The 452133-nt window shown below is 64.9% G+C and carries 423 protein-coding genes, 4 tRNA genes, 2 other RNA genes, 7 pseudogenes and 1 riboswitch (2 of these 437 running past the window's edge); of the genes and pseudogenes, 237 read left to right on the top strand and 199 right to left on the bottom strand.

Annotation, left to right across the window (positions count from 1 at the left end):
• Window positions 1–172: the beginning of a homoserine kinase gene (gene thrB, locus AB4Z44_RS06400; protein WP_404713229.1), read on the bottom strand. Its footprint begins 785 nt before the window's first position; 172 of the gene's 957 nt are visible here — the first part of the coding sequence; the start codon lies at window positions 170–172; its stop codon lies off the left edge, out of view.
• Window positions 173–188: 16 nt separating this feature from the next.
• The gene (gene ispH, locus AB4Z44_RS06405) at window positions 189–1154 is read right to left on the bottom strand and encodes a 4-hydroxy-3-methylbut-2-enyl diphosphate reductase (protein WP_404713230.1); all 966 of its coding nucleotides are present in this window, start codon (window positions 1152–1154) and stop codon (window positions 189–191) included.
• 75 nt (window positions 1155–1229) lie between these two features.
• On the opposite strand from ispH, the gene AB4Z44_RS06410 reads away from it, so the two are divergent.
• Window positions 1230–1877, top strand: coding sequence for a hypothetical protein (locus AB4Z44_RS06410; protein ID WP_404714365.1), 648 nt, complete (start codon window positions 1230–1232; stop codon window positions 1875–1877).
• Between the two features lie 39 nt (window positions 1878–1916).
• Here the strand turns inward: AB4Z44_RS06410 and AB4Z44_RS06415 are convergent, their stop codons facing one another.
• The 3 genes from AB4Z44_RS06415 to AB4Z44_RS06425 form a co-directional block, all read right to left on the bottom strand.
• On the bottom strand, window positions 1917–3203 hold the full coding sequence (locus tag AB4Z44_RS06415) for a dicarboxylate/amino acid:cation symporter (protein WP_404713231.1): 1287 nt from the start codon (window positions 3201–3203) through the stop codon (window positions 1917–1919).
• Between the two features lie 124 nt (window positions 3204–3327).
• Window positions 3328–3801, bottom strand: coding sequence for a hypothetical protein (locus AB4Z44_RS06420; protein WP_404713232.1), 474 nt, complete (start codon window positions 3799–3801; stop codon window positions 3328–3330).
• Between the two features lie 62 nt (window positions 3802–3863).
• Complete coding sequence (locus tag AB4Z44_RS06425; protein ID WP_404713233.1) at window positions 3864–4505, bottom strand: carbonic anhydrase; 642 nt, start codon at window positions 4503–4505, stop codon at window positions 3864–3866.
• Window positions 4506–4613: 108 nt separating this feature from the next.
• Here AB4Z44_RS06425 and lipA point away from each other — a divergent pair, with 108 nt between their 5' ends.
• Window positions 4614–5537, top strand: coding sequence for a lipoyl synthase (gene lipA, locus AB4Z44_RS06430; protein ID WP_404713234.1), 924 nt, complete (start codon window positions 4614–4616; stop codon window positions 5535–5537).
• Between the two features lie 4 nt (window positions 5538–5541).
• The gene (locus AB4Z44_RS06435; protein WP_404713235.1) at window positions 5542–6033 is read left to right on the top strand and encodes a type II toxin-antitoxin system RatA family toxin; all 492 of its coding nucleotides are present in this window, start codon (window positions 5542–5544) and stop codon (window positions 6031–6033) included.
• Here AB4Z44_RS06435 and AB4Z44_RS06440 read toward each other — a convergent pair.
• From AB4Z44_RS06440 to AB4Z44_RS06460, 5 genes are all read right to left on the bottom strand, one after another.
• Window positions 5964–6497, bottom strand: coding sequence for a CinA family protein (locus tag AB4Z44_RS06440; RefSeq protein ID WP_404713236.1), 534 nt, complete (start codon window positions 6495–6497; stop codon window positions 5964–5966). The genes AB4Z44_RS06435 and AB4Z44_RS06440 overlap by 70 nt on opposite strands.
• Entirely contained in the window at window positions 6494–7033 is a 540-nt protein-coding gene (locus AB4Z44_RS06445; RefSeq protein ID WP_404713237.1) for a hypothetical protein, read from the bottom strand. Before AB4Z44_RS06445 ends, AB4Z44_RS06440 begins: the two co-directional genes overlap by 4 nt.
• Complete coding sequence (locus tag AB4Z44_RS06450; protein WP_404713238.1) at window positions 7030–8184, bottom strand: bifunctional 2-C-methyl-D-erythritol 4-phosphate cytidylyltransferase/2-C-methyl-D-erythritol 2,4-cyclodiphosphate synthase; 1155 nt, start codon at window positions 8182–8184, stop codon at window positions 7030–7032. Before AB4Z44_RS06450 ends, AB4Z44_RS06445 begins: the two co-directional genes overlap by 4 nt.
• A gap of 207 nt (window positions 8185–8391) precedes the next feature.
• Complete coding sequence (locus AB4Z44_RS06455; protein WP_404713239.1) at window positions 8392–9303, bottom strand: hydrogen peroxide-inducible genes activator; 912 nt, start codon at window positions 9301–9303, stop codon at window positions 8392–8394.
• Window positions 9304–9497: 194 nt separating this feature from the next.
• A complete protein-coding gene (locus AB4Z44_RS06460; RefSeq protein ID WP_404713240.1) occupies window positions 9498–11255 on the bottom strand; it encodes a cation:proton antiporter in 1758 nt (585 codons plus the stop codon).
• A gap of 69 nt (window positions 11256–11324) precedes the next feature.
• On the opposite strand from AB4Z44_RS06460, the gene AB4Z44_RS06465 reads away from it, so the two are divergent.
• Window positions 11325–12215 (top strand): FAD-dependent monooxygenase, encoded by an 891-nt coding sequence (locus AB4Z44_RS06465; protein WP_404713241.1) that lies wholly within the window; start codon window positions 11325–11327, stop codon window positions 12213–12215.
• On the opposite strand, the gene AB4Z44_RS06470 is transcribed toward AB4Z44_RS06465, so the two are convergent.
• Together AB4Z44_RS06470 and AB4Z44_RS06475 are read right to left on the bottom strand one after the other, a co-directional pair.
• A complete protein-coding gene (locus tag AB4Z44_RS06470; RefSeq protein WP_404713242.1) occupies window positions 12100–12498 on the bottom strand; it encodes a hypothetical protein in 399 nt (132 codons plus the stop codon). The genes AB4Z44_RS06465 and AB4Z44_RS06470 overlap by 116 nt on opposite strands.
• Window positions 12499–12579: 81 nt before the next feature.
• Window positions 12580–13803 (bottom strand): NADP-dependent isocitrate dehydrogenase, encoded by a 1224-nt coding sequence (locus AB4Z44_RS06475; protein ID WP_404713243.1) that lies wholly within the window; start codon window positions 13801–13803, stop codon window positions 12580–12582.
• A 144-nt stretch (window positions 13804–13947) separates the two neighbouring features.
• On the opposite strand from AB4Z44_RS06475, the gene AB4Z44_RS06480 reads away from it, so the two are divergent.
• From AB4Z44_RS06480 to fabZ, 13 genes are all read left to right on the top strand, one after another.
• Window positions 13948–14682 (top strand): phosphatidylserine decarboxylase, encoded by a 735-nt coding sequence (locus AB4Z44_RS06480; protein WP_404713244.1) that lies wholly within the window; start codon window positions 13948–13950, stop codon window positions 14680–14682.
• Window positions 14682–15455: a CDP-alcohol phosphatidyltransferase family protein gene (locus AB4Z44_RS06485; protein ID WP_404713245.1), complete on the top strand. Its 774-nt coding sequence runs from the start codon at window positions 14682–14684 to the stop codon at window positions 15453–15455. Before AB4Z44_RS06480 ends, AB4Z44_RS06485 begins: the two co-directional genes overlap by 1 nt.
• Window positions 15456–15986: 531 nt before the next feature.
• Window positions 15987–16739 (top strand): 30S ribosomal protein S2, encoded by a 753-nt coding sequence (gene rpsB, locus AB4Z44_RS06490; RefSeq protein WP_404713246.1) that lies wholly within the window; start codon window positions 15987–15989, stop codon window positions 16737–16739.
• Between the two features lie 135 nt (window positions 16740–16874).
• Window positions 16875–17813, top strand: a complete 939-nt coding sequence (gene tsf / locus AB4Z44_RS06495) for a translation elongation factor Ts (protein ID WP_404713247.1) — start codon at window positions 16875–16877, stop codon at window positions 17811–17813.
• 124 nt (window positions 17814–17937) lie between these two features.
• Window positions 17938–18663: a UMP kinase gene (gene pyrH / locus AB4Z44_RS06500; RefSeq protein WP_404713248.1), complete on the top strand. Its 726-nt coding sequence runs from the start codon at window positions 17938–17940 to the stop codon at window positions 18661–18663.
• 3 nt (window positions 18664–18666) lie between these two features.
• On the top strand, window positions 18667–19227 hold the full coding sequence (gene frr, locus AB4Z44_RS06505; RefSeq protein WP_404713249.1) for a ribosome recycling factor: 561 nt from the start codon (window positions 18667–18669) through the stop codon (window positions 19225–19227).
• Window positions 19228–19289: 62 nt separating this feature from the next.
• Window positions 19290–19958, top strand: coding sequence for an isoprenyl transferase (locus tag AB4Z44_RS06510; RefSeq protein WP_404714366.1), 669 nt, complete (start codon window positions 19290–19292; stop codon window positions 19956–19958).
• Window positions 19945–20733 carry a phosphatidate cytidylyltransferase gene (locus tag AB4Z44_RS06515; protein WP_404713250.1) on the top strand — a complete coding sequence of 263 codons (789 nt, stop codon included), beginning with the start codon at window positions 19945–19947 and terminating at the stop codon, window positions 20731–20733. Before AB4Z44_RS06510 ends, AB4Z44_RS06515 begins: the two co-directional genes overlap by 14 nt.
• Window positions 20734–20738: 5 nt before the next feature.
• A complete protein-coding gene (locus AB4Z44_RS06520; protein WP_404713251.1) occupies window positions 20739–21899 on the top strand; it encodes a 1-deoxy-D-xylulose-5-phosphate reductoisomerase in 1161 nt (386 codons plus the stop codon).
• Window positions 21896–23029 (top strand): RIP metalloprotease RseP, encoded by a 1134-nt coding sequence (gene rseP, locus AB4Z44_RS06525; protein WP_404713252.1) that lies wholly within the window; start codon window positions 21896–21898, stop codon window positions 23027–23029. Before AB4Z44_RS06520 ends, rseP begins: the two co-directional genes overlap by 4 nt.
• Window positions 23030–23144: 115 nt before the next feature.
• Window positions 23145–25829, top strand: coding sequence for an outer membrane protein assembly factor BamA (gene bamA / locus AB4Z44_RS06530; RefSeq protein WP_404714367.1), 2685 nt, complete (start codon window positions 23145–23147; stop codon window positions 25827–25829).
• Complete coding sequence (locus AB4Z44_RS06535) at window positions 25826–26446, top strand: OmpH family outer membrane protein (protein ID WP_404713253.1); 621 nt, start codon at window positions 25826–25828, stop codon at window positions 26444–26446. Before bamA ends, AB4Z44_RS06535 begins: the two co-directional genes overlap by 4 nt.
• A gap of 58 nt (window positions 26447–26504) precedes the next feature.
• On the top strand, window positions 26505–26927 hold the full coding sequence (gene fabZ / locus AB4Z44_RS06540) for a 3-hydroxyacyl-ACP dehydratase FabZ (RefSeq protein WP_404714368.1): 423 nt from the start codon (window positions 26505–26507) through the stop codon (window positions 26925–26927).
• On the opposite strand, the gene AB4Z44_RS06545 is transcribed toward fabZ, so the two are convergent.
• Window positions 26919–27593 carry a molybdenum cofactor guanylyltransferase gene (locus tag AB4Z44_RS06545; RefSeq protein ID WP_404713254.1) on the bottom strand — a complete coding sequence of 225 codons (675 nt, stop codon included), beginning with the start codon at window positions 27591–27593 and terminating at the stop codon, window positions 26919–26921. The two genes, fabZ and AB4Z44_RS06545, sit on opposite strands and share 9 nt — an antisense overlap.
• On the opposite strand from AB4Z44_RS06545, the gene rpmE reads away from it, so the two are divergent.
• The 3 genes from rpmE (at window position 27576) to AB4Z44_RS06560 (ending at window position 28733) form a co-directional block, all read left to right on the top strand.
• Entirely contained in the window at window positions 27576–27806 is a 231-nt protein-coding gene (gene rpmE / locus AB4Z44_RS06550; protein WP_404713255.1) for a 50S ribosomal protein L31, read from the top strand. The two genes, AB4Z44_RS06545 and rpmE, sit on opposite strands and share 18 nt — an antisense overlap.
• A 69-nt stretch (window positions 27807–27875) precedes the next feature.
• Window positions 27876–28265, top strand: a complete 390-nt coding sequence (locus tag AB4Z44_RS06555) for a teicoplanin resistance protein VanZ (RefSeq protein WP_404713256.1) — start codon at window positions 27876–27878, stop codon at window positions 28263–28265.
• Between the two features lie 270 nt (window positions 28266–28535).
• Window positions 28536–28733, top strand: coding sequence for a hypothetical protein (locus AB4Z44_RS06560; protein WP_404713257.1), 198 nt, complete (start codon window positions 28536–28538; stop codon window positions 28731–28733).
• A 103-nt stretch (window positions 28734–28836) separates the two neighbouring features.
• Here AB4Z44_RS06560 and AB4Z44_RS06565 read toward each other — a convergent pair.
• The 3 genes from AB4Z44_RS06565 to AB4Z44_RS06575 form a co-directional block, all read right to left on the bottom strand.
• A protein-coding gene (locus tag AB4Z44_RS06565) for an IS3 family transposase (protein ID WP_404714235.1) occupies window positions 28837–30067 on the bottom strand; the annotation gives its coding sequence in 2 pieces (ribosomal slippage) (window positions 28837–29733 and window positions 29735–30067; 1230 coding nt in all).
• A gap of 66 nt (window positions 30068–30133) precedes the next feature.
• Entirely contained in the window at window positions 30134–31507 is a 1374-nt protein-coding gene (locus AB4Z44_RS06570; RefSeq protein WP_404713258.1) for a DUF4435 domain-containing protein, read from the bottom strand.
• 241 nt (window positions 31508–31748) lie between these two features.
• Window positions 31749–31838 (bottom strand) — tRNA-Ser (locus AB4Z44_RS06575).
• Window positions 31839–32105: 267 nt separating this feature from the next.
• On the opposite strand from AB4Z44_RS06575, the gene AB4Z44_RS06580 reads away from it, so the two are divergent.
• The 11 genes and pseudogenes from AB4Z44_RS06580 (at window position 32106) to AB4Z44_RS06630 (ending at window position 42400) form a co-directional block, all read left to right on the top strand.
• A complete protein-coding gene (locus AB4Z44_RS06580) occupies window positions 32106–33227 on the top strand; it encodes a lytic transglycosylase domain-containing protein (RefSeq protein WP_404713259.1) in 1122 nt (373 codons plus the stop codon).
• Window positions 33228–33319: 92 nt separating this feature from the next.
• The gene (locus AB4Z44_RS06585; protein ID WP_404714369.1) at window positions 33320–34495 is read left to right on the top strand and encodes a D-alanyl-D-alanine carboxypeptidase family protein; all 1176 of its coding nucleotides are present in this window, start codon (window positions 33320–33322) and stop codon (window positions 34493–34495) included.
• A 2-nt stretch (window positions 34496–34497) separates the two neighbouring features.
• Window positions 34498–35118 carry a dTMP kinase gene (tmk, locus tag AB4Z44_RS06590; protein ID WP_404713260.1) on the top strand — a complete coding sequence of 207 codons (621 nt, stop codon included), beginning with the start codon at window positions 34498–34500 and terminating at the stop codon, window positions 35116–35118.
• Window positions 35115–36086, top strand: coding sequence for a DNA polymerase III subunit delta' (locus AB4Z44_RS06595; RefSeq protein WP_404713261.1), 972 nt, complete (start codon window positions 35115–35117; stop codon window positions 36084–36086). The genes tmk and AB4Z44_RS06595 overlap by 4 nt, the downstream gene beginning before the upstream one ends.
• Window positions 36087–36127: 41 nt before the next feature.
• Window positions 36128–37644 (top strand): annotated as a pseudogene (gene metG / locus AB4Z44_RS06600) (methionine--tRNA ligase).
• Window positions 37644–38420 (top strand): TatD family hydrolase, encoded by a 777-nt coding sequence (locus AB4Z44_RS06605; protein ID WP_404713262.1) that lies wholly within the window; start codon window positions 37644–37646, stop codon window positions 38418–38420. Before metG ends, AB4Z44_RS06605 begins: the two are co-directional and overlap by 1 nt.
• Window positions 38417–39184 carry an MBL fold metallo-hydrolase gene (locus tag AB4Z44_RS06610; protein WP_404713263.1) on the top strand — a complete coding sequence of 256 codons (768 nt, stop codon included), beginning with the start codon at window positions 38417–38419 and terminating at the stop codon, window positions 39182–39184. The genes AB4Z44_RS06605 and AB4Z44_RS06610 overlap by 4 nt, the downstream gene beginning before the upstream one ends.
• Window positions 39185–39285: 101 nt before the next feature.
• The gene (locus tag AB4Z44_RS06615; protein ID WP_404713264.1) at window positions 39286–39789 is read left to right on the top strand and encodes a TIGR02281 family clan AA aspartic protease; all 504 of its coding nucleotides are present in this window, start codon (window positions 39286–39288) and stop codon (window positions 39787–39789) included.
• A 165-nt stretch (window positions 39790–39954) separates the two neighbouring features.
• Window positions 39955–40740, top strand: coding sequence for a nucleoside triphosphate pyrophosphohydrolase (mazG, locus tag AB4Z44_RS06620; protein ID WP_404713265.1), 786 nt, complete (start codon window positions 39955–39957; stop codon window positions 40738–40740).
• Complete coding sequence (locus AB4Z44_RS06625; protein ID WP_404713266.1) at window positions 40737–41147, top strand: DOPA 4,5-dioxygenase family protein; 411 nt, start codon at window positions 40737–40739, stop codon at window positions 41145–41147. The genes mazG and AB4Z44_RS06625 overlap by 4 nt, the downstream gene beginning before the upstream one ends.
• A 104-nt stretch (window positions 41148–41251) precedes the next feature.
• Window positions 41252–42400 (top strand): LLM class flavin-dependent oxidoreductase, encoded by a 1149-nt coding sequence (locus AB4Z44_RS06630; RefSeq protein ID WP_404713267.1) that lies wholly within the window; start codon window positions 41252–41254, stop codon window positions 42398–42400.
• Window positions 42401–42436: 36 nt separating this feature from the next.
• On the opposite strand, the gene hflX is transcribed toward AB4Z44_RS06630, so the two are convergent.
• The 13 genes from hflX to AB4Z44_RS06695 form a co-directional block, all read right to left on the bottom strand.
• On the bottom strand, window positions 42437–43744 hold the full coding sequence (gene hflX, locus AB4Z44_RS06635; protein WP_404713268.1) for a GTPase HflX: 1308 nt from the start codon (window positions 43742–43744) through the stop codon (window positions 42437–42439).
• 73 nt (window positions 43745–43817) lie between these two features.
• Window positions 43818–44306, bottom strand: a complete 489-nt coding sequence (gene hfq, locus AB4Z44_RS06640) for an RNA chaperone Hfq (RefSeq protein WP_404713269.1) — start codon at window positions 44304–44306, stop codon at window positions 43818–43820.
• Window positions 44307–44473: 167 nt separating this feature from the next.
• A complete protein-coding gene (locus tag AB4Z44_RS06645; RefSeq protein WP_404713270.1) occupies window positions 44474–45859 on the bottom strand; it encodes a sigma-54-dependent transcriptional regulator in 1386 nt (461 codons plus the stop codon).
• Between the two features lie 4 nt (window positions 45860–45863).
• Window positions 45864–48035, bottom strand: coding sequence for an ATP-binding protein (locus AB4Z44_RS06650; protein ID WP_404713271.1), 2172 nt, complete (start codon window positions 48033–48035; stop codon window positions 45864–45866).
• Window positions 48036–48195: 160 nt separating this feature from the next.
• Window positions 48196–49638 (bottom strand): nitrogen regulation protein NR(I), encoded by a 1443-nt coding sequence (ntrC, locus tag AB4Z44_RS06655; protein WP_404713272.1) that lies wholly within the window; start codon window positions 49636–49638, stop codon window positions 48196–48198.
• Window positions 49638–50741, bottom strand: coding sequence for a nitrogen regulation protein NR(II) (locus AB4Z44_RS06660; RefSeq protein WP_404713273.1), 1104 nt, complete (start codon window positions 50739–50741; stop codon window positions 49638–49640). The genes ntrC and AB4Z44_RS06660 overlap by 1 nt, the downstream gene beginning before the upstream one ends.
• Window positions 50717–51715, bottom strand: coding sequence for a tRNA dihydrouridine synthase DusB (gene dusB, locus AB4Z44_RS06665; RefSeq protein WP_404713274.1), 999 nt, complete (start codon window positions 51713–51715; stop codon window positions 50717–50719). The genes AB4Z44_RS06660 and dusB overlap by 25 nt, the downstream gene beginning before the upstream one ends.
• 77 nt (window positions 51716–51792) lie before the next feature.
• Entirely contained in the window at window positions 51793–52509 is a 717-nt protein-coding gene (locus AB4Z44_RS06670) for an anti-sigma factor domain-containing protein (protein ID WP_404713275.1), read from the bottom strand.
• The gene (locus AB4Z44_RS06675; protein WP_404713276.1) at window positions 52502–53050 is read right to left on the bottom strand and encodes a sigma-70 family RNA polymerase sigma factor; all 549 of its coding nucleotides are present in this window, start codon (window positions 53048–53050) and stop codon (window positions 52502–52504) included. The genes AB4Z44_RS06670 and AB4Z44_RS06675 overlap by 8 nt, the downstream gene beginning before the upstream one ends.
• A 15-nt stretch (window positions 53051–53065) precedes the next feature.
• Window positions 53066–53518 (bottom strand): molybdenum cofactor biosynthesis protein MoaE, encoded by a 453-nt coding sequence (locus AB4Z44_RS06680; RefSeq protein WP_404713277.1) that lies wholly within the window; start codon window positions 53516–53518, stop codon window positions 53066–53068.
• Window positions 53515–53772 (bottom strand): molybdopterin converting factor subunit 1, encoded by a 258-nt coding sequence (moaD, locus tag AB4Z44_RS06685; RefSeq protein WP_404713278.1) that lies wholly within the window; start codon window positions 53770–53772, stop codon window positions 53515–53517. The genes AB4Z44_RS06680 and moaD overlap by 4 nt, the downstream gene beginning before the upstream one ends.
• Window positions 53773–53776: 4 nt before the next feature.
• The gene (gene pgsA, locus AB4Z44_RS06690; RefSeq protein ID WP_404713279.1) at window positions 53777–54325 is read right to left on the bottom strand and encodes a CDP-diacylglycerol--glycerol-3-phosphate 3-phosphatidyltransferase; all 549 of its coding nucleotides are present in this window, start codon (window positions 54323–54325) and stop codon (window positions 53777–53779) included.
• Between the two features lie 76 nt (window positions 54326–54401).
• Window positions 54402–54845 (bottom strand): GNAT family N-acetyltransferase, encoded by a 444-nt coding sequence (locus AB4Z44_RS06695; protein ID WP_404713280.1) that lies wholly within the window; start codon window positions 54843–54845, stop codon window positions 54402–54404.
• Window positions 54846–55037: 192 nt separating this feature from the next.
• Here AB4Z44_RS06695 and AB4Z44_RS06700 point away from each other — a divergent pair, with 192 nt between their 5' ends.
• On the top strand, window positions 55038–56321 hold the full coding sequence (locus AB4Z44_RS06700; protein WP_404713281.1) for an MFS transporter: 1284 nt from the start codon (window positions 55038–55040) through the stop codon (window positions 56319–56321).
• A 106-nt stretch (window positions 56322–56427) separates the two neighbouring features.
• Here the strand turns inward: AB4Z44_RS06700 and AB4Z44_RS06705 are convergent, their stop codons facing one another.
• On the bottom strand, window positions 56428–56838 hold the full coding sequence (locus AB4Z44_RS06705; protein ID WP_404713282.1) for a hypothetical protein: 411 nt from the start codon (window positions 56836–56838) through the stop codon (window positions 56428–56430).
• A 132-nt stretch (window positions 56839–56970) separates the two neighbouring features.
• Between AB4Z44_RS06705 and AB4Z44_RS06710 the strand changes: the two genes are divergently transcribed.
• Together AB4Z44_RS06710 and AB4Z44_RS06715 are read left to right on the top strand one after the other, a co-directional pair.
• Complete coding sequence (locus AB4Z44_RS06710; protein WP_404713283.1) at window positions 56971–60624, top strand: TonB-dependent siderophore receptor; 3654 nt, start codon at window positions 56971–56973, stop codon at window positions 60622–60624.
• Between the two features lies 1 nt (window position 60625).
• On the top strand, window positions 60626–62077 hold the full coding sequence (locus AB4Z44_RS06715; RefSeq protein WP_404713284.1) for a PepSY domain-containing protein: 1452 nt from the start codon (window positions 60626–60628) through the stop codon (window positions 62075–62077).
• Window positions 62078–62086: 9 nt separating this feature from the next.
• Here the strand turns inward: AB4Z44_RS06715 and AB4Z44_RS06720 are convergent, their stop codons facing one another.
• The 3 genes from AB4Z44_RS06720 to AB4Z44_RS06730 all read right to left on the bottom strand — a co-directional run bounded on the left by AB4Z44_RS06720 (window position 62087) and on the right by AB4Z44_RS06730 (window position 63471).
• Window positions 62087–62317, bottom strand: coding sequence for a hypothetical protein (locus tag AB4Z44_RS06720; protein ID WP_404713285.1), 231 nt, complete (start codon window positions 62315–62317; stop codon window positions 62087–62089).
• A gap of 21 nt (window positions 62318–62338) precedes the next feature.
• The gene (locus AB4Z44_RS06725; protein ID WP_404713286.1) at window positions 62339–62491 is read right to left on the bottom strand and encodes a hypothetical protein; all 153 of its coding nucleotides are present in this window, start codon (window positions 62489–62491) and stop codon (window positions 62339–62341) included.
• 83 nt (window positions 62492–62574) lie between these two features.
• Window positions 62575–63471 (bottom strand): LysR family transcriptional regulator, encoded by an 897-nt coding sequence (locus AB4Z44_RS06730; protein ID WP_404713287.1) that lies wholly within the window; start codon window positions 63469–63471, stop codon window positions 62575–62577.
• Window positions 63472–63637: 166 nt separating this feature from the next.
• Between AB4Z44_RS06730 and AB4Z44_RS06735 the strand changes: the two genes are divergently transcribed.
• From AB4Z44_RS06735 to leuD, 4 genes are read left to right on the top strand one after another with little or no spacing between them, the layout of a single operon-like run.
• Window positions 63638–65974, top strand: coding sequence for a TonB-dependent receptor (locus AB4Z44_RS06735; protein WP_404713288.1), 2337 nt, complete (start codon window positions 63638–63640; stop codon window positions 65972–65974).
• A 2-nt stretch (window positions 65975–65976) separates the two neighbouring features.
• A complete protein-coding gene (locus AB4Z44_RS06740) occupies window positions 65977–67341 on the top strand; it encodes an MFS transporter (protein WP_404713289.1) in 1365 nt (454 codons plus the stop codon).
• A 17-nt stretch (window positions 67342–67358) separates the two neighbouring features.
• On the top strand, window positions 67359–68759 hold the full coding sequence (gene leuC / locus AB4Z44_RS06745) for a 3-isopropylmalate dehydratase large subunit (protein WP_404713290.1): 1401 nt from the start codon (window positions 67359–67361) through the stop codon (window positions 68757–68759).
• Window positions 68756–69379 carry a 3-isopropylmalate dehydratase small subunit gene (leuD, locus tag AB4Z44_RS06750; RefSeq protein WP_404713291.1) on the top strand — a complete coding sequence of 208 codons (624 nt, stop codon included), beginning with the start codon at window positions 68756–68758 and terminating at the stop codon, window positions 69377–69379. Before leuC ends, leuD begins: the two co-directional genes overlap by 4 nt.
• On the opposite strand, the gene AB4Z44_RS06755 is transcribed toward leuD, so the two are convergent.
• Together AB4Z44_RS06755 and AB4Z44_RS06760 are read right to left on the bottom strand one after the other, a co-directional pair.
• Window positions 69380–69700 (bottom strand): hypothetical protein, encoded by a 321-nt coding sequence (locus AB4Z44_RS06755; RefSeq protein WP_404713292.1) that lies wholly within the window; start codon window positions 69698–69700, stop codon window positions 69380–69382.
• 180 nt (window positions 69701–69880) lie between these two features.
• On the bottom strand, window positions 69881–70387 hold the full coding sequence (locus tag AB4Z44_RS06760; protein ID WP_404713293.1) for an outer membrane protein: 507 nt from the start codon (window positions 70385–70387) through the stop codon (window positions 69881–69883).
• A gap of 453 nt (window positions 70388–70840) precedes the next feature.
• On the opposite strand from AB4Z44_RS06760, the gene AB4Z44_RS06765 reads away from it, so the two are divergent.
• The 3 genes from AB4Z44_RS06765 to AB4Z44_RS06775 all read left to right on the top strand — a co-directional run bounded on the left by AB4Z44_RS06765 (window position 70841) and on the right by AB4Z44_RS06775 (window position 72502).
• Window positions 70841–71245 (top strand): hypothetical protein, encoded by a 405-nt coding sequence (locus AB4Z44_RS06765; RefSeq protein WP_404713294.1) that lies wholly within the window; start codon window positions 70841–70843, stop codon window positions 71243–71245.
• Between the two features lie 116 nt (window positions 71246–71361).
• Window positions 71362–71760: a DUF6152 family protein gene (locus AB4Z44_RS06770; protein WP_404713295.1), complete on the top strand. Its 399-nt coding sequence runs from the start codon at window positions 71362–71364 to the stop codon at window positions 71758–71760.
• A gap of 13 nt (window positions 71761–71773) precedes the next feature.
• Complete coding sequence (locus AB4Z44_RS06775; RefSeq protein ID WP_404713296.1) at window positions 71774–72502, top strand: hypothetical protein; 729 nt, start codon at window positions 71774–71776, stop codon at window positions 72500–72502.
• A gap of 182 nt (window positions 72503–72684) precedes the next feature.
• Here AB4Z44_RS06775 and AB4Z44_RS06780 read toward each other — a convergent pair.
• A tRNA-Ala gene (locus tag AB4Z44_RS06780) sits at window positions 72685–72760 on the bottom strand.
• A 133-nt stretch (window positions 72761–72893) separates the two neighbouring features.
• Entirely contained in the window at window positions 72894–73208 is a 315-nt protein-coding gene (locus AB4Z44_RS06785) for a TIGR02300 family protein (protein WP_404713297.1), read from the bottom strand.
• Between the two features lie 112 nt (window positions 73209–73320).
• On the opposite strand from AB4Z44_RS06785, the gene aroA reads away from it, so the two are divergent.
• The 8 genes from aroA to AB4Z44_RS06825 all read left to right on the top strand — a co-directional run bounded on the left by aroA (window position 73321) and on the right by AB4Z44_RS06825 (window position 79503).
• Window positions 73321–74661 (top strand): 3-phosphoshikimate 1-carboxyvinyltransferase, encoded by a 1341-nt coding sequence (aroA, locus tag AB4Z44_RS06790; protein ID WP_404713298.1) that lies wholly within the window; start codon window positions 73321–73323, stop codon window positions 74659–74661.
• Window positions 74658–74909 carry a hypothetical protein gene (locus tag AB4Z44_RS06795; RefSeq protein WP_404713299.1) on the top strand — a complete coding sequence of 84 codons (252 nt, stop codon included), beginning with the start codon at window positions 74658–74660 and terminating at the stop codon, window positions 74907–74909. Before aroA ends, AB4Z44_RS06795 begins: the two co-directional genes overlap by 4 nt.
• A complete protein-coding gene (gene cmk, locus AB4Z44_RS06800) occupies window positions 74906–75550 on the top strand; it encodes a (d)CMP kinase (protein WP_404713300.1) in 645 nt (214 codons plus the stop codon). Before AB4Z44_RS06795 ends, cmk begins: the two co-directional genes overlap by 4 nt.
• Before the next feature lie 6 nt (window positions 75551–75556).
• On the top strand, window positions 75557–76147 hold the full coding sequence (locus AB4Z44_RS06805; RefSeq protein ID WP_404713301.1) for a peptidylprolyl isomerase: 591 nt from the start codon (window positions 75557–75559) through the stop codon (window positions 76145–76147).
• A gap of 75 nt (window positions 76148–76222) precedes the next feature.
• Window positions 76223–76639 carry a hypothetical protein gene (locus AB4Z44_RS06810; RefSeq protein ID WP_404713302.1) on the top strand — a complete coding sequence of 139 codons (417 nt, stop codon included), beginning with the start codon at window positions 76223–76225 and terminating at the stop codon, window positions 76637–76639.
• Window positions 76640–76953: 314 nt separating this feature from the next.
• On the top strand, window positions 76954–78666 hold the full coding sequence (gene rpsA, locus AB4Z44_RS06815) for a 30S ribosomal protein S1 (RefSeq protein WP_404713303.1): 1713 nt from the start codon (window positions 76954–76956) through the stop codon (window positions 78664–78666).
• Window positions 78667–78845: 179 nt separating this feature from the next.
• On the top strand, window positions 78846–79124 hold the full coding sequence (locus AB4Z44_RS06820; RefSeq protein WP_404713304.1) for an integration host factor subunit beta: 279 nt from the start codon (window positions 78846–78848) through the stop codon (window positions 79122–79124).
• A 28-nt stretch (window positions 79125–79152) separates the two neighbouring features.
• Window positions 79153–79503, top strand: coding sequence for a VOC family protein (locus AB4Z44_RS06825; RefSeq protein ID WP_404713305.1), 351 nt, complete (start codon window positions 79153–79155; stop codon window positions 79501–79503).
• A gap of 44 nt (window positions 79504–79547) precedes the next feature.
• Here the strand turns inward: AB4Z44_RS06825 and AB4Z44_RS06830 are convergent, their stop codons facing one another.
• Together AB4Z44_RS06830 and AB4Z44_RS06835 are read right to left on the bottom strand one after the other, a co-directional pair.
• On the bottom strand, window positions 79548–80534 hold the full coding sequence (locus AB4Z44_RS06830; protein WP_404713306.1) for a zinc-dependent alcohol dehydrogenase family protein: 987 nt from the start codon (window positions 80532–80534) through the stop codon (window positions 79548–79550).
• 63 nt (window positions 80535–80597) lie between these two features.
• Window positions 80598–81098, bottom strand: a complete 501-nt coding sequence (locus AB4Z44_RS06835) for a hypothetical protein (protein WP_404713307.1) — start codon at window positions 81096–81098, stop codon at window positions 80598–80600.
• A gap of 136 nt (window positions 81099–81234) precedes the next feature.
• Here AB4Z44_RS06835 and AB4Z44_RS06840 point away from each other — a divergent pair, with 136 nt between their 5' ends.
• The gene (locus AB4Z44_RS06840) at window positions 81235–82110 is read left to right on the top strand and encodes an SDR family oxidoreductase (protein ID WP_404713308.1); all 876 of its coding nucleotides are present in this window, start codon (window positions 81235–81237) and stop codon (window positions 82108–82110) included.
• 253 nt (window positions 82111–82363) lie between these two features.
• Complete coding sequence (locus AB4Z44_RS06845; RefSeq protein ID WP_404713309.1) at window positions 82364–82531, top strand: hypothetical protein; 168 nt, start codon at window positions 82364–82366, stop codon at window positions 82529–82531.
• 24 nt (window positions 82532–82555) lie between these two features.
• On the opposite strand, the gene AB4Z44_RS06850 is transcribed toward AB4Z44_RS06845, so the two are convergent.
• From AB4Z44_RS06850 to glmU, 9 genes are all read right to left on the bottom strand, one after another.
• Window positions 82556–83212, bottom strand: a complete 657-nt coding sequence (locus AB4Z44_RS06850; protein ID WP_404713310.1) for a trimeric intracellular cation channel family protein — start codon at window positions 83210–83212, stop codon at window positions 82556–82558.
• A 307-nt stretch (window positions 83213–83519) separates the two neighbouring features.
• Window positions 83520–85148 (bottom strand): alpha-glucosidase family protein, encoded by a 1629-nt coding sequence (locus AB4Z44_RS06855; RefSeq protein ID WP_404713311.1) that lies wholly within the window; start codon window positions 85146–85148, stop codon window positions 83520–83522.
• Window positions 85145–87001 carry a glycogen debranching protein GlgX gene (glgX, locus tag AB4Z44_RS06860; protein WP_404713312.1) on the bottom strand — a complete coding sequence of 619 codons (1857 nt, stop codon included), beginning with the start codon at window positions 86999–87001 and terminating at the stop codon, window positions 85145–85147. The genes AB4Z44_RS06855 and glgX overlap by 4 nt, the downstream gene beginning before the upstream one ends.
• Window positions 86998–88434, bottom strand: coding sequence for a glycogen synthase GlgA (gene glgA, locus AB4Z44_RS06865; RefSeq protein WP_404713313.1), 1437 nt, complete (start codon window positions 88432–88434; stop codon window positions 86998–87000). The genes glgX and glgA overlap by 4 nt, the downstream gene beginning before the upstream one ends.
• A 4-nt stretch (window positions 88435–88438) precedes the next feature.
• Complete coding sequence (gene glgC, locus AB4Z44_RS06870) at window positions 88439–89701, bottom strand: glucose-1-phosphate adenylyltransferase (protein ID WP_404713314.1); 1263 nt, start codon at window positions 89699–89701, stop codon at window positions 88439–88441.
• A gap of 16 nt (window positions 89702–89717) precedes the next feature.
• Window positions 89718–91871: a 1,4-alpha-glucan branching protein GlgB gene (gene glgB, locus AB4Z44_RS06875; RefSeq protein WP_404713315.1), complete on the bottom strand. Its 2154-nt coding sequence runs from the start codon at window positions 91869–91871 to the stop codon at window positions 89718–89720.
• A gap of 28 nt (window positions 91872–91899) precedes the next feature.
• Complete coding sequence (locus tag AB4Z44_RS06880) at window positions 91900–94365, bottom strand: glycogen/starch/alpha-glucan phosphorylase (protein ID WP_404713316.1); 2466 nt, start codon at window positions 94363–94365, stop codon at window positions 91900–91902.
• Window positions 94366–94469: 104 nt separating this feature from the next.
• Window positions 94470–96293 (bottom strand): glutamine--fructose-6-phosphate transaminase (isomerizing), encoded by a 1824-nt coding sequence (gene glmS, locus AB4Z44_RS06885; RefSeq protein WP_404713317.1) that lies wholly within the window; start codon window positions 96291–96293, stop codon window positions 94470–94472.
• Between the two features lie 112 nt (window positions 96294–96405).
• Window positions 96406–97755, bottom strand: a complete 1350-nt coding sequence (gene glmU, locus AB4Z44_RS06890; protein WP_404713318.1) for a bifunctional UDP-N-acetylglucosamine diphosphorylase/glucosamine-1-phosphate N-acetyltransferase GlmU — start codon at window positions 97753–97755, stop codon at window positions 96406–96408.
• A 104-nt stretch (window positions 97756–97859) separates the two neighbouring features.
• On the opposite strand from glmU, the gene AB4Z44_RS06895 reads away from it, so the two are divergent.
• The 29 genes from AB4Z44_RS06895 (at window position 97860) to AB4Z44_RS07035 (ending at window position 131245) form a co-directional block, all read left to right on the top strand.
• The gene (locus AB4Z44_RS06895) at window positions 97860–98528 is read left to right on the top strand and encodes an HAD family hydrolase (protein ID WP_404713319.1); all 669 of its coding nucleotides are present in this window, start codon (window positions 97860–97862) and stop codon (window positions 98526–98528) included.
• Between the two features lie 3 nt (window positions 98529–98531).
• Window positions 98532–99599, top strand: coding sequence for a sensor histidine kinase (locus AB4Z44_RS06900; RefSeq protein WP_404713320.1), 1068 nt, complete (start codon window positions 98532–98534; stop codon window positions 99597–99599).
• Between the two features lie 48 nt (window positions 99600–99647).
• A complete protein-coding gene (phoU, locus tag AB4Z44_RS06905) occupies window positions 99648–100349 on the top strand; it encodes a phosphate signaling complex protein PhoU (protein ID WP_404713321.1) in 702 nt (233 codons plus the stop codon).
• Between the two features lie 4 nt (window positions 100350–100353).
• Window positions 100354–101052, top strand: a complete 699-nt coding sequence (phoB, locus tag AB4Z44_RS06910; RefSeq protein ID WP_404713322.1) for a phosphate regulon transcriptional regulator PhoB — start codon at window positions 100354–100356, stop codon at window positions 101050–101052.
• Between the two features lie 164 nt (window positions 101053–101216).
• Window positions 101217–101381, top strand: coding sequence for a hypothetical protein (locus AB4Z44_RS06915; protein WP_404713323.1), 165 nt, complete (start codon window positions 101217–101219; stop codon window positions 101379–101381).
• Entirely contained in the window at window positions 101378–102685 is a 1308-nt protein-coding gene (locus AB4Z44_RS06920) for an AtzE family amidohydrolase (protein WP_404713324.1), read from the top strand. The genes AB4Z44_RS06915 and AB4Z44_RS06920 overlap by 4 nt, the downstream gene beginning before the upstream one ends.
• A gap of 37 nt (window positions 102686–102722) precedes the next feature.
• Window positions 102723–104063, top strand: a complete 1341-nt coding sequence (locus tag AB4Z44_RS06925; protein WP_404713325.1) for an NCS2 family permease — start codon at window positions 102723–102725, stop codon at window positions 104061–104063.
• Window positions 104045–105643, top strand: coding sequence for a gamma-glutamyltransferase family protein (locus AB4Z44_RS06930; RefSeq protein ID WP_404713326.1), 1599 nt, complete (start codon window positions 104045–104047; stop codon window positions 105641–105643). The genes AB4Z44_RS06925 and AB4Z44_RS06930 overlap by 19 nt, the downstream gene beginning before the upstream one ends.
• Window positions 105637–106965: a Zn-dependent hydrolase gene (locus tag AB4Z44_RS06935; protein ID WP_404713327.1), complete on the top strand. Its 1329-nt coding sequence runs from the start codon at window positions 105637–105639 to the stop codon at window positions 106963–106965. The genes AB4Z44_RS06930 and AB4Z44_RS06935 overlap by 7 nt, the downstream gene beginning before the upstream one ends.
• Window positions 106966–107014: 49 nt before the next feature.
• Window positions 107015–108196 (top strand): pyridoxal-phosphate-dependent aminotransferase family protein, encoded by a 1182-nt coding sequence (locus tag AB4Z44_RS06940; RefSeq protein ID WP_404714370.1) that lies wholly within the window; start codon window positions 107015–107017, stop codon window positions 108194–108196.
• 115 nt (window positions 108197–108311) lie between these two features.
• Window positions 108312–109190 (top strand): allantoinase PuuE, encoded by an 879-nt coding sequence (gene puuE / locus AB4Z44_RS06945; protein WP_404713328.1) that lies wholly within the window; start codon window positions 108312–108314, stop codon window positions 109188–109190.
• Window positions 109187–109567 carry an oxalurate catabolism protein HpxZ gene (gene hpxZ, locus AB4Z44_RS06950; protein ID WP_404713329.1) on the top strand — a complete coding sequence of 127 codons (381 nt, stop codon included), beginning with the start codon at window positions 109187–109189 and terminating at the stop codon, window positions 109565–109567. Before puuE ends, hpxZ begins: the two co-directional genes overlap by 4 nt.
• Complete coding sequence (gene uraD / locus AB4Z44_RS06955; protein ID WP_404713330.1) at window positions 109564–110031, top strand: 2-oxo-4-hydroxy-4-carboxy-5-ureidoimidazoline decarboxylase; 468 nt, start codon at window positions 109564–109566, stop codon at window positions 110029–110031. Before hpxZ ends, uraD begins: the two co-directional genes overlap by 4 nt.
• Window positions 110028–111449 carry an NAD(P)-binding domain-containing protein gene (locus AB4Z44_RS06960; protein WP_404713331.1) on the top strand — a complete coding sequence of 474 codons (1422 nt, stop codon included), beginning with the start codon at window positions 110028–110030 and terminating at the stop codon, window positions 111447–111449. Before uraD ends, AB4Z44_RS06960 begins: the two co-directional genes overlap by 4 nt.
• A complete protein-coding gene (gene uraH / locus AB4Z44_RS06965) occupies window positions 111446–111784 on the top strand; it encodes a hydroxyisourate hydrolase (RefSeq protein ID WP_404713332.1) in 339 nt (112 codons plus the stop codon). Before AB4Z44_RS06960 ends, uraH begins: the two co-directional genes overlap by 4 nt.
• A 1-nt stretch (window position 111785) precedes the next feature.
• Window positions 111786–113189: a xanthine dehydrogenase small subunit gene (gene xdhA, locus AB4Z44_RS06970; protein WP_404713333.1), complete on the top strand. Its 1404-nt coding sequence runs from the start codon at window positions 111786–111788 to the stop codon at window positions 113187–113189.
• On the top strand, window positions 113182–115497 hold the full coding sequence (gene xdhB, locus AB4Z44_RS06975) for a xanthine dehydrogenase molybdopterin binding subunit (protein ID WP_404713334.1): 2316 nt from the start codon (window positions 113182–113184) through the stop codon (window positions 115495–115497). The genes xdhA and xdhB overlap by 8 nt, the downstream gene beginning before the upstream one ends.
• The gene (gene xdhC / locus AB4Z44_RS06980; protein WP_404713335.1) at window positions 115490–116422 is read left to right on the top strand and encodes a xanthine dehydrogenase accessory protein XdhC; all 933 of its coding nucleotides are present in this window, start codon (window positions 115490–115492) and stop codon (window positions 116420–116422) included. The genes xdhB and xdhC overlap by 8 nt, the downstream gene beginning before the upstream one ends.
• On the top strand, window positions 116419–117705 hold the full coding sequence (guaD, locus tag AB4Z44_RS06985; RefSeq protein WP_404713336.1) for a guanine deaminase: 1287 nt from the start codon (window positions 116419–116421) through the stop codon (window positions 117703–117705). Before xdhC ends, guaD begins: the two co-directional genes overlap by 4 nt.
• An 11-nt stretch (window positions 117706–117716) precedes the next feature.
• Window positions 117717–119030, top strand: coding sequence for an amidohydrolase family protein (locus AB4Z44_RS06990; protein WP_404713337.1), 1314 nt, complete (start codon window positions 117717–117719; stop codon window positions 119028–119030).
• A 357-nt stretch (window positions 119031–119387) separates the two neighbouring features.
• Window positions 119388–120617, top strand: a complete 1230-nt coding sequence (locus AB4Z44_RS06995) for a hypothetical protein (protein ID WP_404713338.1) — start codon at window positions 119388–119390, stop codon at window positions 120615–120617.
• A gap of 53 nt (window positions 120618–120670) precedes the next feature.
• Window positions 120671–121876: a methionine adenosyltransferase gene (gene metK / locus AB4Z44_RS07000; RefSeq protein ID WP_404713339.1), complete on the top strand. Its 1206-nt coding sequence runs from the start codon at window positions 120671–120673 to the stop codon at window positions 121874–121876.
• A 26-nt stretch (window positions 121877–121902) separates the two neighbouring features.
• Window positions 121903–123312: an adenosylhomocysteinase gene (gene ahcY, locus AB4Z44_RS07005; RefSeq protein WP_404713340.1), complete on the top strand. Its 1410-nt coding sequence runs from the start codon at window positions 121903–121905 to the stop codon at window positions 123310–123312.
• A gap of 64 nt (window positions 123313–123376) precedes the next feature.
• Window positions 123377–124354, top strand: a complete 978-nt coding sequence (locus AB4Z44_RS07010; protein ID WP_404713341.1) for an adenosine kinase — start codon at window positions 123377–123379, stop codon at window positions 124352–124354.
• An 18-nt stretch (window positions 124355–124372) separates the two neighbouring features.
• Entirely contained in the window at window positions 124373–125794 is a 1422-nt protein-coding gene (locus tag AB4Z44_RS07015) for an MFS transporter (protein ID WP_404713342.1), read from the top strand.
• 51 nt (window positions 125795–125845) lie between these two features.
• On the top strand, window positions 125846–126901 hold the full coding sequence (locus AB4Z44_RS07020) for a mandelate racemase/muconate lactonizing enzyme family protein (protein ID WP_404713343.1): 1056 nt from the start codon (window positions 125846–125848) through the stop codon (window positions 126899–126901).
• A 31-nt stretch (window positions 126902–126932) separates the two neighbouring features.
• A complete protein-coding gene (locus AB4Z44_RS07025) occupies window positions 126933–127328 on the top strand; it encodes a hypothetical protein (protein WP_404713344.1) in 396 nt (131 codons plus the stop codon).
• A 239-nt stretch (window positions 127329–127567) separates the two neighbouring features.
• Window positions 127568–130462 (top strand): TonB-dependent receptor domain-containing protein, encoded by a 2895-nt coding sequence (locus tag AB4Z44_RS07030; protein ID WP_404713345.1) that lies wholly within the window; start codon window positions 127568–127570, stop codon window positions 130460–130462.
• A 189-nt stretch (window positions 130463–130651) separates the two neighbouring features.
• Window positions 130652–131245 (top strand): hypothetical protein, encoded by a 594-nt coding sequence (locus AB4Z44_RS07035; protein ID WP_404713346.1) that lies wholly within the window; start codon window positions 130652–130654, stop codon window positions 131243–131245.
• A 76-nt stretch (window positions 131246–131321) separates the two neighbouring features.
• Here AB4Z44_RS07035 and AB4Z44_RS07040 read toward each other — a convergent pair whose 3' ends face one another.
• The 8 genes from AB4Z44_RS07040 to AB4Z44_RS07075 all read right to left on the bottom strand — a co-directional run bounded on the left by AB4Z44_RS07040 (window position 131322) and on the right by AB4Z44_RS07075 (window position 138369).
• Complete coding sequence (locus AB4Z44_RS07040; protein ID WP_404713347.1) at window positions 131322–132035, bottom strand: ThuA domain-containing protein; 714 nt, start codon at window positions 132033–132035, stop codon at window positions 131322–131324.
• 91 nt (window positions 132036–132126) lie between these two features.
• Window positions 132127–133149, bottom strand: a complete 1023-nt coding sequence (locus tag AB4Z44_RS07045) for a 6-bladed beta-propeller (RefSeq protein ID WP_404713348.1) — start codon at window positions 133147–133149, stop codon at window positions 132127–132129.
• Between the two features lie 113 nt (window positions 133150–133262).
• Window positions 133263–133562 (bottom strand): antibiotic biosynthesis monooxygenase family protein, encoded by a 300-nt coding sequence (locus AB4Z44_RS07050; RefSeq protein ID WP_404713349.1) that lies wholly within the window; start codon window positions 133560–133562, stop codon window positions 133263–133265.
• Between the two features lie 177 nt (window positions 133563–133739).
• Entirely contained in the window at window positions 133740–134768 is a 1029-nt protein-coding gene (locus tag AB4Z44_RS07055) for a helix-turn-helix domain-containing protein (RefSeq protein ID WP_404713350.1), read from the bottom strand.
• Window positions 134769–134946: 178 nt separating this feature from the next.
• The gene (locus tag AB4Z44_RS07060) at window positions 134947–135636 is read right to left on the bottom strand and encodes a GntR family transcriptional regulator (protein WP_404713351.1); all 690 of its coding nucleotides are present in this window, start codon (window positions 135634–135636) and stop codon (window positions 134947–134949) included.
• Between the two features lie 140 nt (window positions 135637–135776).
• Window positions 135777–136772 (bottom strand): SRPBCC family protein, encoded by a 996-nt coding sequence (locus AB4Z44_RS07065; protein ID WP_404713352.1) that lies wholly within the window; start codon window positions 136770–136772, stop codon window positions 135777–135779.
• A 1-nt stretch (window position 136773) separates the two neighbouring features.
• Complete coding sequence (locus tag AB4Z44_RS07070) at window positions 136774–137079, bottom strand: ArsR/SmtB family transcription factor (RefSeq protein ID WP_404713353.1); 306 nt, start codon at window positions 137077–137079, stop codon at window positions 136774–136776.
• A gap of 63 nt (window positions 137080–137142) precedes the next feature.
• Window positions 137143–138369, bottom strand: coding sequence for a flavin monoamine oxidase family protein (locus AB4Z44_RS07075; RefSeq protein ID WP_404713354.1), 1227 nt, complete (start codon window positions 138367–138369; stop codon window positions 137143–137145).
• Window positions 138370–138493: 124 nt separating this feature from the next.
• On the opposite strand from AB4Z44_RS07075, the gene AB4Z44_RS07080 reads away from it, so the two are divergent.
• The 9 genes and pseudogenes from AB4Z44_RS07080 (at window position 138494) to AB4Z44_RS07120 (ending at window position 150250) form a co-directional block, all read left to right on the top strand.
• Window positions 138494–139978 (top strand): acyl-CoA carboxylase subunit beta, encoded by a 1485-nt coding sequence (locus AB4Z44_RS07080; RefSeq protein WP_404714371.1) that lies wholly within the window; start codon window positions 138494–138496, stop codon window positions 139976–139978.
• Window positions 139979–140080: 102 nt separating this feature from the next.
• A complete protein-coding gene (gene mce, locus AB4Z44_RS07085) occupies window positions 140081–140497 on the top strand; it encodes a methylmalonyl-CoA epimerase (RefSeq protein ID WP_404713355.1) in 417 nt (138 codons plus the stop codon).
• 126 nt (window positions 140498–140623) lie between these two features.
• Window positions 140624–142336 (top strand): methylmalonyl-CoA mutase, encoded by a 1713-nt coding sequence (scpA, locus tag AB4Z44_RS07090; RefSeq protein WP_404713356.1) that lies wholly within the window; start codon window positions 140624–140626, stop codon window positions 142334–142336.
• Window positions 142335–142964, top strand: a pseudogene (locus AB4Z44_RS07095) (cobalamin-dependent protein); the annotation flags it as partial. The gene scpA and the pseudogene AB4Z44_RS07095, both read left to right, overlap by 2 nt.
• Before the next feature lie 137 nt (window positions 142965–143101).
• On the top strand, window positions 143102–144016 hold the full coding sequence (gene bioB, locus AB4Z44_RS07100; RefSeq protein ID WP_404713357.1) for a biotin synthase BioB: 915 nt from the start codon (window positions 143102–143104) through the stop codon (window positions 144014–144016).
• A 110-nt stretch (window positions 144017–144126) separates the two neighbouring features.
• Window positions 144127–146196: a biotin carboxylase N-terminal domain-containing protein gene (locus AB4Z44_RS07105; RefSeq protein ID WP_404713358.1), complete on the top strand. Its 2070-nt coding sequence runs from the start codon at window positions 144127–144129 to the stop codon at window positions 146194–146196.
• 114 nt (window positions 146197–146310) lie between these two features.
• On the top strand, window positions 146311–147465 hold the full coding sequence (locus tag AB4Z44_RS07110; protein WP_404713359.1) for an isovaleryl-CoA dehydrogenase: 1155 nt from the start codon (window positions 146311–146313) through the stop codon (window positions 147463–147465).
• A 112-nt stretch (window positions 147466–147577) separates the two neighbouring features.
• Window positions 147578–149077, top strand: coding sequence for a catalase (locus AB4Z44_RS07115; RefSeq protein ID WP_404713360.1), 1500 nt, complete (start codon window positions 147578–147580; stop codon window positions 149075–149077).
• A gap of 126 nt (window positions 149078–149203) precedes the next feature.
• A complete protein-coding gene (locus AB4Z44_RS07120) occupies window positions 149204–150250 on the top strand; it encodes an alpha/beta hydrolase (RefSeq protein WP_404713361.1) in 1047 nt (348 codons plus the stop codon).
• A 12-nt stretch (window positions 150251–150262) separates the two neighbouring features.
• Here the strand turns inward: AB4Z44_RS07120 and AB4Z44_RS07125 are convergent, their stop codons facing one another.
• Window positions 150263–153502, bottom strand: a complete 3240-nt coding sequence (locus AB4Z44_RS07125; RefSeq protein ID WP_404713362.1) for a DUF3857 domain-containing protein — start codon at window positions 153500–153502, stop codon at window positions 150263–150265.
• 166 nt (window positions 153503–153668) lie between these two features.
• Between AB4Z44_RS07125 and AB4Z44_RS07130 the strand changes: the two are divergent.
• From AB4Z44_RS07130 to AB4Z44_RS07155, 6 genes and pseudogenes are all read left to right on the top strand, one after another.
• A pseudogene (locus tag AB4Z44_RS07130) lies at window positions 153669–155263 on the top strand (carboxyl transferase domain-containing protein).
• Window positions 155264–155394: 131 nt separating this feature from the next.
• On the top strand, window positions 155395–155754 hold the full coding sequence (locus AB4Z44_RS07135; protein ID WP_404713363.1) for an endonuclease domain-containing protein: 360 nt from the start codon (window positions 155395–155397) through the stop codon (window positions 155752–155754).
• Window positions 155755–157623: an acetyl/propionyl/methylcrotonyl-CoA carboxylase subunit alpha gene (locus tag AB4Z44_RS07140; protein ID WP_404713364.1), complete on the top strand. Its 1869-nt coding sequence runs from the start codon at window positions 155755–155757 to the stop codon at window positions 157621–157623.
• The gene (locus AB4Z44_RS07145) at window positions 157620–158084 is read left to right on the top strand and encodes a GNAT family N-acetyltransferase (protein ID WP_404713365.1); all 465 of its coding nucleotides are present in this window, start codon (window positions 157620–157622) and stop codon (window positions 158082–158084) included. The genes AB4Z44_RS07140 and AB4Z44_RS07145 overlap by 4 nt, the downstream gene beginning before the upstream one ends.
• A gap of 10 nt (window positions 158085–158094) precedes the next feature.
• Window positions 158095–158550, top strand: a complete 456-nt coding sequence (locus AB4Z44_RS07150; protein WP_404713366.1) for a MaoC family dehydratase — start codon at window positions 158095–158097, stop codon at window positions 158548–158550.
• 20 nt (window positions 158551–158570) lie between these two features.
• Window positions 158571–159395, top strand: coding sequence for an HpcH/HpaI aldolase/citrate lyase family protein (locus AB4Z44_RS07155; protein ID WP_404714372.1), 825 nt, complete (start codon window positions 158571–158573; stop codon window positions 159393–159395).
• 97 nt (window positions 159396–159492) lie between these two features.
• On the opposite strand, the gene recR is transcribed toward AB4Z44_RS07155, so the two are convergent.
• Entirely contained in the window at window positions 159493–160089 is a 597-nt protein-coding gene (gene recR, locus AB4Z44_RS07160; protein ID WP_404713367.1) for a recombination mediator RecR, read from the bottom strand.
• A gap of 80 nt (window positions 160090–160169) precedes the next feature.
• Here recR and fmt point away from each other — a divergent pair, with 80 nt between their 5' ends.
• The 3 genes from fmt to AB4Z44_RS07175 are packed head-to-tail and all read left to right on the top strand — an operon-like array spanning window position 160170 to window position 162405.
• Window positions 160170–161087, top strand: a complete 918-nt coding sequence (fmt, locus tag AB4Z44_RS07165; RefSeq protein ID WP_404713368.1) for a methionyl-tRNA formyltransferase — start codon at window positions 160170–160172, stop codon at window positions 161085–161087.
• Window positions 161084–161821 (top strand): tRNA pseudouridine(38-40) synthase TruA, encoded by a 738-nt coding sequence (truA, locus tag AB4Z44_RS07170; RefSeq protein WP_404713369.1) that lies wholly within the window; start codon window positions 161084–161086, stop codon window positions 161819–161821. Before fmt ends, truA begins: the two co-directional genes overlap by 4 nt.
• Window positions 161821–162405 (top strand): phosphatase PAP2 family protein, encoded by a 585-nt coding sequence (locus AB4Z44_RS07175; protein ID WP_404713370.1) that lies wholly within the window; start codon window positions 161821–161823, stop codon window positions 162403–162405. Before truA ends, AB4Z44_RS07175 begins: the two co-directional genes overlap by 1 nt.
• Window positions 162406–162407: 2 nt before the next feature.
• On the opposite strand, the gene trxB is transcribed toward AB4Z44_RS07175, so the two are convergent.
• The 5 genes and pseudogenes from trxB to AB4Z44_RS07200 form a co-directional block, all read right to left on the bottom strand.
• Window positions 162408–163391, bottom strand: coding sequence for a thioredoxin-disulfide reductase (gene trxB / locus AB4Z44_RS07180; protein ID WP_404714373.1), 984 nt, complete (start codon window positions 163389–163391; stop codon window positions 162408–162410).
• A gap of 61 nt (window positions 163392–163452) precedes the next feature.
• Window positions 163453–163869 (bottom strand): annotated as a pseudogene (locus AB4Z44_RS07185) (low affinity iron permease family protein).
• A gap of 75 nt (window positions 163870–163944) precedes the next feature.
• On the bottom strand, window positions 163945–164727 hold the full coding sequence (locus AB4Z44_RS07190; protein ID WP_404713371.1) for a 3-hydroxybutyrate dehydrogenase: 783 nt from the start codon (window positions 164725–164727) through the stop codon (window positions 163945–163947).
• Window positions 164724–165938, bottom strand: coding sequence for a patatin-like phospholipase family protein (locus AB4Z44_RS07195; protein WP_404713372.1), 1215 nt, complete (start codon window positions 165936–165938; stop codon window positions 164724–164726). The genes AB4Z44_RS07190 and AB4Z44_RS07195 overlap by 4 nt, the downstream gene beginning before the upstream one ends.
• On the bottom strand, window positions 165931–166497 hold the full coding sequence (locus AB4Z44_RS07200) for a carboxymuconolactone decarboxylase family protein (RefSeq protein WP_404713373.1): 567 nt from the start codon (window positions 166495–166497) through the stop codon (window positions 165931–165933). Before AB4Z44_RS07200 ends, AB4Z44_RS07195 begins: the two co-directional genes overlap by 8 nt.
• 251 nt (window positions 166498–166748) lie before the next feature.
• Between AB4Z44_RS07200 and AB4Z44_RS07205 the strand changes: the two genes are divergently transcribed.
• Entirely contained in the window at window positions 166749–167423 is a 675-nt protein-coding gene (locus AB4Z44_RS07205; RefSeq protein WP_404713374.1) for a glycoside hydrolase family 19 protein, read from the top strand.
• A 58-nt stretch (window positions 167424–167481) separates the two neighbouring features.
• On the opposite strand, the gene AB4Z44_RS07210 is transcribed toward AB4Z44_RS07205, so the two are convergent.
• Window positions 167482–167558 (bottom strand) — tRNA-Met (locus AB4Z44_RS07210).
• 137 nt (window positions 167559–167695) lie between these two features.
• Here AB4Z44_RS07210 and AB4Z44_RS07215 point away from each other — a divergent pair.
• Both AB4Z44_RS07215 and AB4Z44_RS07220 read left to right on the top strand, forming a co-directional pair.
• The gene (locus tag AB4Z44_RS07215; RefSeq protein WP_404713375.1) at window positions 167696–168103 is read left to right on the top strand and encodes a DUF3775 domain-containing protein; all 408 of its coding nucleotides are present in this window, start codon (window positions 167696–167698) and stop codon (window positions 168101–168103) included.
• Window positions 168104–168202: 99 nt separating this feature from the next.
• Window positions 168203–169582 (top strand): diguanylate cyclase domain-containing protein, encoded by a 1380-nt coding sequence (locus tag AB4Z44_RS07220; RefSeq protein WP_404713376.1) that lies wholly within the window; start codon window positions 168203–168205, stop codon window positions 169580–169582.
• A gap of 19 nt (window positions 169583–169601) precedes the next feature.
• Here AB4Z44_RS07220 and AB4Z44_RS07225 read toward each other — a convergent pair whose 3' ends face one another.
• The 3 genes from AB4Z44_RS07225 to AB4Z44_RS07235 all read right to left on the bottom strand — a co-directional run bounded on the left by AB4Z44_RS07225 (window position 169602) and on the right by AB4Z44_RS07235 (window position 172827).
• On the bottom strand, window positions 169602–170108 hold the full coding sequence (locus tag AB4Z44_RS07225) for a 2'-5' RNA ligase family protein (RefSeq protein ID WP_404713377.1): 507 nt from the start codon (window positions 170106–170108) through the stop codon (window positions 169602–169604).
• The gene (locus tag AB4Z44_RS07230; RefSeq protein WP_404713378.1) at window positions 170098–170688 is read right to left on the bottom strand and encodes a PRC-barrel domain-containing protein; all 591 of its coding nucleotides are present in this window, start codon (window positions 170686–170688) and stop codon (window positions 170098–170100) included. Before AB4Z44_RS07230 ends, AB4Z44_RS07225 begins: the two co-directional genes overlap by 11 nt.
• A gap of 180 nt (window positions 170689–170868) precedes the next feature.
• Window positions 170869–172827, bottom strand: coding sequence for a potassium transporter Kup (locus AB4Z44_RS07235; RefSeq protein ID WP_404713379.1), 1959 nt, complete (start codon window positions 172825–172827; stop codon window positions 170869–170871).
• 168 nt (window positions 172828–172995) lie between these two features.
• Here AB4Z44_RS07235 and ald point away from each other — a divergent pair, with 168 nt between their 5' ends.
• Complete coding sequence (gene ald / locus AB4Z44_RS07240) at window positions 172996–174090, top strand: alanine dehydrogenase (protein WP_404713380.1); 1095 nt, start codon at window positions 172996–172998, stop codon at window positions 174088–174090.
• A gap of 166 nt (window positions 174091–174256) precedes the next feature.
• Window positions 174257–175657 (top strand): MATE family efflux transporter, encoded by a 1401-nt coding sequence (locus AB4Z44_RS07245; protein WP_404713381.1) that lies wholly within the window; start codon window positions 174257–174259, stop codon window positions 175655–175657.
• A gap of 47 nt (window positions 175658–175704) precedes the next feature.
• On the opposite strand, the gene AB4Z44_RS07250 is transcribed toward AB4Z44_RS07245, so the two are convergent.
• Entirely contained in the window at window positions 175705–177186 is a 1482-nt protein-coding gene (locus AB4Z44_RS07250) for a carotenoid oxygenase family protein (RefSeq protein ID WP_404713382.1), read from the bottom strand.
• A 210-nt stretch (window positions 177187–177396) separates the two neighbouring features.
• Between AB4Z44_RS07250 and AB4Z44_RS07255 the strand changes: the two genes are divergently transcribed.
• The 9 genes from AB4Z44_RS07255 to AB4Z44_RS07295 all read left to right on the top strand — a co-directional run bounded on the left by AB4Z44_RS07255 (window position 177397) and on the right by AB4Z44_RS07295 (window position 183920).
• Entirely contained in the window at window positions 177397–177894 is a 498-nt protein-coding gene (locus tag AB4Z44_RS07255) for a MarR family winged helix-turn-helix transcriptional regulator (RefSeq protein WP_404713383.1), read from the top strand.
• Between the two features lie 227 nt (window positions 177895–178121).
• A complete protein-coding gene (locus AB4Z44_RS07260) occupies window positions 178122–178511 on the top strand; it encodes a nuclear transport factor 2 family protein (RefSeq protein WP_404713384.1) in 390 nt (129 codons plus the stop codon).
• 10 nt (window positions 178512–178521) lie between these two features.
• A complete protein-coding gene (locus AB4Z44_RS07265; RefSeq protein WP_404713385.1) occupies window positions 178522–179265 on the top strand; it encodes an SDR family oxidoreductase in 744 nt (247 codons plus the stop codon).
• A 31-nt stretch (window positions 179266–179296) separates the two neighbouring features.
• Entirely contained in the window at window positions 179297–179800 is a 504-nt protein-coding gene (locus tag AB4Z44_RS07270; RefSeq protein WP_404713386.1) for a DUF3237 domain-containing protein, read from the top strand.
• A 228-nt stretch (window positions 179801–180028) separates the two neighbouring features.
• The gene (cobA, locus tag AB4Z44_RS07275; RefSeq protein WP_404713387.1) at window positions 180029–180817 is read left to right on the top strand and encodes a uroporphyrinogen-III C-methyltransferase; all 789 of its coding nucleotides are present in this window, start codon (window positions 180029–180031) and stop codon (window positions 180815–180817) included.
• Window positions 180814–181110, top strand: coding sequence for a DUF2849 domain-containing protein (locus tag AB4Z44_RS07280; protein WP_404713388.1), 297 nt, complete (start codon window positions 180814–180816; stop codon window positions 181108–181110). The genes cobA and AB4Z44_RS07280 overlap by 4 nt, the downstream gene beginning before the upstream one ends.
• Window positions 181110–182744 (top strand): nitrite/sulfite reductase, encoded by a 1635-nt coding sequence (locus AB4Z44_RS07285; RefSeq protein ID WP_404713389.1) that lies wholly within the window; start codon window positions 181110–181112, stop codon window positions 182742–182744. Before AB4Z44_RS07280 ends, AB4Z44_RS07285 begins: the two co-directional genes overlap by 1 nt.
• Complete coding sequence (locus AB4Z44_RS07290; RefSeq protein ID WP_404713390.1) at window positions 182741–183163, top strand: DUF934 domain-containing protein; 423 nt, start codon at window positions 182741–182743, stop codon at window positions 183161–183163. Before AB4Z44_RS07285 ends, AB4Z44_RS07290 begins: the two co-directional genes overlap by 4 nt.
• A complete protein-coding gene (locus AB4Z44_RS07295) occupies window positions 183156–183920 on the top strand; it encodes a phosphoadenylyl-sulfate reductase (protein ID WP_404713391.1) in 765 nt (254 codons plus the stop codon). The genes AB4Z44_RS07290 and AB4Z44_RS07295 overlap by 8 nt, the downstream gene beginning before the upstream one ends.
• A 74-nt stretch (window positions 183921–183994) precedes the next feature.
• Here the strand turns inward: AB4Z44_RS07295 and AB4Z44_RS07300 are convergent, their stop codons facing one another.
• Both AB4Z44_RS07300 and AB4Z44_RS07305 read right to left on the bottom strand, forming a co-directional pair.
• The gene (locus AB4Z44_RS07300) at window positions 183995–186916 is read right to left on the bottom strand and encodes a TonB-dependent receptor (RefSeq protein WP_404713392.1); all 2922 of its coding nucleotides are present in this window, start codon (window positions 186914–186916) and stop codon (window positions 183995–183997) included.
• Between the two features lie 197 nt (window positions 186917–187113).
• Window positions 187114–188613 (bottom strand): replicative DNA helicase, encoded by a 1500-nt coding sequence (locus AB4Z44_RS07305; RefSeq protein WP_404713393.1) that lies wholly within the window; start codon window positions 188611–188613, stop codon window positions 187114–187116.
• Between the two features lie 126 nt (window positions 188614–188739).
• Between AB4Z44_RS07305 and AB4Z44_RS07310 the strand changes: the two genes are divergently transcribed.
• From AB4Z44_RS07310 to AB4Z44_RS07335, 6 genes are all read left to right on the top strand, one after another.
• Window positions 188740–189225, top strand: a complete 486-nt coding sequence (locus AB4Z44_RS07310) for a UPF0262 family protein (RefSeq protein ID WP_404714374.1) — start codon at window positions 188740–188742, stop codon at window positions 189223–189225.
• The gene (locus AB4Z44_RS07315; protein WP_404713394.1) at window positions 189218–189682 is read left to right on the top strand and encodes a cytidine deaminase; all 465 of its coding nucleotides are present in this window, start codon (window positions 189218–189220) and stop codon (window positions 189680–189682) included. Before AB4Z44_RS07310 ends, AB4Z44_RS07315 begins: the two co-directional genes overlap by 8 nt.
• Before the next feature lie 301 nt (window positions 189683–189983).
• Window positions 189984–190538 carry a dCTP deaminase gene (gene dcd / locus AB4Z44_RS07320; RefSeq protein ID WP_404713395.1) on the top strand — a complete coding sequence of 185 codons (555 nt, stop codon included), beginning with the start codon at window positions 189984–189986 and terminating at the stop codon, window positions 190536–190538.
• 105 nt (window positions 190539–190643) lie between these two features.
• Complete coding sequence (locus AB4Z44_RS07325; protein WP_404713396.1) at window positions 190644–191426, top strand: phosphatase PAP2 family protein; 783 nt, start codon at window positions 190644–190646, stop codon at window positions 191424–191426.
• A gap of 120 nt (window positions 191427–191546) precedes the next feature.
• Window positions 191547–192164 carry a hypothetical protein gene (locus AB4Z44_RS07330; protein WP_404713397.1) on the top strand — a complete coding sequence of 206 codons (618 nt, stop codon included), beginning with the start codon at window positions 191547–191549 and terminating at the stop codon, window positions 192162–192164.
• Entirely contained in the window at window positions 192161–192745 is a 585-nt protein-coding gene (locus AB4Z44_RS07335; protein ID WP_404713398.1) for a hypothetical protein, read from the top strand. The genes AB4Z44_RS07330 and AB4Z44_RS07335 overlap by 4 nt, the downstream gene beginning before the upstream one ends.
• Window positions 192746–192760: 15 nt before the next feature.
• On the opposite strand, the gene rnr is transcribed toward AB4Z44_RS07335, so the two are convergent.
• The gene (gene rnr / locus AB4Z44_RS07340; RefSeq protein WP_404713399.1) at window positions 192761–195016 is read right to left on the bottom strand and encodes a ribonuclease R; all 2256 of its coding nucleotides are present in this window, start codon (window positions 195014–195016) and stop codon (window positions 192761–192763) included.
• A gap of 117 nt (window positions 195017–195133) precedes the next feature.
• Between rnr and AB4Z44_RS07345 the strand changes: the two genes are divergently transcribed.
• From AB4Z44_RS07345 to AB4Z44_RS07355, 3 genes are read left to right on the top strand one after another with little or no spacing between them, the layout of a single operon-like run.
• Window positions 195134–196804, top strand: coding sequence for a CocE/NonD family hydrolase (locus AB4Z44_RS07345; RefSeq protein WP_404713400.1), 1671 nt, complete (start codon window positions 195134–195136; stop codon window positions 196802–196804).
• Entirely contained in the window at window positions 196801–197622 is an 822-nt protein-coding gene (locus tag AB4Z44_RS07350; RefSeq protein WP_404713401.1) for a nuclear transport factor 2 family protein, read from the top strand. Before AB4Z44_RS07345 ends, AB4Z44_RS07350 begins: the two co-directional genes overlap by 4 nt.
• A 24-nt stretch (window positions 197623–197646) precedes the next feature.
• Entirely contained in the window at window positions 197647–198132 is a 486-nt protein-coding gene (locus AB4Z44_RS07355) for a DUF3237 family protein (RefSeq protein WP_404713402.1), read from the top strand.
• A gap of 32 nt (window positions 198133–198164) precedes the next feature.
• Here the strand turns inward: AB4Z44_RS07355 and AB4Z44_RS07360 are convergent, their stop codons facing one another.
• The 9 genes from AB4Z44_RS07360 to AB4Z44_RS07400 all read right to left on the bottom strand — a co-directional run bounded on the left by AB4Z44_RS07360 (window position 198165) and on the right by AB4Z44_RS07400 (window position 211873).
• Window positions 198165–199538, bottom strand: coding sequence for a spinster family MFS transporter (locus AB4Z44_RS07360; protein ID WP_404713403.1), 1374 nt, complete (start codon window positions 199536–199538; stop codon window positions 198165–198167).
• A gap of 162 nt (window positions 199539–199700) precedes the next feature.
• The gene (locus tag AB4Z44_RS07365; protein ID WP_404713404.1) at window positions 199701–201197 is read right to left on the bottom strand and encodes an aldehyde dehydrogenase family protein; all 1497 of its coding nucleotides are present in this window, start codon (window positions 201195–201197) and stop codon (window positions 199701–199703) included.
• A gap of 16 nt (window positions 201198–201213) precedes the next feature.
• Window positions 201214–201615: a nuclear transport factor 2 family protein gene (locus AB4Z44_RS07370; protein ID WP_404713405.1), complete on the bottom strand. Its 402-nt coding sequence runs from the start codon at window positions 201613–201615 to the stop codon at window positions 201214–201216.
• Between the two features lie 22 nt (window positions 201616–201637).
• A complete protein-coding gene (locus tag AB4Z44_RS07375) occupies window positions 201638–203266 on the bottom strand; it encodes a GMC family oxidoreductase (protein ID WP_404713406.1) in 1629 nt (542 codons plus the stop codon).
• A gap of 144 nt (window positions 203267–203410) precedes the next feature.
• Window positions 203411–204463, bottom strand: coding sequence for an amidohydrolase family protein (locus AB4Z44_RS07380; RefSeq protein ID WP_404713407.1), 1053 nt, complete (start codon window positions 204461–204463; stop codon window positions 203411–203413).
• A 10-nt stretch (window positions 204464–204473) separates the two neighbouring features.
• Window positions 204474–205919, bottom strand: coding sequence for an NAD-dependent succinate-semialdehyde dehydrogenase (locus tag AB4Z44_RS07385; RefSeq protein ID WP_404713408.1), 1446 nt, complete (start codon window positions 205917–205919; stop codon window positions 204474–204476).
• A gap of 18 nt (window positions 205920–205937) precedes the next feature.
• Window positions 205938–207404, bottom strand: coding sequence for a carotenoid oxygenase family protein (locus AB4Z44_RS07390; RefSeq protein ID WP_404713409.1), 1467 nt, complete (start codon window positions 207402–207404; stop codon window positions 205938–205940).
• Window positions 207401–208750, bottom strand: a complete 1350-nt coding sequence (locus AB4Z44_RS07395; RefSeq protein ID WP_404713410.1) for a spinster family MFS transporter — start codon at window positions 208748–208750, stop codon at window positions 207401–207403. The genes AB4Z44_RS07390 and AB4Z44_RS07395 overlap by 4 nt, the downstream gene beginning before the upstream one ends.
• A 204-nt stretch (window positions 208751–208954) precedes the next feature.
• Window positions 208955–211873, bottom strand: coding sequence for a TonB-dependent receptor plug domain-containing protein (locus AB4Z44_RS07400; RefSeq protein WP_404713411.1), 2919 nt, complete (start codon window positions 211871–211873; stop codon window positions 208955–208957).
• A gap of 222 nt (window positions 211874–212095) precedes the next feature.
• On the opposite strand from AB4Z44_RS07400, the gene AB4Z44_RS07405 reads away from it, so the two are divergent.
• From AB4Z44_RS07405 to AB4Z44_RS07435, 7 genes are all read left to right on the top strand, one after another.
• Window positions 212096–212611 carry a MarR family winged helix-turn-helix transcriptional regulator gene (locus tag AB4Z44_RS07405; RefSeq protein ID WP_404713412.1) on the top strand — a complete coding sequence of 172 codons (516 nt, stop codon included), beginning with the start codon at window positions 212096–212098 and terminating at the stop codon, window positions 212609–212611.
• A gap of 75 nt (window positions 212612–212686) precedes the next feature.
• Complete coding sequence (locus AB4Z44_RS07410; protein ID WP_404713413.1) at window positions 212687–213241, top strand: nuclear transport factor 2 family protein; 555 nt, start codon at window positions 212687–212689, stop codon at window positions 213239–213241.
• Complete coding sequence (locus AB4Z44_RS07415; protein WP_404713414.1) at window positions 213238–214338, top strand: NAD(P)-dependent alcohol dehydrogenase; 1101 nt, start codon at window positions 213238–213240, stop codon at window positions 214336–214338. The genes AB4Z44_RS07410 and AB4Z44_RS07415 overlap by 4 nt, the downstream gene beginning before the upstream one ends.
• Window positions 214335–215201 (top strand): alpha/beta hydrolase, encoded by an 867-nt coding sequence (locus AB4Z44_RS07420; RefSeq protein ID WP_404713415.1) that lies wholly within the window; start codon window positions 214335–214337, stop codon window positions 215199–215201. The genes AB4Z44_RS07415 and AB4Z44_RS07420 overlap by 4 nt, the downstream gene beginning before the upstream one ends.
• Before the next feature lie 114 nt (window positions 215202–215315).
• Window positions 215316–216446, top strand: coding sequence for a hypothetical protein (locus AB4Z44_RS07425; RefSeq protein WP_404713416.1), 1131 nt, complete (start codon window positions 215316–215318; stop codon window positions 216444–216446).
• Window positions 216447–216617: 171 nt separating this feature from the next.
• The gene (locus AB4Z44_RS07430) at window positions 216618–217544 is read left to right on the top strand and encodes a S1/P1 nuclease (protein ID WP_404713417.1); all 927 of its coding nucleotides are present in this window, start codon (window positions 216618–216620) and stop codon (window positions 217542–217544) included.
• 154 nt (window positions 217545–217698) lie between these two features.
• Window positions 217699–218151, top strand: coding sequence for a hypothetical protein (locus AB4Z44_RS07435; RefSeq protein ID WP_404713418.1), 453 nt, complete (start codon window positions 217699–217701; stop codon window positions 218149–218151).
• Window positions 218152–218187: 36 nt separating this feature from the next.
• On the opposite strand, the gene pal is transcribed toward AB4Z44_RS07435, so the two are convergent.
• The 7 genes and pseudogenes from pal to clpB form a co-directional block, all read right to left on the bottom strand.
• Window positions 218188–218712, bottom strand: a complete 525-nt coding sequence (gene pal, locus AB4Z44_RS07440; RefSeq protein ID WP_404713419.1) for a peptidoglycan-associated lipoprotein Pal — start codon at window positions 218710–218712, stop codon at window positions 218188–218190.
• Between the two features lie 23 nt (window positions 218713–218735).
• Window positions 218736–220133, bottom strand: coding sequence for a Tol-Pal system beta propeller repeat protein TolB (gene tolB / locus AB4Z44_RS07445; RefSeq protein ID WP_404713420.1), 1398 nt, complete (start codon window positions 220131–220133; stop codon window positions 218736–218738).
• Window positions 220130–221029, bottom strand: a complete 900-nt coding sequence (locus AB4Z44_RS07450) for a hypothetical protein (protein WP_404713421.1) — start codon at window positions 221027–221029, stop codon at window positions 220130–220132. Before AB4Z44_RS07450 ends, tolB begins: the two co-directional genes overlap by 4 nt.
• Before the next feature lie 29 nt (window positions 221030–221058).
• Window positions 221059–221499: a protein TolR gene (tolR, locus tag AB4Z44_RS07455; protein WP_404713422.1), complete on the bottom strand. Its 441-nt coding sequence runs from the start codon at window positions 221497–221499 to the stop codon at window positions 221059–221061.
• A gap of 3 nt (window positions 221500–221502) precedes the next feature.
• Window positions 221503–222198 (bottom strand): protein TolQ, encoded by a 696-nt coding sequence (tolQ, locus tag AB4Z44_RS07460; protein ID WP_404713423.1) that lies wholly within the window; start codon window positions 222196–222198, stop codon window positions 221503–221505.
• An 8-nt stretch (window positions 222199–222206) separates the two neighbouring features.
• A complete protein-coding gene (locus AB4Z44_RS07465; RefSeq protein WP_404713424.1) occupies window positions 222207–222662 on the bottom strand; it encodes a YbgC/FadM family acyl-CoA thioesterase in 456 nt (151 codons plus the stop codon).
• Between the two features lie 112 nt (window positions 222663–222774).
• Window positions 222775–225355 (bottom strand): annotated as a pseudogene (gene clpB, locus AB4Z44_RS07470) (ATP-dependent chaperone ClpB).
• 119 nt (window positions 225356–225474) lie between these two features.
• Between clpB and AB4Z44_RS07475 the strand changes: the two are divergent.
• On the top strand, window positions 225475–225777 hold the full coding sequence (locus tag AB4Z44_RS07475) for a hypothetical protein (RefSeq protein WP_404713425.1): 303 nt from the start codon (window positions 225475–225477) through the stop codon (window positions 225775–225777).
• A 106-nt stretch (window positions 225778–225883) separates the two neighbouring features.
• Here the strand turns inward: AB4Z44_RS07475 and purQ are convergent, their stop codons facing one another.
• The 3 genes from purQ to AB4Z44_RS07490 form a co-directional block, all read right to left on the bottom strand.
• Window positions 225884–226549: a phosphoribosylformylglycinamidine synthase subunit PurQ gene (purQ, locus tag AB4Z44_RS07480; RefSeq protein ID WP_404713426.1), complete on the bottom strand. Its 666-nt coding sequence runs from the start codon at window positions 226547–226549 to the stop codon at window positions 225884–225886.
• 33 nt (window positions 226550–226582) lie between these two features.
• A complete protein-coding gene (gene purS / locus AB4Z44_RS07485) occupies window positions 226583–226813 on the bottom strand; it encodes a phosphoribosylformylglycinamidine synthase subunit PurS (RefSeq protein WP_404713427.1) in 231 nt (76 codons plus the stop codon).
• Window positions 226814–226894: 81 nt separating this feature from the next.
• Window positions 226895–229129 carry a transferrin receptor-like dimerization domain-containing protein gene (locus tag AB4Z44_RS07490; RefSeq protein ID WP_404713428.1) on the bottom strand — a complete coding sequence of 745 codons (2235 nt, stop codon included), beginning with the start codon at window positions 229127–229129 and terminating at the stop codon, window positions 226895–226897.
• Between the two features lie 216 nt (window positions 229130–229345).
• Here AB4Z44_RS07490 and gpmA point away from each other — a divergent pair, with 216 nt between their 5' ends.
• From gpmA to AB4Z44_RS07525, 7 genes are read left to right on the top strand one after another with little or no spacing between them, the layout of a single operon-like run.
• Complete coding sequence (gene gpmA / locus AB4Z44_RS07495; RefSeq protein WP_404713429.1) at window positions 229346–230032, top strand: 2,3-diphosphoglycerate-dependent phosphoglycerate mutase; 687 nt, start codon at window positions 229346–229348, stop codon at window positions 230030–230032.
• 11 nt (window positions 230033–230043) lie between these two features.
• On the top strand, window positions 230044–230526 hold the full coding sequence (gene purE, locus AB4Z44_RS07500) for a 5-(carboxyamino)imidazole ribonucleotide mutase (protein ID WP_404713430.1): 483 nt from the start codon (window positions 230044–230046) through the stop codon (window positions 230524–230526).
• Window positions 230523–231578 (top strand): 5-(carboxyamino)imidazole ribonucleotide synthase, encoded by a 1056-nt coding sequence (locus tag AB4Z44_RS07505; RefSeq protein WP_404713431.1) that lies wholly within the window; start codon window positions 230523–230525, stop codon window positions 231576–231578. The genes purE and AB4Z44_RS07505 overlap by 4 nt, the downstream gene beginning before the upstream one ends.
• A gap of 33 nt (window positions 231579–231611) precedes the next feature.
• Window positions 231612–232535, top strand: a complete 924-nt coding sequence (locus AB4Z44_RS07510) for an arginase family protein (RefSeq protein WP_404713432.1) — start codon at window positions 231612–231614, stop codon at window positions 232533–232535.
• Window positions 232536–232552: 17 nt separating this feature from the next.
• Complete coding sequence (gene bla, locus AB4Z44_RS07515) at window positions 232553–233407, top strand: subclass B3 metallo-beta-lactamase (protein WP_404713433.1); 855 nt, start codon at window positions 232553–232555, stop codon at window positions 233405–233407.
• A 45-nt stretch (window positions 233408–233452) separates the two neighbouring features.
• Window positions 233453–233881, top strand: coding sequence for a YidH family protein (locus tag AB4Z44_RS07520; protein ID WP_404713434.1), 429 nt, complete (start codon window positions 233453–233455; stop codon window positions 233879–233881).
• Window positions 233878–235653, top strand: coding sequence for an SLC13 family permease (locus tag AB4Z44_RS07525; RefSeq protein WP_404713435.1), 1776 nt, complete (start codon window positions 233878–233880; stop codon window positions 235651–235653). The genes AB4Z44_RS07520 and AB4Z44_RS07525 overlap by 4 nt, the downstream gene beginning before the upstream one ends.
• A 33-nt stretch (window positions 235654–235686) precedes the next feature.
• Here the strand turns inward: AB4Z44_RS07525 and AB4Z44_RS07530 are convergent, their stop codons facing one another.
• A complete protein-coding gene (locus AB4Z44_RS07530) occupies window positions 235687–235980 on the bottom strand; it encodes a hypothetical protein (RefSeq protein WP_404713436.1) in 294 nt (97 codons plus the stop codon).
• Window positions 235977–238550, bottom strand: a complete 2574-nt coding sequence (gene mutS / locus AB4Z44_RS07535) for a DNA mismatch repair protein MutS (RefSeq protein ID WP_404714375.1) — start codon at window positions 238548–238550, stop codon at window positions 235977–235979. Before mutS ends, AB4Z44_RS07530 begins: the two co-directional genes overlap by 4 nt.
• Before the next feature lie 116 nt (window positions 238551–238666).
• On the opposite strand from mutS, the gene AB4Z44_RS07540 reads away from it, so the two are divergent.
• Window positions 238667–238867 carry a hypothetical protein gene (locus AB4Z44_RS07540; protein WP_404713437.1) on the top strand — a complete coding sequence of 67 codons (201 nt, stop codon included), beginning with the start codon at window positions 238667–238669 and terminating at the stop codon, window positions 238865–238867.
• 30 nt (window positions 238868–238897) lie between these two features.
• On the opposite strand, the gene AB4Z44_RS07545 is transcribed toward AB4Z44_RS07540, so the two are convergent.
• Genes AB4Z44_RS07545 through petA form a run of 6 tightly spaced genes read right to left on the bottom strand, consistent with a single transcriptional unit; the run spans window position 238898 to window position 242995 of the window.
• A complete protein-coding gene (locus AB4Z44_RS07545; RefSeq protein ID WP_404713438.1) occupies window positions 238898–239650 on the bottom strand; it encodes a tyrosine-protein phosphatase in 753 nt (250 codons plus the stop codon).
• 52 nt (window positions 239651–239702) lie between these two features.
• Window positions 239703–239990, bottom strand: coding sequence for a DUF1244 domain-containing protein (locus AB4Z44_RS07550; protein WP_404713439.1), 288 nt, complete (start codon window positions 239988–239990; stop codon window positions 239703–239705).
• A 59-nt stretch (window positions 239991–240049) separates the two neighbouring features.
• A complete protein-coding gene (locus tag AB4Z44_RS07555) occupies window positions 240050–240220 on the bottom strand; it encodes a hypothetical protein (RefSeq protein ID WP_404713440.1) in 171 nt (56 codons plus the stop codon).
• A gap of 52 nt (window positions 240221–240272) precedes the next feature.
• A complete protein-coding gene (locus AB4Z44_RS07560; RefSeq protein ID WP_404713441.1) occupies window positions 240273–241115 on the bottom strand; it encodes a cytochrome c1 in 843 nt (280 codons plus the stop codon).
• Window positions 241116–241139: 24 nt separating this feature from the next.
• Window positions 241140–242414, bottom strand: coding sequence for a cytochrome bc complex cytochrome b subunit (locus AB4Z44_RS07565; protein WP_404713442.1), 1275 nt, complete (start codon window positions 242412–242414; stop codon window positions 241140–241142).
• Between the two features lie 11 nt (window positions 242415–242425).
• Window positions 242426–242995 carry a ubiquinol-cytochrome c reductase iron-sulfur subunit gene (petA, locus tag AB4Z44_RS07570; RefSeq protein ID WP_404713443.1) on the bottom strand — a complete coding sequence of 190 codons (570 nt, stop codon included), beginning with the start codon at window positions 242993–242995 and terminating at the stop codon, window positions 242426–242428.
• A 209-nt stretch (window positions 242996–243204) separates the two neighbouring features.
• On the opposite strand from petA, the pseudogene hemF reads away from it, so the two are divergent.
• Window positions 243205–244048: pseudogene (hemF, locus tag AB4Z44_RS07575) on the top strand (oxygen-dependent coproporphyrinogen oxidase).
• Between the two features lie 57 nt (window positions 244049–244105).
• On the top strand, window positions 244106–244642 hold the full coding sequence (locus tag AB4Z44_RS07580) for a GNAT family N-acetyltransferase (RefSeq protein WP_404714376.1): 537 nt from the start codon (window positions 244106–244108) through the stop codon (window positions 244640–244642).
• On the opposite strand, the gene AB4Z44_RS07585 is transcribed toward AB4Z44_RS07580, so the two are convergent.
• On the bottom strand, window positions 244612–245424 hold the full coding sequence (locus AB4Z44_RS07585) for a hypothetical protein (protein WP_404713444.1): 813 nt from the start codon (window positions 245422–245424) through the stop codon (window positions 244612–244614). The genes AB4Z44_RS07580 and AB4Z44_RS07585 overlap by 31 nt on opposite strands.
• A gap of 104 nt (window positions 245425–245528) precedes the next feature.
• Here AB4Z44_RS07585 and lipB point away from each other — a divergent pair, with 104 nt between their 5' ends.
• The gene (gene lipB / locus AB4Z44_RS07590) at window positions 245529–246197 is read left to right on the top strand and encodes a lipoyl(octanoyl) transferase LipB (protein ID WP_404713445.1); all 669 of its coding nucleotides are present in this window, start codon (window positions 245529–245531) and stop codon (window positions 246195–246197) included.
• Window positions 246198–246281: 84 nt separating this feature from the next.
• Window positions 246282–246473 carry a hypothetical protein gene (locus tag AB4Z44_RS07595; protein ID WP_404713446.1) on the top strand — a complete coding sequence of 64 codons (192 nt, stop codon included), beginning with the start codon at window positions 246282–246284 and terminating at the stop codon, window positions 246471–246473.
• 91 nt (window positions 246474–246564) lie between these two features.
• On the opposite strand, the gene AB4Z44_RS07600 is transcribed toward AB4Z44_RS07595, so the two are convergent.
• From AB4Z44_RS07600 to AB4Z44_RS07650, 11 genes are all read right to left on the bottom strand, one after another.
• A complete protein-coding gene (locus AB4Z44_RS07600) occupies window positions 246565–247800 on the bottom strand; it encodes a L,D-transpeptidase family protein (protein WP_404713447.1) in 1236 nt (411 codons plus the stop codon).
• A gap of 148 nt (window positions 247801–247948) precedes the next feature.
• Entirely contained in the window at window positions 247949–248269 is a 321-nt protein-coding gene (gene trxA / locus AB4Z44_RS07605; RefSeq protein ID WP_404713448.1) for a thioredoxin, read from the bottom strand.
• Between the two features lie 52 nt (window positions 248270–248321).
• A complete protein-coding gene (gene addA, locus AB4Z44_RS07610) occupies window positions 248322–251768 on the bottom strand; it encodes a double-strand break repair helicase AddA (protein WP_404713449.1) in 3447 nt (1148 codons plus the stop codon).
• The gene (addB, locus tag AB4Z44_RS07615; protein ID WP_404713450.1) at window positions 251765–254695 is read right to left on the bottom strand and encodes a double-strand break repair protein AddB; all 2931 of its coding nucleotides are present in this window, start codon (window positions 254693–254695) and stop codon (window positions 251765–251767) included. Before addB ends, addA begins: the two co-directional genes overlap by 4 nt.
• Window positions 254696–254743: 48 nt before the next feature.
• A complete protein-coding gene (locus AB4Z44_RS07620; protein ID WP_404713451.1) occupies window positions 254744–255502 on the bottom strand; it encodes a nucleotidyltransferase family protein in 759 nt (252 codons plus the stop codon).
• Entirely contained in the window at window positions 255499–256446 is a 948-nt protein-coding gene (locus tag AB4Z44_RS07625; RefSeq protein ID WP_404714377.1) for an aminoglycoside phosphotransferase family protein, read from the bottom strand. Before AB4Z44_RS07625 ends, AB4Z44_RS07620 begins: the two co-directional genes overlap by 4 nt.
• Complete coding sequence (gene tsaE / locus AB4Z44_RS07630) at window positions 256443–256907, bottom strand: tRNA (adenosine(37)-N6)-threonylcarbamoyltransferase complex ATPase subunit type 1 TsaE (protein ID WP_404713452.1); 465 nt, start codon at window positions 256905–256907, stop codon at window positions 256443–256445. The genes AB4Z44_RS07625 and tsaE overlap by 4 nt, the downstream gene beginning before the upstream one ends.
• Complete coding sequence (locus AB4Z44_RS07635) at window positions 256904–259285, bottom strand: ATP-binding protein (RefSeq protein ID WP_404713453.1); 2382 nt, start codon at window positions 259283–259285, stop codon at window positions 256904–256906. The genes tsaE and AB4Z44_RS07635 overlap by 4 nt, the downstream gene beginning before the upstream one ends.
• Before the next feature lie 144 nt (window positions 259286–259429).
• The gene (gene ahcY, locus AB4Z44_RS07640) at window positions 259430–260839 is read right to left on the bottom strand and encodes an adenosylhomocysteinase (RefSeq protein WP_404713454.1); all 1410 of its coding nucleotides are present in this window, start codon (window positions 260837–260839) and stop codon (window positions 259430–259432) included.
• A gap of 99 nt (window positions 260840–260938) precedes the next feature.
• The gene (locus tag AB4Z44_RS07645) at window positions 260939–261460 is read right to left on the bottom strand and encodes a hypothetical protein (protein WP_404713455.1); all 522 of its coding nucleotides are present in this window, start codon (window positions 261458–261460) and stop codon (window positions 260939–260941) included.
• Window positions 261461–261675: 215 nt separating this feature from the next.
• Window positions 261676–262107, bottom strand: coding sequence for a DUF488 family protein (locus AB4Z44_RS07650; RefSeq protein WP_404713456.1), 432 nt, complete (start codon window positions 262105–262107; stop codon window positions 261676–261678).
• Between the two features lie 80 nt (window positions 262108–262187).
• Between AB4Z44_RS07650 and trmFO the strand changes: the two genes are divergently transcribed.
• On the top strand, window positions 262188–263495 hold the full coding sequence (gene trmFO, locus AB4Z44_RS07655; protein WP_404713457.1) for a methylenetetrahydrofolate--tRNA-(uracil(54)-C(5))-methyltransferase (FADH(2)-oxidizing) TrmFO: 1308 nt from the start codon (window positions 262188–262190) through the stop codon (window positions 263493–263495).
• On the top strand, window positions 263483–264340 hold the full coding sequence (locus AB4Z44_RS07660; protein ID WP_404713458.1) for a phosphotransferase: 858 nt from the start codon (window positions 263483–263485) through the stop codon (window positions 264338–264340). The genes trmFO and AB4Z44_RS07660 overlap by 13 nt, the downstream gene beginning before the upstream one ends.
• 40 nt (window positions 264341–264380) lie before the next feature.
• Here AB4Z44_RS07660 and AB4Z44_RS07665 read toward each other — a convergent pair whose 3' ends face one another.
• From AB4Z44_RS07665 to ndhC, 18 genes are all read right to left on the bottom strand, one after another.
• Window positions 264381–265619 carry a PQQ-dependent sugar dehydrogenase gene (locus AB4Z44_RS07665; protein ID WP_404714378.1) on the bottom strand — a complete coding sequence of 413 codons (1239 nt, stop codon included), beginning with the start codon at window positions 265617–265619 and terminating at the stop codon, window positions 264381–264383.
• A gap of 105 nt (window positions 265620–265724) precedes the next feature.
• Window positions 265725–266417 carry a biotin--[acetyl-CoA-carboxylase] ligase gene (locus tag AB4Z44_RS07670; RefSeq protein ID WP_404713459.1) on the bottom strand — a complete coding sequence of 231 codons (693 nt, stop codon included), beginning with the start codon at window positions 266415–266417 and terminating at the stop codon, window positions 265725–265727.
• Between the two features lie 137 nt (window positions 266418–266554).
• Window positions 266555–268000, bottom strand: a complete 1446-nt coding sequence (gene nuoN, locus AB4Z44_RS07675; protein WP_404713460.1) for an NADH-quinone oxidoreductase subunit NuoN — start codon at window positions 267998–268000, stop codon at window positions 266555–266557.
• On the bottom strand, window positions 268000–269526 hold the full coding sequence (locus AB4Z44_RS07680; RefSeq protein WP_404713461.1) for an NADH-quinone oxidoreductase subunit M: 1527 nt from the start codon (window positions 269524–269526) through the stop codon (window positions 268000–268002). Before AB4Z44_RS07680 ends, nuoN begins: the two co-directional genes overlap by 1 nt.
• Window position 269527: 1 nt before the next feature.
• Window positions 269528–271618, bottom strand: coding sequence for an NADH-quinone oxidoreductase subunit L (nuoL, locus tag AB4Z44_RS07685; protein ID WP_404713462.1), 2091 nt, complete (start codon window positions 271616–271618; stop codon window positions 269528–269530).
• Window positions 271619–271625: 7 nt separating this feature from the next.
• Window positions 271626–271931, bottom strand: a complete 306-nt coding sequence (gene nuoK, locus AB4Z44_RS07690) for an NADH-quinone oxidoreductase subunit NuoK (protein WP_404713463.1) — start codon at window positions 271929–271931, stop codon at window positions 271626–271628.
• Window positions 271928–272536 carry an NADH-quinone oxidoreductase subunit J gene (locus AB4Z44_RS07695; protein ID WP_404713464.1) on the bottom strand — a complete coding sequence of 203 codons (609 nt, stop codon included), beginning with the start codon at window positions 272534–272536 and terminating at the stop codon, window positions 271928–271930. The genes nuoK and AB4Z44_RS07695 overlap by 4 nt, the downstream gene beginning before the upstream one ends.
• A gap of 65 nt (window positions 272537–272601) precedes the next feature.
• Window positions 272602–273087 (bottom strand): NADH-quinone oxidoreductase subunit NuoI, encoded by a 486-nt coding sequence (gene nuoI / locus AB4Z44_RS07700; RefSeq protein ID WP_404713465.1) that lies wholly within the window; start codon window positions 273085–273087, stop codon window positions 272602–272604.
• The gene (nuoH, locus tag AB4Z44_RS07705) at window positions 273084–274133 is read right to left on the bottom strand and encodes an NADH-quinone oxidoreductase subunit NuoH (protein WP_404713466.1); all 1050 of its coding nucleotides are present in this window, start codon (window positions 274131–274133) and stop codon (window positions 273084–273086) included. Before nuoH ends, nuoI begins: the two co-directional genes overlap by 4 nt.
• Window positions 274130–276133, bottom strand: a complete 2004-nt coding sequence (gene nuoG / locus AB4Z44_RS07710) for an NADH-quinone oxidoreductase subunit NuoG (protein WP_404713467.1) — start codon at window positions 276131–276133, stop codon at window positions 274130–274132. The genes nuoH and nuoG overlap by 4 nt, the downstream gene beginning before the upstream one ends.
• Before the next feature lie 5 nt (window positions 276134–276138).
• Window positions 276139–277434, bottom strand: a complete 1296-nt coding sequence (gene nuoF / locus AB4Z44_RS07715) for an NADH-quinone oxidoreductase subunit NuoF (RefSeq protein ID WP_404713468.1) — start codon at window positions 277432–277434, stop codon at window positions 276139–276141.
• Between the two features lies 1 nt (window position 277435).
• Entirely contained in the window at window positions 277436–277585 is a 150-nt protein-coding gene (locus AB4Z44_RS07720; RefSeq protein WP_404713469.1) for a hypothetical protein, read from the bottom strand.
• Window positions 277585–278223, bottom strand: a complete 639-nt coding sequence (locus AB4Z44_RS07725; RefSeq protein ID WP_404713470.1) for a complex I 24 kDa subunit family protein — start codon at window positions 278221–278223, stop codon at window positions 277585–277587. Before AB4Z44_RS07725 ends, AB4Z44_RS07720 begins: the two co-directional genes overlap by 1 nt.
• Window positions 278223–278561, bottom strand: coding sequence for an SgcJ/EcaC family oxidoreductase (locus tag AB4Z44_RS07730; protein ID WP_404713471.1), 339 nt, complete (start codon window positions 278559–278561; stop codon window positions 278223–278225). Before AB4Z44_RS07730 ends, AB4Z44_RS07725 begins: the two co-directional genes overlap by 1 nt.
• Entirely contained in the window at window positions 278558–279781 is a 1224-nt protein-coding gene (locus AB4Z44_RS07735) for an NADH-quinone oxidoreductase subunit D (protein WP_404713472.1), read from the bottom strand. Before AB4Z44_RS07735 ends, AB4Z44_RS07730 begins: the two co-directional genes overlap by 4 nt.
• Window positions 279778–280443: an NADH-quinone oxidoreductase subunit C gene (locus tag AB4Z44_RS07740; RefSeq protein WP_404713473.1), complete on the bottom strand. Its 666-nt coding sequence runs from the start codon at window positions 280441–280443 to the stop codon at window positions 279778–279780. The genes AB4Z44_RS07735 and AB4Z44_RS07740 overlap by 4 nt, the downstream gene beginning before the upstream one ends.
• Window positions 280443–280994 carry a NuoB/complex I 20 kDa subunit family protein gene (locus AB4Z44_RS07745; RefSeq protein ID WP_404713474.1) on the bottom strand — a complete coding sequence of 184 codons (552 nt, stop codon included), beginning with the start codon at window positions 280992–280994 and terminating at the stop codon, window positions 280443–280445. Before AB4Z44_RS07745 ends, AB4Z44_RS07740 begins: the two co-directional genes overlap by 1 nt.
• Window positions 280985–281362 carry an NADH-quinone oxidoreductase subunit A gene (ndhC, locus tag AB4Z44_RS07750; protein ID WP_404713475.1) on the bottom strand — a complete coding sequence of 126 codons (378 nt, stop codon included), beginning with the start codon at window positions 281360–281362 and terminating at the stop codon, window positions 280985–280987. The genes AB4Z44_RS07745 and ndhC overlap by 10 nt, the downstream gene beginning before the upstream one ends.
• Before the next feature lie 467 nt (window positions 281363–281829).
• Between ndhC and AB4Z44_RS07755 the strand changes: the two genes are divergently transcribed.
• Window positions 281830–282876, top strand: a complete 1047-nt coding sequence (locus AB4Z44_RS07755; protein WP_404713476.1) for an acyltransferase family protein — start codon at window positions 281830–281832, stop codon at window positions 282874–282876.
• Between the two features lie 96 nt (window positions 282877–282972).
• Here AB4Z44_RS07755 and AB4Z44_RS07760 read toward each other — a convergent pair whose 3' ends face one another.
• The 4 genes from AB4Z44_RS07760 to AB4Z44_RS07775 form a co-directional block, all read right to left on the bottom strand.
• Window positions 282973–283797 (bottom strand): inositol monophosphatase family protein, encoded by an 825-nt coding sequence (locus AB4Z44_RS07760; protein WP_404713477.1) that lies wholly within the window; start codon window positions 283795–283797, stop codon window positions 282973–282975.
• A 49-nt stretch (window positions 283798–283846) separates the two neighbouring features.
• Window positions 283847–284410: an elongation factor P gene (efp, locus tag AB4Z44_RS07765; RefSeq protein WP_404713478.1), complete on the bottom strand. Its 564-nt coding sequence runs from the start codon at window positions 284408–284410 to the stop codon at window positions 283847–283849.
• Between the two features lie 69 nt (window positions 284411–284479).
• The gene (locus AB4Z44_RS07770) at window positions 284480–285064 is read right to left on the bottom strand and encodes a M23 family metallopeptidase (protein WP_404713479.1); all 585 of its coding nucleotides are present in this window, start codon (window positions 285062–285064) and stop codon (window positions 284480–284482) included.
• Window positions 285061–286053 carry a L,D-transpeptidase gene (locus AB4Z44_RS07775; RefSeq protein ID WP_404713480.1) on the bottom strand — a complete coding sequence of 331 codons (993 nt, stop codon included), beginning with the start codon at window positions 286051–286053 and terminating at the stop codon, window positions 285061–285063. The genes AB4Z44_RS07770 and AB4Z44_RS07775 overlap by 4 nt, the downstream gene beginning before the upstream one ends.
• An 82-nt stretch (window positions 286054–286135) precedes the next feature.
• Here AB4Z44_RS07775 and AB4Z44_RS07780 point away from each other — a divergent pair, with 82 nt between their 5' ends.
• The gene (locus tag AB4Z44_RS07780) at window positions 286136–286696 is read left to right on the top strand and encodes a YcbK family protein (protein WP_404713481.1); all 561 of its coding nucleotides are present in this window, start codon (window positions 286136–286138) and stop codon (window positions 286694–286696) included.
• A gap of 190 nt (window positions 286697–286886) precedes the next feature.
• Window positions 286887–287969 (top strand): potassium channel family protein, encoded by a 1083-nt coding sequence (locus AB4Z44_RS07785; RefSeq protein WP_404713482.1) that lies wholly within the window; start codon window positions 286887–286889, stop codon window positions 287967–287969.
• A gap of 10 nt (window positions 287970–287979) precedes the next feature.
• Here AB4Z44_RS07785 and thiE read toward each other — a convergent pair whose 3' ends face one another.
• The 6 genes from thiE to gap form a co-directional block, all read right to left on the bottom strand.
• Window positions 287980–288699 (bottom strand): thiamine phosphate synthase, encoded by a 720-nt coding sequence (gene thiE, locus AB4Z44_RS07790; RefSeq protein WP_404713483.1) that lies wholly within the window; start codon window positions 288697–288699, stop codon window positions 287980–287982.
• 11 nt (window positions 288700–288710) lie between these two features.
• Complete coding sequence (locus tag AB4Z44_RS07795) at window positions 288711–289184, bottom strand: hypothetical protein (RefSeq protein ID WP_404713484.1); 474 nt, start codon at window positions 289182–289184, stop codon at window positions 288711–288713.
• A gap of 12 nt (window positions 289185–289196) precedes the next feature.
• A complete protein-coding gene (locus AB4Z44_RS07800; RefSeq protein WP_404713485.1) occupies window positions 289197–290093 on the bottom strand; it encodes a fructose bisphosphate aldolase in 897 nt (298 codons plus the stop codon).
• 403 nt (window positions 290094–290496) lie between these two features.
• On the bottom strand, window positions 290497–290709 hold the full coding sequence (locus AB4Z44_RS07805; protein ID WP_404713486.1) for a hypothetical protein: 213 nt from the start codon (window positions 290707–290709) through the stop codon (window positions 290497–290499).
• A 239-nt stretch (window positions 290710–290948) separates the two neighbouring features.
• Entirely contained in the window at window positions 290949–292118 is a 1170-nt protein-coding gene (locus tag AB4Z44_RS07810; RefSeq protein ID WP_404714379.1) for a phosphoglycerate kinase, read from the bottom strand.
• A gap of 203 nt (window positions 292119–292321) precedes the next feature.
• Window positions 292322–293332: a type I glyceraldehyde-3-phosphate dehydrogenase gene (gene gap, locus AB4Z44_RS07815; protein ID WP_404713487.1), complete on the bottom strand. Its 1011-nt coding sequence runs from the start codon at window positions 293330–293332 to the stop codon at window positions 292322–292324.
• A gap of 144 nt (window positions 293333–293476) precedes the next feature.
• On the opposite strand from gap, the gene AB4Z44_RS07820 reads away from it, so the two are divergent.
• From AB4Z44_RS07820 to AB4Z44_RS07835, 4 genes are all read left to right on the top strand, one after another.
• A complete protein-coding gene (locus AB4Z44_RS07820) occupies window positions 293477–293686 on the top strand; it encodes a hypothetical protein (protein WP_404713488.1) in 210 nt (69 codons plus the stop codon).
• A 1-nt stretch (window position 293687) separates the two neighbouring features.
• Window positions 293688–293999: a cell division protein ZapA gene (locus AB4Z44_RS07825; RefSeq protein WP_404713489.1), complete on the top strand. Its 312-nt coding sequence runs from the start codon at window positions 293688–293690 to the stop codon at window positions 293997–293999.
• Window positions 294000–294154: 155 nt separating this feature from the next.
• The gene (locus AB4Z44_RS07830; protein ID WP_404713490.1) at window positions 294155–294766 is read left to right on the top strand and encodes a 5-formyltetrahydrofolate cyclo-ligase; all 612 of its coding nucleotides are present in this window, start codon (window positions 294155–294157) and stop codon (window positions 294764–294766) included.
• The gene (locus AB4Z44_RS07835; protein ID WP_404713491.1) at window positions 294763–294975 is read left to right on the top strand and encodes a DUF2842 domain-containing protein; all 213 of its coding nucleotides are present in this window, start codon (window positions 294763–294765) and stop codon (window positions 294973–294975) included. Before AB4Z44_RS07830 ends, AB4Z44_RS07835 begins: the two co-directional genes overlap by 4 nt.
• Before the next feature lie 55 nt (window positions 294976–295030).
• On the opposite strand, the gene AB4Z44_RS07840 is transcribed toward AB4Z44_RS07835, so the two are convergent.
• From AB4Z44_RS07840 to AB4Z44_RS07850, 3 genes are all read right to left on the bottom strand, one after another.
• Window positions 295031–295939, bottom strand: a complete 909-nt coding sequence (locus tag AB4Z44_RS07840) for a S1/P1 nuclease (protein ID WP_404713492.1) — start codon at window positions 295937–295939, stop codon at window positions 295031–295033.
• Between the two features lie 19 nt (window positions 295940–295958).
• Window positions 295959–296035 (bottom strand) — tRNA-Asp (locus AB4Z44_RS07845).
• A gap of 52 nt (window positions 296036–296087) precedes the next feature.
• Window positions 296088–297248, bottom strand: a complete 1161-nt coding sequence (locus AB4Z44_RS07850; RefSeq protein ID WP_404714380.1) for an AI-2E family transporter — start codon at window positions 297246–297248, stop codon at window positions 296088–296090.
• 384 nt (window positions 297249–297632) lie between these two features.
• Between AB4Z44_RS07850 and AB4Z44_RS07855 the strand changes: the two genes are divergently transcribed.
• Window positions 297633–298244 (top strand): cell wall hydrolase, encoded by a 612-nt coding sequence (locus AB4Z44_RS07855; RefSeq protein WP_404713493.1) that lies wholly within the window; start codon window positions 297633–297635, stop codon window positions 298242–298244.
• Here the strand turns inward: AB4Z44_RS07855 and AB4Z44_RS07860 are convergent.
• The 5 genes from AB4Z44_RS07860 to AB4Z44_RS07880 form a co-directional block, all read right to left on the bottom strand.
• Complete coding sequence (locus AB4Z44_RS07860) at window positions 298241–298591, bottom strand: hypothetical protein (protein ID WP_404713494.1); 351 nt, start codon at window positions 298589–298591, stop codon at window positions 298241–298243. The two genes, AB4Z44_RS07855 and AB4Z44_RS07860, sit on opposite strands and share 4 nt — an antisense overlap.
• Window positions 298592–298602: 11 nt before the next feature.
• A complete protein-coding gene (locus AB4Z44_RS07865) occupies window positions 298603–300015 on the bottom strand; it encodes an MBOAT family O-acyltransferase (protein WP_404713495.1) in 1413 nt (470 codons plus the stop codon).
• Window positions 300016–300047: 32 nt separating this feature from the next.
• On the bottom strand, window positions 300048–301439 hold the full coding sequence (locus AB4Z44_RS07870; protein WP_404713496.1) for an SGNH/GDSL hydrolase family protein: 1392 nt from the start codon (window positions 301437–301439) through the stop codon (window positions 300048–300050).
• Entirely contained in the window at window positions 301436–302410 is a 975-nt protein-coding gene (locus AB4Z44_RS07875) for a DUF459 domain-containing protein (RefSeq protein ID WP_404713497.1), read from the bottom strand. The genes AB4Z44_RS07870 and AB4Z44_RS07875 overlap by 4 nt, the downstream gene beginning before the upstream one ends.
• Window positions 302411–302529: 119 nt before the next feature.
• A complete protein-coding gene (locus AB4Z44_RS07880) occupies window positions 302530–303417 on the bottom strand; it encodes a prephenate dehydratase (protein WP_404713498.1) in 888 nt (295 codons plus the stop codon).
• A gap of 145 nt (window positions 303418–303562) precedes the next feature.
• Between AB4Z44_RS07880 and AB4Z44_RS07885 the strand changes: the two genes are divergently transcribed.
• Window positions 303563–304216 (top strand): c-type cytochrome, encoded by a 654-nt coding sequence (locus AB4Z44_RS07885; RefSeq protein WP_404713499.1) that lies wholly within the window; start codon window positions 303563–303565, stop codon window positions 304214–304216.
• A gap of 139 nt (window positions 304217–304355) precedes the next feature.
• Complete coding sequence (locus AB4Z44_RS07890) at window positions 304356–305036, top strand: tRNA (guanine(46)-N(7))-methyltransferase TrmB (protein WP_404713500.1); 681 nt, start codon at window positions 304356–304358, stop codon at window positions 305034–305036.
• A 17-nt stretch (window positions 305037–305053) separates the two neighbouring features.
• Here AB4Z44_RS07890 and ftsH read toward each other — a convergent pair whose 3' ends face one another.
• On the bottom strand, window positions 305054–306916 hold the full coding sequence (ftsH, locus tag AB4Z44_RS07895) for an ATP-dependent zinc metalloprotease FtsH (RefSeq protein WP_404713501.1): 1863 nt from the start codon (window positions 306914–306916) through the stop codon (window positions 305054–305056).
• Window positions 306917–307275: 359 nt separating this feature from the next.
• Between ftsH and AB4Z44_RS07900 the strand changes: the two genes are divergently transcribed.
• The 5 genes from AB4Z44_RS07900 to AB4Z44_RS07920 all read left to right on the top strand — a co-directional run bounded on the left by AB4Z44_RS07900 (window position 307276) and on the right by AB4Z44_RS07920 (window position 312911).
• Complete coding sequence (locus tag AB4Z44_RS07900; protein WP_404713502.1) at window positions 307276–307965, top strand: Bax inhibitor-1/YccA family protein; 690 nt, start codon at window positions 307276–307278, stop codon at window positions 307963–307965.
• A gap of 186 nt (window positions 307966–308151) precedes the next feature.
• Window positions 308152–308322 carry a hypothetical protein gene (locus AB4Z44_RS07905; protein ID WP_404713503.1) on the top strand — a complete coding sequence of 57 codons (171 nt, stop codon included), beginning with the start codon at window positions 308152–308154 and terminating at the stop codon, window positions 308320–308322.
• 462 nt (window positions 308323–308784) lie between these two features.
• Window positions 308785–309879 (top strand): alcohol dehydrogenase AdhP, encoded by a 1095-nt coding sequence (gene adhP / locus AB4Z44_RS07910; protein ID WP_404714381.1) that lies wholly within the window; start codon window positions 308785–308787, stop codon window positions 309877–309879.
• Window positions 309880–309906: 27 nt separating this feature from the next.
• Window positions 309907–311418 (top strand): phytoene desaturase family protein, encoded by a 1512-nt coding sequence (locus tag AB4Z44_RS07915; RefSeq protein WP_404713504.1) that lies wholly within the window; start codon window positions 309907–309909, stop codon window positions 311416–311418.
• Window positions 311419–311873: 455 nt separating this feature from the next.
• Entirely contained in the window at window positions 311874–312911 is a 1038-nt protein-coding gene (locus AB4Z44_RS07920; protein WP_404713505.1) for an acyl-CoA desaturase, read from the top strand.
• 193 nt (window positions 312912–313104) lie between these two features.
• On the opposite strand, the gene AB4Z44_RS07925 is transcribed toward AB4Z44_RS07920, so the two are convergent.
• Window positions 313105–313542: a host attachment protein gene (locus AB4Z44_RS07925; RefSeq protein ID WP_404713506.1), complete on the bottom strand. Its 438-nt coding sequence runs from the start codon at window positions 313540–313542 to the stop codon at window positions 313105–313107.
• Between the two features lie 275 nt (window positions 313543–313817).
• Here AB4Z44_RS07925 and AB4Z44_RS07930 point away from each other — a divergent pair, with 275 nt between their 5' ends.
• The 5 genes from AB4Z44_RS07930 (at window position 313818) to AB4Z44_RS07950 (ending at window position 318193) form a co-directional block, all read left to right on the top strand.
• Complete coding sequence (locus AB4Z44_RS07930) at window positions 313818–314471, top strand: BON domain-containing protein (protein WP_404713507.1); 654 nt, start codon at window positions 313818–313820, stop codon at window positions 314469–314471.
• Between the two features lie 60 nt (window positions 314472–314531).
• Complete coding sequence (locus tag AB4Z44_RS07935) at window positions 314532–315101, top strand: nitroreductase family protein (RefSeq protein ID WP_404713508.1); 570 nt, start codon at window positions 314532–314534, stop codon at window positions 315099–315101.
• Window positions 315102–315518: 417 nt separating this feature from the next.
• On the top strand, window positions 315519–316817 hold the full coding sequence (locus tag AB4Z44_RS07940; protein ID WP_404713509.1) for a glycosyltransferase family 4 protein: 1299 nt from the start codon (window positions 315519–315521) through the stop codon (window positions 316815–316817).
• Between the two features lie 46 nt (window positions 316818–316863).
• Window positions 316864–317346, top strand: a complete 483-nt coding sequence (locus AB4Z44_RS07945; protein WP_404713510.1) for an Hsp20/alpha crystallin family protein — start codon at window positions 316864–316866, stop codon at window positions 317344–317346.
• A 166-nt stretch (window positions 317347–317512) separates the two neighbouring features.
• Window positions 317513–318193 carry a substrate-binding domain-containing protein gene (locus tag AB4Z44_RS07950; protein ID WP_404713511.1) on the top strand — a complete coding sequence of 227 codons (681 nt, stop codon included), beginning with the start codon at window positions 317513–317515 and terminating at the stop codon, window positions 318191–318193.
• Window positions 318194–318204: 11 nt separating this feature from the next.
• On the opposite strand, the gene AB4Z44_RS07955 is transcribed toward AB4Z44_RS07950, so the two are convergent.
• From AB4Z44_RS07955 to AB4Z44_RS07965, 3 genes are all read right to left on the bottom strand, one after another.
• Window positions 318205–319512 carry an ATP-binding protein gene (locus AB4Z44_RS07955; RefSeq protein ID WP_404714382.1) on the bottom strand — a complete coding sequence of 436 codons (1308 nt, stop codon included), beginning with the start codon at window positions 319510–319512 and terminating at the stop codon, window positions 318205–318207.
• A gap of 160 nt (window positions 319513–319672) precedes the next feature.
• Entirely contained in the window at window positions 319673–320335 is a 663-nt protein-coding gene (locus AB4Z44_RS07960; protein WP_404713512.1) for a response regulator transcription factor, read from the bottom strand.
• A gap of 84 nt (window positions 320336–320419) precedes the next feature.
• Entirely contained in the window at window positions 320420–320716 is a 297-nt protein-coding gene (locus tag AB4Z44_RS07965) for a hypothetical protein (RefSeq protein WP_404713513.1), read from the bottom strand.
• Window positions 320717–320819: 103 nt separating this feature from the next.
• Here AB4Z44_RS07965 and AB4Z44_RS07970 point away from each other — a divergent pair, with 103 nt between their 5' ends.
• On the top strand, window positions 320820–322598 hold the full coding sequence (locus tag AB4Z44_RS07970) for an ABC-F family ATP-binding cassette domain-containing protein (protein WP_404713514.1): 1779 nt from the start codon (window positions 320820–320822) through the stop codon (window positions 322596–322598).
• Between the two features lie 136 nt (window positions 322599–322734).
• Here the strand turns inward: AB4Z44_RS07970 and AB4Z44_RS07975 are convergent, their stop codons facing one another.
• Window positions 322735–323850, bottom strand: a complete 1116-nt coding sequence (locus tag AB4Z44_RS07975) for a dipeptidase (protein ID WP_404713515.1) — start codon at window positions 323848–323850, stop codon at window positions 322735–322737.
• Complete coding sequence (locus AB4Z44_RS07980) at window positions 323847–325133, bottom strand: amidohydrolase family protein (protein WP_404713516.1); 1287 nt, start codon at window positions 325131–325133, stop codon at window positions 323847–323849. Before AB4Z44_RS07980 ends, AB4Z44_RS07975 begins: the two co-directional genes overlap by 4 nt.
• A gap of 137 nt (window positions 325134–325270) precedes the next feature.
• Here AB4Z44_RS07980 and AB4Z44_RS07985 point away from each other — a divergent pair, with 137 nt between their 5' ends.
• The 7 genes from AB4Z44_RS07985 to AB4Z44_RS08015 all read left to right on the top strand — a co-directional run bounded on the left by AB4Z44_RS07985 (window position 325271) and on the right by AB4Z44_RS08015 (window position 333437).
• Window positions 325271–327256: a dihydroxy-acid dehydratase gene (locus AB4Z44_RS07985; protein ID WP_404713517.1), complete on the top strand. Its 1986-nt coding sequence runs from the start codon at window positions 325271–325273 to the stop codon at window positions 327254–327256.
• On the top strand, window positions 327253–327864 hold the full coding sequence (gene eda / locus AB4Z44_RS07990; protein ID WP_404713518.1) for a bifunctional 4-hydroxy-2-oxoglutarate aldolase/2-dehydro-3-deoxy-phosphogluconate aldolase: 612 nt from the start codon (window positions 327253–327255) through the stop codon (window positions 327862–327864). The genes AB4Z44_RS07985 and eda overlap by 4 nt, the downstream gene beginning before the upstream one ends.
• A 121-nt stretch (window positions 327865–327985) precedes the next feature.
• Window positions 327986–328137, top strand: a riboswitch (yybP-ykoY riboswitch).
• 26 nt (window positions 328138–328163) lie between these two features.
• Window positions 328164–329228, top strand: coding sequence for a sodium:calcium antiporter (locus AB4Z44_RS07995; RefSeq protein ID WP_404713519.1), 1065 nt, complete (start codon window positions 328164–328166; stop codon window positions 329226–329228).
• Between the two features lie 9 nt (window positions 329229–329237).
• Window positions 329238–330482 (top strand): putative DNA modification/repair radical SAM protein, encoded by a 1245-nt coding sequence (locus tag AB4Z44_RS08000; RefSeq protein ID WP_404713520.1) that lies wholly within the window; start codon window positions 329238–329240, stop codon window positions 330480–330482.
• Window positions 330483–330602: 120 nt separating this feature from the next.
• Window positions 330603–330743, top strand: a complete 141-nt coding sequence (locus tag AB4Z44_RS08005; protein WP_404713521.1) for a hypothetical protein — start codon at window positions 330603–330605, stop codon at window positions 330741–330743.
• A 118-nt stretch (window positions 330744–330861) separates the two neighbouring features.
• Window positions 330862–332034 carry an aspartyl/asparaginyl beta-hydroxylase domain-containing protein gene (locus AB4Z44_RS08010; RefSeq protein WP_404713522.1) on the top strand — a complete coding sequence of 391 codons (1173 nt, stop codon included), beginning with the start codon at window positions 330862–330864 and terminating at the stop codon, window positions 332032–332034.
• A gap of 5 nt (window positions 332035–332039) precedes the next feature.
• The gene (locus AB4Z44_RS08015; RefSeq protein WP_404713523.1) at window positions 332040–333437 is read left to right on the top strand and encodes a UdgX family uracil-DNA binding protein; all 1398 of its coding nucleotides are present in this window, start codon (window positions 332040–332042) and stop codon (window positions 333435–333437) included.
• A 165-nt stretch (window positions 333438–333602) separates the two neighbouring features.
• On the opposite strand, the gene AB4Z44_RS08020 is transcribed toward AB4Z44_RS08015, so the two are convergent.
• Window positions 333603–334430 carry an SDR family NAD(P)-dependent oxidoreductase gene (locus AB4Z44_RS08020; RefSeq protein WP_404713524.1) on the bottom strand — a complete coding sequence of 276 codons (828 nt, stop codon included), beginning with the start codon at window positions 334428–334430 and terminating at the stop codon, window positions 333603–333605.
• A 231-nt stretch (window positions 334431–334661) separates the two neighbouring features.
• Between AB4Z44_RS08020 and infA the strand changes: the two genes are divergently transcribed.
• Both infA and AB4Z44_RS08030 read left to right on the top strand, forming a co-directional pair.
• Window positions 334662–334919: a translation initiation factor IF-1 gene (gene infA / locus AB4Z44_RS08025; RefSeq protein ID WP_404713525.1), complete on the top strand. Its 258-nt coding sequence runs from the start codon at window positions 334662–334664 to the stop codon at window positions 334917–334919.
• Between the two features lie 287 nt (window positions 334920–335206).
• The gene (locus AB4Z44_RS08030; protein WP_404713526.1) at window positions 335207–335458 is read left to right on the top strand and encodes an antitoxin Xre/MbcA/ParS toxin-binding domain-containing protein; all 252 of its coding nucleotides are present in this window, start codon (window positions 335207–335209) and stop codon (window positions 335456–335458) included.
• Here AB4Z44_RS08030 and AB4Z44_RS08035 read toward each other — a convergent pair whose 3' ends face one another.
• The gene (locus AB4Z44_RS08035) at window positions 335459–335815 is read right to left on the bottom strand and encodes a hypothetical protein (protein WP_404713527.1); all 357 of its coding nucleotides are present in this window, start codon (window positions 335813–335815) and stop codon (window positions 335459–335461) included. It lies immediately after the preceding gene.
• Window positions 335816–335974: 159 nt separating this feature from the next.
• Here AB4Z44_RS08035 and AB4Z44_RS08040 point away from each other — a divergent pair, with 159 nt between their 5' ends.
• Window positions 335975–337909, top strand: a complete 1935-nt coding sequence (locus AB4Z44_RS08040; protein ID WP_404713528.1) for an OPT family oligopeptide transporter — start codon at window positions 335975–335977, stop codon at window positions 337907–337909.
• 148 nt (window positions 337910–338057) lie between these two features.
• Here AB4Z44_RS08040 and AB4Z44_RS08045 read toward each other — a convergent pair whose 3' ends face one another.
• The 6 genes from AB4Z44_RS08045 to AB4Z44_RS08070 form a co-directional block, all read right to left on the bottom strand.
• Window positions 338058–338213 (bottom strand): hypothetical protein, encoded by a 156-nt coding sequence (locus tag AB4Z44_RS08045; protein ID WP_404713529.1) that lies wholly within the window; start codon window positions 338211–338213, stop codon window positions 338058–338060.
• A complete protein-coding gene (locus AB4Z44_RS08050; protein ID WP_404713530.1) occupies window positions 338213–338446 on the bottom strand; it encodes a hypothetical protein in 234 nt (77 codons plus the stop codon). The genes AB4Z44_RS08045 and AB4Z44_RS08050 overlap by 1 nt, the downstream gene beginning before the upstream one ends.
• Before the next feature lie 4 nt (window positions 338447–338450).
• Entirely contained in the window at window positions 338451–341852 is a 3402-nt protein-coding gene (locus AB4Z44_RS08055; protein WP_404713531.1) for a chromosome segregation SMC family protein, read from the bottom strand.
• A gap of 154 nt (window positions 341853–342006) precedes the next feature.
• Window positions 342007–342750 (bottom strand): thioredoxin domain-containing protein, encoded by a 744-nt coding sequence (locus tag AB4Z44_RS08060; protein WP_404713532.1) that lies wholly within the window; start codon window positions 342748–342750, stop codon window positions 342007–342009.
• Entirely contained in the window at window positions 342747–343484 is a 738-nt protein-coding gene (locus tag AB4Z44_RS08065; RefSeq protein WP_404713533.1) for a thioredoxin domain-containing protein, read from the bottom strand. The genes AB4Z44_RS08060 and AB4Z44_RS08065 overlap by 4 nt, the downstream gene beginning before the upstream one ends.
• Window positions 343485–343489: 5 nt before the next feature.
• Window positions 343490–344035: a DUF721 domain-containing protein gene (locus tag AB4Z44_RS08070; protein ID WP_404713534.1), complete on the bottom strand. Its 546-nt coding sequence runs from the start codon at window positions 344033–344035 to the stop codon at window positions 343490–343492.
• 14 nt (window positions 344036–344049) lie between these two features.
• Between AB4Z44_RS08070 and mutY the strand changes: the two genes are divergently transcribed.
• Entirely contained in the window at window positions 344050–345087 is a 1038-nt protein-coding gene (gene mutY / locus AB4Z44_RS08075) for an A/G-specific adenine glycosylase (protein WP_404713535.1), read from the top strand.
• Window positions 345084–346052: an NAD(+) diphosphatase gene (gene nudC, locus AB4Z44_RS08080; protein ID WP_404713536.1), complete on the top strand. Its 969-nt coding sequence runs from the start codon at window positions 345084–345086 to the stop codon at window positions 346050–346052. The genes mutY and nudC overlap by 4 nt, the downstream gene beginning before the upstream one ends.
• On the opposite strand, the gene AB4Z44_RS08085 is transcribed toward nudC, so the two are convergent.
• Complete coding sequence (locus tag AB4Z44_RS08085; RefSeq protein WP_404713537.1) at window positions 345991–346806, bottom strand: ferredoxin--NADP reductase; 816 nt, start codon at window positions 346804–346806, stop codon at window positions 345991–345993. The genes nudC and AB4Z44_RS08085 overlap by 62 nt on opposite strands.
• A gap of 221 nt (window positions 346807–347027) precedes the next feature.
• On the opposite strand from AB4Z44_RS08085, the gene AB4Z44_RS08090 reads away from it, so the two are divergent.
• Complete coding sequence (locus AB4Z44_RS08090; RefSeq protein ID WP_404713538.1) at window positions 347028–349796, top strand: TonB-dependent receptor; 2769 nt, start codon at window positions 347028–347030, stop codon at window positions 349794–349796.
• 39 nt (window positions 349797–349835) lie between these two features.
• Window positions 349836–351137 carry a spinster family MFS transporter gene (locus tag AB4Z44_RS08095; RefSeq protein WP_404713539.1) on the top strand — a complete coding sequence of 434 codons (1302 nt, stop codon included), beginning with the start codon at window positions 349836–349838 and terminating at the stop codon, window positions 351135–351137.
• Window positions 351138–351200: 63 nt separating this feature from the next.
• Here AB4Z44_RS08095 and AB4Z44_RS08100 read toward each other — a convergent pair whose 3' ends face one another.
• Window positions 351201–351893, bottom strand: coding sequence for a glutamine amidotransferase (locus AB4Z44_RS08100; RefSeq protein WP_404713540.1), 693 nt, complete (start codon window positions 351891–351893; stop codon window positions 351201–351203).
• 68 nt (window positions 351894–351961) lie between these two features.
• Window positions 351962–353365 carry an NAD(P)H-dependent flavin oxidoreductase gene (locus AB4Z44_RS08105; protein WP_404713541.1) on the bottom strand — a complete coding sequence of 468 codons (1404 nt, stop codon included), beginning with the start codon at window positions 353363–353365 and terminating at the stop codon, window positions 351962–351964.
• Window positions 353366–353620: 255 nt separating this feature from the next.
• Between AB4Z44_RS08105 and AB4Z44_RS08110 the strand changes: the two genes are divergently transcribed.
• From AB4Z44_RS08110 to AB4Z44_RS08135, 6 genes are all read left to right on the top strand, one after another.
• Entirely contained in the window at window positions 353621–355555 is a 1935-nt protein-coding gene (locus AB4Z44_RS08110) for a PQQ-binding-like beta-propeller repeat protein (RefSeq protein ID WP_404713542.1), read from the top strand.
• Window positions 355556–355574: 19 nt separating this feature from the next.
• A complete protein-coding gene (locus AB4Z44_RS08115; RefSeq protein WP_404713543.1) occupies window positions 355575–356525 on the top strand; it encodes a VOC family protein in 951 nt (316 codons plus the stop codon).
• Between the two features lie 161 nt (window positions 356526–356686).
• A complete protein-coding gene (locus AB4Z44_RS08120) occupies window positions 356687–357508 on the top strand; it encodes a class I SAM-dependent methyltransferase (protein ID WP_404713544.1) in 822 nt (273 codons plus the stop codon).
• A gap of 63 nt (window positions 357509–357571) precedes the next feature.
• The gene (locus AB4Z44_RS08125; protein WP_404713545.1) at window positions 357572–358939 is read left to right on the top strand and encodes a protein adenylyltransferase SelO family protein; all 1368 of its coding nucleotides are present in this window, start codon (window positions 357572–357574) and stop codon (window positions 358937–358939) included.
• A complete protein-coding gene (gene astD, locus AB4Z44_RS08130) occupies window positions 358936–360342 on the top strand; it encodes a succinylglutamate-semialdehyde dehydrogenase (protein ID WP_404713546.1) in 1407 nt (468 codons plus the stop codon). The genes AB4Z44_RS08125 and astD overlap by 4 nt, the downstream gene beginning before the upstream one ends.
• Before the next feature lie 16 nt (window positions 360343–360358).
• Entirely contained in the window at window positions 360359–360949 is a 591-nt protein-coding gene (locus tag AB4Z44_RS08135; RefSeq protein WP_404713547.1) for a glutathione S-transferase family protein, read from the top strand.
• On the opposite strand, the gene AB4Z44_RS08140 is transcribed toward AB4Z44_RS08135, so the two are convergent.
• A complete protein-coding gene (locus AB4Z44_RS08140) occupies window positions 360950–362413 on the bottom strand; it encodes an MATE family efflux transporter (RefSeq protein WP_404713548.1) in 1464 nt (487 codons plus the stop codon).
• 193 nt (window positions 362414–362606) lie between these two features.
• On the opposite strand from AB4Z44_RS08140, the gene AB4Z44_RS08145 reads away from it, so the two are divergent.
• Together AB4Z44_RS08145 and AB4Z44_RS08150 are read left to right on the top strand one after the other, a co-directional pair.
• Entirely contained in the window at window positions 362607–364010 is a 1404-nt protein-coding gene (locus AB4Z44_RS08145; RefSeq protein ID WP_404713549.1) for an amino acid permease, read from the top strand.
• 36 nt (window positions 364011–364046) lie between these two features.
• Window positions 364047–365477 (top strand): amidase, encoded by a 1431-nt coding sequence (locus tag AB4Z44_RS08150; protein WP_404713550.1) that lies wholly within the window; start codon window positions 364047–364049, stop codon window positions 365475–365477.
• 61 nt (window positions 365478–365538) lie between these two features.
• Here AB4Z44_RS08150 and AB4Z44_RS08155 read toward each other — a convergent pair whose 3' ends face one another.
• Window positions 365539–367275, bottom strand: coding sequence for a diguanylate cyclase domain-containing protein (locus tag AB4Z44_RS08155; protein ID WP_404713551.1), 1737 nt, complete (start codon window positions 367273–367275; stop codon window positions 365539–365541).
• Window positions 367276–367482: 207 nt separating this feature from the next.
• Here AB4Z44_RS08155 and AB4Z44_RS08160 point away from each other — a divergent pair, with 207 nt between their 5' ends.
• Genes AB4Z44_RS08160 through AB4Z44_RS08170 form a run of 3 tightly spaced genes read left to right on the top strand, consistent with a single transcriptional unit; the run spans window position 367483 to window position 370554 of the window.
• Window positions 367483–368259, top strand: a complete 777-nt coding sequence (locus tag AB4Z44_RS08160) for a hypothetical protein (RefSeq protein WP_404713552.1) — start codon at window positions 367483–367485, stop codon at window positions 368257–368259.
• Window positions 368256–369797 carry an alkaline phosphatase D family protein gene (locus AB4Z44_RS08165; RefSeq protein WP_404713553.1) on the top strand — a complete coding sequence of 514 codons (1542 nt, stop codon included), beginning with the start codon at window positions 368256–368258 and terminating at the stop codon, window positions 369795–369797. Before AB4Z44_RS08160 ends, AB4Z44_RS08165 begins: the two co-directional genes overlap by 4 nt.
• A gap of 25 nt (window positions 369798–369822) precedes the next feature.
• Complete coding sequence (locus tag AB4Z44_RS08170) at window positions 369823–370554, top strand: ParA family protein (protein WP_404713554.1); 732 nt, start codon at window positions 369823–369825, stop codon at window positions 370552–370554.
• Between the two features lie 52 nt (window positions 370555–370606).
• On the opposite strand, the gene AB4Z44_RS08175 is transcribed toward AB4Z44_RS08170, so the two are convergent.
• Window positions 370607–370780 carry a hypothetical protein gene (locus tag AB4Z44_RS08175; RefSeq protein ID WP_404713555.1) on the bottom strand — a complete coding sequence of 58 codons (174 nt, stop codon included), beginning with the start codon at window positions 370778–370780 and terminating at the stop codon, window positions 370607–370609.
• Window positions 370781–370906: 126 nt separating this feature from the next.
• Between AB4Z44_RS08175 and AB4Z44_RS08180 the strand changes: the two genes are divergently transcribed.
• Entirely contained in the window at window positions 370907–371089 is a 183-nt protein-coding gene (locus AB4Z44_RS08180; RefSeq protein WP_404713556.1) for a hypothetical protein, read from the top strand.
• A gap of 250 nt (window positions 371090–371339) precedes the next feature.
• On the opposite strand, the gene AB4Z44_RS08185 is transcribed toward AB4Z44_RS08180, so the two are convergent.
• Both AB4Z44_RS08185 and AB4Z44_RS08190 read right to left on the bottom strand, forming a co-directional pair.
• Window positions 371340–372989, bottom strand: a complete 1650-nt coding sequence (locus AB4Z44_RS08185) for an alkaline phosphatase family protein (protein WP_404713557.1) — start codon at window positions 372987–372989, stop codon at window positions 371340–371342.
• Between the two features lie 165 nt (window positions 372990–373154).
• A complete protein-coding gene (locus tag AB4Z44_RS08190; protein WP_404713558.1) occupies window positions 373155–373298 on the bottom strand; it encodes a lmo0937 family membrane protein in 144 nt (47 codons plus the stop codon).
• A 248-nt stretch (window positions 373299–373546) separates the two neighbouring features.
• Between AB4Z44_RS08190 and ffh the strand changes: the two are divergent.
• From ffh to rplS, 9 genes and pseudogenes are all read left to right on the top strand, one after another.
• Window positions 373547–375051 (top strand): annotated as a pseudogene (gene ffh, locus AB4Z44_RS08195) (signal recognition particle protein).
• Between the two features lie 29 nt (window positions 375052–375080).
• A complete protein-coding gene (rpsP, locus tag AB4Z44_RS08200; protein WP_404713559.1) occupies window positions 375081–375488 on the top strand; it encodes a 30S ribosomal protein S16 in 408 nt (135 codons plus the stop codon).
• Window positions 375489–375563: 75 nt separating this feature from the next.
• Entirely contained in the window at window positions 375564–375716 is a 153-nt protein-coding gene (locus tag AB4Z44_RS08205; RefSeq protein WP_404713560.1) for a hypothetical protein, read from the top strand.
• A gap of 28 nt (window positions 375717–375744) precedes the next feature.
• Window positions 375745–376191: a ribosome maturation factor RimM gene (rimM, locus tag AB4Z44_RS08210; RefSeq protein WP_404713561.1), complete on the top strand. Its 447-nt coding sequence runs from the start codon at window positions 375745–375747 to the stop codon at window positions 376189–376191.
• A 30-nt stretch (window positions 376192–376221) separates the two neighbouring features.
• On the top strand, window positions 376222–376512 hold the full coding sequence (locus AB4Z44_RS08215; RefSeq protein ID WP_404713562.1) for an AbrB/MazE/SpoVT family DNA-binding domain-containing protein: 291 nt from the start codon (window positions 376222–376224) through the stop codon (window positions 376510–376512).
• Window positions 376513–376517: 5 nt separating this feature from the next.
• Window positions 376518–376886, top strand: coding sequence for a type II toxin-antitoxin system VapC family toxin (locus AB4Z44_RS08220; protein ID WP_404714191.1), 369 nt, complete (start codon window positions 376518–376520; stop codon window positions 376884–376886).
• Complete coding sequence (locus AB4Z44_RS08225) at window positions 376883–377164, top strand: hypothetical protein (RefSeq protein ID WP_404713563.1); 282 nt, start codon at window positions 376883–376885, stop codon at window positions 377162–377164. Before AB4Z44_RS08220 ends, AB4Z44_RS08225 begins: the two co-directional genes overlap by 4 nt.
• Window positions 377161–377889 (top strand): tRNA (guanosine(37)-N1)-methyltransferase TrmD, encoded by a 729-nt coding sequence (gene trmD / locus AB4Z44_RS08230; RefSeq protein ID WP_404713564.1) that lies wholly within the window; start codon window positions 377161–377163, stop codon window positions 377887–377889. Before AB4Z44_RS08225 ends, trmD begins: the two co-directional genes overlap by 4 nt.
• Before the next feature lies 1 nt (window position 377890).
• Window positions 377891–378271 carry a 50S ribosomal protein L19 gene (gene rplS, locus AB4Z44_RS08235; RefSeq protein WP_404713565.1) on the top strand — a complete coding sequence of 127 codons (381 nt, stop codon included), beginning with the start codon at window positions 377891–377893 and terminating at the stop codon, window positions 378269–378271.
• Window positions 378272–378463: 192 nt separating this feature from the next.
• Here the strand turns inward: rplS and AB4Z44_RS08240 are convergent, their stop codons facing one another.
• Entirely contained in the window at window positions 378464–380098 is a 1635-nt protein-coding gene (locus tag AB4Z44_RS08240) for a M28 family metallopeptidase (RefSeq protein ID WP_404713566.1), read from the bottom strand.
• A 218-nt stretch (window positions 380099–380316) separates the two neighbouring features.
• Here AB4Z44_RS08240 and AB4Z44_RS08245 point away from each other — a divergent pair, with 218 nt between their 5' ends.
• The 8 genes from AB4Z44_RS08245 (at window position 380317) to AB4Z44_RS08280 (ending at window position 391423) form a co-directional block, all read left to right on the top strand.
• A complete protein-coding gene (locus tag AB4Z44_RS08245) occupies window positions 380317–382509 on the top strand; it encodes a DPP IV N-terminal domain-containing protein (RefSeq protein ID WP_404713567.1) in 2193 nt (730 codons plus the stop codon).
• 176 nt (window positions 382510–382685) lie between these two features.
• On the top strand, window positions 382686–383018 hold the full coding sequence (locus AB4Z44_RS08250) for an ArsR/SmtB family transcription factor (protein ID WP_404713568.1): 333 nt from the start codon (window positions 382686–382688) through the stop codon (window positions 383016–383018).
• 1 nt (window position 383019) lies between these two features.
• A complete protein-coding gene (locus AB4Z44_RS08255; protein WP_404713569.1) occupies window positions 383020–383481 on the top strand; it encodes an SRPBCC domain-containing protein in 462 nt (153 codons plus the stop codon).
• Between the two features lie 53 nt (window positions 383482–383534).
• Entirely contained in the window at window positions 383535–383696 is a 162-nt protein-coding gene (locus tag AB4Z44_RS08260) for a hypothetical protein (RefSeq protein ID WP_404713570.1), read from the top strand.
• A 27-nt stretch (window positions 383697–383723) separates the two neighbouring features.
• Entirely contained in the window at window positions 383724–386450 is a 2727-nt protein-coding gene (locus AB4Z44_RS08265) for a valine--tRNA ligase (protein WP_404713571.1), read from the top strand.
• A 111-nt stretch (window positions 386451–386561) separates the two neighbouring features.
• Window positions 386562–388856 carry a GH92 family glycosyl hydrolase gene (locus tag AB4Z44_RS08270; RefSeq protein ID WP_404713572.1) on the top strand — a complete coding sequence of 765 codons (2295 nt, stop codon included), beginning with the start codon at window positions 386562–386564 and terminating at the stop codon, window positions 388854–388856.
• A gap of 68 nt (window positions 388857–388924) precedes the next feature.
• On the top strand, window positions 388925–389374 hold the full coding sequence (locus tag AB4Z44_RS08275; protein ID WP_404713573.1) for a hypothetical protein: 450 nt from the start codon (window positions 388925–388927) through the stop codon (window positions 389372–389374).
• 24 nt (window positions 389375–389398) lie between these two features.
• On the top strand, window positions 389399–391423 hold the full coding sequence (locus tag AB4Z44_RS08280; protein WP_404713574.1) for an amidohydrolase family protein: 2025 nt from the start codon (window positions 389399–389401) through the stop codon (window positions 391421–391423).
• A 109-nt stretch (window positions 391424–391532) separates the two neighbouring features.
• On the opposite strand, the gene AB4Z44_RS08285 is transcribed toward AB4Z44_RS08280, so the two are convergent.
• From AB4Z44_RS08285 to AB4Z44_RS08335, 11 genes are all read right to left on the bottom strand, one after another.
• Window positions 391533–392060 carry a J domain-containing protein gene (locus tag AB4Z44_RS08285; protein ID WP_404713575.1) on the bottom strand — a complete coding sequence of 176 codons (528 nt, stop codon included), beginning with the start codon at window positions 392058–392060 and terminating at the stop codon, window positions 391533–391535.
• Between the two features lie 40 nt (window positions 392061–392100).
• A complete protein-coding gene (locus AB4Z44_RS08290) occupies window positions 392101–394092 on the bottom strand; it encodes a hypothetical protein (RefSeq protein ID WP_404713576.1) in 1992 nt (663 codons plus the stop codon).
• Window positions 394093–394147: 55 nt separating this feature from the next.
• Window positions 394148–394539: RNase P RNA component class A (gene rnpB / locus AB4Z44_RS08295), an RNA gene on the bottom strand.
• Between the two features lie 61 nt (window positions 394540–394600).
• A complete protein-coding gene (locus AB4Z44_RS08300; protein WP_404713577.1) occupies window positions 394601–395320 on the bottom strand; it encodes an N-acetylmuramoyl-L-alanine amidase in 720 nt (239 codons plus the stop codon).
• A 45-nt stretch (window positions 395321–395365) separates the two neighbouring features.
• Window positions 395366–396187: a CheR family methyltransferase gene (locus AB4Z44_RS08305; protein WP_404713578.1), complete on the bottom strand. Its 822-nt coding sequence runs from the start codon at window positions 396185–396187 to the stop codon at window positions 395366–395368.
• Window positions 396178–397263, bottom strand: a complete 1086-nt coding sequence (gene cheB, locus AB4Z44_RS08310) for a chemotaxis-specific protein-glutamate methyltransferase CheB (RefSeq protein ID WP_404713579.1) — start codon at window positions 397261–397263, stop codon at window positions 396178–396180. The genes AB4Z44_RS08305 and cheB overlap by 10 nt, the downstream gene beginning before the upstream one ends.
• A 9-nt stretch (window positions 397264–397272) precedes the next feature.
• Window positions 397273–397638 carry a PleD family two-component system response regulator gene (locus AB4Z44_RS08315; RefSeq protein WP_404713580.1) on the bottom strand — a complete coding sequence of 122 codons (366 nt, stop codon included), beginning with the start codon at window positions 397636–397638 and terminating at the stop codon, window positions 397273–397275.
• A 79-nt stretch (window positions 397639–397717) separates the two neighbouring features.
• Window positions 397718–398146 (bottom strand): chemotaxis protein CheW, encoded by a 429-nt coding sequence (locus tag AB4Z44_RS08320; protein ID WP_404713581.1) that lies wholly within the window; start codon window positions 398144–398146, stop codon window positions 397718–397720.
• Window positions 398143–400452 carry a chemotaxis protein CheA gene (locus AB4Z44_RS08325; RefSeq protein WP_404713582.1) on the bottom strand — a complete coding sequence of 770 codons (2310 nt, stop codon included), beginning with the start codon at window positions 400450–400452 and terminating at the stop codon, window positions 398143–398145. Before AB4Z44_RS08325 ends, AB4Z44_RS08320 begins: the two co-directional genes overlap by 4 nt.
• An 82-nt stretch (window positions 400453–400534) precedes the next feature.
• A complete protein-coding gene (locus AB4Z44_RS08330) occupies window positions 400535–401164 on the bottom strand; it encodes a histidine phosphotransferase family protein (RefSeq protein WP_404713583.1) in 630 nt (209 codons plus the stop codon).
• A 63-nt stretch (window positions 401165–401227) separates the two neighbouring features.
• Window positions 401228–401617 (bottom strand): M67 family metallopeptidase, encoded by a 390-nt coding sequence (locus AB4Z44_RS08335; protein WP_404713584.1) that lies wholly within the window; start codon window positions 401615–401617, stop codon window positions 401228–401230.
• Window positions 401618–401785: 168 nt separating this feature from the next.
• On the opposite strand from AB4Z44_RS08335, the gene AB4Z44_RS08340 reads away from it, so the two are divergent.
• From AB4Z44_RS08340 to AB4Z44_RS08355, 4 genes are all read left to right on the top strand, one after another.
• A complete protein-coding gene (locus tag AB4Z44_RS08340) occupies window positions 401786–402409 on the top strand; it encodes a PEPxxWA-CTERM sorting domain-containing protein (protein ID WP_404713585.1) in 624 nt (207 codons plus the stop codon).
• Between the two features lie 39 nt (window positions 402410–402448).
• The gene (locus AB4Z44_RS08345; RefSeq protein ID WP_404713586.1) at window positions 402449–403402 is read left to right on the top strand and encodes an RluA family pseudouridine synthase; all 954 of its coding nucleotides are present in this window, start codon (window positions 402449–402451) and stop codon (window positions 403400–403402) included.
• A gap of 70 nt (window positions 403403–403472) precedes the next feature.
• Window positions 403473–404381 carry an RNA polymerase sigma factor RpoH gene (gene rpoH / locus AB4Z44_RS08350; RefSeq protein ID WP_404713587.1) on the top strand — a complete coding sequence of 303 codons (909 nt, stop codon included), beginning with the start codon at window positions 403473–403475 and terminating at the stop codon, window positions 404379–404381.
• 254 nt (window positions 404382–404635) lie between these two features.
• The gene (locus AB4Z44_RS08355; RefSeq protein ID WP_404713588.1) at window positions 404636–405406 is read left to right on the top strand and encodes a glycine zipper 2TM domain-containing protein; all 771 of its coding nucleotides are present in this window, start codon (window positions 404636–404638) and stop codon (window positions 405404–405406) included.
• Between the two features lie 84 nt (window positions 405407–405490).
• Here AB4Z44_RS08355 and AB4Z44_RS08360 read toward each other — a convergent pair whose 3' ends face one another.
• Window positions 405491–406639: a citrate synthase gene (locus AB4Z44_RS08360; RefSeq protein ID WP_404713589.1), complete on the bottom strand. Its 1149-nt coding sequence runs from the start codon at window positions 406637–406639 to the stop codon at window positions 405491–405493.
• An 81-nt stretch (window positions 406640–406720) separates the two neighbouring features.
• On the opposite strand from AB4Z44_RS08360, the gene AB4Z44_RS08365 reads away from it, so the two are divergent.
• Window positions 406721–407794 carry a citrate synthase/methylcitrate synthase gene (locus tag AB4Z44_RS08365; RefSeq protein ID WP_404713590.1) on the top strand — a complete coding sequence of 358 codons (1074 nt, stop codon included), beginning with the start codon at window positions 406721–406723 and terminating at the stop codon, window positions 407792–407794.
• Here AB4Z44_RS08365 and AB4Z44_RS08370 read toward each other — a convergent pair whose 3' ends face one another.
• On the bottom strand, window positions 407795–408595 hold the full coding sequence (locus AB4Z44_RS08370; RefSeq protein WP_404713591.1) for a transporter: 801 nt from the start codon (window positions 408593–408595) through the stop codon (window positions 407795–407797).
• 87 nt (window positions 408596–408682) lie between these two features.
• Between AB4Z44_RS08370 and mtgA the strand changes: the two genes are divergently transcribed.
• Complete coding sequence (gene mtgA / locus AB4Z44_RS08375; RefSeq protein ID WP_404713592.1) at window positions 408683–409402, top strand: monofunctional biosynthetic peptidoglycan transglycosylase; 720 nt, start codon at window positions 408683–408685, stop codon at window positions 409400–409402.
• Between the two features lie 48 nt (window positions 409403–409450).
• Here the strand turns inward: mtgA and AB4Z44_RS08380 are convergent, their stop codons facing one another.
• The 11 genes from AB4Z44_RS08380 to lptF form a co-directional block, all read right to left on the bottom strand.
• Window positions 409451–410167, bottom strand: coding sequence for a PEPxxWA-CTERM sorting domain-containing protein (locus tag AB4Z44_RS08380; RefSeq protein WP_404713593.1), 717 nt, complete (start codon window positions 410165–410167; stop codon window positions 409451–409453).
• Window positions 410168–410580: 413 nt separating this feature from the next.
• A complete protein-coding gene (locus AB4Z44_RS08385) occupies window positions 410581–410916 on the bottom strand; it encodes a YbaB/EbfC family nucleoid-associated protein (protein ID WP_404713594.1) in 336 nt (111 codons plus the stop codon).
• Complete coding sequence (locus AB4Z44_RS08390) at window positions 410913–412562, bottom strand: DNA polymerase III subunit gamma/tau (RefSeq protein ID WP_404713595.1); 1650 nt, start codon at window positions 412560–412562, stop codon at window positions 410913–410915. Before AB4Z44_RS08390 ends, AB4Z44_RS08385 begins: the two co-directional genes overlap by 4 nt.
• Before the next feature lie 55 nt (window positions 412563–412617).
• Window positions 412618–413475, bottom strand: coding sequence for a sigma-70 family RNA polymerase sigma factor (locus AB4Z44_RS08395; RefSeq protein WP_404713596.1), 858 nt, complete (start codon window positions 413473–413475; stop codon window positions 412618–412620).
• Window positions 413472–413936: a carboxymuconolactone decarboxylase family protein gene (locus AB4Z44_RS08400; protein ID WP_404713597.1), complete on the bottom strand. Its 465-nt coding sequence runs from the start codon at window positions 413934–413936 to the stop codon at window positions 413472–413474. Before AB4Z44_RS08400 ends, AB4Z44_RS08395 begins: the two co-directional genes overlap by 4 nt.
• Before the next feature lie 219 nt (window positions 413937–414155).
• On the bottom strand, window positions 414156–414563 hold the full coding sequence (locus tag AB4Z44_RS08405) for a nuclear transport factor 2 family protein (RefSeq protein ID WP_404713598.1): 408 nt from the start codon (window positions 414561–414563) through the stop codon (window positions 414156–414158).
• 248 nt (window positions 414564–414811) lie between these two features.
• An RNA gene (gene ffs / locus AB4Z44_RS08410) (signal recognition particle sRNA small type) lies at window positions 414812–414909 on the bottom strand.
• A 47-nt stretch (window positions 414910–414956) separates the two neighbouring features.
• Window positions 414957–415466, bottom strand: a complete 510-nt coding sequence (infC, locus tag AB4Z44_RS08415; RefSeq protein ID WP_404714192.1) for a translation initiation factor IF-3 — start codon at window positions 415464–415466, stop codon at window positions 414957–414959.
• A gap of 130 nt (window positions 415467–415596) precedes the next feature.
• A complete protein-coding gene (locus tag AB4Z44_RS08420; protein WP_404713599.1) occupies window positions 415597–417123 on the bottom strand; it encodes a lipopolysaccharide biosynthesis protein in 1527 nt (508 codons plus the stop codon).
• On the bottom strand, window positions 417120–418214 hold the full coding sequence (gene lptG / locus AB4Z44_RS08425) for an LPS export ABC transporter permease LptG (protein ID WP_404714193.1): 1095 nt from the start codon (window positions 418212–418214) through the stop codon (window positions 417120–417122). Before lptG ends, AB4Z44_RS08420 begins: the two co-directional genes overlap by 4 nt.
• 16 nt (window positions 418215–418230) lie before the next feature.
• Window positions 418231–419442, bottom strand: a complete 1212-nt coding sequence (gene lptF / locus AB4Z44_RS08430; protein ID WP_404713600.1) for an LPS export ABC transporter permease LptF — start codon at window positions 419440–419442, stop codon at window positions 418231–418233.
• 118 nt (window positions 419443–419560) lie between these two features.
• On the opposite strand from lptF, the gene AB4Z44_RS08435 reads away from it, so the two are divergent.
• The 3 genes from AB4Z44_RS08435 (at window position 419561) to AB4Z44_RS08445 (ending at window position 422115) form a co-directional block, all read left to right on the top strand.
• Window positions 419561–420088 carry a DUF2141 domain-containing protein gene (locus AB4Z44_RS08435; RefSeq protein ID WP_404713601.1) on the top strand — a complete coding sequence of 176 codons (528 nt, stop codon included), beginning with the start codon at window positions 419561–419563 and terminating at the stop codon, window positions 420086–420088.
• A gap of 13 nt (window positions 420089–420101) precedes the next feature.
• Window positions 420102–421085, top strand: coding sequence for a diacylglycerol/lipid kinase family protein (locus AB4Z44_RS08440; protein WP_404713602.1), 984 nt, complete (start codon window positions 420102–420104; stop codon window positions 421083–421085).
• A gap of 103 nt (window positions 421086–421188) precedes the next feature.
• Window positions 421189–422115 (top strand): hypothetical protein, encoded by a 927-nt coding sequence (locus AB4Z44_RS08445; RefSeq protein WP_404713603.1) that lies wholly within the window; start codon window positions 421189–421191, stop codon window positions 422113–422115.
• Between the two features lie 39 nt (window positions 422116–422154).
• Here AB4Z44_RS08445 and AB4Z44_RS08450 read toward each other — a convergent pair whose 3' ends face one another.
• Window positions 422155–424281, bottom strand: a complete 2127-nt coding sequence (locus AB4Z44_RS08450; RefSeq protein WP_404713604.1) for a S9 family peptidase — start codon at window positions 424279–424281, stop codon at window positions 422155–422157.
• Window positions 424282–424385: 104 nt separating this feature from the next.
• On the opposite strand from AB4Z44_RS08450, the gene AB4Z44_RS08455 reads away from it, so the two are divergent.
• On the top strand, window positions 424386–426557 hold the full coding sequence (locus AB4Z44_RS08455; protein ID WP_404713605.1) for a primosomal protein N': 2172 nt from the start codon (window positions 424386–424388) through the stop codon (window positions 426555–426557).
• Window positions 426558–426886: 329 nt separating this feature from the next.
• Complete coding sequence (locus tag AB4Z44_RS08460) at window positions 426887–427402, top strand: cupin domain-containing protein (protein ID WP_404713606.1); 516 nt, start codon at window positions 426887–426889, stop codon at window positions 427400–427402.
• On the opposite strand, the gene AB4Z44_RS08465 is transcribed toward AB4Z44_RS08460, so the two are convergent.
• Entirely contained in the window at window positions 427350–428576 is a 1227-nt protein-coding gene (locus AB4Z44_RS08465; protein ID WP_404713607.1) for a hypothetical protein, read from the bottom strand. The two genes, AB4Z44_RS08460 and AB4Z44_RS08465, sit on opposite strands and share 53 nt — an antisense overlap.
• A 115-nt stretch (window positions 428577–428691) precedes the next feature.
• Window positions 428692–429726, bottom strand: a complete 1035-nt coding sequence (ada, locus tag AB4Z44_RS08470; RefSeq protein ID WP_404713608.1) for a bifunctional DNA-binding transcriptional regulator/O6-methylguanine-DNA methyltransferase Ada — start codon at window positions 429724–429726, stop codon at window positions 428692–428694.
• Between the two features lie 298 nt (window positions 429727–430024).
• Here ada and AB4Z44_RS08475 point away from each other — a divergent pair, with 298 nt between their 5' ends.
• The 8 genes from AB4Z44_RS08475 (at window position 430025) to AB4Z44_RS08510 (ending at window position 439810) form a co-directional block, all read left to right on the top strand.
• A complete protein-coding gene (locus AB4Z44_RS08475; RefSeq protein ID WP_404713609.1) occupies window positions 430025–430579 on the top strand; it encodes a F0F1 ATP synthase subunit delta in 555 nt (184 codons plus the stop codon).
• A gap of 2 nt (window positions 430580–430581) precedes the next feature.
• Entirely contained in the window at window positions 430582–432111 is a 1530-nt protein-coding gene (atpA, locus tag AB4Z44_RS08480; protein WP_404713610.1) for a F0F1 ATP synthase subunit alpha, read from the top strand.
• Window positions 432112–432271: 160 nt separating this feature from the next.
• The gene (locus AB4Z44_RS08485; protein WP_404713611.1) at window positions 432272–433153 is read left to right on the top strand and encodes a F0F1 ATP synthase subunit gamma; all 882 of its coding nucleotides are present in this window, start codon (window positions 432272–432274) and stop codon (window positions 433151–433153) included.
• 26 nt (window positions 433154–433179) lie between these two features.
• The gene (atpD, locus tag AB4Z44_RS08490) at window positions 433180–434643 is read left to right on the top strand and encodes a F0F1 ATP synthase subunit beta (RefSeq protein WP_404713612.1); all 1464 of its coding nucleotides are present in this window, start codon (window positions 433180–433182) and stop codon (window positions 434641–434643) included.
• Between the two features lie 122 nt (window positions 434644–434765).
• Window positions 434766–435029: an ATP synthase F1 subunit epsilon gene (locus tag AB4Z44_RS08495; RefSeq protein WP_404713613.1), complete on the top strand. Its 264-nt coding sequence runs from the start codon at window positions 434766–434768 to the stop codon at window positions 435027–435029.
• A 201-nt stretch (window positions 435030–435230) separates the two neighbouring features.
• Window positions 435231–436724 carry a CpaF family protein gene (locus tag AB4Z44_RS08500; RefSeq protein WP_404713614.1) on the top strand — a complete coding sequence of 498 codons (1494 nt, stop codon included), beginning with the start codon at window positions 435231–435233 and terminating at the stop codon, window positions 436722–436724.
• An 8-nt stretch (window positions 436725–436732) separates the two neighbouring features.
• Window positions 436733–438244, top strand: coding sequence for a hypothetical protein (locus AB4Z44_RS08505; protein ID WP_404713615.1), 1512 nt, complete (start codon window positions 436733–436735; stop codon window positions 438242–438244).
• Entirely contained in the window at window positions 438245–439810 is a 1566-nt protein-coding gene (locus AB4Z44_RS08510; RefSeq protein WP_404713616.1) for a hypothetical protein, read from the top strand.
• A 55-nt stretch (window positions 439811–439865) separates the two neighbouring features.
• Here the strand turns inward: AB4Z44_RS08510 and phaR are convergent, their stop codons facing one another.
• The gene (gene phaR, locus AB4Z44_RS08515; RefSeq protein ID WP_404713617.1) at window positions 439866–440429 is read right to left on the bottom strand and encodes a polyhydroxyalkanoate synthesis repressor PhaR; all 564 of its coding nucleotides are present in this window, start codon (window positions 440427–440429) and stop codon (window positions 439866–439868) included.
• 90 nt (window positions 440430–440519) lie between these two features.
• Between phaR and AB4Z44_RS08520 the strand changes: the two genes are divergently transcribed.
• The 6 genes from AB4Z44_RS08520 (at window position 440520) to AB4Z44_RS08545 (ending at window position 447130) form a co-directional block, all read left to right on the top strand.
• On the top strand, window positions 440520–441512 hold the full coding sequence (locus AB4Z44_RS08520) for an alpha/beta hydrolase (protein WP_404713618.1): 993 nt from the start codon (window positions 440520–440522) through the stop codon (window positions 441510–441512).
• Window positions 441513–441685: 173 nt separating this feature from the next.
• Complete coding sequence (locus AB4Z44_RS08525; protein ID WP_404713619.1) at window positions 441686–442861, top strand: acetyl-CoA C-acetyltransferase; 1176 nt, start codon at window positions 441686–441688, stop codon at window positions 442859–442861.
• Window positions 442862–442953: 92 nt separating this feature from the next.
• Window positions 442954–443202, top strand: coding sequence for a type II toxin-antitoxin system VapB family antitoxin (locus AB4Z44_RS08530; protein WP_404713620.1), 249 nt, complete (start codon window positions 442954–442956; stop codon window positions 443200–443202).
• Window positions 443203–443345: 143 nt separating this feature from the next.
• A complete protein-coding gene (locus AB4Z44_RS08535) occupies window positions 443346–443747 on the top strand; it encodes a very short patch repair endonuclease (RefSeq protein WP_404713621.1) in 402 nt (133 codons plus the stop codon).
• 75 nt (window positions 443748–443822) lie between these two features.
• A complete protein-coding gene (locus AB4Z44_RS08540) occupies window positions 443823–445808 on the top strand; it encodes an ATP-binding protein (protein ID WP_404713622.1) in 1986 nt (661 codons plus the stop codon).
• 26 nt (window positions 445809–445834) lie between these two features.
• On the top strand, window positions 445835–447130 hold the full coding sequence (locus AB4Z44_RS08545) for a hypothetical protein (RefSeq protein WP_404713623.1): 1296 nt from the start codon (window positions 445835–445837) through the stop codon (window positions 447128–447130).
• Here AB4Z44_RS08545 and AB4Z44_RS08550 read toward each other — a convergent pair.
• Window positions 447047–448123 (bottom strand): DNA cytosine methyltransferase, encoded by a 1077-nt coding sequence (locus AB4Z44_RS08550; protein ID WP_404713624.1) that lies wholly within the window; start codon window positions 448121–448123, stop codon window positions 447047–447049. The genes AB4Z44_RS08545 and AB4Z44_RS08550 overlap by 84 nt on opposite strands.
• Before the next feature lie 64 nt (window positions 448124–448187).
• On the opposite strand from AB4Z44_RS08550, the gene AB4Z44_RS08555 reads away from it, so the two are divergent.
• From AB4Z44_RS08555 to mdoH, 5 genes are all read left to right on the top strand, one after another.
• Window positions 448188–448448 (top strand): hypothetical protein, encoded by a 261-nt coding sequence (locus AB4Z44_RS08555; RefSeq protein WP_404713625.1) that lies wholly within the window; start codon window positions 448188–448190, stop codon window positions 448446–448448.
• A gap of 5 nt (window positions 448449–448453) precedes the next feature.
• Window positions 448454–448678 carry a type II toxin-antitoxin system ParD family antitoxin gene (locus tag AB4Z44_RS08560; RefSeq protein WP_404713626.1) on the top strand — a complete coding sequence of 75 codons (225 nt, stop codon included), beginning with the start codon at window positions 448454–448456 and terminating at the stop codon, window positions 448676–448678.
• Window positions 448675–449004, top strand: a complete 330-nt coding sequence (locus AB4Z44_RS08565; protein WP_404713627.1) for a type II toxin-antitoxin system RelE/ParE family toxin — start codon at window positions 448675–448677, stop codon at window positions 449002–449004. Before AB4Z44_RS08560 ends, AB4Z44_RS08565 begins: the two co-directional genes overlap by 4 nt.
• 835 nt (window positions 449005–449839) lie before the next feature.
• A complete protein-coding gene (locus AB4Z44_RS08570) occupies window positions 449840–451324 on the top strand; it encodes a glucan biosynthesis protein (RefSeq protein ID WP_404714194.1) in 1485 nt (494 codons plus the stop codon).
• A gap of 122 nt (window positions 451325–451446) precedes the next feature.
• A protein-coding gene (gene mdoH / locus AB4Z44_RS08575) for a glucans biosynthesis glucosyltransferase MdoH (RefSeq protein WP_404713628.1) crosses the window boundary here: on the top strand, window positions 451447–452133 show its 5' portion. 1170 nt of this gene lie beyond the right edge of the window; the window shows 687 of its 1857 coding nt (coding positions 1–687); its start codon is at window positions 451447–451449; its stop codon lies beyond the right edge, outside the window.

A 452133-nucleotide genomic window follows, 5' to 3' on the forward strand; every position in this document is an offset into this window, starting at 1 on the left:
CAACGCGCTTCTCGTACAGCGTCAGGATGAAGCGACCGGTAGTCGTATCGACGAGATAATTGCTGTTCTCGACGCCCTCGGCGATGCCCTTGGCGGACACCAGAGCGCCCGCGTCGTAGCGGGTCAGCAGATCTGCCAGCTCCTCGGCGGAGACATGAGTGTAGACGGCCATGGTCCGATCCGCTCGCTCAGGCGGCTTCCAGCGAGCGCGGTAGCTTGAAGACCATCGTCTCGATGATGCCGGCAATCTCGCGCTCACGCACTTCGAAGCGTGTGGCAAGCCGTTCGACCAGGCCACGCACAAGAATTTCGGGCGCCGAAGCCCCTGCCGTGAGACCGAGGGCCTTCACCCCTTCGAGCCAGTTCCAGTCGAGCGCGTCGGCGCACGGGATCAGCCGCGCGCGCGTTCCGTTACGCTCGGCCACCTCGACGAGGCGGACCGAGTTGGATGAATTGGGTGCACCGATCACCAGCATCGCATCGCACTGGCCGGCAATCTCCTTGACCGCGGCCTGGCGATTCGAGGTAGCGTAACAGATGTCCTCGCCGCGCGGCCCCTGGATATCGGGGAAACGGCGCTGGAGCGTGGCGACGATTTCGGCCGTATCGTCGACCGAAAGCGTGGTCTGGGTGAGGAAGCCGAGGCGCGCCGTATCTGCCGGCTGAATCGTCTCTGCATCTTTCAGCGTCTCGACCAGGGTCATCGCACCTTCGGGCACCTGGCCAAGCGTGCCGATCACCTCGGGATGGCCGGCATGGCCGATGAACAGGATATGCTTGTCGGCTTCCACCAGCCGCTCGGCCTGGCGATGGACCTTGGAGACGAGCGGGCAGGTGGCGTCGAGGAAATCGAGCCCGCGCTCCGCCGCCTTGTGGGGCACGCTCTTGGGTACGCCGTGGGCGGAGAAGACCACGGGCACGCCATCGGGCACCTCGTCCAGTTCCTCGACGAAGATCGCACCCTTGGCCTTCAGCGCGTCGACGACGTGGGCATTATGGACGATCTCGTGGCGGACAAAGACCGGCGAGCCATATTTGCGAAGCGCCAGCTCGACGATGCGGATTGCACGATCGACGCCGGCGCAAAAGCCGCGTGGCGCCGCGATCAATATATCGAGCGGCGGCTTGGTGAGGAGGAGAGTGGCTCGGGCCATCGCATCGGCTCTACGCGATTGCTTGCCCCGGCGGAAGGCGCTTCCTATGAGACCTGCGGCCTTTCGCCCAAGGATATGCTGACCGTGAACCGTAGACTGCTTGCCTCCGCCGCTCTTATCAGCCTGCTCGGCGGCTGCAGAAGCTCCCATGATCTCGACGAGACCGGCGGTCTCAAGATCGTGCGTTCGACCTGTCCGGCGGTCGCGGTGCCGGCCTATACCGGTGATATCAGCTTGTTCAGCCCCGAACAAAGCCAGGACGCACGCGCGCTCGACGTGACCGCGACGATCACCAACCTGCGGACGACCTGCGACGAGACCGGGCCGGTGGTGAAGGCGGTGGTGACGTTCGACGTCACGGCGCGTCGCGCCAGCCCGTCGGGCGATCGCGATCTGGTCCTGCCTTATTTCTCGACGGTGCTGCGTGCCGGCACCAAGATCATGTCCAAGCAGGAGAGCCGCGTGCTTGTCCACTTCACCAATGGGCAGACCCTTGGCGTGGGCCACGCGCAGGCGGGCGCGGAGATCGACAAATCGCTGGCGACCTTGCCGCAGGTTGCGGCCGAGCGGCTGAATTGCAAGCGCAAGGCGACCGACGCCGACGCCTCGCTCGATCCGATGAACGATCCGCGGATCCGCGCCGCGGTGAACCAGGCAAATTTCGAGCTGCTGGTCGGGTTTCAGCTGACCGAGGCGCAGCTGGCGTACAACGCGACGCGTTGACCGGAGCCGTCGCCCCAGCGCAGGCTGGGATGACGATGATCAGGCGATACCGGACAGCGCCGTTGCCAGCTTCTCCCGATCGAGCGACTTCTCCCACGCCGCCACCACGATCGTCGCGACCGCATTGCCGATGAAATTCGTAAGACTGCGACATTCGCTCATGAAGCGATCGACGCCGAGAATCAGCGCCATCCCGGCCACCGGCACCGAGGGGATGATCGACAGCGTCGCGGCCAGCGTGATGAAGCCCGCACCGGTGACCCCGGCGGCGCCCTTGGACGAGAGCATGGCGACCGACAGGAGCAGCGCCTGCTGCCCCAGCGTCAGATCGATCCCGCACGCCTGTGCGATGAAGAGCGAGGCGAGCGTCATATAGATATTGGTGCCGTCGAGATTGAAGCTGTAGCCGGTCGGCACCACCAGCCCGACGACATGGGTTGCGCAGCCGGCATGCTCCATCTTGCGGATCAGGCTCGGCAAGGCGGCTTCGGATGACGAAGTACCGAGCACGAGCAGCAATTCCGGCGTGAGATAGCGAATCAGCCGGAAAATCGAGAAACCGGCGGCCGGCGCGATCAGCCCCAGCACGATCACCACGAACAGGATCGAGGTGAGGTAGAAGGTGGCGACCAGCCCCGCGAGGTTGACCAGCACGCCGACGCCATATTTGCCGATCGTGAAGGCCATCGCCCCGAAGGCACCGACGGGCGCGGCTTTCATCAGGATTGCCACGAGCCGGAACATCACATGCTCGGCGGAGTCGACCAATGCGATCAGCGGCGCCGCCCGATCACTGACGAGGGCGAGTGAAATACCCGCGAGGATCGCGACCAGCAGGACCTGCAGGATTTCGCCGTCCGCAAGCGCCCCGAAAAGGGTGGTGGGGATGATCGCCATCAGGAAGCCGGTGACGGTCGTATCATGTGCCTTGGCGGCATAATCGGCGACCTTGGTGGCATCCAGGGTCGCCGGGTCGATGTGCATGCTGGCACCTGGCCGAATGACATTCGCCACGATCAGCCCGACGATCAGCGCCAGGGTAGACACCGCGATGAAATAGCCGAATGCCTTGGCGGCGATCCTTCCGACGGCGCTAAGCTCGCTTAGTCGGGCAATTCCGCCAACGATGGTGAGGAAGATCAGTGGCGCGATCACCATCCGCACCAGTTTGACGAAGCCATCGCCGAGTGGCTTCAACGCTGCGCCGATGTCGGGCCAAAATTCGCCGACGACGATGCCGAGGATGATCGCGACGATCACCTGAAGGTAGAGATGCTGCCACCAGCGCGCGGGCAGCGCTGGCGTAGTCGGAACGGCCTCGATCATGAAACAGCGACCGAGCAGTTCATCGGCGATACCCCTTGGCAGCCGATATCCGGCCTATTCAGGGGAGCTTATCGTTGCGGCCGGCTAGCGTCCAGCGAGGACGCCAGCCGGCCGATCGTAATGGTCAGTAGAAGCGCGACGGATCCGGCGGCGGCATATCGCAGGCGCGCTGGTGACCGTGCTTGCAGGCATAGACCTGACGGCGCCAGGCGTACATCGCATCGGCATAAGCGCGCTGCTGGCGAACATAGCGCGCATCGCTGCGGTTCACCGCACGATCGTGCTGCACCAATGCCGCCATATAGGCTTCGCGATCGGCCTGATATTGCGCCTGCGCCTCGGCGCTCATCGCGTCGGCCGCGGCTTGGTTGCTGGACTGCGCCGCTGCGTCGGCCGCGGCGACTTGGTTGTTGAGCGAAGCGGTGCCGGCCTGACCGCCGGCATTGATCGCGGCCTGATTGGGCATCGGCGGATTGGCGTAGCCGCGCGCAACCTCCTGGGCCGATCCTTCGGGTCCAGGCGGCGGGGCGGTTTGCGCGAGGACGGGCGCCAGCGCGGTGGCGGCAAGCAGCACGCCGAAAAGTGGCTTGAGGGGCATTATCGCTCTCCATCGAACATGATGGCGCCCTAACGCGGGGCGGGCGACGGCGTTCCGGCCGATCAGGCGGGTGCGAAGGTGCCGGTGCTTTCGTCGAGCAGGTGAAGCACGCCGTCCGCGATCGCGAAATAGGCGCCACGCAAGGCCAGGGTGCCCGCGGCTTCGCGCTCCGGGACGAACGGAAAGCTGCGCAGATTGGCAAGGCTGACCTTGACGCATTCCAGCTCGAGCGCGCGGATCGCGTCCGGGCCCTTGCCGAGTTCCGCGGCAATGCGATCGCGGGGTTCTTCGATCAGCGACATCCAATCGGCGATGAAGCCGCCATGCCCCGGTGCCTCGCCGGCGAAGGCATGATCCAGCGACGCGCGCACGCCACCGCAGGCGCCGTGGCCGAGCACGACCACGTCGGATACGTTGAGCTGGGTCACCGCGAATTCCAGCGCGGCCGACACGCCGTGATGCCCTTGGGTCGTCTCGAACGGCGGCACCAGATTGGCGACGTTGCGCACGACGAAAATCTCGCCGGGCGATACGTCGAAGATCTGCGAAGGATCGACCCGGCTGTCGGAGCAGGCGATGACCATGATGCGGGGCGCCTGGCCCTGTGCCAGCTGCGCCCAGCGGGCGCGCTGGCGCTGCCAGTCGCCATCGCGAAAGCGGTGATAGCCCTCGATCAGGCCGTCGAAATCGGTCGGTTCAGCCATAATGGACCGCGCCGTAGTCGTTCAGGCCGGCCGGATGCAAGCCGTGCATCACGCATTGCAATCGGGTGGGGGTGGCAAGGCAGGCGATAGATCGCTATCTCGCGCGCCATGAACGAGCCGCTGCCGATCCGCCCGATGCGCGAACGCAAGCCCGACTGGATTCGGGTCAAGGCCCCGACCAGCCATGGCTTCCAGCAAACCCGCGATCTGATGCGCCGCCTCAACCTTGCCACCGTATGCGAGGAGGCGGCCTGTCCCAATATCGGCGAATGCTGGACCAAGAAGCACGCGACGGTGATGATCCTGGGCGATGTGTGCACGCGCGCCTGCGCCTTCTGCAACGTCAAGACCGGCATGCCGCGCATGGTCGACGCGAGCGAGCCGCAGCATGTGGCCGACGCGGCGGCCGAACTGGGCCTGGAGCATATCGTCGTCACCTCGGTCGATCGCGACGATCTGAAGGATGGCGGCGCCTCGCAATTCGTGAAGGTGATCGAAGCGCTGCGCCGGACGACGCCTAAGACCACGATCGAAATCCTGACGCCCGATTTCCGCAACAAGGCCGACAGTGCGATCGAGGCGATCGTCGCAGCGCGGCCCGACGTCTACAATCACAATCTCGAAACCGTGCCGAGGCTCTATCCGACGATCCGCCCGGGCGCGCGTTATTATGCCTCGCTGCGGTTGCTGGAGCAGGTGAAGAAGATCGATCCGTCGATCTTCACGAAATCCGGCGTGATGGTCGGCCTCGGTGAGGAGCGGCTCGAGGTGCATCAGGTCATGGACGACATGCGATCCGCCAACATCGACTTCCTGACGATGGGCCAATATCTCCAGCCGACGCCCAAGCACGCGAAGGTCGCCGAGTTCGTCACCCCGCAGGCGTTTGCCGCTTATGGTGCGATCGCCCGCGCCAAAGGTTTCCTGCAGGTCGCGGCGACCCCCCTGACGCGCTCCAGCTATCACGCCGGCGACGATTTCCAGAAGATGCGCGCCGCGCGGGAGGCGCAGCTCGGCCGGCTCAAGGTCTGATCCGATGCCGCGCCACTCCGAAACCCGGCATCTGCCTTATTCGCCCGAGCAGATGTTCGATCTGGTCGCCGACGTTGCGCGCTATGGCGAATTCCTGCCGTGGGTCGCGGCAGTGCGCGTGCGGTCGAACAGCGAGACCGAGATGGTCGCGGACCTCGTCGTCGGCTTCAAGGCGCTGCGCGAGAAGTTCACCTCGCGCGTGATCAAGCAGCGGCCCGACAGCATCCATGTCGACTATCTCGAAGGGCCGCTCAGCCACCTGACCAACGACTGGAAATTCCGGCCGGATGGGGAGGGGGGCTGCCTGGTCGATTTCACGGTCGATTTCGCCTTTCGCAACCGCATATTCGAGGCGTTGGCGGGGCAGGTGTTCGATCGGGCGCTCCGGCGGATGATCGGTGCGTTCGAGGAACGTGCCGTCAAGCTTTACGGGGCGGGCGACACGATGTCGTCGGCCGATGGCAGCAGCAATTCGAGCGCGCACAAGGCGGCCTGAAGGCGGATCCCGCCGCGGCCGAGGTCGCCGAAATTCCGCTGATCGGTGACCGCATGATCATCGTCATCGCCGGCCCTGGCGCGGGCGAACACGACAGTGCCGACCGGCTTTTTCTCGCTGCCGCCGCCGGGTCCGGCGACGCCCGTAATGGCGACGGCGACATCGACCCCAGCCTTCAAGACCGCACCGCGCGCCATCGCCCAGGCAACCGCAAGGCTGACCGCACCGAACGTTTCGATCACATCCTGCGCCACGCCGAGCAAAGCGGTCTTGGCTTCGTTCGAGTAGGTCACGAAGCCCGCATCGAACACGTCGGACGAGCCCGGTATTTCCGTGAGCGCGGCGCTGACCAGGCCGCCGGTGCAGCTTTCGGCAACTGCGATCCGCCGGCCGGCGGCGCGGTTCTCCTCGATCACGCGCTGCGCGAGATCGACCAGCAGCGGGGGCAGCACGGTATCGGTCAATGGTCTTCTCCCGCTTTGCAGACCTTGAGCACGCCCGCGATGCCCTGCCCCTTGCGATCGGCGATCGTGACGGCCAGCGCCGCGAGCCGCCCGACAGCGCGGCCTGAGAGCGACGCCAGATCGGCGATGGCAGTGTCGGCCGTCGCGCAGTCCTGGCGGTGGATCTGCTTGGCGAGCAGGTTCGCCAGCATCGGCTCGGCAAGTGTGCGCACCATCTCAGAGTTCATTTCGGCAGGCATAGGCTGGCCCAGCACCTGCGAGAAGATCTGCGCGATTGCACGCCGGGCTGTTGGCCATGCCGCAGCGGAATCGGGAGCGTAACGATCGGCCATCGCGCCAGCGTTGGCTTCCAGATAGGAATTGGGTGGCAATTGATCGCTGCAACGGTCAGCGAGCTTGGTTACCATGACCGGCAATGCGAAGGTGACGAGTGCTGCCGCCTGGGGCTGGGGCATGCAGCCCGGCAACACCGGGCTCTGAGCCATAGCCATTGCCGGCATCGTCGCCAGCGCTACGAGGAAAGCGGAATATTTCATGTGCGGGACTCCGGCAGGCGGATGGTGGCGACGGCCTGCGCGGCGATGCCTTCTCGGCGGCCGGTGAAACCCAATCGCTCAGTGGTGGTTGCCTTTACGCTTACCTTGGCCTCATCGATCCCGATAATGTTCGCGATCGACGTCCGGATCGCCCCGCGATGCGGCCCGACCTTGGGCTCCTCGCAGATAATGGTCAGATCGACATGATCGATCCGCCCGCCGGCATCGACGACACGGTCACGCGCATAAGCGAGAAACCGGTGCGAGGCCGCGCCGCGCCATTGCGGATCGGAAGGGGGGAAATGGCTGCCGATATCGCCGTCGCCGATCGTGCCGAACAGGGCATCGGTTATGGCGTGGAGTGCCACATCGGCATCCGAATGGCCGGCGAGCGAGCGCGTGTGCGGGATCAATACTCCGCCCAGCCAGACCCCATCGCCCTCGGCGAAGGCATGGACGTCGAAGCCGAGCGCGGTGCGTGAAACCAATGTCGGCGCAAGGCGGCGCTCGGCCGCCTCGAAATCGGAAGGCACGGTGAGCTTGTCGAGCAAGGCGGATCCTTCGACGGTGAGCACGTCCAGCCCGGCCGCGCGCGCGATCTGGGCGTCGTCGGTGGCTTCGGCCGCCTTATCCCACGACGCGTGGGCCGCGCGGATCGCGGCGAGATGAAAAGCCTGCGGCGTCTGCACCCGGGCGAGCCGATCGCGGGCGACGACCGGGCCAAGCAGGGCGCCGGCTTCAGCCAGCGTGTCCGCGACGGGCAGGGTGGGGACCGCGCCGGGCGCGCGCTTGAGCGCATCGAGCAGGCGATCGGTGACGTCCGCCGGCAGGAACGGGCGGGCGGCATCGTGGATCAGGACATAATCGCCCTCGATCGCCGCGAGACCATTGGCGACCAATTCTCGCCGGGTTACGCCACCAATCACGGGCGGCGGCAGCGCGCGGTCGGCGATCGCGTGGCGGTAGAGATCCTCTTGCCCGGCACCAATCACAACCTGCACGGCATCGATGGCCGGATGGCCCGCAAGCGCGTCGATCGCGTGCGCCAGCACCGCCTGCCCGGCGACGGGAAGATATTGCTTGGGCAAAGTAGCGCCGACGCGGGTACCCTGGCCGGCAGCGACGATCAATGCGGTGGTACGGAGAGTCATCGCTTGCCACTAGCGCGCGCGGATGGCGATGAACAATCGGGATCGTGGCGGCAAGAACACGATCGAACGCAAAGCCGTCAGGAAATCGCGAGTAACGCGGTAAGCTGGGCCACCCTGGTAGGCTGTTTCGTGGACTCACTGGTCTCGTCTTGCCGTCCGCCCGATTTAAGAATGGGCGACGGGCCAGCCGTGAGCAGCTCGAAAACACTACTCGGGTGGCTCGTGCGCAGCCCGCAGGGCATCGGCAAGCATGCGGAATTCCTTGTCGCGCGGGCTGCCCGACCGCCAGACCAACGCGATCCGGCGCGACGGATGTTCGGCTTCGAGCGGCCGTGCGACGACATTCGTATGATCGAGGATGCCGGCATCGATCGCCATTTCGGGCAGCATGGTCACGCCCAGGCCGTTATCGACCATCTGCACGAGTGTGTGGAGCGACGTGCCCATCATCGTCGCCTCGGCGCGCAGTTCGGGCCGGTTGCACGCGGCGAGCGCATGATCCTTGAGGCAATGGCCATCCTCGAGCAGCAACAAGCGGCTCGCATCGATACCCTCCGATGCAATCCGCGCGGGGAGGTTCTTGGCATCGGCCGCCGACAAGGCGACATAGAGCTTGTCGTCGAACAGATCTGCATGTTCGATGTCGCCGCACGCATAAGGCAGCGCCAGCAGCACGCAATCGACATGCCCGCGATGGAGCGATTCGCATGCCGCGCCCGACGTTTCCTCGCGCAGATAGAGCTTCAATTCGGGCCATTGCCGGCGCAGCGGCCCGAGCATGCGCGGCAGCAGGAAGGGAGCGATCGTAGGGATCACGCCCATGCGCAGATCGCCCGACAGCGGCTTGCCCGACGCTTTTGCAAGCGCCGCGAGTTCTTCGGCCTCCCGCAAGACCCGTGCGCCTTTGTCGGCGATCTTGAGACCGAGCGGCGTGAACCGCACGACCCGGCGGGTTCGCTCGACCAAGACGATGCCCAACAGGGATTCGAGCTCACGCAGGCCGGCCGACAAGGTCGATTGCGTTACGAAACATGCATCGGCAGCCCGCCCGAAATGTTCCGTCTCCCGCAGGGCCACAAGATATTGAAGTTGCTTGAGAGTGGGAAGATAGACCGCCATTCATTGCCTCTATGGATCAATATTGGAGGAATGACCTGTTTGCTCGGCCCACGGCCACGGGAGCATAGTCATCCGACGTTCCGCGGCGAACGACAATCTCCCTTGGCCCACCCCCAGCCGCGGGAATTTCGCTCTCGACGGTGAAAGGCGATGGCCTTCGTCATCGCCAGGCCTAAGCGGCCCTCGTTGCTGCTTCATGTCCGCCTGCGGTGCATCGGCGGTTCGCGATCGATCGCGGCCATCTCCATGATCTTTGCACGCAATTGGGCGCGTTTGTCGTGGATCGATGCGATCACGGGGCCCATCGCCATGCCGAGATCGACGAGCACGGCTTCGGACAATTGCAGCGACGATTCGATCGTCTCGGGCACCGCATCGGTCGCGCCGGCTCGGTAGAGATCGGCCGCATGGTTCGGATCGCGCGCCCGCGCGACGATCGTGAGATCGGCAAAGCGCTTCCGAAGCGAACGGGCGAGGCGAACCACCTGTACTGGATCGTCCATCGTCAAAACCACGGCGCTGGCCCGCTCGAGCTCCAGTTTGTCGATCATGCCGGGACGGCCGATATCGCCGAACGTGACCGAATAGCCCCGCGCGCGCGCACGGGCGACCGTATCGGCATCGGCATCGATCGCGAGATAGGGCAGATGATGCGCCTCCATCATCTGCGCCACCAGCCGACCGACTCGTCCGAAGCCGATGATCAGGGCCCGCTTGCCCTCCTTCAAGTCGGGAATCGCATCGGGCATGTCCTCACGCTTCTTCAGCAGGCCAGCCAGGCTGCGACCGGTCAGGGCCAGGAGTGGCGTGATCGTCAGTCCGATAGCGGTAACGATCTCCCAGAAAGAGGCTGCGGCTGGGGCGATCAGACCGGCCGTCGTGGCGGTGCCGAGCACGATCAGGGTAGTCTCAGCCGGCGCGGCCATCATCAGTGCGATTTCGAGGCTGACGCTACGCTTCGCCCCCTGCACGCGCAGCAGGAGCGCCGTCACGATCGCCTTGACCGCTACCACGCCGATCACCGCCAGCGCGAGTTGGCGCCATTCGGCCAGGATCACGTCGAGGTTGAGCGACATGCCGACGGTGATGAGGAATACGCCGAGCGCGAGCCCCTTGAACGGCGCGGTGATCAGTTCGACCTCGCCGTGATAATCGGTTTCGGCAATCAGCACGCCCGCGATCAGGGCCCCAACGATCGGCGACAGGCCGGCAGCCGAGGTGGCGAGGCTCGCAAGAATCACGACCAGCAGGCTCGCCGCGAGAAACAACTCCGGACTTTTCGTCCGTGCCGCCTGGGCGAACAAGCGAGGAAGGCCGAATTGGCCCAGTACGAGCATGCCCGCCACGGTGACGCCGCCGATCAGCAAGGTGCGGCCAAGCCCGGCCCAGCCTTCGCCGCCGGTCGGCGCCAGCGCGCCGAGCGCAAAGATGATCGGCACCAGCGCCAGATCCTCGAACAGCAGCATTGCGAACGCGCGCTGCCCGATCGGCCCGCTCGTGCCCGCCATCGGCAAAACCAGAGCGGTCGAGGACAAGGCCAGCGCGGCACCGAGCCCGAATGAGGCCGGCACGCTCGCCCCGGTCATCCAAAGGCCGCCGCCGAGCAGGATAGCGCACCCGATCAGTTCGGCGGCACCGAGCCCGAACACCTGCCGCCGCATCGCCCATAGACGCGCGAAGGACAATTCCAGCCCGATCGAAAAGAGCAGCAGAATGATGCCGAATTCGGCGAAGGGTTCAATCGCATGCGGATCGCTGATCGTAACATAATAGAGCCAGTGTGCCTGCGGGACGAAGCGGCCAAGCCCGGCCGGTCCGGCGATCAGGCCGACGAGAATGAAGCCGATGACGGGATTGATCCGGAACCGCGCGAAGGCGGGAATGACGACACCCGCCGCGCCAAGGATCACGAGCGCATCGCTGAAGCCGGTCGAAGTTGGAGAAAGCGCCATGCCGGTACCTTTGCCCGGATGGGCGCGAAAGGCTAGTACAAGCCGCCGATCGGGCATGGGGGATAGCGTATGGCGGCCAACGATCCTGATGTGTTGATCGTAGGCGGCGGTCCCGCCGGCATGATGGCTGGATTTCTATTCGCGCGGGCCGGCGTGCGCACGTGCGTGCTGGAGAAGCATCGGGATTTCCTGCGCGATTTTCGCGGCGATACCGTCCACCCCTCGACGCTCGACCTGTTCGATGAGTTGGGGCTGCTCGATCGCCTCCTCGAACTGCCGCATGACAAGGTGAGGGATGTCGAGGCGGTCGTCGGCGGCGAGCGCTTCCGTGTCGCCGATTTCAGCCACCTTCCTGGGCGGGGAAAATTCATCGCCATGATGCCGCAGTGGCACTTCCTCGATTTCATCGCATCGGAAGCGCGCAAGCTTCCCGCCTTCGCCCTGCGGATGGAATGCGCAGCAACTGGGGTGGTCGAAGAAAAGGGCCGGATCGCCGGTGTCACCACCGCCGATGGCAAGACATTGCGCGCACGCCTGATCATTGCCGCCGATGGGCGCCGCTCGGTGCTGCGCGAGGCAGGGGCATTGCCGCTGCAGGATCTCGGTGCTCGGGCCCGCATTGCGCAACCAGCGCATCGAAGCGCCGGGCTTCCTGAAATTGTTGTCGGCGGTACCGTTGCTACAGCGATTGCCGGCGCGGATCTTGGGACTCGGCGTGCGCCGCGAACATATACGATCGCCTCAGGCCTGAACTTCGCTGCTTTTGCGAGGGCAGGAGCCCATGCCTCTCACAATCAAGGGAACTTTGATCGTGAGAGCGATGAGCTCCTGTCCGTCGACAACGTTATCTCGACGCGGGCGCCGGAGCCGGCTTACCCGGTGCGGGCGTGGCGGCCGCTGGCGGCGCGATCGATTTACCGATCGCCTGCAGGGCAAGCTCGCGTGACTGGAAGCGTTTGACGCAATCGTTCATGATCGGCGGAAGATCGGTCGGCTTGATGCCGCGCTGCGCGGCGAGGAGCTGTGCCTTGATCTGGGGAGCGGCAAGCCGCCCGTCGATGCGGCCGAAGAAGAACAGGCCGGACACCACCGCCAGCTGCTTGCGGCCGGGATCCTTCTCGTTGCGTGCGAAGACGTCGGACGCGAGCATGCATTTGATGTCGGCATCGATCGCCTGCGCGCCGACCGGCGCCGCCGCCAGAACAAGGCCGAGCCCCGCGATAAGGGTGGAGGTACGCGTCATGAGCTTGCCTTTCCTGGCCGGCTTAATCGGAACAGGTCAGGCGCCCGCCGGCGGGACGCCTGACAAAAGCAATCGCCGGGTTCAGCCCCAGGTCGCCATCTCGGTCTCGAGATTGACGCGGACCTGCTCGAAAAACTGCTCGGTCGTCATCCATGCCTGATCGGGGCCGATCAGGATGGCGAGATCCTTGGTCATGTGACCATCCTCGACCGTCTTGATGCAGATCCGCTCGAGCGTCTCGGCGAAGCGCACGACATCCGGCGTGTCGTCGAACTTGCCGCGGAACTTGAGGCCGCCGGTCCAGGCGAAGATCGACGCGATCGGGTTGGTCGAGGTCGCCTTGCCCTGCTGGTGCTGGCGATAGTGGCGAGTGACCGTGCCATGCGCCGCTTCCGCCTCGATCGTCTTGCCATCGGGGCTCATCAGGACCGAGGTCATCAGGCCGAGCGAACCGAAGCCCTGCGCTACCTGGTCCGACTGGACGTCGCCGTCATAATTCTTGCAAGCCCAGACGAACTTGCCGCTCCACTTGAGCGCGCTCGCGACCATGTCGTCGATCAGGCGATGCTGATATTCGATCCCGGCGTCGGCGAACTTCTCCTTGAAGCCCTCGGTGTCGAACACCTCCTGGAACAGGTCCATGAAGCGGCCGTCATATTGCTTGAGGATGGTGTTCTTGGTCGAAAGATAAAGCGGCCATTTGCGCTCGAGCGCATAGTTCATGCTGGCGCGCGCGAAATCCCGGATCGAATTGTCCAGATTGTACATCGCCAAAGCAACGCCGGGCGCCTTGTAATGATAGACTTCGCGGTCGATCACTTCGCCATTGTCGCCTTCCCACACCAGGCGCAGCTTGCCGGGGCCGGGTACCTTGTAATCGGTGGCGCGATACTGATCGCCGAAGGCGTGACGGCCGACCACGATCGGATCGGTCCAGCCCGGAATCAGGCGCGGGACGTTCTTGATGACGATCGGCTCGCGGAAGATCGTGCCGCCCAGGATGTTGCGGATCGTGCCGTTGGGCGACTTCCACATCTCCTTGAGCTTGAACTCCTCGACGCGGCCCTTGTCGGGGGTGATCGTGGCGCACTTCACGCCGACGCCGTACTGCTTGATCGCGTTGGCGCTATCGATCGTGATCTGGTCGTCGGTCTCGTCGCGCTTCTCGACCGAGAGATCGTAGTAGACGAGGTCGATGTCGAGATAGGGAAGGATCAGGCGTTCGCGGATCCATTGCCAGATGATCCGCGTCATCTCGTCGCCATCGATTTCGACGACGGGGGTTTTCACCTTGATCTTTGCCATGCGTGGCCTCTCGAAGCAGGAGGGATTTGAGCGCGCGATAGGGCAGGGGCTCCGGTCGATCAACCGGCCCCGTCAGTCTCTTCGATCGGCGAAGCGCTCGGCATAGATTGTCAGCATGCCCTCCGATCCGTAGAACAGCGCGCTATGACATCGCTCGAAACCGCTGAGCACGGCACCCCCAGCGCCAAATGGCGCTGGCCCTCCATCCATCCCGAAGGCCGCAAGTTCGCCGTCATCGCCGGCGCGATCGCGCTCGGCTGCTGGCTGCTGATCGGGCATTGGCTCGGCTGGCTCATGCTGGGCGTGACCATCTGGGTCTGCGCCTTCTTTCGCGATCCGATCCGATCGGTGCCGCAAGGCAGGGATCTGATCATCTCGCCCGCCGACGGGCTGGTGACGATGATCCAGCAGGTGATGCCGCCGCGCGAGCTGGTGGGCGAGGGTGCGCTCGGGCCGGATCCGCTGATCCGCGTCTCGATCTTCATGAGCGTGTTCGACGTTCACATCAATCGCGCACCGATCGCGGGCACGATCGCCCGCGTCGCCTACATTGCCGGCAAGTTCGTCAACGCCAGCCTCGACAAGGCAAGCGAGGAGAATGAGCGTCAGCATATCCTGGTAACCGCGCCCGACGGCACGATGGTGGGTTTCACCCAGATCGCCGGCCTGGTCGCGCGGCGAATCATGCCCTTCATCAAGACCGGCGACATGGTCGCCGCGGGGCAGCGGGTCGGCCTGATCCGCTTCGGCAGCCGCGTCGATGTCTACCTGCCGGCCGGCGCCGCGCCCAAAGTGGCGCTCGGCCAGCGTGCCATTGCTGGTGAAACAGTGCTGGCCCGGCTCGGTGACAATGCCAGCGTTTCGGGCCTGCCACTCTGATGATTCCTGCCCCGAGGCGGCGCGGCATTCCCTTGCGTGGCATCGTCCCCAATGCGGTGACGACGCTTGCTTTGTGTTTCGGCCTGACCGGCGTGCGCTTCGCCATCGGCGGAGAATGGGAGAAAGCGGTCGCCTGCATCTTCGTGGCGGGGGTGCTCGATGGGATGGACGGGCGGATCGCGCGTCTGCTGCGCGCCGAAAGCCGTTTTGGTGCCGAACTCGATTCGCTCTCGGACGTCATCGCGTTCGGCGTGTCGCCGGCGGTCGTGCTGTTCCTGTGGTCGCTATCCTATGTGCCGCGCTATGGCTGGGTGATCGCTTTGTCCCACGCCGCCTGCTGCGCGCTTCGGCTCGCGCGCTACAATGCCATGATCGACGCCGATGACCAACCGCTCAAGAAAGCCGGCTTCTTCACCGGAGTGCCTGCGCCTGCGGGAGCGGCGATGGCATTGTTCCCTTTGCTCCTGTGGCTGGCGACCGGCCTCGAGATATTCCGCGCCACTTATGTCGTAGCGCCATGGACGATCCTCGTGGCGTTCCTGATGATTTCCGGCCTCGCCACCTATGGCTGGACATCGTTCCGGTTGCGCCGCGAATTCCGTTTGCCCGCCTTGCTGCTGGTCTGCCTCGTCGGCGCGGCGCTGGTCAACGATCCCTGGACGACGCTGGCCGTCATCGTTGCCCTGTACGTCATCTCCATTCCGTTCGGAATGCGCAGCTATGCCAAGGTCAAGCGGCAACGCGCAGCGGCGACGCTTCCGCCGGCATCCTGACGATCCGCGCCCGGCGGGCGGGCGTGATCTGACGGGTGCGTGGGGGAAGCTGTGGCGTAGCGGACGATGCCCGGAACCCAAGCGCGTGCGTGAACGCATCCCAGTCGTCGGCAAGACTGAACCCGATCACGAGCAGTGCCGAAGCACCCAGCAAAAGCGATATTAATGTCGCAACTATCTGAACCATCGAGCAAACTCCGCTTGGTTCCGGTGTCCAACAGGGACCGAACCGTAACCGGCTAACGGTACGCCGGTTCCATATGTTCATGGTTTGTTCCAATGTCAAGCCGATGATTTCGGGAGCGGTGCGCCCGGAGGGACGATTGTGGCGGCCAGGCGAGGAACGGCTTACACCATGCGAGGGGCGTGGCAGGTTACGTGGCCGCGCCGTGGGTTGCGTTTTTCCCGGATCACCACTAAGTGCGCCGCCATTCCACATGTGGAGCGACCATACCGGTGCCGCGCTTCGGGCTTCGAGCCCTTTGTAAGGTTCCTGCTCTGCAGAGGTTCAACCGGGACAGGAGAATTATCATGGCGGTTCCTACCGTCTCCATGCAGGCGTTGCTCGACGCCGGCGCGCACTTCGGACACCAGACCCACCGCTGGAACCCGAAGATGAAGCCTTACATCTTCGGCGATCGCAACGGCGTCCACATCATCGATCTTTCGCAGACCGTGCCGCTGATGGCGCGCGCGCTCGATTTCATCGGCTCGACCGTTGCCGCCGGCGGCAAGGTGCTGTTCGTCGGCACCAAGCGTCAGGCGCAGGAGCCGATCGCCGAGGCCGCCCGCGCTTCGGGCCAGCATTTCGTCAACCATCGCTGGCTGGGCGGCATGCTCACCAACTGGAAGACCATTTCGGGTTCGATCAAGCGCTTCAAGGCGCTCGAGGAGCAGCTGGCTGGCGATACGCATGGCCTGACCAAGAAGGAAGTCCTTCAGCTCACCCGTGAGCGCGACAAGCTCGAACTCAGCCTCGGCGGCATCAAGGACATGGGCGGCATCCCCGACGTCATGTTCGTGATTGACGCCAACAAGGAAGAGCTGGCGATCAAGGAAGCCAACACGCTTGGTATCCCGGTCGTCGCGATTCTCGATTCGAACGTCAGCCCGGATGGCATCGCCTTCCCGGTTCCGGCGAACGACGACGCCAGCCGCGCGATCCGCCTCTATTGCGATGCGGTTGCCGCTGCTGCCACCCGTGGCAACAATGACGGCCGCCGCATGTCGGGCGAGGATTTCGGCGCCGCCGAGACCCCGCCGGTCGAAGAAGCGCTGGCGTAAGCCGCAACGGCCGTTCGTCCTGCGCGAAATCGTGGGACGAACGCGCTGTCATCATCGTGTCTCGACTTCGCTCGACACGAACGGCGTGGGAGGGGTGCGCTTCTCCCCGCCGAGAGCATTTGAAAGGATAGCAATATGGCGGATATTACCGCTGCGGCCGTGAAGGACCTGCGCGAGCGCTCGGGCGCCGGCATGATGGATTGCAAGAAGGCGCTGACCGAGAACGGCGGCGACATGGAAGCCGCCGTCGATTGGCTCCGCGCCAAGGGCTTGGCCACGGCTGCCAAGAAGTCCGGCCGCGTTGCGGCCGAGGGGCTCGTCGGCGTCGCCGTCGAAGGCAAGACGGGTGCGGCTGTCGAGGTCAATTCGGAAACCGATTTCGTCGCCAAGAACGATCAGTTCCAGGACTTCGTTCGCACCGTTTCGCAGCTTGCGCTGAAGACCGGCGGCGATGTGGCTGCGCTCGCCGCAGCTGCCTATCCGGGCGGCGGCACCGTCCAGGAGAAGCTGACCGCGAACGTCGCGACGATCGGCGAGAACCAGCAGTTGCGCCGCACGCGCGTCGTGTCGGTGAACGAGGGCGCGGTCGTGCCTTACGTCCACAACGCCGCCGGTGCCGGCATCGGCAAGATCGGCGTGCTCGTGGCGCTCGAGGGTTCGGCCCCGGTCGATAAGATCACCGCGCTCGGCAAGCAGCTTGCGATGCACATCGCCGCCGCGAGCCCGCTCGCGCTCAACGAAGAGGGCCTCGACGAGGCGCTCATCGATCGTGAGCGCGCGATCGCGATGGAAAAGGCCGCCACTTCGGGCAAGCCGCAGAACATCATCGAGAAGATGGTCGAGGGCGCGATCGCCAAGTTCCGCAAGGAGAATGCGCTCCACTCGCAGATCTTCGTGATGGACAACAAGACCAAGATTGCCGACGTCATCGCCGCCGAGGCGAAGGCTGCGGGCGGATCGATCGCGCTCGTCGATTATGTCCGTTTCCAGCTTGGCGAAGGCATCGAGAAGCAGACCAGCGACTTCGCGGCTGAAGTTGCGGCTGCCGCCGGGACTGCCAAGCCGGCCGCCTGAAGCGCGCAAACCTGCCCCGTCATCCCTGCTTTTGCGGGGATGACGGGCGTCGGGAAAGGGGTTCTCACAGCGCCAAGGGGCCACTAAGGTGTACCCGCCCCAACAGGATCGGATCATACAAGGCATGTCTCAGCCGCCCTTCAAACGCATCCTGCTCAAACTTTCGGGTGAGGTGCTGATGGGCGAGGGCGCATTGTCCATCGATCCTGCCACCACCGCCCGCGTAGCGCAGGAGATCGCCGATGCGCGGACCGCCGGTTTCGAACTGTGCGTCGTCGTCGGTGGCGGTAACATCTTCCGCGGCATCGCCGGCGCAGCACGGGGAATGGAACGTGCGACCGGCGACTATATGGGCATGCTCGCGACCGTGATGAACGCCTTGGCGGTTCAGAATGCGCTCGAGCAGATCGGGGTCGAAACCCGCGTCCAGTCCGCCATTCCGATGGCCACCGTCTGCGAACCGTTCATCCGCCGCCGCGCCGAACGGCATATCGAAAAGGGCCGCATCGTCATTTTTGCCGCCGGCGTCGGCTCGCCCTTCTTCACGACCGATACCGGTGCTGCGCTCCGTGCTGCGGAGATGAAGTGCGATGCTTTGTTCAAGGGAACCTCGGTCGACGGTGTCTATGATGCCGACCCCAAGAAGGTCTCTACCGCAAAGCGTTATGAAACAGTAAGTTTCAGCCGCGTCCTGTCCGATGATCTCAAGGTCATGGATGCCAGCGCCGTTGCACTTTGCCGCGACAACGATATTCCGATCGTCGTTTTCAACATTCGCGAGCGCGGCAACCTGGCCAAGGTGCTGGCGGGTGAAGGTGTCGCCACGATCGTCCAGAACGAAGGGGAGTGAGCCATGGCCGCTCAATATAACAAAGCCGACCTCGAACGCCGCATGGCTGGCGCGATCGATGCCCTGAAGCATGATCTCCAGGGGCTGCGCACAGGGCGTGCGTCGATCAGCCTGCTCGATACGGTCACGGTCGAGGTTTATGGCAGTCATATGCCGCTCAACCAGGCCGGCACCGTGACTACCCCCGAATTGCGGATGCTGGCGGTTCAGGTATGGGATAAGTCCAATGTCGGTCCGGTCGATAAAGCGATCCGCTCGGCCGGGCTCGGGCTCAATCCGATCGTCGACGGGCAGACGTTGCGTATTCCGATCCCCGATCTGACCGAGGAACGCCGCAAGGAACTGGCCAAGCTGGCCGGCCAATATGCCGAAAAGGCGCGCATTGCCGCGCGCAACGTGCGGCGCGACGGCATGGACGCGCTCAAGACCGACGAGAAGAAGGGCGCGATCAGCGAGGACGAGCGCAAGCGCCTCGAGACCGAGGTCCAGAAGCTGACCGACAGCACGATCGCAGATATCGATGCAGCCGCCACCGCCAAGGAAAAGGAAATCCTCGGCAAGTGAGTTCGGCGTTGCCTTCGGCCGCGATCGGCGGCGGCGCGCTTCCTCGCCATGTTGCAATCATCATGGATGGCAACGGGCGCTGGGCCAAGAAGCGCCTGCTGCCGCGCATTGCCGGGCATCGCGCCGGCGCCGAGGCCGTGCGTCGCACGATCCGCGCGGCGGGCGAGCTCGGTATCCAGGCGCTGACCCTCTATGCTTTCTCTTCGGAAAATTGGCGGCGCCCGGCGAGCGAGATCGCCGATCTCATGGGTCTGCTGCGGCTCTATCTGCGCAACGAGATGGCGGAACTCGAGCGCGAGGGCGCTCGCCTGCACTTCATCGGCAACTGGCGCGAATTCGATGCCGATATCGTTGCTCTGCTCGAAGAGGCGGCGGCACGCACCGCCAGCAATGGCCGCATCGATGTCGCGATCGCGCTCAATTATGGCGCGCAGGACGAACTCGTCCGTGCGGTGCGCCAGCTTGCCGGCGAAGCGCGTGACGGGCTGGTCGACCCCGCCGCGATCGACCCGGCGATGATCGAGGCGCGGCTCGACACGCATGCACTGCCTCCGCTCGATCTGATGATCCGCACCTCGGGCGAGGAACGGCTGTCCAACTTCCTGCTGTGGCAGGCGGCTTATGCCGAATTGTTGTTCGTCGACACGCTCTGGCCCGATTTCGATCGCGATGCACTGGCGGCTGCGGTGGCGGCGTTCGGCCGGCGCGAGCGTCGTTATGGCGGACGCTGAGCACGTGGCTGGCCAATCCGAACTGGCGACGCGGGTCATCGTCGGCCTGGCACTGGTCGTGGTCGCGGTCGGCGCGCTGTGGTTCGGTGGTTTTGCGCTTTGGGCGCTGGCTTCGGCGCTGGCGCTGATATCGATCCGCGAATGGGGCGGGCTGGTCGGTGCCGATCGCCTGCGCGTCACGGTCGCGCTGGCGATCGCCGCGGCCGTGATGATCTGCGCCGCGCCTGCTTATTGGGATACCGATCGCTCGACGGTGGCGTTGTTGCTGATCACATGCCTGCTGCTGACCCTGGTGCCGCAATGCGGGGGACTTGCGCTGGGGTTGGCCTATACCGGCACGGCATCGATCGCGCTGCTGTTCCTGCGCGAGCAGCCGCACGGCTTCGGCTTGGCCTTGTGGGCGCTCGGGCTCGTGTGGGCGACCGATATCGGAGCCTATTTTATCGGACGCTCGATCGGCGGCCCCAAGCTGGCGCCCACGATCAGCCCGAACAAGACCTGGGCGGGTTTGATCGGCGGTATGTTTGCGGCGATCGTGGCGGGCGGGGTCGTGGCTTATCTGGCGCAGTTCCCTGCAATCGCATTCGTCCTTGCCGCACCTTTGGCTGTCATCGCGCAAGGCGGCGACCTCTTGGAAAGCTGGATGAAACGGCGTGCGGGCGTTAAGGATTCGGGACGCCTGCTGCCGGGGCATGGCGGTGCCCTGGATCGGCTCGACGGCGCACTGCCGGTATTGATCATCGTCGCGGCGCTGATCGCCAATGGGAATTTCTAACGGCCATGCGCAGCATCACCATCCTTGGCGCGACCGGATCGATCGGCACCTCGACCCTTGATCTGATCGAACGCAATCCTGATGCCTATCGGGTCGAGGCGCTGACGGCCAATTGCGACTTCGCCAAGCTCGCGGCCGCCGCGATCCGCACCCACGCCAAGCTTGCGGTCGTGGCCGACGAGGCCTGCCTGGCCGATCTTCGCGCAGCGCTCGCCGGCACCGGCATCGAAGCCGCCGGTGGCGAGGAAGCGATCATCGAGGCGGCAGCGCGTCCGGTCGACTGGACGATGGGTGCGATCGTCGGCTGCGCCGGGCTCAAGCCGACGATGGCCGCGATCGAGGCGGGCGGCACGATAGTGCTCGCCAACAAGGAACCGCTGGTGGCGGCGGGCGATGTCATCCTTGCCGCGGCGAAGGCGAGCGGGGCGACGTTGCTGCCCGCCGATTCCGAACATAACGCCATCTTCCAGTGTTTCGATTTCGCGCGGCCCGAGCGCGTGCGGCGGATCATCCTGACTGCCAGCGGTGGGCCGTTCCGGGATCGCCCGATCGAGGCGATGCGCAACGTCACGCGCGAGCAAGCGGTGGCGCATCCCAATTGGTCGATGGGGGCGAAGATCTCGATCAATTCCGCAACGATGATGAACAAGGGGCTCGAACTTATCGAGGCAGCACGCCTGTTCCCGGTTCGCCACGACCAGATCGAGATCGTCGTCCATCGCCAGTCGATCATCCATTCGATGGTCGATTATGTCGATGGATCGATCCTCGCCCAATTGGGTCCGTCGGACATGCGCACTCCGATCGCGCATACGCTCGCCTGGCCCGATCGGATGGAAACGCCGATGCAGCCGCTCGATCTGGTCGCGATCGGCCGGCTCGATTTCGAGGCGCCCGATGCGGCGCGTTTCCCCGCACTGAGGCTCGCGAAAGAGGCGCTGGATGCGGGGGGCGCTTCTCCCGCGGTGCTCAACGCGGCCAATGAAATTGCGGTCGCGGCTTTTCTCGCCGGAAAAATCGGCTTTCTGGACATAGTGTTGACGGTCGAGCAAGCCCTCGATCGCTATAACGGCCCACCGGCGCCCTCGACGATCGACGAGGTCCTGATGGTAGATGATATGGCTCGCCAACTCGCCCGGGCGACCACGGAGCGCAAGGCGGCATGACGGCAATTCCCGGTTTCCTATTGGCGATAATCGGGTTCCTGGTCGTGATCGGTCCGCTCGTGTTCGTGCATGAGCTCGGCCACTATCTGGCCGGCAGGCTGTTCGGCGTGAAGGCCGAAAGCTTCTCGATCGGCATGGGCCGCGAAATCGCCGGCTGGACCGACAAGCGCGGCACGCGTTGGAAAGTCTCGGCGTTGCCGATCGGCGGCTATGTCAAATTTGCGGGCGATATGGGGCCGGCGAGCGAACCCGATCCCGCCTGGCTGCGCCTGCCGCCAGAAGAGAGAGCGCAGACGCTTCAGGGGCGACCGGTCTGGCAGCGTTTCCTCGTCGTTGCGGCAGGGCCAGTAACCAATTTCATCGTCGCGATCCTGATCTTCGCCGGCTTCTTCGCGGTCTTCGGCGTGCCGCAGACACCGACCCTGGTAAAGAGCGTCGCCGCGGGATCGGCCGCAGAGCGTGCCGGCATCCATGCGGGTGACCGCATCGTCAGCGTTGCCGGCCGATCGGTCGAGCGGTTCGAAGACCTGGCGGAAATGATCTTCCTGCGTCCAGGCCAGCGATTGGAGATCGGAATCGATCGCGGTGGCCATCGCATCGATCTCGTCGCCGTGCCGCAGACGGTGACCGAACAGGATGCATCGGGCAACAAAACCGAACGTGGTTTGCTCGGCGTTTTGCCGGGGCGCCCGGTGAGCGTCCACCAAGGGCCGATCGGCGTGTTGCAAGCCGCGGTCGGCGCGACCTGGGGCACGGTGCGGATGATGGTCGACGTGATCGGCCAGATTCTGGGCGGGCAGCGATCGGCCCGCGAGCTGGGTGGTCCTCTGAAGATCGCGCAATATTCAGGTCAGACGGTTTCGCTGGGCATATTGCCGATCATCCATTTCATGGCTCTCATTTCGATTAATCTGGGATTCATCAACCTGTTGCCAATTCCTCTCCTCGATGGCGGCCATTTATTCTTTTACCTCGTGGAGGGAATTCGTCGTCGGCCCATTCCTGCGCAGGCGCAGGAATGGGCGTTTCGTTCAGGTCTCGCACTGCTGCTTGGCTTCATGCTATTCGTGACGGTCAACGACTTGGCGTCTTTCGGCCTTTGGCGGAAGCTTGCCGGCTTGATTGGCTGATCGCTATGGGGCAGGGGAGGTGGCCGGTCCAAGCCCCCGGCTCCAAACAATTGTGCAATTCTTGAGGCGGGGACGCGTGACGGATCTGTTTGAGTGTAGCGGGCAACGCGCCCGGATGCGGTTCGCCCCCGCTTTGATGATGGGAACGATGCTGGCTGGGATGCCGGCAGTCGCCTTCGCGCAGGCGACGCCTCCAGCTCAGGCAACGCCGGCGCCTGCCGCGCCACAACATGGAACGGGCATCATCAAATCGATCACCGTTACCGGCGCCCAACGCCTCGAAGCGGATACGGTTCGATCCTATATCAAGTTGAAGCCGGGCGACGCCTATACCCCTGAGTTGCTCGATCAGGCGATCAAGGATCTGTACGCGGCTGAGTTGTTTGCCGACGTATCGATTGCCGGTATCGATACCGGCAACCTCGTCCTCCAAGTGCGCGAAAATCCGGTGATCAACCGGATCGTGCTGGAAGGCAACAAGCGCATCAAGGAAGACAAGATCCGGCCCGAGATCAAGCTCGCGCCGCGCCAGATCTTCACCCGCTCCAAGGCGCGCGCCGACGTCGCACGCATCATCGAGCTCTATCGTCGCCAGGGCCGCTACGCCGCGACGGTCGAGCCCAAGATGGTCCAGCTCGACCAGAACCGCGTCGATATCGTGTTCGAGATTCACGAGGGCCCCAAAAGCCGCGTGCTGCGCATCAACATCATCGGCAACAAGCATTTCAAGGCCGGCCGCCTGAAGCAGGAGATGGCGACCAAGACGTCGGGCATCACCCACATCTTCTCGGGCGGCACCAGCTACGATCCCGATCGCCTGGCCTATGACCAGCAGAAATTGCGCCAGTTCTATCTGACCGAGGGCTATGCCGACTTCCACGTCGTCTCGGCCGTGGCCGAACTGACGCCGGACAAGCGCGACTTCATCATCACTTATGTGGTCGACGAAGGCGATCGCTACCATTTCGGCGACGTGAACGTCGAAAGCGAAATCCGCGACCTGAAGGCGGACGAGGTCAAGTATCTGATCCGCGCCAAGAAGGGCGATTGGTACAACGCCAAGCTGGTCGAGGATCAGGTCGACTCGTTGACCGAAACCGCCGGCCTGCTCGGTTACGCCTTCGCCGATGTACGTCCCAATTTCGATCGGGACAAAGACAAGAAGACGATGAGCGTGACGTTCCGCATCGCGAACGCGCCGCGCGTCTATGTCGAGCGGGTCGATATCAACGGTAATACGGTCACGCGTGACAAGGTGATCCGCCGCGAAATGCGCCTGGCCGAGGGCGATGCCTTCAACGGCTTCCGCGTCAAGCGTTCGCGCGATCGTATCCAGAGCCTCGGCTATTTCCAGGACAAGCTCGAGATCGACCAGAAGCAGGGCACCAACCCCGATCAGGTGATCCTGTCGGCCAATGTCGAGGAGAAGCCAACCGGCCAGCTTCAGGTTTCGGCCGGCTATTCGAGCCTCGAGAAATTCCTCGTCAGCCTGTCGATCAGCCAGTCCAACTTCATGGGCAAGGGCCAGGAGGTCCGCGCCAGCGTCGACTGGTCGGTCTATTCGAAATCGGCGAGCGTCGGCTTCACCGAACCTTATCTGTTCGACCACAACATCGCGGTCGGCGGCGACATCTTCCGGCGTGATTACAACTCGTTCAACTATGTTGGTGACAGCCGCAACACGACCTACGACCAGACCACGACCGGTTTCCAGATCCGCGCCGGCGTGCCTTTGACCGAATTCTGGAGCCTGGCGTTGCGCTACGGTCTCAGCCAGGACAATGTGTCGCTCAACAAGAACAGCTTCTATTCGGCCTATTTACCGAATGGCTCGATCGATCCTACCGGCACACTGCGTTGCGACCCGTTGCTGGCGGGCCGTTATCTGTGCGACGCGATCGGCAATCGGACGACGTCGTCGGTCGGCTACAGCTTGGTGTACGATAACCTGAACGATCGTATCCGCCCGACCCGCGGTCAGCGCTTGGTATTCAGCCAGGATTTTGCTGGGCTGGGCGGCAGCGTCAAATATCTGCGCACGAAGGGTGAGGGGCACAAATATTGGGGATTGCCCAAAGGGTTTGTCCTATCCGCCAATATCGAAGGCGGTTATATCAAGAGTCTTGAGAATGATCGAGGCGCCGGCGTCGACAAGGTGCGCCTGACCGATCGCTTCTTCCAAGGTGAGCCCGATTTCGCCGGTTTCGATATCCGCGGCGTTGGCCCGCGTGTGCTACGCCGCCCCTATCTGTATAACAGCGACGGCTCCGTTCAGACCGACGCCAACGGCAATCCGGTCGTCGATCCCAATCGCAAGAATGCGAGCGACGATGCGCTTGGCGGTCGCGCTTATTATTTCGGCAAGCTTGAACTGCAGATTCCGCTTGGCAACGGCGCGCGCGAACTGGGTATTCGGCCGTCAATATTTGCTGATGTCGGATCGGTCTTCGGGGTCAAGGCGCCTATCACGCAGACTGTTCCCCCGGCCGGCCAGTTCCGCGAAGTTTTGAATTCTAGCGGGCAGCGGCTTTGTCTCGACTCGACCGGGAATGTCGCACAGACTATCACCGATTTGTCGATAAAATGCCCCACTGGTCTGACGACGAACGGCACCACGATCCCCGGTTTCACAGAAGAATTCCTGGGCAATACCTGGAGGCCACGCGTTACCGTCGGCATCGGCATCAACTGGCAATCGCCGTTCGGTCCGTTCCGGATCGACATCGCGAAGGCTCTTGTGAAATATCCTGGCGACGATCCAAAACTCTTCACTTTCAACGTAGGAACATCATTCCAATGAGGACTATCCTGAAGCTCATGACGGCCGCGGCCATCGCGGCACCGATGGCCATCGCCGCACCGGCCTCGGCACAGGTGGCTGTTGCCGATCTCAACGGCGCGGTCGAGCAGTCGGCCGCGATGCAGGCCGCTGCTACCCAGATCCGGACGACCTACAAGACGCAGATGGATGCGTTCAACGCGCGCCAGCAGGCGCTGCAGGCGCAGCTCGCTCCGCTCGCGCAGGAACTGCAGACCCTGCAGGCCAATTCTGCGACCCCGCAGGCGACCCTGCAGACCAAGGCACTGGCATTCCAGCAGCGCCGCGATGCCGCGCAGAAGGAACTGGCCGGTCTTTCGACCCCGTTCCAGCGCCCGTTCGCTTATGCGCAGGAGCAGGTTGCCGACAAGCTCGACGCCGCGGTCAAGGCGGCGATGGCGGCCAAGAACGTCACCATCCTGATCAAGCCTGACGCCGTGATGGCTGCGTCGCCGGCGGGTGACCTCACCCCGGACATCGTCGCGCAACTCAACAACACGGTGAAGACGGTCTCGACGACGCCGCCGGCCGGCTGGCAGCCCGGTCAGCAGCAGGCCGCGCCGGCTCGCCCGACGCCGACCGGCAACCAGGGTCGCTAACGCCTTGAACGACGGGGAAAGCCCGGCCGCGCTCGGCCCGTTCGACATACGCTGCATCATGGCGGCGCTGCCGCATCGTTATCCGATGTTGCTGGTCGACCGGGTCGAATCGCTGGTGATCGATCAGTCGATCACCGCGATCAAGGCGGTGACGATCAACGAGGGCTTCTTCCAGGGGCATTTTCCGGGGCGCCCGATCATGCCGGGCGTCCTGATCGTCGAGGCGCTGGCGCAGGCCGCCGGCGTGCTCGCGGTCGAAAGCCTCGGTCTCGCCGGATCGGGCAAGCTGGTCTACTTCATGGCGATCGACGAGGCGAAGTTCCGCAGCCCGGTCGAGCCGGGCGTGCTGCTGACGCTGCAGGTCGACTTCGTCCAGAAGCGTTCAAGCGTGTGCAAGTTCGCGGGCAAGGCGTTCGTCGGCGACAAGCTGGCGGCGCAGGCGAACTTCACGGCGATGATCGCCGATCCACCGTCAAGCTGACGATCCTCTGGCGGCCAGATACGCCGCCAGTTCTTCCGGCGTATTGATATTCGCGAGCGGCCGATCGTGGGCGATGGGTCGCGCGCCTGCGCGTGCGATCCAGCTACGCATGGCGCGGTCGCCATCCCGCTCAAGATAGTCCCTCAAATCCGCTGCCAGAGCGGCGGGCCACAGCCCGAGCAACGGCTGTCCTGCAATTACGGACGGCCCGGGGGCTAGACGTTGGGCAAGATCCGACGGTAAATCAGGAAGATCGCACCCGCTGCTGAGGACGTCCGTGAACCCGTTCCGGTGCGCGAAGGCGAGGGCGCCGGCGAGTGCGCCGAGTGGCCCCAGACCGGGAGCGGGCAGATCGACGATCTTTTCCAGCCCGGGCCAGTCGCGTCCGACCACGACCAGTCGATCGACCTGGGGCCGAAGCTGGCGGGCAACGCGATCGATCAGCGCGACGCCGTCGATCTCGACAGCCGCTTTGTCGCTGCCGAACCGGCGCGCCTGGCCGCCGGCAAAGATGGCGCCTAGCCGCATGATGTATCCCTTGCCCAAAAGCGGCTGTATTGCTTGCTTGTTTGGCGATCCGCCGCTATGCGCGCCGCTCCGCTTCCCAGGCTGGTCGGAAACCAGCCGTTTATCCGGAAACCATAGATCATGAAGAAGAATATCCACCCCGATTATCACAGCATCAAGGTCCAGATGACCGACGGTACCGTGTTCGAGACCCGCTCCACCTGGGGCAAGGAAGGCGACACGATCCAGCTCGACATCGATCCGACGGTGCATCCGGCCTGGACCGGCGGCCGCAACCAGTTGCTCGACACGGGTGGCCAGGTCGCGCGCTTCAACAAGCGCTTCGGTGGCCTTTCGCTCGGCAAAAAGTAAATGGATAGCGGCGTCGGCACATGTCGACGCCGCCTTTACCTCGCGAGCGCGAGCGGGCATGCGCGCCTGATGTCGCTGCTTCGCCGTCTCTTCATCCTCGCTTTCTGGCTCTGCATCGCGATCGCTTATGTCGCCGCGATCGTCCCCGGCCGGGACGCGCCGACCGGCCTTGGCTGGGACAAGGCCAATCACATGCTGGCCTTCTTCACCGTCACATTCCTGTGCAGGCTGGCCTATCCGCGCCTGCCAGTGCCGCTGATCGCGCTTGCGATGGCAGCGTTCGGCGCCGCGATCGAGCTTACTCAAGCCTTGCCCTTCATCCATCGCGACGCCGAATGGGATGACTGGTTTGCGGATTGTGCGGCCGCTTTGGCCGGATTGCTGATCGTCTGGCCCGTGGCGTCGTGGGTCGACCGGCGCCGCGTCCAATTGGGGCTGCGCGCCCCTCGCCAAAAATAATCGCAAGTTCAGCGACTCGTTTCCATGCCGGGTTTGGCCGTAGTTCAGCGACTCGTTTCCATGCCGGGTTTGGCCGTTGGCCACCGGCTCAGCTGACATTTGCAGCGGTTCGGCGCTCGACTAATCCGGCTTAGGCGCGCGCTTAACTGTGTTATTTACGGGGCAGGTTGCCCCGGTCGCATTCAGTTCCAAAAAAATGCCATGAACAGGAGATGTCCAGTCGAGCAAGCTTTATTATTAACGACTGGGTCGATACCGGGGGATCGAACCATGACTGTCTATACTTTCAAACCAAACGGCACCAAGCATTCTGTAAATTGGCGTGACACGGCCACATGGACCACAGGTTTAATTCCAAACGGGGGTCACGTCAAAGCGGGCAAACTGGCAGCAGAGTTCCTGCTGATCCTCGACCATCTCCGGAAGTGGGAAGAAGACGGTATTTGGCAGCTGGCCCATGTGCGCTGATGCCGACGTCCGGTAACCGGGATAGTGGCATATGCAAGTGCAGCCACTCAGATTTAAGGATGCGCTGTAACAGCAGGCAAACTATCCCTGATGTTGTTGCCCCCTAAAGGCCTGACGGATTCTCGCGGTTGGAGATTGCGATAAATTCGCGGGGTGATCTGTAGCCGAGCGCGCGGTGCGGATGCACCTCATTATAGTGATCGAGCCAGATCGGGAGCTGGTCGATCACGGACTGCGCATCGGGCTTGGCGCTGACGCGTGCATAATCGCGCTTGAGGGTTCGGACGAAGGCTTCCGCCATGCCGTTGCTTTGCGGGCTCTCGACAGGCGTGGTGCGCGGGACGAGGCCGATGTCTCGCGCGAAACGCCGGGTGTCGTGTGCGGTGTAGCAGCTGCCGTTGTCAGTCAGCCATTCGATGGCGTGGGGCAGCCTGTTGATGCTTCCGAAGCGATGCTCGACAGTGGCGACCATGAGGTCGCGGACATCGCCGGCGGAAATTCCGCCCGTGGTCGCGACGAACCCCATGGCTTCCCGGTCGCAGCAATCGAGAGCGAAGGCGACGCGGACTTTTTCGCCATTGTCGCAAGCGATCTCAAGCCCATCGGAGCACCAACGGCTGTTGCGGGTATCGACCGCAACCCTGCCATCGTGCCGACGTTCCTCGCCACATCCGCTGTGTCGCTGCAGCAGCAGGCCATGGAGCTTCATGACTCGGTAGATCCGCTTGGCATTCGGCGGTTGTCGTCCATGCCGTTCGGCCTGGCGACGAAGCAGCGCATGAACGCGACGATAGCCGTAGGTCGGCAGATCGACGATCAGCGCACGAATATCGGCGACGAGATCACCGTCGGGAAGCGGCGGTCGCCCCCGGCGGCGTACTGGTCCGCGATGGCGCATGGTGGAGAGATGAGGTCGCGAGATACGGACCGCCTCCGCCACCGCGCTCACTGGCCACCCTTCGGCAACGAGGTCGAGCGCAACAGAAGTTTTTTGGGCCTGCGGCCTGGGAGACGGCTTCCCGGAGGATCTCGTTCTCCATGGTTTTCTTGCCGAGCAGACGCTGAAGCTCGGCCACCTGCGCCTCCAGCGCGCGATAGTCGGAGGCTGGCACGACTTCCTCGCCGGCGGTCGCGGCTGTCAGCGCTCCCTGGCTCATCAGGCGTCGCCAGGTGAATAGCTGATTGGCGCCGACACCATGCTGGCGGGCCACGAGCGAGACGCTCATCCCCGGCAGATAGGTCTCCTCGACCATTCGAATCTTCTCTTCCGGTGTCCAGCGCCTCCGGCGCTGGACACCGGACAGAACCTCCACGCGCTCGTAGCGCCTAGGCATATCGTCGGTCATACGGCTCACTCTTATCTAAGAGCGAGGACCTGTCAGGCGATTTCGGGGGCTACCTCACCTGAGCACCACATGTAGCGTTGAATCTTTATCCGAGCGCAAGGTCCGCCCCACTAATTCCTCTAGGGCTCGTTGCTGATAGCCAAGCTGCTTCGCAACCTCGCTGAGAAGGACTTTGTTATCGTAAGCTAGTAGAACCTTCTCAAATTCCTGATTATCCAGCGCGGTGGTTAGTGCGTCCTTCGCGCCTGCAAAAATGGCGGCGGGGTCTATAGTGGCCGACGCCTGACGAAAATCAGCGTCAAGGGCTGCGATGTCGGATCCAGAAAGGCCGATCTTCTTCATCTGCGCGTCGACCCGACGCTTAGTATAGCGGAGGCAAATCTCATTGATTTGCCGAGACGCTTGCTCAAAAACTATATCTTTAAGCGCCGCTAAGCGCGATCGCGCTTCGTCCGGCGTGAAGCTGAGAGACTCTGCAAGAGCCAGGAATACGCCCGGAAGGAGCAATACATTTTCAACCTCAGACACGGGAAGTCTGTAAACGCCCTTTGACGCGAGGTGCGTAGCCTCCGCATCGGTTCTACCATCTGCATCCACGAGCCCGGCGCACCCAACGCGATGGAGCTCTGGTCTGGCCGCGAACGCCGAGACCGTGTGGATCACCTGTTCACAGGAGCCGACTGGAACAACGGTAAAGTCGTCATACACCCGACGGTAGAGCGCGGAATCTAAGCTACCGCCATCTCCCTCTACAAAGAGAACGGGTCGGCGACTACCTACTATAGTTGCAACGATGTCGTCTGGAAGTTCGCTCCTCTCTGGAACTCGCTCAATGTCCCAAGCGTCGTGCGGCACCCGCCGAAACGCGCGCAAAGCATATTTAGTCGCTGCATGGCGGGAGCTAGCAAATTCAACGTCATGAGTGATGTAAAGGAAACAACAGTCTGGTCTGGCACTTTCTATCTCATCCCACAATTTTGCTAGGATAGACCGATTTATATGAAGCTCTGGCTCATCAAATATGAGGAGCGTGTCGGGCTTTGCTAGCAATGCTTGCGCAATTAGGTAGAGCGTGACTCTCTCCCCGTCGCTCATATCTGACGCGGAGTATTCATCGCCTGCTGGCGGCTTCGTTTTCAAATTGCCCCCGAGAACAATTAGCTCGCGGTGCGGCAACAGCTTTTCCCAAATCTCCTTCAGTCTGTCGACCTTCGCAGGGGCAGGGGTTACACACTCGTTTGGCTTGCTAATTGCGTCATGACGGTATTTTATAGATACATCGTTGTTTTCGGCATAAAGTGCTGCAAGCACGTGATCGAAATCAGAAAGCAGAGCGGTTTCTGGTTTGTTCTGATATCGACGACCATACTTGTGATTGAAGTCGCCGTGATCGTCGCCGTAAAAAAAGCCGATTTGTCGCGATCTCAAGGCTAGGAGGTACTACAGAGGGATTCAAGGTCAATGACCTATGGGCTGCTATACGATGCACTTCGACGCCGCTTACGGACAAATTGGCGTCGAGGTATACACCTAGCCTTGTCTTGCCAGCGCCGTTTGCGCCCACAAAGACGATGCTCGAACTCGCGCTTACCTCGATCCGTACAGGGCCGCCGAAGCTGGGAACCTCTATCTGTCCTGTAAGCGCCACCAATGCCCCCTTATAAGAAATTGGCGGAAGAGGTGGGATTCGAACCCACGGAACGGTTGCCCGCTCGCCGGTTTTCAAGACCGGTTCCTTAAACCACTCGGACACTCTTCCACGCCGTTTTGGGGCTAACAGCCTACGACAGGCTTATGGCTAAACCCACTCCCCAAATCAGACTCTTGCTAACCCATTGTAACCACACTCTAAATTCTCAACGCAGGTTGCAAGCTACAGTAGCTTTCAAGACCGCTGCCTTAAACCACTCGGCCACCTGTCCGTTGCATTGCCCTTATCGGCGGGTGGCCGGTGCGTGCAAGTGTGGCGGGGATACGGTCAAAAGGTTTTTGGATCGGCCAGCACTGTGGCAGGGAAGGGGTGACCATGCCGAACCGCTCCTTCCTCCCGCTCGCGCTGCTGATCGCGCTGACCCCGCCGGCTTTCGCGCAGGAGCAGGCTTCGCCCTCCGATCCCCAGGCGCCCGCCGGGGCTGCGCCCGAGGTGCCGAACGCCGACGCCTTGTTCACGGCCTTCGTCCAGAGCCTGCGCCCGCGCGCGCTGGCCGAGGGGATCAAGCCCGCGACGTTCGATCGCGAGACCGCGGGGCTCACTTTCAATCCGCGCGTGATCCGCGCCGACCGCGGCCAGCCGGGCGGGCCAGCCACCGCCGCACAGGGCCCGCTCGATTTCGCACCTTATCGCAGAAGCCATGTCGATCAGGCGCACATCGTGAAGGGGCGCCGCCTCTACAACTCGCTCGCCGATAATCTCGCCCGGTTCGAACGCGAGACCGGCGTGCCCGGCAAAGTGGCGTTGTCGATCTTCGGTGAGGAGACCGGCTACGGCAGCTTCACCGGCAGCTACGATCTGCTGCGCTCGTTCGCGACGCTCGCTTATGACGGGCGCCGGCGCGAATTGTTCACCGCTGAATTCATCGCGACGCTCAAGCTGATCGACAAGGGCTTCACCCGCGACGAGCTCAAGGGAAGTTGGGCGGGGGCGACCGGCTATCCGCAATTCCTGCCGAGCACCTATCTGCGCCTTGCGATCGATGGCGACGGTGACGGGAAGGCAGACATCTGGACCAGTACGGCCGACGCGCTCGCTTCGATCGCGGCTTACCTGCGCGAGGCGGGGTGGAAACCGGGCACGCCGTGGGGTGTGGCAGCGACCGTGCCGAACGATTTCAACCGCGACAGCGTCAAGAGCCCGCTCGTTTCGCCGCGCTGCCCGCGCGTCCACGCCCGGCTCAGCCGCTGGCTCACGATCGCCGAATGGAAAGCCAAGGGGATCATGGTTGCCGGCTTCCCCGGGCCGGCCGATGGCGAACTGGCCAGCCTGATCGAGCCCGACGGCCCCGGGCAGACCGCCTATCTGCTGACGAGCAACTACCGGGTGATCCTCGACTACAATTGCTCGAATTTCTATGCGCTTTCGATCGGCGTGCTGGCGGACGAGGTGGCGCGTCAAACACAGGCAATGCCTGCGGCAGATGCCGCCAACTGAGCGCAGTGGATAAGTTCAGCATGACGGCTCGGGACCGGCGCGGTATCACCGTCCCAATCACCAGCCGCAACGATCACGGGAAATTGCCAGTCATGACGCGTAACCGCTCCATAGCTCTGCTGCTCGCCGCCAGCATGCTGACCGCGCTTCCGGGCGAGGCAGCAGCCCCGCCGTTCGATACGCCGGCGACGGTGGCCTATATCAAGGATCTCTCGTCAGGCGCGGTGCTCTATGCCAAGAATGCCGACCAGCGCATTCCACCGGCGTCGATGGCCAAGATCATGACGGTCTATGTCGCCTTCGATCTGATCAAGAAGGGCCAGCTCAAGCTCAGCGATATGGCGACGGTGCGCCCCGAGACGTGGAAGCAGTGGCATGGGCCGGCAGCGGGATCGACCATGTTTCTCTCCCCCGGCGAGCAAGTGTCGGTCGCCAATCTTTTGTTCGGCATCATCACCTTGTCGGGCAACGACGCTTGCGTCGTGCTGGCCGAGCATATTGCCGGCACGGAGCCCGCCTTCACCAATCTGATGAACCAGCGCGCCAAGGAACTGGGCCTCACCAACAGCCACTTCGGCACATCGAACGGCTGGCCCGACAACGGCGTGACCTATGTCTCGGCCCGCGATCTCGCCACGCTCGCGCAGGCAACGATCGAGAATTTCCCCGATCTCTACAAGACCTTCTACAGCCGCCTGAACTTCACCTGGGGCAAGACGATGGGGTCAGGCCAGGACATCACCCAGGCCAATCGCGATCCTCTGCTCGGCCGCGTCCCCGGGGCCGACGGTCTCAAGACCGGCCACACCGAGGAATCGGGCTTCAGTTTCACGGGCTCGGCGCAACAGAATGGCCGGCGGCTGGTGCTGGTCATGTCCGGGCTGACCTCGTTCAACCAGCGGATCGAGGAATTGGTCAAGTTCATGAACTGGGGTCTCCATGCCTGGACCTCGAAGCAGCTCTTCGCCAAGGGCACACAGATCGGCACGGCCAAGGTCCAGTTGGGCAGCGCGCGTGAGGTCGCATTGGTGGCGCCCGCGAACATGGCAGTAACGATGCCCGCGGGCATGGGATCGGACGTCAAGGTGTCCTACGCCTATACGGGGCCGCTCAAGGCGCCGATCAAGGCAGGCACCCATGTCGCCGATCTGATCGTGCGCACGCCCGATGGGCCGCCGCAGGTGATGCCGCTGGTCGCGGGTGGCGACGTCGGTAAAGCGGGCTTCTTCGGGCACATCGCCAACGGTATTCATCGTATTATCGGCTGATAATGCCCGCTCGTTTCATCAGTCTCGAGGGCGGGGAGGGGGTCGGTAAATCCACCCAGGCCAAGGCACTTGCCGCCGCGCTGCGAGAGCAGGGCCTCGATGTCGTCCTTACCCGCGAACCCGGCGGCAGCCCGGGTGCCGAAGCGATCCGCGCCTTGCTCCTAGGCGGCGAGCAGGATCGCTGGGGGCCGCGTGCCGAAACCCTCCTGTTCGCCGCCGCGCGATCGGACCATCTCGACAAGACCATCCGCCCGGCGCTCGCGCGCGGCGCGTGGGTGGTGTGCGATCGCTTCGTCGATAGCTCGATCGCCTATCAGGGCGCCGACGGGCTGGGCGAGGACGCGATCCGCGCGCTCCATCAGGTCGGCAGTGAGGGCATGCTGCCCGATCGCACCTTCTTGCTCGCGCTCGAGACGGCGACTGCAACGGCACGCGAGGACGAGCGCGATGCCGGACAGGTCGATCGCTTCGGCATGCGTGACCTGACCTATCGCGCCCATGTCGCCGCGAATTTCGAAAAGTTGGCGATCGCCGATCCTGTGCGCTGGCGGATCATCGATGCGAGCGGCGCGCCGGCCGATGTCACCGCGCGATTGATGGCGGCGCTGGCGGATTATCTGTGACGCTGCGGGGTCATCATGACGCTGTCGCCGCGCTGCGCGATGCGGCCTCGTCCGATCGCTTGCACCACGCTTGGTTGCTTGCGGGTCCGCAGGGGATCGGCAAGGCGACCTTTGCCGACGCAGCCGCCCAATGGCTCCTCGCCACGGCTGCCGGGCCCGGTTTTGCCGGGGAGGGGTTCGAGGTTCCGCCCGATCACCGTATCGCTTCGCTGATCGCGGCCGGGTCGCACCCCGATCTGCGTCGTCTCGCACGGCTGACGCGCGACAAATCGGAGGATCTGGCCCGCTCGATCACGGTCGATCAGGTGCGCAGCCTCCAGTCGCTGTTCGCGACTACGCCGAGCCTCTCGTCACGCCGCGTGATCGTGATCGACGCGATCGACGATATGGAGCGCAACGCGGCCAACGCATTGCTCAAGAATCTGGAAGAGCCGCCGGCGGCCACCGTCTTCCTGCTCGTCAGCCACGCACCGGGAAGGCTGTTGCCGACGATCCGCTCGCGCTGCCGGCTGCTGCGCCTCGGCCCGCTCGATGAAGTCGATACGCGCGCGGTGCTGCGCGAGACGCTTCCCGATGCCGATCGCGAGGAGATCGATGTGCTCACTCGCATCGCCGAAGGCGCCCCCGGCCATGCGCTCCGCTTTGCCGGGCTCGATATCGCCGGGCTGGATGCGGCGATCGAACGGTTGGCGGTGCATGGTGATCCCACCAACGCGTTGCGCGTCGCGCTCGGCAAGATGCTCGGTCTCAAGGCCGCCCAGCCGCGCTATGAGGCGTTTCTCGAACGGGCGCCGTCGCGTATCGCCGCGGCTGCGCGCGGCCGTCCCCCACAGGCTTTGGGCGACACGGTCGCCCTCTGGCGGCAGGCGCGCGATATCGCGGATCGCGCGGTCCACCAGTCGCTCGATCCGCAGACTACCGTGTTCGAGATAGCCGGCCTCGTCGCGAAACTCGCGCCAGTCGCCTGAAACCCTCGACTAAGCGGCGCGACAAAGGATAAGGCGCGCGCATGGCCGAACCTTTCTACATCACCACCGCGATCGTCTATCCCAACGGCCGCCCGCATATTGGCTTCGCCTATGAGGTGATCTGCGCCGACGCGATCGCGCGTTTCCAGCGGCTATCCGGGCGCGAGGTCTTCTTCCTGACCGGCACCGATGAGCATGGCCTCAAGATGGCGCAGAAAGCGCGCGATCTGGGGACCACGCCGATCGAACTGACCAATGAAATGTCGGCCGCGTACAAGGAGATGGATGCGCTTCTCAACATCTCGTACGATCGTTTCATCCGCACCACCGAGCCGGCTCACTACGAGGCGAGCCAGGCCATCTGGCGCGCGATGGAGGCCAATGGCGACATCTATCTCGGCCGCTACGAAGGCTGGTATTCGGTGCGCGACGAGGCCTTCTACGATGAAAAGGAACTGATCGAGGGGGAAGGGGGCAGAAGCTCTCGCCGCAAGGCACTCCGGTCGAGTGGAATGTCGAGGAGAGCTGGTTTTTCCGCCTCTCGGCCTTCGCCGATCGCCTGCTCGCCTTGTATGAGGCGCAGCCCGATTTCATCCGCCCCGAAACGCGCCGCAACGAGATTGTGAGCTTCGTCAAAGGCGGGCTGTCCGATCTGTCGATTTCGCGCACCAGCTTCGATTGGGGCGTGCCCGTGCCGGGCAGTGACGGCCATGTCATGTATGTGTGGGTGGACGCGCTCACCAATTATCTTACCGGCCTTGGATATCCCGAAAAGACAGAGCTTTACGATAAGTTCTGGCCAGCCGATCTCCACATCATCGGTAAGGATATCGTGCGCTTCCACACGGTCTACTGGCCGGCCTTCCTGATGTCCGCGCAACTGCCCTTGCCCAAACGCGTGTTCGGCCACGGCTTCCTGCTCAATCGCGGGGAGAAGATTTCCAAGTCGGTCGGCAACGTGATCGATCCGATCGAGCTGGCGAAGACCTATGGCACCGATCAGTTGCGTTATTTCCTGTTGCGTGAGGTCAGCTTCGGACAGGATGGCAGCTACAGCAGCGAGGCGATCATTACCCGCTGCAATGCCGATCTGGCCAACGGCCTCGGAAATCTCGCGCAACGTTGCCTCAGCATCATCGCCAAGAATTGCAGCGGCGTCGTGCCCGAGCCAGGCAACGCCCCGAACGAACTCGATCTCGCGCAGCTTCTGCCGCGCGTGAACGATGCGATGGCCGATCTGGCGCTCAATCGTGCGCTGGAGATCGTCTGGGACGGCGTCGCACTCGCGAACCGCTATTTTGCCGACATGGCGCCGTGGTCGCTGCGCAAGGAAGATCCGGCGTTGGCGGATGGCGTGCTCTATCGGACGGCCGAAGCGGTGCGGGTTTTGGCAATCCTCGCGCGCTGGGCGATCCCGGCAAGCGCCGACAAATTGCTCGATCTGCTCGGACAGGATGCCGACGCGCGCGATTTCGCGGCTTTGGCAATGCCCCTCGCGCCCGGCACGGTGCTGCCGGTGCCGCAGGGCGTGTTCCCGCGCTATGTCGAGCCAGCTTGATGCTGATCGATAGCCACTGCCACCTCAACTATAAGGGGCTGATCGAGGACCAAGGCGCGGTGCTCGATCGTGCGCGCGCGCGTGGCGTGACCGGCATGCTCAACATCTCGACGCGCGAGCGCGAATGGGATGCGATCGTTGCCACCGCCGAACGCGAGCCCGACGTTTGGGCGTCGGTCGGCATCCATCCGCACGAGGCCGACGCCCATCCCGATGTCGACGCCGCCAAGCTGATCGCCGCGGCGCAGCACCCCAGGGTGATCGCGATCGGCGAGACCGGGCTCGATTATTTCTACGATCATTCTGATCGCGACCGCCAGCGCGCCAGCTTCCTGTCGCACATCCAGGCGTCGCGCGAGACCGGGCTGCCCTTGATCATCCACACCCGCGATGCGGAAGAGGATACGGCCGCGATCATGGAGGCGGAGATGGGGAAGGGGGCCTTCCCCGCCTTGATCCACTGCTTCACCGCGAGCCAGGCCTTCGCCGATCGCATGCTCGCGATCGGCCTGTTCATCTCGATCTCGGGTATCGTGACCTTCAAGAACGCCAAGGCGTTGCAGGAGACGGTGACGACGATCCCGGCCGGCCGGTTGCTGGTCGAAACCGATGCGCCTTTCCTCGCGCCGGTGCCGCATCGGGGCAAGGTCGGCGAACCGGCGTTCGTGGCCGATACCGCCGCCTTCATCGCCAATCTGCGCGGTGAGGAGACGTCGGATCTGATGGACTATACCGCGCGCAATTTCTTCACATTGTTCCGGAAAGCTGCTGCGTGAAGCTCATCGTCCTCGGGTGCGGCACCTCATCGGGCGTGCCGCGGATCGGGGGCGATTGGGGGGCGTGCGATCCCGATGATCCGCGCAACCGGCGCACCCGTGCCTCGATCCTGGTCCAGAGCGGGACGACCACGATCCTGGTGGATAGCGGCCCCGACATGCGCGCCCAACTTCTGGCGGCGGGCATCGGCGCGCTCGATGCAGTGATCTGGACGCACGAGCATGCCGATCACACGCATGGCATCGACGATCTCCGCCAGCTTTTCCACGTCCGTCGCGCGCCGGTGCCTGGCTATGCGCGGCGCGAGACGATCGATCTGCTCGAACAGCGCTTCGGCTACGTCTTCAGCGGGCGCTACGGATATCCGTCTACAGCGGAAAAGATGTTACTCGAGGACGAGACCGTTATCGGCGACATCATAGTGCGCGTGGTCGATCAGCCGCACGGGGAGATCACCTCAGCCGGCCTGCGCTTCGAACATGGTGGGCGCTCGATCGGATATGCTACGGATTTCAGTGCGATCACGCCCGAGATGGAGAGATTGTTCGAGGACGTGGACGTCTGGGTGGTCGATGCGCTGCGTCGCAAACCGCATCCGACGCATCCGCATCTGGCGATGACGCTCGACGCGATCGCGCGGCTCAAGCCAGGTGAGGCAATCCTGACGCATATGGACCAATCGATGGATTATGCGTCCTTGCTCGTCGAACTGCCGGGGGGCGTCGTGCCGGGCTATGATGGGCTGGAGCGCGTGCTGGCATGAACGGCGATCAGGGCGCCAATGTTCTTTACATAATGTTGGCGCTCATATTGCCGCTGTCCGCGTTGCTGTCTCGCCGCGTTCCGTTGCGAAAGATAGCCCCGATGGCCCTGGCATGGTTCGGGATTTTCATCATCGTGATGCTGGCGATCGGGCTCAGCCGCGAGAATGGATTGCAGGCCGGTTGGGCCAAAGTCCGGAGCCTGCTGGGTGATGACGAACAGCGTATCAGCGGCGGCATGGTGCGGATCCGCAAGTCCGCGGATGGCCATTTCTGGGCGACGGCACGCATCGACGGGATCGAACGCCGTTTGCTGATCGACAGCGGCGCGACGACGACATCGTTGAGTCTTGCGACCGCGCACGCCGCGTCGCTCGATCTCGATCAGAATCCGTTTCCGACAACCTTGTCGACCGCGAACGGGATGGTGTTCGCACGCACGTCGAGCGTGCACCGGCTCGAACTCGGTCCGATCGTCGCAAGCGATCTGCGCGTGGTCGTCGCGCCGGAATTCGGCGATACCGACGTGCTTGGCATGAATTTCCTGTCGCGGCTCAAAGCGTGGCGGGTCGAGGGCGATATGCTCGTGCTGGAGCCGAAAGCCTGAAGCGTTCCTTAGGACCTAACACCAATCTATATTTTACATAATATATATTATCAGACTAAGAGATCGAAGAAGGTCCCGATCCGGCGCGCCCTCCGCTGACCTTTCGGTTGTCGGGGTGCGACAATATTCTATGCACCATCCATCCCTTGATTTGCAGGAATGACGATGATCCCTCGCGACGGTTTTTCGGCGGATCTTTTTGCCAACCCGATCGAGCGGCTGGTCGCGATCATGGCGCGGCTGCGCGATCCGGAGCTTGGCTGCCCGTGGGATGTGAAACAGGACTTCGCCTCGATCGCGCCTTACACGATCGAGGAAGCCTATGAGGTCGCCGAGGCTTGCCAGGCCAACGATCTGCCCGCGTTGCGCGACGAACTCGGCGACCTGCTGCTGCAGGTCGTATTCCACGCGCGCATGGCCGAGGAGATCGGCGCTTTCGCGTTACCCGATGTGGCTGCAGCGATCTCCGATAAGATGATCCGGCGCCATCCGCACGTCTTCGGCGACGACCCGCGCGAGGCCGGCCATGCCCAGTGGGAGGTTATCAAGGCCGCCGAGCGCGCCGCCAAGCCTGAGGATCCGAGCGCGCTGGCGGGCGTAGCGATCGCCCTGCCCGCGCTGATGCGCGCCGAAAAACTGCAGAAGCGCGCAGCACGCACGGGCTTCGACTGGCCCGATCCCGCCGGCGCGCGTGACAAGATCGTCGAGGAACTGGCCGAAGTCGATGCGGCAGCCAGTGACGAAGAGCGCGCCGAGGAGATTGGCGACTTGCTGTTCGCGGTGGTCAATTGGGCGCGCAAGCATGGCGTCGATCCCGAAGCCGCTTTGCGCAATGCCAATGCCAAGTTCGAGGGCCGTTTCCGTATGATGGAAGAGATTGCAGGCGATGCCTTCGCCGGCCTGCCGCTGGATCAGAAGGAAGAGCTCTGGCATGAGGCGAAGCGGCGATGAGCTATCGCACACTTGACGAGATCGTGAGCTATCACGCGCACATCTATTTCGATCCCGTCACCACCCGCCGTGTCGCCGAGCATCTCCGCGCTGGGGTCGATGCGCGCTTCGCGGTGCGGCTCGGGCGTTGGCATGAGGTGCTGGTCGGCCCGCACGATCGCGCGATGTTCCAGATCGCGTTCGAGAATCACCTGTTCGCGACGCTCGTGCCGTGGCTGATCCTCAATCATGGTGGGTTGCCGATCCTGATCCACCCCAACACCACCAACCCGTGCCGCGATCACATGCAGGATGGCCTATGGATTGGCCAGAAGCTCTTCATCCACCAGGATAAATTGCCGACCTGGCAGGAAAGACCGAACGAGGCCGAAGAACCCAACAGCAACCCGTATCTCACCGATTTCTGACAAGAGGTTGTTATCGTCCCGATTGTGAGACAGTCGGCGCTCTAGCCTCTTGCCAAGTCGCCGCCCGCCGTCTCTTGTCGGGAAAATAAGGTGAGAGGTATGCAATGACGAAGGCCGAGCTGCGTTACGGAATCTTCCTGCCCCCCTTCCACGCGCTGGACGAGGATCCGACGCTCTGTCTGCAACGCGATTTCGAGCTGATCGAGTTTCTTGATCGGCTTGGCTATGACGAGGCCTGGATCGGCGAGCATCATTCGGGTGGGTTCGAGATCATCGCCTCGCCCGAACTGTTCATTGCCGCCGCGGCCGAGCGCACCACCCGTATCAAGCTCGGCACGGGCGTGATGTCGGCCCCCTATCACCATCCCTTCATGACCGCCGGCCGCATGGCGCAGCTCGATCATCAGACCAAGGGTCGCGCGATGTTCGGCATCGGGCCGGGCCTGCTCAATTCGGACGCGCAGATGCTCGGTATCCGCGCCGAGACTCAGCGCGATCGCATGGGCGAGGCGGTCGATGTGATCACGCGTCTGCTCGACGGCGAGATCATCACCGCCAAGACCGAATGGTTCGAGATGCATAATGCGCGCATGCAGCTGGGGCCCTATAAGGGCCGCCGCCCACATATCGCCTGCACCAGCACGGTGACGCCCAACGGCGCGGTGTTGGCGGGCAAATATGGGCTGGGCATGGTCTGTGTGGCCGCGGCCAGCCTGGCTGGCTATTCTGCGCTCGATACCAATTGGGCGATTGCTTGTGCCGAGGGTGAAAAAGCCGGCAAGCCGATGGACCGTGCCGGCCTGCGGCTCATGGCCCCCTTCCATGTTGCGGAGACCCGCGAGCAGGCGATTGCCGAAGTGTCGTGGGGTTTCGATAAATGGTCCGACTACGCCTATCAGATCAGCCCTCAGGGCCCGGCCTCAATCGGGCTAGGACCGGTCAAGGATATGATCGAGAACCAGGCAGCGGTGATCGGTACGGTCGATGACGCGGTTGCACAGCTCGAACGCTATTGGGACAAGACCGGCGGTTTCGGCTGCATGCTGATCCTGGCGCAGAATTGGGCGACTCCGGAGAATACGAAGAAGTCGTTCGATCTGATCGCCCGTCAGGTGATGCCGAAATTTGCGGCGCGCAATGCTCGGCGGATCGAGTCATACAACTGGATGGGCGATAATCGGGTCGAGTTTGCGAATGCGACACGGACGGCGTCGCAACTCGCGATCGAGAAGCACGCGGCGAAGGGGGCGTAGCACCATAAAGGCCCTCCCCCGTCGGGGAGAGGGCCTTTATCGACGAGTTTGAAAGCGGCTCCACTCGTCGGGCGATAGCCGCACGTCGAGACGCAACTTCTCACCGTCGAGCGCGGATTCGATCACCTCGCCATGTTGGTGCAGCCACGCCACCATCTCGCCGTCGGTCACCGGCACGATGATCTCATGCACAACCGCGCCAGCCAATAGACGGTCGGCAACCTCGCGCTGGAGTGCCGACACCCCCTCCCCGGTCAGCGCCGACACCGGCACGACATCGGGCGTGCGCGCAGCCTCGGCCAGCACGCGGGCATGCTCTTCCGGATCGAGTGCATCGAGCTTGTTCCAGACCTCGAGGATCGGGGTCGCGACGCCCTCCTCGCTTTCAGGCCCGATCCCGATCTCGGCCAGCACCGCCAGCACGTCGGCGCGCTGCGCTTCCGTATCGGGATGCGCGATATCGCGGACATGGAGGATCAGGTCGGCGGCGGTGACCTCCTCCAGCGTCGCGCGGAAGGCGGCGACCAATTGCGTCGGCAGATCGGAGACGAACCCCACCGTGTCGGACAGGATCGCCTTGTCGATCCCCGGCAGCGCGATCTGGCGCATCGTCGGATCGAGCGTCGCGAACAGCAGATTCTCCGCCATCACGTCGGCACCGGTGAGCCGGTTGAACAGGGTCGATTTGCCCGCATTGGTATAGCCGACCAGCGCCACCACCGGCCACGGCGCGCGTTCGCGCCGCGCGCGGTGGAGGCCGCGCGTCTTGCGGACCTGCTCCAGTTCGCGCCGGATCTTGGCCATGCGATCACGAATCAAGCGACGGTCGGCCTCGATCTGGGTCTCGCCGGGGCCGCCGAGGAAGCCAAAGCCGCCGCGCTGGCGTTCGAGGTGGGTCCACGATCGCACCAACCGACCCGCCTGATAATCGAGGTGCGCGAGTTCAACCTGAAGTCGCCCTTCGGCGGTGGCCGCGCGCTCGCCGAAGATTTCGAGGATCAATCCGGTGCGGTCGATCACCTTGGCCTTGGTCGCCTTCTCCAGATTCTGCTGCTGGACCGGGGTCAGCGCCGCGTCGACCACCACCAGTTCGGCCTCGTGCATGCGCGCCGCCAGCGCGATCTGCTCGACCTGGCCCGAGCCGAACAAGGTCGCCGGTTTGGGCTGGCGCAGGCGGAAAGCCATGCGATCGACCACGTCGAGCCCGATCGCGGCGGCAAGCCCGCTCGCCTCATCCAAACGCGCCTCGCTGTCGCGCAGGCTGTCGCCGCGTTCGGGCATGGCGATCACCGCCCGTGCGCCGCGCCTTACTTCGTCCGTTTCTTCCCGGGTAAATCCACTCATCCCGACGATATAGGGATGGAGTGCCCCAGCGTCACCCGCCGATCGCGACGGCGGCGTGACGCATGGCTCGGGGCTATTCCTCCTCGTCGCCTTCGTCTTCGCCGCTCATGAGGTTGAGTGGGCGCATCGGCTGGACGGTCGAGATGGCATGCTTGTAGACAAGCTGGCTCATCCCGTCGCGGCGGAGCAGCATGCAGAACAGGTCGTAAGCGGCAATCTCACCCTGAAGCATGACACCGTTGACCAGGAACATCGTCACCGGCTCGCCGGATTTGCGCACTGCGGCGAGGAAGATTTCCTGCAGCAGCTGCGACTTCTTGTCGTCGAAACCCTTCTCGATCTCCGACAGGTCGAGCGGATGCGCCGGCATCACCGTCGAGATGGCGTGCTTGTAGATAAGCTGGCTCTGCCCGTCGCGACGCAGCAGCACCGAGAAATTGTCGAACCAGGTGATGATACCCTGGAGCTTGACGCCCTTGACGAGGAACATCGTCACCGGGGTCTTGGACTTCCTCAGCGTGTTGAGGAAGATATCCTGGAGGTTGTTGACCTTGTCCGCCATCGTAAGTGGCCTTCTCTTTTGGCGGGTCGTAGCCCGCTGGCGCCGTTCACGGCATCGTGCGCCCCGCCGGTTGCGGGAGCGTTATAACGATAGGATTTGTTGCGTCGCAACACAAGGTTGCGAGCACCCATTAACGATTAATTGTGCGAATGCCCGTCTGCGCGGCATCATTCATCCTCCCCGCGCGGATCGGCGAGGCCGAGGCTCTTGAGCTTGCGGTGCAAGGCCGAGCGCTCCATCCCGATGAAGGTCGCGGTGCGGCTGATATTACCCGAGAAGCGGCGGATCTGGACGCGCAGATATTCGCGTTCGAACGTCTCGCGCGCCTCGCGCAACGGCGTACCCATGATCGATCGCGCGCCGTTGCCAGGTACGATCTCGGCCTGACCCGACACGATTTCCGGCGGCAGCATATCGGCGTCGATCCGGCCGATCCGGTCGAGCGGCGCGAGGATGATCGTGCGCTCGATCATGTTGCGCAACTGGCGGACATTGCCCGGCCAGTCATAAGCCTGGAGGGCCGCGATCGCCTCGGCCGAAACGTCGGGGGTCGGCACGCGGCGCTCGGCGGCGTAGCGTGCGGCGAAATGCGCAGCGAGCGCAGGCACGTCCTCGCGCCGTTGTTCGAGCGGCGGCATTTGCACTGGCACGACGTTGAGCCGGTAATAGAGGTCTTCGCGGAAGCGTCGCGCCTCGATTTCGGCCGCCAGATCACGTGCTGTCGCCGATACGACGCGGACGTCGACCTTCACGACCCGCGTGCCGCCGACCCGCGTGAAGCTTTGATCGGTCAACACGCGCAGGATCTTGCCCTGCGTCGACATCGGCATATCCGCGATCTCGTCGAGGAAGAGCGTGCCGCCATGCGCCTGCTCGAACAGGCCGGGGCGGGCGAACTGGCCGCCCTCCTCCACGCCGAACAATTCCTCTTCGACCCGCTCGGGCGTCATCCGCGCCGCCGAAACGACCACGAAGGGCGCCTTTTCGCGCGGGCTCCAATTGTGGAGCAGGCGCGCCGCCACTTCCTTGCCGGCGCCGGCGGGCCCCGAGATAAGGACGCGACTGCCGGTGCCGGCGACGCGCTTCAGGGTTGCGCGGACATGATTGATCGCCTGGCTGGTGCCCGTCAGCTCGTCGTCCTGCCCGACCTGCGCCTTGAGGTCCGCATTTTCGCGCCGCAGCCGATCGGTCTCGGTCGCGCGCGCGACGAGGTGAAGCAGGCGCGAGCTTTCGAACGGCTTCTCGATGAAATCGAAGGCGCCCTCGCGTACCGCCGCCACGGCGGTGTCGATCGTGCCGTGGCCCGAGAAGACGATCACTGGCAGGCTCGGATCGCGGCGCTTGATCTCGGCCAGCAGCGCCAGCCCGTCGAGCTTCGATCCTTGCAGCCAGACGTCGAGCAGCACCAAGCTCGGGCGACGCTCGCTCAGCGCCGCCAGGGCCGTATCGGAACAGGCGGCGCTACGCGCCTGATATCCTTCGTCTTCCAACACGCCGGCGACAAGCTCGCGAATATCGGCCTCGTCGTCGACTACCAAGATATCGAGGGCCATGGTCTTAAGCACTCCTGACGCGGATTGGTTGTTGTTCTGTGGCGGACTCGTCTTCGGCAACGCCCTCGACCAGACGGTCGAGTGCTAGCCGATCGCACTCGATCCGCACGATGGTGCCGCCCCCCGGGCGATCGAGGAAGGTGATCGTGCCTTGATGTTCCTCGACGATGCGGTGCACGATCGCCAGGCCGAGCCCGGTGCCGCGCGCGCGCGTCGTCATATAGGGCTCGGTCAGCCGCTCGCGCTCGGCCGGCAGCCCGACGCCATCGTCGGCAACCTCGATGCACAGCCGCTCGTCCGATGCGCGGATGGTCATGGCGACATGACCTTCGCCGCCCTCGCCGACCCGCGCTTCGACAGCTTCGACGGCATTCTTGATGATGTTGGTGAAGGCCTGGCCGATCTGGCGGCGATCGCACACCATGGATGGCGGTGGATCGGGCGCGTCGAGCGAGAAGTGCACCGCCGGATGCGCGACCTCGTGCAGGAACAGCGCCTGCTTGGCGATATCGATCAAATTCTCCCGCAGGAATTGCGGCTTCGGCATGCGCGCGAACGACGAGAATTCGTCGATCATGCGACGGATGTTGCCGACCTGCCGTACGATCGTCGAGACGAGCCGGTCGAACGTGCCGCTCTCTTCCACGATCTGCCGTCCATAACGTCGCTGGAGACGTTCGGCGGCGAGCTGGATCGGGGTCAGCGGGTTCTTGATCTCGTGCGCGATGCGGCGTGCGACATCGGCCCAGGCGGCGCGGCGCTGATCGGCGAGCCGCTGGGTGATGTCGTCGAACGTGAGCACGTGCCCCTGCCCCGCCCCGACGACGGTGACGGCGAGCGTGCGCACGTCGCCGTCGACCTCGATCAGCACCACCGCCTCGCGCTCCCCCGCATCGAGCAGATCATCGAGCGCGGGCGCAACATGTTCGAGTTGGCGTCCGATCAGGCTGGTTTCGCCGGATCGCAGCAAGGCCTGCGCCGAAAGGTTGGTGAGCGTGATCTGGCGATCGCGGTTGATCGATATGACGCCCGCCGACACCCCCGACAGCACGGCTTCGGTCAGCGCACGGCGGCTTTCGAGCGCGCCGGTCTGCTCGCTCAGGCGCCGGGTCATACGGTTGAAGGCGAAGGCCAAAGTGCCGACCTCGTCATGCTGGTTAGGCGCGGCGACCCGGGCGGTGAGATCGCCGCCGGCCACCCTTCGCGCCGCGCCCACCAGCTCGCCGATCGGACGAACGAGCCGATCCGCGACGGTCAGGGCTACCCAGATCGCCACTGCGACGATCAGCAGCGAAATCAGAAAAAGCGCCAGGATGAAGCGCAATTGCAGCGAGCGCGATCGATCGATCAACGAGCTGTAATCGCCGAGCGCGATATTGGCGCGGCCGACCTGCGCCAGCACGAGTGGATCGGCCTTGCGTTGGATCCAGAGATAGGTGTGGCTCCGGACATCGAACTGCATTGCCGATTCCATGTGATCGCTCAGAACGCGCACATGCGGCTTGCCGTCAGCCAGCAATGTCAGCGAAGGCAGGCGCCTATCGAGCGGCCGCCGATCGAGACTGGCGCCCCAGACGAGATGCTTGCTGCCGTCCGGCGCGACCTGGATCATCGCCGCCTGATCGAGCTTGCGGTAGAAGAACTGGCTCGCGAAATAATCGCCCCAATGCGGATCGTCGGGCGGCGCCGTGGCGAGCGCATGCTGGATGTCGCCGGCCATCGCGACATTCTCGGCGCCGAGATCACGCATATGCTCCTCGACATAGGTTTGCGCGACGCGATCGGCATTGCCGAGCACGGCGCGCACCTTATCGGAGAACCAGAATTGGACGCCGATCTGGAAGAGCAGCGACGCGAAGATCACGACCAGCAGGGTCGGCAGTGCGGCGAGGACGGAGAAGAGCGCCACCAATCGGACGTGCAACCCGCCGCGCCCGCCGAGCGGCGACCGTTCGGATCGCCCGCGCGCGATCCGCCTGGCGACCAGCACCATCAGCCCCATTGCCGGCACGAGGTTGGCGACCAGCAGTAAGGCAGTGACGATCGGGCTTAGCGCACTCTGTGGCGCGGAAGGCGAGGTATCGTGGCGCACCGACTCCCAGGTCAGCGCGATCACGCCGATCCACACCGCCAGCAGCGCGAGTTCGGCGCCGGCCATGGCGCGCCGCGGCCGCATGCGCAGTAGCGTCAGCCGCCGCCGCCAGCGGGGCCCGCGTGTCTTTTTCGTCTCGAACGACGATGTCATAGTGGCTGCGCTACCACAGCATTGTGGCGGAGGAAACACAGTGTGCGATGAGCGGTTGGTCGCATCCGCCACACCCGATCGGCGAACTTATTCAGATATCGGTTTTTCTTACCGCCGGCCCGACACCCAGATCGGTGAGCTTCTTGCGCAGCGTGTTGCGATTGATCCCCAGCATCCGCGCTGCCTTGAGCTGGTTGCCGCGCACGGCGGCGAGTGTCAGCCGCAGTAGCGGCCGCTCCAGTTCGGCCAGCACGCGATCGTACAGCCCATCGGGCGGCAAAGAATGGCCGTAGCTCGCAAAGTGACGGGCCAGATGCTGTTCGATCGCCTCGCTGAGCCCTGCCGCGTCGGGGACCGCATGCGGTGCGGCCTGCCCGCCTTGCGTCAACTGCTGCTCGATCAAAGCCGGTGTGATCACCGCGTCGCGTGTCAAAGCGGCGAGGCGGCGCATCAGATTTTCGAGCTCGCGGATATTACCCGGCCAGCTATGCCGCTCGAGCCGGGCGACCGCCGCCGGCTCGAGCAACTTGCGCGGCAGGCCATCGGCGGCGGCGCGATCGAGGAAATGGCGGGCCAATTCTCCTATATCCGATCCACGCTCGCGCAGCGGCGGCAGGCGGACGGGCACGACGTTCAATCGGTAATAAAGGTCTTCGCGGAACTGCCCCTCGCCGATCAGGCGCGGCAGATCCTGATGGGTCGCGGCGATAATGCGGACATCGGCCTTGATCGCGCGTGCCCCGCCGACGGGCGAGAATTCGCCCGACTGGAGCACGCGCAGCAGCCGTGTCTGCGCTTCCATCGGCATGTCCCCAATCTCGTCGAGGAAGAGCGTGCCGCCCTGCGCCTGTTCGAACCGGCCGGCGGTGCGCGCCTGCGCACCGGTGAAGGCGCCTCGCTCATGCCCGAACAATTCGCTTTCGATCAGCTCGCGCGGGATCGCCGCCATGTTGACCGCGACGAACGGCGCGCCCTTGCGCGGGCCGAAATCATGAACCGCCTTGGCGACCAGTTCCTTGCCGGTGCCGGACTCGCCCAGCACCAGCACGGTCAAATCGTTCGAGACGACCCGGGCTATCGTGCGGTAGACGTCCTGCATCGGCGGCGACCGGCCGATCAGCGGCAGATCCTCGCCCGCGCCTCCCCCTTCGGGCTCGGGATGCGCGGCGCTGCTCGCCAGCGCCTCTTCCACGGCGCGGGTGAGTTCGGACAAATCGAACGGTTTGGGCAGATAGTCGAACGCGCCCTGTTCGGTGGCGCGCAACGCGGTGGTGAAAGTGTTCTGCGCCGACAGCACGATCACCGGCATCGCCGGATATTCCGCGATCAGCGCCGGCACCGCATCGAGGCCGTTGCCGTCGGGCAGGACGACATCGGTCACCAGCACCTGCGGCCGAAATGTGCGGAGCGCGCGGCGCAGATCGGCGAGGCTGCCAGCGGTTTCGACGATATGCCCGGCACGGCGCAATGCCTCGCGCACCACGGTGCGGATGGCGGCATCGTCATCGGTGACGAGAACGCGTCCTCCAGCCATCACTTCTTGCTCGCGCGTGGCAGGAGGAGGCGGAAAACCGTGCGTTCGGGCGAGCCTTCGCGCGCATATTCGACCATGCCGCCTTGATCGGCGATCATTTTCTCGACCAGCGCCAATCCGAGCCCGCGGCCGGCGCGCTTCGAACTGACGAAAGGATCGAACAGATGTTCCGCAATTTCAGGCGGCGCGCCGGGGCCGTCATCGATCACGCAAACTTCGATAGGCAATGACCGCCGCCCATCGCCCGATCCCGTGACCACCCGCACGCCGTGGCGGTAAGCCGTGGTCAGCGTGACGGTACCGCCCTTGTCGCCTATCGCCTCGGATGCATTCTTCAGCAGGTTGATCAGCACCTGGACCAGCGAGTCCCGATGTCCGAGAATTGCCGGCAAAGATGGGTCATAACTCTCTCTAAAAACGATATTGTCACCGAACCCGCGTATCGCGACTGCCTTGGCATGTTCCAGGATCGCGTGGATGTTCTGTGGCCCGATTTCGAGCGGCCGCGTATCCGTGAAACCCTCCATCCGGTCGATCAGGGCTGTCACGCGGTCGACCTCGTCCCGGATCAGGCGCGTCAGCGACTGGGCCTCGGCATCGACATTGGCCTCGAGCAATTGCGCCGCGCCGCGAATGCCGGACATCGGGTTCTTGATCTCATGCGCCAGCAATGCAGCCGCGCCCGCCGCCGTCAGCGCGCCGCCGGCCTGCACGCCACGTCGCGCGATCGGTGCCGCCGAAGGATGGGCGTGGATCGTTACCACGCGCCAGCCGCGCCATTCGGGCAAAGGTGCCGACATGATGTCGGCGCGCTGGTTGCGGTGGCCCGGCAGCGTGATTTCCTGGTCATAGGCCACGAACGGGGTGTCGCTGGGGACCGAGGTCAGGCTATGCCCGATCGCGTCCTCTACCATCATACCGATGACGGCCGTACGCGACAGGTTGAGCAAGGTTTCTGCCGCGACATTGGCGTCGAGGATCACGCCTTCATGGTCGATCAGCAGCATTGGCGTCGGCAGGGCGGCCAGCAAGGCCTCCGCCGGCGCCGGGCGCGCATCTGCGCGCGCGCGCAGACGGATCAGGCGGCCTTGCGGTTGATCCACGGTGCGTAAAATTCCTGGAGCATCGCCAGCACGCGCTTCGCGTCCGGTTCCTGGTTGACGGTGTTGCGGAACTCGGCCGATCCGGGCAGCCCCTTGGTGTACCAGCCGATATGCTTGCGCGCCATGTTCACGCCCACATCGCTGCCATAAAGACTGAGCATATGCTCGTAATGGCTGACGATCGTGCGATATTGTTCGTCGAGTAAAGGGTCGGCGCGCCGTTCGCCATTCTGGAGCCAGCGCATCACCTGCCCCAGCAGCCACGGCCGGCCATAGGCGCCGCGCCCGATCATCACGCCGTCGGCGCCCGACTGGTCGAGTGCGATTTCGGCATCCTCGGGCGAGCAGATGTCGCCATTGACGATCACCGGCACCGACACCGCCTCCTTGACGCGACGCACGAACGCCCAGTCCGCCGATCCCTTATACATCTGGCAGCGGGTGCGGCCGTGGACCGTGATCATCTTGATCCCAATGTCCTCGGCGATACGGGCAAGCTCGGGCGCATTGAGGCTGTGATGATCCCATCCCATCCGCATCTTGAGCGTGACCGGCACCTTCACCGCCTTCACGGTCGCCTCGATCAAGGCGGCGGCGAGCTTGGGTTTGGCCATCAAGGCCGATCCTGCGTCGCCATTGACGACCTTGCGGACCGGGCAGCCCATATTGATGTCGACGATCGCAGCGCCCTTGTCCTCGGCGAGCCGGGCCGCCTCGCCCATCTGTTCGGGCTCGCACCCGACAAGCTGCATCGACACTGGATCCTCGCTCGGATCCCACAGGGCCTTCTGGAGCGACTGTCGCGTCTCGCGGATCGCGGCCTGGCTGGCGATCATCTCGGTGACGTTGAGCCCCGATCCGTAAGAACGGACAAGCCGCCGAAACGGGAGGTCGGAGACGCCCGTCATCGGCGCCAGGATCACCGGCGTCTCGATGCGGACATTGCCGATGAGGATGGGGTTCAAACGCGACACGATTACTCTGCTTAAAAATCAGGCAGTGCGATAGCGGTTAGCTACCGCTTCCGCAACCTGCCCACCAAGGGAATGCGTCAGCTCTTCGGCAGTGCCACCAATTTGCCGGTATAAAGCACCGGGCCGGTAGGGAGGCCGGTTGGCGAACCGCCGACAGGCTCGCGTGACACAGCTAGGGTCACGCCCTCATCCTCGGTCATGCGTTGCAACGTCGCAGGCTTCCTGGGATCGATCAGTCCCATAGGTTTGGGTGCGGCGCTCCCCCTGATGGCCCACAATTCGAAGCTGTGGAGCGTATCGTCGGGCATGTTGACGCTGATTACCTTGAGCTGCCCGGTGCGACGGTCGTGCGTCACGATCAAAGCGGGTGTGCTCCCGGCCGACGTCAGCGCCGCGACGCCGCTGGTGAGCGCGACCGGCTGGACCACCACTTGCGGCGACGGCACGACCGGTGTCTGGCCGGGCCGCAGCGCCACGCCAGCGGCGATCAGCGCGACCAGACCGGCCGCGACCGACGCGAACTGCCAACGCTGGACCCGATTGTCGTTGGCAACCGCCGGCCGCACGGCGCTACCCGTGATCGTGCCCTCGATCCGTGCGAGCAAATGAAGCGGCGGCTCCATCGGCGGCAAGGCGAGAGCGAGCGGCGCCAGTCGTTGCTGCCAATCCTTGAGTGCCTCGACGGCAAGCGGATCGCGCGACAGCAATCGCATGAAGGCCATCCGCTCCGAAGCGTCGAGCGTGCCCAGCGCATATTCGCCGGCGAGGGCGAAGATATCATCCTCTTCAGCCATCGAGGCAGGCCTTCAGCGCCGCAAGGCTCCGATGGAGCCAGGACTTGATCGTGCCGACCGGACGTGCGGTGCGCTCGGCGAGTTCTTCGCGGCTGTCGCCGTTGAGATAGGCCGCTACGACGAGTTGGCGCTGTTCGGGATCGAGCCGCCCAAGGCAGACCTGCAACGCCGCGAGCTGTTCGCTCGAAATCGCATCCTCGCGATCGGCGATGTCGTCCAATTCAACCTCGGCGAAACGCCCTGCCCCGCGCGCCATCTCACGCCGCCGGACATCTATCGCGACATTGCGCGCCATGGTCGCCAGCCAAGTGATCGGCCGGCCGCGGCTGGCGTCATAACTTCCTGCGCTACGCCAAACTCTTACATACACGTCGTGCACAGCATCGTCCGTCCTTGAGGCTTCCCCCAAGATACGGAACACGACGGCATAGAGTTTCGCCGACGTGCGACGATAAAGTTCGGCGAAGGCATTACGATCTTCGACGGCCACCGCCGCCAGCAGATCCTCAACCTCCCACCCGTCGAATCGTGCCCCCGTCATAGCCCCTTCCCTGGCCTATTCGGCCCTGTCGTGCCAGCGCGCGGCGGCGCGATCGTCTGCCGCTTGCCGTTCTACCCAATGGGCGGCACCGTCGGCAAATGTTTCACGCTTCCAGAACGGCACGTCCGTCTTGAGTTGGTCGATGAGAAAGGCGCAGGCCTCCAGGGCGGCCGCACGATGTGCCGACGCGGTGCCGACGAACACGATCGGATCACCGGGGCGGAGTGTCCCGACGCGATGGATCAAGATCGCGCCCAAGAGGGGCCAACGCTGCGTCGCGGCTTCCGCAATCGCCTGCATCGCAGGCTGGGTCATACCGGGATGATGTTCGAGGAAGAATTCGGTGAGGCCGCCATCGCCGCGGACGAGCCCGGTAAAGCTCGCCACCCCACCCCCGCCGAGCGTGTCCAGGCGGATCAGTTCGGCGCCCGCATCGAACGGCGCCTCCTGAACCCGGGCCTCGATCATCCGCCGGTGACCGGCGGGAAGATCGCAATCTCGCGGGCGCCGACGATCGATGCATCGAGACCGACGAAGGCCTGGTCGACGGCGGCGCGCAAGCGGCCGATATCGGCGAAGGCGCGCGCATGCCCTTCGCTCCGGGCGGCCAGCCATCCGATCAATCCGGTCACGTCGACCACATTGGCCGGCGGCTCGACCCGTTCGGACGGCACGCCGACGCTTTCGCGCACCCATGCGAAATAGAGGATATCGAGCGCCATCGGCTCAATCCATGTGCTTCAGGCCGACGCGCAGATAGTCCCAGCCGGTGATCAGGGTCAGGCCGGCGGCGGTCCACAGGCTGACATAGCCGACGAGGCCGATCCAAAGCACCGCTGGCAACGCGCCCGCCAGGATGATCGCGCCAAGCGCCACCAGCTGGAAGGTGGTCTTCCATTTCGCCAGCTGGCTGACCGGCACCGATACGGAAAGCTGCGCCAGGAATTCGCGCAACCCCGATACGGCGATCTCGCGGACCAGGATGATCACGGCTGCGACCACCGCCGGCCCATCGATCGCGCGGGTGAACACCAGCATCACGATCACGGTCGCGACCATGATCTTGTCCGCGATCGGATCGAGAAAGATGCCGAGCTTCGATACGGCGCCCTGCGCACGGGCGAGGTAACCGTCGAAATAGTCGGTTATCGCCACCAGAACGTAGAGCACGAAAGCCAGCGCATAATCGCTCGGGCTCGGCCGCCATAGCAGCAGCACCATCACCGGCATGGCGACGATGCGTGACAAGGTGAGCAGATTGGGCAGGGTCAGCATGATGAGCAGACTGCCTATAGCCTGATGGCGGCGGGTGGAAGCGTTCCGCGCGCGTCGATGCACGAAATCGACAAGATTATCGCGATAGGCGTTCGTGCAGGATCACGTCATGATCGTGATAGATGCGCCGGTCATAGGGCCTGAAACCAAGCTTTTCCGCCACGCGCAGAGAAGGCATATTCTGCGGCGCGATGATGCAGACCTGGCGCGTGCAGCCGATGCTGCGCTCATGCCATTCAATGGCCGCGCGAATCGCCTCGGTCGCGAAGCCCTTGCCCGTCGCCCAGCGATCGAGAATCCAGCCTGCTTCGGGCACGCCGTCGAAATCCTTGCCCAATCCGCGACCGAAATCGGAGAGGCCCACCTCGCCCACGAAACGCCCTGTCGCTTTTTCTTCCACGACGAAGAGGCCCCAGCCGAGCAAAGCCCAATGCCCCGCGTAGCGCATCAGGCGCGCCCAATTGTCCTCCCGGCTTTGCGTATTGGGGAAGAAGCGCATCACATACGCGTCTCCTGTCATGGCCGTGCGCGCATCGAGATCGGAAAGGCGATGGGGGCGCAATCGCAATCGCGCCGTTTCGATCGCCGGGCCGAGAGGCCATGCGTTTGCATTCATGTTCATATGATCGACAGTCACTCTTGGAGTTCGGATATCGGATCGGCTATGGCGCGCAGCCGTGACCAAAGCCAGCGACGCGATTCCGCGCCCATCATGACTCCATCCATAAGCCTTTTGACGCGGCGGCAATTCCTGCCGCTGTTCGCCACGCAATTCTTGGGCGCCTTCAACGACAATCTGTTCAAGCAGGCGATGGTCCTGTTCGCGACCTATTCGATCTATTCGAATGCGCGCTACGAGGCGAGCTTCAACGCTATCGCCACCGGGCTGTTCATCCTGCCCTTCTTCCTCCTTTCCGCGCTCTCGGGCCAGCTCGCGGATCGGCTCGACAAGGCGCTGATCGTCCGGGTCATCAAATCCGCCGAGATCGGCATCATGATGTTGGGCGCGACCGGCCTCGTCACCTCGTCGGTGCCGCTGATGCTGGGTGCGGTGCTGGCGATGGGGATCCATTCGACCTTCTTCGGCCCGATCAAATATGCGATCCTGCCGCAGCATCTCACCAAGGAAGAGGTGCTTGGCGGCACCGGGTTGGTCGAGGCCGGCACATATATCGCGATTCTGGCCGGCACCATTCTCGCGGGCGTCATCGATGCCCGGCTGACCGCGGCGATCGTACTGGTCGTGGCGGGCTTCGGCTGGCTCACCGCGCGGAGCGTTCCCGATGCACCACCGCCAGGCGAACGCCCGCCGCTCGATTTCCATGTGGTGCGCGCCTCGATCCGTTTGGTAGCGGGCACGATGCACATCCGGCGTCTCTTCCTCGCCATCTGCGCGATCAGCTTCTTCTGGATGATCGGATCGGTATTGATCATCGAATTCCCGCCGCTGGTGAAGAACGTCTTCACCGCCGACAAACGGGTCGCGAGCCTGTTTCTCGCGATCTTCTCGGTCGGCGTCGCGATCGGGTCGATCCTGGTCAATCGCCTGCTATGTGGCCGCGTCTCGGCACGCTACGCGCCGCCTTCGGTGATCGCGATGGCCGGGTTCATATGGCTGATGGCGTTCGCGGCGAAGGGCTGGGAAGCCGCACCGGCCTACGATCTCTACACGGTCCGCGAATTCCTGGCGCAGCATGATTCGTGGATGGTGGTGACCGCCTTGCTCGGCGTTTCGATCACCGGCGGCATGTTCGTAGTGCCGCTCTACGCATTCCTCACCACGACGGTCGAGCGCGACCATACCGCACGCACGGTGGCGGCTAACAACATCGTCAATTCGGGTGCGATGGTGGTCGGCGCGATCGGCGCGACCGCGCTGGCGGCGATAGGCGTTTCGGTGGTCCACGCTTTGTCGAGCGTGGCATTGCTCTGCTTTGGAGCGGCCGCGCTCTCGTGGAAGCTCCACCGCGCTTGCGACGGTCCTGTCTGCGCCTGAGGCGCCAAGCAACGAAGTCGTCCCAGCAAGGGCTGGGATCTCGCGAGATACAAGGGAACCTCGTCTCTGGCGAGACCCCAGTCTTCGCTAGGGTGACCAGCAAGGGTTAGTCTGCCGACGTTTTCGGTCCGCTTTCGCCAGCCCTGCCCGTGACCGCTTCGAGCGCATCGGTCGAAGCTTCGACGATCTTCTTGCGCCCGTAGATCGCGGCGACACCGGCCGCGACGCCGGCCAGCGCAGCGACGCCGATCACTACCTTCTTACGCGACGATCCGGCCTCGGCAACCTCGGTCACCGCGGCCTTGGCTGCCCTGGCGGCGCGCGCCGGGGTCGATGCGGTGGTCTTGCTTCGTGGCGATGCGCGCTTGGCAGCCGGTTTGGCTGCGGGCGCGGCCTTGGCGCGCGGCTTGCCTACTTTGGCCGGCGCCGCGGGTGCAGCCGCAGCAACGGCACGCGGCTTACGCGCGCGCTTCGGCGCGGTCTTTGGGGTTTCGCTGTCGGTTTCAGTATCGGCCATCGATTATCTCCTGGGGACTTGGCGCATTCAACCGCCGCCACCGCTAACGGTTCCGAAACGATCCGCCTCGTCATTCGGGTGTTTTCGGAGAATCCCGCTTCGTTCTGCGTTACAACCTGTTACACATGCCCCATGGCGCAGGTTGTAGAGGATCAGGGCGAGCGATTGACGGCGCTTGCTGCACGTCTGCGCGCCAGCGGTAGTCTTGGCCGTTCCGATCTGATGAATCGCCTGTTCGATTTCCTGCTGATGCAGAGCCTCGCCGGGCGATCACCCAAGGAGTTCGAGGTCGCCCAAGAGGTATTCGGCAAGGATGTCGAATTCGATATGGCGCAGGATGCCTCGGTCCGCGTCTATATTCACCGCCTGCGCAAGAAGCTCGACGAGATCTATGCGGCCAGCCCCGACGAGCGGCTGGTCATTCCGCGCGGCGAATACCGCCTCGCGGTCGAAACGCCGGCGGGCGAGAGCGATCCGAGCCCGGTGGATGCTCCGGTCGAGCCAATCGAGCCCCTCGCCTCCGCCCGCTACCGGCTGCCCGCTTGGATAATCGGCGCGATCGGCGTGGCGTTCATGGCTGGCCTTCTGGTCGGCGCTTCGGCCTGGCTGATCACCAGTCGATCGGGGCCGGCGAGCGCGCTCGCCAAGACGGCCCTGTGGAGCCCGCTCGTCGCCAGCAACCACCAGACGATGGTCGTGGTCGGCGATTATTACATCTTCGGCGAGGCGCCCGACGGACTTCAGGTGACGAGGCTGGTGCGCGAATTCTCGATCAATTCGCGCGATGATCTCGATCAGTATGTCATGGATTATCCGGCGGCCATGGGCCGCTACGTTGACATGGACCTCCATTATCTGCCGATCAGCGCGGGCCCGGCGCTAAGCGACGTGCTGCCGCTGACCAATTCTTTCACCACGTCCGCCGGGCTGGGCAGGCCGCGGGTTATCAGCATGTCGCGACTGACGCCCGAATTCCTGAAGCGTGGCAACGTCATCTTCGTCGGCTTCCTGAGCAGCCTCGGTCTGCTGCGCGATCCGGTATTCAAGGCCTCGGGCTTCGCCGTCGGGTCGAGTTATGACGAGCTGATCGATCGAGGCACCGGCAAGCATTATGTATCCGACGTGGATACTGTCGGCAGCCACGCCCCCCGGCGCGACTATGCCTATATCGCGAGCTTCCCGGGGCCTTCGGGCAACCGCATCATCGTCATCGCCGGCACGCGCGATCCGGCAGTGATGCAGGCGGCCGAAGTCGCCGCCGACAAGGCACAGCTCGATCAGATCGATAAGAAAACCGGCAACGCCACCGCGTTCGAGGCCCTGTACGAGGTGTGGACGCTCGGCACGCTCAATACCGGCAGCAACCTGCTCGTCGCGCGTCCGCTCAAAGTCGATCGGCTATGGCAACCGGGCGGGGAGGCCGAGACCTTCCCGATCAATTGCCCACCCCGGCGCCCAGCCCGCCGCTGCCGGCGACGCCCAAGTAATTTCTGCAAAGTAACCCCATTTGTTACCCGTGCCCAACCGTACGTAACGCGAAACCGCCCGAAGGCCTCTCTACCGCCCGTCCTCGGCTTGGGCGGAAGCGACACGAAGCGCACCGCCCCTGAACGCGAACAGGGGACCAGAATGACCAAATCGACGATTGCCACCTTGGTGGCGTGTTCGGGGCTTGCCGGCAGCATGGCGGCGCCCGCCTTCGCCCAGAGTGCCGCCACCGATGAGCATCAGGTCGAGATCCTCGTCGTCGGCCAGACGCACAACGCGCTGACCCAGCCGACCGAGACTGGCAGCCGGCTCGGTCTCACGCTGCTCGAAACCCCTGCCAGCGTTGCCTCACTGGATGGCGACGAGATTCGCGCGCGCGGCGACCTGACAGTGGTCGATGCCGTCACCCGCGCGCCCGGCATCACCAGCTCGGCCAACCCCGGTAATGGCGGCACCGCTCTGACCGCGCGCGGATTCTCGGGCCAGGGATCGGTATTGCAGCTGGTCGATGGCGTGCGTCTGTTTCCGGTCGCTGGCACGATCACCTTCCCGACCGATCCATGGACGGTCGGCCGGATCGAGGTGCTGAGCGGTCCCGCCTCTGTGCTCTACGGCCAGGGCGCGCTCGGCGGTGCAGTCAATATCGTCACCAAGCAGCCGAGCCTGACCCGCACCACGATCGATGCCGAGGCGAGCTACGGATCGCAGGCGACCAAACATATCGCCGCCGGCGCCGGCGGCCCGATCGGCGAGATGTTCGGCTATCGGATCGATGCGAGCTGGCGCGATTCTGACGGCTATGTCGATCGCGGCCATTCGCGCAGCTATGCGCTGTCCGCGGCACTGCGCTTCCAGCCCTCGAGCAACTTCTCGATCACAGCGCGCGATGACTACGGCAATAACAAGCCGATGCGCTATTTCGGCACGCCGCTGATCGATCACCGGCTCGTCGATGCCAACCAGCGCCGCAACTACAATGTAGCCGATGCCAGCCTATATTATCGCGACAACGGCACGACGCTGACCGCCGAATGGCAGCCGAACGAGATGATTACGATCTCCAACACCGCATACCGCCTCACCAGCAAGCGGCTGTTCAAGGATCTGGAAAGCTACTTCTATAACGATACGACCAAATTGATCGACCGCTTCGACAATCTCGGCATCGTCCACGACCAGACCCAATACGGCGATCAAGGCAACGTCCATCTTGCCACCCCGCTCGGCGGAGAGATGCGCAACGATCTGGTCGTCGGGTTCGACGTCAATTCGATAAAACTCACCTATTCCAATGACTTTGGATCGGATTCGCAGGAGGATTCGGTCGATCCGGTTAATTTCGCCCCCGGCCTGTTCTACGACACGCAGGGAATCGCGCCGCGCTACCGTACGCGCACCAACGAATATGCCATCTATGCCGAGGATCGCTTCCGCCTGACCGACCAGCTCTCCGTGGTCGGCGGCGTCCGTTACGAGCATGACAAGATCACTCGGCGCAACATCGTCTACAATGCGCAAGGGCAGGAGACCGGGACCACCAATGCCTTCCCGATCGATGCCGCGCGGCTCCACAACACGACCTACCGGATCGGCGCGGTCTACCAGCCGACGAAAGCCATCTCGCTCTACGGTCAATATTCGACCGGCGTCGATCCACTCGGCACGCTTACGACTTTCTCGCCGACCCAGACCCAGTTCAAGAACACGACCGGCGATCAGGTTGAGGTCGGTGCGAAGGCGAGCTTCCTCGATGGGCATGGCACCGCGACGTTTGCCGCCTACCGGATCGTCAAGAAGAACCTGCTGATCCGCAACCCGGCCAATCTCAAGGACACGACCCCGCTTCAGGTGGGTCAGCGTTCGTCGAAGGGCATCGAGGCGTCGCTCTCGCTCGATCTCGCTTATGGCGTTGGCATCGATGCCAACGGTACGGTGCTGCAGGCGAAGTACGATAATTTCAACGCTGGCGGCGTCTCCTACACCGGCAACCGGCCGGCCAATATCCCCGAAACCTCGGCCAACCTTGCGCTCCGCTGGGATGCGATGCGCAAGCTGCAGGCGCGGGCCGAACTGCGCTATGTCGGCAAGACCTATTCGGACGATGCCAACACCTTCCGCATTCCGGCCTATGCGGTGGTCGATGCCGGCGTCAGTTATGCGCTGACCCCGCGGGTCGCGATCGACCTGCGCGTCTACAACCTTTTCGACAAGGATTACGCGGTCACCAGCTACAATGACGAGCAGTGGATCCTCGGCCGGCCCCGTTCGGTCGATGTCGCAGTCCGCGCGCGTTTCTGAGATGACCGCCGCCACCATCAGACCGACCGCGAAGCGCCCGCGGCGTCATTGGAAGTGGTGGCTGTTCATCGTCCATCGCTGGATCGGGATCGTCACCTGCCTGCTGTTTGCGATCTGGTTCGTCTCGGGACTGGTGATGATCTACGTGCCGTTCCCCTCGCTGACGCGCAATGAAGCCCTTGCCCACCTGCCCCCGATCGACTGGGGGCAGGTTCGCACCCCCCCGCCGATGGAGGGCACCGAGCGCGCCTCACTCGAGATGGCGGGCGATCACCCGGTCTGGCGGGTCAGCAGGTGGGACGGCAAGGAGCAAACGCTATCCGCCACCAATAGTACAGCGCTGGGCCCGGCCGACGCCGCCGAGGCCCAGCACACCGCCGAACGCTTCGCCCGCGCTCCCGTCACCGCGATCGAGACGGTCGAGCGCGATCAATGGACCGTCGCCGGCGGCTTCAACCGCCACCGGCCGCTATGGAAGGCCACTATCGCTGGCCCGGGCGGCCGCATCCTCTACGTCTCGTCCCATACCGGCGCGGTGGTGCTCGACACGAGCGCGCGCGAGCGCCTCTGGAACTGGCTCGGATCGGTGCCCCACTGGATATATCTCACCGTGCTACGCCAGGACAATGCCGCGTGGCGGCAGGTGGTGATGTGGGTTTCGGGCCTGTGCATCATTGGTGCTGTAACAGGCATGTGGATCGGGATCCTGCGCACCCGGCTCGGCCGCCGTCGCTTCAGCCAGGGGCGGACTACGCCCTATCATGGCTGGATGGAGTGGCATCATTGGACCGGCTTGATCGGCGGGCTGTTCCTGCTCGCCTGGATATTTTCGGGCTGGCTCTCGGTCGATCCGTTCCGCTTGTTTGCGAGCCACGGCATCGGCGATGCCGAGCGGATCGCTTATAGCGGAACCGCTCCCTTCCCGCCGTTAGCCCTGCCCAGCCTCGCCGCTGGCGAGCCTGAAGCAAGACGCGTCACCCTCTATCGTGCCGCCGGTCGGCCGCTGGCGCTGGTCGAGCGGCAGGACGGCAGCTCCAGCGTGCTCGATGCTGCCACCCTAAGCCCCGCCAACCTCGACGGAACCGCCCTCGTTACCGCCGCTCGGCGCCTCATGCCCGGCGCCCCAATCGTCGCGGTCGATCGTCTGACCGGACCCGACACTTACTGGTACGAGGTTGGCGCGCTACCCGTCCTGCCCGTCCTGCGCGTCCGCTATGGTGATCCTGCCGCTACCTGGGCGCACATCGATCCCGCGAACGGCCGTCTGCTCGGCGATCTCGACCGCCGCCGTCGCCTCTACCGCTGGGCGTTCGACCTGCTCCACAAATGGGATCTCAACGGTCTGACCCTGCATCGCCCGGCGTGGGACGCGCTGCTCTGGCTTGCCTCGCTCGTCGGCCTCGCCACCTCCGTGACGGGCATCTGGATCGGCTTCCGGCGCCTACGGCATTGAAACCGAAGCTCAACTCTTCGGCTTAACCTTCGAGTAAGGCACGAAATCGTTCAGTACGACGAAGCCGTGCTCAAACCCGGCCGTGCGATCGAGCAACCGCACGGTGTCCGATCGGCAGAGCTGATCGGTGAAGGTCCGCGTGACGAGGATATCGTCTCCGCCGAGCGTCCCCGCCCCCGATGGCCGGTTCACGTAGAGTGTGCGGCCAACCTTGTAGACGATCGCCGTCCCGCGGATCACTTGGCTCGACTGAAGCTCGCGCTAGGGCAGGCACGAGACCGGTTTGCCGGCGACGCGGTCGCCAATCTGCTTGGCCAGCTCCGCCTCCCCGGCCGCATTGGAGCGGTCGGCGGCGAGCGACGGAGCGGCAATCCCGATAAGGGCCGCCGCGACAAGGAACGAACCAATACGCATGACATCGACCTTTACAAAGATTTGCGTATGTTTGGACGATCCGGCCTGAACGCAAGCTGATGGGCTGGCCCGCCACCGCCCGCTCAGGCGCTTTGCGCGGGCAGCACCGCCTCCAGCCGTTGGCGGACGAGCGACAGCAGCGCCGTCACGCTCGGCTGCTCCGCCTTGCTCTTCGGCACCAGCGCTTTCATCCACAGGCCCAGCGGCGGATAATCCTCCAGCAGAGAGACGAAGCGCCCCGTCTCGATATCCTTCTTGACCATGAAGTTCGGCAGGATCGCGATACCCAGATCGTGCCGCACCGCCTCGCGTACCGAAATGCTCGAATTGACGGTGAAGCGCGGCCGCACCTCGACTGCGATCTCGCCGGCGTCGCTGTTGAAGCGCCAAGTCGTCCCCGATTTGGGCGAGAGGATGCAATCGTGGCCGGCCAGTTCGCGCGGATGATCGAGCGGGCCGTTCTGGGCGAGATAGGCCGGCGTCGCACACAGGACGCGTGGATAAGGCGCGAGCGGAACGTCCAGTACATCCGAATAGGAGACGGTGCGCGTGCCGATTGCGATGTCGAGCCCGTCCTCGAGTGGATTGGTCAATTGCTCGGTCCACAGCACGTTGAGTTCGAGATGCGGATGGGCCGCCATGAAATCGCAGAAGATCGGCGTGAACAGCCGCGCCGAAGCCGGGCCGGCGGCGCCGACCTGGAGACGCCCGCGCATCCCACCCGCACCGAACCGCGCGCCGCTGAGGTCGTCGAAATCGGCGGCCAGCCGCAGGCAGCGGGGCAGCAGGCGTGCGCCGTCCTCTGTGAGCGTCAATTTGCGGGTCGAGCGGTGAAACAGGGTTACGCCGAACTGATGCTCGAGCTGACCGACCCGTTTCATGATCACCGACGGCGCCGTCCGCACCTCCCGCGCCGCCGCCGCGAAGCTGCCGAGACTGGCGGCGCGGGTGAAGGCGCGCAAATTCTGAATCGAGTCCATTCATCGCGTTCCGGCAAAGGTCCTGCCGCATCTCCTGGTCTTCTCAAGAGCGGCCGGCAAGGCGAATGACATGATCGAGCCGCCGATCGCGCGTGTTTCGCAAACGATGCCGACTGATCAGAGGGCGCCTGCCGCCCCGCTTCCGGCCGACTTGAGGGGATGACAGATGGCCGCAGATTTTGTTCACCGCCGCACCGGAACGTACTTCGCGCAGGCGCTCCTGCTGGGTGCATCGACCCTGGCCGCCGCGCCGGTCCTGGCGCAAGCCGTACCGGCGCCAACCGCCGCGGTGCCGCCGCCCGCGACCGACAATGGCGAGATCGTCGTCACAGCGCAGAAAAGATCGCAGAACCTTCAGCAGGTCAGCGCCGCAGTGACCGCCGTGAGCAACGATCGCCTCACCTCGGCGCACGTCGCCAACCTCGAAGGACTGCAGGTCGTGGTGCCGAACGTGAGCTTCGGCAATGATTTCAACGTCGCCAAGATCTTCATTCGCGGAATCGGCATGAACGTGTCGACCAACGGCACCGATCCGGCTGTCGCCGTCTATGTCGACGGCGCCGTCATCTCGCGGCCCGAGGCCCAGTTCGCTTCGCTCTTCGATCTGGAGCGGGTCGAGGTCCTGCGCGGCCCGCAGGGAACCCTGTTCGGGCGCAATGCGGTCGGCGGTGCGATCAATCTTATCACCGCCAAGCCGACGCACGATCTCAGCGGCTATGCGCGCTTCACCGTGGGCAATTACAATGCTTATTCGGGCGAGGGCGCGTTGAGCGGGCCGATCGCAGACGGCATCTATGTCCGCGGCGCGGTGCGGGTCGATACGCGCGGCGGCTATGGCAAGAACGAATTCACCGGCAACGATATCGACGATCTCAATCGCAAGATGGCCCGGGTCGAGCTGCAGTTCGACAAAGGCGGTCCGTTCAGCGCGCTGATCAGCGGTGAATATTTCAACGAGAACGATCATGCCAACGCCGTCAAATATGGCAGCGCGACCTTCCCAGGCATCCCGAGCTTGGCACCGGTCGGGCTCGGCGGTTTCGCGACCAAGCCGCGCGACCTGTCGAGCGAGATCGATCCGCTCAACCGGCTGAAGACATGGTCGGTCACCGGCACGCTCGATTACAAGGCCGCCGACTGGCTGACGCTGCGCAGCATCAGCAATTACCGCAAGGTCAACCAGCAGCTTATCCAGGATCTTGACGCGTCGTCGGTGGTGAACAGCCTTGCCACCAACGGCCAGGCGCCGACGATCCAGAACCGCAACCCGTTCAGCCGCCAGTGGAGCGAGGAACTTCAGGGCGTGATCAAGACGCGCCGGCTGGAGGGCGTGCTCGGCGCTTTCTATTTCCACGAGAATCTCGGCAGCCTGCCCAACACGCAGGGTGTCGCGCCGAACGGCGTGGGCGAGCCGCTCGACATTCCGGCGCTCACCGCCGCCGGCATCCCGATCACCACGCCGATCCCGCCCCGTTTCGCCTTCTTTAACGATCTGGAGACGTCGCGCGCCTGGGCCCTGTTTGCCGACCTGACCTATCACCTGACCGATACTTTGTGGCTCAAGGCGGGCGGCCGCTACAGTCATGAGCGGCGCACGCTCGACAATCATGGCTATGTCATCGCCAATAACGGCAAGGGCCCGGTCGTCCGCACCGATTTCGACGATGCCAATACGTTCGGCAATTTCTCGCCCAAGGCGGGCATCGAATATCATCCGAACAATGATCTGATGCTCTATTATACGTTCTCGCGCGGCTTCAAGAGCGGCACCGGCGAGATATCGCTATCGAAGAACCCGATCACCGATCCCGAAACGATCAGCGCGCACGAAGTGGGGCTGAAGTCACAATTGTTCGATCGCCGGCTGACCTTCAACGTGGCGGCTTTCTACAACCGCCTGCACGGTCTCCAGCTCGAACGCACGGTGTTCAACCAGCTGCTGAGCTTCACCACAGTATTCGAAAATGCCACCGAGACCGAAGCCTATGGCGTCGAGCTGGACACGAGCTGGCGGATCGCCGACGGACTGCGGCTGGATTTCGCCGGCACCTATCTCCACTCGGTCTTCAAGAACTACTTCGCCAGCAACCCGAACGATCCGCGCAACATCACCGGATCGCCGGTATTCGCGCCCTTCCTGTCCGATCTCGACGGCAATGCGACCCGCTATTCGCCCAAATGGACGTTCGACATCCATCCGCAATATGACTGGCGGATCGCCAATGGCGGCATGGTCACCTTTGCCGGCGACGTGAGCTACAAGAGCAAGCAATATCACACCGAGTTCAACGACGACGCGATGTCGCAGCCGGCCTATGTCTTCGCCAATGCCAATATCCGCTACACGGCGCCAGGTGGGCATGTGACCGTGGAAGCGTTCGTCCAGAACATGTTCAACAAGCTGGAGCGTGCCGGATCCTTCTCGCTGTCGAGCTCGCGTGAGATCGGCGTGACCTATCTGCCGCCACGTACCTTCGGCGGCACGGTCGGCTACCGGTTCTGATCGTGGCGAGCGCTCCCCGCACCTTCGACGTTGCTGCATTTCTCGACGGGCGGGGGCTGTCCGCGTTCAATTATCGCGTCATCATGCTCTCCTGGTTCATCACCCTGTTCGACGGGCTGGACCTGATGATGATTTCGTTCACCGCGCCCTATCTCAAGGACAGTCTGGCACTGACCAAGCCAATGCTCGGCAATCTGTTCGCCGCGGGCACGGCCGGACAGATATTGGGCGGCTTCCTGTTCTGCTACATCGCCGATCGCATCGGGCGTCGCCCGACGGTGATCGGCACCTCCTTCCTGTTCGGCGTGCTGACGATCGCGACCGCTTTTGCGCATAATTACCCGCAATTGATGGTGTTGCGCTTCGTCGACGGGCTCGCGATCGGGGGCATGTTGCCGATCGCCTGGGCGCTCAACATCGAATTCGTGCCGCGCCGGATGCGGGCAACGATCGTGACCGTGATCATGCTCGGCTACAGCATCGGTAGTTCGGGCGCGGGTCCGGTGACCAACTGGATCGCGCCGCACCATGGCTGGCAGGGCGTCTATATTGCGGGCGGCATCGGCACCCTCATTTGCGCGATCCTGCTGCTGATCGGCCTGCCCGAATCCATCCGCTTCCTCACCAGCAAGGGCCGGGCGGCGCAGGTCGCTACGAGCTTGCGCAAGCTCGAGCCGGATATCGTGCTTACGGGTGACGAACATTTCATCCTCGGCGACGAGGCCAAGGTCGATCGCGGCTTCCATGTGCGGGAGCTTTTCCGGGGCGATCTCGGCATCATCACCCCTCTGCTCTGGGTCGGCTATATGGCGAGCGCGCTCGCTATCTTCGGCAACAGTTCCTGGGGACCTTCTTTGCTCGAGGAACTCGCCGTCCCGCGCCATACCGCCGCGCTCATTTCGTCGACCGGCGGACTGCTGGGCGCGATCGCCGGGCTGGTGCTGATGCGCCTGACCGAACGGCGCGGACCGCGCTGGATCGCTTTCTATCCCGCACTCGCGGTGCCGGTGCTGCTCATCCTCGGGCTCGGGCTCGCACCGGTTGGGGGCTTCCTGCCTTTCGTCGTCGTCGGTAACGCGCTGCTGGGTGGCGGCCATGCCGCGATCATCTCGATCGCAGGCGTTTATTATCCGAGCGCGATCCGCGCCAATGGCGGTGGCTGGGCCACCTCGATCGCCAAGTTCGGCGGCGTGATCGGTCCGATCATCGGCGGGTGGATGCTGGCGAGCGGCATGCCGGTGCTGCGCGCTTATGCTTTCCTCGCCATCTGCCCCGCCATCCTTTGTCTGGCGGTGCTCGGCATCGCCGCCACGCTTCATCGCCGCCGCGTCTTCCAGCCCGACGCGACGGTCGCCCCTGCACTTTGATCCGGAGTTTCGCGTCGATGGCCGCGCGCACGATGTTCGCCAAAATCTGGGACGCGCACGTCGTCTCCGACGAGGGTGATGGTTTCGCCCTCCTTCACGTCGATCGACACATCGTCGTCGATCTGAACGGCCGTTCCTTTCCCGCGCTGGTCAAGCGCGGGCTCAAGGTGCGCAACCCCGAACTCACCTTTGCCACGCCTGATCATTCGATCAGCACCGATCCCGCCGCATCGGATCGGTGCGGCGCGGACAATCCGGTGCTGCAGGAATTGCGCGAGGGCACCGCGCGCGAGGGCGTCCGCCTGTTCGACATCGGCGAGCCAGGTCATGGCATCGTCCACGTCACCGGTCCCGAAATGGGACTCGTCCTGCCGGGCATGACCGTGACCGTCGGCGACAGCCATACCTGCACCAATGGCGCGCTGGGCGCGGTCGCCTGGGGGGTCGGTCAGGGTGAGATCATCCATATCCTCGCGACCCAGACGACGCGGCAGAAACGGCCACGCACCATGCGGGTGCGGATCGACGGCGCGATCCCGCACGGTGTCGTCGCCAAGGATCTGATCCTGTATCTCGCCGGCAAGGTCGGCGTTGCGGCGGGCTCGGGCTTCGCGGTCGAATATGCCGGTACAGCGATCGAAGCCTTGCCGATGGAGGGGCGGCTCACGCTCTGCAACATGTCGGTCGAATGGGGTGCGCGGTTCGGCTTCATCGCTCCCGACGAGACAACTTACGCCTGGCTCGAGGGCCGCCCGCATGCCCCGAAGGGTGCCCTGTGGGCGCAGGCGCTCGACTATTGGCGCACGCTGCCGAGCGATCCCGATGCAGAGTTCGATCGCGAGATCGCCGTCTCGATCGCCGACATCGCGCCGCAGGTCACGTGGGGCAACAGCATCGACGCCGTCCTGCCGATCGATGGCTGTATCCCCGATCCCGCCGCCGAGCCCGATGCCGCCCGCCGCGCCGATATGGCGCAATGGCTGGCCTATATGGACCTCGCACCCGGCCAGCGGATCGACTCGCTGCCGATCGACCGCGTATTCATCGGCTCCTGCACCAATAGCCGGATCAGCGATCTGCGCGCGGCCGCGCAATTGGTCGAAGGGCGCAGCGTAGCGCCGGGCGTGGCCGCCTGGGTCGTACCGGGATCGGCGCTGGTGCGCGCGCAGGCCGAGGCCGAGGGGCTCGACGTGATCTTCACCCGTGCCGGCTTCCAGTGGCGCCAGCCGGGCTGTTCGATGTGCCTGGGATTTAATGGTGACATGGCGCTGCCGGGCGAGCGTGTGGTCTCGACGTCCAACCGCAATTTCGCCGGACGCCAGGGTCCCGGCAGTCGTACCCATCTCGCCAGTCCGCTCGTCGCCGCCGCATCGGCGATCGCGGGCCACATCGCCGATCCGCGAAAGCTCGCCGCATGAGCGCGCCCCTCGTCCGGATCGCCGGCCCGGCGGCAGCGCTCGTCCGGCCCAACATCAACACAGACATCATCGCCCCGCCCGGCCGCGCCAACAAGCCGGACGCTTTCGGTCAGCCCGAAGATGGCGCGGCGCGCGTGTTCGGCCCGTGGCGCTATGACGCGCAGGGCGCCGAAAAGCCGGATTTCGTGCTCAATCGCCCGCCCTTCCGCGCCGCTCGCTTCCTGCTTGCCGGCCCCAATTTCGCCTGCGGCAGTTCGCGCGAGTCGGCGCCGCACTGGCTCTACGCCTTCGGGCTGCGCTGCATCCTTGCCCCGAGCTTCGGCGGCATCTTCTACGATAATTGTTTCCGCAACGGCCTGCTGCCGGTGGTGGTCGACGAAGCGACGATTGCGCGTCTGGCCATTGTTGCCGAGACCGGCTTCGCCTTCACGCTGGACATGGTCGCGCGACGGATCGACGCGCCCGATGGCACCGTCCTGCCGATCGACCTCCCGTCCTTCCGCTACCACCAGTTGCTGACGGGGCAGGACGAACTCACCATCACGCTCCAGCACACCGCGGATATCGACCGCTATCAGGCTCGGTCGCGCATCGAGCAGCCATGGTTGTGGCAGGGCTGATCAGTTGCCGTCCGCATCGACCATGAACACCATGGGCTTGCCGCGCGATGCTGGCTCCCATCCCGCCACCAAAGCTGCGCGAATACCGCGCGTAACGACTGCGTCGGCGATCTGGAGGCGGCCACGTTGCAAGCCCTTCATCATGCGCTTGGGCGGCGGAAATTCCAGCAATGCGCCGCGCGGGGAATCCTTCTGCATCAGCGACACGGTCATGCCCTTCCAGCCGTCCAGATCGGTCAATTGCGGCTCGCTCCGAACTTCCCACTCATAATCGAACCCATCGACGGTGACGGTGCCGGAAAGCCTGTGTGTCTGTAGCATGGTATCCGACCTAGCATGGTTATGCCGCCGGACCATCAATCTCGACTGGTAGTGTAAGCCACCCCCGATTTTTAGCGCGTGTCGACGTGGCTTGGAGAGAATGCCGCCGGCGTCATTGCCGGCGGCATTCCTATTGGCCGCCCCATCGACGGCGCGAGCCGTCAGTGGCGCTGCTCGGGCTCAGAAGCGGAAGCCGACGCCGACGATGCCGGCGTCGCGGCCGCCGAAATGATCCTCATATTCGGTGCGGCGATATTCCGCCGAAATATAGGTCTTCGGCGTCACCGCATATTCCAGACCGCCACCGAAGCGGACGCCCTCGAGATTGGTATGGCCGTTGCCATTGGTCTCGAAGCGGGTGGTGTCATAGCCGACCTTGGCGAAGCCGAGGATCTTCGGCGTCAGTACGTAGCCGATACGGGCCGAGACCGCGGCATCGCGCGATGCATTAACGCCACCGAATTTGGTGGTCGAATCCTCGAGCGTCGCCTCCGCGCCCAGCGTGATCCTGGGGGTGAGGCCATAATCGTATCCGAACGCACCGCCATAGGTGACGCCGTCGCTGCCATGGACCTTGTCATAGCCGACGGTCGCCCCGATCCGCGCACCGGTGAACGGCGCGGCACTCTGCGCGAACGCGGGGGCTGCCACGGCAAGAGCCGCGGAGGCGATGATGAAAATGCGCATAAAACACTCCTTGAAGCCGCACCCGATCGAAATTGGGGGGTACCGAGATGCGGGGCGGCGCCTCTGGGCGCGGCCGGATGAACGCAAAATAAACGTCACAGATACTGTTGCTGCGATGCAACGTAGACGCCTGTTTGCCCGTCAAGTTCTTGAAATCGGGAACGTCGACGTTAGGCCTGACCGCTCGAGCGCATTTTCGTACAAAACGGTATGATATGGCCGTCGATATGCGACGGGCCGTGCTGAATGCCGCGTACGCGTGGCATAAAAGGACGTGCTTTTCGAAAGCGCGAATTTGCTCGGGCAAGCGAACGGCGATGTTGCACAGCCGCGCCGAGTTGCTGGAGCGTGTTCGCACCGCTGCCCCGTGGCTCTTTACCCAGCCGAGTGCGGCGGAGCGGACTGCGTGCGTCGACGCGATCACCGCCAAGATTGGCAAGCCGAAATCGTCAGGTGCCGGCCGAACGCAATGCTAAGAAGAGGTGGCGCGCTGGCTTCGGCGCTCCCGATGCGCTGTCGGTCGTGATACCGGCGGTGTCTTCACCTCATTCAGCCGGCGGCAATCCCGCTACCCGCACCCTCGCCATCGTGAAACAAATCGCGGCACTCTTGCTCCTGTCCATCGCTACTGAGGTTTCGGCTCAGCCGGTGGATGAAGACGTCGCGCATCGCGCCGATCGTCAGCAGACCGAAGCGTTGAACCGCCGCGTCGCCGACGACATCGCCCGGCGAAACCGGGCGAATGCCAATGGCCAGGACAGCTACGAGGCCGCTACCGCCCGCTATGCGCGCCAGCTTCAGGAATGGCGGAGGAGAGTGGAGGCCTGTCGCGCGGGCTATTACGATGCGTGCGAATGAAAGCCGATTTTCCGCCAAGATAGAGCGCACCATTTTTCCTTGATCCGTCAACGATCGCGCATTGCGGCGTTCGTGCAAAAAGCTACAATGACGGCAGAAAATAACGGGAGAGAAAGATGGGCTTTGAAAAAGGGCCGCTCGGCCTGGTTGGGTTGACGCTCGCGTTGCTGGCATCGCCAGCATCGGCGCATCACTCATTTGCACAGTTCGACAATTCGCGGTCGCTCACGCTCAGCGGTACGGTGACGTCGTTCCAGTGGACCAATCCGCACGGCTATCTCGAGATCGATACCGCGGACGCCAGACACTACGTCTTCGAACTGACCAGCCCCAACATGATGTCGCGCGGCGGCTGGACCTCGCGCACGATCAAGCCGGGCGACGTGGTGACCGCGATCGAGGCCCCGTTGCGTGATGGCAAGCCGGGCGGACTGCTGCTGGAGGTGATCCTGCCCAACGGCAAGCATATGCTGCCCGGCGTACCCAATGCCGAACGCTACAAGCGGACCTCGTGAGGAGCGCGCGGCCATGACGATCGCATCCTTCCGCATCACGCTCGGCGCCTTGCTCGCCACGACTGCCCTGCCCGCCCTCGCCCACTCCGATTTCACCGGCATGTGGGAGCGTTACCCGGTGCCGGGCCAGAAGCAGGTCGATCAGCGCTACGCGCCGAGCACCATCCCGCCCCCGCCGCTCAAGCCGGAGTTCAAGGGACCGTACGAGATTCAGCAGAAGAAACTCGCGGCCCGAATCGCTGAGGGACAGCCCGCAGGCGACAATTATGTCCACTGTATTCCCGATGGCATGCCCGCGATGATGATGGGCATGTTCCCGATGGAGATCGTGCAGCGACCCGAGCAGGTCAACATCACCCAGGAGGCGTTCAACCAGACGCGGCGAATCTACATGAACCAGCCGCTGCCCAAGTGGGACGAGATCGATCCCAGCTTCTTCGGCCGATCGGTCGGGCATTGGCAGGGCGATACGCTGGTGGTCGAGACGACGGGGGTGAAGAGCTACGTCACTTTCCGCTGGGCGCCACATTCCGAATCGATGAAGATTACCGAACGCATCCACTTGATCGCGCCGGACTATCTGAAGGACGAGGTCACCGTCGAGGACGATCATCTCGAGAAGCCGTGGGTATGGGCTTGGACCTTCCACCGAATGAAGGATTACAAGATCCAGGAATATGTCTGCGAGGACAATCGCGAATATGTCGACGAGCAGGGCAATACGCGGCTGCGGGTGAAGTGATCTGAATATCCCTTCCGGCACGGGAGGGAACATCGCATGGTGATGGTCGAGGGTGAGAGCGCCCTCGACGGCATCGTTGGCCGGGGCTCCTGCGCCACGCTGCTACGCAATGTTTACTTCCCATTCCGAGGGAATGGTTCTCAGGACGGACAATCCGTCCAGCGCCTTTAGGTTGAAGAGGGTGGTGGAGCCGTGGGGGATCGAACCCCAGACCTTCGCAATGCCATCGCGACGCTCTCCCAGCTGAGCTACGGCCCCTCGCCCTGACGCCCCGCAAAGGGAGCGTTTCTGACGTTTTCGCCGGCCTGGGTGGGTGCCGGCGAAGAGTGAGGGCGCGCCTTAGATCGGGCGCGCCCGCTTTGCAAGCGGGTCAAAACGACCCGCTCACAAATTAATGATCTTCTTCCTGCTCGCCCGTATCGACGCCGATATCGTCGTCACCGCCGAGATCGACATCGTCGTCGGCGTTGGGCTCCTCGTCTTCATCCACGTCCAGCTCGGCCGCCAGATCGGTATCCTCGACCTCCTTGTTGGAGGCAGGCTTCGGCGCATCGAACGGCAGCGGCTGCTTGGACTTCAGGACCGGCTCCGGCTCCCACAAGGTGCCGCATTCGACACAGCTGACCGGCTCGTCCTTGCCGAGATCGTAGAAGCGGGTGCCGCACTTGGGGCAGGTGCGCTTGGTGCCCCATTCAGGTTTCACCACAGTTGTTCAAGCTCCGAATAAAAATGAAAATGGACGCCGCGCGCTAGCGCGAACCGGCCCAGTGGTCGGGCGCCTTGCCACGCGCCGGGTCGGCTGGCAAGGACCAGCGCTCATGCATCAGATGGCCCCCTCCCCCGCTGCCTTCAAGGCCGCGCGTCCGCTCACCGGGCGCGTGCGTGTTCCAGGCGACAAATCGATCTCGCATCGCGCGCTCATGTTCAGCGCCCTCGCCATCGGCGAAAGCCGCATCGAAGGGCTGCTCGAAGGCGAGGACGTCCATGCCACTGCCGGCGCGCTCCGCGCGATGGGGGCGGATATCGTCCGGGAGGCCGACGGTACCTGGATCGTCCATGGCGTCGGCGTCGGTGGGCTGCTCCAGCCGGCCAATGCGCTCGACATGGGCAATTCGGGTACCTCGACCCGATTGCTGATGGGGCTGGTCGCGAGCCACGCCATCACCGCTGCCTTCATCGGCGACGCCTCGCTGTCGCGCCGACCGATGGGGCGAGTGACCGATCCGCTGTCGCGCATGGGCGCCGATTTCACCGTGTCGCCCGGCGGCCGCCTGCCTTTGATGATGCGTGGCGCCTGCCCGGCGGTGCCGATCGAATATCGGCTGCCGGTGGCGTCGGCGCAGGTCAAATCGGCGGTCTTGCTGGCCGGGCTCAACACGCCGGGCATCACCCGCGTGATCGAGCCGATTGCGACGCGCGATCATAGCGAGCGGATGCTGCGCGGCTTCGGCGCCGAGCTGACGGTCGAGGAGGATGCGGATGGCGCGCGGATCATCTCGATCCGCGGCGAGGCTGAGCTTCGGCCGCAGCATATCGTCGTACCCGGCGATCCCTCGTCGGCAGGCTTCCCGGTCGTCGCCGCCTTGCTGGTGCCGGGGTCGGACGTGACGGTCGAGAATGTCGGGCTCAACCCCACCCGTGCCGGCCTCTATGAAGTGCTACGCGCGATGGGGGCCGATCTGACCTTCGAGAATGAGCGCATCGTTGGTGGCGAACCGGTCGCCGATATCCGCGTGCGCCATTCGCGGCTGACGGGTGTAGAGGTTCCGCCCGAAATCGCACCCAGCATGATCGACGAATTCCCCATCCTCTTCGTTGCCGCCGCGATGGCAAATGGCCGCACCGTGACACGCGGGCTGGAGGAACTGCGCGTCAAGGAGAGCGATCGACTGGCTTTGATGGCGAACGGGCTTGCCCGGCTAGGGGCGCATGTCGAGGAGCGTGAGGACGGGCTGGTCATCGACGGCACCGACGGCACGCCGCTCGCAGCCAACGGGCCTGTCGCGATCGCGGCCGAGCTCGATCACCGCATCGCCATGAGCTTCGCGGTTGCCGGGCTGGCCTCCGCCAACCGGGTCGAGGTCGATGACATGGCGCCGGTTGCGACCAGCTTCCCCGGCTTCGCCGCCATGTTGCGCAGTCTCGGAGCGGAGGCATGAGCAGCCTGGCCGCCGATATCGTCGGGCTGATCGGCAGCACGCTGATGGTCATCGCCTACGCCTACAGCAATATCGCGAAGGCGATGAACTTCGTCCTGTTCAATCTGCTGAATCTGGTCGGATCGGCGTTGCTGATCGCGTCGCTGGCGGTGCATTTCAACCTTGCGTCGATGGCGCTGGAAATCGTGTGGGCGTTCATCGCCCTGTTGGGGCTGATCAAGGCTTTGGGCAAAAGGCGGGCAGCATGATCATTGCAGTGGATGGCCCGGCAGCGTCGGGCAAAGGGACGATCGCCAAGGCATTGGCGCGCCATTACGGCCTGTCGCATCTGGATACGGGACTGCTCTATCGCGCGGTCGGCATGGGGGTGTTGCGCTCGGGTGGCGATCCCTCGTCGCCGGAGGAGGCGCTCGAGGCCTGCCGCTTCAGCGCCAACCTTCTGGAAGATCAGGCGTTGAAGTCCGAGGCTGCCGGCAAGGCCGCCTCATTGGTCTCGGCGCACCCGGGCGTGCGCGCGGCCCTGTTCGATCGACAGCGCCATTTCGCCCAGCAGATCGGCGGCGCGGTGCTCGACGGACGCGATATCGGCACCGTCATCGCTCCTGAGGCCGATGCGAAGCTGTTCGTCACCGCCCGGCCCGAGGTGCGTGCCGAGCGCCGCCATGCCGAATTGCTGCGCGCCGGGATCGAGGTGCATTTCGAGTCGGTTCTCCACGATATCCGCGCCCGCGACGAACGCGATTCAGGGCGGAGCGCTGCGCCGTTGCGGATGGCCGAGGATGCGGTTCTGCTCGACACGAGCGATCTCGGCATCGCCGAGGCGATCGCCGCGGCGATCGCGCTGGTGGAGCGCGGGGGCCATCGTCCCGCCAACGACGCGGAAGCCTGAACCTCGATGCGGCCACGGTTCGTCGCGTCCCTGCTGCTTGCTCTCGCCACCACGGCCGAGGCAGCGCCGCGCCCGGCGCCTCTGCCGCGCGTCGCGATCAACACCAGCGAGGGGACGATCGTCGTCGAGCTCGAGGCGAAGCGCGCGCCGATCAGCAGCGCCAACTTCCTCAAATATGTCGATGCGCATCGTTTCGACGGCACTTACTTCTACCGGGCCGCGCGCGCGAAGAGCGATCCGCATCGCGGCCTGATCCAGGGCGGGATCGATCACGACATGCCCAAGACCTTCTTCCCGATCAAACATGAGCCGACCAGTGTCACTGGCCTCAAACATGTCGACGGCACGCTATCGATGGCGCGTAACGATCCCGGGACGGCGATGGGCGATTTCTTCATCACGATCGGGCCCGCCGCCGGGCTGGATGCCGCGCCGGGGTATCCCGGCTATGCCGCGTTCGGGCATGTCGTGAAGGGGATGGACGTGGCGAAGCGCATCCTCGCCAAACCGACCTACCCCGGCGGCTATTCATTCGACACGATGGGGCAGACGATCCGCGATCGAGTGAAGATCATCACGGCGGTGCGCATCCGATAAAGGCGCCACAAAAGCCTTGGCCCGGTGCTTGCACGCGCCTAGGGAAGCGCCGCTCTCCCAATCACGCGAAGTATCATGACGAAATCGGCCACAGACCTGATGCAGGAAATCCTGTTCGCATCGCTGATCGATGCGGTCGGCGCGTTGCGCGCGTCGTCGAAGGGTGTGCCCAACGCAATGCTGCGCGATCTTAACGCGATCGGGCCGAACACCGGCTTCGCCGATCTGCCGAAGGAATTGCAGGCGAGCCTGACCGCATCGGTGCGCGAGGCGTTCAACCGGCTGCTCAAGGAGGGCTATAGCGTCTCCCCCGGCCGGCCGACTCCGCCGCCGCCGTCGCGCCCGGTGCCCAGCTTCACCCGCCCCTCCTCGCGGCCGGGCGGCGATCGCCCGCGTCCGGGTGGTGGCGACCGGCCCAACAACCGCCGGCCGCGGCCGGGTGGTGGTGGTCAGGGCGGCGGCGGCCAGGGTGGGAACCAGGGCGGCAAGTGACGCTTGTTCAATCAAGTGACGCTTGTTCAATAAGGCCGTTCGCTCAGCAGCGCGTACCCGCCTCCTTGCCCGCTTGCTGAACCAGCTTCTCCACGTTATATAAACTCTATCCTGCGAGCGATGCTCGCGGAGGATGGCGCGGGGAGGTCGGCTAAGCCGCACCTTTGACGCGCCCTTTTCGCATTTCGCGCTAAGCCCTCCGCTCGCCTTTGCCCTTGGGTGCTGCCCGGGTATTCGGCCCGTGTGGCTCTTCGGCTGAAGACCTCCGGAGACAACCGGACGGCCGGAACACGACTGAAGGACTAACCTATTTTATGGCCACTACGGCATTTCCCACGCGCGACGATTTCGCGGCACTTCTGAACGACACGCTTGGCGGCGAAGACCAGGGCTTTGAGGGCCGCGTGGTCAAGGGCACCGTCACCGCCATCGAAAACGACATGGTCGTGATCGACGTTGGCTTGAAGTCCGAAGGCCGTGTGCCGCTCCGGGAATTCGCCCCCGCCCCCGGCCAGAAGGCCGAGCTCAATGTCGGCGATGAAGTCGAAGTGTTCGTCGACCGCGTCGAGAACAGCCACGGCGAAGCGATGCTGTCGCGCGACCGCGCCCGCCGCGAAGCCGCATGGGACAAGCTCGAGGAAGAGTTCGCAGCCGGCAACCGCGTCGACGGCGTGATCTTCGGCCGCGTCAAGGGCGGCTTCACCGTCGACCTCAACGGCGCCGTGGCGTTCCTGCCGGGCAGCCAGGTCGATATCCGTCCGGTGCGCGACGTGCAGCCGCTGATGGACATTCCGCAGCCCTTCCAGATCCTCAAGATGGACCGCCGCCGCGGCAACATCGTCGTGTCGCGTCGCGCCGTTCTCGAAGAGACCCGCGCCGAGCAGCGCACCGGCCTGATCCAGAGCCTCGCCGAGGGTCAGATCGTCGACGGCGTCGTCAAGAACATCACCGATTATGGTGCGTTCGTCGATCTGGGCGGCATCGATGGCCTGCTGCATGTCACCGACATCAGCTACAAGCGCGTCAACCATCCTTCGGAAGTGATCGCGATCGGCGACACGGTGAAGGTGCAGATCATCCGCATCAACCGCGACACCCAGCGCATCAGCCTCGGCATGAAGCAGCTCGAGAGCGATCCGTGGGAGGGTGCGGCTGCCAAGTACCCGATCGGCGGCAAGTTCACCGGCCGCGTCACGAACATCACCGAATATGGTGCGTTCGTCGAGCTGGAGGCCGGCATCGAGGGCCTGGTCCACGTCTCCGAGATGAGCTGGACCAAGAAGAACGTTCACCCGGGCAAGATCGTTTCGACGAGCCAGGAAGTCGACGTCATCATCCTCGAGGTCGACGAGGACAAGCGCCGCATCAGCCTCGGCCTCAAGCAGGCCCAGGCCAATCCTTGGGAGCGCTTCGCCGAGCTTCACCCGGTCGGCTCGACGGTCGAAGGCGAAGTCAAGAACGCGACTGAATTCGGCCTGTTCATCGGCCTCGACAACGACATCGACGGCATGGTCCACATGTCCGATATCGCCTGGGGCGTGTCGGGCGAGGAAGCGCTGGCGCTTCATCACAAGGGTGAGACCGTCAAGGCGCAGGTGCTCGATATCGACGCCGAGAAGGAGCGCATCAGCCTCGGCATCAAGCAGCTCGAGCGCGGCGGTGTTTCCACCGGTGTCGCTTCGAGTGGCGGCGGCGTCAACAAGGGCGCGATCGTCACGGTCACCGTGCTTGCGGTTACCGACGGCGGCCTCGACGTTCAGGTCGGCGACGACGGTGTGACCGGCTTCATCAAGCGCAGCGACCTCGGTCGCGACCGCGACGAGCAGCGTCCGGAGCGCCATCAGGTCGGGCAGAAGCTCGACGCGATGGTCACCGGCTTCGATCGTTCGAAGAAGCCGACCTTCTCGGTCAAGGCTATGCAGATGGCCGAAGAGAAGCAGGCCGTTCAGCAATATGGTTCGTCCGATTCGGGTGCATCGCTGGGCGACATTCTCGGCGCCGCACTCAAGGCGCGCGACGAAGCGTAAGCTTCACGTCAAACCGAGTGTTTTTTGGGGCGGCCTCGTGCCGCCCCATTTGTTTCGGGGGCGACTCATACGTTGCCATTGATCCAGTTTAATCGCATAGTGTCGCCATCGAGTACGGGGTGCCATTCGTGGGGGAATGGCCACGCTTTCCGGGTACTGCATGCAGGGGGGAATTTGCGGTGATCAGATCTGAGCTCATAGCGCAGCTCGAAAAGGATCAGCCTGACCTTTCGCCACGCGAGGTCGAGCAGATCGTCGCTTTCATCTTCGACAGCATTTCGGAGCAATTGGCGTCGGGCGGCCGGGTCGAACTCCGCGGCTTCGGTACCTTCACCACGCGCGCGCGCGACGGCCGGGTCGGTCGCAATCCGCGCACCGGCGAGGCGGTCGAGGTCCAGCCCAAGCGAGTTCCATATTTCAAGCCGGGCAAGGAAATGCGGCACCGCCTCAACGTCTGAGGCTTGGCGACGTTCGCGGAGGTCGCTGATGTCCTCTCCTGTCGTTCACTTCGAAATCGGTAGCGCCGACGCGGCTGCGGCCGCTTCTTTCTACACATCCGTATTCGGCTGGAGCTTCGCCGATGTCGGCCCGGCGAAATTGATCGTCGGCGGGGCCGAAGGCGGCCCGTCCGGCATGCTCAACGCACTCGGTCATCCACCCGAAAACTATGTGATGGTCTATATCCAGGTCGACGATGTCGAGGCCTCGCTGGAGTTGATCGCCAAGTGCGGTGGCGCCTGCATGGTCCCGCCGCAACCGTTGCCCGACGGACGGCGCTTCGCCTGGATCAAGGATCCCGCCGGCAATCTGATCGGCCTGTTGACGCCTTTGCCCTGAAGACTGGAGCCCTCGCTGATCCGGCGGAGGGCTCCTGTCCGGGGTCAGAGCGTCACCACGACCTTGCCCACCTGCTGGTTCGACTCGAGATAGCGATGCGCTTCGACCAGATCGTCGAAGGCGAAGGTCTTGGCGATCACCGGCTTGAGATGGCCATCGGCGAGCCCGCTCAGGATCGCCTCGCGCGCCCGATCGAAACGGTGCGGGTAGCGCGTGATCTCGGTGCACACCCAGCCGCGGATCGAGAGCCCCTTCATTGCCGCCGACCAATGCGGATAGGGGGTCGGCTGTTCGGAAAGCCCGCCATAAATGAAAAGGATACCGCGCTCGGCCATCGCCTCGGCCAGCTTCATCACATCGGGGCCGCCGACCGGATCGAACACCAGGCGCGCGCCCTTGCCGCCGCTAATCCGCATGGTCTCGGCGACGAGATCGACTTCGTCGGTGGCGATAATATGCTTCGCCCCGTGGGACTTGAGCGCCTCGGCCTTGGCGCTGCTACGCGTCGCCGCGATCGAAGTGGCGCCGGCCCAGTTCGCCAACTGGATCGCTGCCAAGCCGACGCTGCTCGATGCGGCGCGGATCATGACGAAATCGCCGAGCCCGGCCTCGCCCACCTCGATGATCGCGAAAGCGGTGAGATATTGCATCCAGATCGCCGCTGCCTCGACCACCGACAAACCCGGCGGTGCCGGCAACAGGGCGAAAGCCGGCACGATCGCCTGCTCGCCGGCGATGCCGTAGGTGCCGAGCCGGAACAGCGGCAGTACGCAGACGCGATCGCCTTCCTTGTAGCCGGTCACATCCTCGCCCACCGCCTCGACGATGCCGACGCCTTCGTAATGGATCAGGCTGGGCAGGGTCGCAGGTACCGGATAGCGGCCGGCACGGAACATGGCCTCCGATCGATTGAGTCCGATCGCCTCGACCTTGATCCGGACTTCGCCCGGGCCGGGATCGCCCACGATCATCTCTTCGAACGTCAGGACTTCGGGCGGGCCCTGCTCATGGATCCGAACGACCTTGGCCATCACATCTCTCCCATTTGATTCTCGTCGTGCTCATAGCGCGACCGGCTTTGTCCGCGTGATCCTTTATCGCTGCGGCGACATATGTGCATCGGCGGCGTCGGACGCGCCTTCGCGATCGACCAGCGCGCGAACCAACCGGACGCCTGCCACCGCCGCACCGATGAGGTCCACACCGCTCCCGCACCGTGTGCCCGGATCCTGGCTGGCACAGGAGGCCATACCCGGCGGCGGCGACATGTCCGGCCGAATCTCACCGACCGCGAGGCGGGGGTGATCCGGTGGGCCGCGCTCCTCGGGCAAGGGTAGCCGGTCGGGTGATCCGCCGCGCCCACCGATCCCGCACACCACCACCTCATTGTCCTTGGGGCGCTGGCAAGGCGCCGGCAGCGGTACTGGGCCGAAATTGCGCTTGTAATCGACCATCGCCTGCTGCGCCGGCGAGCTTTTGGCCCCAACCGGCGCGGGCGGGCCTGCCAGTTCGGCGGCTAGCGGCGCGGTGATCGCCATCGCAAGCGCGAGCACCGCCAGCTTGCACGCCCCGCGCAGCTGATGTCCGCTGCTCATCCCGTCCGCTTTACAGGAGAATTGCCAACCATTTTTTCAATCTCGTTCCTGGCCACGCCGCATTGGTATAGCGTCCTTGCAGCGACAGGAATTATCAAGCAGCCAGTCAGGCGTATTATCCGTGGGAGAGAGCAAAGTGACCGAGATACCCACCCTTGCCGTCACCGGTGCCACCGGCCAGCTGGGCCGCATCGTCGTGCGTCTGCTCCGTGAGCGGCATCCGGACATCAAGGTCATCGCACTCGTTCGCGACGTCGCCAAAGCGGGGGACCTGGCCGCGCTGGGCGCCGAGCTTCGCCTATTCGACTATGACCAGCCCGAGAGCCTACAGGGCGCGCTCGAAGGCGTGGACAAGCTGCTGCTCATCTCCGGCAACGCGGTGGGCGAACGCGAACGACAACATCGCGCGGTGATCGACGCTGCCAAGGCCGCCAATGTCGGGCTGATCGCTTATACCAGCGTGTTGCGCGCATCGGAGACCAGCCTCCCGATCGCGGCCGAACACAAGGCGACCGAGTTGATCCTGCGCGGGGTTGGGGTACCGCATGTGTTGCTCCGCCACGGCTGGTACCTGGAAAATTACCTGTTTCGGGTACAGGCCGCCGCGAAAGACGGCAAGCTGGTCCATTGCGCGGGCGATGGACGGATTTCGGCCGCCGCACGCGCGGATTATGCCGAGGCCGCCGTCGCCATCCTGACATCGCCCGAGAGCCAAGCGGGGAAGATTTACGAACTGGCCGGCAGCGACAGCTTTACCTTCGCCGACATGGCAGCGGAAACTACGCGCCAAAGTGGCAGGTCGGTGGTCGCAGTCGATCTGCCCAAGCCTGAATTCGAAGCCGCCATCGTCGCCATCGGCCTGCCCGCGTTCGTGGCGGCGTTGATTGCCAAGTCGGATTATGGCGCCCGCGAGGGCGGTTTGTTCGATGATAGCCGCACACTGGAGCGGGTGATCGGGCGCGAGCCGACGCCATTGCACCAAATGATCACTTCGGCTCTGTCCGGCATTTGATCGGGCGCCGATATTTCGGTCAGGCGGTCAGTGCCCGCTGGCGCGGCGCGTGCCGTCGTTCTGCAGGATCAGGTCGTGGCAGTCGTCAACGCGACGCGCGAACATGGTCGGCTTTCGGCGCGCGATCACCGTTGAAAGCAACCTCGCGAAGCCCAGGACCTACGTCCAGCAATTTGATCCACGCCGGTCGGCGGCGCCCAGTGGCAGTTGATCAGCGTCGATGGGCACGCGCCGTCGGCCAAGGAAGCGCAGGATGCGCGCCTCGCTGCAGAGCATGACCTTCACGATGCGCTATCCGCAGCTGCCCGACGGCTCGATCGTACCCGCCGATGCAATCAGCGACATCACCGGATCCGCCATGGGCAAAGCGGGCCAGATGCGCACGACCACGACGTTTTCGGACTTCCAGATGATGCAGTGAGGCTTTGGCTGAGGGCGAAGCAGCTTACCGCAGATGCGGGAGGCGCCATGCACCTAGCAACGCAGCGGTGCGCAAGGCGAAAATCATGATACCGGCGATAACACCCGCAGCGTCTTTGCGGAACTTGAACTGCCGCATCAACACGACCATCAGCGCTGCGCCCGCAAGCGCGGCGGTAGCATAGAAATCCTCATGCAGGACGCGCGGGACTTGCGCGCAAAGTACGTCGCGGAGAATGCCGCCACCGCATCCGTTCACGGTGGCGATGATCGTGATACTGGCACCGTTCAGTTTGTAGTCGATGCTTTTGCGTGCGCCTGCAACGGCAGCGAGTGAGAGGCCGACCGCCTCAAATATATCGACTGCCAGCGGTGGGGTAAAATCACCAACCCTGCCCAAAGCGAGAGAAGCGGCGACCACCGCGACCGTCGCTGCCAGTGCGAGTGCCGCATAGCGCCAATCTCGAAATGGGGCGGGTGGGTGCTCGCCGAGCAAGATGTCACGGATAACAGCGCCGCCAACCGAACCGACAAAGGCCAGAACGAGGATGCCGAACAGATCAAAATCGGCCCGAACCCCAGCCAGCGCGCATTCTGTTGCCAGAACGAAAGTCGCCGCGAGATCTACGGCGGTGAGTACGCCGTCGCGAATGCGGCTGCCAGACGGCCCGGAGCCCGTCATCGCCGTATCATCTCGTCGGCAATCACGTCGCCTTGATCCAGTTGATCAGTGTCATCACTGCCCTGCCGATCAAATTTCAAACCCGGCCATAGCCTTAAGTGACAAGCCTCAAAAAAGCGAAGTCAATGTCAGCTTTCATGTTAAGCCGGGCCATGAGCAAAGCCTCTTACCCCATTTGCTGCTCGTCCATATCGCTGCAAACGAACGCGGTAAGGAAATGTTGGACGCGTATATAGCGTGGCGAGCGCTCCTTGGCTTTTGGATCGCGAGGAAGGTCCGCCATTGAAGCGGTTGCCGACCGTCCGCCTTATGCGTCTACGGCCTGGACCCGCGATACGCCATCGAGCGGGATCAGCAATTGGCCCCATCCAAGCAGGACCAGATCCTCGCCGGCGAAGGCCTGCCCGAGCTGTCCGGCTACATCAGCGCCAGACCATGGCACCGGCTCGGGCGAAAGGTTGAAGACGCAAAGGAGAGTCTCCTCCGCGCTCTCGCGCACCACCGCCAGCAGATCGACCGGCGCCTCCAGGAATTGGATCGATCCCACGCTGAGCGCCGGATGCGCTTTGCGCAGCCTTAGCGTGCGGCGATAGGCGCCAAGCAGCGAGTCCGGGTCGCCCTCCTGCACGTCCACCGCCGCCTCCCGATGCACCTCTGGAATTGGCAACCACGGCGTACCGCTGGTAAAGCCCGCCTGCGCCACCTCCGCTTCCCACACCATCGGCGTGCGACAGCCGTCGCGCCCCTTGAAGGAGGGCCAGAAGCGGATGCCATAGGGATCGCGCAGATCCTCGAAGCGCAATTCGGCTTCGGTCAGGCCGAGTTCCTCACCCTGGTAGAGGCAGATCGCCCCGCGCAGCGCCACCAGCAGGCCGATCGCCAGCTTCGCTATCTGGCGCGGATCCTCGCCCGGCGGCGTCCAGCGCGTGGCATGGCGGACGACATCGTGGTTGGAGAGCGCCCAGCAGACCCAACCCTGCTTCGCCGCGCGCTCGAAACTGTCGACCACCTTGCGGAAATAGACCGGGGTGAATTCGGTGCCGAACAGATCGAACGTGTAGCAGAGGTGCAGCCGATCCTTGCCCATCGTGTAGAGGCCGACCGTCTGGGGCGATCGTACGCCATCGCCGACTTCGCCCATCGCCACCCGATCGGGATATTCGTCCAGCCCGGCGCGCAGCCGTTCGAGGAAGGCGATATTCTCGGGCTGGGTCTTGTCGTAGCGATGCTCCTGGAAGCCGTAAGGGTTCGTGTCCTGCACGTCAAATCCACCGCCCCGCACAGCCGGCGGATTGTCGCGCAATTTAGCATCGTGGAAATAATGGTTGCACGCATCGAGGCGGAAACCATCGACCCCACGATCCAGCCAGAAGCGCGCGGTATCGAGCAACTCCTGCTGCACCGCCGCGCTATGGAAATTGAGATCGGGCTGGCTCGCGAGGAAGCTGTGCATGTAATATTGCATGCGCACCCCATCCCATTCCCAGGCCGGCCCCCCGAAGACCGAGAGCCAGTTGTTGGGGGCGGTGCCGTCCGGCTTGGCGTCGGCCCAGACATACCAATCGGCGTAGTCGTTATCCTTGCTGGCACGGCTCGCCTTGAACCATGCGTGCTGGTCCGACGTGTGCGAATAGACCTGATCGATGATGATCCTGAGCCCGAGGGCATGCGCCTGCGCGATCAATTCGTCGAAATCGGCAAGCGTGCCGAACAACGGATCGACGTCGCGGAAATCCGATACGTCATAGCCCATGTCCGCCATCGGCGATGTGAAGAAGGGCGCGATCCAGACCGCATCGACGCCGAGTGCCGCAATATAAGGCAGCCGTCGGGTAATGCCCTTGAGGTCCCCCACCCCGTCGCCATCGCTATCCTGAAAAGAGCGCGGATAGACTTCGTAGATGACGGCGCCACGCCACCATTCGGGCATGCTCATGCGACGAACACCACGCTACGGGGGCCGACCTCGGTAGGGGGATCGGCAAAATGGACGGTCTCGGGCGATCGGTTGATCAGCACGGTGATGCCGGGCAGCCGCATGCCGATCGCGAAAGTGTTTGGATCATGCCAATCCTTATCCTCGAAGCGCCGGCCATCGGGTGCCAGCCACATGACGTCGGCATCGGACAGCAATTGCGGATCGGCCAGATGCGGCGCGCCCGCGCGGATCCTGGCGAGCCCCGCGACATAATCCTCCAATTCGGCATCGCGCCCGGCCCAGTCGAGCCACGTGATCGCATTGTCCTGGCAATAGGCATTGTTGTTGCCGTGCTGCGTCCGCCCGAACTCGTCGCCTGCCGTAAGCATGATCGTACCGCGCGAGGCATACAAAGTGGCGAGCAGCGCCTTCAGGTCGCGCCGTCGCGCCGCCCGGATATCGGGATCGGCGGTCGGACCCTCGATCCCATTGTTCCACGAGATATTCTCGTCGTGGCCGTCGCGATTATGCTCGCCATTGGCCTCATTGTGCTTGGCTTTGTAGGCGACGCAATCGGCGAGGCTGAAACCGTCATGCGCTGCGATGAAATTCACGCTGCGCGACTTCTGCCCGGAGAAGATATCCGATGAACCTGCGATGCGCGTGACCAGGTCCCCCATCCTGGTTGGATCGCCGCGCCAGAAGTGACGGACATCGTCGCGATAGCGGTTGTTCCACTCCAGGAAACGAGCCGGGAAATTGCCAAGCTGATAGCCGCCCAGCCCGACGTCCCACGGCTCGGCGATCATCACGCGATCGGCGAGCAGCGGATCCGCCGCCATGTCGGCGAACAAGGCCGCCTGGGAATCGAAGCCGTGGTCGTTACGCCCGAGCACGGGGGCCAGATCGAAGCGGAAGCCGTCAATGCCGGCGTTGCGGACGAAATGGCGTAGCGTATCGAGGATCAGGCGCTGCACCGGCGCGCGATCGCAGGCAAGCGTGTTGCCGGTGCCGCTATCATTGGCGAGCTGAGCCCCGTGCATCCGGAAGTAACTGACTCCGTCGATCCCGCGCAACGACAGGGTCGGGCCGAGCGCATCGCTCTCGCCGGTATGGTTGAACACGACGTCCAGGATCACCCCGATCCCGGCCGCATGGAGCTTCGCGACCGCATCGCGCAATTCGGTGATTCCGCCGGGCGCGAGCCGCGGATCAAGCGCCATGAAGGTAACCGTATTATAGCCCCAGCCGTTGGTCAGCCCGAGCGGAGCCAGATGGCGCTCGTCGGTCCAGGCCGCGATCGGCATCAGCTCGACCGCCGAGACGCCGATCTTCTTGAGGTGCGCGATCACCGCCGGATGGCCGAGCGCCGCGATCGTACCGCGCTGATGCTCGGGCACGTCCGGGTGCAGTATCGTAAAGGCGCGCACCGATAATTCGTAGATCAGTCCCCCGGGCGCGAAGCGCGGCGGTTCGAGGAAGCCGGGCTCGTCGAGCGTGGTGACGATCGCCTTCGGCACCAGCGCCGCCGTGTCGAAGCCGTGGAGGGACAGGCAGGGATCGTGGCTGAAGGGCCGATCGATCGCGATGGCCCATGGATCGACCAGCAATTTGCTGTGGTCGAACCAATGGCCCGTGGTCGGGCTGAAAAGGCCGTCGGCGCGGTAGCCGTACCGCGTGCCGGGCCGCACCGCCTCGACGAAAGCGTGATGCCAGCCGGCCTGTTCGGCGCGCAGCCGGGTGGTTGCGATCTCGGCATCGTCCGCGTCGAACAGCACGAGGTCGATCGTCTCGGCATGCGCTGACCAGATGGTGAAATCGGTGCCGTCCTCGGTGGCGCGCGCACCCGGAGGCGTTTCGGGTTCGATCACGCCTCCTCCGCCCGTTCCACCAGCGCGCGATATAGCGCCGCATAGCAGCCGGCGCTGCGTCCCCATGAGAAATCGGCCTTCATGCCGGCGCGCTGCATCGCCAGCCACGGTTCGCCCTGTCGGAAGAGCGTGACCGCGCGCTGGAGCGCGCGGCGCAGGGCGAGCCCGCTATTCGCATCATGCACGATCCCCGTGGCGACGCCCGCCGCGATAGCCGCTTCGTTGGCATCGATCACCGTATCGCCGAGCCCGCCGGTACGTGCGACGACGGGTACGCAGCCGTAACGCAGCGCATAAAGCTGGGTCAGCCCGCACGGCTCGAACCGCGACGGCACGAGGATCGCATCCGCGCCCGCCTGGAGCAGGTGCGACACGCCCTCGTCATAGGCGGTGAGGATGCCGACCTTGCCAGGATAGCGTCCGGCGACAGCCAGCAGCGCATTCTCGATCGCCCGATCGCCCGATCCGAGCAAAGCGAGCCGTCCGCCCATGGCCACCAGATCGGGGATGGCGTCGGCGAGAATATCCATTCCCTTCTGCCAGGTCAGCCGGCTCACCACCGCGAAGATCGGCCCTGCTTCGCGCGCCAGCCCGAACTTCCTCTCGACCGCGGCCCGATTCCGCCGCCGCCCGATCAAGCCACGCGCGTTGTAATGGACCGGGATCAGCGGATCGACGGCGGGATTCCACTCATGCGTGTCGATACCATTGAGGATGCCATGCAGCCGATTGCCGCGCGCATTGAGGAGCCCCTCCAGCCCCATGCCCTGCGCGGGGGTCAATATCTCGGCGGCATAAGCCGGACTGACCGTGGTGATCGCGTCGGCATATTGCAACCCGGCCTTCAGATAGCCGACCCCGCCATAATATTCGACGCCGTCGACCGCGAACGCGGACGGCGGCAACCCCAATATCGGGAAGATGCCGGCGTCGAAGCGGCCCTGGAAAGCGATATTGTGGATCGTGATGACACCGGGAATTTTGTGCGCATGGCCGTGGCGCATGTAAGCCAGGGTCATTGCCGCCTGCCAGTCATGGACATGGACCAGAGCCGGCCGATAATCCTTGATCGCCCCGCCCGCGATATCGGCCGCGACCGACGACAGAGCCGCAAAGCGCCGCCAATTGTCCGGCCAGTCATTGCCGCCCGGATCGCCATAAGCGCCGCCGTCGCGCACGAAATGATGCGGCGCGTCGAGCACGAGCAGAGATTTGACCCGCAGCACGCGCGCCGGGCCACCGAACAGATCGTCGTAGCGTGCGACCACCTTGCCCTTGCCGACAGCGCGCAGCACCGCCGGATAGCCGGGAATCAGGGTCGTGACCGATATACCCAGCGGCGCGAGCGCAGCCGGCAGCGCGCCGACCACGTCGGCCAGCCCGCCGGTCTTGATCAGCGGATACATTTCGGAAGCGACGGCGAGCACGTCCATCGTATCAGTCTTCCAGGCGATCGATCATCGGCTGGGTGATCAGGACGATGCCCTTGTCCGAACGGCGGAAGCGTCGGGCATCCTCGTCCGGAAAATCCCCGACGATCAGGCCCGGCGGGATCTTGACCCCGGCATCCACCACCACTTTGTGCAGCCGCGCACCGCGCCCGATCTCACAATAGGGCATGATGACCGCGTCGGTGATCGACGAGTAGCTGTGCGCGCGCACGCCGGTGAAGATCAGGCTGCGGTGGAGCGACGAACCCGAGATGATACATCCGCCCGCGACCAGCGACGATGTCGCCGACCCACGGCGATCCTCATAATCGTGGACGAACTTGGCCGGGGGCGTAACCTCGGAATGGGTCCAGATCGGCCAGTCGCGGTCATAGATGTCGAGATGCGGCATCACGTCGGTCAGATCGATGTTGGCTTCCCAATAAGCATCGATCGTCCCCACGTCGCGCCAATAGGTCTCCTGCTCGAATTTCGAGCGGACACAGCTTGCCGAGAAGCGGTGCGCCACCGCCTTGCCGGTGTTGACGACGTACGGGATCAGATCGCCGCCGAAATCATGACTCGACGTCGTGTCGGCGGCATCCTGACGAAGCAGTTCGGCCAGGAATTTGGTCCGGAAGACGTAGATGCCCATCGAGGCGAGCGCGAGATCGGGGCTGCCGGGAATGGCGGGCGGATCCTTGGGCTTCTCGACGAAGGCGACGATGCGATCGTCCGCATCGACATGCATCACGCCGAACCCGCTCGCCTCGCGCCGCGCCACTTCGAGGCAGCCGATCGTCACATCGGCGCCTGAATCGACATGCTGGCGGAGCATCAACTCATAATCCATCTTGTAGACGTGATCGCCGGCCAGGATGACGATATATTCGGTGCCATGGCTCTCGATGATGTCAAGATTCTGGAACACCGCATCGGCCGTGCCCATATACCATTGCGATTCCGAGACACGCTGGCTGGCGGGCAGGATATCGAACGATTCGTTGCGCTCGGTGCGGAAGAAATTCCAGCCGCGCTGGAGGTGACGGATCAGCGAATGCGCCTTGTACTGGGTCGCGACGCCGATGCGGCGAATGCCCGAATTGACCGCATTCGATAGCGCGAAATCGATGATCCGCGTCTTGCCCCCGAAATAGACCGCCGGCTTGGCGCGCACATCGGTCAGCTCGAACAGCCGGCTGCCACGTCCCCCCGCCAGCACATAGGCCATCGCATCGCGCGCGATCGGTGAGGTGCGTTTTTCAAGCATGGCCCGGCCCTTCTCCCTATCTTTCGTGCTCGAGCATGATGGTCGCAAGCGGCGGAATGGTGACAGACGCCATCCCGTCCTTCCCTGCCTCGACCAGCCCGGCATTGCCGACGCCCGAACCGCCATAATCGGCGGCGTCCGAATTGAGAATTTCGCGCCAGTTCCCCTCGTGCGGCAGCGGCAGGCGATAGCCGTGCAGGACATTGGGCGTGAAGTTCGAGATGATGGCGACCGGCGCGGCCCCCGGGGCCTTGCGCACCCAGGCGAAGACCGAATTGGCCTGGTCGTCGACGACGCACCATTCGAATCCGTCGCCCTCGCAATCGCGCGCATGGAGCGCCGGGCGGCTGCGATAGAGGCTGTTGAGATCGCGGACGAGGCGCGCCACGCCGTCGTGGCTGGCGCCCCCCAAAAGCCCCCAATCCAGTTCGCGCTCCTCGCTCCATTCGCGGCGCTGGGCGAACTCCTGCCCCATGAAGAGCAGTTTCTTGCCGGGATACCCCCACATGAAGCCGTAATAGGCCCGCAAGGTTGCGAACTTCTGCCAGTCGTCGCCCGACATCTTGCCAAGCAACGTGCCCTTGCCGTGGACGACCTCGTCATGGCTCAGCGGCAGCACGAAATTCTCGGCGAAGGCATAGGTCAGGCCGAAGGTGATCTCGTCATGATGGTAATGGCGATGGATCGGATCGCGCGCCATGTAGCTCAAAGTGTCGTGCATGAAGCCCATGTTCCACTTGAAGCCGAAGCCGAGCCCGCCTTTGTAGACCGGCTGCGTCACCTTCGGCCACGAGGTGGATTCCTCGGCGATCGTCATCACGCCCGGCTGCGCGCCGTAGACGGCGGCATTCATGTCCTGGAGGAACTTCACCGCCTCCAGATTCTCGCGTCCACCGCGCTCATTGGGGACCCATTCGCCCGCCTTGCGCGAATAATCGAGGTACAGCATCGACGCGACCGCATCGACCCGCAGCCCGTCGAGATGATATTTCCCGGTCCAGTAGAGCGCGTTGTTGACGAGGAAGGCGGAGACCTCGCGCCGGCCGAAATTGTAGATCGCGGTCTTCCAATCGGGGTGGAAGCCCTTGCGCGGATCGGCATGCTCGTAGAGCGCGGTGCCGTCGAAATGCTCGAGCCCGAAGGCGTCGACGGGGAAATGCGCCGGCACCCAATCAAGGATCACGCCGATTCCGACGCGGTGCGCGCCATCGACGAAGCGGGCGAACCCCTCACCGTCGCCGAAGCGTGCGGTCGGGGCGTAGAGGCCGGTCGTCTGATAGCCCCAGCTCGGATCGTAGGGATGCTCGGTGATCGGAAGCAGTTCGATATGGGTGAAGCCCATATCGACGACGTATGGAAAGAGTTGCGCGGCGAGTTCGTCCCACGTGAGAAAGCCACCGTCCCCTGCCCGCCGCCACGATCCGGCATGGACCTCGTAGATCGAGACGGGCTGGCGACGCGCGTCGGCGTGACTCCAGAATTCACGGTGCGCAGCATCGCCCCATTCATGCGCGAGCGGGGCGGCGACGATCGAAGCGGTCGCCGGGCGCAGTTCGGCCTGGAAGGCGAATGGGTCCGCCTTGAGCGGAACCGGCTTGCCATCCTGCGCGACGATCTCGAATTTATAGGGCTCGCCCTGTCCGACGTTGGGGACGAAAATCTCCCAGATGCCGGTGTCCCGCCGATGGCGCATGACATGACAGCGGCCGTCCCAGCCGTTGAAGCGCCCGACGACCGAGACGCGTCGCGCATTGGGCGCCCACACCGCGAAATGCGTGCCTTGCGAGCCCTCATGGTGGATCAGATGCGCGCCGAGCTTGTCGAACAGGCGCAGATGCGAGCCTTCGGCGATATAATAATCGTCCATCGGGCCAAGCACAGGCCCGTAGGAATAAGGATCATCGACCCACCAGTCGCCGCCCGCGTTGCGGGCATGATAGCGCAATGGCTGCGCCTTGCGGATGCGGAGCTTGCCCGCGAAGATGCCATCGCTCCCGATCGGTGAGAGCTTGCCCGCCGCCTTGCCGTCCAGCGTGAACGCCTCGACCGCCTCGGCACCAGGAATGAAGCAGCGCGCGACAAGGCCTTTGCCCTCGTCATGGACACCCAGCACCGCGAACGGATCGCCGTGGGTCGCCGCAACGATCGCGTCCGCCTCGCCGGGGTTCACCGGAAACTCCTGTCAGGCGGAACGATGCCTACGGCAGGACGCCCCAGATCTCCCGGGCATATTGACGGATCGTGCGATCGGAAGAGAACCATCCAACACGTGCCGTATTGCGGATCGTCTTCGAATACCATGCGCTTTCGTCGGCCCAGATCGTATCGATCCGCCGCTGGGCGGCATGGTAGGAGTCGAAATCGGCCGCGACCATGAACCAATCATGGTCGTAGAGGCCGCCGATCAGATCGGCATAGCGATCCTTGTCGTCGGGCGAGAATACTCCGGACGAGATCGCCGACAGCGCCTGCGCAAGCTCGCGCGATCCTTCGATCACCTCGCGCGGCGTGTAACCGTTGGCGCGGCGCTCCGCGACCTCCTCGGCGGTCAGGCCGAAGATCACGATATTGTCGTCGCCGACATGGTCCTTGATCTCGATATTGGCGCCGTCGAGCGTACCGATCGTCAGCGCGCCGTTGAGCGCGAACTTCATGTTCCCGGTGCCCGACGCTTCCATGCCCGCGGTCGAGATCTGTTCGGACAGATCGGCCGCCGGCATCATCACCTCTGCCACGCTCACATTGTAATTGGGCACGAACACGATCTTGAGCAGGCCCTGCACCGCCGGATCATGGTTGATCACGCGCGCCACATCGTTCGCGAGTTTGATGATCAATTTGGCATTGTGATAGCTCGGTGCCGCCTTGCCGCCGAACAGTTTTACGCGTGGCTGCCAATCGAGTTCGGGGCGCGAGCGGATCTGATCGTAGAGCGCGACCGCCTCGATGATGTTGAGCAGCTGGCGCTTATATTCGTGGATGCGCTTGATCTGGATGTCGAACAAGGCGGTCGGATCGACGCGCACCCCCATCCGCTCGCGCAACATGTTGGATAAAGCGTCCTTCTTGGCGACCTTCACCGCCTTGAACTTTTCCTGGAACGCCGCATCGTCGGCGAATGCGTCGAGCGCGGTCAAAGCCTCGGTATCGTCGAGGAAGGCGTCGCCGATCGCCTCGCGGATGAGCGACGTCAGCTCGGGATTGCATTGCTGGAGCCAGCGGCGCGGGGTGACCCCGTTGGTCTTGTTGTTGATCCGATCGGGGAACATCCGATGGAGATCGGCGAACACCGTCTTCTTCATCAGATCGGTGTGCAGCGCCGCCACGCCGTTGACGCTGTGCGATCCGGCGAAGGCGAGGTTGGCCATGCGCACGCGACGCTCGCCATGCTCGTCGATCAGCGAGATTGCCGCGACCGCGGCATCGTCGAGCTTCATTTCGCGCCGTGCCTTGATCAGAAGCTTGGCGTTGATCGCATAGACGATCTGCATGTGGCGCGGCAGCAGCCGTTCGAACAGCGGCACCGGCCATGTCTCGAGCGCCTCGGGCAGCAAGGTATGGTTGGTATAGCCGAAGGTCGGCTGGGTCACCGCCCACGCCTCGTCGAACGGTAGATCATGCTCGTCCATCAGCAGCCGCATCATCTCGGCGATCGAGACCGCCGGATGGGTATCGTTGAGCTGGATCGCCGCCTTTTCGGGCAGAGTGCGAACATCGCCGAAATATTGGACGTGGCGGCGCAATATGTCCTGCAGCGAGGCCGAGGAGAAGAAATATTCCTGCCGCAGCCGTAGTTCTTGCCCGGCCAGGTTGGAATCGGCGGGGTAGAGCACGCGCGCGAGGCTGTCGGCCTTGTTGCTCTCGCGCAGCGCGCCGATGTGATCGCCGGCGTTGAACGCGTCGAGCAGGATCGGATCGATCGGCAAGGCGGTCCACAACCGCAACGTGTTGACCCGCTCGCCGCGCCAGCCGACCACCGGCGTGTCGAACGCGGTCGCGATCACGCGCTCGCCCGCCTTCCACACCCGCGCATCGTCGCCGCTTCCGTCGGCCGCCGCCGGTTCGACCGAACCGCCGAAGCCGATCTCGTAGCTCGCCTCGCGCCGTTCGAACTCCCACGGATTGCCGTGCGCCAGCCAGGTTTCGGGCAGCTCGACCTGCCAGCCGTCATGGATCTCCTGGCGGAACATGCCGTTCACATAGCGGATGCCGTAGCCGTAAGCAGGGACATCGACCGTCGCCATCGACTCCATGAAGCAGGCCGCGAGCCGCCCCAAGCCGCCATTGCCGAGCGCTGCGTCCGGCTCGAGCTCGCGGATCAGATCGATCTCGACGCCCAGCGAGGCGAGCGCCTCGCGCATCGAATCCATCAGCCCCATGTTCGACACGGCGTCGCGCATCAGCCGCCCGATCAGGAATTCGAGGCTGAGGTAATAGACCCGCTTGCCCTGCTCCTCGTAGGTCTTGTTGGTGGATGCGATCCAGCGATCGATCACGCGTTCGCGGATGACATTGATGACGGCCGCCAGCCAATCGTGCGGCTTGGCGGCGGCGGCATTCTTGCCGATGCCATAGGTCAGGCGCTCGACGATTTCGGCAGCGAGGATCCCCGGATCCGTCGCACGGGGTGCCGGCTTCGGCAGCGAAGATATGCGCTCGATCATTCATTACCCCCAAAGGCCGGCAATACCGTGGCACGCCTAGGCCTGGAGCGTAACGATTCTATTGCACCTGCGACACCGAAAATCCTGCCCATGTCGGGCAGAATCTATTCCACCGTCACCGATTTGGCGAGGTTGCGTGGCTGATCGACGTCCGTCCCCTTCGCAACTGCAACATGATAGGCCAGCAACTGCACCGGAACGGCATATACCAAAGGCGCGATCAGTGGATGCACCTTGGGCATCGTGATCGTGGCGATGCAATTATCGCCCGCAGCCTGGATGCCGTCATAGTCCGAAATCAGGATCACCTTGCCGCCGCGCGCCTGCACCTCCTGCATGTTCGACACGGTCTTTTCGAACAGCGGACCCGATGGTGCTATCACGATCACCGGCACGGAATTGTCGATGAGTGCGATCGGACCATGCTTCATTTCGCCGGCGGCATAACCCTCGGCATGGATGTAGCTGATCTCCTTGAGCTTGAGCGCCCCTTCCAACGCGAGCGGATAATCGGGGCCGCGGCCCAGATAGAGTACGTCGCGTGCGGCAGCGACGAGCGGGGCGAGCTCCTGGATCGACTCGTCATAAGCGAGCGCGCCGTTGATCGCCGCCGGCGCCTCGGACAGATGCCGCACCAAAGTACGTTCGTCGTCGCGGCTCAGCCGCCCCTTGGCGCGTGCGAGATTGGCGGCGAAGGCCGCGAGCACGGCGAGCTGGCAGGTGAAGGCCTTGGTCGATGCCACGCCGATCTCCGGACCGGCATGCGTCGCCAGCACGAGATCGGCCTCGCGCGCCATCGTGCTGGTCGGCACGTTGACCACGGTCGCGATACGCTGGCCTTCGTTGCGCGCGTGGCGGAGTGCGGCCAGCGTGTCGGCGGTCTCGCCCGACTGACTGATGAAGAGCGCCAGGCCGCCCGGCTCCATCACCGGCTCGCGATAGCGGAACTCGCTCGCGAAATCGATGTCGACCGGCACGCGCGCAAACTGCTCGAACCAATATTTGGCGACCATGCCGGCATAATAAGAGGTGCCGCACGCGACGATCGTGACGCGCTTGATCGCGCCGAGATCGAAGCCCTCGGTCGGCATCGCCAGTTCGCCTTCGAAGCGGCGCACGTAGGAGCGCAGGGTCTGCGCCACCACGATCGGCTGCTCGTAAATCTCCTTGAGCATGAAGTGGCGGTGATTGCCCTTGGAGATAGCAAGATCGGTCGCGCCAGAGATCACGATCGGCCGTTCGACCGGATTGTCGTCGCGATCGTAGATCTGTGCGCCGCCGCGCGTGATGACGACCCAGTCGCCCTCTTCCAGATAGCAGATGCGCTGGGTCAGCGGTGCGAGCGCAAGCGCGTCGGAGCCGAGATAGGTCTCGCCCTCGCCATAGCCCACCACCAACGGCGAGCCGAGCCGGGCACCGATCAGCAGATCGGGATATTGGCGGAACAGGATGGCGAGCGCGAACGCGCCGTGAAGCCGCTTGAGCACCGCCGACACCGCCTGCTCGGGCGTTTCGCCCGCCTCGATCTTTTCGGAGACGAGGTGGGCCACGACCTCGGTATCGGTCTGACTGGTGAAGGTGCGGCCGCGCGCGATCAGCTCGTCACGCAGGGATTTGAAATTCTCGATGATGCCGTTGTGGACGAGTGCGACCTCGTTGGTCGCATGCGGGTGGGCATTGTCCTCGGTCGGCGCGCCATGCGTTGCCCAGCGGGTATGGGCAATGCCGGTATGGCCGGGTAGCGGGCTTTCCTTGAGCACGGCCGCCAGATTGTCGAGTTTGCCCGGTGCACGCCGCCGATCGATCATGCCGTCATGGTCGGTGGCGATGCCCGCCGAATTGTAGCCGCGATATTCGAGCCGCCGCAACCCCGCGAGCAACCGCCCGCACACATCTTCCTTACCGACGATACCGATGATGCCGCACATTCCCGCCCGCTCCCGATGACCCCACGCCGGCCCAAAACGCCTCTTCCGCTTGATGGCTGCTGAACGGCGCTTTTTCTAACTATTCCCCCCTTTAAAGGGAGGGGAATTACGATCACTTCCTCTTCATCGCCCGGAACCTTGCCGCCCAGCCCGTCTTCGTTTCCTGCCGTGCGCGAGACACCGCCAGCGCATCGTCCTCTACATCGCGCGTCACGACCGATCCCGCCGCGACGATCGCGCCGGCACCGATCGAAACCGGTGCCACGAGAGCGCTGTTCGATCCGATGAAAGCCCCTGCCCCAATCCTGGTCACATATTTGCCGAAGCCGTCATAATTGCAGGTGATCGTGCCCGCGCCGATATTGGTGCCCGGCCCGATCTCAGCATCGCCGAGATAGGTCAGGTGATTGGCCTTGGCGCCCTTGCCGAGCTTGGTTTTCTTCAGTTCGACGAAATTGCCGACATGCGCATCCTCGCCGACCTCGGCGCCGGGGCGCAGCCGCGCATAGGGGCCGATGATCGCGCCGCTGGCGACGCTGGCGCCCTCGATATGGCTGAAGGCGTGGATCGTGACCGCATCGGCGATCGCGACCCCGGGGCCGAACACGACGTTGGGCGCGACCGTCACGTCGCGGCCGATCTGCGTGTCCCACGCGAACCACACCGTCTCGGGTGCGGTAAGGGTCGCGCCATCGGCCATTGCCTGCGCGCGGCGACGCGCCTGCCACAATGCTTCGAGCGTCGCGAGTTCGGCGCGGCTGTTGACGCCGGCCACCTCCATCGGATCGGTTTCGATCACCGCCGAAAGGCGCCCGTCGGCGGCGGCAAGCATCACGATATCGGGCAGATAATATTCGCCCGCCGCATTGGCGTTGCCGACCCGCGCGAGCAGCGGCCACAGATCGGCCGCGCGCACCGCCATCAGGCCCGAATTGCACAAGGTACAGGCGCGTTCGTCGGCGCTCGCATCCTTGTGCTCGACCATCTTCTCGATCCGGCCATCGGGTGCGGCAATGATGCGGCCATATGTCAGCGTATCGGGCGGGCGGAAGCCGAGCACGACCACCGCAGGCGCATCGGCCTCGTGCAGCCGCGCGACCATCCGCGCCATCGTCTCGGTCGACACCAAAGGCACATCGCCATAGAGAATCAGAACATCGCCCTCGACCCCGGCCAGCGCCCCCTCCGCCTGCCGCACCGCATGCGCGGTGCCGAGTTGATCGACCTGTTCAGCCACCTCCAGCCCGAGCGGTTTGGCGAAGGCCGCAACTTGCTCGGCTTGCGCGCCGACCACGACGACGCGATTCGCCGCGCCCAGCCGATCGACCGCGTCGATCAGATGGCCAAGCATCGGCCGCGCCGCGATCGGGTGGAGCACCTTGTGGAGCGACGATTTCATCCGCGTGCCCTTGCCTGCGGCCAGGATCACGGCGGCGAGCGGGGATGAGGGGTTCACTGTCATGGCGGCACGCATTGCCACCTTGGCGCGGCGGTAGCCAGAGTGGATGAGCCCTTACAAAGCTGTGACATAAATCTTGCACGGACCTGGGCCATGCCTAATGGGGCATGACTTCTTTCCCCTTCGACATCGTCGGATTCGATCTCGACGGCACGCTCGCCGACACCGCGCCCGACCTTACCGCCGCACTCAACCACACGCTGCACGCCCTCGGACGTGAGCCAGTACCCGCGCCCTCGGTCCGCGCAATGGTGGGCCATGGCGTACGCGCTTTGCTTGCCCGTGGGCTCGCCGCGACCGGTGAATTCCACGAGGGGCTGGTCGACCGGGGTTTCCCGATCTTCATGGACTATTACAAGGCGCATATCGCCGATCACAGCCGGCCGTTCGACGGTGTCGTCGAGGCGCTGGACATGCTCGCCGCGCGAGGCGTGAGGCTGGCGATCTGTACCAACAAGCTCGAACGGCTCGCGCGGCAGTTCGTCAGCGAGATCGGCTGGGACGGCCGCTTCGTGGCGATCGTCGGGGGCGACACCACCCCTACCTCCAAGCCGAACCCCGAGCCTTTGTTGGCGATGGTCGAGCAGGCCGGCGGCGGACGGGCCGCGTTCGTCGGCGATTCGAGCAGCGATACCGGCGCTGCCCTCGCCGCGAACATTCCCTGTGTGGCACTCACCTTCGGCTTCCACGATCGGCCGCCCGCCGAACTGGGTGCCGACGCGCTGATCGACCATTTCGATCAACTGCTCTCCACGCTGGAGCGCCTCGGCGGCTGAGCCATGGCCCTCCGCTCTTTCTTCTCACGGCCTGCGGAGGGCCCGATTCCCCCGGCACGGACGCCGGCGCCCGATCCGATTCCCGCGATCATCGAGGCGGTGTCCGATCCGCTGATCGTACTCGACGGCTTCCACATCGCAGAAGCCAATACCGCAGCACGGCGGTTGCTCGGCGAGCATATCGTCGGCGATTATGTGCGCCTGGCGCTGCGCCATCCCGGAGCCGCCGGCGTCCTTGGCGGCGAGGACGACGGGCCGGTCATGCTGACCGGGCTCGGCGGGCATGACCGTTTGTGGGAACTGTCCGCCGGCACGATCGGCCCCGGCCGCCGGCTGCTGCGCCTCACCGACCGCAGCGCGCAGCGCGCCGCCGAGAAAATGCGCGTCGATTTCGTCGCCAATGCCAGCCATGAGTTGCGCACGCCGCTTGCCGCGCTGATCGGCTTCATCGAGACGCTGGAGGATGCCAATACGCCGGCGGACGCCGAGATCCGCCTGCGCTTCCTCAAGATCATGGCCGACGAGGCGCGCCGGATGCAGCGGCTGATCGACGATCTCATGTCACTTTCGCGAATCGAGGCGGATCGCTATTCGCTGCCAGGCGAGGTGGTCGACCTGGCGGCTTTGCTGAGCGAGGTCGCCAACGACATCCGTTCAGCCCGGAAAGACGGCGACCGCGTCGAAACCTCGAGCAATGTCGATCGCGCGATCGTCGCCGGGGATCGCGGGCAGCTTTCGCAATTGCTGCACAACATCATCGGCAACGCACTCAAATATGGTCGCGAGGGTACGCCGGTGCGCGCGACCCTCATCGTCAAGGGCGATCGGCTGCGGCTGTCGGTCGCCGATCGCGGCGACGGCATCGCCCCCGAGCACATCCCGCGGCTGACCGAGCAATTCTACCGGGTCGATCCTGGCCGCAGCCGCGCGGTCGGCGGCACCGGGCTGGGCCTCGCCATCGTCAAGCATATTGTCGAGCGGCACCGTGGGCAGCTGGAAATCGCCAGCATCGTCGGCCATGGAACGACCGTAACGGTGGAACTTCCGCTCGCGCCGCACCAATTGTCATAAAAGTGACGCCGACCCACGACATGGGCAAGGTCCAAGGAGCAAGGCGCGATGGCAACGGGGCATACGGTTAAGGCATTCGACGACGATCTGGGCGAATTGCGCGCCCTGGTCGCCGAAATGGGCGGGCTCGCCGAAGCAGCGATCGACGGTTCGATCGAGGCGCTGATGCGCCGCGACCTGGAGGCCGCCGCACGCATCGTCGAAGCTGATTCGCGCATCGACGCGCTGGAGGCCGAACTCGAGCGCCGCGTCCTGCGGTTGTTCGCACTGCGCGCGCCGCTGGCGGACGATCTGCGCGAAGTACTCGCCGCCCTGAAGATTTCGGGCGTGATCGAGCGGATCGGCGATTATGCCAAGAATATCGCCAAGCGCGTGCCCTTGCTGCAAGACGCCCGTGAGATCGAGCCGGTAGCGATCCTGCCCGCAATGGCGAGCGCGGTGTCCGAGATGGTGCATGAGGTGCTCAACGCCTTCGCCGCGCGCGATGCGCAGGCTGCGGTCGACGTGTCGCGCCGCGACACCAAGGTCGACGATCTCTACAACAGCCTTTTCCGCGCATTGCTCACCTACATGATGGAAAATCCGAGCAATATCGGCGCATCGACGCATCTTCTGTTCATCGCCAAGAACCTGGAGCGGATCGGCGATCATGCCACCAACGCCGCCGAGATGATCTATTTCGCCGCCACCGGCGAGCAGATGACCGAACGCGTGCGCGGCGCCGACGCGCTGGCGCCGTCCGACGTCTAAGCCAATGTCCAACGCCCGCGTCCTGCTGGTCGAGGACGATGCCGCTCTTGCCGAGCTGCTCGTCTGGCATTTGACCCGCGAAGGCTACACCGTCGAGCGCACCGCCGATGGCGAGGAAGCCCTGCTGCTCGCTGCCGAAGCGGCGCCCGATATCGTCCTGCTCGACTGGATGATCGAAGGGCTGTCCGGCATCGAAGTGTGCCGCCGCCTGCGCCGCGCCGCCGAGACTGCCAATGTGCCGATCATCATGCTCACGGCACGCGGCGAGGAAGAGGACCGTATCCGCGGCTTGCAGACCGGTGCCGACGATTATGTGACCAAGCCCTTCTCCCCGCGCGAGCTGGTTGCCCGCGTCGGTGCGGTGCTGCGCCGCGTGCGCCCGGCGCTGGCCGGTGAAAGGCTAGCCTATTCGGGTATCGAGATGGACATTGCCGACCACAAGGTGCGCCGCGACGGCGTGTCGCTTGCGCTCGGCCCGACCGAATTCCGCCTGCTGCGCCACTTTCTCGAACATCCCGGCCGCGTCTTCTCGCGGGAGCGCCTGCTTGACAGCGTCTGGGGCCGCGACAGCGATATCGAGCCGCGTACGGTCGACGTCCACATCCGCCGGCTGCGCAAGGCGATCAACCTCGACGACCGGCCGGATCTGATTCGCACGGTGCGTTCGGCGGGTTATGCGCTCGATGCGGACGGGGTGGCGTAAGCGCAACCGCCCCTTGTAGTCATCGCTGCGAAGGCGAAGCCTGGTGTCTCGTCGGAGACGAGATGCGCTCATAACCTCCGGAAACCCCAGTTTTCGCGGGGGTGATATTAGCAGGGAGCCTCATGGGGCTTGCGTCACCGCCCACATGACGCCAGCCTTGGGCGATGCCGTCTGCCCTGCCCCCCGAGCCCTTGTCCGAAGCCGCCGTTGCCGATCTGGTCCGTGCCGAACTCGGATTCGATCCTCCGCCTGAGTGCCTGCCCGGGATAAGCGCCAACCTTGCTTTGCTGGCCGAGCATCTGCGCCGGCTGGAAGGAACCGGCCAATGAGCGCTATCGAGATCGCCGCGCGGGTTCGTAGCGGCGAGATTTCCGCAGTGGCGGTCGCACGCGAGGCGATCGCGACGATCCGGGCCAAGAACGATGCCATCAATGCGGTGACGCGAATCCTCGAGGACCGGGCGCTGGCCGAGGCGCGCGCGGTTGACGACATCGTCGCAGCCGGCCGCGATCCGGGCCCCTTGGCGGGCGTGCCTTATGGGGTGAAGGATCTGTTCGATGTGGCGGGGCTGCCGACCACCGCCGGCGCGGGGATGCGGCGCAATGCAGCGCCCGCGGTCGCCGATGCAGAGGCCATTTCGCGACTAAGGGCTGCCGGCGCGGTGCTGGTTGCGACGCTCAACATGGACGAATTCGCTTATGGGTTCGTCACGGTCAACGCAGCGTTCGGAACCACGCGCAACCCCCGCGACGTCAGCCGGCTGGCGGGCGGATCGTCGGGCGGGTCGGCGGCCGCGGTGGCGGCGGGAATGCTGCCGCTGGCGCTCGGGTCCGACACCAACGGGTCGATTCGCGTGCCGGCCGCCTTGTGCGGCATCTACGGCCTGCGGCCGACCCAGGATGCGCTGCCGACGCAGGGGACCTTCCCGTTCGTCGAAAGCTTCGACACGATCGGCCCGTTCGCGACGTCGATCGCCGATCTCGATGCGGCGTGGCGCGCACTGGGCGGGGTCGGGCAGCCGCACGGCAGCCCGCGCGTGGCGCGGCTTTCGGGCTGGTTCGATCGCACGCTGAGCCATGACGCAGCCCGGCTGCTCGACAGCCAGTTCGCGGGGCTGGAGCGGGTAGAATGGGCGGATGTCGAGCGCGCGCGTTCGGCTGCCTTCCTGATGACCGCACGCGAAGGCGGGCTGCGCCATCTGCCCGAGTTGCGCACCCGCGCGCTGGAATTCGATCCAGCGACGCGGGACCGGCTGATCGCAGGCGCGCTGCTGCCCGAAACGGCCTACCGCGCTGCACAAGCGTTCCGGGCGGAGTTTCGCGCCTGCATATTGCCACTGTTCGACCGTCAGGACGTGCTGGTCGCACCGTGCATCGGCGAAGGCGCGCCCCTGATCGACGATCCGTTCCTGACGTTCGGCGGCGAGCGGGTGCCGGCGCGCGCGAATCTCGGGCTCCTCGCTCAGCCGATCAGCTTTATCGGGCTGCCCGTGATCGCGGCACCCTTGCGCCATGCAGGCCCGCTCCCCCTGGGGATCCAGCTGATCGGTCGTCCCGGCGGCGAGGCGGACCTGTTCACTTATGCCACCGGGCTCGAAGCGCAGGGAATTATCGGCTGCGCAACTGCAGCATAGGTCTTTCGCAGTTGCGAAGGACATGTATGTTCGTTTCATGACCGAACCAGCCTCCGCCGGCGCGCTCGACCGCCGCTTCGCCCTTTCGGCCCGCGGCACGACCGCGCGCACCGAGGTGTTGGCGGGGGTCACGACCTTCCTGACCATGGCCTATATCGTGCTGGTCAACCCTTCGATCCTGGGTCAGGCGGGGATGCCGGTCGCCTCGGTCGCGGCGGCGACCTGCCTCGCCGCGGCCTTCGCCAGCATCCTGATGGGCTTCGTCGCCAATGTGCCGCTGGCGCTCGCGCCCGGCATGGGGCTCAACGCCTATTTCAGCTTCACGGTGGTGCAGGGCATGGGCGTGCCCTGGCCGGTGGCGCTCGGCTGCGTACTGATCTCGGGCATCGTCTTCCTGATCCTGACCTTGGTCGGAATCCGACAGATGATCGTGGCTGCAATCCCCGCTTACCTGTTCGCGGCGGTGGCGGGCGGGATCGGGCTGTTCATCGGCTTTATCGGTCTCAAGAACGCCGGCATCGTCGTCGGCAGCCCGGCGACGGTTGTCGCACTCGGCAATCTCCACCAGCCGGGGCCGTTGCTCGCTTTGTTCGGGCTGCTGCTGATTGCCGTGCTGAGCGCATGGCGGGTCAAAGGCGCCATGCTGATCGGGATCGTCGCGACCACGCTGGTGGCGTGGCTGTTCGGGCAGGTGAAGGCCGGCAGCGATCCGTATAGCATCACCGCGATCGCCGGCACCGCGTTCAAGCTCGATCTGGGCGGCGTGCTCGGCTTCGGTGGGAGCAAGGGGCTCGGCCTGTTCGAGATATTGTTCGTTTTCCTGTTCGTCGATCTGTTCGACAATATCGGCACCTTGGTGGCAGTGACCAAGCGCGCCGGGCTGATGGATCCCGACGGCAATATCCCCGGCCTCAAGCGCATCCTGATCACCGATGCGGTCTCAACCATGTTCGGTGCCTTCTGCGGGACCAGCACCGTAACCTCCTATGTCGAAAGCGCGGCGGGCGTTCAGGCGGGCGGGCGCACCGGACTGACCGCGGTCGTTACCGGCCTGCTGTTCCTCGCGACGATGCTGGTGGCGCCTTACGCCCAGCTCGTTCCGCTCGCCGCGACGGCGCCTGCCCTCATCCTTGTCGGTGGTCTGATGATGGCGCCGCTGGTGGAGGTCGCGTGGGAGGATCCCGATGTCGCGATCCCCGCTTTCCTGACGGTGGCGATGATCCCGCTGACTTTCTCGATCGCCAACGGCCTCGCCTTCGGCATTACCGCGCATGCCTTGCTCAAACTGCTGCGTGGCAAGGCGGTCAAGAGCGACTGGCTCCTGATGATCCTGGCGGCGATGTTCGTGGCGCGCTTCGCATGGCTGGCGTCCGCCTGATGCTCAACACGCCCCGCAGCCTGCGCGGGATGGTCACCGCGCCGCACCATCTGGCCGCGCAGGCCGGGCTCGATATCCTCAAGGATGGCGGCAATGCGGTCGAGGCAGCGGTCGCGGTCGCGGCGACGCTGGCGGTCGTTTACCCGCACATGACCGGGATCGGTGGCGACGGCTTCTGGCTGGTGCATGAGCCCGACGGGTCCGTCTGGGCAATCGACGCCTGCGGCGGCGCGGCGCACGCAGCCGATCTGTCACTGTATGACGGGCTGGAGGCAATCCCGTGGCGCGGGTCGCTCGCGGCGAACACGGTTGCGGGGACGGTCTCCGGCTGGCAGCTCGCGCTGCAGAAGAGTGGTGGCACCTTGCCGCTCGGTCGTCTGCTCCGGGACGCGATCGGCCATGCCGAGCGCGGAATGGTGGTTTCGCGCGGCGGCGCGGAAATCGCAGCGAGCAAGGGCGCCGAGCTTCGCGCGCAGCCCGGCGGCTATGCGGCCAACTTCGAGCCCGATGCCCGGCCGCTGCGCGAGGGGGAAGTGCTGCGTCAGCCTTTGCTGGGCGCCACGCTCACCGCACTGGCCGAACAGGGGCTGGAAAGCTTCTACACCGGCCCGTTGGGCGCGCGGATCGCGGCTGATCTTGCCGCGGTGGGAAGCCCGGTCACGGCGTCGGACTTCGTTTCGCATAAAGCTACATTGGTCGAGCCGCTGTCGGTCGGAATAAGGGGCGCGAAACTCTACAATCTGACTCCGCCGACCCAGGGTCTTGCCGCCTTGCTGATCCTCGCCCTGTTCGATCGGCTGGAGGCGGGCGAGGCCGAAAGCTTTACGCATATCCATGGTCTGGTCGAGGCGACCAAGCAGGCTTTCCGCGTCCGCGACCGGCACGTCGGCGATCCCGCTTACATGGAGATCGATCCGCAGGCCCTGCTCGACGATACCGCCGCGCTCGATGGCATGGCGGCGCAGATCGATCCGACGAGGGCCGCGCCTTGGCCGCATCCCCCGGCGCTGGGCGACACAACCTGGTTCGCCGCCGCCGATGCCGAAGGCCGCGTCGTGAGCTGCATCCAGTCGACCTATTTCGAGTTCGGATCGGGCATCGTGCTCCCCGAAACCGGGATCGTCTGGCAGAATCGCGGATCGAGTTTCCGCCTTGCCCCCGATGGCTGGAACGCGCTCAAGCCCGGCCGCAAGCCGTTCCACACGCTCAACCCCGCACTCGCCCGCTTCGATGACGGGCGGGTGATGGCCTACGGCACGATGGGCGGCGAGGGCCAGCCGCAGACGCAGGCGGCGATCTTCTCGCGCTATGCCCGCTATGGCGTGCCGCTGCAGGAGGCGGTGACACGGCCGCGCTGGCTGCTGGGACGTACCTGGGGCGAAACTTCGACCAGCCTGAAGATCGAGGATAGGTTCTCGCCCGAGGCGATCCGGGCGCTGCGCAATGCCGGTCACGATGTCGAGATGATGGCGCCCTTCACCGCGACGATGGGCCATGCCGGCGCGATCGTCCGCCATACCGACGGCGTGCTCGAAGGCGCGACCGATCCGCGCAGCGACGGGATGGTGGCGTCATGGTAGCTTCGGGTGCCCGCGCGGTGGCCCGGTGCGATGCGTTGGGGCGGCCGCCTTACAGCGCCGAACCGGACATGCTGTTCCGCGCCTATCTCACGCCGGCGCATGCTGCGGCGCAGGAGGCGATCGCGGGCTGGATGATCGAAGCGGGCATGCAGGCCCGGCTCGATCCCGCGGCCAATCTGATCGGGAGGTACGAGGGCAGTGATCCCGCCGCGCCGGCGTTGATCATCGGTAGTCATATCGACAGCGTGCGTGATGGCGGTTTCTACGACGGGCCGCTGGGGGTGATGCTGGGGATCGAATGCGTGGCGGCGCTTTGCAAAGCAGGCAAGCGGCTACCCTTCCCGATCGAGGTGGTCGGGTTCGGCGACGAAGAGGGATCGCGCTTTCCGTCGTCGATGCTGACCAGCCGGGCGGTGGCCGGGACGCTGGATGCGGCGGAACTGGACATATCGGATCGGGAAGGCGTGAAGCTGTCAGACGCCCTCTCCTCCTTCCCCCGTCATGCCAGCGAAGGCTGGCATCTCAGGAGGCAAGAGAGCACCCTAACGCCTGAGACCCCAGCCTTCGCTGGGGTGACGAGCGAGGAGGATAGGGTGCCGCGCTATCTCGAAGCGCGGCACGCCCCCGCTCTCGCCTACCTCGAAGCCCATATCGAACAGGGCCCTGTCCTCGAAGCCGAAGGCCTATCGGTCGGCGTCGTCACCGGCATCGCCTCGCAGCTCCGCTACCAGATCACCGTCACCGGCATGGCTGGCCACGCCGGCACCACGACGATGCCGCTCCGCCGCGACGCGCTCACCGCCGCAGCCGAGATGGTGCTCGCCGCCGAGCGGATAGCCCGCGCCGAAGCATCGGATGTCGTCGCCACGGTCGGCCGGATGATCGTCGGACCGGGCGCGCCGAACGTCATTCCCGGGCGCGTCGATTTCACCCTCGACGTCCGCTCGCTCGACGTCGGGCGGCGTGATCGGGTGGCCGCCGCTATCCTCACCGAATTCGAGACGATCGCCTCGGCGCGCGAGGCCGGGCTGGTGTTCGAGCAGGTCAACGATCTCCCCGCCTCCCCTTGCAATCCCGCACTGATGGAATTGCTCGCCCAATCGGTCACCGCCATCGGCCAGCCCGATTTTCGCCTGCCCTCGGGCGCGGGACATGATGCGATGGTGATGGCAGCGCTTTGCCCCACGGCGATGTTGTTCATTCGCTGCGAAAAGGGCATCAGCCATAATCCCGCCGAGCATGTCGATCCGGCCGATGTCGAGATCGCGCTCCAGGCCATGCTTGGCTTCATCGATCGCTTGGGAGACTCGTTTGCCGCCTGAATTGCCTGCCGACCTCTTCGGCGAGATCGATCCGCCCCAGCGGCTGCTGATGGGCCCCGGCCCGGTCAACGCGCATCCGCGCGTGCTGCGCGCCATGTCGGCCGACATGCTCGGGCAGTTCGATCCTGAGATGACCGGCTATATGGAGCAGGTCATGGCGCTCTACCGGCCGATCTTCGGCACGGACAATCGCTGGACGATGCTGATCGACGGCACCGCGCGCGCGGGGATCGAGGCGGCGCTGGTCAGCCTGGTCCAGCCGGGCGATCGCATGCTGGTGATCGACTTCGGCCGTTTCGGGCTGCTGCTGCGCGAGATCGGCGAACGGATCGGCGCCGAGATCGAGATGCTGTCGGTGTCGTGGGGCGAGGTCGTGCCGCTCGACATGATCGCCGCCGCGATCGAACGGACCGGGCCGAAGGTGGTCGCGTGCGTTCATGGCGACACCTCTACGACGATGGCGCAGCCGCTCGACGGGCTCGGCGCGCTCTGCCGCGCGGCGGGCGTGCTGTCTTACGTCGATGCCACCGCGACGATCGGCGGCATGGAGATCGCCGCCGATCGCTGGGGCGTCGATGTGATCACGGGCGGCCTGCAGAAATGCCTCGGCGGGCCGGCGGGCTCGTCGCCGATCACGATTTCGGATCGCGCGGCCGAGCACATCTTCTCGCGCCGCCATGTCGAGCGCGGGATTGCACGCGACGATATCGTCAATTCCAACGGCCCGCGCATCCGGTCGAACTATTTCGATCTGGCTATGGTGATGGATTATTGGTCCGAGAAGCGGCTAAATCACCATACCGAGGCGACGACGATGCTGTACGGCGCGCGCGAATGCGCCCGTGTGGCGCTTAGCGAGGGGCTGGAGGCGCGCTATGCGCGGCATGCGGCCGCCGGGCGCGCGGTGGTTGCGGGCGTCAAGGCGATGGGGCTGACCGTCTTCGGCGACGATGCGCATCGCATGACCAACGTCACCGCGCTTCACATCCCCTCGGGTGTGGATGGCGAGGCGATCCGCCGGCGCATGCGCGAGGATTTCGAGATCGAGATCGGCACCGCCTTCGGCCCGCTTGCCGGCAAGGTCTGGCGGATCGGGGCGATGGGCTACAACGCAATGAAGCATAAGGTGCTGATCACGCTCGGCGCGCTCGAAGCGTGCCTGTGGGCGGAGGGCTTCGCGGTTCAGCCGGGGGCCGGAGTTGAAGCAGCGCTAAAGGCATGGAACGAATGAACCACCACCGTCGCCCCTGCGGAGGCAGGGGCCCATCTCTCTCACTGCCCAAGGTGTCTCTCGGCTCGATAGACATGGGCCCCTGCCTTCGCAGGGGCGACGGAGTTTTTTCACGATGAGAGACCTTGTCGGCTACGGCCCCACCCCACCCGATCCGAAATGGCCAAACGGCGCGCGGATAGCCGTCCAGTTCGTGATCAACTACGAGGAAGGGGCCGAAAACAATGTCCTGAATGGCGACGAGGGCTCCGAGACCTTTCTGTCCGAGATGGTCGGCGCCGGGAAGCATCCCGCGCGGGCGATGGCGATGGAGAGCCTCTACGAATATGGCAGCCGCGCCGGTTTCTGGCGGCTGTTCCGCCTGTTCGCCTCACGCCAGGTGCCGGTGACCGTGTTCGGCGTCGCCAAGGCGATGGAGATGAACCCGCAGGCGGTGCAGGCGATGCTCAAGGCCGATTGGGAGATCGCTTCGCACGGCTATCGCTGGATTGATTATCAATATGTGCCCGAAGACGTGGAACGCGAGCATATCGCCGAGGCTATCGCGCTGCACACCAGGCTGACCGGATCGCGCCCGCGCGGCTGGTATCAGGGCCGCACCTCACCCAACACCGCGCGGCTCGTCGCCGAGGAAGGCGGTTTCGTCTACGATGCCGACAGCTATGCCGACGATCTGCCTTATTACGATCGCCAGCACGGCCGGCCGCAGCTGATCGTGCCCTATACGCTCGACGTCAACGACATGAAGTTCGTTGCGCTCAATGGCTTCACCGATGGCACGCAGTTCTTCCGCTATCTCGTCGATACGTTCGAGCAACTGCGCGAAGAGGGCGGCAAGATGATGTCGATCGGCCTCCATGCCCGCGTCGCCGGCAAGGCCGGGCGCAGCATCGCGGTCGCGCAATTCCTCGATCATGTCATCGCCAGCGGGGATGCCTGGATCGCGCGCCGGATCGACATCGCGCGCCACTGGCTGGAGACCCATCCGGCATGATGATCAACGATCCCGATACCGTGGCCGAAGTCGAGCAGGCCTTCTACGAGTACGAACGCGCACTGATGAGCGACGACGTCCCCGCGATGGACGCCTTGTTTCATGATGCGCCGACCACAGTGCGGTACGGCGTCGGCGAGGTGCTGTACGGCGCCGACGAGATACGCGAATTCCGCAGGGGTCGCGGCGGTTCGCCCCAGCGCCGGCTCGGCCGGCTCGCCATCGCCACCTATGGGCCCGATCTCGCCACAGCCAACGTCGAATTCTTCCGCGACGGCTCGGACCGGCGTGGGCGGCAAAGCCAGACCTGGGTGCGCTTTCCCGATGGATGGAAGGTGGTTTCCGCGCACGTTTCGATCGAAGGCAGTTCCTCGTGACGCGCGCTGACTTCATCGCCCGCTACGGCGAATTGTTCGAACATAGCCCATGGGTGGTCGAGCGCGCAGCCGATCGCCAGCCGTTCGACGATCTCTATGCCGGGCTGGTCGCGGTCGTCGTCGACGCAACGCCGGACGAACAACTCGCGCTGATACGCGCCCACCCCGAGCTCGCCGGGAAGGCGGCAATCGACAAGACTTTGACCGACGCCTCTACGGCCGAGCAGGCTTCGGCCGGGCTCGATCGGCTGACGCAGGACGAATATGATCGCTTCCACGCGCTCAACAAGGCCTACCGCGAGCGGTTCGGCTTCCCCTTCATCATCTGCGTGCGCAAGACCAACAAAGCCGGCATAATCAACGCCATGGAAGGCCGTCTTGCCAATGATCGTGAAACCGAACTGGCGACCGCGCTGCACGAGATCGGCGAGATCGTGCGACTGCGACTGGAGGCGATGGCATGAGCCTGACTGAGCTCGAAGCGCGGGTCGCGCATGACCTCGCCACGTTGAACTTCGGGGCGCCCGATTGGCTCAAACCGCACAGCCATTCCGACGGCCACGTCTATGATGTCGTCGTAGTAGGCGGCGGCCAAAGCGGGCTCGGTGCCGCTTTCGGCCTGAAGCGCGAGCGTATCTCTAATATTCTGGTTATCGACGAGAGCCGCGAAGGCTATGAGGGGCCGTGGGAGACCTATGCGCGGATGCGCACGCTCCGCACGCCCAAGGAGCTCACCGGCATCGATTTCGGCATGCCCTCGCTCACCTTCCGCAGTTGGTGGGAGGCTCAGCATGGCGCGGAAGGCTGGGCCGCGATCGGCAAGATTCCGCGGCAGGATTGGATGGCCTATCTGCGCTGGTACCGGCGCGTGCTGGCGCTGCCGGTGCGCAACGATACGAAGCTCGCGCTGCTCGAGCCGTTGCCCGATCAACAGCTGCACAAGCTTCACCTACAAGACGGTGACACATTGCTAGCCCGCAAGGTGATCCTCGCCACCGGCATCCAGGGCGGGGGCGAATGGCATGTGCCGGGCTTCGTCAAGCGCGCTTTGCCCGCCAGCCGCTATGCGCATACTTCGGAATTCGTCGACTACGAAGCGATGCAGGGCAAGCGCATCGCCATCCTCGGCGGTGGCGCCTCGGCGTTCGACAATGCCGCGACCGCACTCGATGCGGGCGTCGCCCAGGCGCATGTCTTCATCCGCCGGCCCGAACTGCCCCGCATCAACCCGATCCGCTTCATGGAGCGGGTGGCGTTGATGCCGCGCTATCCCGCGCTCGACGACGCCACCAAATATGCGGTGATGGCGAGCTTCTTCGTCCACAATCAGCCGCCCACCAGCGATATGTTCGATCGTGCCGCCGCGTTCGAGGGCTTCGCGCTCCACGCCGGCAGCCCATGGGAGAGGGTCGAAGAGGTCGACGGCGCCGTCCGCATCACGACGCCGAAAGGCGCGTTCGACTATGACTTTCTCGTCCTCTCGACCGGGCTGATCACCGATCCGGCACTGCGCCCCGAGCTGGCCGGCGTGGCGGACAAGATTGCGCGCTGGTGGGATCGTTATGCGCCGCCGGCCGCGTTGACCAATGCGGTGCTGAATGCGCACCCCTATCTCGGCAACGCCTTCCAATATCTGGCGCGCGAGCCTGCCGATGCGGCGCTGCTCCATGGACTGTTCGCGTTCAATTATTCCGCGTTGATCAGCCTTGGCCTGTCGGCATCGGCTTTGTCGGGGCTCAAGCATGCACTGCCGCGGCTGGTCGCGGGCGTCGCGGACCAGCTCTTCCTCGACGACGGCCAAACGATGCTCGCCGATTACTATGCTTATGACGAGGTCGAATTCGTCTCCGAATGGCCGCCTGTACGCGAGGCAGCGGCATGAGCGGGCTCACCACCCATGTGCTCGACACGGCGCACGGCCGTCCGGCGGCGGGGCTGATCATCCGCCTGTTCTGCGAGGGTCGGTTGATCTTCACCGGCGAGACCAATCAGGACGGGCGCTGCCCCGGCCTGCTCGGCGAGGATAAACTCGCGCCGGCACGCTATCGGCTCGAATTCGCGGTAGCGGACTATTTCCGCGGCGCCGGTGTTCCTTTGCCCGAACCGCCCTTCCTCGATGTCGTCGCGATCGATTTCGGGGTGGCCGATCCCGGCAGCCACTATCACGTGCCGCTGCTCGTCTCGCCCTACGCTTACTCGACCTACCGGGGGAGCTGAGATGGTCCGCTTCCTGCTCGACGGCGAGGTGATCGAGATCGACGCGGCCGACGGCCAGGCGACCGCGCTCGATCTGATCCGCTACAAGCTGCGCCGCACCGGCACCAAGGAAGGGTGCGCCGAGGGCGATTGCGGCGCCTGCACTGTCCTCCTGGGCGAACTCGACGGCGATCGCGTGGCATGGCGCGCGGTCAATAGCTGCATCCTGTTCACGCCGATGCTCGACGGCAAGGCGCTGATGACGGTCGAGAGCCTGTCGCGGGACGGCGCGCTCCATCCGATCCAGCAGGAGATGGTGGCGCGACACGGCTCCCAATGCGGCTTCTGCACGCCGGGCTTCATCATGTCGCTCTATGGCCGCAGCATCGGCGCGCTCGGGACGGAGAGGACGCCTGTGGCCGACGTGATCGGCGGCAATCTATGCCGTTGCACCGGCTATGGCCAGATACTCGCTTCGGGCGAGGCGGTATCGCCGACGGTGCCTGACGACGGCGAGATCGTCACCGCCCTGAAGGCGTTACGGCGCGATGGCAGCGGCAAAAACTGGTTCGCGCCGAAAACCGCCGACGAACTGGCTGCGCTGCTGCTCGATCATCCGAACGCACGGATCGTCGCGGGCGCGACCGATGTTGGGCTGTGGGTGACCAAGCAGCATCGTGATCTCGGGACGATGGTCTTCATCTCCGATGTCAGCAACCTCAAGCAAATCATTGAAACTGATGACGGACTGACGATCGGCGCCGTCGTGCGCTATTCGGAGGCGCGCGATGCGCTCACGCGCCTCCATCCCGATCTCGGCGAACTGGTACGCCGGATTGCCGGGTTGCAAGTGCGCAATGCCGGGACGATCGGCGGCAATATCGCTAACGGTTCGCCGATCGGCGACATGCCACCGGCGCTGATCGCGCTCGGCGCGACCGTCACGTTGCGCCGGGGCGATGCGCGCCGAACCGTGCCGCTCGAAAGCTATTTCATCCGCTACGGCGTGCAGGATCGCCAGCCCGGCGAGTTCGTCGAGAGCCTTCATATTCCCCGCCCCGCACACGACACGTTGATCCGCATCACCAAGCTGTCGAAGCGGTTCGACAGCGATATTTCAGCAGTTTGTGGGGCGTTCCTGCTGCGGATCGAGAACGATATCGTCACCGAGGCGCGGATCGCGTTCGGTGGCATGGCTGGCGTCCCTGCTCGTGCTCCGCTGGCGGAAGCCGCTCTCATTGGCCAGCCATGGAACGAAGCGACTGCCGAGGCAGCAGCCGAAGCGCTCAGCCGCGATTATGCGCCGCTCAACGATCTGCGCGGATCGGCAGCTTACCGGGTCACTGTTGCGGCCAATCTGATGCGCCGACTGTGGATCGAGCAATCGGGCGAAGCCGTCAGCGTATTGGAACTGGCCGATGGCTGAGGCCGATCTCCGCCCGCCGAGCGCGGTCCATTCCTCGATGCCGCATGACAGCGCAGTTGGCCATGTTTCGGGCCGTGCCGTCTATATCGACGACACGCCCGAGCCGCCGGGCCTGCTCCACCTCGCCTTCGGGCTCGCGCCCGATGGTCGCGCCAAGCTGAAAGGCGTTGATCTTACGGCCGTTCGTGCCGCACCCGGCGTCGTTGCCGTGTTCACGGCGGCGGATATTCCAGGCGAGAATAATGTCGGCCCGGTCGTCCATGACGAGCCTTTGCTCGCGACCGATGAGATCCTGTTTCCCGGCCAGGCAGTATTCCTCGTCGCGGCCACCGATGTCGAAGCCGCCCGCCGTGCCGCGCGCAAGGCGGTGTTCGATCTCGAGCCGCTGCCGGCGCTGGTCAGCATCGCTGACGCCGAGGCCGCCGACGAACTGATCGAGCCCACCCAGCGCATGGCGCGCGGCGATGCCGCCGCCGGGCTCGCGGCCGCCCCGCATCGGCTGACCGGCATGCTCGAAATCGGCGGGCAAGAGCATTTCTATCTTGAGGGCCAGGTCGCGATGGCGACGCCGGGCGAGGATGGGCAGGTCCACGTCCTGTCCTCGACCCAGCATCCGAGCGAGGGCCAGCATCTCATCGCCAATCTACTCGGGGTCGACCATGCCCATGTGACGATCGAGGTACGGCGCATGGGTGGCGCGTTCGGGGGCAAGGAGACGCAGGCGGCCTCGTCGGCGGCGGCCTGCGCGCTGGTCGCGGCCAAGACCGGCCGACCGGCGAAGATGCGGCTCGATCGCGACGCCGATATGGCGATGACCGGCAAGCGTCATGATTTCACGGCGGCCTATGATGTCGGCTTCGATGACGAGGGACGGATAGCGGCAATCCGCTTCGATCTCGCCGCGCGTTGTGGCGCGACCTTCGATCTGTCACCGGCAATCTGCGATCGGGCGATGTTCCATGCCGACAATTGCTATTATCTTCCCGCGGCAGAAATTGTCAGCAAGCGCCTGAGAACGCACACGGTTTCCAATACCGCCTTCCGCGGCTTCGGTGGCCCGCAGGGGATGATCGCAATCGAACGGGTGATGGACGCGATCGCCGCGAAGCTAGGGCTCGATCCGCTCGCGGTCCGGCAGATCAATCTTTACGGGCCGGGGCGCGACATCACGCCCTACCATATGACGGTCGAGGACAATGTCGCGCCCGCCGTCATCTCCGAACTGGCCGAACGCGCCGGTTATGCCGGGCGGCGTGCGGCGGTGGCGGCATTCAATGCCAGCCACACCATCCTCAAGAAGGGGCTCGCGCTGACGCCGGTCAAATTCGGCATCAGCTTCACCACCACCCACCTCAATCAGGCGGGTGCCCTGGTCCACGTCTATTCGGACGGATCGATCCAGCTCAACCATGGCGGGACTGAGATGGGTCAGGGGCTGATGGTGAAAGTGGCGCAGGTCGTTGCCGACGTCTTCGCCGTGCCGATCGACAAGGTGAGGGTGACCTCGACCCGGACCGACAAGGTGCCCAACACCTCGGCCACCGCCGCCTCGTCTGGCGCCGACCTCAATGGTATGGCCGCGTTCAACGCCGCGAGCGCGATCCGCCAGCGGCTCGTCGCCTTGGCTGCCGCCAAATTCGGCTGCTCCGAAGGCGAGGTTCGCTTCACCCGCGACGGGGTGGTCGCAGGCGACGAATTGGTCCCTTTCGCGGCATTCTGCCGGATGGCGCATATGGGCCGTATCTCCCTGTCTTCGACGGGGTATTACGCGACGCCGAAGATCGATTACGATCGCGCCAACCATCGCGGCCGGCCCTTCCTCTATTTCGCCTATGGTGCGGCGCTGGCAGAGGTCGTCATCGATACGCTGACCGGCGAGCACAAGGTGCTGGCGGTCGATATCCTTCACGATGTCGGGCGCTCGCTCAACCCGGCGATCGATCTCGGCCAGATCGAGGGTGGCTTCATCCAGGGCATGGGTTGGCTGACGACCGAGGAGCTGGTCTATGACGATCGCGGCCGGCTGCTGACCCACGCGCCATCGACGTACAAGATCCCGACCGCGTCCGATCGGCCCAAGCGGATGGACATTCGCATTTGGGAGCGCGGCCGCAATGTCGAGCCGACGATCCACCGTTCGAAGGCGGTCGGCGAGCCACCCTTCATGCTCGCCATATCCGTCTTCTCGGCGCTGACCGAAGCGGTGGCCGCTGCCGCGCCGGGCAAGGGTCTGCCCAAGCTCGATGCCCCCGCCACGCCCGAGCGGATCCTCGCCGCGCTCGCTGAACTGAAACGCCGCGATGGCTGAGTGGGCAGCAGCCGCGCGCGCGGCTCTCGCTGTCGGACCGGCTGCGCTCGTGACGATCCTGGCAACCGAGGGATCGGCCCCGCGCGGGCCGGGCACGCGCATGCTCGTCACGCGCGAGCGTTTCGACGGCACAATCGGCGGCGGCGCGCTCGAGCATCGCGCGATCGAGCAGGGCCGCGCCATCCTCGATCATCCGGCCGGATCCTGGCGCGTGCAGGATTACCCGTTAGGCCCCTTGCTTGGCCAATGCTGCGGCGGCCGCGTGCGCCTGCTGATCGAACGTCTCGGCGAAGCCAACTGGCTCGACGCGATCGACAAAGGCGATCCGGTCGAAGCGCGGCTTCAGGACGACCACATCGATCGCGCCCCTGCCCCGCCGAGCGCCGCGATCCGCCCGCCACATTGGGCGCCTGCCTCCGCCGGACCCGGCACCATCGCTGCGCGCGGCCCGTTGCTCAAGAGCGGCGACAGCTTTGTCGAGCCGCTCGATCGTCCGCGCCGCCGTCTCACCATGTTCGGCGCGGGCCATGTCGGCCGGGCGATCGCGCGGGTCATGCCGGGCCTGCCGTTCCAGCTCGCCTGGTATGACAGCCGCCCCGAAGCAGGTGAGCAGCCCGGGGTGGTTCTCGCCAGCGAGGACGATCTGGTTGCCTGCGCGGGCGAAGCAAGCGAAGCCACGGCTGTGCTGATCCTCACCCACGACCACGCGCTCGATTATCGCCTGACGGCCGCGGCCTTGCGCTCGGGCGCAAGCTTCGTCGGGCTGATCGGTTCGCGCACCAAGCGCGCGCGCTTCCTCTCGCGGCTGACCGCGGACCGCATCGACACCGCCCGCCTCACCTGCCCGATCGGCCTGCCCGGGATCGAAGGCAAGGAGCCCGAGGTGATAGCGATCGCCGCGATGGCGCAGTTGCTCGCTCTATGACCGTCATCCGCCACCGCGCCGAATTGCTGAGCGTACCACAAGATCCGGCCACAGCCGGCCCGTCGGCCATCCTGCATCATCCCGATGGCCTGCTCGCGATTGAGGACGGCCACGTCCTCGCATTTGGCGCGTGGGACGATCTCGCCGCCCGTTTCGCCGAAGCCGAGATCGTCGACCACAAAGGCAAGTTGATCGTCCCCGGCTTCGTCGACGCGCACGTTCACTTCCCCCAGACCGATCGCATCGCCGCACATGGCGAGCAATTGCTCGAATGGCTCGAACGCCATATCTTCCCGGCCGAAGCCGCCTTCGCCGAGAAAGCGCATTGCGACGAGGTCGCCGCTTTCTTCCTCGACGAACTGCTCCGCAACGGCACGACGACGGCTTTGGTGTTCGGGACGGTCCATGCCGCTTCGGTCGATGCCCTGTTCGAAGCGGCGCTGGCGCGGGACATGCGCCTGATCGCCGGCAAGGTATTGATGGACCTCGGCCCTGAGGATCTGCGCGACAGCGTCGCCGAGGGGCGCGCCGATACCGAGGATCTGATCGCGCGCTGGCATGGCAAGGGCCGGCTTGGCTATGCGGTGACGCCGCGTTTCGCCCTCACCTCCTCCGACGCGCAGCTCGCCGATGCCGGGGCGTTGCTGGCCGAGCATCCGGGCGTGTTGCTGCACACCCATCTTTCCGAAAATCTCGGCGAGATCGCTGCCGTCGCCGAGCGCTTCACCGATGAGAGCGATTATCTCGCGGTCTACGAGCGCTTCGGGCTGGTCGGGCCGCGATCGGTGTTCGCCCATGGCGTCCATCTTGACGACGATGCGCTGGTGAGGATGGGCCAAGCCGGCGCAGGGATAGCCTTTTGTCCGACGTCGAACCTGTTTCTGGGATCGGGGCTGTTCGATCTCGCCCGGGCCGATGCCCACCACGTCCGCACCGGGATCGGCACCGATGTCGGCGCGGGCACCAGCTTCTCGATCCTCTCGACACTCGGCGAGGCGTACAAGGTCTGCCGGATGCGCGGACGCGCGCTCGATCCGTTCCGCGCGCTTTATCTCGCAACCGCGGGTGGCGCGGCGATGCTCGGGCTCGGCGAGCGGATCGGCGGGCTCCAGCCGGGGCAAGAGGCCGATTTCGTCGTGCTCGACAGCGCCGCTACGCCCCTGCTCGCGCGCCGAACCGCCGGCCAGTCGCTTCACGACCGGCTGTTCGCGCTGCAGATGCTGGGCGACGATCGGGTTGTGGCGCATAGCTATGTCGCGGGCCGATGCGTCCATTCGCGTTAAAGGGGGAGGATATGAAGATCAGGTCCAAGCTGACCGCCGCTCTGGTGTTGATGCTGGCGGCGACTGCGGCGCCGGCCAAGGACCTGGTGATCCATGCCGGTCGCCTGATCGACGGCACCGGCGCGCCTGCGCGCAAACAGGTTACGATCGTGATCCATGACGATCGGATCACGTCGATCCAGTCCGGCTTCGTCACGCCCTCCGGAGCGGAAGTGATCGATCTGTCGGGCCAGACGGTGCTGCCCGGCCTGATCGACACGCACGTCCATATCCTCCAGAGCTTCCACCCCGGCGATCCGATCCGGAACGCGATGACCCGCGGTACATACCAGCAGCTCATCGACGGCGTGATCAATGCGCGCAACACGTTGCTTGCGGGCTTCACGACGGTGCGATCGGTCGGCGACACGACCGGGGCGGTGGTCGCGCTGAAGCGCGATATCGTCGAGGGTACGATTCCGGGTCCGCGCATGTGGGTGGCGGGCGATCCGCTGGGGCCGAGCGGCGGTCACGGCGATCCCGCCAATGGCTTGCTACCCGAACTGGCTGAGCTCCCGCATTGGCACGATGCATTGATCGACAGCCCCGAACAGGCGCGTGCGACCGTGCGGCGGATGTGGCGCGAGGGCGTCGACCTGATCAAGATCATGCCGTCGGGCGGAGTCATGTCGATCGGCGACGATCCGCGGCTCCAGCTCATGGCGGACGACGAAATCAAGGCAGTGATCGACACCGCCCATTCACTCGGCATGAAGGTCGCGGCGCACGCGCATGGCAAGACGGCGATCGACCACACGATCGCGCTCGGCGTCGATTCGATCGAGCATGGCTCCTATGCCGATGCCGAAAGCTACAAGGCATTCAAGGCGCACGGCACCTATCTGGTGCCGACGATGCTGGTGGGCGAGCGCGTCTACGAACGCGCAATGAAGCATCCCGAGGACCTCAACCCCTCGACCGCGGCCAAGGCGCTCGTGATCGCGCCGTTGCTGCGCAGAAATCTGCACGATGCCCATGCCGCCGGCGTCAAGATCGCGTTCGGCACCGATACGTTCGGGCTTTCGGCGCATGGCGAGAATGCGCAGGAATTCGCTCTACTCGTCGGCGCAGGCCTGAGTCCGATGGAAGCGATCGAGACCGCGACGCGCAATGCCGCCGATCTGATCGGGGACAGCACGGATATCGGCACCGTCCAGCCGGGCCGCTATGCCGATCTGGTCGCGGTGACCGCCGATCCGCTCGCGGACGTCCGTGTGCTGGAGCATGTCGATTTCGTCATGAAGGGCGGCAGCGTGATCAAGGCAGGCGGCAAACCCACCATTTAGGCCGCAATCCCCGCATTTGTGATGTGGGGCAATCCTGTCGCGGCGGCGTCATCCCGATAGGGGGAAATGATGCTGCACACATTGTCCGATCGCGCCTTGTTCATATTGGCCCTTCTGTTCGCGGGCATCTTCGCCGCGGCGATCGATCTCGTGCTGGTCGTGCTCAACGGCATGTAGCGTGTCGCGGCCGTTCGTCAGGGCGATAAACGGACCTGGCTGCCGTATAAATCATCCCACGCTTCCGCCCGGTTGGGCCGCGTCCCACCAAAATGCCGTGGGACCTTATGTGGTTTACCCGGCCGCAGCCGTGACCGACAAACCCGCCAACGTCGCCGCCGCATAACGCGGAAGAGCGATATGGGTATGAAGGATTGGGTGGCGAGCATGGCGGCCATGAGCGAAGCTGAAGCGAAGAAAGCGGCGGTTCCCGCGCAGGCCTCGGCGGCCGAAGAAGCGCCGGCCGAGCCCAATTTCCGCTTCTACGACAATCGTCAGAAATATCTGATGTTCGTCAACACCTGCTCGGAGAAATGGATCGTCGCCGAGCGCGTCGCCAAGGAGATCGAGGCGCTTCAGCCGGCGCCGCCCGCGGTGCGCTTCTTCGATGCCGGCATCGGCGATGGCACCGTGCTGGCGCGGGTACTGCGCTCGCTCCACCGCAAGTTCGAACGCTTTCCTTTCTATATTGCGGGCAAGGAGATCAGCCTCGAGGACGTGCGTCTCGCGCTCGACAAGATGCCCGATCGCTTCCTCGAGCATCCCGAAATGGTGCTGGCGATCACCAACATCTCCTATGCCGAGGCGCCTTGGCTGACCCCATCCAATCCGGAAGCCGCCAAAAGAATGGTGTGGAAGGAGGTTGCGCTCGAAGGATCGAACACTGCCGATTTCGAGCGCCAGATCCTCGATTTGCAGCCCTTCCTCGCCGAAAACTGGCGCACGCAGGTGAGCGAGAAGACCGGGAGCATGATTCCGGAAACGCCGACCGTGCTGATCCTCTATCGCGCGGACTGCCGCTTCCTGCTCGACCGGGTCATTCCTCGCAAGGACACGCCGACCGCCGATTTCGATCTCGTCCTCGCCAGCCAGCCGTTCCGCCTGCGGGCACCGGTCGAGTTCAAGGCCAAGCGCGTGCTGGCGCCGCTGGCACGATCGCTGCGCCCCGGAGGACGGCTGCTCGGCATCCATTCGGCCGGTAATGATCCGGGGCTGGAGATCGTTCAGAAGGTCTGGCCGCAAGAAGACCCCTTCACAACCTCACGCCGCACATTGATCGAAGCGACGCGTGCCGCGATGGGATCTGCGGCAGAGGCCTTTCGCTTCGACCCCTTGCCCAACGCCCAGGCTCTGTTCCGCTACGAGATGCACACCTTGCCCGACGAGATCGACAGTGAGAGCGCCTCGATAGGCACCTCAACCTTGCTCGCCGCATGGAATGCCGCCACCTACGTGGCGCAGATCGACGACGAACGCCTCGCCAAAGCGATGAGCAATTCAGCCTATCTCGATGCAACCAAAGCCGTTCTGCGCAAGAATGGCGAGCTGTGGTTCAACGACGAAAGCTATCTGATCACGCGAAACCATTGATCGTTCGCGCACACATCATTACCGGCTCCCCCGATTTCCCAGAAAGGTCACCCATGCGATCTGACTATCTCTTCACGTCTGAATCCGTGTCCGAAGGCCATCCCGACAAGGTCGCGGACCAGATTTCGGATGCGGTGGTGGATCTGTTCCTGGGCAAGGATCCCGAGGCGCGGATCGCATGCGAGACGCTGACGACCACGCAACTGGTCGTTCTGGCCGGCGAGATCCGCTGCAAGGGCGTGTATGAGGACGGCGCCTGGGCAGCCGGCGCCCAGGACGAGATCGAGGCGGCGGTGCGCGCAACGGTCAAGCGCATCGGCTACGAGCAGGAAGGCTTCCACTGGGAGAGCTTCCGCTTCGAGAACAACCTCCATGCCCAGTCGGCGCATATCGCGCAGGGCGTCGATGCCAGCGGCAATAAGGACGAAGGCGCCGGCGACCAGGGCATCATGTTCGGCTTCGCCTGCGACGAGACGCCGGGCCTGATGCCGGCGACCCTCTATTACAGCCACAAGATCCTCGAGCGCATGGCCGACGATCGCCATTCGGGCGCCGCCCCGTTCCTCGAGCCCGACGCCAAGAGCCAGGTGACCTTGCGCTTCCACAACGGCAAGCCGGTCGCGGCGACCGCGATCGTGGTCTCGACACAGCATGGCAAGGGCTATGACGAGGGCGAGAAGGAAGCCGAGCTTCACGCTTATGTGAAGCGGGTCGTGGCCGATATCCTGCCCGCCGAACTGCTCAGCGACGCGACCGAGTATCACATCAACCCGACCGGCAGCTTCGAGATCGGCGGTCCCGACGGCGACGCCGGCCTCACCGGCCGCAAGATCATCGTCGACACCTATGGCGGTGCCGCTCCGCATGGCGGCGGCGCTTTCTCGGGGAAGGATCCGACCAAGGTCGATCGCTCGGCGGCTTACATTGCCCGCTACCTCGCCAAGAACATCGTCGCCGCCGGCCTCGCCAAGCGCTGCACGATCCAGCTCGCTTATGCGATCGGCGTGTCCAAGCCGCTGTCGCTCTATGTCGATACGCACGGCACCGGCACGGTCGGCGACGATGCGATCGAAACGGCGATCATGAAGATCGACAAATTGGGTGGGCTTACCCCGCGCAGCATCCGCACCCATCTCGGCCTCAACAAGCCGATCTACCAGAAGACCGCCGCCTACGGGCACTTCGGCCGCACCGCAGAGGGCGATTACTTCCCGTGGGAACGCACCGATCTCGCCGAAGATCTGAAAGCCGCTCTCTAATTTTTCCCTTTTTGCAGGAGCCGAACATGGCCACCGCGTTGGTTACCGAAGCGAACGACTATCTTGTGCACGACATTTCTCTGGCGGGTTGGGGCCGTGCGGAGATTCGGATTGCCGAGACCGAGATGCCAGGCCTGATGGCGTTGCGCGAGGAATATGGTGCGTCGCAGCCGCTGAAGGGCGCGCGCATCACCGGATCGCTCCACATGACAATCCAGACCGCGGTGCTGATCGAGACGCTCGTGGCGCTTGGGGCCGAGGTGCGCTGGGCGTCGTGCAACATCTTCTCGACCCAGGATCATGCTGCCGCCGCGATTGCGGCAGCGGGCATTCCGGTGTTCGCGGTCAAGGGCGAGACGCTCGCCGAATATTGGGACTATGTCGCGAAGATCTTCGATTGGGGCGACACGCCCTGCAACATGATCCTCGACGATGGTGGCGATGCGACGATGTTCGCGCTGCTCGGCGCCAAGCTCGAGGCCGGCGGCACGCTGGCCGAGCCCGAGAATGACGAAGAGGTCGAGTTCCAGCGCGTGCTGAAGGCGTTCGTGGCAGCCCGTCCGGGCTACCTCACCGAGACGGTCAAGACGATCAAGGGCGTCAGCGAAGAGACCACCACCGGCGTCCACCGCCTGTACGAGATCGCCAAGCGCGGCGAGCTGCCCTTCCCGGCGATCAACGTCAACGACAGCGTCACCAAGAGCAAGTTCGACAACCTCTACGGCTGCAAGGAGAGCCTGGTCGATGCGATCCGTCGCGCGACCGACGTGATGCTCGCCGGCAAGGTGGCGGCGGTCGCGGGCTTCGGCGATGTCGGCAAGGGCTCGGCCCAGTCGCTGCGCAACGGCGGTGCGCGCGTGCTGGTGACCGAGATCGATCCGATCTGCGCGCTGCAGGCGGCGATGGAGGGGTTCGAGGTCGTGACGATGGACGAGGCGGTGACCCGCGCCGACATCTTCGTGACCGCCACCGGCAATGCCGACGTCATCACCGCCGATCACATGGCCAAGATGAAGCCGATGAGCATCGTGTGCAACATCGGCCACTTCGACAGCGAGATCCAGATCTCGGCGCTGTCCAACTACAAGTGGACCGAGATCAAGCCGCAGGTCGACCTGGTCGAGTTCCCCGACGGCAAGCAGATCATCATCCTCGCCAAGGGCCGCCTGGTGAACCTCGGCTGCGCCACCGGCCATCCGAGCTTCGTGATGTCGGCCAGCTTCACCAACCAGACGCTGGCCCAGATCGAACTGTTCACCAACCCCGGCCAGTACGAGAACAAGGTCTACGTCCTCCCCAAGGCCCTCGACGAGAAGGTCGCACGCCTCCACCTCGACAAGCTCGGCGTGAAGCTCTCCACCCTCTCCGAAAAACAGGCCGCCTATATCGGCGTCTCCACCCAAGGGCCCTTCAAGCCCGACCACTACCGGTATTGAGCTGAAAGCCCTCTCCCCTTGGGGGAGAGGGAGCCCCGGCATCTCCCCAAGAACAGGAATCTCCATGTCTGACGCCGCCATCGAAGTGCTCGGGATCGGCAATGCCATCGTCGATGTGATCGCCAATACCGACGAGGCGTTCCTCGCGGCGCACGGCATGAGCAAGGGCGGCATGGCGCTGATCGACGAAGCGCAGGCTTCAACGATTTACGATGCTATGGGCCCCGGCATCGAGGCTTCGGGCGGTTCAGCGGGCAACACTATCGCGGGCGTCGCCTCCTTCGGTGGCAAGGCGGCCTTCATCGGCAAGGTCCGCGACGATATACTCGGCGAGATCTACAGGCACGACCTGCGCTCGATCGGGGTCAAATTCGATACGCCGGTGGCAACCTCCGGGGCATCGACCGCGCGGTGTCTCGTGCTCGTCACCGACGACGCCCAGCGCACGATGAACACCTTTCTCGGCGCGTGCGTCGAACTGACCCCGGACGATATCGACGAGGCCTTGGTCGCGTCGGCCGGAATCACCTATCTCGAAGGCTATCTGTTCGATCCGCCGCTCGCCAAGGAAGCCTTCCGCAAGGCTGCCAAGATCGCGCGTGGCGCCGGCCGCAAGGTGGCGCTATCGCTGTCCGACAGCTTCTGCGTCCACCGCTACAAAGACGAGTTCCTCGAGCTGATCGCCGAACATATCGACATCCTGTTTGCCAACGAGGCGGAGATCGCGGCGCTCTACGGCGTCGATGACGTCGCCGCCGCGGCGGACACACTTGCCCGACAGGTCGACGTCGCCGCAATCACGCTCGGCGCAGCGGGCTCGCTGCTGATCAAGGGCAACGAGCGGGTTACCGTTCCGGCAGCGCCGGTCGCGCAGGTGATCGACACGACCGGCGCGGGTGATCTCTATGCTTCGGGCGTGCTGTTCGGGCTCAGCCGTGGTCTGCCGCTGGCCGAATGCGGCCGGCTTGGCAGCATCGCCGCGGGCGAAATCATCAGTCATTATGGCGCGCGCCCGCAGACGGAACTTGCAAGCCTCGCCTGAGGCCCGAATGAGGGCGTCGTGAGCGCCCCCGATCCCGCAATCCGCCAGGCCCGCCTGATCGCGCTCGTGACGGCGGGGGTGATGTTCATGACCGGGCTCGACGGCACGGTGATCGTCACCGCGCTGCCGCAGATGGCGCGGGATTTCGGCGTGCGTCCGACCGCGCTCAGCTCGAGCATCATCATCTATATCTTGGTGTCGGCGGCGATGCTGCCGGTCAGCAGCTGGATCGCGGAGCGCTACGGCACGCGGCGCGTGCTGATGATCGCGATCGCGGGTTTCACGTTATCCTCGATCCTGTGCGGGCTGGTCGGGAGCCTGACTCCATTCCTGGCGGCGCGCGCCTTGCAGGCGGGATTCGCCAGCCTGATGGTGCCGGTCGGTAATCTGGTCCTGCTGCGCGTCACGCCCAAGCGCTTCCTGGTCCAGGCGCTGGCGATCAGCACGACACCCGGCCTGATCGCGCCGGTAGTCGGCCCGCCGCTCGGCGGCCTGATCACCAGCTTTCTGTCCTGGCCATGGGTCTTTTTCATCAATGTCCCGCTCGGCCTGTTCGGGCTCGTCGCCGCCTATCGGCTCATCCCGCAGCTCTACGCCGAAAAAAAAGCCCCGTTCGATGTGGCGAGCTTCGTTTTGACCGCCGGAGCCCTGTGCGCTTTGATCTTCGGGCTCGATCGGCTGTCGGCGATCGATAGCGATCGTCGGCTGGCGGGAATCATCGTCCTGCTCGGGCTGGCGCTGGCCGCGTACGCATGGCGGCATGCGCGTACCGCCGAGCATAGCCTGATGCCGCTCGACGCGCTGCGCCACGAATCCTTTTTTACAGCGACCATCACCGCCGGCAATTTCATGCGCGTGCCGTTCAATGCGCAGGGCTTCGTACTGCCGCTGATGCTCCAGATCGGCCTCGGCCTCTCGCCCTTCCAGGCCGGGATGCTGCTGCTCGCCCAGAATGCCGGAGACGTGGTACTCAAACCCGTGGCGAGCAAGGCATTGCATCGCATGGGCTTTCGCATGGCGCTCACCAGCGGCTCCGTGACGATGGGGCTCTCGCTCGCAGCCTGCGCCTTGCTCGACACGCACACGCCGTTCGTGATCCTGCTCCTCATCCTGTTCGTCGTGGGGATGGCGCGATCGATTCCGTTCACCGCGATGATGTCGATCAGCTTCGCCGATCTGACCGAGACGGAGATGGGGGGCGCCAACGTGCTCAACAATCTTGCGAATGCGCTCGCTTCGGCCGTCGGCATCTCGCTCTCGGCGCTGATTCTCAATCTTCTGTCGAGCGGCGCCGCGCATCCCGACCTCGGGGCATTCCGCATCGCAATGCTGGTACTCGGCGCGATCGCGCTTGGCGGCGCACCTTTGTGGGCGCGGCTTTCGGATCAGGCTGGCGCCGAAGTCACGCGACGTGCCCTGCCACACGCCGACATGGTTTGACCCCGTCATAATCCTATAGGATATCGGAATCCTCAAAAAGGGAGAGGGCCGATGAGGATCGAGAGCTGCGAAGCGATCGCCGCGCATGTCAATTTCGAAGGCGTCATGCCGGCCACACATATCGTGCTGCGCCTGCGGACCGACCAGGGCATCGAGGGAATCTCGTATGTCAGCCGGGTCGGGCCGGCGAACATGAAGCCGCTCAAGCTGCTGATCGAGGCAATGGCGGGCAGTCTCAAGGGGCAGGACCCGACCGATGTCGAGGCGATCTATAACCGCCTCTTCAAGGGCATGCTCGGCGCACCCGTCTCGGGACTCGATCTGCGCGCGGCGAGCGCGATCGATGTCGCCTGCTGGGATATCAAGGGTAAGGTCCTGGGCCGGCCGGTCTATCGATTGATGGGAGGCTTTCGCGATCGGCTGCCTATCTCGGCCAACTGGCGGCTGATGCCGGGCGGCAAGCCCGACGAGTTGGCAGCGCACATCGAAAACCTGCTCAAGCGCGGTTTCCGCGCGATAAAATGCCCGGTCGGCTTCGCCCCGCTCGACGCCGCCATCGCCCACGTCAAATTCGCACGCGAATGCGCCGGGCCGGGCATCAAGATCATCGTCGATGGCAATTTCCAGTGGACCGTCAAACAGGCGCTCCGCTTCGCGCGCGAGACCGAGGAAGCCGACCTCTACTGGATCGAGGACCCGGTGCCGCACCACGACTATCCCGGCATGCGCGAGGTCACCGAAAAGGCAAAGCAGAACATTTGCGCAGGTGAGGTCTATCAGCATCCGCACCAGTTCCGCTGGCTGCTCGAAGGGCGCTGCTGCGACAATGTCATGATCGATCAGGATCTGGGACTGACCGGCTTCCTCAAAGTGGCACATATGGCCGAGATTTACGGCTGCCCGGTGGTGAACCACCTCGCGCCCGAAGTGCTGAGCCAGGCGATCGCTGCGGTACCGAACGGACTGATCGTCGGGCTCGTCCCCTGGGGCCAACCGCTCTTCACCGAGCCGATGAGAGTTGAGGATGGCGATCTGATCATGCCGACCGCGCCCGGGCTCGGCTTGACGCTGGATGAGGATGTGCTGAAGTCCTGCCGGCTCGACTGATCCGCGAGGGGTTGGCGCGCGGGAGGATGGAATGAAGATCGCCTATACGATCGCACGCCTGGTGTTCGGCGCCTGGTTTCTGTTTTCAGGTATCGAATATTTCCTGCCGCTGGGGCTGCAGCCCTTGGGCAAGACCCCGCTGGCGCAGGAATTCACGCTGGCGATGATCCACAGCGGGCTGTTCGCGTGGATCAAGGTGATCGAGATAATCGTCGGTATCCTCACACTGATCAATCGGGGGGTCCTGCCGGCGGCACTCGCCTGTGCGCCGCTGACGGTCGTGATCGCCTATTGGAACTTCGTCCTCGATCCCGGCGTGGTGGAATACAGCTTCGGCATCGCGACGATCGTTTGCAACGCAATCCTGATCTGGGCCTTCCGCGAGCGTTTGTGGCCACTGTTGCTGTGGAAAGACGACCGGCCCTGACAGTCTTCGTCGCTCGCGCGGGGCTGGTCCTTGATGAGAGGCGAGCGATTATATGCTTCCGAACGCCCAGCCCGACGGCAGTCCGCGCCGGCCACATTGTGGCGCGAGAGTCTCACCCACGTGTCAATGTTGCGAAAAGGTAGTGTCCTTCCAATTCTTGTAGTGCCCTAAAATTTAGCAAGGTAAACGCCGCGCCCACATAAGAGTCGCGCCCAGCGACCCAACGCAGGGAGGATTGTATGGCCCGGATTTCGGCATCGCTTTATCATGGCGTGAGCGCGGCGGCGCTCTGTCTGCTCTTCACACCGGCAGCATGGGGGCAAGCCGCCCCTGCCCCGCAGGCCGCTCCGGCAGCTGACGAGGCGCCACCGCCGCAAGAAATCGTCGTCACCGGCACTCGCATCACTGGCGGTTTCCAGACCCCGACCCCGGTCACGACACTGACCAACGAGCGGTCCAGGGCGCTGGTCGTCTCCAACATCGGCGACGCGCTGAACATGCTGCCCGCATTCCGCCCCTCGGCCGGTCCGGCGACGCAGGCCAATATCGGTGGTAATGTCGGCTCCCGCCTGCTCGATCTGCGCGGGCTCGAGCCCAAGCGCACGCTCGTGCTGGTCGACGGGCAACGCTTCGTGCCGACCATCTCGACCGGCACCAGTGCCAATATCGGCGCGGTCGACGTCAACCTTATCCCGTCGGCGTTGATCGACCATACGGATATCGTCACCGGCGGCGCGTCGGCGGCTTATGGATCCGACGCGGTCGCAGGCGTCGTGAACTTCGTGCTCAACCACAAGCTCGAAGGCCTCAATGCCGAGATGCAGGGCGGCATTTCGCAACGTGGCGACAATGGCGAGCTTTTCCTGAGCATCGCCGGCGGTACGCATATCGGCGATCGCATCCACATCATCGGCGGCTTCGAATATGACGAGAATAAGGGGCTGGGCGACTGCAACACCCGCTCCTGGTGCGAAAACGTCAATTCGATCGTCGCTAACACGTCGGCTGCCACGAATGGCCTGCCTGCCAACCTGATCCTGTCGGGCGTCCGCACCGCAACGTCCTCGCCGGCGGGCGTCATCAACTCGTCGCTGAACGCTGCCGGCAAGGCGATGTACACGACCGCGACCGATCCGCTGCGCGGCCTGACCTTCAACCCAGATGGCACGACCCGGCCGTTCCAGTACGGTACCTTCGTCGGCCCGCTGTTCATGGAAAATGGCGAGGGTGCGGGCAAGAATGCCTTCATCGAACCGCAGCTGCTCAAGGTGCCGGTCAAACGCTATGTCGGCTATACCAGCGCGCAGGCCGATCTGTCCGACACGATCCAGGCGCAGGTCGATCTGTCCTACGGCCGGGTCGAGGGGCATATCGTCTCGAGCGTGTTCCGCGATTTCAACGGATCGGTGCTCGGCTTCATCAAGAGCGGCAATCCGTACATCCCCGCCAATGTCCAGCAGGTGATGACCGCCAACAATATCGCCCAGCTCAATGTCGGCCGCACCGGCTTCGATATTGGGCCGGCCGAAGCGAACGCCGTGACGCAGACCTATCGCGCGCTGGCGGCGCTTAAGGGTTCGCTCGGCTCGCGCTGGAAGTGGGACGTCTCGTACGAGTACGGCAAGACCAAATTCCGGCAGGACATGTACAATCTGTTCAACCTGCAGAATGCGCCCAAGGCGGTTGATGCAGTCCTGAACGGGGCCGGCCAGATCGTCTGCCGCATCAACCAGGTGACCGTCACCGATCCGGCCTGCGCGCCGATCAACCTGTTCGGCGAGGGCCGTTTCTCGTCGGCGGCCAAGGCCTATGTCACCGGCCGCGGTTTCCAGACGACCAACAACGATCAGCATCATGTCGCCGCCAACGTGAATGGCAGCCTGTTCGATCTGCCGGCGGGCCCGCTCTCGGTCGCGGTCGGTACCGAATATCGCCGGGAATCGATCTCGGGCGATGCTGATGCGATCTCGCAGCAGAATGGCTGGTTCGCGTTGAACGGATCGGCGGTCAAAGCCAGCCACGTCAACGTGAAGGAAGCCTATGGCGAGCTCGAAGCGCCGATCCTCAAGGAATTGACGCTCGGCTATGCGCTGAACCTCAATGGCGCGATCCGCCGCACCGATTATTCGACCAGCGGCGCGGTCACCACGTGGAAGTTCGGCGGCGTCTACCAGCCGATCCGCGCGATCCGCCTGCGCGCGACCAAATCGCGCGACATCCGCGCGCCCAATCTGTTCGAGCTCAACGGCCCGCTGGTGAAGACCCTGATCGGCGCAACCGATCCGCGCCCCGGCGTCGGCGGGCAGATCAACCCGACCGTGCTGACCGGATCTAACCCGAACCTAACGCCCGAGAAAGCCGACAGCTTCACCGCCGGCGTCGTGCTGGCGCCGACCGGCGGCTTTGCCCGGCGCATGCGGCTGTCGGTCGATTATTACGACATCAAGGTGAAGAACGTCATCGGCCCGCTCGGCGCGCAGGGCGTGATCAACGCCTGTTTCGTCCAGAACATCCAGGCCGAATGCAACCTCATCACGCTCGATTCGAACAACAAGATCGCGACCGTGATGGACCTCAACCAGAATTCGGCGCGGCTGCGCACGCGCGGCTTCGATCTGGAATTCCAGGTGCGGCAGTCGATCGGTTCACTGGGTGATCTGGCCTTTCAGGGCCTGGCGAACATCACGCAGGAGCTAACCACCGCCGACGGCTTCGACCGTGCCGGCCAGACCGGTCACCGCACCGGCACGATCCCGGGCGTGCCCGATTACACGGTCGACGGGCTGCTGACATGGAGCAAGGGCAACCTCTCGGTCTCGACCCACGCCCATTATATCCCGCACGGCATCTTCTGGGTGAACTTCACCGATCCGAGCCAGCCAGGCTACGTCAACACCGCCAGCTCGGCCGTGAACAACAATCAGGTGCCGGCGCGGATCTATTTCGATCTGTCGGCCACCCTGAAGATTCCGACGCACAATGGCCGGTCGATGGAGATCTTCGGCTCGATCACCAACCTGCTCGACAAGGACCCGCCGGGCATCCCCGATCCGACCGTCGGCACCAACCAGATCCTGTTCGATCCCGTCGGCCGCGCGTTCAAGATCGGCGCCCGCGTCCACTTCGGCGGCTGACCCTTTCCCTACCGGTCCCCGGTGGGGACCGGACTGTCAGGGGAGCCGCGAGGTTCCCCTTTTCTTAGCTATTATGTAGTTTCCAAGTACGACGTGGATAGGCCAATCTGATCCAATCGAATCGGAGAAGATTTAGTGTCAGTTCCTGCGCACTGCCCGAATTGCGGCTATAGCTTTACGTCGCGCGCAATGCGGATCGAGAACTCGACGAACGTAACGATCACAAATGTTTCAGAGACCTGCCCACGTTGCGGTGGTCGAGCAAAACTTCAAGACGGAACTTACGATTTCATCGGCGCCGTTCTGGCTGCAGTACGCGCCCCCGGCGTTATGCGCCAAGACATCTTGGAGTTCCAAGCTGTAGCTAAAGCCGTCCAGGCGGGAGAGATCTCCTCCGAAGAAGCGGTGCTGAGGTTTGAAAAATTAAACGACAATCTCTCCAAGCTATGGAGCTGGATAAACGAGAATGGAGCCGCCCTTGCTATTCTATTAGCAATAATTACGATCTATCTAACTATCTGGGCAAAAGACGCAGCCGATGCCGGGTCGGCTCAGGCCCACGCAGATGCTCAGCAGCAGTGGCAAGCGACGCAGACCCAGACGCAATTACAGCAAAAGATTTACGAAGTTCTCCAACGGCAGACTGCTTCCTCTGCGCCGGGGGAACAACGTTCCCTGCAAGTAACAATTCCATACCACCAAGCGCAAACACCAACATTAAACGCACCGCAAAACCGGAAGGCCCGCCGAGCCGCTGCCTCACGGAAGCGTCATCAATTGTGATTGTGGCCCGATCCAAAAGAGGGCCGAGCAACAAATTCAAGCAGATGCGCGAAAAGGTTTCAACAAGAACCGATGATCAGAACGGCCGCCTCTTAGCCGCCCAATCAACACCGCGTTTGATCAGTTCCCTGTAAACCGGAAGCTCCCATGGTCCGCGATAATCGGGCTGATCGGGCATTTCGGGGAAAGGTTTGTCGTAGGGCCGGTTGGCATGGCCAAGCGCCATATAGAGCACCCCACCCTCGCCCACCGCGCGGCGGTACATGAGCGGGCGGTCGTCGACCTCGAATTCGTGGCCGCCGAACGCCTTGCCGCCCCAGCGCGTTTTCAGCAGCACCTCGATATCGTTGGTGACATTCTCGATGACGTACAGCTCGTCCTCGATTTCGAACGGCGCGATGCCTTCGAGCAAGGGATCGTCGGGCTTCGCGATCTCGACGGGGAAGGCCTGATAGGGCGGATGGGTGATGAAGCGCGTGCCGAGGATCTTCGGCATCACCGGATTTTGCAGCACCGAATTGCTGGCATGGAGTGCAAACCAGCGCCCGCCTTTCTCCAGATAGCGCCGGATCGCCGCGCTCGCTTTCTCCGAGATCGAGACCTGCGAGGTGTAGGTGACGAGCAGATCGCCGCCGAGGATCGCGGTGCTGTCCTCATAGTCCTGGAAGCAATCGACCTTGATATCGTACGCATCGTACAGAGCCTGCGCGAGGCGGATACGCGCGAAATCGAAATCGTGATTGCGGTGCGGGCTGCCGCAGATCAGGTTGGCGATGAGCGGCTTTGGCATGAGGCCCTTTCCTTGAAACCGTTCGTCCCGAGCGAAGTCGAGACACGTTGCGCAGCGTCCCTCGACTTCGCTCGGGACGAACGGCGGTGGGTTAGGCCACTCGCCGGAACTTCTGGATCTGGTGGTTCAGGCAATCTTCCATCGGCATGCGCTTGAAGCCCCCGCCGAACGAAACCGACACCTCCGCCACATAGAGACTGCCCTTGGAATCGAGCGCCAGCCCATGCGGCGCGATGAAATTGCCTGGGGCCGCACGGTTCTCGCTATCGGCACCCCAGCGCGCCACGACCTGCCCTTCCGGATTGAAGACCGAGACGCGGCCCGGCAGATCATGATCGGCGAAACCGTGGACGAACGAGCCCTGCCCCGCCTCCACCGGGCGCCAAAGCTCGGAAACGTAGATCAGCCCGTCCGGGCCGACCGTGACGTCGGTCGGGCGCAGCACGTCGGTCCACATCGTCAGGTAGTTGCCGGCGCGATCGAAGAATTGGAGGCGGTCATTCTCGCGATCGCAGACGATCACATTCTCCTGCGCGTCCAAAGCGATGCCGTGCGGCAGATGGAACTCGCCCGGCCCGGTGCCGACATCGCCCCAGCTGTTGAGCAGATTGCCCTTGCCGTCGAAATGATGGATGCGCGCATTGCCGTAACCGTCGGCAACGAAGAGGTCGTCATTCTTTGCGACGCAAACGTTGCAGCAGCAGTTGAACGGACCGGCCGCGCGCTCGACGAACTCGTTGTGGTGGATATCGGGCTTGCGCTTGAAGCTATAGCCGGTGTCGGTGACCTTTCCCGGTTCGCCCAGCATCCAGATGAAATTGCCGTCGAGATCGAAGACGCGGATCACACTGTCCTGATCGTCGGTGCAATAGACGATGTCGTTGTGGATGGCGATGCCGTGCGCGCGGTGGAACACGCCGTCGCCCCACTTCTTGATGAAATTGCCGTTCTCGTCATAGACCATGACGCGCTCACCCTTGCGGGTGTGCAGATAGACCCGATCCTGCGAATTGCAGGCGACGGCGGCGACGTCGTTATGCGCATATTCGTCACCGGATGGGCATTTCTCCCAATTGGGCACCAGTTCGAACCGCGCCGATTTAATCGCCATCATTTCTCTCCTCGTGGCCGCGATTTCGACCTTGCGGGACACGCTATGGCCGCATGCGGTCGGGCGGGCTTAGCCGGTGCGGAAGAGGCTGCTGCCCCTTCCGGCAAGCAGTGGCCTCAGAAAAATTTGCCGACCAGCATACTATGCTCCACCGTCGGCGTGCCGAGGAAGAACGAGCCGACGAACGCGCGCCAGTCCTTGAAGGCCGGGGACTCACGGAAGGTTACCATATGGTGCTCGACCGAATCCCATTCGACCCGCAGCAGATATTTGCCGGGGGTCTCGATCACGCGTTCCACCATCATGCTGTGGCTGCCTTCCGCGGCGCGGATCACTGCAGAAGCCTTGGCGATCGCGGCCTCGAAATCTTCGGCGCGCGCGGGATCGATCGTGATCGTCGCTATCTCGGTAATCATCGGAATTCCCCCTGAAGTGGTTCGGCATGAAGCGCCGCGCGGTTGCCCCCATTCGTCACCCTAGCGAGGGTCCAGCACGGTATTACTTTGCTGGCACCCGAAGGCTGGGATCTCGTGAGAGACGAAGTGAGCTCAAATCCTCCCGAGATCCCAGCCTTCGCTGGGATGACGGGTAATCTAGGCGGCCACAGCCGCGAACACCGTGCCGGCGCCATCGCACCTTTTGGCGCGAATGGAGAGCGACGCCGCCAGATCGGCCTCCTCCAGTTTCTGCTGCCGGTAATGACGCGGCGAAACATCGAAGCGGTCGCGGAAGCTGCGTGTGAAGTGCGGCGCGCTGTTGAAGCCCCAGCCGAACGCGATCTCGGTGATCGAATGGCCGCGCCAGCGCGGATCGCCGAGGCGGCTCGCACACTCCTCCAGCCGGCGGCGCAAGATATAGGCTGACGGCGTCTCCGCATTGGCGGCGAAGATCATGCGCAGATAGCGCGACGATATCTTGAGCCGCTCGGCGACGAGCGAGGGGGTGAGTTCGGGATCGCGCAGATGCTGCTCGATGAACAATTTCACCTTCCAGTGCCGCCCCGCCATGATCGATGAGGTGCTGATCGACGCATCATAGGCGGCGACGTAGGAGCCGGCGATCATCGCCATCATGTGCCGCGCGGCGCGATCGCGACATTCGGGCGAAAGCCCCTCGCCCAACTGCCGTACCAGGGTGACGAGCATCGCGGCGGCGGTCGAGGCAAGGCTCTGATCGGCGCCGAGCCGGCGACCGCAGAAGAAATCGGGCATCGGCAGATGCTCCTTCACCACTGACACCGGTCCGCGCAGCATGATCAGTTCGGAGCCTTCGCGGAGCGTCAGCCGGTAGGGTGCTGCATTGTCGTAAGCGGTGAAGTCGCCCGGTTGCAGCACGATCTGATGGCCATAATGGTTGAAGCTGGCCTGCCCGCGCACCAGCAGGATGAAGGTGTAGGCACGCTCGGCGACATAGCCGATGTCCCGTTCGGTCCGCTTGATCATGGTCTCACCGCACCGCAGCGTCACCACGCGCAGCGCCCCAAGATGATCGACCGCGATCTGAGCATCGGCCTGACCGGGAACGACCGTCATCACCTGCGCCCGTTCGACCTGCGCCGCGTAGAGCCCGGCCCATGCCGCCGGACGCTCGCTGACCGTCGGCATCGTCGCTCCTTGCCTCATGCGCCCTCTCCCATGCCGTCCGACTCCAGTCACCGGACAATGTCATTTCCTATATGATATTGGAAATAGGATTGCGTCAATGGGCGTGGGAGATCCTTCGCGACTTTTGGAAGAGGGAAACGGCAGCTTCTCCACCGGCCTGCGGCTGATCCCTCGCCGAGAAATCGCCGCGAGGAGTTTAGGAAGAGGCGAACGCCATCAGACGATTGTACGATTTCTCGATATGCGCCCGCATCGCCGCCTCGGCGGCAGCGGGGTCGCGAGCAGCGAGCGCTATGACCAATTCCGCATGCTCGGAGAATGCTTCGCGCGTGACCTCGCTGTGGAAACGCAGGCGGAAGATGTGCAGGTGCACGTGAAGCCGAGCCAGTGATTCCTCGACGATGCCGTTGCCGCTGCCATGGGCGATCAGATTGTGGAGTTCGGCGTCCTGATCGGCGAAGCGATCGTAGGAATGTCGTGTATCGCCCGGCTCCATGCTGTCGGCCAGCGCGCGCACCCGGGCGAGGTCGGCATCGTTCATCCGCTCGGCCGCACAGCGCGCGGCGAACGGCTCCATCAACAGCCGCATCTCATAAAGTTCGTCGAGCTGGCGGCGATTGAGCTGCGGCGCGCTGCAATAACCCGCATAATGCCGCTTGGTGACCAGCCCGATCGCCTCGAGCATGCTCAGCGCCTCGCGGATCGGTGTCTGCGATACGCCGAGCTCGCGCGCGAGACTGTCGATCGAGATGCGCGTATCGGGCGGGATACGCAACGACATGATATCGGTGCGGATGATATCGAACACCTCTTCGGCGAAGCCCGGCGCGCGCTGGAGCCGCCGCACCTGCCCGACCTCACGCTCAGAAGTGGGCGCGGCGCACATGATCGGAACTGATGGGCGGATAAAGCATGACGTGCGGCGCTATAGCGAAGCGTGCGGCCGATCGTCATCCAGCGACAGCGGTGTACAACAGGCTGTGCCGCTTCAGGCAAATCCGGAAATTGCTGTTTGGACCGGCTTCATCACTTGGCCGTCATGGCCAGCGTGACGGCATACATCTTGTCGAGCACGCGCCAGCGCCCCGCATTCCATGGCGTTGCCAGCCCCTCCGCAGCGTCGTCGAGCCCGTCGAGATGCCAATGCCAGCCCGACGCATATTGGCCCACCTTCACGCCCTCCGCGAAATCGTGGGTGAGGCGCAGGCGGCAGCCGGCGGGATCGTCGAACAGTTCGAACCGCACGACGCTATCGCCCGCCGTCTCCCCCTCGTCCCAGGTGAAGGCGAAAACGCGCGGCGGATCCCAGTCGACGATCTCGCCGGTCATCGTGTGCGGGCCATCCTGAAAGAGGAAATGGATGCGCCCGCCGGCCTTCGGTTCCAGCTCGACCCGCGATTGCATCCAACGCGCCAGCCCTTCGGAGGTGGTCAGCGCCGACCAAACCGCCTGCGGCTTATGATGGAGGATGCGATCGAAGGTCAGGATCTGGCGCCCGTTGGTACGCGCCAGCCGGGCGTCGCGCGTCGCCTCGGGCCCGAAGGCACGGGCATAATCGTCGCGATAAACCCACCAGGGCTTGGGCGGCGCGAACGGGACGCCGTCGAGCGACGCGGCCAGCGCCTCCATGAGGGTCGTCCAACCCGCCCCGGTGCGCGGGGCATCCTCGCCGATCGGGAACAGGTGGGTCAGGGTCAGGCGGGTACCGTTCCCCCGCTCTTCCAGCGCCCAGCGCACGGTCGCGGCGGGCGGCTCATTCTCGAACCAGCTATGCTCGAGCAGATGCGGCGGATCGAAGCGCAGCACGTGGGCGTGGCTCGGCAGATCGGTGTTGCCGAAATGATAATCGAAGCGCGCGCCTTCGTGCAGGGGCGCGCTCTCGTCGCCAATCCAGGTGACGCCCATCCAGGCGGCGATGCGCGCGGGCGTCGAGATTGCCGCCCAGACTTTAGCGATTGGATGCGGATAATCGCGGGTCAGGCTCAAGGTGCGGCTGTCGGTGGCATATGTCGCGTGGACCATGTCATTGCTCCCGATCGAGATGGTGGCCGAGCGCATCGAGCCGCTCGTCCCAGAAGGCACGGTAGGGGTCGAGCCATCGCGCCAGCTCGGCCAGCGGCGCCGCCTCGAGCCGATAGATGCGCCGCTGCCCCTCCCCACGCATCGAGACCAGCCCTGCCTCGCGCAGCAGGCGCAGATGCTTGGACACGCCGGGCTGGCCGATCGGCAGCGCTGCGACGATGTCGCCCGCTGGCCGCTCGCCGGCACGCAGGAGATCGAGGATCCGGCGACGGCCGGGATCGGACAAAGCATCGAGAAGAGCCTGCATGCGGATATATTGCTATTAAGACATATATCCGTCAAGCAATATAATTAGTGTCTTCTAGCCGGTTCAGGATTTTTGGATGAGCATTTCCGCCGCGGCGACACCACTCTGCCACGCACCGTGGGCGGTGGAATAATCGTTGGTCGAGCAAGCCTCGCCCGCGAACAGCAGCCGCTGGCTAACCGGGCGCGCCAAGATCGAACGCTGCCCGGACTCGCCCGGCAGAGCATGACTGTAGGCACCGCCGATCGTCGGCTCCTTATGCCACCATGTCCCGATCACCGGGTGCAATCCGCGCGCGAAATCATCGCCCAGTAGCGTGCCGAGTTCACGCACTGCGAAATCGATCCGCGCCGCCTCCCCTTCTTCCTCCAAGCGGCGCGCGATGATGCCGCCGAAGAAGCATTCGATCACCGGCCGGCCGAATGGCCGCATGTAATAGCTGCCGGTCTCGGCGGTGTGCGGGTTGCCGATCAGATGGGTTTCGGGCGGGATCGCTTCGGGATCGGCGAGCGCGAGAAACAATTTGTCGACTCGGCCGAGTGGCAGGCAGGCCGCGGCATGAAGATGATCCGCCAATCCCGGCGTGAAGGCGATGTCGCCGCGCGCGAGAATGTCGGTCGGCAGCGCGAGGATCACCGCATCGGCCATGATCCGGCCCTTGTCGGTCTCGATCGCCACGCGCGCGCCGCCATGATCGATCGCTGACACCTTCGTACCGAAGGCAATGGGTAGCTTCTCGGCGAGCTCCGCGATCAGAGTTCCGTAGCCACCGGGCAGCCGCCAGTTCCGCTCGGACGCATGTTCGTCGTAGGCGAGCAGATCCGTGGCCGAGACGCGATTGAGTTCGGCGCCGTTCAGTGCGCCGCTCACCATATCGAGATAGCCGCGCCACGGATGATCGCGCGCCACGCCATCGCCTGCCACGTCGCTGCCCGGCGGACTGCGGTGTAGCCCCTCTTCCAGATCGGTGAACGCCTGCTCGGCGGCGCGCTGATCGGCGACGTCGAAGCCGAGGTTGCGCAGCTGCTTGCGCCATGCCGCAGGTGATCGATCGATCACAGCCCCCGCCGCCTCGGCCAAAGCCGCCAGCGGGTTACGCTCGGCCGAATGCAGCCACCCGCAGCCCAGGTCGAGGGTAAGCCCGTCGACCCGTACGCTATGCGCCCGCCCGCCGGCGCGATCCATCGCCTCGATCAGCAGAACCCGCCGCCCATGATCGTGCAATCGCCGGGCCGCCGCGATCCCGGCCGCGCCCGCGCCGATGATCGCTACCTCGATATCCTGGTCCATTCCCCCTTCCTAACCGGCTTGACGCCATTGGAAACTGGTTTCAGGCGTTACCTTCGCTTTGCGGAGAGGATGAACATTGCTGGCGATCCTGCAGAAGCTCGAGGAAAAGCGCGCAGCGGCCAAGATGGGTGGTGGGCTGGCGCGGATCGAAGCGCAGCATGCCAAGGGCCGCCTGACCGCGCGAGAGCGACTCGACGTGCTGCTCGATCCGGGCTCGTTCGAAGAGCTCGATATGTATGTCGAGCATAATTGCGTCGATTTCGGCATGCAGGCGCAGGTGATTCCGGGCGATGGCGTGGTCACCGGCTCGGGCACGATCAACGGCCGGCTGGTGTTCGTGTTCAGCCAGGATTTCACCGTCTTCGGAGGCTCTCTATCCGAACGGCACGCGCAGAAGATCTGCAAGATCATGGACATGGCGCTGAAGATCGGCGCGCCGGTGATCGGGCTCAACGATAGCGGCGGCGCGCGTATCCAGGAGGGCGTCGCCAGCCTCGCCGGCTATGCCGAGGTGTTCCAGCGCAACGTGCTCGCCTCGGGGGTGGTGCCGCAGATCAGCGTCATCATGGGCCCGTGCGCGGGTGGCGCCGTCTATTCGCCGGCCATGACCGACTTCATCTTCATGGTGAAGGACAGCTCCTACATGTTCGTCACCGGGCCTGAGGTGGTGAAGACCGTCACCAACGAGGTCGTGACGCAGGAGGAACTGGGCGGCGCCGTCACCCATACCGCCAAATCGGGCGTGGCCGACGTGGCGTTCGAGAACGATATCGAAGCGCTGCTGGCGACACGCGACTTCTTCGATTTCCTGCCGCTCTCGAACCGCCACGACCGGCCGTACCGGCCGACCGAAGATCCATGGGATCGCGCCGACATGAGCCTCGACACGCTCATCCCCGACAGTGCGAACAAGCCCTACGACATGAAGGAACTGATCAACAAGATCGTCGACGAAGGCGATTTCTTCGAAGTCCAGCCGACCCACGCCGCCAACATCCTGTGCGGCTTCGGCCGTATTGAAGGCCGCCCGATCGGCATCGTCGCCAACCAGCCGATGGTGCTGGCGGGCGTGCTCGACATCAATTCGTCGAAGAAGGCCGCGCGGTTCGTCCGCTTCTGCGACGCGTTCGATATCCCGATCCTGACCCTGGTCGACGTCCCCGGCTTCCTACCCGGCGTCGCGCAGGAGCATAACGGCATCATCAAGCATGGCGCCAAGCTGCTCTTCGCTTATGGCGAGGCCACCGTGCCCAAGATCACGGTGATCACGCGCAAGGCCTATGGCGGCGCCTATGACGTGATGGCGTCGAAGCATCTGCGCGGCGATCTGAACTATGCGTGGCCGACCGCCGAGATCGCGGTGATGGGTGCCAAGGGCGCGGTCGAGATCATCTTCCGCAAGGAAGCCGGCGACCCCGAGAAACTGGCCGAGCGCACCGCCGAATATGAAGCGCGCTTCGCCAATCCGTTCGTGGCGGCGAGCAAGGGCTTCATCGACGAGGTGATCATGCCGCATTCGACCCGGCGGCGGATCGCGCTGGGGTTACGCAAGCTCAAGGACAAGCAGCTCGAGAATCCGTGGAAGAAGCATGACAATATTCCATTGTGATCCCGTCGCCCCTGCGCAGGCAGGGGCCCATGTCTGCTACAACGAGGGCAGCGTCCGGGGAGCGAGAGATAGGCCCCTGCCTGCGCAGGGGCGACGGGGATAATGATGCTTGGCCCGCTCAACCATGTCGGCATTGCCACTCCGTCGATCGAGGCAGCGGTCGCGCGCTATCGCGATCTGCTCGGCGCGACGATGATCCGCGAACCGTTCGACCTGCCGGCGCAGGGCGTGCGGGTGTGTTTCATCGATACGCCGACCAGCCAGATCGAACTGCTCGAACCGCTCGGCGAGAATTCGCCGATCACGCGGTTCCTCGCCAAGAACCCGGCGGGTGGCCAGCACCATGTCTGCTTCGAGGTGCCCGACCTCCACGCCGCCAAGGCCGAGCTGGAGGCCAAAGGTGCGACCATCCTGGGCGAGCCCCGGATCGGGGCGCATGGCACGCTGGTGATCTTCGTACACCCCAAGGATATGGGCGGCGTGTTGACAGAGCTGATGGAGACCCCGCGTGGGCATTGAGGCCGTATCACTCCCTCTCCCGCTTTCGCGGGAGAGGGCTGGGGTGAGGGTCTTCTTCTTCGACCGGGCAAGGCACAAGAAGAAGACCCTCACCCAACCCTCTCCCATGAAGATGGGAGAGGGCTAATGTCGGACAAACCCACCCCCGCCGATTGGGCTGCTCTCGCCGCGAAGGAGGTGAAGGACCGCGACCTCACCTGGCACACGCCCGAGGGCATCCCGGTCAAGCCGCTCTACACCGCCGACGACACCGCCGACATCGACCCCGGCCTGCCCGGTTTCGCCCCCTTCACCCGCGGCGTGCGCGCCTCGATGTATGCCGGGCGGCCGTGGACGATCCGTCAATATGCCGGCTTCTCGACGGCCGAGGAATCGAACGCTTTCTACCGCCGCAACCTCGCCGGCGGGCAAAAGGGCCTGTCGGTCGCGTTCGATCTCGCCACCCATCGCGGCTATGACAGCGATCACCCGCGCGTCGTCGGCGATGTCGGCAAGGCGGGCGTCGCGATCGACACCGTCGAGGATATGAAGATCCTGTTCGATGGCATCCCGTTGGACAAGATGTCTGTCAGCATGACGATGAACGGCGCGGTAATCCCCATACTCGCTTTCTTCATCGTCGCGGGCGAGGAGCAGGGCGTGCCGCTCGCGCAGCTCGACGGGACCATCCAGAACGACATCCTCAAGGAGTTCATGGTCCGCAACACCTATATCTATCCGCCTGCCCCCAGCATGCGGATCGTGTCGGACATCATCGCCTTCACCTCGGCGCATATGCCGAAGTTCAATAGCATCTCCATCTCCGGCTATCATATGCAGGAGGCCGGGGCGACGGCGGTGCAGGAACTCGCCTTCACCATCGCCGACGGCAAGGAATATGCGAAGGCGGCTTGTGCCGCGGGGCTCGATATCGATGCCTTCGCCGGGCGCCTCTCCTTCTTCTTCGCGATCGGCATGAACTTCTTCATGGAGGTGGCGAAACTGCGCGCGGCGCGCAAATTGTGGCACGGGGTGATGACCGGGCTCGGCGCGAAGGACGAGCGCTCGAAGATGCTGCGCACGCATTGCCAGACATCGGGCGTGTCGCTGACCGAGCAGGATCCGTACAACAATGTCATCCGCACCACGATCGAGGCGATGGCGGCGACGCTCGGCGGCACGCAGAGCCTCCACACCAATGCGCTCGACGAGGCGATCGCGCTGCCGACCGATTTCTCCGCCCGCATCGCGCGCAATACGCAACTGGTGCTGCAGGAGGAGACGGGCATTACCCATGTCGTCGATCCCTTGGGCGGCTCTTATTATATCGAGGCGTTGACGCAGGAATTGCACGACCGCGCGCTGGAGATCATCGAGCGCGCCGATCGCGAGGGCGGCATGGCCAATGCGGTGGCGGCAGGCTGGCCCAAGGCGATGATCGAGGAAGCGTCGGCCGCACGCGCCGCGCGGATCGATCGGCACGAGGATGTGATCGTCGGGGTCAACAAATATACGCTGCCGACGCAGGACGAGCTTTCGATCCTCGACGTGGACAATCACGCGGTCCGTGCAGGCCAGATTGCGCGGATCCGGCGGGTGAAGGCGACGCGCGACGAGGCGGCGTGTCAGGCGGCGCTGGATGCGTTGAAGAGCGCCGCGAAAGATCCTCCCGGCACGGGGAGGGGGACCATGCGCAGCATGGTGGAGGAGGCCCGCCACCAGCGAATCCCTCGCCGGGGGGCCCCTCCACCACGCCTTCGGCCGACGGCTCGCTTCGCGAGCCGACTTCGCGGCTGCGACATGCCCCCGGCATGTCGCTGTCCGCCGCTACGTCCCCCTCCCCGTTCCGGGAGGATCTGAAACCAACCTCCTCGCGCTCGCGGTGGAGTGCGCCCGCGCGCGTGCCACGCTTGGCGAGATCAGCCTCGCGCTGGAGGATGTCTTCGGCCGCTATGGCACCACCCCTACCCCCGTCTCGGGCGTCTACGGCGGCGCCTATGAAGACGACGCCCGCTGGCAGATGCTGGAGGATGGGGTCGAAGCGATCGCACGCCGCACCGGCCGTCGCCCGCGCATGCTCGTCGCCAAGATGGGGCAGGATGGGCATGATCGGGGCGCCAACCTCGTCTCGTCGGCGTTCGCCGATCTCGGGTTCGACATCATCCCCGGGCCCCTGTTTCAGACGCCCGCGGAAGCGGCGGCGCTGGCGCTTGATAAGGATGTCGACGTCGTCGGCGCCTCAAGCCTCGCGGCAGGGCACAAGACGCTCATCCCTGAACTGATCCAGATCCTCCGCGATGCCGGTTGGCCCGATATCAAGGTGATCGTCGGCGGCGTCATCCCCGCGCAGGATTATGCGTTCCTGCGCGAGGCAGGCGTACAGGCGATCTTCGGGCCGGGGACCAATCTGGTCGAGGCGGCGGCGGAAGTGCTGCGATTGCTGGGGCATAATTTGCCGCCCCAAGGTGTGGAAGAGGTTGCAGAATGAGCGACATCACTTTCCCCTCGCGCTTGCCGGAAGGGTCAGGGGAGGGCCTAACAACGGACGCTCCGCGTGGAGGTACGCCCCTCCCCCAACCCTTCCGGCAAGCGGGAGGGGAGATTTCACGCGCGCATGTCGCGGCGTTGTTCGACCTTCCCTTTACCGAATTGCTGTTCCGCGCGGCCGAAATCCATCGCGCCCACCACGATCCCGCCCAGGTCGAGCTTGCCACCCTTCTCTCGATCAAGACCGGCGGCTGCGCCGAGGATTGCGGTTATTGCTCGCAGTCGGTTCATGCCGAAAGCGGGCTCAAGGCATCGAAGCTGATGGATGTCGACGCGGTGCTCGCTGCCGCACGCGAGGCCAAGGCGGCGGGATCGCAGCGTTTCTGCATGGGCGCGGCCTGGCGCGAGCCCAAGGATCGCGACATGGATGCGCTGTGCGCGATGGTCGAAGGCGTGAATGCACTGGGTCTCGAAAGCTGCATGACGCTCGGCATGTTGAGCGACTTGCAAGCGGAACGGTTGGGCACGGCGGGCCTCCATTATTACAATCATAATCTGGATACCTCGCCCGAAAACTACGGCGCGGTCATTACCACCCGCACCTGGCAGGACCGCCTCGACACGCTCGATCGTGTGCGCGACGCCGGCATCGCCGTCTGTTGCGGCGGCATCGTGGGCATGGGCGAGACACGCGAGGACCGGATCGGCTTTCTCCATGCGCTGGCGACCCTGCCCGAACCGCCCGAAAGCGTGCCGATCAACGCGCTGGTGCCGGTGCCGGGCACCGTTCTCGGCGACATGCTGAAGGACGTGCCGACCGCGCGCATCGACGATATCGAATTCGTCCGCACCGTCGCGGTCGCGCGTATCCTGATGCCGCGATCGGTCGTACGCCTGTCGGCCGGGCGCGAGAGCATGTCGGATTCGACCCAAGCCTTGTGCTTCCTCGCGGGCGCGAACTCGATCTTCACCGGGGATAGATTGCTGACGACGGGCAATGCGGGCGGCGATCGCGATGCGGCTTTGTTCGCCAAATTGGGACTGAACTTATGAAACCCACTCGTCATGCTGAACTTGTTTCAGCATCCACCGGGCCACAGGGCGCGGACAGTGCGAATGGCATGGTGGACCCTGAAACAAGTTCAGGGTGACGGGAAAAGCTGATGTTTGACAAAATCCTGATTGCCAATCGCGGCGAGATCGCCTGCCGCGTCATCCGCACTGCCAAAAGGATGGGGATCAAGACGGTCGCGGTCTATTCGGACGCCGATGCGCGCGCGCCGCATGTCGAGATGGCAGACCAGAAGGTCAGGCTCGGGCCACCGCCGGCGAGCGAGAGCTATCTGCTGGCCGAAGCGATCCTGCTCGCCTGTAAGGAGACCGGCGCGCAGGCGGTCCATCCCGGCTACGGCTTCCTGTCCGAGCGCGAGAGTTTCGCGCGGCTGCTCGGCGATAACGACATCGCCTTCATCGGCCCGCCGCCGGGCGCGATCGCGGCGATGGGCGACAAGATCGAATCCAAGAAGCTCGCGCTCGCCGCGGGCGTATCGGTCGTGCCGGGTTTCATCGGCGAGATCCGCGATACCGATCATGCGGTCGAGATCGCCGGCGGCATCGGCTATCCGGTGATGATGAAGGCCTCAGCCGGCGGCGGCGGCAAGGGCATGCGGCTCGCTTATTCCGAGACCGACGTGCGCGAAACGTTCGACAGCGTGCGGCGCGAAGGACTCGCCAGCTTCGGCGACGATCGCATCTTCATCGAGAAGTTCGTCGAGAATCCGCGCCATATCGAGATCCAGCTGCTCGGCGACCAGCATGGTACTATCCTCTATCTCGGCGAGCGCGAATGTTCGGTGCAGCGCCGGCACCAGAAGGTGGTCGAGGAGGCCCCCTCCCCGTTCGTCACGCCCGATATGCGCAAGCTTATGGGCGAGCAGGCGGTGCAGCTTGCGCGCGCGGTCGGCTATTACAGCGCCGGTACGGTCGAGTTCATCGCGGGCGCGGATCGCAGCTTCTACTTCCTCGAGATGAACACCCGACTGCAGGTCGAGCATCCGGTGACGGAGTGCGTCACCGGGCTCGATCTGGTCGAGCAGATGATCCGGGTAGCGAATGGCGAACGGCTGGCGTTCGGGCAGGCGGATGTGACGCTCGACGGCTGGGCGATCGAGAACCGGGTTTATGCGGAAGATCCGTATCGAGGGTTCCTGCCGAGTACAGGGCGGTTGGTGCGGTATCGACCTCCTGCACAGACCAACCATCCGTTCGTGTCGAGCGAAGTCGAGACACGTTGGCTCCCGGAACGTCCCTCGACTTCGCTCGGGACGAACGGTGAAGGTGTGGCCCAGATCGAGACGAAGGTCCGCGTCGACGATGGGGTGGTCGAAGGCTCCGACATCTCGATGTTCTACGATCCGATGATCGCCAAGCTCATCACCTGGGCGCCCACCCGCGAGGCCGCGATCGATGCGCAGATCGCCGCGCTCGACCGGTTCGAGATCGATGGGATCGGCCACAATGTGGATTTCCTCTCCGCGCTGATGCAGCACCCCCGCTTCCGCGCCGGCGCGCTCACCACCGGCTTCATCGCCGAGGAATATCCTGAAGGCTTCCACGGCGCGCCGGTGCCCGATGCGCTGACCACCAAACTCGCCGCCGTCGCCGGCATCGTCGCCTGCGCGCAGGCGACGCGCGCCAACGCGATCGACGGGCAGCTCAATGGCCCCGCCGCGAACCCCTGCGAATGGGTGGTGTCGATGGACGGCGCCGAGCATCGCGTCTCGGTCGTCGAAGGCGGGGTCATCGTCGATGGCGTGGCGCTCACGGTCGAGGTGCCATTCAGCCCGGGTCAGCGCCTGATCGAGGCGGTGATCGACGGCGAACCACTCGCGCTGCGTCTGTCACGCACCCGCGCCGGCTGGCGACTCACCACGCGCGGGCGGAGCCACGATCTGCGCCTGCTCCCGCCGCATATCGCCGAGCTCTCGCACCACATGATCGAGAAGGTGCCGCCCGATCTATCCCGCTTCCTGCTCTGCCCGATGCCGGGCCTGCTGACCGCGCTCAACGTCAAGGCGGGCGACAAGGTCGAGGCCGGGCAACCGCTGGCCGTCGTCGAGGCGATGAAGATGGAGAATATCCTGCGCGCCGAGAAAGCCGGGACGGTGAAGGCCGTCGAGGCCAAGCCGGGGGATAGCCTGGCGGTGGATGCGGTGATCCTGGAGTTCGAGTAGAAAGAAAAATGCCCGTTCGTGTCGAGCGAAGTCGAGCGCGACGAGAAGGAGCGTTGGTGCGAACGTCCCTCGACCTCGCCCGGGACGAACGGAAAAAAGATAGAGAGGATTCCAATGCCCGAACCGCTCGATTTCGCGCTGGGCGAGACCGCGGACATGATCCGCGAAACGACGCAGCGCTTTGCCGCCGACAGGATCGCCCCGCTGGCGGCGAAGGTCGATGCCGAAGACTGGTTCCCGCGTGACCTGTGGCCGCAAATGGGCGAACTCGGCCTGCACGGCATCACCGTCGCGGAAGAGTATGGCGGGCTCGGGCTCGGCTATCTCGATCACGTGATCGCGTGCGAGGAAGTGAGCCGCGCCTCCGCCTCGATCGGGCTTTCCTACGGCGCGCATTCGAACCTGTGCGTCAACCAGATCCACCGCTGGGGCAATCCGGAGCAGAAGGCGAAATATCTGCCCAAGCTGGTCTCGGGCGAGCATGTCGGCAGTCTCGCCATGTCCGAGGCCGGTGCCGGATCCGACGTCGTCTCGATGAAGCTGCGCGCCGATGCGGTCGAGGGCGGCTTTCGGCTCAACGGCACCAAATTCTGGATCACCAATGCGGCTTATGCCGATACGTTGGTGGTCTATGCCAAAACCCGGCCCGATGCCGGATCGAAGGGCATCACCGCCTTCCTGATCGAGAAAGGCATGCCGGGCTTCGCGATCGGGCAGAAGATCGACAAGATGGGCATGCGCGGTTCACCGACAGCCGAGCTGGTCTTCAACGATTGCTTCGTGCCGGCCGAAAACGTGATGGGCCCGCTCGACGGCGGCGTGAAGGTGCTGATGTCGGGGCTCGATTATGAGCGCGTGGTGCTGTCGGGCATTCAGCTTGGCATCATGCAGGCCTGTATCGACGTGGTCGTGCCCTATCTCCAAGAGCGCAAGCAGTTCGGCCAGCCGATCGGGTCGTTCCAGCTGATGCAGGCCAAGGTGGCGGACATGTATGTCGCGCTCAATTCGGCACGCGCTTATTCCTATGCGGTCGCCCGTGCCTGCGACGCCGGCAAGACCACGCGCTTCGACGCGGCAGGCGCGATCCTGCTGGCGAGCGAAAATGCGGTGAAGGTCGCCAACGAGGCGATCCAGGCGCTAGGCGGCGCCGGCTACACCAAGGACTGGCCGGTCGAACGCTATCTGCGCGACGCCAAACTGCTCGATATCGGCGCCGGCACCAATGAGATCAGACGGATGCTGATCGGGCGTGAGCTCCTGGCAGGCTGAACCGGACCGGGTCCGTTATAAAGTGGTTCACTCGATCAATAAGAATGAATGTATCGGTTTTTACGATTACCAGAAGAGGTGTAGCCCGCTCTCATAGCAACGGAGACAAGACATGGCTGACCGTCCCACGATGACCACCAGCGCCGGCGCGCCGATCGCCGACAACCAGAATTCGCTGAGCGCGGGCCCGCGCGGGCCGCTGCTGCTGCAGGATTATCAGCTGATCGAGAAGCTCGCCCACCAGAATCGCGAGCGCATCCCCGAGCGTGTCGTCCACGCCAAGGGCTGGGGGGCGCATGGCACGCTGACGATCACGGGCGATATCTCGGCCTACACCAAGGCGAAGGTACTCCAGCCGGGCACCCAAACCCCGCTGATCCTGCGCTTCTCGACCGTCGCGGGCGAACTCGGCGCCGCCGATGCCGAGCGTGACGTGCGCGGCTTCGCGCTCAAATTTTACACGCCCGAGGGCAATTGGGATCTGGTCGGCAACAACACGCCGGTCTTCTTCGTGCGCGATCCGCTCAAATTCCCCGACTTCATCCACACACAGAAGCGCCATCCCCGCACCAATCTGCGCTCGCCGACCGCGATGTGGGATTTTTGGTCGCTCAGCCCCGAAAGCCTGCACCAGGTGACGATCCTGATGTCCGATCGGGGCCTGCCGACCGACGTGCGCCACATCAACGGCTATGGCAGCCATACCTACAGCCTGATCAACGAGGCGGGCGAGCGTTTCTGGGTCAAGTTCCACTTCAAGACGCTGCAGGGCCACAAGCACTGGACCAACGAGCAGGCGGCCGAAGTCGTCGGCCGCACGCGCGAATCCACCCAGGAGGATCTGTTCGAGGCGATCGAGAAAGGCGAATTCCCGCGCTGGAAGGTGCAGGTCCAGATCATGCCCGAACTGGATGCCGAGAAGACCAGCTACAATCCGTTCGACCTCACCAAGGTGTGGCCGCACAGCGACTATCCGCCGATCGACATCGGCGTGCTCGAGCTCAATCGCAACGCCGACAATTATTTCGCCGAGATCGAGCAGGCAGCGTTCAGCCCGTCGAACATCATTCCCGGCATCGGCTTCTCGCCCGACAAGATGCTGCAGGCGCGGATCTTCTCCTACGCCGACGCGCATCGCTACCGCCTCGGCACGCATTATGAGGCGCTGCCGATCAACGCGCCCAAATGCCCCGTCCACCATTATCACAAGGACGGCGCGATGCGCTTCTTCGAGAACAATCCCAATCCGGCGGCCTATTACGAGCCGAATAGCTTCGGCGGGCCCGTCCAGAACGAGGCATTCCGCGAGCCGCCGCTGAAAATCAGCGGTGATGCCGATCGGTGGAATCACCGCGACGGCAATGACGATTTCGGCCAGCCGCGCGCCTTGTTCAACCTGTTCGACGAGGGCCAGAAAGCGCGGCTGTTTGCGAATATCGCCGCGGCGATGGGCGATATTCCGGACGAAATCGAGGAGCGCCAGTGCAAGCTCTTCGATCAGGTTCACCCGGACTATGGTGGGGGCGTCCGCGCGGCGCGGGTGACGTTCAAGGGCCGTAATCCCTCGATCTCGGCCCCGACCGACCAGTTGCTCGCCGACGCCTCGCTGTGATTTCGCCGATCCCCCTGCCCGCGCGGCAGGGGGATCGATGTTTGACACGTTGACAATGTCCATCTCCGGCATGGCGGCAGAGCCTCACATCCGCTAACCTCGCCCAAACATTGGGGAGGTTTTTCCATGACTCATCGGATCGTTTCGGCGCTCGCCGGCCTGTCGGCGCTGGCGCTCGTCGCCGCGCCGGTCGCGGCGCAGCGGCTCATCACCGCCCCGCCACCGCCGATCCCGGCCGGCATCACGGTCGACAGGGTCAAGGTCCACAGCGCGGCCCTGGTCGGCAATCTGGAGGGCAACAGCGCCGATCGAGACGTCCTCGTCGTGCTGCCGCCGAGCTATGGCAAGTCGAAGTCGAAACATTATCCGGTGGTGTATTTCCTCCACGGCTTCGCGCTCGATGGGGAGAATTTCTTCAACTATCTGCACGTGCCCGAAGCGGTCGCGCATGAGGCGGCACGCGGCACCGAATTCATCGTCGTCGTGCCCGATACGCTCACCAAGATGGGCGGCAGCATGTATTCGAGCTCGGTCACGACCGGCGATTTCCAGCAGTTCATCGCCAAGGACGTGGTTGCCTATGTCGATGCGCATTACCGCACGATCGCGAAGCGCGAGGGCCGCGGGCTGGCCGGCCATTCGATGGGCGGTTACGGCACCTGGACGATCGGGATGAAATATCCGGGACCGTGGAGCAGCATCTATGCGATGAGCGCCTGCTGCGTGTCGCCGCGCACCGAGACGGTCGAATCCGCACAGAAATTGTCGAGCGTTCCGTTCGATGGCGTGGCCAAGGCCGATTTCGGCACGCTCGCCGGACTCGCCTCGACCGTCGCCTGGTCGCCTGCGCCCGACAAACCGCCCTATTTCGCCGATTTTCCTTTCAAGGACGGCGCGGTCGACAAACAGGTCATCGCCGAATGGGCGGCCAATTCGCCGCTGGCGATGGTCCCGCAATATGTGTGGGCGCTAAAGAGCTACAAGGCGATCGGCGCCGATGTCGGCGACAAGGATACGCTGCTCGGCGACGACACCGCGATCCACAACGCGCTGACCCGCTTCGGCATCGCGCACGATTGGGCGGTCTATCCGGGCACCCACGTCAGCGCGATCGCGGCGCGGTTCGATACAGTGGTGCTGCCCTTCTTCGCGAAGAACCTGGCTACGAAATAGGGAGCGTGCGGGTTATGGCTTCAGGCCGTAACCCGCAAACTCCGCATCGATCTTCGAGTTTATCTTGCGCGCCGCGGCCAGATCCGCGTTGCCATCCTTGGCACTGCCTAACCGAATTTTGGCGAGCCCCCGGCCATACAGGCTCGTCGGCAATTGCGGCATGGCCGCGAGCGCTGCGTCATAATCGACGACCGCCGCCGACATTTCGCCTCGCTGAAGGTGGACGAGGCCGCGACTATCGAGAATGCCCGGCCCTTTTTGAAGCGCTATTCCTTCGTCGCATCGTGCAAGCGCCTTATCGAGTTCGATATGATGCGTCGCCCGCGCCCAGCAGGATTGGTTCAACAGGCCGGCATTTTTCGGATTGGCCGCAATTTCCTTGTCGAGATCGATCAGCACCTTGTCCATATGCCCGAATGCCTCGTCGATCGCGCGCCGTGCCGCGCGGATCATTGCGTCGTCCGGATGATCCTTCTGCGCCTTGTCATAGGCGGTCATCAGGTTTGCATAAGCAGTCTGATCGCTCGCGAACTTTGAAAGGACAGCGGCCGGTATGACGCGCTGCGGCTGGTCGGCGATCACTCCCATCGCATAGGCGAGCGCGGTTTTTTCGTCGGTCGCAAAGTTGTGATCCAGCAATGCCAGATATGCATTGGCATTGGGGCGAATCGCGATGGATTGCCGCATCTCGGTCAACGCCTGCTCCTTCTTGCCGGAGAAGAAGAGCATCTCCCCATAGAGGGCATGGGCGTGATCATTGCCCGGCATGGCTTTCACGAACGCTTCGGCCTGTGCCAAAGCCTCCGGGAGGCGATCGAGCCTCCAAAGCATGCTGACGACGGCCACTCGGGCATCCGGAAAATCCGGCCGCTTGTCGACCGCGAGCAACATGTCTGCAAGCGCCGCTTCATTCCGCCCCAGCATCATTCGCGCGTTTCCGCGGGCATAATACGTCATGCCATTGTCAGGCTGAATCAGGATCGACCGGTCATAGAGAATGAGCGAATCCTCATATCGGCCTCGCATGATGAGCAAACCCGCTTTGGTGTCCAGTGCGGCGATATTGGTGCGATCAGCCGCAAGCGCAGCATCGAGGGAGGCATCGGCTTCGTCCAACTTGCGCTGGGCAATGAAGATACCCGCCTTCATTAGCAGCAGCATGATATTTTTGGGATTATTCTTCAAGCCGGCGTCAACTTCCTTCAACGCTGCAGCATAATCGTGCTTACGGGCGAGTTCGCCAATCGCCACCAGTTGCACCGCGTCGGAATCGCCAGACGGGACGGCACCTCGCTCCACCGTTTCCCGTGATGTGGCCAGATATGAGGCGGGCAAATGGACATAGAGATTCTTGTTGAAGAGCTCGGTCGCCTTCTTGTCGGCAGCTTTTGCAGCGGCCAGCGTGACCTCGCCCGCCTTGCTGCGCGTGCTCGCGGTCATTTCGAACTTACCATCATGAACCGAGGCGGTCCGGACATAATGGATGCCCGCTTCGGTCCGGTCGATCGCCTCGCCATCGACATAGAAGCCCTTGCCCGCATTGGGCAGCAAGATGGTCTGGTGCGTCACCGAATAACGCTCGTCGACCTTGACCGGCACGTCCGGATCGGAAGAATCGCGATTGGGCGTGACGACCTGGCCGAGGAAGGCCTTGTTGGCCTGATACCGATAGCTCGCATCGCTGCCCGTCAGGTTCCAGTCCATCTTGCCGGTGCCGGCGAAACCGATCCGGACCTCGCCATTCTTCTCGTCGACCGTGTAGGTGACATCCTTGATCTCGACCCAGTCGTGGCGCTGCGCCCAGACCTTGCGCAGCAATTCCTCGCGCTGCGGCTGCGACAGGAAGGTCATCGAAGTGCGGAACGCGCTCGCACCGTCGCCGCGCAGGATGCCGATGCCGGTCGCCTTCGCCGGGAGCGAGACGCCGTCGCGTGCGTCGAGATCGAGCGTCCATTCCTCGGTCGGCAGCGCCGGCTCTGTCGCGATCAGCCGCACGAGGCCGCTGCCGGGCTGCGTCAGCGGCAATGCCCACTGGAAACCCGGCACCGCGATCTGATCGAGATCGCGATCGCCCAGTCGCGTGCCATCGAGCCAATAGACCTTGCCGTCGATTGTCGCGCGCACGATCACATGATCGAACCGCCCCGCCAACGGTAGCGACGCATCGACCCCGTCACTCTGCTGGACCGACACGACCGCTGCCTGCGCATCGACGCCGAGCCCGCGCAATAGCGTCAGCAACAGCACCGTCTTGCCCTTGCAATCGCCAAGCCGTTCCTTCCACACGGCGTCCGCGCTGGCGGGCTTGTAACCGCCGAGCCCATCGACCCGGGCGAGATAGCGGACTTGCGACTGGACGAGCTGGAGCGCTGCCAGAGCCTGCGCCTTCGGATCGGACGAGGCCGCCGCGATCTTCGCGATCTCGGCCTTGAGCGGCGAATCCGGCGCGGGCCTCGCCGCGCCGTCGAACAAGGGCGCGAACATCGCGGACAGGCTCTGCCAATCGCCGAAGTCGCTTGTCTGCAGTCGATTGGCGTCAATGAAACGGCCGGGCGATTGCGCGGGAACGGCGGGCGCGAGGAAGGCCGCCTGATCGATCGTCAGCACGGTTTCGGCGTGGGCACTTTTGCTCAGCACCGGCTTGGGCAAACCCGCCCCCGCGCGCCAGCGGACCGAGCCGCCGGCCGGCCATGAATTGCGGATGTAAAGTCGGTCGATCGGTACCGATCGCGCGAAAAATTGATCGGATTCGCGATGGCTCCCGAGCACCGGATTGAAGCTATCGATCGTATAGGCGAACTCGACCTCGTCACCCACGCGCAGATCGGGCACCGGCATCGTCGCGGTAAGCTTGCCGTCGATCATCGCGGATTCGAGGCCGGCTTCGCGCCGGATAACCTGGAGCCCCGATCCGTCCTTGAGCACGTCGATATCCTGATCGCCGCGATGGATCACGACGCGATGGAAGGTGATCTTATCGGTGCCGGGCTGCCACACTGCTCCGAAAGAGCCGACCGCCTGCAGCGCCTGCGGCTGGAGCACACGCATCACCTGATGGATATATTGGTGCATGCCCGCGGCGTCGAAGTGGATCTGCAGATCGGCCAGGCGCGCATCGATCGCACCATCGTCATGCGTCGCGGGCGGCGGTTCGACCGCTTGAACCCAGGCTGCCGGCGGCCCGACGGTGAAATCCGCCGCATGCGCCGCTGAAGGTACGGCGAGTAGCAACGTAAAACCAATTCCCCGCATTCGGCGATATCCCCCGGAACTCTCCCGTAATCAGCCTATCCGCTAGCGTGGGAAAGACAATCAACCTCACGAACGATACCTCAGGAACGGGTAAAGCTTGTCCGCCTTCCCTTCCGGCGGCGACGGGGCTACCGCTGACACGCGAGAGGACAGGAGCGACGATAGATTGAGCTTTCCAACGCTCGACAGCCGGCTCGACAAGGATAGCGAGGCATTCCACGCCAATGCAGCGCATAACCGCGCGCTCGCGGCCGATCTGCGCGTGCGGGTCGCGCAGGCGGCGCTGGGCGGGCCCGAACGCGCGCGCGATCGCCATGTCGCGCGCGGCAAATTACTGCCGCGCGATCGCGTCATCCGCCTGCTCGATCCCGGATCGCCCTTTCTCGAGATCGGCCAGCTCACCGGCAATGGCCTTTATGAAGATGAGGTCCCGGGCGCGGGCATCATCGCCGGGATCGGGCGCGTGTCCGGGCACCCGGTGATGATCTGCGCCAACGACAGCACGGTGAAGGGCGGCACTTATTATCCGCTGACCGTGAAGAAGCATCTGCGCGCGCAGGAGATCGCGCTCGAGAACCGCCTGCCTTGCCTATACCTGGTCGATTCGGGCGGTGCCAACCTCCCGCATCAGGCCGAAGTCTTTCCCGATCGCGATCATTTCGGCCGCATCTTCTACAATCAGGCGCAGATGTCGGCCGCCGGCATTCCCCAGATCGCCTGCGTGATGGGAAGCTGCACGGCCGGCGGCGCTTACGTGCCCGCCATGTCCGACGAGAGCGTGATCGTGCGCGGCCAGGGTACGATCTTCCTCGCTGGCCCGCCTCTGGTGAAGGCCGCGACGGGCGAAGTGATCTCGGCCGAGGAACTGGGCGGGGCCGATACGCATGGGCGCAAATCGGGCGTGGTCGATCATGTCGCGGAGAATGACGAGCACGCATTGCAGATCGTGCGGGATATCGTCAGCACACTTCCACCCCCTCCATTCACCCTGAATGGCGATGTGCAGCCGCCCCGCCACGCTGCCGAGGACCTGTACGGTATCATCCCGACCGATGTTCGCGCACCTTATGATGTGCATGAGGTGATCGCCCGCCTCGTCGACGGCTCCGAATTCCACGAGTTCAAGGCGGCCTACGGCACGACGCTCGTCTGCGGCTTCGCACGGATCTGGGGGATGCCGGTCGCAATCCTCGCCAACAATGGCGTGCTCTTCTCCGAGAGCGCACAGAAAGGTGCGCATTTCATCGAACTCGCCTGCCAGCGGCGCACACCCCTGCTCTTCCTCCAGAATATCTCCGGCTTCATGGTCGGCGGCAAATATGAGGCGGAGGGGATCGCCAAGCATGGCGCGAAGCTCGTGACCGCGGTCGCGACCGCATCGGTGCCCAAGATCACCGTCCTGATCGGGGGAGCTTCGGTGCGGGCAATTACGGCATGGCCGGCCGCGCCTATCAGCCGCGGTTCCTGTTCACCTGGCCGAATGCGCGGATCAGCGTGATGGGCGGCGAGCAGGCGGCCTCGGTGCTGGCGACCGTGCATCGCGACGCGGACAGCTGGACGCCCGAACAGGCCGAAGCCTTCAAGGCCCCGATCCGCCGAAAATATGAGGACGAGGGCAACCCTTACTACGCTACCGCGCGCCTGTGGGACGACGGCATTATCGATCCCGTCCAGACGCGCGATGTGTTGGGCCTCGCTTTCGCGACCACCCTGAACGCGCCGATCCCCGATCGTGCGCAGTTCGGGGTGTTCAGGATGTGAGGAGGATGTTCACGCCGCAAGATCCTCCCCGGAACGGGGAGGGGGACCATGCGCAGCGTGGTGGAGGGGGCCCACCCGTCCTCCGCGCCCCGATCAAGACGGTAAAACGCGCCCGCTCGCTCCGGAAGGAAATGTCCCTGCCCGAGGTGCTGCTGTGGCGTGCACTTCGGCTGCGCCCGGGTGGTTTCAAATTCCGACGCCAATGCCCGATCGATAAATACATCATCGACTTTGCCTGCATCGAGACGCGGCTGGTCATCGAGGTCGATGGCGAAGCACATAATCGCGGCAATCGCCCGCAAAGGGATGAGGTACGGGACGCCGATTTGCAAAGGCTGGGCTTTCGCATCCTTCGCGTCGCGGCTGCCGATGTTCTTTCCGGACCAAACAATGTCGTGGAGGGCATCGTTATCACTTGTCGTAAGCTGGGCCCCCTCCACCACCCGGCTGCGCCGGGCGGTCCCCCTCCCCGTTCCGGGGAGGATTTTTAGATGCTCTCCTCCCTCCTCATCGCCAATCGGGGCGAGATTGCGCGGCGGGTCGTCCGCACCGCCAAGAAGATGGGCATTCGCACCATCGCCGTGCATTCGGATGTCGACGCAAGCATGCCGTTCGTGCGTGAGGCAGATGAGGCCGTGGAGATCGGCCCGGCGCCGGCGCGCGAGAGCTATCTCGATCAGGACAAGATCCTCGCCGGCGCCAAAGCGACCGGCGCCGAGGCGATCCATCCCGGCTACGGCTTCCTCTCCGAGAATGCGGAATTCGCCGAAAGGGTCATCGCGGCGGGCCTTGTCTGGGTGGGCGCGCCGCCAGCGGCGATCCGCGCGATGGGGCTCAAGGACGCTGCCAAAGCGTTGATGACCGAAGCGGGCGTACCGGTGACTCCCGGCTATCTCGGCGAGGATCAGTCGCCCGACCGGCTGCAGTTGGAGGCTGATGCGATCGGCTACCCCGTCCTGATCAAGGCGGTGGCGGGCGGCGGCGGCAAGGGCATGCGCCGGGTCGATGCAGCGGCCGACTTCCTCGACGCGCTCGCTTCGTGCCGGCGCGAGGCAGCGGCGGCATTCGGCGATGATCGCGTGCTGATCGAGAAATATGTGCTGAACCCGCGCCATATCGAAGTGCAGGTGTTCGGCGACACGCATGGCAATGTCGTCCATCTGTTCGAGCGCGATTGCTCGCTCCAGCGCCGCCACCAGAAGGTGATCGAGGAGGCCCCCGCCCCGGGCATGGACGAAGCCACCCGCGCGGCGATCTGCGCGGCGGCGGTCAAGGCGGCGAAGGCGGTTGACTATGTCGGCGCGGGCACGATCGAGTTCATTGCCGACGCCTCCCACGGCCTGCGCGCCGACCGCATCTGGTTCATGGAAATGAACACGCGGCTGCAGGTCGAGCATCCGGTGACCGAGGCGATCACCGGGCAGGATCTGGTCGAATGGCAGCTGCGCGTGGCGAGCGGCGAGGCTTTGCCCAAAAGGCAGGACGAACTCGCGATCGAAGGCTGGGCGATCGAGGCGCGGCTTTATGCCGAAAATCCGACGGGCGGCTTCCTGCCCTCGATCGGCCCACTGCGTCGGCTGCGCTTCCCCAAAGGGCTGCGTATCGACAGCGGAGTCGAAGAGGGCGGCGCGGTCACGCCCTTCTACGATCCGATGGTCGCCAAGGTGATCGCGCATGCGAAGACTCGCGTCGGTGCCGCTCGCTGGCTGGCTGCGGGGCTACGACAGATCGAGGTCTGGCCGGTGCGCACCAACGCGGCTTTTCTCGCGCGCGCGGCGGCAGACGAGGATTTCCGCGCGGGGCGGATCGATACCGGTTTCATCGAGCGGCATGCCGACCGGCTGGTCCCGGACGGAACTCCCCCGGAACGGGTCGTGCAAGATGCTGCCGCGACACTCCTGCCCGAGCGCGGTGCTTCGCCCTGGACCGCCTTGACCGGCTTCCGCGCCAATCGCGATCCGCAGCCCGAGATCAGCGTCGCGATCGATGGCGAGGTCTACACGATCCTGTTGGCCGATCCGCCCCGAAAGGCGCGGACGGTGCGGATCGATGGCGGGACGATTCTGTTCGATGCCGGGGAAGGCTGGGCAATTTCCGATCGCATGAGCGCGGGCGGTACCGGCACGACCGCCGCCGACGGGTCGATCCTCGCCCCGATGCCAGGCCGGATCGTATCGGTCGACGTGACCGAGGGGGCCACCGTTACCGCCGGGCAGAAATTGCTGGTGCTGGAGGCGATGAAGATGGAACAGGCGCTCCTCGCCCCGTTCGACGGCGTTGTCGCCGAACTCATGGCGACCACCGGGGGGCAGGTGACCGAGGGCACCATCCTCGCCCGTATCGAGAAGGTGTCGAATTGAGCGACCTGGTGATGCGTGACGCGACCGAAGCCGATCTGCCGACGGTGATCGAGATGCTGGTCGACGACGATCGCGGCCGCCTGCGCGAAGACAGTTCGTTGCCGCTCGATCCGGGCTATCTTGCCGCCTTCGAGGCGATCACGCGCGATCCCAACCAGCAATTGATCGTCGCCGAACTGGACGGCACGCTGGTCGGCACGCTGCAGCTCTCCTTCCTGCCTGGCTTGTCCTACAAGGGCGCGTGGCGCGGACAGATCGAGGCGGTCCGGATCGCCAGCCATCTTCGGGGGCAAGGCCTCGGCGCGCAAATGATCGAATGGGCGGTCGAACGGTGTCGTGCGCGTGGGTGCCGCATCGCACAGCTGACATCCAATGCCGAACGCACGCGGGCGCACGCTTTCTATGAGCGGCTCGGCTTCGTCGGCAGCCACCTCGGCATGAAACGCCAACTTTCGCACTAGGGAGGAACATATGCCGGGCCGCTGGTTCGACGAATGGCAAATCGGCGATCGGATCGAGCATCCGATCCGCCGCACGGTCACCGAAACCGACAATCTCCTCTTTTCGACGATGACCCACAATCCGCAGCCGCTCCACCTCGATGTCGAGGCGGCGAAGGCGAGCGAGTTCGGCCGAATCCTCGTCAACGGCACCTTCACCTTCAGCCTGATGATCGGCATCACGGTGGCGGAGACGACGCTGGGCGTTTTGGTCGCCAATCTGGGCTACGACAAATTGGTGATGCCGAAGCCGGTGTTCATCGGCGATACGCTGCGGATCGAGAGCGAGGTAGTGGAGCTGAAGCCGAGCAAATCGCGGCCGGGATCAGGCGTGGTGACATTCGCGCATCGGGCGATCAATCAGCGGGATGAGGTGGTGTGCACCTGCCTCAGGATGGCGTTGATCAAGGGTAGTCCGACGGCATGAGCGAGCGGGCTCAGGCAGCGATGAAACTCCGCTCGCTCCTGTTCGTCCCCGGCGATCGACCCGATCGGATGAAAAAGGCGCTGCGGTCGGGCGCCGACGCGCTGATCCTCGATCTGGAGGACGCAGTCGCGCCGTCGCGCAAGGCCGAAGCCCGCGATGCGATAGCGGGATTCCTCGCCGACACGGATCGCGTCATTCCGCTGCTGGTCCGCATCAACCCGCTCAATGGCGGCCTCGCCGAGGCCGATCTTGAAGCAATCCTACCCGCCCGTCCCAACGGCATCATGCTGCCCAAGGCCGAAGGCGCCGCCTCGATCCGTGCATTGGCGCATCGAACCGACATCCCGATCCTGCCCATCGCCACCGAAACCCCCGCAGCAATCTTCGCGCTCGGCTCCTACGCCGAAGTGAAAGACCATCTGGTCGGCCTGACCTGGGGCGCAGAAGACCTCCCCGCCGCGATCGGCGCGACCGCGGCGCGCGAGGCGGACGGCCGCTACACAGCGCCGATCGAGATGGCCCGCAGCCTCGCTTTATTTGCCGCGCATGCCGCGGGTGTACCAGCGATCGAGACTGTCTATCCGGCCTTCCGCGATCTTGAGGGTCTGGGGGCCTATGCCGCGCGCGGGCGACGCGATGGCTTCTCAGGGATGATGGCGATCCACCCCGAACAGGTGGCGGTGATCAACGCGGCTTTCACACCGAGCGAGGCGGAGATCGTCAGGGCACGCGCGATCGTAGACGCGTTTGCGGTCGAGCCCGGCGCGGGCGTATTGGTGGTGGAAGGGCAGATGGTGGATGCTCCGCATCTGGCGCAGGCCAAGCGACTGCTCTCGTCCTTTTAACTGTTTGTCCCGAGCGCAGTCGAGATGTGTTTGTGGGTATCGAACGAACAGACGCGCCTCGACTTCGCTCAGGACCGTCGGAATTTAGGGAACGTATCTAACCCACCGGCCGCCGCGCCCGCAACGCCTGCGCCAGCGTCCCCTCGTCGAGATAATCGAGCTCGCCGCCGACCGGCAGCCCGTGCGCCAATTGCGTCACCCGCACCGGAAAGCGCTCGATCCGCTCGGCGATATAATGCGCGGTCGTCTGTCCCTCGAGCGTGGCGTTCATCGCCAGCACGACCTCGTCGATGCCGCCGCGCTCGATCCGGCCGACGAGCTGATCGATCGTGAGGTCCTCGGGCCGCACGCCTTCCAGGGCCGCCAGCCGCCCGCCGAGTACATGGAATCGCCCCGGGAACAGCCGCGTGCGGTCGAGGGCCCACAGGTCCGCCACCTCTTCGACCACGCACAGCATGCGGGCATCGCGGCGCGGATCGGCGCAGACCCCGCACGGGTCGGACGTATCGACATTGCCGCAGGTCGTACAGGTCGAGAGCTTCTCGCTGACCGCCTCGAGCGCGCGCTGGAGCGGGCCGAGCGCGGACTCGCGCTTCTTGAGCAGGTGGAGAACCGCGCGCCGGGCGGATCGGGGGCCGAGCCCGGGCAAGCGGGCGAGGGCCTGGGTCAACGCTTCGATTTCGGGGGACGCCATGCGGAACAGATAGGGACGAAAAGGGGCGCGTCACCTGTTCCGGCATGACGCGGCGTCGCATTTGTGGTTGAGGGCATGCCATGCGGATCATCTTCATGGGCACACCGGATTTCGCGGTGCCGACACTCGACGCGCTGCATGGCGCAGGTCATGAGATCGTGGCGGTCTATACCCAGCCGCCACGTCCTGCCAATCGCGGCAAGGCGCCGACCCCCTCCCCCGTCCAGAAGCGTGCCGAGATACTGGGGCTCGAGGTGCGCACTCCGGCTTCGCTCAAGGGAGCGGACGAGCAGGCGGCATTCGCGGCGCTCGATCCCGATGTGGCGGTGGTCGCGGCCTATGGCCTGATCCTGCCGCAGGAGATCCTCGACGCGCCGATCTGGGATTGCCTCAACGTCCATGCCTCCCTGCTGCCGCGCTGGCGTGGTGCCGCGCCGGTGCAGCGCGCGATCCTGGCCGGCGATGTCGAGACCGGCGTCACGATCATGGCGATGGAGGCGGGCCTCGATACCGGCGACATGCTCGCGGTGGCGCGTACCCCGATTGCGGGCAAGGATGCCGGGGCGTTGACGCACGAATTGAGCGGGCTCGGTGCGCGCCTGCTGCTCGATGTGCTCGCCGATCCGGGCGAATTCCCGCCCGAGCCACAGCCGGAAACCGGCGTCACCTACGCCGCCAAGATCGACAAGGCCGAGGCCCGGCTTGATTTCGCGCAGCCGGCGGTGGCGGTCGAGCGGCAGATCCGGGCGTTCGCACCGGTGCCGGGGGCGTGGTTCGAGTTTCAGGGCGAACGGGTGCGCGTGCTTCAGGCAGTGCTGTGCGATGAAACGGGCGTGCCGGGGACGACGCTCGACGATCGCCTGACCATTGCGTGTGGTGACGGCGCGATCCGGCCGCTCAAGGTCCAGCGCGCTGGACGCGGGGTCATGACGACCGAGGAATTGCTGCGCGGATTCGCCATCCCCGCGGGAGCCATGCTGGGGAGAGGGAGCGTTTGAGCCGCTTCCGCTTCACGGTGGAATTCGACGGCCGCCCGTTCATGGGCTGGCAGCGACAGGCCCACGGCCCCAGCGTCCAGCAGGCGATCGAAAAAGCGATCGCAACCGTGACCGGCGAGGCCGCGACGCTCTACGCCGCCGGGCGCACCGACGCCGGGGTTCACGGGCTCGCGATGGTGGCGCATGCCGACATCGCCAAACCGATCGCGCCCTTTCGCCTGATGGAAGCCCTGAACGCAGTCGTCAGGCCCGCTCCCATCGCGATCCTCGACTGTGCGATCGCGCCGGACGATTGGCACGCCCGGTTCTCCTGTATCGGGCGAACCTATCTCTACCGCATCGTCAACCGCCGCGCGCCGCTGACGCTGGATCTCGGCCATGCCTGGCGCATCGCCAAACCGCTCGATGCCGCGGCGATGCACGATGCCGCGCAGATGCTCGTCGGCCTGCACGACTTCACCACCTTCCGCTCGGTCCATTGCCAGGCGCAGAGCCCGCTCAAGACACTCGACCGGCTCGATGTGCGTCGGGAGGGCGACGAGGTTCTGGTCGATGCGGCGGCGCGCTCCTTCCTCCACCATCAGGTGCGATCGATGGTCGGCTGTCTGGCAATGGTGGGTCAGGGGCAATGGCAGGCCGACGATCTCAAGGCGGCGCTCGATTCCCGCGACCGTGCCGCGCTCGGTCACAATGCGCCACCCGACGGGTTGTACTTCGTGGCGGCTCGCTATTGATGGCTGCCCGATCGGGCATCGTCATCGGCGCGCTGCTGATCGCGGCCGGCCTCGTCGCATGGGCGACTGGCTTCGATTGCCGTCTTCACGGTCTGCTGCGCGTGGCGCCGACCTCGCCCCTGCGCGTGGCAGCGCTGGCGCTGACGAAGCTGGGCGGGTTCGCCATCATGGGGCCGTTTGGTCTCGCAGCCGTGCTGATCCTGCTGCTGCGCAAGCGATGGCAGGCGGCCTTATGGCTGTTCCTGACGGTCGGATCGGGGCGGCTGATCGTCGAGGGGATCAAGGTCCTCGTCACCCGCCCACGCCCGCCGCGCATCGACTGGCTCGATCCGGTCGCGTCGTGGAGCTTTCCGAGTTCGCATAGCGCCGGGGCAATGATGACGTGCGTGGCGCTGGCGATGCTGGTGCCGGGCCGGCTCGCTCTCGGGGCGGCGATTATCTTCGCCGTTTCGGTCGGCTGGAGCCGGATCGCGCTGGGGGTTCACTGGCCGGGCGATGTGCTGGCCGGTTGGGGCTTCGGGCTGTTGTGGACCGGTTTGGCAGCCCATTTGCGGCCCGCTCAGGATCGCCCCCGTTCGTCCTGAGCCTACTCCGCCGCGACCTTCTCCGCATCCTCGGGCACCGGATAGTCCTGCTCCTGCAGGAAGCGCTCGGCATCGAGCGCCGCCATGCAACCGGTGCCGGCAGCGGTGATCGCCTGGCGGTAGATCTTGTCCATGACGTCGCCACAGGCGAACACGCCGGGAACGTTGGTCAGGCTCGTGCCCGGGGTCACCTTCATATAGCCGTCACGATCGAGATCGATCTTCCCGACGAACAATTCGGTCGCCGGATGATGGCCGATCGCGACGAAGCCGCCCTCGACGTCGAGCCGGCTCGTCTCACCGGTTTTGACGTTGCGCAGATCGAGCGCGATCAGGCCCTCGTTGCCCTCTCCCGCGACGAATTCGGCGACCTCGGTGTCCCAGATCACCTTGATGCCGTGATGCTTGAACAGGCGCTCCTGCAGGATCTTCTCGGCGCGGAAGCTGTCGCGGCGGTGGATGATCGTCACGTCATGGCTGTGATTGGTGAGGTAGAGCGCCTCCTCGACCGCGGTGTTGCCGCCGCCGATCACCGCTACCTTCTTGCCACGGAAGAAGAAGCCATCGCAGGTCGCACAGGCCGAAACCCCCTGCCCGCGCAATTTCTGTTCGCTCTCCAGCCCAAGCCATTTGGCCTGCGCGCCGGTCGCGATCACCAAGGTATCGCACATGTAGATCGCGCCGCCGTCGCCGGTGAGCTTGAACGGACGCTGCGACAGATCGACGTCGACGATCGTGTCCCACATCATCTGCGCGCCGACATGCTCGGCCTGCGCCTGCATTTCCTCCATCAGCCAGGGGCCCTGGATGACGTGGCGGAAGCCCGGATAATTCTCGACATCGGTGGTGGTGGTGAGCTGCCCGCCCGGCTGGATGCCCTGGACGACGATCGGCGCCAACCCGGCGCGCGCGCCATAGATTGCGGCGGAAAGCCCGGCGGGCCCCGAACCAAGGATCAGCATGCGGGTGGAATGGACAGCGGTCATCATCGTCTCTCAGAATGTGTCTTCGGCGGCGGGATATCCCGCCCGGGCCGGGCGAGCAATCTCACCGTCGCCGTATCAGCCGCTCCAGATAGGTATCGCTGGTCGGTTTGCCATTGGCCCGATCCTCGGCGGCGCACTCCTTTTCCAACGCGGTGCGGATCTCCTGGATTTCCTTATCGGTGCGATGCTCGATCCCGATGAACTGGCCGCGCGCCTCCTCCAGCGCGCGGATGAGCTCGTCGAGCTTGGCTTGCATCGCGGCCGCGTCGCGATTTTGCGAATTCTGAATCAGGAATACCATCAGGAAGGTGACGATGGTCGTGCCGGTATTGATGATGAGCTACCACGTATCCGAATAATGAAAGACCGGCCCGGTAACGCCCCAGACGATCACCACTGCCAGCGCGATGATGAACGCGATCGGATCGCCGACGAAGCGGGCAATCTTGTTGGCGATCAAGGTAAAAAAGCGATCCATGGCAGCCCTCTCGTTTCGAGGGAGCGTATCAGGGCCGGTCTTTAAAATCCTCCCCGTTCCAGGGAGGATTCTCGGTTACTGCATGAACCAGCCGTGGCTCACCACGATCGACTGGCCGGTGAGCGCATTGGTCGGGAAAGCCGCGAGAAATACCGCGGTGCGCGCGACATCGTCCACGGTGGTGAATTCGCCGTCGACCGTATCCTTGAGCATCACCTTGTGGACCACATCGTCCTCGCTGATCCCCAGCTCCTTGGCCTGCTCGGGAATCTGCTTGTCCACCAGAGGCGTGCGCACGAACCCTGGGCAGATTACGTTGGAACGCACGCCATGCTTCGCGCCCTCCTTGGCGACGACCTTCGCGAGCCCGATCAGCCCATGCTTGGCGGTGACGTAGGGCGCCTTTAGCACCGAGGCCTCCTTTGAGTGGACCGACCCCATGTAGATCACGCTGCCGCCCTTGCCCTGCGCATACATATGCCTGAGCGCGGCGCGGGTGGTGAGGAAGGCGCCGTCGAGATGGATCGCGAGCAATTTCTTCCAATCGTCGAACTTGAACTCCTCGATCGGCGCGACGATCTGGATGCCGGCGTTCGACACCAGCACGTCGATCGATCCGAACTTGGCCGCGACCGCGTCGATCCCGGCATCGACCTGCGCCTCGTCGACGACGTTCATCGCCACGCCCATCGCTCGCTCGCCGCTCGGATCGAATTCGAGCGCGGTGGCATTCGCCGCGTCGATATTGAGATCGGCGATCGCGACCTTGGCGCCATTGGCGAGGAACTCGCGCGCAATCTCCTTGCCGATGCCGCTCGCCGCACCGGTGACGACCGCAACCTTGTCCTGCAGGCTCATAGATTGTCCTTTTCGGATTTGGCCGGGACCTGGTGCTCGGCCGCTTCATGGGTGAAATCGTAGACGCCGACGCCCGAAGGCTCGGCCGGGAGGGTCAGCACCTCGGGCTGGGCGAGGGTATGCCTCGCATTGTCATACCCGGTACGCCAATGATCCTCCATCGTCTGGCGCGAGAATTCATAATCCTTCGACTCGCCCTCGTAGGTGGGCGAATGATAGATGAGCTGGACAATATTGTAGACCGCCGGGTCGGACGCGGCGGCAAGCAATTTCGCCTCTTCGGTCGCGGCCAGATCGGCCGGCAATTGCGAGAGCAGTTTCTGGAACGCCGCGCGCAGCTTCTGGCGTTCACGGAACTCGTCGGTCGCGGCCCGGGTACGGCTGGAATATTGGACCTCCTTCATCCGCACGCCGACGCCAGCCATATCGCGCGGCAGCACGCCGTGCGCGCTCCACAGATCGACCTGGAAGATTAGGGTATCGAGGTCCGATCGCGCCGACAACACCCAGTCGAGCGGGGTGTTCGAGACCATGCCCCCATCCCAGAAATATTCACCGTCGACCTCGACCGGGGGAAAGGCCGGCGGCAGCGCCCCGCTCGCCATGATATGTTCGGGACGGATCGTGTCGGTGGCATTGTCGAAGTACGCGAAATTGCCGGTGCGCACATTCACCGCGCCGACGCTGAAGCGCATCGTGCGATCGTTGATCCGGTCGAAATCGACCAGCCGCTCGAGCGTGGGCTTGAGCGCGCTCGTATCGTACCAGCTGATCGCATCGGGGGTACCGTTGGGCTGGAGCGGCGGCGGTGGGAAGCGCGGACTGAAGAAGCCCGGCACACCGTTCATCAGCACCCCGCCGGCGGCAAGCTGGTTGATCACCCCGCGCACCATACCGGTGTGGAGCAGGCTCGGCAGCCAGCCGCTCCAATGTGCGGTCGGCGCGCTCGCCATCTCCCAGAAGTCGCGCAATCTGGCGACGCGCCGTTCGGGCGGGTTGCCGGCGATGATCGCGCTGTTGATCGCGCCGATCGAGATCCCCGCGATCCAGGTCGGCTCGATACCGTGCTCGTGCAGCGCCTCGTAGACGCCCGCCTGATAGGCGCCGAGCGCTCCGCCGCCCTGCAGGAGGAGTGCAATGCTTTCGAACGGCGTGGCGGTCGGCTCGGCAGCGGCGGCCGGCGCGCGCGACCGTCGGCGCGGCTCACTCACGCTCGGGCACCGGGACGTTGAAGCCGTTGAGCGTGGTCGAGACAAGGCTGTAGAGCCCGACCAGATAGATGAGTTCATTGGCGCCATGCTGGCCGAACGTGTCGACCGCCAGCCGGTAGATCGGCTCGGGCAAGGTTCCGCCGCGCACGAGCGCGTAGGACAAATCGAAGGCGACGCTTTCGTCCGGCGCGAGGTCGACCGGCTTCAGATCGGCCGCCAAAGTCGCCAGCCGCTCGGGCTTCATCCCCTCGCGCTCGGCGACCGCAATATGGGCATAGATCTCGTAGGCGGCGTCGAAGCGGGCGCCGACGACGAGGATCGCAATCTGGCGGACATTATCGGGCAACGAAGCCTCGGCGGTCATCGCGAGGGTCAGATCCCAGATCGCCTTGCCGATCCGTGGCTCGTGCAGCCACGGGTTCCATGGCCCCATCAGCGCCCCATCCTCGCGCTCGACCTTGAAGGCGTTGAAGTTGCTGGCGATGCCCTTGCGCATGTCTTCGTAGAGAGACCTCTGCTCGGGCGTCAGGTCGGCGGGGGCAATCAGGGGCAGGCGCATCGGCGGTCCTTCCGGAACGATAGCTTCGAAGTCCATTCTGAGCGATGTTTCAGTGACCAGGAAATGACAATTCGCAACTGCAGCATACAGAAAACGCAAGGCGTGCCGTTTTTGCGGTGGCCGTCGATTGCCACCGAATTGGATGGGCCGCACAAATCCCGCTTGCATCCGGGCCCGCCGATCCGAAACTGGCTCGCAAAGATGTGGCCATCACCTCATCCCACATCTTCCGGCGGCACAGGAGGACATCCATGGCGGGCTTGGGCGCAATCGATTGGCCGACTGTCCAGACGCGCATCGGCGCTTCGCCTGATGGCTATCCGGGTCCGATTACCTATGGCCTCCTCGTCGATATCGTCGGATCGAAATGCGATGCGGTTGCCAAGTGCCTGACCGAACATGCCGGCGCGTACGGCATGACCACGCCGGGCCGCCTCGCAGAATTCCTCGCGCAGATCGCCAATGAAACCGGCGGGTTCGTGCGCTGGGACGAGAATCTGAATTACAGCGTGACCGGCATGGTCAAAACCTGGCCGACGCACTTCACGCAAACGAAGGCGCTCGAATGCTACGGCCATCCCGATCTGATCGCCGAATGCGCTTATGGCGGCCGCATGGGCAACGGCCCCGAGGGCTCGGGCGACGGCTGGAAATATCGCGGTCGTGGTGCACTGCAACTGACCGGCAAGGCCGCCTATACGAAGTTCGGCCAGATACTCGGTCTCAATCTCGTCGCAGATCCCGATCTGGCCGCCGACCCGTTCGACTCAACTTTGATCGCGCTCGAATATTTCAAGGAATTGAAGGTCAACGACGCGGTCGACCAGGGCGATTTCACCAAAGCGCGGCAATTGACCAATGGCGGCACGATCGGGCTCGAGAATGTCGCGTTGCTGCGGCAGAAATTGTTGGCCGTGCTGACATGAGGGAGCCTCTCCTCCGTAAGGAGGGGAAGATGCGCTAACGAAAAACGATGCTTCGCGCTGGTAGCGGAGGAGGGACTTGAACCCCCGACACGCGGATTATGATTCCGCTGCTCTAACCAGCTGAGCTACTCCGCCCCACCAAAGAGGCGCTGCTCCAGCGCGAGACGCGGGCCTATAGGCAGGGCTTTTCCGCGGGTCAACCGATCTGCATTGGCGATTGACGGAACTCCCGCGGCGCCGCCACGTTGCGGCCACAACCGGAGGGAAATACCATGGACCTGATCACACCGCTCGAGACGATCTGCCGCCTGATCATACGCGCCCGCGAGAACGAGGCCCAGGTGCCTGCGATCGAGGCCGACGACGAGGCCGACCCCACCGATTCGGACGACGAGTTCGCGGTGCTGGAGGACGAATCGAACGAGGCGATCGAGGAGGAGATGATGGCTCTTCTCGACGATCTCGGCGAGGATCAGGTGCAGGAGATACTGGCGCTCGCCTGGGTCGGCCGCGGCACCTACGACGTCAGTGAGTGGGAAGATGCGCTGGAGGAAGCCGCCGATCGCGATGCCGAGGATCCGGTCGACCAGCTCATGGATATGCCGACGCTGGCAGCCTATCTCGATGCGGGCCTCGCTGCGTTCGATCTCACCTGCGACGGCATCGGCCAGATCGACTGATAGACCAGCGGCATGTGACGTCTTTATGGCCGCTTGGGATTGAACAAAAATTTACCCGCCCTGGCGCATAGGCTGAGGCTGCCCTGGGGGAGTCGTATAGTGGATCGCTGGCAGGCGGCATCGCACCAGCTGCGCGCACTTCAGTCTGAAATCGACGAGGCGCGTGGCGGGCTTGATGCAGCAATGCAGATGGTGGTGGAAGGCGCTCTCGGCGCTATTCCTCAGGCCGCCGGCGCAATCGTCGAAATGCGCGACCAGGATGCGCTCGTCTATCGCGCGGGGAGCGGCATTGCCGCCACCAGCATGGGATTGCGGCTCGACCTGGATAACAGCCTGTCGGGCGACTGCATCCGCACGGGCGAGCCGCGCACATGGTCCGAAGGTCAGAAAGAATTGCGGGTCGATGCCGAGGCAGGGCGTCGGGTCGGCGCGCGATCGTTCGTGGCGGTGCCGCTCGCTTTCAACGGCGACAATATCGGTGTGCTCAAGATTTTCTCGGCCGATCGCGATGCTTTCGAGGAGCACGATCTGGTGCTGGCGCAATTCCTGGCCAATGCCATCATCCTCGCGCTGGCGTCTGCCGAACGGACCCGGTTGGTCGCCGAGCATGACGCGCTCGCGCGCCGCTTCGTGGCGACCTTCGATCAGGCGGCGGTCGGCATCGCGCACGTCGCGCCCGATGGCCATTTCCTGCTGGTGAACCAACGGTTCACCGAGATTACCGGCTGGGGATCGGACGAACTTGCCCGGGGCGGTTTCCAGCAGATCACCCATCCCGACGATCTGGAAGCCGATCTTGCCAATCTGACGGCGCTGGTGGCCGGCGAGATACCGCGTTATTCGATGGAGAAACGCTATATCCGGCACGATGGCACGCTGGTGTGGGTCAACCTGACCGTTTCCCTGGTGCGCACGGCCGATGGCCAGCCTGATTTCTTCGTTTCGGTGATCGAGGATATTTCGGCGCGCAAGGCGGCCGAGGTGCTGGCCTCGCACGATATGCTGACCGGGCTGCCGAACCGGCGGCTGGTCCTCGATCAGCTCGCGTACCAGCTGGCCTTTCCGACAGGCGGGCGACCGCTCGCCGTCGCCTATCTCGACGTCGACCGGTTCAAGAGCGTGAATGACCGCTTCGGCCATGCCGAAGGCGATCGCTGCCTCGTCGCGATCAGCGGTGCGCTCAAGGGCTCGCTTCGTGAGGGCGATCTGCTGGGGCGGATGGCAGGCGACGAATTCGTGCTGATCCTGCCGGACGCCGATGCAGTCGCCGCCGAAGCCTTGCTCGCACGTCTATGCGATGCGGTCGATCGCCTCCCCGATCGGCCGCGCTGGAATGTCCATATCAGCGCCGGCGCCATCATCGTCAGCCCCGGCAGCGGGGCCGAACCCGATCGCGTGCTTCATGCTGCGGATCAGCTTATGTATCGGGTGAAGCACGATCATAGCGGCGGATCGAAGGTTGAGCATCTGGCGACCTAGGCATCGGGCGAGCGAGAGCCTAGCCGAACAGATGGCGCGAAACCGGCTCCCAGGGACCGCCGCGATAGCGCCATAAGCCGAGGCCGGTGATCACGATCCGGCGTGGGCGGAAATCCACGCCGGCTTGATCCAGCAGTGCCCGAACTTCCCCGCGCTTCACCTTGTTCTGGATGGTCACGTGCGGACGCCAGCCGGCCGCATCCTGCGGCGTGAGCAACCCGGCAAAGGCATCGGCCAGATCGTCCCGGATCGCCGCGAGCGCCGGCGTGACGATGCGGATCGCGACTCCGCTGCCGAGGTCCATCACGCCCGCCGCCTCCGCGAATGGCGCCGGACCGCGCACCGCTTCGCGCAGCCTTTGCCCGAGCTCGCCTTCGATCGACGGCGGCAGGTGGTGGAACAAGGTCAGATGAGCGGGCAGCTGGTTGCGCTCGGGCGGGAAATGGGCACGGCGCAGCGCATCGAGCCAGGCGAGATCGGTTGGCGCGAACAAGGCCGCGACGATCAAAGGCGCATTATCGGGCAATGCCTGCCCGTTCGATCGTTGCCGGCCAGTTCTCGGGATCGAGCGCAGGACGGCGCGCAAGCTCGTCGGGGCGGAGCGCGGCCCGAATCTCGTCGCCGCCCAGCACGATCTCGTGCCATCCCAGCGCGTGGAGCTTCTCCCCCAGCCCGCCGACACCGCCGCGACGGACCACCAGATAGGAAATCGCCCCATGGTCGCACGCCGCCATGGCATCGACGATCTCGCCGATCTTGCTGCCGTCAGACGCGTGCACCGCGCGCCCGGCGAGCGAACCCAGCGCGAACAATGTCGGCGCCCTTTCGCTCGCGCTCGCCTCTACAGCGGCACCGGCGCCGGTCTCGTAGCGTGCCTGTCGTCCGAGCCAGCGCCAGATGCCGATCAGATCCACCAGCAGCAGGAAGGCGTTGCTCCATAGCAGATTCTGCTGCCCGCTCCCGATCGCGACGGTCACCCACGCGATCGCACCGACCGAAAAGAGGACGAAGCCCCAACCGGTAACGCGCGTGCCGAGATTGGCTGCGGTCATCATCGCCGCGATCATCGTTGCCGCCGGCGCGACCCAGCCTGCCAGTTCGATCATCCAGTCTCCTTTCCCGGGATAGGGCTGGGATGAGGACGAACGACGCCGCATATTGTGCCGGGTCGCCCCAAACCGATCGCGAAAGGCGGATCATCGCGCGAAGTCGAGGCAGATCGTATGCCAGAAGCAGCGTCGTGCAGCGTGTCCTTGCCCGACACGAACGGGATTAATACGCGAGCCTTAGATCTCGACCTGGCTACCCAACTCCACCACGCGATTGGTCGGCAAGCGGAAGAATTCCATCGCGCTTTCGGCGTTGCGCAGCATCCAGGCGAACAGTTTCTCGCGCCAGATCGCCATTCCCGGCCGGCTCGAGGCGATCAGGGTTTGCCGCGCGAGGAAGAAGCTCGTGTCCATCATCTTGAACGTCGGGCCGCAGCCGGTCGCGAACTTGAGCGCTGCCGGAACGTCCGGATCCTCCATGAAGCCGTAGCGGATCACCAGCCGGTAGAAGCCCTGCCCGATATCCTCATACCAGACGCGTTTGCCAGTCTGGACATAGGGTACGTCCTCGATCTTGACCGTCAGCAATACGACGCGCTCGTGCAGCACCTTGTTGTGCTTGAGGTTGTGTAGAAGCGCGTGGGGCACGCCGTCGGGCGTCGAGGTCATGAACACCGCGGTGCCCGGCACGCGCGTCGCCGAATTGACCGCCGAGCGGACGAACACCTGGATCGGCATCGCTGCCTCGCGCATCCGCTCGATCATCAACCCGCGCCCGCGCGCCCAGGTGGTGAGCAACGTGAAGATGATGAAGCCCATCAGCAACGGGAACCAGCCGCCGTCGGGCACCTTGGTGAGGTTCGCGCTGAAATAGGCGACGTCCATCGTGCCGATCAGCGCGAGCAGAAGCCCCGCCACCAGCTTGTTCCATTTCCATAGCTGGAATAGCACGACCGATACGAGGCAGGTGTCGATCAGCATCGCCCCGGTGACCGCGATGCCATAGGCCGCCGCCAGGTTCGAGGACGAGCGGAAGAACATCACCAGCAGGCAGACCATGATCATCAGCCCCCAGTTGATGGCCGGGATGTAGATCTGCCCGGCCGAGCTGGCACTGGTATGCTCGATGCGCAGGCGCGGCATGAAGCCGAGCTGGATCGCCTGCTGGGTGACCGAGAAGGCGCCCGAAATCACCGCTTGCGACGCGATCACCGTCGCCATCGTCGCGAGGATGACGAGCGGGAGGCGCAGGCTGTCGGGCGCGAGCAGGAAGAACGGATTGTGGATGATGCGGAGCGCCTCGTGCGGCGACGCCGCGAGGATCATCGCCCCCTGCCCCAGATAATTGAGCATCAGGGCGGGCAGCACGAAGAACAGCCACGAGACGCGGATCGGATTGCGCCCGAAATGCCCCATGTCGGCGTAAAGCGCTTCGGCCCCCGTCACCGCCAGCACGACCGAGCCCATCGCCAGGAAGGCGCGGAGACCGTCGTCGACGAAGAACCGGACTGCATGCCATGGGTTGAGCGCGGCAAAGACGCTTGGGGTCGCCAGAATATTGGTGATGCCGAGCACCGCCAGCACGAGGAAATAGACCACCATCACCGGGCCGAACATCATGCCGACCTTGCCGACGCCGCGCTGCTGGATCGCAAACAGGCCGATCAGGATGCCGATCGCGATCGGCAGAACGAACGGGCCGAAGCCAGGGCTGACGACAGTGAGGCCCTCGACCGCGGTCAGCACCGAGATCGCCGGGGTGATCATCGAGTCGCCGTAGAAAAGCGCGGTCGCGAACACGCCGAGCAGGATCAGGCCGCGCGTCCAGCGGCGGGCCTTGGTGTTTGTCGATCGCGAGATCAAGGCCAGCAAGGCGAGGCTGCCGCCCTCCCCCTTATTGTCGGCGCGCATGATGATAGCGACATATTTGACCGTCACGACCAGCATCATCGACCAGAAGATCAGGCTGAGCACGCCCAACACGTTGGCAGAATTGGGCTCGAGCGTGTGATGCCCCGCGAAAGTCTCGCGAAAGGCGTAAAGCGGGCTGGTGCCGATGTCGCCGAAGACGACTCCGACCGCACCCAAGGCAAGCGGAAGTAATCCCTGCTTGCCGTGCACATGGCCATGGATATCGCCATCGACTGGCAACGCAGGCGACTCGGCAATCTGGGAAACGGCAACGCCCGACGTCATTTAGGATGAAACCCTGAACTGCGGCTGGTTCCGCAATTTGTGTGCGGCGCCCGGCCCCACTCCGGCAGCTGCGGCGCGCCGATAGCACTTGGCGTACCCACCCGCAACAGGAGTAGAGGGACGCAATGCGCGGTCAAACGTTACCGCCAACGAAGCAGGAGAAATCGCATGCGCATCGGCGTGCCGAAAGAAATCAAGAATCATGAATACCGGGTCGGCCTCACGCCGCCATCGGTCGCCGAGTTGGTGGCGTCCGGCCATGATGTGGTGGTGGAGACCGGCGCCGGCAAGGGCATCGACTTCGAGGATGCCGACTATGTCGAGGCGGGCGCCACCATATTGCCGAATGCGGATGCCGTGTTCGACGCGGCCGAGATGATCGTGAAGGTGAAGGAACCGCAGCCAATCGAGATCGCCCGATTGAAGCAGCATCATCTGCTCTTCACCTACCTCCATCTTGCCGCCGACAAGCCGCAGGCGGAGGGGCTCATGAAATCGGGCGCGACCTGCATCGCCTATGAGACGGTCACCGCGCGCGACGGTTCCCTCCCCCTGCTCAAGCCGATGTCGGAAGTGGCGGGACGGATGTCGATCCAGGTCGGGGCGCATTATCTGGAGAAGGAGCAAGGCGGGCGCGGCGTGCTGCTCGGCGGCGTGCCCGGCGTGGCGCCGGCGCGGGTCGCGATCCTGGGCGGCGGGGTCGCGGGCGTGAATGCGGCGCAGATGGCGGTCGGCATGCGCGCCGACGTCACGATCTACGACATCAACAATGCCCGGCTCGCCGAGCTCGACATGTTCTTCTCGAACCAGATCAAGACCGCCTATGCTTCGAAGGCGGCGATCGCGGCGGCGGTGGCGCGCGCACATCTCGTGATCGGCGCGGTGCTGATTCCGGGTGCGGCGGCCCCGAAGCTGGTGACGCGCGAGATGTTGAAGACGATGAAGCGCGGCAGCGTATTGGTCGACATCGCGATCGATCAGGGCGGCTGTTTCGAAACCAGCCATGCGACGACGCATGACGATCCGGTGTTCGAAGTCGACGGCATCACCCATTATTGCGTCGCCAACATGCCGGGCGCAGTTGCGCGCACATCGGCGTTTGCGCTCAATAATGCGACCCTGCCGTTCGCGCTGCGACTGGCGAATCTGGGCGCCGACGTCGCGCTGGCGTCGGATCACAATCTGGCGAACGGGCTGAACGTGTCGGGTGGCAAGATTCGGCATAAAGCCGTAGCCGAAGCGCTGAACTTACCGTTGAACTGACGCTCCTTCCCGGCACGCGGAGGGGGACCGCGACGCGAAGCGGCGTGTGGAGGGGGCTCCGGACAGGGCGCAGCACTCGCCGCACGCCCGCTCCACCGTCGCTGTGCGATGATCCCCCCTCCTGTGCCGGAAGGATTTTCGCGCAGCGCATTCACAGGCTCGGACCATGACGACGCACATCCAAACGATAAGCGCGTCCCGCGCCAGCCCAAGCTGGGCAACCGAACTGAGCGCCCAGATCGCCCTCGCGCTGCCGTTGGTGCTGGGCAACATCGCCTGGTCCGGCGTCGCCGCATCCGATCTGTTCCTGCTCGGCAAGATCGGCGCCGACGCGGTTGCGGCAGGCGCGCTGGCGCTCAACATCTATAATGCGTTCTTGGTCGCCGGTATGGGCATTGTCGGCGCCGCTTCCCCGCTGATCGCCAGCGAGCGCGGGCGGCGTCGCCACTCGGTGCGCGATATCCGCCGCACGGTGCGGCAGGCGATCTGGGCGGCGATCGCGTTCGCGCTGCCGGCGTGGCTGATCCTCTGGCACGGCGAGGCGATCCTGCTGCGGCTCGGGCAAGACCCTGCCCTTTCGCGCGACGCGGGCACGCTCATGCACAGCCTGCAATGGGCTTTGCTACCCTATCTCGTGTTGACCACGCTCAGGCAGTTCCTCTCCGCACTGGAACGCCCGATCTGGACCTTCGTCGTGATCGCCGTGTCGTTGCCGGTGAACCTGTTGCTCGGCTGGAGCCTGATCTTCGGCCATTTCGGCATGCCCGCGCTGGGGCTGTTCGGCGCGGGGTTGGCAAGCACGCTCACCGCGGCCTTCATGGCGCTGGGCCTGAGCGCTGTGATCCTGATCGATCGCCGTTTTCGCCGCTATCGCCTGTTCGGCCGCTGGTGGGTGGCGGACTGGGCGCGCTTCCGCGACATCTGGCAGATCGGCACCCCGATCGCGATCACGATCGCGCTGGAAGTGACGGTATTCAACGCGTCGGTATTCCTGATGGGCCTGATCGATCGTGCCTCGCTCGCCGCACATGCCGTCGCGATCCAGATCGCCTCGGTCGCTTTCATGATGCCGATGGGGATCGGGCAGGCCGCGACCGTCCGGGTCGGGCTGGCTTATGGCGCACGGGACCGTGCCGGCGTGGGGCGGGCGGGATGGGTGTCGCTCGGTCTGGGATGCGCGTGCGCGACCGTCTCGGCAGCGATCCTGCTGCTGTGGCCGCGCCCGTTCATGGCGATCTTCATCGATGTGACCAATCCGGCCAACGCCGAGGTGGTGCGCCTCTGCATCTCGTTTCTGGCGGTGGCCGCCTTCTTCCAATTGTTCGATTGCGCCCAGGCGATCGGAGCGGGCGCATTGCGCGGCCTGCACGATACGCGTGTGCCAATGCTGTTCGCCGCGGTCGGCTATTGGGTGTTCGGGATAGGGACCTCGGTCCTGCTCGGCTTCCCGTTGGGTATGCGCGGCTTGGGCGTCTGGATCGGCCTTGCCACCGGGCTGGGGCTGGTCGCGGTGTTGCTCGTGTGGCGCTGGGCCAATCGAGAAAGGTTGGGCTTGGTCGGCAATTGAGCCCCCTCCCGCCTTTCGCGGGAGAGGGTCGGGTAAGGGAGGGCTGTCTAAGCCGCTTCTTTCAGGCTCGCTGCCTGCGCCAGCTGATCCTTCGGCACCCACCAGCCATGGACTTGCGGACGCAAGCGCACCGGCACCTTGATCTTCGCCACCGGCGGCGCAGCGACGTTGCCCCCGTCGACGATCCAGACCTCCGACGCGAAATCGCTCTCGCCGACCTGCTGGTCGACGACGAACATCAGCCAGCCTTCATGATCGGGATCGCGCGAGGGGATATGGATTGGCTCGTTGATCGCGAAGCCCGGCGGCAGGCCCATCGCATCGATCCGGCCATTGCCCGGCTCGATCCGCAGCAGGCAGTTGAACGCCGTCCCGACCGGCCCACCCGCCAGCGGCGGCCCGCCCTGCGGGTTGATGCTGAGATACCAGCCGTGCCGATACGGGCGCCCCTGCAGCGCGTCGGGGATGCGCGGCATGTCGCCCGGAGGGCCGAGATCGCGCACCTCGAACGTCTCGCCGGGCTTGGTCATGTCGAAGGTCCAGCGCTGCAGGCTGCCGCCGATCTCCCACTGGTTGCGCTCGATGCCGCCCGCCTTGCGCATGAAGGGAAAAGCGTTGGTGTCCGAGATGTGCATGTCGATCGACGCCTGGCCCTCGCCGTCGTCGAACGCGTTCATGATGTGGAACACCGACATGCCCGGGGGCCCGCGGAACCAGCGCATCTCCTCGACCTTGCCGTAGCGCGGCATCACGCCCATCCAGCTTTCCTGATCCTGGCGGTGCGCCCAATGTTCGCCGCCGGCCCTGAGCCGCTCGATATCGGTGGTGGTCGGGAAGATCGGAAAGAAGGCGTAATTCTTCGAGATCGCGAAATCGTGCATCATCGCCGCGTAAGGCGCCCGGAACCATTGTTCGGACACCAGATTGCCGTCCTTGTCGGCATAGGCATAAGCAATGTCTTCCGAGCAGAGCCCGCCTGCCTCGTAGCCGAAGAAGAACATCTCGCCGGTTTCGGGATCGATCCGGGCATGCGCGGTCATCGTCTGCGATTTGAGGGCGCCATGGTAATCCCAACTGCCGATCGTTTCGAGCGTGTTGGGATCGACCTCATAGGCGCGGCCGTCCTCCTTGGTCATGAACAGCCGGCCGGCGTGCCAGATCGGGGTGGTGTTGGCGACGGTACGGTCGACGTCCTTGACCGAAGGGTCGTCGGTGAAGGGATTGCGATAGCGCCCGAACAATGCCTTGCGCGCCTTCTTCTCGGCCAGATAGCGCGCGGTGTGGACATATTTGATCGAGAAATCGACGTGTCCGTCCTCGAACAGGAAGCGCGAGATCATGCCGTCCCCCGACAGCGCGGTATCGTCATCGAACATCGGGCGGTGCGCCGGATCGGGCACGGCGCGGAAGAACGCGCCCTCGATCTCGGGCGGGATCGTCCCCTCCACTTCCAGATTCTGGATCTCCACCTCCAGCCGGACCGGCAGGTTGAGCCCGCTATAATCAACCGTATCCGGAAAAGACGTCATACCCGCTCCCACTCCCTATCTGCGACATTTCCTACCGTGTACGGCGCGCCGCGTCATCCGGTTCAACTATAACATTTGATAAGATCGAGCAAGCGTGCACAGTCCCGAGCTTGACTTGGCCACGCTCGACTGGCCACTTTGCGCGATGATGACGGGACACGAACCAGAGTGAGCCACACGCGGCACAAGAGCGATTCCGCACCAAGTCCGTTGACTGAGTCCGGGCTCGATCGCATCACGGCGATGAACCATCTGCTCAAGCTGACCAACCGGCTGATGGCGCCGTTCTCCATCCATCTGGAGAAACGCTACAAGATCAGCCTCAACGAATTCCGCGTGCTGATGGTGATCGGGCAGCGAGGTATCTCCGCCAGCCACGAACTGGCGCAGATATTGGGCGTCAACACGATGGCGGTAAGCCGCGCGGTCGCCGCCCTCAACCGCCATGGCCGCATCACCGTCGCGACCGATCCATTGAGCCGGCGCCGCAAGACATTGCAGCTCACCGCCGAGGGCGAGCGGCTGTGGCGCGAGATGATGCCGGCATCGGTGAAGGTCGCCGACTACCTGTTCGAGGCGCTCTGCCCCGAACAGGTGCTCGCCTTCGATTCCTACGTGCAGACGTTGACCGATCGGCTCGAGGCGCAGGACCCACGCGGCCGCTCGGTGTTCCTCGAACGGACACGGCCGGGCGAAGAGCCGGCTTGATGCCGAGGTTCGGGCGGGCAATGCTGGCGGTTGTCCTGGTTTTGCTGGGCCTTCTTGCGAGTGTGATTCTTTACGCGCTGGGCTATTGGCCCAACCAATGTTGGCCCGGCTGCAACCCATTTTGATCGGTTGGCCGGGAAGCCTCCTCTCCCACTGCTTGACAGCACGAAACAATAACGGATGATACAATCACTGTGGCGCTCAAAAGCCACCGGGGAGGAATCATTATGGCGCGATCCGAAACGGAGCAGCGCAATCACGATCTGGTGATGGGGCTGTTCGCCGAAGTGCTGAATCCGCTCGATTCCTCGGCGGTCGATCGCTTCATCGCGCCTGACTATATCCAGCACAGCCAGTTGGCCGAGCCGGGACGCGAAGCGCTCAAGGCCTTCCTCGATTTCGCGAAATCGCAGAGCCCCGATGCGGTCCACGACATCAAGCGCAGCTTCGTCGAAGGCGATCATGTCATCGTCCACTATCATGTCCGCCGCACGCCCGACGATCCGGGCCTCGCAGTGATGGACATCTTCCGGGTCGAGAACGGCCTGGTCGCCGAACATTGGGACGTGTTGCAGGATGTCCCGACCCAGAGCCCCAACCCCAATTCGATGTTCTGAAGGGACAGACATGCGTTTCAAGGACAAGATCGCGCTGGTGATCGGCGGCAATAGCGGCATCGGCCTCGCCGCCGCCGAGGGGCTGGCTGCGGAGGGCGCCATCGTCTTCATTACCGGCCGCAGCGAGAAGACCCTCGCCGAGGCCGAGGCGAATATTCCCGGCGCGGCGGCCTTCCGCTGCGACATTGCCGATCCCGATACGCTCGGTCCCGTGCTGGACGCGATCCGCGAACGGCATGGCCGGCTCGATGTACTGATGGTCAATGCCGGGGTCGGCGCCTTCTCGCCGATCCGCGCGGTGACGCCCGAAATGTGGGACGAGGTCCACGACGTGAACCTCAGGGGCGCTTTCTTCGCGGTGCAGAAGGCGCTGCCGCTGATGGGCAAGGGCGGCAGCATCGTCGTCACCGGATCGATCGGCTCGATCCTCGGCATCCCCGGCAACGCGGTCTATGCTGCCGCCAAGGCCGGGCTGCGCGCCATCGTGCGGATCCTGGCGGTCGAGCTGGTCGGCGAAGGCATCCGCGTCAACATGGTCAGCCCCGGCCCGACCGAGACCCCGATCATCTACCGCAGCGGCCTCGACGAAGCCGGCATCGCCGGCCTGCGCGCCGCGATGAACGAGGCGGTGCCGATGAAGCGGATGGGCACGCCCGAGGAAATCGCCCGGCCGATGCTCTTCCTGGCATCCGACGAGGCGAGCTTCGTCACCGGCATCGATATGTATGTCGACGGCGGCAGCGTGGAACTTTGACCTTTTCAGCCGAATCTGAGGTAATCGCGAAATGACCGAACTCTACTCCACCATGGACAATCCCCGCCTCGAATTCGCGATGGAGATCCGCCTCGCCTTCCCGCGCGTGCAGATGATCCCGAATACGCCAAGCGGAGGCAGCCGATCGGCAGTCTATGTCAACGAGGGCACGTTCGAGGGCCCCACTCTCAAGGGCAAGGCAGTACCGGGCTCGGGCGGAGACTATGCCTATTTTCGCCCCGACGACGTCGCCGTGTTCGATGCGCGCTACATGCTGGAGGAGGATGACGGCACGCTCATCCTCCTCAACAACAAGGGCTTCCTGTGGGGACGCAAGCCCGACACGATGGCGAAGCTGCGCGACTGGGCGTTCAACAACGGCGCGCCGGTGGCGCATGAGGAATATTATCTGCGCGGCAACCCAACCTTCGAGACCAGCATCGGCAAGCATGACTGGCTGACCAAGCATGTCTTCGTGGGCGTCGGTGAGCGGCGGCCAGACGGGAATTGTTTGCGGTACTACGCTTTGGTTTAGGCAGAAGCCCGGTTGAGGGCGCTCGCTCGTCTCCTCCACCCGTCACCCTGAACTCGTTTCAGGGTCCACCAGGCGTGCCGCACCGTCCGCGCAAGTTGCCTGGTGGATGCTGAAACAAGTTCAGCATGACGGGGAAATGAGCCCACCGCTGCAACGCAAAAGTATCTCTAACCACCGGACAAGCATCGCTCGGTTGCCGCAGGCGCCGCCCGACGCCATTTGCCCACCATGGGTAGTCTGCTCGATCCCGATGCGCGTGGGCGCGTCATTCTTGTCGGTGCGGGCCCGGGCGATCCGGGGCTGCTGACGGTACGCGCGGTCGAGGCGCTCAAAGCGGCCGATGTCGTCGTCCATGACGGGCTGATCGATCCGGCCGTTCTGGATTATGCGCCGGCGCATGCGCAGCGCATCTCGGTCGCCAAGCAGCGCGCGCGCCACACGCTGCCGCAGGAGGCGATCAACGCGCTGATCGTCGCGCATGTGAAGGCGGGATCGATCGTCGTGCGGCTGAAGGGCGGCGATCCGTTCGTGTTCGGGCGCGGCGGCGAGGAGGTCGAGGCGGTGCGCGCCGCGGGGCTCCGGGTGGAGGTCGTGCCAGGCGTGTCGGCGGCGCTCGGTTGCGCGGCGGAGGCGATGCTCCCCCTCACCCACCGCGACTGGTCGAGCGCGGTCAGCTTCGTGGCGGGTCAATGCAAGGGGCTGAGCGATCAGGATTGGTCGGGACTAGCCGGCAAGGGCCGCACGCTCGTCATCTATATGGGTGTCGCCAGCGGCAGCATGATCGCGGACAAGCTGATGGCCGATGGCCTCACCCCCGATCTGCCGGTGGCGGTGCTGGAGCGCGGCACCCTCAAGGGTTCGCGCGCGATCCGCACCGTGCTCGCCGATCTCGGCGGGATGATCGAGCGCGAGAAGGTTTTGAGCCCGGCGATCATCGTCGTGGGCGAAGTGGTGTTGCTGTCGGATGCGGAAAACCGTCTGCTCGGCTTCGCCCGTCAGGCAGAGGCGTTGGCATGAATCTGATCACGGGGAATGATCTCGTTACCGGCGACGTGGTGTGGTGGACCGGTGAAGGCTGGTCGCGCCATGTCGCGGACGCGGTCGACGTCGGCGACAAAGGCGAGGCGATCGCCAAGCGCGAGGAAGCCGAATTGCGCGTCAACGTGCCCTACGTGACCGATGCCACGCTGGGCCCGAACGGCCCGGTACCCGCGCATATCAAGGATCGCATCCGGGCGTTCGGCCCGACCGTGCGGCCCGATCTGGCGATTGCGCCGGCAGACAAATCGGCGGGGAGCTATGTGATCTAATGTACCGTTACGATGAATATGATCAGGCGATCGTCGATACCCGCGTGGAGGAATTCCGCGATCAGGTGAACCGGCGCCTTTCGGGCGAGATGTCCGAAGACCAGTTCAAGCCGCTGCGGCTGATGAACGGGCTCTATCTGCAGCTCCACGCCTATATGCTGCGCGTTGCCATTCCCTATGGCACGCTCAATGCGCGCCAGATGCGGATGCTGGCGCATATCGCGCGCAAATATGACCGCGATTACGGCCATTTCACCACGCGCCAGAACCTCCAGTTCAACTGGATCAAGCTGGAAGACACGCCCGACATCCTGGCCGAGCTGGCGACGGTCGAGATGCATGCGATCCAGACCAGCGGCAATTGCATCCGCAACATCTCGTCGGATCAATATGCCGGTGCCGCGGCCGACGAAGTGGACGATCCGCGCCCTTATGCGGAGCTGCTCCGCCAATGGTCGACCTTCCACCCCGAATTCACGTACCTGCCGCGTAAGTTCAAATTTGCGGTGATCGCGGCGCAGGACGATCGCGCGGCGATGCGGCTGCACGATATCGGCCTGCTGCTGAAGCGCAACGAGGCGGGTGAGCTGGGCTTCGCGGTCTATGTCGGCGGCGGCCAGGGGCGCACCCCGATGGTCGCGCCGCTGATCCGCGATTTCGTCTCGACTAGCGAGTTCGTGAGCTATCTGGAAGCGTGCCTGCGCGTCTACAATCGCTACGGCCGGCGCGACAATATCTACAAGGCGCGGATCAAGATCCTCGTCCACGAGATCGGCGCCGACGAATATCGCCGCCAGGTGGAGGAGGAATTTCTCCATGTGAAGACGCTCGGTCTCGATCCGCCTGCGGCCGAACTGGCGCGGATCGCGGCGATGTTCGCCCCGCCAGCCTTCGATGCTGCGCCCGCGGTCGAGCCGGATCGCTCGGACCCCGATTTCGCTCTGTGGCTCGATCAGCAGGTCGCGGCGCACAAGCATCCCAACCATGCGATCGTCACGATCAGCCTGAAGCCGATCGGCGGCATTCCCGGCGACGCGACCTCGGCGCAGATCGATCTGATGGCGGATCTGGCCGAACGATATTCGCATGACGAACTGCGCATCACCCACGCGCAGAATGTGGTTCTCCCGCATGTCGCGAAGGCCGATCTGTATGCGATCTGGCAAGCGCTCGACGCCGCCGGGCTCGCCACCCCCAACCTCGACCTGATCAGCGATATCATCGCGTGCCCGGGCCTCGATTATTGCAGCCTCGCCAATGCGCGTTCGATTCCCGTGGCGCAGAAGATCACCGAGCGTTTCGCCAGCCTCGATCGCCAGCGCGATCTGGGCGAGGTGAAGCTCAAGATTTCGGGCTGCATCAACGCCTGCGGCCACCATCATGCCGGCCATATCGGCATCCTGGGCGTCGATAAGAAAGGCGAGGAGAATTACCAGCTCTCCTTCGGCGGTTCGGGCGCGGAGGATGCGAGCCTTGCCCGCATCGTCGGCCCCGGCTTCAGCGAGGATGGCGTGGTCGATGCGGTCGAAAAGGCGCTGGAGACCTATCGCGGGCTTCGCCACGAGGGCGAACGCTTCCTCGATACCTACCGGCGCGTCGGCCTGGAACCCTTCAAGACGGCTATTTACGCATGACACTGATCCGCTTCCGCGATGACGAGGCCCACGAAGAGCCAGCCGTCACGCTCGATTCCTTCCTTGGGCAGTCCAACGCCACCGCCGTCCGGCTCGAAACCGGCGAGGATGCGCGTGCCTTGCTGCCGCATCTCGATCGGCTCGCGCTGATCGAGGTCGCCTTCCCGACGTTTCGTGACGGGCGTGGCTATTCGGCGGCGCGAATCCTGCGCGAGGCAGGCTATAAGGGCGAGTTGCGCGCGGCCGGCAACGTGCTGATCGATCAGGTGTCGCATATGCGCCGCTGCGGCTTCGATGCGCTGGCGAGCGACAGCCCGCTCGATCCGGATGCCGTCAATGCCGCGATCGCGCGCTACGAGCATGTCTATCAGAAGGCGGCCGACGGGCGGCAGCCGGTCTGGGCGCTGCGTCATGGCTGAGCCAGCACGCAAGCTCGACCTGATGGACGTGCGGCCGGCTTTCACGCAGGCCGATGCCGACGCGCTCAACGCGCGTTTCGCCGGCGTCGATACGCTTCCCATGCTGCGCACCCTGTTCGACGAAAATTTGCTCGGCGAGACCGCGGTGGTGTCGTCATTCGGCACCGAAAGCGCCGTGCTGCTCGACCTGATCTCGCGCGCCGCACCGGATACGCCGGTGATCTTCGTCGACACACTCAAGATGTTTCCGGAGACCGAAACCTATCGGGTCGAGCTTCTAGACCGGCTCGGCATGCATAACCGCCGGGTCATCACCCCCGATCCGGCGATGCTGGAGAAGAAGGACGCCACCGGGCTGCGCTGGTCGTACGATCCCGACGGCTGCTGCGAAATTCGCAAGGTGGAGCCGCTGGCACGCGCCAAGCACGGGCTCGACAGCTGGTTTTCGGGCCGCAAGGCGTTCCAGTCGCAGACGCGCGCGAACCTGCCGCGCTTCGAGATCGAGGACGGCCGGCTCAAGGTGAACCCGCTCGGCGACTGGACCAAGGACGATCTGGAAGCGTACTTCACCGAACGCGATCTGCCGCGCCATCCGCTCGAGGCGCAGGGCTATCTCTCGATCGGCTGCTCGCCCTGCACCAGCCGCGTCATGCCGGGCGAAGACCCGCGCGCCGGCCGCTGGCGTGGGTGGGACAAGGTGGAATGCGGGATCCACGTCTCGACCATCGCGCCGTCAGCGGACGATCCGATCTTTTGACCCCGTCGCCCCTGCGCAGGCAGGGGCCCATGTCTCGGCCGACGAAGGGCCCTGCCTGCGCAGGGGCTGCCGAGTTACAGCCACAATTTCCGGATCGTGATCCCCACCGTCCGCCCGAGCGGATCGAGATAGGCCGGCTGATAACGCAGCGGCGTGCCACCATTCGCATCGCGCACCTTCTGCCGCTCGTTGGTAATGTTGCTGAGCGTGAACGTGGCACGCAGCCCGCGGGCCCAGCCCTTGCCGATGAACATCGGGATCTGGCCGAAATCGGCGAACACGCGCAGGGTCGCGGTGGCGAGCGGCGAGAAATCGAGATCGCCGGTCGTGCTGCCGGGGCCCGCCTTCACCGTCGTCCCGCTCTGCCAGTTGCCCGACAGGCGCACGCCGAGGCCGTTGTTCGAATAACCGAGCTGGACCTCGACCTTATGCTCGGGCGTGCCGCCATTGCCGGTGATCGAGCCGCCATGGAGCAGATCGATGAGCGGCACGCCGGGACGGATCTGGACCGTGTCCTTGAGCGTCCACTGATCGTAGACCGCGATTTGCAGCCGGCCCGCACTATTGCGCGCGAAGCCGCCGCCACCCCGGAATCCACCCGGCCCGCCGGGACCACCGAAGCCGCCGCCTCCGCCACCCTCACCAGGGCCGCCAAACCCACCGCCTGGCCCGCCGCCGCCAGGACCGCCCGCACCACCGCCGAACCCACCGGGCGGCGGAGGCGGCGGTGCGCCATCAGCGTCCGGCGGCGGTGGCGGCGGGTTGTTCCCGGCCTGGCGGTTGCCCTGCCCGCCATTGCCGTTGTTGAGGCCGGCGCGTTCGCGCATCTGTTCGAAGCGCTTGCGCTGGGCCTCGGTCAGCTGGGGCAGCTTGATCGGGAATGGCACGTTCTTACCCGCGCGGCGATCGGCGATATATTGCTCGAACTTGCGCTGCAGGATCGACTTCAGGGGGACCGAGAAGTTGAAGCCCATGCGGATCGAATCTTCGGTCTGGTTGTCGAAATTGACCGCGCGCACGTCGACGCTGACGAGCTGGCCGGAAGCATCGCGCACGAAGCGGTTGGGGAAGGCCGCCTCGATACTTGCGGTCGGCGAGGGCAAGGACGCGATCTGGTTCTCGGTCTTGGTGTGGACGTAGTTGGCGATGATGGTCAGGTCGCTCTTGGCGAGCGGCTTGAGCGTCAGCCCGATCTTGAGCGTGTGGCGTTCGTCGGCGGCGAGCGAACGATTGCCGCCGTCGATCTGCGTGACATCGACGGTGGTGCCCTTCTGATAATCGAACACGCGCACCTGCGGCGTCAGGATCGTCGGATTGCCCAGTTGCTGAATGGTCGGCGCGTCCTGCGCGATCGTCTGCGACACGATCAGGTTGACCTTGGCATCGGGCTGCCAGAACAGGCCGTAGCCGATCGTATGCAGGGTACCAAAATCGGAGAGGTTGCTCACGGCCGCGTTGAAATTGGCCGAGAGCGAGCCGAGGAAGGGCAGGAAATTCTCGCGCCGGCTGGCGAGCGGGACGTCGAGGTTGATCTGCCCGTTGCCATTGCGCCGCGACAGGCTGCTCGACTGGGTGAGTGCCGATGCCGCGATCGAACTGCCATACCGCAACGACGAGGCGTCAAAACCGGTTTCCTCCAGTCCGACCTTGATGTTGGTCGCGATCGAACCCGCCGGCCCATGGAGCAATGGACCGCCGACCACCGCCTGTAGGTTGCCCGTGTTGGACGTGCTGGTCGCGCGGTTGGTCAGCATCCCGCCCACCAACGTCGAAGGCAGCGCGGCATAAGGATCGAGCGTGGGGCTGAGCGCATCGACCTGCACTTGCGCCGCGGTCAGGTCGAGCCCGGTCTGCGTGTGCGTCCTGACCTGATTGTAATCGTAATTGCCCGTCAGCGACCAGCGCCAATGTCCGCGATCGCCATTGAGGCTGACGCCGAAATGCCCGGTCAGGGTGGCGGCCCGCTGATGGAGCGGATCATCGCTAAGATAATGATAGACCGACGAATCCCTGGTCGAGGTCGCGAACGGGTCGGCGGCCGGCACATCGAGCGTTCCGCCGATCAGCCCATTGAGAGCATCGGTGTGGGTATAGCTGAGGCTGCCGTTGAGGGTCAGCGTCGCCCGTGCGAACACGGGATGGGCGTATACCACATTGGTGCTGAACTGCTGCGACGAGGCGCGCAGCGTGCGATCGTCGGACGCGTCGGGCACCGCGGCCGGGTTGGTGCCGAAATCGGTGACCGTCGGCAGGAACGAAGTGGTGAGCGGGGTGAGATCGCGTTCGCTCTCCTTGATCGCGGCGCTATATTGATAGCGCAGGTTGATCGAGAGGCGCTTGTCGTGATCGATCCGGATCAGGTTGGCCTCGGGATTGGTGCTGGCCCCACCACCTGCCGTGGCGATGGTGCCGCCGCCCTGCCCCACCTTCGCACGAAAGCGCGGACGCAGCACGATGTTCACGACGCGCTGATCGGCCGAATAGCCATATTTCAGGCTGACCTCCTCGGGCAGGATCTCTGTCCGCAATATCGCCTCGGTCGGCAGATCGCGGATCTCGGCGAAGCTCGATATGCGGCGGCCGTTGAGCAGCACCACCGGCGCGCCGCTGCCGCGGCCGCTGCCGGTCTGCGCCGTCAACTGATCGAGCAGGTCCGAGATATTGTTGACGCCATAAGCACGGATATCGGCCGGGGTGAGCGTAACCTCGGGCGGAATATCGCCGATGACGGAGCCGACCGGGCGCTGGCCGGTCACGACGATCTCCTGCTGGGCCTCGTCCTCCGCGTCCATCTGCTGCTGGCGCCCGGCAGCCGTGACGGGCGGCTTCGTGGCGGCAGCGGGCGTCACGGCAGCAACCGTCGGTTTCGGCGTGACTGGGGTAGTCTCGGGTGCGAGTGACGAGGTCGGGCCTGCTGGGGCCGCCGTCTGCGCAAGCGCCACGGCGGGGATCAGGGAGAGCGGAAGGCTGAGGATCAGCGAGGATGGTGAGCGCATGCCGGCGCGTTAGCGGGGATGTGTTGAACGCATGATTGCAGCGCAGCAATCTATGTACCGGGACTGTATCAGTCGGCGTCAACCACTGTTCGTCACTCCAGCGCAGGCTGGGGTCTCATGAGAGTAGAGGTTTGCTCTTATCCTCCTGAGATCCCAGCCTTCGCTGGGATGACGATTGTGGGCGAGGGCTCCGCCCCCTACCCGACGTAATCGTCCGCAAGATCGCTAAATCGCGTGATCCGGCTTTCGAATTTCAGCTTCACCTTGCCGGTGGCGCCATGACGCTGCTTGGCGATGATCAGTTCGGAGATGCCGAAGGCACGCTCCATATCGCGCATCCATTGATCGTGCGCCTCGAAGGTCTTCGCGTCGTCGCCCTCGCCCGGCCGCTTGGGTTCGCGCGACGCGACATAATATTCGTCGCGATAGATGAACATGACGATGTCGGCGTCCTGCTCGATCGATCCCGATTCGCGCAGATCTGAGAGCTGGGGACGCTTGTCTTCGCGCTGCTCGACCGCGCGGCTGAGCTGCGACAGCGCGATGACCGGCACATGCAGCTCCTTCGCGAGCTGCTTGAGACCGCGGCTGATGTCCGAGATTTCCTGCACGCGGTTCTGATCCCCGCCGCGCCCGCCACCCTGCAGCAGCTGGAGATAATCGACCACGACCATCCCGATCCCGCGCTGGCGCTTGAGCCGGCGCGCACGGGTGCGCAACGCCGCGATGGTGAGCGCGGGCGTGTCATCGATATAGAGCGGCAGCGTCTCCAGCTCGGCCGCGGCGCGCGCCAGGTTGCGGAAATCGGCCTGGCTGATCTTGCCCATGCGCAGATTTTCCGAGCTGATTCCCGATGCCTCGGCCAGGATACGCGTCGCGAGCTGATCGGACGACATTTCGAGGTTGAAGATCGCCACCGGGCAGCCGACCGATTTGGCGTCCTCGATCCCATCCTCGCGATCGCGCACGAGCCGCTTGGCGGCATTGTACGCCATGTTCATCGCGAGCGAGGACTTTCCCATGCCCGGGCGCCCGGCGAGGATGATGAGATCGGACGGGTGAAGACCGCCGATCTTGGCGTTGACGCTGTCGAGTCCGGTGGTGATGCCCGAGACATGGCCGCCCGAATTGAGCGCGCGTTCGGCCTGTTCGATCGCGAGCTTGGTCGCCTGCGCGAAGGTCTTCACGCCGCCTTGCTCGCCGCCCTCCTCCGCCACCGCGTAGAGCGCCATTTCGGCCTGCTCGATCTGCCCCTTCGGATCGACGCTTTCGGAGGTATCGACCGCTTTCTCGACCATGCCGCGCCCGACGCCGACGAGGGCGCGCAACAGCGCCAGATCGTATACCTGCGCCGCGAAATCACGGGCGCCGATCAAAGCCGCGCCCGATCCGGTGAGCTGGGCGAGATAGGATGGGCCGCCCAGTTCCTTGAGCTCGACATCGCCATCGAACATCGGACGCAACGTCACGGGGTTGGCGACCATATTCTTGTCGGCGAGCCTCAGGATCGCATCATAGATGCGGCCATGGACGGGCTCGTAAAAATGCTCGGCGCGCAGCTTGAGCTGGACGTCCTCGACCAGCCGGTTGTCGATCATCATCGCACCCAGCAGCGCGGCTTCCGCCTCGATATTGTGCGGGAGCGCAGTGGTGGCGCCCTCTGCGGATGGGGGAATCATTCGGATCGGTTCGGCCATGCCCGGCTTATCCGCTTGTGCGCGGGCGGGCTCAACCCATCGGCAAAATTCAGGCGGGCATGGTTCTGTGGATAAGCCATGACGCCGGAGGGTTCCCATCACGTGTCCCCTTCGATAGATCAGGGCATGGCCGATCCGCGCATCATCGCCATCGATCTGGATGGAGAAACGCTTTCGCCGCGTGCGCCGGAGGCGGCGCGCGAACGCGAGGTGGCGATCCAGGATCTGCTCGCGGGCAACCGGTTCGAGCCGGCACGGCCGACGAAGAAGGGTTTCGGGGGACCGTATCGCGTCAAGCTGCGCGTCGAAGAAGGGCGGCTGGCGATCGATATCTCGGATGCGGACGGGCAACCGCTGGAAACGATCGTCCTCGGCCTCCATCGCTTCCGCCGGCCGATCAAGGATTATTTCGCGATCCTCGACAGTTACTTCAAGGCGCTGGGCGAACAGGCACAGCCGGCGCAGATCGAGACGATCGATATGGCACGACGCGGCATCCATAACGGCGCGGCCGAATTGCTGACCGAATGCCTGGAGGGAAAGGTCGCGATGGATTTCGATACAGCACGGCGGCTGTTCACCCTGATCACGGCGCTGCACATCCGTGGCTGAGGTCGCGCTGGAGGATGTCGCCGGCCGGGTCCTGGTCGAGCACGCGTTGGAGGCGGCGCGCAACGCGCACGCGCCCTATTCCAAGTTCGGGGTCGGCGCGGCTTTGCTGCTGACCGACGGCAGCATCATTCCCGGCACCAATTTCGAGAATGCGAGCTATGGCCTGTCGCTCTGCGCCGAGACTGTCGCGCTCGCGACCGCCAATGCGGCGGGGCGGCTGCGCGACGTGGTGGCGGTCGGGATCGTCGGCGGGTCGATCGGTCCGGCAGGGCTGATCGATCAGGGCCCGATCTATCCGTGCGGGCGCTGCCGGCAGGTACTCAACGAGGCCGCGCAGATGGGCGACCGCGACCTCGTCATCTACTGCGCTTCGGCCGATGGCAGCGTGATGCGGCGGCACACTTTATCCGAGTTGCTGCCGCACGCCTTCGGACCGGGCGATCTGGGGATCGGCTAATCCACCCCCGATCGTCACCCAGCGAATGGCCCTCAAACGTGCGCCAAAAGCGTACACGACCCGAAGCCGACCACGGCCAGCACTGCCAGGTTCGATGCCAGCAATGCCGCTTTCTCAGCCAAGCCGATTTTCACGCGTCCCATATGCAATCTCCTTATCGCTAATGTGTCGCAATATGATATCAGCTTCAAGGCCATACCATCGCTGACGCTGATAGCCTCGTTCGATCACCGCCAAGACTTGCCCTTTGCCGCCCACCCAGCGAAAGCTGACCGACTAAGTAAAAGGGGTGTCGAGATCGATGTCAGTGATGTCCGACCGCTGGATCCGCGAACAGGCGACGACCAGCGCGATGATCGAGCCGTTCGTCGAGGCGCAGCGCCGCGAGGGCTGCATCAGCTACGGCCTCTCCTCCTACGGCTATGACGCACGCGTGGCGGACGAGTTCAAGATCTTCACCAATGTTGATTCGGCGACGGTCGATCCCAAGGATTTCGCCGCCAACAGCTTCGTCGATCGCAAGACCGATTGCTGCATCATCCCGCCCAACAGCTTCGCGCTTGCCCGCACGGTCGAATATTTCCGCATCCCGCGCGACGTGCTGGTGATCTGCCTCGGCAAATCGACCTATGCCCGCTGCGGCATCATCGTGAACGTCACCCCGCTCGAGCCTGGCTGGGAGGGGCATGTAACGCTCGAATTCTCGAATACCACGCCACTGCCTGCCAAGATCTACGCCAATGAGGGCGCGTGCCAGTTCCTGTTCCTCCAGGGCAACGAGCCGTGCGAGGTGAGCTATGCCGACCGCGCGGGCAAATATATGGCGCAGCGCGGTGTGACGCTTCCACGCCTGTAATATCCTTCCCATGCAAAGCCGCTTCCCTGCTTTGGCCGGACAGCATTTTATGACGGCACGCGCTCTCAACCCCGCTATGCTGCCCGCAAGACTCAAGGGGCTCTCATGATCCGCACCATCAGCGTCATCGCCATCGTCGCCGCTGCAACGCTCACGATCGCGGCCGATACACCGCCCGGTTATCTCCCCGCCAATACGGTCGACATCACCAAGGTCATCCCGCCCGCACCGCAGCCCGGCGAAATACGCTACGAGACCGATCGCAAGGTATTCAAGGCGACCCGGTCCGCACAGGGCAGCGCGCGCTGGCAGCTGGCGATCGACGACGTACCTTCGTCGATCGGCGCGATGATGAAGGATTTCAGCTGCGCGGCCGGCGTGACCCTATCGGCGACCGCGACACCGGCCACCTACAGGCTGCTATCGAACGCCAGCGCCGACACAGGGAGTGCGACCAACACCGCCAAGGATTACTGGAAGCGCCAGCGTCCCTTCCTGATCGATAAGGGCCCGGTGTGCGACGATAAGGACACGCTCGCCAAGAGCTACGACTATCCCTCGGGCCACGCCACGCGCGGATGGACCTTCGGCCTGATCCTGTCGGACCTGATCCCCAACCGCGCCACCCCGATCCTGACGCGCGCGCGTGCTTATGGCGAAAGCCGCATCATCTGCGGCGCGCACAATATGAGCGCGATCGAGGCCGGACGGCTCAGCGCGAGCGTGACGATGCAGTTCGTGCACGCGTCTGCGGCGTATCAGAAAGATCTGGCGGCAGCGCGAGCCGAGTTGGCGGCGGCGCGGGCGAGCAATACCGGGCCCGATGCGGGGTCGTGCTCGACCGAGGTGATCCTGACCGAAAAGTCGATCCTAGAGGAGTTGCGGTAACGCCGTTCCTCCCGGTCCGACGTGAGCCAGTTCGGAGTTTTTCCTGTCTGGACGGCTTTCGGACAGTCCTTTAGCAGCCCCTCCGGGAGGCGAGCAATCGTCAAAAACCGGGGGATATCAATGAAGCGTGTCGCACTATTCGCGTTGATGATTTTGGCTGCCGCGACCGCCAACGCACGCGCGGTAAAGGTCATCCAGCCCTTGCCGGAGACCGTCGCCGGCGCCGATCATGTTACGAAAGTCGAGGTTACGGTCAGCGACAGCGCACGCAAGAATTTCGACGCGCTCGAGCAGAAGGCCGCTGAAAAGCGGACCGCGGCCAAGCTGCCGCCGGCCGATAAGCCGGATCTCCCGCGCCCCAAAGCGGATGAGTATGCAACGCTGCCATTCGCCCGTATGCTGCCGCTCGTCATCGAGGATGCAACCACCGATTGGGGCCTCAAGGATGGCCGCGCGCTCAAGCTGACGGTCCAGGTCGATACTTTGCGCACGCTCGACGCCGGAATGGCGCTCCTGCTGGGGAGCACCGACCAGCTCGCCGGACTGATATCGGTCGAAGATGCCGCCAGCGGCGAGAAGCTCGGCGAGTTCTATGTCGACGTGCTCAACGCGCGCGCCGGCCTGCTCGGCATGGCGATGCGCGGATCAGGCGTACGCGAAAAGCTGGCAGAGGAATTCGCCAAGCATGTCTGCGAGGTGCTGAGCGGGCGCAAGAGCAAGACGGCGAAGAAGGGATGAGGGCTTCCCTCCTCTGGGCCGTTGCGGCGCTCGTCATCGCGGCGCCGGTTTCCGCTGCACGCATCGTCGCCTACCCGATCGATGATGCGACCGTGCTCAAGGACGGCGGGGAACAAGGCCTGACGCCGAGCCGCACGCCCGCAAAGGGCACGAAGCAGATTGCGCTTCAGCTCGCACCCGACCTCGATCATGAAGTCATGCGCGTCGGCATCGCGTGCAGCGCGTGGAAGGTTCAAAATCCGATCGGCGCGCTGATCCGCGACATGCTAGCCGCGCATGATCCGGACGGTCGCATCGATAATGGCAGCCCGGCGACGGCGATCAGCGTTGCGGTGAAGCATGCCGGTACGCTGAGCCGATGCGTCACCAGCGGCGATCTGAGCGGAACCTGCATTACCCGTGTCTCGATCGATGCCAGCCTGAGTGACGGCGCCGGCGCCAATCCGCGTCCGATCCATGTCGAGGTCGAGCAGAGCACGCGCTCGATCGGCGTATGCGCCGGATTGACACGGGGTATCGGCCTGATCAGCCGCGAAGCCGTGATCAAGCTGATCACGGCGATCGATGCGCCCACCCCTTGACCGGTGGGCGCGCGATCAGCGGCGCCCGCGGTGACGGATATTGGCAGGGCGCCCGCGCTTCCCGGGGACACGGCGATCCCGAGTCCCAGCCGGTTGACTATTACGTCTTGTCGCATGGCCTTCGGCGTTGGGCAGCTCGAACCGTAGCGCGCCGCCGATCGGATCGGCCTCGGCCAGTCGGAGCTTGAGCAACATGCCCGGCGTAAAGCGCGTCCCGGTTTCCTCGCCCTCCAGCACCTGCGCCGCTTCGTCATAGCGGAAATATTCGGTGCCCAACGTGGAGACCGGCACCAGCCCGTCCCCGCCCAGCCCGACCACCGTAGCGAAGAAGCCGAACGCCTTCACGCCGGTGATGCGCGTATCGACGAGCTCGCCCACATGGCCGGAAAGATAGGCAGCGACATAGCGGTCGATCGTCTCCCGCTCGGCCTCCATCGCGCGGCGTTCGGCCTTGGAGATCGCCTCGCCGACCCCGCTCAGATCGGCCGCATCGTTGTTCGAAAGCGACGTCGTTTGGGCAGCCGGATCGAGATGATAGGCCCCGACCAGCGCACGGTGGACGAGCAAATCGGCATAACGCCGGATCGGGCTGGTGAAATGCGCGTAGGAGCCCAGCGCGAGGCCGAAATGGCCCTGATTGACCGGGGCATAATAAGCCTGCGTCTGCGTGCGCAGGATCTGCTCCATCACCTGCGGGCGTGCATCGGACTCGCCGACGCGTTCGAGCAGATGGTTGAAGGTGCCCGGACGAACGACCTGACCGAGTGCGAATTCGATATCGAAGGTCTTGAGATAGTCCTTCAGCGCGACCAGCTTCTCGCGGCTCGGCGGTTCATGCACCCGATACATCACCGGGGCCTTCTTCGCCTCGAGCGCCTTGGCCGCGGCAACGTTGGCGGCGATCATATAATCTTCGATCAGCCGATGCGCGTCGAGCCGCTCGCGCGCCGCGACCGAAAGGATTCGGCCTTTCTCGTCGAGCACGACACGGCGTTCGGGCAGATCGAGATCGAGCGGGGAGCGTTTGTCGCGCGCTTTCACCAGCGCCGCCCAGCAGGCCCACAGCGGTTTGAGCGCGGTCTCGAGCAGTTCGGGCGGAACCTCGTTGGCCGGCGGCTGACCATCGATGAGCGCCTGGGCATCTTCATAGGCGATATTGGCGGCAAGCCTGACCACGGCCCGGCTGAACCGCCAGCTCTTGAGCGTGCCATCGGCGGCAATGACCATATGGCATGCCATGGCGGCGCGATCCGCGCCCGCCTTGAGCGAGCAGATATCGGCCGACAATGTCTCGGGCAGCATCGGTACGACCCGATCGGGGAAATAGACGCTGTTGCCGCGTCGGCGCGCGTCACGATCGACGTCGGACGTCGGGCGGACGTAGAAACACACATCGGCGATCGCGACGATCGCCTTGAAACCGCCGGGATTCGACGGATCGTCGTCGGGCGTCGCCCACACCGCATCGTCATGATCGCGCGCGTCGACCGGATCGATCGCGACGATCGGCAGATCGCGCAGATCCTCGCGTCCCTCGCCCAAGGGCTGTTTCGCCACCCGCTCGGCCTCGGCGATCGTCTCTTCGGAGAAGCGATCGGGAATGCCGAATTTGTGGATCGCGATCAGGCTGAAGCTGCGCGGGGCGAAGGGTTCGCCCAGCCGCTCGGTCACGCGCGCGGTGATGCGCGGCGGGCGTCCGGCCTTCTCGCACAGCACCAGATCGCCCACTTCGGCATCGCCCGCGTCGGAAACCATCAATTCACGCCGCTCGCGCTTGTCGACCGGCTTCAGCCAGAGGCGATCGCCCTCCTTGTGGAGCACGCCGAGAATCAGCTCCTCCCCGCGCGCCAGTTTCTTCATCGGATGCGCGACATGGCCCGTGCCCGCCTCTTCGGTGCGTGCGAGGAAGCGATCGCCGATCGTCAGCGCGCTACGCTTGCCGCGCTCGACGACGCGCAGTCGCGGCGGCGGCGTATCGGCATGCCAGCTTTCGGGCACCGCGAATGTCTGGCCGCCATCCGACACATCGACGATGCGCAGCACGGTCACCTTGGGCACCCCCCCCATCTTGTGGAAGGCGCGTCCGGGAGCGCTGTCGATCAGACCCTCGTCGGCCATGTCCTTGAGCAGGGCCTTGAGTGCGATCTTGTCCGCACCGTGCAGACCGAACGCGCGTGAAATCTCGCGTTTGCCCGCGGGCGTATCGCTGTTCGCGATGAAATCGAGAATCTGCTGGCGAGTGGGGAGGCCTGGAGCGGCGCGACGGGGCATTCCTGAGAGATAGGGCAGTAATGGGATCGCGTCACCCTCGACCGGGGAATCGGTTGCATTGTTGATTCATCATCGTATCAACCCACCCAACCGCGCGAAAAGCGGAAGGAGAGCGGAATGGCGGACGCAGGATTCACGCTGATCATGCAGGAGGGCACCGATCCCTTCGCTTGCCCGACCAAGCCACCTTTACCCACCAAAGATTACGCCCGGATCGAGGAAGATGGGCTTGTTCTCGATCGCAATGTGCCGGTCACGATGCGGGACGGCATCACGATCTATGTCGACATCTTCCGCCCCGCCGGCGCGCTCGGCGAGCAGGATCTCGGCGTGCTGCTCGCCTGGAGCCCTTACGGCAAGCATGGCAAGTCCGCGAACCTGTGGGCACCGGCAGGAATTGAGGATGGCTGGAATTCGCGCCATACCGGGTTCGAGGCGCCCGATCCGGCCTTCTGGTGCCCGCTCGGCTATGCAGTCTGCTATCCCGATCCGCGCGGCAGCTGGCTGTCCGAGGGCGAACTGCGCCACAACGGCGTGGGCGAAGGGGAGGATTGCTACGATCTGATCGAGTGGCTGGGGGTACAGCCCTGGTCCAACGGCAAGGTCGGCATGACCGGCGTCTCCTACCTCGCCGCGATCCAGTGGCTGGTCGCGCCGATGCACCCGCCACATCTCGCCGCGCTCAATCCATGGGAGGGCTTTTCGGACTGGTATCGCGAATTCGCCTACCATGGCGGCATCCGCGAGACGAACTTCATCGAGCGCGCTGCCAAGAATCTGAGCTGGTCGCTCAACCGGACCGAGGACAGCGCCGCCAACGCCCGCGCCCATCCGCTCCACGACGCTTATTGGGAAAGCAAGGAGACCGATTTCGCCGGCATCACCCAGCCCTTGTTCGCGGTGGCGAGTTGGAGCGACCACGGCCTGCACACGCGCGGCACCTTGGAAGCCTATAAGGGCGCGTCATCGGCGCAGAAGTGGTTGCTCGTCCACGGACAGAAGAAGTGGCAGCATTATTACCGGCCCGAAAATCGCGCGTTGCAGCGCCAATTCTTCGACCATTTCCTCAAGGGCACGGATGATCGGGTGCTCGATTGGCCGAAGGTCCGCATCCAGGTCCGGACCGAGGTGAACGAAGGGCCAATCCGTGCCGAGACGGAATGGCCGCTATCACGCGCCGTATATCGCACGCTCTGGCTGGACGCCGCTGACGGCACCATGAAGACCCACAGGCCGGAAACAGCGGCCGAGGTTCGCTACGATCCGCTCGCCAAGGACGGCCGCGCGACATTCGATATCCGTTTCGACGACGCCACCGAAATTACCGGCCATAGCAAGCTCAAGCTGTGGATCGAGGCCGACGGCGCGACCGACATGGATCTGTTCGTCGCGCTCCAGAAGCTCGACCGAGACGGCAAGGAAGTCCCCTTCACCTTCTACGCCATGTTCGACGACGGCCCGCTCGCGCTCGGCTGGCTGCGTGCCTCGCACCGTGCGCTCGACGCGGCGAAATCGACCCCGCAACAGCCGGTGCACACCCATGTGCGCGAGGATTGGCTCGAACCGGGCACGCCGGTGCCGGTCGAGATCGAGATCTGGCCGACATCGGTCAGCTTCGCCGCCGGCGAAGGGCTGCGCGTCATCGTCCAGGGGCAGGACGTCTATCAGGACAACAAATGGGGCCTCGCCTTCGCGCGGCATGAGGAATTGCGGAACGCCGGCACGCATATCCTGCGCACAGGCGGCCGCTATGACGCACATCTGCTGGTGCCGGAGATCACGCCATGATCGGCTTCGACTACGACGCGTATATTCGCGACTTCAACACCGGCGAGGATGCCGAGCTGGTCGAGCGCTGGTTCGATCCGGACGTCGTCTTCATCGGCACGACCCGCAAATATGAGGGCCGCGACGCGCTGCTCGGTTTCCTGCGGTGGGCGCATGACGGTGTACGCGAGATCATCCGGCCGATCACGGTTCTTGAAAAGGACGACCGGCTGTTCGCTGAAGTCGATATGGATTTCGTCGCCACCAAGCCACGCGATGATTTTCCCTTCGCCAAGCTCCGTCCCGGCGACCTTGTCACGGTCAAGTTCTTCGTCCTCTACCGCATCCGCAACGGCCGCGTGGTCGAGCTGAAATCGATGACGTGGCCGACCGATTATGAGGTCACCAAAGCGCCGCGCCTCGGCGGTCATCCCGGCCAGCGCGCCTCGTTCCTCGCCTACACCACCGCATTCAGCGCGGGCGACGGCGATCGCTTCGGCCAATATTATACCGACGACGTCGTGCTCGAACTGCCGAGCACACCGCGGATGGAGGGCCGGCAGGCGATCGTCGATTTCTACAAGACGATGTTCCTGCGCGTGCGCGAGGGACTGACGGTCAACCATCTGGTGATGGACGATCAGGGCATCGCCGCCGACGTCATCAGCACGTTCGTCGCGCACGAGGATGCGCCCGATTTCCAGGTTCGCCCGCTGAAGAAGGGCGAGAGCATCGCGGTGCGGGTGTTCGTCTATTACCGGCTGCGCGAGGGGCGGATCTACCACATCCGCGTCGCGCGCGCGGGCGAGCCCGAGTTTCGCCCTGCCCCCTCAGTTTAAGCAAATTCTCAACAAGGAAGCCCCATGACCGACACCCCGCACCCCTTCGCCCCCAAATTCGAATTCGCCTTCACCGTCGGCATCACCCTGTCGAAGCCCAAGATCGTCCGCCCCACCAGCATGGGCGCCGAGCGCTGGGGCGTGTGGGCAGCGGATGGCTGGGTCGAGGGACCGGACGTGAAGGGCAAGGTCGTGCCGATGTCGGGCGGTGACTTTCCCTTGCTGCGCCCCAACGGCGTGATCGATTTCGACGCGCGTTACTTCTTCGAAATGGACGACGGATCGGTCATCTACCTCCAGAGCCGCGGCTATCGCTGGCCCAAGACACCCGAGATCGGCGAAAAGATGGGCCGCAACGAGGATGTCGGGCCGGACGATTATTATATGCGCGTCAGCCCCAAGTTCGACGCGCCCGAAGGCAAGTACGAATGGATGGGGAAGTACGTCTTCGTCGGCGTGGCGGAGAAGATTCCCGGCGCGAACCGGATCCATTATTTCAAGGTTTTGTGACCTATAATTCCTCCCCGTTCCGGGGAGGAACTTTACGCGCGCCCCGCCGCCAGCGCCCGCGAAATCGTCCGCGCGCCGAGCAGGAAATGGAGCGCGCCCCATAGCATCAGCACCGCGCCCGTGATCATCGCCGCGCGCATGCCCGAGGCCGAAGCCGCCTGGCAGGCGTGATCGATCGCCCCGCCCGGCTGCAATGCCCGTCCGCCTGGGCAGAGCGCGGCCAGATTGCCAAGCGCGAACTGCCGCCGTGCGACGAAGGTGCTGACGATCCCGGTAATCGTCGGCCCCAGCCCCGAACCCAACAGCCCGAGAAACACGCCATAGATCGCCACCGCAGACGCGCGCTGGCGCACGCCCGCGATCAGCTGCACCAGCGCATAGCAGGGCGCGTAATGGAGGAAGAGCAGAATGCCGCCGACGATGATCAACGGCACACCGATGGCGAGGCTCACCTGATAGAAACCGAGCACGAAGAAGCCCGATCCGACCGCAGCACCGATTGCTGGCGTCCACAGATACCAGCGCTCGTCGAGACGCTGGATGCGGTCGACGACATTGCCACCGATCAGCATGCCGGGCGCGAGACTGAAGAAGCTGATCAACCCCGATGTCATCGCCGCCATCGCGATCGGCAGGTGATGGACGCGCGCGAAGAAGGACACCTGGAACTGGCCGATCGCATTCGAACCGCAGGTGCACAGCACCGCGCCGATCAGCATCTGGCGGAAGGCCGGTTGTGCGAAGAGATGGCGCAACACTGCACCGAACGGCGGTGTCGCGACCGCCGGGCGGGTATGTCCGCCCTCGGCCAACCCGCGCGGCGGTTCTTTCAGGCCGAAAAGCAGGAGCGCCGCGACAATCAAGCCCGGCACCGACATGACCATGAAGCCCATCCGCCAGCCATGATGCTGGACGACCTGCCCGCCGACGATCGAGCCGATCAGGAAGCCGCACGGCATGCCGCACAGGATCACCGCCAGCGCCGAGGCACGGCGGGCGGGCGGGAAGTGATCGGCGACCAGGCTGGTCGCCGGCGCCATGAAGCCGCCCTCGCCCACGCCGACCATCATCCGCAGCAGGAAAAGCTGGAGGAAGCTCGACGCGAAGCCGCACAGGCCGGTCGCGGCCGAGAACACGATGATCGCGACGCCGATGATCCACGGCCGGTTGCGCCGCTCCGCCAGCCGGCCGATCGGAATGCCGATCAGCGCATAGATGAAGGCAAAGGCGAGCCCCTGCAGAATGCCGATCTGCGCATCGCTCAAACCGAGATCGTGCCGCATCGGCTCGACCACCACCGACATGATCGCACGGTCGACGAAGCTCAGCGTGTTGGTGAGCATGAGGAGGAGCAGCAGCCGCCAGCGATAGGCTGAGCGGAGCAGAGGATGCACGGCGTCGTTCAAATTGTCCCCCTAAAGTTCCTCCCCGAGATTTCTCGGGGAGGGGGACCATTTCGCAGAAATGGTGGAGGGGCGGCGGCCGCAGACCGCCGTCTTCGACGGCGGCCCCTCCACCAGCCTCCGGCTGGTCCCCCTCCCCTGCAAATGCAGGGGAGGGTCCAAAAATTACAGCGCTACCGTCACGCTCTTGATCTCGGTGTAGGCCTCGACCCCGGCCTTGCCGTTCTCGCGGCCCCAGCCGCTCTGCTTGTAGCCACCCAATGGCATCGCCGGATCGACACCGGCACCTCCGTTGATCATCACGCCGCCCGCCTTCAGTCGCTTGGCCAGCTTGAGCGCGGTCGAGATGTCGCGGGTCCAGATGCGCGAGGACAGGCCATATTCGGTGGCGTTGGCGCGCGCGGCGATCACGTCGATCTCCTCGTCGCCGAACTTCATCACGCTGAGCACGGGGCCGAAAATCTCTTCCTCGACCACCTTCATGCCAGCGGCGGTGCCGGTCAGCACGGTCGGCTGGACGAAATAGCCCTCGCCCTCGATGCGGCTGCCACCCACGCTGACGGTCGCGCCCTCGCCCGCCCCGCTCTCGACATAGCCGAGCACGCGGGTGAGCTGCTCGGCGCTGACCAGCGGGCCCATCTGCGTGTCGGGCGACAGACCCGGGCCCACCTTGAGTGCCTTGGCCATGCCCTGCACGCCCTCCACGACTTGATCATAGACCTTCTCGTGGACGAACAGGCGCGAACCCGCAGCGCAGACCTGGCCCGCATTGCCGAAGATGCCCATCGCGGCCGCCGGGATCGCCTTGGCGAGATCGGCATCGGCGAAGATCATCACCGGCGATTTGCCGCCGAGTTCGAGGCTGACGCGCTTCAGATTGCCGGTCGAATTCTTGACGATCAACTTGCCGACCGAGGTCGAACCGGTGAAGCTGACCTTGTCGACTCCCATATGATCGACGATCGCGGCACCCGCAGTCTCACCCATGCCGGTGACGATGTTGACGACGCCCTCGGGGAAACCGGCTTCCGCAATCAGCTTGCCGAGATAAGCGGCGCTGAGCGGGGTCTGCTCGGCGGGCTTGAGGACGACGGTGCAGCCGGCGGCAAGTGCTGGGGCGATCTTGGCCACCGCCATCACGAACGGGAAGTTCCACGGCACGATCGCGCCGACCACGCCGACCGGCTCGCGCAGGGTGAAACAATGCCACTCGCCCGGCGATGACGGCTCGATCGTCTCGCCCGCGATCTTGGTTGCCCAGCCGGCATTGTAGCGGAGCTGTTCGGACGCGCCGAACACGCCGGCAAACTTCGCCATCATGAAGGGCATGCCGTTGTCGAGGCTCTCGGTGAGCGCGATCCGCTCGCCATCGCGCTCGATCAGATCGGCCAGCCTGGTGAGCAGGCGCGCACGCTGGGCGGGGTTGGTCTTGGCCCATGCGCCTTCGAGCGCGCGGCGCGCGGCCTTGACCGCAGCGTCGATGTCGGCCGCGTCGCCGGCGGCAGCGTGGGCGAAGACCTGACCTGTGGCTGGATCTTCGACCTCGAACGACTTCCCCGATGCAGCGGGGACGAACTTGCCGTCGATGAAGAGATCGGTCGGCGCAGAAGCATATTCGGCGCGGAGCTGTTCGAGCGCGGTGGCGGCGAAGGGTGCGTTCATGATGTCCTCGTGAGGCTTAGAAAGTGGAAGGTCCGGTCGCCACGCCGCCGACGCGCATCGCGTCGATCGCCGCGAACTTGCCGTCCCGCAACGCGTAGAAGATGCGGCTGGTGATGAAAATGGATTCGCCCGGAACGAGCGGGCCGGCGATGAAATCGGGATCGTCGACCAGCGCCTTGAACTCGGTCTTCACCTCGATCGCCACGCCCTCGTCATCGACGACGAGATGGGTGATATCGAGTTTCTCGCGGCAGACCTTGGCCACGCCCGCATAGAAATCGAGGATCTGCTGACGGCTGGTGAGCGTGCGCTTCCCGCTCAAAGAGAGCTTAACGTCATCGGCATAATATTTGCCGAAGCCGTCGAAATCGAGCCGGTTGAACGAGGCGATATAGTCGCGGACGTCATCCTTGGTCATTTGGCTATCCTCTTCCTTCCGCTCATCCCCGCGGATCCTCGGGCGGCAGCGGCGCCCTGCCCAGGATCATGTCCGCCGCTTTCTCCGCCACCATGATGGTCGGCGCATTGGTGTTGCCGCCCGGCACGGTCGGCATGATCGACGCGTCGACCACGCGCAGCCCCTCGATCCCGTGCACCCGCAGCTGCGGATCGACCACGCTCATGCTGCCTGTACCCATCGTGCAGGTGCCGACCGGATGCTGTGTAACGCCGGCCCACTGTCGGATATGCGCATCGAGCTCGTCGTCGCTCTGCTTGTCGATGCCGGGGAGCAATTCGCTACCCGTTATCTCAGCCTGCGGCGCGGTCGCATAGATGTCGCGCGCGATGCGGATACCGTCACGCGCGGTACGAAAATCAGCGGCTTCGGCGAAATTGTTGAGCGTGATCGCGGGATAATCCTTGGGGTCGGCCGATTTGAGGCCGAGCCAGCCGCGGCTCTGCGGGTGGAGCAGGATCACGTCGGCGGTGATCTGGTCCTCCTGCCGCTTGCGGTAACCGGGGAACCAGATCTGCGCATCCATCCGGATCGGGTTGCACCACAGCTGGATGTCGGGCTGCGCCAGATCGGGCCGGGTCTTGAGGATCGGGTTGGCGCTGTTGACCTGGTTCGAGAAAGTGCCCTTCCCCGTCAGCCACCATTGCGCGACCGAGAAAGCGACCTTGTCGGCGCGGAGCTGGTTCAAAAAGCTGACCGGCTTCTTGAGCGTGAAGTGGACCGGTACGCGCGGATGTTCGGAGAGGTTGCGGCCGACACCTGGGAGATCGTGCAGTACGGGAATAGCGTGCTTCGTCAGTTCGTCGGCCGGGCCGATGCCCGACAGCATCAGCAATTGCGGCGAATTGTACGAGCCCCCCGACAGGATCACCTCGCGCACCGCACGCGCGGTAACGACCTGTCCCTCATGCTCATATTCCACGCCGACCGCGCGCTTGCCCTCCAGCACCACGCGCCGCGTCAAAGCCTCGGTCAGAACGGTAAGGTTAGGCCGCGCCATAGCGGGCTGAAGGTAAGCGCGCGCGGTACTGGCGCGGCGGCCCTTGGGATCGATGGTCAGCTCGCCGCGCGAAAAGCCTTCCTCCTGCGCGCCGTTGATATCGTCGGTGACGGGCCAGCCCGCATTGCGCCCGGTCTCCATCAGCATTTCGTGCATGCGGTGGCGCGTATCGACCGGCACGACATGGAGCGGCCCCTTGTCGCCGTGGAAGGCGTTGGCACCGCGCCAGCTCGTCTCCATCCGCCTGAAGTAAGGCAGGACGTCGGCATAACTCCAGCCGTCGCAGCCCATCTGCCGCCACGTATCGAAATCGAGGCTGTGGCCGCGCATGTAGAACATGCCGTTGATCGACGACGATCCGCCCAGCACCCGCCCGCGCGGCAGCGGGAGCTTGCGGCCGTTGAGATGCGGCTCGGGCTCGGACCAGAAGCCCCAGGTGAAGCGCGACTGGAACAGAGCGCGCATGAAGCCGAGCGGCATGGTGAGGAGGAAGTGGCGGTGGTGGCCGCCGGCCTCGATCAGCAGGACCTTGTTGGCGGGGTCGGCGGAGAGACGGTTGGCGAGCACGCAGCCTGCGGAACCTGCGCCGACGATGATGTAGTCGTATTCCATTAAAATCCTCCCCGGCACGGGGAGGGGGACCGCCGGCGCAGCCGGTGGTGGAGGGGGCCCACGGCAAGGGACTCGCTCGTGGCGGCCCCCCTCCACCATTTCTTCGAAATGGTCCCCCTCCCCGTTCCGGGAGGATCTGCGCGCTCACAGCTTGAACACGCGCTCGGCGTTGGTCTGGAAGAAGGCCTTCTTGTCGTCCAGGCTCATGTCCATGTTGTCGAGCGCCTCCACCTCATAGGCCGGGCACTGATACGGATAGTCCATCGCATACATCACCCGGTCCTTGCCGATCACGTCCTGGGTAAACTTGATCGCCGGCTCCCACGCCACGCCCGAATTGGTGATGATGAAATTCTCCTTGAGGTAGTTCGAGACGAACTCCTTCTTGAGCGGCCCCGACGAGGCGTAGCGCCCTGCCCGCACCCCGGCCTGGTGCATGAAATCGAGGCGGTACATCCAGAAGGGCAAGGCCTCGCCCATATGGCCGATAATCACCTGCAGCTTGGGGAATTTGTCGAGCGTACCCGACACGATCACGCGCAGCGCATGCATCCCGGTCTCGACCCCGAAGCCGAAGATCGCACCGTCGATGCCGGCGGCGATCAGCGGCTCGACCTGCCCGCGCGGCAGCGTGTTCGGGTGGATATAGATCGGCACGTCGAGCGCCTCGGCCGCCTCGAGGATGGGCGCGAATTGCGGCTCGTCGAGATAATGGCCGTGGGTGTGGCTGTTGATGATCACCGCCTTCATGCCGAGCTTGGTGACGGCACGCTCGATTTCCTTGGCGGCACCCTCCGGATCCTGCGGCGCGCAGGCGGCCATGCCGATGAGGCGATCGGGATGATCCTTGCAGGCCTGATGCAGTTCGTCGTTGGAGTTGCGCGCAAGCGCCACCGCTTTATCCTTGGAGAGGATCTGCGTACCGGGCGAGGTGAGCGCGAGCACGGCTTTGTCGATGCCGCGATCGTCCATATCCTTGATGCGGCCGGCGCCGAGCCCCAACAGGGCATCGCGGATGAATTTCGGGCGCTCAGCCTCCGAACGCAGATAGAAGCCCCACAGGCTCTTGAAACCCGGATCGGGATCGGGGCCGTCGAGGATCTCGCCATACATGTCGAGCGCCTCCTGCGTGACGAAAGCCTCTTCGGTCGCGATGCGAAGATACCCCTGGGCGCCGCCGGTCTTCAGTTCGGTCATTCGTAAACCCTCAATGCTGATGGATTGTCTTGGTGACGAGGCAGGCGGCGAGACCCTCGGGGCCGTCCTCCGAGCCATGGCCGCTTTCCTTGACCCCGCCGAACGGAGCATCCGGGGCGGCAAGCAAAACCGTGTTGATACCGACCATGCCCGCCTCGATCGCATCGCCGATCAGGTTGGCGCGACGGGCATTCTCGGTGAAGGCGAAGGCGGCAAGGCCGTAAGGCAGCCGGTTGGCCTGCTCGACGACCTCGTCGAACGTCCTGAACGGCGCGGTCACGACGACCGGGCCGAACGGCTCCTCATTCATGATCCGCGCTTCGACCGGCACGTCGCTCAACACAGTCGGGCGCCAAAAGAAGCCGTCGCCCTCGATCGCCTCGCCGCCGGTGCGCAGGCGCGCGCCCTTGGCGATCGCGTCGGCGACAAACTGCTCCATCGCGGCGGGGCGGCGCGGATTGGCCATCGGGCCCATGTTGGATGTCGCATCGAGGCCGTTGCCCACCTGGGTCTTGCCGATCCGTGCGGCAAATGCCTCGACGAAGCGGTCGTGGATCGCCTCCTGCACGTAGAAGCGCGTCGGCGAGACGCAGACCTGTCCGGCATTGCGAATCTTGCCGGCAGCAAGCGTCTCGACCGTCTTCTCCAGATCGCAATCATCGAAGATGATCACCGGCGCGTGTCCGCCCAGCTCCATCGTCGTGCGCTTGCATGTCTCGGCGGCAAGCTTGAGCAGATGCTTGCCGACGACGGTCGATCCGGTGAAGCTCAGTTTGCGGATGATCGGCGAGGCCAGCAGATGGCGCGACACCTCATCGGGCACGCCGAAGACGAGTTGACAGACGCCGCGCGGCAGGCCCGCGTCGAGCAACGCCTGTACCACCGCGATGGCGGAGGCCGGCGCTTCCTCGGCGGGCTTCATGATCACCGAGCAACCCGCGGCAATCGGCGCGCCGAGCTTGCGCGCGGGATTGTTGATCGGGAAATTCCACGGCGCGAACGCGGCGACCGGGCCGACCGGCTCGTGCATCACCAGGCTGCGCTGGCCGGCGGGGCGGACCAGCACGCGGCCGTACACCCGGCGCGCTTCCTCGGCATAGAAATCGAACAGGTTTGCAGACCCCATCACCTCGATGCGGGTCTCGGCGATGGTCTTGCCTTCCTCGCGCGTCGCGTTGCGGGCGATCATATCGGCGCGGTCGCGCAGCAATTGCGCTGCTTTGCGCAGCACCGCGCCGCGTTCCAGCGGGGTCGTCGCGCGCCACAACGGATAGGCGCGCTTCGCCGCGTCCAGGGCGCGATCGAGATCGGCGGCATCCGCCAGCGGCAGATCGCCGAGTACCGCGCCAGTGGCAGGATCGACCACTTGATGGATGCGGCGACCCTCGGCGCCGATCCACTCTCCATCGATGTGCATGCCGAGCTTGGGGTAAGGCTCGGCCTCGTAATCGGCCATCAGACCAGCATCCTCACATCAGGCCGCGAGTGCGGTTTCGGGGGTCCAGTTGCCGTGCAGGCCGGAGCGGATACGGAACGGCAGCTGGATCGTCGCGATCGGGCCTTGCGCCAGGTTCATTGCCGCAAACAAGAGCAGGCGCGATCCCATTTCGGCGAGCCGGTTCTCCAGCATGACGATATAGCCGTCGCCCTCTTCGGTCGAACCGGGCCGCGGGATGAAGCAGGGCTCCTGCATCGACGACACCGAGCCGACCCACCAGCTATCGCTCTCGCCGGTTTCGAGATCGATCCGCGCGATCGTATTCATCATCATGCCCGCGGCCGAGCGCCCGCCGGGCAGGTCGACCGGTTTCGTCATATCCTGCGACAGCAGCCAGCCATAACGGTTCTTGAAGCCGGCAAAACGATCGTCGATGCGCGGGAATTCGCCAACCAGTTCGGTCTTGCGCTCCATCTTTATCTCGTCGCTGTTGCCGAGCATATCCACCGTCCAGCGCGTGATGCGCGACTGCGCCTTCAACGGCTCGAACGGCGCGCCCTCATAATCGGGGAAGAAGGGGAACATGTTCCCCTCGGCCATCGGCGTATCGAAATGCACCGTCGTGCCGACATTGTGCGCGTTCATGACGTGGCTGGCAAAGCAGTTCGGCGCCGAGAACCAGCGGATATCCTCCGCCGTCGCATTGCCGGTGCGCGGCAGCACGCCGAGATGGATCGGCTTGCGCTTGTCGAAGCCGAAATGCGGCAGGCGCTTCTCCAGCCGCTCCCAGTCCGATGTGCTCGGCACGACATGGAACACCGCATAATCCTCGGTGATGCCCCAATCGTGCATCATGCAATAATAAGGGATCTGGAATTCGATCGCCTTGATGATCTCATGCTCCGGCGTGATCTCGTAGAAGACCATGTCGCGCGTCAGCAGGCCCTTCGCGGCATAGGAGAAAGCCAGCATGTTGCCGGTCTTCGGATCGATCTTGGGGTGGGCCGTGAAGGTCTCGCTGATCAGCTGGCCGTTGAAGGTATAGACCGCTTCGATCGTCTCCAGCGTGTCGGGATCCATCAGGACCGGTGGGCTATCCTCCTTGAGCGCGAGCAATTTGCCGCCGAACGCGATCACGTTGGTGTTGGCGGTGCCGCGGATCTCGCCCTTCACCTCCTCGCTGTCGGTCAGCGGGTTGCGATAGGCGCCGAACAGGGCATGGCCGACGGCACGCTCCATGTTGAACTTCGGCGTGCGCACCCATTTCTGCTGGAGGCGGACATTGCCGTCCCTGAAGCTGAAGCGGCTGACCATGCCGTCGCCGTTGAACCAGATGTCGTCGCCGTAAAGCGGCGGGAACTGCGGATCGGGATGGACGCGGTAGAAGGAGCCGGCGAGATCGGCCGGCACTTCGCCCTGGACCACGGGCAAATGCTTGACGTCGGCCTCTACGCCCGAAGGGGCGAAGAAACCGGTGAAGCTTGGCGTGTTCGGGAATTTCATATCCGGTCCTTTCCGATAGCACGTGCGGCGAGCCAGTAATGGATCGCGCCCCACACAAAGAAGAGGCAGCTCGTGATCAGGGCCATGCGCAGCCCATAGGCCGATGCCATCGCACAGGTGCCGCTTAATGGCGGCTTGCCACAATGGGCAGCGAAGGCCCCGCCGAGCGCCGACGAGGCAAACAGATCACTGATCTTGCCGATAATGACTGGCCCAATGCCGACCCCGACAAGGGTAGACACGAAGAAATAAAGGAAGGCAGCCGTCGCGCGCATGTTGACCGCGACCATGTTCTGCATCGCCACCAGCGTCGGCACCGCATGGAAGAACATGAAGGTGCCACCCACCAGCATGCACATCATCGCCACGAACGGCGGGGCCGAGGCGTAAGCGTAGAAGTAGAGCGGCGTGGTCACGATCAGCCCGATGCACGGCACGAGCGCGTACCAGCGCATGCCGCGCTTCGCGATCAGATCGACGCCGAAGCCCGACAGGCTCATCCCGATCAAAGACGAGATCGTGCTGATCGAACCGAGATAGGCGCCCGCCGTCTGCAGCGAGAGACCGTGCACACGCATATAGAATGGCACGGCGAAGCTGCCGGCCGAATAAAGGCCCATGGAGGTGACGCTGAGCCCGAACAGCAGATGGCGATAGGCGCGATCGGCGAACAAGGTGCGGAAGGCGAGCGCCATCGGGGGCGGGGTCGCGGCGGCGCGGCGCTGATCGATCGGGTCCATCATCCCCCGCGGCGGCTCGCGCAGCAGCAGGCGGAACAACAAGGCGACGACCAGTCCGGGCACCGACACGGCCACGATCGCCGCGCGCCAGCCATAATGCATGCCGATCCATGCGCCGACGAACGTGCCGAATGCCGATCCTGCGGGCGCACCCAACCGCATCAAAGTGAGGGCCATGCCGCGACGATGCGGCGCGAAATGATCGCCGATCAGCGAGGTGCCGGGCGCCGACACGCCGGCTTCGCCGATGCCCACCCCGACACGAAACAGGAACAGCATCCCGAAACCCGTGGCGATGCCGCATAGGCCGGAAAAGAGCGAGAAGAGCGCGACCGAGACCGAGATGATGGTCACCCGGCTCTTCGTTTCCGCCAGCCGCGCGAGCGGCAAGCCGAGCGTCGAATAAAAGACAGCGAAGCTCAGGCCGCCGAGCAGGCCTAGCTGGACGTCGGAGAGATTGAGATCCTCCTTGATCGACTGGCCGAGCGTCTGGACGACAGTACGGTCGACATAAGCGAAGGCCGACACCAGCATGATCAGGATGAGCAGCATCACCTGATAGCCGGTGCCGAAGCGGCGCGCGCTCAAGGGTACCGTATTGGCCATATCCGTCATCATCCCCGCCTTTGCACTTTCAAGCGCTCAACCGCGCGGGAACGTAATTGCCCATCGCCATTTCGCCGTCATTCCCGCGAAGGAGGGAATCCATATTCTCAAAGGTTCGGAGGTTACGGATTCCCGCCTTCGCGGGAATGACGGCGCATCGCGGTCGCAGGCGGCCACATATTCGATACATGGCCGCCGGTCTCATCAATAGGTGAAGCGCACACCGACGCGATAGGTGCGCCCGATCACGTCATAGAGCACATTGTTGGTCGGGCCGAAGCTGGACGGCGCAACCGGCGGATCCTTGTCGAACAGATTGTTGATCGCACCGAACAGCTGCACCGAACGACTGCCGCTCTTGATGATGTCATACTGGGCATTGATGTTGAAATACCAGTAGGCGTTGATGTGATTGTTGTTGGTGCTGTTGGCGAGCGTCGTGCTGTAACCGGCCTGATCGGGCCCGATCAAAGTCACGTCGCGGACTCCCGGCGAAATGTAACGCGCCTGGAATTGCGCGCCGAGCCGGTTCCCTTGGTAGGTCAGGTAGCCGCTCATCTGCCAGCTCGGCACGCCGGAGACGCTCGACACCGGCGATCCATTCTGGCCTGCACGATTGGTCGCCACGCCCGACGGCGTCACCGTCGTCAGCTTATTGATGTGCGTCGCCAGGACGCGCGCCGACAGGCTGCCATCCCAGCCACCGACGACATCGGCCAGCGGCAGAACGTAGGAGGCTTCCATGTTCCAGCCCTGGGTGATCAGGCTGTTGAGGTTGAGCAGCGGGTTCTGCACCGAGACCAGATTCCCGGTCGTGGCGTCGCGCGTGATGAGGCTGCACACCGACGATTGGGGATTGGCCGCGCACTGCGAGACGATCACCGGCGCGGTCAGCGCCGCGATCGCGCCCTTCAGCTTGATGTCATAATAATCGACCGACACGCGCAACCGGCTGAGCCCCCAGAAATCGGGCTGGAGGACGATGCCGGCAACCCACGTTTCGGCCTTTTCAGGCGTCAGTGCCGAGCTGCCGCGGTTGATCGTCTGGGTCAGGAAATTGACGTTGCCCTTGGTGGGATCGGCGATCAGCTGGAACGAGCTCTGGTTCGGGCCATAAAGCTCGAACACGTTGGGTGCGCGGATGTCGCGCGAGCGCGTGACACGGAAGGTGACCTGGCGGACCGGCTTCCAGGTACCCCCGACCTTCCAGCTCGTGACCCCGCCGCTCACCGAATAATCGGTATAGCGGATCGCGCCATTGAGATCGAGCGCCTGGGCGAAGGGCAGGTCGCGTGCCAGCGGCACGCCGACTTCAAGGAAGCCTTCCTTGACGTTGATCTTGCCGCTGATCCCGGCACCCGGGCTGGTGTAGAAATCGTTCGCGGTCGAGATGGCGTCCGCGGTTCCCTGCGCCGAATCCCGGCGATATTCGCCACCGAACGCGACCGAAACCGGCCCCGCCCAGGTGTTGAAGACATTGCCGTTGAGCTGGGCCGAAAACACATCCTGGGTCAGATGGGTTTCCTGCGTGGCGGTGCCATAAGCATAGGCCTTGCCCGCCGCCGAGAAGTTGTTCTGGCCGAAGATGTTGAGCGGCTGACAGGCCGGATCGTCGTTGGTGGTGCTGACGTCCGCATTCACGCGGCACACGATCTGGTTGCCCACTTTGACTGCATCGACCGCCTTGGTGAAGCGCGAACCGATACGATCGTTGGTTTGGGTCTGATCGTAATTGGTGCGGCCATGCTGGTAATAAGCGTTCCATTTCCAGCTGCCGCCGAGATCGCCCTTGAGGCCGGCGACCACGCGCCACGTCTCACGATGCACCTCGCCGACGCCCGGCCCGAGATCGTCGCCGATACGGCCGACCGAGATACGGCTTGCGCCGGCAGCGTCCATCAACGCGCCGACCGAGGCCGGGAGGAAGGCATTGTCACGCTGAATGCTGATGCTGCCGAGATCGCGGATCTGCGCCCCGAGCGTGCGCGCATGGACGCGCGCGTAGCTGCCCTCCAGCGTCGCCGTGATCGAATTGGTCAGATCGTAATTGGCATGCGCGAAGGTCGAGATACGCGTCATCGGCGACGAAATCGGGAAATTCTCATAGAAAGGCTGGACGCCGTCGCCACCGCCCGACTGGAAGAGCGGAGCGCCGTAATAGGTGCCGTAATCGTGCTTGAAGGTGCTTCCGTTCGACGCGAACTCGAGCCCGGTCAGGGTCGAGGCGAACAGCGCCGGGTTGGCCGCGGCAAAGCCCGCGGGAGTACCGGTAATGATGCCGTTGCGGGTTGCGGTCGAGGTCGTCGTATTGGGCAAGACGAGCTGCGAAGGCAGACCATTCGTCCGATTGGGGTTTGACACGGTGTTGTACGCCTGCGCGCACCAATCGCGCGAATAGCAGTCGCCCGTACCCCTGTTCTTCTCCCACTCGCCGCCGACGATGAAGTGGCCGCGGTCTCCGAGCCGCGTCCCGAACGCGAGCGTCCCGAGATAGTCCTTATTGTCGCCGGCATCGGCCTGCCCGTACTGGACGCTGCCCTGAAGCCCTTCGAGCTTCGTCTTGAGGACGAGGTTGACGACGCCCGCGACGGCATCCGAACCGTAAGCCGCCGACGCGCCGCCGGTCACGACCTCGGATCGCTCGATCAACGAGGTCGGGATGAGATTGAGATCGACCGCGTTGGCGGGCGTCAGCGACCCTCCGCCGGTGGTCGATGCGACGACACGGCGACCGTCGATCAGCACGAGCGTGCGGTTGGCGCCGAGGCCGTAGAGGTCGGCAGTCGAAGCGCCGATATTGCTGATGAAGATCGCGGTCGTGGCGGGCGTGTTCTGCGGGCGGAAGGCCGGGACCTGGTTCAGCACCTCGGAAATGTTCGGTGCGGCCTGGCGGGCGATGTCCTGCGCGCCGATCACCGTGACCGGGGTCGGCGCGTTGAACCCGCTATTGGCGAGACGCGATCCGGTGACGACGATCTCGGCCTCGGGCGCCGTCTTCGCCACGCCGCTTGCGGCGGCCGGCGACGATTCGGTAGATTGCGCCAAAACGGGCGTTGTTGTCGCAGCGGCCAGAACAACCAGGCTCGCGCCCGACAAGCGATTGATGAACCGTGAAAATACCATGATGGGTGCTTCCTCTTCCCTGTGATACCGCCTCTTGCGGGCAGCGATCGATCGTTGATCACTCAATGCTGTGTTGATAGTTCAATGAAATCGGCGAGACAAGTTGGCTTCTCCCCCAGACACGATTTGAAACGTTTGTGGCAGGAGGGCGACAATCGCCCAAAGCACCCCTAAGATGGGGGCAGACTGGCAGGGGGTGACGTGGCGGCTCGACCGAAGATCATGCGTTCCAGCAGGACCGAGCAGGCTGCACGCGCGAACGACGTATTCCTGAACGGCTGGCGGCTGGAGGATCTGGATTACCCCACCTTCCGGCTTTCGCTGGTGGCCAAGGTGATGGACCGGCTGACGCTGCGCCATCTGGCCGAGACGGGCACCTACACTTTCGCCGAATGGCGCGTGTTGAGCCGGCTCGCGACCCTCCCTGATGGTGGCACGGTCGGCCAGATCGCCGATCTCGCCTGGGTCGATCGCGCCGAGGTCAGCCGAGCCGCCGCGTCGCTCGAGGAAAAGGGCCTGACCGCGCGGCGCGAAAATGCGGAGGATCGCCGCAAGCCGATCCTGTACCTGACCGAGAAGGGTCGCAAACAGCATCGCCCGATGGCAGCCGACCGTAGCGCCTTCCATGCAGGCCTGGTCGCCGACCTCTCGCCCGACGAGCGCGAAGAACTCGATCGGCTGCTGGCGAAGATCGCCCAACGGCTGGTCAAGGCGCTCCAGAATGACGGCGGTGGTTGACACGGCGCGGACCTCGTTGAAGAATCAACAACGACATCGGACGAATCATAATTGCCGATGAAGGAGGGGATGGCAATGGCCGAAATCTGCTGGCCGGACGGGGTACCCAGGACGATGCCCGCGCAGGATCGCGGCGATATCGAGGAGCTTTACGCCCGCTATGCCTGGGGCATCGATCTGGGCGACGAGGAGCAGGCGCTCTCCGCCTTCGCCGAGGATGGCGAGTTCGATCACCTTTGGCAGGGCAAGGCACAAGGGCATGATGCGATCCGTGCGCACCTGCGGGGCCTTTGGCACGATCGCCAGCATTGGTGGTATGGCCGCCAGCACCTGTTCAGCCACTTCATCATGGAGCCCCGGCCCGAGGGCGCGCGGGTGCGCTGTTTCTTCCAGATCATCCAGTTCAATGTCGATTACGGCACCAATTTCGTCTTCGGGATCGGCACGCGCGACGACCGGCTGGTGAAGCGCGACGGCGATTGGAAATTCTTCAGATTGTTCGTCAACGCGTGGACGGCGGCCGATCAGATCCCCTGGAAGACCGATCGTTCGATGGTACCGCGCCCGCGCCATCAGGCCGAGCCTGCCGACACCCGCCCCTTCTCCGTCTCCGCAAAGGATCCCTGGTGAAAATCGCCGCTGCCGTCTCGCGCGAGGGCGCGCCCGCGCCCGTTATCGAGGATGTCGATCTGGAAGCGCCGCGCGCCGACGAGGTGCGCGTGCGTATCGTCGCGACGGGCATCTGCCACACCGATCTCAACTGCCATTCGGGGCGCGGCATGCCCGTGCCCAAGCCGATCGTGCTGGGGCATGAAGGTGCCGGCATCGTCGAGGAGGTGGGCGCCGGGGTCGCCGGTCTCGCGGTGGGCGATCATGTCGTGCTGTCGGGCGGATCGTGCGGCATCTGCCCGAGCTGCCGTTCGGCGCGGCCCACCTATTGCCGCGATGCGATGCGCCTCGCGTTCGGCGGCCAGCGGGTCGACGGCAGTTCGCCGCTCAGCCAGAACGGCCAGCGCCTCGCCGGATCCTTCTTTGCGCAGAGCAGTTTCGCCACCCATGCGGTGGTGCCCGGGCGCAGTGCGGTGAAGGTCGACAAGGATGTGCCGCTTCATCTGCTCGGCCCGCTGGGCTGCGGGATCATCACCGGCGCAGGGTCGGTGATCGAGGCGTTCAAGCTCCATCCGGGCCAGTCGATCACGATCTTCGGCGTCGGCAGCGTCGGGCTGGCCGCCGTGATGGCGGCGCGGCTGGCGGGTGCGAAGCGCATCGTCGCAGTCGATCTCGACCAGCGCCGGCTCGATCTGGCGAAGGAGATGGGCGCGACCGACGTGGTCGTGTCGAGCGAGGGTATCGACGGCGCGCTGCGCGAGATCCAGCCCGATGGCTACGACTTCAGCTTCAACACGACGATGGCGCCGGCGATGTTCGAGGCGGCCAACAACTGCCTCGGCATGGAAGGGACGGCCGGCTACGTTACGAGGCCCGCGGGCGAATGGGTGCCCAATGTCGCCCGTTTGCTCGCCGGCGGCCGAAAGATGCAGGGTATCCTCGGCGGATCGGCTGCCCCGCAGCTCTTCATCCCGCTGATGATCGATTATTGGCGGCAGGGCCGCTTTCCGTTCGATCGGCTCGTCCAGACCTTCCCGTTCGACGAGATCGGCACGGCGTGGGCGGAATGCCATGCCGGCCACGCGATCAAACCCGTATTGATGATGGAGCCGGCATGACCATTTACGACAAGATCCGGGCACTCGGCCTCGCCTTCACGCCCGAGCAGATCCAGGGCTCGATCGGCCTGTTCGCACCTTTGCTGCCTCAGATCGACGAGACGAGCGTCACGCGCGACATCCAATATGGCCCCGATGCGCGCCACCGGCTCGATCTGTTCGGGTCGGGCACCGGCAGCGGGCGTCCGATCGTCGTGTTCATCCATGGCGGCGGCTTCATCATGGGCGACAAGGGCAATGCCGGGCAGCCTTTCTACAACAATTTCGGCGATTGGGCCGCACGGCAGGGTTGGCTCGGCTGCACAGCCACCTATCGCCTTGCGCCTGCCAATCCGTGGCCGGCCGGAAGCGAAGATCTCGCTGCGGTCGTGAAGTGGCTGCGCGAGAATGCGGCGGAGCATGGAGGCGATCCGGAGAAGATCATCCTCGTCGGCCAGTCGGCGGGCGCAGCGCATGTCGCCTCCTACGTCGCCGGCTGCGGCGGCTTCTCGGATGCCGAAGCGCCGATGATCGCCGGCGCGATCATGATGTCGGGCGTCTACGATCTCGCCAATTCGGACCACAGCCCGTTCGAGGCGGCCTATTACGGCACCGACGCGAGCCGCTTCCCCGAACAATCGAGTGTCGCCGGGCTTGCCCGCACTCCCCTGCCCTGCCTCTTCACGCTGGCGGAGAATGACCCGGAGAATTTCCAGCGTCAGGCGGCCCTGATGATCGGCCCCTGGGTCGCGGCGAAGGGGAAATGGCCCGATTTCGTGATCCTGAAGGCACATAACCACATCACTCCGGTCCATATGTTGGGTGGTTCGGCAGACGAAGTTGGGCCGATTTTGAAGGAATTCGTCGACAAGACAGTGGGTTGACGCTTCAAGCGTCGCATCGACTCACCGCAGGCCGCCCCCAGCCAGGACGGGCCCCTCTTCTCTCCGTCGCCGCCGAGGCGTAAGAGGCGGTCTTTCTGTATGCGTGGAGACAGAATGGCGGACAATCTCAGCGATGCGCCGCTCGCGCCGAGCGGAGCTGCATCAGGCGCCGAAGCCGAGGCTCCGGCCAAGCCCAATTTCGTCGGGACGATCGACAAGCTCGCTTATGGCCGGCTGAGCGGCTGGGGCGTCAATATGCAGGGCGAGCCCTGCGAGGTCACGATCCGGCTGAACGGGAAAGATGTCGCGACCGTCCTGAGCGATCAGGAGCGCGGCGACCTTGCCGCGAAGAGATATTCGCGCGGTCTGGGCGGATGGTATGTCGACGTCGGCCCGCTGCTCGTGCGCGGCAAGAATATCATCGAAGCACGGTTTGCCGATGGCGCCGCACTGGCGCACAGCCCGTTCGAATATGACCCCGAGGCTGCCAAGGAGGATTTCGCGCCCGCCCCGCCGAGCGGCCCGATAACCTATCATGGCGCGATCGATACCCCGCAGGCCAATGTCATCGCCGGCTGGTCGATCTCGTCCGATTTCCGCGCCGCATCGGTCGTCATCCAGGTCAATGACCGCGAACCGGTGACGATCGAGGCGACCAACGATCGGCCCGATTTGATCCAGCAGCAGTTGATCCGATCGGGTGGCGGCTGGAGCTTCGATGTCGGGCCGCTGCTGGTGCAGGGCTTCAACCTGATCAGTGTCCGCTATCCGGACGGCAAGCATCTCCCGGGCAGCCCGATCGAGCGGCAGAATGGCGAAAATCCGCCGGGCTTCGTCAAACCCACGCGACCGCCGGCGCCTGCGCCCGATCCTGTCGCGGCTGCGCCTCAGCCGGTCCCGGCCCCGGCCCCGGCCGCTTCCAAACCGACTCCCGCACAGACCATCGAGGTCGTGATGAGCCCGTTTACGCGCAAGCCCGTCGTTGCCGACGCAGCGCCTGCGCTGTCGAACGTCACGCCGTTCCCGGATCGGCTGGCGGCACGCAACGGCATGCCGTCGCTGAGCGAACTCGACGAATTGTCGCTCGACGATTTGAGCCTCGCCATCGCCGCCGGGATGATCAATGTGGGCCCGGCCGTGGCCCATGAGCCCGTGCCCGATCCCGAACCCACCGAGGCCGAGATAATGCACGCCGAACTGGCCCGCCGCCCCGGTTTCTTCGCGCGCCTGTTCGGTCGCGGCTGAGCATACAGATAATCCGTTCGCCCCGAGCGACGTCGAGGAACCGCGAATATCGGGCGAAGTCGAGATGCGCTTGTTTGACGGCAAAGTCCGAACAAGATGCGCCTCGACGGCGCTCGACGCCGCGAGGCCCGTCGACTTCGCACGGAACGAACGGGTTTTAAGGGAGTGCAGATGATCCGTCCGGTTCGTGTTCTGTTGTCGCTGTTGGCGTTGCTCGCTCTGCCTTCACCCGCTTTCGCCTGGTGGGAATATGGGCATGAGACCGTCGCCGAGATCGCGATGAAGACGGTCAAGCCGACGACACGCGCCTCGATCCTGTGGCTGCTCGGGCGCCAGAAGGTCCTCGAAACCCCCACCTGCCCCGCCCGCACGATCGAGGAAGCATCGGTCTGGCCCGATTGCATCAAGACCCTCGGCGACCGCTTCAGCTATGCCTATAGCTGGCACTTCCAGGATACCGACATCTGCCAGCCGTTCGATCTCAAGCCCTGGTGCAAGGACGGCAATTGCGTCTCGTCACAGATCGCGCGCGCGCAGCGGATGGTGGCGGATCGCAAGCTGCCGCCGCGCGACCGGCTGATGGCGCTTGCCTTCCTCGTCCACTTCGTAGGCGATCTGCACCAGCCGCTCCACGCCGCCGAGCATGACGGCGATCAGGGCGGCAACAAGGTCAAGATGAGCTATGGCGCATTGCCCCGCACCAATCTCCATTCTGTCTGGGACGGCCTGCTCGCCGAGCGATCGATTTCTACGCCGCTGAGCGGCTCGGCCGGCATTTTGGCCGAGGTCCCGCCCGCAGAGCGGGCGCGGCTGGCGAGCGGCACGATCGAGGATTGGAGCCGCGATAGCTGGGAAATGGCGAAGAGCCAGGTTTATGGCAGCGTGATCCCGAACATATGCACGGCCAAGCCGGGCACCGTCGCGATGGACGAGGCGACGATCGAGAAACTGATACCGGTCGTGCGGCTGCAGGTGGCGAAAGGCGGCCTGCGCCTTGCGCGGTTGCTGGACGAGGCGCTCGACGGCGATCATCCCGAGGTGGCACACCCGCCGCGGCCGAAGCGTGTGCCGGCTCCGGCACCTGCTTCCGCGGGTTAGAGCGAAATGATTTCGACTTAATCGTCATTACCGCGAAGGCGGGAATCCATATTCTCTAGCGTTTCGAACCGTGCGCGAGCTTCAGAGTATATGGATTCCCGCCTTCGCGGGAATGACGGCAATGATATAACCACGTCCTCCGGGCTCCGAACCAATGCGCTATTTTCTCGACTGCGAATTCAACGGCTTCGGCGGTGCGCTGATGAGCCTCGCACTCGCGCCAGAGGATGGGAGCGAGGATTATTACGTCGTCATCCCGCTCGAGGAGGCGCCCGAGCCCTGGGTCGAACGCCACGTCGTGCCTTATTTGCGCAGCGTGCCGGACATGCTGTTCAACCAGCTCGATCGGGTCGCAGCCGCGCACGACATCGCGCGCTATCTCTCGACCGATCCGGATCCCGAGATCGTCGCCGACTGGCCCGAGGATATCGCTTTATTCTGCCGGCTGCTGCTGACCGCCGAGACCGAGATCGTGGACATATCCTCGCTGCGCTTCCACTTCCTGCGCACGCCGGGCTTTTCGACCGCGCGCAACAGCGCGGTACCGCATAATGCGCTGCACGACGCGCGGTCGCTGCGGGATCATATCATCGAAATCGAGCAGTAAAGACCCTCCCGAGGCTTCTCGGGGAGGGTCCAGATCTTACTGCGGCACGACGCTGACGGCGCGGCGGTTCTGGGCCCAGGCGCTTTCGTCCGATCCCGCCGCGACCGGGCGTTCCTTGCCGTAGCTGATCGTAGTGATCCGCGACGCGGAAATGCCCGCGTTGACCAGGAACGCCTTGGCGGCATTGGCACGGCGATCGCCGAGCGCGAGGTTATATTCGCGCGTGCCGCGTTCGTCGCAATGGCCCTCGACCGTCACGTTGACGCGCGGAAACTTCTGCAACCACGCCGCCTGCCTCGTCAGGATGCCCTGCGCCTCGGCATCGACATCGGAGCTGTCGGTGGCGAAGTGAACCGTATCGCTGCCTGCCTGCGCGACGAAATCGGCGCGCGAGCCGGGCACGACGCCGTTGCCCGTATCGGATGTCGGGGGCGGCGGCGGGGTCGGCGCGGTTGTGGTGGTCGGCGGCGGGGGCGGTAGCGTCGCCGGCGGTTTCTTGGAGCAGCCCGCAACGGCGATCAGTCCCGCCGTCATGAGCAACGTCATGCTCGTCTTTCTCATCGTTCTACTCCTTGCTGCAGGTTTCACGGAAGCAATGGGCCCCAGGCGGGGTCCGACCCATCGAGCGGCGTGGGGATGCGTCGTTCGTTCACACCGGTGAGATCGACCGACCACAGATCGGCGCGACCCGATCCTTGCGCGGTGCGGAAGAACATCAGGACGCGGCCGTTGGGCGCCCAGGTCGGGCCCTCATCCTGCCAGCCGTTGGTCAGATCGTGCGGGTTGGAACCATCCGCGCCCATCACCCCGACCGCGAACTTGCCGCCCATATGGGTGTAAGCGATCAGATCGCCGCGCGGGCTCCACACCGGGGTCGCGTAGCGGCCGCCGCCATAGCTGATGCGCCGCTGATTCGATCCATCAGCGTTCATGACGTAGACCTGTTGAGTTCCCGATCGGTCGCTTTCGAACACGATCTTCGATCCGTCGGGCGAATACGATCCGCCGACATCAATTCCGGGCGAAGTGGTCAGCCGGGTCGCCTGCCCGCCGCTCGCGGACACGCGATAGATGTTGCAATTGCCGGCGACGATCATCGAGAACAGAATGTAGCGCCCATCGGGCGAGAAACGCGGTGCGAATGTCGTGTAGGGCTGGTTCACCACCAGCCGCTTGCGCCCCGATCCAACGTCATAGACGTAGACGCGTGGCTGATCGTTCTCGAACGACATGAACACGATCGTCTGGCGCCCGGGCGCGAAACGCGGGGTGAGGACGAGGCTCTGGCCGTTGGTGATGAACCGGTGGTTGGCACCATCCTGATCCATGATCGCCAGCCGCTTGGTGCGGTTCTTCTTCGGGCCCGTCTCCGAGACGTAGATCACCTGGCTGTTGAAATAAGGGCCCTCGCCGGTGAGCCGGTGATAGACCGTGTCGGCGCATTTGTGCGCGGCCTGGCGCCATTCGCCCGGCTTGACGATATAGCCCTCGCGCGTGAGCTCGCTCTTGGCGAAGACGTCGTAGAGATAGCAGCCGACCGTCAGCGTGCCGTCACTGTTGGCCTGGACGTAGCCTTGCACCAGAGCCTGCGCGCCGGTGCCGAGCCAGGTCGGATAATCGGGCGCCTGGACCTGCGGGAAGGCGACCGGGCGGAGTTGGCCCGCCGCAAGCGGGGTGAACAGCCCGCTGTTGCGCAGATCGTTGGTGATGACATCGGACACCTGCTTGCCGAGCGCGGCAGTGCCGCCGGCAGGCGTGTCGATCGCGGCGGGAGTTGGCATCACGGGAACCGCGATCGGCATCGGCTGCGAAATGCCGCCGGTGATGTCGACCCGGAGCGGGGCCGAGGTCGTCGCGGGCTGGTCGGTCGGCGCCGGAGCGGGTGCCTGCGCGTGGCAGGCGGCGCCCGCCAGCAGCAAGCTCGCCGCGAACAATCCGCGCCGGCTGGCCGCGAAGGAAAAAAGCCGTTGGCGCGCGATCATTGCATTTGCCCCGGAATGAAGCCCATCGTGAAATTCTCCCATCCGCCGGCATAGAGTTCGGCCGGCAGTTTGAGCGGTGAACAGCGTAGCACAGCGCGCCGGCTGACCTCAGCCATTTGCTGCGCGTAGGATCGGTTGGCAGCGTTGACGCCCTGCTGCTCGATCAACTGCGGAGCCCCCGCCAACGATCCATCGATGTTGAAATGCAGCTGGAGCACCGTCACGATCTGCATCGCCGGCGTGCCGCCGAGCGCGCCGAGATCGTAGCAGGGCTGGACCTGCCGCTTGATCGCGGCGGCCAGGCCGTTGGCCTGCGCGCCGGTCACGCTCGCGCGCGCGGTATCGGCCTTGCCCTTCGAGGCATTGAGCACGCCCTTGAGGAAATCCGGACCGATCTTCGCGCCGGCCGCACGCTCGGCTTTGGCAGCGGCTTCGCTCTTCGCGCTCTCGCTTTTCGCGACCGATCGGACATCCTTAAGAATGTCGGGCAGCAGACGCGACGGCTGCGGCTTGGCCGGCGCGGGTTTGGCCGGCGGCGCCGGTGTCTTGGCGATCGGCTCGGGCGGCTTGGGCGGAGCCGGTTTGGGCGGCGTCGGCGCAGGCGGAGTTGGTTTGGGCGGGACCGGCTTGGGCGGCTCGGGCACCGCGGCCGGCGGTGGCGGCACGGCATCCTTGGGCGGCCCGACATCGGGCGCCTCCATCTGGCGCGGCGCCTCGGTCGCCGGCGTGGGCGCGGCCGATTTCAGCCCGATCGAATCGACCAGTTGGACATCCATGACCTCCTGCACGGGCTTCACCGGCATGATACGATGCGCAATCCCGACAGACAGGATTCCGAGCAGTAGCAGGTGGCCGGCAGCGGCAACGCCCAGCCCGGCGCGTTCGGCGCGCTCCATCGCTCAGCGCCTCCGGAAGCGGCGCGTCATCACCGCTTTTCCTCGGCACCGTTGGTGATCAGCGAAACCTTGGTAAGACCGGCATGGCTGAGCTCACCCATCACCGTCATGACGCGGCCGTAATCGAGCGCGCGATCGGCGCGCAGATAGATTTGCGGCGGCTCCTTGCCCGCGCCCGATGCGATTCCGGCCAATCGATCGGGCAAGGTCGCGGCAGCGACTTCGGCCTCGTCGATATAGGTCTTGCCGTCAGCCGACAGGCTGATCTGGACCGGCTTTTGCGGCTGATCGAGCGACTTGGCCCGGCTGTCGGGCAGATTCACCGGCACGCCTGCCACCATCAACGGCGCCGTCACCATGAAGATGATCAGCAGCACCAGCATCACGTCGACCAGAGGCGTGACGTTGATCTCCGCCATGGGCGCACGCTTGCGGCCATGGCCGCGGCGCGGGACGGGGCCCATCGCCACCTTTTATTCCTCCCCGTCCAGTTCGCGGCTCAGGGTCGCGTGGAAGCTGTCGGCGAACCGGTGAAGGTGCGCCTCGATCCGGTCGAGCCGGTGGCTCATGCGGTTATAGGCGACCACCGCGGGAATGGCGGTGAACAGGCCGAGCGCGGTCGCGAACAAAGCTTCGGCGATGCCCGGCGCGACCGCGCCGAAGCTGGTATTCTGCGATGCCGCGATATCCGAGAAGCTGCGCATGATCCCCCAGACGGTGCCGAACAGGCCCACGAAGGGAGAGATGCTGCCGATCGTGGCGATCAGGTTGAGCCGCTCGGACAGGCGATCGACCTCCCCTGCCGTGGCGGTGGCCATCACTTGCGACAGGCGGAAGCGGGTCGCTTCCTTGTCGAGCTTCTTGGCCGAGGTCGATCGGCGCCATTCGATCATGCCGGCCGTGAAGATCCTGGCGGCCGGCACGTCGCTCTTTGCGTGATCGTTATAGAAGCGGTCCATGTCGGCTGCCTTGGCGAAATCGCTCTCGAACGCCGCGTCGGCGCGCGCGGCGTTGCGCAGGATCAGGCCGCGCCCGATGATGATGCTCCAGGTCAGCAGGCTTGCCAGAAGCAGCCCGATCATGACCGCCTTCACGACGATATCGGCGTGCAGGAACAATGCGATGGGAGAAAGCGAAGGATCGCCGGCGGTGATGGTAAGGCCATTCATCGGCGGTCTCATTCTCCCTTGTGTACGGCCCTGAAGGCCTCGATCCATGATGCCGGCTGGCGGCGCGGGCGGCCATCGACGCCGACGAAGGCGACGACGATCCGTCCTTCGACGATCACCTGCCCATTTCGCATGACTCTCTGCTGAACAACGCATGTTGCACTGCGGAGTTCAGCCAATCGGCTGATCACGATCAGCGCATCGCCGAGTTTGGCCGGCAGCCGGTATTTGATGTGCGCATCGGCCACGACATAGCCGCCCTCTCCGATACTTAGCGCATGCGCGAGATCGGCGCCGAGCAGCGCCAGCATGTCGGTGCGCGCACGTTCGAAGAAGCGCAGATAATTTGCGTGGTAGACCACGCCGCCCGCGTCGGTATCCTCATAATAGACCCGCACCGCGAAGCGATGCTCACCATTCTCGAAGCGGCCACTATACGGCCGGTCGGGTGCGTCGCCGGGCATGGATCGGGGTTACGGAAGCCGGGCGGGGGAGGCAACCCTCCCCCGCCCGCAACCGGGTCCCATGTGGTCGTTTCGCCTGCGCCCCTTCCGCGAAGCGGAAGAGGGAACAAGATTACGCGACCTTCAGCACCAGCTTGCCGTCCCCATCGTCGACGGTAACCATCGATCCATCGGGCACCTCGCCGCGCAGGATCGCCTCGGCGAGCGGATCCTGCAGATATTTCTGCACCGCCCGCTTGAGCGGCCGCGCGCCGTAGACCGGATCGTAGCCGACCCGCCCCAGCCACTCGCGCGCACCATCGGTGAGGCTGAGTGCCACCTTGCGGTCCTTGAGCAGCCGCTGGACCCGGCCGACCTGGATGTCGACGATCGGGCCCATATGCTTCTGGCCCAGGCGATGGAACAGGATGATCTCGTCCAGCCGGTTGAGAAATTCTGGCCGGAAATGCCCGCGCACGACCTCCATCACCGCCGGCTCGATGCTCTCCACCGGCGCATCCTCGGGCAGGTTGGCGATGAACTGACTGCCGAGGTTGGACGTCAGGATGATCAGCGTATTGGTGAAATCCACCGTGCGCCCCTGTCCATCGGTCAGCCGCCCGTCGTCGAGCACCTGCAACAGGATGTTGAACACATCCGGATGCGCTTTCTCGACCTCGTCGAACAAGACGACCTGATAGGGCCGGCGCCGCACGGCTTCGGTCAGGACACCGCCTTCCTCATAGCCGACATAGCCCGGAGGCGCACCGATCAGGCGGGCGACGCTGTGCTTTTCCATGAATTCGGACATGTCGATGCGGACCATCGAGCTGTCGTCGTCGAACAGGAAGCCCGCGAGCGCCTTGGTCAGTTCGGTCTTGCCGACGCCGGTCGGCCCCAGGAACAGGAACGATCCCATCGGCCGGTTCGGATCCTGCAGCCCGGCGCGCGACCGTCGCACGGCACGCGCCACCGCGGCCACGGCATCGGACTGGCCGATCACACGCTTGCCGATCGCCTCTTCCATGCGGATGAGCTTGTCGCGCTCGCCTTGCAGCATCTTCTCGACCGGAACTCCGGTCCAGCGGCTGACGACTGCGGCGATATCCTCGGCGGTCACCTCCTCGCGCACCATTGCGCCTTTGGCTGCACCCTGGGCGTCGGCGAGTTGCTTTTCGAGCGCGGGGATCGTGCCGTAGGAAAGCTCGCCCGCCTTGGCGAGATCGCCAGCGCGCTGCGCCTGATCGAGTGCCGTACGCGCGGCATCGAGCTGTTCCTTGATCTTCGCCTCGGCGTTGATCTTTTCCTTCTCGCCCTGCCAGCGCGTGGTCAGCTCGGCCGACTGCTGCTCCAGCTGCGCAAGATCATATTCCAGCGTACCGAGCCGGTCCCGGGAGGCCTGGTCGGTCTCCTTGGACAGCGCCTCGCGCTCGATTTTCAGGCGGATGATACGCCGGTCGAGGCTCTCGATCTCCTCGGGCTTGCTTTCGACCTCCATGCGCAGCCGCGACGCGGCCTCGTCCATCAGGTCGATCGCCTTGTCGGGCAGGAAGCGATCGGTGATGTAGCGGTTGGACAGCGTCGCCGCGGACACCAGCGCGCTATCGGTGATGCGCACGCCATGGTGCAGCTCATATTTGTCCTTGAGCCCGCGCAGGATCGAGATGGTGTCCTCGACCGTGGGTTCGCCGACGAACACCGGCTGGAAGCGCCGCTGGAGCGCAGGGTCCTTCTCGACATATTTGCGATATTCGTTCGAGCGTGGTCGCGCCGATGCAATGCAGTTCGCCGCGCGCGAGCGCGGGCTTGAGCAGATTGCCCGCGTCCATCGCGCCTTCGGATTTGCCCGCGCCGACGAGCGTGTGCATCTCGTCGATGAACAGGATGATATGGCCCTCGGCCGCCTTCACCTCGTCGAGCACGCCCTTCAGCCGCTCTTCGAACTCGCCGCGATATTTGGCGCCAGCAATCAGGCTGCCCATGTCGAGCGCCATCAATTTGCGGTCCTTGAGGCCGTCGGGCACGTCGCCATTGGCGATGCGCAGCGCAAGCCCTTCCGCGATCGCGGTTTTGCCGGTGCCGGGCTCGCCGATCAGGACGGGATTGTTCTTGGTGCGCCGCGCCAGGATCTGGATCGTGCGCCGGATTTCCTCGTCGCGCCCGATGACCGGATCGAGCTTCCCGTCGCGCGCCGCCTGGGTGAGGTCGCGCGCGAACTTCTTGAGCGCGTCATAGCGATCCTCGGCAGTGCCGGTGTCGGCGGTGCGACCGCCACGCAACTCGTTGATCGCCGCATTCAACGCCTCCGGCTTGAGCCCGGCTTCGGCGAGCGCCTTGCCGGCGGCGGTGGTGGTGGCGAGCGTCAGCGCGAGCAGCATCCGCTCGACGGTGACGTAACTGTCGCCAGCTTTCTGGGCCACCTGTTCGGCCTGGTCGAGGACCCGCACGGCATCGTTGTTGAGACCGGGCGTCTGCTGCGCGCCGCCGCCCGAAACCTGCGGCACCTTGGCAAGCGCCGCGTCGGTTGCGCGCAGAGCGGTGGCGGGATCGCCGCCGGAGGCGCGGATCAGCCCTGAGGCCATGCCCTGCTCGTCTTCCAGCAGCGCCTTGAGCAGATGTTCGGATCCGATCTGCTGATGGCTCATGCGGATCGCGACCGTTTGCGCAGCCTGAAGGAAGCCCTTGGCGCGATCGGTGAATTTCTCGAGGTTCAACTTACTCTCCCTATTCCTGGCTGGTAAGTAATGTTGTATTTATGCAACACAACCCTTCGGCTTGATCTTTTCCGTCACACCCGCAAAAGGCCGCGCGGCTTACACTTCAGGAAGATGGAATGGCGAACGTCGACGGCAAGTGGGACTGCTCGGTTTCGAGCCCGATGGGCGATCAGGATTTCGTCCTGACGGTGGTGAGCGCGGGCGATCGGTTCTCCGGGACGGCTTCGGGCGGCATCGGCGCGAAGGACATCCCCGACGGTACTGTGGATGGCGATACGCTCGCCTGGTCCATGTCGGTCTCGAAGCCCATGCCGATCACGCTGACCTGCCGCGCGACCGTCACGGGCGACGTGCTGGAAGGTTCGGTGAAAGCGGGGATTTTCGGGAGCTTCCCGGTGACGGGAAAACGGGCGGGCTAGCTAACCAGCCCACTATCCCGTTCGTGTCGAGCGAAGTCGAGATACTTCACGCTGCGCGGCGTCCCTCGACTTCGCTCGGGACGAACTGACTTGGTGCGTGTGGGATCTAACCCACCGCTTCGAGCAAACCCTCGAACAACCGCCGCCCATCACTACCCCCATGCTCGGGTCCAATCATCCGCTCGGGATGCGGCATCAGGCCCAGCACGTTGCCGCCGGCATTGACGATGCCGGCGATATTGCGTGCCGATCCGTTCACGCTCTCTGCATAACGGAAGGCCACCCTGCCCTCATCTTCCAGACGATCGAGCGTCTCGGCATCGGCGAAATAATTGCCATCATGGTGCGCGACCGGGATGCTGATTTCCTCGCCCGCATCATAACGATTGGTGAAAATCGACTGATTATTCTCGACCGTCAGCGCCACGGGCCTGCAGACGAAGGCCAGGCCGGCGTTCCGCATGAGCGCTCCCGGCAATAGCCCGGTCTCGGTCAACACCTGGAAGCCGTTGCATACACCCAATACCGGCACGCCGCGGCCCGCCGCCACGGCCACCGCCTGCATGACCGGCGATCGCGCCGCCATCGCGCCCGAGCGCAGATAGTCCCCGTAGGAAAAGCCGCCGGGGATCGCGACCAGATCGATGCCATCCGGCAGCTCGGTCTCGCGGTGCCACAGCATGGTGGGCGCCGAGCCGGTGATCTCTTCGATCGCGACGGCCAGATCGCGGTCGCAATTCGAGCCCGGGAAGACGATTACGGCGGACTTCATCGGGCGGGCTCCTTCAGCTTGGACGGACGCAGTTCAGCCGCGCTCGATCCGGTAATTTTCGATGACGGTGTTGGCGAGCAGCTTGCGGCACATCGCATCGAGATCGGCATCGCTCACATCGTCGGCATGCTCGATTTCGATCAACTTGCCCTGACGCACGCTCTCGACGCCACCAAAGCCCAGACCCTCCAGCGCATGGTGGATCGCCTTGCCTTGGGGGTCGAGCACGCCGTTCTTCAGCGTGACATAGATACGCGTCTTCATGGGTGCCGCTCCGGTTGGCGGTCCCTATGGCGAGGGAAGAAACGAAGGGCAACCCAAAGATCCTCCCTCACCCGGGAGGATCTATCTGCTTTCCACCGCAGCTTTCGCCTTTTCCAGCCGGTCGGCATAGGCGTCGATCGCCTTCGCCGTCCGCACCGCATAGGTGTTGGCGTCGTCGAAGCGCCGCTCCTCGATCGCCTCGCGCACGCCCGGAAGCGTCTTCGCGCCATACCCCGTGAAGCGGCCCGGCGCGTAGATCATGTTCTTGAACCAGGGCCGCCCGGGCAGACCGCGTTCATCGAGCAGGAGTTGGTCGATGTCGCGCAACAAGGCGTTGAGCGTCGCCCGGCGCGTCGGATCCAGTGCCGCGCCGCGATCGGCATACGCCTTGTCGAAGCCCGCCGCGGCACGCTTCAGATGATCGACCGCATCCTCGAGCGGGCTCAGATCGACATAAGGCGTCCGCGCTTCGGGAGTCGCGGCAGCAACCGGCCGCAGCGGATCGCTCGCCAGCCGGAAACTGTCGTCCGCCAGCAGCTTGTTGAGCGCACGGTCGGCAGTACGGCGGTCCTCGGCCAGCTTGCGCACCTCGTCGAGATACATGCCGACCGTATCGGCGAAATCACCGAAGCGCGCCGGCGGCGTATCCGAATCCGCCATGCGCAGCACGATGCGGCCGGCCACCTTCGACAAGGCCGCGCCATATTTCAGGCCGGGATCGTCGAAGGTCGTGAAGTGGTGGAAGCTGTCATACAGCGAGTGATAGACGCCGCCCGATTCATTCTCGCCGCCGAAGCCCAGATCCAGCGAGGGAATGCCGAGATGCTGGAGATAGGCGGTGTAATCCGATCCCGATCCCAGCGGCCCCATCGGCATGTCGCCGCCCTTCTCGGCCGCGGCGAGATCGGCCGCGCCCGGCTTGCCGCCATCATAGGCCCGGACGCGAATGCTGGCGCGCTTGCGGGCGAGCAGGTTCACGCCCGTCTGCGGATCGGTCACGTCGGCCGCTGCCTGGTTCGTCATATGCTGGAAGCTGTGGCTGCCCTCGGCACTGAAGAAGCCACGGCCGTTGCCGTCCGAATTGATGTAGATGACCGCCTTCTTCTTGAGTTCGGCGGCATGTTCCTCGGCCCATTCGGTCGAGCCTAGCAAGGCAGGCTCCTCGCCATCCCAGCTCGCATAGACGATCGTGCGCTCGGGCCGCCAGCCCTGGCGCATGAGCGCACCCATCGCCTTCATCTCGGACATCATCGCGACATTGCCGGAGAGCGGATCGGCAGCGCCCATCACCCAGCCGTCATGGTGGTTGCCGCGGATCACCCATTCATCGGGCCTGGTCTTGCCCTTGATCATCGCGATCACGTCATAGATCGGCTTGAGCGACCAGTCCGACTTCACCGCCAGATGCAACTTCACTCCATTATTGCCGCCGGTGTGATAGGTGAAAGGCAAGGCGCCCTGCCAGCCATCGGGCACGGTCCAGCCGCTCAGCCGCGACAAGATCTGGGTAGCGTCCTTGTACGACATCGGCAGGACGGGAATCTTGAGGATCGTCTTGGCCTCTTCGCGTGTCAGCCGCTTGGCATTCGCGGTCGCGCCGATCCCCGGCGTGAGCGGATCGCCGGGGTAGATCGGCATATCCATCACCGATCCGCGCTGCACCGCCTCGGGCGGACGCTGCCCTCCCTTGGGATAGACGTCGTTCTTGGCGTAGCCATCCTGCGCCGGATCCGAATAGATGATGCAGCCGACCGCGCCATGATCCTGCGCGAGCTTGGGCTTGAGCCCGCGCCAACCGACGCCGTAGCGCGCGATCGCGATCTTGCCCTTCACGCTGACGCCGCGCCGTTCGAGCGCCTTATAGTCCTCGGGCATGCCGTAATTGACGTAGACGACGTCCGCAGTGACATCGCCGTCGCCCTGATAGGCGACATAGGGGGGCAGCGCGTCGGGCGCGTTCGACGTGTCGTCGCCGGCCACCGGCGGCTCTTGTCCGCCGAGCTTGATCGTATCGGGCGCGACCAACTCGACGGTGGTCGAAATCGGGGTCGGATAAAGGACCTGAAAGATCTCGATCCGGGCATCCCAGCCCCAGGACTTGAACAGGCCCAGCATATATTCCGCATTGGCCTTATCGTGCGGCGAACCGACATGGTTGGGCGCGGACGCCATCGTCTTGAGCCATTCGATCTGATCGGCCGAGCTGATGTTCGCATCGAAGGTCGCCTCGACCCCCTTCTGCCCCATCGGCTGTTGCGCCAGCGCATTGGCGGTCAGCGCCAGGGCGCATACGCCACCCAGCATCGTCTTGATCATGCTCGAACCCCTTATCTTTGGATGACGCGAGCGTGCGGCAGAGTCCGGCGGCTTGCAACCCGTTGATATGACCGGCCGGAACCCGATTGTGATGGCCACGACACGCCCGGTCGATTGGTTAACGGCGACAAGCCGGACGGCTGCAATTGCGGGTGACGCGTCGGGGATCGATCGCTACAGGGGTGCGCTTCATCCGCCGGGGGAATACCGAACTTCATGCCGACGCTTGTCCTGATCCGCCATGGCCAGTCCGCCTGGAACCTCGAGAATCGCTTCACCGGCTGGTGGGACGTGAACTTGACCGACAAGGGCATTGCCGAAGCCACAGCGGCGGGCGAGCTGATGGCTGCCAAGGGCCTCGATTTCGACATCTGCTTCACCAGCCTGCAGACCCGCGCGATCAAGACGCTCAACCTCGCACTGGAGGCAATGGGCCGGTTGTGGCTGCCGGTGGAGAAGGATTGGCGGCTGAACGAGCGGCATTATGGCGGGCTGACCGGGCTCGACAAGGCCGAGACCGCCGCGAAGCATGGCGACGAGCAGGTCAAGATCTGGCGCCGTTCGTTCGACATCCCACCGCCGGTGCAGGAAGCGGGCGGCCCCTACGATCTCGCCGCCGATCGCCGTTATGCCGGCATCGCCATCCCGAACACCGAAAGCCTGAAAGACACGATCGCCCGCGTCCTGCCTTATTGGGACGGCCGGATCGCGCCCGAGCTCAAGGCCGGCAAACGCGTCGTCATCTCGGCGCACGGCAATTCGCTGCGTGCCCTGGTCAAGCATCTCTCCGGAATTCCCGACGACGAGATCACCGGGCTTGAAATCCCGACCGGCCAGCCGATCGTCTACGAATTGGACGAGGCGCTCGCCCCGACCGATCGTTATTACCTTAGCGAGCGTTGAGAACGCGGGACATGACGCACCCTCTGGTCGGCATCATCATGGGTTCGCGCTCGGACTGGGCGACGATGGGCCATGCCGCCGAGACGCTGCACGCGCTCGGGGTGCCGCACGAGACCAAGGTCGTTTCCGCGCACCGCACGCCCGACCGGCTCTACGATTATGCCAAGAGCGCGGCCGGGCGCGGCCTTCAGGTGATCATCGCCGGCGCCGGCGGCGCGGCGCATCTGCCGGGCATGACCGCCGCCATGACGCGATTGCCCGTGCTCGGCGTGCCCGTACAGTCGAGCACGATGTCGGGGCTCGATAGCTTGCTCTCGATCGTCCAGATGCCGGGAGGCGTGCCCGTAGGCACGCTTGCGATCGGCAAGGCCGGCGCGATCAATGCCGGCCTGCTTGCGGCGCAGATCCTGGCGCTGCAGGATGCGGAACTGGCCGAGAGGGTCGACGCCTGGCGCAAGGCGCAGACCGACGCGATCGACGAATCCCCCGAATGAGCGTTCCCCCAGGATCGACCATCGGCATTTTGGGCGGCGGCCAGCTCGGCCGCATGCTCGCCATCGCCGCCGCCAATCTCGGCTATCGCACCCATGTCTATGCCCCGGGCACGAGCGGCCCGGCGAGCGAGGTGGCGGCGCGCTGGACGCATGGCGCGTTCGAGGATGCCGCCGCGCTGGCAGCGTTCGCCGCGCAGGTCGACGTCATCACCTACGAATTCGAGAATGTCGATGTCGAGGCGATCCGCCATGTCCCCGGCGTGCGCCCCGGCGTGGCCGCGCTGGAAGTGGCCCAGGACCGGCTGGCCGAGAAAAGCTTCGTCCAGCAACTCGGCGGGCGCACCGCGCCCTTCCGGACGGTCGACAGTATCGACGACCTGAAGACGGCTTTGGCGGAGATCGGCGCGCCCGCCATCCTCAAGACCCGCCGCTTCGGCTATGACGGCAAGGGCCAGGCGCGTATCGCCGATGCAGCGCTGGCACGGCAGGCCTGGAGCCTGATCGACGGCAAGCCGGCGGTGCTCGAAGGGTTCGTCGAGTTCGAGGCCGAATTCTCGATCCTGCTGGCACGCGGCATCGAGGGCCAGATCGTGCGTTGGGACGCACCGACCAACCGCCACCGCGATGGTATCCTCGACGTCTCGACGGTACCGGCGGCCGGGCGGGTGCTCGCTCAGGTCGAGGAGGCTGCCGCGCTCGCCACCCGGATCGCGGCCGAACTCCATTATGTCGGCGTGCTGGCCTGCGAGTTCTTCGCCAGTGCCGATGGGCCGGTGTTCAACGAGATGGCGCCGCGCGTCCACAATTCGGGCCACTGGACGATCGAGGGCGCGGTCACCTCACAATTCGAGAACCATATCCGCGCGATCTGCGGGCTTCCGCTGGGATCCACTGCGCTCGTCGGCCGGGGTGCGGAGATGCGCAACCTCATCGGCAGCGATGCCGACGACTGGCCGCAGATCCTTGCCGATCCCGCCGCGCATCTGCACCTCTACGGCAAGCATGAGAGCAAGCCGGGCCGCAAGATGGGGCATGTCACGCGGGTCTGGTAAGGAACCCCGTGTGCGTCGGGGCGTCTCCGCCCCATGGCCATCTCCAAAACTTTCATCGGGTTGCCCGAAGCCGACCTGGATGCGCTCGACGGCGCGAGGGTCGTCGTGCTCGGCGCATCGGAAGCCTCGCCTTATGTGGCGGGCGAGCGCAGCCATTCGGCCGACGGACCGGCAGAATTGCGCAAAGCTTCGGCGCAATTTGCGGGATCGCTCCGCCAATATGATTTCGATCTCCACGCGACGTTGTTCGAATCCGAGGACGATTGGCGCGGTGCGGTTGATGTCGGCGACGTGCCCACCAATGCGTGGGATTCCGTTGGCAACCGCGAGCGCATCACAGCCGCAGTGCGCAAGGTGCTAGCGGCAGGGGCGGTGCCGATCATGCTCGGCGGCGACGACAGCGTGCCGATACCGACGCTCGCCGCGTTCGAAGATCATGGGCCGCTCACGATTCTCCACATCGATGCGCATGTCGATTGGGCCGACGTCATCCGCGGCAACGCCTACGGTTATGGATCCCCGATGCGGCGTGCATCCGAATATCCATGGGTCAAGTCGATGGTGCAGGTCGGCATCCGCGGTCTCGGCTCGGGGGAGAGCTGGCAGCATGCCGATGCGCGTCATTGGGGATCGCGGCTGGTTTCCAGCTACGAATTGCACGATCGCGGGCCAGAGGCGGTGTTGAGCCATATCGAGCCGGGCTCGCGGGTATTCATATCGCTCGATTGCGACGGGATCGATCCCGCCGTCCTTCCCGCGGTCAACATGCCGACTCCCGGCGGACTGACCTATGAGGACATGATCCGGCTGCTGCGCGGGGTGGCGGCCAAAGCCAAGATCGCTGGTCTGGCGCTGGTCGAATATGTCCCCTCGCGCGACGATCGCTACCAACTTTCGGCATTGGTCGCATCGCGCATCGCAGCCGTCACCTTGGGACTTGCGCTCGGGGACGACTAAGCGGCAATCGTTTCGGTATGAAGCCGATTCTAACGCTGCTTTCGGTCTTGCTGGCCGCCCTCCCCCTGCCAGCGTTGGCCGCCGGCGATCCGCCCGCGTGGCGCGAGCCGGCCGAGCCGTTCCGCATCGTCGGCAACATCTTCTACGTCGGATCGAAAGGGCTCGCCGCTTACCTGATCGCGACGCCCGACGGCGCGATTCTGATCGACGGTACGCTCGAGAACAACGTCCCAATGATCGAGCGCAATATCGACAAGCTCGGCTACCGCATGCGCGACGTGAAGATCCTGCTCAACAACCACGCCCATTTCGATCATGCCGAGGGGCTGGCGCATCTCAAGCGCGATAGCGGCGCCAAGATGATTGCCAGCTGGGAGGATGCGCGCGCGCTGGAAAGCGGCACGCCGCCCAGCGACATGGATTATGGTGTCCACAAATTCGTGCCGGTCAAGGTCGACCGCACGATCAAGAATGGGTCGACCGTCAAGCTTGGAGGGGTCGAGCTGAAGGCGGTGCTGACGCCGGGCCATACGCCCGGCTGCACGACCTGGACCATGACGACCGAGGATCGCGGCCGAAAAGTGAAGGTAGCCTTCCTCGGCAGCATCACGGTGGCGGGCAGCAAACTGGTCGGCAACAAGGGCTATCCCGGCGTGGTCAATGGCTTCCGCCTCAGTTTCGCGCGGCTCGACCGCCTTCATGCGGATGTCGTTCTGCCCTTCCATCCCGAACTCAACGACCTGATGGGCCGCGAGGCGGCCCGGCAGGCGGGTAATCTCGACGCGTTCGAACACCCCGGAGAGTTGCAAGCGATCGTCGCCAAGGCGCGTGATGATTTCGAAACGGATCTGATCAGGCAGCGGGGCAAATAACCGGCCGCGCCCGCATCGAATGCCCTATTGCGGCGTTCGGGTGGCATGACAGGGGAAAAAGCCGCCGCGCAGGCGCATGTCGAACTCGCCAAAAGCGCGCAGCAGCTCGAGCAAAGCGCCGAAGTCCAGAGCGATAGCGCCGATCGTCGTACCGAACTTGCCGCCGACCGTACCGTCCTTGCCGCCGAGCGGACCTATGCGGCGTGGGTCCGCACCGGGCTGGCGGCGCTGGCATCGGGTGTCGGCGCACGCGCGCTGCTCGACAAGATCGTGGCGGACTGGCTGATTGAGCTGACCGGCAGCGTTCTGATCCTCTTTTCCGCTTTCTGCTATTTCGCAGCGGTGTGGCGGCAGATGACCAAAGTGTCCCCGCCCCGCCCCGGCACGCGCCGGCTGCCGCCATGGCTGCTGGTTGCGGTCAATGCCTTCCTCGTCTGCGTCAGCCTCGCGGCACTCGTCGGGATCTGGCTTTGAACGCCCCACAGGCGCTCGCTTTCGCGATCATCGGGGGTGCGATCCTGGCCTTTGCGTGGGGGCGGTTCCGCTACGATCTGGTCGCGCTCGTCGCATTGCTGATCGGTATCGCCACCGGCGATGTGCCGATCAAGCACGCTTTCACCGGCTTCACCTCCGAAGTCGTCATTATCATCGCATCGGCCTTGATCGTGAGTGCGGCGATTGCGCGATCGGGCCTGATCGAACTGGCGGTGAGCCCGCTGATCGCGCGGCTGAAAAAGCCATCGACGCAGGTGCCGGTCCTGGCCAGCGCTACGGCCATCCTGTCGATGCTTACCAAGAATGTCGGCGCGTTGGCCATCCTGATGCCGGTGGCGCTCCGCGTCTCGCGCAATACCGAAACCTCGGCCTCGTCGCTGCTGATGCCGATGTCGTTCATGTCGCTGCTCGGCGGGCTGGTGACCTTGGTGGGAACATCGACCAACATCATCGTCAGCCAGGTGCGCGAAGAGACGCTGGGCAAGCCGTTCCAGATGTTCGATTTCGCGCCGGTCGGACTGCTGCTGACCGGCCTGGGATTGGTCTTCGTGAGCTTCGGCTGGCGCCTGCTGCCCCGCGACCGGCGCGGGCGTAGCGGCATGAGCGATGCCAATGCCGATGCCGCTTTCTCGACCGAGGCGAAGGTGCCGGCCGAGCTCCCACCCGAGCTCAGGACGATCGGCGATCTCAATCTCGGCAAGGACGACGTGAAGATCCGCGCCGTGATCGGTGTCGATGGCGCGCGCCAGATGGCGCTGCCCGATGTTCTGCTGGTCCCCGGCAGCAGCCTGGTGCTGGAGGGCGGCGACGAAGCGCTCGACCGCTTCTTCGGCCGCGTGCCATTGGTGCCAGCGCGTGCCGAGAACCACGTCGAAAAGGGCGAAGCGAGCGAGGAACTGCGCAGCATCGAGGCGGTGGTGACGCCCGATTCGATCCTCGTCGGCCAATCCGCCGAGCGGATGCGGCTGCAGGACCGCTACGGCGTCCAGTTGCTCGCCATCCGCCGCAACCGGGCGCAGTTGAGCGAGCGGCTGCGCGACGTGAAGATGCGTGCCGGCGATGTGCTGGTGCTGCGAGCCGGCGAGCGCGCGCTGCCGGAAATTGTCGCCAATCTCGATCTGCTCCCGCTCGCCGAACGATCGGTACGCTTCGGCGACCGGCGGCGGCGCTTTCTGCCGGCGATCATCCTCGCCGTCGCGATGCTGCTGCTCGTGCTGAAGATCATCCCGGTCGTGACCGCCTTCTTCGGTGCAGCGGTGATGATGGTCGTGGTCGGCGCACTCTCGATGCGCGAGGCCTATGGTTCGCTCGAACCCGAAGTGCTGATCCTGATCGGCGCGCTGACGCCGCTGAGCGAAGCGGTGCAACGGACCGGTGGTACCGATCTCGTCTCGCATCTGCTGATCGGGCTGCTCCACGGCATTCCCGGCCTGTTGGCGCTGGGCTCGATCATGCTGGCCGCGATGGCCTGCTCGCCCTTTCTGCACAACGCCCCGACGGTGCTTATCTTGGGACCGATCGCGGTGGGGGTCGCCAAGGGGCTCGGCCTCAGTCCGGATCCCTTCCTGATGGCGGTCGCGATCGGATCGGGTTGCGATTTCCTCACGCCGATCGGTCATCAATGCAACACGCTTGTGATGGGACCGGGTGGCTATCGCTTCGGGGATTACTGGAAGCTGGGTCTGCCTCTGTCGCTCCTCGTCATCGCGATCGGCACGCCGCTCATCGCCTGGATGTGGCCGATGCTCTGACGCCTCGACGGCCATCCACGGAAATGCGTGGCGCTAACGGCTCTCGATCGCCAGCACGACGATCGCCGAAATCAACGCCAGCAATCCCATCAGGAAGATGCGGTCCGCCCATTTCTCGCCATGCCCGCGGCGCGTCGTGTCGTCGCGCAGCGCCAGATAGGACAGGAAGCAACTCGTCGCGAGACTGATTGCGGCGAACCAGGCAATCTCGTCGGCGATGCTGTTGCGCGCGGCATGGCTGACGTTCAGGCCGGCGATGATCACCAGCGAGATGCCCAGCAGGTTCGATGCCGCGTTGAGGATGTGCGGCGTGCGCTCCTGGCTCATTGCGATGCCAAAGCCTTGAGGCGATATATCGCGTCGAGTGCCTCTCGCGGGCTGAGCGCGTCGGCATCGATCGCGCCGAGCGCCTCGCGCAGCGCGTCGGGCCGCGCCTCCTCCGCTTGCGCAGCCGCGGCAAACAGCGGCAGATCGTCGAGCCCCGCGGCAAGCCCGCCGGTCGCGGCACGCCCCGCTTCCAGCCGCTTGAGCACTTCCTTGGCCCGCCCGATCACCGCGGGCGAAAGACCGGCGAGACGCCCGACCGCGAGGCCGTAGCTGCGATCGGCCGGGCCGGACGCCACTTCGTGCAGCAGTACCAGATCGCCCTTCCACTCGCGGGCGCGAACATTGTGCAGCGAGAGCGCGTCGAGCCGCTCGGCCAGCCGGGTCAGTTCGTGATAATGGGTCGCGAACAGACAGCGGCAACGGTTGATGTCATGCACCGCCTCGACCACCGCCCAGGCGATGGCGAGCCCATCATAGGTCGACGTGCCGCGCCCGACCTCGTCGAGGATGACGAAGCTCCGCTCGGTCGCCTGCGCCAGGATCGCCGCCGTCTCCACCATCTCGACCATGAAGGTCGATCGGCCGCGTGCGAGATTGTCCGACGCGCCGACCCGGCTGAACAGGCGATCGCACAGGCCGAGCTTCGCGCTGGCGGCAGGCACGAAGCTGCCGGCCTGGGCGAGGATCAGGATCGCCGCGTTCTGGCGCAGGAAGGTCGATTTGCCGCCCATGTTAGGGCCGGTGACGAGCCACAGCCGATCATGCGGCCCGAGTTGGCAATCGTTGGCGACGAAACGGCCGCCCGTCGCCGCGACCGCACTTTCGACGACCGGGTGGCGCCCCTCGATTATCTCGAGGCAGGGTTGCTCGACCAGGGCCGGGCGGCACCATCCCCCCTCGGCCGCGCGCTCGGCCAACCCGCTCGCGACATCGAGCCGCGCCAGCGCATCGGCGGTCGCGGCAATCTCGCGCGCACGGCCCAACGCCTGCTCGATCAGATCCTCCAGATGCGCCGCCTCGGCCGCGAGCCCGTGCGCGCCGGCTTGACCGACGGTCAGCGCCTGTTCGTGCAGTTCGGGCGCATTGAAGCGGACGACGCCCGCAAGTGTCTGGCGGTGGGTGAAGCCGCTGTCGGCGCGCATCAGCGGATCGGCCGCTTTGGCGGGCACCTCGACATGGTAGCCGAGCACATTGTTATGACGGATCTTGAGCTGGCCGATACCGGTCGAAGCGCGATAGCGTGCCTCCAGCGCGGCAATCTCGCGCCGCCCTTCGCCGCCGCGTGCGCGCAACGCGTCGAGCGCCTCGTCATAACCTTCGGCGATATAGCCGCCCTGGCTCGCATCGATCGGCGGTGTCGCCACCAGCGCACGCTGCAGCCGCTCGACCAGTTCGCCATGGCCGAGGAAGGCGGGCAGCAGCGCATCGAGCAAAGCCGGATGCGGGTCGAGCTGATCGAGCATGCCATGCAGCCGCTGTGCCTGATCCAGCCCGTCGCGGAGCTGACCAAGATCGCGCGGACTGCCTCGCCCCGCGGCCAGTCGCCCAAGCGCGCGGCCGATATCGGGCAAGGCGCGCAATATGCCGCGCAGCCGTGCACGCAGATCGCCATCGTCGTGGAGCCAGCCGACCAGATCGAGGCGATCGTCGATCATCGCCCGATCGGTCAGCGGCGCCGCCAGATCGAGCCCGAGCAGGCGCGCGCCGGCACCCGTGACGGTGCGATCGAGCGCGTCGAGCAGGCTGCCCCTGCGCCCGCCGCCGCTCGCCTGAACGATTTCAAGGCTTTCGCGCGTCGCCGCATCGATCATCATGTGATCGGCGGCGACGCGGCGCACCGGCGGTGCCAGGAACGGCAAGGCCCCCTGCCCGGCGCGGGCGAGATAGACGAGCAGCCCGCCCGCCGCACACAATTCGGCGCGGCCGAAGCCACCCCAGCCGTCGAGCGTGGCAACGCCGAACATGCCCTTGAGCGTCTTCTCCGCGGCGACACTGTCGAACCCCGCGGCGGTGGTCACGGCGACCCCGGCCGGCGCTTCGAAACCTTCGGGCGCGATCACCTCGGCCGCATTGAGCCGCGCCAGTTCGGCATCCAGCATATGCGGCGGCACCGCCGCGATCTCGAATTGCCCGGTCGAGATATCGGCCGCCGCCAGCGCCAATTGGCCGCCGGCGTTCGCAACCGCGACCAGCCAGTTTGCGGCGCGCGCGTCGAGCAGGACCTCTTCCGTCAGCGTGCCGGGGGTGACGATGCGGACGATCCCGCGCGCGACCAGCGCCTTGCTGCCGCCCCGCTTCTTCGCCTGCTCCGGCGTCTCGGTCTGCTCGGCGATGGCAACCCGGTGGCCGCCCTTGATCAGCCGCGCCAGATAGACCTCATGGCTGTGCGCGGGCACGCCGCACATCGGTATCGCATTGCCGCCATGCTCGCCGCGCGCCGTGAGCGCGATATCGAGCGTCGCCGATGCCGCCTTCGCATCGTCGAAGAACAGTTCGAAGAAATCGCCCATCCGATAGAAGAGCAAGCAATCGGGCACCTGCGCCTTGAGCGCGTGATATTGCGCCATCATCGGGGTGGGTTCGGCGGTCATTATGTGCGGTCGATACAGGCTAAGCGCGCCAGGGGAAGCCGATTTTCAAGGGCCGCGTGCTTGACCCCGCGTTCGGCGGGGGCAGCTTTGCCAGCATGAGCGAACCATCCGGAACGACGCTGACGGTCGAATTCACCGCAGAGCAGATCGAAGCGATCGATCAGTGGATCGACCGCTCCCAAGAGCCGAAGCCGAGCCGCGAGGAGGCGGTACGCCAGCTCGTTGCCGGTCGCCTCGGGGCGCACGGACCGAATACGATGATGCCCAATTTCACGACCGGACGGGATATCGTTTGATCTCGTCTACAGCGCTCGCCTCGCAGAAGACTAGACCACCAAAGCGGCGCGCAGCGCCTCGCGCCGCTCCGGGGTCACCCCCAACACCGCCTCGGCATAGCCTTCGACGCTGCCGTACCGCAGCGCCATCTCGTCGAACGCCGCCTCCAGATAACTCGCCTCGACCCCGAAGAAGGCTCGCAGCGCCGCATCGCTGAGTGCGCCGTAATTTTCATACAGCCAATCCGCTTCGATCTCGATCCGTCGATCGAGCAAGGCGCGATCGTTCGAGCGAAGATAATCCTCGACCAGATCGTCATGATGGACGCCCGTGAGGCGGTGCACCAGCGCGACGCCCACCCCCGTCCGGTCCTTACCGGCGAAGCAATGCACCATGCTGCCGCCCGGGCGCTCGGTCAGCGCTTGCAGATAGAGCCGATACGTCCCCGCCAGCGCCGGCATGAACGGCAGCATCCGGTAGATCGCCTGCATCCGCGCATCGAGTGCGGTCTTGTCGTGCGGATCGACCGACGGCCCGACATGCTCGACCGTCTCGCCGGGCGCGAACACCACCTCGGCGGCAAAGCCCGGATGGCGCTGGCAGGGATAGGTGGCGCGCTCGCTGTCGCCGCGCAGGTCGATGATCGTCCCCACGTCATGGCGCGCGAAAAGCTCGAGATCCGCCGGAGTGGCCTGACCATGTTGGCCCGAGCGATAGAGCCGTCCGCTGACAAGCCGGCCCCCTGCGGCGGGATAGCCACCATAATCGCGGAAGTTAAGGATGCTTTCGAAACCCATCGTCATGCCTTCCCCTTCGCGCGGGTCTAACGCAGGGGCAAGCGCGCGAATCGCGGCGTCAGGGGTTGAGCTTCAAGCTCGCTTCCATCCGTGCGAGTTGTTCGGCGCTGGCCGGTTGCTGATGGTTCGCCTTCCACTCGGCATAAGGCATGCCATAGACATATTCGCGCCCCTCGGCGCTCGTGATCGCGCCGTGCGACGCGTCGGCGAGCCAGTCGCCCAGACAGTTCCGGCAGAAACCGGCCAGTCCCATCAGATCGACATTCTGCGCGTCGGTACGATGCTGGAGGTGCGCCACGAGGCGGCGGAAGGCGGCGGCGGCGGTGGCGTCATCGATCTCGGGCATAAGGGCGATGTAGTGTGGCGCGCAGCATGTTCAAATGCTCGGGCATGAGAGATTTTAGATTACGGCCAGGTCCAGATGAGGACATTGCCGAGCAGCACGGCCGCGGCCAGCAGCATGAGCACGCCACGCATGGTCTCGCCGCGCTTCGCCAGGGTCCAGGCGCCGCCGCCGGCAAGCGCGAAGACCGCAAGCATCGCGATAGCGGAAATGGTCGGATCGGCAGCGTGCACGGCGTCTCACGAAAAAGCCCGGCGAAGTATCACTCCGCCGGGCTCTCCCTTATCAATGCTTCTTGCCGTGCCAGACTGCCTTGTAGGCCCCGAAGGACAGCAAGGTGCCGATGAGCAGGTAAATCATCACCGCGATACCGGTGCGGTGGCGATTTTCCAGCTTGGGCTCCGCCGCCCACATCAGGAATGCGGAGACGTCCTTCGCCATCTGATCGACCGTCGCCTTGGTGCCATCCGAATAGGTCACCTGGCCGTCGGCAACCAGCGGCTGCGGCATCGCGAAGTTCAGGTTCGCGAAGTACGGATTGTAGTGCAGCCCCGTCGGCGTCTTGGCGTCGGGGAACTTCTTGAGAAGTTCGGCCGGCTGCTCGTGATAGCCGGTCAGGATCGAGTAGATATAATGCGGGCCGCCCTCACGCGCCTTGGCGAGCAACGACATGTCCGGCGGCAACGCATTGTTGTTGGCAGCGCGCGCGGCGGTCTCGTTGGCGTAGGTCGAGGGGATATAATCGCTCGGGATCGCCTTGCGGGTCGTGGCTTCGCCGGTGTCCGGGTTGATCGAGGGAACCTCGGTCGCCCAGCCCTTCGCGATCGCCTTCACCTCGGGCTTGCTGAAGCCGATCTCTTCGAAGTCGCGGAACGCCACCAGCTTCATGCTGTGACAGGCCGAGCAGACCTCCTTGTAGACCTGGAAGCCGCGCTGGAGCTGCTGATGGTCATATTTGCCGAACGGGCCGTCGAAGGAGAAGTGAACCTCCTTCGGCTTGAGATGATACACCTCGGTGGCGGTTTCGGGCGACGCGTCGTGCGGCGAGGTGATGAAGCCCCAGGCCAGCGCCAAGATGAAGCCCAACCCGATGATCGGGGCGATGATGGGTCCGAAGAAGCGGAGCATGATCTTTTATATCCCCCGGGAGGCTCAGGCTGCGTGGGCCGCGTCGGCATCCGAGCCGAGGACAGCTTCCGAGATCGAATTGGGCAACGGCAATGGCTTTTCCATCGCCGATACGATCGGCAGGATGATCAGGAAGTGCGCGAAGTAATAAGCCGCACAGAGCTGGCTCAACATCACCACCGTCGGCGTCACTTCGGCCTGGCCGAGATAGCCCAGGACGATCACGTCGACCACCAGCACCCAGAAGAACCATTTGTAGGTCGGGCGATAATTGGCCGAGCGGACCGGCGAGCGATCGATCCACGGCAGGAAGAACAGCAGCAGGATCGAGCCGAACATCGCAACCACGCCCCACAGCTTCGCGGGCACGCCTAGGAAATCGCCGGTGAAGGACTTCAGGATCGCGTAGAAGGGCAGGAAGTACCATTCGGGCACGATGTGCGCCGGGGTCGAGAGCGGGTTGGCCGGGATATAATTGTCCGGGTGGCCGAGCGCGTTCGGGTAGAAGAACACGAAGGCGCAATAGATCAGCAGGAAGACGAAAACGCCCATGCCGTCCTTGGCCGTGTAATAAGGATGGAAAGGAACCGTATCCTGCGGCCCCTTCACATCGACGCCGGTCGGGTTGTTCGAGCCCGGAATGTGCAGCGCCCAGATATGGAGCACAATCACGCCGGCGATCACGAACGGCAGCAGGTAATGGAGCGAGAAGAAGCGGTTGAGCGCGGCATTATCCGGCGCGAAGCCACCGAGCAGCAGGGTGTGGATCGGCTCACCGACAACCGGGATCGCCGAGAAGAAGCCGGTGATCACCTGCGCACCCCAGAAGCTCATCTGGCCCCAGGGAAGGACGTAGCCCATGAAGGCGGTCGCCATCATCAGCAGGAAAATGACCACGCCGAGCAGCCACACCATCTCGCGCGGCGCCTTGTACGACCCGTAATAAAGGCCGCGGAAGATGTGGATATAAACGACCGCCAGGAAGGCGCTGGCGCCGTTGGCGTGCATGTAGCGCAGCAGCCAGCCCGAATTCACGTCGCGCATGATGCTTTCGACCGAATTGAAGGCCAGATCGGCGTTCGACGCATAATGCATCGCCAGCACGATGCCGGTCGCGATCTGGATGGTGAGCGCGAGGCCCGCCAGCACGCCGAAATTCCAGAAATAGTTGAGATTGCGCGGGACGGGATAACCGGCGCCGATCGCGTTGTAGACCAGACGCGGAAGCGGGAGCTTCTCGTCCATCCACTTCATGAAGGGATGCGCGGGAGTGTAGTGCTTGGCCCAGGGGAAGCTCATCTAGGTCTACCTCAACCGATCTGGACGACAGAGTTGGATTTGAAGCTGTACTCGGGAACCTGCAGGTTCTTTGGCGCCGGCCCCTTACGGATACGGCCCGCCGTATCGTATTGCGAACCGTGGCACGGGCAGAAATAGCCGCCGAAATCGCCGCGATTCTCGCCCGAGGTGATGCCGAGCGGCACGCAGCCGAGATGCGTGCACACCGCCATCGTCACCAGCCACTGCTCGTGGCCCGGCTTGGTGCGCTCGGCCAGGGTCTGCGGATCGCGGAGCGTCGAAACCTGCACCGCATTGGCCTCGCCGATTTCCTTCGGCGTCAGGCGGCGGACGAACACCGGTTGCTTGCGCCACGCGACCTTGATGCCCGATCCGGCCTCAACCTTCGCGATATCAACCTCGATCGAGGCCAGTGCGAGCACATCGGCCGATGGGTTCATCTGATTCACGAACGGGATCGCGACGGCGACCGCGCCGACGCCAGCAAAGCTGACCGCAGCGATATTCAGGAAGTCACGGCGACGAACGCCATCCTCCTCCACATGCTCGTTGGGACCGTCGACATATTCGGACGTCGCCATTCGCGAAACCTTCTGCGTTTTCCCCTTTGCCGCAACGTTAGCGAACGCGCGGCGCGGTCGCCCGACCGACGACTGCTGCGCGCTGATAGACGCGTGTTTATCGATTTGCCAAGCACCCTTTGCGGCGCACACCGACGAACAGGCAAAGAGTGTGACTGAACTTGTCATGAGCGACCCATGCGGGCATCCGCCGCGCGGGAAGGAATGACATGATTTCACTCGATGCAGAGCAGCAGGCGGCGCGCGACTGGTTCGAATCACTGCGCGACCGAATCTGCGCGGAATTCGAAGCGATCGAGAGCGAAGGCGGCGGCGCCGCACGCTTCCAGTTCACGCCTTCGACCCGCGTCGATGCCGACGGCAGCGATGGCGGCGGCGGCGTCAAGGGGCTGATGAAGGGCCAGGTGTTCGAGAAGGTCGGCGTCAACGTTTCGACCGTGGCCGGAAAGTTCGCGCCCGATTTCGCGAAGACCATTCCCGGCGCGGAGGAGGATCCGCGCTTTTTCGCGACCGGGATCAGCCTGGTCGCGCACATGGCGAATCCCCATGTGCCGGCCGTGCACATGAATTGCCGCTTCCTCGTGACGACGAAGCGCTGGTTCGGTGGCGGGGCCGATCTCAACCCCGCGATTCCGCGCGATGACGATACCGCGCAGTTTCACGCCGCGTTCGAGCGCGCCTGCGCCGCGCATCCCGGACCGGGCGATTATCCGCGCTATAAGGAATGGGCCGACGAATATTTCTGGATTCCCCACCGCAAGGTCCACCGTGGAGTCGGCGGCATCTTCTTCGATCGACTCGAGGGCGATTTCGCCACGAGCTTCGCGTTCGTGCGTGAGGTCGGCGAAGCGTTCCTCGACGTCTTTCCGCGCATCGCGCGAGCGCGGATGGGAGAAACGTGGAGCGAGGCGGATCGCGCTGCCTTGCTCGCCTATCGTGGCCGCTATGCCGAGTTCAATCTGGTGTGGGATCGCGGCACGCTGTTCGGGCTCAAGACCGGGCATGACATCGACGCGGTCCTGATGAGCCTCCCCGCTCGCGGCGTGGAGTTAGCCGGTGCTGGCGCCGGTAGCGCGCGGCGAACTGGCCGCGATCGTCACGTCGCTGGAGATGCGCGCGCGGCCGCGGCCGGCGCCCCTGCCCGCCTCCCGCTTCAGGCTGGTGCGATGGGACAAGCCCGCGCCCGACAAATATCGGGCTCTGTTCAATCGCGTCGGCCAGAAATGGCTGTGGTTCTCACGGCTGCTGCTCGACGATGGCGCCCTGAACGCGATCATCCACGATCCCGAGGTATCGGTCTACGCCGTGATCGATCCGGCCGGGATCGAGATCGGCATGCTCGAACTGGATTTCCGCCAGGCCGGGCAGTGCGAAATCGCCTTTTTCGGGCTGATTCCGGAATTGGCGGGGAACGGCCATGGCCGCTGGCTCATGATGCAGGCAATGGCGCTCGGCTGGCGCAAGGATGTGACGCGGCTGTGGGTTCATACCTGCACGCTGGATCATCCGTCCGCCCTCGGCTTCTATCGCGCGCAGGGATTCGAACCGTTCGCGCTGGCGATCGAAACCTTCGCCGATCCGCGGCTGCTGGGTATCCTGCCGCGCGAAGCGGCGCCTCAGGTGCCGCTTCTTGAGGCAACCAGCTGACGGTAAAGACTGACGATCACGATCTGGATGCCCGCACTGGCGACCGCCACGCACACGCGAAAGAATACCTGCGCCAGCACGACGCCGACTTCGGGCTGTCCGACCGCCCTGGCCCCCAGGGTCAGGATCGCGCCGAGCGCGGAGGTCGAGGCTGCGACGACGATGAACGCCCCAAAAACATAGATGAGCAACGCGCCGGTCACGCGCCAGAAGGCACCGCTTGTGAGATCCCATGCACGACGCATCGCGGCGATCGGGCCGATCGGCCGCTCGACGATCAACGGCCCGAGCGGCATCAGGCGAATCGACAGAAACAGCATCAGGCCGATGATCAGGAACAATAGCAGCCCCTGCTGGGTGGCCGCATTGGTCGGCGCCAGATTGAGCAGCAGCACCGCCAGCACCGCGATGAACATCACGCCGAAGACCGTGAGGATCCCGGTTGCGACCAGCACTGCGACCCTCGCGAACGCGAGCCCGATCGCTTCGCGGACGCTGATCCTTGCGACCAGCCCCAACGCAACCAGCGCGAGCTGGCCGACACAACCGACGAGCACGACGGCGAGGCCGGTCAGCCAGGCCGTCATCGGGATCTGCGCCTTGCCGCTCTGCAGATCGGCCAGCGGCACCATCGGCGCTTGCGCCGATGCCGGCACGAGCAGATCGACCAGCAAGGGCGGCAGCGCCAGGAACATCAGCGTTACGGGCAGCAGCAGCCGCCACTCACGCGCGACGAACTGCTGCGCCCAAAGGTAGGCCTGTTCGACCGAAACCCGCTTCACGAACTCTCTCCCGGCATGGCGCCTCTATCCACGTCGAACCGCACAAAGGCAATCGGTGGCGATGCTTGCGTCGATCGACGGCGATGCGCACATGGGCGCCGACCATGCCCTCCCCTCCCCACACGATCGAATGGCGGATCTCGCCCGGCCTGACCGACTATGCCGAAGCCGTTGCGGCGATGGAGGCGCGCGTCGCCGCGATCCGCGCCGGCGAGGCGCCCGAACTGGTCTGGCTGCTCGAACACCCGCCGCTCATCACCGGCGGCACCAGTGCAGTTGGCGACGAATTGCTCGATCCCGGCCGTTTCCCGGTCCACGCCACCGGGCGGGGCGGACGCTATACCTATCACGGGCCCGGCCAGCGGATCGGCTACGTGCTGCTCGATCTCGAAAAGCGCGGGCGCGACGTGCGACGCTATGTGGCGAGCCTCGAGGATTGGCTGATCGGTTCGCTCGGCCGGCTGGGCGTCGCCGCACGCAAGGCGGATGGCCGAATTGGCATCTGGGTCGACGATGCCCAGGGCCGCGAAGCGAAGATCGGCGCGATCGGGGTGCGCGTGCGGCGCTGGGTCACTCTGCACGGCTTCGCGATCAATGTTTCGCCCGATCTCCATCACTTCGACGCTATCGTGCCGTGCGGGATCGGCGATTTTCCGGTCACCAGCCTTGATGCAATGCAGCGCAATTCGGGCATGGATATGTTGGATCTGGCGCTGAAAGACGAATTTTTTAATTTTCTTCAATCACTTAACAACAATAGCATCGGCCCTTGAGGCGATGGCGCATTGTGGTAAAGTCCGCCGCGATTTGGGAATGAGGCAAGCCCAGTCCAAATCAACACACTAGGGAGTCTGGACATGCAAGACATTCTGAAGAAGACCGTTGCCGTGGCGATGGTTGCCGGCGCGGCTCTGGCGCTTTCGGCCTGCAAGAGCGAGACGACGAACACCACCACCGAGAACGTGTCGATGACCGACATGAACACGACCGGCACGATGAACGACACCTCGACCAACGTGATGGGCGACAACGCTTCCAACGCGAACTGATCGCGGTCTTCTTCCGCACATGAAAAGGGCCGCCCGGCAGCCGGGCGGCCCTTTTTTGGGCTCCTCGACGAGCAAACTCGGAAGGCCGGTTCTACCGAAGCGCCGCTACCTGCACCGCGCGGCCGATCGGTCGGCTGTCCAACCGCGTGAGGATCTGCGCGTCGTAGCCGTATGGATCGGAGTAGCTGGCAAGGTTGGTCGGATCGTTCCCGTCGAGGGTGAAATAGACGATGTAGACCTGCCAGGTGCGCGGCAACCGCAGGGTCGCGGTCGCCGGGCTCGCCAGCGCCTCGTCGAATTGCGCGGTGTCGCCGCCATCCTCACCCAGCAACTGCGCCGCAAGCTGGTCGATATTCTTCACCCGGATGCAGCCATGGCTGAGCGCACGCTCGTCACGGCCGAAGGCGGACTTGGCGGGCGTATCGTGGAGATAGATCGCCTGATCGTTGGCGAGATTGAATTTGATCTTGCCCAGCGCATTGCGCGGCCCAGGCGGCTGCCGCACCGCATAGCCGCCATTGGCGCTCGCCTTGAACTGATAGCCGCCTTTGCCCGGCCGCAGGTTCGAGCTTTTCACGATGCTGGCGGGAACATTCCACCAGGGATTGACGACGAACGAATTGGTCGGCGACGCCAGCATCGGGGTACGCGTCTTCGGTGCGCCGACAACCACGTCGTACGACGCCACCGATGCGCCGTCCGTCATGACCTGCAGCTTGTAGCTCGGTACGTTGACATAAAGATAATCATCGCCCAGTCCACGCGGCATCCACCGCCAGCGCTCCATGTTGACGCGCAGGCGATCGCGCAGCGACGGATCGTCGGTCTGCGCCAGCGCCTCGCGCAAGGCCGCGTAACGCGGATCGGACGGCAGCAGCGACGCATAGAATTTGCGAATCTCACCCGAAGCGATCGCCTGCTGGAGCCCCTTGGCGAGTTCCTGCGGCTCGTAAGCAGGCCGCTGGATCATCCAGCCCATGTCGTCACGATCGCTGACGCGTCCGAAATAATAGTCATGCGCGAGTTGGACCGCTGCCGCATCCGCGACGGCATCCAGCGCAGGCCCCTGGCCGTTCTCCGCGACCTGTCGCAACCCGACCAGATTGTACGCCGATGGATCGAGCCCCTCGGCGCGAGCGCTTTCGATGACCTTGACGAGCTGGCCGACCGCTTCTGCGCTCCAGCGGCCGCCGACCGGAACCCTTTGCTCGGCCGGGTCGGGCTGCTGAGTTGAGCCGATGGAGGGGTTCCAAACGGCCGCGAGGACCGCCACCGAAAGAAATACACCGCGCCGCGCCAAGGCGGCATTACGCTCCAAACCCTTCATCGCTACGCTCCCAGAACACTGAGACCTTAACGATTGCGGTTCCGGCTCGATCCGTATTTTAGCCTTTGTCAACAACAAAATAAAAAGAGCCGGCGATGGAACCCACCGCCGGCCGCTCTAACTTCTCGTTTCGTCTTCGTTACGATGGTCAGATCGCGCTTTCGATCCAGCGCTTGATCTGGCTCTTCGGTGCCGCGCCAACCTGAGTCGCTGCCGGTGCGCCGTCCTTGAACAGGATCATCGTCGGAATGCCGCGGACGCCATAGCGGCCCGGCGCATCCGGATTTTCGTCGATATTGAGCTTGGTGATCGTCACCTGCTCACCCAGCTCCTCGGACAATTCCTCGAGCGCGGGGCCGATCATCCGGCACGGACCGCACCATTCCGCCCAGAAGTCGACCAGCACCGGACCCGAGGCCTTCAGCACGTCGCTCTCGAAGCTGGTGTCCGTTACTTTCTTGGTCGCCATCTCACATAACTCCTTTGTCGCCGTAACGATGTAGGCAGCCGCCATCGGCCACTCAACCGCCCGGCCCCAGCTTTTGCTCCACCCCGCCCAAGCTGGGCTTGTGCGCGGCGAGCGTTGCGGGCGGTAAGGTGATCAATCGTGGCCCCGATGTATAGAGCAACGCCGCCTCGATCGCGCGATCGGGAAAGATGGCGGCGAGCGCGGCCGCATAAGCACTCATCTGGCGCAAATGCTGTTCGGGTACGGCCTCGATCGTAGCCGGCACGCGGCGGCCGGTCTTGTAATCGACCAGGAGGACTTGGCGGTCGGTCACCAGGAGGCGATCGACCGTGCCGGCGACGACCAGCCCGTTCGGCAACACGGCCGCGATTGGCGCCTCGGCCAGCGCGGCCGGATCGAAGAGCGCCGCATGGGCCTGATCGGCGATGATCGCGCAGACCTCGGCGACCAGCTGGCGGCGCAATTCGGGATCGGTCACGCCGGCCGCACCAGCCAGCCAATTGTCGCCGATCTCGGCCCGGCGCGCGGCCGGTGCCGCCGGGAGACGCTCGAACAGGGCATGGAGCAACTGCCCGCGCCGTGCCGCCTCCAGCATCTGCGGCCCAGGCGGCGGATAGGCCGTGAGATCCTCGCCCAGCGACGATGGCGCCAACGGGCGCGGCGGACGGCTTTCCTGGGGTGCGGCCTGATGCAACCACGCCGGTGCGGGGATCATGCCGGGATCGCGGCCGGATGACGCGACCCGCAAGCGTCCGGCCTTGCCTGCGCTGCCATGATCGCGCGCGCCCAACCAGCGCTGATCGTCACGCTCCTCGGCCCCGAGCGCGATCAACGCCTTCTCCAGTTCCGCATACCAGCTTTCGGCCGGCGGTACGCCCCGCGCGCGCGGACCGAGCGCGCCACCGATCACCAGCTTCTCCTCGGCGCGCGTCGCCGCGACATAGAGCAGCCGCCAATGTTCCTCGCGCTCGCGCCGCTCGGCCGCCTCCAGCGCCTCGGCGAGCGTACCGGCCAGTTCCGCCTTGCGCGGGCGGAATACGGGCACGCGTTCGCCCTCCTCCTCCATCGCCCAATGGATCGTGCCGGCGCGCGAGGCGTCGGGATCGCCGGTCGCATCGGCAAGGATGACGAGCGGTGCCTGCAGGCCCTTGGCGCCATGCACCGTCATCACACGCACCGCATCGAGCGGCGCCGACGGATCGCGCGTGACCTCCACCTCGTCGCGATCGAACCAGTCGAGGAAGCGCTGCAGGGTCGGCGTCGCCTCGGTCTCGAAGGTCAGAGCGGCGTTGAGCAACTCCTCGATCGGATCGCGCGCCTCGCCACCCAGCCGCCGCATCAGCTTGCGCCGCCCGTCGAGCGCGCCGGACAGGATGTCTTCGAGGAAGCGATAGGGCGTCGCGAAATCGGCGCGCGCCAGCAACGCCCGCAGGCCGCTGCCCGCTTCTGCAAAACGCGGATCGTCGGCGATGCGGCTCCACAATCTGCCGGGGCGCTTGAATGCGGCGGCATAGAGATCGTCCTGGCTCAGCCCGAACAGAGGCGAGACGAGCAGGTTGGCGAGATTGAGATCGTCCTCGGGCTGGAGCACGAAGCGGATCGCCGCCATCAGATCGCGCACCGCCAGCGGCGCATCGAGCCGCAGCCGATCGACGCCCGCCACCGGCACGCCTTCGGCATGGAGCCGCGCGACGATCAGCGAAGCGAGTTCGCCGCGTTTACGCACGAGGATCAGCACATCCTCTGGCCGCAACGGCCGTCCCTTGCCGGGCAGCCACATCGGCGCATCAATCCACTCGCGGATCTGCGCCGCCAGCCGGGTCGCGAATTCGCGCGTGGCGTCGTCGATCCAGCCTTCCTCACCCCCCTCCTCGGGCATGGCGTCGAGATCGAGCGAAACCGGGCGCCACAAGGTCACCTGCCCGGGCAGATCGTCGCGCGCGCTGATATGCGCGCGCGCTTCGTCGTACAGGCCCAGCCGCTCGGTGCCGAGTTGCGCCACCAGTTGATCGACCAGTTCGAGCACCGGCGGGGTCGATCGGAACGAACGATCGAGCGACAGATCGGTCAGGCGCCGCTCGCCGCCCTCTATCACGCGGCGGAAATATTCGCGGGCGAAGACGAAGGCGGCGGGATCGGTGCCCTGGAAGCCGAAGATCGCCTGCTTGAAATCCCCGACCGAGAAGATCGTGCGATTGGCACGGTTGTCGTCCTCCGGCGCCTCGCTGTAGAATTCCTCGGCGAGCGCGGCCACGATCGCCCATTGATTGGGGTTGGTATCCTGCCCCTCGTCGACCAGGATGTGATCGGTGCGGCGATCGAGCTTGTAGCGGATCCACTCGCCGATCCCGGGCCGCTGCAGCAACGCCACCGCCAGCCTGATCAGATCGTCGAAATCGACCACGCCCTGGATGCGCTTGGCATCGGCATAAGCGAGCGCATAGGACTGCCCTGCCCGCAGCCCCGCCGCCAGCAGCCCGGCCAGTTCGGCGCGGCTGCGCAGCGACAGCAAGGCGGCGATCGCCTCGCCCAGCCGCGCACAATTGTCGCCATGCGCGGGATCGCAGCCGAGCAGTTTGGCGGTGAAGGCGCGCGGCTCGCCCGCCTTGGTCTGCGCTATGCCGATTAGATCGCCGAGCAGCACCGCACGACCCGCCGGATCGGCAGCGAGGAAGGCGGCGGCGAGATCCGCATGCTCCAGCCCGGTCTTGGTGCCCCATGTGGCATTGGCGGCGGCGATCCGGTGCAAGGTCGCGCAATCGAAACGGTCGTCGGCGCACGCCGCCGCAATGGCCTCCTCGACATCGCCGAGCGGTACGTCGAGCGCGGTGCGGACGCGCGCCGCAATCCCCTCGCGCGATCCGAGCGAGGCCAGCGCATCGGGCGCGCGGGCGCACAAAGTCAGATACCGCTCGGCCTTATCCTCGCCGAGCCGGCGGCTAAGCGTCTGGATATCGCGAATCAGCCCGAGATCGCCGCCGCGCTCGGCATTGCTGAGCAACTCGCCAAGCGTGGCCCGGCCGAGCGCGGCTTCGGCGCGCCCTTCCAGGGGACGGAAGCCGGGGCTGAGCCCCGCCTCGGTCGGGAAGCCTGCCAGGAGGGCCTGGCAAAAAGCGTGGATCGTCTGGATGCGCAGCCCGCCGCCCGGCGCATCGAGCACCTTGGCGAACAGGCGCCGCGCCTCGCGCACCGCCTCGTCATCATGCCGTTCGGCAAGCGCCTTGAGCTCCTCGCACAGCAGCTTCTTCGACATCCGCACCCAGCTGGCCAGCCGCGCCTGGATGCGCTCGGCCATCTCGGCCGCACCGGCCTTGGTGAAGGTCAGACACAAGATGCTTTCGGGGGCCGCGCCGTTGAGCAGCAACCGCAGCACGCGCGCGGTGAGGACGTGGGTCTTGCCGGTGCCGGCCGAGGCGGACAGCCACACCTGCCGCGCCGGGTGCGATGCGGCCGCCTGATCGCCCTTGAGCGGCTTGAGCAAAGAAATCCGCGCGCTCATGCGCCATCGCTCCGCGCGGCGCGGCCATACCATTCGTCGAGCCGCATCAGCTGGTCATAATCGCCATAGGGCGAATATTCGGGATGGAGCTTGGCGACGAACGGCGCATCGCCCTTGAGATAAGCCTCGACCGCGGCGGCCAGCACCGCCGCCGCACGCGTGGTGAAATCGGCCGGGTCGATCCCCTCCCCCTGCTTATTCAGCCCCACGGGCGTGGCGCGATAGCCGAGATCGCCGGCTTTGGCGGCGAGCGACCAATATTCGAAGATGGTCGGATCGTCGTGCAGGTCCTCGCCGAACCCGCCCCGCTCCGCGATCAGCCCGAGCAGGCCGAGTTGCATCGAATAGCCCTCCGCTACCGCGCGTTTGGATGGCGGCTTGCCGGTCTTCCAGTCGACGATGGCAAGGCTGCCATCGGGCAGGCGATCGATCCGGTCGACCGTGCCGTCGAGCGCGATGCCGGCGATCTCGATTCGACCTTTCACCTCGGCGGCGACCGCGCGCCGGCCCTTCGCGATATCGGCGGCGACCTCGGCCGCAACCCAATCGATCGCCTCCAGCAAGCGCGGCGCCCATAGCGTGCGCAGCACCGGATGCGCGGCAGTCTCGGTCAGCAACGCCTCGGCGCGCGGACGGAGCTTGGCGGGATCCCCGCCGTCATGCTTGATCCATGCCTCGAACACTTGGTGGACCGCGCTGCCGCGCCATGCCGCGCTGGGATCGGCATCGACCGCATCCCAACTTCGCAGCTTCAGCATCGCATCGGCGTAGAAAGCGAAGGGATCGGCCTTCAGGCGATCGAGCTTGGTCACCGCGATCCGCCGCGGCCTGTCTTCGACTGGTGGACGCGGACGCGGTCGCTCGGCAGGAGTAAAATCGTCCGGCCGGTCGATCGCATCGGCCCAGCGCCGGAGTTCACGCGCGGGGGCGATCCCGCCCGTCATCGCCTCCAGCCGCAGCCAGAAGCGTGACGGCACGGCCGGTGCGCGCGCATCGCGCCGGGCGCGGGTGAGGAGCACCTGCGGGCTGCCGAGCGCCGCGGCGAATTGCTGCGCCTCGATCCCGATCCGGCGCTCCAGCCCCGGCAGGCCGAGCGTGGCGCGGATCGCGGGCGCCAGCCACGGATCGGGCGCGGGCAGCGACGGCCACACGCCCTCGTTGAGCCCGCCCAGCACCATCAGATCGGCCTGCTGCAACCGCGCTTCGATCAGACCCCAGATATGGACACGCGGATGCCCGCCCTGCGGCGGACGCACCGCGACCGTATCGAGCATCGCCTTGAGGAAAGCCGGGAAGCCCTGCGCGCGCGCCAGCACCGGCCCGTCGATCGCCCCTGCTTCGAGCGCCGAGACAAGTTCGGCGGCGGCACGGCCGGCGGGGCGGTTCCACGCTTCGTCACCCGCAAAGGCGGTCGCTGCCTCGCGCAACGCGGCAAGGCTGCCCGCAAGCGTCAGGCGCCCCGAGAAGGCCGCTTCGAGCGCCTGGAGGCGCGGCAATGCCTCGCTCCGCCACCAGCCGAGCGCATCGGGCGCCATTTCTTCAAGATAGCGGGTGACCTCGTGCAGCCCGACGCCCGGGCGCGGCCCACGCAGCGCCTCATCGAGCAACCGTGTCCCCGCCAGCCAATCCAGCCTCTTCTCGCCCGCTTGCACGAGGGGATGCTTGAACAGCGCCAATAGCGCGACCGGTGCGAAACCCTCGGCCGCAGCATCGGCGATGGCGAGCAGCAGCGTGCCGGGCGGGCTCAGCGAAAGCGGCCGGCCGGCGCTGTCGTCCGCCTCGATACCCCAGCGCGCGAGATGCGCCGAGACCCGGGCCGCGAGGCCGCGATCGGACGTGACCAGCGCGGCGACATGCCCTGGCGTGTCGATCGCATGGCGCAGCGCGATCGCGATCGCCTGCGCCTCGGCAGCGGGGTTGGCGAGTTCGATCGCGCGCACGCCCGACAGCCGCCGCTCGCGCGCGGGCAGATCGGCCCAGCGATCGGTGAAGGCGGCGGGCGCCATCGCATTGCTGATCGCGCGCGCGCGTTCGGGCGCGGTGCCGACCCCGCCCCGATGGCGCCAGCGCTCGACTTCGCCGCGTCCGACGCCGATTCGATCGAGCAACAGGCGCAGACCATGCTGCGGGTGGGTCTCGATCGGCCGGCTATTCTCGCCGCCGCCCAAGGCCTGCCACTCATCGTCGGGCATCGTCCGATCCAGCCCGGGCAGCACGACCATGCCCTGCGGCAGCCGCGCGATGCACTTGAGCAGCCGCCCGACCGCCGGCGCAGCGGCGGTGATGCCGGCCGCGACGCTCAGTCCCTCGGGCGGATGCGCGGTCCAACGCTTCGTCGCGGCATCGATCAGCCGATTGCGCCGCTCGGCCAGATCGATCAAGCCGCGCTTCGCCAGCTCTTGCGGCCAGCGCTTGAGCACGACCTGCAGGATGCTGAGCGAGGCCTGCCAATGTTCGGACAGTTCCGCCGGCACCGCTTCGGCCAGGCGATCCGGCGACACTTCTTCGACGATCAATTGGTCGAGCGTGCGTGCCAGATCGACCGCCAGCCGCACCGCCTCGCCCGCCTCGATCGCCGCACCGGTGGCAAGGCGCGCCTCGCCGACCAGTCGCGCGAGGATCAACTGGCGTGAAACAGGATCGATCGCCGGCGGCACCACCTCGCCCTCGACCGGATCAAGCGCCGGGCCGAGCCGATCGTCCAGTTCGACATCGCCGATCGAAACGAGCCGCGGCAACAACAACCCGCCCTCGGCCCGCCGCACGAACGCATCCGTGATCGCGCGCTGGGCGCGATTGTTGGGCAGCAGGATCGTCGTGCGTGCAAGCGCGAGCCGGTCATCCCCCGTGCGGGCGAGCAAACCGGCGGCGAGCGAATCGGCGAACGAACGATGGATCGGGATGGTGAAGACAGTGGGGGCTGGCACGGGAACGACTTAGGAACATTCGCTGCCTGGAACCACCAAATTCAGACCCTAGGCCTCCAGCAACAACGCCTCGGTTCTCGCGATGGAAGGCGGCGTCCCGACATCGAACCAAAGCCCCTGATGCACGACCCCATAAAGCCGCCCCGCCGCAATCGCGCGATTCCAAAGCACGTTCATCGAGAAATGCCCCTCGGGCGGATCGTCGAAGAAGCGGCGCGAAACGAGTTGCACGCCCGTATAGACGAACGGCGCCACCCGCCCCTGCCGCCGACGCGAGAGCCGGCCGGCCGCGTCCATATGAAAGTCGCCCGGGCCATTATGGCAATTGGCGCGTGCCAGCGGCACCACCAGCAGCAGCGCATCCATCGCCTTGTCGTCCCATCGCGCCGCGAGCAGGCGAATCGCGTCGATCGGACCGTCGATCCACAGATTGTCGCTGTTGACGATCAGGAAGCGATCGTCGGGGATCAACGGCAGCGCCTTGATCACCCCGCCGCCGGTTTCGAGCAATTCCTTGCGCTCGTCCGAGACGAGCACTTCCATGTCGGTCGCCTGTGCCCGCAGATGCGCCTCGAGCGCGTCGGCGAGATAATGGACGTTGACCACCACCCGTCCGATCCCGGCCGAGCGCAACCGATCGATGACATGGTCGAGCAACGGCTTGCCCGCCACCTCGACCAACGGCTTGGGACGGGTCGCCGTCAACGGGCGCATGCGCTTGCCGAGCCCGGCCGCCAATATCATCGCCGTATCGATCGGCGCGGCCTCGGCATGGGGGCGGAGCGCCATCGGCGGTTGATTGGTCATGGGCGGAAATCGCTCCAGAAAGCGGCACGCTTTTCGCGCGGGATGTAGGCATCGAACCAGCGCGCGACCGGCTCCAGCGACGGATGGGCGAGATCGCGCTCCATATAGCCCCAGATGCGCGGCTGATAGGCTAGATAACGCGGCTTGCCGTCGCGCTTCCACAGCCGGGTGAAGATACCGAGGATCTTGGCGTTCCGCTGCGCGCCGAGCAACGCGTAAGCGGTGCGATCGACCGGTCCGTAATGGTCGAGCATCGCCGCCTCCAGTTCGGGCGACACGTCGCGCCGGGCATCCTGCAGCAGCGAGACCAGATCGTAAGCCGGATGGCCCGCGAGCGCGTCCTGGAAGTCGAGCAGGCCAAGGCTGCCGTCGGGAAGCAGCATGATGTTCTCGGCATGATAATCGCGCAGCACCGTGATCGAATGATCGGTGCAGATGCCATCCAGCGCGGCATTCCACGCCTCGGCGTAGCCGGGCGCCGGATCGAGCCCGACCGCTGGCATATACCAATCGGTGAAGAGCGCGGCCTCGCGCTGGTACGTAGCAAGATCGTAGGGCGCGAACGGGCCGGCCGGATAGCGATGAAGATCGCGCAGCAGATCGATCGCGGCCTCGTAGATTGGTCGCTCGCGGCGCTGGTCTGCGGCGATCACCTCGGCCATGCGGGCATCGCCGAAATCCTCCAGCAGGACCAGTCCCTGCGCCAGATCGCGCGCGAGGATGCGCGGCGGCGCGAAACCGAGATCGAGCAGATGATCGGCCACCGCCAGGAACGGACGACTATCCTCATAAGCGGGCGGCGCATCCATCAGCACCGCGGAGCGCCCGGCGCCCACGACGCGGAAGTAACGGCGAAAGGACGCGTCGCCGGCCAGAGGCTCTATGCGCGCGTCGCTCCATCCTGCTTCGGCGACAAAGGCGGCGGCGCCCGCTGGGGGCGTCATGGTTGGGCGGGCGGCCATCTTCCTTCCCATGCCGCGGGCGCTATCCAAGTCAAGCGGCGGCCGCCGCCAGATGCCGGTTCGAAGGCAAGCCGCAGCGCGTCCGCCCACAGCAGCCCGCCCATCCGTTCGGGCCATTCGATCAGCAAGACCGTATCGAGGCGCGCCTCGTCGAGACCGAACTCCGCGATCTCGGCGGCATCGTCGATTCGATACAGATCGACGTGCCAGAGCGGCAACCGCACGTCGGGCGGATCATAGGCGATGACGATCGGGAAACTGGGGCTCGGCGCCTCGCCTTCCAGGCCCAACCCCGCAAGCGTGGCGCGTGCAAAGCTCGTCTTGCCCGCCCCCAGCGGGCCCGAGAGGGCAACGACATCGCCCGGCCGGAGCAAGGGGGCCAGCGCAGCGCCCCACCGTTCGGTCGCGGCGGCATCACTCAACAGGGTCTCGCCTTCGCTCATTCGGGAATGCGGATGAGCGGCAGGCGGATGACGACGCTGGTGCCGCGCCCGACTTCGGACAGCAAATCGAGCTGCCCGCCATGCGCCTCGATCAACTGGCGGGCGAGCGGCAGGCCGAAACCAGACCGGACCGGTACCTCGTGATGCTCCACCCCGCCATCGTCGGCGTGGGAAATGATGGCGGGGCTGAAGCGATCGAAAATGCGTTCGCGCTGGCGGGGCGAGAGGCCCTCGCCATTGTCCGAGACGACGATCTCGCACTGCCCGTCGATGACGCGCGCGCGGACCAGGATCCGCCCCGCAGGCGGCGTATAGCTGACGGCGTTACGCAAGAGATTGTCGATCGCCTGCGCGAGCCGCTTGCGGTCGCCCGAAACCGTACCGCAATCACGCGGCACGTCGAAAGCGAGCGTAAGCCCGGCCCCGCGCGCAGGATCACGCTGCAGATCGACCGCGCTCTTGATCAGGTTGGTCAGATCGACCGGCTCCATCTTCATCGGCAGCGTGCCGGCGACGCTTTGCGTCAGATCGAGCGCATTGCCGGTCAGGTTGGACAGGCCTGCCACCGCGCTCAGGATGGCATCTACATATTCGCGCGCGGTGCTCGAAAGCTCGCCCGCATAGCCGCCCGCCAGCATCTCGGCGAAGCCTGCGATCGAGGTCAAGGGCACGCGCATTTCGTAGCTGATGCTGGAGACGAAGGCGTTCTTGAGCCGGTTGGCCTCCTCCAGCCCCTCGTTCCGATCGCGCAGCGCCTGCTCGATCCCGCTGCTCGCGGTGATGTCGAGCAAGGCAAACAGCGCATTGCCGTCGGGCAGCGGCACCGCGGCAAATTCGAAATGGCGCCCGTCGAGCAGGCTGATCCGGCCCGAGCGGTGCTGGCGCTCGACCGTGGCGATCCGCACCATATCGCGCAGCAGGCCGGCGCGCGACGGATCGAGCAGCTTCGGCGCGATGGTCTGCACCAACGCGTCCACCCGCGGCTGGCGTGCCAACTCCTCTTCGGCCAGATCCCACACGTCGCGGAACTTGTTGTTCCACAAATGCAGACGCCCGTCGGCCGCGAACACACCGATCGCCTCGAACAGGTTGTCGAACGTGGCGGTCCGCACGCGAAGCAACGTATCGCGTGCGGAGGCCAGCTGGAGATGTTCGGTCCGGTCTTCGAAGATCAGCAGCAGCCCGCGATCGGGCAGCGGCTGTGCGACGACCCGCAGGTGGGTGCCACCCGGAAGCAGCCAATTCTCCTCGATCGGCCCGGTGGTGGCGAACCATTGGCGACGCTCGGCCTTCCAGCCGGGAAAGTCGCGGCTTTCGGGCGCACGCTCGGCTTCGCGCATCCGTTCGAGTACGTGGTCGAATTCCGGGCGATCGGCGAGCCAATCGGGCTCCATCGCGAACAGGCGCGCGAAATGGCGGTTGTAGAAGACGAGATTGTGGTCGGCCCCGAACTGCGCCACGCCCGCCGCCAGCCGATCGAGCATGTCGCGCTGCGCGCGGACGAACAGCCCCAGATCGGCGCGAGCCTCCTCCAGTTCCTGGATGTCGATCGCATAGCCCGCAACACCCGCCTCGCCGATCGGCACATCGACCACGCGCATCATCCGCCGTTGGCCGGCAATGATCGCGGGCGCCGTGCGCACAGAGATCTGCCCGCGTTCGCGCGCCATGCCCGCGCTGGCTTGCGGGGTAAGGCCGGTGCCGGCTTCGATCAGTTCCAACCCGCGCGAGATCACCTCGGCGGCATTCTCGGCCTCGATTGCGCGGACATAGGCCCCATTGACGAGCACCAGCGCCAGATCGGGCCCGCGATGCCACATCGGGAAGGGCGCAGCTTCGATCAGCGCGGAAAGGCCCCGAAGCGCGCGCTCGAGCTTCTCGGTCTTGCCCTGCAATTCGATGGTTTCGCGCTGCTGCTCGGTTGCATCGAGAAACCAGAGCAGGACGAGGCGACGATCGAGCCCGGGCGGGGTGTAGACCTGCCCGCCCACCGTCAGCACCCGCTTCGAACGGGGCAGGCCGATCGTCAGCTTGATCGGCCGGCCGGTCGTGTGCGCCGACCGGATCGCGGTGGTGAGACTGAGCAGGTCATGCGGATCGATCCCTCCATCCTCTCCACCGAGATCGGCGAGTTGCAGCGGATCGCTCGTCAGGCCGAGCCAGGCGGCGATGCGAGGATCGGCATCGACGCGTCCGTCGGCATCGACCAGCATCGGTGCGGCGGGGGCGCCCGCCAGAAGATCGCCGATCGCCCGCGCTTCGATCAGCGCCCGGCGGCCGCGGCTGGCGAGACGTAAGCCGATGAAGGTCGCCGCAAACGCGATCGCCAGCCAAAGCGCCGCAGCGGCCGCCAGCAAAGGGCCGCCCGGATGAGTCAAATCTGGCTCTCCCGGCGGGAGGGTGACGGTGATCGGCCGTGCGTCCCGATTACCCTCACCCTTCCCTCGCCTCGCGGCGCGGGCCCCTTCCCTCTCCAGATGGGAGAAGGAAGAAAGGGCAGTTCGATGCCCCCGGACTTCAATTTAGTAGCGGTAGTGGTCGGGCTTGAAGGGCCCTTGGGTGGAGACGCCGATATAGGCGGCCTGTTTTTCGGAGAGGGTGGAGAGCTTCACGCCGAGCTTGTCGAGGTGGAGGCGTGCGACCTTCTCGTCGAGGGCCTTGGGGAGGACGTAGACCTTGTTCTCATACTGGCCGGGGTTGGTGAACAGTTCGATCTGGGCCAGCGTCTGGTTGGTGAAGCTGGCGGACATCACGAAGCTCGGATGGCCGGTGGCGCAGCCGAGGTTCACCAGGCGGCCCTTGGCGAGGATGATGATCTGCTTGCCGTCGGGGAACTCGACCAGGTCGACCTGCGGCTTGATCTCGGTCCACTTGTAGTTGGACAGAGCCGAGATCTGGATCTCGCTGTCGAAGTGGCCGATGTTGCACACGATGCTCATCGGCTTCATCTTGGCCATGTGATCGGCGGTGATGACGTCGGCATTGCCGGTGGCGGTCACGAAGATGTCGGCGCGGGTCACCGCCTCGTCCATCGTCACGACCTCGAAGCCTTCCATCGCCGCCTGCAGCGCGCAGATCGGATCGATCTCGGTCACCAGCACGCGCGCACCGCCGTTGCGCAGCGACTGGGCCGAGCCCTTGCCGACATCGCCGAAGCCCGCGACCGCCGCCACCTTGCCGGCGAGCATCACGTCGGTCGCGCGACGGATCGCATCGACCAGGCTCTCCTTGCAGCCGTAGAGGTTGTCGAACTTCGACTTGGTGACGCTGTCGTTGACGTTGATCGCCGGGAAGGGCAGCTCGCCGCGCTTGGCGATCTCGTACAGGCGGTGGACGCCGGTGGTGGTCTCTTCGCTGACGCCCTTGATCGTCTTGACCGTCTCGGTGAGGTAGCCCGGACGCGCCGCGACGAAGGCCTTCAAGACGCGGTGGAACTCGACCTCCTCGTCATTCTCGGGCTCGGCCAGCGTGCCGCCGGCCTCGAGCTTGGCGCCGAGCAGCGCGAACATCGTCGCATCGCCGCCATCGTCGAGGATCATGTTGCAGGGCGTATCGCCCCAATCGAAGATCTTCGCGACATAGTCCCAATATTCGGCGAGCGTCTCGCCCTTGACCGCGAACACCGGAATGCCGGCAGCCGCGATCGCGGCGGCAGCATGATCCTGGGTCGAGAAGATGTTGCACGACGCCCAGCGGACCTCGGCCCCGAGCGCGACCAGCGTCTCGATCAGCACCGCGGTCTGGATCGTCATGTGGAGCGATCCGGTGATGCGCGCCCCCTTCAACGGCTGCGACGCACCATATTCCTCGCGCAACGCCATCAGCCCAGGCATCTCGGTCTCGGCAATCCGAATCTCCGCACGGCCCCAACCCGCCAGAGAAATGTCGTGCACAAGATAGTCGTCGAAGCTGTCGATAGCGGCGGTGGCCACAGTAAATCTCCCGGAACGGCAATGTCGGTGGCCATGAGCCACAATCATCGCCGCCTAGCCCGGCCGTCCCGGTGAGGCAATTGAAAGCTCCTCGACTTGTCAGCGGCGCATCGCCTCGCCCATCGGCGACGCGCTCGCGAACGTGATCGGCGGAGCGTCGCTACACGCGCCGTCGGCAAGACGGGCGGCGAGGCCCTGACGGTCTGCCAACAGCAAAAGCCCTTCCAGCGACCCCGCCATTAGCGCGCCTTCCCGCGCCAGACTGGCCGCGTTGCCGCAAATCTCTCCATCGCTCGCCGCCGATCCGAACTCGTTCGCCATCGACGTGGTGAAGCTGTCGTAAGCGCGCTGGCCCGCGACCGGCCCCACCGCATGAATGAAATGCGCCTTCAGGCGATCGTTCATCGCACCCAGCGCGGCGCGATTGGCCACTACGAAGGCGTTATACTCGCCCATCAGGCCATGCCCTGCCACCTGGCAGCGCAAGGCCGTTACCATCAGCATCGATTGAAGCTCGCGGACATTCGCCGCCGATACTTCGTCCTTATTCCAGCACGCCGCTTCGACCGGTGACGCGACCACGCCACACGCCGCCATAACGGCCAGGACCGCCCGGACCATGATAACCCCCTGTCGATCCAGGCGCCCCCACGACGCCCCCTCCGGATCGAAGCCGATACCACCATGAAATCCTTACCAAATTGCGGATTTCTACAGCCGTTTCGGCTTGACCATCAGTCGCGACCGTAACGATCGGCCTTTTCTGCCAAAAAAATTTGGAGCTGCCTGCGACGAGCCGTTGAACAATGAAGGTTTATGGCATTTTCAACATGAATTCAGGCAAATAGATCAACGATCTCCGCTTCCGCGGCGACCGTTCGCAACAGGAGCGAGCGATGGCAGCCGGCCGGTTCGCGCTCATAGCAAAGCAGGGCCGAAGGTTTTTCCGCCGCGAGATCGAGCATCTGCGCCCCCTGCGCGATCGCTTCGGGCAATTCGAGCTGGCCGGCATAGACGCGCGCGAGAACATCGGTCTTGCCCTTGCGCGCCGCTTCGCGTCCTTCGGCCGGCGTGCCGAGCGCGCGCAGATGGACATAATCGATATCGTGCTCGGCGAGGCTGCGTGCGAGAATGTTCTTCGAGAAACCCGGCCGGCGCGATGCCGGAATCGCGCGCACGTCGATCAATCTCTTGACCCCTGCCGCTTCGAGCGCCGCGATCACCTCGGCCTGGGTCGCTTTCTCATAGCCGATCGTGAAGATGCGCATGGCGGTGGAGATGTGGTGTCCGCACCCCTCTGACAAGGCTCCGGTTCAAAAGCGGACCAAGCTGCTCTACGCAGCCGCTCATGACATATCAGATACACATCATCGGCGGCGGGCTCGCCGGATCCGAAGCGGCATGGCAATTGGCCGAGGCGGGGGTGAGGGTTCGCCTCTCCGAAATGCGTGGGGTCGAGGGTACGCCGGCGCATCATACCGATTTACTGGCCGAACTCGTCTGCTCGAACAGTTTCCGGTCGGACGATCCCGAGCATAACGCGGTCGGGCTGCTCCATGCCGAGATGCGCAAGCTCGGCTCGGTGATCCTGCGCTGTGCCGATGCGCACCGCGTGCCGGCGGGTTCGGCGCTGGCGGTCGATCGCGAGGGCTTCGCCGTCGCCGTCACGCAGGCCATCGAATCGCATCCGAATATAGAGTTGGTGCGCGAGCGGATCGATGCGCTGCCCGAAGGCCATGCCATCATCGCGACCGGTCCGCTCACCGCCGCCGGCCTGGCCGAGGCGATCCGCAGCGAAACCGGCGAGGAAGCGCTCGCCTTCTTCGATGCGATCGCGCCGATCGTGCACCGCGAATTGATCGATATGGACCTCGCGTGGTTCCAGAGCCGGTGGAACAAGGGCGACGGGCATGACTACATCAACTGCCCGATGTCGAAGGACGAATATCTCGCCTTCCATGCCGCCTTGCTCGCGGGCGAGAAAGGCGAGTTTCGCGAATGGGAACGCGATACGCCCTATTTCGAAGGCTGCATGCCGATCGAGGTGATGGCCGAACGCGGGGTCGATACGCTGCGCTACGGGCCGATGAAACCGGTCGGGCTCGACGATCCCCGCACCGGGCGCTGGCCTTATGCGGTCGTCCAGCTGCGCCAGGACAATGCGCTCGGTACCCTGTGGAACATGGTCGGCTTCCAGACCAAGCTGAAGCATGCCGAACAGGTACGCGTGTTCCGTACCATCCCCGGGCTGCAGAATGCCGAATTCGCGCGGCTCGGCGGCCTGCACCGCAACACCTTCATCCAGAGCCCGAAACTGCTCGACGGCACGCTGCGGCTGCGCGCGCGGCCGAACATCCGGTTCGCCGGCCAGATCACGGGTTGCGAAGGCTATGTGGAAAGCGCTGCCATCGGCCTGTTGGCGGGACGTTTCGCGGCGGCCGAACTGGCCGGTACGACGCTCGCACCGCCGCCGCCCGAGACCGCACTCGGCGCGTTGCTCGGGCATATTACCGGCGGTGCGACGGCCGAAACCTATCAGCCGATGAACGTCAATTTCGGCCTGTTCCCACCGCTCGACGTTCGCTCGAAGAAGGCCGATCGCAAAGGCCTGATGGCAGCGCGCGCGCGTGAGGCACTGGCGACATGGGCGGCGTAGAGTTACGCGAGCGGGTCGCCGCACTGCTCGGTTGGATGCCGGACGAATGGATCGCGTGCGATCGCGGCTATACGCCAGCGGCGCGCTTCATCGTGCGTGGCAGCGGAGAAGCCGCCTTCGTCAAGGCGGCGACAACGGAGTTGACCGCGGGTCTGATCAATCGCGAGATCGCGGTCTATCGCCATCTGGACGGGCCCTTCATTCCTACCTTGATCGCGGCCGATGCCGATCCGGATACGCCGATTCTGATCATCGAAGATCTGGGCGCAGCCACCTGGCCGCCGCCCTGGACCGACGCGAATGTGGCCGCCGCGTTGGCGGCGATCGATACGCTTCATGATTCGGAAGCATCCCTCGGCCCTTATGTCGGAGTGCACGGTGCGCTGGGTTTCGGCTGGGCTGCCATTTCGGACGATCCTCTGCCCTTCCTGTCGACCGGGATCGCCTCGGCCGATTGGCTGGAGCGCGCACTGCCCGCGTTGATCGAAGCCGAGGCGGCGTGCGAGCTCGACGGCACCGCGCCGTGCCATTGGGATTTGCGCAGCGACAATCTGTGCATCACGCCCTCGGGTGCACGGCTGATCGACTGGGCGGAGGCGTGCCAGTCCAATCCGCAACTCGATACCGGCTTCTGGCTACCGAGCCTCGCCTTGGAAGGCGGACCTCCGCCCGAGGCGATCCTGCCTGACGCCCCCGCAATCGCGGCGTGGGTCGCAGGCTTCTTCGCCGCGCGCGCCGGCCTGCCGATGATCCCGAACGCACCGGGCGTCCGGCGCGTTCAGCTGGATCAGCTTTCGATGGCGCTGCCCTGGGCGATCCGTGCGCTGGGGCTGGCGCCGATTTAGTTGAATCGCACCCCGGCCTTGAGCCGGGGCGGCGGGGGACTTATTTCCCCGGCTCGATCCGCAGCACCGCGCCGTTCTTCTCGTCGGTCGTGATATATAGAAACCCATCTGGGCCCATCTTGATATCGCGCAGCCGCTGCTTGAGATCGCCCATCATCCGCTCCTGCGCGATCGGCTGGCCCTTCGCGTCGAAGGTCACGCGCAGCACCGTGTGGGTCAAATCGGGCATCAGCAGATTGCCCTTCCAGCCGGGAAATTTGCTGCCCTCGTAGAAGAAGAGATTGCCCGGGTTGATCGAGGGCGCCCAGGTGAGGATCGGGTCCTCCATGCCGGGAACGTTCTTGGTCCCCTTGGCCGGCTCGCCATTGTAATGCGCGCCCTGGGTCACATCGATCCAGCCGTAATTCCTGCCCTTCTTGATGATGTTGACCTCGTCACCGCCGCGCGGGCCGAATTCGGACTCCCACAATTGGTGCGTGACGGGATGGAACACCAAGCCGAGCGGATTGCGGTGGCCGATCGTCCAGATCTCGGGCCGGTAGCCGGGCTTGCCGACGAACGGATTGTCCTGCGGGATACCACCATTGTCGTAGAGGCGGATGATCTTGCCGAAATCGTTCGACGGATCCTGCACGCGCTCGCCATAATTACGATCGCCGCTGGTGATGTAGAGATAGCCCTCGCGATCGAACGCCAGCCGACCACCATGGCTGCCGGTCGAAGGCCCCTGGCCGCAGCAGCGCTTGGGCAGCGGCGCCGCGCCATACCATGCGTCGGCGACGAAGATGTCCTGAACGTCGCTCAGCGTCGCGCCGCCGTCCCAGCGCGCGCGCATCACCGCGAGCGTGGATTGCTGGCGCGCAACCTGGCCCGGCTTCGCATAAGCGATGTAGATCATGTGGTTCTTCGCGAACTTGGGGTGGAGCGCGATGTCGAACATCCCGCCGATCCCCTCGGCCTCGACATCGGGCGTGCCGGCGATCGGATTGGGATCGAGCACGCCCTTGCGGATCACACGCAGCCGGCCAACGCGTTCGGTGACGAGCATGTCGCCATTGGGCAGGAACGCGATCGCCCACGGGTGATCGAGCCCCTTGGCGACGACCGTGACGTGGAGCTTGCCCTTCTCGGTCGCGAAATCCCACGGGCCGTCGCCAAGCGCGGCGGGCGGCGGCGGGCCGGCGCGCGGGGCCGGCGGGGGTGGTGCGGCCGGCGTGGTCTGGGCGAGCGATGCCGCCGCATAGGACATCAGCGCCGTGGCCGTCGCCAAAGTGATCATTCTCTTCACTGCGATCCCCCCTCATCGTCGGGGATATCGGCTCCCCGCTATTCTGTGGACGTGGCGTCTGGTGGAACCGAACCGCGCCCGGATCAATCCTTCTTCTCAAGCCACCAGAAAGACATCGCCGGCACGCACCGCCTCGATCGCGCCATCGGCATGGCGCAGCAGCAAGGTGCCGTCGGCATCGAGTCCTTCGAACAATCCCTCGCGGCCCGCAGCGGAGAGCGCGCTACCGATCGGATGCGCGCGATTGAGCCATTGCGTGCGGACCGGGGCGAGCCCTTCGCTGCGCCAGCGTCCGAGCCAGCGCGCGAAGCTCTGACTGAGATCCAGCAGGAAGGCATCCGGATCGGGCGCCGACAGGCCGAGCCCGGCGAGGCTCGCGGTCGGCCGCTCCAGCCCCTCCGGATGATGGGCGAGATTGACACCGAACCCGATCACGACCGCGTCACCGCTGCGTTCGAGCAATATGCCGGCAAGCTTGGCCGGTCCCGCCATCAGATCGTTGGGCCATTTGATCTGGAGCCGGTTGGGGCCGGCATAAGCCGAGGCGACCTCCTCCAGCGCGACGGCGGCGACGAGCGCGAGGCTGGGTGGGGACGGGTCGCCGGCGAGCGGGCGGACGATCGTGCTGGCGTAGAGATTGCCGAGGGGCGAATTCCACGCCCTGCCGAGGCGCCCGCGCCCGCCGGTCTGGCGCTCGGCGCGGAGCCATGTGCCCTCGGGCGCCCCAGCGGCAGCCTGGGCGAGCAGATCGGCGTTGGTCGAGCCGGTTTCGGGGGTGGTGGAGATCACTTGAGATCCTCCCGGCACGGGGAGGGGGACCGCCGCGAAGCGGTGGTGGAGGGGGCTCCCCGCGCACGAATCGCTGGTTGAGGGCCCCCTCCAACAGCCTGCGGCTGGTCCCCCTCCCCGTTCCGGGAGGATCTCAGTCAGAAAAGCGCTTTCGCCGCAGCCAGCGTCGCGGCCCCAAGGAACGGGATCGCAAGGTAGCCGAGCGGCGAGACCGCCACGGCCGCGACCGTGATCAAACCGCCTTCGACCTTGCTGTCGGCGGGGGCGAAAGCGGGCGCCGGCTCATCGAAGTACATCGTCTTGATGATCTTGAGATAATAATAAGCGCCAACGACCGATCCGATCGCGCCGAGCACGGCGAACCAGAACAGCCCGGCATTCACCGCCGCGGTGAACACCGCGAACTTCGGATAGAAGCCGAACAGCGGCGGAATACCGGCAAGGCTGAACATGAATATGGCGAGCGCGGCGGCAAGCCACGGCCGCGTCCGCGACAACCCAGAGAGCGACGCGATCGTTTCCACATGCCGGCCGTCGAGATCGCGCATCTGCAGGACGCAGAGGAAGCTGCCGAGTGTCATGACGATATAGACCGTCATGTACATCAGCACTGCGCTGACGCCCTCGGCGGTCCCTGCCCCGAGCCCGATCAGCGCGAAGCCGACATTGTTGATCGAGCTATAGGCCAGCAGGCGCTTGATGTTGGTCTGGCCGATCGCCGCGACAGCGCCAAGCACGATCGACACGAGCGAAACGAAGATCACGATCTGACGCCAGTCGGCCGTCGCCGGCCCGAGCGCCTCGACCGCGACGCGCACTAGCAGGCTCATCGCCGCCACCTTCGGCGCCGACGCGAACAATGCCGTCACCGGGGTGGGTGCGCCTTCGTACACGTCGGGCGTCCACATGTGGAACGGCACCGCCGAAATCTTGAAGGCCAGGCCGGACAGCACGAACACGATACCCATCAGGCGGCCGACTGCGAAATCGTGCGCGGCAGGCTGGCGGAAGGCCGCCGCGATGCCGTCGAACGACGTCGTGCCGGTGAAGCCGTACAGGAGCGCGATGCCGTAGAGCAGGATGCCCGAGGCCAGCGCGCCGAGGACGAAATATTTGAGGCCCGCTTCGGCCGAACGCGTATCGCGCCGCATGAAGCTCGCCAGCACGTAGGCGGCGAGGCTCTGTAGCTCGAGCCCGACATAGAGCGTCAGCATGTCGGTCGCGGAGACCATCATGCCCATGCCAGCGGCGGAGAGCAGGATCAGGATCGGATATTCGGCGCGATGATCGCCCGCCCGGGTGAAGAAACCGTGCGCGGTGACGATCGAGACTGCCGCCGCGATATAGATCAGCAGCTTCGAGAAAGAGGAGAAGGCGTCGGCCCGGTAGAGGCCTTCGAACGCCGTCCCGCCATGCCCGGCCGGCCCCGCCAGAGAGAGCCCCGCGAGCAGGAACAGCGCGATCGAAGCCCAGCTGATCCCGCTCGCGGCGGAGTCACCCTTCCAGCCCGCAACCAGCAGGAGGACCATCGCCCCGACCGAGAGAATCAGTTCGGGCGCGGTGAGTGCGAGGGAACCGAGCATCAGTGCGACTCCCCGACGGCCGCGACTTCGACGGTCTTATGCCCTTTAGCCAACTTCGAATCTCCACCCGGCCAGCTGTGATCGACCCGCGCCAGCACGACGCCGACATCCTTGCGCATCGGCGCCATGAAGCTTTCCGGATAGATGCCCATCCACATCACCACGAGCGCGATCGGCACCATCAGAACCAGCTCGCGCGCCGACAGATCGGGCATCGCAGCCACGTCGGGCTTGTCGAGCGGGCCCTGTACCACGCGGCGGTAAAGGTAGAGCATGTAAGCGGCACCCGTGATGATCCCGGTCGTGGCGACAACCGCCGCCCAGGTCGATGCGCCGTAAATTCCCATCATGCTCAGGAATTCGCCGACGAAGCCGGACGTACCGGGCAGGCCGACCGATGCCATGGTGAACAGCATGAAGAAGAGCGCGTAACGCGGCATGTTGTTGGCGACGCCGCCGTAGCGGCTGATCTCGCGCGTATGGAGGCGATCGTAGACGACGCCGACGCACAGGAAGAGCGCGCCCGAAACAAGGCCGTGGCTCAGCATCACCATCAGCGATCCTTCGAGCCCCTGCCGGTTGAAGGCGAACAGGCCGAAGGTGACGAACGCCATGTGCGCAACCGACGAATAAGCGATGAGCTTCTTCATGTCCTGCTGCACCAGCGCGACCAGCGAGGTGTAGACGATGGCGATGCCGCTCAAGGTCGCGATCAGCCAGAACAACTGGGCCGATGCCTCGGGGAACATCGGCAGCGAGAAGCGGATGAAGCCGTAGCCACCCATCTTCAGCATCACGCCGGCCAGGATCACCGAACCCGCGGTCGGCGCCTGCACGTGGGCGTCGGGCAGCCAGGTGTGGACCGGCCACATCGGCATCTTGACCGCGAAGCTCGCGAAGAAGGCCAGGAACAGCCAGATCTGCGCGTGCGGCGGGAAATTGGTGTTCATCAGCACCGGGATGCTGGTGGAGTGCGCGAAATTCACCATCCACATCATCGCGATCAGCATCAGGATCGAGCCGAGCAAGGTGTAGAGGAAGAATTTGTAGCTGGCGTAGATGCGGTTCGCGCCGCCCCAGATGCCGATGATCAGGTACATCGGGATCAGGCCGGCCTCGAAGAAGATGTAGAACAGGTACAGATCCTGCGCCGTGAAGACGCCGACCATCAGCGTTTCCATGAGCAGGAAGGCGGCCATATATTCGGGCACGCGCTTCTGGATCGCATCCCAGCTGGCCAGGATACAGATCGGCATCAGGAACAAGGTCAGCAGGATGAGCATCAGCGCGATGCCGTCGATGCCGAGCGCCCAGCCGAAGCTGCCGAACAGGGGCTGGAACTCGACGAACTGCCATTGCGGGCCGCCGGTCTGGTAGCCCGCCCACAGCAGGATACCGAGCGCGAAATCGACGAGCGTGACGGCCAGCGCGATCCAGCGCGCCGCCTTGGCATCAGCGAACAGGCACGCGATCGCCCCGAAGGTCGGGATTGCGAGCAGGAGGGTGAGGATCGGGAATCCGGTCATATCAGGCAGCCATCGCCCAGGTAGCGGCAGCGGCGAGGCCCAGCAGCATCACCAATGCGTAAGTGTAGACATAGCCCGACTGGAGCTTGCGGCTGACGTTGCTCGACGCCTGGACGACCCACGCAGCGCCATTCGGGCCGAAGCGGTCGATCGTGTTCTCGTCGCCCTTCTTCCACAGGAAGCGGCCGATCGCGAATGCCGGGCGAACGAAAAGCAGGTCGTAGAGCTCGTCGAAATACCATTTGTTGAGCAGGAAGGCGTAAAGCCCGCGGAAGGTTTCCGCGATGCGCTTCGGCGCTGCCTTGTCGACGATGTAGCAGTAGAAGGCGATCAGGAAGCCGGCGATCATCACGATCGTGGCGGACAGTTTGATGATCGTCGGAACGTGCTCAACCAATTCCATGAACTCGTGATTGAACCACAGGCTGCCGTGCCAGAAGCTCTCGCCGCCGCCGCCGATAAACGGCGTTGCGAAGACGAAGCCGCCGAACACCGCGCCGACGGTCAGCACGATCAACGGGATCAGCATGACGATCGGGCTTTCGTGCGGATGATAGCCGGCGGTGCCGTGCTTGACCTCCTCCGGCCCCGGCGAGTGGACATGCACCTCGGCCCCGGCCCCCTCGTCGGGCGCATCGTGATGCGCATGATGATCGTCGTGCCCATGGGCGTCGTGACCATGGCCATGCGCGTCGTGGACGGCATGCTGGATATGCTCGGACCCAGCCCAGCGGGGCTCACCGAAGAAGGTCAGGAAGATCAGGCGCCACGAATAGAAGCTGGTCAGCAACGCCGCGAACACGCCGACGAAGTAGGCGATGCCGCCGGCGGTGTTGCCGCGGGCATAGGCCGCCTCGATGATCGCGTCCTTAGAATAGAAGCCCGCGAAACCGAACACCTCGTCGATACCCACACCGGTGATGGCAAGCGTGCCGGCCATCATCGCCCAGAAGGTGATCGGGATATGCTTCCTGAGGCCGCCGTAGAACCGCATGTCCTGCTCGTGGTGCATCGCGTGGATCACCGAGCCGGCGCAGAGGAAGAGCAACGCCTTGAAGAAAGCGTGGGTGAAGAGGTGGAACATCGCCCCACCGAATGCGCCGACGCCGGCGGCGAAGAACATGTAGCCGAGCTGCGAGCAGGTCGAATAAGCGATCACGCGCTTGATGTCGGTCTGCACCACGCCGACCGTCGCGGCGAACAGAGCGGTCGCGGCGCCAACGTAAGTGACCACCGTCAACGCGGTCTGGCTCGTCTCGAACATCGGGCTCAGGCGGCAGACCATGAAAACGCCCGCGGTCACCATCGTCGCGGCGTGGATCAGCGCAGACACCGGCGTCGGGCCTTCCATCGCGTCGGGCAACCAGGTGTGCAGGCCGAGCTGCGCCGATTTGCCCATCGCGCCGATGAACAGCAGCAGGCAGAGCAAGGTCATCGTGTCGACGCGCAGCCCCATGAAGCCGATCGTCGAGCCGGCCATGCCGGGCGCCGCCGCCAGGATCGCGGGGATCGATACCGTGCCGAACACCAGGAAGGTGCCGAAGATGCCGAGCGAGAAGCCGAAGTCGCCGACACGGTTGACGACGAACGCCTTGATCGCGGCCGCCTGCGCCGAGGGTTTCTCATACCAGAAGCCGATGAGCAGGTAGGAAGCGAGACCGACGCCCTCCCAGCCGAAGAACATCTGGACGAGGTTGTTGCTCGTCACCAGCATCAGCATCGCGAAGGTGAATAGCGACAGGTAAGCGAAGAAGCGCGGCTGGCTGGGGTCTTCGGACATATAGCCCCAGCTGTAGAGGTGGACGAGCGACGAAACCGTCGTCACGACCACCAGCATCACTGCGGTGAGCGTGTCGACGCGCAGCTCCCAGGCGACGTTGAGCGAGCCTGAATTGATGAAGCTCAGCACGTGTTCGACATGGGCGACGTCGCTGCCGGTCAGGAAGCCGTAGAAGGTCGGCCAGGCGATCGCGCAGGAGGCGAACAGCGCGCCGGTCGTCACGACCTTGGCCGGGACGTTGCCGATCGCACGATTGCCCAGGCCGGCGATGATCGCCGCGAGCAACGGAAGGAATACGAGGACCGTGATCACTGTGATGTCAGCCCTTCATCCGGTTGACGTCGTCGACCGCGATCGTGCCCCGGCCGCGGAAATAAATGACGAGAATGGCAAGGCCGATCGCGGCCTCGCCGGCTGCGACGGTCAACACGAACATCGCGAACACCTGGCCGACCAGATCGTGCAGATAGGCCGAGAAGGCGACGAAGTTCAGATTCACGCTCAACAGGATGAGCTCGATCGACATCAGGATGATGATCAGATTCTTCCGGTTGAGGAAGATGCCGAACACCCCCGTCACGAACAGGATCGCCGATACGGCGAGATAATGGGTCAAACCAATCACAGCTCTACCCCCTGCCCGACCGGCGGCGTCATGTTGACGGTCGCGTCCTCGGGACGACGCATGTTCTGGCGCTTCACATTCTGCTGACGCACGTCCCCACGCTTGCGATGGGTCAGCACGATCGCACCGATCAAAGCGACCAGCAGGACCAGGCCCGCGCCCTCGAAGATGTAGAGGTAGCGCGTATAGATCAGGATGCCGAGCGCCTGGATGTTCGGGATGGTCTCCGGGGTCGGCGCGATCCGCGCATTCAGCAACCCGCCGGCACTCCACGCGCCCTCGGCAATCACGATCTCGCTCGCCAGCACCGCGACGAGCACGAGGCCGACCGGGAGATACCGCGCGAAACCGGAGCGAAGTTCGACGAAATCGATGTTGAGCATCATCACGACGAACAGGAACAACACCGCGACCGCGCCGACATAGACGATGATCAGCAGCATCGCGATGAACTCGGCGCCGACCAGCACCATCAGCCCGGCGGCGTTGAAGAAGGCCAGGATCAGCCACATCACGCTGTGGACCGGGTTGCGCGCTGTGACGCAGAACACGCCCGACAGCACCGTGATGGTAGCGAACAGATAGAAAGCGAGGAGCTGGATCATGCCTGAGCTCCCCCTTCCCCGTCCCGGGGAGGATTTTCGAGGATGAATGGATCACGGCGCGGCCCCTACCGGTACGGTGCATCGGCGGCAAGATTCTGGGCGAGGATACCCTCCCAGCGATCGCCGTTCGAAAGCAGCTTGGACTTGTCGTAGAGCAACTCCTCGCGCGTTTCGGTCGCATATTCGAAGTTGGGGCCCTCGACGATCGCATCGACCGGGCACGCTTCCTGGCAGAAGCCGCAGAAGATGCACTTGGTCATGTCGATATCGTAGCGGGTCGTGCGGCGCGAACCGTCGTCGCGCGGCTCGGCCTCGATCGTGATCGCCTGCGCCGGGCACACCGCTTCGCACAGCTTGCACGCGATGCAGCGCTCTTCGCCGTTGGGATAACGGCGCAGCGCATGCTCGCCGCGGAAGCGGGGCGAGAGCGGGTTCTTCTCGAACGGATAGTTGATCGTCGCCTTGGCTTTGAAGAAGTAACGCAGCGTCTTCGCGTGCGCCTTCACAAACTCCCAGAGCGTGAACGACTTGATGTAATAGGCGATGCTCATGGGTGCATTCCGTAACGGGTGACCATCAGATAGCCGGAGACCAGGAACACCCAGAAGAGCGAGAGCGGAAGGAAGATCTTCCAGCCCAGCCGCATCAACTGGTCGTAGCGGTAGCGCGGCACCGTCGCCTTCACCCAGGAGAAGACGAAGAAGAAGGCCAGGATCTTGGCGAAAATCCAGATGATCCCGGGAACGGCATAAAGGATCGGAATATCGAACGGCGGCAGCCATCCGCCCCAGAAGAGCGTCGCGTTGAGCGCGCTCATCAGCAGGACGTTGCCGTATTCGCCGAGCCAGAAGAGCGCGAAGCTCATCGACGAATATTCGGTCTGGTAACCGGCGACGATCTCGCTCTCGGCCTCGGTCAGATCGAAGGGTGCGCGCTGCGTCTCCGCCATCGACGAGATCAGGAAGACCACCGCCATCGGGAAAAGCAAGGGATTGAACCCGTAGGCATTGACGAAGTGGAAGATATGGCCGCGCTGCCCCATCACGATCGCGTTGAGGTTGAAGCTGCCGGTCCACAACACGACCGGGATCAGGACGAAGCCGATCGACACCTCATAGCTCACCATCTGCGCGGCGGCGCGGATCGCGGAATAGAAGGGATATTTCGAGTTGGATGCCCAGCCCGACAGGATGATGCCGTAGACGCCCATCGAGCTGATCGCGAGCAGGTAGAGCAGGCCGACATTGATGTTGGCCAGCACCGCCCTCGGCCCGAACGGGATCACCGCCCACGCCGCCAGCGCGACCGTGAAGGTGATGATCGGCGCGATCAGGAACAGGCCGCGATTGGCCGCCGACGGGATGATCGTTTCCTGCAGGAAGACCTTGAGGCCGTCGGCGAAGCTCTGGAGCAGCCCGAACGGACCGACCACGTTGGGGCCGCGCCGTAGCGCCATCGCCGCCCAGATCTTGCGATCGGCATAGATGATCATCGCGACCGCCAGCATCAGCGGCAGCGCGATGACGAGGATGTCGATCAGCGTCGCGATGAACCATGCGAGGCCGTACGGCATCCAGCCGGAGAACCAGGAGATCATTCGGCTGCCTCCGCATAGGTTTCACCGTGGAGCAGTTCGGCCGAACAACGCTGCATCGTATCGCTCGCGCGGGCGATCGGATTGGTGAGGTAGAAGTCCTTGATCGGGTAAGCGATCGCGCCCGAGGCCGCCGCATCGAGCGACGGCATCGACCAGCCATAATCGGCGATCTCGCCGAGCGCACCCAAAGCCGGGACTTCGGCCTCCATCTGCGCGCGCAATTGATCGAGCGTGTCGAACGGCAATTTATGGCCGAGCACATCGCTCAGCGCGCGGAAGATCGACCAATCCTCACGCGCATCGCCCGGCGGGAAGACGGCACGGTCGCCGCGCTGCACCCGGCCCTCGAGATTGACATAGGTGCCCGATTTCTCGGCATAGCTCGCCGCCGGCAGAATGACGTCGGCGACATGCGCCCCGTTGTCGCCATGATGGCCGACATAGACCTTGAAGCTGTTCGGGAAGCGCTCCTCGCTCACCTCGTCCGCGCCGAGCAGGAAGACGAGCTTTGGGCTCTTCTCCGCCACGGCCGCAATTCCGCCCGCCTGCGCATAGCCGAGCATCAGCCCGCCCATGCGCGACGCCGAGAAATGGAGCGCGTTATAGCCGTTCCAGCCATCCTTGATCAGGCCGAGGCTCTCGACCAGTGCGAGGCTGGCGCCCTGCCCTGCCTTCAGGCCCGCACCGCCGACGATCACCGCCGGACGCGCCGCCTTGGCGAACACATCGGTCACCGCCGCCGGCAGCCCACCGAGCAGGCCCATGTCGTTGCCGAGCCATTCGACCTTGTAGGTCAGATCGATTTCGGGCCCGATCGCGAACACCTTGGCGCCGCGCTTGACCGCCTTGCGGATGCGCGTGTTGACCAAGGGCGCTTCCCAGCGGACGTTGCTGCCCACGATCAGGATCGCGTCGGCGGTCTCGATGCCGGCGATGGTCGAATTGAAATTGACCGCCGACAGGCTCGACGTGTCGTAGGCGAGACCGGTCTGGCGTCCTTCGAGCAGGTCCGAACCGAGCGACCGCAGCAAAGCCTTGGCGGCATACATCGTCTCGCAATCGACCAGATCGCCCGCGATCGCGGCGACGCTCGATCCGGCATCGACCGCCTTGATCGCGGCAAACGCCTCGGCCCAGCTCGCCGGCTGGAGCTTGCCGTCCTTGCGGACATAAGGCCGGTCGAGGCGACGACGCACGAGGCCGTCGACTGCATGACGCGTCTTGTCCGACGCCCATTCCTCGTTGACCGCATCGTTGACGCGCGGGAGCGCGCGCAGCACCTGGCGGCCGCGGCTGTCGAGCCGGACGTTGGTGCCGACCGCGTCCATCACGTCGATGGCGAAGGTCTTCTTGAGCTCCCACGGCCGTGCCTCGAACGCATAAGGCTTCGAGGTGAGCGCGCCGACCGGGCACAGATCGACGACATTGCCCGACAGCTCGGACGTGATCGCCTTCTCCAGATAGGAGGTGATCTGCATATTCTCGCCGCGGTAGAGCGCGCCGATCTCCTCGACGCCGGCAACCTCCTCGGCGAAGCGCACGCAGCGCGTGCACTGGATGCAGCGGGTCATCACCGTCTTGACGAGCGGACCCATATATTTCTCGGTCACGGCGCGCTTGTTCTCGTGATAGCGCGTAAATCCGCGGCCGTAGGCGATCGACTGATCCTGCAGATCGCACTCGCCGCCCTGATCGCAGATCGGGCAATCGAGCGGATGGTTGATCAGCAGGAATTCCATCACGCCCTCGCGGGCCTTCTTCACCATCGGCGTCGAGGTGAAGACCTCCTGCTTGTCGGCGGCCGGCAACGCGCACGAAGCCTGCGGCTTCGGCGGCCCCGGCTTCACCTCGACCAGGCACATCCGGCAATTGCCGGCGATGCTCAGACGCTCGTGATAGCAGAAGCGCGGCACTTCCTTGCCCGCGGCCTCGCAGGCCTGGAGCACGGTGGCGCCCGCGGGCACCTCGACTTCGATTCCGTCGACTGTCAGCTTTGGCATATCGATTACTCCGCCGCGACGGCGAGAGGCTCGCCGCGACGTTCGTTGATCCGCCGTTCGATCTCGGGGCGGAAATGGCGGATCAGGCCCTGGATCGGCCAGGCAGCGGCGTCGCCGAGCGCGCAGATGGTGTGGCCCTCGACCTGCTTGGTGACTTCCTGCAGCATGTCGATCTCGCGCATCTCGGCCTCGCCGGTGCGCAGACGCTCCATCACCCGCCACATCCAGCCGGTGCCCTCGCGGCACGGCGTGCACTGGCCGCAGCTCTCATGCTTGTAGAAATAGCTGATGCGGCTGATCGCGCGGACGATGTCGGTCGACTTGTCCATGACGATCACGGCCGCGGTGCCGAGGCCCGAACCGAGTTCGCGCAGGCCGTCGAAATCCATCGGCGCATCCATGATCTGCGCCGCCGGTACGAGAGGGACCGACGAACCGCCCGGGATCACCGCAAGCAGATTGTCCCAGCCGCCGCGGATGCCGCCGGCATGCTTCTCGATCAGCTCGCGGAAGGGAATACCCATTGCTTCCTCGACCACCGTCGGCGTGTTCACGTGACCGCTGATCTGGAAAAGCTTGGTGCCCTGATTCTTGTCGCGGCCGATGCCGGCGAACCAGGCCGGCCCGCGCCGCAGGATCGTCGGCACGACCGCAATCGATTCGACATTGTTGACCGTGGTCGGGCAGCCGAACAGGCCGACACCGGCCGGGAAAGGCGGCTTCAGGCGGGGTTGCCCCTTCTTGCCCTCGAGGCTTTCGATCTGCGCGGTTTCCTCGCCGCAGATGTAGGCGCCCGCGCCGCGGTGGACGAAGACGTCGAAATCATAACCCGAGCCGGCCGCATTCTTGCCGAGGAAACCCTTGGCATAAGCCTGCTCGACCGCCGCGAAGAGGTTCTCGGCCTCGCGGATGAACTCGCCGCGAATGTAGATGTAGGCCGCCCTCGCGCGCATCGCGAAGCCCGCGATCAACGCGCCTTCCAGCAACTTGTGCGGATCGTGGCGCAGGATCTCGCGGTCCTTGCACGAGCCGGGTTCGGATTCGTCGGCGTTGATGAGCAGGAAGCTCGGTTTGCCGGGCTTGGGCTCCTTGGGCATGAAGCTCCACTTCATGCCGGTCGGGAAACCCGCGCCGCCGCGGCCGCGCAGCCCCGACGCCTTGATATCCTCGATGATCTGGTCCTGCCCGCGGACCATCAGGTCCTTGGTGTTGTCCCAGTCGCCACGCTTGAGCGCGCCTTCCACGGTCCAGTCCTGGAAACCGTAGATGTTGGTGAAGATACGATCCTTGTCGTCGAGCATCCTAGCGCCCCTGCCCGATCAGCCGCTCGGCGGCGAAATAGATGAATACGGCGAGCACGATCCCGATCGCGAGCGCGGCAACCGCGATCACGATCTTGAGCAGGATCACGAACAGCACGATCCCCAAAATGAGTGCGATGATCGCGGGCATCAGGAGGTGAACTCCTTGAGCACGGTCGGGCCGCCGATCGGCGCCGACAGGAAGCGATCGACCTGCGGGCCCGGCTTCGGCGTCTCGCCGCGCGCCAGCGCCTCGAGGATCGCGGTCGTGCTCTCGAACGTCAGATCCTCGTAATTGTCGTCGTTGATCTGCACCATCGGTGCATTGACGCAGGCGCCAAGGCATTCGACCTCGGTCAGGGTGAACAGGCCGTCGGGCGTGGTCGCGCCCTTCTTGAGGCCCTTCTTGTAGCAGGCGTCGAGCACGTCGTCCGAACCGCGCAGCATGCACGGCGTCGTGCCGCACACCTGCACATGATAGCGGCCGACCGGCGCCATATTGTACATCGTGTAGAAGCTGACGACCTCGAGCGCGCGGATATAGGGCATGCCCACCTGCGCGGCGCAATATTCGATCACCGGGACCGGCAACCAGCCCTGCGTGTTCGTCTCGGCACCGACCTGGCGCTGGGCGAGATCGAGCAAAGGCATGATCGCCGAGGCTTCGCGCCCCTTGGGGTAGCGTGCCATGATCTTCTTGACCTGTTCGACGTTCTCGGCCGTCCAGGCGAAATTGCCCCAACGCGCGCGGGTCTCGGCCTCGTCGGGAATGTGGGCTGCATCAGACATCAGCGTACGAACTCCACGCGTTCGACCAGATCATCCTTGAACGAATAGATCGCCATCACCTCGAACGGCTCTGTTTCGGGCGAGCGGCTGACCTTTTCGCGCAGCACGATCTGATTGCCGAACACAAATTTCTCAATCACTTCCGCGCGATTCTGCGGAAATTCAGCGAACACGCTGCGATAGCCTTCACGGATACCGTCGCGCCCCTGCCGCACCACCGGACCACGATAACCGGCCTCGCAGCCATCCTCGACGAACAGGGCCGCATAGCCGTCGACGTCCTGCGCGTTGTAGCGCTCCATCAACGTGTCGAGCAGGGCCTCGCGATCGGCGCTCACCGGTCACACTCCCCGAACACCACGTCGATCGCCGACAGGATCGCCGTCGTATCCGCGAGCATGTGGCCCTTCATCATGAAGTCCATCGCCTGGAGGTGGCTGAACGCGGTCGGCCGGATCTTGCAGCGATAGGGCTTGTTGGTGCCATCCGACACGAGGAACACGCCGAACTCGCCCTTGGGGCTTTCGGTCGCGACATAGACTTCGCCGGCGGGCACGTGGAAGCCCTCGGTGTAGAGCTTGAAGTGATGGATCAGCGCTTCCATCGATTGCTTCATCTCGCCACGCTTGGGCGGAACCACCTTGCGGTCGAGCGACGCGATCGGGCCTTCGGGCATTTCGGCCAGGCACTGCTTGATGATGCGTGCCGACTGGCGAACCTCCTCGACGCGCACCATGAAGCGATCGTAGCAATCGCCGCGCGTGCCGACCGGGATCTCGAAATCCATGCGGTCGTAGGCGTCGTAAGGCTGCGACTTGCGAATATCCCACGGAATGCCCGCCGCCCGGATCATCGGCCCCGAAAAGCCCCATGCGATCGCATCGTCCCGGCTGACCACGCCGATATCGACGTTCCGCTGCTTGAAGATGCGGTTGTCGGCGACGAGGCTGATCGCATCCTCGAACAGGCGCGGCAGGCGCGTGTCGCACCATTCGCCGATGTCGGCGAGCAGCTTGAGCGGCACGTCCTGGTGCACCCCGCCGGGCCGGAACCAGGCCATGTGCATGCGCGCACCGGAGGCGCGTTCGAAGAAGCCGTAGCAATCCTCGCGCACTTCGAAGAGCCACAGGTTCGGCGTCATCGCGCCGACGTCCATCACGTGCGAACCGAGGTTCAGCATGTGGTTGCAGATGCGGCTCAGTTCGGCGAACAGCACGCGCAGATATTGCGCGCGGATCGGCACCTCGATGCCCAGCAATTTCTCGATCGCGAGCACATAGCTGTGCTCCATGTTGAGCGGCGAGCAATAATCGAGCCGGTCGAAGTAGGGCAGAGCCTGAAGGTAGGTCTTGTACTCGATCAGCTTTTCCGTGCCGCGGTGCAGCAAGCCGATATGCGGATCGACCCGCTCGACGATCTCGCCGTCCAGCTCCATCACCAGCCGCAGCACGCCGTGCGCGGCCGGATGCTGCGGGCCGAAGTTGATCGTGTAATTGTCGATGCCGGCTTCGGGATCGAGCGTGTCGGCCGTGCCGACGGTGATCGTGCGGGCGCTCACTTCTTCACCTCGTCGGCCTTCAGCGGCGTCGGCGCGCCGGGCGCTTCCGGAACCTTGGCCTTCTCGTCGCCGGGAAGGATATATTCGGCACCCTCCCACGGGCTCATGAAATCGAAATTGCGGAAATCCTGCGCCAGCCGCACCGGCTGATAGACGACGCGCTTTTCCTCTTCCGAGTAACGCAGCTCGACGAAACCGGAGAGCGGGAAATCCTTGCGCTGCGGGTGGCCGGTGAAGCCATAATCGGTGAGGATACGGCGCAGATCGGCATTGCCGACGAACTTCACGCCATACATGTCGTAGACTTCGCGCTCGAGCCAGCCCGCGACCGGCCACAGCGAGGTCACCGACGGCACCGGCGCGGTCTCGTCGGTCGAGACATGGACGCGCAGCCGGTGATTCTTGGTGAGGCTGAGCAGCATATAGACCACCTCGAACCGCTCGGGGCGGTCGGGATAGTCGACGCCGGCAATCTCCATCAGCTGCTGATAGCCGAGATCGTCGCGCAGGATCCGCATCGCATCGACCAGCGCCTCGCGCGTCACGTCGAGCCGGATCTCGCCGACGCTCTCGACCGCATGCGCGAGCCTGTCGCCGAGTGCCGCCCGTGCAGCCTCGATCACGCCGTCATTGGCGGCATATTTGGGGTGCGGTGCGGCCATTAGCGCTCGATCGTCCCGACGCGGCGGATTTTCCGCTGAAGCTGCATGATGCCGTAGAGCAAGGCCTCGGCGGTCGGCGGGCAACCGGGGACATAGATGTCCACCGGCACGATGCGATCGCAACCGCGCACCACCGAATAGCTGTAGTGATAATAGCCGCCGCCATTGGCGCACGAGCCCATCGAGATGACGTATTTCGGCTCCGACATCTGGTCGTAGACCTTGCGCAGAGCCGGCGCCATCTTGTTGCAGAGCGTGCCGGCGACGATCATCACGTCCGACTGGCGGGGCGACGCGCGCGGCGCTGCGCCAAACCTTTCAAGGTCATAGCGCGGCATGTTCACATAAATCATCTCGACGGCGCAACAGGCGAGACCGAAGGTCATCCACCATAGCGAGCCTGTGCGCGCCCACTGGAACAATTCCTCGGCGCTGGTGACGATGAAGCCTTTGTCCTGCACCTCGGTCGACAGCGCGTCGAAGAAGCCCTGATCGGGATTCTGCCCTTCCGGATGGTGCGGATTGAGCGCGGGGTTGAGCTCTACTCCCATTCCAGTGCTCCCTTCTTCCAGGCGTAGGCAAAGCCGACGGCGAGTTCGACCAGGAACACCATCATCGCGGCCCAGCCGGCGAAGCCGATGCCGCCCAGCGCAACCGCCCACGGATAGAGGAAGGCCGCTTCCAGATCGAAGACGATGAACAGGATCGCGACCAGATAGAAGCGCACGTCGAACTGCGCGCGGCTGTCCTCGAACGCCGGGAAACCGCACTCATATTCGCTCAGCTTCTCGGGCGTGGGCTTCGACGATCCCGTGAACTTCGAAGCCACGATCGGCAGCACCACGAAGGCCGTGGACAGGATCACCGCCACGGCCAGGAACAGCAGGATTGGCAAATAGCCAGCTGCGACGGCTTCCATCGCGCGAAACTCCTTCGTCGGGCGCTGGAGAAGCACCCCAATTGAGGCGCGTCCTAAGCGTGCCGCAGATGCGAAGCAAGCCGGTGGAAGGGTGAGAATGATTCGCAATATTTTGCTTCGAGCACCTCGATGCGGCAAGGCCACAATGCTGGCCTGCCATACCGCACCAGCCATTCAGGCCGATCGTCCCAACGGGAATGCGACATCCGCCTCGCGGAGCGTGCACACCTTGTATTGATCAGCGGAGCGCCGAGGAAAACGGCTAAGCCACTCGGATAGCGTCCGTCCTCCGAGTCCGAAATTGGTTAATGCATCGTTGACACCAGTTTCGCCGGCCGCCATGGTACTCGCCAACACTCGCGTGCGATGTGGTTTGAAGGAATTGCGGCCCTGCCACCTTCCCATCGTTCATGGCGCAGCGATCACATGGTCGTAGCATCGTTACACGCTGATTGGGGCAATCTGGCATGACAAGCGCCCGCACGAACAATCGCCTGGGCTATCTGGATGGCTGGCGCGGCCTCGCGATTTTAAGTGTTTTGATCGGTCATTTTTTGAACCTGCCGATCATCCTATTCGGACGACTGGGCGTCGAGCTCTTTTTTGCCCTGTCAGGGCGGCTGATGGCGGAAATCCTATTCGAAAAGCAATTTCCATTGGGGAAATTCATCTCGCGCCGCTTTTCGCGTATATTCCCCGCCCTGTTGGCGTTCGTCATCGTCCTGATGATCGCAACCCGCCTTACGATTTGGCCGGTCGAATCGCAGCCGGTCGCCGTTTCAACGGCAGCAAGCGTCCTGACCTTTACTTACGGCTATCTGCGCGATGTCGTGGTCCTGCCCCAACACATTCTGGAACACACCTGGTCGCTTGCCGTCGAAGAGCATGCCTATTTCATTCTTGCATTTGTGGCGTTTCTGGGAAGAAAACATATTGCGAGACCGGCAGTTTTCATTCTGATTATCGCGTTGGCAAGTATCATCGATGGATCCTTGCGAACTTACGCGTTCCACCAAGATTATTATCAAGCCTATTGGGTGACCGATTCAAAGCTATCCAGTATTTTCCTGCCGGCTTTCATCTACCTCCATCGCGACACCCTGATCAGTTGGCTGGGGCGCGGCGCGCCCATCGCAGCCATCATAGCCGGTGGGATCGGGGTGCTACTTTTCTATCATAACGTGCCGACCGTCGTGACCTACACATTGGCACCGTTGATGTTCGGCATCTCCATGGCTTGCCTGCCGGTTGCCCATGAGTGGTTGATAGCGGTCCTCGAAAACAGGGTCGTTAGGCAGATCGGACTGATGTCCTATTCGATCTATCTTTGGCAGCAGCCTTTCATGGCCCTCGGCGAGCAGAAAGGCCTGCTGGTCAGATTGGCGCTCCTCGTGCCCGTGCTCGGCTGCGCAGCGATAAGCTATTACGGCGTCGAGAGACCGGCCCGGCGTTGGCTGAACGCCCGTATCGGCGGCCGATCCGAGCGCTCCCGACGGCTGGTGGAGGTCGGTTGAATAGCTCGTCGATAAATTCGGCGAATAGGTTCAGCACGACCGCCTGAATCTGCCGTTTGCCGCGAAAGCACCGGACCGGTCCGATGCGATCGGGCGCTAGGCGCGGCTGCGCAGGGCGCCCGCCAACAGCTTGTGCAGCTTCGATTGCAGCGCGTCGTTCGCCGCCAGATACTGATTGCGTTCCATCATCTGGTCGCCGCCGCGGAAATCGGTGACGAAGCCGCCGGCTTCCTTGACCAGCAATATGCCGGCCGAAACGTCCCAAGGCTTGAGATCGCTTTCCCAATAGCCGTCGAAGCGCCCCGCGGCGACCCAGGCGAGATCGAGCGCGGCCGAACCGAAGCGCCGGATCCCGGCCACCTCGGGCGCGATTGCCGCGAAGATCGCGGTCCATTCCTGGAAATCGCCATGGCCCAGAAAAGGAATGCCGGTCGCGATCAAGGCATCGGCGAGATCGCGGCGCGCCGAAACGCGCAGGCGGCGATCCTGCAACCAGGCCCCCCGGCCCTTCTCGGCCCAGAAGCTTTCGTCGGTCAGCGGTTGATAGACCAGGCCCTGCGTGATCTCGCCATGGCCTGCGCCGATCTTCGGCTCCTGGACGGCGATCGAGATCGAAAAATGCGGGATGCCGTGCAGGAAATTGGTGGTCCCATCGAGCGGATCGACGATCCAGCGCGGCTTGGCGGGATCGCCTTCGCGCGTGCCGCCTTCCTCGCCCACGAAGCCCCAATCGGGCCGGGCCTTCCTGAGCTCTTCGTAGAGCGTCTGCTCGGCACGCTCGTCGGCGAGGCTGACGAAATCGGCAGGCCCCTTGCGGGAAACCTGCAACTGCTGAACCTCGCCGAAATCGCGCCGCAACCGCTGGCCGGCCTTGCGCGCGGCGCGGTCCATCACGGTGATCAGGCCTGAATGCGCTACCATCGAAACTCCAGGCCCCCTCTCCCATCGGGAGAGAGGACTCCTGAAAAACTCAGTCCGCGCGGCGGACATATTCCTGGCTGTACACATCGACGACGATGCGCGTGCCGCTGCCGATATGCGGCGGCACCATCACGCGTACGCCATTGTCGAGGATCGCCGGCTTGTAGGACGACGAGGCGGTCTGCCCCTTCACCACGGCGTCAGCCTCGACGATCAGCGCCTCGATCGTATCGGGCAGCTGAACGTTGATCGCCTCTTCGTCGTACATTTCCATGACGACATCCATACCGTCCTGCAGAAAGGCGGCGGCGTCGCCCAGCAGGTCGCGCGGCAGCGTGATCTGCTCGTAGGTTTCCTTGTCCATGAAAGTCAGCTGGTCGCCGTCGGCGAACAGGAACTGGAAATCCTTGGTGTCGAGCCGCACGCGCTCGACCGTCTCGGCCGAACGGAAGCGGACGTTGTTCTTGCGGCCGTCGCGCAGGTTCTTCATCTCGACCTGCATGTAGGCGCCGCCCTTGCCGGGCTGGGTGTGCTGAATCTTGACGGCGCGCCAGATGCCGCCTTCATATTCGATGATATTGCCGGGACGGATGTCCACGCCGCTGATCTTCATGAGGTTCTCGCGATGTAAAAGAGCAGGCGCGGCCCTTAGCGGCGGACTGTCGATCGAGCAAGGACGACCTTAGCGGTGCAGGATCGGGTACGGGTTGATCTCCGTCCCCTGCCACCACTTGTCACCCGGCGCCATCTGCTTGATCTCGTAATGCAGATGCGGCGCATCGGGGCTGGCATCGCCGGTCGAACCGACCGTGCCGATCTGCTGTCCCGCCTTGATCGCCAATCCCTCGCGCAGATCCGGCACATAGGCATCGAGGTGGGCGTAATAATCGATCCAGGCGGGATCGGCACGGCGGATATAGATGGTGTGGCCGCCATCCTTGCTTTCGAACAGTTTCTCGACCGTGCCCGCCGCCGCCGCGATCACCGGCGTGCCGCGTGGCGCCACGATATCGATCGCGTGATGCTCGCGGGCCCCCTCGGCGCGCGCCTGCCCCCAGGTGTCGGTCAACTGGCTCGGCTGGATGCCCGATACCGGGACCACGAGCGGGCCACCGGCTGGAACGGCCTTGGGCACGGCAGGCGAAGGCAAGGCTGGCGCCATCTCGGGCCGATAGGGGCTGGAGATGTCGCCGCGCCGCACCAGCAGCGCGAAGCCGCCGATGACGAGCGCGAACAGGATCAGCAGCCGCCAGCCCAGCCTGGTCATGGCTGGAACACCGCGGGCGTTCCCGGCTTGACCATCATCGACAGGCGCGCGGCATCCCAATTGGTCAGCCGGATGCAGCCATGGCTCTCGGTGCGCCCGATCGTCTCGGGCGTTGGCGTGCCGTGGATGCCGTAATGCTCCTTGTTGAGGTCCATCCAGACGACGCCGACCGGACTGTTGGGGCCGGGCTTGAGCGTCTGCTTCGTCTCGCCCGCCTTGGCATCCCAGAACAGTTTCGGGTTGTAGTTATAGATCGGCAGATAGGAGGTGCCCTGGATCTTCCAGTTTCCGATCGGCAGCGGATCATGCTTGCTGCCCATCGTCGCGGGGAATTGGGCGATGAGCTTGTCGCCCTCGTCATAGACGCGCAGCACGCCGTCCGATTTATCGACGACGATCTTCGCCGCCTTGGGCTGATCCGACGAAACGCTGAGCTGGGCGAGCGTTGCGCGCCATTCGGGCTTGAAGCTTTCGGGATAGGCGCTTGCGGCAGGGCGCACGTTCGGCACCTTGATCGTGGCGCCGGCCACCAGCGATAAGGTCGGGCCGTTGAGCGCGGTCAGGGTCGCGGGTGTAGTGTGGTAGCGCTCGGCCAGCGCCTCCATCGCATCGGCATACCCCATCGCCGGAAGTTTGGCTTCCTTGGCCGGATCCCTCGGGATGGGGCCGACGAACGGGCCGGCCACATCCTCCGGCGTCAGGGTCACATCGATGATTGCCGGCAGGGTCTTGTAGGCATCGAGCAACTGGCCGGTCGCCGCGTCGGTTTCTCCGGAGGCGGGCACGTCGCGCGCCGTCTGGAAGCCCTTCAACGCCATCGTCAGCGATCTGCCCTTGTGCCCGTCGATCACGCCAGGCGTGAAACCAAGCCGATCAAGCATCACCTGAAGTTTCATGATATTGGGGTCGATGGCCGGCTTTGTTGCGGCACTGACGGGATAAGCCGTTGCGAAGGCGAGGCAGACGGCCGCAACCGATAATGTCTTCAAGCGTGCAATACCTTATCTAGGAGGCGGGCTGAGAAAGTGAACGCACGGAGCGTGCGTTTCTTTCCCTAGAGCGGGATATGTAATGCTGGATTTCGAGATCGGCCGGCGACGGCTGCTGGGCGGTGCGCTAACTCTCGGTGCCGCGACTGTTCTTCTTCCCAAGGCTGCGCTGGCGGCATTGCCGGAAAGGCGCATCGCATTCCGTAATATCCACACCAGCGAAACCTTCGACGCGCGTTTCTTCGGCGCGAGCGGCTGGGACGAGCAGGGCCTTGCCGAGCTCAACCACGGCCTGCGCGACTGGCGCAACAACGCGACCACGTCGATGGATCCGCAGCTGATGCTGCTGCTCAGCCAGATCCGCGACAAGCTGGGCGTCGCGCCGCAAGCGAAGATCGACCTCATCTCGGGTTATCGCTCGCCTCAGACCAATTCGGCGCTGCGCGAACGCGGCGGCGAGCATACCGGCGTCGCCAGCAAGAGCCAGCACATGCTCGGCAAGGCGACCGACATCCGCATGCCGGGCGTCGCGCTCGACCAGCTCCATATGGCGGCGCTGTCGATGCAGGGCGGCGGCGTGGGCTATTACCCGAAGGATGGCTTCGTCCATGTCGATACCGGCCGCGTGAGGAGGTGGGGCTGATCTCGTCGCCCCTGGAAGGAACACGCTAAAGTCCTACTTTGCCGTCCCCCCTGCGTAGGCAGGGGCCCATGTCTCGCCCGGCACGAGACGCCATCGCGAATTCTTAAAGAAATAAACCCCCGCCTACGCAGGGGCGACGGGTGACGGCCTAGACACCCGCCCCCGCCGGCGTCAGTCTGCGTGACTGACAATGCCCAGCGCCCTCGCCAAGACAGAACGCGCCCTCGGTTCGCCGGTCCGCAACCTCGTCTCGATCCTGATCTTCATGGCTGTCGTGATCGTCGTCGCCACCGGCGCCTACATGGCGGCCGGCTGGAGTTTCGCCGACGCCTCCTACATGGTCATGCTGACGATCTACACCGTCGGCTATGGCGAGGTGCATCCGATCACCACGCCGTACCTCCACGGCGTCACCATGGGCTTGATGGTGTTCGGCTGCACCGGCATGATCCTTCTCACGAGTGCGCTGGTCCAATTCTTCACCGTGATGCAGTTGCGCGAGTTGCTGGGGGCCAAGGGCATGCACGATCGCATCGACAAATTGTCGGGGCACATCATCATCTGCGGCTTCGGGCGGATCGGCGTGATGCTGGCACGCGAACTGGCGGATGCGCACATCCCGCTGGTGGTGCTCGAACGATCGCCGACGCGGCTGGCGGAAGCGGAGAGCGCCGGGCATCTCGTGCTCGCCGGCGATGCCACCGAGGAGGCAGCGCTGATCGAGGCCGGCATCATGCGCGCCCGCACGCTCGCCACCGTCCTGCCCGACGATGCCGCCAACGTCTTCATAACCCTGTCGGCGCGCAATCTGAATCCGGATCTCGAGATCATCGCCCGCGGCGAGGCGCCCACCACCGAGCGGAAATTGCGCCATGCCGGCGCCAACCATGTCGTCTTGCCGACCCATATCGGCGCCGAGCGGATCGCGCGGATGGTGCTCTATCCCGAAAGCGCCACGATCGAGCAGGATGACGAACTGGCGCGGATGACGCGCGATTTCGCGCTGATCGGCCTGACGATGGAGCGGATGACGGTCGCGCCCGGCAGTACGATGGACGGGCTGGCGGTGGCGGATGCCGAACGGCGTGCGGGCGGCGCCTTCTTCCTCGTCGGGATCGGCCGCGGCGAGCGCGACGCGATGGTCCGCCCGGCGGCGGACGAAAAGCTCACCAGCGGCTGCAAGGTACTCGTCGTCGCAAAACCCGGATCGGCGGCGGCTCTGGCCTTGTTCTCGACCCGCGCCGAGGTGCGTGCCGGACGGAACATTTTCTGAAGCCCTGACGCTAGGCGGAACGTTTCCAATCGAGGATCTGTGCGAACGCCTTGACCGCCGCGACCTCGTCGCCGCTCCACACCGCGCCGCTGACCGCAAGGAAATCGGCGCCGGCCTCCACCAAAGGCCGCGCATTGGCGGGGGTGATGCCGCCGATCGCAACGCAGGGCAGTTCGAACAATGTGGTCCACCAGCCGAGGATCGATGGCTCGGGATGGTGGCGCACTTCCTTGGTCGTCGTCGGATAGAAGCTGCCGAACGCGACATAATCCGCCCCCGCCTCCCCCGCCTCCATCGCAAGGTGGCGGCTGTCGTGACACGTCACGCCGATCTGCGCCTTGGGGCCGAGCAGGGCCCGCGCATCGCGCGGATCGCCATCCTCCTGGCCGAGATGGACGCCGTCGGCGCCGAGCCTTTTGGCGAGCCCCATACTGTCGTTGACGATGAAGGTGACCTCGGCGTCGGCACAGACCCGCTGGAGCGGCTCGGCCAAATGCGCGATCGCATGTTCGTCGATGCCCTTGAGGCGGAGCTGGAACGCCGCCACCGGCCCCGCCTCGACCGCACGCTTTAGCCGATCGGCGAAGGCAAGATCGATCGCGGGCGGCGAGATCAGATAGAGCTGGCAGGCCGGCCGGAATTGCCGCTCGAATTGCTCGGCGAACCCCGGATCGAGATCCAGTTCGTCGTCGGGAATGTCCTGGCCTGGGAAATCGGGTTCGCCTGTCATGGCCCGCGCATCTACTTCCGCATCTGCGCGGTCAAGGCTGCGACGAAGGCTGCGGGGTCGTCGAGCTTGTGCGCGATCGTGCCGACCGGCCGGCCACGGACGGTCACCGGCGAGGCCAGATCGATCACGACATTGGGCCAGGTGGCGAGCGCGAGATTGGCGACGCCCTTCCGCTTGAGCGCGGCCGCGTCCCAGCTCGACCGCAGGCCCGCCACCGCATCGAAGGGAATCGGGCCGATGCGGCGCCGGCCGAGCCGCATCGTCAGGCCGTCATCGCCGATCGTCACCGGGTGACGCCGGATCGCGCGCAACAGCCCGATCAGCGCCACCACCAGCGAAAGGTCGAGCAGCCCGAGCGCCAATGCGACCCACCACCCCCATAAAGCGACCGCTACCACGTGGACCACGAGCGTCTCGACGATGGCCAGCCCGAGCAGCACGCCGAGCGTCGGCGCGATGCTGCGGTCGTAGGAGAAGGTCTGCACGACCGTTGCGGATCAATCCTTGTGGGTCGAGGCGTTGTAGATGTCGTCGATCGCCGCACCGAGCGCCGCATCGAACGCCTCGTCGGTCATGTCGACCTTCAGGCTCTCGACCAAAGCGCGCGAGAAGCTGGCGATCATGCCCGGATTGTGCGCAAGCCGCGCGCAGGCCTCGTCACGCGAGAAGCCGCCCGACAGTGCCACCACGCGCACCACCTTGGGATGCGCGATCAACGGCGCATAGTGATTCGGCTTCACCGGGATCGATACCTTGACCATGAATTTGGCGTCGGCGGGCAGCGCATCCATGCCCTTCATCAATTCGTCGAGCAGGATGTCCTCGGCCGCTTCGCGCTCGGGGCTGCTGATCGTCGCCTCGGGCTCGAGGATCGGCACCAGGCCGTGCGAAGCAATCTGCTGCCCGATTTCGAACTGCTGGCTCACGATGGCGGCAATGCCGGCCTTGTCGGCGAGATCGATGACCGAACGCATCTTGGTGCCGAACACGCCGAGCCCGACCGCACGCTCGAGCAGAGAATCGAGCCCCTTGATCGGCTTCATCAGCTTGACGCCGTTCGCCGCCGCCTCGAGCCCCTGATCGACCTTGAGGAAGGGAACGACCCCACGCTCCTGCCAGAGATAGGTCGGCACCGGCAGCCCTTCGGCCTCGCCGTCCATCGTGCGTTCGAACAGGATCGCGGCGAGAACCTTCGCGCCGGTGAAGGCGGGCGCGGTCATGATACGGACGCGCATCGCGTGCATGGCCGCGAACATCTCCGCGTCGCCATTATAGGCACTCTCCGGGATACCGTAGGCCTTGAGCGCGCCCGGGGTCGATCCACCGCTCTGATCGAGCGCGGCAATGAAGCCGGGGCCGCTCGTCATCTGCGCCATCATCTTCGAATCACTCATCAAATCACCCCCGTTTTGTTGGAAAGCAAATGGCGCCGGCCGCAGCGGACAACGACGGAATCGAGACCGGCACGCGGCGGTCGATGATTGACGTCCTCACATCCAGGTTGGCATCGGTGCGCAAGATGCGGCCTGATAACCAGCCCGTTGCAACGCCGCAATGTTTGAACCTTGTCAGATCCCCTGGGTGAAAGGGCAGCGGATATGCGGATAGTGTCGCGATCCGATCGATCCGCATGCCGGCGGTGGTCGCCCTATACATGGATGTGAACTGGCTAAGCGGTGGAGCCGCAGCCATTGGCGCCAGCTTCGCATCGTAACACACATCGAAGTGCCGGCACGTTGCGCGTGTAACGCCGCGCCTTCTAACAGGCATGAAGTTAAAAGCGGTAAAATCGCGTAATCAATATGCGAGGCGACTTGTCTTTCCGCCAGCATGAAGCATTTGCAGCCGACGCAGCCGATGCCGGACGCGATACCATTTCAGTGCCTCTTCCCACGCGCTTTTGCCCAGCGCCATGCTGATCTGGTGATCGACAAGCATGACGGCATGCGCCTCATGCTGATCGAAATAATCCTGCGCTATCGTCGCAATCTCGTCCATGTGTGCTGGCATCGAACATCCTCTTTCGGCAAAAAGGCTGTCCGGCATAAGGTTGTTCCCAGACATAATTGCTTTACGCAATATTAATATAGAAATTCGGCTGAACCCGACCGAAAGTGGCGCGGAGGCGCTTTGGCTGAAGTTGGAGCAGCAAGCCACGACCCGATCTGGGGACTTCGGGCCATGACTTTACGCCGCTATTGTCGATGCAATAGCGGCCACCCCACCTTTCCCGTCGACGAGGGCTGTCGCTACGCCATCAGCGCGGCAACGCCGGGCAGTTCCTTGCCTTCCATCCATTCGAGGAAAGCGCCACCAGCGGTCGAGACGAAGCTGAACTGGTCGCCCACCCCCGCCTGATTGAGCGCCGCGACCGTATCGCCGCCACCCGCCACCGAGACCAGCGTGCCCGACTGGGTCAGTGCCGCCGCGGTCTTTGCCAGCGCGACCGTCGCCGCGTCGAACGGCGGGGTTTCGAACGCGCCCAGCGGGCCATTCCACACCAGAGTGCGGCAGGTCTTGAGCACATCGGCCAACGCCTCGACCGCCGCGGGGCCGATATCGAGTATCATTTCGTCCGCCGCGACGTCATGGACGTTGATCGTGCGCACCGGCGGATTGGCGCGGAATTCCTTCGCCACCACCACGTCATAGGGCAGATGCACCGTGCAATCGGCCTTGTCGGCGGCATCGAGGATGGCGAGCGCGGTATCCTTGAGGTCGTGCTCGCACAGCGACTTGCCGACATCGACCCCGCGTGCGGCAAGGAAGGTGTTCGCCATGCCGCCACCGATGATGAGGTGATCGACCTTGGTCACCATCTGGCGAAGCACATCGAGCTTGCTCGACACCTTCGCGCCGCCAACGACGGCCGCGACCGGATGCTCGGGGCTGCCGAGCGCCTTCTCGAGCGCATCGAGTTCGGCTTGCATCGAACGGCCGGCGAAGGCGGGCAATTTGTGCGCCAGTCCTTCGGTCGAAACGTGCGCGCGGTGCGCGGCGGAAAAAGCGTCGTTGACGTACAGATCGCCGAGCGCCGCCATCGCCTCGACCAAAGCGGGATCGTTCTTCTCTTCGCCTTTGTGGAAGCGCGTATTTTCCAGCACCGCGATATCGCCCGGCTGGAGCGTCGCGACCGCTGCGGCGGCCGCATCGCCGCAGCAATCGTCGATGAAGCGCACCTCGCGGCCCAATACGTCGGACAGCGGCCGGGTGACCAGCGCGAGGCTCATGGCAGGATTGCGCTCGCCCTTGGGACGACCGAAATGGGCGAGGATCAGGACGATCGCACCTTTATCGGAGAGTTCGGCGACGGTCGGCGCGGCCGAGCGCAGCCGGGTGTCGTCGGTCACGCGGGCGCCATCCATGGGCACGTTCAGATCCTCGCGGACCAGCACGCGCTTGCCGTGCACGTCACCCATGTCGTCCAACGTCTTGAAAGCGCTCAATGCTCGCTCCTCACTTGATCGCCGACGAACAGGCCGGCCCCCTTCGCTCACGTCGATGCAGCGCGTGCCCGCGCCAACCCCAATGTCATGCCAGCGAAGGCTGGCATCTCAGGAGATAAGGTACTGAACCTCCGAGACCCCCGCCCACGCCGGCGTGACGACATTGGGAGGAACCCTTAAAGCAGGGCGCCCATCGCGCAGGTCGTATCGACCATGCGGTTGGAGAAGCCCCATTCATTGTCATACCAGGACAGAACGCGCACCAGCTTGCCGTCCAGCACCGCGGTCTCGAGGCTGTCGACCGACGACGAGTGCGCATCGCCATTGAAGTCGATCGAGACGAGCGGATCGGTGACGAACTGGAGGATGCCCTTGAGCGGCCCACCCTCGGACGCAGCCTTGAGCACCGCATTGACCTCGTCGCGGGTCGTGTCGCGCTTGGGCGTGAAGGTCAGGTCGACGACCGAAACGTTCGGCGTCGGCACGCGAATCGCCGACCCGTCGAGCTTGCCCTTCAGTTCGGGCAACACCTCGCCCACCGCGCGGGCGGCGCCCGTGGTGGTCGGGATCATCGACATGGCGGCGGCGCGCGCGCGGCGCATGTCGCCGTGGATCTGGTCGAGGATCTTCTGATCGTTGGTGTAACTGTGGATCGTGGTCATCAGGCCGCGCTCGATCCCGATCGTGTCGTTCAGCACCTTGGCGATCGGCGCGAGGCAGTTGGTGGTGCACGATGCGTTCGAGACGATGACGTGATCGGCGGTAAGCTTGTCATGGTTGACGCCATAGACGACCGTCAGATCGACATTCTTGCCCGGCGCCGAAATCAGCACGCGCTTCGCACCGGCGGCGATGTGCTTGCCGGCCGATACGCGATCGGTGAAGAAGCCGGTCGATTCGATGGCGATGTCGATGCCGAGTTCGGCATGCGGCAGCTTGGCCGGATCGCGCTCGGCCGTAACGCGGATCTGCTTGCCGTCGACGATCAGGTGATCGCCTTCCGACGAGACCGACCCGCCCCAGGTTCCGTGCACGCTGTCACGCTTGAACAGGAGGGCGTTCGACTTGGCGTCGCCCAGATCGTTGATCGCGACCAGTTCCAAGCCGCAGTCAGGGCGCGAGAGAATTGCGCGTGCAACCAGCCGGCCGATGCGTCCGAAGCCGTTGATCGCCACCCGTACCGTCATGATTTTCTCCTCTGGACGCGCTTTGCCGCCACCGCCCCTCGGCCGGCTCGCGCGCATGAAAATTCATTCCCCTTTGTCGGCTGGGATACCGAGCGTCAACCGCACATGGCTTGCGGGGCGCGGTCGTCCTGCTATCCCAACACGATGACAGACCAAGCCCTGGATGCTGCGGTCGCGCGGCTGGAGCGTGCGGTGGAGCGCATCGACCATGCTGCCCGCGCCCGGGAAAAGGCCGGCAGCGACCTGACGAATGCTTACGCCGCGCTGGAGAAACGGCACGTACAGCTGCGCGCGCGCGTCCAGGAGACGATCGGGCGCCTCGACGTGCTGATCGATTCGGGTGACGCGGTCTAGTATGGGACAGGTGACACTTTCGGTGGGCGGACGGCGCTACGACCTGGCCTGTCGCGATGGCGAGGAAGAGCGCCTCCATACCCTTGCCGCCCTGGTCGATCGCAAGGCCCATGACGCCGGCCAGGTGGTAGGAAGCACTAACGAGGTGCGCCAGCTCCTGCTGGCGTCGCTGCTGCTGGCCGACGAGTTGAGCGATCTGCGTGCGGGTACCATCGCGTCGACCGATCCTTCGCTCGCGCCGACGATCGCGCGGCTGGCCGAGCGTATCGAAATACTTGCCGAGCGCCTTGAGAAGACCGGCCCGACATCCTAGATAGCAAGACGGTGGGAACTGCCCGGTACGATCGTGGCGATTATCCCTGAGGCGATTCATCATCCTAGGGGGCTGTCTCTGGTCGGATCCTGGTCCGAACTAAATGGTCCCCACCTGACGTTAAACGGCGTCAGAGGATATTCCAGAAAACGGCCATGGCGGTCCCACCACCCTCACCTTCCGCGATCCTCGAAGCGAAACAGAAGGTGCGCAGGCAGCTGCGCGCGCTGCGGCGCAATCATGTCGCATTGCTCCGCAAGCAGGGCCGCTACGACAGCGCGATTGGGACGCTGGCCCGCCGACTGCTGGACCATGCGCCGCCGGGCGCCAGCATAGCTCTCTACCACGCCTTCGGAGACGAGATCGATCCCGCGTCGCTCGCCCGGCTGCTCACCGCGCGTGGCCACACTCTCGCCCTGCCGCATGTCGCCGCCGATCGCACGACGATGCGCTTCCTTGCCTGGCATCCCGATCAGCCGCTGGTCACCGGCGCCTTCGGCCTCCACCAGCCGCATGAGGACAATGCGGAAATCGCGCCGGCGATGATCGTCACGCCCTTGGTGGGCTTCGATCGTCAGGGCGGCCGAATTGGCCAGGGCGCAGGCTTCTACGATCGCGCCTTCGCACGCCTGCCCGGCGCGATCCGGATCGGAATGGCCTGGTCTGTCCAGGAAGTCGCGAATTTGCCGCTCGACCCATGGGACGTGCCGCTGCATGCGGTCGCGACCGAGCAGGAATGGATCCCGATCGGAGGAGCCGCCGCATGACACCGAACCCGAGCTGGCGCAAACCCGCCGGCATGTTCCTGATCCTGCTGCTGATCACCGTCTGGTGCGGCGTGATCGTCAGCCAGGCCGATCGCATCGGCTCGCTACCGGGGCTTTTGCAGATTCCGATCTATCTGGTGGCGGGAATCGTCTGGATCCTGCCGCTGAAGCCCTTGCTGCGCTGGATGGAGCTGGGCCGCTGGCGCTGAGTTGCGAAGGCACGGAATAAAATCACCATCCGCAGCCGTCACCCCAACCAGGCGGTCAGGACGCCGGAAACAGGTTCTCGAGCAACCGCGCGATACGGATGCCCGCCTCTCCCAGTCGCCGTTCCGCCAGTCTGCGTGCCCCCACGACATACGGGGCCGACACGACCGGCGCATCCTCGCGGCGCGCGGAGGCGGTGAGTCCGGCCCCCTGATACGCGACCGTCGCCGCCAGCGTCTCGCTCTCCACGGTCCAGTCATGAAATTGCGCTTCCGCCGTGCCGTCGCTGGATGCCACCGCGTCCGGCTTCACGATAGCCTCGGCCTCACGCGCAATCGTCGCGGCAGCGGCGGTATCGGGACCAGGAAGATCGGCGGCGCGATCCCAGAAGACGTGAAGACTGACCGGAGGCCGATCAGCCGCATGGCGCACCCAGGCGATCGTACCGGCGCGATCGCTGCCGGGGAAACGCATGCTGATGCGGTGACCGGCGTGAAGCGGCTGGTGCATGTCGCCGATCAGATGGAGCAACCAGCACGCAGCCACCGCGCGCTCGGCCGGATTCGCGCGCATGTCGCGCACGATCGCCAGATTACGCCGAAACGCCCGCTCTGCCTCGCCGAATTGCAACGGGGCGAATATGTGCCAGCCGGACACGACCCGCAGTTCCTGGTGCCAGCCGGGATGATCGAATTGCGTGCGGCGGACGTCATCGGGCCAGCGCGCCATCAGTTCGAACAGCATGCGATCACGCGCGGGGCCGGCGAGATCGGCGAGCGAAGCATCGAAACGCGCGCGTTCGGGGTGTGCCGCCATCAGTCGTCTGATCGCGTCGATTGCTGCGGCATCGTTCGCTGCCAGCTGATCGAACGCGATGGCGCCGCTCGCCATATGCCCCTGCGCACTCCAGGCATATGCGGGGGCCGAAGCAGCAACAATCGCCATCGCCAGACCAAGACGAACCATGCTTCGTCCAAGGAAAGGATGGCGCGAGTGACGGGGCTCGAACCCGCGACCTCCGGCGTGACAGGCCGGCGCTCTAACCAACTGAGCTACACCCGCAAACGCTTCCGTGCTGCGGAGACGCGCCGACTAGTGAGGGTCTCGTGGGCTGTCAACCGCCATCAGGCGGTGGCGGCATAACTTCCGGCAATGGGCTGGTGAGTGTGCCTTCTTCGAACAGGAAGCCGGCAATATCCGGCGTGCCCGCCGCATCGAGCACGGTCTTGACGATGATCAGCAGCGGCACCGCCAGCAACGCGCCGGTCGCACCCCACACCCAGCCCCAGAAGCTCAGCGAGATCAGAATCAGCAACGGATTGATCGTCAGCCGCCGCCCGACCAGCGCCGGCGTGATCACATTCGATTCGATCAGATGCGCGCCGACGAACACGAGAGGCGGGAATGCGGCGTACCAGGCATCCTTGAACACCATCAGCCCACCCAGCGACAGCAGCAGCGCAGCCGCGATCGGCCCGAGATAGGGCATATAATTGAACAGGGTGACGATGCCGCCCCACATCAAAGGATCGGGCAGCCCGATCAGCCACAGGGCGAACGCCACCAGCGCGCCCAGGCAGACATTGATCAGGGTGATGGTAGCAAGATAGGCCGAGGTCGCGTCGACCATCTCCTGGATCACGCGCGCGGTGGTCAGCGCGCTCGAAAAGCTGCCCCGGCTGGTGATCGTCCGCCGGCGCATGCGCGTCCAGCCAGACAGGAAGAAATAGACGACCAGCACGGCGAAGAACATCTGCAGGATCGCGACAGGCGCCGAGCTCGCCACCACGTCGAGCAACGAATTGGGCGCTGCCGCCACCGGCGCGCGGCCATGCGACGCGCCGCGCATGAAGGTGGCCGACGTATCGCTGACGAATTGATCGAGGCTCGAATAAAGATCCAGCAGCGGCCGCAAATTGTGGCGGATCCGCACGACTCGTTCGGGCAGGAGCGCGAACCATCCGGTCGCGGGGACGATGATCGCGACCACCGCCGCGTTGGCAACCGCGAGGAAGGCGCTGATGCACAGAAATGCCGCCAGTGGCGACGGCACGCGCCGGCGCTCGAACCATTCCAGCATCGGCACGAGGGCGATTGCGATCACCAGGGCAGCGGTGACGGGCAGGAAGAAGCCCGCGCCGGCGCGCAACGCGAACGGCAAGGCGATCATGACGCCGATTCCCGCGAACAAGGCGATCGCCGCCAGCAAGCGGTCGCGGCGCAGGGCTTCGGCGGCGCGACCAGCGATCGCGCTCCGCAAAAGCCCACCGCTCAGCCGCTCTTCCAACGCCAACTCCCCGCGAATCGGACACTCTTCTACCCCGTCACGGAGCAGAAACACGACATCCGTATGGCAGATGTGACTTAAACGGCGAATTGACCGTGAATATTGCGTGATGTGACTAGAAGCACACGAAAAAGTCGCGCCGGATCGTCCAAAAGCGGCGTTTTTCGCGAAGGTGCGGCGGCTCGGGTCATCCCGGTGTCACAACGACTCGTCGTGGTTTCGTTGACCAAACGCCGCGCATGCCCAATTGGCGGCCTCAGAACGGTCGCCTGGGGCAGCGTAACTCGCCTTACCGACAAGACGTAAAATTCGCGGACGCCCCCACTTGTTCCTTGGGGCGCGAGTGGTTTCGCGCACTCGTATGGATTTTGAATGCTTCAGAAGCGATCTCTTGCGCTTCTCTCTGCGACGGGCACGCTCGTCGCCGCGGGGGTGGGTTTCGCCGCGATCACTGGATCGCCAGCCCAATCGGCCTCGCTCCCGTCCATCCCCTATAACGTCGCTACACTCGCGCCGACCGAGGCCACGCTCCAGCCGGCGGTCACGACGGTCCTGCCCGCCATCGAGGCTCCCGCCGCACAGCCGGCGGTGACCCAGGCCGCCAATGCGGTCGATCCCGAAGCTCTCGAATGCATGGCCAAGATCGTCCATCACGAGGCCGGCAACCAGCCGCGCCAGGGCCAGATCGCGGTCGCGCGGACTTTGCTGAACCGAATCAAATCGGGCCGGTTCGGCAGCACGGTTTGCGAGGTCGCCAACCAGCACGGCCAGTTCTTCGACACGACCAGCTACCAGCCGAGCCGCGACAGCGACAGTTGGGCCAACGCCGTCGATGTCTCGCGCGCGGTGCTACGCGGCGACGAAGGCACGCAGGGTGTCGCCCATGGCGCGATGTTCTTCCGCGCGGCCTACAAGCCGGCCAGCAGCTTCTTCCGCAGCCGCCAGCGCGTCGGCGCGATCGGCGATCATATCTTCTATCGCTAATTGGATGCGCCGGCCTGAGGGTCGGCGCCCTCCCCTGCCGGTATTTCGACGCCTTTGGGCGTGAAGCGCGCCGCCTCGGCGCGCTTCCATTGCGCGTGGAGCGCATCGCGCGGGACGCCGAGCCCAATCGCGCGGCTGAATGATACCCAGGCGTCGGCGATCGCCCCGGCCTCAGCCTGAAGCGGGCTCGGCGGCTGATCGTTGATCCAGTCGCGCAGAGAGACGGCATTGCCGACCAGCAGCAGGATACTCGCGAAGAAAATGACGCCCGTCGTCCAGCCGAGCGCGCTTGCGGGCTCCCATTCGGGTTCGGGCAGATCCAGCGGCGACGGGGTTTCCTGCGGCATCGGCGCGCCTTTCAGAACTGGTAGTAGATGAAGGGCGCGACCCCTTCGAAACGCATTGCGTCGATGATCAGGATCACGATGCCTGCCAGCAAGCCCAACGCCGGTGCCGGCAACGCGCGGAGCGCCATCGCCAGACGCTGCCCCATCATCGGCGGGGTGAAATGGATTGCCATGCCGAAAAGGATCAGCACCACCGCCAGCGGGGTCAGCACCGCGCTGGGGGCGTGGCTCGTGCCCATGCCTTGCAGGAATGCGATCGCCTGACCGAAAGTCTCGGCACGGAAGAAGATCCACCCGACCAGCACGATATGGAAGGTTATGATCAGCCCGAGGAAGCGCGGCAGCCGCCACGGCCAGGGGCGGAAACGATCCCAGATCCGTTCGAGCGCGAGCACGCCGCCATGAAGCCCGCCCCAAATGACGAAGGTCCATTTGGCGCCGTGCCAGAAGCCGCCGAGGAGCATCGTGACCAGCAGGTTGATGCACTGGCGCGCGAAACCCTTCCGATTGCCGCCGAGCGCCCCGATGTAGAGATAATCGCGCAGCCAGCTCGACAGGCTGATATGCCAGCGCCGCCAGAAATCCTGCAGCGAGGTGGCGCGATACGGCTGGTTGAAGTTGAGCGGAAAGCGGTAGCCGAGCAAGGCCGCTATCCCGATCGCCATGTCGCTGTAGGCCGAGAAATCGCAGTAGATCTGAACCGCATAACCATAAGCCGCCGCGATCAGATCGGCGCGCGAATGGCTCGACGGATCGAAGAAGACCGGATCGACCAGCCCGGTCGAAAGCTCGGACGCGATCACCGCTTTCTTAAACAGTCCCCAGACGATCAGGATCAGGCCCATGGTCGCCATGTCGCGCGTAAGCTTCGGCGTTTCGGCGAATTGCGGGAGCAGATCGGATCCGCGCACGATCGGCCCCGCCACCAGATGCGGGAAGAAGGACATCAGCAAGGTCACGTCGAGCAGCCGCGCGGGCGCAAGCCGGCCGGCATGGACGTCAGCCAGATAGGACATGCCCTGAAAGGTGAAGAAGGAAATGCCGACCGGCAGCACCACCTGCATCAATGGCAGATCGCGTGCGAACCCGACGGCCGCGAGCACATCGCCCAATTGCTCGATGAAGAAGCCATAATATTTGAAGAAGCCGAGCACGAGCAGATTGCCCGTGACGCCTGCGATCAGGATCGCCTTGCGCCGGCCGGTCTCCCATTCGAGCTGGGCGGCGATCGCCCGGGCGGCGCCCCAGTTGAGCAGAGCCGATCCGATCAGCAGTGCCACGAATTGCCAGTCCCACGCGCCGTAGAAGATCCAGCTCGCCAGCAGCAGCAGGATCTTGCGCCATTCGTTCGATCCGCGGACCGACCAGGTGACGATGTAGACGAGGAGGAAGAACAGCCCGAAGCTAAGCGTGGGGAAGAGCATCTAGCGCGATGCCCAACGACGGAAAAACAAAATCACTTCGCCGCCGCCCGATCCAGATCGGCCTGCAGCCGTTTCGCGATCTCGGCACCGCCCGCCGAGGTATAATGCACATAATCGCTGCGCATCAGCGGAGGGTTCGAATGAAACCAGGCGTCCGCCGTACAGCGCCCGCCCATGCGTGCCTCCCAATCCCAGAAGGCCACATTGAGCGAAGAGGCCACGCTGCGCTGAACCTCCCGCACGGCTTTCAGGGCAGGCGGCGGAAACAATGGTCCGCGTGTCGAAGGCGGCGTCGGCGTCGCCACGACCACTGGCGGCGGGGCAGCCGCCGCATCCGGCGCCATGCCCAGACTGTCGCGCAAATGATCCATGATCGACGCGATCACGCCCTGCGGCGACTGCGTCGCGGGTGCGGCAGGAGGCGTGCTGGCAGCCGTTGCCGGGGCTGGCAGTTGCGCTGGCGTCGGCCCGCAGGGCTCGGACGGTCCGCTATCGGCATTATTGCGCATCTCGGCGCGCCGGCTGAGCGCGTCGGGAGCGCCGAGCAGCAGGATCGGCACATTACCCGCCAGCCGCCGCAGCCGCCCGATCTCGGTGCGCAGGATGATCTCATATTCGAATTTGCTGAAATGCGGTCCGAAGCCTTCGTTGGTACCGAAGGCGACCACGATCAGGTCGGGCCGATAGGCGTTCAGTTCCTCGGCCAGCACGGCATCGTCGGTGCGCTGGAAATGGAGCAATTGGGATCCCACGACGCCCAGGTTCGAGACGACGACACCGCCCGAATCGCGGAACGTACCCCATGAGGTGACCGTCACCGGACCGTCGCTCGCCGCGACTGTGGCGGCGCTGGTCGGTTGCGCGAGCTTGACCGTCCGGCATTCGGGCCGGGGCGTCGGCGACGACAGGTTGAAGGTCACATTCTCGGTACCGGCGCTCAGTGCCAGGCGACCCGCGCCCGGTTGCGCGATCGCGCACACCGTCAGGCGGTCGAACATCTCGCTCGGGTCCGCAATCAGGCTCATGCTCGCGCCATCGGACTGGCTGGTCAGGCTGAACGCCGAGAGGCCGAGCGGCGGTGACGGGCTCGACCAGGCCGAGCCGAAATCGGCCGCGATCTTCCATCCCGGCGACATGCTGACCGTCACGCCGTGGGTCGTATAACCATCATAAGGCCGCCCCGGCGGCAGCACGCCACGCCCGCCATAACCGTAACGCGCTTGCAGGATGGTGCGCCAACCGTTGGTGATCGCATCGCCGGCCGTATGGCTGTCGCCGATCTGGAGGATATGCACGGGCCGCCCCCCGACACCCACGCCCTGCCGCGCCAGCTTGGCGAAGACCGGTGCCAGCGCATGCCCATTGCAAAGCGCGCCGTCGCATCCACCGCCGAGCAGCGCGCCGGCCAGCGCCAGCGCGATCATTGCTGATTCTCCTCGGCCGAATCACTCGCCTGCGCCGGCGCCGCGGCCCGGGCCGCGGCCACGGTCGAGCGGATGCGATCAGCCAGGCCCTTGGAAATCCGCAGATACCCGTTCATCGACATATGGATGCCGTCGCCCGCGCGCAGCAGCTTGGGCGTGCCGTCGGCATCGGCATAATAAGCCTGATAATGGCCGTCGCTATCGACCGTGAATGGCCGGATATCGATATAGGGCACGCCCAATCGCTGCATCGTCGAAGCATAGAAGGCCTCCATCGCGCTCGTATCGCTATCGAACGCGGGATCGCGCATGGCCGGCAACCCCATCCAATAAACCGTCGCGCCATGGCGCCGGAGCATCGCGACATAGGATTCGATCCGCTGGCCGATGATCGCCTGCCAGCTGCTGCTCATCAGCGCGCCGCAATGCGATCCCTCGCACACGCCCTGCACGTCGTTCGCCCCAAATGCGATCACGGCGACCGCGAGCTTGTCGTCGCCGATCTGCGCATTGTCATGCGTTTCGAGGTTGAGGCTGCGGTAGCGGGTGAAGCCGGTCGAGGCCTGCGAATATTTGATCACGCGATAGCCGTCCTTGGCCGGCAGCATGCGATAAAGTGCGGACCAGACACCGTCACCGAAACTGTCGCCGAACACGCCGACGCGAACGACATGATCGCCACCGCGGAGCGTATCGAGCAATTGCTCGACATGGCCATCGGCGGCAGGCACCGTCGTCACCGGTTCGACCACGACGCCCTTCTCCGGCGGCTTCGCGGCGTCGGTCGGCGCGGTCGGGGGTGGGGGCGCGATCGAGGCCGGCGCGCTGGTCACGGGCGCGGCCTGCGGCACCACCACCATCGCCTCGCGCCGGCTACCGCCATGCGCGAACGCGAACCCGATCGCGGCACCCGCCGCGATTCCCAAAAACAAGACGGCGGTGCGATCGAGGAGAAACGTGAAGCGGTTCATTCTCGGATCGCGATGCCGGGTGCCCCCCGGATTGGCAAGAGTTCGCGGCGAACCGTTGCGATGAGGGGAGTCAAATCAGGGGCGTGCGTATCCACCCTTCGCTGGGATGACGTGTTTCGTTAAACCCGCGGCCGCGCCTGCCTGTAGGTCCCCAGCACACGCAGCGATTTGGTATGGAATTTCAATTCCTCGAGCGCCCGCGCCAACGTCGGATCCTCGGTGCTGCCCTCGACATCGCAATAGAATTGCGTCGCAGAGAAGCTGGCGCCGGCCTGATAGCTTTCCAGCTTGGTCAGGTTGACGCCATTGGTCGCGAAGCCGCCGAGCGCCTTGTAGAGCGCTGCCGGCGCATTCTTCACTTCGAAGACGAAGCTGGTCATGCACGGGCCGGCCACCGGCTCCGGATTCGCATTCGGCGCGACCAAGACGAACCGCGTCGTATTGTCGTCGCTGTCCTCGAGTCCTTCGGCAAAGAGCTTCAGGCCATAAAGGTCCGCCGCGAGCCGTGGTGCAATCGCCGCGATGCTTGGATCGCCGATCTCGAGCACCGCGGCTGCCGCGCCTGCCGTATCCGCATAGGGAACCGGGTTGAGCCCATGCGCGCGAAGCCAGTGGCGGCACTGGCCGAGCGCCTGCGGATGGCTCATCGCCTCCTTTATCTCGCCGCCCTCCAGGCCCATCAGCCAGTAGCGGATCGGCATGAAATGTTCGCCGATGATCGACAGGCCCAATTCGGGAAGCAGAAAATGGATGTCCGCGACGCGACCGTGGAGCGAATTCTCGATCGGGATCAAGGCGCTGCCCGCTTTGCCGTCGCGAACCGCGTCCAGCGCTTCCTCGAAACTGAAGCACGGTAAAGGCAGGCAATCGGGCAGCGCCTCGAGGGCGGCGATATGCGAATTACAGCCGGGGGCGCCCTGTATGGCGACGGCGCGGTCGGGTGCGGTGGCGGCCGCCTCGATCATCGCGGCGACACGATCGCGCGCGGGTGCGGGATAGGATTCCATGGTGGCGGCGGCGCATAGGCCGTGCGCCGATCTGCTGCAACCCGCGCAGACAAGGCCAAGGGCCGCTTGCGGACGCGAAAAAGCGCCTCTAAGGACACGACGATACGGCCCGGGGGCCGGAACAGCACCGAAGGTCAGGCAGGGCATGGACGATCGCGCGAATACGATTGCGGGTTGGGTACTGGCGGCGGGTATCGTCGCACTCGGCACCTCGATCGTCACTGGCGAAATGTACCACGCCGAGCGCCCCGAGAAGATGGGCTATGAGGTCCAGGGCGTCGAAGCGGACGCTGGTGCCGGCGGCGCGGTCGCCGAAAAGCCCTTCGCTTTCTACATGAGCCAGGCCGACGCCACCAAGGGCGCCGACGTCTTCAAGAAGTGTGCTGCCTGCCACAATGCGGACAAGGGCGGCGCCAACGCGCTGGGCCCGAATCTCTACGGCGTGGTCGGCGATGCGGTCGCCAGCGGCCGTGGCGGCTTCCCGTTCAGCGACGCGCTGAAGGGCAAGGGCGGCAAATGGGACTTCGACAGCCTCAACGCCTGGCTGACGAGCCCCAAGACCTATGCGCCCGGCACCAAGATGACGTTTGCGGGCCTCTCCAACCCGCAGGAGCGCGCCAACGTCATCGCCTATCTGAATCAGCAGGGCGAGCACGCCTTGCCGCTGCCCGCCGCCCCCGCGGCGGATGCAGCGCCGGCTGCACCGGGCGGTGCGCCGGCCGCGGGTGACAAGGCTGCGTCGGCGGCGCCGACCAAGACCGATGCCGCGCCGACCAAAGCCGACACCCCGGCGAAGTAATATCGAATTGCGTCACCCCAGCGAAGGCTGGGGTCTCAGGGGTCTGGGCGAGCGCCCGTGACGCACGAGACCCCTGCCTTCGGGCACCCGGCAAAGTGCCACTTCGCCGGGACCCTCGCTGGGGTCACGATTTGAAATAATGTCCGATCCCACCACCATCCGCCGCCTTTACGGTCGCCGCCAGGGGCACAAGCTCCGCGTCGGCCAACAGGCGCTCGTCGAAGATCTGCTCCCGCAGATTGCCGTGCCGGAAACGGGCCCGCTCGACGCTGTCACCCTGTTCGGTGACGACCGTCCGATCGAACTGGAGATCGGCTTCGGCCGCGGCGAGCATCTCGCCGGCCAGGCGGCGATGCGGCCCGATCATGGCATCATCGGGTGCGAGCCGTTCCTCGACGGCGTCGTCGGCCTGCTCCTCCATGTCGAGCAGCAGGATCTGCGGAATGTCCGCATCCACATGAATGATGCGCTCGAGGTGCTGGAGCGGCTGCCCGACGCGAGCCTGTCGCGCGCTTACCTGCTCCATCCGGATCCATGGCCCAAGGCACGCCACGCCAAGCGGCGCTTCATGAACAGGGGTCCAATCGACCTGCTCGCCGCGAAGCTGAAGCCCGGTGCCGAATTCCGCTTCGGCACCGATCATCCGATCTATTGCCGCTGGGCGATGATGATAATGGGGCAGAGCCCGCAATTCGACTGGCTCGCCGAGCGGCCGAGTGACTTTCTCGTCCGCCCCGACGACTGGCCCGAGACACGCTACGAAGCCAAGGCACGGCGGATCGGGCATGAAGTCTGGTACTTCCGCTACCGGCGACGTTGATGCGCCAATGCGCGACATCACGCCGCCGCAACGGCCGCGGGAATCCCTTCTGGCTCGGTATGTTTTACAAGCCGATCGAGATCGGCCTCCTCGAGCGTTTCGCGATCGACCAATAGATCGGCCCCCGCCTCCAGTACGGCGCGGCGCTGCTCCAAAATGCCCTTGGCCTTGTCGAACGCGACCTGCAGGATCAGGCGGACCTCGCTGTCGATCAGCGCGGCGGTCGCCTCGCTATGCTCGCGCGTCTGGGCGATATTGGGTTCGTTCAGCCGGTCGAGATAAGGCCGAGTTTGATCGTCATAGACGACATGCCCGATCTTGTCCGACATTCCGTATCGAAGCACCATCGCGCGGGCCATATCCGTCGCCTTGGCGAGATCGTCAGCCGCGCCGGTCGACAGATCCCCGCCGCAGACCAACTCTGCCGCGCGGCCGCCAAGCAGGACCGCCAGGCGATCGGCAAGCTCGCCGCGGCTGAGGATGAAACGGTCCTCGGTCGGTCGCTGCATCGTGTAGCCGAGCGAGCCCATTCCGTGCGGAATGATCGATACCTTGTGGACCGGATCCGCTCCGGGCAGGGTCAGGGCCACCAGCGCATGCCCCATTTCGTGCCGCGCGACGGTCAGGCGCTCCCTAGGGTTCATCAACCGGCCATGTTGCTCGAGGCCGGCGACGATGCGCTCCACCCCGGCCGTGAAATCGTCCATGGTCACTGCATCGGCATTGCGCCTGGTGGCATGAAGCGCGGCCTCGTTGACCAGATTGGCGAGGTCCGCTCCCGTGAACCCGGGGGTCAGCCCGGCGATCTTGTCCGGATCGACATCTTTTGCGGTCTTCGCGGCGCGCAAATGCACCCGCAATATCTGCGCGCGTCCGGTCCGGTCAGGCCGATCCACAAGAACGTGCCGGTCAAAACGGCCCGCCCGAAGCAAGGCAGGATCGAGGATTTCCGGCCGATTGGTCGCGGCGAGGATGACGACGCCGCTGCGGGTGTCGAAGCCGTCCATCTCCGCGAGGAGCTGGTCGAGCGTCTGCTCCTTTTCGTCATGGCCGCCCAGCATCGACAGGCCACGGGCCGATCCCAATGCGTCGAGCTCATCGATGAAGATGATGCAGGGGGCGTGATCGCGCGCCTGCTCGAACAGATCGCGCACTCGTGCCGCACCGACGCCGACAAACATCTCGACGAATTCCGAGCCGGAAATGGAGAAGAACGGAACGCCCGCCTCACCCGCGACCGCCTTGGCGAGAAGCGTCTTACCCGTTCCGGGCGGCCCCACGAGCAAGACGCCTTTCGGCATATGGGCACCGAGCCGGCCGTAGCTGACGGGATCCTTCAGGAAGGCCACCACCTCGCGAAGCTCTTCCTTGGCCTCGTCCACACCCGCTACGTCGTCGAAGGTCACCCCGGTGTCCGATTCGACATAGAGCTTCACCCGGCTCTTGCCGATCGCGAGCAATCCCCCCGCACCCTGCTGCGCCGAGCCGCGCATCATGAACCACCAGATGCCGACCCAAAGCAGGATCGGCGCGATCCAGGACAGCAGCGCGCCTAGCCACCCGCTCCCCGGGCTTGCGCTGAAGCGGACATGATAGCGGTCAAGCTCGGCCGCGAATGCAGGATCGATGCGTGCCGTAACGAACGTGCTGCGTCCTGCGGCGTCCGGTGCCGTATATTTGCCCTGGATCGACGTGTCGGTCAGGACGACTTCGGCCACCCGGCCATCGCGAAGGTGCTGCAGAAATTCGTTATACGGGATCGTCTGCCCGCTCTGGCTGCTGAACAGCAACTGCGCGAGAAGCAGGCCAAAAAAGGCAGCGGTGGCCCAGTGCCAGGGCCGGGTCTGTTTTCGCGGCGGAGGTTTTTGCCCCGGCTTCATAGCCGAGCGATTTGCCGCATCGTTGGACACCGGTTCGGTCCCGAACAGGCGGGATAGCAAACTTGGCCGTGGCGGCTGCGATCGCTGAGGCGTGGTCACGAGCCGGCTTTATCGAACGCGGCGGCGTCCTCCCTATACGTGTTCTCCCGAAGGCAGTTTGCGTCGCCCGTCGACATCCTTCCGGCGGCGAGCCTGGCGGGCCCGCCCACTCTGTCCAAAGGCCTACGTAGCATTGCGGATTGGGAAGCTCGCCAGTCTCGATCAGCCTTTCATCTTTGGGGTCATGCCCGCTGTCGTCGCCGAAGCTCATTCGAAAGGACCAGCATATGCTCAACCGGGCAACAAACTATGATCGCTCCTTGACTGAAGGTGTCCGGCAGGATCCGGGGCTGCGCGACTATATGACATCGGTTTATCTGCGGATGACTGGTGGAGTCGCCGCCTCGTCGGCGGCGTCCTGGCTCGTCGCGCATGACGATACGCTCTCCAGCGCGCTGTTCACTGCCGACGGGCTGACGATATTGGGATGGATTGTGACCTTCGCCCCGCTCGGCCTCGTCCTCTTGCTCAGCGCCGGCATCAACCGCCTGAGCGCGGCGGCAGCGGGCCTGATCTTCCTCGCCTATGCGGTGCTGGTCGGGCTATCGCTGGGCGGCTTGCTACTTGCCTACACCGGCACAAGCCTTGCTACGACCTTCATCGCGACGGCCGCCGGCTTTGCCGCGCTGGCTTGGGCGGGCATGGTCAGCCGCCGCGATCTCTCCGGTCTGGGTGCTTTCTTCACCATCGGCCTGGTCGGGCTGATCGTGGCGATGCTCGTCAACCTGTTCGTCCGCTCGACAAGCTTCGACATGGCGCTGTCCGCGGTGGGCGTGCTGCTATTCGCCGGCTTGACCGCCTTCGACGCGCAAAGGGTAAAACGGCTCTATTATGAAGCGGTGGACGAAGGGCGCGACCGCTCGGCGATCATCGGCGCGCTCACCCTCTATCTCGACTTCCTCAACCTCTTCCTGTTTCTCCTGCGCTTCACGGGTGAGCGCCGCCAATGAGTAACCCCGCAACCTTCTGGCAGGACACCTGGGCAAGCCTCTCGATAGCGCTGATCCATGCCTTGGAAATGCGGCGGCCACCCTATTCGAATTTTCACCCCCTCGGCCCGAGCCACGGCAGAGCGGCGACCGCCGATTTGGCGATTATCGGCCATCCCCCCAACGCAATGCCACGGAAGCTCCACCATGCCTGAATCTGACCCCGACGCCATGGCGTTCGCGGCTGAGGCCGCCAAAATGACCGATGAGGAACTGATGGACACTTGGCTGACGGCTTCCGACGAGGAGAAGGGACATCCGTCGGCTCTCGTGAAAGCCGTCATCGATGAAATGGGGCAGCGTCGCATTCCATTCTAGGTCGGGCATCGGCGCTACGGCGCGGCGATGATCCTCAGCCTTCCATCGCTGGAGTCGAGTGTCCCAGGCAATGAAGGACCACCGTCCAGTGTGATCAGAAAGATGACGGCGATCTCGAATCGATCGGAGATCGCTACCAAACTCGCATCGACCAGCGCGCCCAACGGCGTCACGAGACGCGGCGCCAGCGTAACCGGCCGTTAGGCAAGCGACTAAGTAACAATCCGCATAGGGCTGGTCACCCCGAAGGCTCAAGGTCCGGAGGATGGCGCCGCATCGCAGCGGCACCAAGGCTTCGTCGATGGAGGTCGGGCAGGCCTCTCGGCATGCAGGAAAGGCCTGTGCGATGACCTTTGCGACCACCAGACCCCATTTCGCGAGATCGTGAGACTTTTCGGGACGCGCTGCTCCGACAGGCAGTCGGCGCAACCATCCCCAATCCCAACCCTACGAGGCATGATGATGGACAAGACAATGAAGGCCGCCGTCGTTCGCGAATTCGGCAAGCCGCTCGTGATCGAGGAAGTGACGGTACGCATGCCGGGTCCGGGGCAGATCCTGGTCAAGATCGCGGCGACCGGCGTCTGCCACACCGATCTGCATGCCGCCGAGGGCGACTGGCCGGTCAAGCCCAATCCCCCCTTCATTCCGGGCCACGAGGGCGTGGGCCATGTCGTCGCGGTCGGATCGGGCGTCACCCATGTGAAGGAAGGCGACCGGGTCGGGGTGCCGTGGCTCTACACCGCCTGCGGCCATTGCGTGCATTGCCTGGGCGGCTGGGAGACCTTGTGCGAGGCGCAGCAGAATACCGGCTATTCGGTCAACGGCAGCTTTGCCGAATATGTGATCGCCGATCCCGATTATGTCGGCCATCTGCCCGCCAATGTCGGCTTCGTCGAGATCGCGCCGGTGCTGTGCGCGGGCGTGACGGTCTACAAGGGGCTCAAGGTCACCGACACCAAGCCGGGCGACTGGGTGGCGATCTCGGGCATCGGCGGCCTCGGCCACATGGCGGTGCAATATGCCAAGGCGATGGGGCTCAACGTCGTCGCGGTCGACATCGACGATGCCAAGCTCAAGCTTGCCGAAGAGCTGGGCGCCGCACTGACCGTCAATGCACTGCACGCCGATCCCGCCGCCTTCATCAGGAAGGAGATAGGCGGCGCGCAGGGGGTGCTCGTCACCGCCGTTTCGCCCAAGGCGTTCCAGCAGGCCATGGGCATGGTCCGGCGCGGCGGCACGGTGTCGCTCAACGGGCTGCCGCCGGGCGATTTCCCGCTGTCGATCTTCGACACCGTGCTGAACGGCATCACCGTGCGCGGCTCGATCGTCGGCACCCGGCTCGATCTGCAGGAAGCGATCGACTTCGCCGCCGCCGGCAAGGTCCACGCGACCGTACACACCGACACGCTCGACAATATCAACGATATCTTCGCCCGCATGCATCGCGGCGAGATCGAAGGCCGCATCGTGATCGACTTCGAACAGGATGCGCGAGATCGAACCGACCAAGCCAAGGGCGCTTCCGAAACACCGATGCTCGTCGAACCCGGCTGACGATCGCTGGGATGGAGGCAGCGTGACATGGCACGGCAAGATGCGAGCGACCTGAGACCACCTGAACGCAAGATCGCCATCATTGGCGGCGGCATCGCGGGGCTGTGCGCGGGCGTCTATGCCCGTAAGTCCGGCTATGCGGTCGAAATCCTCGAGCAGCACCAGAGTGCGGGCGGTCTGGCGACGAACTGGCGACGCGGCGACTATACCTTTGAGACCTGTCTGCACTGGCTGCTGGGCTCGAATCCCTTGGGAGACCTGCATGCGGAGTGGAAGGAGGTTTGCGATATCGGCGCGCTCCGGTTCGTCGATCATGGCGAATTCGTACGCATCGAGGACGAGCACGGGGCGACCCTGCGCATCTATTCGGATGCCGATCGCCTCGAGGCCGAACTTTGCCATGTCGCGCCCGAAGATGCAGACGAGATCCACCGGTTCGTAGCCGCCATTCGCCAGCTCGGCGACATACCGCTGCCACCGATCGGCGAGCCGTGGCTGACGCGACTCGCCGGCATGTTCAAGATGCTGCCCGACCTCCCGCTGCTCTGGCGCCTGTCGCACTTGAGCGTCGACGATTATGGGCAACACTTCAGGCACCCGTTGCTTCAGGCCTTCGTGCGCGGCGGCTTCACGGGCAACCTGTCCATATTGGCACTGATCCTGTCGCTGGGGTGGATGGAGCAGAAGAATGCGGGTTATCCGATCGGCGGTTCACAGGCCCTTATCCGCCTCATCCTCGACGAACTGACGCGGCTTGGCGGGCGGATTCGCTTCGAGACGAAAGTGACCAGGATACGCGTCGAGAATGACACCGCGACGGGAGTCGAACTTGAAGACGGCACGACCATCGAGGCTGATTGGGTCATTTCTGCCGCGGATGGTCATGCGACACTGCATGACATGCTCGGCGGCAAATATACCGATGCGGCGTACGATAAGGCGTTTGCCAGCTATGAGCCGTTTCCGTCGTACCTGCAGGTCTCGCTTGGCGTGGCCCGCGACCTCGCGGAGATGCCCGGCTATCTCACGATCCTGCTCGATAAGCCTCTCGAAGTGGACCCGCAGACCCGCCTTCGAACGCTGTCGTTCCGCATTTTCAACTATGATCCGACCTTTGCGCCGCCCGGAAAGACGGCCGTCACCTGCTTCCTGCCGACCCGCAATGTCGATTGGTGGACCGAATATCGCCGCGAGGACCGGCACGCCTACGAAGTGGAAAAGCAACGTGTCGCGGCTGCCGTCATCGCTGTCCTGGACCGCCGGCTACCGGGAATCCGCGCCGATATCGAAACCCTCGACGTGTCGAGTCCGGCATCGGTGATCCGCTACACCGGCAATTGGAAGGGCAGCATGGAAGGCTGGGTGATGACGCCCGAGACCGGGCTCGGAACCCTGCCCCAGACGCTGCCGGGGCTCGAACGGTTCGCGATGATTGGCCACTGGGTCCAGCCCGGCGGCGGCCTCCCGAGCGGACTGCTGACCGCGCGCGCAGCCGTTCAGGCGATCTGCCGTCAGGATCGCGTGAAAATGATACCGTGAGAATGGTGAACTGACCTTCAGCAGCCTGGGGTTCAGCTGCATGAGCTATGGGCCCGGGGGCGGTGGCGCTCGATAACGAGGCCGCTGAGCCGATATTCCGAAATCGTCGGCACCGCGGGCATTCTGACAATGCCGCGGCTGATCGCGTCGAGCATAGGGCAGTTCGTCCGGCGGGGTTGCCAGCGACTCTGCGAGACGCTGCGGGCGCGGTGCGGTCATACATGTTGCCAGATCTCAAGCACGTGGGAGACTTGGCGCGGCCTTGTGGAAGCGGGCTGGCTTCCCCATATTTGCGCTATCGAGTTTTCGGCCGAACGATTTGGCCTCGCCGCTCGAACGTGCCGGACGGAACAGCCTTCGACGAGGGAGGAAGCCCGGCTTCGGGATCCTCGCGGGCCCGCCCGTGGCGCTAAATCAGCTGCCCGGGAGCTTCGCGCCGCATAAGCGATTATTCTATGACTGAAGACCCAAGTTCGGCCGTCGCTCCTCACGACATCATCTATCCCTCCACCATCCCGTTTCTACTGGTGCACCTCGGTTGTATCACGGCGATCTGGACCGGCGTGACATGGCCGGCGGTGGCGCTGTGTGTCGGGCTCTACTGGCTACGCATGTTCGCGGTCACGGCGGGATATCATCGCTATTTCTCGCACCGCGCATTTGCGACCGGCAGGATTTTCCAGTTCCTGCTCGCGTTCCTGGCGCAAAGCAGCGCGCAGCGCAGCGTTCTGTGGTGGGCGGCCAAGCACCGCCATCATCACCTCCATTCGGACACCGCTGAGGATGTTCATTCGCCGCGCCAGACCGGTTTTCTCCATAGCCATGTGGGATGGATCTTCGCGCGGCACCATGCCGGATTCGACCCCGCGAAGATTCCCGATTTCGCGCGTTATCCGGAGTTGCGCCTGCTCCACCGCTTCGAGCTTGCGCCGGCGGCACTTCTTGCCGGGCTGTGCTTCCTGATCGCGGGATGGCCGGGGCTGGTGGTCGGGTTCCTGTGGAGCACCGTGCTCGTCTATCACGGCACCTTCTGCATCAACTCGCTGGCGCATGTGCGCGGCAGCCGACGCTATGTGACGGGCGACGATTCACGCAACAATCTCGCACTGGCGCTCGTCACGATGGGCGAGGGCTGGCACAACAATCACCATGCCTATCCGAGCAGCGCGCGCCAAGGCTTCCGCTGGTGGGAGATCGACGCGACCTATTACGCGCTGAAGCTGCTCGCAGTGCTCGGCATCGTCCGCGCCTTGAAGGCGCCGCCCGAGCGCGTGCTTCGGGGCGAGCAGCGGCTCGGCGCCCGCATCGTCGACCGAACCGCCCGACAGTTGGCGGCATGCTTCGACGCTCTGCCGCATGTGCCGACACGCGCGAGCCTGATGGAGCAGGCAAAGGCAATGTTCGCGAAGACACCCTCAATCGAGGATATCGTCGATCGCGCGCACGAGCTGCTTCGGCTGAAGTCGGACAAGGGCCCCGTGGCGGCCTTCTAATCGGGAACGGCCCGCCCTTCCCATCCGGCCTGGAAGCCGATGGGGTGCCGTCTTGGGAGCCATTCCTGCTCGCCGCCGGGAATAGTCGAACCTCCCGCACAATCCGAGCGCTCGTTCGGACAGCACCGTCCACGTCGCAAATTGCGCGCGCACGTCGCGCGCCGGCGGTTGCAGCGCCCCAGCCGAAAATCCGTCAGCGATACTCGTTCAGATGGTCGGCCAGATCCTTGGGCGCTAGCGCTGCCAGATCCTTGACGACCTCCCGGATCGCAGGTCGCTTCTGGTGACGCTCGATCTGCCTGCGGAGCAGACCCATCACGCGCGGCGGCGCGATGAGGACGAGCTCCCCCGCCTCGCCGGCAGCCGCCAGCGCCTGATCGAGTGCCGCTTCGCAAAAGGCGTCTTCGCGCAACTGATGCGTATCCGTCCCCTCATAGGCGCTTCGGCTCGTTCCATAGCTCTGAAACGATCGTCCCGGTTGGGCCTCGCTGAGGACGTGGGTCCGCGGATTATCGAGATGTCGCTCGGCGATCGTCTCCAGATCGATCGCGCTGTCGCGACCGCGGTTGCGCAGCAGGTGCATGCGGCCGCCGTCAACCGCCAGAACATGGGCGCCGTGGGGGACGAGCATCGTTTTCTCCTTCGCTAGCGTTCGATCGCATTCTGTGATCGAACGCTTCTGGCGCGGTTCGATGCGCGCCCCAATGCGGGAAATCCCCAATACGTCTGGCCAGTCAGAGCGTGCCACGCTTGGCGACGAGGGCGACATCTGCGGGTCACGCTGGCCCGGCTGCAGCGCGCCCCGGGCCAGCAGACTCCGTAACAATCCGCATAGGCTAGCCGGTACCCTCGGGAGGATCATCGCCTGTCCGCTTAGACCTTGGACCACCTTGGATGGAGAAAGCGATGAAAACCGACGACGAGCTACAGCGCGACGTTCTCGACGAACTGGCCTTCGAGCCGATGGTCGATCACGCGCATATCGGCGTGGCCGCCAATGACGGTGTGATCACGCTCACCGGCCACGTGCCCAACTATGCGCAGAAGATGGCCGCCGAGCGGGCGGCCGAGCGCGTGAGCGGGGTCAAGGCCATCGCCGAGGAAATCGAGGTGCGCTTCGAGAACGATCCCAAGACCACCGACCCGGAGATTGCCGGCCGGATCGTCCAGTTGTTCCGCTGGGACGTGATGGTCCCCGATGACAGGATCCAGGTCCGTGTCGAACAAGGCTGGGTGACGCTCCATGGCGAAGTCGAATGGAACTACCAGAAGGAGGCAGCGCAAGCGGCCGCTGGCCGCATCAGCGGCGTTCAGGGCGTCAGCAACCTGATCGCCGTCAAACAGACCGAACCGTCACCGATCGAAGTGCGTGATCGGATCAAGGCCGCCATCAAGCGCCAAAGCATGCACGACGCGGATACGATCGAGGTTTCGGTGAGGGGTCATACCGTCAGGCTGAGCGGCGCGGTGCGTGGCTGGAACGAGCGCAAGGTGGCCGAGCAGGCCGCCTGGGCGGTGCCGGGCGTGAGCGAAGTCGAGGACGAAATCGTCTTCGCCTGATCGAATTGTTGCCGGGCGGCCGTTCGCGCCGCCCGGCGCTCATTTACGAGGAGCATCTCGATGGAGCTGATCGAGGCCATCTACAGCCGTCGCGCGGTGCGTGCGTTCACGCCCGATCCGATCGACCGCACGCAACTCGGCGCGCTGATCGACGCAGCCATCCAGGCACCGACCGCGATGAACAGCCAGCTATGGTCGTTCTGCGTCGTGACCGACCAGGGGCTCCTCCAGCGGGCCTCCGATGCCGCCAAGGCGCACATGCTGCGCAGCTCGCCGGCAGGCCTGGTCTCGCATCATTTCGAGGAGGTGCTTGCCAATCCGGCATTCCACATCTTCTACCACGCGCCCGCGCTGATCCTGATCTCGGCGGTCGAGGAAGGCCCCTGGGGCCAGATCGACTGCGCGCTTGCGGCGGAGAATCTCATGCTCGCCGCGGCCGCCACAGGGCTCGGGAGTTGCTGGATCGGCTTTGCTCAGGGCTGGCTCGGGACGGCGGACGGCAAGGCGGCGCTCGGCCTGCCTGCCGCGTATATGCCGGTCGCTCCGATCATTGTAGGCCATCCCCTCGCGGTCCCACAGGCGGTGCCGCGCAAGGTACCTGAAATCCGCTGGCTCAACGACCCGTCGTAGGCTTCCCAATGCGCCAGACTGCGGGCGATCTTTGGAGCCGCCGAGCACAGCAAGCGATGCCGCGGTCGAGAGTCTCCCGCGGCAAGCTCCCCCTGCTCGCGGTGCTGTCGCAGCGGCACACGGAACCAGCCCAAAAGCGCCGATCGCGGGAGGGGTTCCTGCCGCGTCCGTCACCGACGTTCCCTCTTAGGCCGCGCTCCGTCGCGTACGCGCTGCACCGGGATGCTCCGCGCATCGCTGGCACATGCCGGCGGACCGGCAGTTCCAGCGCGACGATCATGCACCTGCGCCGGACGGTGTGCCGTAACATTACGGATGTCGGTCAAAAGCCCATCTTCCTACGACTCGCTTCGACACGACCAAATCAACAAGCTCGTTGGGAAATACACATGACGATCTCTTGTTCTGGCGCACGCCATGTTTGATCCCCGAGGCAGCCGCGCGCTTGTCGCCAAGTCCACGTTGCCGCCGGCAACGCGTGCCACCCCGGAAATCGCGTTGATCGGAAATTTCCTGCCCCGGCTCTGTGGCATCGCGACTTTCACGACGCATCTTCACGAGGCGCTGCGCAGCCTTCCGGATCGCCCGGCAGTCGATGTCTATGCTATGGTCGATCCCGGGCGGACATATGACTTCCCGGCTGCAGTCACGATGCCGATCGACCAGGAAGACCGCGGCAGCTACCGCCGTGCGGCCTGGCGGATCCAGGCCAGCGGCGCGCGCCTCGTCTGGGTCCAGCACGAATATGGCATCTTCGGCGGTCCCGCCGGCGAATATCTGTTCGATTTGCTCGATGCCGTGCCCCAGCCGGTCGTGGCGACACTCCACACGGTGCTCGAGGCGCCCAACGACGATCAGCGCCGCGTGCTCGACAAACTCGCGGCGCGCGCATCGCTGCTGATCGTCATGGCGGAGCGCGCCCGCACGCTGCTCCAGCGCGTCTATCGCGTACCGGCGAGCAAGATCGCGGTGATCGAACATGGTGTTCCCGATCGCGGCTACGTATCTCCTTCGGCGGCGCGGCAGTGCTTCGGCGCCGAAGATCGCAAGACGATCATGACCTTCGGGCTCCTGTCGCCCGACAAGGGCATCGAGAACATGATCCGGGCGATGCCGGCGATCCTCGCGCGCTGCCCGGAAGCGATCTACCGCATCGTGGGCGCCACGCATCCGCATCTCGTCGCGCACGAAGGCGAGCGACACCGCGAAAACCTCCAGGCGCTGGCACGAGAGCTGGGCGTCGATACGCACCTGCGCTGGGAGAACCGCTTCCTCGACGAGGACCAGCTGCTCGATCGCCTCGCCACTGCCGATGTCTATGTGACCCCTTACCGCAACCCGCAGCAGATCACGTCCGGTACGCTTTCCTATGCAGCGGCCCTCGGTAAGCCCATCGTCTCGACACCTTACATCCATGCAACGGAGCTCCTCGCGGACGCGCGCGGCGTGCTGGTCGATTTCGATGATCCGCGTGCGCTCGGCGACGCCGTGGGCGGCCTGTTGACCGATGACGCGACCCGTGAGCGATTGGCGGCGCGCGCCTTTGCGCACGGCCGTGCGCTGACGTGGCGTCGCATGGCCGAGCGGGCGCGGGCGCGTTTTGCCGCGATCGCCCTCGCCCCTGCGACGCAGAAAACGCCGCTTCGCACGCTGCCGATGGCGATCCACGGACGCGCCGGCACCAACCAGTCCGGACGCGCCAGAGCTTTTTCATGACCGCAGGACACCCCGCCCTGCCCTTAACGCAAGAAGGAGACCAGCGATGAACGACCTGACCCCCACGACGGCCACCGCCCGCACGGCAAAGCCCGGCGCCCCACTTGGCTGGTTGCGCACCGAAATCGATCGGCTGTTCGACGATTTCGGCAGCCCGGCGCGCAGCATCTTCAACTTCGGCGCGAGTGCGCTCGCGCCCGTTCCAGCGCTCGAGCTGACCGACCAAGGCAAGGAATATCGCCTGACCGTCGAACTCCCGGGTCTCAAGGAAGAGGATGTCGACGTCAGCATCGCCGATGGCGTGCTCGCCATTGCGGGCGAGAAGCGTGACGAGAGCGAGCGCAAGGATAAGGGGGTGCTCATCAGCGAGCGCAGCTACGGCGCGTTCCGCCGCCAGTTGACGGTGCCGGGCGATGTCGATCCGGCGGCGATCAAAGCGGCGTTCGACAAGGGCGTTCTGACCGTCACCTTGCCCAAGGATGCGCATGCGGCGGAGCGCAGCCGCAAGATTCCGATCGGCAAAGCCTGAGTCGGGCATGGCTCCTCCCGTATCGCACCGGACACCGGTGCGGGAGGAGCCGACCTGGCGTTGCATGCGCCATCCGATCGCGATCGCCTCGCACGATCATCATCCATGTGGCTGGTATTTCCGCCACAAACGCCGCTAGATCGACCCGACTCTTTGGGAATCGATCATGCGCAAATCCCTCACCGGCCTGTCCTCGATGGCGACGAGGCGTATCCTCGATGCCCTCACCCAGCGGTACGAGGCATCGTCCGGCACGAACGCTGCGATCAAGGCGATGGGCGGTGTCGATGCCGCCAAGCTGGTTCGTGCCGGCGAACCGGCCGACATCATCATCCTTGCGAGCGGCGTGATGGCGCAACTGGAGGCCGAGGGGCTGGTGGTCGCAGGCAGCGTCAAGGCCTTTGCCCGCTCAGGCATGGCGATCGCGGTGCAGGCGGGCGCGGAAAAGCCCGATATCGGTGGTGAAGATGCGGTTCGGCGGGCCGTCGCCACCGCGCGAAAGGTCGCTTACTCGACCGGCCCGAGCGGCGATCATCTGCTCAAGCTGTGCGAGCGCTGGGGCATACCGGCGGACCAACTCGTCAAGGCGCCGCCGGGGGTACCTGTGGGCTCTCTCGTTGCCGACGGCCAGGCCGAGCTCGGCTTTCAGCAGCTCAGCGAGCTGATCCACGTGGCCGGGATCGAGGTCATCGGCCCCCTGCCCGCCGAGATTCAGGCGGAGACGATATTCGCTGCCGGCATCTCGATCACATCGTCGCAGCAGGGCGACACCGCCGATCTGATCGCTTTCCTCACCTCACCCGAGACCGACGAGGTCAAGCGCGCCGAGGGTATGGCACCAGCCTGACACGCCGATTGCTACTTCGCCGCCGGCAGCCGCAACCGCACCAGCAGCCCACCCAGATCCTCGCTCTCCTCGAGCTCGACCGTACCGCCGTAAATCTCCGCCACATCGCGGACGATCGCGAGACCGAGACCCGTACCGGGCTTGCCGGTGTCGAGCCGCACGCCGCGCTCGAAGATCGCCTGACGCTGGGTCACGGGGATGCCGGCCCCGTCATCCTCGACCAGCACTTCGACCCAATTGGCCTCCGCCTCGACCGTCACGAACACGCGGCCTCCGCCATATTTGGCGGCATTCTCGATCAGATTGCCGAGCAGTTCGTCGAGATCCTGCCGCTCGACATGGACCCGCGCAGCCCGCGAGCCGGCCACGTCGATGGTAACGTCGGGATAGAGCCGCGCCACAGCGCGCTCGACGGAATTAAGGCTCGGCCACACCGCCGCAACGCTCTGCGCGGACGAGCGCCGGCCGACCGCGCGGGCCCGCGCCAGATGGTGATCGACCTGACGGCGCATCGTCGTCGCTTCACGGATGACGGTCTTGCCGAGGTCCGGGCTGTTGGCGGTCGCCTCGTTCATGATCACCGTCAGCGGGGTCTTGAGCGCATGGGCCAGGTTGCCGGCATGGGTGCGCGCCTCCTCGGCCTGCCGCTCATTGTGCGCCAGCAACTCGTTCAGTTCCTCCACCATCGGCGCGATCTCGATCGGCAGCCGCTCGTCGACCCGCGCCGCCCGCCCGGCGCGCACCGCCGCAATCTCGCGCCGCACCTTGCGCAGAGGCCACAACCCGAAGGCAGCCTGCAGGGTGGACATCACGATCAGCCCGAGCCCGAGAATCGCGAAGGATCGCACCAGCGTTCGTCGCAGGATCGCGATCTGCTCGTTCAGGCCGCCGCGATCCTGCGCCACCTGGAAGCGCCACACCACCGGCGATCCCGGCAGACGCGCATCGCGCTCCATTACGCGCAGCGGTTCATCGTGAAATTCATCGCTGTCATAGATGTGGAAGCTGGTGTCGCGGTGATTATCCTGCACCTCGAGCGCGCGATCCCACAGCGAGCGCGAACGGTAGGCGAGATGCCCCGGCCCCGACACCTGATAATAGAGCCCCGATCCCGGCTCGAGAAAGCGCTGATCGCCCAACGGGCGGATCGAGCGCACCTCGCCGACCGGATCGATCTCCGCCGACGAGATCATCGCGTTCAGCACATATTCGAGCTGGGCATCGAAATTGCGCGTGATCGCGACCTTGAGCACGCGATCGAGCGCGAAGCCGCCGCCGACCAGCAGCAGCGCGATCCACAATGCGGCGATGCCGATCATGCGCCGCGTAAGCGAACCCGTCGTGTTGCCGCGGCTGATCCGCGGCGGCTCGTCGCCCCCGCTCGATAACACCAGCGGGCGGCCGAGCATCAGGCGCCCGAGGTTGGCCGGCACCTCCAGCCAGCGCCGCCGCGCCGGCGGAAGGCCGGCGCTCGCCATATCAGGCCGGTTCCTCGAGACTGTAGCCGAGCCCGCGGATCGTCGTGATCACGTCGGCGCCCAATTTCTTCCGGATGCGCGTCACGAACACTTCGATCGTATTGGAATCGCGATCGAAATCCTGATCGTAGATATGCTCGATCAGTTCAGTCCGGCTCACCACCTTGCCCTTGTGGTGCATCAGGTAGGACAGCAATTTATATTCCTGCGCGGTCAGTTTGACCGGGTCGCCATCCTTGGTGACCTTGCCCGAGCGCGTATCGAGGCGGATGTCGCCCGACAGCAATTCGGACGAGCTATTGCCCGATGCGCGCCGGATCAGGGCGCGCAGCCGCGCGATCAACTCCTCGGTCTGGAACGGCTTGGCCAAATAGTCATCCGCGCCGGCATCGAGCCCGGCAACCTTGTCCGACCAGCTGTCGCGCGCGGTCAGCACGAGGACCGGCATGTCCTTGCCTTCCTTGCGCCAGCGATCGAGCACGGTCAGCCCATCGACCTCGGGCAAGCCCAGATCGAGCACGACCGCATCGTAATTTTCGGTCGAGCCCAGATAATGACCATCCTCGCCATCGGTGGCGAGATCGATCGCATAGCCCGCCCCCTCAAGCGTGGCGCGCAACTGGCGCCCGAGGTTGGGCTCATCTTCGACGATCAAAACGCGCATTCGACTCTTCTCCATCCTGCGTCGTTTCGTTTCGCACGAAACTCGCCCGCCCGCGTAACGAATATGTCGTCAGTTAGAGCCGTTTCAATTGCCTGAGCGGCCAATGATCGCTCCGGTCCGGCCATCGACGTCCAGCCAGAAGACCGATCCGCTACGCATGAACTTCAAACGATAGACGCCTGAACTGGCGTCGAATTCGGGACCGAGATAATCGCTTCCGGCCATTTTGGGCACGATCTTGGACTCGATCTGGTGAAGCGGCATGACCTGCCCGGATTTGCGCGCGGCGAACACCTCGTCCTGATCGCGCGGACGCCGCTGCGCCATCGCATCGGGTGCAACGATCAGGCCCGCGAGACACGCGGTTGCAAAAATCCTCATAAGCATGGCCTGTTGCATGGCATCGACCGTTTGAATAGCGAGTGAATGTCGCCGCGGGCCAGACTGTTCCGCCGTTCCCACATCATCAGATCGTAATTTCCCCATGGCCGCACCCGTACTTGCATATGAAGATCTGGGAATCATCCAGGGTAACGGCTGGCTGTTCCGCCATGTCGACCTGCATCTGGGCGAGCGCGACCGGCTGGCGCTGATCGGGCGCAACGGCGCGGGCAAGACCACCCTGCTCCGCCTGATCGCCGGCCAGATCGATTCGGACGAAGGCCGCCGCACGATCGTGCCCGGCACCAGAGTGATCCTGCTGGAGCAGGAACCGAATCTGGCCGGCCACGCCACCCTGCTCGATTGGGCGCTGGCGGGCGACGACGCCCCGGCCCGGCATGAAGTCGAGGCGATTGCCGACCAGCTCGGCATCGATCTCAACCGCGAGGCGGCCACCGCCAGCGGGGGCGAGCGGCGTCGCGCCGCGATCGCACGGGCACTGGCGCAGGATCCCGACGTTTTGCTTCTCGACGAGCCGACCAACCATCTCGATCTCGCCGCGATCGAGTGGCTGGAGAACTGGCTCGCACGTTTCACCGGGGCCTTCATCGTGATCAGCCATGATCGCACCTTCCTCACCCGACTGACGAAGAACACGATCTGGCTGGATCGCGGATCGCTGCGCCGCGCCGAAGTCGGCTTCGGCGGGTTCGAGGCGTGGACCGAGCAGGTCTATGCCGAAGAAGCGCGCAATGCCGCCCGGCTCGATGCGAAGCTCAAGCTGGAAGAGCATTGGTTGCTGCGCGGGGTCACCGCGCGCCGCAGCCGCAACGAAGGCCGCCTCGCCAAGCTGATCGAGATGCGCGCCGTGCGGGCGTCGATGCTCGGCCCGCAGGGGACCGCCAAGCTCGCCACCGCGAGCGACGATGCGAAGACCAAGATCGTGATCGATGCCGAGCATGTCACCAAACGCTATAGCGATCGCATCATTCTCAAGGACTTCACCTTCCGCGTCACACGCGGCGACCGGATCGGCATCGTCGGCGCCAATGGCGCCGGCAAGACCACCCTGCTGAAATTGCTGACCGGCGAGATCGAGCCCGACGAAGGCAGGATCAAGCGGGCCAAAACGTTGAACGGGATCGTGATCGATCAGCAGCGTAAGCTGATGTCGCCTGAAAAGCGGATCCGCGACATCCTGGCAGACGGGGGAGACTGGATCGAGGTGCTCGGCGTCAAGAAGCACATCGCCGGCTACCTCAAGGAGTTCCTGTTCGATCCCAACATGATCGACGCGCGGGTCGGCACGCTTTCGGGCGGCGAACGATCGCGGCTGCTACTCGCGCGCGAATTCGCGCGGCCATCCAACCTCCTCGTGCTCGACGAGCCGACCAACGACCTCGATCTCGAAACGCTCGATCTGCTGCAGGAGGTGATCGCCGATTATGACGGCACCGTCCTGATCGTCAGCCACGATCGCGACTTCCTCGACCGCACGGTCACGGTGACGCTCGGGCTCGACGGATCGGGCAAGGTCGATATCGTCCCGGGCGGTTATGCCGATTGGGTGAAGAAGCGCGCGCCGGCGGTGTCGACGGCTAGGTCCTCCGGTCCGAAGGCGGAGGCGGCGCTTCCGGCGAAAGCGCGCGCGAAGCTGACCTACAAGGATCAGCGCGATCTGGATCAGTTGCCGGCCGAGATCGAGAAGATCGAAGCTGCGATCGCCCGCGACGAAGCCGAACTGGCGAAGCCCGATCTCTACACGCGCGATCCGAAGCGGTTCGACGCGCTGATGATCGGGCTGGAGACGGCACGGCGCCGCAAGGAAGAGGCCGAGATGCGCTGGCTGGAACTGGCCGAGATGGCTGAAAATTTGGGCTGAGCGTGCCGCTTCAGCCTGAAGCAAACAGTCCGTTCGTGTCGAGCGAAGTCGAGACACGTTTTCGCAAGCGGCGGGTAACGTCCCTCGACTTCGCTCGGGACGAACGGATCATATTTCGCGCGAAATGCGCTGCGCGTCAGCCGCCCCAAATCTCCTCCGCAAAGCGCAGGAAATTCGCGCCCAGGATCTTCTCGATCCGCCGCGGGCTATAGCCCTTCGCCGCCAGCAAGCGCGCGAGCTTGCGGAACTGATCGGGCCCGCGCAGATCGACCGCGAACGGATAGGTATCCGGCCGTTCGCCCGCCGCACTGATCCCGGCCGCGCGGCGATCGGCGATCTCCTTCGCCAGCGCGCTTTCATATTTCCTGAGGTCGTCGATCTGGGTCACCGAACCATCGGTACCGATCCCGACATGATCCTCGCCGCACACATTCACCGCATGATCGATGTGCGCGACGACATCCTCGGCATGGGCATGGCCGGAGAGGTTGAGGAACGGCATGAAGTAGATGCCGACGTAACCGCCTTTCTCCGCGACCAGCCGCAATTCGGCGTCGGTCTTGTTGCGCGGCAGATCGGTGACCGCGCGGCAGCCGGTATGGTTGATCGAGATCGGGCGTGACGAGATTCGCGCCGCCTCCAGGCAGGTCCGCTCGCCCGAATGCGAGAGATCGACCATCACCTTGTTGGCATTGAGCCGCTCGACCACCTCGTGCCCGAAGGCGGTAAGCCCGCGATTCTCGGGCGCCATCGATCCGTCGCCCAGCTGGTTCGCCGGATTGTAGGTAAGCTGGAAGACGCGAACGCCCATATTCGCGAAGATATCGGCGCGGCTCGCATCCTGCCCCATCATCGCACCATTCTGGAAACCGTAGATGATGCCGATCCTGCGCTCGGCCCGGGCGCGACGGATGTCGGCCGCGGTCAGGACCTTGAGCAGATCGCGCGAGTGCCGGCGCAACAGAGCGTCATATTCGGCGACATCGCGTACGCTCTGCTCGAACGGGTCGCCCTTCCCCGAAACGTAGCCGAGCGTGCAATTGACGGCGGTCAGCCCGCTTGCATGCGCCTCGGCCAGCACGCGCGGGCTGAAGGGATCGGTCTGGTTGCCTGCGATATTGGGATCGCCGAGACCGCCCAGGCCATTGATCACGATCTTGCCTGCGATCGGATCGCGACCCGCGGCGATGGCCGGCGTGACGGCAGCGGCGGCCACGAGCCCGATGAACGCGCGGCGATCAGGCATGCTCATTCGTCTTTCACCTCGTCGGGCCGCACCGGCACATAATCGGCGCGTTTGTAGGTACGGCCGCGCTTTACCGTCAGCGCGATGCTTCGGATATTGGCGATATCGGCGCTCGGATCCCTGGTCAGCACGACGAAATTGGCGAGTTTGCCCGGCACGATGCTGCCCATGTCGCGTTCCTGTCCCGCCGCCCGTGCGCCGATCAGGGTCGCCGACCGGATCGCCTCGATCGGCGACATGCCGACATCGCGGACCAGCCAGAAAATCTCCTGATGAACCGACGGCCAGAGGGGATCGTCGCCGGGATAATCGGTGCCGGCCGAGATCGGCACGCCGGCATGCCAGGCCTGCGCCGCCAGGCGAGTCGTCGTCGTGCCGGTGCACCGCAATGGCTTGCGCTTCGGGTCGGCCTTGCGCGCTGCCTCGGCCTGCACGAACAGGCTGCCGGTCGCATCGACGATCGTACCGCGCTTGAGCATCGCGGCAAAGAGGCCGGCCATGACCGGATCGTTGGGCCGTTTCAACAGATCCTCGTTAACCGGCGTGTGGTCCTCATAGGACGCCAGCATCACCGGCTCGGCCTGATAAGCGAGGTAGCAAATGTGGCTGACGGCATCGACACCCGCCGCGATCACCTCGGCTGGCCGTGTCGGAAAGACCGACGAATGTGCCCAGACCAACAGGCGCTGACGATGCGCTTCGGCGGTGATCGCATCGATCAGGTGCGGCGGCAGATCGGCATAGATCTTGATCGCGGTCGCGCCGGTCCCGCGTGCGAGCGTGACGGCCTCGTGGATGTTGGTTTTATCGTCGATCGCCTGCAGCCAGGGCGCCGCGCCTGCCGCCCAGCCCTTGCCCGCCGCCGACACGCGCGGATCGGCGAAGAATGGCGGCCCCGCCATCAAGGCGGCAAAATAGATGTCAGGCGCGGCGATCTCCGCCTGCCGCGATGCGCGCGCGAGTTCGGCGACGGCGCGGTCATCGTCCGCCATGTCGCGCACAGCGGTCACGCCACCATAGAGATTGCGGCGGAGGATTGCCTCGGCCTGCCTCCGATTGGGCGGGGTGGCGAGGTGGACATGGCTGTCGATCAGTCCCGGTATGATCGTCTGCCCGGAAAGATCGATCACGGTGGCGTCCGCCGGAACCGTGAAACCGACGTCAGGCGCGACTGAAACGATACGCTCGCCCTCGACCACGATGTCAATTCCGGCGCGTGCCGGGGCCCCGGTACCGTCGATCAGTCGCGCATTGCGGTAGACGGTTACGGGCGCGGCCAAGGCCCCCACCCCTGTTGCAACGCAAAAAATTAATGCAATGGCTTTGCGTAACGATATCATGCGGTTCGGCATCTCCGATCGGGCTGCCGACCGCAACATGCAAATCATGCGGTTGAAAAATGCCCCCAGAGGGAGATCAGGAAACCATGAAACTCGATCCCCGCATTGCAGCAGTCACAGAGCGCGTCATCGCGCGCTCGGCCCGGTCGCGCGCCGCTTACCTTGCCTTGATCGATCGCGAGCGCGAGCACGGCGTCGATCGCGAGCGGCTGTCCTGCGGGAATTTCGCGCATGGCTTCGCCGCTGCGGGCGAGGACAAGAAGGCGATCATCGCCGCGCGGGCGATGAATATCGGCATCGTCACGTCCTACAACGACATGCTGTCGGCGCATCAACCCTATGGCCGCTACCCCGATCAGATGAAGATCTTCGCGCGTGAAGTCGGCGCGACCGCGCAGATCGCAGGCGGGGTGCCCGCGATGTGCGATGGGGTGACGCAGGGCCAGCCGGGCATGGAACTGTCGCTGTTCAGCCGCGACACGATCGCCCTGTCGACCGCGATCGGCCTGTCGCACGGCATGTTCGAAGGCGCGGCCTTGCTCGGTATCTGCGACAAGATCGTGCCCGGCCTGCTGATCGGCGCGCTGCGCTTCGGCCATCTGCCGGCCATCCTGATCCCGGCGGGGCCGATGCCATCAGGCCTGTCCAACCGGGAGAAGGCACGCATCCGCCAGCTTTATGCCGAGGGCAAGGTCGGCGAGGCCGAACTGCTGGAATGCGAATCCCAATCCTATCATTCGGCTGGCACCTGCACCTTCTACGGCACCGCCAACTCCAATCAGATGATGATGGAGATAATGGGGCTGCACGTTCCCGGCGCCGCCTTCGTCAATCCGGGCACGCCGCTGCGGCAGGCGCTGACCCGCGCGGCGGTGCATCGGCTGGCGGAGATCGGCTGGGCAGGGAACGATTATCGTCCGCTCGGGCGCTGCATCGACGAGAGGGCGATCGTCAATGCGGCGGTCGGCCTGCTTGCGACCGGCGGCTCGACCAACCACGCGATCCATATCCCCGCGATCGCGCGCGCGGCGGGGATCATCTTCGATTGGGCGGATCTCGACGCGCTCTCGGCGGCGGTGCCGTTGATCGCGCGGGTCTATCCGAACGGATCCGAGGATGTGAACGCCTTCCATCGCGCGGGCGGGATGGCGTTCGTGATCGGGGCCCTCTTGGAAGCGGGGCTGGCGCATGGCGACATTCTCACCGTCTGGGGTGAAGGGATGGCAGCCTATGCGAAGGAACCGACCTTAACTCCCCTCCCGCTTGCGGGAGGGGTCGGGGGAGGCGCCGGCGTCGAGACGCCCCCGTCCGAGGATGCGGCCCCCTCCCCTAACCCCTCCCGCAAGCGGGAGGGGGACCTGGCATGGGCTCCCGTCCCCGAAGCCCGCAACCCGGACATCCTCCGCCCCGCCTCGGCGCCATTCCAGCCCGACGGCGGGATGCGCCTCGTCCAGGGCAATCTCGGTCGCGCGACCTTCAAGACCTCCGCCGTCGTCCCCGATCGCTGGACGATCGAAGCGCCCGCGCGGATCTTCTTCGATCAGGACGACGTCATCCGCGCCTACAAAGCGGGCGAACTCGATCGCGACGTGATCGTCGTCGTCCGCTTCCAGGGCCCGCGCGCCAACGGCATGCCCGAACTCCACAAGCTCACCCCACCGCTGGGCGTGCTGCAGGACAAGGGGTTCAGGGTCGCCTTGGTCACGGATGGGCGCATGTCCGGCGCGAGCGGCAAAGTGCCGGCGGCGATCCACCTCTCGCCCGAGGCGCTCGGCGGCGGGCCGATCGGCAGGCTGCGCGATGGCGATCTCGTCCGCCTCTCGGCCGATACCGGCACGCTTGATGCCTTGGTCGACCCGGCCGAATGGGCCGCGCGCGAACTGGCCGCCCCGCCCAGACCGCATGCCGGCACCGGCCGCGAATTGTTCGCCTTCATGCGCGCGGGTGCCAGTCCGGCCGAACAGGGCGGGTCTGCCTTGCTCGCCGCCATGTGCGAAGATCTTGGCGAAAGCCTGCTCGGCGACGAAGAGCATGAAGCCCGCAATATCGAGAATCAGGATATCGACGCATGACGATTGAAGAGGTGATGGCGCTCGCCCCGGTGATTCCGGTGCTGGTGATCGACGATGTCGCGCATGCGCGCCCGATTGCCGAAGCCTTGGTTGCCGGCGGGCTGCGTGCACTCGAAGTGACCCTGCGCACGCAGGCCGCGCTGGCTGTGATCGAGGAAATGGCGAAGGTCCCGGGTGCCGTGGTCGGCGCGGGTACGGTGATCAACGCGACCCAGCTTCACCAATCGGTGGCGGCGGGCGCACAATTCATCGTCAGTCCCGGACTCACCACGCCGGTGGCCCAGGCCGTGATCGACAGCAACATCCCCTATCTGCCCGGCATCGCCAATGCCGGCGATATCATGCGCGGGCTCGATCTGGGCCTCGACCGCTTCAAGTTCTTTCCCGCCGAGGCGGCCGGCGGGATCAAGGCGCTGAAGGCGCTGGCCGCGCCCTTCTTCCAGTGCAAATTCTGCCCGACGGGCGGGATCACCGAAGCAACCGCGCCCGATTGGCTCACGCTGGATGCGGTGTTGTGCGTGGGCGGAAGCTGGGTGATCCCGGCAGGGCCACTGGATACCGATGCGATTTACGAGCGGGCGAAGGCGGCTGCTGCGCTCGGCCGCTAGCCGTCACCCCAGCGCAGGCTGGGGTCTCGGGAGGCAAAGGCGCTCCCTGATCTCCTGAGATCCCAGCCTTCGCTGGGATGACGTCGAGTAGTTGACCTCCGTCCCCGCCCCTGCCAAAGGACCCGCCTTCCTTGGGGAGTAGCCGCCCGCACCTGACAGCGGGGCATCCGTCAACATACTCGGCTCCGGCCGTGGCGGATGCAGCGATGATGCTTGGCGAGACCATGGATTGGCGGCGTACCCGGGCTGGGCGCGTTTTCGCCAATTCATGCTATGTTGCCCGGCCCCGGGGAATTCCAATGCCGCATCTCTGGCTCACGATCGTGCTTCTGCTCGGTTCGGCAATCGTCATCTATCTGTCGTGCGAATTGTTCGTGAACGGCGTCGAATGGGTCGGCGAGAAAATGGCGGTCGGCCAGAAAGCGACCGGATCGATCCTCGCCGCCTTCGGAACCGCACTGCCGGAAAGCGTCGTCACTCTGGTGGCGGTTGCGGGCGGAAGCGCCGCCGGCAAGGAATTGGGCGTCGGCGCGGCGCTCGGGGGACCGCTTGCGCTATCGACCATCGCTTATGCGACCGTCGGCGTGACATTGCTGCTTTGTCGCAAACATCTGCCGAAAACCGCCGAGATCAGGACCGAATTCCGTGGCCTGGCGCGCGATCAGGGCTGGTTCCTGCTGATCTTCGCGGCCAAGATCGGGCTCGGTCTGATCGCCTTTGCCTGGAAGCCATGGCTCGGCATCCTCTTCCTCGCCGCCTATGCGCTCTACATCCGCCAGGAAATGAGCGGCCATGGCGACGACGAGGAAGGCGAGCGCGAGCCCCTCACCTTCCAGCGCCACGCCACGATCCCGTCTACCGCGCTAGCGCTCCTTCAGACCGGGCTGGCACTGCTGGTGATCTTCATCGCCTCGCGCACGTTCGTCGCACAGCTCGAAACATTGGGGCCGCTCGTCGGCCTGCCCCCGCAACTGCTGGCGCTGCTGCTCAGTCCGATCGCGACCGAACTTCCCGAGACGATGAACGCGATCATCTGGGTGCGGCAGGGCAAGCACCGGCTGGCGCTCGCCAATATTTCAGGCGCGATGATGATCCAGGCGACGGTGCCGACGGCATTTGGCCTGTTCTGGACGCCGTGGCTGCTCGACAAGCCCTTGCTGGTGGCGGCGGGGATCACCGCGATCGCGGTGGCGATCATGTTCCTGTGCTTCCGCGCCGGCAAGATTTCCCGCAAGCTGCTGGCGGCGATGGCCTTGCTCTATCTGGTCTTCGCAGCCTTGCTCGTCACGTTTCATCTTGCCGATCGGGCGGCTGGCGTCCCGTCGGGCGTGACCGCCCTTGCATCCGCGCTCGCGCGAACATAAAAGGAACAAATGGCGCAACTGGATGTCCGACAGAAACTGGAAATCCTTGCGGATGCAGCGAAATATGACGCGTCATGCGCCTCATCCGGCACGATCAAGCGCAGCTCGAAGGATGGCAAGGGGATCGGCTCGACCGATGCAGGCATGGGGATTTGCCATGCCTATGCGCCCGACGGCCGCTGCATCTCGCTGCTCAAGATCCTGCTGACCAACAGTTGCATCTTCGACTGCCATTATTGCATCAACCGGAAAAGCTCGAACGTTCGCCGTGCGCGCTTCACCGCGCAGGAGGTGGTCGATCTCACGCTCGCGTTCTACCGTCGCAATTATATCGAGGGGCTGTTCCTTTCCTCCGGCATCATCCGCTCGTCCGATTACACGATGGAGCAGATCGTCGAGGTCGCTCGGTCGCTGCGCGACGACCATGATTTCCGCGGCTATATCCACCTCAAGACGATCCCGGACGCCGATCCCGAGCTGATCCACCGTGCGGGCCTCTACGCCGATCGACTGTCGATCAACGTCGAACTGCCGACCGCGAGCGGGCTCAAGCGGCTCGCGCCCGAGAAATCCGGCGAGCGGATCGAGGGCGCGATGGGAGGTCTCAAAACGGCGATCGAGGACACGCACGATGCGCGCCGCCGCTATCGATCGGCCCCCAAATTCGCGCCGGCGGGCCAATCGACCCAGATGATCGTCGGAGCCGACAGCGCCAACGATAGCCAGATCATCGCCAGCGCGAGCAGCCTCTACGATCGCTTTGGGTTACGTCGCGTTTATTATTCGGCGTTCAGCCCGATCCCCGACGCCAGCGCCATCCTTCCTTTGAAACGTCCGCCGCTGATACGCGAACATCGGCTTTACCAATCCGACTGGATGGTGCGCTTCTACGGGTTCAGTGCGCGCGAGGTGGGCGAGGCGACCGGGGCCGATGGCATGTTGCCGCTCGATATCGACCCCAAGCTCGCCTGGGCGCTCAAACATCGCCATCTGTTTCCGCTCGACGTCAACCGCGCTTCGCGCGAGATGCTGCTACGGGTCCCCGGGCTCGGGACCAAGGCGATCGGCGCGATCCTCGCCGCCCGCCGCCTCCATCCGCTGAAGCTCGCCGACATCGGCCGATTGACTGTGTCGATCGCAAAGCTGCGTCCATTTCTGATTACCGCCGATTGGCGGCCCACCGTGATGGCGGATCAGATAGATCCGCTGCCCGTAACGAAAATGACGACCCAGCTCGACCTGTTCGCATGCTGATCGGAATAGGCGCCAGAATGGCGTGCAGCGATTGCACCAGCCACTGTCGATATTTGCACTGGTTAAATCTCCGTTTATCTATATTGCACTGCAGCACGGCCATAGTGTGAAGGTGGGACGATGTCCGTTGTTGTAATGGTGCTTATTGTTGCGGTGTATGGCGGTTCGGCGCTGATTGCGGGCGGGGCCGGGATCGCCTGGCTCACGTCGCGCAGCTTTCGCAAAAGCATGATTGGCGATCAGCGCGAGCACACTTTCTAGACGCGCGTTGCGTCAGTGCCGTGCACGGCCCACGTATTTTCTTATGATTGCATAGTGTCCGCGGTCGGCTAAGCTTCGCTGATTGCTTCGAGGGGGCGCGGGCAATCATGATTTTCAAATGCCGCTGACGCGGGCCGAGGCCGATGTTTTCGTGCGCATGGGCGTTGCTGCAATGCAGCGGCGGGCGCCGGCCGAAGCATTGCGTATCTTCGACGATCTCGCCGCACGGGATCCCGATGGCGAACCGCCATGGCTTCTGATCGCGCAAGCCCACCGGATGATGGGCGATTGGACAGCCGAGAGCATTGCGCTCGACCGCCTTCTCGCGATCGAACCCCGCAACATCCGTGGCCTGCTGATGAAGGGAGATTGCCGGGCCGCCGCGCACGACGATCGCGGCGCCACCAGTTTCTATCAGCTCGCTCTGGCCGCCGCGGCGGCGCGTCCCGACATGCCCCCGACGCTCGTGCCCGATCTCGATCGCGCCGAAGCCTGGCTTACCGCTCAACGGACTCGATACGAAGAGCATCTGCGCGCCACACTCGATGCGCAGGGTGTCCGGCCAGATGCGATCGGTGGCCGCTTCCGCCAATCGATCGAGATCCTCACCGGCCGGGCGCAGCCTTTCTATCAGCAGCCCAGCGCGTTTTTCTACCCGGGCCTCCCCCAGATACAATTTTACGAGCGGAGCGACTTCCCGTGGCTGCCGGCGCTGGAAGCGGAAACGCCGTCGCTGCGGGCGGAGTTGGAGGCGATCCTCGCGTCGGGTAGCGACGGCTTCGCGCCCTATATCGAGCAGCAACCCGACCGCCCGCGATCGACCAACCCGCTCTACGGCGATCCCAGCTGGAGCGCGCTCTACCTGTGGCGGAGCGGCGTGGAAATCCCGGCCAATGCCAGCCGCGCGCCGCGCGCGATGCAGGCCCTCGCCGCGGTGCCGATGCCGCACATCGCGAGCCGCTCGCCGATGGCGCTCTATTCCTCGTTGCGGCCCGGCGCGCACATCGTGCCGCATAACGGCCTGCTCAACACCCGCCTGATCTGCCACCTGCCTTTGATCGCGCCGCCGGGCTGCAGCTTTCGCGTCGGCAACGAGACCCGCACCTGGCGCGAGGGCGAGACGATCATCTTCGACGATTCGATCGAGCATGAGGCACGGAACGATGGCACCTCGATCCGCATTGTCCTGCTGTTCGAAATCTGGCGGCCCGAATTGTCGGCCGAAGAGAGGCAGGCGCTGACCATGCTCTACGAAGCGATCAACCTCTACACCAGCCAGGACGCCGCCTGACCTTCATGCGCGTTGCGACGCTTGCGCGCGAGGACGATTTCGACGGCTGGCGCGGGCTCGCCCGCGCGCTGGCGCTCGACGAAACTCCGCCCGATCAGGTCGTCTGGCAGGTGGGCGACGAGATATCCGATCTGCTCGGCAGCGCGGCACCTGCCGCCGAACCCAAGAAAGATTACGCTTTCTCGGTTCCCCGCCCGTTCATCGATCTCGCCCGCAGCGTCGTCTACCACCGCGATCGCGCGCGCTTCGCGTTGCTCTACGCAATGCTGGTGCGCCTGCGCCGCCGGCCGGAGCTGATCCAGGATCAGACCGATCCGGCGTTGCGCCGGCTCGAAGGTATGGCGAAGGAGGTGCGCCGCGACATCCACAAGATGCGCGCCTTCCTCCGCTTCCGCGAGCTTGCCGAGCCCGACGGGGGCACGCGCTATGTCGCCTGGTTCGAGCCCGAACATCATATCGTCCGCGCCAATGCCGGCTTCTTCGTGGATCGCTTCGCATCGATGCGCTGGTCGATCCTCACCCCCGAGCTCTCGCTTCATTGGGACGGAGCGACCTTGCGCGAGGGCCCGGGCGCGAGCCGGGCCGATGCGCCTGAAGGCGATCCGGTGGAGGATGTCTGGAAGACCTACTACGCTTCGATCTTCAATCCGGCGCGGGTCAAGATCGGCGCGATGCTGAAGGAGATGCCGCGCAAATATTGGAAAAACATGCCCGAAACCGCGTTGGTACCGGAATTGATCGCGGGCGCGCAGGCGCGGGAGGCGAAGATGGTCGCAACCAGTCGAAACGATGTCGCCACCAATGCCGAGGCAGCATGGGCGGCCCTGCGCGAGGAGGCGAAGGGCTGCCGCCGTTGCCCATTGTTCAAGGATGCCACCCAGACGGTATTCGGTGAAGGCCCGCTCGACGGCGCAATCATGTTCGTCGGCGAACAACCCGGCGATCAGGAGGATCTCGCCGGCAAGCCGTTCGTCGGCCCGGCCGGGCAGCTCTTCGACGAGGCGCTGGAGAAAGCCGGCATCGATCGCGCGAGGGCTTACGTCACCAACGCGGTCAAGCATTTCAAATATGAACAGCGCGGGAAGCGGCGCATCCACAGCAAGCCCAATGCCGGCGAGATCCAGGCCTGCCGCTGGTGGTATGCACAGGAGCGCGAACTGATCCGCCCGACGATGACGGTCGCGCTGGGGGCAACGGCAGCGCGGCAGATGCTGGGCAAGGCGGTGACGATTGCAGGCACCCGCGGCCAGCCGCACCGGCTGGAAGATGGCGGAGAAGGCTGGGTGACGGTGCATCCGAGCTTTTTGCTGCGCCTGCCCGATCGCGAGGCGGCAGCGGTGGAATATGAAAGGTTCGTGGAGGATCTGAAGCGAGTGAAGGAACGGATCGAGGAGATGTCATAACGCCCTCTCCCCTTGTTCGAGAGGGTCGGGGTGAGGGGTTGGATTGATCGTGGCTCGATGCCGCGATCAATCCATGCGGCGGCGAAAAGCCGCCGCGCCGGGCATCGAGCCCGGCACAGCGGCACCCCCTCACCCTAACCCTCTCCCGCAAGGGAGAGGGAACTTTTACCCCTCCATCCAGCTCTTGAACTTCTCCGCCCAATCCGGATGCCAGCGGGACAGAGCCGGCCGGTTCTCGATGATATCCCCGGCCGCCCACGCGATCCTCTTCTCGTCCTGCGCGCGCGTCGTCTCGTTGTCGGGGCAGAGGATATAGAAATCTCCCTCCCGCAAACCGTGCAGCATGAAATCCACGACCTCTGCGGGCGCCCAGGCCGCCGGCGGCGGCTCGGCCAGGCGGCGGGCGGTCATGCCGGTATAGGTGAAGCCGGGGATGAGCAGGTGCGCGGTCACCCGGTCGCCGGTCTGCTGGCGCAAACTATGGGCGAGGCCCTCGGTCAGCGCCTTCACTGCCGATTTGCTGACGTTGTAGGCGGTATCGCCCGGCGGCTGGGTGATGCCTTGCTTGGAGCCGGTGTTGATCACCAGCCCCGGGCCATCGCCCGCGATCATCGGCGGCACGAAAGCCTGCACGCCGTTCAGCACCCCAAAGAGATTGACCCCGATCAGCCGCGCCCAGCCATCGGGATTGGACAAGGCATCGCCGCCCCCGCCGACACCGGCATTGTTCATCAGCACCGACACCGGCCCGAATTCCGCGCGAATCCGCTCCGCCAGCGCCTCCATCGCCGCGCGATCGGAAACGTCAGCTGTATAAGTCCACACATTGCCGCTGATCGATGCCGCCGCAGCATCCAGCGCATGTTGCTCCAGATCGACGAGGCAGACGCGCAATCCCATCGCTTCCAGCCGTGTTCCCGCGGCCAGCCCGATCCCGCTGGCGCCGCCGGTAATGACGGCGACATTGCCCTCGTTCAAAGCCGGGATGATCATGATTCCGCTCCTTCCATGTTTCTCGTCGCACCCATTGGGGACGGCGGTTCATTGACCTTTCGGGCCGTGCGCCCTATTTAGGGGAGGCTAACGTCGCCTGCGACGGAATTTGATGCTTCGTTTCAGGAAGCTCGATCCTTCCATTTCACGCTTCACAGCTCGCCGGTTTTTCCGGTCGAACCCCTGTGCTTCTGGAAAGGAAGTCCCGCATGCCGATTTGGATCGCCTGATATGGCGAAAGAAGAATTGATGACGTTCGAAGGAATGATCGAAGAGGTTTTGCCGGACGGGCGCTTTCGCGTCATGCTCGACAACAATCACACGGTCATCGCCTATACCGCCGGCCGCATGCGACGTTTCCGCATCCGTACCGTGCTGGGTGATCGCGTTCATGTCGAAATGACGCCGTACGACCTGGAAAAGGCCCGGCTGATCTTTCGCGAACCGACCCCGGGCGGCGGTGGCCCGCGGCGGAGTTTTCGGCGTTAGCGCCAATCCAACATCATATTGCGCCGGCTTCGATGCCCGCGCCCAAGGACTTTATGCATACCCAGAATATCACGAACGCGCAGCCAGCGCGTCGTCGTTTGTCGCTTTCGTTTCCTGCCGGCCAGCCCAAACAGCAACCGGTGACCACCCTTTCGCCGAACGAGCTTCGGCGGATCGTTGCGGAGATGGTCGGCTGAGTCTCAGCCCTGACGGCTCCGTAATTCCCCAAGTCGCGAGCGCCGTTGAAACATGGCGTTCGCGAATGCCCTTCTCCTGGAGAGCGTCGAGTGAAGACACCATTTCAAAAGCGCTCCACGCAACCGCGCCTCTCCGCCGAGGAGGCCGCCCGACAGGGGCGCGTTTCGCAACTCGCCTTCAGCGCGTTGCGCCAGCCGCAGGCGGTGATCGCCTTCCTCAACACGCATAACGACGCATTGGGCGGGCGCCCGATCGACCTGGCGGTCGCCAGCGCCGCGGGCCTGCTGAGCGTCGAACAGGCACTCGCCGCGCTACCGCCTTCGGAGGCCAAGACCGCCTGATCAGGCCAATAGCGGCGTCACCGTATCGATACGGTAAGTCCGGGGGGCTTCGCCATGGCGACAGGCCACCTCTTCACCTGCGATCAATTTCGCGCCGCGGATCTCGAGCATGTCCGTCCGCTGGGCGTCGCTGGCATGAGCGCCATAATCCATGCGGCCATCGAACATCAAAGTGAATGGATAGAGACTTTCCGGCTTCCGGAAGTCGCCGACCCGGCCGAACGCCGGGAACGGCCCCACGCTGATGCCGGTATCGGTATCGATCTTCATATCGATGACGATCTGAAGCGCCGCTGCCATTTCCTCTCCAACGCCTCTGGGCGTGAGCACCGCACGCACGAAATCGATCGCCATCATTCCCTCCCCAGTTCTTGTCGGACGACCATCGCCTAGAAGCGATGGGCAAGGGAGCATCGCCCGGGCGGAAGTTCGTGTTGATCGGCCAGAACGAAACGCATACGCCCGCGCGGCGCCGCCTCCATTGTGCGCAAGCGCAACCTGCGCCAGAACGCAGGCATGACAACACGCGCAGATGCTCCCGAACTCACGCTGCGCGGCATCGCGCTCGGCTTCCTCATCACGATCCTGTTCACAGCCGCGAACCTCTATCTGGGGCTCAAGATCGGCCTGACCTTCGCGACCTCGATCCCGGCCGCCGTCATCTCGATGGCGTTGCTCAAGGGGTTCAAGAACTCGACCATCTTCGAAAACAACATCGTCCAGACGATCGCGTCGGCGGCGGGCACGCTCGCGGCGATCGGCTTCGTCTTGCCCGGTTTGATCATGGTCGGCTGGTGGCAGTCGTTCGATTACTGGACGACCTTCTGGGTCTGCGCGATCGGCGGCATCCTCGGCGTGCTGTTCAGCGTGCCCTTGCGTCGTGCGCTCGTGACCGGATCGGACCTGCCTTATCCCGAGGGTGTGGCCGCGGCGGCGGTGCTGCAGGTCGGCAGCGAGACCACCGAAGGCGCGGTCGAGAATAAGGCGGGGCTGCGTGTCATCGTCATGGGATCGATCGCATCGGCCGCTTATTCCGCGCTTGCCGCGACCCAGATTGCGGCTGGCGAGGTCGGCAAATGGTTTCGCATCGGTGCGGTCGGCACCGGGCTCGACGCAACCTTATCCTTCGCCCTGATCGGGGCGGGGCACCTCGTCGGGCTGACGGTCGGCCTCGCGATCCTGTGGGGCCTCGTCCTGGGCTTCGGCATCGTTACCCCCTTCCTGACGTGGCTTCACGGTACGCCCGAGGCGGCCGAGGCGATCTGGCGGCATGACGTTCGCTTTTTCGGCGCGGGGGTGATCGGCGTTGCGGCACTCTGGACGTTGAGCCAGCTCATCATCCCGATCGTGAAGGGTCTGGCGGATTCGCTCGCCGCGTCGCGCGCGCGCAAGGCCGGCAAGCAGATATTGCCGATCGAGGAACGCGATATCCCGGTCAGCATGCTCGGCATCGGCCTGGCCATCCTGATCGTACCGATCGCATGGGTGCTGGTCGGCTTCATTCAGGCGGGGCCGCTCGCTCCCTATGTCGCGCCGCTGGTCGCCGGCGGCGTGATCTACGTGATCGTCGCCGGTGCGATCGTGGCCGCGGTGTGCGGTTATATGGCCGGTCTGATCGGCGCCTCGAACAGCCCGGTCTCGGGCCTCGGCATTCTCGGCATCGTCGGCGCAGGCCTGCTGCTCGCTTTCTTCGTCAAGCCGGTCGTGCCCGCCGGCGCGACGCCGCATCTGGTCGCGCTGGCAATCTTCCTGACCGCCTTGATCTTCTCGGCAGCGACGATCTCCAACGACAATCTGCAGGATCTCAAGACCGGCCAATTGGTCGGCGCCACGCCATGGAAGCAGCAGGTCGCGCTGATGATCGGCGTGGTCTGCGGATCGCTGGTCATCCCCTTCACGCTCGATCTGCTCAACAAGGCCTATGGCTTCGCGCCGTTGCACGGGGCCGCCGCGAAGGAGGCACTCGCGGCACCGCAGGCGGTGTTGATCAGCACGCTGGCGCAGGGCGTGCTCGGTGCCGGGCTCGATTGGGCGGTCATCGGATCGGGCGGTGCCGTCGGCGTCCTGCTCATCATCATCGACGCCGTGCTTGGCAGGATGGGAAAACGGCGTGTGCCGCCGCTCGCCGTGGGGCTCGGCATCTATCTGCCGATGGGCGCGACGCTGCCCGTAGTGATCGGATCGATCATCGGCCACTTTTATGAAAAGCGGGCCAGGACCGAGGTGGGGCAGCGCACCGGTGTGATGCTGGCATCCGGATTTATCGTGGGCGATGGACTGTTCGGCGTGTTGCTGGCCGGGCTCATCGTGGTGACCGGCAAGGGCGCTCCGCTCGCGCTGGTGGGCGAAGATTTCGCGACGCCTGCCCTGGTCATCGGGGTGGTGGTGTTCGCGGCGCTGACCGCTTGGCTTTATCGTCGGACAGCGCAGATCGCGAAAACGCTGCCCTGAAGATCGAAGTCGCATTCGAGCAATTGTCATCGTCACCCCGGCCTTGAGCCGGGGTCCCGCTAATTTTCAGCGAAACAGAAGAAGCAGGACCCCGGCTCAAGGCCGGGGTGACGGGTAAATGGCGACGCGCATCTTGATCGAGCGCAGTTCACCGCAACCGCCACCACCGGCGCGCCATCAGGAACGCGCCGCCCACCGCGCCCAGCCCGATCAATCCTGCCCCCACAATTCCGGCCCCCACCCACAAAGCCGACGTCAGCAGGATCAGCATGAAATCGGCAATTGCGGCGAAGGCATGGAGCATCAATCGGGTCGTTCGAATTCGGCGACGATCTTGGCGCCGCCCACCAGCAACACCCCGCCGGCATGGTCGCGGCAGGCATCCTCGGCCTCTGCGACCGTGGGACACACCTTGATCTCGCGCCAGCCGAACCAGCCGCGCGCCTGCGCCACATACCAGTCACGGTAGCCCCGGCCCGAAAACATCGCCTCGATCGCGCTCTTGCGCTGGTGGATCACGCGATATTTCTTCGCCATTGCCTCACTCCGCTGCCAGCAGCGTCTCCGCTCCGCCCAGATCGACCGAGACCAGCCGGCTGATCCCGCGTTCGATCATCGTCACCCCGAACAAGCGATGCATCCGCGCCATCGTTACCGCATTATGCGTCACCACCAGATAACGCGTTTGGGTTTCGCGCGTCATCTGCTGGAGCATATCGCAGAAGCGCTCGATATTGGCATCGTCCAGTGGCGCATCGACCTCGTCGAGCACGCAGATGGGCGCCGGGTTTGTCAGGAAAAGGGCGAAAATGAGCGCGACCGCGGTCAGCGCCTGCTCGCCGCCCGAGAGCAGGGTGAGGCTGCCGAGCTTCTTGCCCGGCGGCTGCGCCATGATCTCGAGCCCGGCCTCGAGCGGATCGTCGCTGTCGATCAAGGCCAGATGCGCCTCGCCGCCGGCAAACAAGGTCGTGAAGAGTCGACGGAAATGCTGGTCGACCGCCTCGAACGCCGCAAGCAGGCGCTGGCGCCCCTCCCGGTTGAGGCTGCCGATCGATCCGCGCAGACGATTGACCGCCTGATAAAGTTCGTCGCGTTCGGCGGCGTTGGTATCCCGCGCGGTTTCCAGCTCGGCCAGTTCGCTTTCGGCAACGAGATTGACCGGCCCCAGCCGGTCGCGATCGGCGACGAGGCGATCGTGGCGCGCGCCTTCCTCGGACGCCGGCGCGAGGCTTTTGGAATCGAAGCCGATGCGCTCGGGCAGGATGACCGCCGGGCATTGGAAGCGCTCACCCGATTGTTGCGACAATTCGGTCCGGCGTGCCTCCTGATGCTCGGCCCGCGCCTGCGTCCCGGCGCGCGCTTCGCGGGCGGCACCGAGCGTTTCGCCGGCATTGGCGACCATCGCCTCGATCCGCCGCAGATCGCTTTCGCGCGCCACCTCGGTTTCGCGCGCGGTTCGTGCCGAGGCGTCGGTAATCGCCATTTCCGCGGCGAGCGCATCGATCGCGCCGTCCAATTCCGCCGGCCGGCCACTCAGCGCAGCGCGTTCGGCCTCGACGGTTTCGACCCGCTTGGCCATCTCGGCGATCCGCCGCGCGGCATCGCCGGCCCGCGACTTCCACCCATTGGCTTCGGCCCGTGCTGCCTGCAGCCGGCGGCCGTCATGCTCGATCGACTGGCCGAGCGCGAGCGCCCGGCCCCGCGTCTCCGACAGGCGCGCCCGCGCCGCATCGGCCACCGCCCCCAGCCGCTGGACCTCGGCGCGCGTGGCCGATCCATCTGGCAAGGCCGCCACGATCGCCTCGGCCGCTTTCTCCGCCGCTACCGCCTCGTTCTGCTCCTGATCGACCGCAGCACGCCGATGCTGGAGCGCCGCGATCGCGGCGGTGCGACGGTCGATCGCACCGGCCGCCACATCCTCGTCGCGCCGCGCGGTCCGCAACGCCTGCTCGACCGCGCTCATATCGCGCCGCGCCTGATCGATTGCCCCTCGCGCCTCGGCCTGGGCCGCAGCCGAGCGATCGAGCGCGGCCTTCGCGCCTTCGACCGCGGCGCGCGCGGCCGGAAGCTGGCCGGTCAATTCGGCATGGCGATTGACGCGGATCAGCCGCTCGGCCGCTGCGGCCCCAACATTGCGCGCGACATAGCCATCCCAGCGGCGCAATTGGCCGTCGCGCGTCACGATCCGCTGGCCGACCGCGAGCGGCTGACCATCGTCCTGCTCAACGACGCCGATCTGCGCCAGCCGCCGCGCGAGCGCTTCGCCGCCGCCGACATGCGGCGCAAGCGGCTCGACAGCCGTCGGGAGTGGCGGATCGGCAGGCTGGGTCACCGCCCCCATCCAGCCGCGTACGCCGTTACCGCCGATCGGCGCGTCGAGATCGTCGCCAAGCGCCGCCGCCAGCGCGCGCTCATAGCCCGGGGCCACCTTCAACGACGCGACCGCGCGATCGCCCTGCGCTTTGGCGAGCGCAAGCGCGAGCGCCCGCTCCTCGCTTTCCAGCGCGGCCAGTGCGGCGCGCGCGCCGGCGCTGGCGCTCTCGGCCGCGTCGCGCGCTGCAGCCGCTTCGTCACGCCGCGCTTCGGCATCGGCCAGCGCCTTTCCCAATTCCGCCAGCTTTGCCTCATTGGCCTCGCGTCGCGCCTTCGCCTGCAACTGGGCGGCGAGGAGCGGCGCCTCATCCCCCAGCGCCGCCAATTCGCGGTCGAGCCGCTGGCTCTCGGCATCGGCGCGCCCACGGCGCTGACGTGCGCCTGCCAGCGTGGTTTCGGCGACGCGGGCGTCGGCCTGTTCGGCGGCGGCGCGCGCCATCGCCTGCGCCGACGCGACCTCGGCATCGCGCGCCGCACGCTCCGCCTCGTTGACCGCGATAGCGATCGTCGCCCGTTGCGCTTCGGCCGAAGCAAGCGCCTGGCTGAGCGATTTCTCTTCCGCGGCGAGCCGCTCCAGCGCCGCGGCGGCGTCGATCGCGAGCGTATCCTCCCGCGCCCGGTCGCGTGCCAGCGTTTCGGCCTGCGACCGCAGTTCGTTGAGGCGGCGCTCGACCGCATTGCGCTCCGACTTCAAAGTCTCGAGCCGATGGCGGACCGCGGCGGCGGCCTCGCGCGCGGCTTCGGCGGCCGACCGCGCCTCGGCGAGCAGGCCGGTCGCCTGAACGCCATGCGCCGCCGCTGCGCGCTGCGCCTCGGCAGCGATTGCCACCGCCTCTTCGGCGGCGTTCGCCTGACTGCGCGCGCGTTCGGCCTCTGCTGCCGCCTCGCGCCAGCGCGCGAACAGGCTACGCGCCTCGGCCAGCCTGATCTCGGTCGAAAGCGTGCGGTAACGCTCGGCCGCGCGCGCCTGACGGCGGAGCGAGGCCATGCGCGTCTCCATCTCGCCGAGCATCTCATCGATGCGCTGGAGATTGCTCTCGGTCTGCCGGAGCTTGATCTCGGCCTCGCGGCGGCGGACGTGCAGCCCCGATATGCCGGCGGCCTCCTCCAGCATCTGGCGACGCTCGACCGGCTTGGCGGCGATGACCGCGGCGATCCGCCCCTGACTTACCAGAGCCGGCGAATGGGCGCCGGTGGCAGCGTCGGCGAACAGCAGGGCCACATCGCGCTGACGCACATCGCGACCGTTGATGCGATAGGCCGATCCGGCGCCGCGCTCGATCCGGCGCACGACCTCATGCTCGCCGTCGGCGCCTTCCGTCAGCAGCGAGACTTCGGCAAAGGCGCGCGCCGGGCGCTGCGCGGTGCCGGCGAAGATCACGTCCTCCATGCCGCCGCCGCGCAGCGACTTGGCACTGCCCTCGCCCATCACCCAGCGGATGGCTTCGAGGAGGTTGGATTTGCCGCAGCCGTTGGGGCCGACGATCCCCGTCAGCCCCGGCTCGATCAGCAGTTCGGTCGGCTCGACGAAGCTCTTGAAGCCCGCCAGCCTGAGCTTCCTGAACTGCATTTCCGTTCCGATTTCCCCCTGAGAGCGCCGTCACCGTCAATCACGCGAAGGCGAGGATCCATATGCTCTGAAGTTCACGAATAAATCGATACGTTAGAGTTTATGGATTCCCGCCCTCGCAGAGCTGACGACTAACTTGAAATGAACCCTTTGATCACCCGATCGCGGCCTTCAGGCGCGGCTCGAGCGCAGTCCAATCATTGATGTCGGTCTGCTGCTGGCCGTTGATGAAGAAGGTCGGCGTGCTGTTGATCTGATCGCGCGTCTGATAATTGTTCTGCGCCGCGGTCAGCGCGTCGATCGCCTTCTGGTCCTCGAGGCAGGCGTCCGCCTGTGCCTTGGGTAGCCCGCGTGCCGCCATGAAGCCGTAGAGGCCCATCACGTCGATCATCCGCTTGAACTGGTTGGTCGGCGTCATGTTCTGCAGTTCGGTCTGCTGGTCCTTGGGCAGATTGACGAGCTTCATCAGCCAATCGTCCTGCGTCGCGTAAAGCTGCTGCGAGATCGCGAAATAGGGATCGGGGCCGCGGCAGTTCATCAGCAAGGTGATCGGCGCATCTGGGCCATGGATGAGGAAGGAGCGGAACTCCCAGCTGACCTTGCCGCTCGCGATATAGCGGCTCTTCAGCGTCTCGGCCGCCTGATCTTCGAAATGCTTGCAGTGCGGGCAGGTGAAGGACGCATATTCGACGAACTTCACCGGGGCATTGGGATTGCCCATCATCATGCCGCCGTCGGCCGTCGGTGTAACGACATCGCTCCACTGCTTGCCGGCGGGAGGCGCGACGGCCGCTACCGGGGTCGAAGGCGCGGTCGGGGCGCCACTGTCGGCCGCCTTCTTCTGGCAACCGGCAAGCGCGAGCGCGGTCAGCGCAACCAGAGCGAAACGCGATTTCATAGTTTTTTCCTTGGTGCCTTCATGGACGGGGCCGGTGCCTTGAACGAGGTCGGCTGGGTCTTGAGCGCGGCGCCCAGCCGCTTGTCGAGATCGACCCAGGTGGCGAGATCCTGCTGGAGGACGCCGTTGATCGTGAAAGCCGGGGTGCCGGGGAAGTTGGGGCGGTGCCAGGCGTCGTTGGCCATCGCCACCAACGTATCGCGCTCGGTGCCGTTGGCGAGGCAGGCATTGGCCTTCGCCTCGGTCAGCCCGCGTGCGGCGAAGAACTGGTCGAGCCCGGAGCCTTTCGCCACCATCCGCAGCAGCTGATCCTGCGGGGTGTTGGCCGAATCGGGCGCGGTCTTGCTCCATTCGATCGCCTTGCCGATCCACTGATCCTGGGTCGCGTAGAGAACCGGCGCGGCGGCGAAGAACGCGTTCGGCCCATCGCAGCGCGCCAGCAGCGACGCCGAGAAATCGAACACGTCACGCAAGGCGTGGCGCACTTCGTAGCTGACCTGACCGGTCTGGATATATTTGGCGGTGAGCGGGGCGATCGCCTCGCCCTCGAACTTGGCGCAGTGCGGGCAGGTGAGCGACAGGAATTCGACCAGCTTCACCTTCGCGTCGGGATTGCCGAGCATATAGGTGCCGTCGGCCTCGCGGGTCGCGACCTTGGACCAATCGGTCGGCTGGGCGGCCAGCGCCGGCGTGACGCACAGCAGCGCCATGAACATCATCAGAAAACGACGCACGACACTCAATCCTTATCGTTGATCCGCCCGATGCGCGGCGGGCCGCTGGTAGCAGCCACCGCGCCGGCAAGCGCGGACAGGCATTCGCGAAGCTCGGGGTCGGCAATGCCGCGCAGGCTATCCCCGATATCGACCGGGACCGGCCGGATCGACGGGGGCGCAACCCGCGGCGCCGGCGCGGCGAGCGCGCCCTGACGGATCGCCACCCGTGCGATCGCGGTATAGCCGAAGAAGCGGTTGACCCGCTCGATGATCGTGGGCGCCAGATGCTGCATCATCGGCCCATGTGCGCCGATCACGGTCAGCGTCAGCACGCCATCGCTGCGCTTGCCCGCCGGAAAGCGGATCGATTCGGGTGCGGACAATTGGGCATAGCGTTCGCCGACGATTTCGGGCCAACGACTAACCACGGCCGACTGAACGAAGCCGAAACGGCGGAACGCCGCGCCGCCGATCTGCGGCAGCATGTCGGCCACCGCGCGCACGCCGCGTGTCCGCGGGGTTTCGGCAGCGGGGCCTCGACTCTTTCGTTCCGTCATCCGATCGCCCATGCCATAGCGCCGCCATGCTCGTCGATAGCGGTTCGGATCCGGCCGCCCTCCTCCTCGCCTGGTATGATCGCCACAAGCGCATCCTGCCCTGGCGCGCTTTGCCCGGCGAGACGGCCAATCCCTACAAGGTCTGGCTTTCGGAGATCATGCTCCAGCAAACCACCGTCGCGGCGGTGAAGCCCTATTTCCGCGCCTTCACGACGCGTTGGCCGACGGTGGAAGCGCTCGCCAACGCCCCCGAGGCCGACGTGATGGCGGCATGGGCGGGGCTTGGCTATTATGCCCGCGCCCGCAACCTCGTCGCCTGCGCCCGCGCCGTGACGGCAACGGGCGGGCGTTTTCCCGATACCGAGGAGGGTCTGCGCACCTTGCCCGGCGTCGGCCGTTATACGGCGGCGGCCGTGGCGGCGATCGCGTTCGATCGACGCGCGGTCGTGATCGATGCCAATGTGGAGCGCGTGGTATCGCGGCTGTTCGCGATCGAAGAGCCCCTGCCCTCCAGTCGGCCGAAAATCGATGCGCTGGCCGACAGCATCACGCCCGCGACGCGCAGCGGGGATTTCGCGCAGGCGATGATGGATCTGGGCGCGACCATCTGCACCGCGCGCAGCCCGGCCTGCGTCATCTGCCCGCTCGCCGAACCGTGCGCCGCGCGCCTGACCGGTGCGCCCGAGACGTATCCGCGCAAGGCCCCCAAGGCCGCGCGGCCGGTCAAGCGCGGCACGATCTTCTGGCTGCAGGCGGAGGACCATGTCCTGCTCGTCCGCCGGCCGCCCAAGGGCATGCTCGGTGGGATGCGTGCATTACCGAGCGGGCCGTGGACGTTGGCCGATCCAGGATTTACCGAAGCGCCCGCCGACCTGAATTGGTGCGAGGCCGGCCAGGGTCGCCACCTATTCACGCACTTCGCGCTCGACTATCGCGTGGTGGCAGCCCGCCTGCCGCGCCGGACCGATACGGACGAATGGTGGCCGATCGCCGAACTCGATAAGGCCGGCCTGCCGACCCTATTCGCACACGCCGCTGCTTTTGTTTCCAGGGAGCCTGCATGACGATCACCCCCGGCTTCACCGGCTCGCCCCTCGATCGCATCGAAACCGCCCGCCACGACGAGGAAGAGCTCACGGCTCTGATCGACGATCCCCGGGCATTGCGGCTCATCCTCACCGATTACGTTCCGACGGCAACGGACGGAGTGCTGGGCTGGGCGCCGCTCGGCGACATCGCGCGGAACGAACTGCTTCTGCTCGGCCTGATCGATGGCATTCCGCGCTTCGTCCACCTCGATCCCAAGGCTGCAGCGGCGCGGCGCACCCCCGAATTGTTCGCCTTGCTCGGCGAGCTGCCTTATTCCGAGGCGGCAACCTATGCCGCCGCGCGCAGCCTGCTCGACTGGCATTCGCGGCATCGCTTCTGCGCCAATTGCGGGACGATGACCAACGTGTTTCGCGCCGGGTGGGCGCGGCTCTGCCCCAATTGCAAGACCGAGCATTTTCCGCGCACCGACCCGGTCGTGATCATGCTGGCCGAACATGGCGAGGGGGCGGACAAAAAGGTGCTGATCGGCCGCCAGCCCGGCTTCCCACAGGGGCGCTTTTCGGCCTTGGCCGGTTTCGTCGAACTGGGAGAGTCGTTCGCCGAAGCGGTCGCGCGCGAACTCCACGAGGAAGCGGGCGTCGTCGCGACCGACGTGCGCTACATCGCCAGCCAGCCCTGGCCCTTCCCGTCGCAATTGATGATCGCCTGCGTCGCCAAAGTGGCCGACGATGCGCTCACGATCGACACCGCCGAGCTGGAAGAAGCGAAGTGGGTAACGCGCGCCGATGTCGCCGCGGCGATGGCGGGCGATCCGTCAGCCCCGTTCCTGCCGCCGCCGCATTATGCGATCGCGCATACGTTGTTCAAGGCGTGGCTGGCGGAAAATGAAGATCCTCCCGGAACGGGGAGGATTTACATTACCCCACGAAGGCCCGTTCGATCACATAGTCGCCGGGGTGCGCGTTCGAGCCTTCGGTGAAGCCCTTGCTCTCGAGCAGTTCGGCGGTTTCCTTGATCATCGCCATCGAACCGCACAGCATGATCCGGTCATGCTCGGGATCGAATTCGGGCGGATTGGACGCGCCGTCCTTGAAGATCGTGCCGTCGGCAATCAACGCATCGATCCGCTTCGAGGTATGGAACGCCTCGCGGGTCACGGTCGGCACATAATGAAGCTGCTCGACCGCCATGTCGCCCACCAGCGGATCGTCGGCGAGCTTGCTCTCCAGCAGTTCGCGATAAGCGAGATCGCTCACCTTGCGGACCGAGTGGACGACGACGATGTGGTTGAACAGATCATACACATCGGGATCCCGGATGATCGACATCCAGGGCGCCAGGCCGGTGCCGGTGCCGAGCAGGAACAGCCGCCGGCCGGGCTTCAACGCGTCGGTGACGAGCGTGCCGGTCGGCTTGCGGCCGAGATAGATATCGTCGCCGGCGCGGATCTGCTGAAGCTTCGAGGTCAGCGGGCCATCGGGTACCTTGATCGACAGGAATTCGAGTTCCTCGGCATAAGCCGGCGAGGCGACCGAATAAGCGCGCAACAGCGGCTTGCCGTTATCGCCCTGCAGCCCGATCATCACGAACTCGCCCGAACGGAAGCGGAAGCTGGCCGGCCGCGTGATCGTGAACGAAAAAAGATGCTCGTTCCAGTGGGTGACACTCAGCACTTTTTCGACCGTCAGGCTCGCCGAAGGTTCGAGCGGGGCGATTTCGGCATGGACGGTCACGAAGGGGGGCTCCAAGTCTGTCTGGGGAAAGGCGGAGCACTTAAGGATCATGGCTCTGGCTTGCAACCGGATGTGCGCCGCACCGTCCGTAGAATAGCTTGGCGGCGGCAAAGCGCCCGTCCGGCGGCGCGATTAGGCATTGAGTGCCCCGCTTATCGCGCCTAGCGGCCCCCGAACCACGGATTGGGTGCCTCGGCACGATGGGGAGCAGGAGAGATATAATGGCGCAAAAGCGTCCGCTCGCGGCGATTGCACTGGTCATGGGCGCAACGCCCGCCTTCGCGCAGACGGCGCCTGCGACCACCGATATCATCGTGACGGCCACCCGGCGTGCCAGCCCGTTGGTGGAGGTGCCGATCGCGGTGACCGCAGTGACCGCGCAGCAGCTTGCCGAGACCGGCGCGACCGATATCCGCCAGCTCAACCAGCTCGTCCCGTCCCTGCTCGTGTCCTCGACGTCGAACGAAGCGGGCGGCGGCGGCGCGCGCATCCGCGGGATCGGCACGGTCGGCGACAATGTCGGGCTCGAAAGCTCGGTCGCGACCTTCGTCGACGGGGTCTATCGCAGCCGTTCGGGCGTGGCGCTGACCGAATTGGGGCCGCTCGACCGGATCGAGGTGCTGCGCGGACCGCAGGGATCCTTGTTCGGTCGCAACGCATCAGCGGGTCTGATCAACATCGTTACCGCGCAGCCGAGCCTGACCCAGCAGGGCTATGGCGAGATCGGCTTCGGCAATTACGCGTCCAAGCGGATCGCGGCGGGGCTGACCGGGCCGGTGACGAACGATCTCGCCTACCGCCTGGACGGCGTGTGGACCAAGCGCGACGGCTTCATCAAGGAAGCGATATCCGGCCGTACGATCAACAATCGCGATCGCTGGCTGGCGCGCGGCAAGCTGGAATGGACGCCGCATGACGGCCTCTCGCTGCTGCTCTCGGCCGATTATTCGAAGCGTAACGAGGAATGCTGTGCGGGCGTCTATCTGACGGCGCAAAACGTCACCAGTTCCACGCCGGGCGTCGGCGGCGGCAATCTGATCTATTCGCCCTCGACGATCGCGGCGCTGATGCGCGGCATCACCTCGGCGGTGCCCGGCGGTGGCAACGGCACGGTCAACGACGATACCTATGCACGCACCATCTCGCTCACCCCGGGGCGAAGCTTTCGCCAGGACGTGCGCGATTATGGCGTTTCGGCCGAACTCAACGCGGCGATCGGGGCCGCGAAACTGACGTCGATCACCGCGTGGCGCGGCAACGACTTCATCAAGGGGCAGGATGCCGATTTCACCAGCCTGGATCTGCTGGTGCGCGCATCCGATGGCAGCGGCTATTCCAAATTCCGCACCTTCACGCAGGAATTGCGGCTGCAGGGCGATGCCTTTGCCGGGCGGGTCGATTGGCTGGTCGGCGGCTACTTCTCGCATGAGCGGCTGCGTTATGCCGACAATATGGCGTTCGGATCCGATTTCGATCGGTTCGCGAGCGCGCGCATCGGTGCGGTCTCGCCGGCGCTTGCGATCTTCCCGAATTACGGCTTCGCCAACCTCAACGGTTTCGCGCAAGCCTATGCAAATGCGCAGGTTTCCACCCTGCCTGCCGGCAGCGCCACGACCGTGGCCAATGCTGTCGCGAGCCAGGTGGTCAACACCCCGCTCAACGGCACCGGCGAGAATGACCGCTTCCGCCAGACCGAGCGCAATATCGCGATCTTCACGCACGATATCGTCAACATCACCGATCGCCTCTCGCTCACACTCGGCGCGCGCTACACCGACGATCGCAAGACGCTGAACACCGATTTCGCCTCGACCAGCGGCTGCGGCGCTTATGCCGGCAACATTACGCGCCTGCGTGCGCTCGCCACCAGCGCCTCCGCCGATCCGGCCGGCAATGGCGGGCTCAATGCGAATATCGCGGCGGTCTCCACCGCGCTGGCCCAATCGCTCGCCAACTTCACCGGCTTCGCCTGCGTCGCCAACAGCGTCACCGGCAGCTATCGCAGCCATCTTAGCGAGGGCGAATGGTCGGGCACGGCAGTGCTGAGCTACAAGCCGGTGGCGGGGCTGATGACCTATGCGAGCTTCTCGCGCGGCTACAAAGCCGGCGGGTTCAACCTCGACACGGCGGCTTTGTTCAACACCGCGACGCTCGCGCAGCAACCGTTCAACTCGCTCGCCTTCAAGCCCGAGAAGGTCAATTCATGGGAGCTCGGCGCCAAATATGGCGGTCACGCGATCAATCTCAGCGTCGCGCTCTTTTACGAGCAGTTCGACGATTTCCAGCTTAACACGTACAACGGATTGAATTTTTTCGTCAGCAACATCGAAGGCTGCAAGACCAATCTGGGTAATACCGACAGCGATGCGATCGCGGGCAATTCGGCCTGCTCGGACACGCGCAGCGGCGTGACGTCGAAGGGCATCGAGCTCGAGGCGAGCGCCCGGCCGTTGCGCGACGTCATGCTCGCCGCCGGCTTCACTTATGCCGATACCCGCTATCGCAAGGACATCGTCGGCTCGCCCGACGCCAACGGCAACAATTCGCTTCAGCCGACCCTGTTCCTGCTCCCCGGCAACACGCTGTCCAACGCGCCCAAATATGTCGCGACCGGATCGGCAAGTTACACACCGATGCTCACAAGCAACATCAAGGCTTTGATTTACGCCGATATTCGTTACACCGGCAAGATCAACACCGGCTCCGATCTGGTCAGCGAGAAAGCCCAGAAGCCTGTCACGCTCGTCAATGCGCGGTTGGGGATCGGCAAGGCCAATGGCCGCTGGAGTGTCGAACTGTGGGCACAAAATCTGTTCGACGTGAACTACAAGCAGATCGCCTTCAGCATGCCGCTGCAGGGCGGCGGATCGGGCACCGTGCCGGGGACGGCTGCTGCGGTGAAGGCATTCGGCAGTTCCTCGACCCAGCTTTACGGCGCCTTCCTCGGCGAGCCGCGCACCTGGGGCGGGACGCTCAAGACCAAATTCTAGGCATGTCATTCCGCTTTGGAGCAAAGTAGACGAACGACGATGACTGGCCCTCGCCCCCGCCTCGCGCTCGTTCTGCTGAGCCTGCTGTATGCGGCGAATTTCGTCGATCGGCAGATGACCGCCGTGCTCGCCCAGCCGATCAAACAGGAACTGGGGCTAAGCGACCAGCAGCTCGGCCTGCTGACCGGCCTGTTCTTCGCGATCTTCTACACCACTGCGGGCATACCGGTGGCAAGGATCGCCGAGCGGCGCAGCCGGGTCGCGGTGATTGCCGTGTCGGTTGCGTTGTGGTCGGCGATGACCGCGCTGTCCGGACTGGCACGCAATTATACCCATTTGCTGCTGGCCCGGCTCGGCGTGGGCATCGGCGAGGCAGGCTACGCGCCCGCAGCGCAATCGCTGATCGCCGATCTTTTCCCGCACGAACGACGCGCGACCGCCTTGGCGATCTTCTCGCTCGGCATTCCCGCCGGAATGCTGATCGGCGCGATCGCCGGCGGCTGGCTTGCACAGTCGCTCGGCTGGCGCATGGCCTTCATCATGCTCGGCCTCCCCGGCCTCCTGTTGGCACTGCTGGTGGCCGTCACCCTGCGCGAACCCGTCCGCGGCAATCACGACATGGCGCCGCTCATCGAGCGCGAACCGCTCGGCGAGGTGCTGCGGGCCTTGTTCCGGTCGCGTGCCTTCGTACACATGGCGGCGGGCGCGTCGATCGTATCCGTCGCCGGTTATGGATTGACGAGTTTCGGGGTGCCCATCCTCGTGCGCACCTTCGATCTGCCGCTGGCGCAGGCCGCGACCGGCTATGGGCTGATCGCGGGCGTCTCGATCGGCCTCGGCATGGGGCTGGGTGGATGGCTGTCCGATCGGCTGCGCTCGCCGGGCATGGTCGCTGCGGGCGGTGCGATCACGGCGGCGATCCTCTTTCCGGTCGTGCTCAACGCGTCCGACCCGCGCCTTTTCGGGCTGCTTGCCATATTGCCGCTGGCCGGGGCGCACATGTATTTCGGTCCGACCTACGGCGTGACGGTCAACACCGTCGGCCCCGGCGCGCGTGCCACGGCGATCGCGGTGCTCCTGATGGCGATGAACGCGATCGGGCTCGGCTTGGGGCCTTGGGGGGTCGGGTTGCTGAGCGATCATTTTGCTGCCGCCGCTCTGCCTGGCTATGCCGCTACCTGTCACGGTGGTCCGGTCATGGATGTCTGCCGTCTGGCCTCCGCTTATGGCCTGAAGCGGGCGCTTCAGCTCGACGTGTTGCTTTATTTCTGGGGAGCCGGCCACTTTCTGCTTGCCGCCCGTGCCCTGACCCGCGTCCGGTTGCCGAAGGCGGGATCCTGATCCGGTCCGCGGGCTTCAAACCGTCGGGACCATGGATCTCCGCCGTCGCGGGACGAGCGTCGTTTAAGCCTTGAGGCCCGCCAGCCACTCGCCAAGCAACGCGCGTCCCGCCGCAACCGCGCCCGGCCCGAGCCGCTCGTGATCGGCGCGCACCGTATCGGCGTCGGTCCCGGCGGATGCAATGTAGTGATGATCCGCCAGCCACTTCTCGATGCGCGGATCCTCGCCCATTTCGGGATGGAACTGGAGCGCCAATAGCCATTCGTCGATGCGGAAGGCCTGGTTGGCGTAGTTGCTCAATTCGGCCAGCCGCTCGACGCCTTCGGGCAGATCGAACGTATCGCCATGCCAGTGCAGCACCGGCACGTCGGCGACATGGCGCAGCGGCGACTCCGGCTCCAGCACCGATACGGCGGCAAAGCCCACCTCGCGCACCGGCCCGGGATAGACCGCCGCTCCCAATGCCGCCGCGATCATCTGGCTGCCGAGGCATACGCCCAGGGTCGGCTTGCGGGCCGCGATGCGGGCGGCGATCCCCGCCACCTCGCCATCGATCCATGGGAAGGCCTCGCGCTCGTAGACTCCCATCGGGCCGCCCATGACCGCGACCAGATCGGGGCCCACCCAATCGAATTCGGCGAAGCCGTCGTCCGAGACGTTGATGCGGTTGAATTCATATCCTGCCTCCTCGATCGGCAGGCGAAAGCCGGCGGCGCCTTCGAACGGGGTATGGCGAACGATATAAGCTTGCTTCATCTCGCTATGATAGCGTCCAAATTCCTACCGAAACGCTAGAGTTTCTTGAGCCCGCGCAAAAAACAGGATCAGTCGCCCGTCAGGATGCGATCGACCAGTTGCTTCACCGTCGGCACGAACCCATTCGAATAGAAGGGATCCTGCTTGAACTTGTAGGCGGCATGGCCGGCGAACATCAGGTTCTGGTCGATCGGGCCGCCATGCGAGATATCCTGCAAGGTCTTCTGAATGCAGAAGGACCGCGGGTCGGCGAGCCGGCCGGTCGAATTGCCCTCGGTATCTGACCATGACGAGAATGCGCACTGGCTGAGGCAGCCCATGCAATCCGCCTGATCCTTGCGGATCACCTTCATCTCTTCGGGCGTGACGAAGACAAGCGTGTTGTCCGGCGTCTTGAGCGCCGAGGTGAAGCCGCGGCCGACCCATTCGCGCGCACGATGGAGATCACCCAAGGTCACCCAGAAATTCTTGCCCTTGACGCCGACGTCGAGCTGGAACTGGTGATCGCCCGCCGCCTCGAGCGAGAAGGCGATCTGGCGTTCCGAGCGTGCCTCGAGATTGCGCAGGAAATCGTTGCGCACCGCGGACGAATAGAAACCCGTCGGCGAGAAACGGTGGAGCAGGACGTCGCCCGGGTTGAGCGTGGTAAGCCGATCCTTCCATTCCTGGCTGATCGGGCTTTCGTGCGTCAGCAGCGGGCGCGTACCGAACTGGAAGGCGATCGCGCCGAGCTCGGGATTGTCGATCCAGTCGTTCCAGTCGCGCAGATGCCAGACGCCGCCCGCCATCACGATCGGCACGTCTTCGGACACGCCGCCGGCGCGCATCGTTTCGCGCAGTAGCTTGACGCGCGGATAGGGATCCTGCGGTTGCCGGGGGTCTTCGGCATTGGACAGGCCGTTATGGCCGCCCGCCAGCCAGGGATCCTCGTAGACCACCGCCGCCAGCCATTCGGCCGCCTTGGAATAGGCCCGCTTCCAGAGCGCGTTGAACGCGCGGCCCGAACTCACGATCGGGAGATAGTTCACGCCGTAGGAAGCGGCGATCTCGGACAGCTTATAAGGCATGCCAGCGCCGCAGGTGACGCCAGCGACCAGTCCGCGGGTCTTTTCCAGCACACCGTGGAGGACGCGCTGCGCGCCGCCCATTTCCCACAATATGTTGATGTTGATGGCACCCTTGCCGCCCGAAATATCGAATGCGCGCCGGATTTGCTCGACCGCGCCGTCGATCGCATAGGCGACGAGTTCCTCATGCCTGTCGCGCCGCGTCAGCGCGCGATAGATCTGGGGAATGATCTTCCCCTCGGGATCGTAGCTATCGGCATTGACCGCGGAGATCGTGCCGATTCCCCCGGCGGCCGCCCAGGCCCCGGCGCTGTTGTGGTTCGAAACCGCAACGCCCTTGCCACCCTCGATTATCGGCCACACCTCGCGGCCGCCATAGAGAATAGGACGCAAACCCTTGAACAATCGGACCTCCGGACGAAGCAAGCGCCCTCTATAGGGCAGCGAGAACGAAATTGCGCGGGGAAAGTGGCGAATGGGCAACGTTGCCGTTTGGCAACCGCGCCCCGCTGACCGACGCCACTGTTCGCGCCCGGGGAGAAGGTCCTTCAATATCGCGGAAATTGTATGTCGACCGTATCGGGACTAGCATCTGCGCCGAGCAGGACGGCCTCCCTCTAGTCCCGGGGCCGATATCTGTCGTTTTCGGGGAGGCTCTTGATGCGAACCAAGATTGCGCTGGTGCTGGGCACTGCGCTGACGATGTCCGTGGCCCATGCTCAATCGGGCCCCAGGACCGCGCCCGGCGACTGGCCGCGTTATGCGCGCGATCTGTCGGGCACGCGCTTTTCCCCGCTCGACCAGATCAACACGGGCAATGTCGCGAAGCTGGCCGAGGCGTGGTCGATCAGGGTCCGGCCCGAAGGCGGCGGATCGATCGTCTCCAGCGCGACGCCGATCGTCGTCGACGGGATCATGTATTATCCGGTCGGCAACGCCGTGCTCGCGCTCGATCCGACCAACGGCAAGGAGATCTGGCGCCATCCGGTCACCGGCGGGGCGGCGCGGCGTGCCGTCTCCTACTGGCCGGGCGACAAGGATCATGCCGCGCGAATCTTCTTCTCGGACGGCAAGTCGATCATAGCGCTGAAGGCGGCGACCGGCGCGATCGATACCAGCTTCGGAACCGGCGGTGCGATCACGCCTGACGTGCCCTACGCCTATCCGCCGACCATCTACAAGAACGTCCTGATCCTGGGCGCCACCGTGCAGGAGATGATCGTCGGCGATCCCGGCGACAGCCGCGCCTTCGATGCCGTGACCGGCAAGCCGATCTGGACCTTCCACACCGTGCCCCGACCCGGCGAAGTCGGCCACGAGACTTGGCTCAACGATGGCTGGAAGGGGCGTTCGGGCACCAACGTCTGGGTCTGGTACATGACGGTCGATGAAAAGACCGGCACGCTCTACATGCCGGTCGGCGGCCCCTCGCCCAATTATGACGGGACGACCCGTCCCGGTGCCAACCTGTTCGGCAATTCGGTGGTCGCGGTCGATGCCGAGACCGGCAAGCTCAAATGGTATTTCCAGACGATCCACCACGATCTGTGGGATTCGGATCTGCCGGCCCCGCCGGTGCTGATCGATGTGACCGTCAACGGCAAGAAAGTCCCCGCCTTGGCCGAGACCGGCAAGGTCTCCTATATGTACATCCTCGATCGCAACACGGGTAAGCCGGTGTTCGGGGTCGACGAGAAGCCGGTACAGGCGGGCGACGTGCCGGGCGAATGGTATTCGCCGACCCAGCCGATCCCGCGCAAGCCGGTGGCGCTCTCGCGCAAGGTGTGGACGAAGGACGATATCGTCACGGCTGCCGACACCAATCAGGCGCATGTCGATGCCTGCAAGAAGCTGCTGCAGGATTATGGCGGCACCTTCTACAATTCGGGGCCCTTCACGCCCTTCTTCCTGCATGAGCCCGGCGGGCCGGTGAAGGCATCGATCAACATGCCGATGAACGGCGGATCGGTATGGGGCGGCAGTGCCGCCGATCCGCGCACCGGCATGATCTACATCAACACCAGCGAAGGCGGCAGCATCGGCTATATCGAGAAGAGGGTCGCGGGTAAGGATTATGGCCGCGGCACCGCCGGATCGAACCAGACATACGACCGCGCCAATCTCAGCGGCCCGGGCGCTTACGCCTCGTTCAGCGCGAGCTACAAGGATGCCGACGGCAAGACGGTCAGCCTGCCCTGCATCCGCCCGCCCTGGGGCCGGCTGATCGCGGTCGACGGCAATACCGGGGAGATCGCCTGGCAAACCCCGCTCGGCGTCACCGATGCCTTGCCCGAGGGCAAGAACAAGACCGGGCGAAACAACGGATCGGGTGGTCCGATCGTGACCGCGGGCGGGCTGGTGTTCGTGGGCGCGACCGACGATCGCCGTTTCCGCGCGTTCGACGCCAAGACCGGCAAGGAGCTCTGGAGCACCAGGCTGCAGCAGAATGCCCATGCCGTGCCGATCACCTATCGCGGCAAGGACGGGCGCCAATATGTCGCGGTGACCGTCGCCAGCTTCGGCGGCGGCGGGCGCGGGCCCGACGGCAAACCGGCCAACGATGAATTGCTGACCGTCTTCGCGCTGCCGAAATAAGACCCCGGGGAGAGAGAGAATGACCAAGATGTTCAAGGCCGGGCTGATCGCCACGGCACTGCTCGCGCCGGGTGCCGCCTTCGCGCAGGGCACCTTCATCCCCACGCCGACGACCGGCGATGTGCGGCCCAATCCGCCGCACTTCACCCAGACGTCGGCCAATGTGTTCCGCCGCATGCTGGTCGAGACGCGGCCGAAGATGATCGAGTTCTACGCCAAGGTGCTGGCCGTCCAGTCGCTGAACCCGATCAACTTCGACAATGGCGCGCAGATGATCCTGTTCAAGATCGGCAGCGGCCAGATCAAGCTGGCCACGGGGCAGCAGGGCAACCGCAAATATCATCCCGGCCAGCTCAACGAGGTGACCGGCATCCGCACCTTCATGCTGACCTATCCCGACGAGGCGGCGCTGACCGCGCGCTTCACCGCCGCCGGCTATCCGGCCCCCGCCTTCAAGGATATCGGCGGCGGCCGCCGCGGCGCGCTGGTGCAGGATCCGGGCGGCTTCTGGATCGGCCTCATCGTCGATCCCAAGGCCTCGCCCGATACCGGCGTGGAAGTCGGCATCAACGTTTCCGATCTCGCGCGCAGCCGCAAATTCTATCGCGAATTCGTCGGGCTGGAGGAACTGCCGCCGGTCAGGGACACGCTGCTGGGCGTCACCAAATATCCGTATCGGCGCGGCCAGACGACGATCAGCCTGTGGTCGGTCGGCAAGAATTTGCCGCAGGACACGGGCAGCGCCGGCATCCAATATGTGATCGACAATGTCGTCGAGGTCGATGCCCGCGGCAAGGCGTGGAAGATCCCGGTCGAATCCCCGCTGAGCGATCTCAAGGGCTTCGCGCTGCGCACGGTGTGGCTCAACGACCCCGATGGCGTGACCAACTATTTCGCGCAGGTCGGCGTGCGGCCGGGGGCGGCTGCGGCACCGGCGGTCGCTACACCTGCGGCGCCACCGGCAAACTAGCCCCGCCCACGCTCCCGCCACGAAAGCTGGGGTCTCGGGGGAGTAGAGCGCGCTCACCTTCTCCTGAGATGCCGGCCTTCGCTGGCATGACGTCCTGGAGGGAAGGTCGCGCCTGATATCCGACATTGGCAGCGCGTAGTATATTCGGGCAAGATCAGCCCATGATCATACCACGCGCACCTCAGTCCCACGCTGCGGTCGCGGATCATTATAACGAGCTTGACGCCGTCTACCGCGGACTGTGGGGCGAGCATGTCCATCATGGCCTTTGGCGTCGCGGAGACGAGACGCAGCAGCAGGCGGTCGAGGCGCTCAGCGATCTGGTCGGCGAACGGCTCGGCTTCGGTGCCGGCGATCGGCTCGTCGATATCGGCTGCGGCTATGGTGGGACGGCGCGGCGGTTCGGTGCGTGCGGCGCGCAGGTCACCGGTTTCACGCTTTCGGCTGAACAGGCCGCGCATTCGTTGCATCACGCGGGGGTCGACCTGCGGGTGCAGGACTGGCTCGCTAACGGCCTGCCGGACGCGTCGATCGACGGCGCCTACGCAATCGAAAGCTCGGAGCACATGACCGACAAGTCCGCCTTCTTCCGCGAAGCGCGGCGGGCGCTGCGGCCGGGTGGGCGGCTGGTGGTGTGCGCCTGGCTCGCGGCCGAGCGGCCCAGGCCATGGCATGTCCGCCATCTGCTGGAGCCGATCTGCTATGAGGGGCGGCTGCCGTCGATGGGAAGCGAGAGCGAATATCGCGCTATGGCGGCGCAAGCCGGGCTGAAGCTGATCGGGTTTGAGGACATCAGCGCGCGCGTCGCGCGGACGTGGACGATGTGCCTGCGGCGGTTTGCACGCGCGATGGCGACCGACCGGGTGATGCGGGGGTTCGTCCTGGGCGCTCGCAATCGTATATTCGCGCTGAGCGTGCCCCGCTTGATCCTCGCCTATCGCACCGGCGCGATGCGGTACGGCGTGTTCACGTTCGAGGCCTGATCGGCACGGATTTACGCGGTGCCGCCCTTGCGCCGCGCCCATGAAGGGCACCATATCGAACTTATGGCATCACCATCCCAGCCGCTCGGCACGATCGCAGATTTCATTGCCGATGCGGTCGAAGCGGCCGATTTCCCCCGTAATATCCTGCGGTTCCGCAACGATCGCGCCGCCGCCAGCGTCGATCTTGGCGGCCTCACCGACGCGGCCTGGACCGATCATTTCGGGCAATTCGCGCCCCTGCCCGGCAATCTCCCGCAGCCGCTGGCGCTGCGTTACCACGGCCACCAGTTCCGCGTGTACAACCCCGATATCGGCGACGGCCGCGGCTTCACCTTCGCACAGGTGCGCGACGACACCGGGCGCCTGCTCGATCTCGGCACCAAGGGTTCGGGGACAACGCCGTACAGCCGCTTCGGCGACGGGCGGCTGACGCTGAAGGGTGGCGTGCGCGAGGTGCTGGCGACCGAGATGCTCGAAGCGCTGGGCGTCAACACGTCGAAAAGCTTCTCTTTGATCGAGACCGGCGAGCAACTCCATCGCGGCGACGAGCCTTCGCCCACCCGATCGGCGGTGCTGGTGCGGCTGTCGCATGGCCATATCCGGATCGGCAGCTTCCAGCGGCTCGGCGCGCTCGGGTTGACCGGCGAGATGGATCGTCTCGTCCGCTACGTCCTGGACAATCTCTATGGCGAAACGCCCGGCGACGAGCCTGCCACGCAATTGTTCGCGCATGTCGTCGATCGCACCGCCAGGCTCGCCGCTTCCTATATGGCGGCCGGGTTCGTGCATGGCGTGCTCAACAGCGACAATATCAACATCACCGCAGAGAGCTTCGATTACGGGCCGTGGCGCTTCACGCCCTTCTGGGACGAGCGCTTCACCGCGGCCTATTTCGACCAGCAGGGGCTCTACGCATTCGGGCGGCAGGCGCAGGCGATCCATTGGGATGTCGTCCAGCTCGCGATCGCGCTCGCCAAACTCGTGCCGGTCGAGGCGCTGGCGCCGATACTCGACACCTTTCCCGAACTGTATGAACGCGCCCTTGTCGGCGCGATCCTCAAGCGTCTGGGGGTCGAGCCGTCGGGCGACGAGACGGATCTTGCAACGATGCAGGCGATCGAACGCGGGCTGGCCGCACAGAATGTGGAAATCGATCAATTCTTCTTCGATTGGGCCGGCGGGCGCCGCCGTGGCGCGTCGCCGGCCGATCCCCTTTACGCCCAGGATTTCCCCGACCTCGAAGCGATGCTGGCACGCTATAGGCCGGCACGGACGACCGATCATCCTTACTGGGCCGATGCAGCGCCCTGCTCGATGCATATCGCCGAGGTCGAGGCGATCTGGGCGCCGATCGCCGAAGCCGACGATTGGGCGCCGTTCCACGCCAAGATCGCCGCGATCCACCGCATGGGCGAGGCACTCGCATGACCGACCTGATTTCGTTCGAACCCGCGACCGGCGCCGAGCTGTGGCGCGGGCCGATCGGCGATGCCGACAGGGAGGTCGCGATCGCGCGTGCGGCGTGGCTCGAATGGGCCGCGCGACCGCTGGAATATCGCACCGAGACGCTACGGCGCTTCGCCAACGCCGTACGCGCGTCGGCCGATCGCTTCGCCGATCTGATCGCGCGCGAGACTGGCAAGCCCCTTTGGGAAGCGCGCAGCGAGGTCGACAGTGTCATCGCCAAGGTCGAGATCTCGATTTCGGCGCAGGCCGAACGCACGCCGCGACGGCGCATGGAAGGCGCGCTCGGCGCCCGCACCGCGATCCGGCACAAGCCGCATGGCGTGCTGGCGGTGCTCGGGCCGTATAACTTCCCGGCGCATCTGCCCAACGGGCATATCGTCCCCGCTCTGCTGGCGGGCAATGCGGTGGTGTTCAAGCCATCGGAGAAGACGCCCGCGAGCGGCGCTTTCCTGGTCGATCGCTTTCACGAGGCCGGCGTGCCCGAAGGGGTCGTCCGCCTCCTGATCGGCGGGCGCGAGGAAGGTATCGCGCTCGCCGCCAATCGCGATCTCGACGGGCTGCTCTTCACCGGATCGGCGGCTGCCGGTGTCGCGCTCAACCGCCAGTTCGCCGACACGCCCGGCCGCATCCTTGCGCTGGAGATGGGCGGCAACAACCCACTGGTGATGTGGGACGTCACCGACATCCACGCGGCCGCGACCATCGCGGTCCAGTCGGCCTTCCTCTCGGCCGGCCAGCGCTGCACCTGCGCGCGAAGGCTGATCGTCCAGGATGGCGCGCACGGGCCACTGCTCGAAGAGATCCGCAAGCTGATGGGCCGCCTGATCGTCGGCGCGCCGCACGATCAGCCTGCCCCCTTCATGGGCCCGCTGATCGACAATGACGCGGCGAGCCATGTGATGGACGGCTTCCTCGAACGGGTCCTCAAGGGCGGCGTCGCGCTCCATCCGATGACGCGCCCCGATCCGGACAAGCCGTTCCTCACTCCCGGCCTGATCGACGTGACCGATGTCGCGCGCCGGCCCGACGAGGAATTGTTCGGGCCGATCCTGCAGGTGATCCGCGTGCCCGATTTCGACCATGCGGTGGCCGAAGCGAATGCGACGCGGTACGGGCTGGCGGCATCGCTGGTGGGCGGCAGCCCCGATCTCTACGATCGTTTCTGGGCGAATGCGCGGGCGGGCGTGATCAACTGGAACCGGCCGACCAACGGCGCGCCGTCCAATGCGCCGTTCGGCGGTCTCGGCTTCTCGGGTAACCACCGGCCGAGTGCCTGGTATGCGGCCGACTATTGCGCCTATCCGGTCACGTCGGTCGAGGCGGATCAGGCGCGCGCCACGATCGGCCAGGGTTTGCGCGACTGACTGAGGGGAATGGACGATGCAGATCTTCGGTGACTCGATCTCGGGCAATTGCCTCAAGGTCAAATGGACCGCCGATCTGCTCGCTATTCCCTACGAATGGGTCGAGATCGATATCATGGCCGGCGGCAGCCGGACGCCCGATTTCGTCGCGATGAACCCCGCCGGTCAGGTTCCGGCGATCAGGCTCCCCGACGGCCGCGCGCTCGCGCAATCCAACGCGATCATGCTCTATCTGGCCGAGGGCAGCGCGCTCATCCCCGCCGATCGGTTCGATCGCGCGAAGATGCTGGAGTGGCTGTTCTGGGAGCAATACAGCCATGAACCGGCGGTCGCGGTGGCGCGGTTCCAGGTCCGTTATCTCGGCAAGGGGGCGGCCAATCTCGATCCGAAGCTCGTCGAGAAGAGCAAGGCCGCGCTCGATCGGCTCCAGGCGGGCATCGGCGAAGGCCCTTTCATCCTCGGCGATGCGCTGAGCCTCGCCGATATCGCCCTGGTCGCCTACACCCGCATGGCAGGTGACGGCGGTTTCGATCTCGCGCTTTATCCCGGGCTCCAGCGCTGGATCGCGCGCGTCGAGGATGCGCTGCATCTCAGTCCCTACGCCTGATCACCCCGCCGGATTGATCCGCCCGCCGGGCTCGCTATCCGCCAGGGTGCTCTCGCGCGCCTCCTCCGCGACGACTTCGGTGATCATCGTCGCACGGCGCCAGTTGCCGAAGCGGTAATAGAGCCCCGCCAGCAGCGCGGTGAACATCGATCCGGCCGGGAAGCTCCACCACAATATGTCGGGCCCGAAGGTGGAGAGCAGGCTCCACGCAAAGCCGATCCGCGCGATCAGCACGCCGAAGGTGAGGATCAGCAAAGGCGCCACCACCACGCCATTGGCGCGGATCGTCGCGAACAGCACGAGCGTGATGCCGAACAGGATGAAGCTCCACGTCGCGATCAGGTGGATGTGCCGCGCGATCGGGATGGCCGGGCTGTGCGATCCGAGGAACAGGCTGAAGGCCGGCACGTCGAACAGCATCAGCAGGATCACGACCGCGCCGGTGAGCAGGAAGTTGGCTGCCAAGCCCGATCGCGTGATCTGGCTGACCCGATCCCAGCGCGACGCACCGATATTCTGCGCGACCATCGCCGACACGGCGGTGCCAACCGCCATCGCCGGCATCTGCAGATAGGTCCAGAGCTGCTGCGCCACGCCGTAGGCGGCGGTGACGTTGACGCCCTGACGGTTGACCAGCCCCATCATGAAGATGCCCGAGAAAGTCATCACCAGCATCTGCAGACCCATCGGGAAGCCCTTGGCGGCGATCACCTTGAGCAGCCTGAGATCGGGGATGACGAAGCGCAGTTCGGCGCCGTGGAGCGCGATCGGCAGCTTGCGGACGTAGATGTAGATCGTGACCCCGATCAGCACGACATAGTTGGCGATCAGGGTCGTGAAGGCCGATCCGGCAATCCCCATGGCCGGCACCGGCCCGAAACCGCGGATGAAGAAGGGGTTGAGCCCCGCATCCAGCACGACGTTCAGGATCATGAAGAAGAAGGGCGTCATCGAATTGCCGATCCCGCGCAACGCGGTCGAGATCAGCACGCCGAGGAACATCGGCGGCATAGCGAGGAAGATCACGCGCAGATAAGCGAGCGCATAGGGCGTCGCCGACGGCGGGGTCCCGAGCAGATGCAACAGCTGGGGTGCCGTGATCCATCCGAACGCGCCGATGAGGATCGACACGACCGTGAACAGCCCAACGCCCGTACCGAACGCGCGGCGAGCCCCGGTGATGTCGCCCCGCCCCATGCTCTGCCCGACCAGGATCGTCGCCGCCATACCGAAGCCGAAGCCGAACGAGAACATCAGGAACATGATCAGGTTGGCGTTGGCAGAGGCCGCCAGCGCGCTCTCGCCGATCAGCCGCCCGATCCAGACCGCATTGACCGAACCGTTCAGCGACTGAAGGACGTTCGATCCCAGCGTCGGCAAGGCGAACAGCAGCAACGTGCGGGCGATCGGCCCCTGGGTGAGGTCATAGCGCCCCTTTCCCGGTTGTTGCCGTGCACCTGTCATGATTCATCCCCTTATCGGGACTGCCATGCACGCCGCACACGGGCGAGTTCAATCGAAAATCCCTTATCACGCGTACTGTTCTATCGGTTCGGGAGATCCTTCCGGAACAACGCGGACCCGAAGCCCCACGCGCGCCGGTTGAGTTCGCCCGTAAAAGCGCACATCGTTCCGGCCGATAGCAAAGGGGATAGCAGTGAGCTTGTTGAGGCGGAAATCGTTCAGCGCGGCGCCCCCGCACGGCAGCGCGCGACTGGTCCCCAGCCTGTCCTGGCCGCACCTTCTGGCGCTCGGCGTCGGATCGATCGTCGGTACCGGGATCCTGACCCTGATCGGGGTCGGGGTGGATCGTGCGGGACCGGCGGTCCTCCTCTCCTTCGCGATCGCGGGCGCGATCTGCGCCTGCGCGGCGCTCGCCTATGCCGAGATGGCGACGATGATGCCCGCCGCCGGCAGCGCCTACACCTACAGCTATGCCGTGCTCGGCGAGCTGATCGCCTGGGTCGTGGGGTGGAGCCTGATCCTCGAATATAGCCTGGTCGTGTCCACCGTCGCGGTCGGCTGGTCGGGCTACGCCTCCCCGCTCCTGACCGGCATCGGTTTCCCTGCAGCCCTCACGCAGGGCCCGGCGCTCGGCGGACTGATCAATCTGCCGGCGATCGTGATCATCGCCATCGTCGCCGGCCTGCTCATGTTCGGCACGAGCGAGAGCGCGCGGCTCAACACCATCCTGGTGGCGATCAAGATCGCCACGCTCTCGCTGTTCGTGGCGGTGACCCTGCCGCATTTCGACACGCACAACCTCCACCCGTTCATGCCGCACGGCTTCGTCAAGACGCATGGCGCGGACGGGGTCGATCGCGGGGTGATGGCGGCGGCGGCGATCATCTTCTTCGCCTTCTACGGCTTCGACGCGATCTCGACCGCGGCAGAAGAGGCCAAGCGCCCCGAGCGCGACCTGACGATCGGCATCGTCGGGTCGATGGTGGCGTGCACGATCATCTATGTCCTCGTCGCCGCCGCAGCGGTCGGGGCATTGCCTTATACCCGCTTCGCCGACAGCCCCGAGCCGCTGGCGCTGATCCTGCGTCAGATGGGCCAAGGCGGGATTGCGCGGATCGTCGCGATCGCCGCGATCATCGCGCTGCCGACCGTCCTGCTCGGCTTTCTCTACGGCCAGAGCCGGATCTTCCTCGTCATGGCACGCGACGGCTTCCTGCCGACCCCACTCGCCAAAATCTCCAGGCGCGGCACGCCAGCGCGGATCACGATCCTCACCGCCATCCTGGTCGCGATTCTGGCCGGACTGCTGCCGATCGACCAGATCGCGGCCCTGGCCAATGCCGGCACGCTGATTGCCTTCATGTCGGTCGGCGCCTGTCTGATCGTGATGCGCCGGCGTGCGCCGGACGCCCCCCGCCCCTTCAAAGTGCCGCTGGGCATCGTCGTGGGGCTCGGCGCGATCCTGGGCTGCCTCTATCTGTTCATCAGCCTGCCGACGAAGACGATCCTGTGGTGTTTCGGGTGGAACGCGTTCGGGTTGCTCGTCTATTTCACCTATGGGCGCGCGAACGCCGTTCTCGGGCGCGAACGAAGCTAAGAAAAGCGGCCGGAAGCCGCACATCGGGAGAGACCTATGGCCGACGCCGACCTCGCCTTCGCCCCTGCGACCGAGCAGTTGCGCCTGCTCGAAGCAGGACGGATCAGCGCCTGCGATCTGCTCGAGCTCTATCTCGATCGCGTCGATCGCTTCAATCCGACCTACAATCTCGTGGTCGCAGAGGATCGCGATCGCGCGCGAAAAACCGCAGCCGAAATCGACCGCCGTCGCGCCGAGGGGAGGACGCTCGGGCCGCTCGCCGGCCTTCCGATCACGATCAAGGATTCGTTCGAAGTCACCGGCATGCCGACGACGTGCGGGCTGGAACAGCTTCGCGACCACCGCCCCGAGGCCGACGCGGACGCGGTGGCGTTGTTGCGCGAGGCGGGCGCCAATATCTTCGGAAAGACCAATCTGCCGGCCGGTGCGAGCGACTGGCAGTCGTTCAATCCGGTCTATGGGATGAGCCGCAATCCGTGGAACCCCGGGCACACGGTGGGTGGCTCGTCCGGCGGTGCCGCAGGCGCGGTCTCGGCGGGCCTGACCGCGTTCGAGCTTGGCAGCGACATCGGCGGATCGATCCGCATTCCCGCGCACTTTTGCGGCGTGTTCGGGCACAAATCGACCTACGGCCTGGTGCCGTTGCGCGGGCATATCCCGCCCCCGCCGGGCATGCTGAGCCAGCCGGAGCTTGGCGTCGCAGGCCCGATCGCGCGCAGTGCGAAGGATCTCGCGCTGCTGCTGTCGATCATGGGCTCGCCCCTTCCGCCCGCGCGCCGGGAGAGCCTCAGGGATTTTCGGATCGGCGTCTGGATGGGCGATGGCGCCTATCGCGTCGACGGCGCCTATCGCCGCGCGCTCGAAGATCATATCGCTGCGCTCCGCAAGGCAGGCGCCACCATCGCCGAGGTTTCGCTGCCGGTCGATCCGCAGCAGAGCTATGAGACCTACCTGCAAGTTTTGTTCGCGATCGTCGGCGCACCGGCGCCGCAGGAGGCCGATGCATTCGAACGGCTCGCCGATCGCGACGAGACCGGCATCGCCGCCAAGCTCGCGCGCTACATGCGATCGTCGCTCGGCGACTGGTTCCGGTTGGCCGAAGTCCGCGCGCAGCTGTTCCGATCCTGGGCCGGCTTCTTCCAGGATTATGACGTGCTGCTTTGCCCCGCCGTCCCCGTGGTCGCGTTCGAGCATATGGCCGAAGGTAGCGGCGTTCATTCGGATCAGCTGTTCCGGCGCGTCTCGATCGACGGGCAACCCGCCCCGTATCTCGATTTCACCTGGCAGGGGCTCGCTTTGGTCGCCAACCTCCCCGCGACCGTGATGCCGACCGGCCGGTTCGTCGACGGCCTGCCTGCCGGGCTGCAGATCATCGGCCCCTATGGCGAGGATCTGACCACGATCCGTTTCGCCGATCTGGCGGCCGAGGCGGCCGGCGGTTTCACGCCGCCACCGGCTTTGCGGTAGGACCGAGGCGCATGGCGGCGGAAGGATGAGGGTGGAGAAGCTGGCGTCGGCAGCGTTTCCGTCACTCCCACTCGAAGGCAATCTGATCCTGCGCAAGCGCCTCGCGCCAAGGCTCCTCCACACCGTGAAAGGAGATCCGGTCGCGCCCGCCGTGCTTGGCATCGTACAGCGCGCGATCGGCCATGCCATAAAGCCGCTGGAAGGTCGTCGCGGCATGCCCGCGCGCGACGCCGATGCTCACCGTCACGCGGCGGTGGCGGCTGACCTCGCCATGATCGCAGGCGCCGAGATCGACGCGGATCAGATCGGCGAACTGGCCGAGCGCGAAGGCGTTGAGGCCGCTCACCGCCAGCACGAACTCCTCGCCGCCGAGACGCCCGGCAAGGCACAGCTCGCGCTCCCACAGCTTCAGCCGGGTGGCGATGGCGCACAACACTTCGTCGCCCACTTCGTGCCCGAACGTGTCGTTGATCGATTTGAAATGATCGACGTCGATCAGCAACAGCGCGAATTCGACATCGGCATTGGCCGGATCGCCGAAGAGGATGCGAGTCCGGTTGATGAAGCCGCGCCGGTTGAGCAGCCCGGTCAGCGGATCGCGGTTGGCGAGCTCGCCCATTTCGGTCTCGGCCGCGCGCGCCGCATCGCGCTCGATCCGCAGCCGGGCGAAACGCACGGTCGCCGCGATCGACAGCCAGACGGTCTGGAAGGCGCAGGCGAACAGAACCGCGATCTGCGATCCGCCGCCGAACAATGCCTCGCCCAGATCGACATATTCGGTGATGCCGAGCACCAGCATCGGCACCGCCCACGCGAATGCCAGATCGCGCGCTTCGGTACTGCCCGCGCGCCAGGCGATCGCAATGCAGACCGAAACCGCGATCAGGTCGCATGCCAGAGTGAGCGACAGAAATGCCCCGAGCAGATCGAGCATCGCGCCGTTGGACAAAGCCGCAGGGATGCCAAGCACGAAATTGGCCACGCCGAGGCCCAGCGTCGCCGCACGCAACCAACCCGGCATGATCGTTCGATCGAAAGCGGTGACCACGCTGAATGTCGCGACCATGACCGCGGTGCAAGCGAGGAAGGTTGAGATCTGCGACGCGCTCGTGCCGGCCACGCCCGGTACGAAGATCAGCGCGAATTGCGACCAGAGCATCCCCCAAACGAAAACCGACGCCGCCCATGCGCCGTGCCACGCGAGATATTGGCGCTTCACCGCCACCGCGAGACTGAAATTGTAGATCGCGCCGACCAGCAGCAGGATCAAGGCAGCCCCGATCAGTGCCGAGGCGATCGCCATGTCGCGTCCGGCGAGCGACACCGGCATCATCCGCGCGCGCAGCAGGGTCGCCGAGGCGAGATGATCGAACCGCAGCACGACGCTGACCGGCAGATCGGCGCCGGCCGGCGCCAAGAACACCAGCTGCGCCCCGACCCGCCAGCGATCGCCATAATTGCCGCGGCGTACCTCCTGGCGGACGACATGCCCGTCACGATAGGCGAAAAAGACGGCGAGCCGGTCGAACCGCGACTGGTGAACCAGCACAGCGAAGCCGTCCCCCTGCCGCGTGATCGGCGCCGGGTCGGCCCGGATCCAGAGCGAGGCCGACTGATAGGCTTCTGGCTCTCCGGTGCAGGTGAAATGCAGATCGGTCACGGCTGCGTCGGGCAGGCTCCCGGCGGTGACCGCATAACAGCCCGTGCGGCCGATCCTGATCAATTCCGCCTCGGCAGCGGGCGCGGTCAGCAGAGCCAGCAGGAGCAGCCAAATCAATGAGAAGCAGCGAAGAGCCATATAAGCATCATTATGGAGGGATCTGATCGTTTCGATCCCGTTAAGCAAGCCTTTGGCGACGATTGTAAGCGTCCAGGCTCGCGGTGCGACGGACCGATCGGCCCGTCATCCGATTGTCATGAGAGCGGCCTAGCCCACCGCGATATCCGGTGCCGGCCAATCGATGCGCTGGCCGGATAGGATGCGGAGGCGTATCGATCGCTGCTGATGTTTGGCGTACTCCTCCTCGCCCCATTGCTGACGCTGACCGCAACCGAAGTGCGGCGCGTGCCCGCCACTGATGCGGGTCAGGGCGTCGCGTCCGACGGGCGGTACGTCTATGCGATCGACAATCACAGTGTCGCCCGGATCGATCCGACGAGTGCGAAGGTGGTGGCGCGCTGGGATGGCGATCCGGCCAAATTCAAGCATATCAATAGCTGTACGGTGGATGGCGGTGTGCTGATCTGTGCCGCCTCCAACTATCCGGACGTCCCGATGGAAGGGATGATCGAGCGGTTCGATGCCCGATCGCTCGAACACCAGTCGACCCGGCAACTCGTCGACGTCCCCGGCTCGCTCACCTGGACGATGCGACATGACGGGGCCTGGTGGGCCTGCTTCGCCAATTATGATGGGCGCGGCGGCACGCCCGGGCGCGACCATCGCTTCACCACGCTGGTCCGCTACGACGATCGGTGGCGTGAACAGGCGCGCTGGACCTTTCCCGATACGGTGCTGGAGCGGATGGCGCCGCGCAGCGCCTCAGGCGGCGCCTGGGGCCAGGACGGGCTGCTCTACGTGACCGGTCACGATCGCGCCGAACTCTATGCGCTGCGGGTGCCAGTACGCAGCGGCGTGCTGGAGCATGTCGCCACGATCACGATCCCGACCGGCGGCCAGGCGATCGCCTGGGACGCGCGCGATCCGCGGCTGCTCTGGTCGATCGAGCGGCATACGCATGAGCTTGTCGCGAGCCGCGTTCCGGAGGTCCTGCCCAAATGACCCTGCTCACCCGTCGCGCGATGATCGCGGCCCCTGCCCTTTTGACGTTGGCCGCGCGCGGTTGGGCGGCGGGGGGCGATTATCCGTTCAAGCTCGGCGTCGCCTCGGGCGATCCGTCGTCCGACGGCATGGTGCTGTGGACCCGGCTCGCGCCCAGCCCGCTCGATCCCGGTGGCGGGATGGGCAACCGCACGGTGGCGGTGCGCTGGGAATTGGCGGCCGACGAGCATTTCGCGCACATCCTCCGCCACGGCGAGGCAATCGCCGAGCCCGCCTGGGGCCATTCGGTCCATGTCGAGCCGCGCGGCCTCGCGCCGGGTCGCCATTATTGGTATCGTTTCATGGCCGGCGGCGAGACGAGCCCGGTTGGCCGCACCCGCACCGCGCCTTTGCCGGGCGCGATCCCCGATCGGCTTCGTTTCGCCTTCTGCTCGTGCCAGAAATACGAGCCGGGCTATTATGCGGCCTACCGCCACATGGTGGCGGACGATCCCGATCTGATCTTGTTCCTCGGCGATTATATCTACGAAAAGGGTGCGGAAGGGACCGCGAACGTCCGCCTCCACAATCTGTCCGAAGCGCGCGACGTGCCGACCTATCGCCAGCGTTACGCGCTCTACAAACTCGATCCCCTGCTCCAGGCCGCGCACCATGCCGCGCCCTGGGCGACGACATGGGACGATCACGAGGTCGCCAACGATTACGATCTGTTTCTCGACGAGTTCAACAGCGATCCGGTCGCCTTCGTCAAACGGCGCGCGGCGGCCTATCATGTCTATTGGGAGAATATGCCGCTGCGGGCGACGTCACGCCCCGATGCGAGTGGCGCGATGCAACTCTACCGCACGCTCGACTGGGGTGGGCTCGCCCAGTTCCAGATCCTCGACGATCGCCAATATCGCGGACCCCGCGCCTGCCAGCCGCCCGAACTGATCGCAAAGCATATCGACTATGTGAAATTGGTGCAGGACTGCCCCGATCTCCATGCCGATCGGACGATGCTCGGGCGCACGCAGGAAAAGTGGCTGAACGGCGTGCTCGGCCGCACGAAGGCGAAGTGGAACGTCATCGCCCAGCAGACGATCATGTCGAGCCTCAAGCGGGTGAATCCCGCCGACGAGAAGGGCCCGATCGTCTATTCGGCCGACGTCTGGGCCGGTTATCCGGTGGCGCGCGACCGCATCCTGAGCACCTGGCGCGATGCGCGAACGCCCAATCCCTTCGCGATCGGCGGCGATATCCACTCGTTCGAGGCCGCCGATATGCGCCTCGACCCGGATGGCCCACCGGTCGGCTCCGAGTTCGTCGGCGGATCGATCACCTCATTGTTCCACGATCCGTTCCTGAAGCAGGAGGCGAAGCGCAGCGGCGTTCTCTATGCCGAAAATGAAGTGCGCGGTTATGGCCGGGTGGATCTGACCGCGAAGGATGCGCAGATCACGTTCCGCGGCCTCGCCAGTGCACTGCGCGAGGACAGCCCGATTTCGGATATCGCCCATTTCGCGATCGAAGCCGGCCGGCCGGGCATTCAGGTTTGACCCGGATCATGGTAGCGTACCGGTGATGGCAAATATCGCAGTCTACAGCTCGAAGGGTGGGGTTGGGAAAACCAGCCTCTCGGTCAATCTGGCATGGGCGGCGGCAACGCTCTCCAGCCGCCGGACCTTGCTGTGGGACCTCGACGCGCAGGCCGCCGCGAGCTTCATCCTCGCGCCGAAGCGCAAGGGTGGCGACGAGGCGCGCGCGGTGATCGAGCGCGACCTGTCGCCGACCAAATTGATCGTGCCGACCGGCATCCCCAACCTCGACCTGCTCCCCGCCGACGCCTCGCTGCGCACGCTCGACCTGCTGTTCGCCGGGCTCGACAGCAAGAAGAGGCTGCTGCGCATCTCGGAGGATCTGGAGAAGAGCTACGATCGCATCATCATCGATTGCCCGCCAGGGCTGGGCGTCACCGCCGAGCAGATCATCCGCGGCGCCTCGCTGATCCTGCTGCCACTGATTCCCTCGGCGCTATCGACCCGGGCGGCCGATGAATTGATCCACCACCTCGGCGGCCGCAAGAAGGGCGCGCCGCCGGTGCTGCCGGTGTTCAACCTGGTCGACCGCCGCCGTCTCGCCCACAAGTCGGCGCTGGAGGGCGCGCCGGACCAGCATGTCATCCCGATGGCCAGCGCGGTCGAGCAGATGGCGGATCGGCATGCCCCGGTCGGGGTCTATGCGCCGCGCGCTCCGGTGACCAAAGCCATTGCAGCGCTGTGGACCGACGTGGAACGGCAGCTGACACGGGGATAAACATCGCGGCAGGTCGTTGCAGACCTGCGCGTCGCGCTCACGAGAACAAGCCTCAGGTCGTCCGCGACATTTTGCCGCTTGCGGGCGGACGTCCGACCGACTCCTCCTCGGCCTCTTTCACGCTCTCGGCCGTGCCCAGCTTCGGATCGCGGGCGGGGGTACCCACTCGCGCGTCGCGATTGACGCCGGTGAGGTCCGAACTCGGTCCTGCGGGAGGTGGTTTCATCAGCTCAAGTCCTTTCTGTTTCGGGTTCAACCCCCGTCGCACAGTAAAGGGCCCGCAAATTTTCGCTTTTCACGATCGGGCTCATTCCCCTTCGCTCCGCGTTGTCTGGCCGAAGAGGATGAACCTATGGATGGAATCGGTCTCGTCGCGATAATTGGCGGTATCCTGCTCGCCCTGGCGTTGATCTTTGTCGTGATCAGCAACAGCCGTCGCAGCCGTCAGGATGTGCGGCGCACGGAGCAAGGCACCAAGGATCTCTACAAGAACGTCGAAAGACAAGATCAGGGATCGGATCCCGATCATTCCTGATCGCCGTGCGGTACCGGCGCGGCGACGGGCGGTAATTGTCGGTCGCGGGCAAAGCGGGCGATGGCGTCCGCCAGGGGCGGGCGGCAGGAGGATGAAGACACGATCGCTCGACACATGGATCGATGAATGTCGCGCGCACCGCATATCGGATCGCACGATGTGGGCAGTCGGCCGCAAAGGCGCCCCCGAGCGTGCCATTCGCAGCGGCGATCACGATGAGGGAAGCCCGAAATAACGGGTCATAACGGCCTTACTTGCACGCCGCCACCACCTCGACGCACTTTCCATCCACCTTCGGCGTCGCAATCCCCGCCACGGCCGCGAGCGTCGGCGCGATGTCGACCGTCTCGATCGGCTCCTTGCGCGCATCGGCGCTCACGCCCGGCCACCAGAACAGGATCGGCACGCGCCGGTCATAATCCCACGGCGATCCGTGTCCCGCGACATAATCGCCGGGCCCGCGCGGCATGCCGATCGTGGTATACTCCGCGAAGGCGACCTGGATGTCGCCGCTGCGTTCCTTGTCGTAGCTTTCGTTGTAGCGCTCGGCAAAGGTCAGATCGGTCACCGGCTTGCCCGCGGGCGGCGCCGCGGCGATGGTCTCGTCGGCGGTGAAGACCTTGTAGACCTCGGGCCGCCCCTTCAGCCATTCGACCGCCGCATCGCGCACCTTCGCCTTCAGCGCCGCATCGGGACCGACATTGATCGAAAGCTGCTGCGGATCGTCGCCGACGATCGCCTCGAACGGGAGATCGAGCTTCTTCGACAGCGCGTCGTTGAGCTGCTTGACGAACGCGACCGGATCGAGCCGGTGCGCATCGAGCCCATGCTGCGCCGACCGCTCGGCCGCATCGATCCCGCCATGATCGGCGGTCAGCACGATCATGTAGGGCACTTTCAGACTATCGAGCTTGGCGATGAGCCGGCCGAGCGTCTGGTCGATCGCCGCCTGCTGGACGCACATTTCCGGCCCACCCGCGCCATAACGATGGCCGATATAATCGTTCGACGAGAAGCTCAGCGCGAGCAGGTCGATGGCGGGGCCGTGGCCGATCTTGTCGCGATCGATGATCGTCTCGGTGAAGTCGAGCATCATCGGATCGAACATCGGCGACACCCGGAACTGGTCCTGGAAATCGGTGCGCGCGAGGAAATTGGCGCCGGTCTCGACCCCGTTCGACTGATCGGGCGGGATCTTGCCCGACAGCCTGATCTTGCCGAACGATTGCGGCTGCTCGAGCTTCGCGCATTCGGCCGAAACGGTCGACGGCCACAGCACCGGCGGCTTGGCCTTCCACCTGGCGAACAAAGCGGCGTCGAACGCCTTCGCCGGCGCCAGCACCGCCGGCGTCGCCGGGCCGGCGAAGGACGAGGTCATGAAGCCGTCGCCATCATTCCACCAATAGACCGCATCGGCATGATGCCCGCCCATCATGATCGCCGCGCGATCCTTGCCCGAGATCGAGAAGACGCGCGAACCCGGCTTGGCCTGTTTGAGCCAGTCGCCGAAGGTGTCGACCCGCAGATTCTGCGGGCCGCGTGCAGCCGGATCGGCGGTGCCCTTGACCGCGACGCAATAGACGGAAGAGCCCGAACTCACGTCGAACCAGTTGTTGGCGACGATGCCCGTTCCCGATGGGTGGCGACCGGTGAGAATGGTCGAGTGACCCGGGCATGTCTCCGTCGCGGCGTGGCTCTGATAGCCGGTGAAGGCGATGCCGTCGGCAAGCTGCCTGAGCCCGCCGGTGTAGGTCGGGCGGTATTTCTCGAACAGATCCCAGGCGAACTGGTCGATCGAGATGGCGACGATCAACTTGGGTGCCGGTGGTGCCGCCGCGGCCGAGCCGGCCAGCCCCAGCGCGGCCGCCATCGCCGCAAAACCCGTCCGCAAACGCCGCATGTCTCGATCTCCAACCGTTGCCCGTCGCGTGGACAAGCGCGGTTGCAGATTTATGACATGCGGCAAGCATTCTACTCGTCGCCCCAGCGCAGGCTGGGGCCTCAGGATGTCAGGGAGCGCCCTAACCTCCTGAGATGCCAGTCTTCGCTGGCATGACGGATTGGGCTATACGCGACGCCCGGTGAACAGCTGCACCAGACCGACGATCAGCGCGACCACGAGAATGATATGGATCAGACCGCCGGCGATATGGAGGCTGAAGCCAAGCAGCCAGAGAATGAGCAGGATGGCGACGATCGTCCAAAGCATGGTGATTCCTCTCGCTTGAGCGTGAGCCCGCTTAACGACATTGTGACGGTTACGTTCCGGCGGCGGCATGACCCTCGCAACCACCGCGCTTGAAGTCGCAGGGCTTTTTCGTTAAGGGCCCGCCATCCGTTCCCGACGAACGAGACGAATAAGCACGACTCCCCGAGCGGAGCGTGTGTGCCGGCCGACGAGGTTTCGTCCGCCGGCTCGTTTTGCGTTGGGGGCAATTTGAGTGAGGTAAGGCCTTCATGTTCGACAGCCTGAGCGATCGGCTTTCAGCGACCTTCGACCGCCTGCGCGGCCGTGGTGCGCTGACCGAAGCCGATGTGCGCGGTGCGATGCGCGAAGTCCGCATCGCCCTGCTCGAGGCCGACGTCGCGCTGCCGGTGGTGCGCGACTTCGTCGACAAGGCGACCGAGGCCGCGGTCGGCCAGAACGTGCTGCGCTCGGTCACGCCGGGCCAGCAGGTCGTCAAGATCGTCCATGACGAACTGATCGCGATGCTCGGCGCCGAGACCGCCGATCTCGATATCGCCGTCACCCCGCCCGCGATCATCATGATGGTCGGCCTGCAGGGTTCGGGCAAGACCACCTCGACCGCCAAGATCGCCAAGCGGCTCAAGGAGCGTTCGGGCAAGAAGGTGCTGATGGCGTCGCTCGACGTCAATCGCCCGGCCGCGCAGGAACAGCTCGCCGTGCTCGGCACGCAGGCCGACGTCGCGACCTTGCCGATCATCGCCGGCCAGACGCCGGTCCAGATCGCCCAGCGCGCATTGGGCGCCGCCAAGCTGCAGGGCTTCGACGTCCTGCTGCTCGACACCGCCGGCCGCCTCCACGTCGACCAGCAGCTCATGGACGAGATGAAGGCGGTCGCCGACATCGCGAAGCCCAACGAGATATTGCTCGTCGTCGATGCGCTGACCGGTCAGGACGCGGTCAACGTCGCGACCAACTTCTCCGAACAGGTGCCGCTGACCGGCGTCGTGCTGACCCGTATGGACGGCGATGCGCGCGGTGGTGCGGCGCTGTCGATGCGCGCCGTCACCGGCAAGCCGATCAAGTTCGCCGGCACCGGCGAGAAGCTCGACGGACTCGAGCCCTTCCACCCCGAGCGCGTCGCCGGCCGCATCCTCGGCATGGGCGACGTCGTCAGCCTGGTCGAGCGCGCCGCCGAGACGATCCAGGTCGAGGAGGCCGAGAAGCTCGCCGAGCGGATGAGCAAGGGCCAGTTCGATCTGAACGACCTGCGCTCGCAGCTCAACCAGATGCGCCGCATGGGCGGCCTGTCGGGCCTTGCGTCGATGTTGCCCGGCGTAAAGCAGGTCAAGCAGGCGATGGCCAACGGCGCCGCCGACGACAAGATCCTCGTGCGGATGGACGCGATCATCGGATCGATGACGCCGAAGGAGCGCGCCAGGCCCGAACTGATGGCCGCCAAGCGCAAGATCCGCGTCGCCAAGGGATCCGGCACCACGGTGCAGGACGTCAACAAGCTCCTGAAGATGCATCAGGAGATGGCGACCATGATGAAGAAGATGAAGAAGATGGGCGGCCTCGCCAAGATCGGCGCCATGTTCGGCGGCGGCAAGGGTGGCGGCGGGCTGGGTGGATTAGGCGGCGCCGGTGCGGCCGACATCGAATCCATGCTCGGCGGCGCGGGGCTTCCCCCGGCGGCATGCCCGGCCTTCCCGGCCCCGGCGGCGGCCAGCAGGGCCTGCCCCCCGGCTTCCAGAATTTCCTGAAGAAACGCTAACAACCATTTGAAGTAGAAGGAAGAATAGAATGTCCGTTTCGATCCGCCTGTCGCGCGGTGGCGCCAAGAAGCGTCCTTATTATCGTATCGTCGTCGCGAACTCGCGCTCGCCGCGCGATGGCTCGTTCATCGAGAAGATCGGCACCTACAACCCGCTCCTCGCCAAGGATGACGCCAAGCGCGTCGTGCTCGACACCGAGCGCGCCAAGCATTGGCTGTCGGTCGGCGCGCAGCCGACCGATCGCGTCGCCCGCTTCTTCGATGCCGCCGGCATCAAGGAGCGTGCTGCCCGTTCCAACCCGAGCAAGGGTGTTCCGGGCGAGAAGGCCAAGGAGCGCGCCGAAGAGCGTGCTGCCAAGCTGGCCGAAGCCAATGCCGCGGCCGAAGCCGAGACGGTCGAAGTCGTCGCCGAGGCGATCGAGGAAGCGACCGCCTGATTTTCGGGCACGTTTCCTGGCACCCGGACATGATCCGCGCGTTCTCTTTGTTCCCAAAGGATAAAGAGACGCGCCATGGCCATTCAACCTCCCCCGTCCGCTGAGGCTCCCGCCAAAGATGCCGAAACCGACGGAACGAAGCTCTTCAACGAAGGCAAGTCCGCCCAGGCACCCGCCGAAGGCGCCGACGGCGCCAGCCCCCCCACCGAAGGTTCCGCCAAAGGCTGAGCCGGCGGCGGCGGGCGGCGAGCGGACGGTGACGCTTGCCGCCATTGCCGGCGCGCACGGCATCGGCGGCGAGGTGAAGCTCAAGCTCTTCACCGATGATCTGGCGCCTTATCGCAGTTTCAACGACGGCACGCTGACGATCAAGAGCCTGCGCGGCCTGATCGCCCGCTTCGCCGAAATCCCCGATCGCACCGCCGCCGAAAGGATGCGCGGCACCGCCCTGACAGTCCCGCGCTCGGCTTTGCCGCCGCTGGAGGATGGCGAATATTATCACGCCGATCTGATCGGTCTGCCCTGCGTGACGCCCGAAGGGGCCGCGCTGGGCGAGGTCGTGGCGGTGGAGAATTTCGGCGCGGGCGACGTGATCGAGATCGCCCGCCCCGATGGCAAGACGTTCATGGTGCCGATGCGCGCCGACGCCGTTCCCGACTGGAATGCCGAGCGAATGGTGGTGGACGAGCGGTTCGCGGGTTAGTATATACGGAATGTATATACGGAGGCTCCCATGAGCGACGAATATCGTGCCAAGGTTTTCAAGTCGGGCAACTCCTACGCTTTGCGCCTTCCCAAGGCGCTGGGGCTGACCGAGGGCGACGAGATGATGATCGTGCGCGAGGATCGGGCGGTATTTCGGATGGAGGCGATCGATCGGCCGAAGCGCAAGATCGATGTCAGCAAATTTGCCGGCAAGGCGCCGTGGCTTAAGCCGCTGACGCCCCAAGAGCGCGAACTCGGTGATGCCCCGCGGATCTGGGATAGCCCGGACTGGAAGGATCGGCGGAGCGATCCATCGTGAATTTCATGCTCGATACCAACAGTGCGATCTATCTGCTGAATGGCCTCAGCCAGCCACTGATCGATCGGATCGCAGAATGCGAAGAGGGCTCGATCGTCCTCTCGACGATCGCCTTTGCCGAAGTTGCGATGGGATCGGCGAACGGAAAACCGCCGCCGATCGCCCTCCTCGATGCCTTCCTGTCGGAAGTGCCGCTGGTTTCGTTCGACGAGGCGGCGGCGCGGACCTATGCCCGGCTACCGTTCAAACGCGCCCGGCTCGATCGGCTGATCGCGGCGCATGCCCTTTCGCTCGATTTGACCGTTATCACGGCCGACGAAGGCGGTTTCGCCGACATACCCGGCCTCAAGGTCGAGAACTGGACGCTCGCATGACGCTCGACACACTCTTCCTGATGATCGTCCTGATCTATCTCGTGCTGATCGCCTATGGCGTTGTCGGCATGCTCAAGCGCAAGATGGTCGGGCGCCCCAAGCGCGTGACCGAGATCCTGATCGTATTGGTGCCGCCCGCGATGATCGCGGGTTTGTTGACGGCCTCGGGCGAAGGCGGGGTGGTGATCCAGTGGGGCCTGTTCATCGGCGCCATGCCGATCGCAGGCGCGATCGTGGTCGTGCTGACCGAATTGATCGCGCGTCGCATCGAACCGTGAGCTTCGCCGCCACCGTCCTGACCCTCTATCCGGAGATGTTTCCCGGCCCGCTCGGTCTCAGCCTGGCGGGCCGGGCGATGGGCGACGGGAAATGGTCGCTCGAGACGATCCAGATCCGCGACTTCGCCACCGACAAGCACCGCTCGGTCGACGACACGCCGGCAGGGGGAGGCGCGGGCATGGTCATGCGCGCCGACGTCCTCGCGTCGGCGCTCGACAGCGTCGCCGACGATCGCCCGATCCTCGCCATGAGTCCACGCGGTGCGCCGCTCAGCCAGGCGCGCGTGCGCGAACTGGCGAACGGCCCGGGCGTCACCATCATCTGCGGCCGGTTCGAAGGGATAGACGAGCGTCTGTTCGAAGCGCGCCCGATCGAACTCGTCTCGATCGGCGATTTCATCTTGTCGGGCGGCGAGATCGGCGCGCTGATCGTGCTCGATGCTTGCGTTCGGCTGCTTCCCGGCGTAATGGGCGCGCCTTCCAGCGGAGATGAAGAGAGCTTCGAAAGCGGCCTTCTCGAATATCCGCATTATACCCGACCTGTCGAATGGGAAGGGCGCACGATCCCCGAAGTGCTGCGATCGGGGGATCATGCGAAGATCGCGGCATGGCGCAAGGCGCAGGCCGAGATCGATACACGGTCACGGAGACCGGACCTATGGGAGCGCCACGGTGGCGTTCGGGTCCAGCCTCCCTCTGGCGCGCGGCACGAGAAGGAAGATTGAGATGAACCTCCTCCAGCAGATCGAGGCGGAGAATATCGCCGAATTGACCGCCAAGCGCGCAATTCCCGAATTCCGCCCCGGTGACACCGTCAAGGTCGGCGTGAAAGTCGTCGAAGGCGAGCGCAGCCGCGTTCAGTCCTATGAAGGCGTGTGCATCGCGCGTTCGAACAAGGGCATGGGCAGCAGCTTCACCGTCCGCAAGATTTCGTTCGGCGAGGGCGTCGAGCGCGTCTTCCCGCTCTATTCGCCGAACATCGATTCGATCGAAGTCGTCCGCAAGGGCGTCGTGCGTCGCGCGAAGCTCTATTATCTGCGTGGCCGTACCGGCAAGTCGGCGCGTATCGCCGAGCGGCGCGACAATCGCGAGAAGACCAGCGCTTAAGGGCCGGGTTTCTCGAGACGGTTCAAGAGCCGGTCCGCAGATGTGCGGGCCGGCTTTTTTCTTGTTCGTCCAATAATTCTATCCGAACAAAATCTCTTCGTCATGCTGAACTCGTTTCAGCATCCACCGGGCCACACGCACGGACGGTGCGGATGCTTGGTGGACCCTGAAACAAGTTCAGGGTGACGGAGACTACTTCCGCTGCCCGGCCGTCTCGTCGCGCTTGGCCTTGAACTCCGCATCCGCGCTCCACTCGGGCCAGCTCCGGCTATCGGCCAGCGCACGTCCGGCATTGTAGAGCAAGGTTAGATCCGGTCCGACGCTAGACAGATCCCAGTCGGCACTCCACTCGTCGGCCGGCTGGTGGTAACGATCCTTGGTATAAGCGTCCCCCAGCGCACGACCGCGCGCGACGCCGCCATTCACCAGATCGATGCCGGGCTTGTACGACACCGCCGGCACGCCCTGCTTGGCCATCGAGAAATGGTCCGAGCGGTAGAAGCCGCCGGTCTCGGTCCGCGGATCGGGCGAATAGACCCGGCCGAGCTTGGTGCCCTCCGCCACCAGCAGATCGAGCAGCCCCAGCTTGGCGACGCCGGAGATCGTGAAGTCCTTCGCCGCCCCCTGCCCGAACATATTGTCCATGTTGAACATGCCGGCGGTGGTCGCGAGCGGATAGACCGGGCTGGCGCCATAATATTCGGAGCCGAGAAGTCCCTTCTCCTCCGCCGTCACCGCGAGGAAGACGATTGAGCGATCGGTACGCGGTGCATGCGCGAAGGCCCGGCCCAGTTCGAGCAGGCTGGCGATGCCCGAGGCATTGTCCCGCGCGCCGTTATAGATGCGGTCGCCCTTCGCATCGGGCTGCCCGATGCCGAGATGATCCCAATGCGCCGAATAGATCACGGTCTCGTTCGGATGGGTCTTGCCGGGCAGCCGGCCGAGAATGTTGTGCGAGACGATCGTCTGCGCCTTCACGGCATAAGAGGCGTCGAGCGTCGCGTTGAGCGCGACCGGCTTGAAATCCTTCTTCTGCGCCGCCTTCTTCATCGCGTCGAAGTCCATCCCCGCCGCCTTGAACAGATCGACCGCGAGATCGCGCTGGATCCACGCCTCCAGCGGCACATGCTCGGCCATCGGCTTGGCGCGGACGATATCGAACATCGTGTTGGTGTTGCTGTTCTTGACCGTCGCCCAGCCATAGGAGGCCGGCGCATATTCGTGGATGACGAGCACGCCCGCCGCGCCCTGCCGTGCGCCTTCCTCATATTTGTAGGTCCAGCGGCCATAATAGGTCATGGTCTTGCCGCCGAAATCGCCCTCCCCGCCTTCGAAATCGGGGTCGTTGACGAGCACGACCATGATCTTGCCCTTGAGATCGGCGCCCTTGAAATCGTCCCAGCCGCGCTCGGGCGCCTTCACGCCATAGCCGACGAACACGAGCGGCGCGGATTTGAGGTCGACCCTGGTCTGGCCGTTGAGCGCCGCGCGCGCCGCGATCTCCTGCCCCTGGGTCAGCGGGCGGACGGTGCCCCCGATATGGAGCGCGATGTTCGGCGTGCCGACGATATCGGACATGAGCAGGGGCACGTCCTGCGTCCACTTGCCGCCGGGACCGCCGGGCTGGAGGCCAGCCGCCTTCATCTGCGTCGTGATGAAGTCGATCGTCTTCGCCTCCGCACGCGTCGCCGGCCCACGGCCTTCGAAGGCATCGCTCGACAGCGTCTTCACATCCTGGCTGACGCGCATGGCATCGAAGACGGGTTCGGCCGCATAAGCCGGCGCGGTCAGGATGGTGGCAGCGAGTAAAGCGGCGATCGTGCGCATAGCGGTTCCTGTCTGGGGGTAGCGGGTTGCTAGAACGGCAGCGCGCGTGAGGGAATGCAAAACCTTCCGTTCGTGTCGAGCGAAGTCGAGCGCGACGAGAAGGAGCGTTGCGCAGCGTCCCTCGACTTTGCTCGGGACGAACGGACCGGTTGAAAGGTTCTGAAAACGCACAGCCAAGACAGATGTGGCGGAACGATGCGGGGACGCTAAAAGCCGGCATGCACAAGCTTCTGACGGCCGCTCTCGCCATGACCATCACCACCGCCTCGCCCGCCGCCCGGCTTACCCTGGAGCGCATCTTCGGCAGCCCGGCTTTGTCGGGGGTGGCGCCGCGCGAGGTGAAATTGTCGCCCGACGGCACGCTTGCGACCTTGCTGCGCAACCGCCCCGACGATCGCGACCGCTACGATCTGTGGGCGATCGACACGAGCAGTGGGCAGGCACGCATGCTGGTCGACAGTGCCAAGCTCGGATCGGGTGCGGCCTTGTCCGAAGAGGAAAAGATGCGCCGCGAGCGCGGGCGGATCGGTGGCACCAAGGGCATCGTCGCGTACGATTGGGCACCCGACGGCAAATCGATCCTCGTGCCGATCGATGGCGAACTGTTCGTCGCCGGCCTCGATGGATCGGCCAGGCGGCTGGAGGGCACCAAGGGTGTCCTCGATGCGCATATCTCGGCCGCCGGCCATCATGTCTCGTTCGTGCGCGATCAGAACCTTCATGTGATCGATCTTGCCAGCGGCGCGGATCACACGCTCACCCCCGATGGTGGCGGCACGGTCACCTGGGGCTCGGCCGAGTTCGTCGCGCAAGAAGAGATGGCACGCACCGTCGGCCATTGGTGGGCGCCGGGCGACATGGCGGTGGCGGTGGAGCGCTATGACGAGGCCAAGGTGCCGATCGTCACCCGCGCCGCGATCGGCGCCGACGGCACGAAGCTGTTCGAACAGCGCTATCCCGCCGCGGGCTCGCACAATGTCGCGGTCGAATTGTGGGTCATCGCGCCGGATGGGTCGAAGCGGGTCAAGGTCGATCTCGGTGCGGATGCCGATATCTATCTCGCCCGGGTCAACTGGGCACCCGACGGCAAGATTCTCTACGTCCAGCGCGAGAACCGTGCACAGACCAGGCTCGATCTGCTTGCGGTCGATCCCGCGACCGGCGCCAGCAAGATCGTGCTAAGCGAGAGCGCGAAGACCTGGATCAACCTCAACAATGATTTCCGCGCGCTCAATGACGGCAGCCTGATCTGGGGTTCGGAGCGCAGCGGCTTCGCGCATCTCTATCATTGGCAGGCGGGCCAGCTTACCCCGATCACGCGCGGCGCGTGGGCGGTGACCAAATTGATCGGCGTCGATCAGCACGCCAAGCTTGTTTATTTCATCGCCAACCGCGACGACGCGATCGGCCAGCAACTCTACCGGGTACCGCTCAAGGGCGGCACGCCCGAGCGGCTGACCGACACCGGCTGGTGGAGCGACGCGGTGATGGACCGCGGCGCGACCCGCGCGCTCGTCACCGCCTCCAATCCGCTCCAGCCGAGCCAGGTCTATCTCGCCGATGCCACCGGGAAGCGACTGGCGTGGATCGAGGAGAACAAGGTCGCGGGCGATCACCCGCTCGCGCCCTATCTCGCGGATTTCGTCAAACCCGCCTTCGGGACGCTCAAGGCGGCCGACGGCAGCACCCTCCACACCAAGCTGATCCGCCCGGCGGGCCCCGGCCCCTTCCCGGTGTTCGTGCAGGTCTATAACGGCCCCGGCGCCGGCCGGCAGGTGACCGAGCAATGGAGCGGGCGCGACGTGCCGCTCCACCAATATCTCGTCTCGAAAGGCTGGGCGGTCTTCTCGATCGACGGCCGCGGCTCGCCCGATCGCGGCAAGGCGTTCGAGGACGGCATCCATCATGCGATGGGCACGGTCGAGGTCGAGGACCAGCTGGCCGGCCTGCAATGGCTCAAGGGCCAGAGCTTCGTCGATGCCAGGCGTATCGCGGTCTACGGCTGGTCCTATGGCGGCACGATGACCTTGAAGCTGCTGCAAGCCGCGCCCGGCGCCTACGCCGCCGGCGTGTCCGGCGCGCCGGTCACCCGCTGGGAATTGTACGACACCCATTATACCGAGCGTTACCTGGGCAATCCTGCGATCGATCCCGCGCCGTACAAGGCATCGGACCCGATCGGCGGCGCGGCGAAGATCGCCGATCCCTTGCTGATGCTGCATGGCATGGCGGACGACAATGTGGTGTTCGACAACGGCACCGCGATGTACGCGGCGCTGCAGGCGGCAGGCACGAAGTTCGAGCTGATGGTCTATCCCGGCCAGACCCACGCCTTCACCAGCAGTGCGCAGCTCCACGTGTGGAAGACGATCGAGGATTTCCTCGATCGACGGGTCTTGTCGGCGAAATAATCCCGTCGCCCGTGCAGGGACCTCGCCAAAGTATCGCTTTGGCGGGAACCGTGAAGGCAGGCGCCCATCGCTCTATCCAATCGTGCCAGCTCTCGTTGCGGGAGACATGGGGCCCCTGCCTCCGCAGGGGCGACGAAGTCATTGCCTTTTATATAGCAATTTAGCTATATAGCCATATGGCTATCGAATCACTCGACCGCGCTTTCGCCGCGCTTGGCGATCCGACCCGGCGCGCAATCCTCGCCCGGCTGGCGCTGGGCGAAGCGAGCGTGTCCGAACTCGCCAAACCGTTCGGTTTCTCGCAGCCCACCATCTCACGCCATCTCAAGGTGCTCGAGCAGGCCGGGCTGATAGAAGGCGGGCGCGATGCGCAGCGGCGGCCACGCCGGCTCCAGCCGGAGGCGATGCGCGAGCTGACCGACTGGCTGGAGCATTTCCGCGCCACCTGGGACCGTCGCTTCGACAATCTCGACCGCCACCTCGCCACGATGACGCAAAAGGAGACATAGGATGCCGGCGACCACAGAACGCACCTCCGGTTTCGAGATCGACCGCGCCGCGCATACGATTCGCTTCACGCGCGATTTTGCGGTCGATCCCGCGACCGTCTTCGCCGCCTGGACGCGGCCCGAACATCTCACCCACTGGTGGGATTCGACCGGCAAGCCGCTCACCCGCTGCGAGATCGATCTGCGCGTCGGCGGCGCCTTCGCCTTCACGGTGCACGATTATCCCGACATGCCGTTTGCCGGCACCTACCACGAGATCGTGGCCAACGAGCGGATCGTGTTCGATGCGATCGGCGCGATCGGGCGCGTCATGCTGGAGGCGACCGGCGGCGGCACCCGCATGACCGTCGAGATCGTCTGCTCCTCGGCCGAGCATCTAGACCAATTCGTCCAAATGGGCGTCCAGACCGGCACGGCAGCGACGCTCGACAATCTTGTGGCCTATCTCGGCACGGCGGCCTGATCGCGTTGGGGAGACTTGCGGCCGCGCGGCTCGTTGGCGCATATCTGCCGGCCATGAAGCTCCCCAACGGCAAGGACGTGAATGGCCTTTGGATCGTGCTCGCGATCCTGATTCTCGCCTGCCTGCTTGCCTGGATCCCGCGCAGCATCGACAAATATGGCACGAAGGTGACCACGCAGGCGGCGCCTTCGCACCAACAGGGGGTGCAAGCTTGATCGCGGGCCTCTAAGGACGCCCGCATCATGACGATCGACAAGACCTTCGACCCTGCCGGCATCGAGGCCCGCTGGTACGCCCATTGGGAAAGCACGAGTGCGTTCCGCCCCGCGCGCGACGAGGCCGAGCCCTTCACCATCGTGATCCCGCCGCCCAACGTGACGGGATCGCTCCACATCGGCCACGCGCTCGACGTGACCCTGCAGGATATCCTCGTCCGCCACGCCCGCCTCCAGGGCAAAGATGCGCTGTGGGTGGTCGGCACCGATCATGCCGGCATCGCCACCCAGATGGTGGTCGAGCGCACGATCGCCAGCCAAGGGCTCACCCGGCAGGAATTGGGGCGCGAGGCGTTCCTCGATCACGTGTGGGAATGGAAGCGCCAATCGGGCGGCACGATCACGCGCCAGCTCCGCCGGCTGGGTGCCTCGTGCGACTGGTCGAACGAGCAGTTCACGATGGATCCGCATTTCTCCAAGGCGGTGACTCGCGTCTTCGTCCAGCTCTATCGCCAGGGCCTGCTCTATCGCGACAAGCGCCTGGTCAATTGGGACCCGCATTTCCGCACTGCCATCTCCGATCTCGAGGTCGAGACCAAGGAGACGAACGGCAAGTTCTGGCACCTCGCTTACCCGCTCGCTGATGGCACGGGCACAATCTCGGTCGCGACGACGCGGCCCGAGACGATGCTGGCCGACATGGCGATCGCGGTGAACCCCAGCGACGAGCGCTACACCGCCTTGATCGGCAAGCAGGTGCGCCTGCCGATCACCGGCCGCCTCATCCCGATCATCGCCGACGAGCATGCCGATCCCGAGCTCGGATCGGGCGCGGTCAAGATCACGCCGGGGCATGACTTCAACGATTTCGAGGTAGGCAAGCGCGCGGGCTTCAGGCCGGCCGAAATGCTCAACATGCTCGATGCCGAGGCGAAGGTGACGCAGACCGCCGACGGGCTGATCCCGGCCGATCTGGTGGGCGTAGACCGGTTCGAGGCGCGCGCGTTCGTCGTCAAATTGCTGGAGGAAGCCGGCGCGCTCGAAAAGGTCGAGGATCGCGTGATCCAGACGCCTTATGGCGATCGTTCGGGCGTGGTGATCGAGCCGTGGCTGACCGATCAGTGGTATGTGGACGCGAAGACGCTCGCCGGCCCGGCGCTGGAGGCGGTGCGATCGGGCGACATCCGCGTCGTTCCCGAGACGTGGAAGAAGACCTGGTATAACTGGCTGGAAAATATCCAGCCGTGGTGCGTCAGCCGCCAGCTCTGGTGGGGTCACCAGATCCCGGTCTGGTACGATCCCGACGGCAATGCCTATGTCGCCGAGAGCGAGGACGAGGCGCAGCAGCAGGCCGGCAACAAGCCGATCCGGCGCGACGAGGACGTGCTCGACACCTGGTTCTCGTCCGCGCTGTGGCCTTTCGGCACCTTGGGTTGGCCCGACGAGAGCGAGACGCTCAAGCGCCACTACCCTAATGACGTGCTCATCTCGGGCTTCGACATCCTGTTCTTCTGGGATGCGAGGATGGCGATGCAGGGTCTTCATTTCATGGGCGAAAAGCCGTGGAAGACGCTCTACCTCCACGGCTTGGTCCGCGACCAGCACGGGCAGAAGATGTCCAAGTCGAAGGGCAATACGGTCGATCCGCTCGGCCTGATCGACAAATACGGTGCCGACGCCTTGCGCTTCACGCTCGCCGCGATGGAGAGCCAGGGGCGCGACATCAAGCTCGATGAAAAGCGCGTCGAGGGCTATCGCAACTTCGCGACCAAGCTGTGGAACGCCGCGCGCTTCGCCCAGGCCAACGGCATCGGCGGATCGGCCACGCTGGAGCCGCCGGTGGCGACGCTCGCGGTCAACAAGTGGATCCTTGCCGAGACGGTCAAGACGATCCAGGCGCTTGACCTCGCCATCGCCGATCTGCGCTATGACGAGTCCGCGAACACGATCTACCATTTCGTGTGGGATCAGTTCTGCGACTGGTATCTGGAGCTGATCAAGCCGGTCCTCTCTCCCCTCCCGCTTGCGGGAGGGGTCGGGGGAGGGCCTGACATTTCGGAGATTTCCCCCGCGGATAGCCCCTCCCCTAACCCCTCCCGCGAGCGGGAGGGGGATCAGGTGGAAACCCGCGCCGTGGCCGGCTGGGTGCTCGATCAGATTCTCGTCCTGCTCCACCCGTTCATGCCGTTCATCACCGAGGAATTGTGGCATGCGCTTGCCGACCGCGAGCATGACCTGATCCTCGCATCCTGGCCGATGGCCGATGCGCGCGCGATCGATCCGGCGGCGAGCGCCGAGATCGAGTGGCTGATCAGGCTGGTGCAAGAGGTGCGCGCCGCGCGCTCCGAGCTGAACGTGCCGCCGGGGGCGAAGCTGCCCTTGTTCGTGAGCGATGCGTCGGCGGAGACCGCGGGGCGGTTGGATCGCCAACAGGCCACCCTTTCGCGTCTGGCGCGGCTGGAGTCGATCCAGCTCTCGGCTTTCACCGGCACCGGTGCGGCACAGGTGGTGGTCGACGAGGCGACCTTCGCGCTCCCGCTCGAAGGCGTGATCGATCTGGCCGCCGAACGTGCGCGTCTCGCCAAAGGCGCAGAGGCGGCGGCGAAGGAAGCGGCGTCGCTGGCGGGACGGCTGGGCAACCCGGCGTTCGTCGAGAAGGCCAAGCCCGAGGCGGTCGCGAAGGCGCGTGAGGATCATGCGGCGAAGTCTGCCGAGGCGGAGCGGCTTAGAGCGGCATTGGCTAGACTAGGCTAACCCGTCGCCCCTGCGAAGGCAGGGGCCCATGTCTCTCGCGAATAGAGATGGTGGGCGTTGATAGAGAGATAGGCCCCTGCCTCCGCAGGGGCGACGGGAAGGATCGGGGCGATGCGGATCACTCTTGCTCTGGCGCTCGCACTCTCCGCTCCTGCGGCCGCCTCCACCTACACCGACGCCGATCCCTTCGTCGGCACCGGCGGCGAGGGCCACACCTTCCCCGGTGCGGTCGCGCCGTTCGGGATGGTGCAGCTCAGCCCCGACACCGACACGAGTTGCGTGATCCGCGCCTGCTACAAATGGGCGGCGGGCTATCGCTACGAAGACAAGACGATCCAGGGCTTCAGCCACACCCATTTTTCAGGCGCGGGCCATTCGGACCTGGGCGATTTCCTGATCATGCCGGTGTCGGGCGAGGCGGTGTCGCTGGAGCCGGCCGGCTACCGATCGCGCTTCGATCATACGCATGAGCAGGCCGAGCCCGGTTACTACGCCGTCGATCTGATCGATCCCAGGGTCCATGCCGAACTGACCGCGGGCACCCGCATCGGCGCGCACCGCTACACCTTCGCGCCGGGCGCGAAGGCGCATCTGGTATTCGATCTGCGCACCTCTCTCTACAATTATCCGGGCAAGGTGCTGTGGTCGTCGATCCGGCTGCGGCCCGACGGCACCGTCACCGGCTGCCGCCAGACGCGCGGCTGGGCGCCCGATCGCGTGCTCTGCTTCGCGATGCGCTTTTCGGCACCGCTGACCGGCCATGCCTTCGTCAGCACCGAGACCGACATCGCCTACAAGGGCTTTCAGGGCCCGGGGCGCGGTACCGACGATCTGGCCGAGCGCACCGGCCGCGCGATCGTCGCACGTTTCGATTTCGGCACGCTCGATCACCCTCTCGAAGTGAAGGTCGCGATTTCATCGGTCGACGAGGATGGCGCGATCGCCAACCTTGCCAGTGAACCGGCCGATTTCAACACGATCCGTGCCAATACGAAGGCTGCGTGGGAGCAAGCGCTGGGTGTGGTCGACATCGCCGCCCCCGCCCCCACACGCAAAAGCCTCGCCACGGCCTTCTACCATAGCTTGCTGGCGCCCTCGGTCGCGAGCGATGCCGACGGGCGCTATCGGGGGCCCGACAATCAGGTCCATATCGCGCAGGATTTCACCTTCCGCTCGACCTTCTCGCTGTGGGACACGTTCCGCGCCGAGCATCCTTTGCTCACGCTCATCCAGCCCGAGCGTACCAATGCCGATTTCATCCGATCTTTGGTCGAAAGCCGCAAGGAGAGCCCATTCGGCATCCTGCCGGTCTGGCAATTCCAAGGACGCGAGACGTGGACGATGATCGGCTATCATGCCGTCCCGATCATCGCCGACGCCTATCTCAAGGGCATCAAGGGCTTCGATCCGAACGAGGCGCTCGATGCGATGGTCGCGAGCGCCACCTACGGCCCCTATGGCGGGCTCGCCGACTATATGAAGCTCGGCTACGTGCCGATCGATCGCGAGCCCGAGGCGGCGTCGAAGACGGTCGAATATGCCTATGACGATTGGACCATCGCCATGATGGCAAAAAAGTTAGGTCGGTCCGATGTTTACGAGACGTTCCTCAAACGATCCGGCAATTGGCGCAACAGCTTCGACGTCAAGAACGGCTGGCTCCGGGCCAGGCTCTCGAACGGGCAGTTCCGCACCCCGTTCGATCCCGCCGCGATCAATTACGGATCGGATTATACCGAGGGCAATGCGTGGCAATATAGCTGGTTCGTGCCGCAGAATCAGGCCGGGCTGGTCCGGCTGCTCGGCGGCGACAAGGCGACGATCGCGAAGCTCGACGCGATGTTCGATTTCGACACGAGCAAGCTCGATTATTCGCATGCCGAGGACATATCCGGGCTGATCGGCCAATATATCCACGGCAACGAGCCCAGCCACCACGTCGCCTATCTCTATTCCTATGCCGGCGCGCCGTGGCGGACGCAGGAGCGACTCAGGCAGATCGTCGACAGCCAGTACAAGCCGACGCCCGATGGTTTGGCCGGCAATGACGATCTCGGCCAGATGTCGGCCTGGCTGGTCTTCACCGCGCTCGGTTTCTACCCCGTTACCCCCGGCAGCCTGGAATATGTGATCGGCCGGCCGTTCGTGAAGCGTGCGACGCTCCATCTGCCCAATGGCAAGACCTTCACGATCGTCGCGGATCATCTCGACGACGCGCATCCTTATGTCGGTTCGGTGATGCTCGACGGCCGCCCGCTGACCCGCGGCTTCATCCGCCATGGGGAGATCGTGACCGGCGGTGAACTCCACTTCGTCATGGCGGCCAAGCCGAACAAGAGCTGGGCGAGCGCGGCCGCCATGCGGCCAATGTCGATGGATGCAGGCCCCTTCGCTCGTGGGAAGTAGGGTTCACGCATAGTCGAAAGGTCTGGTTTGGGTTACGCTCTCCTCGACACCAAAAAGGGAGAGATGCCATGAAGCTCAACCGTCGCCAGGCCGTCACCGCCGGCGCGATCGCGCCGTTCGCGCTGGCCCAGGCCGCCGTCGGCCAGACGATCGCGGCCGGACAGGCGCGGATCTTCCACGTCTTCGCCACGCCCGACGGCAAATCGCACATCGAGAAAGTGCCGGTGCCGCCGATGCACAACAAGCCGCTGCCGGTCGAGTCGGTCGTGTTAACCGTGATGGAGCCCGGGGTCGAGGATTGGCACCACGCCCCCTTCAAGACCTTCACGATCAACCTTCAAGGCAACATCCGCGCCGAAATGGCCGATGGGTCGAGCGAGGCAATCGGGCCCGGCGATCTCGTCTACCTCGAAGACCTGACCGGCAAGGGACACGTCACTCACCTGCTGACGCGCGTCACCTGTTTCTTCCTGCAAATGCCGGCGGATTTCGAACTCAAGTCGTGGCTTGCGGGGTGATGCCAACCATGATCTAGCCGGCCGATGATCAGCAAAACCGCCCTCACCCTCGCGCTCGCCGCCCTCCCCCTCGCCCCGCTCGCCGCGGAGACCGCCACATACAGCGTGATCTTCGGCGGCAAGAATGTCGGCCATGTCATCGCCGACACGCAGGGCAACCGCACGACGATCGACTACAACGTCAAGAACAATGGCCGCGGGCCGACCATGGCCGAGACGATCCTGTTCGGCGCGAGTGGCCTGCCGACCAGCTGGACGATCACGGGCACCACCACCTTCGGCAGCAAGGTTTCCGAGACGTTTTCGCAGACCGGGGCGAAGGCGAGCTGGACGGACGCGACCGGCAAGGGGGGCGCTGTCACCAAGGAGCGCGCCGTCTATGTCGCGCAGAGCGGCAGCCCCTTCTCCGACCAGATCTATGCCCAGGCCCTGCTGAAAAGCCCCGGAATGAAGATGCCGGCGCTCCCCGGCGGCATGCTGCGGCTGGAGAAAGGCGAGACGTTAACCGTCCAGGGTAAAGGCGGCCCGCTGCAGGTGACGCGCTACGATCTCACCGGCATCAGCACGACGCCCGAGACGATGCTGCTCGACGACAAGGGCACTCTGTTCGCCAGCGTCAGCCCGAGTTCGATCACGATCCGGGCCGGCTATGAGGACGAGCAGGTGCGCCTGCGCAAGCTCGCCGCCGACTGGTCGACCCAACGCTTCGTCACGATCCAGCGCGAGGTGGCGCACAATTATGGCGCGCCGGTGCGGATAACCAATGTCCGCCTGTTCGATCCGAAGACGTCGACGCTGACGGCGCCGGTCTCGGTGCTGGTCAGCGGCAAGCAGATCGCCGCGGTCGAGCCGCTCGACAGCCCGGCCACGCCGGGCGAAGTCACGATCGACGGCAAGGGCGGCACGCTTGTGGCGGGCATGTACGAGATGCACGCGCATATCGGCCAGGACGATGCCCTCCTCAACCTGATCGCGGGCATCACCACGGTGCGCGACATGGGCAACGACAATGCCGTGCTCGCCAAATTGATCGACCGGATGGACGCGGGCGAGATCGGCGGCCCGCACGTCATCCGTTCGGGCTTCATCGAAGGCAAGAGCCCCTATAGCGCCAATAACGGCATCCTCGTCGACAGCGAGCAGGCGACGATCGACGCGGTGCGCTGGTACGGCGCGCGCGGTTTCTGGCAGATCAAGAGCTACAACAGCATGAACCCGGCGTGGATTCCCGCGCTGGTGAAGGAAGCGCACCGGCTCGGCATGAGGGTCGCGGGCCACGTCCCGGCCTTCTCGACCGAGGATGCCGATATCGAGGCGGGCTTCGACGAGGCGACCCACATCAACCAGTTCGTGTTGCAATGGGTGATCAAGCCCGACGAGGACACCCGCACCCTCTTCCGCCTGACCGCGCTCAAGCGGCTGCCCGCGCTCGATCTCAACAGCCCGCGCGTCCAGCATTCGATCGATCTGATGGTCCAGCACAAGTCCGCCATCGACCCCACGCTCGGCATCCACGAAAATCTGATGTTCAACCGCGACGGGCAGGTGCCGCCGGGCGCGGTCGACTATATCGATCACCTGCCGATCGGCGACAAACGCGACAAGATGAAGGCATGGATCGACACGTCCGCGCCGGGCGACGACCTCGCCTACCGCCAGGCATTCGGCAAGCTGGTCGCCGTGACGAAGATGCTGCACGATCGCGGCGTTTTCATCGTGTTCGGTACCGACACGGGCGGTTCGTTCACCTATCACCGCGAGCTCGAACTCTACCAGCAGGCCGGCTTCACCGCGCCCGAGATCCTCAAGCGCGCGACCTGGGACAGCGCGGTCTATACCGGGCAGGACCAGCAGATGGGCTCGATCGAAAAGGGCAAGCTCGCCGATTTCTTCCTGATCCCCGGCGATCCGACCAAGGACCTGAAGGCGATCAAGACGATCGCGATGGTGGTGAAGGACGGCACCTTCTATTATCCGAGCGAGGTCTATCCGAAGTTCGGGATCACCCCATTTGCGGATGCGCCGACGGTGGTGATGCCGAAGGGGTGAGCCCCTCCCTGTACCGTCACCCCAGCGAAGGCTGGGGTCTCGGGCGGGACGAGGTGGCCTACAATCCTCCTAAGATCCCAGCCTTCGCTGGGATGACGGCAGAAGGAGATTAGGCCGCCCGCCGCTCCTCGGCCTGCCTGAGCACATCATACGCCGCCTGCACCGCGCGAAACCGCTCGGCCGCTTTCTCGTCGCCCGGGCGCACATCGGGATGGTTGGCCTTGGCATGGCGGCGCCACGCGGCCTTCACCTCCTCGAAATCGGCGTCGACCTCCAGATCCAGCACCTCGAGTGCACGGATCTCGTCGCGCGAGCGCGTGCCGTCGCCCGGCCCGGCCCAGCGATAGTGGCGCGATTGCTCGTAGGCCGAACCCTCGCCGCGCTCGCTCGCCTCACGCGCGGCGGCTTCCTCGGCCGACAGGCCCTCGAAGTAGTTCCAGTTGCGGTTATACTCGCCGGCATGCTCCTCGCAGAAATACCAGCGTTCGGGGCTGTTGGGCGATTTCGGCGCAGGCCGATCGCCGGGCTTGTCGCAGCCGTCGCGATCGCACATGCGGACCGCCGTCGCGCCACGCTCGCTGCCATATTCGCGCCAGCGAGGGAATCCCCAGTCGTTCGAACGTGTGAAGCGCGCCATGGTGGCTACATAAGGCGAGGCGGCCGAAAGACCATCACGGCTATGTCTTTTTTCCCTTGGGCTTGCTCGTTGCCAGGTCGGGACGCGCGTAAAAATTGACGTTGATGGTCGCCCCGCCACAGCCGAGCCCGCCTTCCGGCCGATAACTTTGCGTGTACCGGGCATTCTTAATGCCTTGCGCCGCCACCTCGTCGAAGATGAACGGCGGATAGGAAAGAATTGCACGTCGCCTCGTCGTCATACCGTCTGCCGTGATGTCGAACTCGACCCGCGACCAGCCCGATACGCCCCAGGCGACGATATCGTCGGGATAATCCTTGCTGGAAAGCCCCTGCCGTTTCATCGCCGGCTGGGCATCGACCAGCGCACATTGCTGGCTGTTGAGGCCCGTGCCCAGATAGGATGCCCGCGCGGCTGTCAGATCGCCGGCCTTCGCCTGCAAGTTCGACAGTCGCAGCAACGCGCCCACCCGCAACGGATCATGCGCATCCAGCCGATCGTCATGCGCAACGATGGCGAGGTGGGGAGCGATCGTGGCGCCACCGTCACTGTTATGGCGCGCCAGATCGGCCGCCACGAGGATTAGCGCGGCCCGCGCGCGCGCATCGGTCGAAAATTCAGCGGTTGAAGCGGCGCGCAGCAGCATCGCGATGCGTTCCGCCCGCCAGCCCGCCTGCCTACCGTTCTCATCACCCTGGCTGATGAGCAGCCAGGCGATGACCGCCGGTGCGGCACGTTGGGACTGCGCCAAGTCCAAGGCCCGGCGCAGCGCTGCGGTGCGCGTCGCATAATCGGCGAGCTTGCTATCGCCCAATTGTCCGAGCAGGCGGATGAGCAAGGCCGGGTTCCCGCCTGGCGCCCCGGCGCGCTCGATATCGGCCCGCAGGGATGCGACCGAGGGATCCGTTTCCGCGCCGTCGCTCGCGCCGGCGCCTCTGGAGGTAAACCAGCGCGATACCTCATCCATCAACGCGACCGAAACCGCCGGCCGATCGACAGCGGTCGAGCAGCGAATCTCGACACGCGTCGCAGTGCGATAGAAGAGCGGCACGCGGGCTATGTCGTCGACCCGCCACGCCCAATTCCGCACAGCGCGCGCAAGATCGAGCACGGGCATCCCGACACGCGAGGCGTAGATCGGAGCAGCGTAAAATACGGCCCCCTCGGGATTGACACCGAACTCGATCACGGCAACGTCGTCCGGCCGAAGCGCGTCGGTGCAGGGGGGAAGATCCATCTGCGCAGCACGCGCGAACACATCGTCCGGCATGCGCCCCGCGCCGGTCATGGCCATGAGTTGATGCGCCTCGGACGAATGGCCAGCGCGCGAATTGGCGATGGCAAGATCGGAGCGGACGACCACGTCGCTGATATCAGTTCGCGATGTAACCCCGCCCTGATCGGCAACCGCCTTGTTGAGTTCACGGATCGCGCCGGCATAATCACCGCTGTTCATCAGCACACGGCCGCGCATGTCCCGTAGGGTCGCGTCGGAGGTCTTCTGTTTCTTGCCCGGATCCGCCATGGCGATCGCGTCGTCGATCTCAGCCAATGCCTTTTTTGGGTCGTCGAACATGTCGATCTGGACGAGCCCGAGCAAAGCCGCCTGACGATATTCAACGTCCTTGCTTTCCGCGAGAACCAGTTCGAACAGCGCTCGCGCGGCTTCGTAGTCATAGTCGGCAAAATCGATCTGGGCGAGTTGAAGCGCTCCCTCGACGCGGAACATCCCCGCCGCCGCCTTGGCATTTGATGTCAGCGCGAGACCTGATCGGAGAGCGGCCGTCGCATCCTCGATACGGCGCAGCTTGAGCAAGGCCAGGCCCTTGCCCAGTTGCGCAATGCCGCGCGAACGGGCGCTGGCACCCGGCCAGGTTTCGGCGGCCGTAAAACCGTCATACGCCTGCTGCCACTGCTCGGCACCGAGCGCCACATTGGCGCGATCGAATTGAATTTGGAGCGTGGTCGGCGCGGCAGGCGGTGCAGCAACGGGTACGGTAGCCTGCGCCAGCACCAAAGCCATCAACAGCATGGATATCCTCCCCCCGCTTCGGATCGATCAAATCGAGCCGGGCGGAAAGATACAATATGCCAGAGGGTCTGTAAGCCGGGTTCTGTCCATTCCGGCGCAAACCGGAACTGGGCGACCATTCCTCTAGGACGACGCTTACGCGCCGCCTCAAGCAACCAACCCGGATGACGGAGCCGAGCCGGCCCATATGCCATCCCTATTCGGTCTTGCTCCCGGTGGGGTTTTCCGTGCCGCTGCCGTTACCGGAAGCGCGGTGCGCTCTTACCGCACCCTTTCGACCTTACCCGCAGCCCTTGCGGGCCAAGGCGGGCGGTATGCTTTCTGTTGCACTGTCCCTGAACGCGCCGTTCCCGGCGCGCCCGCCGGGCGTTACCCGGCACCGTTGCTCTGCGGAGCCCGGACTTTCCTCCCCTCGCTTACGCGAGCGGCGGCCGCCCGACCCTCTGGCGGCGGCGGCGGTAGGCGGCATGGCTTGGCAAGTAAAGGTCCTCGCCGGAACAGGGCGTGTCTAGAAGTAGCCCTCTGCCAATCTCTTCTCGGCCCCCTTGTCGCCGCCGGTGAGCAGCGACAGCAGGATCGCGCGGCATTCGCCGTCGATCACGCCGTCCATCGTCTCGGGCCGGAAACGCCGCTGGAAGGCGCGCACCGCCGCTTCGCTGTCGATCACCTCGTAGCCGAAGCGTTCGAGCGCCAACAGGAACGCCGCGTCGGACCATTCGGGGTCGGTCAGATGCTTGCGCGGACGCGGCAGCGCGAGGCGAACCGCCGCCAACCGGTCCCATTCGAACAATTCGCCGGGATCGACCTTGCGGGTCGGCGCGATATCCGAATGGCCGACGATATTGCCGCGCGTAATGCCGTGCCGCTCGCTGATCTGCGACATCAGCCGCATCAGCGCGCCCATCTGCGCATCGGGAAAAGGCCGATAGCCATGCTCATGGCCCGGATTGACGAGCTCGATGCCGATGCTGGCCGAATTCACGTCGTCGATCCCGCGCCAGTGCGATTTGCCGGCATGCCAGGCGCGCTTGTCCTCGTCGACCAGCCGGGCCACCTGCCCATCCTCGGTAACGAGATAGTGGCAGGACACTTTGGATGCCGGATCGCGCAGCCGGGCGAGCGCGGAGGCGCCGTCCTCCATCCCGGTATAGTGAATCACGATGATGCTGATCGGCAGCGTGCGCTCGTCGAAGTTTGGCGAAGGGCTGTCGATGATGGCGTCGTACATGCGCCGCCGCAAATAGCCTTGTGCGGCCCCTCTACGCCAGCGATTTCAGGCCTGCCCCGTGCGGCGGTAGAAACCACGCAGATCGGGATCGGGTTCGAACGCCTCGCTCTGATCGAGGATGGTCTCGCCCGCACCGAGTATCAGCAGTCCGTCGGCGGCCATGGCGGCGGTCAATCGATCGAATACGGCGCGCCGGCGCTCGGCCGTGAAATAGAGCAGGACGTTGCGGCAGAGGATGATATCGAACACGCCTTCTGGCGGCCGATCGAGCAGATTGTGGACCGAAAACATCACCCGCGATCGGAGCGCCGGCTTGATCCGCCACGCCTCCCCTTCGGGATCGAAGCGCGCGAGCAATTCGCCGATCGGCAGCCCCCGCTGCACTTCGAACTGCGAATATAAACCGTCGCGCGCCTGCCCGATCGCGGCGGGCGAAACATCGGTACCCAGAATCTCGATCGTCCAGCCGGCCCAGCGATCGGGTCTGGCGGCTAGGAGCAGCGCGACCGAATAAGCCTCCTGCCCTGTCGAGCAACCGGCCGACCAGATGCGCAGGCGTTTTTGCGCCGTGCGCCGTCGCGCCATCGTTTCCAGTCCCTCCGTGCCGAGCAGGCGAAACGACGCCAGATCGCGGAAGAACGAGGTTTCGTGGTTGAGCAGTGCCTCGACCACTTCGTTGCGCAAATCATGCGCCGCCGGCTGAAAGGCCATGCCCGCAAGCTGATCGAGGCTGGTAATGCCGTGCGCGCGCATCACCGGTTGAAGCGCGGTCTCGATCCGCCAGCGGCGGCCGGTGACGAGTTGCTGGCCGGTCGCCTGTTCGAGCAGACCGGAGAGCGAACGCGCGGCGAGCGAGGTTACATCCACCGGCTTATGCCCGCCTGTCCCCAGCTCGAAACGCGGCGCGCGAGTTCGGCGGGGGGAGCCACCATCTGCGCCAGCCCGGCATTGGCGATCACGCCGGGCATGCCCCACACGACTGAACTGGCCGCATCCTGCACCAGCATCGCGCCGCCCGCAGCGACCAGATGCTCGGCGCCGTTCGCCCCATCGCGCCCCATGCCACTCAACACGACACCCAGCGCGCCCGCGCCGAACAGCCGGCCGATCGAGGCAAGCATCGGATCGACCGAGGGCCGGCAGCCGGACGGCACCGCGCTGCGTTCCAAGCGCACATGGATGACGCTGCCCGTGCGCGCGAGGGTCAGATGCGCATCGCCGGGGGCAAGCAATATCTCTCCCGGATTGGGGAGCATGCCCGGCGCCGCGACGCGGGCTGGCCGCCCTGTCATCTCGCGCAACTGATCGGCGAAATGCGGCATGAATGGCGGCGGCAGATGCTGCGTCACCAGGATCGGTGCGGCAAAATCCGCCGCCAATGCCCCGAAAAATTCGGACAGGGCATGGACTCCGCCGGTCGAGGCCCCGATGGCAAGGCAATCGAGCCGCTGCGAGACCCTTGCCGGTCTCTCCGCCAAGTTCGGCGAGATCGTCTGCACCGGCCCGATCGAGCGCGCGATCCGGCACAGGCGATCGCATAGTTCGTCCGCAAAACGCCCCGCAAACGATGTCACGCCCGGTTTGAGCAAGGTATCGGCGGCGCCCTGGCTGAGCGCCGCAAGCGTCGACGAAGCGCCTTCTGCGCAAGCGGAGGAGACCACCAGCACGCGCGCGCCACGGCCCCGCTCGATCAGCGCCGGCAGCGCGGCGATCCCGTTCATCTGCGGCATGTCGAGATCGAGCAGGATGATATCGACCTGCATGCTCGTCAGCATGGCAAGCGCCGCGGCGGCGCTGCCGGCAAGGCCCGCCACCTCGAAATCGGCGCGATCATCGAGCATCCGGGCCAGCACGGTGCGCGCCACGACCGAATCGTCGACGATCAGGACCCTGATCGGGCTGTCGTCGCGTTCGCGAAAATCCATGCTGAGCACGCTGGCCATGCCCGGTACTCAGGCGACGCCGACGAGCTGAAGCTTGCTCTGCAGCGTCTCGCGATCGAACGGCTTCATGATGTATTCGTCCGCCCCCGCCTCGATCGCGGCGCGGATATGGGCAACGCCATTTTCGGTCGTGCAGAACACGATTTTGGGGCGGTGCGGCAAACCGACCTCGCCCAGATTGCGCAGAAATTCGATCCCGCTCATGATCGGCATGTTCCAGTCGAGCAGGATCACATCGGGTGGCGAAGCCTGGCAATGCGCCAAAGCTTCCTGCCCGTCGCCAGCCTCGTCGACCGCAAAATCGAGGGTTTCGAGAATGTGGCGCGCGACCTTTCGGATCACCTTCGAGTCGTCGACCACGAGGCAGCTTTTCATCGTCCGGAAATCCCCCAGGCCAACCGGCCGACGCCAGGCTAGCCCCCTCCGGTTAAGAAAGCTGTTAACGAAGCGGTGTTCAGGCTGCGATTGCGTCCGGCCCGGCGATCAACGCCGCCGGGGACACGACGATCACGGTCTGCTCCCCGTGCCGGATCATCCCTTCCGCCACACGCCGCCAGCAGGACGCGACCACCGGGCAGGGATCGGGGATGCCCGCCTCGATCAGGTCGTCCACTGCCTCGACCAACAGCGCATAACTATGCCCGTCATAATCGACGACGATCGCGATCAAATCGTCATTGCGGATCATCCCGCCGAGGCCGAGCGCCGCCCGCGTATCGATCACCGTCAGGACGCGGCTGCGCAGCGCGAACAGACCGGCAATGTGCGGCGGCACGCGTGGCACGAAGGCGATATCGTCGATCTCGACCACGGATCCGATCGAGGAGGCCGACAGGGCGACAATCTCGCCGGCAATGCGCGCGAGCAGGAACAACCCGTTCATCGGCGCGCGACCTTGCTCCCGAGCGCGAACAGCAGCGCGTCGCGATCGTCGCGATAGACCGAGTCACTATCGTCGGTGTCGGGTTCGGGATCGGCCCTGAGCCGCACGACCGGCACATCGGCCGCAGCGGGCACATCGGCGGTGGTGAGGATGATTGCCACCGGCTCGTCGAGCGGTTCGCCCGCAAAGGCGACGCGATAGCCAGCGCGTCGCAACAGAGGCGCCAGCACCTCATGCGCCCAGGGATCATCGGCATCGGTCACTTGGCAGAGCGGAGCGCGGCCGGGCCGCGGCAGATCGCGCGTTGCCTGCGCGGACAACCAGAAGGGATCGAGTATCTCGACCGGATCGCCATTGTAGAGCGTAACGCCCGCCACCGGCCCGGCGGTCCGGGCCGGCACCAGCTCGGCCGGCATCGGCACCACATCCACCACCTGATCGATCGCATAGGCGAAGTGCGCGGGACTGGTGGTGAGGCGCAGCACGCGGACGCGATCCCCTGGCGTCAGCGCTCCGGCCGCATATAACGAGGCCAGCCTGCCTCCATGCGAGATCAGTAGCGTGCCGCCCGCAGTGACCACCCCGGCGATCGGCACATCCTCGATCCGCTCGACCACATCGAGCCGTGCCCCGCGCATGACGCCATCGAGATCGCGGAACAGCAAGGTCGGCAGGGTCGGCACGGCGTCCTCGATCGCGGCGACCGGCTCCTCCGGGAAGACCGGCACTCCGGCGGCGGTGGCAATCCCGCCGGCATCGAGCAACAGTATCGGCCGACTATTGTCCGGCAAGGTCGCGCCGGCATAGATCCCGCTCGCCATCACAGCAGGCGCGGCGGGCTTCACAACCAATTCCTCATGGTCGTGAACCGCATCGACGCCGAGCGCGTAACGCTGCCCCTCCCTTGACCGCACCACCACCAGCAAGTCCGGCAGATCCGCGGGATCGGGCAAAGCCATGAACGCCGCCAAATCGACGACCGGTAAACGCAGCCCGCGAATATGCGCGATCAGCCCGCCGCCGAGGCGCTCGATCCACGCGATATCGCCACGCGGGCGAACAATCTCGTCGATCGCCGAGCGCGGGATCGCGAAGTGATGGCCCGCACTGCTGATCGTGAGCGCGGGGATGATGGTGAGCGTCAGCGGCAGGCGCAGCGAGAACTTGACCCCCTGCCCCGGCCGGTTCTGGATCTCGACCGTGCCGCCGATCCGTTCGATATTGGCGCGAACCACATCCATGCCCACGCCGCGACCCGAAATCGCGGTTATCCGCGCTGCGGTCGACAGCCCGGGCGCGAAGATCAGATCGAGCTTGCGCGCAGGATTCATCCCCAGCACCTCCGCGGGCGTGACGATCCCGGCCGCGATCGCTTTCTGCGTCAGGCGATCGGTATCGATGCCGGCGCCGTCGTCGACGATGTCGATCAGGATCTGGTTGCCCGATTGGTGCGCGGTGATGGCGAGGCGCCCGGTCGCGTTCTTGCCCGCGCGCAGCCGCGCGGCAGGCGCCTCGATCCCGTGATCGAGCGCGTTGCGGACCATGTGCAGCAACGAATCGCGGATCATCTCGATCATCTCGCGATCGAGCTCGACATCGCCGCCATCGATTTCCAGCTCGATCTGTTTGCCGAGTTCGGACGCGAGATCGCGCGCCAGCCGCGGGATGGCCACGAACAAGGTATCCATGCGCGACATGCGCGTGCGGGTGATCGTCTCGCGCATGTCGCCGACACATTGCGACAGCCGTTCGAACGCGGCGTCGGCGGGGCTGTTGCCACCCATTTCGCGCAAACGACGCGAAAGCTCGTTGCGCGCCAGCACCATGTCCGACACGCCCACCATCATCCGATCGAGCAGTTCCACCGGCAGGCGGATGCTGCGCACGACCCCGCGGTTCGGCTGTGGCGCGCCGAGGAGCGGCATCCGCACCGGCACGGCGCCGTCGGCCAGGGCGGCGATCAGAAAGGTCTCTTCTCCATCGGGCAAGGGATCGCCGCTCGCCATCGCATCGGTCAGCTCGGCGATCCGGTCGATCACCGCAAGGACCGCGCTGACGAGCGCGGTGTCGGGCAGGCGGCGCCCCTCGCGCACCTCGGCGAGCGCGCCCTCGGCGGCGTGGCTGAGCCGCTCGAGGCGCGGCAGATCGAGGAAACCGCTGCTTCCTTTAACCGTGTGGACGAAGCGGAAGATCGCATCGAGCCGCGCCCGATCGGACGGATCGGCCTCCCACGCGACGATCTCGCCCGCGATCGCGTCGTGCGTCTCACGCGTCTCGGCAATAAAATCGCTGAGGAGATCGTCCATGCCATGCGGCTTCGCATGGCGTGCGTAAAGAAGGGTTTAATGATGAATCCACGACTTTCCCGAGCCTACCCGGGAGGTGTCGCTAGCCCATCGTCGCGGCGAGGATGAGGACACCGTCCTCCTGATCTGCCAAACCGATCGTGCCATGCGCCTCTTCGGCCAGCCGCCGGATCAGCCAGGCAGGCGACGTGCGCGAAGTTGCGGCGGAATCGGCCTCGCCCGCCAGCACCGCCCTTACCTCCTTGTCGAGCACGATCCGCGGCCCCTCGGCGCGGACCACGATTTCGGGCCCTTCCGCGCCGACGTCCAGCTTGCCGCCGCGCACCAGCGCCTCGACCGCGATCATCGTCAGGTTGAGCAGGATCTTCGCCTGGTTCTTCGACAGCGTCGGCACATCGACCATCCAGCCAAGCGTGATACGCGGATTGGTGCGGACGAGCCCCTCGGTCGCGGCATGCAGTTCGCTCGTCGCAATCGCATCACCGAGGCCGCCGCCCGATCCAAAGGCCAGTCGAAAGAATTTCAGCCGATCTGCCGAGGCGCGTGCGCTGTCCGCGAGCAGTTGCAGCACCTGTCCGCGTGCGTCCGGATCATTTTCGTCGGCGAGCAGCTCGAGGCCGTTGTTCATCGCCCCGACCGGGCTGAGCAGATCGTGGCATATCCGCGAGCAAAGCAGGCTGGCAAAATCGACCGATGAATCGGGCATGGTCATTATCCTTGGGCTATCTTGGCCGGTACGCGTGAAAATCCGCTCTTCGCGTAGCGCACCGAATCCTTACGAATCGTTTACCAACTCCAGCTCACGAAAGCCGTTCCGTTCGGCGAGCCACGCGCGCGCGACGCCGTTGCCGATGATGATCCATATTTTACCCGGCTCGGCGGCAGCAAGGTCGCAGGGCGACGGTTCGGCGCGGCCGTTCGGATGCGAGTGATAATGGCCGATAACCCCCGCCCCGCCCCTGCGTTCGGCGCGTAGCGCAGCGAACAAGGCGGCGGGATCGATCTCAAACGCGCGCGAGGGATCGGCGGCGACATTGCCGGTCGGCACGATCCGTTGGACCCGCCGATCCGTGCCGAGCAGGAGTCCGCAGACCTCACGGTCGGGCGATGCGGCGGCTTCGGCGAGAATATGATCGATCAATATTTGCGGGATCGTGGCCATCATCGCCGACGCCTTGAGCTGCTGTTTCGGGACATGCCCGTCCGAATTGCCGAATGTGCGTGCGATTCATAGTTAACTGTTTATTAATACCAATAGATTTGGCCTTCGCCTTATCGTATGGATCCCTCATCCGGCGGCACAGCGCGCCAACCGGCACCGGGGGATGCACAAATGAAGAGGCTGGTTGGGCTCGTATTCGCGCTGGGTGCGATCTTCACCGCGATGCCCGCATCGGCGGCGATGCTCTACGGTCTGGCCGGCACTTTCTCGGGCAAGCTGACCACGCATTTGTCCACCACCCCCGTGACACGCAATTTCGACAATCTCGATCTGGCCTTCGTCGGGGTCAGCGATGGCAGCGCGGCGACGCTGAGCCACGTCGGCGGGGTGGATGTCTATTCGTTCAGCCTTGCCGTGCTCGTTATCACGGACGGCAATGACGAGCTCGATCTGACCGGCTTCAGCTTCGTGGCGGCGCCTTCGATCGACCTGATCGGCTTCAGAGGGCCGCAGGGGCTGCTCTTCTCGGTCACCTTGCCCACCTCGTTCGATGGCACCAGCCTCTATGTGCCGACCGGTTTTTCCGACATCGTGGCCTCGCAGGCCGTCACGGCCGGCGATCGCAGGCTCAAGCTCAGCCATGTCGATGGCGCCAACGGCGCCTTCGTCGCGTTCGATCCCGTTCTGCTGAGCGGGGTGCCCGAGGCGAGCAGCTGGGCGATGTTCATTCTCGGCTTCGGTGCGATCGGTGCCGGGCTGCGTCGCCGCCGGGCGCCGGTGACAATCGCCGCCTGATCCCTTGAAATCGCGCCGCGGCGCACCATATCGCGTCGAGTGGACGCGGGGGTTCAGGTCAGGCAAGCAGCGGTTCCGGCGGAAATGGCCGGATGGCGGCTCGATCGTGCCCTTGCGGCAGCGATCCCCACTTTATCGCGCGAGCGGCTGAAAGCGCTCATTTCGGCCGGCGCAGTCGAGGTCGGCGGCAAGACGATCCGCGATCCGGCGACCAAGGTTGCTGCGCCCGCACAGGTTTCGGTGGCCGTGCCCAACCCTGCGCCGGCGCATAACGTTGCGCAGGAGATCCCGCTCGTCATAGCCTACGAGGACGAACATCTGATCGTGGTCGACAAGCCCGCCGGGCTGGTCGTCCATCCCGCCTGCGGCAATCTCGACGGCACGTTGGTCAACGCCTTGCTTCATCATTGCCGGGGATCGCTCTCCGGCATCGGCGGGGTCGAGCGGCCGGGCATCGTCCATCGCATCGACAAGGACACGTCGGGGCTGATGGTCGCGGCCAAGACCGATCGCGCACATGCCGGCCTCGCCAGGCAATTCGCCGACCACAGTATTGACCGGCGCTATCGCGCGATCGTGAACGGCCGGCCGCGCAACGATGCCGGGCGGATCGAGGGCAATCTCGGCCGATCGCCGTCGAACCGCAAGAAGATGGCGATCGTCGGTCCGGGCCAGGGCAAGCACGCCGTCACCCATTACCAGGTGCTGGAGCCGCTACGCGGCGCGGCCCTGATCGAATGCCGGCTCGAGACCGGGCGCACCCATCAAGTTCGCGTCCATATGGCCTCGATCAGCCACCCTTTGCTGGGCGACCCGGTTTACGGGCGCTCCAGCGGAGACGTTCGCAGCCTTTTGGCTCGTCTGGAGTTCGAACGTCAGGCGCTGCATGCCGCCCGGCTGGGTTTCATCCATCCGGTCACAAGCGAAGCTTTGGCGTTTGAAAGCAACATTCCAGCGGACATGCAGGTACTGTTCAGTCATCTGTTGCTATGATGACTTTCAAAGACGGCGGAGTCGGCAACGCCCCGCCGGGACCATGAAGGTCCAGGGAGAAGTAGATACGATGTCCAGCGGCAAATCCTCCGTCGCTACGATTCCGGCCCTTGGCGGCGAGGCGAGCCTCAACCGCTATCTGTCGGAAATCCGGAAGTTTCCGATCCTCGCTCCGGAAGAGGAATATATGCTCGCCAAGCGCTTCCAGGAGCATGGCGATCCCGAGGCCGCGGCCAAGCTCGTGACCTCGCACCTGCGACTCGTCGCGAAGATCGCGATGGGCTATCGCGGCTATGGCCTGCCCGCGTCCGAGCTGATCAGCGAGGGCAATATCGGCCTGATGCAGGGTGTGAAGAAATTCGAGCCGGATCGCGGCTTCCGCCTCGCCACCTATGCGATGTGGTGGATCCGCGCCTCGATCCAGGAATATATCCTGCGGTCGTGGAGCCTCGTGAAGATGGGCACCACCGCGGCGCAGAAGAAGCTCTTCTTCAACCTGCGCCGGATGAAGAGCCAGATCGACGCGTTCGAGGATGGCGACCTGCGCCCCGAGCACGCCGCCAAGATCGCCACCGACCTCGGCGTGACCGAGGAAGAGGTTCACTCGATGAACCGGCGCATGTCGATGGGGGGCGATACGTCGCTCAACGTCTCGATGCGCGAGGATGGCGAGGGCCAGTGGCAGGATTGGCTGGTCGACACCGATCCGCTGCAGGATCAGCGGCTGGCCGACACGCAGGAAGCCGAAGTCCGCCACGATATGCTGAGCGAGGCGATGGACGCGCTCAACGATCGCGAGCGTCATATCCTCGCCGAGCGGCGGCTGGCCGACGATCCCAAGACGCTCGAGGAATTGTCGCAGGTCTATGGCGTCAGCCGCGAACGCGTCCGCCAGATCGAGGTTCGCGCGTTCGACAAGTTGCAGAAGGCGATGATGCGGATCGCCGGCGATCGCCGCCTGCTGGCTTCGCCGGCCTGACTTCAGCGCTATTTCCGCAAGTTAACATAGTATTCAGCTTCGAAAAACCCGAGACCCCGGCGAAAACCGGGGTCTCGTGCGTTAAGAGTGCGCATTGTTGCCGCCCGAGATTCCAGATTTCACCGGCATGGCGATTGCACCAGGAAACGGGATATTCTCTCGCGAAGGTGACAAAACAACAAACTTGGCACTATTTCGTAGTTCGGATGTTCTCCGTGTAGTCCCTTTCACAAAGGGTTCGCAGGAGAGAATAGATGAAGAATATGATCCTCGCCGGCGCCGCAGCGCTCAGCATGCTGAGCGCCATCCCGGCTCCCGCCCAGCCCGCGCCGGGCTATTATGGTGGCGGCAACGCAGGCGGCTGGAATCGCGACGCTTTCTGGCGCGATGCTCCGGCAAGCACCTATGACCGTATCGCCTTTCTCCAGCGGCGGATCGATCGCAGCATGGCAGACGGCAGTCTCAATCGCTGGGAAGTGCGGCGCTCGCAATCCGAACTGAACGAGATCCGCCGCCAGGCCGATCAATTCCGCCGTCGTGACCGCGGGATGCTTTCGCCGCCGCATGCTGATTTCATCCAGACGCGGCTGGACCGCCTCAGCCAGCGGATTCGCTGGCAGCGACAGAACGGCGCCTACGCATGGGAATCGTCGTCGCCGCCGCCGGGCGCTTATGCCCCTCGCGGGCCGGGCGCTTATCCGCCTCCGCCGCCGCGCGGCTATGACGATCGCCGCTTCGCGACCGATTATGACGCGCGCAACGATTATCGCGACGGCCCGCAATATCAGGAGCGTCGCCTCGCCGCGAACGATCAGGTCTATCGCGGATCCGACGGCCGCTATTATTGCAAGCGCAATGACGGCACCACCGGCCTGATCGTTGGCGGTTTGGGCGGCGGCGTGCTCGGCAACGTGATCGACGGCGGCCACAATCGCGTCGCCGGCACCCTCATCGGCGGTGCGCTGGGCGCGCTGGCTGGTCAAGCGATCGAAAAGAGCAGCGATCAGGACGTTCGCTGCCGCTAAAGGCCAGGCGTTAAACCGTTACCCGTCATTCGCGCGAAGGCGGGAATGACGGGTAATTCGATAGCGGATCGGGCGCCCGAAGGCTCAGCCTTCGGGCGTTTCGCCGTTTTTGGGGATCGTCCCCTGATAATGCGCCCGCGGCCGGATCAGATGACCGGTCGCCACTTGCTCAAGGGCATGCGCCACCCAGCCCACGCTCCGCCCCAGCGCGAAGATCACGAAGGGCGCCTCGGCAGGCAGCCGCAACGCCCGCTTCAGCGCGCACAGCGCAAAATCGATATTGGGATATTGCCCGGTCGCCTGATGCGCGGCATCGGCAAGCCTGGCCATGAGGGGGTCGGGCGCGATCCGATCGAGCAGGGCGCCCGCGCGCGCGTCGCCGCCGGGATAAAGCACGTGCCCGAACCCCGGCAGGACATGCCCGCGCGCCAGCCAGCGATCGAGCGCGGGCTCGCTGCCGATGCGATCGGCATCCTCCACCAGTGCCGCCAGCGCCGTCCCCGCCCCGCCATGATACGGGCCCGACAGGGTCGCCAGCCCCGCCAGCAGGCTTGCGGCGATCGACGCCCCGGTCGAAGCCGCGACGCGAACCGCGAAGGTCGAGGCGTTGAGCTCGTGATCGGCCATCAGTACCAGCGCGCGGCGGAGCAGATCCGCCTGCCCTTCGACCGCCCATAGCCGCGCGAGCCGCAGGTGCACCGGTATTGGATCGGCCGGCAGGCCGAAACCGTCACACATCCAGCCGATCGCCGTCGCACCATCCTGACGCAACGCGTCGCCCGATCGGCCCACGGTAGCGCGCGTTCCCGCGATATTTCGCGCAAGCGCGAAAAAGGGGCCCGCACCATGATCGCTCTCAGGTCCAGCAACGAACCGTACGGGCGCTGCTTGCTCCCATAACAGGTTCGCTGCCGCCTCCAGGGTCGCATCGGCGGCAAGCGTCGTCGCATCCTGCCCGCGATAGATCAGGCGGCCATGATGGATCGTCGAAATCGTCGTCGGGATGGCGGCCTCGCCCCAGGCGAGCGCACCGGCGGCGATGTCCCGTGCCGCGCGGCCGCGCTTCCGCCGCGCGGCGAGCTGGTCCAGGTCCCCCGCGTCGTAGAGGCTGCGACGCGGATCGGCGGGATCGGGCCGCACGCCGATCCGCCCGCGGCTGACATAAGCGTAGAGCGTCTGCGCGCGCACGCCGAGCCGCTTGAGCGCTTCCGATCGATCGACCCAGCTCGTCATAGTTGATTCACTTGATCAAGATTGATTCGACATCGTGATGGCATCATCTGCCGCTCGAAGCAGGTCAAGGAGTTTCGGAATATGGCGAGCGGGCTGGACGATGTGGTGGCTGCGGAGACGGTGTTGTCGGATGTCGATGGCGTGGCCGGCCGGCTTACGATCCGCGGTCATGCCGTGAGCGCGATCGCCGGGCGCTGGACGTTCGAAGACGTGGCGATGCTGCTGCTCGACGGCTTCTTCGACGATCTGGCGGATCTGCCCCGGCGGCTCGGCGAAGCACGACTGGACGTCCATCATCGGCTTGCCGGGGTTCTGCCCGAACTCGCGGCAGCGGGCCCATTCGACGGCCAGCGCGCCGGCATCGCCTTCCTGCCCGACGGCGCCACGCTCGACGATGCCTTGCGGCTGATCGCTGCCCCGGCCGTCCTGCTGCCCGCAATCATCCGCGCGGGCTTGGGCACGCCTCTTCTATCACCCGATCCGTCGCTGCCGCATGCGTTGGACATGCAGCGCATGCTCACCGGCAGCCCCGATCCCGCCCGTGCCAGAGCGCTCGAAACCTATCTCGTCACCGTCTGCGATCACGGACTCAACGCTTCGACCTTTGCCGCACGCGTGGTGGCATCCACCCGCGCCGGCCTCGCCTCCTCTGTTCTCGCTGGCCTGAGCGCACTCAAAGGCCCGCTTCATGGGGGCGCGCCCGGACCGGTCATCGCCATGCTCGATGCGATCGAACGCGACGGCGACGCCGGGCGCTGGCTCGAAGCCGCAATCACGCGTGGGGAGCGGATCATGGGCTTCGGCCATCGCATCTATCGCACCCGCGATCCGCGCGCCGACGCGCTCAAGGCGGCGTTGCGCCGGCTGGCGGGCGATGGCGGCCATGCTCGGCTCGCCTTCGCCGAGCAGGTCGAACGGACCGCGCTCGAGGTGCTGCGTGTCGCCAAGCCGCACCGCACGCTCCAGACCAATGTCGAATTCTACACGGCGCTGCTGCTGGAGGCGGTCGGCTTCCCGCCGGACGCCTTCACCGGCGTGTTCGCCGCCGGCCGTGTCCTCGGCTGGATCGCGCATGCGCGCGAGCAGGCCCTGACCGGTCGCCTGATCCGTCCGCAATCGCTGTATGTCGGCCCGCGCCCGGAATTGGCCGCCTGATCAGAATTTCCGCGCGATGCCGAAATAGATTTCGAGATCGGGGCTGTTGCGGTTGAGCCCCGCATTGGCACCGATATCGAATTGGGTCTGCTCCTGCAGCAGGTAGCTGAAGGACAGGCCGGCGAGCGCCTGCGTGCTATGTCCGTCGGGATCATGATCGCGGATCGCCTGCAGTTCGGCGCCGATCCCGGCTTTTTCGCTGAGCTTGGCCTGGAGACCGATCGTGCTGCCATAAGCCAGGTGACGGCCGTGGCCGTCGCCATCCACAGCGGCATCGATCCGCGGCGTCAGTTCCAGGCTGAGCGCATTGGTCAACGCGTAATTGACCGGAACGATCAGGCCAGCGCCCCAATCGCCCGCACCGATCCCGTCCTTGGCCGTCGGCAAGGTCGCGAACGGCAGCAACGCCACCGACAGCCCGCTGCCGTCGGGATTCTTGAGGTTCTGCTTGATGCCGATCGTGACGTCGCCGATCCCGCTCGCGCGGTCGATTGCGCCGCTCGCCCGATCGCGCGTGCGGACATGATTGTAAGCGGTCAGATCGAAGCGAAGCTCGGTGCTGCCGGTAATGCCATAGCGCAGCGCGACATCGCCCACGCCGATCGAATCGGTGCGGCTGTCGGGCTGACGGTCGAGCGTCCAATCGCCGATCCCGATCTCCGCTTGCAGATGCCCGGCATCGACGGTGCAGGCCGGCGTGCCGAGCCCGGGCCGATCGCCGCAGAAATCGCGCAAACCGTCTTCGGCAAAGGCGGGACCGGCCACCGCGCTCATCAGGGCCAGCGCCATCAGGGGCTTCATCCGTTCCGTCTCCGCATCAAACCTGCCCAACGATGCCGTCCGGGCCCCGTTCCCGCACGCCTTTCTATCGGCTAGGCCTGCGAGTTTATGGCCCGCGCGCGCAGCTTCCGCTCTTCCCCCAGCCGCTCCTGGCCGCGCCGCTTCGTCGGCTGGATCATCCGGGCGATCTTGTGGTTCCTCGGCCTCTCGATCCTGATGGTCGTCATCTACCGCTTCGTGCCGCCGCCGATCACCCTGACGATGATCGGCGACATGGTCGGCGGCCGTTCGGTCCACAAGGACTGGATGCCGCTCTCCGAGATGGATCCGAATATGGCGCGCGCGGCGATCGCTGCCGAAGATGGCAATTTCTGCCGCCACCACGGCTTCGATTTCGCCGCGATCCAGAAAGCGCTGCAGGGCAACGAGGTCGGCCGCAAATATCGCGGCGGATCGACGATCAGCCAGCAGACCGCCAAGAACGTCTTCCTGTGGCAGGGACGAAACTGGGTCCGCAAGGGGCTGGAGGCTTACTTCACCGTCCTGATCGAGACGATCTGGGGCAAGAAGCGGATCATGGAAGTGTATCTCAACGTCGCCGAGACCGGCATCGGCACCTATGGCGCCAATGCGGGGGCGATGCGCTACTTCGACCACGATGCGAGCCGGATGTCGGTGACCGAGGCGGCGCGGATCGCAGCGGTGTTGCCGCTCCCCAAGGGGCGCGAGGCGACCGATCCGACGGGCATGGTGCGGCGTTACGGCAACCGGATCGCGGCGCGGACCGGGCCGATGCAGCGCGCCGGCTTCTATGGCTGTCTGAAGTAGGGCGAACCGCCCATTCCCGCCCCGTCCGACGGGAATGGGGGGATCAAATCATGCCTGAACGGTCGGCCTGCGCCGGCTGCTGCGGAGCAGAGCGCCGATCGCGCCGAAGCCGAGGATCATCAGCGCCCACGATGCCGGCTCGGGCACCGCGCCGATGTTGCCGATCGTAATATTGTCGAGTTCGAAGCCGCCGCCGCCATTCTGCGTGATATCGATCCGGTCGAACTTCGTCGTGCTGTCGAAATTGAAGAAAGCGTAAGGCTCGCCCGAGTCCATGCCGCTGAAATTGGCATTGGGATTGCCATAATAAGCGTTCGAAACATGGGTGAGGAGCGGCATCAGCGCAAACGATCCGAGCAGGGTGTCGCCCGAATAAAGCGCGACCGTATTGCCCTGCGAGTTCGCGAAATCGCCGTCGATCGCCGACGCCCACAGACCGGCATAGTTGACCGCCTGCGAAAGCTTGATCGTGGTCGTGTTGTAGACGGTGGCGAAGTTGCCGGTGCCGCCGGCGCCACCATAGACGTTCGCACCGCCGATGTTGAAGCCGCCATTGGCGATCGTGCCGCTGATCGGGCCCGTGAAGATATTGCCCGACCCGACCCAGCCCGACATCGTGTCGAAGGTCGCGACCTCCTTCCCGGCCAAAGCCCGGCTGGTTTGCTGCACGCCGGCGGCTTCATACGCTGCGGTGACCGTGACCGCGGGCGCGGCGGTGGCAATCAAAGCGGCGCCGATCAGGCTTGCTGCAAACATCGTCTTCATGGTCAAGATTCCCCAGGCTACAGACAATGAAGACGCACTTGCGCGCGTTTTCATGCTCGAACTTTAAGCGTCTCCGGTTTTACGGAAGGTAAAGATCGAACGATCAGAACACGAGAGCCGGCCAACAGGCAGTTTTACCCCGGAAATCCCGATATCGATCTTAACCATCTACGCTAAACATACCGGAGCGAAACTTCGATCGCTTCAGATGAGAGCTTATATCCGGGCCCAGATGGGAATCTTACTACGTAATTTTACGTTTTAACCATCATTACTTGGTTATCGAAGATTTAACCTTGAGTGCCGGAGACGCCAATTCTCAAGGCACGGCGAGGCAAGCGTTCGACCAGCGAACGCGAAATGCCCCTCCCGAAGACGGATCCGATAGCGCGCTTGGCCATCGTCCTTTGCCGTCAGAACGGCAGCTTGAACCCCGGCGGCAGCGGCAGGCCCGCACTCATCTTGCTCATCTCGGCATTGCCTGCGGCATCGGCCTTCGCGCGCGCATCATTGATCGCCGCCGCGACGAGATCCTCCAGCATCTGCTTTTCGGACGGGTTGAGCAGGCTCTGGTCGATGTCGACGCCCAGGATGCGCCCCTTGGCGGTGGCGCGGATCTTGACCATCCCGCCACCGGCGGCGCCCTCGACCTCGATCTTGTCGAGCCCGGCCTGCGCATCGGCCATCTGCGCCTGGATATTCTGCGCCGCCTCTTGTGCGGCCTTCAGCAGATCCTCGATATTGTTCATGACGTGGCACTCCGTAGATCATCGATCAGTTCGGCGTCGGGGAAGGCCGCGCGCACCGCGGCCACCATCGGCGCATTGAGAATGGCATCGCGGGCGGCAGCGGCAGCGGCGCGTTCCTGCTCGTGCAAGGTAAGATCGCCTTTCTGCTCGGCAAGGACGACATCCCATTCCTCGTCGGTCAGATCGCGCAGCAGCTTGCGCAACGTGCCGACGTCGAGCGGCCGGCGCGGCCAGATTTCGAGCACGGGCGGCGCATAGCGCACCAGGCTCGCATCGTCGCGGAGCTGGAGGCCAAGGCTGGCCCTCTTGCCCTCGATCAGTCCGACGAGCGTCTCGAAATCGGCAGGGATTTTCGAGGGCGATGGCGCGGGTTTGATTTCGGGCGCGAGCGCCGTTGGCGCAGCGGTCGTGCCGGCCGGGGCGGCAGTAGCCGGCGCGATCGCCACCTGCCCCGCCTGCAGCCGTTTCGCGAGTTCACCCGGATCGGGCAGCTGGCTCGCATGGACGACGCGCAGCAGCGCCATCTCCGCCGCCTCGCGCGGATTGGGGGCGGACAATATCTCCGCATGGCCTTTCAGGAGCAGCTGCCACAGGCGATGCAAGGTCGCGAAACCCATCCGGCTCGCCCAATCGGCATAGGCCTCCCGCTCCTCGACCGAGAGCGCCAGATCCTCGGCACCACCCGCCTTGGCGCGCGTCACGCCATGGACGACCTCGAGCAGACCGCGCAGCAATGCCACCGGCTCGACGCCAAGCGCATCCTGCTGTTCGGCCTGCGCCAGCACCTCGGGGACGTCGGCCGCCAGCAGCGCCGCGAACATCCGCCGGACCGCACCGCGATCGGACAGGCCGAGCATGTCGCGCACCTGCCCCGCCGTGACCCCGCCGCTATCCATGTCGGCATGCGCGATCGCCTGATCGAGGATCGACTGGCCGTCGCGCGCCGATCCCTCGGCCGCGCGCGCGATCAGCGCCAGCGCCTCGGGTTCCGCCTCCACACCCTCGTTGCGGCAGATATAAGCGAAATTCTCGACCAGTTTCTCGGCCGGGATGCGCTTCAGATCGAAACGCTGACAGCGCGACAGCACCGTTACCGGCACCTTGTTCACCTCGGTCGTGGCGAACAGGAATTTCACATGCGCCGGCGGCTCCTCCAGCGTCTTGAGCAGCCCGTTGAAGGCCGCCTTCGACAGCATGTGGACTTCGTCGATGATGTAGACCTTGTAGCGCGCCGAGACGGCGGCATAGCGCACAGCCTCGATGATCTCGCGGATATCGTCGATGCCGGTGTGGCTGGCGGCATCCATCTCGACCACGTCGATATGCCGCCCCTCGGCGATCGCGACGCAGGGCTCGCACACCCCGCACGGATCGATCGTCGGGCCGCCCTTCCCATCCGGGCCGATGCAGTTCAGCGCCTTGGCGATCAGCCGCGCGGTCGATGTCTTGCCGACGCCGCGCACCCCGGTCATCAAAAAGGCATGCGCCAGCCGATCGCGCTTGATCGCGTTGGCGAGCGTCTGGACCATCGCGTCCTGCCCGATCAGCTCGGAGAAACGCTGGGGCCGGTATTTGCGCGCGAGGACGCGGTAAGCCTCCTGCCGCTTGGGCTGCGGCGGTTCGCCAAGATCGAATGAATCGGACACGGGTGCAACCTAGCCGGATGGGCCGACGAAAGCATCCGTCTCGTTGACGGGGCGCCTAATTGAGCGCCGTCAGATGACCCAATTTGTCGGGATTGCGCATCACATAGACCGCGCGGATGCGCCCCTCCTCGATCAGCAGAGCGGTGGTCTGAAGCATCCCGTCCGCCTCACGCGTGACGAAACCGGGCAGACCGTTGACGAAGCCATAGCCCACGACATCGGAACCATCGCGCAACCAGAAGCGCGCGAGCGATCCGTGCAGTTTCAGAACATCGCCGATACCACGGATCGGCTTGAGACCGGCGGGGCGCTTGCCGCCGCCATCCGAATAGACCGCGACGTCCTCGGCCAAGATCGTCTCGAGCCCGGCAAGATCGCCGCGGCGGGAGGCGGCGAAGAAGGCGGCGGCGATCTCCAGTCCCCGCCCCTTCTCCAGCGGAAAGCGTGGCCGCTCGGCGCGAATGTTGGTCCGCGCGCGGGCGGCAAGCTGGCGGCAAGCGGCGGGATCGCGATCGATCGAGTGCGCGACCTCCTCGAAATCGAGCCCGAACACATCGTGCAGCAGGAAGGCCGCGCGCTCCAGCGGCGAGAGCCGATCCAGCGCCACCAGCAACGGCAAGGTCACCTCCTCGATCGGCTCCGGCTCGAACAAGGGCTCGGGCAGCCACTCGCCGACATAGGTCTCGCGCCGCACACGGGCCGACTTGAGCTGATCGAGGCACAGGCGCGTGACGATCCGCCGGAGATACGCCGCCGGCTCCAGCACCGCCGCCCGATCGGTATCGAGCCAGCGCAGGAACGCATCCTGCACCACATCCTCGGCATCGGCGATCGAGCCGAGCATGCGATAGGCCACCCGGACGAGGGCCGGACGCAGCGGATCGAAGCTCGCCGCTGCGTCCGTGCCGGTCACGCCGCCACCGCCGCCGGTTTCGGCATGGCATGGATCAGGTGGAAGCCCGCGCCGAAGCGGTTCCAGGCATTGATGATCGCAATCGTCATCGTGAGCTTGACCTGCTCCTCCTTCGAGAATTGCGCGGCCATCGCATCATAGACCGCATCCGACGCGCCGCCATCGGGCAAACGCGTCAGCGCTTCGGCCCAGGCGAGCGCCGCGCGCTCGCGCTCCGAATAAAGCGGCGATTCGTGCCATGCGGCCAGCATCGTCAGCCGCAACTCGGTTTCGCCGGCCGCGAGCGCGTCGCGCGTGTGCATATGGAGGCAGAAGGCGCAGCCGTTGATCTGCGACACGCGGATCTTGATCAGCTCGGCCAGCGACGGCTCGATCCCGTCGTTAGCGATCGCGATCGAGAAATCGGTGAAGGCCTGCATCTGGGCGGGCGCGGCGGCGTAGAGATTGAGGCGGGGTTTCATGGGGCCGGTCTCCTTTCATGTTACGGAGACCTGACGAGACAGCGCGGCGCGGTGTGGCATGGGGCTGAAAATTTTTCCAGGGGGTTCACCCGCACTCGTCATCCACCCGTCACCCTGAACTTGTTTCAGGGTCCACCAGGAGTGCCGCACCGTCCGTGCGGAGGCCCGGTGGATGCTGAAACAAGTTCAGCATGACGAAAAAGGAGGGAGGCGATTACGTCACCCCGCCGGCACGAACACGCATCCCTTGATGCGATGGATCAGCCCGTCCGCGCCCAGCACGTACTGGATGAAGAATTCCAGTTCGACCGCAGCCCCCGCCGGCACCGGCGTCATATAGCCGTAGCCGCGCTCGTCGAGCATCGCCTGGGTCACGTCCTTCATCCCCTCGAAGCGGATCAGCACGTCCGCCATCGGCGCGGTATCGCTGGGGTAGAAATCGAGGATCGTGACGATCTCGCGCACATATTGATGGAAGAAGGCGTAGAAATCGCGGATCGCCTGCTTGCCGCGCATCGCCGGGCCGCCCGCCTCCAGCACGACATCGTCGGCAAAGAAGTGCATCAGCGTGTCGTAATCCGGACCGTTGAAGGCCGCGACGTAACGCTCGTAATCGGATCTGTTCAATGTCCCCTCCCTCACGCACGTCGCCCCTGCTCGGCCCCCTGCAAAGTAATACTTTGCAGGGAACCCGCTCAGGCAGGGGCCCATGTCTTTCCCAACGATAGACACCGTTCGGGGCAGAGAGATAGGCCCCTGCCTGCGCAGGGGCGACGATTTATGTTGGGAGGAGGCCGTGCTGTCGGCCCGGCGCCCGCTCTCGCGGGCTTGGGATTTCGAAAGGGCCGATCGCTTCGCGATCGTCTCTCTTTCGAAATGGTGGGAGCCGGAACGACCCGACGAGAAATCGTTGTGGCTGCTTCCTTCCGGATCTGACCAGGTTGGCGACGACGCCGCCCGCCCGACTCCCGGGCGGCCATATGGGCGAGCGGGTCGCGCAACGCAACCCGCTCTTCACAATCACTTGGGTGCGAGCACCATCAGCATCTGGCGGCCTTCCATGCGCGGATGCTGCTCGACCTTGGCAACTTCGGTCACGTCGCCCTGGACGCGCTGAAGCACCAACATGCCGAGCTGGCCATGCGCCATTTCGCGGCCGCGGAAGCGCAGGGTCACCTTCACCTTGTCGCCTTCTTCGATGAACTCGAAAACCTTCTTCATCTTGGTTTCGTAGTCGTGATCATCGATGTTCGGACGCATCTTGATCTCTTTGATCTCCTGCGTCTTCTGGCTCTTGCGGGCGAGGTTCGCCTTCTTCTGCGTCTCGTACTTGAATTTGCCGACATCAAGGAACTTGGCGACCGGCGGATCGGCGTTGGGGGACACCTCGACCAGGTCGAGCCCGACTTCCCGAGCCTGCTCCATCGCCTCGCGCGTATACATCACGCCCAGATTCTCGCCATTCTCGTCGATCACCCGAACCTTCTGGCTCTGAATGAACTCATTGAAGCGAGGGCCGTTCAGCGACAGTGGCGGCGCGCCCAGCGGGCGGCGCGGCTGAATTGGGGGTGGTATAGCGCGTTCTCCTATCGCGGCCCTATGCCGCAAACTCTTCATATACGCGTTCGGCACCAATTCTTAAAGATGGCGAACGCAGGTTTCAGACGAGCTTCAGAATTCGGCCGCCTTTGCCCAGCGCCGCCTTGTCGCTGGCGGTGAGCCCGAAGCGCCCGCCGAGCCAGATCGCGGCCGCCCATGCCACCAGAACGCTCGCCGCCTGGAGCTTGAGCGAGACCGACCCGGCCACGATCCCGATCGCCGCAATGCCCGCGCACAGCAGCAGCGCCAGCAGAAAAACCCGGCCATAAGGCGACGCAAACGCGCGCAACCCCTCTTGCGCGCTCAACTGCTGGATCGACAGAGCCGACACCATGACCTGACCCGTCGCGACCGCCAGTGCGATCGAAATTCCGGGCAGAAACGGTTGCGCCGCCACCAGCATCAGCGCCGATCCGGCGAAGGCCGCGATGCTGTTATAGACCGGCAGCCGGCGCTTGCCGATCACCTGCTGGATCGACGAGGCCGGGCCGATCGCCGCTTCGATCCCGCGCGAAATGGTCAGAATGGCCAGGATCGACAGGCCCGTTTGGGCCTGCTTCGTGAACAGCCCCAGAATAGCCGGTCCCGCCGCGATCAAGGCGGCGCAGGTCGGCAACGCCATGATCACCGAAAGGCGGTTGGCGAAATCGTAGAGGCCTTGGATGGTCCCGCGATCGCCGCGCGCCGCGGCCGCCGCGATCGGCCCCAGCACGTAGGAAAAGGTCTGGCGCACGATCTGCGGGATCGAGGAGACCTTGCGCGCGATGGCGTAGATACCCGCTGCGCTCGCCCCCGTTGCGCCGGGTGCGAGGAGATTGGCGATCACGGTCGCCACGTCGCTGAACACGCGCCCGAGGATGTTGGCGGGCAGCACCGACAGACCCGACAGGAGGGTATCGCCGAGCATCGCCCTGCCCGATCGCACACCGACGATGTCGCGCAGCGGCACATGCCGGTTGAGCAGCCGCAAAGCCGCCACCGCGGTAATCGTCAGCGAGGCGATATGCGCCACCAGCAGCCCGAGGATCGTGAAGCCGAACAGCCAGCAGAGCGATGCCGCGAGCAGCCGCGCCACCTGCTCCCACATCAGCCGCAGCCGTACTTCGGGCCCGAAAGCATGGCACGCGCGCACCGCCGAGGTCGTCACCTCCACCACCGCCCACAAAGGCAGAGCCCACGCGAACAGCCGGATCGCGATCACCAGTCGCGGCAGATCGGCCGACGAGACGTTGATCAACGGCGCGATCCATGGCGCCGCCAGTGCCGCCGATGCCCCGACCGCCAGATTGGGCAGGATGCCGAGCAGCAAAGCGGCCCGCACCGCCCGCGCGCGATCCTCCGGGGTGGTCTGCTGCGGCAATATTCGCTGAAGCGCGCTGGTCGTGCCGAGATCGAAGATGTTCTCGGCGATATTCACCAAGCTCCACAGCACCTGGTAGAGGCCATAGGTGGCCAGACCGAACATCCAGACATAGATGGGCTGGCTTGCCAGTTCGACCACGCTGCCCATTCGCGACAAGGCCACCGAGGAGGCACCGCGCGCCGCGTTCCGCCGCGCCTTATGCCCTTCATCGGCCTGTTCGGTCACTCCTCGGTGCGGATCAGCACCGCCTCGCCGATCAGCAAGAAGAGCAGGAATGGCGACCATGCGGCGAGCAGGGGCGGGTAAGCGCCGATATTGCCCATCGCCAGGGCGAAATTGTCGGCGACGAAATAGGTGAAGCCAAGCGCCATGCCGATCACCGCGCGGATGAACAGCACGCCCGATCGCGCCAGCCCGAAGCCGGCGACGCCTGCCAGCAACGGCATCAGCACCGCCGACAAGGGGCCGGAAAACTTGTGCCACAACACCGTCTCGAGGCCGGCAGTCGGCCGGCCAGCCGCGCGCAGGGCGCTGATCGCTTCGGCCAGGCCGCGGAACGACATGCCATCGGCATCGATATTGGCGAGCGTGAAGCGATCGGGGGTAACCCCCTGCCCGATTGTCGCCGACGGAATCGTCGCCATCTTGCCCGCCGCGACATCGAAGCGATGCACATTCTGCAGCACCCAGGCGCCGCCCTGATAATCGGCACGCGGGGCATTGGCGATCGCGATCAGCCGATCGCCGGTGCGATCATAATAGCTGACCCCCTGCAGGGTCACATGACCGCCACGCGACACCACCCGATCGGCGTGCACGAGATCTTCGCCCGCGCGCACCCAGACGTTCGAGGTGACCCCGTGTGCCTTGGGGATCGGGCCATAGTCCACATTCTGCCAGGCGGTCAGCACCGCGGTCGCGCGCGCGACGACATGATCGTTGAACCAGAAGGAGAGCCCGGCGATCGCCAGGCTCGCCGCGACCAGGGGCGCGAGGATCTGGTGGGCGGAAATTCCCGCCGCCTTCATCGAAATGATCTCGCTGTTCTGGTTCATCGTCGCCAGCGTGATCAAGGTGCCGAGCAGGACCGAGAAAGGCAGGAAACGCTGGACCAGCTGCGGTAGCCGCAGCGAGGTATAGTACCACAGCTGGGCGTCGCCATTGCCCTTATAGGCCAGGATATCGCCCGACTCCCCCAGCAGGTCGAGCGCCATCAACACGAGCACCAATGCGGCCAACACCGCCGCCGAGCGGACCACGAATACGCGCGCCATATACCACGAGATGGTGCGCGAGGCGAAGAAGGAGACGTTGATCTTCATTTCGGGATCTTCATGCCGTCGCCTGCTGCGTCCGTCGCAAGCGGACGAACCAGCGCCGCACGAAGCCGGCTGTCTTGGCGGCCCAGCGCTCGAGCGCGCCGATCGGCTGTCCGCCGGGCACATGCGCCAGCGTACGGTACATCCACCATACCAGGCCGGCAAAGATCAGGAACGGCACCCACAGGGCGATCAGCGGATCGATATTACCGCGCCCGCCCAGCGCCTCGGCATATTCGTTCACCTTGTGATAGGTCACCAGCATCACGATCGACAGGAACACGCCGAGCGCCGAGGTCGATCGTTTGGGCGGCACCGCGAGCGATACCGCCAGCATCGGCAGCAGCAGCATCGTGACGACCTCGACCAAGCGGAAATGGAACTCGGCGCGGATCTTGGCGCGCTCCTCGCGCGGGGTGCCGGCCAAATGGCCCGATTTCACGAGCTCGATGATCGTGCTCTCGCCGTCGAGCCCGCCGCGCCGGCGAAATGCCTCTTCCTTGGGCAGATCGATCGGCAGATCGTGGCTCTGGAAGCTCAGGATGCGCGGACTGGCGAAGCCCGGCGCGTTGTGGACCAACGTGCCCCTGGTCAGCCGCAGGATGATCGTGTTGGGATCGTCGGTCGCCAGGAAGCGGCCATGCTCGGCGGTCACGGCGAGGCTCTTGCCCTGTTCGGCCTCCGCCATCACGAAAATGCCCGAAAGCTCGCGTCCGCCATCGCGGCTGCGCTCGACCCGCAAGGTCATCTTCTTGCCGAGCTTGGTGAATTCGCCGACCTTGATCGAGGCGCCCAGCGCGCCGGTACGCAATTCGTACCGCAGGCCCTCATAGGCATAGCGCGAATAAGGCTCGACGAAGCCGACGATCGCCAGATTGATCAGCGCAAAGCCGATCGCATAGAAATAAGGCACGCGCAGCAGCCGGCGATAGCTCATGCCCACCGCCAGCAGGACATCGAGTTCCGACGTCGTCGCCAGTCGCCGGAAGGCGAGCAGGATGCCCAGCATCAGCCCGATCGGAATGCCGAGCGAGAGATATTCGGGAATGAGATTGGCCAGCATGCGCCATACGACGCTGACCGGCCCGCCTTCTTCGGCCACGAAATCGAACAACCGCAGCATCTTCTCGAGCAGCAGCAGCATCGCAGCGATAACCAGGGTCGCGGCCAGCGGAACGAGGATCAGCCGAGCGACGTAGCGATCGACGAGCGAACCAGATTTCAAATTGCCGACGCTCCCTCACCATGTTCTGGCCGCAATCGCAACCGATGTCTCGAACCAACGGGGCGTGTTCCGCCCGGCGGGGTTTGCCGGGCCTATAGCTTCCGGGAGTCGTGAGGTCATGTCGAAACTGATTGCCAGCCTGATGATCGGTGCGGGAGCGCTGATAACGCCCTGTGCGCCGGCGGCGGCGATCGTGCTCGGGCCGCATGCGGCCGCTTGCGAAGCCTCGGGCAAGCCCGCCCTGCTGGTCAAGGTGGTGGGCCTCAAGGCACGCACCGGGCTGATCCGGGTGCAGACCTACGGCGGCGATCCGGCGCATTATTTCGACAAGGGCAGCTATATCGAACGCGTCGAAGTGCCCACGCCGGCGACCGGTACGGTCGAAATCTGCATGCCGGTGCCTCGCACCGGCGCCTATGCGATTTCGGTGCGGCACGACGTCAGCGGGCATGGCGGCAGCACCGATCTGACGGACGGTGGCGGCATGTCGGGCAACCCCAGCATCTCGCTGATGGACGTCATGTTCAAACGCCGCCCCTCGCCCGTCCAGGTGCAGGTCCAGGTGGAAAACGGGGTCAAGCCCGTTCCGATCGTCATGAATTATGTGCGCGGCGGGGGCTTCGGCCCCATCCCGAACGCACGCTGATCAAGGCAGGTTGATGGTTCGTATCGCCCTTCTGTCCAATCCCCGCTCGACGGGCAATCGGGCGATCCTGCCGCGTATCAGGAGCTTTTGCGCGAACCACCCGGAAATCTTCCATTACGAGGTGGAGCATGTCGACCAGATCGGCGCCGCGCTGCGTACGATCGCCCGGGTCGAGCCCCGCGTGCTCGTCATCAACGGTGGCGACGGCACCGTCCAGGCGACCTTGACCGAGCTTTACGACAGCGATTTCTTCCGCGGCGCGCCGCCGCCGGTGGCGGTGCTGCCCAACGGCAAGACCAATCTGATCGCACTCGATCTCGGCGCGACCGGCGATCCGATCGAGGCGCTCGCGCGCGTGCTCGAACTCGCGAAGGGCGATCTGGCCGAGCATGTCGTGACGCGCGAACTGATCGCGCTCAGCCACGAGCCGGACGGCATGACCGACAGCCTCAGGCCGGTGATCGGGATGTTCCTCGGCGGCGCGGGCCTGGCCGAGGTGATGCTGTACTGCCGGAACAAGATCTACCCGCTCGGCCTGCCGAACTGGCTCAGCCACGCGCTGGCGGCGATGGCGCTGCTGGTGACTTTGGTGCTCGGGCTGCGTGCGGCTTTCCTGCCGCTCAAGGCGCAGCCGGTGAAGGTCTCGCTGATTCGCCAGGGCGAGCTCCATGGCCGCTTCTCGCTGCTGATCGTGACGACCTTGCGCAAATTGCTGCTGGGATCGTCGATCGCCAATGGATCGCGCACCGGCGCACTCCAGTTGATGGTGATCGATCAGAATCCCTGGGCGCTGTTGCGGGCGCTGTTCGCGGGCCTGTTCGGCCGGCTCGGCAACGGGCTCGTGCGCGGCGTGCATTTCGGCCGTGGCGACGAGATCCGGATCGAGGGCGATCGTTCGAGCGTGATCCTCGACGGCGAACTGTTCCAGGCCAATACCGGCCGGCCGATCATCCTGCGCCAGACCAGCCCCCTGCCGTTCGTCCGCCTGGCTGCCTGATCCACCGTCAGCAGGCGTTGATCCCTATACGCGCCGACTTGATCGGAAATGGTGCGATTCCCGCTCCTGACTCTCGCGCGCATCAAGGTTAAGATACTTTGTCATGGCCGACGCACTCCAGACCCTCGTCGCCGCCGAACTCTCCCAGCCTGTAAATCCTCGCGTCGGGGCGATGGCGGCCGCGATCGCGGCACGCCATCCCGGCGCGCGCGCGGTCCTGTTCTACGGCTCCTGCCTGCGCGAAACGCGATACGAAGGGCTGATGCTCGATTTCTATCTGATCGTGGCCGATTATGCGGCGGCGTTCGCGCAGAAGTGGCTGGCCACCGCCAACCGCCTCATCCCGCCCAACGTCTTTCCGTTCGAGCATGATGGCCTGATCGCCAAATATGCGGTCCTGTCGGAGAAGGATTTCGCCCGGCTGGCGTCGGGTTCGACCCGCAACGTTTCGGTCTGGGCGCGCTTCGCCCAGCCGTCGCGCCTCGCATGGGCCGCAGACGAGGCCGCACGATCGGCCACCACGGCAGCCGTAGCGCGCTGTGCGCCTGCATTGCTGGCCGCCGCTCGCCCGTGCATCGCGGATGCGCTGGAGCCGCTGGACCTGTGGCGCCGCGCCTTCGCACTCACCTATGCTGCCGAACTGCGCGCCGAGCGCAAGAACCGCGCCGGATCGGTGGTCGATGCCGATCCCGACCGCTACCGCGCCTTCACCTTTCCCGCGCTCGCGGAAGCCGGACTGGCCGCGCACCTGGTCAACGGCCGGCTGGTGTTCAACCACACGCTGTCGTCGGCCGAGCGCGCCGCCGGCAAACGCGCCTGGGCGCGGCGCAGCCGCGAGGGCAAGGCCCTCACGTTGCTGCGATTGGCCAAGGCCAGCGCGACCTATGCCGGCGGGCTCGATTATCTCGCCTGGAAGATCAGCCGCCATTCGGGCCAGCCGATCGAGATCAAGCCATGGCAGCGGAAGTGGCCGATCGTGGGGGCGCTGACGTTATTGCCGAGGCTGATCGTGAAGGGCGCGGTGCGATAAACCTGAAAGCCCTCTCCCGAACGGGAGAGGGAATTTAGACTAACCCACCGGTCCTTCACCGGCCTTGGGCGCATCCTTCAGATAATGCGCCAGCCAGCTGCGCACCTCCTTGTAGAATTGGCGACTGTCTTCCGGCTTCAGGATCCAGTGCCACGCGTCCGGCCAGACCAGCAGCCGGCTCGGCACCTTCTGCCGCTGGATCGTCGACCAGGCCTCGAGCGTGTTGCCGATTGGGACGCGATAATCGCGCTCGCCGATCGAGAAGAGGATCGGGGTCTGCCATTTGTCGCCATAGGTGATCGGGCTCTGCGCGCGCCACACCGGGTTGTTCTCCCACGGCGGGCCACCGTTGTTTACTTCGCGCTGATAGTTGAAGTCGCTCTCGCCCCATTGGGTGGTGAGATCGACTTCGCCGGCATGGCTCACCAGGCATTTGAAGCGCGTCGTCGTCGCCTCCAGCCAGTTGGTGAGGTGGCCGCCATAGCTGGCGCCGCCGGCGCACATGCGCGTACCGTCGATAAACGAATAGCGCTTGAGCGCCTCGTCGACCGCCTGGTTGATCTCCTCGCCCGGTGTCTTGAGCGGATCCAGCTTGATCGCCTGGGCGAACTTCTCGCCGAAGGTCGTCGATCCGGTATAATCGGTCATCAGCAGGACGTAGCCGTCGGCCGCGAGCAGATGGTAATTCCAGCGCAGGCTGATCTGATCGGGATTGTAGCTCGCCGCCCCGCCGTGGATGAACACCAGCAACGGATATTTCCTCGCCGGATCGAAGTTCGGCGGCAGGACGATCATGTTGTGGATGTCGCGGCCGAGCGCGCTCTTGAACCAGAAATGCTGTGGCGGCTGCCAGTCGATCGTCGCCGCGAAGGCCGTATCGACATTGGTGAGATTGGTGTGCTTCCGCTGGGCCGGATCGATCCGCACCACCTCGGCCGGGTTCACCGAACTGCCATATTGCGCGATCAGTTCGAGGCCTTTGGCCTTCGCCGGGATCGACAGGCTGGTATAGCCGCCCACTTTCGGCGCGACGATCTCCTCGGGCTTCCCACCCGCGATCGGGACCTTGTAGAGATTGGTGCGCGCTTCCTCGGCCACCAGCAGCCATGCGGTCTTGCTGTCGTTCGAGGGAACGAAGCCGGTCACCATCTTGTCGAAGCCCGGCGTGACCGGCGCAATCGCGCCGCCCGCCGGCCACGCAACCTTGCTGACGCGTGACAGATCATACACTTGCTCGCTCTGCTTCGCATATTGGAACAGGAGCGTCTTGCCGTCCTCGGTGAAGACCGGATCGCCATAATCGCCCTTGATATCGCTCACCGGCCGGGGCTCGCCGCCATCGGCGGGCATGCGGAAGAGCTGGAAGCCGACATTGGCGAAGGCGGCGTTCCAGCGTTCGGTGGTGGCGATGAACACCACCTCCCTGCCGTCGGCACTCCAGATCGGCGAGAGCGACATGCCCCCCTCGCCCACATTCCCGCCCGAGAAACCGGGGCTTCTGGCGAGCGCGGTTGGCGACAATATGTCCTTCGCGCCCGCGCCTTCGGCGAGCGGCTGGACGAAGATGGTCGGGCGTTTGTCGTCGAGCCACTGGTTCCAGTAGCGGACCGGAAAATGCTCGTAGACCCGCACATTATATTTGCGCGCCTTGCGATCCTCGGCGGCCTTCTTGTTGGCGGCATCGTCCATCGCGCCGGGATAGGCCATCGTCTCGTAGAGGATCGCCTGTCCGTCGGGGCGCCATTGCGGGCGCTCGGCGGCGGTCGCGCTGGCGGTCACCCGATGCGCCTCGCCGCCCCCGGCCACGTCGATGATGTAGATCTGCGCCTCGGCGTCGCCCTCGCGCTTGGCCGAGAAAGCGATCCTGCGGCTGTCGGGCGACCAGACCGGATCGCCTTCGCCACCCTTGGTATTGGTCAGCCGCCGGGGCGGCGCCGAGCCATCCGCCGGCACGATCCACAGGTCGCTGACCGCCTCGTCGGCCTTGTAGCTCGGCTCGTTGAGCGCATAGGCGACCCACTTGCCGTCCGGGCTGACGAACGGCGCGCCGACGCGTTTCATCATCCAGAGCTTTTCGTGCGTGAGCACGGCCTTGGCGGGCGCCTGCGCCTGAACCGCAGCCTGCACGAGACCGACGGTCAACGCCGCAGCCAGAATCCTTCTCATCGGGGAATCTCCAACGAACCTGTTGGGGCCCAGCCTAGCAAGCGTCACGCCGGGTGCAACGGCGGGGCTTTTCCTTTTCGGTCCGGCCATCCTACTTGGGGGCGATGAACAATCGCGCCCGCGTCCTCCTGCTCAATTCCGCGATCGGGCCGCTCGATTACCGGATTGATCGCGAGCACAAGGTCGAGCCCGGCTCGATCGTGCTTGCCCCACTCGGCCCCCGCCAGCTTGCCGGCGTGGTATGGGAGCCCGAGCACATGCCCTCGGACGCGGAGGTGGGGGACAATCGCCTCCGTCCGCTGCTCGGCGTGTACGATCTGCCGCCGCTCAAGCCGTCGCTGCGCCGCCTGATCGAGTGGACCGCGAATTATTATCTGGCGCCGCCCGCTGCCGTGTTGCGGATGGCGCTCGCCTCCGCCTCGGCGCTCGACGGGGCCAAGACGATCATCGAATATCGCGTCACCGGGCACGTCCCGCCGCGCCTCACGCCGCAGCGCCAGCAGGCGCTGGAACGGATCGAAAGCCGGCAGGGGCTGGTGCGCGAACTGGCCACGATCGCCGACGTTTCGGACGCCGTGATCCGCGGGCTGGTCAAGGCCGGTGCGATCGAGCCGGTCGAGGTCAGGGTCGATGATCCCTTCCCGGTGCCCGATCCGGATCACGGCCAGCCCGATCTGTCGTCCGAGCAAAAGGACGCTGCCGGCCGGCTGACCGAGGCCGTGCGCGATCGCGCCTTCGCCCCCATCCTGCTCGACGGCGTGACCGGGTCAGGCAAGACCGAAGTCTATTTCGAGGCCGTCGCCGAGGCGATCCGCGCCGGACGCCAGACGCTCGTGCTGCTGCCCGAGATCGCGCTGACCGAACCGTTCCTCAAGCGGTTCGCCGGCCGCTTCGGCTGTGCGCCGGTCGCCTGGCATTCGGACCTGCGCCAGTCGCAGCGCCGTCGCGCCTGGCGGGCCATCGCGTCCGGCGAGGCTTTGGTGACGGTCGGCGCGCGTTCGGCGCTGTTCCTGCCCTATCGCGATCTCGGGCTGATCGTGGTCGACGAAGCGCATGAATCGAGCTTCAAGCAGGAAGACGGCGTGATGTACCACGCTCGCGACGTCGCGGTGATGCGCGGCCATTTCGAGAGCATTCCCGTCATCCTCGCCTCGGCCACCCCGGCGATCGAAACCCGCCAGCAGGTCGCGCAAGGCCGCTACGAGGAGGTCAGGCTTCCTGCGCGCTTCGGCGGCGCGACCATGCCCGACATCGCCGTGATCGACATGACGCAGGACCGCCCCGATCGTGGCCGCTGGCTGGCGCCGACCTTGGTCGCCGCGGTCGGCGAGACGCTGGCGCGCGGCGAACAGGCTTTGCTGTTCCTCAATCGACGCGGTTATGCCCCGCTGACCCTGTGCCGCCATTGCGGCCACCGCTTCCAATGCCCCAATTGCACCGCGTGGCTGGTCGAGCATCGGCTGACCGCGCGCCTTGCCTGCCACCATTGCGGGCATGTCATGCCGCCGCCGCGCGCCTGCCCCGAATGCAAGGAGGAGGATGCGCTGGTGCCGTGCGGCCCCGGGGTCGAGCGGATCGCCGACGAAGTCGCCCTGCTCTTCCCCGACGCACGCACCGCGATCGTGACATCGGACACCTTGTGGTCGCCCGCCAAGGCGGCCGAATTCGTCAATCGCATGGAATCGGGCGAAATCGATATCGTCATCGGCACCCAATTGGTGACCAAGGGCTATCATTTCCCGAACCTCACCCTGGTTGGCGTGGTCGATGCCGATCTCGGCCTGTCGGGCGGCGACTTGCGCGCGGCGGAGCGCAGTTTCCAGCAGATCGCGCAGGTGGCCGGTCGCGCCGGGCGAGGCGCCAAGCCCGGCCGGGTCCTCGTCCAGACGCACGAGCCGGCAGCACCCGTCATTCGGGCGCTGGTTTCCGGCGACGCCGAGAGTTTCTACGCCGCCGAAACCGATGCGCGGCGCGTGGCGGGGGCGCCCCCCTTCGGCCGCTTCGCCGCGATCATCGTCAGTTCGGAGAATCTCGACGAGGCCGTCGCGACCGCCAAGGCGATCGGCCGGTCGGCACCGCGCGTCGAGGGCATGGAGGTCTATGGGCCAGCACCGGCTCCTCTCGCCATGCTGCGCGGCCGGCATCGCCAGCGCCTCCTGGTCCACGCGCGGCGAGCCCTCGATGTGCAGGACGTCATCCGCGCCTGGCTGGGCGAACTGGAATGGCCGCGCGGCGTGCGTGTCGCGGTCGACGTCGACCCCTACAATTTCCTGTAGAGCTCAGCCCTTCTCGGGAACGACGTCCTCGGGATGGTCAAGGTTCCTGGACGGCTTCACCCGCATTCTGCGCCGGCAGCGCGAACACTCCAAAGCAGTCCCATTCTTCGTGTCGCGCGCGACAAGCTTGAACGAGTGCCAGCCCAATAATCGGCAACGCAACGACATGGTCTTGTACTTCCCCGGACGTCAGCAAGCCTAGCCACGCCGACCTGGTTTTGACAGTCGGAATTTCCGAACCCTGATTGCTATATCAACGGAGCACCGCTCTGGCGTACCGGCATGGGTATTTCTATAGCGTGCTAATAAAATCGCACGGAGAGATCAGCATGGCCGGAAACAGAAGGCGCGTCGTTACCGGGCACGATGCTGCAGGCAAGTCGATCGTCCTGTCCGATGGTCCGCCGCCACAGCATCACACGATGCAGGGCGAGGCCGTCGGCGCCGATTTCATCGAGATCTGGAGCACCACCGAAACCGTCCCGACGCTGAACTCGCTGCCCGGATCGGAGCCCAACGAGCGGCCTTTCACGATCATGCCGCCCGCCGGCCACCTGCTCCGCCTCATCGACATCTACCCGCCTTCGCAGGGCGGGCATCGCACCGTCATGCACCGCACGAAGACGATGGATTACGTCATAGTGATCGAGGGCGAGATCGTGCTGGTGCTCGACGATAGCGAAGTCGTGCTGAAGCAGGGCGAAGCGGTGGTCCAGCGCGGCACCAACCATGCGTGGGAGAACAGGTCCGATGCGGTCACGCGCATGGCCTTCTTCCATATCGATGCCGAATTCAGTGCGGAGCTCCTCGCGAAGCTCCCTCAACCGCTGGAACTGATGCGCTGACCGCCTGCCACGGCTGGCGTTCGTAGGCGATCGTCCAGCCCGGCGGCAGATAATCGACCGACATGTAATAATAGAGCCGGCACGTATCGTCGCTCGAATTGCTGGCGCCTTTCATCAGGCCGAACGCCACCATCCCACTGAAGACCGGCCCGCCGCTATCGCCCTTGCCGCAATCCGGCCCGTTCACCGCGACCCAGGTGGGCGTGCACGGGCCGGCGCATAGATCACCCGGCGGGGCATAATCGACGAACTCGACGGTGGCGCAGCTATAGCCGGTTCGTTCGCCGCGGTGGCAGACGAAATCGCCGACCCGGGTGCTGTCGCGATTGCGCCAGCTCGATACGGGACGTGCCAGCGTCCGCTTCTTGTTGACCATGAACATCGGCTCCAGCGCCTCCGGCGCGCTGTGAATCTGCACGTCCTGATAGCCCGCGCCCCACGCACCGAGCATCTTCAGCGGCACATCGTCGCGATCCGGCTCGATCGAGGAGAGATTGTCGGGGCAATGCGCCGCGGTGCTGAGTGCGTATTGGGCGCCATCGGTGACGACGAAACCGGCGGTGCACAGATTGCGCTTCCCGCTTTCCGAATTCACCCCGATCACGCGGCCGCCCCCATCGAGCGACAGATTCTTGTCGACGCCGTTGAACGTGCGGATCTCGACGGGCACGCCCGTCAGTGTCGCGAATTTCTGCGCCAGCGCTGCCGGGCCCTGCTTCGAGGCGTCCGATGGCCGCACCATGACGACGAGGCTGCCCGTACGCGCATCGACCCCCATGCCCGGCGGGCCGGTCAGGTCAGCGCGAATCTCGGCCTGATGCGCGGTGATCGCGGCGAGGATCTGGCGGCGGGTCGCCTGCGCGCCGGTGCGGAAGACCACCGGGACGATCATGCCTCCGGCATCGATCGTGCGATCGGGGATCGGCGTGTCGCCGGTGAGCAGGATCGTGAGCCGATACGTGCCGTCATGATCGAAATACATGCCGGCCAGCCGATCGGCATAGCCTTTGGCGAGCGCATCGGTCGCCTGAACGCTTGCCTGCTGCGCGACGAGACGCCGCATCGCCTCTTCGACCCCGACATTGAACTGCTTGGCATATTCGGCGGCATCCTGAGCAAGCGCCTCATAAGGGCTCTGCACCGGCACCTGGGCCAGCGCCGGCAATGCAACCACGCTAAGGATCATCCATAAAATGAACCGCATACGTACCGATATCGTCCCGCTGGATGGCACTTTCCCGCTAGCAGAAAGAAGCTGAACGGGACCAGTCGGGGATATACCATAGGCGCTATGCGGTTCGGCGATTCAGCTCGCGCTCCAGCAATTTTTCTTTCACCGGCAGCCCATAAGCATAGCCGCCGAGGCTGCCATCGGCACGCTTCGCGCGATGACAGGGGATCAGCAGAGCCACCGGATTGGCGCCGCACGCCGATCCCGCCGCGCGCGCTGCACCGGGTTTGCCGGCACGCGCCGCGAGCGCCGCATAGCTCAACGTCTCGCCCGGCGGGATACGCGAGAGTTCGCGCCACACCGCCTGCTGGAAAGCCGTGCCCTGCACATCGAGCGGCAAATTCATCGCCCGACCGGGTTCGGTTACGAACGCCACCGCTTCTGCGAGCAATCCACCCAGTGCATCGCCGCCGGACTCGATCGTCGCATTGGGAAAATGCACGCGGAGCATCGCATCGTCGGGTTCGAAGGCCACACGGCAGATGCCACGTTCGGTCGCGGCGACCAGCAACGGGCCAAGGTCGGTGACGGCGACCGCCCAGCGGATCGTCTCGCCGCGCCCGCCCTCCCGCCACGCCGATGGCGTCATGCCGAGCCGATCGGGCACATCGGCATAGAAGCGCGCGGGCGCCGCATAGCCGGCATCGTACAACGCCTCGGTCACGCTGCCCGCCTCCCGCAGCGCGCGTTCGGCCCGGCGCGCGCGGGCAGCGCGAGCGTAGGCCGCCGGCGTAACACCGGTCGCCCGGCGGAAGATGCGGTGAAAATGGAAGGGGCTGTACCCCGCCGCATCGGCCAGCATATCGAGCGACGGCGGCTCCTCCGACGCATCGATCAGGGCGATGGCACGGGCGATACCGGCCTCGTCGGCGGCGATGTCGTCGGGTCGGCAGCGCAGACAGGCGCGCAGTCCGGTCGCGCGCGCAGCGGCGCCGTCGATGAAGAAGCGCACATTCTCGCGCCTGGGATGCCGCGCGGCGCAGGACGGGCGGCAATAGATGCCGGTCGTGAGCACGCCGGTCACGAAACGGCCATCGGCCTGCCGGTCACGCGCCAGCACCGATCGCCATGCCGCATCATCGTCTATCGTCATCGCCTGGGTCATGACGTATCTATAAGGGGCCCGCCACACGGTCGGCATCCCGCCGCTTGCTCTCAAAGCCACCGGTAGCGCAATAACGGTTTCTCCCGACAACGCTCATTCAAGTCACTCATCGTCAAGATGAAAGCAGTGGGAACGGATCGCTCAAGAAGTGACGTCTGCCAAACTTGCATATGTGACACCTCCCTGCTAACCGCGCCTCGACCGAAGCGGGGGGCCTTAGGCCGCCTCTGCTTTTGCTTCGCCCTTATCCCGGCGGGGCACCACACAATCAGGGGAATGCAAGCGCGTGGAGTATTCCGGCGGCATACAGGCAAGTCTTAGCGGTCGCTACGCCACCGCCTTGTTCGAGTTGGCCCGCAATGAGAACAAGCTCGACGCTGTCGGTCAGAGCCTCGCTGCGTTGAAGCAGGCGCTCGCCGAATCGGCCGATTTGAGCGCTCTCGTCGCAAGCCCGCTGATCAGCCGCGAGGACGCCGGCAAGGCGATTTCGGCGGTGTCCTCCTCGATCGGCATCGATCCGCTCACCGCCAATTTCCTGGGCGTGCTCGCCAAGAATCGGCGCCTGGGTGCGCTTTCCGCAATCATCCGCGATTTCACGACGCTGTCGGCACGCCATCGCGGCGAAACCACCGCGCAGGTCGTCTCGGCGCATGCGCTCGACGACAATCAGATGGCGACGCTCAAGACCCGGCTGAAGTCGATGGTGGGCAGCGAAGTCTCGGTCGATGCATCGGTCGATCCATCCATTCTCGGCGGGCTGATCGTCCGCCTCGGCAGCCGTCAGATCGACGGCTCCATCCGTACCAAATTGAACGCACTCGCGACTGCGATGAAAGGCTGAACATGGAAATCCGCGCCGCAGAAATCTCGAAGGTCATCCGTGACCAGATCGCCAGCTTCGGCACCGAAGCCGAAGTGTCCGAGGTCGGCCAGGTGCTGTCCGTCGGCGACGGCATCGCGCGCATCCACGGCCTCGACAACGTCCAGGCCGGCGAGATGGTCGCCTTCGCCAATGGCGTGCAGGGCATGGCGCTCAACCTCGAGGCCGACAATGTCGGCGTCGTGATCTTCGGCTCTGACTCGGAGATCAAGGAAGGCGACGTCGTCAAGCGCACGGGCACGATCGTGGACGTTCCCGTCGGCAAGGAACTGCTCGGCCGCGTGGTCGACGGCCTCGGCAATCCGATCGACGGCAAGGGCCCGATCGCCACGACCCAGCGCAGCCGCGTCGAGGTCAAGGCGCCCGGCATCATCCCGCGCATGTCGGTGCACGAGCCGGTGCAGACCGGCCTCAAGGCGCTCGACGCGCTCGTTCCCGTCGGCCGTGGCCAGCGCGAGCTGATCATCGGCGATCGCCAGACCGGCAAGTCGGCCGTCGCGATCGACACCTTCATCAACCAGAAGGAATCGCACAAGGGCACCGACGAGAGCAAGAAGCTCTACTGCATCTACGTCGCGATCGGCCAGAAGCGCTCGACCGTGGCGCAGCTCGTCCGCACGCTCGAAGAGAATGGCGCGATGGAATATTCCATCGTCGTCGCCGCGACCGCGTCGGAGCCGGCGCCGCTGCAGTTCCTCGCCCCCTATACCGGCTGCGCGATGGGCGAATATTTCCGCGACAACGGCATGCACGCCGTCATCGTCTATGACGATCTGTCCAAGCAGGCCGTCGCCTACCGCCAGATGTCGCTTTTGCTGCGCCGTCCGCCGGGCCGCGAAGCCTATCCGGGCGACGTCTTCTATCTTCACTCGCGCCTGCTCGAGCGCGCCGCGAAGATGAACAAGGACAATGGCGCCGGGTCGCTCACCGCGCTGCCGATCATCGAGACCCAGGCGGGCGACGTGTCGGCCTACATCCCGACCAACGTGATCTCGATCACCGACGGCCAGATCTTCCTCGAGACCGACCTGTTCTATCAGGGCATCCGCCCGGCCATCAACGTCGGCCTGTCGGTGTCGCGCGTCGGCTCGGCCGCGCAGACCAAGGCGATGAAGAAGGTCGCCGGCTCGATCAAGCTGGAGCTGGCCCAGTATCGCGAAATGGCGGCCTTCGCGCAGTTCGGCTCGGATCTCGACGCCTCGACCCAGCGCCTGCTCAACCGCGGCGCGCGCCTGACCGAGCTGCTCAAGCAGGCCCAGTTCAGCCCCCTGCCCTTCGAGGAACAGGTCGCGTCGATCTTCGCCGGCACCAATGGCTATATCGACACGATCCCGGTCAACGCGGTCGTCCGCTACGAGACCGCGATGCTGGCCTATATGCGCTCCGATCATGCCGACGTGCTCGGCGCGATCCGCGACAGCAAGGATCTGGGCGACGACACCAAGGCCAAGCTGAAGGCCGCGCTCGACAGCTTCGCCAAGACGTTCGCTTAAGCTTTCGTCGCCCCTGCACGGGCCCCTGCAAAGTAGTACTTTGCAGGGAACCCGCTTAGGCAGGGGCCCATGTCTCTCGCCGCTTGGCGATGGCATATGTGGTTAGAGAGATAGGCCCCTGCCTCCGCAGGGGCGACGATGTAGGAAGAGACAGGGAAGAATGGCCAGTCTCAAGGCACTCAAGGTCCGCATCACCTCGGTGAAGTCGACCCAGAAGATTACCCGGGCGATGAAGACCGTCGCCGCCGCCAAGCTGCGCCGTGCGACCGAAGCGGCCGTCGCCGGCCGCCCTTATGCCGAGCGGCTCGAGGCCGTGATGGCGAGCCTGGCGTCCAAGGTCACCGTCGGCCCGGAAAGCCCGAAATTGCTCGCCGGCACCGGCAGCGATGCGCGTCACCTGATCGTCGTCGCCACCTCCGAGCGTGGTCTCGCGGGCGGCTTCAACACGAACATCGTTCGCGCCGCGCGGATCAAGGCCGAGGAATTGCTGGCAGCGGGCAAGGCCGTCCGCTTCTATATCGCCGGCCGCAAGGGCCGCGCGCCGATCCGCCGCTTCTATCCGGGCATGATCGCGGTCGATCACGACATGAGCCATGTGAAGTCGGCGGCCTTTGCCGAGGCGCAGACGATCGCGCAGGATCTGATCGCGCGGTTCGACGCCGGCGAGTTCGACGTCGTGCACCTGATCTATTCGACCTTCCGCTCGGCGCTCGTGCAGGTGCCCACGGTCGTCCAGCTCATCCCCGCCGCCGTGCCGACCACCGGCGCCGCGACCGAGGGCGCTTCGGCCGCCGTCGAATATGAGCCCGACGAGGAATCGATCCTGGCCGATCTGCTGCCGCGCAACGTTGCGATCCAGATCTACCGCGCACAGCTCGAGAATCAGGCCGGCTTCTACGCCTCGCAGATGACCGCGATGGACAATGCGACGCGCAATGCCGGCGACATGATCAATCGCCTCACCGTTCAATATAACCGCACCCGCCAGGCCGCGATCACGACCGAGCTGGTGGAAATCATCTCGGGCGCCGAAGCGCTCTAAGCAGACACGAAGGCAAGGACGAACCCATGGCAACCGCCCCAGCAATCTCCTTCGGCACGAATAATACGGGCCGCATCAGCCAGGTCATCGGCGCCGTCGTCGACGTGGCCTTCGACGGCGAACTGCCGGCGATCCTGTCCGCGCTCGAGACGCGCAACGGCAACAACCGTCTCGTCCTGGAGGTTGCCCAGCACCTCGGCGAGGGCACGGTCCGCACGATCGCGATGGACTCGACCGAGGGCCTGACCCGCGGCCAGGAAGTGACCGACACCGGCTCGCAGATCCGCGTTCCGGTCGGCCCGCGCACGCTCGGCCGCATCCTCAACGTCATCGGCGAACCGATCGACGAGCGTGGCCCGGTCGATACCGACCTGCGCGCCCCGATCCACGCCAAGGCCCCCGACTTCGTCGACCAGTCGACCGAAGCCTCGATCCTCGTCACCGGCATCAAGGTGATCGATCTGCTCGCGCCTTATGCGCGCGGCGGCAAGATCGGCCTGTTCGGCGGCGCCGGCGTCGGCAAGACCGTGCTGATCCAGGAGCTGATCAACAACATTGCCAAGGGCCATGGCGGCGTGTCGGTGTTCGCGGGCGTCGGCGAGCGGACCCGCGAGGGCAACGATCTCTATCACGAATTCCTCGACGCCGGCGTCATCGCCAAGGATGCCGACGGCAACCCGACGCCGGAGGGCTCGAAGGTGAGCCTCGTATTCGGCCAGATGAACGAGCCGCCGGGCGCGCGTGCTCGCGTCGCGCTCTCGGGCCTCGCCAATGCGGAATATTTCCGCGACGTCGAGGGCCAGGACGTGCTGTTCTTCGTCGACAACATCTTCCGCTTCACCCAGGCGGGTTCGGAAGTGTCCGCGCTGCTCGGCCGTATTCCTTCGGCCGTGGGCTACCAGCCGACGCTCTCGACCGACATGGGCGCGCTGCAGGAGCGCATCACCTCGACCAACAAGGGCTCGATCACCTCGGTGCAGGCGATCTACGTCCCCGCGGACGACTTGACCGATCCGGCGCCCGCGACCTCGTTCGCCCACTTGGACGCGACGACGACCCTGAACCGCGCCATCTCCGAGCTCGGCATCTACCCCGCGGTCGATCCGCTCGATTCGACCAGCCGCGTGCTGACGCCCGCGGTCGTCGGCCAGGAGCATTACGATACGGCGCGCGCCGTCCAGGAAGTGCTGCAGAAGTACAAGTCGCTGCAGGACATCATCGCGATCCTGGGCATGGACGAGCTTTCGGAAGAGGATAAGCTCACCGTCAGCCGCGCCCGCAAGATCCAGCGCTTCCTCAGCCAGCCGTTCCACGTCGCCGAGGTCTTCACCGGCATCGCGGGCAAGTTCGTGCAGGTCGAGGATACGGTCCGCTCGTTCAAGGAAGTCGTCGAAGGCAAGCATGACGCCCTGCCCGAATCGGCCTTCTACATGGTCGGCGGCATCGACGAGGCAATCGCCAAGGCCAAGAAGCTGGCCGAAGCCGCGTAAGCAATAAAGCCCTCTCCCCTTCAGGGGAGAGGGTTGGGAGAGGGGCCTATAATCCACCTCACCCACAGCCCCCTCTCCCCGGCCCTCTCCCCTGAAGGGGAGAGGGAGAAGGTTTAAGCAAGATGGCACTGCATTTCGAACTGGTCACGCCCGAGAAACTGGTCCGCTCGGAGCAGGTCTATATGGTGGTCGTCCCCGGAACCGAGGGCGATTTCGGCGTGCTCGAAGGGCATGCGCCGGTGATGTCGGTGATCCGTCCGGGCGAACTCACCGTCTTTTCGAGCCTGAACACGGTCGTCTCGCGCATCCGCATCGAGGGCGGATTTGCCGAGGTTAACGAGCGCGGCCTGACCGTGCTGGCCGAAGCGGTGACCGAAGCCGCATAAACCCGACAAGCCGTTCGTCCCGAGCGAAGTCGAGGGACGTTCCGCGCCAACGTGTCTCGACTTCGCTCGACACGAACGGTTCAGATCAAACGTTCGATGCTCGATAGCCGCCTCCCCAGCTCACGGTTAAACCCTTCTAAAACTTTCGCTCCTATCCACCACGCAAGTCGGTGGTGACCGGCACGGTCAACGGGATGCTAGATGAGCGCGTTCGGGAAAAGAGGTGGCGTCGGGTTGGGCGCCAAGCGCCCCGCATTCGGTGTCGCCAAACCGATGCAAACCGGCGGCGGGATCGAAGGCGGCGCGCAATTTCCGCCGATCGAGACGCCAACCCCTGACAATATTGGGGCCTCGACGTCGCAGAACGCGATGGACCGGCTGGCCGATCGTGTCGCCGCGTCGGGTGAAGCCGGGGTGATGAAGGCCGAGGGCTTCGAAGCCTCGGTCCACAAGATCAAGGAGCAGGTGCTGCCGCGCCTGCTCGAACGGATCGACCCCGAAGCCGCCGCGACGCTCAGCAAGGACGAGCTGGCGGAGGAATTCCGCCCGATCATCGGCGAGGTGCTGGCCGAGCTCAAGATCACGCTGAACCGCCGCGAACAATTCGCGCTGGAAAAGGTGCTGGTCGACGAACTGCTCGGGCTCGGGCCGCTCGAGGAATTGCTGGCGGATCCGCTGATCACCGACATCATGGTCAACGGCCCCGACCAGACCTACGTCGAGCGCAAGGGCAAGCTGGAGATCGCCCCCGTCACCTTCCGCGACGAGGAGCATCTGTTCCAGATCGCGCAGCGCATCGTTTCGAAGGTCGGCCGCCGGGTCGACCAGACCACGCCGCTGGCCGATGCGCGCCTGCCCGACGGCAGCCGCGTCAACGTGATCGTCCCGCCTTTGTCGCTGCGCGGCACCGCCATCTCGATCCGTAAATTCTCCGCCAAGCCGATCACGCTCGACATGATGGCGAAGGGCGGATCGATGAGCGACAAGATGTCGACCGCGCTCAAGATCGCGGGCGCGTCGCGCTTCAACATCGTCATTTCCGGCGGCACCGGCTCGGGCAAGACGACGATGCTCAACGCTTTGTCGAAGATGATCGACCCGGGCGAGCGCGTGATCACGATCGAGGATGCGGCCGAACTTCGCCTGCAGCAGCCGCACTGGCTGCCGCTCGAAACCCGCCCCGCCAATCTGGAGGGTGCCGGCGCGATCACGATCCGCGACCTCGTCGTCAACGCGCTGCGTATGCGTCCCGATCGCATCATCCTCGGCGAAATCCGCGGGCCGGAATGTTTCGACATGCTGGCCGCGATGAACACCGGCCACGACGGATCGATGTGCACGTTGCACTCCAATTCCCCGCGCGAGGCGCTCGCCCGTATGGAGAATATGGTGATGATGAGCGACATCAAGGTGCCGAAGGAGGCGATCAGCCGCCAGATCGCGGACTCGGTCGACCTGATCATCCAGGTCAAGCGCCTGCGCGACGGCAGCCGCCGCGTCACCAACATCACCGAGGTGATCGGGATGGAGGGCAGCGTCATCGTCACGCAGGAATTGTTCAAGTTCGAATATCTGGACGAGAGCGCCGACGGAAAGATCATCGGCGAATATCGCGCGATGGGCCTGCGCCCCTACACGCTCGAGAAGGCCAAGCAGTTCGGCTTCGACCAGCCCTATCTGGAATCGTGCCTGTGAGGGCACGGGTGCTCGCGCACCCACTGCTTCCGCTTTCGATCCTGGGGTTCCTGGCAGCCGGCCTGACCCTGCCTTTGCTGGCGGGCCCTCCCCGGCTCGATGATTCGCACTGGATCAACCTGGTCTGGTCCGATCAGTTCACCGCCTTGCTGAAGCAGGGCGAGCTCTGGCCGCGCTGGCTGCCCTGGTCGCACGACGGACTCGGCGCGCCGGTCTTCTATTTCTACGGGCCGGTCGCCTTCTGGCTCGCCGGACTATTCGGGCTGGCGGGCTCGGGGCTGTGGCCTTCGCTCGTGCTGGCGGCGTTTGTCGCGCTGCTGGCATCCGGGATCGGCACTTACATCTGGCTGCGGGGCCGCGCTCCCCACCCGCTGGCGGGCGCCGCTTTCTACATGATCGCGCCTTATCATCTGCTCGATTTCCTCCGGCGCGGCGCGCTCGCCGAATTCACCGCCGCAGCGTTGCTGCCCTTCGTGGCGCTGGGCATCGCCAGGGCGATCGAGGGCAAGCCGGCGGTGCTGCCGCTGGCCTTCGCCGGCCTGATCATGAGCCATCTCCCGCTGGCGGTATTGGCCGCGGCCTTCCTCGTCCCCATGCTGATCGCGATGGAGCGCGGAATCGACCGGCGCGGCGTGGCCCGGGTGGCGGCGGGGCTCGGCATCGGGGCGGCGCTGGCCTGCGCCTATTGGCTGCCGGCGCTCTGGCTGCAGCGCTTCACGGCGATGGAGACGATGCGCGGTGCGCCGCTGCTCCAGCCGGCCAACTGGTCGCCCGCAACCTATGCCGGCGCGCCCGGGCTGGTCCTGCTCGGCGTCGCCGGTCTCTCCTTGCTCCCGCTTGCCGCATCCATGCGGCGCGATCGCTGGGCGTGGTTCGTCCTTGGCACCCTATGCCTCGCATTCGGTCTGGCCCGGCCGTTGTGGCTGCTTCCGCCGCTCGACCGGGTGCAATTCCCCTGGCGGATCCTGACGCTGGCCGAATTCGGCGCCGCCATGCTGATCGCGCGCAGCCGGCTGCCGGGCCCCGCCATCCTGGCGGCAGCGGCGCCGCCGTTGCTGTGCTCGATCCTGATCGCCATGTCGTCGTTCGCGGCCGGCCCCGAATCGGCACGAAGCCGGCTTGCCGCACTTCAGCGCGATCATCCCGACGTGATCGAATATCTGCCGCACGGGCTCGGCGAGCGCGCGGGCAGCCATTCCGACTGGGCGCTCGATCTTGCGCGTCGAACACCCGCGATCACGCAGGCGGGGGGTGTCACGACGCTGCGACGCTTCGCCTTTCCGATCTGGCAGGTCCGCTGCGGCGACAGGCTGGCGCAAACCAGCCGCTCGCCCGAAGGCTTGCTGCAATATCGCGGCAGCCTGTGTACGATCGAGCGGACGAAGCCGTTGGCCGAGCGTCTGGGACTGGCGGTTTCGGCCGCCGCCTTGCTGGGTCTGATCGCGCTTTCGCGCACGCGCAGGCCGCAGCCGAGGAACGATCCGTTGCCGACACCGCAATTCGCTAGCCGGGGCATCTGAATGAACGCGACCACCCTATCGAGCCGGCCCGACGACACGGCCCGGAGCGCTTCAAGGGCGCGCGGCCTCAGCCAGGGCCGGCTGGTCATCCTGCTGCTCGTGCTGGGCGCGGTGCCGCTGCTGCTGCCGACGGTGCCGCCGCTGATCGACCTGCCCAACCATATGAGCCGTTACGCGATCGGGCTCGATTACGCGACCTCGCCCTGGTTCAGGCAGTGGTTCGATTTCCATTGGGTGCTGGTCGGCAATCTCGGCGTCGACCTGCTCGTCACCGCGCTCGCCCCCGCGCTCGGCGTCGAGCTTGCCACCAAGATCGTGATCCTCGCGATCCCGGTCGTCACGATCGGCGGCGCGCTGCTGATCGCACGCGAGGTCCACGGACGCATCCCGCTCACCGCGGCCTTTGCCGCGGTGTTCGCCTACAATTGGCCGCTCAACTTCGGCTTCGTCAATTTCTGCCTGGCGGCGGGGATGGCGCTGCTGGCGTTCGGCTTGTGGCTGCGGATGGGCCGGCTGGGGCAGCACAGGCTGCGCATGGCGCTGTTCGTGCCGATCGGCTTTGCGGTGTGGGTCGCGCATGCCGCCGGCTGGGGGATCCTGGGCGTGCTGATCTTCAGCTGGGAGGTGATGGACGCACAGCCCCGCATCGGCTGGGCCCGCGCGATCGCCCGCGCCGTGGTCTGTTGCCTGCCGCTGACCTTGCCGCTGGTGCCGATGCTGTTCTGGTCGGCGGCCTTGCCCAAGGGATCGCTCGGCCTGTTCGCGTTCGACGCGATGCGCAAGCTCGCGATCGTGCTGCTGACGTTGCGCAACGGCAATCCCCCGGTCGATCTCGGCGCGACGCTGGTCATTCTCGGCGTGTGCGTCGCCGGGATCCTGCGCACCGATCTGACCTTCGACCGGCGGCTGACGGTGGTGGGCCTCGTGCTGCTGCTCGTGTTCATCGCCATGCCGGTCAATCTGATGGGATCGGGCCATGCCGATCTGCGCATCGCGCCTTATGCCGTGATGCTCTTCCCGCTGGCGCTGCGGCCGACCGCCGAGACGCCCTTCACCCGCTGGCTCGGGCTTGGCGCGATCGCCTTCTTCACCGCAAGCATGGCCTATCACGCCGCGAGCTATTTCCAGATCAGCCGCATGCAGGAGCATCAGCTCGAAGCGCTCGACCACCTGCCGATCGGCAGCCGGGTGTTCGCCTTGTCGCGCGTCAGCTGCTCGGCCGACATGGCGGGCTATCGCATGGATCATGTCCATCGCCTCGCCGTGGTCCGGCGGCAGGCCTTCACCAACGGCACCTGGCCCTACCCCGCCTCGCAGACCCTGATCGTCCACCCCGATATGGTCGCCGGTTATGCCGACGAGAGCAGCCAGCTGATCCAGCAGCCCGATTGCCTCGACGGCAAGACGCATACCGTCGACGGCGCGCTCGCGGCGCTGCCGCGCGATCGCTACCAATATCTGTGGATGCTGGACATGCCGCCCGCGCTGCGCCCGTCGCGCCCGTGGCTGCAGCCGGTGTGGCAGAACGACAGCACGGTTTTGTACCGGATCGTGCGGGCGGGCTAGCCCCGGCGAGCAGCGGCCGGGCTCCCTCTTCCCGGCGGGGAGAGGGCCTCAAGGATCAATCGACGAGCTTGTCGAGCTTCGACTGCAGGTTCGCGAGCTGCGCCTTCAGCGCCGCGATATCGTCGTCCTTCGATGCCGCAGATGCCGGCGGCGGGGTGGCGGCGCCGGCCTTGGCCTGCGTCTGGAAAGCGCTTGCCGCGGCTTCCAGCATATCCATGTTGCGCCGCGCGATCTCTGCGAAGGGGCCGCCGGCGAACGCGCCTTCCATGGCCTGGCGGAACTGGCTCTGGTTGCGGCGGAACGCGTCCATCGACGCTTCCAGATATTGCGGCACCATCGCCTGCATCGAATCGCCGTAGAGCGAGATCAGCTGGCGCAGGAACGGCACCGGCAGCATCGTCTGCCCCCGATTCTCTTCCTCCATGATGATCTGCGTGAGGATATTGTGGGTAATATCCTCCTCGGTCTTGGCGTCGATCACCTTGAAGTCGCGGCCGTCGCGGGTCATCTGAGCGAGGTGGTCGAGCGTGATGTAGCTCGACAACTCAGTGTTATAGAGCCGGCGATTGGCGTACTTCTTGATGATGACCGTGCCCGATCCCTCCGCCGACTTCACCATTTTGATACCCCAGCTGTTATGACAGGGATCGTAGCATCATCCGTTGGTGCAGCGCAACACAGGCCGAGGCCGCTTCCCCTGTTTCTCAGCATGTTGCGCAGCGAAACCGCAGAAAATCCCGCGCGCATGGCCGATGCGCTCAAGGGACTGCGCGCCTATCAACGGGCGCAGCGCCATCCCGCCCCCGCGGCGATGCCGGTTGTTGCGACCGCGGGCCGGGCCGGGGTGCGCGATTATGGCGGCGACGGGCCGCCGGTTCTGTTCGTGCCCTCGCTGATCAATCCGCCCGACGTCCTCGATCTCGCCGAGGATAACAGCCTGCTGCGCTGGCTTGCGACGCAGGGCGTGAGGCCGCTGCTGGTCGACTGGGGCACGCCCACGCCGGACGAGCGCGATCTTTCGATCGGCGGGCATGTCGAGACGATGCTGCTGCCTCTGATCGACGCGCTGGGCCCCGATCTGACCCTCGCCGGCTATTGCCTCGGCGGCACGATGGCGCTGGCCGCGGCGACGTTGCGCCCTGTGAAACGCCTCGTCGTGATCGCCGCACCGTGGCGTTTCGGCGCCTATCCGCCCGCCATGCGCCACGCCTTGAGCGATCTCTGGCGCCAGTCCGAGCCCACCACCGACGCGCTCGGCGTGCTGCCGATGGAGGTGCTGCAGGCGGCGTTCTGGCGGCTCGATCCCAGCCGCACGATCGCCAAATATGAGGCGTTCGGCCGGCGCGCGGCCGACGACGCGGCGGCGCGCGCCTTCGTCAGGCTGGAGGATTGGGCGAATGACGGTGCCCCCCTCACCCGCGGCGCCGCGCGCGAGCTGATGCTCGATCTCTATCTCGACGACCGCACCGGCACCGGCCGATGGCAGGTTGGCGGCCGCACGATCGACCCCATATCGTTACCCATGCCGATCCTCGAAATCGCGTCGACCAGCGACCGCATCGTTCCCGCCGCCAGCGCCCCGGGCGTGGGCGAGCGGATCGATCTGTCGCTCGGCCATGTCGGCATGATCGTCGGCGGCCGCGCGCGGGCCGCCCTGTGGGAGCCGCTCGCCCGCTGGCTTTCGCAACCGCAGCGAAGCTGATAGGCGCGCGCTTGGAGTCCTTTCATCGTCACCCCGGGCTTGAGCCGGGGTCCCGCTTCTTCCGGTGCGCTGAAAGGGTGCGGGACCCCGGGTCAAGCCCGGGGTGACGGGCAAGTTTATGATGTGCAATCCGGATCGAATACCGTCGAACGATATGAGCAGGAGCATATGAAGTGACCGAGGTCGTGATCATCGCCGCCAAACGCACGCCCGTGGGCAGCTTCCTCGGCGCCTATGCCGGCACCCCGGCGCACGAGCTCGGCCGCATCGCGATCGTCGCCGCGCTCGAAGCCGCCGGCGTAAAGCCCGAGGAGGTGGACGAGGTGATCCTCGGCCAGGTGCTCACCGCAGCCCAGGGCCAGAACCCCGCGCGCCAGGCGTCGATGGCCGCGGGCCTGCCCAAGGAAATCCCGGCGTGGAGCGTGCAGCAGGTGTGCGGTTCGGGCCTGCGCGCGGTGATGGTCGCGGCGCAATCGATCATCGCCGGCGATGCCAAGCTGATCGTGGCCGGCGGCCAGGAGAATATGTCGATGTCGCCGCATGCGCAGATGCTGCGCGCGGGCACCAAGATGGGCTCGGTCGAGCTGATCGACACGATGCTCAAGGACGGCCTGACCGACGTGTTCAACGGCTATCACATGGGCATCACCGCCGAGAACCTCGCCGCGCAATATGAGATCAGCCGCGAGACGCAGGACGAATTCGCCACCGCCAGCCAGAACAAGGCCGAGGCCGCGCGCCGCGAGGGCCGCTTCGACGGCCAGATCGCGCCGGTCACGATCAAGGGCCGCAAGGGCGATACGATCGTCGACAAGGACGAGTTCATCCGCGAGGGCGTGATGGTCGCGAGCCTCGCCGGCCTGCGCCCCGCCTTCAAGAAGGACGGCAGCGTCACCGCCGCCAATTCGTCGGGCCTCAACGATGGCGCCGCCGCGCTGGTCGTCACCACGCGCGCGGAGGCCGAGCGCCGCGGCGCGCCGATCCTGGCGCGCATCAAGAGCTTCGCCTCGGCCGGCGTCGATCCCGCGATCATGGGCATCGGCCCCGTCCCCGCCAGCCGCAAGGCGCTCGCCAAGGCCGGCTGGGAGCTGAAGGATCTCGACCTGATCGAGGCCAACGAGGCCTTCGCCGCACAGGCGCTGGCGGTCGGCAAGGAGCTCGGCTGGGATGCCGAGCGCGTCAACGTCAACGGCGGCGCGATCGCGATCGGCCACCCGATCGGCGCCTCGGGCGCGCGCGTGCTGACCACGTTGCTGCACGAGATGCAGCGGCGGGATGCGAAGAAGGGGTTGGCGACGCTTTGCATCGGCGGCGGGATGGGCGTGGCTATGTGTGTAGAGCGGGATTGAGGGGTTAGCAAAGGTCGACCGGGCTGGCGTGTTCATGCTTGTGCACGCGCCTCGGTAGATCAGGTGACATGAATGGCAGGACGGTGGCGACGATGCGTCTGTACATCAGGAATCCCGAAGCGCACCGACTGGCGAAGGCCATCGCCGGAGCGACAGGCCAATCGATGACGCACGTCGTTACTGAAGCGCTGCGCCGACGTTTCGCAGAAATCGATCAGCTTCGCCGACGCGCCAGCTTCGGCGAATTACGCGCGATCGCCAACCGTTCGGCGGCGCTGGCGAGAGGCGGATATGAGTCCCATGATGACCTTCTCTACGATGGGGACGGCCTACCGAAGTAGTCGGCACGCATCGACATTTGGAGTTGGATGGCGGCGGTGGATTTTCGCCGGGCAGTGCAAGCGTTCGCGTAGGTTGCAAGCTTCCCGGCCGTAGGAGCGATAATATGCCGGACAGGCTAAGCCCCGCCCGTAGAAGCGCAAATATGTCCCGGATCCGATCTAAGAACACTGGACCGGAAATGATCGTCCGGCGTCTTCTCCACAAGCTCGGATACAGGTTTCGTCTCCATGCGCGCGAACTGCCTGGAAAACCCGACGTCGTCTTCCGACGCAGAAAAAAGGCGATCCAAGTGCACGGGTGCTTCTGGCACAGACATTCCGGGTGCCAAGATTGCTCCGTTCCGGGATCAAGGCAGGAATACTGGCTTCCCAAATTCGCCGCCACGGTAGCTCGAGATGAGAAAACTCTCACCGATCTACGGGCGCTCGGCTGGGATGTTCTTGTTATCTGGGATTGCGAGACCCGCTACCTTGCTGATCTTGAAAAGCGGCTCGTCAGATTTCTCGGCGCACCGGCTCGAGACGATTTGGTCCAGACCGGTTGAAACTTGTGTCGTGGGCTTGGCGTCGGCGAATGTACATTTATAAGCTCGATCTACGCATCGGCTTCGGGGGAAGAGTTGACTGAAGCAGTTCTCGTCAACGACGGTAAGCAGCTCGATGCGTGGCTGGGCGATCCTGCGAACGAAGGCCTCGTCGTCCAGACCCGCTTGGAGGCTAGCGATCGGGTAATCGCGAGGGTTACAGACGGCATCTATCGGCAGCCGGCATCGGCCTTACGAGAACTCATTTCCAATGCTTGGGACGCGGATGCGTCGAATGTCACGATCCTGACGGACGCGCCGCGATTCTCTCGTGTTTATGTCCGCGACGATGGCCGCGGAATGTCACATGCAACGCTTACGCGTCTGCTGAAAAATATTGGTGGCAGTGCCAAGCGGCGGGCAGAGGGAATCGATCTCGGCATCACGAGTGACACCGATATCGATCGGACGCCCGGGGGAAGGCCGCTTATCGGCAAGATCGGCATAGGTTTATTCTCGATCAGCCAACTCTCGCGCCGCTTTCAGATCATCACTAAAGTGAAGGGCGAGTCCTACCGACTTCTCGCTGAGATCAAGTTGCGAGCTTATTCAGAGCAGGGTGACAATCAAGTCGAAGCCGAGGATAGCGATGACTATATCAGCGGAGACGTCCTTGTCAGACGCGAGCATTCCGACGACCTAGACGCGCACGGAACAGACATCATCTTGGATGATCTTAAGCCGCTTGTCAGGGACATCCTTCGGAGCGCGGAGCGCTGGCAGGCTGTGTCCGAGCGGCAAGCCGCACTTGCCGCCGGCGACTTGGATACGTGGACGAGTATGCGGGTCGAAGAACCGACTTATCACTCGGGATACATCGAAAGGCTGAAGGATCCGTCGAAAGAGGCCGCGTTACTTTCGCGAAAGCCCAATCTTCCGTGGAATGCCGAGGACCCGGCAGGCATACGGATGAGCAAGTTAATGGACGCGGTGGAGAGTGAATTTACCCGCCTCGATCGGCCTGATCTCGCTAATACGCTCGACACCTATCTGGAAATGATCTGGAGCCTGGGCCTTTCGGCGCCGGTGCCCTACGTCGACAAGCATCCCTTTGATCTGAAGGCGGCTGACAACGTTGCTCCGTATTGGATCGCGAAAGAACGTGGCCGGGGACAGCCGCTCAAGCTATCCGGAGAGAAAACTATTCGCGAAGCGGTTCGCGAACAGGTGTCTGGCAGTCCAGAACTTCAGGCTGGCATTGATCCAGCCGGCGGCTTCGATGTTGTGATCGACGGTGTACAGTTGAAGAGGCCAATCCGCTTCAAGTACCATAAGGCAGACGCGCGTAGTTTGGATCACGCGATAATGTTTGTCGGGCACTATGAGCCTGACCTGACCAAGGTCTCGCTCGCGCAGCGGGGCGGCGAACTCTCCTTAGATGCCTATCTGTTTTGGACGGGTAGGGTTATCCCCAAGGAGAACAACGGTGTCTTGGTCCGCATTAGGGGCGCCAGCGGTGCGCTATTCGATCAGACATTCTTCAAGTATCAGGTATCAGAACAGACCAGACTTCGGCAGATTACAGCAGAGCTGTTCGTGGAGCGAGGTCTGGACGCGGCACTCAATATCGACCGCGAATCCTTCAACTTCGCGCATCCCCACCTGCAATTAGTGACTCTGTGGTTCCACGGAGCGATCCGGCAGCTAACGAATAGGTTGAAAGACGAGGCTGCTCAGTTGCGCGAGGTGCGCAAGGACGCGGAGGCGGACGCCGAACGCACGCAGCTCACGAAACGGGTCGAAGACGTGTGGAGAAGTCGGAAGGGCAGCGAACCTTTGCCAACCGTTTCGCTCGTCGACAGCCCTCTTCAGGCCTCGCAGGCGAGAAACTTGGGTTCGATCGCGATCATGAAGTCCGTCGCGCCGACTGCCAAGCCCGCGGAACGCAGTGCCTGGGAGAGGCAAATCCTCGCACTGACGCGCATCCTCACCGCCTATGACATACTCGAAGGGAGAACTTACGAAGAGCAGCAGGAATTAATCGAAGCAATCTTCGCGGTTTTTGTGAGCTCAGACCAATGAGTCAGAAGGGTTCGGACGAGACTAACATGAATTCGAAGGAAACGGCCATAGTCGAATCCGATGAAATTTTAGCCGAGATAGATATTAGCGAGAACCCGCCGCTTGAATTTGAAGAGACCGACTACATCGACGCGGTCTTCAGTAGCGATAGTGGAACCCAGACGGTCGTGTCAGCGCCCGCCATCCGCACAACCTTTGCGCCTTGGCATCACCCGGTGAAACAGATCGTCCGAGACTATCAGTGGGCCGACTTGGTTAAACGGTTGCTGACCGAAGCTAGACCGGAGAACCGTCGCGACCGCCTACGGTACTTCACACTGCCCGGCGCCGATCTCCTTGACGTCCGCGTACTCGCGGAATCGCTCTCCGCGATGGGGACACGGATCGAGTATTTCGGGTTCGATTCCGGATACGAAGATGAAGACAATGAAGGTGCTGACCTGACGGGAGCCTACCTTCTCGCCGAGTCTGCTCTTCGCCAAGCCGGCAGTATATCCGATCGTGCAGAGATCCTGCGGGATAAGCTAGAGGACATTGCCCTCGTGGGAAGCCACGCGGCCGAGCGTCTACGTCAGCGGGGTGTGTTCGACGTCGTCAACATCGACGCGTGCAATCACCTTGGCTACAAGCCTTCCGGCCGCAACGCCTCAATTTTCGAAGCGCTGGAGAAACTTCTCGCCCATCAACTGTTGGCAGATGAGCCATGGCTTCTTTTCCTCACGACGCGTGCCAATGTCACGCAACTCGGCGCCCCCGCGGCGAAGCTACAGTCTGCGATAATGAAAAACATCGAGACACACCAAGAAGGCTTCGCGGAAACTTTGGCCGACTGCATCGGCGGCAAATTAGCCACTATCGCGACAGACATGAGCGGCTGCTGGTCTGCTCAAAGCATAGATTTTCTGAAACTTTTTTGTGTCGGCCTGAGCAAGTATCTCCTCCAGTGGTATCATGCGCAGACAAATCTTCCTGCCAAGGTCGAACTCGCCAGCGTCTTTGCTTATAAGGTATCGGGTGAGGAACCGGACATGCTTTCGATGGCGTTCCGGATCTCGCCCAAGGGACTGGCCGTCCAAGCTCCGAGCGCTGGCGGAGCGACGCCGCTACCGGCAGTCGAGCTTGCGCAAGCCATCGGCATGGTCTCGAAGGCTAAGAGGATTTGGAACTTGGATGAGGCAATCGCCAACAATCAAGAGGTGCGCGCAGACGCCGTGTCGGGAACAGAGCGGCTACTCGCTTCAGCGAACTACGACATTTCGAAGTGGCGCGAGTGGCTCCGCAACCTCCCGATCAGGCCGATGGAACTGAACGACGCGGCCTGATTTGGCGAACGCAAGATGTTCGGACACCGACCTAGCCACGGCGAGGGCGAGCGGAAACGGCACCGCCTCGCTAACTTGGCGTATCTGCGAGGACAGGTTTCCATGAAGCCGAAACTCCCTTGGAAAACCTTGAAGCAGCATAGCCTCGTACACGCTGAGGCGGCGGGTGCCGGTCGGGTGGATGTGCACCTCGCGGTGGCCGTATGCGACAGCAATACTGGGCTTATCCCATGCTAGCGTCTTGAAGCTTCGGCTCGTGAAATCGCCTTCCTCAAGCGCGCCCGCCCTCCCAAACTTTGGCGATTTCGGCGTCATACACCAGTGATTCGGGTGCGGGTCGATCGCCTCGCAGTCCAGTCCTCGCTCAAAAAATGCCGGCTTGGGGAGCCAAGAGATCGTATCACGGACAGTCGGCGTGGGGCCATCAGCTTTGGCTGGTGGCGTCCATCGCAAGTCCGGAAACTTCTTTTTGTTGAAGCCGACCAAGAAGAGGCGCTGCCTGGTCTGAGGAGTACGGTAGTCCTTGGCATCGAGAATGGCCTGCTCGACCACAAAACCGGCGCGACGGAACATGGTGAGCGTCTTCGCCAAAGTCTTCTGGTGCCGCTTCAGCGTCAGACCTACTACATTTTCCATCACAAAAAAGTCGACTGGGTCGCGCCGGTTGAGCTTACCAAGAAGGCTTGCGAACGCGATCGGCATGTTATGCCTGGGATCATCATCGAACTGGCGCACGTTCGCTTGGCTGAAGCTCTGACATGGAGGCCCGCCAATCACTCCCGAAGGCGAAAAGCGTCCCTTGAATACGGTATCAAGCTGCTTCAACGTGAGTGCGGCGACGTCGCCGACGTGGGCCACCTTCCCGGCCGTCCGGTTCTCGTTGTAGGACAGCACGCTGTCACTGTTACGATCGAAACCGAGCCCGACCGAAAATCCCGCTTTTTCAAACCCAAGATCTAAGCCGCCCGCGCCGCAAAATAGACTTAGCAGCAATCGAGTATCTCCGGCTTTTTCACGGGCGCCTTATATGCCAGCGGCGCCAGCATGGGTAGTCCCAATGCGCCATGGCGGCGAAACGCCGGTCTCGGTCGCGATCGTCGAGAATGGGTGCGTGCGCGATATCGCTTTCTCGCGCCATCTGTTCAGCAGGAAGGAGTATCTGTCCGCCGGTGTCGACGGCTTTTCCGGCTTCCGTTATTCCGAAGGCGCGCGAAGACGGCGAAAAAGAACGCGCCGCCTGTCCATCTTCAATACCACGGATCCAAGCCAGTCGCCGATCTTGCCAAATTTTGGCAAACTCCTACCATGGGCGGCATGAGCACGATGAACATCTCGCTGCCGGAAACGCTGAAGAGCTTCGTCGATGAGCAGGTTGCCGGGCGTGGCTACGGCACCAGCAGCGAATATGTCCGCGCGTTAATCCGCAAGGATCAGGATCGCCAGCGGCTTCGCCGGCTTCTGCTCGATGGTGCGGAGTCGGCGCCGGGCGGGCCGGCTGACACTGCGTATTTCGAGGCATTGCGGACGCACGTTCGCCAAGAGGGATGACCGCCAAACGGGTTGTTCCTCGCCGCTTGGCTTTGCGCGATGTCGAGGACGCGATCGACCATTACAGGCGCGAAGCGGGTGCGGATATCGCGATCGGTTTCATCGATGCGCTGGAGGCCTGCTATTGCTGGATCGCCGAGCATCCGGCCACGGGTTCACCCCGCTATGCGCATGAGCTCGATCTGCCGGGGCTGCGCCACCGGTCGCTGAGCCGCTTTCCGTATCTGGTTTTCTATATCGAGCGGCGGGATCATATCGACGTGTGGCGTGTCATTGATGCGCGGCGCGATATTCCGGATTGGTTGGCCGGGTCGGACGCCCCTTAGTGGGCGCGTATCCCGCGACGGGGCACGCCCGGAGCATCGAGCGCCGCTCCACTCCCTGATGTCGTCATCCCAGCGAAGGCTGGGATCTCAGGAGGATGTGAGCTTACCTCGTCTCTCCCGAGACCCCAGCCTTCGCTGGGGTGACGGAGAATTGTGACATCTGCCGTTCCGATCCGCATTCAAATCGCCCTGCCCTTATGCAGAAACGCTTCGGCGGGTACGACCTCCGGTGCTATAATCGCCGCTCAGTCACCCCACGCCAAAGCTGTGGCATGACACCCATCGGCGCTGCTCATCAGCGCAACGATCTGCGGCGCGTCCGCATCACTGGCGGGCACGAGAGCCCGCATAATCCCCCCTTACCCGCCCGCCTGTTCCCATAACTGTTACGGAGGTTTTTCGCCCTGTTATGTCGGATTTGATTCCCTGTTCCGCACGGAGAGCGTTCGCGCCGAAGCTGTCGCCTTCTCAGGGCGATAGGCGGCGCGGCGTGTCGGCGGGCCGGGCAGAAATGCGGATTTTCCCTGTTATTGGCGCGATAACAGGGAAAAACAGGGAAAGCGGGCCGGCCCTGTCATGCATTTGCATGACATACCTCCCTCGAACGTCATGCATTTGCATGACGCACCGCCTTCGAACGTCATGCAAATGCATGACATCTCTCACACCCGAAAACGGGCAGATTGCATCGCCAAGGTCCACCGCGCTGCCGCGATCGGCGACAGCCGCAGCGGATGGCGGCGGCTTGCGCCCGGCCAGCCCCCACTCATATCCGGTTAAGGCGCCGCCCCTCAAAATCCCGCCCTTCATGAACCACACGCCCCTTTCCCGACGAATGGCATTGGCCAGCGGAGGTGCATTTCTGTGCACCCCGGCCCTGCTGCGCGCCGCCGCCGCGGGCGAGCCGGCGTTTTCGTGGGATTGGCTGCAGGCCCATGCGCTCGATCTGGCGCGCAAGCCCTATGTCGCCCCTCCGCCCCCCTCGGCGGCGGCGAAGGCGGTCACCTACGATACGCTGAGCCATATCGCCTTCCGGCCCGAGCGGACCCTGTGGGGCAAGGGTGGGACGCCCGGCGTCCGGCTGTTCCCGTTGCGCCATGGCGCCGATACGCCGGTCTCGATCGCGATCGTCGAGAATGGCCGCGCGCGCGATATCGCTTTCTCGCGCGATCTGTTCAGCGGCGAGGAGCATCTGCCCGCCGGGGTCGACGGCTTTTCGGGCTTCCGCCTGATGAACCCCAAGGGCGAAGGCGATTGGCTCGCCTTTCAGGGCGTCTCCTATTTCCGGACCGCCGGGCCGCTCGACCAATATGGGCTGTCGGCGCGGGGGCTGGCGCTCGATACGGGCCTGGGCAAGCCCGAGGAGTTTCCGCGTTTCTCGCATTTCTGGCTGGAGGCGGGCGCCGGTGGCGCCGTCACCGTCTATGCCCTGCTCAATTCGCCGAGCGTGGCGGGGGCGTGGCGCTTCGTGAACCGGATGACGCCGCAGGGCGTGGTCCAGGACGTCAGCATGGTGATGCAGTTCCGCCGCGGGGTCGAGCGGCTCGGCATCGCGCCGCTGACATCGATGTACTGGTATGGCGAGGGCGATCGACAGAAGGCGATCGACTGGCGCCCGGAGATCCATGACAGCGACGGGCTCGCTTTGCTGACCGGCAAGGGCGAGCGCCTGTGGCGGCCGCTCAACAATCCGCCGCGCCCGAGCACGAGCAGCTTCGTCGACAGCAATCCGCGCGGGTTCGGCCTGCTCCAGCGCGACCGTGCGTTCGATCATTATCAGGATGACGGCATCTTCTACGAGAAGCGGCCGAGCCTGTGGGTCGAGCCGATCGGCGATTGGGGCCCGGGCGCGGTTACCCTGTTCGCGCTGCCGACCCGGCACGAGACCGACGACAATATCGTCGCCTTCTGGACGCCGGCCGCGCCGGCCAAAGCGGGCAGCCGCACCAGGCTCGATTACCGCCTGCGCTGGATCGCGACCGAGCCGCAGCCGCTGACATTGGCGAGGACGGTGGATTGCTGGCGCGGCGTCGCGGGAGCGCCGGGGGTTGAACCGATCGCGGGGGCCACTAGGTTGGTGGCTGATTTTGCTGGCGATTCCCTCGCCGGGCTGACGCGGGACAGCGGCGTGGCGGCCGATGTCTCGCTCAACCGCGGCAAGCCGTTGAGTATCGCTGCTTACCCTGTCGTCGGCGCCGCCGCACGGTGGCGGATGATCGTCGATGTCGCGCGTCAGGGCGATGAAGTGGTCGATCTGCGCGCCTGCCTGCGCCGCGGCGGCGCTGCGCTGACCGAAACGCTCCTGTATCAATTTCTTTAACTATCATGCGGTTGGGATGGAACTCACGAAACGCTCGCTTATTGATGCGCCAACAGTCCGCAGTGGCTGGTGTGGAGAGCTGTCCTCGATGGGTTGTCGCACGCGCGCCGGGGAGTTCTGACGTGCTTTCACTCCGCCTGACACTTGCCAAGACCGCCAAGACCGATCCCGCGGGCACGGGATTCTGGGATGGGCCCGGCGATCTGCCGCCCGAGGCGCCGCTGGCGATGCCCGAACAGGATTTCGATCGCGCGCCGGCCGCATTGCCCCTGGCCGGATCGCGGACGGTCGCGTCGCGGCGGATCTTCATGATCGGCGGCAGCGGGCTGATCGGGCTGGTCGCGAGTTGCGGCGTCGCGCGGCCCCTGGCGCTCGACGGGTTCGATTCGGTCGATCAGTGCCTGTCGCTGCTGAGCTTCGCCCTGTTCTCGTGGATCGCGTTCGGCTTCCTCAACGCCTGTGCCGGCTTTTGCGTGATGATGCGCCAGCGGCGCTCCGCGGGCGCACCGGGCTTCGCGCTGCCGGCCGAGCGCGTCGCCGTGCTGATGCCGGTCTATAACGAGGACGTCGCCGCCATCGGCGGGCGTATCGCGCGCATGGGCGCGTCGCTGCGGCGCGTCGGGGCGGCGCATCTGTTCGACTTCTTCATCCTGAGCGATTCGAACGAAGCGGCCGAGGCCGACGAGCGCGCCATGTGCCGCCGCCTGCGCGACGTGCATGGCCCCGCGGTCTATTACCGCCGCCGCCCGGTCAACACCGCGCGCAAGCCCGGCAACATCGCCGAATGGGTCGGCCGCTTCGGCGGCGGC

It is taken from the genome of Sphingomonas sp. MMS24-J13 (assembly GCF_044905095.1).
Taxonomy (GTDB): domain Bacteria; phylum Pseudomonadota; class Alphaproteobacteria; order Sphingomonadales; family Sphingomonadaceae; genus Sphingomonas_I.

What these genes read in the sequence shown, in the direction of transcription:
- AB4Z44_RS07830 (WP_404713490.1), top strand. Translation starts at nt 294,155, where the DNA reads ATGGCGGTCCCACCACCCTCACCTTCCGCGATCCTCGAAGCGAAACAG.
- hfq (WP_404713269.1), bottom strand. Translation starts at nt 44,306, where the DNA reads ATGGCGGACAAGGTCAACAACCTCCAGGATATCTTCCTCAACACGCTG.
- leuD (WP_404713291.1), top strand. Translation starts at nt 68,756, where the DNA reads ATGAGCGCGCCCCTCGTCCGGATCGCCGGCCCGGCGGCAGCGCTCGTC.
- AB4Z44_RS06535 (WP_404713253.1), top strand. Translation starts at nt 25,826, where the DNA reads ATGAGGACTATCCTGAAGCTCATGACGGCCGCGGCCATCGCGGCACCG.
- AB4Z44_RS07150 (WP_404713366.1), top strand. Translation starts at nt 158,095, where the DNA reads ATGCCGGGCCGCTGGTTCGACGAATGGCAAATCGGCGATCGGATCGAG.
- AB4Z44_RS07075 (WP_404713354.1), bottom strand. Translation starts at nt 138,369, where the DNA reads ATGGACCAGGATATCGAGGTAGCGATCATCGGCGCGGGCGCGGCCGGG.
- AB4Z44_RS08535 (WP_404713621.1), top strand. Translation starts at nt 443,346, where the DNA reads ATGTCCCGGATCCGATCTAAGAACACTGGACCGGAAATGATCGTCCGG.
- purQ (WP_404713426.1), bottom strand. Translation starts at nt 226,549, where the DNA reads ATGAAGTCCGCCGTAATCGTCTTCCCGGGCTCGAATTGCGACCGCGAT.
- purS (WP_404713427.1), bottom strand. Translation starts at nt 226,813, where the DNA reads ATGAAGACGCGTATCTATGTCACGCTGAAGAACGGCGTGCTCGACCCC.
- AB4Z44_RS06895 (WP_404713319.1), top strand. Translation starts at nt 97,860, where the DNA reads ATGACTTCTTTCCCCTTCGACATCGTCGGATTCGATCTCGACGGCACG.
- AB4Z44_RS08190 (WP_404713558.1), bottom strand. Translation starts at nt 373,298, where the DNA reads ATGCTTTGGACGATCGTCGCCATCCTGCTCATTCTCTGGCTGCTTGGC.
- AB4Z44_RS07530 (WP_404713436.1), bottom strand. Translation starts at nt 235,980, where the DNA reads ATGAGCCAGGAGCGCACGCCGCACATCCTCAACGCGGCATCGAACCTG.
- AB4Z44_RS07620 (WP_404713451.1), bottom strand. Translation starts at nt 255,502, where the DNA reads ATGACCAATCAACCGCCGATGGCGCTCCGCCCCCATGCCGAGGCCGCG.
- AB4Z44_RS06615 (WP_404713264.1), top strand. Translation starts at nt 39,286, where the DNA reads ATGGCCCTGGCATGGTTCGGGATTTTCATCATCGTGATGCTGGCGATC.
- AB4Z44_RS06480 (WP_404713244.1), top strand. Translation starts at nt 13,948, where the DNA reads ATGACATCGCTCGAAACCGCTGAGCACGGCACCCCCAGCGCCAAATGG.
- AB4Z44_RS06925 (WP_404713325.1), top strand. Translation starts at nt 102,723, where the DNA reads ATGACCGAACCAGCCTCCGCCGGCGCGCTCGACCGCCGCTTCGCCCTT.
- AB4Z44_RS08000 (WP_404713520.1), top strand. Translation starts at nt 329,238, where the DNA reads ATGGCGCAACTGGATGTCCGACAGAAACTGGAAATCCTTGCGGATGCA.
- AB4Z44_RS08300 (WP_404713577.1), bottom strand. Translation starts at nt 395,320, where the DNA reads ATGTACGACGCCATCATCGACAGCCCTTCGCCAAACTTCGACGAGCGC.
- AB4Z44_RS08175 (WP_404713555.1), bottom strand. Translation starts at nt 370,780, where the DNA reads ATGAAACCACCTCCCGCAGGACCGAGTTCGGACCTCACCGGCGTCAAT.
- AB4Z44_RS07010 (WP_404713341.1), top strand. Translation starts at nt 123,377, where the DNA reads ATGTCTGACGCCGCCATCGAAGTGCTCGGGATCGGCAATGCCATCGTC.
- ald (WP_404713380.1), top strand. Translation starts at nt 172,996, where the DNA reads ATGCGCATCGGCGTGCCGAAAGAAATCAAGAATCATGAATACCGGGTC.
- trxA (WP_404713448.1), bottom strand. Translation starts at nt 248,269, where the DNA reads ATGGCGACCAAGAAAGTAACGGACACCAGCTTCGAGAGCGACGTGCTG.
- AB4Z44_RS07285 (WP_404713389.1), top strand. Translation starts at nt 181,110, where the DNA reads ATGTACCGTTACGATGAATATGATCAGGCGATCGTCGATACCCGCGTG.
- AB4Z44_RS07880 (WP_404713498.1), bottom strand. Translation starts at nt 303,417, where the DNA reads ATGGAATCCTATCCCGCACCCGCGCGCGATCGTGTCGCCGCGATGATC.
- AB4Z44_RS06435 (WP_404713235.1), top strand. Translation starts at nt 5,542, where the DNA reads ATGCCGCGCCACTCCGAAACCCGGCATCTGCCTTATTCGCCCGAGCAG.
- phaR (WP_404713617.1), bottom strand. Translation starts at nt 440,429, where the DNA reads ATGGTGAAGTCGGCGGAGGGATCGGGCACGGTCATCATCAAGAAGTAC.
- AB4Z44_RS08095 (WP_404713539.1), top strand. Translation starts at nt 349,836, where the DNA reads ATGACTGGCCCTCGCCCCCGCCTCGCGCTCGTTCTGCTGAGCCTGCTG.
- efp (WP_404713478.1), bottom strand. Translation starts at nt 284,410, where the DNA reads ATGAAGATCAGCGGCGTGGACATCCGTCCCGGCAATATCATCGAATAT.
- recR (WP_404713367.1), bottom strand. Translation starts at nt 160,089, where the DNA reads ATGGCGTCCCCCGAAATCGAAGCGTTGACCCAGGCCCTCGCCCGCTTG.
- AB4Z44_RS06880 (WP_404713316.1), bottom strand. Translation starts at nt 94,365, where the DNA reads ATGATCGAGCGCATATCTTCGCTGCCGAAGCCGGCACCCCGTGCGACG.
- AB4Z44_RS08070 (WP_404713534.1), bottom strand. Translation starts at nt 344,035, where the DNA reads ATGGGCGATCGGATGACGGAACGAAAGAGTCGAGGCCCCGCTGCCGAA.
- AB4Z44_RS08340 (WP_404713585.1), top strand. Translation starts at nt 401,786, where the DNA reads ATGAAGAGGCTGGTTGGGCTCGTATTCGCGCTGGGTGCGATCTTCACC.
- AB4Z44_RS07890 (WP_404713500.1), top strand. Translation starts at nt 304,356, where the DNA reads ATGTCCGATCCCACCACCATCCGCCGCCTTTACGGTCGCCGCCAGGGG.
- nuoI (WP_404713465.1), bottom strand. Translation starts at nt 273,087, where the DNA reads ATGAGCATCGCCTATTACATCAAGTCGTTCACGCTCTGGGAGTTTGTG.
- AB4Z44_RS06760 (WP_404713293.1), bottom strand. Translation starts at nt 70,387, where the DNA reads ATGCGCATTTTCATCATCGCCTCCGCGGCTCTTGCCGTGGCAGCCCCC.
- AB4Z44_RS07855 (WP_404713493.1), top strand. Translation starts at nt 297,633, where the DNA reads ATGCTTCAGAAGCGATCTCTTGCGCTTCTCTCTGCGACGGGCACGCTC.
- AB4Z44_RS07125 (WP_404713362.1), bottom strand. Translation starts at nt 153,502, where the DNA reads ATGCGGGGAATTGGTTTTACGTTGCTACTCGCCGTACCTTCAGCGGCG.
- AB4Z44_RS07035 (WP_404713346.1), top strand. Translation starts at nt 130,652, where the DNA reads ATGCGGATCGAGAACTCGACGAACGTAACGATCACAAATGTTTCAGAG.
- AB4Z44_RS07055 (WP_404713350.1), bottom strand. Translation starts at nt 134,768, where the DNA reads ATGAGGCAAGGAGCGACGATGCCGACGGTCAGCGAGCGTCCGGCGGCA.
- AB4Z44_RS07995 (WP_404713519.1), top strand. Translation starts at nt 328,164, where the DNA reads ATGCCGCATCTCTGGCTCACGATCGTGCTTCTGCTCGGTTCGGCAATC.
- AB4Z44_RS08185 (WP_404713557.1), bottom strand. Translation starts at nt 372,989, where the DNA reads ATGCGGCGTTTGCGGACGGGTTTTGCGGCGATGGCGGCCGCGCTGGGG.
- mtgA (WP_404713592.1), top strand. Translation starts at nt 408,683, where the DNA reads ATGGCCCGCGCGCGCAGCTTCCGCTCTTCCCCCAGCCGCTCCTGGCCG.
- AB4Z44_RS08440 (WP_404713602.1), top strand. Translation starts at nt 420,102, where the DNA reads ATGGTTCGTATCGCCCTTCTGTCCAATCCCCGCTCGACGGGCAATCGG.
- pal (WP_404713419.1), bottom strand. Translation starts at nt 218,712, where the DNA reads ATGAGAAAGACGAGCATGACGTTGCTCATGACGGCGGGACTGATCGCC.
- bla (WP_404713433.1), top strand. Translation starts at nt 232,553, where the DNA reads ATGAAGCCGATTCTAACGCTGCTTTCGGTCTTGCTGGCCGCCCTCCCC.
- mce (WP_404713355.1), top strand. Translation starts at nt 140,081, where the DNA reads ATGATGCTTGGCCCGCTCAACCATGTCGGCATTGCCACTCCGTCGATC.
- AB4Z44_RS07950 (WP_404713511.1), top strand. Translation starts at nt 317,513, where the DNA reads ATGCGCAAATCCCTCACCGGCCTGTCCTCGATGGCGACGAGGCGTATC.
- AB4Z44_RS06935 (WP_404713327.1), top strand. Translation starts at nt 105,637, where the DNA reads ATGGTAGCTTCGGGTGCCCGCGCGGTGGCCCGGTGCGATGCGTTGGGG.
- AB4Z44_RS08275 (WP_404713573.1), top strand. Translation starts at nt 388,925, where the DNA reads ATGAAGCTCAACCGTCGCCAGGCCGTCACCGCCGGCGCGATCGCGCCG.
- AB4Z44_RS07425 (WP_404713416.1), top strand. Translation starts at nt 215,316, where the DNA reads ATGGCGGACAATCTCAGCGATGCGCCGCTCGCGCCGAGCGGAGCTGCA.
- AB4Z44_RS07550 (WP_404713439.1), bottom strand. Translation starts at nt 239,990, where the DNA reads ATGCCCGAGATCGATGACGCCACCGCCGCCGCCGCCTTCCGCCGCCTC.
- AB4Z44_RS07405 (WP_404713412.1), top strand. Translation starts at nt 212,096, where the DNA reads ATGCGTTCCAGCAGGACCGAGCAGGCTGCACGCGCGAACGACGTATTC.
- AB4Z44_RS07935 (WP_404713508.1), top strand. Translation starts at nt 314,532, where the DNA reads ATGGAGCTGATCGAGGCCATCTACAGCCGTCGCGCGGTGCGTGCGTTC.
- AB4Z44_RS06585 (WP_404714369.1), top strand. Translation starts at nt 33,320, where the DNA reads ATGACGCGTAACCGCTCCATAGCTCTGCTGCTCGCCGCCAGCATGCTG.
- ada (WP_404713608.1), bottom strand. Translation starts at nt 429,726, where the DNA reads ATGACGATAGACGATGATGCGGCATGGCGATCGGTGCTGGCGCGTGAC.
- AB4Z44_RS07645 (WP_404713455.1), bottom strand. Translation starts at nt 261,460, where the DNA reads ATGGTCCGGGCGGTCCTGGCCGTTATGGCGGCGTGTGGCGTGGTCGCG.
- AB4Z44_RS06810 (WP_404713302.1), top strand. Translation starts at nt 76,223, where the DNA reads ATGACGAAATCGGCCACAGACCTGATGCAGGAAATCCTGTTCGCATCG.
- AB4Z44_RS07810 (WP_404714379.1), bottom strand. Translation starts at nt 292,118, where the DNA reads ATGGGTGACGTGCACGGCAAGCGCGTGCTGGTCCGCGAGGATCTGAAC.
- AB4Z44_RS08125 (WP_404713545.1), top strand. Translation starts at nt 357,572, where the DNA reads ATGGCATCACCATCCCAGCCGCTCGGCACGATCGCAGATTTCATTGCC.
- AB4Z44_RS07680 (WP_404713461.1), bottom strand. Translation starts at nt 269,526, where the DNA reads ATGACCGGATTCCCGATCCTCACCCTCCTGCTCGCAATCCCGACCTTC.
- AB4Z44_RS07330 (WP_404713397.1), top strand. Translation starts at nt 191,547, where the DNA reads ATGAAGCGTGTCGCACTATTCGCGTTGATGATTTTGGCTGCCGCGACC.
- AB4Z44_RS07325 (WP_404713396.1), top strand. Translation starts at nt 190,644, where the DNA reads ATGATCCGCACCATCAGCGTCATCGCCATCGTCGCCGCTGCAACGCTC.
- hflX (WP_404713268.1), bottom strand. Translation starts at nt 43,744, where the DNA reads ATGAGTGGATTTACCCGGGAAGAAACGGACGAAGTAAGGCGCGGCGCA.
- purE (WP_404713430.1), top strand. Translation starts at nt 230,044, where the DNA reads ATGACGCACCCTCTGGTCGGCATCATCATGGGTTCGCGCTCGGACTGG.
- AB4Z44_RS08155 (WP_404713551.1), bottom strand. Translation starts at nt 367,275, where the DNA reads ATGGCTCTTCGCTGCTTCTCATTGATTTGGCTGCTCCTGCTGGCTCTG.
- cobA (WP_404713387.1), top strand. Translation starts at nt 180,029, where the DNA reads ATGGGTAGTCTGCTCGATCCCGATGCGCGTGGGCGCGTCATTCTTGTC.
- AB4Z44_RS07140 (WP_404713364.1), top strand. Translation starts at nt 155,755, where the DNA reads ATGCTCTCCTCCCTCCTCATCGCCAATCGGGGCGAGATTGCGCGGCGG.
- dcd (WP_404713395.1), top strand. Translation starts at nt 189,984, where the DNA reads ATGTCAGTGATGTCCGACCGCTGGATCCGCGAACAGGCGACGACCAGC.
- AB4Z44_RS08380 (WP_404713593.1), bottom strand. Translation starts at nt 410,167, where the DNA reads ATGAAGACGATGTTTGCAGCAAGCCTGATCGGCGCCGCTTTGATTGCC.
- AB4Z44_RS06735 (WP_404713288.1), top strand. Translation starts at nt 63,638, where the DNA reads ATGGCCGCAGATTTTGTTCACCGCCGCACCGGAACGTACTTCGCGCAG.
- lipA (WP_404713234.1), top strand. Translation starts at nt 4,614, where the DNA reads ATGAACGAGCCGCTGCCGATCCGCCCGATGCGCGAACGCAAGCCCGAC.
- AB4Z44_RS08180 (WP_404713556.1), top strand. Translation starts at nt 370,907, where the DNA reads ATGGATGGAATCGGTCTCGTCGCGATAATTGGCGGTATCCTGCTCGCC.
- infA (WP_404713525.1), top strand. Translation starts at nt 334,662, where the DNA reads ATGGCGAAAGAAGAATTGATGACGTTCGAAGGAATGATCGAAGAGGTT.
- scpA (WP_404713356.1), top strand. Translation starts at nt 140,624, where the DNA reads ATGTCGGACAAACCCACCCCCGCCGATTGGGCTGCTCTCGCCGCGAAG.
- AB4Z44_RS08090 (WP_404713538.1), top strand. Translation starts at nt 347,028, where the DNA reads ATGGCGCAAAAGCGTCCGCTCGCGGCGATTGCACTGGTCATGGGCGCA.
- uraH (WP_404713332.1), top strand. Translation starts at nt 111,446, where the DNA reads ATGAGCGGGCTCACCACCCATGTGCTCGACACGGCGCACGGCCGTCCG.
- AB4Z44_RS08055 (WP_404713531.1), bottom strand. Translation starts at nt 341,852, where the DNA reads ATGCAGTTCAGGAAGCTCAGGCTGGCGGGCTTCAAGAGCTTCGTCGAG.
- AB4Z44_RS06680 (WP_404713277.1), bottom strand. Translation starts at nt 53,518, where the DNA reads ATGATCGAGGCCCGGGTTCAGGAGGCGCCGTTCGATGCGGGCGCCGAA.
- AB4Z44_RS06940 (WP_404714370.1), top strand. Translation starts at nt 107,015, where the DNA reads ATGGGCCCCGGCCCGGTCAACGCGCATCCGCGCGTGCTGCGCGCCATG.
- AB4Z44_RS07780 (WP_404713481.1), top strand. Translation starts at nt 286,136, where the DNA reads ATGCTGGATTTCGAGATCGGCCGGCGACGGCTGCTGGGCGGTGCGCTA.
- AB4Z44_RS07475 (WP_404713425.1), top strand. Translation starts at nt 225,475, where the DNA reads ATGGCGAACGTCGACGGCAAGTGGGACTGCTCGGTTTCGAGCCCGATG.
- atpD (WP_404713612.1), top strand. Translation starts at nt 433,180, where the DNA reads ATGGCAACCGCCCCAGCAATCTCCTTCGGCACGAATAATACGGGCCGC.
- AB4Z44_RS08020 (WP_404713524.1), bottom strand. Translation starts at nt 334,430, where the DNA reads ATGATCATCCCGGCTTTGAACGAGGGCAATGTCGCCGTCATTACCGGC.
- AB4Z44_RS07355 (WP_404713402.1), top strand. Translation starts at nt 197,647, where the DNA reads ATGACCGACACCCCGCACCCCTTCGCCCCCAAATTCGAATTCGCCTTC.
- AB4Z44_RS06625 (WP_404713266.1), top strand. Translation starts at nt 40,737, where the DNA reads ATGAGCTATCGCACACTTGACGAGATCGTGAGCTATCACGCGCACATC.
- AB4Z44_RS08160 (WP_404713552.1), top strand. Translation starts at nt 367,483, where the DNA reads ATGTTTGGCGTACTCCTCCTCGCCCCATTGCTGACGCTGACCGCAACC.
- AB4Z44_RS08520 (WP_404713618.1), top strand. Translation starts at nt 440,520, where the DNA reads ATGTTGCGCAGCGAAACCGCAGAAAATCCCGCGCGCATGGCCGATGCG.
- AB4Z44_RS06445 (WP_404713237.1), bottom strand. Translation starts at nt 7,033, where the DNA reads ATGAAATATTCCGCTTTCCTCGTAGCGCTGGCGACGATGCCGGCAATG.
- AB4Z44_RS06515 (WP_404713250.1), top strand. Translation starts at nt 19,945, where the DNA reads ATGGCGGACGCTGAGCACGTGGCTGGCCAATCCGAACTGGCGACGCGG.
- AB4Z44_RS07825 (WP_404713489.1), top strand. Translation starts at nt 293,688, where the DNA reads ATGGGACAGGTGACACTTTCGGTGGGCGGACGGCGCTACGACCTGGCC.
- AB4Z44_RS07115 (WP_404713360.1), top strand. Translation starts at nt 147,578, where the DNA reads ATGGCTGACCGTCCCACGATGACCACCAGCGCCGGCGCGCCGATCGCC.
- AB4Z44_RS07070 (WP_404713353.1), bottom strand. Translation starts at nt 137,079, where the DNA reads ATGCAGGCTCTTCTCGATGCTTTGTCCGATCCCGGCCGTCGCCGGATC.
- AB4Z44_RS08330 (WP_404713583.1), bottom strand. Translation starts at nt 401,164, where the DNA reads ATGACCATGCCCGATTCATCGGTCGATTTTGCCAGCCTGCTTTGCTCG.
- AB4Z44_RS07030 (WP_404713345.1), top strand. Translation starts at nt 127,568, where the DNA reads ATGGCCCGGATTTCGGCATCGCTTTATCATGGCGTGAGCGCGGCGGCG.
- AB4Z44_RS06470 (WP_404713242.1), bottom strand. Translation starts at nt 12,498, where the DNA reads ATGACGCGTACCTCCACCCTTATCGCGGGGCTCGGCCTTGTTCTGGCG.
- AB4Z44_RS08500 (WP_404713614.1), top strand. Translation starts at nt 435,231, where the DNA reads ATGAGCGCGTTCGGGAAAAGAGGTGGCGTCGGGTTGGGCGCCAAGCGC.
- AB4Z44_RS07110 (WP_404713359.1), top strand. Translation starts at nt 146,311, where the DNA reads ATGCCCGAACCGCTCGATTTCGCGCTGGGCGAGACCGCGGACATGATC.
- mutS (WP_404714375.1), bottom strand. Translation starts at nt 238,550, where the DNA reads ATGATGGCGCAATATCACGCGCTCAAGGCGCAGGTGCCCGATTGCTTG.
- AB4Z44_RS06675 (WP_404713276.1), bottom strand. Translation starts at nt 53,050, where the DNA reads ATGACGGGGGCACGATTCGACGGGTGGGAGGTTGAGGATCTGCTGGCG.
- AB4Z44_RS08120 (WP_404713544.1), top strand. Translation starts at nt 356,687, where the DNA reads ATGATCATACCACGCGCACCTCAGTCCCACGCTGCGGTCGCGGATCAT.
- AB4Z44_RS07375 (WP_404713406.1), bottom strand. Translation starts at nt 203,266, where the DNA reads ATGGAATACGACTACATCATCGTCGGCGCAGGTTCCGCAGGCTGCGTG.
- AB4Z44_RS07205 (WP_404713374.1), top strand. Translation starts at nt 166,749, where the DNA reads ATGGCGGGCTTGGGCGCAATCGATTGGCCGACTGTCCAGACGCGCATC.
- AB4Z44_RS07560 (WP_404713441.1), bottom strand. Translation starts at nt 241,115, where the DNA reads ATGCTCCGCTTCTTCGGACCCATCATCGCCCCGATCATCGGGTTGGGC.
- cmk (WP_404713300.1), top strand. Translation starts at nt 74,906, where the DNA reads ATGATCATTGCAGTGGATGGCCCGGCAGCGTCGGGCAAAGGGACGATC.
- AB4Z44_RS06920 (WP_404713324.1), top strand. Translation starts at nt 101,378, where the DNA reads ATGAGCGCTATCGAGATCGCCGCGCGGGTTCGTAGCGGCGAGATTTCC.
- AB4Z44_RS08510 (WP_404713616.1), top strand. Translation starts at nt 438,245, where the DNA reads ATGAACGCGACCACCCTATCGAGCCGGCCCGACGACACGGCCCGGAGC.
- AB4Z44_RS07410 (WP_404713413.1), top strand. Translation starts at nt 212,687, where the DNA reads ATGGCCGAAATCTGCTGGCCGGACGGGGTACCCAGGACGATGCCCGCG.
- AB4Z44_RS07025 (WP_404713344.1), top strand. Translation starts at nt 126,933, where the DNA reads ATGAAGATCGCCTATACGATCGCACGCCTGGTGTTCGGCGCCTGGTTT.
- AB4Z44_RS07040 (WP_404713347.1), bottom strand. Translation starts at nt 132,035, where the DNA reads ATGCCAAAGCCGCTCATCGCCAACCTGATCTGCGGCAGCCCGCACCGC.
- AB4Z44_RS08445 (WP_404713603.1), top strand. Translation starts at nt 421,189, where the DNA reads ATGGCCGACGCACTCCAGACCCTCGTCGCCGCCGAACTCTCCCAGCCT.
- AB4Z44_RS07245 (WP_404713381.1), top strand. Translation starts at nt 174,257, where the DNA reads ATGACGACGCACATCCAAACGATAAGCGCGTCCCGCGCCAGCCCAAGC.
- AB4Z44_RS08250 (WP_404713568.1), top strand. Translation starts at nt 382,686, where the DNA reads ATGGCTATCGAATCACTCGACCGCGCTTTCGCCGCGCTTGGCGATCCG.
- AB4Z44_RS07665 (WP_404714378.1), bottom strand. Translation starts at nt 265,619, where the DNA reads ATGATCACTTTGGCGACGGCCACGGCGCTGATGTCCTATGCGGCGGCA.
- rplS (WP_404713565.1), top strand. Translation starts at nt 377,891, where the DNA reads ATGAACCTCCTCCAGCAGATCGAGGCGGAGAATATCGCCGAATTGACC.
- AB4Z44_RS06485 (WP_404713245.1), top strand. Translation starts at nt 14,682, where the DNA reads ATGATTCCTGCCCCGAGGCGGCGCGGCATTCCCTTGCGTGGCATCGTC.
- AB4Z44_RS08110 (WP_404713542.1), top strand. Translation starts at nt 353,621, where the DNA reads ATGCGAACCAAGATTGCGCTGGTGCTGGGCACTGCGCTGACGATGTCC.
- AB4Z44_RS08320 (WP_404713581.1), bottom strand. Translation starts at nt 398,146, where the DNA reads ATGAACGGGTTGTTCCTGCTCGCGCGCATTGCCGGCGAGATTGTCGCC.
- xdhA (WP_404713333.1), top strand. Translation starts at nt 111,786, where the DNA reads ATGGTCCGCTTCCTGCTCGACGGCGAGGTGATCGAGATCGACGCGGCC.
- AB4Z44_RS08045 (WP_404713529.1), bottom strand. Translation starts at nt 338,213, where the DNA reads ATGCTCCATGCCTTCGCCGCAATTGCCGATTTCATGCTGATCCTGCTG.
- AB4Z44_RS08545 (WP_404713623.1), top strand. Translation starts at nt 445,835, where the DNA reads ATGAATTCGAAGGAAACGGCCATAGTCGAATCCGATGAAATTTTAGCC.
- hpxZ (WP_404713329.1), top strand. Translation starts at nt 109,187, where the DNA reads ATGATGATCAACGATCCCGATACCGTGGCCGAAGTCGAGCAGGCCTTC.
- AB4Z44_RS08435 (WP_404713601.1), top strand. Translation starts at nt 419,561, where the DNA reads ATGTCGAAACTGATTGCCAGCCTGATGATCGGTGCGGGAGCGCTGATA.
- nuoN (WP_404713460.1), bottom strand. Translation starts at nt 268,000, where the DNA reads ATGCTCGGTTCCCTCGCACTCACCGCGCCCGAACTGATTCTCTCGGTC.
- AB4Z44_RS07565 (WP_404713442.1), bottom strand. Translation starts at nt 242,414, where the DNA reads ATGAGCTTCCCCTGGGCCAAGCACTACACTCCCGCGCATCCCTTCATG.
- AB4Z44_RS06465 (WP_404713241.1), top strand. Translation starts at nt 11,325, where the DNA reads ATGGCGGCCAACGATCCTGATGTGTTGATCGTAGGCGGCGGTCCCGCC.
- AB4Z44_RS07660 (WP_404713458.1), top strand. Translation starts at nt 263,483, where the DNA reads ATGGGCGGCGTAGAGTTACGCGAGCGGGTCGCCGCACTGCTCGGTTGG.
- AB4Z44_RS06715 (WP_404713284.1), top strand. Translation starts at nt 60,626, where the DNA reads ATGACCGCCGCCACCATCAGACCGACCGCGAAGCGCCCGCGGCGTCAT.
- pyrH (WP_404713248.1), top strand. Translation starts at nt 17,938, where the DNA reads ATGTCTCAGCCGCCCTTCAAACGCATCCTGCTCAAACTTTCGGGTGAG.
- AB4Z44_RS08225 (WP_404713563.1), top strand. Translation starts at nt 376,883, where the DNA reads ATGACGCTCGACACACTCTTCCTGATGATCGTCCTGATCTATCTCGTG.
- AB4Z44_RS07080 (WP_404714371.1), top strand. Translation starts at nt 138,494, where the DNA reads ATGGGTGGTGGGCTGGCGCGGATCGAAGCGCAGCATGCCAAGGGCCGC.
- AB4Z44_RS06455 (WP_404713239.1), bottom strand. Translation starts at nt 9,303, where the DNA reads ATGGCGGTCTATCTTCCCACTCTCAAGCAACTTCAATATCTTGTGGCC.
- cheB (WP_404713579.1), bottom strand. Translation starts at nt 397,263, where the DNA reads ATGGCCAGCGTGCTCAGCATGGATTTTCGCGAACGCGACGACAGCCCG.
- AB4Z44_RS06930 (WP_404713326.1), top strand. Translation starts at nt 104,045, where the DNA reads ATGGCTGGCGTCCGCCTGATGCTCAACACGCCCCGCAGCCTGCGCGGG.
- AB4Z44_RS07395 (WP_404713410.1), bottom strand. Translation starts at nt 208,750, where the DNA reads ATGGCCAATACGGTACCCTTGAGCGCGCGCCGCTTCGGCACCGGCTAT.
- AB4Z44_RS06520 (WP_404713251.1), top strand. Translation starts at nt 20,739, where the DNA reads ATGCGCAGCATCACCATCCTTGGCGCGACCGGATCGATCGGCACCTCG.
- AB4Z44_RS08140 (WP_404713548.1), bottom strand. Translation starts at nt 362,413, where the DNA reads ATGACAGGTGCACGGCAACAACCGGGAAAGGGGCGCTATGACCTCACC.
- AB4Z44_RS07785 (WP_404713482.1), top strand. Translation starts at nt 286,887, where the DNA reads ATGCCCAGCGCCCTCGCCAAGACAGAACGCGCCCTCGGTTCGCCGGTC.
- AB4Z44_RS07940 (WP_404713509.1), top strand. Translation starts at nt 315,519, where the DNA reads ATGTTTGATCCCCGAGGCAGCCGCGCGCTTGTCGCCAAGTCCACGTTG.
- AB4Z44_RS06775 (WP_404713296.1), top strand. Translation starts at nt 71,774, where the DNA reads ATGACGATCGCATCCTTCCGCATCACGCTCGGCGCCTTGCTCGCCACG.
- AB4Z44_RS07545 (WP_404713438.1), bottom strand. Translation starts at nt 239,650, where the DNA reads ATGACGATGGGTTTCGAAAGCATCCTTAACTTCCGCGATTATGGTGGC.
- AB4Z44_RS08035 (WP_404713527.1), bottom strand. Translation starts at nt 335,815, where the DNA reads ATGATGGCGATCGATTTCGTGCGTGCGGTGCTCACGCCCAGAGGCGTT.
- nuoH (WP_404713466.1), bottom strand. Translation starts at nt 274,133, where the DNA reads ATGATCTCCTGGTTCTCCGGCTGGATGCCGTACGGCCTCGCATGGTTC.
- AB4Z44_RS07385 (WP_404713408.1), bottom strand. Translation starts at nt 205,919, where the DNA reads ATGGCCGATTACGAGGCCGAGCCTTACCCCAAGCTCGGCATGCACATC.
- AB4Z44_RS07625 (WP_404714377.1), bottom strand. Translation starts at nt 256,446, where the DNA reads ATGACGCCCCCAGCGGGCGCCGCCGCCTTTGTCGCCGAAGCAGGATGG.
- mazG (WP_404713265.1), top strand. Translation starts at nt 39,955, where the DNA reads ATGATCCCTCGCGACGGTTTTTCGGCGGATCTTTTTGCCAACCCGATC.
- guaD (WP_404713336.1), top strand. Translation starts at nt 116,419, where the DNA reads ATGACCGTCATCCGCCACCGCGCCGAATTGCTGAGCGTACCACAAGAT.
- fabZ (WP_404714368.1), top strand. Translation starts at nt 26,505, where the DNA reads ATGGCGGCGCTGCCGCATCGTTATCCGATGTTGCTGGTCGACCGGGTC.
- AB4Z44_RS07250 (WP_404713382.1), bottom strand. Translation starts at nt 177,186, where the DNA reads ATGACGTCTTTTCCGGATACGGTTGATTATAGCGGGCTCAACCTGCCG.
- xdhB (WP_404713334.1), top strand. Translation starts at nt 113,182, where the DNA reads ATGGCTGAGGCCGATCTCCGCCCGCCGAGCGCGGTCCATTCCTCGATG.
- AB4Z44_RS08565 (WP_404713627.1), top strand. Translation starts at nt 448,675, where the DNA reads ATGACCGCCAAACGGGTTGTTCCTCGCCGCTTGGCTTTGCGCGATGTC.
- AB4Z44_RS07390 (WP_404713409.1), bottom strand. Translation starts at nt 207,404, where the DNA reads ATGAAATTCCCGAACACGCCAAGCTTCACCGGTTTCTTCGCCCCTTCG.
- rpmE (WP_404713255.1), top strand. Translation starts at nt 27,576, where the DNA reads ATGAAGAAGAATATCCACCCCGATTATCACAGCATCAAGGTCCAGATG.
- AB4Z44_RS06770 (WP_404713295.1), top strand. Translation starts at nt 71,362, where the DNA reads ATGGGCTTTGAAAAAGGGCCGCTCGGCCTGGTTGGGTTGACGCTCGCG.
- AB4Z44_RS08270 (WP_404713572.1), top strand. Translation starts at nt 386,562, where the DNA reads ATGCGGATCACTCTTGCTCTGGCGCTCGCACTCTCCGCTCCTGCGGCC.
- AB4Z44_RS06460 (WP_404713240.1), bottom strand. Translation starts at nt 11,255, where the DNA reads ATGGCGCTTTCTCCAACTTCGACCGGCTTCAGCGATGCGCTCGTGATC.
- AB4Z44_RS07310 (WP_404714374.1), top strand. Translation starts at nt 188,740, where the DNA reads ATGGCCGATCCGCGCATCATCGCCATCGATCTGGATGGAGAAACGCTT.
- AB4Z44_RS06415 (WP_404713231.1), bottom strand. Translation starts at nt 3,203, where the DNA reads ATGATCGAGGCCGTTCCGACTACGCCAGCGCTGCCCGCGCGCTGGTGG.
- glmS (WP_404713317.1), bottom strand. Translation starts at nt 96,293, where the DNA reads ATGTGCGGCATCATCGGTATCGTCGGTAAGGAAGATGTGTGCGGGCGG.
- AB4Z44_RS06855 (WP_404713311.1), bottom strand. Translation starts at nt 85,148, where the DNA reads ATGAGCATGCCCGAATGGTGGCGTGGCGCCGTCATCTACGAAGTCTAT.
- AB4Z44_RS07770 (WP_404713479.1), bottom strand. Translation starts at nt 285,064, where the DNA reads ATGACCAGGCTGGGCTGGCGGCTGCTGATCCTGTTCGCGCTCGTCATC.
- AB4Z44_RS08050 (WP_404713530.1), bottom strand. Translation starts at nt 338,446, where the DNA reads ATGGCGAAGAAATATCGCGTGATCCACCAGCGCAAGAGCGCGATCGAG.
- nudC (WP_404713536.1), top strand. Translation starts at nt 345,084, where the DNA reads ATGACGATCACCCCCGGCTTCACCGGCTCGCCCCTCGATCGCATCGAA.
- AB4Z44_RS07835 (WP_404713491.1), top strand. Translation starts at nt 294,763, where the DNA reads ATGACACCGAACCCGAGCTGGCGCAAACCCGCCGGCATGTTCCTGATC.
- AB4Z44_RS07975 (WP_404713515.1), bottom strand. Translation starts at nt 323,850, where the DNA reads ATGAGCATGCCTGATCGCCGCGCGTTCATCGGGCTCGTGGCCGCCGCT.
- rnr (WP_404713399.1), bottom strand. Translation starts at nt 195,016, where the DNA reads ATGCCCCGTCGCGCCGCTCCAGGCCTCCCCACTCGCCAGCAGATTCTC.
- adhP (WP_404714381.1), top strand. Translation starts at nt 308,785, where the DNA reads ATGGACAAGACAATGAAGGCCGCCGTCGTTCGCGAATTCGGCAAGCCG.
- AB4Z44_RS07540 (WP_404713437.1), top strand. Translation starts at nt 238,667, where the DNA reads ATGAGCGAACCATCCGGAACGACGCTGACGGTCGAATTCACCGCAGAG.
- pgsA (WP_404713279.1), bottom strand. Translation starts at nt 54,325, where the DNA reads ATGCTGACCCTGCCCAATCTGCTCACCTTGTCACGCATCGTCGCCATG.
- mutY (WP_404713535.1), top strand. Translation starts at nt 344,050, where the DNA reads ATGCTCGTCGATAGCGGTTCGGATCCGGCCGCCCTCCTCCTCGCCTGG.
- AB4Z44_RS07510 (WP_404713432.1), top strand. Translation starts at nt 231,612, where the DNA reads ATGGCCATCTCCAAAACTTTCATCGGGTTGCCCGAAGCCGACCTGGAT.
- AB4Z44_RS07985 (WP_404713517.1), top strand. Translation starts at nt 325,271, where the DNA reads ATGAAACTCGATCCCCGCATTGCAGCAGTCACAGAGCGCGTCATCGCG.
- fmt (WP_404713368.1), top strand. Translation starts at nt 160,170, where the DNA reads ATGCGGATCATCTTCATGGGCACACCGGATTTCGCGGTGCCGACACTC.
- AB4Z44_RS08150 (WP_404713550.1), top strand. Translation starts at nt 364,047, where the DNA reads ATGGCCGACGCCGACCTCGCCTTCGCCCCTGCGACCGAGCAGTTGCGC.
- AB4Z44_RS06960 (WP_404713331.1), top strand. Translation starts at nt 110,028, where the DNA reads ATGAGCCTGACTGAGCTCGAAGCGCGGGTCGCGCATGACCTCGCCACG.
- AB4Z44_RS07820 (WP_404713488.1), top strand. Translation starts at nt 293,477, where the DNA reads ATGACAGACCAAGCCCTGGATGCTGCGGTCGCGCGGCTGGAGCGTGCG.
- AB4Z44_RS08215 (WP_404713562.1), top strand. Translation starts at nt 376,222, where the DNA reads ATGAGCGACGAATATCGTGCCAAGGTTTTCAAGTCGGGCAACTCCTAC.
- AB4Z44_RS07270 (WP_404713386.1), top strand. Translation starts at nt 179,297, where the DNA reads ATGACCGAACTCTACTCCACCATGGACAATCCCCGCCTCGAATTCGCG.
- AB4Z44_RS07105 (WP_404713358.1), top strand. Translation starts at nt 144,127, where the DNA reads ATGTTTGACAAAATCCTGATTGCCAATCGCGGCGAGATCGCCTGCCGC.
- AB4Z44_RS08260 (WP_404713570.1), top strand. Translation starts at nt 383,535, where the DNA reads ATGAAGCTCCCCAACGGCAAGGACGTGAATGGCCTTTGGATCGTGCTC.
- AB4Z44_RS07800 (WP_404713485.1), bottom strand. Translation starts at nt 290,093, where the DNA reads ATGAGTGATTCGAAGATGATGGCGCAGATGACGAGCGGCCCCGGCTTC.
- gap (WP_404713487.1), bottom strand. Translation starts at nt 293,332, where the DNA reads ATGACGGTACGGGTGGCGATCAACGGCTTCGGACGCATCGGCCGGCTG.
- AB4Z44_RS07960 (WP_404713512.1), bottom strand. Translation starts at nt 320,335, where the DNA reads ATGCGCGTTTTGATCGTCGAAGATGAGCCCAACCTCGGGCGCCAGTTG.
- AB4Z44_RS08285 (WP_404713575.1), bottom strand. Translation starts at nt 392,060, where the DNA reads ATGGCGCGCTTCACACGTTCGAACGACTGGGGATTCCCTCGCTGGCGC.
- AB4Z44_RS07600 (WP_404713447.1), bottom strand. Translation starts at nt 247,800, where the DNA reads ATGAAGGGTTTGGAGCGTAATGCCGCCTTGGCGCGGCGCGGTGTATTT.
- trmFO (WP_404713457.1), top strand. Translation starts at nt 262,188, where the DNA reads ATGACATATCAGATACACATCATCGGCGGCGGGCTCGCCGGATCCGAA.
- AB4Z44_RS06650 (WP_404713271.1), bottom strand. Translation starts at nt 48,035, where the DNA reads ATGCGGCCGCGGCGCGCCATGGCCGGCGCCGAACTCGCGCTGCTGGCG.
- eda (WP_404713518.1), top strand. Translation starts at nt 327,253, where the DNA reads ATGACGATTGAAGAGGTGATGGCGCTCGCCCCGGTGATTCCGGTGCTG.
- AB4Z44_RS08460 (WP_404713606.1), top strand. Translation starts at nt 426,887, where the DNA reads ATGGCCGGAAACAGAAGGCGCGTCGTTACCGGGCACGATGCTGCAGGC.
- rpsB (WP_404713246.1), top strand. Translation starts at nt 15,987, where the DNA reads ATGGCGGTTCCTACCGTCTCCATGCAGGCGTTGCTCGACGCCGGCGCG.
- AB4Z44_RS07175 (WP_404713370.1), top strand. Translation starts at nt 161,821, where the DNA reads ATGGCTGCCCGATCGGGCATCGTCATCGGCGCGCTGCTGATCGCGGCC.
- AB4Z44_RS08135 (WP_404713547.1), top strand. Translation starts at nt 360,359, where the DNA reads ATGCAGATCTTCGGTGACTCGATCTCGGGCAATTGCCTCAAGGTCAAA.
- AB4Z44_RS07595 (WP_404713446.1), top strand. Translation starts at nt 246,282, where the DNA reads ATGCAAGACATTCTGAAGAAGACCGTTGCCGTGGCGATGGTTGCCGGC.
- AB4Z44_RS06900 (WP_404713320.1), top strand. Translation starts at nt 98,532, where the DNA reads ATGGCCCTCCGCTCTTTCTTCTCACGGCCTGCGGAGGGCCCGATTCCC.
- AB4Z44_RS08280 (WP_404713574.1), top strand. Translation starts at nt 389,399, where the DNA reads ATGATCAGCAAAACCGCCCTCACCCTCGCGCTCGCCGCCCTCCCCCTC.
- nuoF (WP_404713468.1), bottom strand. Translation starts at nt 277,434, where the DNA reads ATGCTCGACGACAAGGATCGTATCTTCACCAACATCTACGGTTTCCAG.
- AB4Z44_RS06915 (WP_404713323.1), top strand. Translation starts at nt 101,217, where the DNA reads ATGCCGTCTGCCCTGCCCCCCGAGCCCTTGTCCGAAGCCGCCGTTGCC.
- rseP (WP_404713252.1), top strand. Translation starts at nt 21,896, where the DNA reads ATGACGGCAATTCCCGGTTTCCTATTGGCGATAATCGGGTTCCTGGTC.
- AB4Z44_RS07045 (WP_404713348.1), bottom strand. Translation starts at nt 133,149, where the DNA reads ATGATGGCGATTAAATCGGCGCGGTTCGAACTGGTGCCCAATTGGGAG.
- AB4Z44_RS06990 (WP_404713337.1), top strand. Translation starts at nt 117,717, where the DNA reads ATGAAGATCAGGTCCAAGCTGACCGCCGCTCTGGTGTTGATGCTGGCG.
- AB4Z44_RS08060 (WP_404713532.1), bottom strand. Translation starts at nt 342,750, where the DNA reads ATGAAATCGCGTTTCGCTCTGGTTGCGCTGACCGCGCTCGCGCTTGCC.
- AB4Z44_RS07050 (WP_404713349.1), bottom strand. Translation starts at nt 133,562, where the DNA reads ATGATTACCGAGATAGCGACGATCACGATCGATCCCGCGCGCGCCGAA.
- AB4Z44_RS07190 (WP_404713371.1), bottom strand. Translation starts at nt 164,727, where the DNA reads ATGAGCCTGCAGGACAAGGTTGCGGTCGTCACCGGTGCGGCGAGCGGC.
- AB4Z44_RS07435 (WP_404713418.1), top strand. Translation starts at nt 217,699, where the DNA reads ATGCGCTATTTTCTCGACTGCGAATTCAACGGCTTCGGCGGTGCGCTG.
- AB4Z44_RS07465 (WP_404713424.1), bottom strand. Translation starts at nt 222,662, where the DNA reads ATGCCCGGCGACGCACCCGACCGGCCGTATAGTGGCCGCTTCGAGAAT.
- AB4Z44_RS08245 (WP_404713567.1), top strand. Translation starts at nt 380,317, where the DNA reads ATGCACAAGCTTCTGACGGCCGCTCTCGCCATGACCATCACCACCGCC.
- AB4Z44_RS07760 (WP_404713477.1), bottom strand. Translation starts at nt 283,797, where the DNA reads ATGGTAGCGCATTCAGGCCTGATCACCGTGATGGACCGCGCCGCGCGC.
- lipB (WP_404713445.1), top strand. Translation starts at nt 245,529, where the DNA reads ATGCCCTCCCCTCCCCACACGATCGAATGGCGGATCTCGCCCGGCCTG.
- glgC (WP_404713314.1), bottom strand. Translation starts at nt 89,701, where the DNA reads ATGCTTGAAAAACGCACCTCACCGATCGCGCGCGATGCGATGGCCTAT.
- AB4Z44_RS06995 (WP_404713338.1), top strand. Translation starts at nt 119,388, where the DNA reads ATGGGTATGAAGGATTGGGTGGCGAGCATGGCGGCCATGAGCGAAGCT.
- AB4Z44_RS06805 (WP_404713301.1), top strand. Translation starts at nt 75,557, where the DNA reads ATGCGGCCACGGTTCGTCGCGTCCCTGCTGCTTGCTCTCGCCACCACG.
- AB4Z44_RS06580 (WP_404713259.1), top strand. Translation starts at nt 32,106, where the DNA reads ATGCCGAACCGCTCCTTCCTCCCGCTCGCGCTGCTGATCGCGCTGACC.
- AB4Z44_RS07925 (WP_404713506.1), bottom strand. Translation starts at nt 313,542, where the DNA reads ATGCTCGTCCCCCACGGCGCCCATGTTCTGGCGGTTGACGGCGGCCGC.
- tsaE (WP_404713452.1), bottom strand. Translation starts at nt 256,907, where the DNA reads ATGAGCGAAGGCGAGACCCTGTTGAGTGATGCCGCCGCGACCGAACGG.
- phoU (WP_404713321.1), top strand. Translation starts at nt 99,648, where the DNA reads ATGGCAACGGGGCATACGGTTAAGGCATTCGACGACGATCTGGGCGAA.
- bamA (WP_404714367.1), top strand. Translation starts at nt 23,145, where the DNA reads ATGCGGTTCGCCCCCGCTTTGATGATGGGAACGATGCTGGCTGGGATG.
- AB4Z44_RS08165 (WP_404713553.1), top strand. Translation starts at nt 368,256, where the DNA reads ATGACCCTGCTCACCCGTCGCGCGATGATCGCGGCCCCTGCCCTTTTG.
- xdhC (WP_404713335.1), top strand. Translation starts at nt 115,490, where the DNA reads ATGGCTGAGTGGGCAGCAGCCGCGCGCGCGGCTCTCGCTGTCGGACCG.
- AB4Z44_RS08255 (WP_404713569.1), top strand. Translation starts at nt 383,020, where the DNA reads ATGCCGGCGACCACAGAACGCACCTCCGGTTTCGAGATCGACCGCGCC.
- AB4Z44_RS08355 (WP_404713588.1), top strand. Translation starts at nt 404,636, where the DNA reads ATGAAGAATATGATCCTCGCCGGCGCCGCAGCGCTCAGCATGCTGAGC.
- AB4Z44_RS07300 (WP_404713392.1), bottom strand. Translation starts at nt 186,916, where the DNA reads ATGCGCTCACCATCCTCGCTGATCCTCAGCCTTCCGCTCTCCCTGATC.
- AB4Z44_RS08005 (WP_404713521.1), top strand. Translation starts at nt 330,603, where the DNA reads ATGTCCGTTGTTGTAATGGTGCTTATTGTTGCGGTGTATGGCGGTTCG.
- AB4Z44_RS06700 (WP_404713281.1), top strand. Translation starts at nt 55,038, where the DNA reads ATGACTCCATCCATAAGCCTTTTGACGCGGCGGCAATTCCTGCCGCTG.
- AB4Z44_RS06730 (WP_404713287.1), bottom strand. Translation starts at nt 63,471, where the DNA reads ATGGACTCGATTCAGAATTTGCGCGCCTTCACCCGCGCCGCCAGTCTC.
- AB4Z44_RS07755 (WP_404713476.1), top strand. Translation starts at nt 281,830, where the DNA reads ATGACAAGCGCCCGCACGAACAATCGCCTGGGCTATCTGGATGGCTGG.
- AB4Z44_RS07020 (WP_404713343.1), top strand. Translation starts at nt 125,846, where the DNA reads ATGAGGATCGAGAGCTGCGAAGCGATCGCCGCGCATGTCAATTTCGAA.
- AB4Z44_RS07915 (WP_404713504.1), top strand. Translation starts at nt 309,907, where the DNA reads ATGGCACGGCAAGATGCGAGCGACCTGAGACCACCTGAACGCAAGATC.
- AB4Z44_RS07065 (WP_404713352.1), bottom strand. Translation starts at nt 136,772, where the DNA reads ATGGTCCACGCGACATATGCCACCGACAGCCGCACCTTGAGCCTGACC.
- AB4Z44_RS07930 (WP_404713507.1), top strand. Translation starts at nt 313,818, where the DNA reads ATGAAAACCGACGACGAGCTACAGCGCGACGTTCTCGACGAACTGGCC.
- AB4Z44_RS07885 (WP_404713499.1), top strand. Translation starts at nt 303,563, where the DNA reads ATGGACGATCGCGCGAATACGATTGCGGGTTGGGTACTGGCGGCGGGT.
- AB4Z44_RS08335 (WP_404713584.1), bottom strand. Translation starts at nt 401,617, where the DNA reads ATGATGGCCACGATCCCGCAAATATTGATCGATCATATTCTCGCCGAA.
- AB4Z44_RS08495 (WP_404713613.1), top strand. Translation starts at nt 434,766, where the DNA reads ATGGCACTGCATTTCGAACTGGTCACGCCCGAGAAACTGGTCCGCTCG.
- AB4Z44_RS07805 (WP_404713486.1), bottom strand. Translation starts at nt 290,709, where the DNA reads ATGCCAGCACACATGGACGAGATTGCGACGATAGCGCAGGATTATTTC.
- ftsH (WP_404713501.1), bottom strand. Translation starts at nt 306,916, where the DNA reads ATGAAGCCGGGGCAAAAACCTCCGCCGCGAAAACAGACCCGGCCCTGG.
- AB4Z44_RS06695 (WP_404713280.1), bottom strand. Translation starts at nt 54,845, where the DNA reads ATGACAGGAGACGCGTATGTGATGCGCTTCTTCCCCAATACGCAAAGC.
- AB4Z44_RS07295 (WP_404713391.1), top strand. Translation starts at nt 183,156, where the DNA reads ATGGCTGAGCCAGCACGCAAGCTCGACCTGATGGACGTGCGGCCGGCT.
- AB4Z44_RS07840 (WP_404713492.1), bottom strand. Translation starts at nt 295,939, where the DNA reads ATGGTTCGTCTTGGTCTGGCGATGGCGATTGTTGCTGCTTCGGCCCCC.
- AB4Z44_RS07870 (WP_404713496.1), bottom strand. Translation starts at nt 301,439, where the DNA reads ATGATCGCGCTGGCGCTGGCCGGCGCGCTGCTCGGCGGTGGATGCGAC.
- AB4Z44_RS07450 (WP_404713421.1), bottom strand. Translation starts at nt 221,029, where the DNA reads ATGGAGCGCGCCGAACGCGCCGGGCTGGGCGTTGCCGCTGCCGGCCAC.
- AB4Z44_RS08400 (WP_404713597.1), bottom strand. Translation starts at nt 413,936, where the DNA reads ATGAAACCCCGCCTCAATCTCTACGCCGCCGCGCCCGCCCAGATGCAG.
- aroA (WP_404713298.1), top strand. Translation starts at nt 73,321, where the DNA reads ATGCATCAGATGGCCCCCTCCCCCGCTGCCTTCAAGGCCGCGCGTCCG.
- AB4Z44_RS07725 (WP_404713470.1), bottom strand. Translation starts at nt 278,223, where the DNA reads ATGTCTGATGCAGCCCACATTCCCGACGAGGCCGAGACCCGCGCGCGT.
- nuoG (WP_404713467.1), bottom strand. Translation starts at nt 276,133, where the DNA reads ATGCCAAAGCTGACAGTCGACGGAATCGAAGTCGAGGTGCCCGCGGGC.
- AB4Z44_RS07120 (WP_404713361.1), top strand. Translation starts at nt 149,204, where the DNA reads ATGACTCATCGGATCGTTTCGGCGCTCGCCGGCCTGTCGGCGCTGGCG.
- AB4Z44_RS08385 (WP_404713594.1), bottom strand. Translation starts at nt 410,916, where the DNA reads ATGAACAATATCGAGGATCTGCTGAAGGCCGCACAAGAGGCGGCGCAG.
- AB4Z44_RS06755 (WP_404713292.1), bottom strand. Translation starts at nt 69,700, where the DNA reads ATGCTACAGACACACAGGCTTTCCGGCACCGTCACCGTCGATGGGTTC.
- AB4Z44_RS08265 (WP_404713571.1), top strand. Translation starts at nt 383,724, where the DNA reads ATGACGATCGACAAGACCTTCGACCCTGCCGGCATCGAGGCCCGCTGG.
- AB4Z44_RS07230 (WP_404713378.1), bottom strand. Translation starts at nt 170,688, where the DNA reads ATGATCGAACTGGCAGGCTGGGTCGCGCCGGCGGCAACGATGATCGCG.
- AB4Z44_RS08450 (WP_404713604.1), bottom strand. Translation starts at nt 424,281, where the DNA reads ATGAGAAGGATTCTGGCTGCGGCGTTGACCGTCGGTCTCGTGCAGGCT.
- AB4Z44_RS08040 (WP_404713528.1), top strand. Translation starts at nt 335,975, where the DNA reads ATGACAACACGCGCAGATGCTCCCGAACTCACGCTGCGCGGCATCGCG.
- puuE (WP_404713328.1), top strand. Translation starts at nt 108,312, where the DNA reads ATGAGAGACCTTGTCGGCTACGGCCCCACCCCACCCGATCCGAAATGG.
- AB4Z44_RS07970 (WP_404713514.1), top strand. Translation starts at nt 320,820, where the DNA reads ATGGCCGCACCCGTACTTGCATATGAAGATCTGGGAATCATCCAGGGT.
- AB4Z44_RS06710 (WP_404713283.1), top strand. Translation starts at nt 56,971, where the DNA reads ATGGCGCAGGTTGTAGAGGATCAGGGCGAGCGATTGACGGCGCTTGCT.
- glgA (WP_404713313.1), bottom strand. Translation starts at nt 88,434, where the DNA reads ATGGACGTGCTCGCCGTCGCTTCCGAAATGTATCCGCTGATCAAGACC.
- AB4Z44_RS06830 (WP_404713306.1), bottom strand. Translation starts at nt 80,534, where the DNA reads ATGGCCAAGGTCGTTCGGATCCATGAGCAGGGCCCGCCCGAAGTCCTG.
- AB4Z44_RS06705 (WP_404713282.1), bottom strand. Translation starts at nt 56,838, where the DNA reads ATGGCCGATACTGAAACCGACAGCGAAACCCCAAAGACCGCGCCGAAG.
- tmk (WP_404713260.1), top strand. Translation starts at nt 34,498, where the DNA reads ATGCCCGCTCGTTTCATCAGTCTCGAGGGCGGGGAGGGGGTCGGTAAA.
- AB4Z44_RS07745 (WP_404713474.1), bottom strand. Translation starts at nt 280,994, where the DNA reads ATGGGAGTAGAGCTCAACCCCGCGCTCAATCCGCACCATCCGGAAGGG.
- AB4Z44_RS07305 (WP_404713393.1), bottom strand. Translation starts at nt 188,613, where the DNA reads ATGGCCGAACCGATCCGAATGATTCCCCCATCCGCAGAGGGCGCCACC.
- AB4Z44_RS07280 (WP_404713388.1), top strand. Translation starts at nt 180,814, where the DNA reads ATGAATCTGATCACGGGGAATGATCTCGTTACCGGCGACGTGGTGTGG.
- AB4Z44_RS07740 (WP_404713473.1), bottom strand. Translation starts at nt 280,443, where the DNA reads ATGGCCGCACCGCACCCCAAATATGCCGCCAATGACGGCGTGATCGAG.
- AB4Z44_RS07135 (WP_404713363.1), top strand. Translation starts at nt 155,395, where the DNA reads ATGTCCCTGCCCGAGGTGCTGCTGTGGCGTGCACTTCGGCTGCGCCCG.
- phoB (WP_404713322.1), top strand. Translation starts at nt 100,354, where the DNA reads ATGTCCAACGCCCGCGTCCTGCTGGTCGAGGACGATGCCGCTCTTGCC.
- AB4Z44_RS06630 (WP_404713267.1), top strand. Translation starts at nt 41,252, where the DNA reads ATGACGAAGGCCGAGCTGCGTTACGGAATCTTCCTGCCCCCCTTCCAC.
- AB4Z44_RS07580 (WP_404714376.1), top strand. Translation starts at nt 244,106, where the DNA reads ATGCGCGCGCGGCCGCGGCCGGCGCCCCTGCCCGCCTCCCGCTTCAGG.
- frr (WP_404713249.1), top strand. Translation starts at nt 18,667, where the DNA reads ATGGCCGCTCAATATAACAAAGCCGACCTCGAACGCCGCATGGCTGGC.
- tolQ (WP_404713423.1), bottom strand. Translation starts at nt 222,198, where the DNA reads ATGAATGGCCTTACCATCACCGCCGGCGATCCTTCGCTTTCTCCCATC.
- ispH (WP_404713230.1), bottom strand. Translation starts at nt 1,154, where the DNA reads ATGGCCCGAGCCACTCTCCTCCTCACCAAGCCGCCGCTCGATATATTG.
- AB4Z44_RS07400 (WP_404713411.1), bottom strand. Translation starts at nt 211,873, where the DNA reads ATGGTATTTTCACGGTTCATCAATCGCTTGTCGGGCGCGAGCCTGGTT.
- AB4Z44_RS06420 (WP_404713232.1), bottom strand. Translation starts at nt 3,801, where the DNA reads ATGCCCCTCAAGCCACTTTTCGGCGTGCTGCTTGCCGCCACCGCGCTG.
- AB4Z44_RS07335 (WP_404713398.1), top strand. Translation starts at nt 192,161, where the DNA reads ATGAGGGCTTCCCTCCTCTGGGCCGTTGCGGCGCTCGTCATCGCGGCG.
- AB4Z44_RS06835 (WP_404713307.1), bottom strand. Translation starts at nt 81,098, where the DNA reads ATGAGCAGCGGACATCAGCTGCGCGGGGCGTGCAAGCTGGCGGTGCTC.
- gpmA (WP_404713429.1), top strand. Translation starts at nt 229,346, where the DNA reads ATGCCGACGCTTGTCCTGATCCGCCATGGCCAGTCCGCCTGGAACCTC.
- AB4Z44_RS06850 (WP_404713310.1), bottom strand. Translation starts at nt 83,212, where the DNA reads ATGACGGGCTCCGGGCCGTCTGGCAGCCGCATTCGCGACGGCGTACTC.
- AB4Z44_RS07490 (WP_404713428.1), bottom strand. Translation starts at nt 229,129, where the DNA reads ATGATCAAGACGATGCTGGGTGGCGTATGCGCCCTGGCGCTGACCGCC.
- AB4Z44_RS06475 (WP_404713243.1), bottom strand. Translation starts at nt 13,803, where the DNA reads ATGGCAAAGATCAAGGTGAAAACCCCCGTCGTCGAAATCGATGGCGAC.
- rpsP (WP_404713559.1), top strand. Translation starts at nt 375,081, where the DNA reads ATGTCCGTTTCGATCCGCCTGTCGCGCGGTGGCGCCAAGAAGCGTCCT.
- AB4Z44_RS06450 (WP_404713238.1), bottom strand. Translation starts at nt 8,184, where the DNA reads ATGACTCTCCGTACCACCGCATTGATCGTCGCTGCCGGCCAGGGTACC.
- AB4Z44_RS08455 (WP_404713605.1), top strand. Translation starts at nt 424,386, where the DNA reads ATGAACAATCGCGCCCGCGTCCTCCTGCTCAATTCCGCGATCGGGCCG.
- AB4Z44_RS08555 (WP_404713625.1), top strand. Translation starts at nt 448,188, where the DNA reads ATGCGCCATGGCGGCGAAACGCCGGTCTCGGTCGCGATCGTCGAGAAT.
- AB4Z44_RS08315 (WP_404713580.1), bottom strand. Translation starts at nt 397,638, where the DNA reads ATGAAAAGCTGCCTCGTGGTCGACGACTCGAAGGTGATCCGAAAGGTC.
- AB4Z44_RS08485 (WP_404713611.1), top strand. Translation starts at nt 432,272, where the DNA reads ATGGCCAGTCTCAAGGCACTCAAGGTCCGCATCACCTCGGTGAAGTCG.
- AB4Z44_RS08115 (WP_404713543.1), top strand. Translation starts at nt 355,575, where the DNA reads ATGACCAAGATGTTCAAGGCCGGGCTGATCGCCACGGCACTGCTCGCG.
- AB4Z44_RS07060 (WP_404713351.1), bottom strand. Translation starts at nt 135,636, where the DNA reads ATGTGCGCCGCGCCCACTTCTGAGCGTGAGGTCGGGCAGGTGCGGCGG.
- AB4Z44_RS08290 (WP_404713576.1), bottom strand. Translation starts at nt 394,092, where the DNA reads ATGCTGTTGATGGCTTTGGTGCTGGCGCAGGCTACCGTACCCGTTGCT.
- AB4Z44_RS08100 (WP_404713540.1), bottom strand. Translation starts at nt 351,893, where the DNA reads ATGAAGCAAGCTTATATCGTTCGCCATACCCCGTTCGAAGGCGCCGCC.
- atpA (WP_404713610.1), top strand. Translation starts at nt 430,582, where the DNA reads ATGGAAATCCGCGCCGCAGAAATCTCGAAGGTCATCCGTGACCAGATC.
- AB4Z44_RS07865 (WP_404713495.1), bottom strand. Translation starts at nt 300,015, where the DNA reads ATGCTCTTCCCCACGCTTAGCTTCGGGCTGTTCTTCCTCCTCGTCTAC.
- AB4Z44_RS08220 (WP_404714191.1), top strand. Translation starts at nt 376,518, where the DNA reads ATGCTCGATACCAACAGTGCGATCTATCTGCTGAATGGCCTCAGCCAG.
- AB4Z44_RS06510 (WP_404714366.1), top strand. Translation starts at nt 19,290, where the DNA reads ATGGATGGCAACGGGCGCTGGGCCAAGAAGCGCCTGCTGCCGCGCATT.
- AB4Z44_RS07650 (WP_404713456.1), bottom strand. Translation starts at nt 262,107, where the DNA reads ATGCGCATCTTCACGATCGGCTATGAGAAAGCGACCCAGGCCGAGGTG.
- ntrC (WP_404713272.1), bottom strand. Translation starts at nt 49,638, where the DNA reads ATGGCTGGAGGACGCGTTCTCGTCACCGATGACGATGCCGCCATCCGC.
- AB4Z44_RS07235 (WP_404713379.1), bottom strand. Translation starts at nt 172,827, where the DNA reads ATGACGTCGGGCGTTGCCGTTTCCCAGATTGCCGAGTCGCCTGCGTTG.
- AB4Z44_RS07155 (WP_404714372.1), top strand. Translation starts at nt 158,571, where the DNA reads ATGAAACTCCGCTCGCTCCTGTTCGTCCCCGGCGATCGACCCGATCGG.
- AB4Z44_RS06725 (WP_404713286.1), bottom strand. Translation starts at nt 62,491, where the DNA reads ATGCGTATTGGTTCGTTCCTTGTCGCGGCGGCCCTTATCGGGATTGCC.
- AB4Z44_RS07370 (WP_404713405.1), bottom strand. Translation starts at nt 201,615, where the DNA reads ATGACCAAGGATGACGTCCGCGACTATATCGCCTCGTTCAACCGGCTC.
- AB4Z44_RS07420 (WP_404713415.1), top strand. Translation starts at nt 214,335, where the DNA reads ATGACCATTTACGACAAGATCCGGGCACTCGGCCTCGCCTTCACGCCC.
- AB4Z44_RS07965 (WP_404713513.1), bottom strand. Translation starts at nt 320,716, where the DNA reads ATGAGGATTTTTGCAACCGCGTGTCTCGCGGGCCTGATCGTTGCACCC.
- AB4Z44_RS07860 (WP_404713494.1), bottom strand. Translation starts at nt 298,591, where the DNA reads ATGCCGCAGGAAACCCCGTCGCCGCTGGATCTGCCCGAACCCGAATGG.
- AB4Z44_RS08240 (WP_404713566.1), bottom strand. Translation starts at nt 380,098, where the DNA reads ATGCGCACGATCGCCGCTTTACTCGCTGCCACCATCCTGACCGCGCCG.
- AB4Z44_RS08325 (WP_404713582.1), bottom strand. Translation starts at nt 400,452, where the DNA reads ATGGACGATCTCCTCAGCGATTTTATTGCCGAGACGCGTGAGACGCAC.
- AB4Z44_RS08010 (WP_404713522.1), top strand. Translation starts at nt 330,862, where the DNA reads ATGCCGCTGACGCGGGCCGAGGCCGATGTTTTCGTGCGCATGGGCGTT.
- AB4Z44_RS06555 (WP_404713256.1), top strand. Translation starts at nt 27,876, where the DNA reads ATGTCGCTGCTTCGCCGTCTCTTCATCCTCGCTTTCTGGCTCTGCATC.
- rpoH (WP_404713587.1), top strand. Translation starts at nt 403,473, where the DNA reads ATGTCCAGCGGCAAATCCTCCGTCGCTACGATTCCGGCCCTTGGCGGC.
- ahcY (WP_404713340.1), top strand. Translation starts at nt 121,903, where the DNA reads ATGGCCACCGCGTTGGTTACCGAAGCGAACGACTATCTTGTGCACGAC.
- AB4Z44_RS07945 (WP_404713510.1), top strand. Translation starts at nt 316,864, where the DNA reads ATGAACGACCTGACCCCCACGACGGCCACCGCCCGCACGGCAAAGCCC.
- AB4Z44_RS07720 (WP_404713469.1), bottom strand. Translation starts at nt 277,585, where the DNA reads ATGCCCGCGATCATCGCACTCATTTTGGGGATCGTGCTGTTCGTGATC.
- rpsA (WP_404713303.1), top strand. Translation starts at nt 76,954, where the DNA reads ATGGCCACTACGGCATTTCCCACGCGCGACGATTTCGCGGCACTTCTG.
- petA (WP_404713443.1), bottom strand. Translation starts at nt 242,995, where the DNA reads ATGGCGACGTCCGAATATGTCGACGGTCCCAACGAGCATGTGGAGGAG.
- AB4Z44_RS07290 (WP_404713390.1), top strand. Translation starts at nt 182,741, where the DNA reads ATGACACTGATCCGCTTCCGCGATGACGAGGCCCACGAAGAGCCAGCC.
- AB4Z44_RS07905 (WP_404713503.1), top strand. Translation starts at nt 308,152, where the DNA reads ATGCCTGAATCTGACCCCGACGCCATGGCGTTCGCGGCTGAGGCCGCC.
- AB4Z44_RS07215 (WP_404713375.1), top strand. Translation starts at nt 167,696, where the DNA reads ATGGACCTGATCACACCGCTCGAGACGATCTGCCGCCTGATCATACGC.
- AB4Z44_RS08015 (WP_404713523.1), top strand. Translation starts at nt 332,040, where the DNA reads ATGCGCGTTGCGACGCTTGCGCGCGAGGACGATTTCGACGGCTGGCGC.
- AB4Z44_RS06410 (WP_404714365.1), top strand. Translation starts at nt 1,230, where the DNA reads ATGCTGACCGTGAACCGTAGACTGCTTGCCTCCGCCGCTCTTATCAGC.
- AB4Z44_RS07955 (WP_404714382.1), bottom strand. Translation starts at nt 319,512, where the DNA reads ATGATCGGCATCGCCGCATTGTGGATCGCGCTGCTGCTGGTCGGCGGC.
- AB4Z44_RS07695 (WP_404713464.1), bottom strand. Translation starts at nt 272,536, where the DNA reads ATGATCCAGCTCCTCGCTTTCTATCTGTTCGCTACCATCACGGTGCTG.
- AB4Z44_RS07365 (WP_404713404.1), bottom strand. Translation starts at nt 201,197, where the DNA reads ATGAACGCACCCTTCGCCGCCACCGCGCTCGAACAGCTCCGCGCCGAA.
- AB4Z44_RS07260 (WP_404713384.1), top strand. Translation starts at nt 178,122, where the DNA reads ATGGCGCGATCCGAAACGGAGCAGCGCAATCACGATCTGGTGATGGGG.
- AB4Z44_RS06825 (WP_404713305.1), top strand. Translation starts at nt 79,153, where the DNA reads ATGTCCTCTCCTGTCGTTCACTTCGAAATCGGTAGCGCCGACGCGGCT.
- AB4Z44_RS06670 (WP_404713275.1), bottom strand. Translation starts at nt 52,509, where the DNA reads ATGGCTGAAGAGGATGATATCTTCGCCCTCGCCGGCGAATATGCGCTG.
- AB4Z44_RS07920 (WP_404713505.1), top strand. Translation starts at nt 311,874, where the DNA reads ATGACTGAAGACCCAAGTTCGGCCGTCGCTCCTCACGACATCATCTAT.
- AB4Z44_RS07430 (WP_404713417.1), top strand. Translation starts at nt 216,618, where the DNA reads ATGATCCGTCCGGTTCGTGTTCTGTTGTCGCTGTTGGCGTTGCTCGCT.
- glmU (WP_404713318.1), bottom strand. Translation starts at nt 97,755, where the DNA reads ATGACAGTGAACCCCTCATCCCCGCTCGCCGCCGTGATCCTGGCCGCA.
- leuC (WP_404713290.1), top strand. Translation starts at nt 67,359, where the DNA reads ATGGCCGCGCGCACGATGTTCGCCAAAATCTGGGACGCGCACGTCGTC.
- metK (WP_404713339.1), top strand. Translation starts at nt 120,671, where the DNA reads ATGCGATCTGACTATCTCTTCACGTCTGAATCCGTGTCCGAAGGCCAT.
- AB4Z44_RS07350 (WP_404713401.1), top strand. Translation starts at nt 196,801, where the DNA reads ATGATCGGCTTCGACTACGACGCGTATATTCGCGACTTCAACACCGGC.
- AB4Z44_RS07345 (WP_404713400.1), top strand. Translation starts at nt 195,134, where the DNA reads ATGGCGGACGCAGGATTCACGCTGATCATGCAGGAGGGCACCGATCCC.
- AB4Z44_RS07875 (WP_404713497.1), bottom strand. Translation starts at nt 302,410, where the DNA reads ATGAACCGCTTCACGTTTCTCCTCGATCGCACCGCCGTCTTGTTTTTG.
- AB4Z44_RS06645 (WP_404713270.1), bottom strand. Translation starts at nt 45,859, where the DNA reads ATGGCCCTCGATATCTTGGTAGTCGACGACGAGGCCGATATTCGCGAG.
- AB4Z44_RS08170 (WP_404713554.1), top strand. Translation starts at nt 369,823, where the DNA reads ATGGCAAATATCGCAGTCTACAGCTCGAAGGGTGGGGTTGGGAAAACC.
- AB4Z44_RS08570 (WP_404714194.1), top strand. Translation starts at nt 449,840, where the DNA reads ATGGCATTGGCCAGCGGAGGTGCATTTCTGTGCACCCCGGCCCTGCTG.
- ndhC (WP_404713475.1), bottom strand. Translation starts at nt 281,362, where the DNA reads ATGGAAGCCGTCGCAGCTGGCTATTTGCCAATCCTGCTGTTCCTGGCC.
- AB4Z44_RS08360 (WP_404713589.1), bottom strand. Translation starts at nt 406,639, where the DNA reads ATGACGAGCTGGGTCGATCGATCGGAAGCGCTCAAGCGGCTCGGCGTG.
- AB4Z44_RS06560 (WP_404713257.1), top strand. Translation starts at nt 28,536, where the DNA reads ATGACTGTCTATACTTTCAAACCAAACGGCACCAAGCATTCTGTAAAT.
- addA (WP_404713449.1), bottom strand. Translation starts at nt 251,768, where the DNA reads ATGAGCGCGCGGATTTCTTTGCTCAAGCCGCTCAAGGGCGATCAGGCG.
- AB4Z44_RS08365 (WP_404713590.1), top strand. Translation starts at nt 406,721, where the DNA reads ATGGCGAGCGGGCTGGACGATGTGGTGGCTGCGGAGACGGTGTTGTCG.
- AB4Z44_RS08530 (WP_404713620.1), top strand. Translation starts at nt 442,954, where the DNA reads ATGCGTCTGTACATCAGGAATCCCGAAGCGCACCGACTGGCGAAGGCC.
- AB4Z44_RS06845 (WP_404713309.1), top strand. Translation starts at nt 82,364, where the DNA reads ATGCGCGCCTCGCTGCAGAGCATGACCTTCACGATGCGCTATCCGCAG.
- AB4Z44_RS07265 (WP_404713385.1), top strand. Translation starts at nt 178,522, where the DNA reads ATGCGTTTCAAGGACAAGATCGCGCTGGTGATCGGCGGCAATAGCGGC.
- AB4Z44_RS07520 (WP_404713434.1), top strand. Translation starts at nt 233,453, where the DNA reads ATGACAGGGGAAAAAGCCGCCGCGCAGGCGCATGTCGAACTCGCCAAA.
- AB4Z44_RS07380 (WP_404713407.1), bottom strand. Translation starts at nt 204,463, where the DNA reads ATGACCGAACTGAAGACCGGCGGCGCCCAGGGGTATCTTCGCATCGCG.
- AB4Z44_RS08370 (WP_404713591.1), bottom strand. Translation starts at nt 408,595, where the DNA reads ATGAAGCCCCTGATGGCGCTGGCCCTGATGAGCGCGGTGGCCGGTCCC.
- AB4Z44_RS06795 (WP_404713299.1), top strand. Translation starts at nt 74,658, where the DNA reads ATGAGCAGCCTGGCCGCCGATATCGTCGGGCTGATCGGCAGCACGCTG.
- AB4Z44_RS06425 (WP_404713233.1), bottom strand. Translation starts at nt 4,505, where the DNA reads ATGGCTGAACCGACCGATTTCGACGGCCTGATCGAGGGCTATCACCGC.
- thiE (WP_404713483.1), bottom strand. Translation starts at nt 288,699, where the DNA reads ATGACAGGCGAACCCGATTTCCCAGGCCAGGACATTCCCGACGACGAA.
- AB4Z44_RS06605 (WP_404713262.1), top strand. Translation starts at nt 37,644, where the DNA reads ATGCTGATCGATAGCCACTGCCACCTCAACTATAAGGGGCTGATCGAG.
- astD (WP_404713546.1), top strand. Translation starts at nt 358,936, where the DNA reads ATGACCGACCTGATTTCGTTCGAACCCGCGACCGGCGCCGAGCTGTGG.
- AB4Z44_RS08560 (WP_404713626.1), top strand. Translation starts at nt 448,454, where the DNA reads ATGAACATCTCGCTGCCGGAAACGCTGAAGAGCTTCGTCGATGAGCAG.
- AB4Z44_RS08205 (WP_404713560.1), top strand. Translation starts at nt 375,564, where the DNA reads ATGGCCATTCAACCTCCCCCGTCCGCTGAGGCTCCCGCCAAAGATGCC.
- trxB (WP_404714373.1), bottom strand. Translation starts at nt 163,391, where the DNA reads ATGACCGCTGTCCATTCCACCCGCATGCTGATCCTTGGTTCGGGGCCC.
- tolB (WP_404713420.1), bottom strand. Translation starts at nt 220,133, where the DNA reads ATGATCGCGCGCCAACGGCTTTTTTCCTTCGCGGCCAGCCGGCGCGGA.
- moaD (WP_404713278.1), bottom strand. Translation starts at nt 53,772, where the DNA reads ATGGCGCTCGATATCCTCTATTTCGCATGGGTGCGCGAAAGCGTCGGC.
- AB4Z44_RS07200 (WP_404713373.1), bottom strand. Translation starts at nt 166,497, where the DNA reads ATGCGCCTGCCCCTGATTGCCCCCGCCGACCTGACGCCCGAGCAGAGG.
- AB4Z44_RS07505 (WP_404713431.1), top strand. Translation starts at nt 230,523, where the DNA reads ATGAGCGTTCCCCCAGGATCGACCATCGGCATTTTGGGCGGCGGCCAG.
- tsf (WP_404713247.1), top strand. Translation starts at nt 16,875, where the DNA reads ATGGCGGATATTACCGCTGCGGCCGTGAAGGACCTGCGCGAGCGCTCG.